The sequence below is a fragment of the Sodalis sp. RH15 genome (genome assembly GCF_047324255.1).
In the GTDB taxonomy this organism is placed as follows: Bacteria; Pseudomonadota; Gammaproteobacteria; order Enterobacterales; family Enterobacteriaceae; genus Acerihabitans; species Acerihabitans ligni.
Genome location: NZ_CP178738.1, coordinates 4,661,946 through 5,123,318 on the forward strand (window position 1 = coordinate 4,661,946; position 461,373 = coordinate 5,123,318).

Here is a 461,373-nt window from a genome sequence, read left to right on the forward strand (position 1 = left end):
AAGTTAATTTGTCTCGCTGAATAATGTGCCCATAAACCATATTATTAAACTCTTTCATTTATTTTTAAAATAATGTTTTCATTGATCATGTTTATATGTTTCGTGTCCAAAAAGCGAAGTTTATTTACCATTCATTTAATCTAACCCTGTTATTTTTATGAATTAATTAGCTTCAGGGAAATGACATTATGGATATTAATAATTGTACCACTAGTAACATTGCGCCAGGCCAAGATAGCACTATCATCAGCCACAACAGCAATTTACCCAAAAGATTTGCAGCGCTTATCTCCAATTTGGAATCCGTCAGCAATCATACCGATAAGGTCAGTATCAAGGATTTTATAAATTTTTCAAAAAATAATCTTGAAAAAATTAATTCTTCGCTCATGAGCGTAAGTAATCCGCAAGAGGTTGAGGAGTTAATACAACAAGCTTCTCGTCCCTGCCGAGATATAAAAGTAGAATTTGATTTAGGTCTTAGCAATACTCCCTATATCCTCCAAGAAGAGAGTAAATTAGAGGATTCGTTGAAATCACTGAAGGATCGATTACAGCAGGATATCGGCATTGAGACTGAGGAAGAAAAAGCTTTATCCCTTGAACAAAAGTTGAGAAGAGAGAGAGACCGTGTTTTTGATCAAGCAGATAAGGCGGGTAAGAAAATTGGCAAACAAGCACAAGATGGGTTGAAAAAATTAAAAGGTAAAATGAAGTGGTAAAATCAGTTTGACATTATATAAGCTAATCAATTAAATACATTTGAATATGTTAGGCATATCATTGCCTTTTATATCAGTAGCCTCATCTGCTAACGAAATTTAATACCGCTGGCTTTTTGATTAATTTTTATATGGATAATATGGACTGCCATATGTAGTAGTCCAAAAAGACTTTGTGTGATTCCGATTAAATGAATGCGCATTGCCCTGCCTGGGAAGAATTGCAGTTGCCGCCATCTGCAAAAATTTATCCCGCAGCACATCCTTTATCTTCGGATTCCAGGCTAGGCCAATTGGCCAAGGGCGCGCGTTTTCGCGTGCCGCACCATGGTTAAGCCGGCAGGCCAGGCAGGGGATTCGGCATGGATTTGTAGCCCCTCCGGCTTTAACTGCCACTTCCTCGAATACGAAACCTTCAATTCGCGCCATGTGCGCTTCCTTTTGCGCACTAGCGCGCAGTTTTACATTTCCCGGAGGCTTACTGTAGCGACGCACAGTGGCATTGTGGATGCGTTGGAACACACGCCAATGCTTTAGGGAAATGTTCGATTTGACACGATCGGCGAGGAATTGCTATTGAAGGCTCCCCCAGGTCCGGTTTTGCCCTATTTTTTCCTAACTATAAAATAAAGTCTGCTCGTTGAATTTTACCAACAGGAGAGTTGATATGTTGCCAGACGTAAAAAAAAGGTTAATAGCATTAACAAACGACAATATCAGGGAAGTAAAAATTGCCGCCATTCAGGCTTTAGCTGAATCGGCAGACCCCGAGCCTGAGATTTTAGAGCGCCTTTTGCTGCTTTCCAATGACGTTGTAAAAGAAGTAAAAGTTGCCGCTACCTTAGCGTTAGGCAGAATCAACCGATTGCTATAACCCCGCCTCTTTCTCTTTGCGGTACGATTCGGCAAGAATAGAAATATAATGCCTGACTTTTTGCCGGCGACCGAAGCGATGTACGTTATCGGATAATTGCATCATGCAGGCCGGGCAGCCGGTGGTAATAGTATCCGCGGCGGTTTGATTGACATCGTTGATTTTTCTTTCGGCGATGGCTACCGATGTTTTGAAATGCGTTAGCACATACGAACCGCCGCTGCCGCAGCAGGCGTCGGCCCTGGCCATTTCCTTGAATATCACACCGGGTATATTTTTCAGTATCTCCCTGGGTTCACGGAAAACCTTCATCACTTTTTTCAGGTGGCAGGGATCGTGATAGGTCATGACGGCATTCACCTGGCCTTGAGGAATGCGATAGCCGATGACGTCAGTCAGCAGCGTGGAAATATCATAGGTACGGCTGCGCCAAAAATCCGCCCTCGGCCCATACACCGGATCTTGCCTGAATATTTCCGGATAATCATGTTGCCAGGCCCCCCCGCAGGAACCGCAGCCGGTCACGATATAATCAACGCCGCTGTTGTCCATCGCGTCAATATTCTTTCTGCCAAGCCGGCGAATGGATTCTATATCGCCATGAACCAGAACGGGCACGCCACAGCATCCCTGATCCCGGGGAATCACCACCGCTATGTTATTTTCCTGCAAAACCGACACCAGATCTTCACCTACCTCGGGGTACAAATAATTAAACGAACACCCGGTAAAAAAAGCCACCCTGGCAACAGGATTTTCCACCGGGAGGACATCAGGCAGGCGATCCCGCAGGGGCTTTTTGGCTAACGCCGGCAGCCGCCGGTTTTGATCAAACCCTGCCGATTTTCCCAGCAATGCCAGCGACGCGCGGGGGGCGATGGCCTGTTGCCCGGCCTGGCGAAATAACAAGCCGCTGAGCCGCGCGCCGGTTTTCATGCCCAGATCAAATACCCCCTGATGTTTCAGGGTGCTGAATATCGCCTTTTTGGCCCAGGGCAATCCCTTCTCTCGCACCACGGCACACCGCAGCGCCAGAATGATTCGGCCAAAATCAACCTTGGTGGGACAAGTTTGCATACAGGACTTGCACACCAGGCAGTTGAACAGCATATCGACGACGTCTTGATCATCAATCTGCAAATTGCCGGCCATGACGGCTTCAGCAACGCCTATCTTGCCCCTCGCCACGCCGGATTCGGTTTTAGTGGTTTTATAGATCGGACAAACGGCCATGCAGAAACCACAGTGCATACACTTATCCAGTTCAGTCTGGATTGCCGCCAGGTCGTCGTATACGGTCCGGACCGGGATTGACTTTTCAACGGGAAACATGAGTCTTCTCTTCCCTGGGAATGAGCTTGCCGGGATTTAACATATGGGTGGGGTCCAGGGCGTTTTTAATGGCTTGCATGAGCTCGAGACCAGAGTCACCAATCTCATTGCCTAGAAAACGCATTTTGGCGATGCCTATGCCGTGTTCCCCCGATAAGGTGCCGCCTAATTTCAGGGCGGTGGCAAAGATCTCCTCGACGGCCTGATGCACCCGGGACATCTCGTCAGCGTTATATTTATCGGCGAGGATGGTGGGATGCAGATTCCCGTCGCCGGCATGACCAAAGGTGCCGAGCACCAGCCGGTACTTGCGCCCGATCTCCGCCAGCGCAAGCAGCATGTCGGTGACACGACTGCGCGGCACGGTGGCGTCTTCCAATACCACCGTATTGTTAAGTGACGCCAGCGCCGGCAATGCCGCCCGTCGGGCGGACCAGAGGTTGTCGCGCTCTTCATCTGAATTGGCAATATGCAAGCTACCGTGGTTTTCTTCGACAATCCTTATCACCGCGTCGGCTTCTTGCGCCACCACCAGTTCGGCCATGCCATCAACCTCAATCAATAGCAGCGCCGCGGCGTCCGTGGGCAGTCCGACATGGGCAAAATCCTCCACCGTACGGATGGTCATGTTATCCATAATTTCCAGGGTAGCGGGAATAACCTGCGCCTTGATAATATCGGAAACCGTTTTACCGGCGTCTTCCATGATATTGAAGGCGGCCAGCATCGCTTTATGAAATTTCGGCTCGGGGAGTAATTTGCAGGTTATTTCAACAATGATGCCCAGCGTGCCTTCAGAACCAACAAAGAGGCTGGAAAAATCATAAGCAGTGACGTTTTTCACCGTTTTACCGCCAAAACGCACGCTGTTGCCATTGGCCAGGACGACTTCCATGCCCATGACATAATGTTTGGTGACGCCATATTTCAAGCCGCGCAGTCCCCCCGAGTTTTCCGCCACCGAGCCCCCCATGGTGGCGGTGGTGACGGTGCCCGGATCGGGGGGATACATCAGCCCAAAGGGCGCAATGGCATTGTTAAGATCCTGGATGACGACGCCGGGCTGCACGGTGGCGGTAAGATTCTCCGCATCGATTTCAAGAATCTGATCCATTTTTTGCAACGACAGGACTATCCCATGGTCAAGAGGAATAGTTCCGCCGCTCAAATTGGTTCCCGCGCCGCGCGGGTAGATGGCAATACTTTTCCAGGCGGCCAATTGCACCACCTTTCGCACTTGCGCCGTGCTGGTAGGCATGACAATCACTTCAGGCATGGCATGGGGCACATCGGCAGTGGCATCATAGCTATACGTCGTCAAATTAACGCTGCCAATCAATACATTATCTTTCCCTACAATAGCTTGGAGTTGGTTAATGATAATTTCGTCCAACATACATCAATCCATTAGCGCTTTGAATTTCAGGGTTGAAAGATTGTTGGCCGATTCACTGTTTGCGAATGTGATCGATAACGCTAAATACAATGAAAAGAAAAAAAGGGGGCCTATGGATCTGAAATACCTAATTGTGCCTTAAGCGTTTTTTTAACGAAAAAGTGGTGAAATCACAATAAATCAGTCTTAATAACAACATAAACCCGTCAACTTACTGCCGCGAGATTTTTAATGCCCAATCAGCGTTATGCTGCCATCGACCAGGGAACCACAGGTACGCGAGTCATCGTTTTTTCAGAAGACGGCACGCACCATTCCCCTGCCGCAATCGCCCATAAACAAATTACCCCCGATTCCGGCTGGGTCGAACATGATCCAATGGAGATCCTGGGCAATATCCGTCTGTGCCTCAGCGATTGTAACGTGGTGGATGCCATCGGCCTCGCGCACCAGGGCGAGAGCATCGTGGCATGGGATGCCCAAAGTGGTTTACCGATATACAATGCCATTGTCTGGCAGGATCAGCGTACTGAATCGGTCATCCGACAGTTGAAAGAGGATGGCGCGGAAGCGATGGTTCGTGAGAAAACAGGGCTGCCTTTAGATACCTACTTTTCTGCCAGTAAGATGGGCTGGATTATGCGTAATGTGCCGGACGCGAAAAAACTCGCCCGTAATGGGCGGTTGCGTCTTGGGACAATGGATGCTTTTTTCCTGTTTCATCTTTGCGGCACGCACGCAACGGATTACAACTCCGCTTCCCGGACCTCGCTGTTTAATATCAGAACCCTGCAGTGGGATGACGCGCTTTGCCGGCTGTTTGGCGTTCCCATCGAAGCCCTGCCCGCCGTTAAAGATAATATCGGGTATTTTGGTGATGTGACGCTGGCGGGAAAGACCGCCCCTCTCACGGCTTGTATTGTTGATCAATTTGCCGGTACCTATGGACATGGCTGCCGCTCTCCCGGACAGATGAAAATCACCTTCGGTACCGGCGCCTTTTTGCAGTCGATCACCGGTAATGCAGTGCCCGATGCGGCAAATTCAGGGCTATTACCTACGTTATGCTGGAAGCTGCCGGGAGAAGAGCCGGTGTATGGTTTGGATGGCGGCGTATATAACGCAGCCTCGGCAATTAACTGGGCGCGGAAAATCGGCCTGTTCACCGATATTGAAGATTTTTCTGACTTTCCAAATCAGCCTGCCATCGCTCGCGGTTTAGCGTTTGTGCCTGCTTTGTCCGGCCTTGGCTGCCCATACTGGGATCGTTCTGCCGCAGGGCTGTGGGCCGGGCTCTCCCTGGAAACCGAGCGCAAAGACATGCTTCAATCGATTCTTGAAGGGATTGCCGTCCGCTCAGCGGAAGTGATTAATGCCATGGACAAGGTGCAGCCGATAGGGGATAGCATCACGGTTGACGGCGGGCTTTCATCGAACCGGTATTTTAAGCAATTCCTTTCTGACCTGATTCAAAAACACATTGTTTCCCCCGTTAACCGCGAAATGACGGCGCAAGGCGTGGCATTGCTCGCGCAAAAAGGCTTGGGAAATCATGATGCGTTCAAGATAAACGGTAATCATGAGGTCATCACGCCGCAACGTAATGATTTACAACCTTTTTATACTCGCTATTTGGACATCATTTCCCGCTCCCGCAATTTACGCGCTTAACATGAAGGACAAGGGATATACCCGCAAAACTTCCCGCTGCGGGTTTTATGGTCACAAGGTTGGCTTTCCCGCAGCTCGTCGTTTTAGGGTATATATCTGCTCATTTTTCCGGCACAGGTTCACTCAATTGAAATGGACAGCGTGCTGTCTGAGGTCAAGTGAGTAATATTGATATTTTTCAGCAGAATCCGGCGCTCCGGCATGCAGCGATGACGCCGGCGGTACAGCTCCCGTCGCCCGTCGCGTACCACAACCTCACCGCTGACGGGCCGCGAAACCCTGATGTTCAGCGTCGCCGTTTTATCTTCGCCGCCCAGACGGATGACGGCCGGGGCCGACATCCGGATAATATCCTGATGTTCAATGGGCAACACCGGATTATCCGTTTGTGTCGGCTGCTCTTCCTGCAGAGCCAGGGCCACGGCTTTGCCTACTTGCAAGCCTTCCTGATAGCATTGGTCGCCCATATCTGCCGGATGCGTCATATTCCCTACCGCATAAAAGTCGCGATCAGAACAGCAACCATGCTGATCAAAAAGAGGACGGCCGGTTTTTTTATCATGCTGCAAATGACTTTTAAGAATCAGGGTATATTCCCCAACGAATTTGCCGGTGAAAATGACGCTGTCGCAGTCCAGCCTTACTGTTTTGCCGCGCTTATCGGTAATGTCCATACCCTCAACACGTTCACTGCCACAGATATGACTGACCCGAGTGTTAAAATGAACGGGCACTCTCAGTAAATGGGCCAATAACGTACTGAGGCGAAAGGCAACAGGACGGGGATGCTCATCCACTAGCGCCACAGGCTTGATACCTGCGCGGTATAAGGTCCAAAGCGCAGAAAAACTGACCAGTTCGCTGCCGACGATGACCGAGCGGTTTCCTGGTTTGAGCTTACGCAAATAGATAAACTGCTGTAATGCACCGGCCGTCAGCACCCCCTGCGGACGAAGACCGCTTATCAGTCGCGCATGTCGCGGCGTTTCACGTACGCCCGTCGCGATAATCACTCTCTTTGCCTGAAGCGTTTCTAAACCGTTATCCGACGAAATATCAACGAAACCCCCGGGCCGGATGCTGATAACCGTGGTGTCGGTTCGCAGGGGAATCTCCTTGACCGGCTGCAGAATCTTCTTTATCCAGGTATTCCCTTTCATTGGCCGAAAATAGGTCAGGAGTCCGAACGTGGGATGTTGGCAATGCCGCGGCACCCCGCCCGCCTGGCTCTCACGCTCAATCAACAGCAAATCTTGGACACCCGCGTCCTTTAATGCTCTGGCAGCGGCCAACCCCGCCGGGCCGGCACCGATAATAATCACCTTGTAGTTTTTTTTCATTCTATATGTCCAACGACCAGCGAGTTATCCAAACGGTTCCCAACTATCTCGGCCACATGATTACTACAGAAAAACCCATTACATCGTCCCATCATGACGCGCGTTCGGCGACGAAGTCCCCCGATACATTCAGGAGGAATATCAGAGTCAAATGCCGCCTCTATCTCCCTGCGGGTAACCAGTTCGCAGTGGCAGACAATCCCACCGTTGCCCGGGCAGGCGTAATCCCTTGGCTGGTATTCGGACAGCATAGGCATGGTGGGCCAGAAAAGTTGTCCTGGTGGATTAAGCGCAAACAAAGGCGCAAAATTCTGCCTATAGAGGGATTCAATATGGGCGGCAATCCCCAGTGCGGAAGTCAGCCCGGTAGAACGAATGCCACCCGCGGTAATCCACTGTTTTTCAGGATAATCGAGTATGCGATATTCTTTCTTTTCGGTAGCGGGACGTAAACCGGCGTAGGTCGCCGTTACGCTATAATCCGCCAGGCTGGGCAGCAGCCGGCAACCTTTCTCCATCAGCTCTTTTAGCTTTTCTTCATCGACTTCAGCTTTATCGCGATCGGTTTGTTCTTCCGCCGTCGGCCCCAGGATAAGATTGCCAAAGATGGTCTTTGACAATAAAACCCCTTTCGTGATTGCGGTGGGGACCGGCAAAATGATCGCTGTGATTTTTTCCGCGGCGGGCTTGTCGTAAACCAGAAACTGACCTTTACGCGGACGGATTTCAAATTCAGGTTCGCGCCACATTGCATCAACATGGTCGCCATGATTACCCGCGCAGTTGATTACCAGCCGCGCGTTGAATGTGCCCTTCGCCGTTTCCAAAGTCCACTGGCCGTCGTTAAAACCGGCATGTCTGACCCCACAGTTGAAATGATACCGGCCACCGTGTTTGACGCCTTGTACCAGGTAAGCCAATGGCGTGCTCCAGGGATCAATAACACTTTCGCCGGGAACAATGACCCCGCCCATTGCGCCGGGTGAAAGGTGGGGTTCACGTTGATATATTTCTTGGCTATCAATCTGCCTAACATCCATTACCCCGTTCTGATGCGCCACCTTCACAATTCCGGCTAAAGCCGCAAACTGTTCGTCATTCCAGGCAATCACTATCGCTCCCGTTTCCAGCAGCGGCAGGTTCATTTTCTGATGGATAGCAAGGTATTCCCGGTAGCCGGCCTGCATGCAGGCTAGCTCCAGGCTGTCCGGCGGAGCATCAAATCCGGTATGCAGCAAAGCGCTGTTGGCCTTGCTGGCGCCGGAGAGAATATCCCCGCCTTTTTCCAGCAGCACCGCTCTGGCCCCCATTAGACAAAAGCGCCGGAATACAGCACATCCCACCACGCCTCCACCGATAACAATCACGTCTGCGGAACTGTTTGATTGTGTCATGACTTTATTTCCACCTTCACTTAACACGCTAAAACAAACTTCGACAATCCATGGCATTTTGTAAACAAAACGATCAGAAAATGCGTCACACCCCTGACCGTTTGAATGGCCGGGAAGATAAGTGAGTGCTAAAAACCTACGCCAGCAATTGACCAAAATCAATATGAAAAATGACCGTTCGGTCATAAGGCGTGAATAAATCCACACAAACAGCATATTCATCTACTCGCCAGTCTCAACCCGGATTAAAAGCACTTTCCGAATGTTTAATGAACAAATTATTGCATTTATTTGTCACAAAATTGCAAAAGAAATTGACCGTTCGGTAACTAATATATTACTGTTCGGTCGTATTAATTGATTCCCGTGCGTGCCAATTGCCATGTAAAATCAGGCTTTTGACTGCAAACTTAGGTGTTAGGAGTGAAAAGGAATAGTTGAAAATGTTAAAAACAAAGACATTGGTAGTGAGTGCTTTGCTTGTTGCCTTAGCCTCTGCGATAGCACCTGCGAGCTTTGCAGCAGATAAAAAAACACCGGTGGTCGGCATTGTGGCCATAGACCTGCAAAACTCGTTTTTTGTCCGTATGCGTCAAGCAGGCGATGAAGCGGCAAAAGACTATGGCGTTAAAACTATTTGGCAAGGTTCCGAAGGCAGCCTGGAAAAAGAGATTTCCAACATTGAGAACTTCGTGAACCAGGGCGTTGACGTGATTCTCGTCGATCCGTTGGATCGCGCCGCGATTGCGGCGGCGGTACAAAAAGCAAAAGCAAAAAATATTCCCGTCATTGCCATGGGCAATAAAGTGGACGGGAATTGGAATTACAATACGCTTTATCCCGATTACTCCAATATGAGCACCGTTGCCCGTGCATTGGGCAATAAACTTGAAGGCAAGGGAGAGGTCGCGTTGTTAATCGGCGGAAAAGGCAACTATGTTTCCGATACCCGCGAGAAAGCCTTCCGCGATGTCATGAGCAAAGAGTTCCCCGGTATTAAACTGGTGGGCGTCGAAGCGACGAACTGGGACAGTTCCCGCTCCTCTGATGCCGTACAAACCTGGCTCTCTACCTATCCTGACCTTAAGGGAATCGGCTGCTTCGCTGATTCCATTTGCGTAGCGGCAAAAGCGGTTGTTGATGCCAACGGACGCAAAATCGCGTTTGCCAGTTATGAGGGGGATCCTGAAATGTTCCCTTATGTGGCGGACGGTTCCAATGTCATTGATGTGCTGAACGGGGCTTACCGTGTAGGGTACTGGAATATCGCGGTTGCAGCGCGCATTGCCAAAGGCGCCAAATATGATACTGATCTTCATATGCCGACCTATTTTGTGACATCCGATAAAACGGCGGCTGAGCTTAAAGCGAAGGGGATGAATTTCCCTTATATCACTCCAGCCAAAGCAGAAGTCGTCGCTAAGGATTACCGGAACGAGATGTCGCCGTCCAAGCCGGACTCGGCGATGACCGTAGCCGCTCAGTAAGCACTGCCTGTTAGCCCGGCGCTGCGGCCCGGGCTTTGGGAGTAAAATCATGTCGGAAAACAGCGTGAACGTGGCAATGAAGTCGAAAGAAAAACGTAAAACCATTAAGCAGGAAATGGTGCTGTTCGCCATTATTCTTTTTTCCGTCGCTGTATTCGGCGTTGCGACGCCTGACTACCTCTCCCCGGCCAATTTATTGAATATCGGGCAACAGACCGCCGTTATCGCTACGGTGGCATATGCCATGACTGCCGTGATCATCTGCAAGGGTATCGATATTTCTGTCGGCAGCGTCCTTGCCGCCAGCGGAATTTTGGCGGCATTGGTTATGCAGTCCACCGGAATGCCGGGTTGGATGGCAATCATTGCCGTGGTTCTGATTGGGGCGGTATTCGGCCTTTTGAACGGTGTGTTGATTAGCTATATCAATATCAGTCCTTTCGTGACGACGTTGGCGGTGTATGCCTTTGCGCGCGGGGTCGCACTCAGCTTTTCCGGCTCTCAATCCATCTCTATTGATTCCCCCCTCTATCTTTGGTTTGGCAGTACAGATATAGCGGGGGTGCCCGTTAGCCTGGTCGTTGCCGTGGTGCTGGCATTATTGTGGCTATTCCTGCTTAACCGCACTATATTCGGCCGCTGGCTATATGCAACCGGCGGCAACGAAGACGCGGCAAAGGCCTCATTGATTCCGGTACGCAAGGTACGTACATTAATTTATGTTCTGGCCGGGGCGAGTGCCGGTTTGGGGGCATTGCTGACAACCGGACGCGTCGGATCAGCGCAACCACTGGCGGGTATCGGACTGGAATTCTCCGCAATTACCGCGGCTATTATCGGTGGCGCCCGTCTGGCCGGCGGGAAAGGGTCGATCCTCGGCACTGCGCTGGGCGCCTTGCTGCTAGGCGTTGTGAATACCGGACTCTCTTTTCTCCAGGTGTCCCAGCAAGTTAACTATTTTTTCACCGGCGGCTTCGTGCTGATAGCCGTTTTGTTGAGCCAGCGAGAGGCTTTCCATGGCTGGAAAGTGAGCAGACTGTTTGACCGCGGTACCCGTAGCCACTTTCCGCGCGTCGAGCCGGAAACCGGCCAGCGCGTACTGGAGCTCAAAGGGATTTCAAAAATTTTCCCCGGGGTAAAGGCGCTCTCTGAGGTATCCATGAACCTTCGCAGCGGCGAGGTGGTTGCCCTGGTAGGCGAAAACGGCGCCGGTAAATCCACATTGGTTAAAGTGCTCTCGGGCATTCATCAACCCGAAGAGGGGAGCCTGTGGCTGGATGGGCAGCACGTCATACTGGCTTCGCCCGCCGACAGCCGGCGGGCAGGAATCTCGATTATTCATCAACATTTCAGTCTTATTCCGGAGCTCAGCGTAGCGGAAAATCTCGCATTGGCTCAAGCTCATCTTCCTAAGCGTTTTGGCGTGGCGCTTAACCGCAAGTTAATGCGCAACCGTGCAAAAATGCTGATTGATGAGCTACAGCTGGGCATCAGCCCGGATGCTAAAGTAGCCAACCTCACCATCGGCCAGTGTCAAATGGTTGAAGTGGCAAAAGCCATGATGGCTGATGCGTGGTTGATTGTGATGGATGAACCCACCAGTGCCCTGACCAACCCGGAGCGTGACCAGCTTTACCTGCTTATTGAGCGTTTAATCAAACGCAACTGCAGCGTGCTTTATATCTCCCACAAGATGCAGGAAATTTACACGCTGGCCAGCCGGGCGGTGGTATTACGCGATGGTAAACATGCAGGAGAAGCCGCAATCCCTGCCACCAGCGAATCAGCCCTGATCAATATGATGGTTGGACGGGATATCGGCAACGTCTTTCCCTGGAGCAAGGCCGAGCTTGGTGAATCACTGCTCCAGGTTACTAATCTCTCAGCCGGCGGCTTATTGCTGGATATCAATCTGGAAGTAAAACAAGGGGAGTTGGTTGCCTTGACCGGTTTGATGGGGAGCGGGCGGACCGAATTACTGCGATGTATCTCCGGGCAGGAGATATTTAATCACGGAACAGTCTCTCTTCAGGGAAAAGAATTGTTGTCAGGCAATGCGTGGATGGCCAGCCGGCTGGGCGTTGCGTATGTACCTGAAGATCGCCATAAAGAAGGGTTTATCAGCACCATGTCACTGGAGGATAACATTGCCCTGCGCTGGATCTGGCATAACAGCCGTGCGGGGATCCTGGCGAGAAGCAATATCGCGGAACTGGCAAAAAGCATGATCGCCAAGTTGGGCGTTCGTCCGGCCAACCCCGAGACCCTGGCGGGTAGCCTCTCGGGGGGCAACCAGCAAAAAATCGTGATCGGTAAATGGCTGGCGACCGCACCTCATCTGCTGCTGCTTGATGAGCCGACAAATGGCGTCGATGTCGGAGCAAAATTCGAAATTCACAGCCTTATTGCCGGGTTAAAACAGCAGGGAATGGGAATATTGATGGTTTCAAGTGAATTGCCTGAAGCGCTTGGCGTCGCGGACAGAATTGTGGTTTTAAGCGCAGGACGCATTGCCGGACAGCTGCCACGCGGCGCGACGGAAGAACAAGTCATGAAATTGGCGTTTAAATATGTCTAATCCCGGGAGTCAAACCATGATCAACCAACGTTCACTGCTCAGATGGGGATTGGATTTCGCCCCCCTGCTTTTGCTGGCGTTGCTGTTAGTGATATTTGGCGGCGTCGACAGCCGGATAGTTTCTGTTAACAACCTGAATATTATCGTGTTACAGGCCACCTCGGTTGCTTTATTGGGGCTGGCAATGTTCTGGATCCTGCTAGTAGGTGAAATTGATTTGTCCGCGGGTAACCTGGTGTCATTCAGCGCCGTCACCATGGGTACGTTATTGTCCTCGGGATATGGATTAGCGCCGTCTTTGGCCGTCGGACTATTTTCTTGTCTCTTTTTCGGGCTTATAAACGGATTGATGGTCGCTATCCTTAAACTGCCCTCATTTATCGCTACGCTGGTGACTACGCTTATCCTGCAAGGCGCAACGCTAATGGTGGCAAAGACCGGCACTATCCTGGTATTGAATCCTTTGCTTCGCCGTTTTGGCGCCTTTACGTCCGCTTATATTCTCCCGCCCACCGTGCTGTTTGTTATCATCATCGCAGCACTGTGCTGGTGGCTGGCGAAACGAACGGCCTTTGGCTTGAAAACCTATGCCATAGGCTCGTCAGCCGAGCGCGCAGTACTGGCGGGAATTTCGGTGCGGGGGCAAAAAGTGTGTGTTTTCCTGGTCTCATCGGTACTTGTTTTCTTCACGGCGACAGTGGTTATCGCGCGAATTCCGGTTGTGAACCCCAATGTCGGCGGCATCAGTCTCTTACTGGACGCCATAGCCGCGGCGGTAATAGGCGGGACCAGCCTTTTCGGCGGCCGGGGCATGGTGGCCGGGGTAATATGCGGCGCATTGATAATCAGCCTTTTAACCGCCGCACTACGTATTCTGGGAATAGATCCGTCGAGCCTCGACTTATACAAGGGGCTGATAATCATCTGTATTCTTCTCCTCGATCAAGGCCTGAGCCTGATTCGCCAAAAAAGGAAACAGGCGGTGTGACGCAAGACCAGAGCGCCGGCATGATATAACATCCATTAATGAGCCAATTGCCCCATTGGTCATCCATTTTATCAATCAAGGCCCGCTGGCCTGATTGACATTTTTTATACCATGCGTACTCTCTTTGCCGTTCAGTCAGAGTGAATAACGCTATGTAACCATGCGGGTTTCTCTTTCAACGTGGAGATGAAGGGTGATGCGACCAGAGCAAAGGCGCTTGGCGATAATAGAACTACTTAGTGAACATCATAAACTCACCGTGGACTTTTTGGCTGAGCATTTGAGTGCTTCAAAGGAAACCATCCGGCGCGATCTGACCGATCTGGCAAACATAGGGCAACTTCGCAAATTCCATGGCGGGGCGGCAATACTGGATAATACGCTCCAGGAAGGCGAGTTCAGCGCGCGCCTGAGTGAAAACGCACAGGAAAAACGCGCAATTGCCCTCGCGGCAACCTCGTTATTTCACAAAAATGATTCAATATTCATTGATACCGGGACAACGACCCTTGCGTTCGCCCGTGAATTGGCGGTCAATGCCAAGGAATTGACGATTATCACCAACTCGGTTTCTATTACGCAAGTACTGGCGCGAAGCAGCGGAAACCATAAAGTGTACTTGATTGGCGGCCAATATCGTGAAGATGCGGCGGAAAACCTTGGCCCGCTTGCCGTAGCGCAAATTTCCATGTTTCATGTGTCGGATGCCGTGATTACCGTGGGGGCTATGGATGAAAATGGCGTCATGGACTATGACCTGGAAGAAGCCGAGATCGCGCGTGCGATGATCGCTCAGGCAAAACAGGTTACGGTACTGGCCGATCACAGCAAAATAGGCCGCTCGGCCCTGTTCACACTCTGTTCATTGAAAGATATTCATCGGTTGGTCACGGACCGTTTGCCGGGTAAAGCGTTCTATAATGCGCTGCAAGATGCCGGCATCGAATGTATTGTTTCTGCAGAAGGGATGAGACTCAGCAATGCAATCGATTAAAGGTAATCCGCGGATTGACCGCAGCGGCCTGCCGGAAATTGCCAAATTCAAGCGGGGAAGATGACGCAGATGGCAGACCGCCGGTAAGGGGCAGTCTGTCGGGGGCAGAAGGCTAGTAAAGTGGGGCAGTGAAGGCGACTTCCCATTGCGGATTGGTGATATCCGCCCAGGGGTACATGCTGTCTTTTGGCAGCCTGGTGAAGGGCAGACTTTTCAAATCAGAACTGGCGGCGCCGGGCGTCTGTGCTTCGCAAATGGTACCGGCCAGTTTTTCGTAAGCTCCTCTGAAGGACGTTGAAGCTTTTACAACCACCAAATCGTACAGCGTTGGTTCAATACCATGCGCGCGGTAGAGTTGAGGATCGCCGTTACCCGCCATCCATTCACACACCAGAACATCAAGGTTGCCGATGCTCAGCACCGCTGAGCGGCCTATGCGTTGGACCACCCCTCTTCCAGCCGGACCTTCCTGTCGGAATACGCCATCGTGCAGCGATTTAACACGAGCCTGACGGGTAACAGACATTGAACGGGGATCGCGGGATGCGCCGATACTGAATTCAGCCTCCCCGCCCACACCAATCTGATGAGCTTTCAACGCTGCGTCAGGCGCGTTCACGACGACAGCTGAGCGCAAACCGGCTCCATATTGGAGTATTTCAGTGGCAACTGCCATGTTGTCCCCGGTTGCACCGGCGTTGCAGGAGTCAGCCGAATCAACAAGGATGACCGGTTTTGCTGTATCTGCTTTGAGCGCTCGTTCAATGACTTCTTTTACAGAGGTCAGCTTAATACGGAAATCATGGCGTTTTGAGTAGAGCAAGCTTGCAAGTTCCTTGGCGTATTTCTCAGCTTGCTCTCGGTTGTCAGCAACCACAACGACAGAGGAATTGGCTTTGGGAATATCAAGCCAGGGTTGCATTTGATAGAAAGAAAAATCAATGAGCCGGCCCTCAGCCACCAGCTTCCGGCCGTAGTCAATAATCTCCTTGAATGCTCCTTTTAGGGTGTTATAGGCCGCGGCTGGAGCAATCATCGGAACAGGCACCCAGGCCGTAACCGGCTTTCTTTTGCCGGAGATGGCATCCAGCGCCAGCGCGGCCGTGCGGTACCCCGTCTCGACATAATCAACGTGAGGATATGTCAGATATGCCAGTATGATGTTGGTATTGCTGATTAACGTGTCAGAGATATAAGCATGAAGATCGGACGAAACGGCAATGACCGTTTTATCTCCCACAATCACCCTGATTCGCCGGGTGATCTCTCCTTCCGGGTCATCATATTCCGTTGTCATTAACGCACCATGATACGATATGAGAACGCCGTCGAGAGGTAAGCTTTCTTTAATCTGGGGGATAAGTTTTGACAGGTAATGATCCATGACGGACTGTTCAGCAACCCCGCCGCTCTGGCAGGCCATCACCGTTCCGCATACCACTTCAGCAAGCGGGGCTTTCTCATTCAACGCTTTGAAGAAGCCGCCGATTGCACATTGTTGGCCTTCAAACTCCTTTCGCACCCGCTCTCCTTCGTATTCTCCCGTCTGTCTCCAGAATTCGAGGGAAGAAAGGACAGGATTGAAAGAGTTACTCTCCTGACGAAATTCGGTAACAAGGATCTTCATTAATACTCTCCGTTTAAGTCACGGTGGATGTCTTTAAGCGCTGAATGAATTTTCATATATACCCGGTAGTTGTTGTCGTAGACGTCCTTGTTGCCAGGATTGGGAATGAACTCTTTTTGGATGGCCACCTTGTCTGCCATTGTATTCAAATCATTGAGCCAGCCCAGTCCCATTGCCGCACAGTAGTAGGCACCAATCGTTCCTGTATAGCGGGGAGCTTCCGGGATTTGCACCTTGATTTGAAGGATGTCAGCAAGCATCTGCATCCAGACATCATTTACCGCACCGCCACCCACAACGCGGATATGATTCTGCAGGCGACCGGACAGTCCATGAAGCCGCTCAAGGTTGTGGCGATGCGTAAAGCAGATGCTCTCCATCATGGCTCTGGCCATATGACGCCGGTCATGATTGATGGAAAGGTTCAGGAAAAAGCCTTTGGCGTTTTGGGAGAACGGGGCAAGCTCACCGTTCAGCCAGTGCGCGGCGATGACACCTTCGCTACCAGGCGCTATTTGACCGGCTTCTTTGCTAATGAGGTTATAGATGTCCGATTCAAGTATGGTACGTTCGACCCTGTAAACCTGATCGGCCAGCCAGTCCAGCGCCAGGCAACCGGTCTGCAGTGCATAAACAGCCCCTTGCGTTTCACGATCGATTGAGAAATACAATGGCGCGTCCAGATCAGAACGTTTACCGATGATGCTGACCAGCCAGGATGATGTCCCAAAATAGAGATGGACATCATCCAGCTGAGAGCGCCCTACCCCCCACGTGATCGCCACAAGGTCACCAAAACCGCCGAAGACAGGCACATCACCGCGCAGGCCCAGTTCGTCGGCAGCGGCTACCGTCAGCACTCCTATCGTCTCCTGTGCTTTGCGGGAGAGTGGAAATTTATCCAGATCATCCATGAGATCGGCAGCCCTGAGGACCTGCTGATAATAGTCGTTCAACTCAGGATTATCTGAACGGATAAAATCATCTGAAGGCTCGGTGAAAAGGTTGCCGGTAGCTCTGTATTTGAAATAGGTATTCAACCCGACAATATGGTTCGACTGTTGCCAGATCTCCGGCTGGTTTTCTTTTAACCACATGAGCCGCGGCCAGTATTCCTGACCTGTCCCGACGAATGTCCCCGCTGATTTATTCAGGCGTTCTGCCTGGACAACTGCCCGACTGTCCATCCAGATGATACTGTCGCGCAGAACTTCTCCCTGATTATTCAGACAGATAATGTTTTTCCATGGCGCGACGAATACCACGCCATGAACATCATCCCTCGCTACTGAGCTTTTGCGCATCACCACCCGACTGGTTTCACAAATATGCTTCCAAATAACCTCAGGATCCTGTTCTGCCCAGCCGTTTTTAGGTTGTTTTATCGGATAGCTTGCCCCGCCTTCGGCAACCACTTTTCCCCATTCATCAATCAACGCAGTTTTAAGTGACGAGGTACCGATATCAAAAGTCATGATGTGCTTAGGCATTATGGCCTCCTGTCGTTACCGTGATTTCCTGATGCTGGGTAATGCGGACTCGCCATTCTTACCTCCTGCCAGTAAGGGATGTATTGTTTTTGTTGTTTACATGTGTTTATTGATATAAAAAACACCATATCAACATAAATATCACAATAACTGACAGAAACGCGTTGGCACTCATAGGTTTTTGTGATGACACAGCAAATATCTTTCACAAAAGGAAAGATTTTGGCCAAAACCACATAATAGCCACACTTCCCCTATTCTTCCGTGTCAGGAATCTGCTATTTTCAAGCCATTCAATAGTTCAACCATCGGTGCGTTCAGGCACCGGTGTCATGTATTTCTCACAGGTCATAACTATGCAGGCGGGACACTGATGGATTATTCAAACGGTGCGGAAAGAAGGAATATCATTCTCGATAAGCTCGCAGAGCATGGACAGGTATTCGTTAACGATCTCGCCGAGTTTTTTGATGTTTCCCAGGAGACCATCAGGCGCGATTTCAACAAACTCGAAGAGCTGCGCTACATCAAGAAAGTACATGGAGGCGCTGTCAGCGCCCAGTTTGGCTTCGAGCTGGAATTTAAAGAACGCTCAAAACTCGCTGAGGATGAAAAGAAAGCCATCGCTATCAAAGCGGCCCGGATGATCAAGCCTGGAGACTCATTACTTATCGACTTTGGTACGACAACGCTTGAATTTGCCCGCCAGATAGTTTCCATCAATGGCCTGACCGTGATTACCAATTCACCCATCATCGCGAATCTTTTTCATGAGAACAGCACAACTAATCTGATCCTTATCGGTGGACAATTCGGCACATCCAAAATGGAATGTATAGGTTCCATTGCGCTGCAGTCTATAAGCAGTTTTTATGCTGATTATGCAGTCATTGGCGCCGGCGCCGTCAGTCCGGACGCGGGAATTATGGACCAGGATCTGGATGAAGCGGCCATTGCCCGCCAGATGATTAAGCAAAGCAATCAAACCATCGTTCTGGCTGATGGGCATAAATTGAACAATCGGGCCACATCGCTAGTGGCCGGTTGGAAAGAAGTATCTTGGCTGTTTACTTCCGATCCTGATCAGAAAATAAAAAATCTCGTTTTTCCCAAAGATCTAAAAGTAGTCATTGCCTGACCGTCATCATTTCAGCTTTAAAGCCCGATTCATCGGGCTGAATGGGTAAACATACGGTCCAGGAGCCACGCTTTTGACCGGTCGCCAGCAACGCGAACATAAAGATCATGCTGCCAAAAGCGCCTTCGCGACGTTTTCATCGCAGATCAGCACATGACAAAGCCCGGCACGGATGGCGGCCAGAATAATAGCGTATTTATGGGTCCCCCCCGCGGCCAGCACCAGCTGTCCGGTTTTTTTCAAATCCTCAATCGTGGGATTGATCACTCTTTGCGCTAAAGGGTGCTTTACTTTTTTTCCCTGGACATCCAGATAGTGACCGCAAATATCTCCCACAGCGCCCGCTTCAATCAGCGAAAGGCGTGATGGCTCGTCGATGACGCCATATTCCAGAGCTTTGGATTGTTCAGAGAGATCGATAGCGCTCAGGAGCGCCATGTCCAGCTGGCCTGCCATGGAAAGCACCGACCTCACCGGCTCACTGGCCACCAGGGCGTCTCGTAGCGTTTCTGAGGAAGCGAACATCGGTGCGGTAACATAAAAACATTTTGCATTGAGCGCCCGCGCGACAGACGCGGCGTTGTCATAAGGGTTGATTCTGGTGCTTTCAGCCAGGCCGCCGCAAAGCAGCACCACGCGATCGCCCCCTTCCGGTCGTGGCAAAAAGTTCTGGGCAGCCGTATGAATGGTGCCTCCCCAGCTTATGCCGAGCGTGCCTGATGGCGGCAGATTTTCAGAGATATATTGCCCTGCCGCCGAGCCGACCATCGCCCTGACATCATCACCTTCGATTGGCGTCGGGACAACGATGACCCGGCCGAGACCAAATTTTGCGGTAAGGGCGTTTTCCAGATCGATGCGCACAGCAACAGCCTGGGGCAAAATGATCTGCACAAACCCTGACGTTCTCGCTTCACCCAGGATTCGGTTGACCTTTTTACGGGTGATATTCAGGTGGCGCGCAATCACATCCTGAGTCTGACCCTCTTTGAAGTAGTGCCAGCAGATCCGCGCAATCAACGCGTTTTCATCCTGAGCGCTTTTACTTTCTTCCAAAATTTTTTCCCTGATAATCATAGTATTGTCTCTAATATGGAAAGTATAGCACATTTGTTCCCGTTGATTCACAAATGTGTCATTCATGAATGGTAGATTCACCACCATCAAGATTTTCATAAGAGAGAATACCCATGTCAGAATGCAATAATATTTACAGCGATAAAAAAACCGTCACTGTTAATGGCCGTGAATATCAGTGGCCCGTTCAATCGACTGTGGTGGTTTGTTTCGATGGATGCGATCCCCAATACATCGACGCCGCGAGCCAGGCCGGTCTGATACCGAATCTGGACAAAATGCGTGACAGCGGCTTTGCCGGTAAGGCATTGGCCAGCATGCCGACCTTCACCAATCCCAATAACGTCTCCATCGTGTGCGGCGTATCGCCGAATGTGCATGGCGTCTCCGGCAACTTCTATTTTGACCGCGAAACGGGCAAAGACGTCATGATGGTTGACTCCTCCCCGGTGCGGGCGCCAACGCTACTGTCGGCATTCTCCCGTGCGGGCGCAAAGGTTGTTGCGATCACGGCGAAAGATAAACTGCGCAAGGCGCTGGGCAAGGACCTGGATGGCATTGCTTTCTCTGCTGAAAAAGCCAACGACGCCACCGAAGCAGAGAACGGCATAGGCAATGTCGAAGCGCTTGTCGGCCGAAGCGCGCCAGACCAGTACTCAGCCGATCTTTCACTCTTCGTGCTGGATGCGGGCATCACATTGCTGGAAACTACCCGGCCGGACATCTGCTACCTGTCGCTGTCCGATTATGTACAGCACAAACATGCGCCCAACGATCCTCAAGCCCTCGAATTTATGGTGGCCGTCGACCAGCGTCTGGGAAAAATGCTGTCGCTTGGCGCGCGGTTGGGCATCGTTGCCGATCATGGCATGAGTGATATGGCTGATGCCGGGGGCAATCCGCGTATTGTTTACCTTTCAGATCTGCTGGACGAAGCATTCGGGGCAGGAAAATGCCGGGTGATCTGCCCGATTACCGACCCGTTCGTTCGCCACCACGGTGCGCTGGGCGGGTTTATCCGCATTCATCTCATGGCCCCGGATATCGCCATCCATGACGTGCTGAATTTTGTCCGCAATATCCCCGGTATCGCACTGGCGCTGCCACGGGATGAAGCCTGCCTGATGTTCGAAGTGGCCGACGATCGTGAAGGCGACATCGCGGTTGTTGCGATTAAAGGAGTGGCTCTGGGAGCCGGCAAAGCCGACCACGATCTGTCGCAACTTTCCGGCGCTCGTCTGCGCTCCCATGGCAGCCTCACCGAACAGGTCGTTCCTTTTATTGCCTCAATCCCGGTGAAAGCCGATCCGACGCGCCGGCTGCGCAACTTTGACATCTTCTTCGCACTCCTGAACGAGGCTATCTGATGCGCCGCGCCATAGTTGTCATTCTTGACGGTTTACGTCGGGATTTGATCGGTGAGGAAAATACGCCTCATCTGTGTGCATTTGCCCGCCGTGCCGAGCAGTTCTCCGCTCACCGTACCGTGTTCCCGAGCTGCACCCGAGTGGTATCGGCCAGCATCGCTACCGGCTGCCGGCCGGCCCGTCATGGGATGGCGGGAAATACCATGGTGCTGACTGAAAACGGCCGTCTGGTCCGCCATGATGCGGGTAAACCGGATTTTCTCCAGCACAAGCGCAACGTCACCGGCCGCTCTTTGCATGTTCCGACGATGGCGGAACACCTCGCGGACGAGGGCGGCGTGGTGATTTTCAGTAATGTCTCGCCGGGGGCGGCCTATGCCCACGATCCGGATGGATTTGGTCACGTCTACCATCGCGCGGGGTCATTCGGCCCCGGTCGCCAGCCCGTTCCTCCGCTTGACGAGCTCAACATTGCGCTGGACACCGAGGGCGAAAGCATGATGACCGACAGGTTTATTGCACGGGTGGTTAGCGCCCATGATTGTCCGGCCGTGGGCGTTCTCTGGATGGGCGAACCCGACGCGTCCCAGCACAATCTGCCATTAGGATCACCCGAACATCTGGCCATCCTTCGCAGCGCGGACAGTCACGCGGGGCGGGTAATTGCCGCCGTTGAGGCCATGGCCGATCGACAAGACATTTTGCTGCTGGTGGGCTCGGATCACGGTCACCAAATCGTGGATGGGGTCATTGATGTTGAAGCTGAGCTGGTCAGCGCGGGTCTGAAAAACAGCATGGAATCGGATGATGTGGTTGTGGCGTCGAACGGAACCTCGGTACTGATTTACCTGCATCCCGACGTGTCCGGCAGGAAGTCAGAGATTGAGATCTTCCTGCGCGATCGCGCCTGGGCAGGCCAGGTGTTCTCGCGCTGTGAGTTTGCGTCGGCGGGTATCCCCCTTGAGGCAGGCCCGGAATTCGCCGTTTCCATGCGCAGCACCGACGAAACAAATGACTACGGCGTGGCCGGAAAAGGGTTCACGGCCCGACGCGCGGGGGACAAAGCAGATATTCTCGGCGCCGGGCAGCATGGCGGCATGGGCACTTATGAACAGATGCCGTTCCTGATGGCTGCGGGACAGGGTTTTACCCCGGATAGCGTGCGCACATCACCCAGCTGCGTGATTGATATTGCCCCCACCATTTTCACCCACCTGGGTAAACCGCTGCCGTCATTTGATGGCCAGGCCCTGCAACACGAAAGTCGTGAGGAGTAAAAATGGCGAGCGTCAACATTCGTCAGATCGGTAAAGCCTATGGAGAAACCGCCGTGCTCAAAAGCGTCTCGCTGGATATCCGCGACGGTGAGTTTCTGACATTAATCGGTCCCTCCGGCTGCGGAAAATCGACACTGTTGCGCATCCTGGCGGGTCTGGAAGCGCAGGACAGCGGCAGTATTGAACTGGATGGAGAGAACATTGATGCGCGCCGCCCAAGCGGACGTGATGTCGCGATGGTTTTCCAGTCCTATGCGCTTTATCCCCACTTCACGGTGTTTGACAATATAGCCCTGCCGCTGAGGATGCAGCGACTGAGTCGTATTCAGCGCCTGCCGGTGCTGGGTTATCTGCTGCCGGCACGAAAAAGCATCGAGCGTGCTATCGCCGGTGAAGTGAACCAGGTCGCGAAGATGCTGAATATCGACCCTCTTTTACAGCGTAAACCGGGGCAGTTATCGGGTGGACAGCGCCAGCGCGTGGCGCTGGGCCGCGCTATGGTTCGTCATCCCAAAATATTCCTGATGGATGAACCGCTTTCCAACCTTGATGCGAAGCTGCGTGTGCAAATGCGCGCTGAAATTGTGGCGTTGCATCGCCGCCTTGGCGTGACTTTTGTCTATGTAACGCACGATCAGGCTGAAGCGATGACCATGTCCGACCGCGTTGCCGTCATGGTCGGCGGCGATGTCCTGCAAACAGCGCCGCCGGAAGAGCTGTATCGTAATCCGGCTGAAATCCGGGTTGCTGAACTGATTGGCAGCCCGAAGATTAATATTCTGGCCGTTGACGCTATGCCGGGAGCCGCAAGGTACGGCTTTGCCTGCGCACACCGCATTGGCTTTCGACCTGAATCAGCGTCCATTGTAACCAGCGGAACCGGCGTGCTGGAAGGCGTGGTCAGCAATGTTGAGAACTTCGGTGCGGATATTTTCATTCATGTCGATATCAACGGCGCGGGCAGGATTATCGTGCGCCGTGACCCGCATTCGCCTCGCCTCTCGCCGGGTAACGCCGTGGGCATCATGCTCGATCCGCGCCAGATTCTGGTTTTTGATACCGATGGCAAGCGGCTGACGGAAAAGGAGCGGATCGCGGTATGAGCGAATTACACGTTGTGACAGCCAGGGCAAACCGGCAGGCACCGAAAAAGTCGCTGGTGCAGGCTCAGCGGCACTTCGCTTACCTGTCGGTATTTCCCGCCGCCTTGTTACTGATTGTGCTGCTGTTCGTTCCGGCGCTGGTGGTGATAGCCGTCTCACTGACCGACTGGCAGTTTGGCACATCGGCGCTCCGGTTTATTGGCCTGGAAAATTTCAACACGTTATTCTCCGACCCGGTGTTCTGGACGGCGCTGAAAAATACGTTGCTGTATGTGGCCATCGTAGTACCGGGAACCTTGATTCTGGGCCTGACCGTCGCGCTGTTAATCGAGTCCAGCCCCAGCCTGCGCGGCTTTTATCGTGCGATTCACTTTCTTCCGGTGATGTCGACGATGTCGGCAATGGCCATCGTCTGGGGGTCAATGCTTCATCCCACCATTGGCCTGGTGAATCGCGTGTTGTCGGTATTCGGTATTACCGGCCCTAACTGGTTACGAGATGAAGATACGGCTCTGCTGGTGATTGCCGTCATTGGCATCTGGCAAAACTTTGGCTTCGCCATGGTGCTGTTTGTTTCCGGACTGAAGTCTATTCCAGAGGATCTCTATCACGCTGCCGCCATTGATGGGGCCGACGGCATTGTCGATAGGCTTCGTACCGTCACCTTTCCTATGCTCGGACCCGTGATGATCTTCGTCAGCATAATGACCGCATGCCGGGCTTTTGAAGTGTTCGACAGCGTCAGTGTTCTCACTCAGGGCGGACCGAATTATGCCACGGAAGTCCTGCTGCACCGGCTCTATACCGAAAGTTTTGACTACCTGAGAACCGGCTACGGCGCGGCGCTTACCGTGGTTTATCTACTGATTGTTGTCTGTCTCACTCTCGGCCAGTCGAAAATCCTTGAGCGGCGGGTACATTACTCATGATTAAATTTTCCTCATTGTCTCTTTCGCCGAAGCTGGTGTTGCGGCATGTGATTCTGCTGTGTACCGCCTTGTTTACCCTGCTCCCCTTTATCTGGATGGTAAGCCTGTCCCTGAAGCCTCAGCAGGAGATTTTCGCGGCCGATTTCCAATTGTGGCCAACGCACTTTTTCGGACTTGAGAACTACCGTGCGGCGTTGACTTCTGTACCGATGTTGCGGTTTCTCGCCAATGGCGTCTTTGTCTGCGCGTTGATTTTCCTGATCCAGCTTATCGTGTGCGTGCCCTGCGCTTATGCGCTGGCAAAACTGCGATTTCGCGGCCGGGATACCCTGTTTTCCGCCGTGCTGGTTGGTTTACTGGTGCCGCCGCAGGCCCTGGCGATCCCTCACTTTTTAATGCTGTATGTGTTTGGCATCCTCAATACCTATGCATCGCTGATTCTGCCGTGGATGATTTCGGCCTTCGGCATCTTTTTGCTGCGTCAGTTCTTTCGCAAAATCCCCGAAGAGATTCTTCAGGCGGCGCGGCTGGACGGCCTGAGCGAGTTCTCCATTATCTGGCGCATTATCATGCCGATGAGCACGCCGGCTATCGCCTCATTCGGCATTTTTTCGTTGGTTGCGCACTGGAACGATCTGTTCTGGCCCATGATTGCGGTTCGCGACCAGGCAATCTCGACACCGGCATTGGGCATCTTATTATTCCGGGATGATGAATCCGGTCAGTCACTGGGAGCACTGATGGCGGGGACGGTAATTATTGTTATTCCGTTGATTTTCGTTTTCCTTGCGGCACAGCGTCGTTTTATTGATGGCATGACAACATCGGCAAATAAATAAGCTTTTATTTTAATGACTCCAGGAGAATACCATGTCTTTACAGGCTTCAGTGTGCAGCCGCATTTTATCCGGCGCGATTATTTTGTCTGGCATTACGGCAGCCCATGCAGACGATAAAATAACGCTTGATGTGCTGTATACCACCCCGGGGACGTTCAATTCCCTACAGAAGGAATTAGCAAAACGCTTTACCCAGACGCATCCTGATATTGAAATAAAGTTTCGTAATCCGGTAAAAGGATATGAAGAAGCTGCGCAGGAAATTTTGCGCGGGCAAATCACCCATAGCATGCCGGATGTTGCTTTCAACGGAATCAACCAAATCGGATTGTTTGTTGACCGTGGTATTGGGGCGCCTCTGGATACATACATCAAGAAAGAGGGTGGCCTGGATAAATTAGGTTATTACCCGACGCTGGCTAAGCTTGGGACCTGGAAAGGCAAGCAATACGGTTTGCCTTTTGCGGTTTCCACACCGGTTCTTTACGTCAATACCGATCTGGTAAAAGCGGCGGGCGGCAATCCAGATCGGTTACCGGGCACCTGGCCTGACTTGATCAAACTCGGTAAAGCGATTGAGAGCCATTCGAAATCGCCGGTAACAGGCCTTTATTACCAGTGGGAGCAGACCGGCAACTGGCTGTTTCAGACGCTGATAACCAGTAAAGGCGGACACATGCTGCAACCTGATAGCTGCAAAATCGGCTTTAACAGTGATGCGGGTAAATGGGCGCTGCAAACGCTTGAGTCGTTTGGAAAGTCAGGCATGCCTAACCTGGCGCTCGGACAGGCTCGCCAGTCATTTGTTTCGGGTACGATAGGCATCATGGCGGATTCAACGTCCTATGTCGCCGCCGCTGAAAAGCAGATCAACGGAACGTTCGGCTTTAAAACGATGCCCTTCCCGCTGGCCGCTGCGCAAGGTCGGTTACCGGCGGGCGGAAACGTTGCCATGGTGCTTTCTACCGATACCAAACGTCAGGCCGCGGCATGGGAGTATGTTAAATTCGTCACCGGTCCTGAAGGCCAGACCGCAATGGCCAACCTGACAGGTTATATGCCCGGAAACAAAATAGCCGTTGAGAAAGCAGACCTGCTCGGCAACTTTTACGCGTCCCATCCGAACCATACCACCAGCCTGAAGCAGGTGCCGGTATTAGGCGAATGGGCATCGTTTCCGGGTGAAAACTCGCTAAAAATAATTGAAGTGATTAAAGACCACACCGAAGCGTTAGTGACGGCTCGAGACAATGCGGCTGACACCATGCCAAAACTGGTTCAGGATGTTAATGCCCTGATGCCTGCTGAGTGTAGGTAACAGCGATATTCCGCCAGAAATGCCCCTGGCGGAATTCATTAAGCTCAAGCGCGCCCTATACCGTAGCCTTTGCAATCTGCCAAACACATCAGCAGCGGCAGCCGGACAATCGATTGTTTACTCGATATAAGGACCAAGGATGAGGTCATTGCCCCTTATTGCCTCCTCAAGGGAGCCGACCTTGAAAGCGACATGGGTATAGTCTTCAAAAGTGACTGCAACGGAGAATCCGGTGTGAATCGGTGCCACTGTGTTTTGAAGTTACCCGGATCATCAGCGGTAAACATTCCGGCTATTTCACTAAAAAGGCCTTCAAGGCTCGACGCTGATATCGGCAAGGCGCCCCGCGGCACGCCGCATGATCGCGGGCGACTGGCCAAAGGCCCTGATAAAGGCGCGGCGCATTCTGTCTGAATCGCCAAATCCCGTTTGCTGCGCGATAGCGCTAATGGAATGGGTACTGTCTTCCATTAGGTTCCGTGCGGCCTCCAACCGGATATTTTCCACCGCCTTCGCCGGCGATTGACCGGTTTCAGTTTGAAATGAACGGCTGAATTGCCGGGGGCTGAGATTGGCCACTGCCGCCAGCTCCTCCACACCCAGGCGCTTGCCCAAATTACGGCGAACGTAGGTGATCACTTTCTGCAATCGATCCGACTTGGGTTCCAGCTCAAGCAGGGTGGAATATTGCGATTGTCCTCCGCTCCGGCGATGGTACATAACAAAGTGACGGGCGATGGCACGGGCCGTCTCGATACCGAAGTCGTCCTCAATCAACGCCAGCGCAAGATCAAGACCCGCCGTGCTTCCCGCACATGTCCAGATAGAACCGTCCACGATAAAAATTCGATTTTCCTCCACATGGACCAATGGGAATTGCTCCTGGAGCTTTCTGGCGATTTTCCAATGCGTGGTCACCCTGAGACCGTCCAGCAGACCGGCGGCGGCCAGCGCGAAGGTACCGGTGCACACGCCGGCGATTCTTCTGCTTCTCTGGCGTGCGGTGCGCAGGAACTCAATCACCGCAGAGTCCGGCTGCACAGCGCCGCCACCCACTACCAGCAGGTCGAAATAATCGTCGGAAAAGGGTTCCGTCTCCACCCACACGCCGACCGGGCCTCGCAACAGACCGCCTCGTTCGGACATCATCCGGGTCTCATACAGCTTCTCGCCCGCCAGCTGATTGGCGATATCGAAGGCACCCGCCACTGCGAGCTGTAATGGCGTGAACCCCGGATACAAAACAAAACCGACTTTCTGAACAGCCATCTCACGCTCTCGTTGTCTTAAAACGACGGAATTATGACATTTATGCCGCCTGCTATAAAAGCCATACTTTTTTGAAAATATCAAAAGGTTTTCGTCATGAATCCAACCAAGGCTTTTCCCCCCCCGCTGCATGGCGGCCAGCTGATCCTCGCCTCCATCGCGGTAGCGCTCGCAACGTTCATGACCGTGCTCGACTCGTCCATTGCCAATGTGGCCATTCCGAACATTTCGGGCAACCTTGGCGTATCGGTGGACGAAGGCACCTGGGTCATCACGGTGTTCGCCGCGGCGAATGCGGTATCCATCCCGCTCACCGGGTGGCTCACGCAGCGTATCGGTCAGGTCAAGCTGTTCGTTGGCGCGATCTTATTGTTTATCGTGGCGTCGTGGCTGTGCGGTATTTCTCCCACCATGCCGGTGCTCCTCACCGCGCGCGTCCTGCAGGGCGTTATGGCCGGCCCGCTGATTCCGCTGTCGCAGGCGATTTTGCTGGGTTCGTATCCCAAACACAAGTCCGCGATGGCGATTTCCCTCTGGGGGATGACGGCCACCGTGGGCCCCATCGCCGGCCCCTTGCTGGGGGGCTGGATCACGGACAGCTACAGCTGGTCGTGGATTTTCTTCATCAACATTCCCATCGGACTCTTCGCGGCGGGCGTCACCTGGATAATCTACCGAGACCGCGAAACGGCCACCAGAAAGCTGCCAATCGATGTGGTGGGTCTCAGCCTGCTGATAACCTGGGTCGCCTCGTTGCAGGTTGTGCTTGATAAAGGCAAAGATCTGGATTGGTTTTCATCGCCCCTTATCGTTGCCCTTGGCATTACCGCCTTGGTGAGCTTCGCATTCTTCATGGTATGGGAGTTGACCGAGGAGCATCCGATTATCGATCTCAGGCTGTTCGGACAGCGCAACTTCCTTGGCGGCACCATCGCAATTTCGGTGGGTTACGGGGTATTTTTCGGCAATCTCGTGCTGCTGCCGCAATGGATGCAGGAATACCTCAACTACCGTTCCGTTGATGCGGGACTGGTTACCGCACCGCTTGGCTTTTTCGCCGTCATCATGTCGCCCATCATGGGCCGCGTGTTGCCGCGCACCGACGCCCGCACCGTTGCCACCCTTGGCTTTATCGGCTTTGCGTTCGTCTTCCTGCTGCGCTCGCAATATCTCACCGAAATCGACACCTGGCATCTGGTTTTGCCCACGCTGCTGCAAGGCATCCCGATGCCGATGTTTTTCCTGGCGCTGACATCGATCATTCTGTCCGGCCAACCCGCCGAGCGATTACCCGCCGCAGCGGGACTCTCCAACTTCGCGCGGGTGTTTTGCGGCGCGGTCGGCACGTCGCTGGCCGGCAACGAGTGGAACAACCGCACGATCCTGCATCACGCCCGACTCACCGAGCAGGCGAGCATTTACAATCCGGTATTCAATCAGCAGATCGATGCGCTCAAAGCGCTGCTGCATTCAGATACCCAGTCGGCCCAGGCGCTATTCGATGTCACCCTCAGCGCCCAGGCCGCCATGTTAGGGCTAAACGATATCTTTTATCTCTCGGCCGGTATCTTCATACTCATCATCCCCCTGGTGTGGATCACGCGACCGGCCAAGAGAAACAAAGCAGTTTCGATCCAGGACGCGCATGCCTGAAAGCTGTTGCGGCGTTTTCATCTGGAAATGAGAACGAACGCTGCCTGGGGATCTCGTCCAATAGGTATGCATGTGAGCTTATGCCGATATGTTTATTGGCGCCCTGGTCAGCGGGTTAGGAGCCAAACTCTATACCGGCGGCAATAAGGAAAATGCCGCTTTCATTTCTCGCGCCTCTTCTCCCGGACTACGGCCAAAGAAACGCCGAAACTCGCGATTAAATTGCGAGGGACTTTCATAACCCACCCTGAACGCCGCCGAAGCGGCCGTCAAATTATCGCGAATCATCAATAAACGCGCCTGATTCAGGCGTACGGACTTGATGTATTGCAAGGGCGAAGTACCGGTCGCGACTCTGAAGTGTTTATGGAAAGCGGGCACGCTCAGGCCGGCGTCGCTTGCCAGGGCGCCAATAGGCAAAGGCTGCGGAAAATCCAGATGAATGCGCTGCAACACTCTGGAAATATTGGCAAAATGCCCGTGATTTGCCAGCGCGGCCCTTATCGCACCGCCGCGCTCCCCCACCAGCGCACGGTAATACAGCTCACGCACCAGCTGCGGACCGAGGATCTTTGCCTCTTGCGGCGAGGACAACGCCCGCAGCAGGCGTAATGTCGTATCCGCCAGCGAGGCATCAAGGGGCGTTGATATGATACCTTCGGGTGCGGCGTGGGGCGGCGAATCCGGACTGTCCAGCAACATCACCAGTTCCGATAACACCGTCCTGTCCAGCGATACCGTTACCGCCAGCAAAGGCTCCTGCGGGCTGGCTTCCGTTTCCGTGGAAAACGGCAGCGGTACCGAGAGCACCAGATAATGCTGCTTGTCGTAAAAATATACCTTGTCCGCCAGGTAGCCGCGCTTATGGCCCTGGCAGACAATCACAATGCTCGGTTCATAGATCACCGGCGTGCGGCCCAGGGGGCGGTTGGAGCGCATGAAACGCACATCCTCCAGCAATGAGCGGGTATAGCCCTCGTTCGGGGCAAGGCCGCCAATCAGTGACACCATCTCATCGAACATCCGGCATCTCCTCTCTTTATTGCCAGTTACAATCAAGCAATCGCATTGCTGTTTATCCCCTGGAAAGTGAATCCTTTGAATAGAAACAGGCAATCATAGGATAAGAATACGCCTATTTTACCTGCCCCGCGCTGTTTAGCATGGTGGCGTTAACGAGATTTTCATTTTTCAGCCTGTTTCAGAGGAGATAAGACATGAGCAATAAAACCTGGCTGATTACCGGCGCGGCTCGCGGCATTGGTTTGTCGCTGGCGCGTCAGGTACTGGCGCGGGGTGATGCGGTTGCCGCCACCTCGCGCACCATGGAGAGTTTGCGCCAGGCGCTGGGGGCGGATAGCGACCGCTTCCTCGCCCTTGAGGTTGATCTGGTGTCCGAGCCCGGCGTGCAAGCGGCTATGGAAAAAATCATCGGAGTATTCGGCAGCATAGACGTGGTGGTGAATAATGCGGGTTACGGTCAGCAAGGTACGATTGAAGCCCTGACGGATGCGGAACTACGCCGTAATTTCGACGTTAATGTGTTCGCGCCGCTGCATGTGCTTCGCCACGCATTGCCGCAGTTACGCAAGCAGCGCAGCGGACACATCTTCAACGTGGCGTCTATCGCGGGGTTCCAGGGCGGCTATGCGGGCTGGGGCAGTTATGTCGCCACCAAGTTCGCGCTGGCCGGGCTGACCGAAACCCTGGCGGCGGAAGTGGCTGAACTGGGTATCAAAGCGACCATTGTGTATCCCGGCCCGGTGCGCACCGGATTCCTGTCGCGGGAAAGCCTGGTGGTGGCTCAGCACGCCATTGCCGACTACGCCGCCGCCCAGGCATCGCTGGAATTGCACCTGAACGGGCTGGATGGCAAGCAGGCGGGCGACCCGGAAAAACTGGCGTTGCTCATCATACAAGCGGCCAACACAGCGCAACCCCCTGTTCACCTGTTCGCGGGTCAGATAGCCAATGAGCTGGCCGAAGAGAAATTAAAGGCCGTCAGCGGGGATCTTGCGGCCTGGAAGGGCGCTTCGCAAGCCACGGATTTCACTGATTGATGACCGGAATCATTATCGGAGGCTCAGACTGCCGACAAACATACCCTGAGTCAATAAGATGAGGCAGGCACTTTATCCTCTAACTCAGCCGGCGCCGTAAGGCGCCGGCTCATTACTTCCATGGAAGAGATGTATATTGGCGCAATGTGCGCTGATGCAGCAGCAACGATTGCCGCTAAATCATCATAAATGTCGTAATGGGTTCTCGTCATTATTTATCTGACTATCAAATCCCATCATTGTTAATTGATACCAGAATATCTTGATTGGAGGTTTGAATGATTACTCCTGTTGCTATTGACATGGAAGAATACTCACTGAGCGTTCGAAATTAAACGAATGAGATGTCATTAAAGAAGGAATAGGTAAAGCATTAATAAATATCTAACCAACAATAACCAGACAATTAAATCTACAAATAACTTCATTTATGCTAGTTTTGTTTAGAGTTTCTCTTTTGCGAATATCCCTATAGTCACTCAAGAAGGCCAAAACGCATCAGCAAGGCACAAAAAAAGGCCGCTGCGATGGTTGCCATCCAGAAATAAATACTGTAAATAAAAATAATATCCACAACCGCAGCATGTCAATAATTAAATGTATCGAAAATTCATTATTATAGAATCGATTATTATCCCATTAGCCAGTGTTAAATATCCGTTTATCATCCTCCCTCTTCAGACTATTTGTTTAAGCATTTTTGAACGTCCCTATGATTAATTACTTATAGCGGTTTATTTTTGATTTGACATGCTTCTGGAAATGGTTAGGTCATTCCGTCAAATAAAATAAATAGCACATAAAATTTTCACTTTCATCAATTAATCTAGGGAAAGAATATGCCTATCAAGCCGATACACTCAACTGGGAAGACCACATACCAAGGAAATGGCAGATCAATCACTCAGACCCCTTATGGGCCAATAAGTCATTTAACGGGGGCATCCAATGCTGGATTGGGAGGCCCAAGTCCGCGAGCCGTAGGAAAATTAAATACATCATTAAGTAATCTCAATAACAATCTTCAGCAATCTAATCAAAAGATTCGTGACCAAATAACTGACCTACAAAAAAAACAGGCCGAGCAACAAAAAAAACGAAACGAAGAAACCAACCGAAGAATGGAACAGGCCAGGGCGGAACAGCAAAAAAAATTGGCTGACATGAAAGCTAAAACGCAAGCCGACGTTCAAGAAGCCAACGCCAGAATGAGGGCGGAAGAAGCAGCAAGACAGCAGGAAAACATGCAACGTCAGGCCCAAGAAGAGGCAAGACTTCGAGAACAAGAAGAAGCAAAAAATCGGGAAGCGGAGCAACAAAAATTAGCTCAAGAAGCGGCAGCGGCAAGAGAGCGAGAGGAAGCCCAAAGGAAAGCGGATGAGGCCGCCGAAGCCAAGCGACGGGCAAATGAGGCCATTGAAGCGCAGAGAAAAGCCGATGATGCGGCCAAAGTGGCCAAAGAGCTCATTGCTGCGAGGCAATTGAATCAAGAAAACATTCAGACCTATGAAACTCTTCCCAGTCCCAGCCAAGCAGCAGTTATGGCTGCCGCAGCAGGTTTGGCCTCTACGGCGCCCGCTGCTGAAGGTCTATTGGCGAGAATTACGGCTGCCCTGGCTGAACTGGGCGCGATTGCCTCATCTTCAAAAGCGGGCCCGCACGCCGCCATCATTATTGCTGGGCTTTATCCCAAGGAGGCGGGAGTGGGAAGCGATAATGTGTCCGGCGAAAAACATTTCGTCAAGACGCTACCGGCCGCAATGCTCAACATGCCATCAGAAGAGCGTTTACGCCTAGCTGCTCTGGAACATAACACCATTGATGTCCCCATCAGAGGCCGTCTGGTTTTAACAAACAGCCAGATAGCCATTGAACTGATTAGGACTGAACAACCCACGCCCGTTCGCGTCGTTACAGGCATACCTGACGGTAAAGGTAATTATCAATGCACTCTGCCTGGTACGGACGCGTTACCGGCCAGCACCATTTTAGTGACGCCGGCGAAAGCTCCGGGCAGCACAGGCCTGGGGGCCATAATCACACCAGAGATTGGCCCTAAGCCTGTTATCCATACCGGTAATAATGCACAGCCCATTGCTTTGCCTACAGTGACGACTTTGCCCGGTTTTGATGGCGATCTGATTGTGGTTCCGCCGCTTGAAACCGCTGACAAGCCGATCTATGTTATGTTGAGCGGCAGGAAAGAAAGCTACCGACCTAATCAAGGCGCTGTGGGCAATATGGGTGAGTTTTTTACGCAGCAGGGCTTTGGTAGTCAAGTTAAAGAATTTTCAGTCAAGACTAATCAACAGTACCAAGGACAAAACATCTACAAAGCAAACAAAGATATTGGATCACATATAGCGGATGGGGATATATTTTACCTCGATGGAGCACACAAAAATCATCTTGAATTATTTGATAGTAATAGAAAAATAAAACTAGTACTAAATCTTGACGGCTCTATTAATACGCGTAAGACTTTTGAAGCTCAAAAAGAAGGACGGAGATTGCCAAAATGAATGACAAACTTAAATTTGAGAAAATGAAAAATATATTTTCCGAAATATTAATAGAAAAATTAGGCGATTTGTCTGAATCTGACGATTTAGCTATCAACTATAAAAGAAACATGGATGAAAAATTTCAGACGAGGTTAAATTTGCTGAATCAAGCTATCAACTTCTTAGATAATGCCCGTAGCGAGAAAGATGAACTGGCAACACAAACTGCATTGCTTATTTTAAGATCCCAATCAATGGGGCTTGCTGATTTCTTCAATGCTATAGTGAACGATATCGAATCAATCTTAAACAAACCAAAATGGATAGAAATTCCGGAAGATTATAAAATTCCAGAGCACTACAATTTTAACGAGTAACATGTATTAGTGTGATTACCAGGGGATACTGACGGTATAATTACCAGGCGATTTTGTCGTTATCCCACTATTACAATTTGCCATGAGGCTTGCGGATTTCTTTGATTATATGAAAGACGACACTTTGTAATTATCCAACGCTTTATATAGATGTGATATGCCTGGTACCTATCAGGTACCTCATCACTATATTGCCGACTACGCCGCCGCACGGGCATCGCTGGATTTGCACCTGAATGGGCTGGATGGCAAGCAGGTGGGCGACCCGGAAAAACTGGCGTTGCTCATCATACAAGCGGCCGGTGCGGCACAACCTCCTGTTCATCTGTTCGCGGGTCAGAGAGCCAATGAACTGGCCGAGGAAAAACTGAAGGCCGTCAGCGGGGATCTTGCGGCCTGGAAGGGCGCTTCGCAAGCCACGGATTTCACTGATTGATGGCCGGGGTCATTATCGGAGGCTCAGACTGCCGACAAACATACCCTGAGTCAACATTGCTTTGCCTAAAGTGACGACTTTGCCCGGTTTTGATGGCGATCTGATTGTGGTTCCGCCGCTTGAAACCGGTGACAAGCCGATCTATGTTATGCTGAGCGGCAGGAAAGAAAGCTACCGGCCTAATCAAGGCGCTGTGGGCAATATGGGTGAGTTTTTTAAACAAACCGGTTTTGGCGAGCACGCGAAGAATAATTCACAAAAAACCAGCAAAATCTTTCAGGGGCAAACTGTTTATGTAGTCACTAATGATATTAATGATTATCTCACCAAAGGAAGGCAGTTCTACTTGGATGCTAAACATAACAACCATATCGAAGTATTCGATAAAAATAATAAAATTAACTGCGTTCTAGATTTGGATGGTAGCATTAATAAGACTAAGACAGATAAAGCAATTGCTGAAGGAAGGATATTACCAAAATGAAAGAGAGCAATATTTTTTCAAGACTGAAGATGAGATTCATTGGAATTTTACAAGATGCATATTCAAACAATGAAAAAGATTTGTCTTTTGATCATAATGCTGATCTCGATAAAAGATTTGAAAACAACATGGCTAAGCTTCAAGATGCAGTTATTTTGTTAGATAAAGCCGAAGATGCTGACGATAAAGTTGCTGCAAAAGTTGCTTTGGTTTACATTAGGGTATACGCAATGAATTTATCTAACTTTTTTGAGGATTTTAAAGATGATGCTGATTTGCTACGCAGTTCATCAATTTGGCCCGATATACCCGAAAATTACGAGCTTCCGGAACACTACAACTTCCCACATAAATGATGTTTGTATCCCGGCTTCGGCCGGGTATTTATCAAATTTGCGGCACGTTTCGCATTGAAGCTTACGTGACTGGGCGCGTAAGTTAAGATTTATAATTGACCATTTGCGATAACGACAATGGTTACGCCGTTTGGGATGGCTTAATCGCCAAAAGCGGTGGCCTGTTAACAAAAGATGAGTTGCTGCAAATATCCGGGCTTTTTGAAAATGCGTTCAAGCAGGCGGCGCCCTCTAAACGAGGTGACAACTACGGGGCGGTCAAGGCAGCGCTAGGTATAAAAGCAGCGGCGCAAGCCTTGGGGGATGCCAATATGTTCGAGCGTTCTGTATTAATCAGTTGCCAAAACCAGATGAATCGCAAAAACAAAGTATTATCGAGTTTTGTCTCAGCGTAAATGATGGCGAATCCGCGTTGAAGTGGCTGCAGGAAACATGGGATACTCGCTCTGAAGCTGAAAGGCTAAGCTTACTGGATGCTACTTATGCGTTGCTTGGCCGTCATCAGGAATTACTGAAACTGCGGCGTGAAGCCTACCAACTGTCCCCCGACCATCTGCGCCTAGAGGCATTGCTGGAGATATTGCCGGAAAATGAAAAACCGGTAATGGAAGCACAGGCTATTATAAACGCCTTTAAAATACCTAATCTTCAATTACGTATCGATACGCTGATCGCCTGTCATGGGATAACAGAAGCAAAAGAGCGGCTTCTCACGCATATTGCGCAACTGAACGTTTTTTACGGCACGCTGCTTAATTGGGCAGAGGTATTCCATCAGGCACAAGAACACCTGGCCGAGGCGGCGTGCTATCGGTTGCTGTTAGAGGACATTCTTGCGTCCGGGCGCAGCAAAGCCTATCACCACGCGGAAGATTACTATCGACAGCTGGCCCGGCTGGATGCAGAGATAGAACGCTATGATCCCCTGCCCTCTTGGCAGGAGTATCAGATTAAACTTCGGCAACAGCATAGGCGAAAAAAAACTTTTTGGCAGCGGCTAAGTTAGGCATTTTTTTATTCGCTGATTATGATTGTTGACTTTAAAAGAAGGATGGGGATGGTCCTCGACATGCCTTTATATCCGTTCAGTATCATCACTTATAAATTCACATTAACAATAATCACCACGTCATGGTTAACTATATATCATCGTTATTATGCTGAGTTATTAATTTATTTTTTTGGTGGATTTTCCTTCATCTCACTGATAAAGTATCCAGTATAATCCTGGTTATTTAGTTTTGGCGAATTAGCGCTTACGTATTGTTATTAACAAAGTCCGTAAAGCATTTGATTCTTAATAGGGCTATAAATGAAGTGAGTACTATATTAACGCGACGATAAGGCGTTGAAGCGCCCTACCGCCGCTCACCATCAGCAACTATACAAGGTAGTTACCATGGCTAAAAAGCATATTAAGTCAGAACCCCGCTCAACCCAAGAAAAAGTTGATACCCGTTATTATACTGTTAGCTACGTTCCAAATGGCGGTATGCCCAATGCTGCGCCGGCATTGATTCTAAAAGGCCGCTGGCTGCACCAGTGCGGTTTTACCACCGGTAAGCAGGTGACCGTGACGGTAAAAAACGGGCAATTGATAATTGATACGGAATTGCTGGTGTGAGTAAATAGGTGATGAGGTAATTCGCAGGGTTAATATTGATAGGCAATGATGGAATGTTAATGCCATGATGTCATCGATTATTAGCCCTGCAATAATCATTTCAACAAAGCAACAAAATGAGAGAAGAATTGTTTAATGGTCTACTAACCATTGCTAAGGAAGCGGTCGCCATCAAAAACAGCGAGATTAAAGCCGCCCGTTTAACGACCATAGCGTTACCGGCTGTAAAATCCCTTCCCGCAACAGTACAGATGAAAAAGAATGCGTTTGCTCATATAACACCGGTTCAATCATTAACACCCCTATGCACAAGAAGTCAAAAAAAGTTAAAACACACAGATAGCAGGGAGTCTAGCGATGGGCATGAATACCTCTTTACCGGGAAGGCTTCGTAACACAACACTACCTCTGAGCCAAAGCCTAATGCCGCTGTTTGAAGCGGTGGTCAATTCCATCCATGCTATCGCTGAGGTCAGCGGCACCCCGGCTTACGGAAAAATTGTTATCGACATCATCCGGATGCCGCAAACTTCATTGGCGTTCAGTGGCAGCCAATCCAAACGCGGATCAACGCCCCAAGAGCCGATATTCGGCTTCAAAATTTATGATAACGGCGCCGGGTTTCACGCGCGCAATATGCTGTCTTTCGAAACATTAGACAGTGACTATAAGGTGGGGCAAGGATGCCGAGGTGTCGGGCGTTTGCTGTGGCTGAAAGCCTTTGAAGCCGTCGAGGTGAACAGTCATTATCGGGACGATACCGGTGTGATGAAGCAGGGAACCTTTTCATTTACCTCAGCGCAGGGTGTTTTGGGTTTGACGATAACGGATGCGCCACAGGATGCCCCCTTGCAAACCTGCGTCCATCTTTCAGGCTTTGAAAAAAAATACCGTGAAACCTCGCCAAAAACGGCCCAAACGATTGCAAACAGCCTTTTTGAACATTGTCTCTGGTATTTTGTTCGTGCTGGGGGCGCCCCCGCTATTACTGTTCGGGATGACGGTGAAAGTATCTTTTTGGATGATGTCTATCAGGAATATATACTTTCAGCGTCTAACAAAGAAACGATCTCTATAAAACGACAAAAATTTGAGCTGACACATCTCAAGCTAAAAGCCAGCCTAGCCAAACCGCCATTTATCGCCTGGTGTGCCGCAAGCAGAGTTGTAAAAGAAGAAAATATAGCAGGTAAATTACCGGGCTTGCATGGCAAAATTAAGGACAAAGACGGTGATTTCGTTTACGCATGCTACGCTACCTCTTCTTTCCTTGACATTCATGCCAGACCGGAGCGTGTCGAATTTGACATTCAGGAATTCACTGATGACCTATTCTCTGAAACGGAAATCACTATGTCCGATATTCGCAATGCTGTTATCGCTTCTGCTATGCGATACCTGAATGAGTATCTTAAGGTGTCGCAGGCGGCAGGACGGGCCAGAATTGAACGGTTTGTCTCTCAGCGAGCACCACGTTATCGCCCCATACTAAAGCGTATAGATGAAACAAAATTGACCATCACTCCCGATATTTCCGACAAGGATCTGGATTTACTGCTCCATAAGCAACTGGCTGAGCTGGAAAGCGATATAATATCTGAAGGACAGGAGGTGATGAATTTTTGTAAAAGCGAATCGCCCGATAGGTACAAAGCTCGTCTATCCAGCTACCTGGAAAAGGTGGATGATATCAAAAAATCCAATCTGGCCGATTATGTTTTTCATCGCAAAGTGGTCCTCGATATTTTGGAAAAAGCGATCCAGCGCGGGCCCGATGGCAAATACATCAAAGAAGAACTGGTCCATGAATTAATCATGCCATTGCGTAAAACGTCGGAAGAGGTTCATCTTGATAGCTGCAACCTCTGGCTTATCGATGAGCGACTGGCTTTTCATGATTTCCTGGCCTCTGACAAAACATTTTGCTCTATGCCGATTACCCAGTGCCTGGAGAACAAAAAACCCGATATTTGTGCGCTGAATGTTTACGATGAGCCCATCCTTTTCTCCGAGGGCCAGCAGGTGCCACTGGCCTCCATCGTGATTATTGAGATCAAACGACCCATGCGCAACGATGCCGCAGCCGGCGACGATAAAGATCCTGTCGAGCAAGCACTCGGTTACCTCGAACGCATACGTGCAGGTGGCGCCCGAACAGCCAAGGGCCGCCCTATTCCTAACTCTGAAGACATTCCCGGTTTTTGTTACTCCATCTGCGACCTGACCCCGTCAGTGATAAGGCGATGCAAGACATTAGGGCTAACCGCAACCAGTGACCACCTGGGTTATTTTGGCTATAACCCCAATTTTAAAGCCTATATAGAGGTGATTTCGTTCGATCGGCTGCTCAATGCTGCACGGGAACGTAATAGGGCTTTTTTTGATAGGTTGGGGTTGCCTTCTGCATAATGAAAAACATGTCTTTCTATAATTTTAAGCACTACAAAGTTTATGCAATATCAGGAGGATAATACATGGGAAATTTTCTGTAATCGGAAATCAGTTACTTTTCTTCACTAAAAAAAACATAGATTCCGCAACTCTTTTAATTATTATTTCTTCTAAGACAGAAAACCAGACAGTATCCTTTTCGGCGATGAGAACCTTTTATCTTCGGGGGCATTGGTATATAGTTTTTAACGCTAACTAGCTATGCCGTTTGGCAAGTACACCTTTTGTAAACAAAAAGTGTATTCTAAATTAGACCGTTTATCAGTATGTTTAAGGTAATTAAATTTTTAATGGGGCTATTTTCCCTTGAACAATCGTTGAAGGACTCGCATCCTAAAACATCACGGCGTTAACGATGTCTAGCAAGAGGAGATCGTGTCACTACTTCTCTTAGGAGTTACGAGAAGCTCCCCTTTTTTACTCTCAGTGAATGTCTTGCCCCTTGACAGAGACCGAAGGAAAATGAATACTATAAGTAGCAGATTTTTCATAATAATCAGTTAGTAGTATATAACACAAAATCGCGGAGCATCAAATATGGATGAAATAGCCCAAGCGCTTGATTTATTTGACGATGAAAGTGCTGTGCTAGACTCCCAATTGTCTAAAAAAAATTCGAATCGTTGCGAATTGTTGGTTGGAGATGCTCGCAAACTCCTATTAAAGATTCCAGATGAGCATTTCGATTGTATTGTTACCTCTCCACCTTATTGGGGACTCAGGGATTACGGAGTTCCTGGTCAGATAGGAGCAGAAACTACTGTTGACGATTACATCGCCGATCTAGTACTCCTGTTTCGCGAAGCACGGCGTACGCTTGCCGAAGATGGCACTTTCTGGCTAAATATCGGTGATAGTTACACCTCTGGAGGGCGCACGTGGCGGGATGCAGACGCAAAGAATAAAGGCCGAGCTATGAATTATCGGGCACCAACACCCGACGGTTTAAAACCCAAGGATTTAATTGGAGTACCGTGGAAACTAGCTTTTGCCCTTCAAGCGGATGGTTGGTACCTTCGAACGGACATTATCTGGAACAAGCCGAACTGCCAACCTGAGAGCGTTAAAGATCGACCAACTCGTGCTCACGAATATGTTTTTTTATTTTCTAAATCTGAGAAATATTATTACGATTGGAATGCAATCAAGGAACCTGCAGTGAACCCCAAACAGAAGTCTAAGAATCGACGTACAGTATGGAACATTAACACAGAGCCATACCCTGGCAGTCATTTTGCTGTTTATCCAAGAGCTCTTGTTCGCATATGCGTGGCAGCAGGTTCACGTGAAAATGGCCGAGTTCTAGACCCCTTCTTTGGTTCAGGAACTACAGGTGTTGTCTGCAATGAACTCGGTAGAGATTGTGTCGGGATAGAGCTAAAGGCTGAATATGCCGAATTAGCTCACAAGAGATTATTAAACGGGCGTTGAAAGATCCAGTGCGCATGCACCTTGCATAGTTCTTTACGCAGGTGCTTGATCTGGAGCTTGCGTTCAGTCCCACCATCAAAATATAACTCGTACTTGAGATTTCCCACGGCATCCCTTACATATCCATATCCCGGCTGAGGAATTTGCTTGCTGTTTGTACGAATCTCGAGCTCACAATTGGCCGCCTCAAGCATGAGTTTTTTAGGAATTTCAACGAGCTCGTAACGAATTTTATCATCCACGTCCTTCAAGCGACGGAGGGTAAATATGCGATCATAGCTTTGCATATGCTCAAGAAATAAATTCAATAATAAAGATAGTTTCCATTCACCTCTGCCTAATTCCATCCATTTACTGATATGAATCAAGTCGTCTTTGATATTAGCAGCAGCTTCAGTCTTCAGGCTAACTGGAATGCCTCCAATATTGATATCGTGTCCTCGATTAGTTCGGCTTTGAACAAGCTGTGCTTGAATACCAGCGGCTTGCAACGCCTCCTCAAAAGCGAATTCGAATCGGTCTTTACTTAGCGCCTGACGACTTCCTGCATGATGGCTCAACAACCGATCACCAAATGAAGCAAGAACTGCATCAGTTACTACATCCGAGTCAGGCGCACGACCGAATTCTTGAACTGCACCGAATGCCTTGATAGCTGACTTAACCCAGTGTAACTGCGAAGGGGTCATTCGCAAAAGGGACTCAATTATTTCATCAATTTCTTTTTCTGAAATACTCATTTAGATTTCTCATCTAATAGTTATTTAGATATTCGATAGGTTTTCTTGCTTGGTAAGCAATTCGGGGACAGTCACGCCCAAAGTCAAAGCGAAAACTTCAAGCGTGCTAAGAGTTACATTTCGTTCGTGGCGCTCTACAGAACCAATATATGTACGATGCAAGCTGCATAATTCAGCTAGTTCTTCTTGAGAAAGCCCCCTTCTTCTACGAAAACTTTTGATGTTCTCAGCTAGAACAACGCGGAGAGAGTCACTCGATTTTCTGACCATGTTTATGTCCTAACATATCGTGATAGAATTATTATCAAATGATGACTATAAGACGACAGACCATAAGTAGCAAATGAGACATGTATTCTGACGAAAAAGATAATCTGGGGTTCGGGTCAAACATGAAACACTGGTAGCATGGCTACGGACTTACTTGGGGGGCCTTGACCTCTCCTAGTGTCAGTGTACGCTATGTCACGCCTGCGCTACTCCACAGAGGCTATGACGGGGAGATACTAAGAAAACGGGATGAGGCATACCGTGCGGTTCAATCAGCGCATCCAGAACGTTGGAGTGGTGACACGGTAATCCCCCTGAAAAAACGGGGTACTCATAAGTACCGTGACACTCAATCCTGAGTGGAAAAAACAGGCAGCCTAAATAAGCAGGGGTGACAACAACCTTGACACTGACCGCGGTTGAGTCAGGTTGATAATGGAAGATAAGAAACGGGCTGAAAACCGCAGCATAAGCGCTTTTAGTTGAGTTGGGTAGACCTGGAAAGAGTTTGAAATGGTGCCGATAATAGGAGTCGAACCTACGACCTTCGCATTACGAATGCGCTGCTCTACCAACTGAGCTATATCGGCATGATAAGGCTGTCATGCGGGGGCAAATCACGGGGGGACACGTTATGCAAAAGCGGTTGAAGAGTCAAGAGGCGCGCGTCCGTATGCTGATAAAAAGAGCAGATTGCTAATAAAAATCAACCAATCAATACCCGCTATCATTAACCTGACAACTTTTTGTTCTTCTTTTTACAGCCAAGAGGTGGTTAATGAAGTTACAAGGCGTACACCATACCGCGCTGGCGGTGGCTGATATGGCAAAGATGACGGCGTTTTACCGTGATACCCTCGGTATGCAGGGTCACCCGACCAAACACAACTGGCTGGGCACCGGCCACGGCTTTTCCCTGCACCTGATGCCCACCGACAAGCCGCTGGCACCCAGAGATTCCTCCCGTCATATCGCCTTTCAGGTGGAGAACCTCAACGACTGCTGTCGTCATCTGCTGGAGAAAGGCCTGCGACCTTATCAAATGTCCCTTTCCATGGAGGTGTTCTGGCTGACGGATAGCAAAGGCCCGCTGGACCAGGGTATCGGCACGATTTTCCTGGAGGACCCTGAGGGCAATACCCTGGAATTTGTGGAACGGCACAGGGGACTTTTTGCTGACTATGATGACGGGCTGGATTGATCTGGCAAATCACGTTTCAGACTTGAATACTGCTAGAGAAAAATAAGCATAGCCGCCGAAATTCGGCGGCCATGGCGTTAATCAAGATGATGCAGAGCAAGGGTTACGTCAAAAACAAGGCTTCCAGAAGTCACCGAAGCCCGGATCATCAACCCCGCACCAGATTATCCCCGTACCCAATCCACTTATAAGTAGTGAGCGCTTCCAAACCCATCGGGCCGCGGGCATGGAGTTTCTGGGTGCTTACCGCCACTTCCGCGCCGAGGCCGAACTGGCCGCCGTCGGTGAAGCGGGTGCTGGCGTTGACATACACCGCCGAGGAGTCCACTTCCCGCACAAAATGTTCCGCCGCGCTGAGGGATTGGGTGAGGATGGCGTCGGAGTGCTGGGTGCCGTAAATGCGGATATGTTCCACCGCCTGGTCGAAGCCGGTGACCACCCGGACGTTCAGGTCAAGGGAAAGCCATTCGTCGTGGTAATTCGCTTCTTCCACCGGCACGCAGGTGGCGGGGCCGTCCGCCAGATAGGGCATGGCCCGTTCATCGGCGTGCAACCGTACGCCCACAGAATGCATATGGCGGCTCAGGGCGGCCAGGAACTCCGGAGCAATGCCTTGGTGTACCAAGAGGGTTTCAAGGGAATTACAGGCGCTGGGGCGCTGTATTTTGGCGTTCTCAATCACCTTTAGCGCCTGGGCGAAGTCGATGGTCTCGTCGGCATAGATATGGCAGACGCCGATGCCGCCGGTTATCACCGGGATGGTGGACTGTTCGCGGCAGAGCTTATGCAGCGCCGCGCCGCCGCGGGGGATCAGCATGTCCACATACTGGTCCAGGCGCAGCAGTTCGGCCACCAGGGCGCGATCGGGGTTGTCGATGGCCTGTACCGCTTCTTTCGGCAGGTTGCAGGCGGCAAGGGCATCCTGGATGACGCTGACGGTGGCGGTATTGGTGCGGTGAGTCTCTTTGCCGCCGCGCAGGATAACCGCGTTGCCGGTTTTCAGGCACAGGGACGCTACGTCCACCGTGACGTTGGGGCGCGCTTCGTAGATAACCCCCACTACCCCCAGCGGCACCCGGCGGCGTTCGAGCTTGAGGCCGTTATCCAGCAAACGCCCGTCAATCACCTGCCCCACCGGATCGGTAAGCAGAGCGACCTGGCGTACGTCTTGGGCAATGGCCGACAGCCGGGCGGGGGTGAGCAGCAAACGATCCAGCAGCGCTTCGCTCAGGCCGTTTTGCCGGGCATCGGCCATGTCCAGGGCATTGGCACGGAGGATGGTCTCGCTTTGCGCGTCCAGCCGGTCGGCGATGGCCAGCAATGCCCGGTTCTTTTCAGCGCTGCTGAGCACTGAAATTTGCCAGGAGGCCTGTTTGGCGGCCCTACCCATTTGCTCGAGCATGGAAACTCCTTAATAAATAATCATATCGTCGCGATGGATCACCACCGGGCCGTATTCGTAGCCGAGGATGTCGCTTATCTGCTGGGAGTGATGGCCGGCAATCATGCGCAGGGCGTCGCTGTTGTAGCGGCTGACGCCGTGGGCGATGTCCTTGCCGTTCAGTCCGCGGATGCGCACCACCACGCCGCGGGAGAAATCCCCCGCCACCGCTTTGATGCCTTTGGGCAGCAGTGAGCTGCCCCGCTCCAGTATGGCGGTGAGCGCGCCGTCGTCGACGGTAATGTCCCCAGCCGGCGGCGGCCCGAACAGCCAGCGTTTGCGGGACTCCAGCGGCATCTCCTGGGCATGGAAGCGGGTGCCCACCGGCAGGTCCGCCATCATGTCGCCGATAACGCCGGGCCGGTTGCCGGCGGCGATCACCACGTCCACTCCGGCCCGGCTGGCCACTTCGGCCGCCTGGATCTTCGTGGCCATGCCGCCGGTGCCAAGGCCGGATACGCTGTCGCCGGCCACGCCGCGCAGGGCGTCGTTGATGACTTTGACTTCGGCAATCAGCTCCGCGTCGGGATGGTTGCGGGGATCGGCGGTATACAGTCCTGCGATGTCGGTGAGCAGCAGCAGCTTGTTGGCATCCGCCAATATCGCCACCAGGGCCGAGAGGTTGTCGTTGTCCCCCACCTTGATTTCGGCGGTGGCCACCGCGTCGTTTTCATTGATAACCGGGACGATGCGGTTGTCCAGCAGCGCGCGCAGGGTGTCGCGGGCGTTGAGGAAACGTTCGCGGTCTTCCATATCGGCGCGGGTGAGCAGCATCTGTCCGATATGGATGCCGTAAATGGAAAATAATTGTTCCCATAGCTGAATCAGGCTGCTTTGGCCGACGGCGGCCAGTAATTGCTTGGAGGCGATGGTGGCCGGCAGTTCCGGGTAGCCCAGATGTTCACGACCGGCGGCGATGGCCCCCGAGGTGACAATCACGATGCGGTGCCCGGCGCCGTGCAGCTGAGCGCACTGGCGCACCAGCTCGACGATATGGGCGCGGTTGAGTCGGCGCGAGCCGCCGGTGAGTACGCTGGTGCCCAGTTTCACAACCAAGGTCTGGCTGCCATCCATAATTTTTATACCGTTTATAAATTTTGAAATGCCTTGCCTGTCTTTTTTTAAAAAAGAAAAAGCGCTATGCCGGTCAGCATAACGCGATTTGCGATAAAAAGCAGGCCCGGCGTGCTGTCAGGAAGACAGGCTGAAGGGATGGTCTTTAAAGGAATCCGCCGGTTCCAGCGTCATGTCCAATGAGACGATGTAGGCGCGCAGGCGGGTGTGAAACTGCCGCAGCGAGCTTTCCAATTTATCCAACACTTCCTGCTCTTTAATTTTTTTCTCGCTCCAGTGGCCCTCTTTGTCGAACAGGCCCAAATGGTAGGTGTAGGTGTAGCGTTTTTCTTCGGCGTTCAGATCTATCCACCAGCCATAGAACTCCCGCTTTTCAGGCGACGGCTGCATATTGATGCATACCGCCAGGCAATCAAAGAAAAAATGATCGTCGCTGCATTGCCCTTCCCGAATGTAGGGACCGAGCGCGGTGAATCCTTTCATTAATCTGCTTTTGGGATGTCCACTGACTAAAGCCATGCTTTCTAACCTCTAATACCGCGAAAAAAATAACCGTCTTCTCTATTTAGCAAACTAATAGAATTAATCAACTTAGAATTTTCAGTTTTTTTTCAGCCAATCGCGAATATTCAGCAAAGCATGATGGAAATTTTGATAGACCGGCGCCGATTTCACCGTTAAAAGCGTGCCGGATGACGAGGAGGAAACAATTAATGTCGCCTCTTCCTTCGGGCTGAAGGGATCGTTTTCCCAATAGCCCGCCAGCATGGGAGTCGGGCATCTGCGGCCCAGCAATCCCTGGGTTTTCAGGGAATAGCGGCTGAGCTCGACTTTCAGCGCCGAGTCCGAGACGTTGGCCATGCCGATGCGGCTGGCCAGGACATCCATATACATGCCCGGCACGCGGTCTTGCCGGGCGGGGTCGGTGAGCAGCGCGTGCACCACCGGGCCAAGACAGGCCACTCCGCTCAGGCGCTGGGATTCCAGGTAGGCCAGGCGCACGGCAATATTGGCGCCGAACCGGAAGCCGAAGGCGGTGACGCGCCGCGAGTCTATCCAGGGGATGTTCGCCATGGATTTCAGCACCTGCTGATGGAGAAAGCTGGAATCCTGGCTCAGTTTCCACTTGGAGGAAAAACCGATGGAGGGCATGTCGATGGTGAGCATCGCCATGCCCGCCGGGGCGAAGTAGTCGTGAAACAGGCGATAGGTGTCGTTTTGCAGCATATCCAGCCCGCCGCACACCAGTACCGTGGGAAAAGGGCCTTTGCCTTCGGACGGCAGGTGTAAGAAGCCGGTCAGGGTGCCGCCGCCGCTGATGGGGAAGGCCAGGGCCTTGAGCTGATAGCTGAGCCGGCTCGCCGCTTCTTCCCAGGCGCGGTTGGCGAGGGTTTCCGCCTGCTCCGCCAGTTGATCCCCCGGCAGATGGGGATAGGCGGCGATACTGTAGAAATTGGCCGCCTTGAGCCATTGCTCGCCGGACACCTCCGGCTGCGGTTCATCCATGGCCTTCTGCTGCCATGTCATGCCCTGGTGGGACCACTCATAAATCCAGTTGCCGGGGCGATAGCCGATGACGGTATCCAGCAGGCGGTCATCGGTGCGTTCGGCCTTGCTGGCGGCGATACGGGCCAGCGTCTCTTCGATTTCCCAGGCATCCAGGCCGCGCCAAATCCACAACAGGCGGTTGATCATGCGATACCAGTTGCCGGGGTTGGCGCCGTCCAGGGGGGCGAGCATCGGCTTTTGGCCGGAGGGGTGGCGGGCGCGCGTCACCAGCGTGGAGGTTTCGGGAAGTTTAAAGGAAGGTTTAAACAGTATCTCGCTCAGATTCCTACTGCTCATTGAGCTGTATTCTCCATTACGCCAAGCCGTTAAGCCATAACAATAAGCCCTGACGCTAAGCCATGCCCATCATGCAGCTAAGCCATGCCGATACGCCAGGTTATTGAATTCTGTCCCGCGCTGACGGGAGGATGCCTGCCAGATTACTCATTTAGCGGCCAAAAAACAAACGCCCGTCATGAACGGGCGTGAGGATACGGCATATTTGCGGTTTGCCGCTCCGGGGGGTAGCGGACAAGCCGTCAGCGGCCCGAAGAAAGGAAAAGCGATAAATCGCCATGGGACGCATTAAGCCGCAATAAGCATCGGGCGGCGCGAAATACGTAAAGAACCCTTATTTTTCGCTCAGCGGCGGAACAAAGGCCACCGCCATGTCCCAGGGCTGTTCGATCCAGGTATCCTGGGGAATATCCACCACATAGTCATCCACCAGCGGCCGGCCGGCAGGTTTGGCGAAGATGGTGACGAAATGGGCTTTGGGATACATGTCGCGGATGGCTTTGGCGGTACCGCCGGTATCCACCAGATCGTCGATGACGATAAAGCCTTCGCCATCGCCCTCGGCGCGTTTGAGCACGGTCATCGCGCGCTGGTGCTGGTGGTCATAGCTGGAGATGCACACCGTATCCACGTGGCGGATATTTAATTCACGCGCCAGGATGGAAGCGGGAACCAGACCGCCGCGGCTTACCGCGATAATACCTTTCCACTGCGTTGACGGAAGCAGGCGCTGGGCCAGTTTCCGAGCCTGAAGTTGCAACATGTCCCAGGTTACGACGTATTTTTCGCTCATAAATGCTGTCCCAGCCGGATCGGTTCGGCTTAAAAGTACCAGGGGAAAAAAGGTTGCGCGAGATTATAGAGACGCAACCGACGAAATACCAGTGCTACTACCCTTTTTAACCGCAGTTTCACCGCCCGTTACGGTAAAGTGGTATTCTTGAGCCATCTTTGGTGACCCTGCGGCCGGCTGCGCGCCACACTGACTCCCCGGCCCGGGTCTTTTGTCGTTACAGGAGTTTTTATCGTGTCTGAACTGACTCAACTTTCGCCACAGCCCCTATGGCAAATTTTTGACAAAATCTGTTCCATTCCGCATCCCTCATATCATGAAGATGCCCTGGCAGGCCATATAATCCGCTGGGCCCAGGAAAAAGGATTGTTTGCGGAGCGGGATCAGGCCGGCAATGTGCTGCTGCGCAAGCCGGCGACCCCCGGTTATGAAAAGCGCCGTCCGGTGGTGTTGCAGGCGCATCTGGACATGGTACCGCAAAAAAACAGCGATACCGTGCACGACTTCACCCGCGACCCGATCCAGCCCTATATCGACGGCGATTGGGTAAAAGCCCGCGGCACCACCCTTGGCGCGGACAACGGCATCGGCATGGCCTCGGCATTGGCGGTGCTGGCGGATGACAGCGTGCAGCACGGCCCGCTGGAAGTGCTGCTCACCATGACCGAAGAAACCGGCATGGAGGGCGCCTTCGGTCTGCAGCCGAACTGGCTGCAGGCTGAAATCCTCATTAACACCGATTCCGAGGAAGAGGGCGAAGTCTACATGGGCTGCGCCGGCGGGGTGGATTTCAAAACCGTGCTGCCGCTGGAACGTGAAGCGGTGCCCGCCGGCTACCAGGTGGTCAAGCTCACCCTCAAAGGGCTGAAGGGCGGCCACTCCGGCGTCGATATTCATCTGGGACAGGGCAATGCCAACAAACTGCTGGCCCGCTTTCTGTTCCAGCACGCCAAAAAACTGGATCTCCGCGTACTTGATGTTACCGGCGGCACCCTGCGCAACGCCATACCCCGTGAAGCCTTCGCCACCCTGGCCCTGCCGCAGGAGAATACCGAAAGCCTCAATTCGCTGGCGCAACAGTACCTGACGGTTATCCAAACGGAGCTGGCGGCCAAGGAAAAGAAACTGGCGATTTCAGTGGAACCGGTGCAATCCGAACTGCAGGCATTGACCAAAGCCTGCGGCGACAAGTTTATCGCCCTGCTGAACGCCACCCCCAACGGCGTGATTCGCATGAGCGACGACGTAAAGGGCGTGGTAGAAACCTCCCTGAACGTCGGCGTGGTGTCCCTGGACGAAAAGACCGCCACCATCCGCTGCCTTATTCGCTCCCTCATCGACAGCGGCAAAGAGAACGTAGTGGAATCCCTGACCGCATTGGGCCAGCTGGCGGGCGCGGAATGCATTGCCAAAGGCAGCTACCCGGGCTGGAAGCCGGACGCCACCTCACCGGTGATGCATCTGGTACGCGAAACCTACCAGAAGCTGTTCAACAAAACGCCGAACATCCAGGTGATCCACGCCGGTCTGGAATGCGGGCTGTTCAAAAAGCCCTACCCGAACATGGACATGGTCTCCATCGGGCCGACCATCACCGGACCTCACTCCCCGGACGAACAGGTGCATATCAAAAGCGTCGGCCAGTACTGGACCTTATTGACCGCACTGCTTAGGGCCATCCCGGAAAAAGCCTAAACATCGGGGCCCATGGCTCGTTAAGCTCGCTTACACCAATCGTGCAACGAGCCGCCCTTGCAGGGGTTGGGGGAGCGCAGCTCCCCCCTCACAAAAACAAATCATCTTCCCAGTTAAATATCAGCTGCCGCTCAATCTGCGGGTCCAGCAGCGTCACATGCAGCCCCACCAGCCGCACCCCCCGTTCGCCGCGCCGCTGATCCCACGCCTGGTGGGCAATCTCCATCAAATCCGCTTTGTTCAGTACCGGCCACACGTGCTCCTGGGTGGTTTGCTGGAAATCGGCGAATTTGAGCTTGATGCCCTGCCGGGCGATGTGCAGATCCGGTCGCACCCGCTCCAGCCGGCGCTCAAGCTCCGGGTACAGCGCCTCGATAATCTGTGCGCACGCCGCCCAATCATCGATATCAACCTCAAGGGTGCGCTCCACCCCCACCGATTTACGCATCCGATCGGAGGTCACCTCCCGCTCATCGATACCCAAAGAACGCTCCCAGATCACCCGGCCGAATTTGCCAAACTGCCTGAGCAGCGCCGCCAGATCATACCGCTGTATATCGCCGCAGGTATTCAGGCCCATATCAGCCAGTTTTTTCGCCGTGACTTTGCCCACGCCGGGTATTTTCCCCAAGGGCAACGACTGCAAAAAAGAGGCGACCTGTTCAGGCCTGATAACGTACAGCCCGTCGGGCTTGTTCAAATCGGAGGCGATTTTGGCCAGAAACTTAACCGGCGCTACGCCGGCGGAGGCGGTGAGCCGCAACTCGCGGGCGATGTCGGCGCGGATGGCCTGGGCCATCAGGGTGGCCGAACCGCTGTGATAGGCGCTGTCGGTCACATCCAGATAGGCTTCGTCCAGCGACAGCGGTTCGATTAACGGCGTATAACGGCTAAAGATTTCACGGATATGCGCCGATGCTTCTTTATAGGCATTGATGCGCCCCGGCAGCAGTTTAAGATGGGGGCAAAGCTTCATGGCCATGGCGGTGGACATCGCGCTGTGCACGCCGAATACCCGGGCAGGATAGTTGGCGGTGCTGATGACCCCCCGCTTGTCCGCCCTGCCGCCGATGGCGATGGGGATATCGCGCAGGCCCGGATCGTCGCGCATTTCCACTGCCGCGAAGAAGCAATCCATGTCGACATGTATGATTTTGCGCATTTGCCCCCCTTTTAACTGTACGAGTATACAGTAAGTACGCGAATATATACAAAACGTATCTTGATAAAAGTTCGGGCAGTGATATCGTGTCGCTGATTATCTTAAATGTATTATCGTTTTACAGGGTTTGCCGGCAATGATTATTGCAGGTTTGTTATTTATTTTGACTACGCAGGAATGATAATGAGCAAAATCGCACTGCTGTTTGCGATGTTGTTTTGTATACCGGCATTTACATCGGTCAGTTATGCCAGTGAGCAGGCGCAAGTTATTTCAAATGAATTGAAAGCCCAATTACTTGGCTCACCGGTATTTATTCAAATCTTCAAAGAAGAGCGAACCCTTGAGCTCTACGCCAAGATAGGCCCGGAGTACCGCTTGATAGGCAGCTACGGCATTTGCAACTTCTCCGGCGGGCTGGGCCCGAAACGGGTGGAAGGCGATTTTAAAAGTCCGGAAGGTTTTTATACTATCGACAGCCGCAATCTGCAGCCCAACAGCCATTATTACCGGGCCATCAATATCGGTTTCCCCAATGCCTACGATCAATCCCGCGGCTATTCCGGCGCCATGCTGATGATTCATGGCGATTGTCGTTCCATCGGCTGTTACGCCATGACCGACAGTTATATTGCTGAAATATACCGCTATGTGGATGCGGCATTACGAAACGGCCAGGATGCGATAAAGATTCATATTTATCCGTTCCGTATGACGCCGGCAAATATGCAGCGTCACCGTTATTCCACCTATTATTCTTTCTGGCAACAGCTGCAGCCCGGCTACGCTTTCTTTGCCGAACATCATCAGCCGGCGGCGGTGGCGGTGGTCAACGGCCAGTATGTGATAGGCACACCGATGCAAATGACCCGCGCGCCCGTGGCGTCACAGCTCGCGCTCACCCAGCCGAAATAATACGCTCTCCCCTGGCGCAACCTTGTGCCAGGTTTCATTCCCCGTCAGCGGTTGGGTGGCGATGACCGTCACCACATCGTCTGGCGTGGTCTGCTGCTGGAAATCAATCTCCACATCCTGATCGATAAGGGTGGCTTTGCCGAACGGCGCCCGCCGGGTGATCCAGTAAAGTTCGCTGGAACAATATCCCATAACGAAACGGCCGTCGGACAGCAGCATATTGAAGATGCCTTTTTGCCGCAGCTCGCCCGCCAGGCTATCGATATAACGGAACACCGACGGCCAATGGCCGGGGGTGCGGGGATAGCGTTCCGCCAGCCGGGCCAGCAGCCAGCAAAACGCATACTCGCTGTCGGTCTGCCCTACCGGCCGATAGGGGCTGGTGTCCAGTTGACGGTATCCCCGCAGCTGGCCGTTGTGGGCAAAAGTCCAATTCCGTCCCCAGAGTTCACGGGTAAAAGGGTGAGTGTTTTCCAGCGCCACCCGGCCGCGATTGGCCTGGCGGATATGAGAAACCACCGCGCAGGATTTGATGGGATACTCCTGCACCAGCCGGGCGATGGGCGAGCTGATGCTCGGCAACGGATCCTTGAAGGTCCGGCAGCCCAGCCCCTCGTAGAACGTGATTCCCCATCCGTCCTTATGCGGTCCGGTGCGGCCGCCCCGCTGCATTAACCCGGTAAAGCTGAAGCAAATGTCCGTCGGCACATTGGCACTCATCCCGAGCAGTTCACACATGACCCTCTCCTGTTCCGCGCCATCCCGATGGCGGCGCGACCTTACCCGCCCGCCATCCCGATTCCGTTACCGCAATACGCTGCTGCCCTCATCCCGATGCCGGAGCGAGGTTACGCCGCCGCCTCCATGCCGATGTCGGCGCTGCATTACACCGCCGCAGCCATCTCTTTTTCAATAAGCTGGATCAGAATATGAATCGACTTGATATGGATCTCCTGGATACGATCGGCGTAGCCAAAATGGGGCACGCGAATTTCCACATCGGCGGTGCCGGCCATTTTGCCGCCGTCTTTGCCGGTAAGGGTAATCACTTTCATGCCTTTGGCCCGGGCGGCGTCGACGGCGCGGATGATATTGGCCGAATTGCCGGAGGTGGAGATGCCCAGCAGCACATCGCCCTTATTGCCCAGCGCTTCGATATAACGGGAAAAGACAAAATCATACCCGTAATCGTTGCTGACGCAGGATAAATGGCTGACGTCCGAAATGGCGATGGCCGGATAAGCCGGGCGGTTATCGCGATAGCGGCCGGTAAGCTCCTCGGCGAAATGCATGGCGTCGCAATGGGAACCGCCGTTGCCGCAGGACAGCACTTTGCCGCCGGCTTTAAAGGAATCGGCGATAAGCCTGGCCGCATCCTCAATAGACTGAATATTTTTTTCGTCTTTCAGAAAGTTAGCCAGCGTCAGCGCGGCTTCGTTCAGTTCGCTACGAATCAAATCCTGATACATAAGTCCCTCGGTATAGGCTCGCAAATTCAGAAAATCTTCGGTAAACAGTTTACCGGATTGGCGAAACCGCGAGAAGCGAAGATGGTCCGGGACAATGGAGTAATAGCAGGAAAATCATTATTTGTGAGCCAGATTATCATCACGGGGAAACAGCGTGGAACAATCAGTGCGGGATCGATGCGGGTAACATGGGATGGATTGCGGACCAGTGACGGCGTGCCATGAGACATTTCACTGCCAAAAAAACGCATACCCGTGTATAGCGCGCTGTCGATACAACGGTATCAGTTGAAATGTCAGCTGCCGATAAAGTGCACACCAAGTGAATGGTACGCTGCAGATACAGGATCCATCAAGCGAATGATCCGCTGCCGGAATAAGCGGTTATCAAGAAACAACCACGCGCCGGCAGCGGAACGGGGGGTTATTTCACCAGGGCTTCGGTGGAGATGGTTATCACCACGGCATCGCTCACCATGGGGACATATTTATCCAAACCGAATTCCGAGCGTTTGATAGTGGTGGTGGCGTTAAAGCCCACCGCCTGTTTTTTCTCCATCGGATGCTGGCCTATCTTGTTCAGCACCGCATTCAAAATCACCGGTTTGGTAATGTCCTTGATTTTCAGGTCGCCATACACTTTATATTTGTGGGCGCCTTCGCTGACGATTTTTGTGCTGTGGAAGGTGGCCTGGGGATAGGTGGCCTGATCGAAATAATCCTTGCCCTTAAACTCTTCCGTCAGCTTTTGCACATGGGTATCGACGCTGTCGATGGGAATAGTCACGTCCACTTTTGTCTGGGTGATGTGCTTGTCGTCCAGCACGATATTGCCGGTAACATTGGAAAAATCAGCGGTGGGATTGGAAAAGCCGAAATGGTTCCAGGAAAACACCACCGACGTATGAGCGGGATCCATGACATAGGTCTGCGTTTCAGCCCGGGCAAAACCGGACAGCGCGCCAAAGGCGATAACCACCGGGACGGCTATTTTTTTTACATTAATCTTCGGGATCATAGGATTCTCATGGGGAAAAGTTAACAGAATGTCGTGCGTGTTATGATGGCGTTAAAGGAAAGGGAATAATAGACCATATATTTGTATGAGTATTTCAAATGTTTTGATTAACTTATTGAATGATTCCCCTAAGAATTAATCCCACTGGCATTGGAAACAAACTCGGTTAAGTCTTAGCCTAATCAGACTGACTGAACGAGCTACATTCACTCTAACGCCCCTCTCTTTGGATGAAATAATCTTTATTCCCCTCCGCCATTCCTTTTCGCCGCCATAAAAAAATTCTTCGCCGGGCTTATGTTTCGATGTTTGGCGTTTAGCCGTTTACCCATCTACACGTCCCGATTGTCAATTGTACCCAGCGTGTTATATTGGACTCAAAACCGGCTTCTAAGAGTGGTCGTTAGCCATGAGCAGCACATCCTTCACACCTGAAAGCAAACTTCCGTCGTTGGGCACCACTATTTTTACCCAAATGAGCGCCCTGGCCCAGCAGCATCAAGCCATTAACCTGTCACAGGGTTTCCCGGATTTCTCCGGCCCCGGCTATTTGAAAAAAAGGCTGGCGTACCACGTCGAACAAGGCGCCAACCAATATGCGCCGATGACCGGCGCCGTGGCGCTGCGGGCCGCCATCGCCGATAAAACCGAACGGATTTACGGCTGGCGTCCCGATGCGGACACCGAGATTACCGTCACCGCCGGCGCCACCGAAGCGCTGTTCGCCGCCGTCAGCGCGCTGGTTCGCGCCGGCGATGAGGTCATCTGTTTCGACCCGAGCTACGACAGCTATGCCCCGGCGGTAACCCTGGCGGGCGGCGTCACACGCCACATCGCCCTGCAGCCGCCGTCGTTTCGCGTCGACTGGGAGGTCTTTCGCAATCAATTAACCGATAAAACCCGCCTGGTTATCCTGAACACCCCGCATAATCCTTCCGCCACCGTCTGGCAGCCGGAAGATTTCGTACAGCTGTGGCAGGCCATCGCCGAGCGTGAAATTTATGTGCTCAGCGATGAAGTCTATGAACATATCTGCTTCGCCCCCGGCGGCCATGCCGGCGTGCTGGCCCATCCGCAGCTGCGCCAGCGGGCCATTGCCGTCTCGTCGTTCGGCAAGACCTATCATATGACCGGCTGGAAAATCGGCTACTGCATCGCGCCGCCGGTGCTCAGCGCCGAAGTGCGCAAAATCCACCAATACCTCACCTTTGCGGTGAACACGCCGGCCCAGCTGGCCATCGCCGATATGCTGAACGCCGAACCGCAGCACTGGCTGCAGTTGCCCGACTTCTATCGCGAACGGCGCGATCATCTTACCAACGCATTGGCGCCGAGCCGGTTCAAGGTGCTGCCGTGCCAGGGCACTTACTTCCTGCTGGCGGACTACAGCGCCATATCAGACATGGATGACGTGGCGTTCAGCAAATGGCTGACGGTGGAAGTGGGCGTCGCCGCCATTCCCCTGTCGGTCTTTTGCGCCGATCCTTTCCTGCACAAGCTCATCCGGCTGTGCTTTGCCAAACAGGATGCCACTCTTGACGCCGCCGCGGAGCGCTTATGTCAACTCTGAAAATCACGCTATTGCAACAGCCATTGGCCTGGATGGACGGCGAGGCCAATCTGGCCCATTTCGACGGCCTGCTGGCCACTACCGCCGGACGCGATCTGATAATCCTGCCGGAAATGTTCACCACCGGCTTCGCCATGGAAGCGGCCAATAACGCCCTGCCCCAGGGGAGGGTAGTGGAATGGCTGCATAAGTGGGCGGCATCCGCCAAGGCAATGGTGGCCGGCAGCGCCGCCATCAGCACCCCGGACGGCGCGGTAAACCGCTTTTTGCTGGTGGAACCCTCGGGCCAGGTCCATGTCTATGACAAACGGCATCTGTTCCGCATGGCCGAAGAACATCAATATTATCAGGCCGGGCAAAAACGGCTGGTGGTAGAGTGGCGCGGCTGGCGGATCCTGCCCCAGGTATGCTATGACCTGCGCTTCCCGGTATGGTCCCGCAACCGGCAGGACTACGACTTGGCGCTCTATGTCGCCAACTGGCCCGCCCCCCGCGCCGGCCACTGGCAAACCCTGCTGGCGGCCCGCGCCATTGAAAACCAGGCCTACGTGGCCGGCTGCAACCGGGTCGGCACCGACGGCAACGGCCATCACTACAGCGGCGACAGCATGATTATCGACCCGTCCGGCAACATACTGGCGCAGGGTAAACCGCATCAGCCGGCGTGCCTGGAAGCCGAACTATCGCTGGATATCCTGCAACAATACCGCAAGGCGTTCCCCGCCTGGCTGGACGCCGATAATTTCCAATTGGATATCTAGCCGGCCTCATGCGGCACGGTAAGTCCGCGTTCACCGACGCTGAACCAGGCGTGTTAAAGGGAAACCGCGCCAATGGGGTCGAAGCGGGCGTGGTTTTTCCGCCCGCCCGAGCGCCCCATGGCTCGGTAGGCCCGCCATCACCAAACGTTCAACGAGCGTGTTAAAGGGAGACCGCGCCAATGGGGTCGAAGCGGGCGTGGTTTTACCGCCCGCCCGAGCGCCCCATGGCTCGGTAGGCCCGCCATCACCGAACGTGCAACGGACGTGTTAAAGGGAGACCGCGCCAATGGGGTCGAAGCGGGCGTGGTTTTACCGCCCGCCCGAGCGCCCCATGGCTTGGTAGGCCCGCTATCACCGAACGTGCCACGAGCATGTTAAAGGGAGACCGCGCCAATCAGATGTCAGCTCCCCCGATACGTCGACCACCCATACGGGCTCACCAGCAGCGGCAAATGCAGATGCTCATCCCCCTCGGCCAGATAAAAATCAATCACGGCGCAGCCATACAGCGTAGAACGCCCGCTGGCGGCAAAATACGCCCCCACCCCGGCGCTCAAGCGATAATGCCCCGGCGGCACGCCCTCAGGCGTCAACCCGTTCAAACGCCCATCGGCGCCGGTGGTGCCGCCGGACAGCCTGACCCAATCGCCATCCCGCTGCAACTCCAGCGCCATCTCCATCCCCGTCGCCGGTTTACCCAGCGAGGTATCCAGCACATGCGAAGTAATGATGCCCATCATAAAACTCCCTGCCGTAAGCGTAAGAGCGCAATCTCCCGCAGTTGATTCGCCGTCTCCCGCTGTTCTTGTTCGATGCTGTTATGCAGCCGCTGCCGCAAACAGGCCAGGATCTCCTCGCCGCTGCGCCCGGCGGCGCGAATCAGGAATATCCGGCCGAATTTAGCCTCGTAGAACCGATTGCCTTCCCTTAACGCCCGTTTCAGTTGCTCATCGCCTTCGGTAAACACCGGTTGCTCGCGGCGGGAATATTCGGCGGCGGCGTCGTTATGCTCCCGTGACTCCCCGATGCGCGGATGCTGCATCAACGCCTCATCCACCTGTTCCGCCCCCCACCGCCGGGCGGTTTCATCGGCAAAGGCCAGCAGCTCATCCAGGCCCCTAAAAGGCCGGGCGGCGATGATGGCATCACCCCAGGAGCGCACGGCGGCGCATGCAAGCAGCATCGGTTTCAAAAGCGCCTCGTCCGCATCATTAAATTCATCAAGCGTCATCAAAAACCGTCACCCAGGATTTAGCCGCCTTCAAGTGTAAACCGATATCGCCCGTGGCCGTCTTTCAGGCTAAGAAGCGCCTCAGAGATCAGCCCGCCTTCAGGCTCGCGCCGATATCCCCCACGGTGCTCGCCAGGGCGCTGACGGCATCAAAATAGGCCCGCAGCGCGACGGCCACGTCCGCTTCCGCCACCAGCTCATCGGGATGATGGCTGATACCCCGGCGGCAGCGGATAAATAGCATCCCCACCGGCCAGCACTCCGCCAACGCAATGGCGTCATGGCCGGCGCCGCTGGGCAAACGCGGGCTGCTGCCCTGTATGCGGCACAGGCTCTCCGCCAGTTTAGCCTGCAGTATGGCATCACAGGGGGTGGCGCCGATATGATAAAACTCTTCCGCGCTAAAGCCGATACCGCGCCGGGAAGCGATGGTGCCGGCCAGGCCGAGCAGCGCGGTAACCAGCCCCTGCAGTTCCTCGCTGTCCGGGCCGCGCACATCCAGCGTCAGTTTCACCTCGCCGGGAATCACGTTCACCGCTCCCGGCAGGCATTGCAAGGTGCCGACGGTGGCCACCATTTGCGGTCCGCGGGCAATGGTGAGATCGTCGATTTGCGCAATCCAGCGCGCGGCGGCGCTCAGCGCGTCTTTACGCAGCGGCATCGGTACCGTGCCGGCATGGCCCGCCACGCCGGCGAACCGGCAATTAAGACGCCGGGCGCCGTTGATGGCGGTCACCACTCCCAGCGCCGTTCCCGCCTGCTCCAGGCAGGGGCCTTGCTCGATATGCAATTCCAGATAGGCGGCGAAGTCCTTTGCATCCCGCTTGGCCCGGAGGATAAGGGCAGGATCCAGACCGGCCCTGGTCATCGCCTGCGCCACGTCGATACCCTCCTCGTCTTTACGCCCCAGCCAGTCCGGCGGCCAGGTGCCCGTGATCCCCCGGCTGCCCAGCAGGGCTATGCCGAAGCGCGTGCCCTCTTCATCGGCAAACCCGATCACCTCGATGGCCCGGGGGAGGCGCAGTTGCCGCTGATGAAGAAAGTGCACCAGCTCAATGGCGGTCAGCACCCCCAGCATACCGTCATAGCGCCCGGCATTACGCACCGTGTCCAGATGCGATCCCAGCAGGATGGCGGGCAAATCCTCTTGCTGCCCTTCGTAGCGCCCGCAGATATTGCCCACGCTGTCCTGCCAGACCCGCATGCCCGCCGAGCGCATCCATTCACCTACCTGCATGTTTGCCAACAGATGCTCCCGCGACAGGTAGGTTCGGGTCAGCTGGCCCGGCGTTTCGCTGATGGCGGCCAAAATATCGCAGCGCGCCATGACCCGCCGGGCGGCGTCGGCGGCGAAGGGCTCGGGCATACCATAATCGGTCATGATGGCTGCTCCCTCTGGTAATGATCCCAGGCCGCCTGCAGGCCGGCCCCCCGGGGACCGGCAAAGCCCAGACGATTCAGCACCCCTTCCAGTGCGCTAAGGGTTTGCATCACGCAATCCTTGCGCGCGTTATAGCCCATGGTGCCGATACGCCAGATTTTCCCTTTCAGCGGCCCGAACGAGGTGCCGATTTCAATGGCGAAATCATTCAGCATCATCTGCCGCACCTGTTCGCCGTCAAGGCCGGTGGGGATAACCACCCCCAGCACATTATTCATTCTATGGCGCCTGTCGCCGAAGACCTCGAGCCCCATGGCGTCGATACCCGCCAGCATCGCCCCGCCGTGCAGTTTGTGGCGTTCTATGGCCGCATCAAGGCCTTCCTCCAGCAACAGCCGGGCGCATTCGCGGGCGGCGAACAGCATGCTGGTGGCTTCGGTATGGTGATTTAAGCGTTCCGGTCCCCAGTAATCCATGATCATGCCGAGGTCGAAATAGTTGGAATAAATCATCTCATCGTCGCCATCCCGATGCTCGGCGGTGCGAATCCCCTCCTCTACGCATTTACGGCTGCGGATGACTGCTTCGCAGCGGGCGCTGAGGGTGACCGGGGCGCTGCCGGAGGGACCGCCCAGGCATTTCTGCAAACCGGCGGAAACCGCATCCAGGCCCCAGGCATCGCTTTCCAGGGCATTCCCCCCGAGGGATGCGGTGGCGTCGGTGTAAAACAGCGCATCGTAACGGCGGCAGATTTCCCCCAGCTGTTCCAGGGGTTGCAGCATGGTGGTTGAAGTATCCCCCTGCACGGTAAGCAGCACCCGCGGACGCACTCGTTTCACCGCGTCTTCAATCTGGTCGGGGCTGAACACCTCGCCCCAGGGAGCCTCGATGATATGGACCTCGGCGCGGCAGCGCCGGGCAATTTCGCACAGCAGATGGCCGAACCGGCCGAATACCGGCACCAGGACTTTGTCACCGGGGCGGATTACCGACAGCAGCACCGCTTCGATACCGGCGCGTGACGTGCCGTCCACCAGCAGCGTCCAGGGGTTTTCGGTCTTGAACACCCCACGGTACAGCGCCATCACTTCATTCATATAACCGGTCATGGCGGGATCGTATTGTCCCACCAGTTGGCTGGCCATCGCCCGCAGCACCCGCGGATCGGCGTTAATCGGACCCGGCCCCATCAAGAGACGGGACGGGGGATTGATTTGATCGTACTTTGCATTATCCAACATGAGTTATCCTTTGATACCACCATTCGTTTTCGTTAGATGACCGATAATCTTCGGATTGCCGCAGGTCGGGCCACGCATCGCCGGGGACCAACATAGAGGAGATGGTCAGGCATTCCCGGTGCCGCGCATCGGGACAATGATCAGGCATCTCCTAAACCGCGCACCGAGGCGATAAACTGTTTCAGCTCCGCCGTTTGCGGCCTGGCGAACAATTGACGGCTTTGCCCCTGCTCCCACACTTTGCCCTGGTGCATAAACACCACCCGATCCCCCACCTCCCGGGCGAAATTCATTTCATGGGTCACAAGTATCAGGGTCATGCCTTCGGCGGCCAATTTCTCCAGCACCTTCAGCACTTCTCCCACCAGCTCGGGATCCAGCGCCGAGGTAATCTCATCGCACAGCAGCACCTTGGGGTCCATCGCCAGCGCGCGGGCAATGGCTACCCTCTGCTGCTGGCCGCCGGACAGGCTCGAGGGATAATAATCCAAACGGTCTCCCAACCCGACCTTATTCAGCATCAGCTCGGCCAGTTCGCGGCATTCCGCCGCTTTTTTCCCCAGCACCCGGCGCGGCGCCAGCATGACATTTTGCAGCGCGGTCATGTGCGGGAACAGATTAAAACTCTGGAAAACCATGCCCACCGAACGGCTTATTTCCCGGGCTTGTGAATCGCGGTTGGTGACCGTCATGCCCCCCAGCTTGATGCTGCCTTCCTGGTAACCTTCCAGGCCGTTGATGCAGCGCAGCAGGGTGCTTTTGCCGGAACCGCTGCGGCCGATGATGGAGACCACCTCCCCCTGGTCGATATCCAGATCGATGCCTTTTAGCACGTGGTTTTGGCCGTAATATTTCTGCACCTGATTAATGGTTATCAGCGGCATGAAGCTTTCTCTCCAGATAGTGGCTGAAGCGGGACAGGGGGTAACACATAATGAAATACCCCAGCGCCACCAGCCCGAAGACTTTAAAGGGCTGGAAGGTGACATTGGACAGCATGGTTCCCGCTTTGGTGAGCTCGACAAAACCGATGATGGAGGCCAGGGCGGTGCCTTTAATGACCTGCACCGAAAAACCCACCGTCGGCGCGATGGCGATGCGCACGGCCTGGGGCGCCATCACGCGCAGCAGGGTCTGGCCGAAGCTTAAGCCCAGACAGCGTGACGCCTCCCATTGTCCTTTGGGCAGGGCGTCGATACTGCCGCCCCAGATATCCACCAGGAACGCGCTGGTGAACAGCGTCAGGGCCAGCGCCGCCGCCAGCCAGGGACTGACGTCAATGCCGAACAGCGCCAGGCCGAAAAAAGCCAGGAACAGCTGCATCAGCAGCGGCGTACCCTGAAACAGGTTTGAGTAGGCGCGGATAGCCTGTTTCAGCCAGCGCCGGCGCGACAGGCGCATCAGCATCAGCGGCAACGTTACCAGGCCGCCGCCGACAAAGGCCACCAGTGACAATAACAAGGTCCAGCGCGCGGCCAGCAGCAGGTTGCGCACGATATCCCAGTCGGTGAACGAGGTCATGACATCCCTCCGCCGAATATCAGGCGGCCGGCCCGCAGCAGAACCTGCCGCATCAGCAGCGACAGCGCCAGATAGATAAGCGTCACCACCAGGTAAACCTCAAAACTCAGGAAGGTGCGCGACTGGATAAGGCTGCCGGCAAAGGTCAGCTCTTCATATGAAACCTGGGAAACAACCGAAGAACCAAGCATCACAATCACACACTGGCTCACCAGGGAGGGATAGATGCGTCCCAACGACGGCGGCAGAACCACCCGCAGAAAAACCTGCCCGCGGGACAGGCCCAGCACCCGGCCCGCTTCCCACTGGCCTTTAGGCGTCACCTGGATGCCGGCGCGGATGATTTCGGTACTGTAGGCGCCAAGGTTCACCAGCATCGCCAGCAGCGCCGCCTCGCCGGCGGTCAGCTTCAATCCTAGCGCCGGCAGGCCGAAGACGATAAAAAACAGTTGCACCACAAAAGGCGTATTGCGGATAAGTTCCACATAAAGGCCCCATACCCGGCCCGGCAGAGCATACCGGCTGCTGCGTACGGCCGCTCCGCAGATGCCGATGGCGATGCCGCCCACGGTGGCGACGGCAGCCAGCTTGATGGTCACCCACAGACCGGACAGCAGTTGCGGCAGGTAGGGCCAAAGCGCCGGGAAGTTGAGCTGATAGGTCATGGGAGTGGCATCCTCAGGCGCCCAAATCCGCCGGCAGCGGCGCTTTCATCCATTTTTCGGACAGGCTGTTCAGGGTATTGTCCTTCAGCGCTTCGGTGATAAGCGCGTTAACCTTCTCCTTCAGCGCCGGTTCATCCTTGCGCAGGCCGATAAAGCAGGGGGAATCCTTCAGCATGAATTTCGGCACCGGCGCTTTGGCGGGGTTCTGGCGGGCAATGGCGCTCACCACCAGATTGCCGGTGGCCACATACTGCACCTGGCCGGACATATAAGCCGACAGCGTGGTGTTATTGTCTTCGTAACGTTTGATCTGCGCATCTTTCGGCGCCAGGTCGGTCAGCACCATATCCTCCACCGCGCCGCGGGTCACCGCTATGGTCTTGCCGCTAAGCTCGGCCGGCGCTTTGAGCCCATCGTCCTTCGGCCCGAATACGCCGAGGAAAAACGGGGCGTAGGCCCGGCTGAAATCGATGGTTTTTTCACGTTCGGCGTTTTTACCCAAACTGGATATCACCAGATCCACCTTATCCGTTTGCAGGTAAGGCACCCGATTGGCGCTGGTCACCGGCACCAGTTGCAGTTTGAGCTTCATCTTGTCGGCCAGATAATGCGCCATATCGATATCGTAGCCCTCGGCCTGCATGTCTGTGCCGATGGAACCAAAAGGCGGGAAATCCTGCGGGATGGCAACGCGCAACACGCCGCGCTGCTGGATTTGCTGCCACTGATCGGCCATGGCCGCGCCGGCTTGGGTCAGCAACAGGACCGCGCCCGCCAGGGCAATAAGCTGTTTTCTGATGGTCATTCTCGGTTTCCCAGGTGAAATGATGAAACTAATGATTCTACAATCAGTCAATCTGCAACTAATGTGCCAAATGAAGCCGGACATTTTCCCCGCGCACGGGCACGGCGTAACCTATTGTTAAACGCGGTCAGTCGGGGTATTCGGGGGTTTTCGCGGGCTGAGGATGTGCTTTTTCAGCGAAGGCCGTATGCACCGCCAGTGGGCAAATGCACCACTCCGGCGCGCCGTTTTATTACGTGCGGCGCTGCTCAAGCTCTTCCAGGGAGCCGTACCAGTCCGCAATGTTATGGATGCGCTGCCGCCCCTGGGCCAGGGTGTCGTGCAACAGCGCATTGCTGATTAAATTCACCAGGCTCATGGCCGACGAATAGGAATCAAACGCCGATACGCTGTCCAGCGGCGTGGCCAAATGCCAACGCGCCAGCGGGATCAGGGCCTGCGCCTGGGGCTCGCTTATCAGCAGCACCGGCACATTATTGTGTTGAAGTTTTGCCAAGAACGGGCGGATTTGCGGGGTACGCCGGCGAAACGCCACCACCACCACCATATCATCGCCGGTGAGATCAATGACCTCTTCCGCCAGGGTTTGTCCCGGCTGGGGCAGCAGGTTAACCTGGCTGCGCACTTGCAACAGCTGCTGACGCAGGTGCATCGCCACCGGATAACTGTTGCGCAACCCCACCAGGCACAGTCGCCGTGCGTGGCTCATGGCCTGGATCACCGCGGAAAACTGCGGGCCGTCCATTTGGTTGACCCAGTGGGTCAGATTAGCCATTTCCTGTTTGTAATGCCGCTCCAGCAGCGTATTGCCCAGCACCGCGTCGCGGCGATCCGCCAAGGGCATGCCGCTTTGGCGCAGCGTGCGCAGCTCATCGCGGACCTGGCGGTAATTCTCATATCCCAAACGCCGGAACAGTCTGCTTACCGTCGCCTTGGACACCCCGCTCAGCCTCGCCAGTTCGGCGCTGTTATAGCTGGTCATATCGTCAAAATGATCGGCAATGAACCCGGCTATGCGCTGTTCCTGCGGCGACAAACGGGCATAAGCGTCACGCAGCCGCTCATCAAAAGGCGTCATGTTCCCTGATTCCCTGTTACTTTCGTTTCAACCTACCCTAGCATATACCCTCCATCTTTCAAGTTGCAGCTGTGCTGGCTGTAACTCGAAAGCTATTGGGTATCGCGTGCCTTATGTCACCTATGTCAATAGCGGTCCGCACGTTGGAACGCCTCTTGCTTAACTCACCTTATCCATCCTTGGCGACAGGACCATGCCCCCGATGAACCACAGTAATATCGCGCCGATGGGAATGGCGGTAACGCCCCATCATCTGGCCAGTGAAAGCGCCCTTTCTATTCTGCGCGCCGGCGGTAACGCCATCGACGCCATGGTTGCCGCGGCCGCCACCATCTCGGTGGTCTACCCGCATATGACCGGGCTTGGCGGCGATGGTTTTTGGCTGATCGTGCCGCCGCAGGGGGATCCCGTTGTCATCGACGCCGGCGGACCGGCGGGTTCCCTTGCCGCCATATCGCTGTATGACGGGCTGAAGGCTATCCCCCATCGCGGCCCGAAATCGGCCCTGACCGTTGCCGGGACGGTGGCGGGATGGGCGGAGGCGCTGACGCTGTCCCGGGAAATGGGCAATCCGTTGCTGCCGCTTTCGCAACTGCTGGGGGATGCCATTCGTTATGCCGCCGACGGTATGCCGGTGTCATTATCCCAAGCCCGGGCATCCGCGGAAAAATTCGATGAGCTGGCGAAGCAGGCAAGCTTTGCCCGGCAGTTTCTGCCTCAAGGCAAGCCCCCCGACGCCGGCAGCCGGTTTATTCAGCCGCAATTGGCGGATACCCTCACCCGCCTGACGGTGGAAGGACTGGACAGCTTTTATCGCGGACCGCTGGCGGCTGATATGGCCCAAGAGATGGCCCTGCTGGGCATGCCCATCACCGCCGACGATTTAGCGGCGTTTCATGCCCGGCGAAGCATCCCGCTGCGTTTGTCGCACAGCATGGGAGAACTGTTTAATCTGGCGCCCCCCACCCAGGGTTTGGTATCCCTGATGATCCTGGGGCTGACGGATCGTCTCCCCTGGGCCAATGAGTCGGAAAGCCACTGCATTCACGCCATTGTCGAGGCCACCAAACTGGCTTTTGCCACGCGGGACAACTGTATAACCGATCCGGGCCATATGACGCTGGATGCCCAAAGCCTGCTGGCGGCGCCGGTGCTGGACGGGCTGTCGGAACGGATAAACAGCGGGCAGGCGGCCCCCTGGGGCAGTGTCCTGTCGCCGGGGGATACGGTTTGGATGGGCATCATTGACAGCAGCGGGCTGGCGGTATCCTTTATCCAAAGCCTTTACCATGAGTTCGGCAGCGGCGTGCTGCTGCCGAAAAGCGGCGTACTGTGGCAAAACCGCGGCGCGTCCTTCAGCCTGGACCCGGCGCATCTGCGGGCCCTGGCCCCTGGCAAATATCCTTTTCATACCCTGAATCCCGCCGCGGCGAAGCTCCATGACGGACGAACGATGATTTACGGTTCCATGGGCGGCGACGGCCAGCCGCAAACCCAGGCGGCGTTGTTTATCCGCCATGTAATGCAAGGAATGCCGCTGCAGCGGGCCATCAGCGCGCCGCGCTGGCTGCTGGGGCGCACCTGGGGACAGGCCACGGATACGCTGAAACTGGAGGGGCGTTTCTCCGCCGCGACGGTGGCGTCCTTGCGCGCCCTTGGCCACCAGGTGGAGATGCTGCCGGAATTCAGCGAAGCGGTAGGCCACGCGGGAGCGGTTATCCGCCATAACAACGGCATGCTGGAAGGGGCGTTTGATCCCCGCAGCAACGGCAGCGCCGCCGGTTTTTGAACGCGCTATGCAAAACAGTCAGAAATCTATCGAAATTGACGTTCAGTGCTTGCCGGAAAACGCCAATACGGGCATTCTGGCGCAGCCCTTTTTACATAGGCGGTCAGATATTATTTTAAACGGATAGTATTTAAACGACCCAGCAAGAGTGCACGCCGCATGAAAAGTGAATTTATCGATCGCCCCGCGATACTGGCGGAAGTCAACGCCGCCTTTTACCGCTACGAGCAGGCGCTTATCACCAACGATGTCGCCGTACTGGATGAATTGTTCTGGCACGACCCGCGCACTATCCGCTACGGCGCCGGCGAAAATCTTTACGGTATCGAGGCTATCCAGGCCTTTCGGGCAACGCGGCCGGCCAACGGGCTGGACCGGGTATTGCAAAATACCGTCATCACTACGTTTGGCGACGATATGGCGGTGGCAAATACCGAATTTACCCGCCCAAGCACCGACCGTATCGGCCGACAAACCCAGACCTGGGTAAAACTGGCCTGCGGCTGGCGCATTGTCGCCGCTCATATCAGCCTGATGGGATAACCCGGCGCGCGGGTTTATTCATGCTCCGGCCGCGGCGGCTTAAAAGGGTGATGGGAAATCCAATGCTCGGCGATGTCCTGCCGGCGGCAAATCCATACCTGCTCATGCTGCTGGATGTAATCCAGAAACCGCTGCAGCGCCCGAAAGCGTCCTGGCCGCCCGAGGATGCGGCAATGCATGCCCACCGACATCATTTTCGGCGAGGTCTCCCCTTCGTCGTACAAAACGTCAAAGCTGTCCTTGAGATAGGAATAGAACTGATCGCCGCTGTTGAACCCCTGGGGCGTAGCAAAACGCATATCATTCGTTTCCAGGGTGTAGGGAATGATAAGATGCGGCTTAACGGATCCGTCCGTGCAGGCTACCTGAGTCCAGAAAGGCAGGTCGTCGCCGTAATAATCACTGTCATAGAGAAACCCGCCGTGCTCCACCACCAGCCGCCGGGTATTGGGGCTATCGCGACCGGTGTACCATCCCAGTGGGATCTTGCCAAATAGTTCGGTCAGCGCGTCCACCGCCTGATGCATATGCTGGCGTTCGGTTTTGGCGTCCATACCCTGATAGTGCAGCCAGCGCCAGCCGTGGCTCACCACATCGTATTTCGCCTGTTTGACGGCCTCCACCACCGGCGGATTGCGCGCCAGGGCCATCGCCACGCCAAAGAGGGTCAGCGGCAGGCCGCGGCGCTGAAATTCCTGATGAATACGCCAAAAGCCGGCACGGGAACCATACTCATACAATGATTCCATAGACATATGGCGCTCCGAATAGCTGGCTGCGCCGATGATGTCGGAGAGAAACTGCTCGGAGCCGGTATCGCCGTGCAGTACGCTGTTTTCCGAACCCTCTTCATAATTCAGGACAAACTGGACGGCAATGCGGGCGTTGCCGGGCCAGGCGGCATCAGGCGGTTTCCCGGCATAACCGATAAGATCGCGGGGATAGTTCTTATTGAAGGAAAAGCTCTTCTTTTCGGTGGTTTCAGTCATGGGCTGTTCCTTTTTGAGCGCTGATATTTCAGTTTAGTCCCTTAAAATACCCGGAAAGTTCTTTTTGAACGGGAAAATCAAGATCCCCCTGTTTACTGGTGGACAATTTCATACCGTGCAGCGACTCTATCAATTTCACCGCCGCGCTCACGCCGTCAATCACCGGCATCTCAAGTTCAGCGGACAGTTCCAGGGCTAAATCCGCCATGCCGGCGCAGCCCAGCACGATGGCCCCCACGCCGTCTTCCCGTTTGGCGTTCAGGCATTGTTCACGCACTTTACGCCGGGCCAGGCCGGAACCGTCCTCCAGGGACAGCACCGGCAAATCGATGGCGCGCAGCCTGGCGCAGTGCCGCTCAAATCCATATTGCTGCAGCAAATGGCGCGCGATGATCAGGGTGCGCGGCAGGGTAGTCACCACCGTAAAGCGGGTGGCCACCAGCGTCGCCATATGCATCGCCGCTTCGGCGATGCCGATAACCGGCGCCGATGCCAATTCACGCGCCGCCAGCAGCCCCGGGTCGCCGAAACAGGCGATAACATGGCCGTCTACCCCTTGCTCACGCCCTTCCTTAATCCGCTGCAGCACGCCAATGGCGGCGATGGCTTCGTCAAAGTGACCCTCGATGGAGGGGGCCCCCGCCTCGGGACACACCGCAAAGATGTCCGTGCCCGGCGCGGCCACGTCACGGGCCGCCGTAAGTATCCGTTCGGTCATGGAAAGGCTGGTGTTGGGATTGATTAATTGTATACAGCACGACGTCATACCGATTCTCCCTTGGCGGCGATACCGAACAGGCGGGCGAAGTCCGGCGCGGTTTCACCGCTGCGTTCAAACCGCAAATTTGCCAGAATTTCGTCGAAATGGCGCTTCATCCGCTCCGCCAATGCCCCGGAGCGGCCGTCTTTCAACAGGTCAAGCAGCTCCTGATGATCGTGGCAACGGCAACCCTGCTGCCAGGGAGCGCCATAAGCGGCAATCACCAGCGACGAGCGCAGCGTAAGCTGCGATACCATCTGGGTCAGGACATCATTGCCGGAGATGGCCTGCAGCTGCACGTGGAACAGGGCCGATAGGCGGATTGCCGTCGCGCCGTCCCGGGCCTCATGAGCCTGTTGCTCCTCATCCATGATGGTCTTGAGGGCAGTGATATGCGCCGCTTCGCATCGTTCCACCACCGCCGGCAGATTCGCGCACTCCAGCATGCAGCGGGTGGCGAGCACATTGCGGGCTTCATCCACGCCGGGCGTCGCCACCTGCGCACCGCGTTTGGGCGTAAGCGTAATCAATTGCACCGCCCCGAGGCGCTGCAGCACTTTTCTGATGCCGGTGCGGCTCACGCCGAACACCGCAGCCAGCGACTCTTCCGGCAATTTGCTGCCCGGCGGCAGTTGGTGCTCAACAATGGCTTTAACGATTGCATGGTAGATTTCATCGTCTTTATCTTGCGAAAAAATGACGGTTTTTAGCCCGTACCAACTGGACATGCCACACTCCTGTATACGTACCGATAGATTATCGTATACGTAAAATAATTATTTTGTATACAAGCTTTTCAACACTTGGCCTGAATCCTGCAAAACCTTCCCCTGTCGATAGCTATCATCTTCCATTCACGGGTGAGTATCAGAGGAGCAGTTTCCATGCCAAACAGTAACAGTATGACCCCGAAAACCGGATCCATCGATCACAGCCATTACAGTCCCAAGCTCACAAATGATGATCTCGCTCCTACCCGTCAACAAAACTGGAGCTGGTACAATATATTTTCTTTCTGGATGTCCGATGTGCACAGCATGGGCGGTTACGTGGTGGCGGCCAGCTTCTTCACTCTGGGTCTGGCCAGCTGGCAAGTGTTAATCTGTCTGCTCTGCGGGATTTGCATTGTGCAGATCTGCGCCAATCTGGTGGCGAAACCGAGCCAGATGGCGGGTGTGCCCTATGCGGTTATTTGCCGCCAGGCGTTCGGCGTTTTCGGCGCCAATATCCCGGCGGTCATCCGCGGGCTCATCGCCTTTGCCTGGTACGGCATCCAAACCTTCCTGGCGGCCAACGCCCTGATGCTGGTGCTGTTGAAATTCTTCCCCGCCCTGACACCGTTGACGCAAAGCCGCTGGCTGGGCCTCTCCTCCCTGGGCTGGATGTGCTTCGGCCTGATGTGGTTTTTACAGGCGATGGTGTTCTGGCACGGCATGTCGGCCATCAAGCGTTTTATCGATTTTGCCGGTCCGGCGGTGTATGTGGTCATGCTGGCCCTGGCCGGCTGGATCCTCTATCAAACCGGTCTGAGCAATATTTCCTTTACTCTCAGCAGCAAGTCGCTGTCCAACGGCCAGCAGGCCTGGCAAATGGTGACCGCCATTGCGTTGGTTGTATCCTATTTTTCAGGGCCGCTGCTGAATTTCGGCGACTTCTCCCGCTACGGTAAAAGCATGGACGAAATCCGCCGGGGCAACCGCTGGGGGCTGCCGTTCAACTTTTTACTGTTTTCCATCGTGACCGTGGTCATTGTTTCCGGAACCCAGAGCCTGTTCGGGCAAATGATCACCGACCCCATTGAAACCGTCAGCCGGGTCGGCAGCAGCGTGGCGGTGGCCCTGGGCCTGCTCACCATGATCATCGCCACCATCGGTATCAATATCGTGGCCAATTTTGTCTCGCCGGCCTTCGACTTTTCCAACTGCGCGCCGCAAAAAATCAGCTTTCGCACCGGCGGCATGATAGCGGCCATAGGTTCGGTGCTGTTGACGCCCTGGAACCTGTTCCAGTCCCCGGAATTGATTCACTACACCCTGGATGTGCTGGGGGCTTTTATCGGCCCGCTGTTCGGTATCCTGGTGGCGGATTTTTATCTTATCAAGCGAGGTAAAATCTCGGTGGACGACCTGTTTAACGCCACCCCCGGCGGGCGCTACTGGTATCGGAACGGATTTAATCCGAAAGCGATAATGGCATTGGTGCCGGCGGTGGTTATCGGCCTGGCCATCAGCTTCACGCCGAGCCTGCATCAGGTGGCGAATTTCAGCTGGTTTATCGGCGTCTTCCTGGGGGGCGGCTGCTACCGCTACCTGGCCCGCCGCGAACGGGTCGCCGACACCGCCGTGCATTACGCAGGCATGGTTTCAGCGCCGAAGGAGTAGGCGTTCAGGACCTGCCCAGCCATTTGCCGCATAGCCGGCAGGCGCAGACCGAGCCCGCCACGCCCAGAATAATCGGCACCAGAAAATCATGGTCGATGCGGGTGAATTCGGTGATAAGCACAATGGCCGTCAGCGGCATGCTCATGGAGGCGCCAAGGAACGCGGCGGCGCCGATAACGGCATAGGCGCCGACCGGCACGCCGGGCCATATCAAGCTCCACAGGCCACCCAGCACCACCGCCAGCAGCGCCCCATTGGAGAGTCCGGGGGTTAACAATCCGCCCTCGGCACCGACCCGGATGCTGCTGGCGGTAATAGCTACCTTAATGACCAAAAGCACCGCCGCCGCGCTCATGGTCACCTCGCTGGCAAATCCCAGCTGTGCCGCGCTTTTGCCGTTTCCCAGCAGCGCCGGCAGCCAGACGGCCAATACGCCGATGATGGCAAAATTCACAAACGACAGCACCGGCAGCTGGTTATTGCGGACCACGCGTTTGCGGGCCGCCGCGGTCAAGCGGACAAAACCGTAGGCCGCCAGCCCGAACAGCGGCCCGGTGACCACCGCCCAGGCGATAAGGGGCAGGGTCAGCGGGAAATGGTCTACTATATACGACGGTTCGGCGCCCAGTCCCAGCCAGGCAACGGACGCGGCGATAGCGGAAGAAGCCAGAGCAGCAATGGCGGTCTGCCAGTTGAACGTTTGCAATAAAACTTCCAATACAAACACCCCGCCCCCCAGCGGCACGTTGTACACCGCCGCCAGACCGGCCCCCGCGCCGCAGGCCACCACCAGGCGCCGCTGTTCATGGCTCAGGCGGGCGTAATGGGATAGCCAGCCGCCCAGCAAGGCTCCTGCCTCCCGTGGCGCCACCTCCCGTCCCAGGGGCGAGCCCAATCCAATGGTAACGATCTGCAGGAGAATATGCGACAGCGTGGCGGCCGGCGGCATCAGCGGCGCCTCGGCGCCGATGGCCTGCTTGATGCTCACCAGCTTGCGGCCATAGCGATACACCAGCCACCAGCCGATGCCGGCCACCAGGCCGCACAGGCATAGAACAGCGACCCGGCGCTGCGGGGAAGACGCGCTGACGCCGGTCAGAAAACTCTCCGGACTGATAATGCTGTCCAGGCTATAGCCATAAGCCATATGCTGGACGGTATGCAGCAGCAGCGCAAGGAACATGCCCGCTACACCGGCGCCGACGCCGGTCAGTATGATGATAAAGGCCAACATACCCGCCGACGCGTTGCCGGGATGAGGTGTTAGGGACATCTGATCTCCTGATATACCCGTCATACTTCAAGTTGCAGGTTCGTTGGCAATACTCGACCCATCCCTGGGCCTCGCCCCTGACGGGACCGCGACAAGGCGCGTTCAAATCTGTTCCAGACAGATTTGTCGCTGTATTGCCGCCTTCCTGCAACTCGAATTATTTAGTGTATATAACGTTACCGGCAGAATGATGGCACAACGGCTTATATTCGGAAATAGCTTTTAAAGCAGTATGTTGTGAGATTGGTTTCAGCACGTTTCAACGGGGAGCTGAACACATTCCAGCCGCCGCGCTCAACGGGTCTCGTAGGTATGGACAGACAAAAAAAAACGGGCCGCGGCATAACCGTGGCCCATCTTGAATCTTGTTGGCGGTGCGGACGGGACTCGAACCCGCGACCCCCGGCGTGACAGGCCGGTATTCTAACCGACTGAACTACCGCACCGCACTTGTGCTTTGTCGGGAAAGCGAGGCGAATAGTACGGTCAGCGCCGGATGCCGTCAATGCTTTTTACGCCGGCCGACATCGTTTGGCGATAATTTCAACATAACGCTGTTTTTCCAGCCGTATGAAAAAAATCTAATGGGTTTGGGACTCTCCCGCCGGGCGCCACAGGCAGCTGCCGCCTTTCTTTTTCACCAGATCCAGGCGATGCTCATGGGCGGCCAATTCCTCCTCGCTGGCATATATCACCCGCAGCGCCGACTGGGAGCGCTGCACGCGCTGGATATGCTCGCCGCCGTCCGCATTGGTCCGCCCGCTCTCCCCTTCCATGGAAAAACGCATCGCGGTTTGGCCGCCGGTCATGGCCAGATAGACATCCGCCAAAATTTCGGAGTCCAGCAGCGCGCCGTGCAGCGTGCGCTTGGAGTTGTCTATGAGATAGCGATCGCACAGCGCATCGAGGCTGTTCCGTTTGCCGGGGAAAAGCTTTCGGGCCAGCACCAGGCTGTCGGTGACCGTACAAAAGGTTTCAGTCTTGCCGATACCGCGATTGAGCTTGCCGAACTCGTAATCCATAAAGCCGATATCGAACGGCGCATTATGGATAACCAGCTCACCGCCCCGGATGAACTCCATAAACTCATCGGCGACGTCGGCGAACGTGGGTTTGTCCGCCAGAAACTCATCGCTGATACCGTGGATGTTATAGGCCTCGGGGTCAACCAGCCGATCCGGTTTCAGATAAACGTGAAAATGCCGGCCGGTCAGGCGGCGGTTAATCACTTCAACCGCGCCGATTTCAATAATGCGATGGCCTTCGTAATGTACCCCCAGCTTGTTCATACCGGTGGTTTCGGTATCAAGAACAATCTGCCGCGTAATTCCAGTGCCCGTAGCGCTCATTTATGTCAAACTTGGTTTTTTTAACAGACAGGTAGTCTACCAGATATGCAGAAGCAGGTAGAAATTTTCACCGATGGTTCTTGCCTCGGTAATCCCGGCCCGGGGGGCTACGGGGCGATTTTACGCTATAAAGACTATGAAAAGACCTTCAGCGCCGGCTACCGGCTTACCACCAATAACCGCATGGAGCTTATGGCGGCGATTGTGGCGCTGGAAGCGCTGAAGGGCCCCTGCGAAGTGGTCATCAGCACCGACAGCCAGTACGTGCGCCAAGGCATTACCCAATGGATTCATAACTGGAAAAAACGCGGCTGGCAAACGGCGGAGAAAAAACCGGTGAAAAACGTCGACCTGTGGCAGCGGCTGGATTTAGCCATACAGACTCACGTGCTGCGCTGGGATTGGGTCAAGGGCCATGCCGGCCATCCCGAAAACGAGCGTTGCGATGAACTGGCCCGCAGCGCCGCGCTGAATCCCGCCTTCGAGGATATCGGCTACCGGGCGCAAGCCTAGAGCCGGCGGCAACTAACTGCTGCGGCTGGCGGCCCCTACCGTACGGCGCAGGGAGGCCGCCAGCGATTTGCTTTTCAACGGGTTAAGCGTTAACGGAAAGGTGCGTTTTCGAGCGACTATCACGCTCAGGCAGCCGATGGCGGGTAGATGTTCGCTCAGCAGACGTCCGCCGCGCCGGCGCCAGGGGAGCACCTGAAAACGTGAACGGTGCAGAACCTCAAAATTAAGCACGCTCAGCCAGTCCATCAGCCGCATCTGGGTATACATCCGGCTCCGGTACGGCTGGCGACTTTGCAGAATCGGGCAGATTTTGCCCAGACCCAGCAGACTCACCGGATTAAATGTGGTAATAATCAACCAGCCGTCATCGATTAATACCCGATCCACCTCCCTGAGCAGACGATGCGGATCCGAGGTATAAGACAGCGTATGCGCCAACAGGCAGGCATCGGTGGATTTATTCGCAAAGGGCAGTTGATAGGGATCCGCCACCACGTGCAGCGTTCCCCCTTCAACGCCCACATTCACCTGGTGCGATACCGCGCAGCTTTCAGTGTCCAGCTCGGCGCTTAACGCACCGATCTTCAATAAATGAAACCCAAACAATTTCGGCCACCAGGGCTGCAGACTGGCCTCTAAAGCCCGGCGATAGTTATCTCCATATGGGAGGTCATCCCATGAGGTTGGCGCGACAATAGGCTGCGTAATTTGCGCTGGTTTCATGTTTGACTATCTTCTAGATACCTTAAGAAAAATAAACAGAGGTTAACGATGAATCTTATCAGTATTCCCGCGTTCCAGGATAATTACATTTGGCTTTTGTATAATAACCAGCAGGAAAGCATCATCGTCGACCCCGGCGAAGCCGCACCGGCGGTGGCTGCCCTCACCGAACGCCGGCTTACCCTTAAAGGGATATTATTAACCCATCATCATCAGGATCACGTAGGCGGCGTGGCCGATCTGGTCGCCCGCTATCACGTCCCGGTATACGGCCCGCAGGAAACAGCCAGTAAAGGTGCCGACCATATCGTCGGCGAGGGAGACCAGGTAAATCTGCTGGACCTGGACTTTCAGATACTGGCTTTCCCGGGCCACACGCTAGGACATATCGGATTTTACAGCGCCCCGTACCTGTTTTGCGGCGACACGGTCTTTTCCGCCGGTTGCGGCCGTCTTTTTGAAGGCACTCCCCGGCAAATGTATGAGTCATTTCAGAAAGTTAAGCGGCTTCCGCCGGATACGCTCATCTGCGCCGCCCATGAGTATACCCTGGCTAATCTTGCCTTTGCCCGTTCGATTCTTCCCGAAGATGAGCCGATCGCCGCTTATGAACGTAAAATTAGGCAGTTACGGTCAAAAAACCAAGCAAGCTTGCCCTCCACACTGCAAATTGAGGACAAAATTAACCTTTTCTTACGTTGTCATGACATTGATTTACAAAGGAAGTTAGACCCACATCACACCCTGGATGAAGAATGGCGTATTTTTGCGTTATTACGGGAGAAGAAGGATCATTTCTAAAGGTTTTAGTTGTATTGTCGGGGTGTTCAAAGTATTATTGCTTGTCTTTTAAGCAACTATTGACATACACGATGAAGACTCATGCGATATTAATCGCCTCGGTCTTGCTAGTGGGTTGCCAGACGTCCAGGCAGGACGATAACGCACCCGAACAGCATGCACAGAGTGTTTCTTCGGCAGGTCAAGGTGAAGCAGGAAAGTACACAGATGAGCGAGCGACCTCGGCGCGATGGCTGGATAATTCAAGTCTCGCGCAACCCGATCTGTGGAACTTCATTAGCGACGAGCTGAAGATGCAGGTACCGGAAAACGCCCGGATCCGCGAACAAAAAAAGCGTTATTTACATAACAAGAGCTATCTCCACGATGTAACATTACGGGCAGAGCCGTACATGTACTGGATAGTCGAGCAGATAAAGCAACGCAAAATGCCGATGGAACTAGTACTGCTACCCATAGTGGAGAGCGCTTTTGACCCCAAGGCAACATCCGCCTCTAAAGCGGCTGGCCTTTGGCAGATTGTGCCTACTACAGGAAGGAATTATGGTTTAAAGCAAAACCAGTGGTATGACGGACGTCGCGATGTTGTCGCGTCTACAACCGCCGCGTTGGATATGATGCAGCGCCTGAACCGCATGTTTGATGGCGATTGGTTATTAACCATTGCTGCTTATAACAGTGGTGAAGGACGTATCATGCAAGCGATCAAATCCAATAAAGCCAGGGGCAAACCCACTGACTTTTGGTCTTTATCCTTGCCGCGCGAGACAACAATCTACGTTCCTAAAATGCTTGCCCTGAGCGCTATTATTAAGAATAGCAAACAATATGGCGTTGTGTTGCCGAAAGGTGATGACGATCGTGCGCTGGCTCGGGTTGAAGTGGGCCAGCAAATAGAATTGACGCAAGCGGCAGAAATGTCCGGGTTATCTTTAACCAAGTTAAAAAGCTATAACACCGGCTATAAACTTAACGTTACCGCGCCGAACGGTCCGCATTACCTGATGCTGCCCAAAGCCCACGCTTCGCAGTTCAGGGACTCGTTGGCGGTAGGGGATATTGCCGCGGTGCAATCCACCCAGCTTGCGGATAACAAAGCCGTAGGCGGTGCGAAAGCGCAATACAAGGTCCGCTCCGGCGATACCTTGTCGAGCATAGCCAAGCGTCTGGACGTTAAAACCGCTGATTTGCTTAAATGGAATAATTTACGCAGCAGCAGCAATCTCAAGATCGGCCAGACACTACAGGTGGCCAGCAATACCGGTATCGTCGGCAATGGCGGCAGTATCACCTATCAGGTGCGTAAAGGTGATTCATTGGCCAGTATTGCCAGGCGGCATGGGGTGGATATAAAAGATGTGATGCGTTGGAACAATGCGCTGGACAGTGCCAGCACGTTACAACCCGGTCTTAAATTGACCCTGTTCGTAAACGGTAAAGCCACGGATTCCTGAAGGGTGTCCATATCAGGTGCCGAACTGGTTCAGATATAAAGCGCCGATATAAAAAAACAAGCAATTCGTTGCTTGTTTTTTTTGTCTTCAGAAAAGGCAGCCTGCCGCCATCTCGCCGTTAGCGCGGCTTTATTCCGACAATCTGCTGTTGGGGTACCGAGGAATCCTTTCGCTTATGGGGCTCAAATTCAACCAGCAGCGGATTATGATCAGAAGCCTGCGTCACCAGCACCGATGCTTCGGTTACTTTTAGCTCCCGATAGAAGACAAAATCCAACGGCCGACCGAACGCGCGTCGCCGCTGGTCGTCCAGAAATCTCACTTCCTGGAGCATCATGCGATCGGCAAAGCGATACAGCGCCAGAATGCGCTGCCGGCTCCACGCGTTGAAATCGCCCGCCATAATCACCGGTCCCTGGTGATTAAGTATCTGCTCGCCGATGGGTCCGAGCTGTTTACTGTAAACATCCACCCCCAGACTGAAATTCACCGCATGGATGTTCACCACCATCATCAACTGCCCATCGAACAAGGGGTAGACCGTCACCAGGGCGGATTTCGCCAAACGCAGCAGCGGTTCGCGCTCACGCAATGGGCAACAATACACCGGATGGGCTGCCGACAGCGTCATTACGCCCGATGGATGCTGCGGAAACACCAGCGCCGGCACCTGATCGGCAGCCATGTAGTTTGACGTGGCAAATCTGATGAGTTCCGGGGTGGTTTGCGCTTCTTGCAGCAACATCAGCTGGGCATCCTTGCCGAAACCCTTGAGCACTGAAAGCCAATCCGCACGCTGCTGCTTGAAGATATTCCATACCATCACCCGTAACAGCTTGGAACCCGGCAGCGGTTCCCCCGGGGGAAGCGCTTGGCCAAGACGACTAAAGGCAAGTGGAGGGAAAATACGCTCAACTGGCTGGCCCGCAACATACCTGACTGAATATGTTTTTTTTGGCACGGTTACCGCCTATCAACTGTTTCTTTCGCGCCTGTGAAGAATAATTGGGTCATCTGCATAGCTGTTTTTTTACCCACAGACTTTTATCCAGCTACTGAACTTTATAAGGCGTTTACCGGCTAATTTCAACGTTAACCTGAAAACTTAAGAATAACTTTATAGAGTGTACCATAGAATGGGTTGCGGCGGGCCCGAAGCGTTAAATAGTTGTTGTATCATCGCCATAAGCCAGGTGATGCCCACCTATAGCAATTTTGTCCCTAACCGGTCATTGAGCGGGTCCCATCCCATTGGGCCGGCTATTTTCCCGCGATGACCGGTAGTGAATGAGACACATTTTCTTAAGAAAATAAGTCTCAGGTTTAACGGCTCTTCCTGTTTTCCGCTTACTGGCTATACTTTGGTTCAGTATATTTTTAAAAAAATCCTACTTATATTGTCACTTAAACGATAAGTAAATATATATTTTCCTATTTCGTTCTCATCCGCAAATTGTATTAAATGAATATTTATAACTTTCATATAATCTATCATAGCGTGTTGAATAGCGACTTTATGACAAAAGAAAACGTATCATCAGCCCATTAAACCGGCTGTTTCCGACCAAGGAAAATGACTATGATTCTAGAAGAAAATATAGGTTCAGTCCGTTTGATTACTTTAAATAATTTTTCTAAATATAATATTATTAATGAGGATCTCGAGATTGCCATTATCAAGGCGCTCATGGCCGCCGAGCATGACGAGGCAGTCAAATCATTGGTGGTATACGGTGGCGAAAACCGCTCTTTTTCAGCCGGGGGCAACTATAACGAGATTAAAAAACTGAGAGGAGAAGCCGCTGAACGCTGGATTGACAGGCTGGTTGAGCTTTACCGCACGGTATTGGAGGTGAACAAGCCCACAGTGGCCGCAGTGGATGGCTATGCCATCGGTATAGGCTTCCAGCTCGCCATGATGTTTGACCGGCGTATCATGTCGGCAGACGCCTGTTTCGTCATGCCGGAACTTAAGCAAGGCATCTGCTGTTCGTTAGGCGCGGCTATTTTGCATTTCACACATGGCTACACCACTATGCAAGAGATCATTTATCGCTGTGGCGAAATGAATGCGCGACGCTGTCTGGACTATCGCCTTATCAATCAAATCACCGAGCGTGAATTGCTGGTGAGTGCCGCTATCGGCCATGCAAATTTACTAGCGGCATACCCAAGAGCTGTATTCAGCCATACCAAGCGCGCCATGAACAAACCCTTTATCCAGACGCTTGAGCGATCGGGGCAGGAATCAAAATTATTGCAAAAAAAATTTTTCGCTTCCCATGCCAATAAGCATGGCACGCAGAAATCCAGCCTGAATTTAACGTAAAATTAAACTAACGATCTATAGCCTTTGCTATGTATGGCAATGCGATCTCGTTTTATCAAACAAGACTATTGCTGTCTTGTATCGATATCATCAGATTACCGATGAGATAGGCCCATCAAGAAAATCTACCCTATACCACAGCAACACTTTTTTATGATAAAACTGAACCGCAGATCCCGATAAACAATGTCTCAGCTTCTGTATAATATCGCCTACACATTATCTAAATTCACAACAAAACAGCGGTTTTATCTTCTACTCAAAGCGTTAAACAATTATTTATATTAGTATGAAACCACTATCTTCTTTCTACAAATCTAAGCACTGATTATCACACTATAATTTGAAAATACACCATATCAATAATTATTATAGCGCACAGCCAGAATATTTTAATATTTTGTTGTGAGTCGGGTTAGTTTTATCTTGATAAACTTGAACCGAATGCCGGTCAGGTAAAATTATAGGTTTGCCGCGAAGGCCATTGATAGTAAAAGGATAAACGCCTCACCCAAACCAATCGTCTTCACTTTTAACTGGATGGATAATGCTGAAAGGATATATACAGGCACTATTAATTTATACAATTTTCATTGCAGTCAGGGCTGATTATTTATTATCCGCGTCTCTAATCGGTAATTATTTAGTAGAGGAATGCCGATGAAAAATAGCTTTCTGGCGGGATTACTGTTTTTCCCCTTCCCTATTTACGCCGCTCCCTTGATCCCGGTGGACTTAACCCCGGGCGCCAATATCATTGACATCAATAACGATGGTTGTGATGATTATATTATGCTGGGGCAATTCGACAACAATACCGCATATCCCAATCGCGGCATGAGTTTTTTTATCCGCAAGCCTGACGGAGGGTTTAGTATCGTCCCGGTGGCAAATAATGATTATTTTATCTGGTTTGACTACTGGTTATCCGCATCGGCCATCGCCATTGCCGATACGCGGCTTTATCGCGCCGGTTCACACTACTATCTGGTGAGCGCCCATAAGACCGGCGACGACCTGTCGGATACGCAACCGGTTTCATTCAGTGTCTACCAGCTTAGCGAAACGCACAACGACCCCGGTATGCCGCTGTACAGCTGGCAGGTGATGAAAACATTTTCCAGCTCGCAGCCCTATTTATCCGTGGAACAGGCATTTTCGGAAATTGATCGAATCAGCCTGCCCCCCTGAGGCGCAATTTGATTATCCTGCAGGAGGCGGTCTTCCGATCGCTGTCCTCTCACAGCAATGTACGCACCGTTTAGCATCAGGGAGTGCGCCACAGTGAGACCGTGTCCATCAAGACGCTCTCGCCATGCTTGGCATACGAAAAAAAACCCCGAACAGATGTTCGGGGCTTCTTATTGCAGTGGCGGTGCGGACGGGACTCGAACCCGCGACCCCCGGCGTGACAGGCCGGTATTCTAACCGACTGAACTACCGCACCACGATTCGGTACTACACCCAAACTTAACATTTGCGGGGTCAACGCATGTCATAAAACCGTTTGTGGTGCTTCACCAACGCCTCTCGTTACACTCGAGGTATCGGCCTTAATGGATGCCTGGCAGTTCCCTACTCTCGCATGGGGAGACCCCACACTACCATCGGCGCTACGGCGTTTCACTACTGAGTTCGGCATGGGGTCAGGTGGGACCACCGCGCTAGTGCCGCCAGGCAAATTCGTTATCCAACCGTCATCTTTTACTGATGACCATTGGCCTTTATCCGGAACAATCGCTGAAAATTCTCTCATCGCCCTTGCGGACAACGCTCTCACAGCTCAAACACCTTAGGTGTTGTAAGGTTAAGTCTCACGGGTCATTAGTATCGGTTAGCTCAACGCATCGCTGCGCTTACACACCCGACCTATCAACGTCATCGTCTTTAACGTCCCTTCAGGTGGCTTAAAGCCACAGGGAAGACTCATCTCGAGGCAAGTTTCCCGCTTAGATGCTTTCAGCGGTTATCTCTTCCGCACGTAGCTACCGGGCAATGCCATTGGCATGACAACCCGAACACCAGTGGTGCGTCCACTCCGGTCCTCTCGTACTAGGAGCAGCCCCTCTCAATCTTCCAACGCCCACGGCAGATAGGGACCGAACTGTCTCACGACGTTCTAAACCCAGCTCGCGTACCACTTTAAATGGCGAACAGCCATACCCTTGGGACCTACTTCAGCCCCAGGATGTGATGAGCCGACATCGAGGTGCCAAACACCGCCGTCGATATGAACTCTTGGGCGGTATCAGCCTGTTATCCCCGGAGTACCTTTTATCCGTTGAGCGATGGCCCTTCCATTCAGAACCACCGGATCACTAAGACCTGCTTTCGCACCTGCTCGAGCCGTCACTCTCGCAGTCAAGCTAGCTTATGCCTTTGCACTAACCTCACGATGTCCGACCGTGATTAGCTAACCTTCGTGCTCCTCCGTTACTCTTTAGGAGGAGACCGCCCCAGTCAAACTACCCACCAGACACTGTCCTCGACCCGGATTACGGGCCGGAGTTAGAACATCAAACATTAAAGGGTGGTATTTCAAGGTTGGCTCCATAAGGACTGGCGTCCCTACTTCTAAGCCTCCCACCTATCCTACACATCAAGGCTCAATGTTCAGTGTCAAGCTATAGTAAAGGTTCACGGGGTCTTTCCGTCTTGCCGCGGGTACACTGCATCTTCACAGCGAGTTCAATTTCACTGAGTCTCGGGTGGAGACAGCCTGGCCATCATTACGCCATTCGTGCAGGTCGGAACTTACCCGACAAGGAATTTCGCTACCTTAGGACCGTTATAGTTACGGCCGCCGTTTACCGGGGCTTCGATCAAGAGCTTCTCCTTGCGGATAACCCCATCAATTAACCTTCCGGCACCGGGCAGGCGTCACACCGTATACGTCCACTTTCGTGTTTGCACAGTGCTGTGTTTTTAATAAACAGTTGCAGCCAGCTGGTATCTGCGACTGGCTTCGGCTCGGGAAGCAAGTTCCTCCACCTAATGCCAGCGTGCCTTCTCCCGAAGTTACGGCACCATTTTGCCTAGTTCCTTCACCCGAGTTCTCTCAAGCGCCTCGGTATTCTCTACCTGACCACCTGTGTCGGTTTGGGGTACGATTCGATGTGACCTGGTGCTTAGAGGCTTTTCCTGGAAGCGTAGCATCAACCCCTTCACCACCGTAGTGGCTCGTCATCACGCCTCAGTGTTATAAGAGAACGGATTTTCCTGTCCTCTCCACCTGCACGCTTGAACCGGGACAACCGTCGCCCGGCCGGTCTAGCTTTCTCCGTCCCCCCTTCGCAGTCACACCCAGTACAGGAATATTAACCTGTTTCCCATCGACTACGCCTTTCGGCCTCGCCTTAGGGGTCGACTCACCCTGCTCCGATTAACGTTGAACAGGAACCCTTGGTCTTCCGGCGAGCGGGCTTTTCACCCGCTTTATCGTTACTTATGTCAGCATTCGCACTTCTGATACCTCCAGCAACCCTCACAGGCCACCTTCTCAGGCTTACAGAACGCTCCCCTACCCAACAATACCCGAAGGTATCGCTGCCGCGGCTTCGGTGCATGGTTTAGCCCCGTTACATCTTCCGCGCAGGCCGACTCGACCAGTGAGCTATTACGCTTTCTTTAAATGATGGCTGCTTCTAAGCCAACATCCTGGCTGTCTATGCCTTCCCACATCGTTTCCCACTTAACCATGACTTTGGGACCTTAGCCGGCGGTCTGGGTTGTTTCCCTCTTCACGACGGACGTTAGCACCCGCCGTGTGTCTCCCGTGATAACATTCTTCGGTATTCGCAGTTTGCATCGGGTTGGTAATCCGGGGTGGACCCCTAGCCGAAACAGTGCTCTACCCCCGAAGATGAATTCACGAGGCGCTACCTAAATAGCTTTCGGGGAGAACCAGCTATCTCCCGGTTTGATTGGCCTTTCACCCCCAGCCACAAGTCATCCGCTAATTTTTCAACATTAGTCGGTTCGGTCCTCCAGTTAGTGTTACCCAACCTTCAACCTGCCCATGGCTAGATCACCGGGTTTCGGGTCTATACCCTGCAACTGTGCGCCCAGTTAAGACTCGGTTTCCCTACGGCTCCCCTATTCGGTTAACCTTGCTACAGAATATAAGTCGCTGACCCATTATACAAAAGGTACGCAGTCACCCCATCACTAAGCCCCCTCTGCTTATTTTGTCGGTTGGGCGTCGCTTTCGCTCCGCCTGCCGCACCTTTAGCAAAGGATGCATATGCAGCTTCACCACTGGCTTAGTGATGGGGCTCCCACTGCTTGTACGTACACGGTTTCAGGTTCTGTTTCACTCCCCTCGCCGGGGTTCTTTTCGCCTTTCCCTCACGGTACTGGTTCACTATCGGTCAGTCAGGAGTATTTAGCCTTGGAGGATGGTCCCCCCATCTTCAGACAGGATATCACGTGTCCCGCCCTACTCATCGAACCCACAACCTCTGCACCTTCGGATACGGGGCTATCACCCTCTGTCGCCGGACTTTCCAGACCGTTCTCCTGATGCAAAAGCTGATGGTGGTTCTGGGCTGTTCCCCGTTCGCTCGCCGCTACTGGGGGAATCTCGGTTGATTTCTTTTCCTCGGGGTACTGAGATGTTTCAGTTCCCCCGGTTCGCCTCATTGCGCTATGGATTCACGCAATGATAGTGCAACGAATTGCACTGGGTTTCCCCATTCGGACATCGCCGGCTAATAACGCTTCATATCAGCTTACCGACGCTTTTCGCAGATTAGCACGTCCTTCATCGCCTCTGACTGCCTAGGCATCCACCGTGTACGCTTAGTCACTTAACCTCACAACCCTAAAGTGTTTGTTCTGTCCGACCGGCTGCACAAATACATGGCCGCGTTGCTCCGGTACTCGAAATCCTCATGGACATACAGTCCACTCCGGTTTCTCCGTGCCGGGCGCCTTGCCCTGCATTCGTTCGCTCAGTCTTGCTTCGGCGCGGCCTGTTACGGACATCGCCAGCGTTGGACAGAGGCTGTTATCGACATAACAGCATTCTAGGTTTGCTTGCTTTGAGAGACTCGCATACTGATTTTGCTCAGCATGTTTTTTCAAATTTTCAGCTTGTTCCGGATTGTTAAAGAGCAGTATTTCGCAGCATACTCAACACGCGTTCACCCGCAGGTGCCGCCATATCAGTGTGCTCTGAAATAATTAAAGAAAAACCAGACAATCTCTCATTTCGCGGCGCGAAATGGTGGAGCTAAGCGGGATCGAACCGCTGACCCCCTGCGTGCAAAGCAGGTGCTCTCCCAGCTGAGCTATAGCCCCAAGTCGTTTCTAACCTTTTAGTATCGTATCAATTCTTTTTCACGCGAATATCGCTGTGCATCAATGAAGAATACAAAGCAACGTCGTTAAAAAGGAAAGCAACACGATAGCCCATTCGTTTCCAGGCAAGGCGTGGGGTCACGAAGTTTATAATAATAAACGAGTGGCGCCGCAACGCAGCATGGGAAGGAATGGTAGGCCTGAGTGGACTCGAACCACCGACCTCACCCTTATCAGGGGTGCGCTCTAACCACCTGAGCTACAAGCCTATAGAAGGTTTTTCTTGCTCAATACTGTTATCAGACAATCTGTGTGGACACGTCACTCGACGCGCATCTTTCGGTAAGGAGGTGATCCAACCGCAGGTTCCCCTACGGTTACCTTGTTACGACTTCACCCCAGTCATGAATCACAAAGTGGTAAGCGCCCTCCCGAAGGTTAAGCTACCTACTTCTTTTGCAACCCACTCCCATGGTGTGACGGGCGGTGTGTACAAGGCCCGGGAACGTATTCACCGTGGCATTCTGATCCACGATTACTAGCGATTCCGACTTCATGGAGTCGAGTTGCAGACTCCAATCCGGACTACGACGCACTTTGTGAGGTCCGCTTACCCTCGCGAGTTCGCTTCTCTTTGTATGCGCCATTGTAGCACGTGTGTAGCCCTACTCGTAAGGGCCATGATGACTTGACGTCATCCCCACCTTCCTCCGGTTTGTCACCGGCAGTCTCCTTTGAGTTCCCACCATGACGTGCTGGCAACAAAGGATAAGGGTTGCGCTCGTTGCGGGACTTAACCCAACATTTCACAACACGAGCTGACGACAGCCATGCAGCACCTGTCTCAGAGTTCCCGAAGGCACAACTCCATCTCTGAAGTCTTCTCTGGATGTCAAGAGTAGGTAAGGTTCTTCGCGTTGCATCGAATTAAACCACATGCTCCACCGCTTGTGCGGGCCCCCGTCAATTCATTTGAGTTTTAACCTTGCGGCCGTACTCCCCAGGCGGTCGATTTAACGCGTTAGCTCCGAAAGCCACGGCTCAAGGCCACAACCTTCAAATCGACATCGTTTACAGCGTGGACTACCAGGGTATCTAATCCTGTTTGCTCCCCACGCTTTCGTACCTGAGCGTCAGTCTTCGTCCAGGGGGCCGCCTTCGCCACCGGTATTCCTCCAGATCTCTACGCATTTCACCGCTACACCTGGAATTCTACCCCCCTCTACGAGACTCTAGCCTGCCAGTTTCAAATGCAGTTCCCGAGTTAAGCTCGGGGATTTCACATCTGACTTAACAAACCGCCTGCGTACGCTTTACGCCCAGTAATTCCGATTAACGCTCGCACCCTCCGTATTACCGCGGCTGCTGGCACGGAGTTAGCCGGTGCTTCTTCTGCGGGTAACGTCAATGATTGAATCTATTCAATCCAACCCCTTCCTCCCCGCTGAAAGTGCTTTACAACCCGAAGGCCTTCTTCACACACGCGGCATGGCTGCATCAGGCTTGCGCCCATTGTGCAATATTCCCCACTGCTGCCTCCCGTAGGAGTCTGGACCGTGTCTCAGTTCCAGTGTGGCTGGTCATCCTCTCAGACCAGCTAGGGATCGTCGCCTAGGTGAGCCGTTACCCCACCTACTAGCTAATCCCATCTGGGTTCATCCGATGGTGTGAGGCCCTAAGGTCCCCCACTTTGGTCTTGCGACATTATGCGGTATTAGCTACCGTTTCCAGTAGTTATCCCCCTCCATCGGGCAGATCCCCAGACATTACTCACCCGTCCGCCGCTCGCCGGCAAAGTAGCAAGCTACTTTCCGCTGCCGCTCGACTTGCATGTGTTAGGCCTGCCGCCAGCGTTCAATCTGAGCCATGATCAAACTCTTCAATTAAAAGCTTGATGCTCAAAGATTTCATCTGGTTAATCTTTTGAATTAACTGTTTGTCACTCTTCAAGACTTGTATTGTTGTGTTTCGATACGGTCTTGTGAGTGCCCACACAGATTGTCTGATAAATTGTTAAAGAGCATGGCCGGGGAGGTCTAAAATCTCACCTGGCGCGGGTTGCGTATATTACGTTTTCCCGCTGAAGAGTCAAGCTTTTATTTGTTTTAACAAAGCGCTTTTCCCTTCCCGACCCGGTCCGTCGCAGCGGTTAATCCCGGTCAGTGGAGGCGCATTATAGGGACTTCCCGAGGCGAGACAAGCACTATTTTCAAAATAAAGTTTAGTTGCTCATTATTAAACCGGATAGTTTCTCGGTAACGCTCTAAAGCAGCGGGGATGCTTTCACGGCAGCGTTTATTGGCGTTTATCCTTATCCCGATAAAAAAGCCCCGGAGTTAAACCCCCCGGGGCTTTTGAAGGCATCAAGCCGGCGCAATGATAAAAGCCGGCGGACGTTTTATTGCACGGCGACGATATGGCCGTCTTTTACATCCATGGTGATAGGCTTGCCGGGTATCAGCTTGCCGGACAGCATCTGCTGCGCCAGCGGGTTTTCAATTTCCTGTTGGATAGCCCGCTTCAGCGGCCGTGCGCCGTAAACCGGATCGAACCCGGTCTGGCCCAGCAATTCCAAGGCCGCGGGCGTCAGCGTCATGCTATAGCCGCGATCGTCCAGGCGTTTGTACAGCCGCTGCAGCTGAATCTGCGCAATGCGGGTGATATGTTCCCGCGCCAGCGGATGGAATACCACCACCTCATCAACCCGGTTGATAAACTCCGGCCGGAAATGATGACTGACCACGCCCAGCACCATTTCTTTCATTTCCTGGTAATTCATTTGGCCGAAGCGTTCCTGGATAACATCCGAGCCCAGGTTGGAGGTCATGATGACCACGGTATTACGAAAATCCACCGTTCGGCCTTGTCCGTCGGTAAGGCGTCCGTCATCCAATACCTGCAGCAGGATATTGAAGACATCCGGGTGCGCCTTTTCAATTTCGTCCAGCAGGATCACCGAATAGGGACGCCGACGAACGGCTTCCGTCAGATAGCCGCCCTCTTCGTAGCCGACATATCCCGGAGGCGCGCCCACTAAACGGGACACCGAATGTTTTTCCATAAACTCGGACATGTCGATACGCACCATGGCGTCATCGCTGTTGAACAGGAACGTCGCCAGCGCCTTGCATAACTCCGTCTTGCCGACGCCGGTGGGGCCGAGGAACATGAACGACCCGATGGGCCGATTGGGATCCGCCAGGCCGGCGCGGCTGCGCCTGATGGCATTGGCAACGGCTTCCACCGCTTCGTTCTGGCCGATGACCCGCTGATGGAGTTCTTCTTCCATCCGCACCAGTTTATCCCGCTCGCTTTCCAGCATGCGCGATACCGGTATGCCGGTCCAGCGCGCCAGCACTTCGGCTATTTCAGCGTCGGTGACGCGGTTACGCAGCAGGCGCATGGTTTTACCCTCGGCCTGGGATGCCGCCGCCAGCTGCTTTTCCAGTTCCGGAATTTTGCCGTACTGCAATTCGGACATGCGCGCCAAATCCCCGACCCGCCGGGCCTGTTCAATGGATATCTTCGCCTGTTCAAGTTCGGCCTTCAGATTTTGCGTGCCGGATAGCGAGGCTTTTTCCGCTTTCCACTCTTCTTCAAGTTCGGAATACTCCCGCTCTTTTTGCGACAGCTCCTCGTTGAGCATTTCCAGCCGTTTAATACTGGCATCGTCTGATTCTTTCTTCAGCGCCTGCTGTTCCAGCTTTAACTGGATGATGCGCCGTTCCAGCCTGTCCAGCGGCTCCGGCTTGGAATCTATCTGGATACGGATGCTGGAAGCCGCCTCGTCAATCAGGTCGATGGCTTTATCTGGCAACTGCCGATCCGAAATATACCGGTGCGACAGCGTCGCCGCGGCGACGATGGCCGGGTCGGTTATTTGCACATGGTGATGCAGTTCATAACGCTCTTTCAGGCCGCGCAGAATGGCGATGGTATCTTCCACGCTGGGCTCGGCGACAAATACCTTCTGGAACCGCCGTTCCAGCGCGGCATCCTTTTCGATGTACTGACGGTATTCGTTCAGGGTGGTGGCGCCGACGCAATGCAGCTCACCGCGCGCCAGGGCGGGTTTGAGCATATTGCCGGCATCCATCGCGCCGTCGGCTTTGCCGGCGCCCACCATGGTATGCAGTTCGTCGATAAACAGGATGATATGCCCTTCCTGCTTGGACAGATCGTTAAGCACGCCTTTCAGCCGCTCTTCGAATTCGCCGCGATATTTGGCGCCGGCCACCAGCGAACCCATATCCAGCGACAAAACCCGGCTGTGCTTCATCCCTTCCGGGACCTCGCCGTTCACGATACGCTGCGCCAGGCCCTCGACGATGGCGGTTTTACCTACGCCGGGTTCGCCTATCAATACCGGATTGTTTTTGGTGCGCCGCTGCAGTACCTGGATGGTGCGGCGGATTTCCTCGTCACGGCCGATGACCGGGTCGAGTTTGCCCTGCTCCGCCCGCTCGGTGAGATCGATGGTGTATTTCTTCAATGCCTGCCGCTGATCCTCGGCGCCCTGATCGTTCACGTTGTCTCCGCTGCGCATTTGTTCGATAGCCTGGGTGATTTTTTCCGGCGTGGCGCCGGCTGATTTCAGCAAATCCGCCAGCGTGCCGCGGGACTCGAGGGCCGCCGGCACGAACAGTTCGGAGGCGATGAAAGTGTCTGAGCGTTTTTGCGCCAGCTTGTCGCACAGATTCAACACCCTGACCAGATCGGCGGAGGGCTGGACGTCGCCGCCGGTGCCCTCAACCTGGGGCAACCGTTCAATCGCCTGTTCAATGGCGGTGCGCAGCGGCACGGGATTGACGCCGGCGGATTGCAGCAGCGGACGTACCGTGCCGCCTTCCTGGTTGAGCAGCGCCTGCATGACGTGTAAAGGTTCGATGAATTGATTGTCGCGCCCAAGCGCAAGGGACTGGGCATCGGCGAGGGCAAGCTGGAATTTATTGGTAAGACGATCCAGACGCATAACTCCTCCCATATTGGTCAAAATTGCTACTGGAGATTAAATAAGGTCGTTTATTTAAAATTCAAGGATATTTCGCCAAACATTGGGAAAATCTTTGTTATCCACCATGGATCGTCTTGGTAAGAGAGATTATATCAGCCAGACCAAACTTGCCATACGTCCGGTGATTCCATCGCGCCGATAGGAGAAAAATGTTGATGCTTCGAACACAGTGCAGTGGTCGCCGCCGGAAATTTGGCCGATACCGGCGCCCGATAACCGCAAACGGGCCAGGTGGTAGATATCGGCAAGGTATTTTTCGCCGTGGGGAACGAATGCCTCGCCGGCTCGGGGATCTTGTGAAACGAACGCTTCGCGGACTTCAGGACCGACTTCAAATGACCGCGGACCGATGGCCGGTCCCAGCCAGGCCATGATATCGGCGGGATCCGACTGAAAACGGGCCAGCGTTTGCTCGAGAATACCGGCGCATAATCCGCGCCAGCCGGCATGGGCCGCCGCCACCTCGGTGCCTGCGCGATCGCAAAACAGTACCGGCAGGCAATCGGCGGTCATGACGGCGCAAACCTGACCGGCGGCGCGCGTGTAGGCGGCGTCGGCCCGCGGCGGCGTATCGCCGTTACCGCAGCTTTCGTTGATGACCGCCACATCGGTGCCATGTACCTGCTCCAGCCAGTTCGGCGAGGCGGGCAACTGTGCCATTACCTCCAGGCGCCGGCGGTTTTGCGCTACCGCCGCCGGGCTGTCCCCGACATGCAGACCGAGGTTCAGCGAGGCATAGGGCGCCGGGCTGATCCCCCCCAGACGCGTGGTGGAATAAGCCCGAACGTTGGCCGGAGCGGGCCAGTGGGGAATCAGCAGGGAATCCATGGTTAATCCATCTGATCCGCGAAGGTTTCGCTATCCGCCTTCATGACGGCGATTAATTCCACCATATCCTGCGGCAGCGGGGCGAACCATTCCATTTCAATGCCGGTGACGGGATGGTACAGCCGCAGCCTGGTTGCATGCAGCGCCTGGCGATCAAAGCCGCGCAGCATATTCACAAACTCTTCCGAGGCGCCTTTAGGGGGACGGGGGCGGCCGCCATAGAGCGGATCCCCCACCAGCGGATGGTTGATAAAGGCCATATGAACGCGTATCTGGTGGGTACGTCCGGTTTCCAGCCGCAGCCGCAGCCGGGTATGGGCGCGGAAATGCTCCATGATGCGGTAATGGGTCACCGCCGGTTTGCCCATGGGATGCACCGCCATATGGGTACGCTTGGTGGGATGGCGGGAAATGGGCTGCTCCACCGTGCCGCCGGCGGTCATGGTCCCCATGGCCACCGCTTCGTATTCACGGGTGATTTCCCGCGCCTGCAATGACTCCACCAGCCGGGTTTGCGCCGGTACGGTTTTTGCCACCACCATCAGACCGGTGGTATCTTTATCCAGCCGATGTACGATACCGGCCCTGGGCACTTCGGCGATGGCGGGATAATAATGCAGCAACGCATTCAGAATGGTGCCGTCGGCATTGCCCGCCCCCGGATGCACCACCAGATCCCGGGGTTTATTTATCACCAGGATATCGTCGTCTTCGTACACGATATTCAGCGCGATATCCTGCGCCGCCCAGCGGGTTTCTTCCTCGATAATCGCGTCGATTTCAATGGCTTCGCCGCCAAGAACCTTCTCTTTGGGCGTAGCGGTCACGTTTCCGTTCACCCGGACCCGGCTGTCGAGGATCCAGATTTTTATACGGGAGCGAGAATAATCAGGGAACAATTCGGCCAAAGCCTGATCTAACCGTTGCCCAAGTTGTGATTCATTCACCATCGCGGTGAGGAGTTGTTGTTGTGCCATATGCAGCTTCTTCGTTATCGTTGGGTTTTCACGGCAATGCCGTTTAGAATTATGCTATTGTAGCTGGTCTCATTCGGGAGCTTAACGGACAGTCTCCCGGAATAACACTCTGAGGATAAGCAAAACGTCATGATGCGTATGAAATATCTGGTGGCAGCAGCCACATTGAGCCTGATGCTGGTCGGTTGCTCCAGTTCCAAGGATGCCGTTCCTGATAATCCGCCCTCCGAGCTGTACAGCACCGCACAACAGAGATTACAGGACGGCGACTATAAAGGAGCCATCAAAGAACTGGAAGCACTGGATAACCGTTATCCCTTCGGTCCTTACGCGCAGCAGGTTCAGCTTGATTTGATTTATGCCTATTACAAATCGGCGGATCTCACGTTGGCCCAGGCCTCCATCGATCGCTTCCTGCGTCTGAACCCGACACATCCGAACGTCGATTACGTCCTGTATATGCGTGGTCTGACGGATATGGCGCTGGATGACAGCATGATTCAAGGGTTCTTCGGCATCGATCGTTCCGACCGCGATCCGGAACATGCCCGTGCGGCTTTCCGGGACTTCACCCAATTGATTCGCGGCTATCCTAACAGCCAGTATGCCACGGATGCCAATAAACGTCTGGTTTATCTTAAAGACCGGCTCGCCAACTACGAGCTGGCGGTGGTGCGTTTTTACACCCGTCGCGGCGCCTATGTGGCGGTAGTCAACCGGGTCGAGCAGATGATGGTTGATTTCCCTGATACCCAGGCAACCCATCAAGCATTGCCGTTAATGCAAAACGCCTATGAAGAGCTGCGGCTGCCCGGCCAGGCTGACAAGGTAGCGAAGATTATCCAGGCCAATCCCGCCTGAACCTCGCCTACATGAACGTAAAACGGCAGCCAAGGCTGCCGTTTTCGTTTGTCGCCATGCGCCGGCGACAAGAATGCATCTGAATCATCTCATCGATAATGACCGATCCGCCGGCAACTCTCAAGCCCCCATTGTCCTTTTCTGAGACCGGTTCACAAAACCCCTTAGCCTCTGTTGAACCGCCGATAAAAAGTGATCTTTATCACACTTTTTGCCCTTCGAGAGGGTATGCTGGCATTACGTAGACGGGAAAACACAGAGAGGCAGTGATATGATTATCAATATTACCAGCAAACAAATGGAAATCACCCCGGCCATTCGTCAACATGTGGAAGAACGTCTGGCAAAGCTCGCCAAGTGGCAGACGCAATTGATAAACCCTCATATAATCCTCTCAAAACAACCGCAGGGATTTGTGGCTGACGCCACATTGAACACGCCAAACGGTCCGCTTGTAGCCAGCGCCGGTAACCTGGATATGTATGCCGCCATTAATGAGCTGATAACCAAGCTGGAACGGCAGCTCAATAAAGTGCAGCATAAAGGCGAAGCCCGCCGCGCCACCGAATGCGTCAAGATCAACAACAACCTGGCGGTTTTCTAACCGATAGGGGCGGCCCGGGAGGATTTCTCCCGCCGCATAACGGGTCACACCCCACAACGCGCCGTAACGGCGCGTTTTATATTGACAGAATGAAAAGCCAGCGGTTACTGTAAACACTCCAAAAGATCACTAAGCCGATACAATGCACATGACCCCGTTTTTCTTCGCCTTCTTTTTTACCTTCCCCTGAATGGGAGGCAGCTCGTCATGTGAGAAAGAATGCGAAGACGAACAAAAAGCCTCCTGACAACAGGGGGCTTTTTTTATTACGGCGTGAAAGGTAACTAAACATATGAGTGACAACCCATTATTAGCGCTACGGGAGCGCATCAGCGCGCTGGATTTGAAACTATTGTCGCTGCTGGCGGAAAGACGCGAACTGGCGCTGGAGGTCGCGCGCAACAAATTGACCACTCACCGGCCCATTCGCGATAAAAGCCGTGAGAGCGATATGCTCGGACAGTTGGTGGAAGAAGGCAAAAAACGCAATCTCGACGGGTTTTATGTCACGCGCCTGTTCCAGCTGATTATCGAGGATTCGGTGCTGACGCAGCAGGCGTTGTTGCAATCGAATTTAAACCAGACCATTGAACGCTCGGCGCGCATTGCCTTTCTCGGACCGAAGGGCTCCTACTCCCATTTGGCCGCGCGGCAATACGGAGCGCGTTATTTCGATCAGGTGGTAGAGTGCGGCTGCCTGAAATTCACCGACATTGTGCAGATGGTGGAAACCGGTCAGGCCGACTACGGGGTGCTGCCCATTGAAAACAGCAGTTCCGGTTCAATCAACGATGTTTACGATCTGTTGCAGCACACCAATTTGTCATTGGTGGGGGAACTGACCAATCCTATCGATCACTGCATGCTGGTGGCCGGCGAGAGCACCCTGGAGCAAATCGAGGTGGTGTACAGCCATCCGCAGCCCTTCCAGCAGTGCAGTCAATTTATCGCCCGCCATCCGCAGTGGAAAATTGAATATTGCGAAAGCACCGCCGCTGCCATGGAAAAAGTGGCGGCGCTGAATTCACCCAAAGCGGCCGCCCTTGGCAGCGGTCCCGGCGGAGCGTTGTACGGTTTGCAGGTGCTGGAGCAGAATCTGGCCAATCAGCAGCAGAACTTCACGCGTTTTATTATTCTCGCCCGTAAAGCCATTGAGGTTTCGGAGCAGGTGCCGGCTAAAACCACCTTGATTATGGCCACCGGCCAGCAATCCGGCGCGCTGGTGGAAGCGTTGCTGGTGCTGCGTGATCACGGCATCGTGATGACCCGCCTTGAATCACGCCCCATTAACGGCAACCCGCGGGAAGAGATGTTTTATATCGATGTGCAGGCTAACCTGCGCGATGGGGCGATGCAAAAAGCCCTGACGGAATTACTGGCCATTACCCGTTCCCTTAAAGTTCTGGGCTGCTATCCCAGCGAGAATGTGGTACCGGTGGATCCCAGTTAGCCGCATAGCCAAGGGCATTGAGGTTGCCTGGGGCATTAAGTCTGGAAATAGCCGGGCAATCGATAATCGGGAGAACCGCTTACGCGGTGCTCCCTAACCCGGCATCGGGGCACTGGCAACCGTTGCAGTAGATATGACGATGGGCGGCATTTGACACTGCCGCCCACCAAGACCTACCGGCGCTACCGGCGGCTGTCGTTGGCCTGGCGCAGCAGCAGGCGGCTCTCCTCCAGGAAACGTTGCGCATAGCTGCCGAACCAGCGTTCAATTTTTTTGAAACGGGCAATAAAAGCGTCTTTATCACCTTGTTCCAACAGGGTAATGGCTTCGCCAAAACGCTGATAATAGCGTTTGATTAGCGCCAGGTTGCTTTCGGAAGACATGATGATATCGGCGTAGAGCTGCGGATCCTGGGCGAATAAGCGGCCAATCATGGCCAATTCCAGCCGGTAGATGGGGGATGAGAGCGCCAGCAGCTGCTCCAGCTGGACATTCTCTTCCGCCAGATGCATACCGTAGGCAAAGGTGGCGAAATGACGCAGCGCCTGGATAAAGGCCATATTCTGGTCATGTTCCACCGCGCTGCTGCGGTGCAGGCGCGCGCCCCAGACCTGTATTTGCTCCAGCAGCCATTGATAGGCCTCCGGCTGCCGGCCGTCGCAATAGACCACCACCTGCTTTGCCAGGCTGCCGCTGTCGGGACCGAACATCGGGTGCAGCCCCACGACCGGGCCGGGATGAGCCGCCAGCATCGCTTGCAGGGGCGCATTTTTTATCGATGCGACATCAAGCAAAATGCAGTCTTCCGGCAGCGGCGGCAGGCGTTCGATAACCTCCACGGTGAGATGGATGGGCACGCTTACAATGACCATGCCCGCATCCGCCAGCAGAGACTCCGCCCGGGGCCAATCCTCCTGCTCCAATATTCTGACCTGATAGCCTGACAGCCCCAGCATCTTTTCAAACAGCCGCCCCATCTGCCCCCGGCCGCCGACGATCACCACCGGACGCAAATGGGGGCAAAGGGTTTTGAACCCTTTGTCGTTTTCGTGGCTGTAAGACTCGCGCATGACCCGTCTTAACACATCTTCAATCAAATCGGGGGGAACCCCCTGCGCTACGGCTTCATCGCGGCGTGACGCCAGCATGGCCGCTTCGCGGTCCGGTGCATAGATAGGCAAGCCGTAGCGGCTTTTAACCTCGCCCACCTCTGCCACCAGTTGCAGGCGCTTGGCCAACAATGCCAGCAGCGATTTGTCCACTTCATCAATTTGATCGCGTAATGCGTTCAGCTCGGCAACCATACGTCTTATTCTCCCGACAATCGTCCTGTCAAAACGTCGCGCAACTCATCGTGCATCTGTCGTAACAGTGTATCGGTACTTTGCCAGTTGATACAGGCATCCGTGACCGAAACGCCGTATTGCATCGCGCTGCGCGGTTGATCGGATGATTGATTGCCTTCATTAATATGGCTTTCCAGCATCAGGCCGATGATGGAACGGTTTCCTTCCTTGATTTGCGACAGTACCGATTGTGCCACTTCCGTCTGGCGGCGGTAGTCTTTATTAGAATTGCCGTGGCTGCAATCAATCATCAGGGCCGCGTTCAAACCGGCTTTGGCCATCTGCAGCTCGCAGTCGAGAATATCTTCGCGATGGTAGTTAGGCTGTTTGCCGCCGCGCAGGATCACGTGGCCGTCCGGATTCCCCCGGGTTTGCAACAGGCTCACCTGCCCCGCCTGATTGATGCCTAAAAAACGGTGCGACATGGCGGCGGCGCGCATGGCATTGATGGCGGTGGCCAGACTGCCGTCGGTGCCGTTTTTAAACCCCACCGGCATCGAAAGCCCCGACGCCATTTCCCGATGGGTCTGCGATTCGGTGGTCCGCGCCCCGATGGCCGACCAGCTGAACAGATCGCCGACATATTGCGGACTATTGGGATCCAATGCTTCGGTGGCCAAAGGCAGGCCCAGGCGCACCAGTTCCAGCAACAGGCCGCGGGCCATTTTCAGCCCGGCTTCAACTTCAAACGAACCGTCCATGTACGGGTCGTTGATAAGCCCCTTCCAGCCCACGGTGGTGCGCGGCTTTTCGAAATAGACCCGCATGACGATAAAGAGCTGGTCGCTTAATTCTTCTGACAGCGCTTTAAGACGACGGGCGTAATCCAGGGCGGAATCGGGGTCGTGTATGGAACAGGGACCGCAGACTACCAGCAGGCGCGGATCCCGGCCGTGTATGATATCGGCAATGGTTTGACGGGACGTGGCGATGGATTGCTGTTCCTGCCGGGTCAAGGGTAGCTGCCGTTTCAGTTCTTCCGGGGTAATCATCACCTGCTCGTCGATGATATGCACATTATTGAGCGCGTCTTTTTGCATGATACTGTCCTGACCCATATTGCCTTGCCAAAGTTTCTGACGGTAAAGGTTATCTGGCTGAAGATTGCCGATGAAAGAGAGTTAACGCAAAATAACCTCTTCAGCAATGAACCATGCCGTATATCGTAAAGTCATCACCCGCCGTCAGCGTATGGCACATACGATACCACAGCACGTAAAGTTTTCAATCCATAAGTGTAAATATAATAGTACTACCTGTACTCATTTTCGACACGCGGCAAATCAAGGATTGGATCACGTGGGCAATAACCAATATCTCCCCATAAAGTATATATAAATTAATATATTACACAGCAATAAAATCGAATTTCTCTGCAGAAAAAAAGGCTTTACCGGCACTTGGCGGCGCTACAATAGAAGCCAGTGTAAACTTTAATTTACAGTAAAAGTACACGCAATTTACGCTAAGGGGATAGAGGGGAAATTGTTAATGCAAGGGTACGACGGCCGCCCTACCTGTTGTCAAGCACACCCCGGACAGCCTCTGCGTCCGCGAAAACCTGTCGCATAATACCGGGTTAACTCCTATCATAAACCATAACCATCCCGCATTAAGGTCCGGTGCCAATGAAAAAACCCGCCCTATGCACCCTGCTGTTTCTCCTGACAGGTTGTGGATCGACGTCTCCACCGCCGTCCACGGGGTCGGGTGGTTCACAATGGTTTCAAGCGGGTTATCACGACGCGTTGGCGGGGAAAATCGTGCGCGACAATAATACGCTGGCTGAATGGTACGGCAACCCGCAAATCGACCGCGATGATTATTTGAAGGGTTATAGCTCGGGACAGTCTGAGATCTGCCTGCCGGACAAGATGTTGGCCTTAGGGAAGCAAGGACGTAAATTTCCCGCGGCTTGCGATGCCTCGGATAATGCGGAGCAGCTTAGGCAGGAATGGCTAAAGGGCCGGGATAAAGGATAGGCATGACCTGTTTGTCATATCGGCTTGCGAAGAGTGTCGAAATGACAATCCCACCCTAGCATAAATTCTTGCTTGGCTGATTTTATCCGCTGAGACTTGTGCTTGGAGCGCAACTCCCACCGCAGTGAACCTTTGTTTCCTAAAATAACATTTCTCTTATACGCATAGTCATATTTATAAAACCATCAACATAATTTTTAATCTAATATATTTATAAGTAATAAATTATGGGATTTATAAAACATCTCAAATTGAAAAAATAGTAAAAAACGCCTCCACCTCATGCTATTAAGAGGCTTTACATTGGTGTTACCATTTTTTAATATAGGGTGTCTCCCTTAAGCCTTAATGACCCTATCAATACCAAGAGATCACCCAATGCCTATATCAAATACGTTCAACGCTTCTATTCCATGGACAGTTTTACCGATGTCCACCTTCTCAGATTCCTTGCGCAATGAACAGCTGATAAAAAATATTCTCTGTCACTGCGAGCAGATAGTTGAATATACCGTTAAAAAAATGAGTGCATCTTCTACCATAAAGTTTTATAGGCTTGTCGCGGCGGGAGATCACTCCGGCGACTCACTTAGTTATCCCCACTATGATAAAGAATATATCAATTATGTTTATCACGATTTTTTGGAATCGGTTAATATTGAACAGGAAATTGCAGATAGAGAATTATCCTATGTTGAAGCACTGGTAAAATTTTTTCGTAAAGGCGTAGGAAAAATAGGAGAAGTAAATATCCTGATTGCACTACTTTTAAAGAGCACGCTGATAAAAACCCTTAAGAGTAATAATTATAATCAAACAGAAATTGACTTAATCGCACCCAAAATTTCCGTATTAAAAGCAATCACGGGAACGGGCGACTGCGTAGTGGTCAGATTGGAATTCTACGATTTTGATGGCTATAAGCACGGCTATATTATAGAACCCTTGTTAAATGAAATATACCAAGAAGAAGAAATACAGGCTAATTTCAAGAGATTGAACTTCCCTGCCTATGCTTCGGCCAATACAACCATGGAGATTGACAGGGTTTACACCGGCTATGTCAATGATCAAGAATTTCTTGCTTATTTTAGCATGTTATTGTCCCAACAATCTGATTCTAGTTTACGGAATGAATTGGTAATGCTCTGTTCCAAAGAGCAAGATAAATCTAGCTGGACCTCCAATGAAAAAAATCAGCATGAGATTAAATATCCAAATAAATTTTTTGCTGCTGCTAAAAACCGGACGCGCGTCATTATGACACCTTTGGATCAGCAACAGATAACCAGAGTTATAAAGAACATTATCAATATAGCGACGGAATGCATGGACTTTACACGTTCCATTATTTGTTATTCCAGCAGCCGTTCGGCTATTGAAATAGCACAGAAAGAGTCTTTTTACCTGACCAAGTCCGCTATTTGTGAACTTAAGAAGAATGTGAAAAATAGATTATTATTTAAGTATGATAATATTATCAAAAAAAATTTTTACTTCATGAAAATTCAGGATAATATTGAAATAGATTATATTATTCCTTATACAATAAATCTTATGCATAACACGCTCAACACCCGCTGCGGCAACTGTGGCGCATTTGCCATACTCACCGCGACGCTGTTAGCGCTCTTTTTGAGAAAAAACCTCCTTGCCCATGGTTATGATAACGAAACCATAGAATCCCTTCAATTAACCGTACAGTGCGTTACAGCGGTTGAATCAACGGGCGACCATGGCGCAGCGCGGCTTGATTTTGTAATTAACAATCGGAGACGTTCTATTATCTTCGATTCATTTGTTAATAAAATTTTTGAAATAAAAAACCTTAAGCAAGTCTATAGTGAATATGGACATAGTTGTTACATACCTGAAAATTTCGAATTTACAATAGATAAATCCCATGAAAAATTATTTATAAATCAGACTTTTCTGGATGCAATGGCAAAAATGTTATCAGACATGTTTGGCCTCGATTTTAACGACTACGGCGCGACGAGCCCATTCAAACAAGTAGAAGCGCTTAGTGAGGATAAACTCATAAAAWTKTYTGATAGCTATAAGCCCTGTGATGTTACGCAGAAATACGGCATCCCAGCCTATTGCGCGCGCGAAGCAAACACGCTTATCCCAGCAATGCTTTCCCAATCCTCGTCAGCTTTGTATCGGCTGCTAAGGGATATGGTTAGCCTTCCAGCAGCGTTATATCGGCATGCCGTCGAAGCAATGCGGTAAAAAAAGGCCGGCCCTTAGGCCGACCTTGATAACTTTTTGCTTTCGGATGTTGCGAAAGCGTACGCTTAGCCAAGGCGCTCTTTGATACGAGCGGACTTACCGGTACGTTCACGCAGGTAATACAGTTTGGCCTGACGAACGGCACCACGGCGTTTAACTGTTATGCTGTCGATAACCGGTGAGTGCGTCTGGAAAACACGCTCTACACCTTCGCCGTTGGAAATTTTGCGAACAGTGAATGCAGAATGCAGACCGCGGTTACGAATAGCGATAACCACGCCCTCGAATGCCTGCAGACGTTTTTTAGTACCTTCAACAACCCATACCTTGACTTCCACGGAATCACCCGGACGGAATGCAGGTACGTCCTGCTTCATCTGCTCTTCTTCAATCTGTTTAATTATGTTGCTCATAATAGGTCTCTTACCCTAGATAAACTGAGTGTTCGGGTTGTCAGCGACAAAGCTGCCATACCCCTATTAGTGTTGTCGCTCAAACTGATATTCCCGTTGGAATTCAGTCAGCAACTTTGCTTGCTCGTCAGTCAGAGCTAGGCTTTCCAGAAGTTCAGGTCTTCTAAGCCATGTGCGGCCCAGCGACTGTTTCAGGCGCCAGCGACGAATTTCAGCATGGTTGCCCGACAGCAATACCGGCGGAACTTCCATGCCTGCCAACACCTCGGGACGGGTATAGTGAGGACAATCCAGCAACCCCTCGGCGAATGAATCCTCCGCCGCCGATGCCTCGTGTCCCAGCACCCCGGGGATAAACCGGGAAACGGCGTCAATCAACGCCATGGCGGCCAGTTCGCCGCCGCTGAGCACATAGTCGCCAATTGACCATTCTTCATCAATTTCGGTGGCTATCAGGCGCTCGTCTATACCTTCATAACGGCCGCACACCAGGATTAACTTCCGGTTCGCGGCCAGCTCGCTCACACCTTGCTGATCGAGCTTGCGTCCCTGGGGGGAGAGATAAATCACCTTCGCCCCTTCGCCTGCCTTGTTTTTCGCCTCGTGAATCGCATCCCGTAAAGGCTGCACCATCATCAGCATGCCCGGTCCGCCGCCGTAAGGGCGTTCGTCCACGGTACGATGCCGGTCATGGGTGAAATCACGCGGACTCCAGCACTGCATATCCAGCAGGCCGTTTTTTACTGCCCGGCCGGTTACCCCGTAATCAGTAATCGCGCGGAACATTTCGGGAAACAGGCTGATTACCCCAATCCACATAACACATTCCACCCAGTATCACTGCTTGACATTCGGGGTCAAAAATTCGGATCCCATTCAACCTCGATGATATGAGCGTTGAGATCGACGTTCTTGATAACCTGCCCGTCGAGGAACGGAATCAATCGCTCCTGCATGCCGAAGGCATCTTTCAGGTTGGCCTTCACCACCATCACATCATTGGAGCCGGTTTCCATCATATCGATGACATTGCCGAGCTGATAACCCGAGGTGTTCACTACCTGACAACCCATAAGGTCTTTCCAGTAATAATCACCCGCTTCCAGCGGCGGCAATTGCGTTGAATCGACGACGATTTCACAATTCGTCAGCAGACTCGCGGCTTCCCGGTCTTCCATGCCTTTGATCTTTATGATCAAATCCTGATTGTGGTGTTTCCAGCCTTGCAGCTCAAGCTGCTGCCACTCGCCGCCCCGTTTGATAAACCAGGGCTGGTAGTCAAAAATACTTTCGGATTCTTCAGTGGAAGAAAACACTCTGAGCCAACCGTGAATACCATACGTCGACCCCAATTTACCCAGAACAACGGGCTTGGTGGGAATAGCGGTAAGGAGTTGTTTGCTCATAACGACCACCGCGACAGATTAAGCCGCTTGCTTAGCATCTTTGATCAGCGCGCTAACGCGATCGGAAACAGTTGCGCCCAGGCCGACCCAATGTTGGATGCGATCCAGATCCAAACGTAAGGTTTCCGCCTGACCGGTTGCGATCGGGTTGAAGAAACCAATACGTTCAATAAAGCGACCATCACGCGCATTGCGGCTATCGGTCACGACGATTTGATAGAACGGGCGTTTTTTTGCGCCGCCACGTGCCAAACGAATTGTTACCATAACATCCTCTTTAGTGAATAAAACAACCGGGCCCCATCGAGGAACGGGGTCCGGTTGCCGTATAAAAAGCCCCAAAATATTACTCGTTTTGGAGCAAAAAGCAATCTCTATACCCAATAGATTTCGAGTCGCGACAAGGCGGCAACGCGAAAGATGAAGGGTATACAGCTAGCGACCGGGGAATCCGGGCGGCATCATACCCTTCATGCCGCGCAGCATTTTCGCCATTCCCCCCTTCTTCATCTTCTTCATCATACGCTGCATATCGTCGAACTGTTTGAGCATACGGTTGACATCCTGAACCTGCAGCCCACAGCCGCTGGCGATACGGCGTTTACGCGAGCCTTTGATAATCTCCGGCTGCGCGCGCTCCTTAAGCGTCATGGAATGGATGATGGCCTCCATGCGGGTCAAGACGCTGTCGTCCATTTGCGATTTCACATTGGCCGGCAGCTGGCCTACCCCCGGCAGCTTGCTCATCATGCTGGCCATGCCGCCCATGCTGCGCATTTGTTTAAGCTGATCGAGAAAATCGGTTAAATCGAAGCCATCGCCTTTTTTCAGCTTATTGGCCAATTTTTCAGCCTGGGCGCGGTCTACCTTGCTTTCGATATCCTCAATCAGCGAGAGAACATCCCCCATGCCGAGGATGCGGCCGGCGATGCGGTCAGGATAGAACGCTTCAAGGGCCTCGGTTTTTTCGCCGACCCCCATGAATTTAATCGGTTTGCCGGTGATTTGACGAATGGACAGTGCGGCGCCGCCGCGGGCGTCGCCGTCAACCTTGGTCAGTATCACGCCGGTGAGCGGCAGCGCCTCGTTAAAAGCCTTGGCGGTGTTGGCGGCATCCTGGCCGGTCATGGCGTCCACCACAAACAGCGTTTCCACCGGCTTGATGGCCGAGTGGATCTGTTTGATTTCGTCCATCATGGCTTCATCGACGTGCAAGCGACCGGCGGTATCCACCAGCAGAACATCGTAGAATTTCAGCTTCGCGTGCTGCAACGCCTCGTTAACGATATCCAGGGGACGCTGTCCCGCGTCTGACGGGAAAAAATCCACCGCGACGGCCTGGGCCAAGGTTTCCAGCTGTTTAATCGCCGCCGGACGATAGACGTCCGCCGAGACCACCAGGACTTTCTTTTTGTGCTTCTCGCGCAGGTACTTCCCGAGCTTCGCCACGCTGGTGGTTTTACCGGCACCCTGCAGGCCCGCCATCAGCACCACGGCCGGCGGTTGGGCGGCCAGATTGAGCTCGTTGTTCTCGGCCCCCATGGCGGTGACCAGTTCGGTGCGGACGATTTTGACGAATTCCTGACCCGGCGTCAGGCTTTTGTTCACTTCCTGCCCGAGCGCGCTTTCCTTCACCCGGTTGATGAAATCACGCACCACGGGCAAAGCCACATCGGCTTCCAGCAGTGCCATGCGCACTTCACGCAGCGTTTCTTTGATATTGTCTTCTGTCAGGCGGCCCCGGCCGCTGATATTGCGCAATGAACGGGATAACCGATCGGATAAATTTTCAAACATCGTTCTCTACTCAACCTGAGGTCCGGCCGCGGCTGCGACATTATTACGGCCATTATAACACGAAGCAGCGACATATCGCTGCATTGACGACGAGAACGGTTGGTGCGGGGCGCCGCTAACGTTATACTGTGCGTTTCACTCTCTTTAGGTTAAGTCCCAAGCCGATATGTCCTGGATAGCCCTTCTGGCTTTTATTGCCTATGCATTAAGTCTTGGCCTGATTCTGCCGGGCATTTTGCGCAGGAACAGTGCTTACCGCCGTCTGGCGCTGCTGTCGGCCTTCGTGGCGCTGGTTAGCCACGCCTGTGCGCTCTATCTGCGGATTTTTTCGGTTCAGGCGGGGCAAAACCTGAGTCTGCTGAATATCAGCTCATTAGTCAGCCTGATGATTTGCATCGTGATGACCGTGGTGGCCACCCGCAACCGGGGCTGGTTCCTGCTGCCGGTGGTTTATATTCTGGCGATGATCCATGTGGCGGCCGCCACCATTATGCCGGGAGAATTCATTACCCATCTGGAGTCAACGCCGGGACTGCTGGTGCACATCGGACTGGCGCTGTTTTCCTATGCCGTGCTGATTATCGCCGCGCTGTATGCCGGCCAGCTGGCCTGGCTGGATCATTTGCTGAAGACCAAAAAATTGAGCTTCAGCGCTGATATGCCGCCGTTGATGACCATTGAGCGAAAGATGTTCCACATCACCCAGGTTGGTGTGATTCTGTTAACGTTGACCCTGGGCAGCGGCTTGCTGTATATGCAAAACATGTTCAGCGGCGAAAATCAGCATAAAGCGGTGCTCTCGATTGCGGCCTGGTTTGTTTATATTGCATTATTATGGGGTCATTACCATGAGGGTTGGCGAGGCCGCCGCGTGGTGTGGCTCAGCCTGCTGGGGATACTGTTGTTGACACTGGCCTACTTCGGTAGCCGCGTTTGGCAAAATGTCATGGCGGGCTGAACCACTGTCCGCAATCAGCCGTCACGTTTAACGCCTATAAGGAATTTCCACGTTGGAACATGTTTCGACCAGTACACTGATAATAATATTAGTCATTATGGTACTGGTGTCCGCCTATTTTTCCGGTTCGGAAACCGGGATGATGACCCTCAATCGTTATCGTCTGCGCCACCTGGCCAAACAGGGCAACCGCGGCGCCCGTCGGGTGGAAAAATTACTGCGCCGCACCGATCGTCTGCTGAGCCTGGTGCTGATCGGCAATAACCTGGTGAATATTCTCGCATCGGCGTTGGCGACCATTATCGGTATGCGGCTCTATGGCGATATCGGCGTGGCGATTTCCACCGGTGTCCTGACGTTTGTGATCCTGCTGTTCGCCGAAGTGCTGCCGAAAACGGTGGCGGCGCTCTATCCCGAACAAATCGCGCTGCCCAGCAGCCTGCTGCTGGTGCCGCTGCAAAAAATCATGCTGCCGCTGGTGTGGCTGCTCAATATTATCACCCGCATCCTGATGCGCATCATGGGCATAAAAGTCCCTTCCAATCTGAATGATGCCTTAAGCAAAGACGAGCTGCGTTCCATCGTGAACGAATCCCGCTCGCTTATCTCCCGCCGCAATCAGGACATGCTGATTTCAGTGCTGGATCTGGAAAAGGTCAGCGTCGGCGACATTATGGTCCCGCGCAATGAAATAGTCGGCATCAATGTTAACGATGAATGGCGCTCCATCATTCGCCAGCTTACCCATTCGCCCCATGGACGCATCGTGCTCTACCGGGATAATCTTGACGACGCCATCGGTATGCTGAGGGTGCGCGAAGCCTACCGCCTAATGACGGAAAAGCAGGAGTTCACCAAGGAAAACCTGCTGCGCGCCGCCGATGAAATATACTACATCCCCGAAGGCACGCCGCTGAATATTCAATTGGTCAAATTCCAGCGCAATAAGGAAAAGGTCGGGCTGATTGTCGATGAATACGGAGATATACAGGGTCTGGTGACGGTGGAAGATATTCTTGAAGAAATCGTCGGCGATTTCACCACCTCCATGTCGCCGACCCTGGCGGAAGAAGTTATCCCGCAAAGCGACGGCTCGGTATTGATTGAAGGCGGCGCCAATATCCGCGAATTGAACAAGGCCTTTAACTGGACGCTGCCCGAGGAAGAGGCGCGCACGGTGAACGGTATGCTGCTGGAGGCGTTGCAGGATATTCCGGAAGTGGGCACACACACCCAGATAGGCAATTACCAGATAGAGATTCTGGCGGTACAGGACAATATGATCAAGCAGGTGCGCATCACCCCCCTCAAAGCGTTTAAAGCGGGCGTGGAAGAAGCCGTTTAGCCCCCTGCATAAAACACCATCCTATAAAAAAGCCCTTCGCTAGAAGGGCTTTAGCTAACTTAGATATGCAGTTCCGCCAGTTTTTCTTTCGGCAGAGCCAGTTCTTCGTTGTGATTTACCCGAACGTCGCTATCGAGAATATGCCGGGCTATTTCCTGCGCTTCCGGCAGGGAGTGCATATGATAGGTTCCGCATTGATATTCGTTCAGTTCAGGGATTTTTCTCTGATCGGTTACCTTCAGCACATCTTCCATCGCGGCTTTCCATGCTTTGGCAACCCGGAGTTCATCCGGTGCGCCGATCAGGCTCATATAAAACCCGGTACGACATCCCATGGGGGAAATATCGACAATTTCCACGCCGTCGCCGTTGAGATGATTACGCATAAAACCGGCAAATAAATGTTCCAGAGTGTGAATGCCGCGTTCCGGCATAACCTCCAGATTTGGTCGGCAAAAGCGCAAGTCAAAGACAGTGATGGTATCGCCATGGGGGGTTTTCATGGTCTTAGCAACACGAACCGCTGGCGCCGCCATGCGGGTGTGGTCTACGGTAAAGCTATCCAACAGTGGCATATCGTCACCTCCTCTAAAAAATAATTAATTTTTTTACTGATCGTGGAAACTTTTTTACTGGCCGCGAGTCTGAATATATGAAAGACGCGCATTTGTTATCATCATCCCTGTCTTCAGAGATGTTTATTTGGCCACATATTCTGTGGCCTTTTCTTTATCATCTACTCGCCGTTCTGTTTGGCCAGATATTCATCAAAACTCAATGTATCCGCCGCCTCAAGTTCCCGCTGACGCTGCCATGAACGCGCCTGTTCCGCCGCCAACGCCTCTTCGGTCAAGATTTCCAGCGGCTCGTCGCACAGCATCCGGCGGTAATCATTGGCAAGCTTCATACCCAGCCCTCCGATACCATGCTCTCGCATGCCCTTTAATATCCGGGCGGAAAACGTTAGTTCAGGATCGTCGAAAGCCGCCACCAGATTATCGCTGGCCTGGCGGTAGAGCCGGTCATGATTATTGCTGTCGAGAATTTCCGCCACGCGCCGTAAATCCCTGAACAATTCTTTGCCCACGTCCGCCAGCGGCATCTGCGCCGCGCCGCAATCAACGCTTAGCATCAAGCCGGGTTTACGCCCTTCCAGAATGACGCTATTCCAATTGGTCCGGGTACACAACAGCTCTTGCGCACTCATTTCCGGCGCCTCGGCCAACGTACACCATATCAGGAAAAGATCCAGGAAGCGCGACTGTTGTTCATCGATACCGATAGGGGAAAAGGGGTTGATGTCCAGGGAGCGAACTTCGATATACTCGATGCCGCCGCGCTGCAAGGCGTTTGAAGGCGTTTCCCCCGGCCGGGTAATGCGTTTGGGACGGATTGGCGCGTAAAGTTCATTCTCAATTTGCAGGACGTTGGTGTTCAGCTGCAAATATTGCCCGTTTTTCTTCAGGCCGATGCGCTGATAATCCGCGGACGGAGTCTTGATGGCTTGTTTCAGGGCGGTAATATATTCAGGCAAACGGTTAAAGGTGATGCCCAATTGACTTTGCGACTTGCTGGTATACCCCAGGTCGCTTAACCGCAGCGAGGTGGCGTATGGCAGGTAGATCATGCCGGATTCGGCTTTTTCAAACGGCAAATTGGTCTTGCGCCCGTCAATAAATGACGAGCAGATTGCCGGCGACGCGCCGAACAAGTACGGGATGATCCAGCCAAAGCGATAATAATTACGGATCAAGCGCAGATAGCCGGCGGAAATTTCATCTTTTCCATCGATCTCGTCTTTGACGCCCGCGCGCGCCTGCCAGAATGCCAAGGGCAGCGAAAAATTGTAATGTACGCCGGAAATGGCCTGCATTAACGCGCCGTAGCGATTTTTCAGTCCTTCGCGATACAGGGTCTTGAAGCGGCCCTGGTTGGAGGAGCCATACTGCGCCAGCTCGATGGGCTGTGAGCTATCGATAAAACAGGGCATGCTCAGCGGCCACATGCGTTCGTCACCCAGATGGCGCGACACATGGCGGTGAATATCCCGCAAAAATGTTAATAGATGATCAACATCGTCATCTACCGGCGTAATAAATTCAAGCAGCGCCTCGGCAAAATCCGTGGTAATCCATTTATGTGTCAACGCCGCACCAAGGGATTCGGGATGCGGGGTCTGCGCCAAACTTCCATCGGCGGAAATACGCAACGTTTCACGTTCGACCCCCCGACGAATACCTTTTAATGCGTGGGGGTTGGCTTCCAGCCATGAAAGCGCTTTTGATACGTCCGGGATCAAATTGACCTCCCGCGGAAAAATTTGAATTGGGTTAGCATAATTGAATCTGCCCGTTTATGGCTATCTATCGTTATCATTAACGCATTTAACATCCGGCCCATATGTGTGCGAATGTGCTATACCGGGTCGCCGCGAGTGAAATACCCTCGGCTGGGCAGGCCCGTTTCGCCAAGAATAATACTGGCGGTTAACGATTAACGGCACCTTACATCAACATAGGCCATTGCTGCGGATTTTGCGGCCAAAATTCCAAAATCGGCATCTTCAAAAACGACGCATTTTTCCGGAACGACACCCATCAGTTCGGCGCAGCGCAAAAAGGTCTCAGGATGCGGTTTATGATGGCTCACGTCATCCGCCCCCACCACCGCAACAAAATAACTCAGCAACCCCAGATGTTCGAGCAACGCCACAGCCATGCTATGCTCGCTGCCGGTGCCAACCGCCATCGGGCGTTTGCCATAGTACTCTTTTACCACCGAGACCAGCGGCAGCGGCCTGACATATTCCAATAACATAGCCTTGACTGCCGCGGTTTTCTCACTGGCTAAGATATAGGGATCCATAGCGGCATGATGAGAGTCAATAATCGTTTTAGCAACAAGCCATGTTGGCGATCCATTTAACGATACCATCGCAGACTCATCGTACTGCATACCGTATTGCTTAAGGACGTGATGCCAGGCTTTGCGGTGGGTGGGCTCTGTATCGAGCAGCGTTCCGTCCATATCAAAGATCAGCCCATCGTATTGGTCGTACATCATCGCTTCCTGATACCCATAATAGGGCTTTACTGTAACGCAAAGTCATAACATTGTCTTTTTTTCCGTGAGGGAAACCCGTGAGTGAAAGCTGTCGGCGGCATTGGAGGAATTGCGGAGAAACGAGCGCGTTACGGCCACAGGGAATCATGGGAAAAGGTTGAGTCGCACGGCTGAAAGGGTTTGCAGATAAGAGCGAAATGGTGCATCCAGGAGGATTCGAACCTCCGACCGCTCGGTTCGTAGCCGAGTACTCTATCCAGCTGAGCTATGGATGCAATACGATGAGTGGTTTATAAAACCCGGAGCCCGCTTTACTGAGCAACCGTATCTCTCTGCTTGAATCATGTATTTTTGTTGATAAATAACAATATTCAGCTATTAGCGTTAATTGTTATTAACAAGCGTTTTCATACTGATATTAATCAAGGCGGAAATGGTGCATCCAGGAGGATTCGAACCTCCGACCGCTCGGTTCGTAGCCGAGTACTCTATCCAGCTGAGCTATGGATGCATTGTGTTTGATGGATAATAACCCAAGCGTTCGCTTTTGTTACTTGCCGCAAGATGCCGGCATAATCCAATGTATCTCCTAATAAACAATGATATTGTAACAACTAACATCGATTATTTTATTCACTACTTACCACTGATGGCGCTATTCCAACAGTGAATGGTGCATCCAGGAGGATTCGAACCTCCGACCGCTCGGTTCGTAGCCGAGTACTCTATCCAGCTGAGCTATGGATGCATTAATAAATGGCGGTGAGGGAGGGATTCGAACCCTCGATACAGCTTTTGACCGTATACTCCCTTAGCAGGGGAGCGCCTTCAGCCTCTCGGCCACCTCACCTACGCGCCGGTGTTAAAGCTCATCGGCACTGCGTGGCGCACATATTACTTTCCCGGCCTGATAAGTCAAACAATTTTTCCCGTCTGTGAAGCGTTTGCCTAAATCCCATGCAACTTGAACACATTGACAGCGCAATAGCGGACAACCGCCCTTAATCCGCTGAAAGCAGCTTAAGGGCGATTGAATTGAGGAATATTTAGAAATGAATTAGAAAACTTCGAAACATAATTTGCTACGCCTCGCTAATGCAAGGCGCATGAAAATCAGAATGGGTTCTGTTGCGACTTTTCAGCCTGAATACGCTGGTATATTTCTTCACGGTGAACTGAAACTTCTTTAGGCGCATTGACACCGATACGTACCTGGTTGCCCTTGACTCCTAAAACCGTAACCGTTACCTCATCGCCAATCATGAGGGTTTCACCAACTCGACGAGTCAGAATAAGCATTCTTTGCTCCTTGAAAGATTAAAAGAGTCGGGTCTCTCAGTTTCCCGCCATTATCCATCATATACCGTGAAAACGTAAGTCATGTTAGTGACATAAAATGCCAGCAGGCTGACAACTTTCAACATCAGGTATAAGTTTAGTCGATATGACCAGCTTCGCGCCTAACTTTTGACCCCGTGAATAATACGAATCCAAACGCCATAACTTAACAGAAAGCTATGGCGTTGATAATAACGTATTCTTATCGCGCTCAGAATTTGGCTGCCAAGAAAGTTTCAACGCCTGCCAATGCCGCGGGCAAAGCCTGGACATCGCTGCCGCCGGCCTGGGCCATATCGGGCCGTCCGCCGCCTTTACCACCGACCTGACCCGCCAGATGACTGATAAGATCACCGGCTTTGATACGATCGGTTAAATCTTTCGTTACACCAGCAATCAAGCTGACCTTATCATCCGCCACGGTCGCCAGGACAATCACCGCGGAACCCAGCTGGTTTTTCAAATCGTCGACCATGTTACGCAGCATTTTGGGATCCACTCCGTCCAGTTTACTCACCAGCACCTTGACGCCGTTAATCAATTTTACGTTACCGCGCAGCGCGGAGCTCTCCTGGGCAGCCTGTTGGCTTTTGAGCTGCTGCAGCTCTTTTTCCAAATGGCGGGTACGCTCCAGCAAGGCTTTTACCTTATCGGACAGGTTCTGGCTGTCGCCCTTCACCAACTGGGCGAGATCGCGGACAATATCGCTCTGCTGATGCACGGTTGCCAGCGCGCTTTCCCCGGTCACCGCCTCGATACGGCGGATGCCGGCGGCGGTGCCGGATTCGGACAAAATCCGGAACAGCCCGATGTCACCGGTGCGGGAAGCATGAATGCCGCCGCACAGCTCGGTGGAGAAGTCCCCCATGGTCAACACCCGTACCTTGGCATCATATTTCTCGCCGAACAGCGCCATGGCGCCTGTGGCGCGTGCTGATTCCAGATCCATGATATCGGTATGGATGGGAAGATTGCGGCGAACCTGCTCATTCACAATATCCTCCACCCTGCGAATCTGCTCGGGTTTCATGGCTTCCGGGTGGGAGAAGTCAAAGCGCAGGTACTGATCGTTAACCAACGACCCTTTTTGCGCCACATGATCCCCCAAAACCTGGCGCAGCGCGGCGTGCAGCAAATGCGTGGCCGAGTGGTTCAAACGGATGCGGCTACGCCGCTCTTCATCGACGCTGGCCTCGACCCGATCGCCGACCTTCAATTCCCCGAAGGCGAGCTGCCCCAGGTGGCCTACGGCCTGGCCGTATTTTTGCGTGTCGCTCACCTTGAACAGCCCCAGCGACGTTTTCAGCTCGCCCTTGTCGCCCACCTGACCGCCGGACTCGCCGTAAAAGGGGGTTTCATCCAGCACCACCACGGCATCCTCGCCGGATTGTACCGCGGGCACGGACTGGCCGTTACGAAACAGCGCGGTAACCTTACCCTGATGCCGCACCTCTTCGTAACCGAAGAATCGTGTGGCGTCATCCACCCGCAGCATGCTGTTGTAATCGGCACCAAACCCGCTGGATTCGCGGGCGCGGCGACGCTGCTCATCCATGGCGCGTTCAAAACCTTCCTCATCCACTTTTAACTGCCGCTCGCGGCAAACATCGGCGGTGAGATCCAGGGGGAACCCGTAGGTATCATACAAACGGAAAGCGGTTTCCCCATCCAGCGTATCGCCTTTAAGCTTGGCCAGCTCTTCATCCAGCAGGGCCAGGCCGCGTTCCAGGGTGCGGGCAAACTGCTCTTCTTCCGTGCGAAGCACCTGTTCAACCATGGCGCGTTGCCGCTTCATGCTTTCAGCGGCGGGTCCCATCACGTCGATCAACGGCCCCACCAGCTTATAAAAAAACGTCTCCCGCGCGCCCAGCATATTGCCGTGGCGCACGGCCCGGCGGATGATGCGCCGCAGGACATAACCGCGACCTTCGTTGGAAGGCACCACGCCGTCCGCCACCAGGAAGGCGCAAGACCGGATATGGTCGGCAATCACCCGCAGGGATTTACTGGAAAGATCCGTGCAGCCGGTCACGCTCGCCACTTCGCCGATCAGCGTGCGGAACAGGTCGATGTCGTAATTGGAATTCACATGCTGCAATACCGCGGTGATGCGCTCCAATCCCATGCCGGTATCCACGGAGGGTTTCGGCAGGGGCAGCATGGTTCCGTCCGACTGCCGGTTGAACTGCATGAAAACGAGATTCCAGATTTCAATATAACGATCGCCGTCTTCTTCCGGGCTTCCCGGAGGGCCGCCCCAGATATGTTCGCCATGATCGTAGAAGATTTCCGAGCAGGGACCGCATGGGCCGGTATCCCCCATCTGCCAGAAATTATCCGAGGCATAGGCGCTACCTTTGTTATCGCCGATCCTGATGATGCGTTCACGGGGCACGCCCACTTCCTGCGCCCAGATGTTGTAGGCTTCATCATCGGTTTCATACACGGTCACCCACAGTTTTTCTTTCGGCAGGTTAAACCACTGCTCGCCGGTCAATAACTCCCAGGCAAAACTGATGGCGTCCTGTTTGAAATAGTCGCCGAAGCTGAAATTGCCCAGCATTTCAAAGAAGGTATGATGACGGGCGGTATAACCGACATTTTCCAGGTCGTTATGCTTACCGCCGGCGCGAACGCAGCGCTGCGACGTGGTGGCGCGCTGGTACTGGCGTTTATCCAGACCGAGGAAAACGTCTTTGAACTGGTTCATGCCGGCATTGGTGAACAATAATGTCGGATCGTTATCAGGCACCAGGGAGCTACTTGCGACTACCTGGTGTCCTTTGCTATGGAAAAAATCGAGAAACGCTTGACGGATCTCAGCGGTGCTCTTGCTCATAGTTGTCCCGGAATCAAGCTAAACAAACGGATCGAAAACAGAATAGCGCAGAATTAGGGCGCTACAGTAGCGTTCACGAACTCAAAAGTGGGAATAAGATAAATTTTCTTTGATGCGAAGTAAAATCCCATCGCAACCAATTTATAAATTTATTATACCCATCATCTTTAGGGTTGCAGCAATGTTGGCTGCAACCTGAAATCTACTGGGTATAGATTGATTGTATTTCTTCAAAAGAAAAACCGCGGGAAAGAAGATAACGCTGCACTTTGATTTTTACCAGGCGATCGGTGGAAAGAGGTTGCCCGAATTTTTTCCATGCCACTGCCTGGGCCTGCGCAGATCGATCAATACCCGCCTCGCTAAAGGCGGTATCAATGGTGTCCCGGTCTATTCCCTTTTGGATAAGCTCCATGCGAATTTTTTGTTCGCCATACCCCTTTTTACTGCGGCTGCTAACATACCTTAAGGCAAAGCGGCTATCGTTCAGCCAATCATTTTGGCGACAGTAGTCGATGGCGGCCTCAAGTTCGGCTTCAGAGATTTCAGCCATACGTTCTTTTGCATCGACTTCCTTTTCAATGTCTTCTTTTACCGTGGGATCTACCGCCGCTGCGGACGGACGACGACTCCATCGCCGCCCTTGCGCAGGCGGCTGCATCGCCAGCTTGCGCCGCAGCTCGGCTTCGCTGTGATCCCGCATTGAAAGTATATGTAGTGCACGATCGAGCAACGCGGCCATGGCGTTAACCTTCACTCGCCGAAAAAGAGCGCTTACCCGGCATGCAAAGCTTACATTTCCTCACTGCTTTCATTGGCGGTGCTTTCATCAAAACTTTCGCTCTCACCGGCAAAACCGGCGTCAGTGGTATTGTGCAATAACATATCCCGCAATTTTTTATCCAGCTCGGCGGCAATCTCGGGGCGTTCTTTGAGGAAGACGCAGGCGTTGGACTTGCCTTGGCCGATTTTTTCGCCGTTGTAACTGTACCAGGCGCCGGCTTTTTCAATCAGCTTATGCTTGACGCCCAGATCGACCAATTCGCCGTGGACGTTGATGCCTTCCCCATAAAGAATCTGGAATTCAGCCTGTTTAAAGGGCGCGGCTACCTTGTTTTTCACCACTTTCACGCGCGTCTCGCTACCCACCACCACTTCGCCCTCTTTGATGGAGCCGATGCGGCGGATATCAAGGCGTACTGACGCGTAAAACTTCAGGGCGTTACCGCCGGTAGTGGTTTCGGGATTCCCGAACATAACGCCGATTTTCATACGGATCTGGTTGATAAAGATCAGCAGGGTATTGGCGTTTTTGAGATTGCCCGCCAGTTTACGCATGGCCTGGCTCATCATGCGCGCCGCCAGTCCCATATGGGAATCGCCGATTTCACCTTCGATTTCCGCTTTTGGCGTCAGCGCCGCGACGGAGTCGACGATAATGACATCCACCGCGCCGGAGCGGGTTAATGCATCACAAATTTCCAGAGCCTGTTCACCGGTGTCCGGCTGTGAACACAGCAGGTTATCGATATCCACACCCAATTTTTTGGCATAGATGGGATCCAGGGCATGCTCGGCATCGATAAATGCGCATGTTTTACCTTCGCGCTGCGCGGAGGCGATGACCATCAGGGTCAGCGTTGTTTTACCCGAGGATTCCGGCCCATAGATTTCAACTATGCGCCCCATGGGCAAACCGCCTGCGCCCAGCGCAATATCAAGGGAAAGAGAACCTGTGGAGATCGTCTCGACATCCATTGACCGATCTTCACCGAGACGCATGATCGAGCCTTTGCCAAATTGTTTTTCAATCTGGCTTAATGCCGCCGCCAACGCCTTTTGTTTATTCTCATCAATAGCCATTTCAACTCCTATCAAGCGGGGAGCGACATCGCCACCCTCTTTCGCCAAACATCTATGCCCGTCATCTTTCAAGTTGCAGCGGCGTTGGCCGCGCCCACCCACCCCAGTCACTTGGTTACTAAGCCCCGGGGGTTCTCAGCCTTGCCGCCTTGCCGCCTTGCCGCCTTGCTGCAACTTGAAAGCCATTGGGCACATACCGCTAGTGTTGCCAATTATACTGTACAATCATACAGTATCAAGTGTTTTTCAGAAAAATGTGTCCAACAGGGTTTTCAGGGCAAAGTGAACCGCCTGTCTGCGGACGTCATCCCGGCCGCCGTCAAAATGCATCAGTTGGGAAAACGGCGCGCGATGCCGCGCGGCAAACCCGAACCACACCGTGCCCACCGGTTTTTCAATCGTCCCGCCGTCCGGCCCGGCAATGCCGCTGACCGCCACGGCGTAATCAGCCCCCGCCGCCGCCAGCGCTCCCTGCGCCATCTCCAGCACCACCGGGTCGCTCACCGCCCCATGGTGCTCCAGCGTACTGGCCTTGACCCCCAGCATATCCGATTTTGCCTGGTTCCCGTAAGTCACAAAACCGCGATCGAACCAGCCGGCGCTGCCTGACGTATCGGTAATGGTCTTGGCTATCCAACCGCCGGTACAGGATTCGGCACAGGTAATAAACTTGCCCTTCTCTTTCAGGGCCGCCCCGAGGCGGGCGCTCAGTTGAAAAAGTTCGTCGTCTTTCATAATACCCCATCCTGATGTGAAATAGGCCAACGGGAATGCACTCGCAGGCTCCCGTAACGTTTTTATTGAATTAGTGCAAGGCGCATTCCAATTTTTACCCCGGGCTCCGGCATCCGACAAACAGCATAGCGGCTTCGGCGACAGCCGGCCGCAACGGCAATGGGCGAATGGATAAACGGGGCTCGCAGGTCTATTATAGCCGGGCCGGACCACGGATTGGCAAAATCGATTTTTCGCTTGTCTCTCCAGGGCTGATGCACTATCGTTCTTTCCAAAATATCCGTTATAATTTAATGTGCTTTCTAATGACTTAATGGAATTTATTGCAAAATACAAAGTGGATTAGCATTCTCCGACATATAAGGCGCCTCTTGCGTCTTTTCCACTGTCACTTTCAGGAATAACGATGAAAAAAATCACATTAGCTCTGGTAACCGGGTCCCTGTTTTTTACCGCTCTGCAGGCCCAGGCGGAAGACGGACTGGCGGCAATCAAGGCCGCGGGCACCATTAGTTTCGGTACCGAAGGAACTTACGCCCCTTATACCTTTCACGACAGCAATAATAATCTGGTGGGGTTCGACGTTGATTTGGGACGCGCCGTTGCCGCCAAGCTCGGGGTTAAGGCCAAGTTTATCGAGGGCCGCTGGGACGGGCTTATCGCCGGACTGAGCGCAAAGCGGTATGACGCGGTTATCAACGAAGTGGGAATAACACCGGAGCGCCAGGCTAAATTTGATTTCTCCAAACCCTATATCGATTCAAAAGTGGTTCTGATTACCCGTGACGATAATACCACCATCAAAGATTTTGCCGATTTAAAGGGGCAAAAGGCGGCACAAAGTCTAACCAGTAATTTTTCACAGCTGGCGACCAAATACGGCGCCGAACTGGTGCCCACTGACGGATTCAATCAATCTTTGGATTTGGTCTTAAGCAAACGCGCCGCGGCGACCCTTAACGACAACCTATCCTATCTCGATTTCAAAAAGCACAAACCTGACGCGCCGCTGAAAGTGGTGGCATCCCAGGATGCAAACGCGCCTTCAGGCATCCTGATCCGCAAAGATCAGCCGGAGTTGGTGAAAGCATTGAATACCGCATTGGATGAAGTGAAAGCGGACGGCACCTATAAAACTATTTCTATCCGTTATTTCGGACAGGATATCTCCAAGTAATTTTTTAACATTCAGGAGTTCTTGCCGATGCCATCCTGGCTTCAACTGATGTTGGACTCCTTTTGGCGGTTATTTACAGCCGGAGTGATGTTTACCCTGCCGCTGGCGGTTCTTTCCTTTATCGGAGGATTGGCGCTGGCTTTTGTGGTGGCGCTGATCCGGCTGTATGGCCCACAACCGTTTAAAGGAATAGCGGACTTTTATGTCTGGGTGATTCGCGGCACTCCCTTGCTGGTACAGCTGTTCGTTATCTTTTACGGTTTGCCCAGCGCAGGCATCACGCTGGACGCCTTCCCGGCCGCATTGATAGGTTTTATCCTCAACGTGGGCGCCTACAGCTCGGAGATTATCCGCGGCGCCATCATTTCGGTGCCGAAGGTGCAATGGGAGGCGGCATATTCCATCGGCATGAGCAGTCCGCAGGCCATGCGGCGGGTTATCTTGCCCCAGTCGGTATTTGTCTCGTTGCCGCCGCTGGCCAATTCGTTTATCTCGCTTATCAAGGATACCTCCCTGGCTGCGGTGATTACGGTACCGGAAATGTTTCTGGCGGCCCAGCGCATCGTATCCGTCACCTATGAACCGCTCATTTTGTATATTGAAGCGGCGTTTATCTACCTAATGTTCTGTACGGTACTGGGCAAGTTGCAAACCAAGCTGGAAATCTATTTCCGCCGTTACGAATGACGCACGCTTCCCACCCCCTTTCACTAAACGCACGCCTGGCGGCATGCTTAATGGCGCTGAAGGGGGCGTCATCATGAATAACGGGTAGTCATGGAAATTTAGAGTAAATACTCTCAAGAAATAGAGCTAAGAATTTGATGGAAAGATGATAACGCACTCAGTTGTCATCCATTATAAAATTGTAAAACCGATGTTCTGGAGATTTGGCCTCATCGATTTGGCCGATGCGAATGGGAAGTTCGCTGTTTGAGTCGCACAGGGATTTAACATATTGCCAATAGGCCTGTTCTGACTCCATATGATCAATCATCGGGTCGAATGCCCCTTCGGCAATTTCAACTTTTATCTTATTGACCGCCTCCAGCTTCTCCTCTTCATCAATTCCGGAATACAGGGCCGCCTCTCTGCTTTCATCCTCATTTTTTTCAATTATTTCAGCCATTTCTTTAATCTTCGCCATATCATGGCTGGCAATTTGCGGCGAAAAATAAAACAAGCCGTCATTGAACAGCGCCTCCATAACTTCATTCAACGAAAAGGCTATCCCACCCTGTATATAGGTTGTCTTATTATTAACCACGACACCCGCATGCCGATGATTCAATAGATTATTTTTATCCTGTCCATAGCTGACCAAAACTTGGCGGTCACTTATCACCACCGGGACGTTTTTGATGGTATGTATATCACCGCTGATACTGTAATGCTCCTTATCGCCATTTTTATAGCCATTGGCCGTACAGGCGGCTTCAATATCAAAATGCTTGGTGGGTATGCGTTCACGGTTGAAATAGCTGGTGAGGTCCTCACCATCATGAATGTCATGATGCTGATAAGCGCGATGCACCGACGTCACTTTCTGAATGCCAATCCAGTCGAATACCGCCTCCACCTGCGAGGGTTTTCTGATTTCATCGATATAGGCCCTCACATCTATGTCAAGGTACGCCGCCAGTACGCCGGCCCAGGGCTCTATGGCCAAAAACATATCAGATAGCGTCGTGCCCTCTTCAATGATCACGCGATGGCGAAAATATTGCAGGAGGAAAAGCGCATTTTCTTCCTCAAGACAATCCTGGATAGATAAGAGGGGGACCGCCGTCAGATCGTCATAATCTGAACGAAACCTCAATATTGAGTCTTTACAGAAAATCAAAACTCCATCCATGCCGTCCCCCGATAAATCAGATTGTGATAACGCTGGTCGAGTTTACCATTTTGATGGTAAACGCTTCATTTCATAGCTTAAACGGCCAAGGCGGATAAAAGAGCCGGCCGGCCTTTGCTCCATAGACACCCCCGGTAGCGCGACATTCAGGGTTTTATCCGCTTTATTTAGAAACATGGAATCAAGGCTGCAAGCTTTAAGCAAGATTAATTATTAGCACGCGGCCATAAACCGGGCCGGACCATGGCATGGTTTTGTCGCCGCTATGCGCTTATCCCTGTTTTTCTATCGCTGCGGGATCTGGACTGGTACCGGGGTCGGCAGCGGGCGCTAATGAGTCCGGAGACGAAGAGCCGGTCAAATGAGCACAGACAAAGGCGGGATATCCCACCATGACCAACCCGCCAATCAGGGCGCTCACAATATGGCATTGTTCCGTTTGCTCCAGCCGGGTTTTTTGCAGGGCGGTTGACACCGTCAGCGCAATAGCCACTACCGCTTCAAATACCGAGGTGCGCATGGCGCAGGTGGTGAGCATACTGTCGGCCAACTGACCCGATGTGGGCCAGGAACCGGTACCGATGCGCGGCCGATCAAGGCCTATCCGTACTCCTTCCCGGCCCTGGTCCGGTCCGTTGAACGAGGAGGACCGGCGGCGCTTGTCCCCGGCAGACGACGGTTCGGCCGATATACTGCGGCTGCTGTTTTTATCCGACGCTGACCTAAGGGTTGTAACCGCGCCCGAGGCAAAAGCAGCCGTGCCCGCGGTCAACGGCTCTTTCTCAGGGGCTGCCTCGGCCTCCCCCTGCGCCGCGCCGGTTCCCTGTTGAGTTGAAAAATAGCGCATCAACGCCGGCCTTTGCAGCTCATCAAACATTTCCACGGCGGTATTCATGGCGCTGCGCAGCAGATCGTGCAGATGGTTTGGTTCAATCAGGGCCATGGCCGCGCTTGCCGCCGCCCAGTCCGCCATGGGCTCTCCCAGCCGGCCCGCTTCCGAGATCAGATATTCCGCGCCGGATTGCGGGGCGAAATTCACCATGCCCTCGCCGAGTAATAGTTGAGCGATGCCATACATAAAGCCGGAGCACAACATCCCGGTGGCATTGGTCCCGCCATTCTCATGAAGCGGAAAAAACATCTGCAGCAGGTCGCGGGCCAAGGTATATGCCGCCATTTGCGGTCCGATGGCGGCCAGCTTATGTCCGATTACGGCGACGGGATCATAGGCTGAGGCAATCAGCAAACCGCCGAGACTCAAAAGCCCCATCCAGGTGCGCGAAATCCGTGATGCCGGGGTGGCTAAACCGTTTCTTTCATCGCGTACCGCACCGGCCAGATTGAGTCCCGGCCCAATCAGGAGTGAAGCGATTCCCGCCACCATACGCGGCGTAAGCGAAGCGTCTTTTCCCAAAGAATGGAAGTTCTGCTCCAGGGCAAAACCCAGCAGCTGGCGCAACATGGTGGTCAGGGCAACGATGGTGCCGGTTCGCGCCGCCACCGCAATCACATTCCCCGTACGGCGCGCCGCGTTGCCGGATAACAGGGTAAAATCATTGGCCAGCACGCTGCCGATGCAATCCAGCAGCGTCCTGCCGCGTTCCATAAATTCAGCGGAGGGTTGGCGCTGTAACTGATCGCGCAAATGCTTCGCGATGGTATCTTCGTCTGTACCGACTAAGGTAGAGAGCGGCGCATCTTCTCCGTTCTTCAATAAATCTTCGGCGCTCGCCAGGAGACGTTCCGCGCCATTGAGTTCATGGGGGCGCAACGTAGCCAACAACTCGCCGTTGAGAGCATCTAGCTGACGGTCGAGATTTATCGCGCAGGTTTTTAACGCTTCGGTCGTTAATTCTGTTTGTCCCAGCGCGTTATTTTCATTGAACTGCCATTCCAATTGTCTCGACGCACTCTCGGCGCTGGAAGACACATCGGCCTCATCCCCAAGATTAACGCTATCATGCCTCACGGGTTCGACGGGGATTTTCGTCTGAAGAGAGTGTAAAGGTATCATGCATAAATTTCCTCTTTTTACCGCAACCTATACTTCAGGTTCCGGAATATAATCAACGGAATATATCTAGGCCAGAATAATTATTAAAAAACGCAGACGAAAATATATATCATAACGATCGAATCTCTATATTCTAGAAAATCCATATTGCCCAATTGACAAAAACAAAATCTATCATGTCGTGGTGGTCATCATTTGTCATCCTTTAGAGAGACGCCACCTAGAAATAACTTATTATCATTGACATGATATTATCAAAATCATATGAAAATTAATGAATTAGAAACGTAATAGACATTTTAAAAATCAAGTAGTTATAATTAATCGTTTATTTTTATTAAAAATATTGCAATAGAATATAGAAAATATTGCATATTATTATCTGAAAATTGACACAATAACATTCAAATAGAGTTAGCGGCAGCATAAGGAAGGGGAAATTGAAGACTGGGGGAATATTATATATTTTAGAAAGATTTTGAAGGTCCGGCGACTTGCTTGTCACCGGATCCGCGGGCCAGCTATTCTCACGCGGGGGCGTCAGGCCGTCGCCATCGCTTTCCGAAACCGGTTCATAAAGCTTATTAACCTCCCCGGCTGTTTTTCACATATTCTACGATAGAATCGTACTGGCCGCCTTCCATGAAATTGGTGATGGACATAAAAACCACCTTGCCGTTGTCATGCAATTTCTTCGCCCGATCAAAAAGCTGGGCATGGGTGACTATAAGGTCGACGTCCTTGGGGACTTCTTCGATTTTGGCATTCTTGACGTCGATATCAAGCATGGCTTTTTTAAGCTTCGTTCGCAGAATTGAAGCCCCCATGGCGCTGGATCCCATACCGGCATCGCATGCTACGATGATTTTACGGATAGTGACGCCGTGTACACGCGCCAACGCCTCTTGATTGAGCGCTGCGGCGGCGTAGGGGTCGGCATCAGCCAGTTCCGGCGCGTCCGCTTCTTCCGGGCTCTTATCCATCTTCAGCAGTACCGTCGCCACGGCGAAAGCCACCGCCATTCCGGCAAAGAAACCCACCAGATTGCCTAACATCGCCCCTTTAGGCGTCAATACCAACATGGCGAAAAAGCTGCCCGGCGACGGCGTGGCGACGGTCCCGCCGCCCAGCATCAGGAAACAGGTCAAGGAGGTGGTAATCCCCGCCATGGTGGCGAATACCAGCACGGGTTTCATTAGCACGAAGGGAAAGTACACTTCGCCGATGCCGCCGACACCCGCTATCAGCGCGGCGGTGGGCGCGGTTTTTTTCGCCATTCCTTTTCCGAAGAAGGAGATGGCCAGCAATGTCCCCACCGACGGACCGCAGTTGGCGTCAACCAGGAACAGCACTGATTTGCCGTGCTCAGCCACCTGCTGCAGGCCCAGCGGACCCATGATGCCGTGGTTGATGGCATTATTCAAAAACAGCACCTGGGCCGGCGCGACAAATATGGAAATCAGCGGCAGGACCTCATGGGCGATGCTCCAATTGACGCCGGCTGAGAGGATATGTATCAATACCGAGATAACCGGACCGATGATCAAATACCCTAGCAAGGTGATGACAAGACCGACGATCCCCATGCTGAAGTTGCTGATCAGCATTTCAAATCCCGCCCTGAAGCGCCCTTCAAGGTAGTGATCGACCTTTTTCATCAGCCATGCGGCGAAGGGGCCGATAATCATGGCGCCGCCGAGCATGGTAACATTGGAGCCGATAATGATACCCATCGTAGCCAGCGCTCCCAATGCCCCGCCGCGCTGGCCATGGACGATATAGCCGCCGGTAAAGCCCACCAGCAACGGCAGCAGATAGGTTAATATCGGGCTGACCAGAGCGGCCAGATGCGCATTGGGTATCCATCCTGTGGGGATGAACAGCGCCGTAATCAGCCCCCAGGCGACGAACACGCCGAGATTGGGCATTACCATTCCGCTCAAGAAGTTTCCAAATCGCTGAACCTTCACGAGGAATGATTTCTTTTCACCTATTTGTTCAGTATTATCAATCAGCATTGCTTTCGCCCCGTTTGTAGGATAATAAGAGCTTCTATCGTTTTATTTGATAAAAAATTTATCTCGACTTTCCGCCGGATATATTAACAATCGTACCTGTTATATAGCTTGAATGATCCGAGACCAGATAACTGACCAAATCCGCTAATTCATAGTGTTCCCCCGGTCTGCCCAGAGGTATGGAACCGGTATAATCATCGTCTATCTTGTTGGGATCCCAGCCGCGCGTATAGGCCAATGCACGATAATTTTCGTCATTGTTCATATTGGTCCGCTTGTTGATGCCCGGCGCGATACCCACCACCCGGATACCAAATTTTCCCAATTCTTTCGCCCAGGAACGGGTAAAACTATTCAGCGCTCCTTTGGTCGCGGAATAAATACTCTGTCCCGCCGATCCTTCCGTACCGGCCTCAGAAGAAATATTCACAATCGTTCCTTTGCCGTTATCAATCATTTGCCTTACCGCGGCCTGGGTGCAAAGGAACGGCCCTTTTTGATTGACGTTGACGATAAAATCAAAATCCGCCTCGGTGGCCTCGTATTGTTTGTCCTTTTTATAATAATCCACTAATAACCGAGGTCGGTTAACACCGGCATTATTAACCAGCGCATCAATTTGATGATATTCATCAATGACGGTGCGTATCATGGCATCGACATCCGCTTTGTTGGCGATATTGCATTTAATCAGCAAAGAAGCATAGCTCTTGGCCTCTTCATTGATATTCAGATCGCATACCACTACCGTGGCATTGTTGGCGTGTAGGGTTTTCGCAATTTGCGCACCGATACCCGACATGCCGCCGGTGACAATAACAACCTTCTTACCTAAATCCAGCCAGCCTGAAGTACTCATAACATTGGTCCTATTCGAGATTTGCATGGAATTGCCACAAATTATGCATGTCGATATTTTTTTCACGTACCATCATCAAAGCTATGGTATCGCCCAACAATAATAATGCCTGTTCAAACAGGCTGGTCATCGGCTGTATGGAATGGACTTCATCCGGCCGGTCCAGCTTGGTTTGTACCGGGATCCTGACAAAGGTATCGGTATATTCGCGCATCGAGCTGCTGGGGTTGGAGCCTATATGTGCCACGGCGGCGCCAAAAGAACGGGCCTTTTTGGCGATGCCCAGCGGAAACATGCTCTCGCCGCTACCGGAACCCACAATGAGCAAATCATTGTTCGTGATGGCCGGTTCGGTGATTTGCCCGACGATATAGGTTTTTATCCCTAAATGGGCGAGCCGCTTGGCGATGGCTTCCAGGGAAAGCAGGACCCTTCCCACGCCGACAAAAAAAACCTTTTCTGCACGTTGTATATGCTTCACTAATGCCAGCACATCATCGGCAGCGATACTGCCCATGGTATTTTCCAATTCTTTGATAATCGCTGATTCAGTCTGATAATAATCCATCGCTGCGCATCCCCTGACATCGGTTACATACTTTCCGGTTTTTCCAGCTTGCCGTTTTGTATTGCTGCATCCAGCAGCTTTTTATTCTCCAGCAAAGAGCGGCCGGGAATATAAAGACTGGTGCTGCCCAGCACCAGATTGGTGGCCCCGGCACGGATAAGGTGCGGAATGCTTTCCAGCGAAACCCGGCCGTCAACCTGAATTTCCGTACTGAGTTTTCGTTGTCTGATCAAAGCAGCGAGATCGGAGATTTTCTGTTCTGAATACGCCGCCTGTTTTTCTCCCGCATCGCCCGCAAAACCGGGATTGATAAGCATCAATAACACCTGGTCGAGCTGAGGCAGCAAATAATCCAGACAGGAAAGCGAGGTGGCCGGATTCAGCGCCAAACCTGCCCTCACCCCCTTTCTTTTGATTAAATTCACCAAGCGGTCCGCGTGCAGGCTGGTTTCATAATGAAACGAGATTTGCTGGACGCCGATGGCAAGTATCTGTTCTATAAACCAATCATTATTGGTGGACATGATGTGAACATCAAAATCCAATGAGGTTTTTGCCCGCAACCTTTTAATCGTGTCCAGTCCTAACGGCATACTGGGACTAAAAGAAGCGTCGATTATGTCAATGTGCAATGCATCAATCCCAATATCCTCCAGCGCTTTAACTGATGTTTCCAGGTTTAGCAAATCCGCGCACATTATTGATGGCGAGGTAATTATTTTCTTTTCCATCCTTCATTCCTTCTAAATATTATCAGTCTGTTTATTTTTTTGGCTAAACAGATTTTCTTTTAAAACGTTATTCACCCAAACCAGACGCAATGGCGTTTCGCAACGCTTCCAACGCTTGGGGCGCATCGTCTCCCTTAACAAATACGCGCACGTTGTGCCCTTGTTTTATTCCCAAGACCATAAGACTGAGCAGACTGCGCGCATTCACTTGTTTTTCACCGCGGTGTGTATTACAGATTTTCACCTCGCTATTGAAAGGCTTGAGGGTATCAACAAAAAAAGCACCGGGCCTGGCATGTAATCCATTGGGATTATTGATAATAAAATCTTCAATTAAACAGTTCATGCTCATTCTCTTCTCATGGCAAATAAGATTACTCTATAGACATGGGATGCAAGTGCGCCTTATTGCGGCAATGCCTATTCGTTGCCGATGTAATACACCGGCATTTTTTTTCGCTGTTGAAAAACCACAATCCTTGCTTTACTGCGCGCCAATTTATCCAATCAGATTAAGTCGACGCTGCATAAATTTGCCAAAAAGCAGCATCATAATGCGAGCACAGCCGGATAGAACACGCAGGACTAGACCTATTTTTCCTCTCGGCAGAAACATCACAGGCCGAGCAAATTCAAAATTTCGGCTTTATTCGTCGCATGCCGCATTTGCTGGACGTTTTCTTCTTCCATGCACGCAATGGCAATCTGATTAAGAATATCCATATGGCTACCGTCTTTGCCGGCGATGCCAATAACAATATGGGCAATATCATTTTGATTGTCTTTGCCGAAGCTGACTCCGTTTGGAACCTGGATCACGGCAATGCCCGACCGTATGATTTCATTTTCCGAACCGTCGATGCCATGGGGCAATGCCAGGTTATTTCCCAGGTAGGTGGAAACCACCTCCTCTCGCTTCAGCATGTAATCAATATATTTTTCAGTTACATAACCGCCATCAAGCAGCAATTTTCCTGCAGCTCGGATCGCCTCTTCCTTATGGCTGAAAGAGGCGTTTAAGACGATGTTATTTTCATTGAGGATAGTGGTCATTTTAAGCTCCTTTGATCCTGCGTCAGATAAGTCTTAGCCATTTCATTGATGTTAAAGGCTTATCACAACCTTGCAACAAAAAAGACATTCTCACCCTCTTTTAGCCAATCCAACGAACTCTATGTTGGATTTCATCCTTGGCATCCAAAGGCTTTAAAGCTATATATACGATAATACCCAACCAAACACTCACAATCGCAACCATAATCGCAATATCTATGGGAAAAACAAGTCAGGCAAGATTTTTGTCTAATAAATTTGATATGCCTCACAAAAAATCCCTGAAAGAACGATTCGGCCAAAAAAGCCGCATTTTTAGCAGGGGCAAATCCGCGCTGCTCGGGAAACGCCGGCGGGTATAAACCAGGAAAACTCTCGCCCACAAAGGAAAAGGACCGGTATTGACTTCCTTTACCGGTCTTTATAATCTATCTTATTGATGTTATTAATTATCTTGAGCGTGGTAATTCGGATGAGCAATTCCCTGACCATAGAACGCAGAAATAGGCTCGCTCAGATTCTGATTGCGGAAGGCAGCGTTAAAGTCGGCAAGCTGGCGGAAATTTTCGGCGTATCCACCGAAACCATACGCAAAGACCTTATTTATCTGGATCGTAAAGGGATTGCCACCAAAGGACACGGCGGCGCCATCGCCTCGGGCAGCATCTTGACCATAGAGCAGCCGCTGGCGCGCAAAAACACGGAAAATCTGGATATTAAAAATAAAATCGCCCATGTTGCTTCGCAGCTTATTCCTGAAAAAGGCGTTGTTATTTTAGATACCGGCAGTACTATCCAGTGCGTTGCCAATACGCTGGTCATGAAAAGTAAACTTACCATCATTTCAAATGCTATTAATATCGTGCAACCGCTGGCGGGTACCGATAATGATATTTACCTGGTGGGCGGTAAAATCCATTCCAACAGTTTAGCCATGGTGGGCCTGTGGGGGGTTAACGTTTTCGAATCGCTGAATGCCGACATTGTTTTTCTCGGCACCGACGGACTGCGAGGCAGGCATGGCCCTTGTACCGCTTCCTATGAAGAAGCGGAAATCAAAAGAGCCATGGTGAAATGCGCCACCATTAAAGTGGTGGTCAGCGACAGTACGAAATTCAGCAGCTCCGGGCTATTCCAATTTTGCAATTGGTCCGATATCGACTATTTTATTACCGACTCCGCCATCCCCGAAAATGAATTCAAGGATCTGGAGAGCCTGACGGAAGTGATTGTCGTCGATTGACTTTACCCCACCCTTTATTGCGGGATGTCCATTAACCGGCGACAGCCCGCTCCGGTCCGCCGCGCGGATTGAATATGATAATTCCGTCCGTCGGTGACGAGAATACCCGCTCGAAAGAGCGGGGTCAGGCCGCCTAATTTCAAAATACGGTCCAGTCGCTGTGAATGCCGTTATTTTGTCTGATAACGGTCGGCGGCATGGGACTGGGCAAAATGCGGCAGCATCGCCTGGCGGGCCGTATCATAGGCCTGCCACAGGCTTTCGTCATGCAGCGGGGGGATTGTTACCGTCTCCCGGCGATCGAACCCCACCAGCGCGGCGTCAACCATTTCTTCCACCTCCATAACCCCCTGCAGCGCGTTCACATCGCGTCCGGCCCGTTCCCAGATTTCCGTACGGGTGGCCGCGGGCAGCACCGCCTGGACATAAATTCCTTTTTCACCCAGCTCAGCGTTGAGCGCCTGCGACATGGCGATGACAAAGGACTTGGTGGCGCCGTAGATGCCCAAGGGAAACTCGGGGGCCAAGCCCACAACCGAGGCGATATTGATAATGGCGCCTTGCCCGCGGGCCAGCATGCCGGCAAGCGCGGCGGCGGTAAGGCGGGTTACCGCCAGCACATTAAGATCAATCAAGGTTTCCATTTTGTCCGGGTCGGCATCGATAAACGAACCGTGATTGGCCGCGCCGGCGTTATTGACCAATAATCCGATGGCGGGATCTTCCCGCAAACGCTTTTCCACCTGATAAAGGTCTTGCGGATTTGTCAGGTCTGCGCGTACGACATCGACCTGAACGCCAAAATCGGATCTCAGCTCTGCCGCCAGCGATTCAAGGCGTTTGATATCCCTGGCCACCAGGACCAGATGATAGCCGCGGCCAGCCAGTTTTTTTGCGTACATGGCGCCAATGCCCGTGGATGCGCCGGTGACCAGGGCCGTGGAGTGTAGTGAAGTCATAAAGGTATCCTTAGGAGAGAAGTCGATAACATTCATACATAGGTTTGCTAATAGTGACGACCATCATCATAAGAGCGGCAACCGTCTTATGCAATAGTGTTATCTATCATCATTGCAAAAAAAGGCGTTTTGTCGGATACTCTTTATTATCATTCTGAACATTACCCTGACGGATCTTTGAGATGAAAATCAGCCGCGACCATCTTGCCGATAATCGACGCCGGATTCTGGATGCCGCTGCGCAACTGATGCGTGAAGAGGGATGTGAAACGGTCAGCATTGCCGACGTGACCAAGGCCGCCGGGCTGACCCACGGCGCGTTTTACAACCACTTCAAGTCAAAGGACGATCTTATCGCCAAGGTATTTGAACATGTATTGTTCCTTCAAGACGGTACCTCCCCGTTCGCCGATCTGGATTTGCAGACCTTCGGGCAACGTTACCTGAGCAAACAGCAACGGGACGATCGGCGCCACGGCTGTATGTTCTCGGCTCTGGGCAGCGAGATTTCCCGCACGTCGCCGGAAACCGTAGCCGTTACCACCCGCGCCGTCAAAGCGCAGATCGAGCGTTTTAGCCAAACCGCCCCCGGCAACAGCGAGGAAGAACGCCGGCGCGTAGCGATTGCTCGCTGGTCGGCCATGATTGGGGCGATGATTTTGGCGCGGGCGGTGGATGATGAAGCCCTGTCCGAAGAACTGCTTGCACAAACGCTGGCCTCTTTCGAATCCTAGCAATCTTTAGCCGCAGGCAGAGCAAACGTCAGCAGGGATTAAATCCGCATTGCCTGCGCGTCTCCTGCCGCGAGACGCCGGTGAGCAAGGCGGCGTAGTCCCATGCCGCAGGAGAATCATCAACTACCCCCAGGACATATTCGGTGGCGAGGTAGAATTCAGCGGGAAGCGACCCCACCAATACGGCTGAGGGATGCAGCCGTATTTCCGTCAGTTGTGCAATGGCGAGGACGGATTTTTCCGTGGTCGCCATGGCCGCCACCGCCTGCGCGCCGCCGGGAAACTCAACCACTTCGGGCGTTGCAAGGGGGTCAAGGCCAAGGCTGGCCAAAAGATGCACCGTGTGGCGGCCGATGGTGGACTGGCGCAGATCGCCAGTGAAAATCGCATCCGTCTCGCTTATCGCCCGGCGCAACGCATCAACGGTGGAAATATCAACCGGCTCCACGCCTTGGCGGCAGGCAAGACAGGTAGGAGTAAAACCCAAGGTCCCCGCAGGAGCGATACGCCCCGGAAATTCTCCGGTTAGGCGTTGCAGCAGGTCCGGGGTCAGGGCCACCAGATCGCAGCGCTCATGGACCGACATGGCCTGGCGCGCCCGATCAAAGGTCGTCCCCACCGCCGCGAATTCTTTTGCCGGCGTCAATTGCCGGGGCGCGGAAAATTCCTCGCAGGTGGATTCAATTAAGCCGCGGGCGGCGCCCGCGCTGATGATATAGAGATCGTTCACTGATGACGCTTCTCCGCCAAAGGCTATTTCCCGTTGCTAAACGTTATGATTCGGCTGGGGACCTGGTTTTTGCTAGCCATCATATGATAACTCGCCATGAGCCGTTTTTGGTCGGCCCTTGCCTCACCAGTAACCCTTTGTCCTGCAATATCTTGATATTGCGCTCAACAGTGCGACGATTCACTGCCAGATCCTCTGCCAGCCTGGCCATGGTAATGGAAGGACATTTAGCGATGATACATAGAATTTGTTGTGCAGTGGCATTCAAAGATAATCGCATTTCTACCGGCATTTCTACCGGCATTTCTACCGGCATTTCTACCGGCATTTCTACCGGCATTTTTATCAGACCACCCAGCTCCGATTTAACGCGGCCCGGGCAGGGCAGACTAAAAAAAATCCCCCCTCTGCCACTCAAATTCATATGCCGCACGCCGAGCGGCCAAATAGATTTTCAGCACCGCCAGCGAACGTAATTGCTGGCGTTGCTGAACCTGCTCTTCAAGCAGTTGATGTAATTTTTCGTTGTGCTTCTTGAACTTGTTATCGATACCTCTAGTCGTTTTGGCGCCGAATTTTTCCCAAATCATGCCCGACAACGAAGAAGGATTTTCCGTCTCGGCCAGTTCGGCACTAAGCGACTTAATCCGCTGCTGCATCAGCGCGTTGATAGCGGGTATCTCAGCCTGGCTAAAATGGAAATCCGGGTCCGAATATCGGTGGTACATTTCCAGTATCGTCCAGACATCATGGTTTTTTTTAGCCTTGGATAATTGCACCATCAAAAGATGCTTTTCATTTTTTTTCGCCGGATCGCCTTCCCGATCGGGGTGCAGGATGTTAGCGAGCTTTTTGTACATCTTCTTCACTTCTGGCGATTTTAACAGACCATCCAAGGTTTGCTGCGCGTTGTCAATTTTTTGATCGGTGCGGCCGTCATCAGCTTCATTGCCATCACCATAGTCGTCGTCATAACCTGCGTCATCATCATGCAAGCCGGCTTTATCAAAATCTTCATAGTCATAGTCATCTTCATCGAAGATACTTTCAGCATCAGTGAACAGACGGTCCAATGTGTTGAACATCTTTTCAGGATTCATCATCAGCTCAATCAATTCCGCGTCGCTCAGTTGTCCGTCTGAGCCGTACTCATCCTTGACGTACTGGCGAAATTCATCAATCTCATATTGAGTTGGCTCGTCGTCCGCTATCGTGTTCAAGGCGAGAAACTGCTGACGTAGCGCTTCCAGATCGAGATGTTCATTAAATGGATAATGAAACAGCTCATCCAATTCTTCCCCTATCCAAGAAAAGAGCGCTTCGCGATTATACTTTCCCAGCGTTTTTTTATCGGCAAATGAGATCAACCGGAGGGTTTTGTCGTAGAGCGCCTGGACGTATTGGTGCTCAATGGGCAACACTTCCTGGCGGAATCGGGCCATGACAGCATCTTGCTGCTGCTGTTTTGTTGCCATCTCACGCTGCAACCGGTCAATGGTTTCCCAGTGCATCTGAAATTGCCGCTGCGGATCGCCGACAGGAGATTGAGTGACGGGCCTGGATTTTGCCAATTTGCGTTGTGCCAACGAATTATCCTTTCTCGGAAGACCGCCTGTTGCTGGAATTTTACCATTTCATCCGCTTTTGACGAAAGAGGCGTCCCCGCTTGTTTCCCTGCCATAAAGACTCCGTTATCATGGGCGCTACGCTATAAGTGATAATTAATGAGAACAATCACCATCACTAACTTCATGAAAAACAGAGAAATGGATATCATAACTCCATGAGTACCACAGAAGATTTAGACAGCCATACACCCATGATGCATTGGTGTGTTGATGTTGATATTTAACGATTATTTTTAGAAAAGAAGGAAAGACTACACTTTAACCTACATTGTTATAACTGATTGATTTATAGGTTATTACTTTCCTTAGGTTGATTATATACCCTAAATAGTTCGAATTGCAGGTAGGCGGCCACCGAGTGAATCCCCAGGAGCTTACTCCCGTAAGTGACTGAGGTGAGCGAGGGCAGCCAACAACCCTGCAACTCGAAGTATGACGGGTATAGCACTATGATTGAAGGCTGACCCATAGTACCGATGTCCGTAAAGTGGAATGCTCGATGAACCGATATGATGTTTCCAACAGCGAAGGAAAGTTTGCCGAAGGCTCTGGCGAACAGGTCTTGGCAAACAAGCTGGGGATTTCCAATCCTGATGAAATTGACGGCGCGGAATTGGTTCTGTTGGAAAAATTTTATCAGACTATTTTTGAAGAGCAATTCCCCCTTGGGCGAATAACCGTTGCCATGATAAAAAGCTGGCATCGGCGCTGGCTAGAGAACATCTATGAGTGGGCAGGACAAGAAAGAACGGTGAATATCAGTAAAGGCGGCTTTATGTTTGCGCCTTCAGCCCAAGTACCGAAATTATTGAATGAGTTCGAAATAAGATACCTCGCCAAATACACTCCCTGCTCGGGGATGGACAAAGAGCACGTCACTGAAGCGATCGCCATTGTCCATGTCGAGCTGATACTCATCCATCCGTTCAGGGAAGGCAACGGACGATTATCGCGGCTACTGGCTGACGTTATGGCGGTGCAGGGAGGGTTTAATCCATTGGATTATCAAAGCTGGGAGCAAAACAAAAGCCAATACATATCAGCCATTCATGCAGGCATGTCCATGAATTATGAGCCGATAAAATATTGGGTTAGCAAAGCACTGGAAAACGCTTAATCTCCCAGACGAAGATGGGCGAATTTTTTGCGCTGGGCGTTGAGGGAGGCCTCAACTTGCTCCGAAGACCGGCCTGTTTCGATTGCCGTCGAGGTCACCACCGAACGGACAATCTGTTCGCGTGAGGGTTTGGTATAAGATCCCACCACTTTTTTACTACTGCTCATCACAACTCCCGTGCTAACGACTTACCACAAGCACATATTATAAGCTAAAAACGATGCTGATGTGTCGGCATTTTTTTCAATGAAAAAGGATGTTGGTTAGATGCAGAGTATGCGATTGATCATCTTGCTTGCTATTACACATGCACAGCAACTGAGCGGGGGAAGAAGCCAGGAGCGATATTTTTGATTACGTCGAAATGTTTTATAACAGTAAGCGTCGGCATGGCTCGAGCGATCAGATGTCACCGGCGGAATATGAACATCAATATTATCAACGGCTCGAAAGTGTCTAAATGATCCGTGGCGATTCACTAAGCTGACTGTCAGATCTGATTGGACCCAGAGTAGCAAGGCTGTCAGATTAATTACGAGTCAGTACAAATCAGATTTATCCCTATTCCAGGCTATCCAGATAATCCGTCCATACCTGCAACCACTTCTTGCACTCAGCATCATACGGTAATCCCCACAGGTGAGCTTGATTCTGGTCTGCCGTAAACTTGATTTTGCCAGCAAGGTCGGATTAGCAAAACTTTCTTCCAAGCACCCTAAGCCAATGGCAAACTCGTGTGCCAGCGTGAGTTCCCTTAGAAGACCGCCAGCCTGAACCTTTGCGCCACGGCCAGTGACGTGTGCGGGAAGTTGCCGATTTTGACCTGGGTCAGCTTATTGATCAGTGGGCTGGTATAACGGTAAAAAAAGGTTTTGACGCCGGTCGAACCGCAACCAACACGCAGGCCACGGTTTTCACCGGTATCAGCCTTATCTTTATCTGTAGGTTTCATCATTTCTATCGCTTTTGACGAAAGAGGCATCCCCGCTTGTTTCCCTGCCATAAAGACTCCGTTATCATGGGCGCTACGCTATAAGTGATAATTCATGAGAACAATCATCATCACTAACTTCATGAAAAACAGAGAAATGGATATCATAACTCCATGAGTACCACAGAAGATTTAGACAGCCATACACCCATGATGCAGCAGTACCTGCGCCTGAAGGCGCAGCATCCGGATATCCTGTTGTTCTATCGGATGGGGGATTTCTACGAGATGTTTTTTGACGACGCCAAACGGGCGTCGCAGCTGATGGATATTTCCCTGACCCGGCGGGGACAATCCGCCGGCGAGCCGATTCCCATGGCCGGCGTACCTTATCATGCGGTGGAGACCTATCTGGCCAAGCTGGTTCAGCTCGGCGAATCGGTGGCCATCTGCGAGCAAATCGGCGATCCTGCCCTTACCAAAGGCCCGGTGGAGCGTCGGGTGGTGCGGATCGTGACGCCGGGCACCTTGAGCGATGAAGCCCTGCTGAGCGAGCGCCAGGACAACCTGCTGGCGGCGGTATGGCATGACCAGCAAAGCTACGGTTATGCCACCCTGGATATCAGCTCCGGACGTTTTCTGGTTTGCGAGCCGGCGGATAGCGAGGCCATGGCCGCCGAGCTGCAGCGCACCAACCCGGCGGAGCTGCTTTATCCGGAGACCTTTTCGGAAATGGGTTTGATTGAGCATCGGCGGGGATTGCGCCGGCGGCCGATTTGGGAATTCGAGCTGGAAACCGCCCGCCAGCAGCTCAATCTGCAGTTCGGCACCCGTGATTTGAACGGTTTCGGCATCGAGCGCGCCGTGCGGGCCCTGCGGGCAGCCGGCTGCCTGCTGCAGTACGCTAAGGATACCCAGCGTACCAGTCTGCCGCATATCCGCGCCGTCACCCTGGAGCGCCAGCAGGACGGTATCGTGATGGATGCCGCTACCCGCCGCAATCTGGAGTTGACCCAGAATCTCGGCGGCGGAACCGATAATACGCTGGCGGATATTCTGGATCATACCGTGACGCCTATGGGCAGCCGCATGCTGAAACGCTGGCTGCATATGCCCACCCGGGATATCGCCGTGTTGACCCATCGCCAGCAAACCATACAGGCCCTGCAGGAGTGTTATGCCGAGCTGCAGCCCCTGCTGCGGCAAGTGGGGGATTTGGAACGGGTGCTGGCGCGCCTGGCGCTCCGCTCCGCCCGTCCCCGCGATCTGGGACGCATGCGCCATGCTTTTCAGCAACTGCCGGAAATTCACGCCGTGCTCGCCGGGTATGACAACGAACATATCCGGCTGCTGCTCGGGCAAACCGGGCTGTTTACCGACCTGAAAGAACTGCTGGAACGGGCGGTGGTGGAAACGCCGCCGATACTGGTGCGGGACGGCGGCGTCATCGCGCCGGGCTATAATGCGGAACTGGATGAGTGGCGGGCGCTGGCGGACGGCGCCACGGATTATCTGGACCGGCTTGAGCTGCGGGAGCGGGAACGTACCGGCCTGGACACGCTGAAGGTGGGCTTCAACGCCGTGCACGGTTATTATATTCAGCTCAGCCGCGGTCAGAGCCGTCAGGCGCCGATCCATTATGTCCGCCGTCAAACGCTCAAAAACGCTGAGCGGTATATTATTCCGGAGCTGAAAGAATACGAAGACAAGGTGCTGACGTCCAAAGGCAAAGCCCTGGCGCTGGAAAAGGCGCTTTACGATCAGCTGTTCGATATGCTGTTGCCCCATTTGGCGGCATTGCAGCAAAGCGCGGCGGCGCTGTCGGAGCTGGACGTGCTGAGCAATCTGGCGGAACGGGCGGAAACCCTGGATTATGTCTGCCCGACCCTCACCAGCGTGCCCGGCGTCAAAATCACCGCCGGCCGCCATCCGGTGGTGGAGCAGGTGCTGAGCGAACCCTTTATCGCCAATCCGCTGGCGCTGTCGGCCCAGCGGCGGATGCTGATTATTACCGGTCCGAACATGGGCGGTAAAAGCACCTATATGCGGCAGAACGCGCTGATTGTGCTGATGGCCTATATCGGCAGCTTTGTGCCGGCCGCACAGGCGGTCATCGGTCCGGTGGATCGCATCTTCACCCGTGTGGGAGCGGCGGACGATTTAGCCTCGGGCCGTTCCACCTTTATGGTGGAGATGACCGAAACGGCGAATATTTTACATAACGCGACGCCGCAAAGCCTGGTGCTGATGGATGAAATCGGCCGGGGCACCTCTACCTATGACGGGCTCTCCCTGGCCTGGGCCTGCGCCGAGAGCCTCGCCGGCCGCATCAAGGCCATGACCCTGTTCGCCACCCATTATTTTGAGCTCACCCAGCTACCGGAAAAAATGGAAGGGGTGGTGAATGTGCATCTGGACGCGCTGGAACAGGGAGAGACCATTGCGTTTATGCATACCGTACAGGACGGCGCCGCCAGCAAGAGCTACGGCCTGTCGGTGGCGGCATTGGCGGGTGTGCCGCGGGAGGTGATTAAACGCGCCCGGCAAAAGCTGAAGGAGCTGGAAAACCTGTCTGTCCACGCCGCCACCGGTACAGTGGATGGTTCACAGCTCTCGTTGCTGCAGCCGGAGCCGGAAGAGATATCGCCGGTAGTGACGGCATTGACCGAACTGGATCCCGACGCGCTGTCTCCGCGCCAGGCCCTGGAGTGGCTCTACCGGCTGAAGGGAATGCTGTAATCATATTGCTGTGTTTTTGGCGGTGGCATGACTCCCGCCACCGCTTCCCGACGTCACAGGTTCAGCCTTAACAATTCAAAAGCCCGCTCGGGGCGGGCTAAAATTAAACCTTCTGTTCTTTTACCAAAAAAAATCCACACCCTGCCTGAGGATTTTTTTGGGGACATAGCTGCTTAACCCGGAATTTTGGCAGTATTCAATGAGTCCTTGTGAGGAATTGACGCCGATTTTACTATAGATCACACCCAATCTGTTCTCGACGGTTCTGGCTGAAAGACACAATCTGCCGGCAATCTCTTTAGATGTAAGTTTTTGAGTTGCGTAAAAAATTACATCGAGTTCCTTTTCAGTAAAAATATTGTCTGGAGGAGTCAATGTGATAATGGATGGCTTTAGATTATTGAAAAAATCGCACACAGAAAGGAAGTTAAATTTTTTACCATAAAAAATACTGCCGATAACCTCTCCATCGTGATTGTATATAGGAAATTTTGGACAGTACCACGGCTCTAGTATGGAATCGCGACCAAAATAGGATGTCGTGATGATTTCCGCACCCTCTTTACTGGACTCGGCCTTTCTATCATGCGCCTTATATTCAGGGGCCTGTTCGGACCATTTGGTTGGAAATTCCTCGTCAAGCCGACCCTCAAAGTCAAACCCAGCCGGGATATTAAAAAAATCCATGCACGATTCATTGATGTAAACAAAACGAGAATCATTAGTTTTTATCGCCCAGGGGATTGTCGAATGTTCCATCATCGAGATGATGGGAATTTTACTCAATGAATCAATCGTTAAACATCCATTCCCCGGTGTGTTTTGCTGCTCCATATAGGCCTCCTGCAGATTGTTAAACGACTCAAAGAAATTACTTTTCCATTGGGTAAAGTTAACAATACTCACATTGATGGCATTCAACAGAGTAGGACCTGCTCAAACTTTAGCGTCGTGTAAACAACGTTAAAAAATTGTGCAGGAGACGGGAGGACTCACGCTGACCAAACATGCCACCGTTGAAGGTTCCATGTGCGGCGGCACAATAAAAAACGGTGGGATTTACATCCCACCGTTTTTATGTGGCGCGCCGGGCAAATTCGCGGGTATTATTCGCGAAAAAGTGCCTCGAGGTTCAGCCCCTGCCCTTGCAGGATTTCACGCAGTCGACGCAGCCCTTCAACCTGGATTTGACGAACGCGCTCGCGGGTCAAACCGATTTCACGACCGACATCTTCAAGCGTAGCGGCTTCATAGCCTAACAAACCGAAACGTCTGGCCAGCACTTCGCGCTGTTTGGCATTCAGTTCGAATAACCATTTCACGATGCTTTGTTTCATGTCATCGTCTTGAGTGGTATCTTCCGGCCCGCTGTCTTTCTCGTCAGACAAGATATCCAGCAGCGCTTTTTCGGAATCCCCACCCAGCGGGGTATCAACTGATGTTATCCGCTCGTTAAGCCGCAGCATGCGACTGACATCATCAACGGGTTTATCAAGCTGCTCGGCGATTTCTTCCGCGCTTGGCTCGTGATCCAGTTTATGTGACAGTTCTCTGGCGGTACGCAGATAAACGTTCAGTTCTTTTACGATATGGATTGGTAAACGAATGGTACGGGTTTGATTCATGATCGCCCGTTCAATAGTCTGCCGAATCCACCAGGTTGCGTAAGTAGAAAAACGGAATCCCCTTTCAGGATCGAATTTCTCTACCGCACGAATCAGGCCGAGGTTGCCTTCCTCAATCAAATCCAGTAAGGCAAGTCCGCGATTACCGTAACGACGGGCAATCTTCACCACCAGCCGCAGGTTACTTTCAATCATCCGACGCCGTGAGGCAACATCACCCCGAAGTGCACGTCTGGCAAAATAAACTTCTTCCTCAGCGGTAAGCAGCGGCGAATATCCGATCTCACCCAAATAAAGCTGAGTAGCATCCAGCACTCGCTGGCTTGCTGCCTGAGAAAGCAGCTCTTCTTCCGCTAAATCATTATCAGCGGGCTCATCTACCAGCGCCTTCTCGTCAAATGTTTCAGCACCATTCTCATCGAATTCAGCATCTTCATGTAACTCGTTAAGCTTCAACGTATTTTGGCTCATAAGTGGCTCCTACCCGTGATCCCAGGACAGAATACCGAAATATTCCGACCAATTTATCGCTGCGGAAGATAACGCAGCGGGTTTACGGATTTCCCCTTGTAACGAATTTCAAAATGCAATCTTACTGAGCTGGTTCCTGTACTACCCATGGTAGCGATAGACTGTCCCGCCTTCACTTCCTGTTGTTCCCGGACCAGCATCGTATCATTATGGGCGTAAGCACTCAGATAGTCATCATTATGTTTGATGATTATCAGATTACCATATCCTCGCAGCGCGTTGCCGGCATAAACAACCCGGCCATCTGCCGTAGCCTTCACAGGCTGTCCGCGTGAACCGGAAATATCGATGCCCTTGTTTCCGCCTTCTGCCGCGGAGAAGCTGTCGATGATTTTCCCGTCCGTCGGCCAGCGCCAGCCGGCTATCGCAGTGCTGCCAGACGAAACAGCGCCTGACGTCGTGCTTGGGGCGGTAACTGGCGCGGTTGTCGTGACAGTGGTGGTCACAACAGCGCCAGATGAGGGTAACATTTTGCTGCCGTTTGAGGGCAACATTTTCCCTACATTCTGTTTACCTGAATCGTCAGAATACGCATTGTTTGCTTGGGAATCAATACCCGTGCTCACCATTTTCGTATTTGACGGCGGGTTTGGTACGACATTGGCGCCTGCGCTGATCGGCCGATTATAGGTGCCTGCCAGCATGCCGCCGCCACCCGTTACGGCTCCGCTACCGGGTTGAGGTGATGTCGTTCCGTTACTTACTACAGCTGTGCTACCGGTAAGGGGTGCCGTTCCGTTACTTACCTGTAATGTTTGACCAACATTTAACCCATAAGGTTCCGAAATATTATTTCTTTTTGCCAAATCGCGGTAATCGTTACCGGTGATCCAGGCGATATAGAACAGCGTATCGCCCCGCTTTACCTGGTACGTGGAGCCGCCGGCATAGGAACCTTTGGGAATGGTATTGTAACTGCGGTTATAAACATAATTCCCTTGCTGGGGGGTGTTGATTCCACTGACGGGTGCGGCCCGATTTTGCTGAACCGGCATCGGCATCGACATTTGCGACGGGGGTGGCGGAGTCGTCATTTCGCCGTTATTATCGCCGCCCACGCTGCTGATAGGTGCTGAAGATTCATTACTGGCGCAACCGGCCAACCCGATACTGCCCGCCATTGCACAAACCGCAACGCGGCGCCAATAGCATTTTGGGCTTCCCATGCTCATCTCTCCCCTATGGCAGCAACGCCAATTATCATTCCAAACATGCTAGACACTAACGTTATACATCCAATTACCTCTCATGACCCCATGAATGAGAGTATTTTCAGCGCTTTCCGAAAACAAACATTCTGTTGTCAATGCTAGCAATATAAGGCGGAGGGTGCCATACACCAGTTGTATAGAAGTTTAAAAAAAGGCGATAGTGACAAAGGGGGGACAGGTCCGCTCCGTTAGCATCGGGGAAGGTCAAGGTCTGATACATGAAATTCGCTAATCTATCGCCAGGGCGGCGTTACGCCAGTTCCCCTTTAATCAGCGGCACGAAACGAACCGCTTCCACGGTTTCCACCAGATATTCGCCGCCCTGGCGGCGAACGGTGGTCAGGTCCTGGGTATCCTCTCCCACCGGCAACACCATAATGCCGCCCTCATCCAATTGCGCCATCAGGGCGGAAGGTATTTCCGGCGGCGCGGCGGTAACGATAATGGCGTCGAAGGGTCCGCGGGATGGCCAGCCCAGCCATCCGTCGCCGTGACGGGTGGAGACATTATGCAGATCCAGCTGTTTCAGGCGGCGCTTGGCCTGCCATTGCAGCTTTTTTATGCGCTCCACCGAGCAGACATGCTGCACCAGGTGGGCCAGAATCGCGGTCTGATAGCCTGAGCCGGTGCCGATTTCCAAGACCCTGGAGGTGGGCTGCAGTCGCAGCAGCTCGGTCATGCGGGCGACGATATAAGGCTGGGAGATGGTCTGGCCGGAGCCTATGGGCAAGGCCGTATTATCGTAAGCCTTGTGCTCGAAGGCTTCATCGATAAAGCGTTCCCGGGGGACAGTTTCTATCGCCTGCAGCAGCCGCTCATCCTGGATGCCTTGCTGCCTGAGTTGAGCTATCAGTGTCTGCGTGCGCCGGTTTACCATTTCCCGCTGACCTCCGCTTTAGCCAGCCATGACGTGAGTACCGATTGGGCGGAATAGGCGGTCAAATCCACCTGCAGCGGCGTGATGGAAACAAAGCCTTGCTCAATGGCGGCGAAATCGGTATCGGGCCCGTTATCAAAGGTTTCCCCCGGCGGCCCGATCCAGAACATTTCGTGCCCGCGGGGGTCCCGCTGCGCGATGGCCTGATTGGCGGGATGTCGGCTGCCGCAGCGGGTCACCTTAATGCCCTTCAGTGAAGACAACGGCAGATCCGGTACGTTGACGTTAAGGATTTTACCGGTGCGCAGCGGCTCCTGCGCCAACGCCCGGATCAGGCGGCAGGCCACCATGGCGGCGGTATCGTAATGTCGTTCGCCGTTGAGGGAGATAGCCAGCGCCGGGAACCCCAGATGCCGTCCCTCCATAGCCGCGGCAACGGTACCGGAATAGATGACGTCGTCCCCCAGATTCGCGCCGGCATTGATACCCGATACCACGATCTCCGGCACCGGCCGCATCAGGACGTTCACGCCGAGGTAAACACAATCCGTAGGCGTGCCGGACTGTACCGCGATATCGCCGTTGGCGTGCTTAACCGTTCTTAACGGCATATCCAGCGTCAACGAGTTGGACGACCCGCTCCGGTTGCGATCGGGCGCGACAATCTGCACGTCGGCAAATTCACGCAGGGCAACCGCCAGCGTTTGAATGCCGGGGGCATGGACTCCATCATCATTACTTAGCAATATGCGCATATCATGATTGGCTTTATTAATTATTAATAGTGAATAACGCGCCGTCCACCCATAGGACGCAAAAACCAGCCTGTTCCTTGAGGTTATCAATGAACGGCAGCAGGCTGGGAATAAAAGCAATAATGGCATGAAACGCCACGGTGGTGAAGCCTGGAGTTCAGGCCGTTACGTAAAATTCGCCGCGGCCGGGATCACCAGGCGCCCTCAAGCGGCGCGTCCAGCAATTCACGCACCACACTGGTGGCGAAACTTCCCGCGGGCAGCGCAAACGACAGCTGCAAGGTGGCGTCGTCATGCCAGCGCCACTGCATGTCCGCCGGATGGAGCAGCATGGCGCGGCGGGCCGGCTCTACCCGCTCGCGGACAAGCAACGCCAGCAGGTCGGGCTGGCGCTCCAGACAGGCTTGCTCAAACAGCAAGGCTTCACGCACCGTGCCCGGCTCGCCGTTTCCCGGCAAGGGCGCGGTGATGTTCAGCTCGCCTTGCCGCACGCGCGCATCCAGGGAGGGCAGTTCGTCGTCAGTGGCGACAAACCAGCTGCCCCGGCCTGCCAGCTGCAGCGCGTCGCCGCTCATAAGATGCCAGCGCCCCAAGCGGGACAGCCGTTCACTCACCACGGCGTTGAACAGGGCGCTGCGGGCGGCGGAGAGATAAAAACTGCGTTTGGCGCGATCTTTGACGTGAATTTCCCCACGGGCCCAATGCAGCGCCTGGGCGATATTGTTGCCCTGATGGCCGAAACGCTGGCTGCCGAAGTAATTCGGCACGCCGTCCCTGCCGATAGCCGTTAACCGTTGCTCAACCGCCGGGAGATTGCTGACGTCGCGCAGCACCAGGGTGAAGCAGTTGCCCTTCAGGGTGCCGATGCGCAGTTTTCGGCGATGGCGGTGGGTTTGCAGGACAGTGCATCCCGCCAGCTGGAAGGCATTGAAATCCGGCGTTTCCTTGCCGGGCAAGTGCAGGCAGAACCATTGTTCGGTCACCGCATGGCGATCTTTCAAGCCGGCATAACTCACCGCCCGGTCGGGCAGGCCGGCGAATTTCGCCAGAGCCTGCGCCACGAAAGGGGTATTGCAATCCTGTTTGCGCACGCGCACCAGAACGTGTTCCCCTTCACCGTCCGGCTCGAAGCCCAGGTCTTCCTGCACCAGGAAATCCTCCGGGCGGGCCTTGATAAGGCCGCTCGCCGCCGGTTCGCCATGCAGGCGGTACAGTGTCTGGAAATCCATCATAGGGTTTTATGCAGCAAGACCACCGCCTCGCAGGCAATGCCCTCGCCCCGGCCGGTAAACCCCAATTGCTCGGTGGTGGTGGCCTTTATGCTGACCTCGTCCATATGACAGCCGAGATCTTCGGCGATATTGATGCGCATCTGCGGAATATGCGGCGCCATTTTCGGCGCCTGGACGATAAGGGTAATATCGATGTTGCCCAGACGGTAGCCTTTGGCCCGGATGCGTTGCCAGGCCTCCCGCAGCAGCACCCGACTGTCGACGCCTTTAAACGCCGGATCGGTATCCGGAAACAGCTTGCCGATATCCCCCAGCGCCGCGGCGCCGAGCAGGGCATCGGTGGCGGCATGCAGCGCCACATCGCCATCGGAATGCGCCAACAGGCCCTGGCTGTAGGGTATGCGGACGCCGCCGATAACCAGCGGGCCGGGCCCGCCGAATTTATGCACATCAAAACCATGACCGATTCGCATTAACGGTTCTCCTTTTTATGCGGGCGCGTTAAAAGTGCGCGTTTTGCAACGAGGGGGATAACAATCGGGAAAAATAGAATGCCGCCAACGCCAGATCTTCCGGGCGGGTAATTTTGATATTGTCCGAACGGCCGGGCACCAGCAGCGGCTGGTAACCGCAATGCTCCAGCGCCGACGCTTCATCGGTGATCACGGCGCCGTCGTTCAGCGCACGGGAAAGGCAGGACTTGAGCAGCGGCAGCGGGAATAATTGCGGCGTCAGTGCGTGCCAGAGATCCCGGCGCTCCACGGTATGATCGATGGCGCCGCCGGGACCGGCGCGTTTCATGGTGTCCCTTACCGGCGTCGCCAGAATGCCGCCGACGACGGAGGACGCGGTAATCGCCAGCAAACGCGCCAGATCGTCCTGGTGCAGACAGGGGCGGGCGGCGTCGTGTACCAGCACCCAGTCGGCGCCATGGGCCTGGTCCAGGGCGGCCATCACCGAATCGGCCCGCTCCTTGCCGCCGATGACCCGGCTCACCCGCGGATTATCCGCCAGGGGCAGACGGGCGAAGCGCCGATCGTCCGCGCTCACCGCCACGATCACCCGGCGGATGCAAGGCTGGCGCAGCAGCGCCTCAACGGCATGCTCCAGCAAGGTTTTACCGGCGATGGTGAGATACTGCTTCGGACAGTCATTCTGCATGCGGCTGCCGATACCGGCGGCCGGCAAGATGGCGATAACATCGGGGAAAACTTCAGAGGCCATTATTGATTATCTTGTGAAATCGGGGCGGCCGGCTGGCGTTTGGATTGATCCGGCACCAGGCGATAAAAACTTTCCCCCGGCTTTATCATGCCGAGTTCATTGCGCGATCGTTCTTCAATGGCCTCTTGGCCATCGTTGAGATCGTCGATTTCAGCAAACAGCTGATCATTGCGCGCTTTAAGCTTGGCATTACTGCCCTGCTGGACCGAAACGTCGTCCTGAACCCGGACTAAATCATGAACACCGTTCTTTCCAAGCCACAAGGAATATTGCAGCCAGCCAAGCAGTACCAGTAATAGCAGCGTTAGTTTACCCATTCCGCCCCCTGATAGACTGCGCAATCATCCCATAACTTGTGACCGGACTCCACTCCAGCCGATAAAATGACGTGCAAAACCGGCAAAAAGACGTTTTTCCGCCCTGATTGATGATGGCTATTTACCATTTGTTACCGGAACTCACCCAAAACGGCCATTACCAGCCGGTGAGCAAGGAGAAAACCAGCCAGAAAAGGCTGAATACCGACAGGCCGCTTAGCAGTATCATCAGCAAGACCCGTGCCGCCAGCAGGGTGCCGATAATAATACCGATCAGGACCGACAGGGGCAGCAACGCCAGGAAGAACGGCCAGGTGTAGAGCAGGAAAAACAGGGCGTTGGCGCCATAAACCATAATCGGCACGGCGAAGGCCACCCAATAAAAGAGAAAACCCGCCATGGCGCCCCAGAAACCATAGGCCGGCTCCTCGGTTCCGCGTTCACCGCCACGGGCGCTGATAGGCTTCACCGTAACGGGTATGACGTGCTTGGACTGGGTAACATTCAGCATACATCTTAATCCCTGGGCTCTAAATACACCGGCATGCTCCGAGACGCAGAGCCGACAAGATATCTCAGGGTTTGATAATAACGCGGCCGCGCAGCAGGTCTAATAAATGGTCGGTCAAATATGTTACCAATTGTTGGCCGTCCAGATGAATTTCAGGCTGTTCCGGCGCTTCATAAACCGAGTCGATACCGGTGAAATCAGGCAGCTTGCCGGCGCGGGCTTTTTTATACAGCCCCTTCGGATCCCGGGCTTCGCACACCGCCAGCGGCGTATCCACGAACACTTCGATGAAACGTCCCGCCGGCAGCATATCGCGCACCATGCGCCGCTCGGCGCGATGGGGCGAAATAAACGCCGTCAGCACCACCAGACCCGCATCCACCATCAAGCGGGCGACTTCCCCCACCCGGCGGATATTTTCCCGCCGGTCGGCGTCGTTAAAACCCAGATCCCGGCATAAACCGTGGCGGACATTGTCACCATCCAATAAATAAGTGCTTACACCCGTCCGGTGCAATGCCTGCTCGAGAGCGCCGGCGAGGGTGGATTTACCGGATCCCGACAGGCCGGTGAACCAGATGACCACGCCCTGGTGCCGGTGCAGTTTCTCGCGATCTTCCCGCGCCACGGGATGATCGTGCCAGACGATATTCTCTTCCGCCGGGTCCGCCATGGCTATTTCCCCCCCATTAAATCACGGGCTCCCCAGTGGGGAAAATGTCGGCGGACCAAAGCGTTCAGTTCCAGTTCAAACTCGCTGTAAGGGGCCGGCTCCCGATAAACGTCCGCCAGCGGTTCGCGGACCATGCCGGCGCCGACGGTGACATTGCTCAGCCTGTCGATAAAAATCATGCCGCCGGTTACGGCGTTATGCGGATATTTGTCCAATACCATCGGCTCGTCGAAGGCCAGTTCCACCAAACCGATGCCGTTAAGGGGCAGGCTGTCCGCCACCCGCTGCGTCAGGCTGTTGATCTCCACTTGGTACTGGATGTTCTCCACCCGGGCCCGGGTCTTTTTACCGGCGATTTTAATATCGAAACTTTGCCCCGCCACCAGCGGCTGCTCGGTCATCCATACTACGTCCACGCTGGCGTTACGCACCGGCTGCAGGGTCTCTTTGGCATCCACGATGATATCGCCGCGGCTGATGTCCACCTCATCCGCCAGAACCAGGGTCACCGCCTCGCCCCACCAGGCCTCGGTCAAATCGCCGTCAAAGGTGACAATGCGGGCAATGGTGGAAGTGACGCCGGAGGGCAGTACTTTGATTGCCTGGCCGACCCGCAATACGCCTGAAGCGACGGTGCCGGCATAGCCGCGGAAATCCAGGTTGGGGCGGTTGACATACTGCACCGGAAAACGCATCGGCTGCTGTTCGTCCAGATGAATCACTTCCACCGTTTCCAGGACATCCAGCAGCGTCGGGCCTTTATACCAGGGCATGGTGCGGCTCGGCTGCGCCACGTTATCGCCGTCCAGGGCTGAAATGGGCACAAAGGTAATGCTCAAGTCCACCGGCAGCTCTTCGGCGAACAGCAGATAATCCTGTTTGAACCGTTCGAAAACCGCCTGATCGTAGTCCACCAGATCCATCTTGTTTACCGCCACCACCAGATGGCGGATCCCCAGCAACGTGCTGATAAAGCTGTGCCGCCGGGTTTGATCCAAGACACCCTTGCGCGCATCAATCAGCAGGACCGCCAAATCGCAGGTGGAGGCGCCGGTGGCCATATTGCGGGTATATTGTTCATGTCCCGGGGTGTCGGCAATGATGAATTTGCGTTTTTCGGTGGAGAAGTACCGGTACGCCACATCAATGGTAATACCCTGCTCGCGCTCGGCCTGCAGGCCGTCCACCAGCAGGGCCAGATCCAGCTTTTCCCCCTGGGTGCCCAGGCGTTTGCTGTCGGAATGCAGGGTGGAGAGCTGGTCTTCATAAATTTGCCGGGTGTCATGCAACAGGCGGCCGATGAGGGTGCTTTTGCCGTCGTCCACGCTGCCGCAGGTGAGAAAACGCAGCAGGGTCTTATGCTGCTGCGCGTGAAGGTAGGCCTCCACACCGCCCTGCTCGGCGATTTGTTTAGCGATTACATCATTCATGGCGATGGCTCCTTAAAAATAACCCTGACGCTTTTTCAGTTCCATCGATCCGGATTGATCGCGGTCGATTACCCGGCCCTGCCGTTCGCTGGTGGTGGCCACCAGCATCTCCTCAATGATTTCCGGCAGGGTGCGGGCGTTGGATTCCACCGCGCCGGTGAGCGGCCAGCAGCCCAGGGTGCGAAAACGCACCATCCGCTGGGCAATCACTTCACCGGGTTGTAAATTGATACGGTCGTCGTCCACCATCATCAGCATGCCGTCGCGTTCCAGGATTGGACGAGGCTTAGCCAGATAAAGCGGCACGATTTCGATATTTTCCAAAAAGATGTACTGCCAGATATCCAGCTCGGTCCAGTTGGAGAGCGGGAATACCCGGATGCTTTCCCCTTTGTTGATTTGGCCGTTGTAGTTGCGCCACAGCTCGGGACGCTGGTTTTTCGGGTCCCAGCGGTGCAGGCGATCGCGAAAGGAGTAAATGCGTTCCTTGGCGCGGGACTTTTCCTCATCGCGCCGCGCACCGCCAAAGGCGGCATCGAAACCGTATTTATTCAGCGCCTGCTTCAGCCCTTCGGTTTTCATGATGTCGGTGTGTTTGGCGCTGCCGTGAATAAAGGGATTGATCCCCATGGCGACCCCATCCGGATTGCGATGGACCAGTAATTCAAGGCCATAGGCTTTGGCGGTATAATCCCGGAACTCATACATTTCGCGAAATTTCCAGCCGGTATCCACGTGCAGCAGCGGGAACGGCAGCGTGCCGGGAAAGAACGCCTTGCGCGCCAGATGCAGCATCACCGACGAGTCTTTGCCGATGGAGTACATCATCACGGGATTAGCGAATTCAGCGGCGACTTCACGGATGATATGGATACTTTCCGCCTCCAGTTGCCGCAAATGAGTGAGTCGTTGTTGATCCATATTTACATCCTCAAGCCAGATTGACCAACGACGCGCGTTTCTGCGCCGCTAAAGCTGTTTGTCCGAACCAGGCGATTTCGTCATGCAGGGAGACGACTTCGCCGATAATCAGCAAGGCCGGTGTCGGCGCCTGTTGCGCCAGGTCAGCGAGTTTTTCCAGCGTGCCGGTGAAAACCTGCTGATCCGGCCGGGTGCCGCGGCCGATAACCGCCACCGGCGTGAGCGGCGATCGGCCGTGTTTGATGAGCTGCCGGCTGATTTCGGCCGCTTTCATCACGCCCATATAAATCGCCAGCGTTTGCCGGCCGCGGGCCAGGGCCGGCCAATCCAGCTTTTCGCCGCCGGGGCGCAGATGGCCGGTGATAAAAGTCACGCTTTGGGCATGATCCCGGTGGGTCAGCGCGATGCCGGCGTAGGCGGCGGCACCGGCGGCGGCGGTCACGCCGGGCACCACCTGGAATGGAATGCCGGCGGCGGCCACCGCCTGCAGCTCTTCGCCGCCGCGGCCGAATATAAAGGGGTCGCCGCCTTTGAGGCGCACCACCCGTTTGCCCTGCCGCGCATGAAGAATAAGCAGCCGATTGATCTCTTCCTGGGCCATGGAGTGGGCGCCGCACCGTTTGCCCACGGCAATCCGCTCGGCATCGCGCCGCACCAGTTCCAGGATGTCCTCGCTCACCAGGTTATCGAACAGTACCACGTCCGCCTGTTGAATCAGTTGCAGGCCGCGCAGGGTCATCAGCCCGCTATCGCCGGGGCCGGCCCCCACCAGCGCAACGTCGCCCCCGGCTTCTGCTTCGGCGGTCAGCCCCTGTTGCAGCGCTTCCTCGGCATTGGCTGTCAGCCCTTGTTGCAAGACTTCCTCGGCATTAACAAGCTGCCCCTGCGCCACCAGGGTGGCGAAGCGGCCGTCAAGGGCCTTTTCCCAAAAACGGCGGCGCCCGGCAACCGAAGGGATATGCCGTTTGACCCGTTCACGCCAGGCACCGGCAATATCCGCCATCGGCCCGAGGAACGACGGCAGCAGCGATTCCAGCTTTTCCCGCAGGATACGCACCAGCACCGGCGCTTTCCCGCCGGAGGAGATGGCGACGGTTATCGGCGACCGATCGACAATGGAGGGGAAAATAAAGGAACATAAGGGCTGGCAGTCCACCACATTGACCAATATCCGGCGCTTATCGGCCGCGGCAAAGACCTCGGCATTGAGATCCCCATCATCGGTGGCGGCGATCGCCAGGAAAACGCCCTCCAGCATATCTTCGGAAAATTCCTGGCCAAGCCAGTGGATAACCTTCAACTGCGCCTGTTGTTCCAGTTCGGGCAACAGCCGGCGCGCAACCACCCTGACCTGCGCGCCGGCGCGCAGCAGCAATTGGATTTTACGCGCGGCGACATCGCCTCCGCCGACAACCAGCACAGGGCGTTGCCTGAGATCGGCAAACAGAGGTAAATAATCCACGGCAACCTTTAACGATGTGACTTAGCAATAAAATGACTATACGTCTTGCAGATAGGTTCTATTAAATTCTTAATTGGAATTACATTTGCTTTAATGGAATAACGCTGCAATTGACATACGGCCGCCGAAGCGCAACCAATCGTGCGGTAAGCGCCATAAGCCGGAGGGTACAAATTGTGTTAGCCCTGCGGGCGTTACATACTATACCCAGTGAGTAGCGGCAATACAGACAGCCGCATCGATTAACAAGGAAAAGGTTTATGTTTCACCTCGGTCGCATTACGCGAACCAGGTTCGTGGGCCACAGTAAGCGCGCCAGGCTCGTTCTGGGCTTAAGCGGTTTGCTGACGGTATGTCTGCCGGCCTTCGCGGCGCCAGACCATTATGCGCAAGAGCAGATGCGCTATATCGCCACCTATTTCCCCGGGCGCATGGCGGGAAGTCCGGCTGAATTGATGGCTGCGGAATACCTGCAGCGGCGCCTGGCGCAGATGGGTTATCAAAGCAATCTGCGTACCTTTAATACCCGATACCAATTTCATGGCAGCGACGGCAAGGCCGACTGGCGCAAGATTTCCGCCACCTCGGTGATTGCCGCCAAAGCCGGCGCCACCGGCGGCGAAATCTTGGTCATTGCCCATTCAGATACGTTTATGCCGCGCAGCGACGGCGATCTGAATAACAATCTTGGCGGATTGACCTTGCAGGGGGTGGACGATAATGCCTCCGGCGTCGGCGTCATGCTCGATCTGGCCCGGCGGCTCGGGCCGGTTCCCCTCGCGGTAGGGGTGCGTTTCGTGGCGCTCAGCGCCGGCGAACCCGAGACCCTGGGGGCCGAGGATTATCTGCAGCGGATGACGCCGCAGGAAAAGCGCAATACCCTGTTGGTGATTAATCTTGATAGCCTGATCGGCGGCGAAAAACTGCGGGTGGACTACAGTCCGGACAGCGGCGACAGCCGTCTGCTGGGGCTGGTGAAAGACCTGGGAACCCGGGCGCGCCAGGCGGGCATTCCGTTGATACTCAATACCGGCATCCGCGCCGCCGCCGAATGCAGCACCGACGCCCTGCCCTTCGCCAAAGCCGGCTTCGCGGTACTGGATGTCGGTTCGGGCATCGCCGGAAACCGATGCCGTGAACGCAACGTCAGCCGCAATTTCCCCCACGGCATGGTGCGTTACCAGAGTCCCCTCGATAATCTGACCTACCTGGATCGCCACCTCACCGGCCAAATGGGTAAACGCGCCCGGGATAGCTTGGCGCTGCTCGGACCGATGCTGGAAAGACTCACCGGGGCAGATAAGCCCAAGGGATAATCGCCGGCAACGGTGCGTGCTTCGCCCGCCGCCGGCTAACTTACACTTACCGGGGGATTATTTAGTCCCAATGGCGTTACCGGACCAGAAAGGCGCGCCCATGCCCGTTTTCACCTCGCCGCTCATCTTTGAGGCCTGCGGCTGAGCGGCGGCGGTCTTTTGGCTTGCGGTGACGACCGGCGCGGGTTTGGGCCGTTTGAAATCATCCATCATATTGCCGGTCCAGAACGGAGCAACGATCGGATCGGCGAAGACCACGTCTGAGAAAAGAATAGGTATAGCGATGAAAACGCCGGCGAGACAAAATTTTATGTTCATGATATAACCCGTCAGATTGAATGAATGTTAAACGATAATGGCCAACGTAGTGCGGCATGCCGGCATGGCGTCATTTATCCGTCTGGCCGCTAGCGTTAAAAATGAAGGTAATCCGGCGCGTTGAAAAGTTCGTCCAGGTAACAATTTTCTTTGAGGTTTTCTGATATTTTATTCAAAGACAGACTATTTAGTGGCGTTATTATTCCATTAAAGAAAAATAATCCCTTGTAATGTAAGTTCTGCGTAAAAATCATGAAGAAATTAAGGATTAAGTATGATTTGTGTCAGACTTGGCAAGGCGGATGAATGGGCGTTCTGTCGCATCACAAGATAAGATATTAAGAAAATCATGGGTTTTCAATAGATATTGCAGCACAGCTGGAAGCAGCGGGAAACAATCAGCAAATATAAGACCAGAAAAATTCATCTGCCTGTCACAAATAGGGCCGTTAGGCGGGGTTTGGGGGAAAAAGGATACGCAGATGCCGATTTTAACGATCGTACAATTATGAATAGCGACATATTAATTTACATGAGGTCATGATGAATGACCGGTAAAACCAAGGTACATAAAGATATATTTATTCTTAGATTTGTTTCAGTCAGTTATATTTAAACAAAGATTTATCATACTTCAGCATGCTGAATAATTAACCACCAAGGCTCTGCAATAATTTAAACCTATAAATAGATTAGCGGGATTTATTAATATACCCAAACTAATTCGAGTTGCAGGAAGGCGGCGACGCCGCGACAAATCTGCCGGGAACAGATTTGAACGCGATTCGTCGCGGCCCCGATAGGGGCAAGGCTCATGGATAAGCCGAGTATTGCCAACACACCTGCAACTTATCCCTTGAAAAGTCTGCACGGCAGGTTTTACCACGAACTCAGCCCTCGTGCAGGCCGCATTCCCGCTTCAGGCCGAAAAAGCGGGTTTCCTCTTCGCTCATACCCGGCTCCCATTTGCGCGTGGTGTGGGTATCCCCCACCGAAAGATAACCCTGTTCCCACAGCGGATGGTAATCCAGGCCATGCTGCTTCAGATACTGGTACACCTGGCGGTTATCCCAGTCGATAATCGGCAGCAGCTTGAATACGCCGCGCTGGATAGCCAGCACCGGCAGGCTGGCGCGGCTGCCGGACTGCTCCCGGCGCAGGCCGGCCAGCCAGCTTTGCGCCTGCAACTGGCTCAGCGCCCGGTTCATGGGCTCGACTTTATTGATTTGGTTATATTGCTCGATACCTTCCACCCCCTGCTCCCACAGCTTGCCGTAGCGGGCTTCCTGCCAGGCGGGGGACAGCTGTGCGCGAAAGACCTGCAGGTTAAGCTGCAATTTTTCGGTCAGGGCGTCGATAAACTGATAGGTTTCCGGGAACAAATAACCGGTATCGGTGAGGATCACCGGGATATTCGGCCGTTGTCGGGTGACCAGATGCAGACACACCGCCGCCTGGATGCCGAAACTGGACGACAGCACCACTTCCCCCGGCAGGTTGTCCAGCGCCCAGCCCACCCTCTGTTCGGCGGTCAGCGCCTCCAGCCGAAGGTTGATATCGGCCAGGGCCTCCGTCTGTTGCGCCTTATCCAGCGCGTTAAGGCTGTTCAGATTCAGTTCGGTCATAGAAACCCCCGGGTTAATCGTAGAAGTCGCGGGCCGGATCGATAACCGGCTTGACGATTCCGGCACGCAAGACAAAATCGCCAAAGGCTTCCTGCGGCTGGCGCTCGGCGGCCCAGCGGCCGGTCGTATCATCAATAATCTTTAAAATCTCGCTGTCGGTGATATTTTCCCGGTACATGCGCGGAATACGCACACCGCTGCGATCGCCGCCCAGATAGAGGTTATAGCGGCCGACGGCTTTGCCCACCAGGCCGATTTCCGCCAGCATGGAACGGCCGCAGCTGTTGGGACAGCCGGTCACCCTTAAAATGATCTCGTCGTTCGCCAGTCCGTGGGCCGACATGATCCCTTCCACTTGGGTCACGAACCCCGGCAGAAAACGCTCCGCTTCCGCCATGGCCAGCGGACAGGTCGGAAACGCCACGCAGGCCATTGAGGCCTTGCGCTGCGGGGTCACGTCGTCATTGATCAGGCCGTATTGCCGCGCCAGCGCCTCGATTTTGGCTTTATCACGGGTCGCCACGCCGGCGACAATCAGGTTTTGGTTGGCGGTCAGCCGGAAATCCCCTTTATGGATACGGGCGATCTCCGCCATCCCGGTTTTGAGCAGTCGGTCCGGATAATCCAGTATACGGCCGTTTTCAATAAAGAGGGTAAGATGCCAGCGGTTTTCCACCCCTTTGACCCAGCCGAAACGATCGCCCCGTTCGGTAAAATGATAAGGGCGGATGGGTTCGAATTGAATGCCGGTGCGCCTTTCCACTTCCGCTTTAAACGCCTCAACCCCCACCCGTTCCAAGGTATATTTGGTGCGGGCATTTTTGCGATTGGAACGGTTGCCCCAGTCGCGCTGGACGCCCACCACCGCCTCGGCGAACGCCAGGGTGTGCTCCGCCGGAATGTAGCCGAATTCGCTGGCGGCGCGGGGATAGGTGGAGGTATCGCCATGGGTCATGGCCAGGCCGCCCCCCACCAGGACATTAAAGCCGACTAATTGCCCCTGTTCGCTAATGGCCACGAAGTTAAGATCGTGGGCATAGGCATCCACATCGTTCAGGGGCGGTACAACTACCGTGGTTTTGAACTTGCGCGGCAGATAAGCGGGCCCGAGAATCGGTTCGGAATCGGTGGTTTCGCTTTTTTCACCATCCAGCCAAACTTCGGCGTAGGCATGGGTTCTGGGCAGCAGATGCTCGGATATTTTTTTCGCCCATTCATAGGCTTGCTGATGCAGCACAGACTCCACCGGGTTGGCGCTGCACATCACGTTGCGGTTAACGTCGCCGGCGGTGGCGATGGAATCCAGTCCCAGCCGGTGCAGCATCTGATGCGCTTTCTTCAAATGGGGCTTAAGCACGCCGTGGAACTGAAAGGTCTGGCGGGTGGTGAGACGAATGCTGCCGTACAGGGTATCCGAGGCGGCGAACTCATCGATGGCCAGCCATTGCTTAGGGGTGATAATCCCCCCCGGCAGGCGGCAGCGCAGCATCATATTGATAAGCGGCTCCAGCTTCTGCTCAGCCCGTTCGGCGCGCAGATCGCGGTCATCCTGCTGATACATGCCGTGAAAGCGGATCAGCTGGAAATTATCGCTGGTAAATCCGCCGGTTAATGTGTCGTTAAGATCTTCGGCGATGGTACCGCGCAGAAAATTGCTCTGCCCTTTTATCCGCTCATTATCGGACAGGGGCGGGGAAGGTTTTTTTTCACTCATTAATAGACGTCCCGCTGATAACGGCGCTCAACGCGCAGTTCACTTAAAAATTCATCGGCCTGTTCAGTATCCATGCCGCCGTGTTCGGCCACCAGTTGCAGCAATGCCTGCTCGACGTCCTTTGCCATATGATTGGCGTCGCCGCAAACATAAATATGCGCGCCCTGCTGGAGCCAGCGCCAGACTTCCGCGCCTTGCTCACGCAACCGATCCTGGACATAAATTTTCTGGGCCTGATCCCGGGACCAGGCGAGATCTATCCGGGTGAGCAATCCCTCTTTTTTATAGCGTTGCCATTCCACCTGATACAGGAAATCATCGGTAAAATGCGGGTTGCCGAAAAACAGCCAGTTCTTGCCGGTGGCGCCATCCGCTTCCCGCTGCTGCATAAACGCGCGAAACGGGGCGATGCCGGTGCCGGGACCAATCATGATGACCGGCGTGTCGCCGCTCTCGGGCAGGCGGAAATTATCATTATGCTCGATAAAAACGCGCACCTGGCCATCTTCCGCCAGCCGATCCGCCAGGTATCCGGACGCTCCGCCGGCGCGGGCCCGTCCGTCCACCTCATAACGCACGGCGGCGACGGTAATGTGCACCTCGTCTTCCGTCTCGGCCTGTGACGACGCGATGGAATAGAGGCGCGGCGTCAGCGGTCTGAGCAAGCCCAGCAGCTGCTCCGGGGTCAGCTCCGCCGGCGCCTGCCGGACCATATCCACTATGGGTGTGGTCTGGGCATAGTGCTGCAGCGCGGCTTTATCGGCCGTAAGGGACAGCAATCCCTCATCACGGGCCAGGGCGGCGTATTTTTCCACGATGACGGTGGTATTCTGGGTCAGTTCAATATGGCCGCGCAGGGCCTCCGCCAGGGGCATCAGCGTGCCGTCCACCTGCACCGGCTGCTCGCCTTTGAGCCACAGCAGTTCCAACAGCTCATCCACCAGGGCCGGGTCATTTTCAAACCAGACGCCCAGCGCATCGCCCGGCTGATAACGCAGGCCGGAATCCCCCAGCGAAATTTCCAGGTGCCGGATATCTTTTACCGACCGGCGGCTGGTGATTTTTTGATTTACCGACAGCGTCGCCGCCAGCGGCTGCTCTTTGGTATAAGGCGTCGCATCCACTTGGTCCAGGGCGCCGCTCAGGGTCTGTTGCTGCCCCGCCGGGCTTTCCCGCGGGACCCGCTCTTTGAGCAGCGCTACGATATCCTTGCGCCAGGCTTCCGCCACGGCCTGATATTCCACATCGGCATCAACCCGGTCATGCAGCCGTTGCCCGCCGAGCTCCGCCAGGCGCTGATCAAAATCCTTGCCGATTTTGGCAAAATGCTCATATGAGGTATCCCCCAGACCGAATACGGCAAACTGGGTATCATCCAGGCGCGGCGCCTTTTTCGAAAACAGGTATTTATAGAGGGCTACCGCTTCTTCCGGCGGATCCCCCTCGCCCTGGGTGGAGGCGATAATCACCAGGAGCTTTTCCTGGGCGATATTCTTGAATCGATAGTCGCCGGCGTTCACCAGATTGACATCCAGCTGGGCGGCTATCAGGGCATCCCGCAGCTGTTCGGCCAGCCGCCGCGCATTGCCGGTTTGCGAGGCGGACAGCAACGTGACGGACTGGGCCTTGGGCTGGGCCGGCGCCGCGGCGGCTACCGCCGTGACCGGTTGCTGGACCTGCCCCCAAAAGTAACCGGATAGCCAGGCCATTTGCAAGGGTGAGAGGTCGCCGGTGGCGGCTTGCAAACGGGCCAATTGTTCCGGATCCAACGGGAGCAAAGAAGTGGGTGGAGCCTGAGTCGTCATTGCTGCTGAATTTCCTTATGCTTACCGGGTTAGCCGGGCATTTATTATGGGATCGTTAGAGTTTGTAAGGTTACCCAGTGTGATGCAATCTATAAAAGATGCGATGGCAATAATAAATAACCAAATAGCCTAAAGAGTAATTTCGGTTAAACTTATCGATTAAAGTAATAATCCCCTGTCCGCTCCGGCAAAAAGGGAGGGCGAAGTGGCCGCAAGCGACGAAAATCCAGGACATGCGCCGGGCAAAGCGGTAAAAGTGCGTTAGAATTGCGGCTAATTATTGCATGGCAAGATTTGCGGTATTTCTGTACCATGCAACGTTCGTTTTTTATAGAGGCCCCATCGTGGTAACCACGTTATTTAAAGATTTTACCTTTGAGGCGGCGCACCGTTTGCCCCATGTGCCCGACGGCCATAAATGCGGCCGCCTGCACGGGCATTCGTTTATGGTGCGAGTGGAAATTACCGGCCCGGTGGATCCCCATTCCGGCTGGGTAATGGATTTCGGTGAATTGAAGACCCTGTTCAGCCCGGTGCTGGAACAGCTGGATCACTATTATCTGAACGATATTCCCGGCCTTGAGAATCCCACCAGCGAAATCCTCGCCCGCTGGATTTGGCGCCAGCTGAAGCCGCGCTTGCCGTTGCTTAGCGCCATCATGGTGAAGGAAACCTGCACCGCCGGCTGTATTTACCGCGGTGAAGAGTAACCCCTTTACCTCGCTGCTTTATCCCAACGACAGCACCCATGGCGATAGGGAACACGCATTTCGTCATGGCTTGCGCGTCTGCGCCGGCGCAGCCATTTCCCTCGGCGCCAGGGGCGAAGCCGGCAGCTTGATAAAGTCGATGAAGGCTCTTAGCGCCGCGGGCATATGCGGCTTGCTGGGATAATAGAGATAAAATCCCGCAAAGGACTTGCACCAGCTCTCCAGCACCTGGATAAGCTCCCCGCTCTTTATGCGGGCCGCCACGAAGCTTTCGGGAAGGAATGCCAGCCCCGTGCCTTGCAGCGCCGCCGTCAGCAGCAGGTCCGTGTCGTTGGCGGTCACCACGCTATCCACATCGACGTCGATAGACTCGCCGTGACCTTCAAAGTGCCAGCGATACAAAGCGCCGGTTTCACTCCACAATAGGCGCGCTGGAGGGATTCGAGGCGACGACGCCGTCCGCGCCGTTAATGTTCAAGGACGTCACCATCCAGGGTATCGGCACCGGCCATCGCCGTGGGCTGGAAGACCTGGTGAGAGCCGTCGACGGGACCGGGCTGAAGCCAGTCATCGATAAGTGTTATCCCATGGCCTATCTGTCCGCGGCGCTGGAGCATCTCGACCGGGGCGCTTTCGGCAAGATAGTGATTGAGATGCCGTAAAAATTTAAAACATTACGCACGCCATGAATCAGGCAATATTCAAATATTTATGGGTTTGCATGGATAAGCGCCAGTTGCGGGCGATACAGGTTTCGATGCACAGCCGGGTGGCGGCTTCTTGTTGACTCACCGGCTGCAGGGCGATAATGCGCGGCTTGTCATCATCCAGCGTGGCCAGCAGCGCTTCCAGCTGTTCAATATCACGCTCTCGCGCCACCGGATGCTTGATTTCATCGGCACGCTGCAGCGCCTGCGGCAGGATCTCCAGCCCGCCGCGCATCCCCACTTTCGGCGATACCGTCACCCAGGTCTGGCTGGTGCAGCGCACTTCATGGGTGCCGCTGGTTTCAATCTGGCAGCTGTAACCCTGCTGCTCCAGCATCTGGGTCAGCGCAAAGAGATCGTGCAGGCAGGGTTCGCCGCCGGTTATCACCACATGACGGGCGGTATAGCCCTGTTGCGTGATAATCTCCAGCATCTCCTCCGTCGATACCAGGGCCCATTTCGCGCTGTCCGCGGTTTTCAGCGGGATATCCCCCACCGGCACTTCCTCGAGGGGATCTTGTTGCCAGGTGTGTTTGGTATCGCACCAGCTGCAGCCCACCGGGCAGCCTTGCAGACGGATAAAAATCGCGGGCACGCCGGTGAAGTAGCCTTCACCTTGGAGGGTCTGAAACAGTTCGTTGAGCGGGTACTGCATGTTTTTCTCGATTGATGTCACATCAAATAGGGCGCTGATTATTACAGATTAGGCGGCTTAGGCCAAACCCGCGATAATTTCCGGCATAAAGCGCGACATCCGGCGGGTAAAATCTTACCGCGCCTCACCGGCGGGTCCGAAATTGTGGCGGGCAGAGTAACACTAATCCATAACGGACGGTATCGCGTTAATTGCAAAGCGGCGGTTAAGGGAGGTAGAGCGGTGGTAAGTAAGAGGGATGATGAAAATTCTAAAAGAATGTGGCGCAGACGACAAACAAAAATGCACGGAGTCAACAAGGCGGGACTGGATGCGGGTATTCACGGCGTGCTTACGATAGAGCATCCTGTCCCGACCGGGCACTATGCCAGTAGGCTCAAAAGCCCCACCACAATGGGGCTTTGACTACCGGCACCAAGATTTTACGCCTGGCCTTTCACTTCTTTCAGACCGTTGAAAGGAGCGCGTGAACCCAACGCTTCTTCGATACGGATCAGTTGGTTGTATTTAGCGACGCGATCGGAACGGCTCATGGAACCGGTCTTGATCTGGCCGGCCGCGGTGCCTACTGCCAGGTCGGCAATGGTGGCATCTTCGGTTTCGCCGGAACGGTGGGAGATGATGGTGGTGTAACCGGCATCTTTCGCCATCTTGATGGCGGCCAGGGTTTCAGTCAAAGAACCGATCTGGTTGAATTTGATCAGGATGGAGTTGGCAATGCCTTTTTCAATACCTTCTTTCAGGATCTTGGTATTGGTTACAAACAGGTCGTCGCCCACCAGCTGGATTTTGTCGCCCAGCACTTTGGTCTGGTAAGCAAAACCGTCCCAATCGGATTCATCAAGGCCGTCTTCGATGGACTTGATGGGATAGGTATGGGTCAGGCCTTCCAGATAATGGGTAAATTCTTCAGAAGTGAAGGTTTTGCCTTCGCCCTTCAGCTCATATTTACCGGTTTCTTTGTTATAGAATTCAGACGCGGCGCAGTCCATGGCCAGGGTGATATCTTTACCCAGCACATAACCGGCTTTCTCAACGGCTTCCTTGATGGCGGCCAGGGCGGCGGAGTTGGATTCCAGGTTCGGCGCATAGCCGCCTTCGTCACCCACCGCGGTGTTCAGACCTTTGGACTTCAGGACTTTGGCCAGGTTATGGAAAACTTCGGAACCCATACGGATGGCTTCTTTAACGGTCTTCGCGCCTACCGGCTGAATCATGAATTCCTGGATGTCGACGTTGTTGTCGGCATGTTCGCCGCCGTTGATGATGTTCATCATCGGCAACGGCATGGAGAATTTGCCCGGGGTGCCGTTCAGTTCGGCGATATGTTCGTACAGCGGAATGCCCTTGGACGCGGCGGCAGCCTTGGCGGCGGCCAGTGATACGGCCAGAATGGCATTGGCGCCGAATTTGGATTTGTTTTCAGTGCCGTCGAGATCGATCATGATCTTGTCGAGAGCGGCCTGATCTTTAGCGTCTTTACCCAGCAGGGCTTCGGCAATCGGGCCGTTAACAGCGCCAACCGCTTTGGTCACGCCTTTACCCAGGAAACGGGATTTGTCGCCGTCACGCAGTTCAAGCGCTTCGCGTGAACCGGTGGAAGCGCCTGACGGCGCAGCGGCCAAACCAACAAAACCACCTTCCAGATGCACTTCTGCTTCAACAGTCGGATTTCCGCGTGAGTCGATGATTTCACGGCCGATGATTTTTACAATTTTGGACATTAGTATTTCCTCAGTACAAGTTAAAACAAAATTCTGGACGAACCCCGCGCGCCGGGGTACGGCACGCCGATCATACGTCGTTTTTATTTCATTTGACGCTTTTGAAACTCGCCGGCAGCCTTCACAAAGCCCGTAAACAGCGGATGACCGTCGCGGGGCGTCGAGGTGAACTCCGGATGGAACTGGCAGGCCACGAACCACGGGTGATCCGGGTATTCAATCATTTCCACCAGTTGGTTATCCCCCGACAGACCGGCAACGCGCATGCCGGCGGCTTCAATGGGCTTAAGCAGCATATTATTGACTTCATAGCGATGACGGTGGCGTTCAACGATGGTCGGTTCGCCGTACATCGCCCGCACCAGGCTGCCTTCGGTAAGCTGGCAGGCCTGGCTGCCCAGACGCATGGTGCCGCCTAAATCGCTTTGTTCGCTGCGGACTTCAACGTTGCCGTTTTCATCGCGCCATTCAGTGATCAAGGCCACCACCGGGTACTTACAGTCTGGCACAAATTCAGTTGAGTTCGCATTTTCCATGCCCACCACGTGGCGGGCGAATTCGATTAACGCTACCTGCAGCCCTAAACAGATGCCGAGGTAAGGAATCTTCTTTTCGCGGGCATACTGCGCGGTGAGGATTTTGCCTTCCACCCCGCGATAGCCGAAACCACCCGGGATCAATATGGCATCGAGATTTTTCAGGATTTCCACGCCGCGGGTTTCAACGTCCTGCGAATCGATAAGCTTGATGTTTACCGTCAAACGGTTTTTCAGGCCGGCATGCTTCAGTGCTTCGATAACCGACTTGTAGGCGTCCGGCAGCTCGACATATTTGCCCACCATGCCGATGGTGACTTCGCCGCCCGGATTGGCTTCCTGGTAAACCACCTGTTCCCATTCAGACAGGTCCGCTTCCGGACAGTTCAAGCTGAATCGTTTACAAATATAATCGTCCAGGCCCTGTGATTTCAAGAGGGCCGGGATTTTATAAATGGAATCAACGTCTTTAAGGGATATAACTGCTTTTTCCGGCACATTGCAGAATAAAGCAATTTTTGCCCGCTCGTTATTGGGCACCGAACGATCGGAACGGCAGATCAGCACATCGGGCTGGATACCGATGGAGAGGAGCTCTTTCACCGAATGCTGGGTGGGCTTGGTTTTCACCTCGCCGGAAGCCGCCATATAGGGCACCAGGGTCAGGTGCATGTAGATGGTGTGCTCGCGTCCCACATCCACCGCCATCTGGCGGATGGCTTCCAGGAACGGCAGGGATTCGATATCCCCCACCGTGCCGCCGATTTCCACCAGCACCACGTCGTGGCCTTCGCCGCCTTCAATGATGCGTTCCTTGATGGCGTTGGTGATATGGGGGATAACCTGGATGGTGGCGCCGAGATAGTCGCCGCGGCGCTCTTTGCGCAGCACGTCGGAGTAGATGCGGCCGGTGGTGAAGTTGTTGCGCCGCGACATTTTGGTGCGGATGAAGCGCTCATAATGTCCCAGGTCCAAGTCGGTTTCCGCCCCGTCTTCGGTAACGAAAACCTCGCCGTGCTGGATAGGACTCATGGTGCCGGGATCCACATTGATATAAGGGTCCAGCTTCATGATGGTAACATTGAGTCCCCGGGCTTCGAGAATAGCCGCCAGGGAGGCCGCGGCAATACCTTTACCCAATGAGGACACAACCCCGCCGGTTACAAAAATATAATTAGTTGTCATGCTGAACCTGAGAATTAGGGTGTAAAGACGGAATAACCAAGACGGGAAAACAGTATACCTGAAGCGCTAATCGGCCACAAACGTTCGTTTTGCTAAATGCGACGCCGGCACGGCAGTCACATGCCGGGTCGGGACAGGATGGCAGGGTAGCTATCAGTAAACCCGCCGTAAATCCATCCATGGCGCGGACGGTTTACTCCTCTATCATCCTGTCCCCCCTATTGACGCCGGGTACGTACGTCAGCTGTCTGCGAAGAACCCGTTGTTAGCCGGCGCATTCCTGCTTTTTCACCTGCTGCCAGGCGGCTTCCATCTGGGTGAGGGAAGCCTGCTGCAGCGTCAGGCCCTGGGCGAGGATAATGGCTTCCACCTGGCGGAAGCGCCGTTCGAACTTGCGGTTGGCCTTTTGCAGGGCGGTTTCGGCTTTTTTACCCAAATGGCGGACAAGGTTTACCGTGGCGAACAGCAAATCGCCAAGCTCCTCCTCGAGTTTATCCTCATCCACCACCGCCTGGCGGGCTTCGTACATTACTTCCTCGATCTCTTCATGGACCTTGTCCACCACCGGGCCGAGGGAGGTCCAGTCAAAGCCTACCGCCGCGCAGCGCTGCTGGATTTTTTGCGCTTTCATCAGCGCCGGCAGGTTATCGGGAATATCGTCCATAGGCGACGTCCTGGCCTTTTCCGCCCGCTCCTGCGCCTTGAGGTTTTCCCACTGTCCCGGCCGGGCCGCTGAAATCTTGCCGTCGGCGTCCGGGAAAACGTGGGGATGGCGGTGCTCAAGCTTATCGCTGATGGCATCGCAGATATCGTCGAAATCAAACAAACCTTGTTCCCGCGCCAGCTCGGCGTAAAACACCACCTGAAACAGCAAATCCCCCAGTTCGCTGCGCAAATCGTCATAATCGCCCCGGGCAATGGCGTCCAGCACTTCATAGGTCTCTTCGAGAGTGTAAGGGGCCAGGGTATCGAAGGTCTGCCGCCGATCCCAGGGACAGCCGCCCCGCGGATCGCGCAGGCGGGTCATGATGCCCAGCAGCCGCTGCTGGGATGAAGAGGCGTTGACGATATCGGACATGTTATTCCCCGTGCAATCTGCGGGCGTCGATAACGTCCGGCAGCTGGTTCAGCTTGGACAGTACGCGCCCCAGCACCTGTAAATTATAAATTTCGATATCCATATCGATGGTGGCCAACTGCTGTTTGACGTCGCTGCGGCTGGCGACGCCCAGCACATTGACCTTTTCATTGGCCAGGATGGTGGTGATATCGCGCAGCAGGCCGCTGCGATCGTTGGCCACTACCCGCACCACCAGCGAATAGCCGCTGGAGTAGCTTTCCCCCCAGACCGCGTCGACAATGCGCTCCGGCGCGTTGGCCTGCAGGTCCGCCAACTGTTCGCAATCGGCGCGGTGAATGGAAATGCCGCGGCCGCGGGTGATAAAACCGATAATATCATCGCCGGGAATCGGCTGGCAGCAGCGGGCGATATGGTGCAGCAAGTTGCCCACCCCTTCCACCACTACCCGTCCGTTGTCCTTGGAGCGCGGCACCGCCGTGGCCTTGGGCGTCGTCAGCTGCTTGAGGGCCTCCCGATCCTGCTCTTCTGCGCTGGGCTGGTTGAGCTTGCCCTGAAGATAGTTGACCATCTGGTTGATGCGCACGTCCCCGCCGCCGATGGAGGCCAGCAGTTCATCCAGCGAGTTGACGTTATAGCGCGGCAACAGCAGCTTTTCCGCTTCCTTGATGCCGATGCCCAGATGCTCCAGCTCATCGTCCAGCAGCTGGCGGCCGGCCAGGATATTTTTGTCCCGATCCTGTTTGCGGAACCAGTTATGGATCTTCGAACGTCCCCGGCTGGTGGTGACATAGCCCAGGTTCGGATTCAGCCAGTCGCGGCTGGGATTGGGATGCTTCTGGGTGATGATTTCCACCTGATCGCCCATGCGCAGCTGATAGGTGAACGGCACGATGCGCCCGCTGATTTTGGCGCCGATGCAGCGGTGGCCCACATCGCTGTGGATATGGTAGGCAAAATCCAGCGGCGTGGAGCCGGCGGGCAGATCCACCACGTCCCCTTTGGGGGTGAAGACATAGACCCGGTCGTCGAACACCTGGCTGCGCACTTCGTCCAGTATCTCGCCGGAATCCGCCATCTCCTCCTGCCAGGCCAGCAGCTTACGCAGCCAGGCGATGCGCTCTTCATAGCCGGAACGCACGCCGGTGGTGACGGTGCCCTCTTTGTATTTCCAGTGCGCGGCCACGCCCAGCTCCGCGTCCTCATGCATCTGCCGGGTGCGGATCTGGATTTCCAGCGTTTTGCCGCGCGGTCCCAGCACCACGGTATGAATGGATTGGTAGCCGTTGGGTTTGGGGTTGGCCACATAGTCGTCGAATTCGTCGGGCAGATGGCGAAAATGAGTGTGGACGATACCCAGGGCGGCGTAGCAATCCTGCAGCCGCTCCACCACCACCCGCACCGCGCGCACGTCGAACAGCTCATCGAATTCCAGCGACTTTTTCTGCATTTTGCGCCAGATGCTGTAGATGTGCTTCGGCCGGCCGTAGATGTCGGCCTTGATGCCCTCTTCCTTCATGGCGCTGCGCAGCGAGGCGACGAAGTCCTCGATATACTGTTCGCGGTCTATACGGCGTTCATGCAGCAGCTTGGCGATGCGTTTGTATTCGTCGGGATGCAGATAGCGGAAGCAGAAGTCTTCCAGCTCCCATTTCAGTTGGCCGATGCCCAGGCGGTTGGCCAGGGGGGCGTAGATATTGGAGCTCTCTTTGGCCGCCAGCACCCGTTCGTCTTCCGGCGCGTCCTTCAACTCCCGCAGATGGGCAATACGCTCCGCCAGCTTGATGACCACGCAGCGGAAATCCTCGACGATGGCCAGCAGCATGCGCCGGACATTATCCACCTGCTCCGGCGCCATGGAGTCGTTATGGGTGGCTTTGAGCTGGCGGATGGCGTCCATATCCCGCACGCCGTGCACCAAATCGACGATTTTTTTGCCGAACTGCTCCTCCAGCACCGACTCCGCCACCACGTTGTCGTCCGCCAGGGGGAACAACAGCGCCGCGCACAGGCTGTCGCTGTCCATGCTGAGCATGGAGAGGATTTCCACCATTTCGATTCCGCGCCATAACAACAGCGGGGCGTCGGGATGGTCTTTGCACTGCTGTTCGCAATAACGCCAGGTTTCGGCCAGCCGCTCACTTGATTGCGGGTTGGAAAGACCCAGACTGGCTACCCAGTCTTCCGGGACAAACTCGCCCGCCGTATTCAAATGCGCACTTCTTACCGCAACCATATCTTCTCCCTACTTTGCGAAGCCGTCTGTATCTTTGATAAATAACGCCATCGACTCAAGATGTCCGCTATGCGGAAACATATCCAGCATAGCCACGCGCGCCAGGGTATAACCCGACGCCAACAACGCTTTGCCGTCCCGTGCAAGCGTTGCGGGGTTACAAGAAACATAGACAATGCGCCGGGGCGACCAGCCGGCTATCAGCGGCATGACCACCGGCGCACCGGCACGGGCCGGGTCCAATACTATTTTATCAAATTTCCGGCGGGCCCAGGGCTGTTTTGCCACCTCGCCTTCCAGATTTTCATGGTAGAAAGTGACGTTGTTCACTAAATTCTGTTGTGCATTATATTGCCCATTCGTCACCAGCGCCGCAACCCCTTCGACACCGACCGCCTGCCCGCAGCGCTTGGCCAGCGGCAGGGTGAAATTACCCATGCCGCAAAACAGATCCAGTACGCTCTCCCCGGCCTGAGGCTCCAGCCATGCCAGCGCCATGGCGACCATTTTCCGGTTTACCTCGTCGTTTACCTGTATAAAATCCCGCGGACTGAACCGCAGGGACAAACCGTCGATATGATAAACCGGCGGCGCGCCCCGCAGGCATTCCAGGGAGTCGCCGTCGGCGGCCAGCCACATCATGGCCTGATGATGCTCGGCAAACTCCTCCAGCCGGCGCCGGTCATCGCCGCCAAGCGCGTCCAGATGCCGCAACACCACCAGCGGCCCGTTATCCGCCAGCACCAGTTCCACATGTCCCAAACGCTTTACCCCGTCCAGCGTCTGCAAGCAGCGTTTCAGCGGCGCCAGCAACGCTTCCAGTGCGGGTTGCAGTATAGGGCAAGCCCGGATATCCACCACTTCGCTGGATTTTGCCTGGCGATAACCCATGGCCAGTTGGCGGGATTTCTGCCGGTAATCCAGCGCCAGGCGGGCGCGGCGCCGGTAGCCGTAAGGGGCGCCCCCCAATACTTCCGCCGCCGGGATCGGCGCGCCGGTTTCCCGCGCCAGTAAATTCTCCAGGGCCGCCGCCTTGCTCCGCTGCTGCAAAGCCTGGGCGGCATGTTGCTGCTGGCAGCCGCCGCAGACGGTGAAATGCGGACAGCGCGGGGCCACCCGCTCCGCGCTGTCATTATCCCGGCGAATCACCCGCGCCCGGCCAAACTGGCGCCGGTCTTCGGTCATGCGCACCTCGGCCCGTTCGCCGGGCAGCAGTCCGGGAATAAAGAGTGTTTTCCCCTCGTGGCGCGCCACGCCCTGGCCGAAGGCGTCCAGTTCGTGACAGGTAACGCTGAGGGTTTGCTGTGTCGCCACGCGACGGTTTGCAGAGTAGAATTGCGCCATAATTGCTGGTAAGGGATTTCCCGGATAGCCGATACGTCATTCTCCCATATTGGAACGCTATGACCAACTACAGCTTGCGCGCGCGGATGATGATCCTGATCCTGGCGCCGACATTATTGATAGGTCTGCTGCTAAGCGCTTTTTTTGTTGTGCACCGCTATAACGAACTGCAAAACCAGTTGGTGGAAGCCGGGGCGAGCATTATCGAGCCGCTGGCGGCGTCCAGCGCCAACGGCATGGCTTTGCATAACCGGGATGCCGTGCGCCATTTGATTGACATGCTGCACCGCCACCATTCCGATATTGTGCGCTCCATCAGCGTCTTCGACGCCGATAATGCGTTATTCGCCAGCTCGAACTATCATCACAATCTCGGTCAGCTACAGCTGCCGCCGGGAGCCCGTTTACCCGGCGAACTGACGCTGAACAGGCAAGACGGCGTGCTGGTGATGCGGGCGCCCATCCTCGCCGGGGAAGACCTGCCCGACAGCGCCGATCGAGCCGCCGGACAGGCGCCGCCCCTGGGCTACATCGCCATCGAGCTGGATTTGGATTCGGTGCGCCTGCAGCAGTACAAAGAAGCCTTCGTTTCCACCCTGCTACTGCTGCTCTGCCTGTGTATCGCCATGCTGTTCGCCTATCGCCTGATGCGGGACGTTACCGGCCCGATCCGCAATATGGTCAGTACCGTCGATCGCATCCGGCGCGGCCAGCTTGATAGCCGGGTGGAGGGTTATATGCTGGGGGAACTGGATATGCTGAAAAACGGCATCAACTCCATGGCCATGTCCCTGGCGGCGTACCATGAAGAGATGCAGCAGAACATTGATCAGGCCACCTCGGATCTGCGCGAGACCCTGGAACAAATGGAAATTCAGAACGTGGAGCTTGATTTGGCCAAAAAGCGCGCCCAGGAAGCGGTGCGCATCAAGTCCGAGTTTTTGGCCAATATGTCCCATGAACTGCGCACACCGCTGAACGGGGTGATAGGTTTCACCCGCCAAACGCTAAAAACCCCCTTGTCCCCCACCCAGCGGGATTATCTGCAAACCATTGAACGTTCGGGCAATAATTTGCTCAGTATCATCAACGATGTGCTGGATTTTTCCAAGCTGGAGGCCGGCAAGCTTATCCTGGAAGCCATACCGTTCGCACTGCGGGCCACCCTTGACGAGGTCGTGGTCCTGCTGGCGCAGACCGCCCATGAAAAAGGGCTGGAAATCACCCTTAACGTACAGCGGGACGTGCCGGATCAGGTTATCGGCGACCCGCTGCGCCTGCAACAGGTGGTGACCAATCTGCTGGGCAACGCCATCAAGTTCACCGAGCGGGGCAATATTGACCTGCGCATTGAGCAGCACGGCGCGGATAACCGGCAAATGGAGCTGGAGGTGCAGATACACGATACCGGCATCGGCATCTCAGAGCGGCAGCAGTCGCAGCTGTTCCAGGCGTTTCGCCAGGCGGACGCCAGCATCACCCGCCGGCACGGCGGTACGGGGCTTGGGCTGGTCATCACCCAAAAGCTGATTAAGGAAATGGGCGGCGACATCGGTTTTCACAGCGAAATCAACCGCGGTTCATCGTTCTGGTTTCATATTCCCCTGCAGCTCACGCATCCGGGCCGGCCTCACTCCGGGGATTTTGAACATCTGCGGGATAAGCGGCTGGCGTATGTGGAAGCCAATCCCGCCGCCGCCCAGGCGACGTTGGATATGCTGAGCGTCACTCCGCTGAATATCAGTTTCAGCCCGGTCCTGGCGCAGTTGCCGGCGGGGCACTACGATGTGTTGCTTATCGGCAAACCGGTAGCCCAGCGGACGCCGTTGATTGATATCAAACGTGAACTGGCGGAGGCCGCGCTCCTGGCGGACTGCATTATCCTGGCGCTGCCCAGCCAATCCATGGTGGAGGCGGAACAGATTAAGCGCATGGGCGCCTACGCCTGCCTGGCGAAACCGGTTTCAGCCAATCGCTTTTTGCCGTTATTGTGGAAAGAATCCCGTCCGGCGGCGGCGCGGATAAAACCGCCTTCCCCTTCCCGTCTCTCCCTGCGGGTGATGGCGGTGGACGACAACCCGGCCAATCTCAAGCTTATCGGCGCGTTGCTGGAGGAGCAGGTGGAGCGGACGGTGTTGTGCGGCAGCGCCCGGGAGGCGCTGGCCTATGCCGAACTGCATCCGCTGGATATTGTGCTGATGGATATACAGATGCCGGAGATAGACGGCCTGCGGGCGGCTGAACTGCTGCGGGGGCTGCCGCTGCACGGACGTACCCCAGTAGTTGCGGTAACGGCGCATACGCTGGGCAATGAGCGGGCGGATCTGCTAGAGGCCGGCATGGACGATTATCTCGCCAAACCCATTGATGAGAGCATGCTGCAGCAACTGCTGGCACGTTATTCTTCGCACCCCGCCCCTGCGGCGGCGCCTTTCTCCCCGGCCGGCGCGGCGCCTGGTCATGAGGCATCGGAGTCGGTTCAGCCGTCGGTGTCTCCCCGTGCGCCATCAACGCAACCGGCGGTGCCGGAGGCGGGGGGGCAGCAGGATATTACTCTGGATTGGCAGTTGGCCTTGCGTCAGGCGGCCAACAAAACCGATCTTGCCCAGGATTTGCTGGCTATGCTGGTAACTTTTCTGCCGGAGGTGAAGCAGCGGGTGGAGGCGCTGGTGGACGGCGGGGAGGATAAGGATATTTGTGCGTTGATCCATAAACTGCACGGCAGTTGCAGCTACAGCGGGGTTCCCCGGCTCAAGCAGCTTTGCGCCGGTATCGAACGGCAGTTGCGCGGTGGGGTGCCGGCGGCGGCGCTGGAGCCGGAATGGTTGGAGATGCTGGATGAGATCGAGAACGTGACGCTGGCGTCGGAGCCGTTTATCGCGGAGTAACCGGCGAAAAACGCGCTCGAATTCAACGAGGAGGGGCAGGATGCTGGAAGAGTAAACCGTCCGCGCCAGGACGGCGCGGATCGAGCCTCCAGGGATGGATTCACGGCGGGTTTACGATCCAGCATCCTGTCCCGACCGGGCATGGTTCAAGGTAAGGTTTTGGCGGGCTTACCGCGCTGCCGGGCGCTCTGTCGGGCAGGAAAACCATGCCCGATTCGACCCCATAAGAACGGTTTCCCTTTAACGCGTTTGGTTTGACCACGATGATGACGGGCCTGGCATTTCAGGGAAACAGCATCGCCAGTTTAACGGTGGCGGCGATATTGCGGGCGGTCATGCGCACGTTTTCCGCCGCGTTGTCCAGCGCTTCCTCCAGGGTGCATATCTGATAAATCACGCTGAATACCGCATCCAGGCCGTGCTCATGCACTACCGCCACATCGGCGGTGAGGCTGCCGGCGATGCCGATTACCGGTTTGTTATAACGCTTCGCCACCCGCGCCACGCCGATGGGCACCTTGCCGTGTATGGTCTGGCTGTCAATGCGTCCTTCGCCCGTGATAACCAGCGTGGCGTCCCGCACCAGCGCATCCAGCCCCAGGGCTTCGGTGACGATTTCAATACCCTGGCGCAGTTCGGCGCCGCAAAATGCTTGTAGACCCGCTCCCATGCCGCCGGCAGCGCCGGCGCCGGGAATATGTTCGACGTCTTTATCCAGATCCCGTTTAATAATCCTGGCATAGTTCTTCAGCGATGCATCCAACACCTTTATCATATCCGGCGTTGCCCCTTTTTGCGGGCCGAACACGGCGGTTGCGCCATCGTCGCCGGTGAGGGGGCTGGTGACATCACAGGCCACCTCGAAACGGCAGTCGCGGATACGAGGATCCAGGGCGCTGATATCGATGCGCGACAGCTTATCAAGCTCGCCGCCGCCATAGCCGATTTGTTTGCCCTCGGCGTCCAGCAGTCCGCCGCCCAGAGCCTGCACCATACCGGCGCCGCCGTCATTGGTGGCGCTGCCGCCGATACCGATAATACAATGTTTGACACCGTGATCCAGAGCGCAACGGATCAGCTCGCCGGTGCCGTACGAGGTGGTTAACAGCGGATTACGATCACAGGCGCGCACCAATTCCAGTCCGCTGGCGGCAGCCATCTCTATAAACGCACTTTTTTTATCACCGGACAGGCCGAAAAAGCCGTCTACCTTTTCCCCCAGCGGTCCGGTGACCCGCACCTTGACAATTTCCCCCCCGGTGGCCGCCACCATCGCTTCCACGGTTCCCTCGCCGCCGTCCGCCACCGGCAATTTGACGTAGTGGGCATCGGGAAACACTTCGCGAAATCCCTTTTCAATCTGCGTCGCGACTTCCAACGCGGACAAGCTCTCTTTATACGAATCCGGTGCGATTACTATTTTCATAGACTACCTGCGCCTGTTGAACTGGGGCCGACGAAATGACTTTTTCGCCGCCTGATGGGGCGCCTCTCGGCGCCCGACCAACTTACTGCCGTTTAACTTCAACCTTGGCCAGTTTTTCATAATAACAAGCCAATGCGCTGTGATCCGCCGTGCCCAGATCGTCCTGCTTCAACGCCTGCATCATCTCCATTACCGCTGCGGTCAAGGGTAATTGCGCGCCCACGCCGTGGGAGGTATCCAATGCGTTGGCCAGATCCTTGATATGCAAATCGATACGGAATCCCGGTTTGAAATTGCGGTTCAGCACCATCGGCGCCTTGGCTTCCAGCACCGTGCTGCCGGCCAGGCCGCCGCGAATGGCCTGGAAGACCTTTTCCGGATCCACGCCGGCTTTGGTGGCCAGCACCAGGGCTTCGGACATGGCGGCGATATTCAGCGCGACGATCACCTGATTCGCCAGCTTGGTGACGTTGCCCGCGCCGATATCACCGGTATGGACCACCGAGCCCGCCATGGCTTTCATCACGTCATAGTAGCTTTTGAAAACCGCTTCATCGCCGCCCACCATCACCGACAGCGTTCCGTCAATGGCTTTGGGTTCGCCGCCGCTTACCGGCGCATCCAGCATGGCGATATTTTTTTCCGCCAGGGCCGCGGCAATTTCGCGGCTGGCCAAAGGCGCGATGGAACTCATATCAATGACAACGCCGCCGGCCTTGAATCCTTCAATTACCCCGTTTTCACCCAGCACCACTTCTTTTACATGGGGGGAGTTCGGCAGCATGGTGATGATAACGTCGCTTTGTTCAGCGATGGCTTTCGGCGTGTCCGCCGAGCCGGCGCCGGCGGCAACCACTTCCGCCACAGCCTCTTTATTGCGATCCAGTACCACCAGATCATAGCCTGCTTTCAGCAGATTTTTACTCATGGGCTTGCCCATAATGCCCAGGCCGATAAATCCGATTTTCATGAAAATAACCTCTTAAATCATTAACTAAGGTTGGGGCGCGCCCGGCACGCCGCGGAAAATTATTTTTTAAATTTGTCGTACAGCGCCTGCGTACCGCCGCGAAAGACGCCTAAATCACTGCCCACCGCCACGAATCGCGCGCCCCATTCCAGGTAACGTCGGGCATCGGCTTCCGCCGGCGCCAGGATGCCGCTGGGTTTACCCAAGGCTTCGGCCCGGTCAAAAATATGGCGGATAACCCGCTGTACTTCCGGATGATTCGGTTGGCCGAGATATCCCAACGCCGCCGATAAATCCCCCGGACCGACAAAAATCCCGTCCACCCCGTCAACCGCGGTGATGGCGTCGATATTGTCAACGCCTTCCTGGCTTTCGATTTGAACCAGTACAGTGATGTTGTCGTTAATGGTGGAGAAATAGTCCGGTATGGTGCCGTAATTGTTGTTGCGATGGGCAACCGACACGCCGCGGATGCCCGCCGGGGGATAACGGGTAGAAGACACCGCACGTACCGCCTGTTCTTCGGTTTCAACGAACGGGATCAGGAAATTGTAAAATCCAATATCCAGCAGACGCTTGATAATCACCGGTTCATTGGTGGGGGGGCGGACGACCGGTGCGCTATGGCTTCCCTTCAGCGCCATCAGTTGGGGGATAAACGTCGTCACGTCATTGGGCGCATGTTCACCGTCCAATACCAGCCAGTCGAACCCCGCCAGACCAAGAACTTCTGTCGTGATCGGATTCGCCAGCGCGCACCAACAGCCAATCAGGGTGTCCCCCTGCAGCAGGCTCTGACGAAAACGGTTTGGCAGTAGTGGATTGTTCATAATTTACCTCTTAGCAAAGAAACAAAATGTGCTCGGGCCGCAGTCAACCGGCCCCCCTGAATCAGGACTTGACCAACACCAGGCGTTTAATCTCGCCGACCACCACCAGGTAGCACAACATGGCCGCCAGGGCCGAACAGCCGACGAAAATCAATGCGGCGTTGAATGAATGCAACTCTTTAACCATATAACCGATGACCAGCGGCGTAACGATGGAGGCAACATTGCCGAAAACATTGAATACGCCGCCGCATAACCCGACGATCTCTTTTGGCGCGGTGTCGGAAATTACCGGCCAGCCCAGGGCGCCGAAACCTTTGCCAAAGAAAGCCAGCGCCATCAGCGCCACCACAATCACATTGTTGTTGGTGTAATTGCATAAAATGACGCTGGTGGCCAGCAGCATTCCCACCACGATGGGGATCTTGCGCGCCGCCGTAAGGCTTAATCCCCGCTTGAGCAGGTAGTCGGACACTACGCCGCCCAGCACGCCGCCGGCGAAACCGCACAACGCCGGAATGGAGGCCACCAGGCCGACCTTCAATATCGACATACCCTTATCCTGCACCAGATAAATCGGGAACCAGGTAAGGAAAAACCAGGTAATGCTATTAATAAAATATTGTCCGAAGAACACACCCAGCATCATGCGATCGGTGAGCATCTGCTTGATATAATTCCACTTCGGGCCGTCCCGGCTGATAGAACCGGGGGCATCCATATCAACCACCGCGCCGCCGGCCGCCATATAATCCAATTCGGCGCGGGACACGCTGGGATGCTTATTGGGATTATGAAGATATTTCACCCAGGCGATGGTGAGGATAAAGCCAATCACGCCCATGACGGTAAAGACATGCATCCAGCCCAGGGCATAGGTTAACCAGCCCAGTAGCGGTGAAAAAATCGCCAGGGAAAAATACTGTGCAGAGTTGAAGATGGCCGAGGCGGTACCGCGCTCTTTGGTGGGAAACCAGGCGGCGACGATGCGGGCATTGGCGGGAAATGACGGCGCTTCGGCAAAACCCAGCATAAAGCGCAGCACAAACAGCGTGAACGCCCCGTAGGCCAGGGGAAACCAGCCGACAAATCCCTGCAGCAGCGTAAACAGCGACCAGAAAAACAGGCTGTAGGTGTAGACCCGCTTGGAACCGAAACGGTCCAGCAGCCAGCCGCCGGGAATTTGCATTACCAGGTAGGCCCAGCCGAAAGCGGAAAATATCTCGCCCATCTGGCCGGGATCAAGCCCGAGATCCTTGGCAACGCTGGTGCCGGCGATGGACAGGGTGGCCCGGTCGGCATAGTTGACGGCGGTCACCAGGAAAATGATCAATAAAATAACGTAACGAACGTGAGATGTTGTTTTATGGGTAGCCAGAGGTGTAGTGCTCATAGAATATGCTCTCATCAAGGGAGTCTATTTAAGAATGCAAAAATCAGGGTGATAATATTTTTGCGCTACGCGTCTATATATGAAGTTGATATTTTTCACTCAGTGATTTTATATTGTGCTGCTTTTACCGCAGCGCCAAATCCATTCCTTTTTCCTTTCATTACAAAGGCAATGCTAGTATAAAAACAGCAGCACAAAATGGCATTATGCATCCGCCCAAGTATTTAACGTTAAAACTCAATTTTTTTAGGCAAAAACATGACAAAACCCGTGCCGTATCACGTTATTGGCGACAGGTTTTTTTTAACACGGGGAATAGCGACCAGCATCACTTTATGTATGTCATTAGCACTATAATTAGCGAATTTACACGCTAAAAATAGTTCAGTTGCACAATGCAAAACCCTACTAAAAGCGCTTATACTATCGTTACACCCATACCGTTAGCGTTGATGCTCTGCTATTTCGAGGTTATGACCCTCAAGTAGTATTTACGGAGACATTTATGTCATCAATTATCACCCACAATGTCGACAACGCATTGTATATTAAAGTTCACGATACCGATAATGTTGCTATTATCGTGAACAATAACGGTCTGCCGGCCGGTACTAAATTTCCTGATGGGCTGGAGCTTGTCGAGCATATTCCCCAAGGACATAAAGTCGCATTACATGATATTGCCAAAGGCGGTAATATTGTTCGATATGGAGAAATCATCGGCTATGCCGTACGGGATATTAAACAGGGCAGTTGGATAGACGAATCCCTGGTGGTATTGCCCGAGGCGCCGCCCCTTGAATCACTGCCCCTGGCCACCAAAGTGCCGGCCCCGTTGCCGCCGTTGGAAGGGTATACCTTTGAAGGCTATCGCAACCCGGACGGCAGCGTCGGCACCAAAAATCTGCTGGGCATTACCACCAGCGTCCATTGTGTGGCGGGAGTGGTGGAGTTCGTGGTCAAGCTTATTGAACGGGATCTGCTGCCGAAATATCCCAATGTGGACGGCGTGGTGGGGTTGAACCATTTGTACGGCTGCGGAGTGGCCATCAATGCCCCCGCCGCGGTAGTGCCGATTCGCACCATTCACAATATCGCGCTGAATCCCAATTTCGGCGGCGAAATCATGATAGTCGGCCTGGGCTGCGAAAAGCTGCAGCCGGAACGCCTGTTGACCGGCACCGAGGATGAAATTCCCATCGCGGTTGAGAGCGCGGGCGTCAGTATCACGCGGTTGCAGGATGAAAAGCACGTCGGCTTTAAATCCATGGTGGATGATATTTTGCAGGTGGCGGAAGAGCATCTGAAACGTCTGAATGCCCGCAAGCGCGAAACCTGCCCCGCTTCTGATCTCGTGATCGGCATGCAGTGCGGCGGCAGCGACGCGTTTTCCGGCGTTACCGCCAATCCGGCGGTGGGTTTCGCCTCGGATCTGCTGGTACGCTGCGGCGCTACGGTGATGTTTTCCGAAGTCACTGAGGTACGCGATGCCATCCATCTGCTGACCCCGCGCGCCGCCGATGAGCATGTAGGCCGCCGGCTGCTTGAGGAAATGGCCTGGTACGATAATTATCTGAGCAACGGCCAAACCGACCGCAGCGCCAACCCCTCCCCAGGCAACAAAAGAGGCGGACTGGCAAACGTGGTGGAAAAGGCCCTGGGCTCCATCGCCAAATCCGGTACCAGCGCCATTGTGGAAGTGCTGTCCCCCGGCCAGCGCCCCACCAAACGCGGGCTGATATTCGCCGCCACCCCGGCCAGCGATTTTATCTGCGGCACGCAGCAGCTGGCGTCGGGCATTACCGTCCAGGTATTCACCACCGGCCGCGGCACCCCTTACGGTCTGGCGGCGATACCGGTAATTAAAATGGCCACCCGCAATGCCCTGGCGGATCGCTGGTACGATTTGATGGATATCAACGCCGGTACCATCGCCACCGGCGAAGCCACCATCGAAGACGTGGGCTGGCAGCTGTTCAACTTTATTCTGGACATCGCCAGCGGCCGCAAAAAAACCTGGTCCGATCAATGGGGCATCCATAACGCCCTGTCGGTATTCAACCCAGCGCCGGTGACCTGATAAACCATTAAACAGAGGCCGGCATTACCCGGCCTTTTTGTTTTTATGCCAATGCCGGACTACCGCACCAGCGCCGGGCGTTTATTATCAAATGTCCAGTTGGGAATCAGGTATTGCATGGCGGCGGCATCGTCCCGCGCCCCCAGGCCGTGTTGTTGATAAAGCGCGTTGCCTTCCATTACCCGAGCCATATCCAGCTCAATGCCCAGTCCCGGTTTTTCCGGTACCTTGACCTTGCCGCCGATAATTTGCAGCGGCTCTTTGGTGAGGCGCTGATCGCCTTCCTGCCAGATCCAATGGGTATCGATAGCGGTAATTTTACCCGGCGCGGCGGCGGCGACATGGGTGAACATCGCCAGGGAAATATCAAAATGGTTGTTGGAGTGCGAACCCCAGGTCAGTCCCCATTCGTGACAAAGCTGGGCAACGCTCACCGAACCCTGCATGGTCCAGAAATGGGGATCCGCCAGGGGAATATCCACCGACTGCAGGGCCAAGGTATGGCCCATTTGCCGCCAATCGGTGGCAATCATATTGGTGGCGGTAGGCAAGCCGGTGGCGCGACGGAACTCCGCCATGACCTCTCGCCCGGAAAAGCCCTGCTCGGCGCCGCACGGGTCCTCGGCATAGGCCAGCACGCCGCGCAGCTGTTTACCAAGAGTAATCGCTTCCGCCAGCGACCAGGCGCCATTGGGATCCAGGGTTATACGCGCCTTGGGAAAATGTTCCGCCAGGGCGGTTACCGCCTCGGCTTCTTCGCTGCCTGCCAGCACCCCGCCCTTAAGCTTGAAATCATTGAAACCATATTTTTCATAGGCGGCTTGTGCCAGGCGCACAATAGCCGCCGGGGTCATGGCGGTTTCGTGACGCAGGCGATACCAGCCACAGGGATCGTCCGGCTGGCTGCGATAGGCTAAATCCGTCCGCTTGCGGTCACCGATATAAAACAGATACCCCAGCATCTCCACGGCGTCCCGCTGCTGCCCCTCCCCCAGCAGCGCCGCCACCGGCACGCCGAGAAATTGCCCCAGCAAATCGAGCATCGCCGCTTCGATGCCGGTCACCACGTGGATCGTGGTACGCAAATCAAAGGTCTGTAATCCGCGACCGGCGATATCGCGATCCGCGTACCGCAACCGCACGGCCCGCATGACGTTTTTATATTCCCCCAGGGACTTGCCCACCACCAGGCCGGCGGATTCCTCAAGGGTGAGACGTATCTTTTCGCCGCCGGGAATTTCCCCCACGCCGGTATGCCCGGCATTATCGGTAAGGATGACGATATTGCGGGTAAAAAAGGGGCCATGGGCCCCGCTCAGATTCAATAACATACTGTCATGGCCGGCAACCGGAATGACTTTCATGGTGGTAATAGCCGGAGTCATAATCCTTCCTCTCCTGATATTGATATTTAGGCGCAAGTAATAACAAGTTGGAATCGACTATAACGACACTTGTCGGCCCAGGCACTATGCAAATGCCTAAGCCACGAAGGTATATCTCGTCAAAATCCAACATTCTGTTCCTCTGTGACGAAGGGATCCCCCCTTCAGCCAACAGAGTGAAACCGGCGGCTTTTTGCCTTGAATAAACGCTACCGGCTTTTTTTCGCTGAATATTTACTCTATTTTCACCATTGCGAACCTGATCACAAAACGCTTATTCATGGTGATTGGGATCACATGAGGCTGTTCTATCGCCTTAAAGCTTCCCCCTTTGTCAGCACTCATTCAGTCAAAAGCACAATGTGCGGCGGAGTAACTCAATTTATACTCACTCCCTGATGACCCGTTATTGATAGCCGCATCCATTTACCTACTCTACGAACGTTAAGCTCGAACAATCGCCGGATGCAGACAGATAAAAATTACCCTATACCCCACAGGGGAGAGGAATCATGGCTGAAAACTCAATTTCCGTTGCCACCCATAAAACCCATTCCAGGTTTTGGATACTGGCAATATTATTTATTATCAGTACCGTTAATTATGCCGACCGCTCAACCCTATCCATTGCCGGCCCGCATGTCGCCAGCGATCTCGGGCTGAATCCGCTGCAAATGGGCTATGTTTTCTCCGCGTTCGGCTGGGCTTATACCCTGGCGCAGCTGCCGGGCGGCTGGCTTCTGGATCGCTTTGGTTCTAAAATCGTTTATGGTAGCGCTGTCATTATCTGGTCAGCGTTTACTTTCGCCCAGGGATTTGTGCATTTCTTCGCCACTGCGGCGCTGATGCTGTTTATTTTACGCTTTATGGTGGGATTTGCCGAGGCGCCGGTGATGCCCGCCAACAGCCGCATTGTTTCGGCCTGGTTCCCGGTCAGGGAACGCGGCACCGCCTCGGCGATTTTCAATATTTCCCAATACGCGGCGCTGGTGATCTTTAACCCGCTGCTGGGGTGGATTACCCAGGAAGTCAGCTGGGAATACGTTTTTATCGTGATGGGACTGGTGGGCGCAGTGCTTGGCCTGGTGTGGTTCAAAACCATGTACAGCCCGTTGAATCATCCCCGGGTCAGTAAAGAAGAAGTAGAGTATATCCGGGCCGGCGGCGGCCTGGTGGATATGGATAACGACCCGGCGCTGCAAAAGAAAAGCGCCGGTCCGCAGATGGGGTATGTCAAGCAGCTGCTGTCGAGCCGGATGCTGCTGGGCATCTATCTTGCCAATTACTGCGTGAATGCCATTACCTGGTTTTTTCTCTCCTGGTTTCCCATCTATCTGGTGAAAGGCCGGGGAATGTCCATCCTGGAGGCGGGTTTCGTGGCGGCCCTGCCGGCGATATGCGGCTGTATCGGCGGCGTGCTGGGAGGCGTATTTTCCGATTATCTGCTCAACAAGGGCTATTCGCTGTCGGTGGCCCGCAAGACCCCCATCATTGTGGGTATGCTGATGTGTACCAGCATGGTGATTTGTAATTACACGACATCCGATGTGGTGGTCGTGGCGGCAATGTCTCTGGCGTTTTTTGGTAAAGGCATCGGTGCGCTGGGCTGGACGGTGAATGCCGATACCGCGCCGAAGGAAATAGTCGGCCTCAGCGGCGGGGTGCTGAATCTGGTGACCCAGATCGGTGCGATTACCACCCCTATCGTCATTGGCTATATTTTGAACAAAACCGGTTCCTTCGACGGTGCGATGCTGTATGTGGCCGGCAACGGCCTGGTGGTGATTTTGAGTTATCTGTTTATCGTCGGGAAAATCCAGCGCCTGGTGCTGAAACCCCTGGCGGCATGACGGTTTTTTGCTTTGGCCGCCAAGCGGGCGGCCAGGAATACGAGGAATGAGTAATGGATAAGTGTGATTTTTCCGGCGCGCCGACCGTCACCGATATGAAAGTGGTACCCGTGGCCGGCCATGACAGCATGCTGATGAATATCGGCGGTGCCCACGGCGCCTATTTCACCCGCAATATCGTCATACTGACCGATAATGCCGGGCATACCGGCGTCGGCGAGGCGCCGGGCGGCGAAGTCATCTTGAATACCCTGCTGGACGCGAGGCAGCGGGTCATAGGACAGAAGCTCGCCACGCTGAACCGGATTGTCTATGACGTGCATAAAGGCCATATCGGCCAGGACTTTGATTCTTTCGCCCAGGGCGCCTGGACCTTTGAGCTGCGGGTTAACGCCGTGGCGGCGTTGGAAGCCGCGCTGCTGGATTTAATGGGCCAGCATCTGGGCGTACCGGTGGCCGAACTGCTTGGCCCGGGCAAGCAGCGTAACAGCGTGCCGGTGCTGGGTTATCTCTTTTATGTCGGCGACAGAAATCGTACCGACCTGCCCTACGAGGCCGGCCCACAGCGCGCGTCCCATGACTGGTATCGGTTGCGCCGGGAAGAGGCCATGACCGCTGAGGCTATTGTGCGCCAGGCTGAAGCCGCGCAGGATCGCTATGGCTTCAAGGATTTCAAGCTAAAAGGCGGCGTGCTGGCGGGCGAACAGGAGATTGAAACGGTCACCGCATTGGCCAGGCGTTTTCCCGACGCCCGCATTACCATCGATCCCAACGGCGCCTGGTCACTGCAACAAGCCATTCATCTGTGCAAAAATATGCGCGGCATTCTGGCCTATGCCGAGGACCCGTGCGGCGCGGAACAAGGTTTTTCCGGCCGGGAAGTGATGGCGGAATTCAAGCGCGCCACGGGCTTGCCGGTGGCAACCAATATGATAGCCACCAACTGGCGCGAACTCAGCCACGCGGTGCAGCTGAATTCCATTGATATTCCCCTGGCCGACCCGCACTTCTGGACATTGCAGGGGGCCATCCGCGTTGCGCAGTTATGCGACGAATGGGGGCTGACCTGGGGTTGTCACTCCAACAACCATTTTGATATTTCCCTGGCGATGTTTATTCATGTGGGCGCCGCCGCGCCGGGTAAACCCACGGCGCTGGATACCCACTGGATTTGGCAAGAGGGACAGCATCTCACCAAAAATCCGCTGCAAATCGTCAACGGCGAGGTGGAGCTGAGCGATAAGCCGGGGTTGGGGGTCGAGATCGATATGGGACTTATCGAGAAGCAGCATGAGCTGTATAGGCGGATGCCTTCCGGCGCCCGAAATGATGCGGCCGCCATGCAGTATCTGATCCCGGGCTGGACATTCGATAAGAAGAGGCCGGCGCTGGTGCGTTGATAATGTGGGGGGGGACGGCATGGCGTCCCCTCTATCTATGATCTATGGGTAGCAGATGACAGTTTAAGATTTATTTACTGGCTGCAACAATGGTCATATTGATGCCGCATGCCGCAGCATAACGTTTTAACGTGTGATAAGAGGCTTTGGTAACATTTCGCTCCAGCCGGTTAATCGCCGGCGGGTTGACCCCCATCCGCTTGGCCACTTCCGCTTTGGTCAGTCCGGCGTTTTCCCGCCACTCGGTTAATTGTTCAAGCAACGCGTCTTCTTCCATCGCCTCCTGATAGGCGGCAACAGCTTCAGGCGTATTCAGCAAGCGTTTCATGACCTCGGCGTGTTTAATAGCGACTATCTTACTCATCAGTAAGTTCCTCCAACCGTTGCAATGCTAAAACGATTTCGTTTCGAGGGGGTCTTCTCAGTTTATTAGCTCATAGAGAAACTTTCCTCAAGAGGAAATATTATCCTACAGACTAATTTATGATCACACTTAGAAAGTTGTATTTATAGCCGATTAGGCCTCATCATCCAGCTGCAGCGCGACATAAAGCAGCAGGCGATCGTCGAAATTGGCCAGATCCAGGCCGGTCATTTCCGAAATGCGGTTCAGGCGGTACTCCAGGGTATTACGGTGGATGAACAGCGCCTTCGAGGTGGGGGTCGGCTGTACATTGTGGCGAAACCAGGCAATCAGGGTGCGGCGCAACAGGCCGTTATTGTCCATGGCCTTGAGTTTGGCCAGCGGGCGCACCAGTTCACTGGCCTGCCAGCCGCCGCGCAGGCTGTCCAGCAGTACCGGCAGCATCAGGTCCGGATAAAAATAGCAGCGCTGATCCGGCAGCCGCTGTTTGCCCACCGCCATGGTGGTGCGCGCGGTTCGCCAGGAGCGCGCAATACCTCCTGCGCCGGGGAAATAGTTGCCCAGCGCGATGCGCACCCGCAGACGGCTGCTTTCCGTCATGCGGGAAAACAGCGTATCGACCCGGCGGCGGTGTTCCTCCGCATCCCAGCGCCCATGTCCGTTCAGGGCCGGTTTCAGCACTACCATTTCGGTAAGGGAGACGATGGCGATAAGGTTATCCCGTTCCGGCGTGGTCAGCAGGGTTTGCAGCTGTTGCAGCTCCGCCATGGCGCTGTCCACGCCGAACTGGCCGCTGTCCACTTCCACCACCGCCGCCACCCGCGGCTGGTTGATATCGATCCCTAACCGCTGCGCCCATTCAATTAACGCCGGCGTCACCTCTTCGGCGCGGATCAGGTTCAGCACCAGCTCTTCACGCAGCCGGCTGTCTTGCGCCAGCATATGCAGCAGCCGGGCCTGCTCCAGCATCATTTCCGCCGTCATGCACACCAGTTCACCGTACTGGCGCAGCTGGCTGGGATTGCCGGTCAGGCCGATAACGCCCACGATATTGCCGTCGATTTTCAGCGGCAGATTAATCCCTGGGCGGACACCGTGCAGATGACGCGCCACGCCATCGTCAATGTCCACCACCCTTGCCTGGGACAAGGCCAGCAGCGCGCCTTCGTGCAATTCACCGACGCGCTCTTCGTCGCCGCTGCCGATGATGCGGCCCCGGGCATCCATGACGTTGATATTGCTATCGATGATCTGCATCGTCCTTGCCACGATTTCTTGCGCCAATCTCGCGTCGAGATGATATGTCGCCATCCTGTTCCCGCCCCTCATTAAGCCCTTTGCACTAGCATACCCATTGAGATGGCGACATTCATTGTGCAAATGCATAAAGCGCGGGGTTACCCGCGTAAATTGTGCGAGATATCACATTCCGGGCAAAAAAAACAGCGCCCGGAGGCGCCGTGAGCAGGTAGATAATGTGCTTGGAGACGCTGTGATGTTACTGCGCCAGCAGATAGATAGTGGTGTCGCCGCGCTGTACGTTCAGGGCCAGCACCGAGGGCTTGGTGTCGAGGATCTTGCGTAAATCCCCCATATTCTGCACCGGTTGCTGGTTAACGCCCAGGATGATATCGCCCTTTTTCAGGCCGATACGCGCCGCGGTGCTGCCGGGCTTGACGTTATCCACTTTCACCCCTTTCACATTGCCGGTTTGGGTATTGCTCAGATCCGCGCCTTCAATGCCGGTGAAAATATTGGATGAATCCAGCTGCGATTGAGTACTCTGTTCGAGGGTAACCACCACCGTCACCGGTTTGCCGTCGCGCAGCAAGCCCAGGGAGACTTTGGTGCCCACCGGCATTGAGCTCACATCGGCCCGGAAAGCGGCGAAGCTGCTGATGGCCTTGCCGTTCATGGTGACTATCACATCCCCGGCCTTAACCCCGGCCTTGTCAGCGGCGGATTTCGGCAGGACCTGGCTGACAAAGGCGCCGCGCTGGGCATCCACCTTCATGGCCTTCGCCAGTTCGGAATTCAGCTCGGTGCCCATGATACCCACTTCGCCGCGCCTGACCTGGCCGTATTCAACCATTTGCGCAGTCAGGTTTTTCACCATGTTGCTCGGGATGGCGAAACCGATGCCGATGTTGCCGCCGTCCGGCGCCAGAATGGCGGTATTGATACCGATCAGTTCCCCATTCAGGTTGACCAGCGCGCCGCCGGAGTTACCCCGGTTGATAGCCGCATCGGTCTGGATGAAATTCTCGTAATTCTCGATATTCAGGCCGCTGCGTCCCAAGGCCGAAACAATGCCGGAGGTGGCGGTTTCCCCCAGGCCGTAAGGATTGCCGATGGCGACGGTGTAGTCCCCTACCCGCAGCTGATCCGAATCGGCCATTTTAATGGCGGTCAGGTTTTTGAAATCGATAAGCTGCACCAGGGCCAGGTCTGAACGGGGATCCTTGCCGATGATCTTGGCGTCGAATTTGCGCCCGTCATACAGCTGAACCTGGATTTTGTTGGCGTCATTCACCACATGGTTGTTGGTGACCACATAGCCTTTTTCCGCATTGATGATTACACCCGCGCCCAAGGCCATGAATTTCTCTCTGGCGGGAGGGGTATTATTGTCGCCGCCACCGTTGCCCTGGCATAGAGGTGAACCCTGGAAGGGCGAACCGTCTTGGCACAAAGGGGAATCCTGGCCGAAAAACTGCTGGAACTGCTCCGGTACCCGCGACGAATTCACCGCCGTGCTGCCTTCCACGCTAATGCTAACAACCGAAGGCATTACCTGTTCCAGCATCGGGGCCAGACTGGGAAGCTGCTGGTTGGTCGAGGCGGTTTCCGCCGCAAAAGCGGAAACGGGGTTTAGCGCCAGCCCTAAACTTAACGCCATTGCACTTAGGACCAAATTCATTCTTTTCATTTAACGTTGTCTCGACTATTAGTATTAGTAGTACCAGATAATGATTCGAATCGACTGCCGTAGTCATTATGTGAGAGTAATGAAATAACACGAAGTTCAGTAGACTAAAAACCGCAATGGTAAATAAATATTGGCCGGCTTTACAAAACTCGGCAATGCCGTCCGGCTCACTCCGCCGCCATTAATCGGCGATATTCGTCCCAAGCATAAAGATCGGTCATACCACTAATATAGTCCTGAACCAACCGCGCCCGATAATAAAATTCCATCATCGATTGCTGTCGTTGAGGATACTGATTTAATTGAGCTACCGCTTCACCATATGCCAGGCGATGTTTAGTGGATAATTTGTGAAACAGCCGGGTGGGGATCATATAGTCCCGGTGATAATCCTGGGCCACCAGTGCGCTGAACGCCTCCCACGGCATTTCAAGCAAGGGACTGTAGATTTCCAGCAGCCCGCTGATGACCCGGTAACCTTGCAGTTCAAGCTGCTCAACCTCCGGATGGTTAAAGACATGTTTGAATGCCACCCCTTTGAATATCTTGAGCAATTGATAAGCCGGGCTTGAGTCCTCCAATAATCCCTGATTAAAAGATCCGTCAAATATTGTCGCCAGATTGTCAAGAAAACGCTGTGCCGCATGGGGCACCAGACTGGCGACGGTATTAACCCGTAAATACATGAAAAACTGATCGCCGCTGCGTAACCCCTGATTGCGCATTATCTTGTCAAAAGCCTGTCCGATCACCTGCTGGAATAAATCGCCTTTCGTAACCTCGCCCCATTCCTGCAAAAGGTGGTTATATAATTGCTCTACGGTAAATATCTTTTTCTCCACTGCATCTTCCAGGTCGGCTATGCAATAAGAAATATCGTCAGCGGCTTCCATAATATAGGTCAGAGGAAACCGATGGTACTCCCCTAGCCCTAATTCATCGCGCAATGTCTTGATATACCCTTCTTCCGCCAGATAATAGCCCGGTTTTTTCATGAGATAGCTGAATTCCGCCGGCGCCGCGCCCTGCCAGTAAGCCGGGCGGGTGTATTTCAGGACACAGCCCACCTGGGCATAGGTCAGGTTTAGTTTGAGCAGACTGTGCACCATGCGGATAGCCTGCGCATTGCCTTCGAAATGGCACAAATCGAGACGGATGCGGGAACGCAATTCGTTATCGTCGTTTTCACCGGCGCGCAGGCGCAAAATTTCCACCTGGCAGCGATCGTTGCCCTGGGCCTCATTGCCTAAACCGGCGATATCCAGACGGCGGCCGAACCAGTCGTTAATCGCCGCTTCGCCAAAATGGCCGAACGGAGGGTTGCCGATATCGTGCATCAGGCAAGCCATTTCGACGATGCTTTCACAGGGAGCCTCCAGCTGCGACAGGCCCAGATCCTCGATACGCCGTTCGCTCTTGAGCTGATGGAAGACCTCCTTAACGATATGCCGGCCCACCTGCTGCACCTCCAGGGAATGGGTCAGCCGAGACCTCACCGCCGCATTGCGTTCAAGGGGAAAGACCTGGGTTTTCTGCTGCAGGCGGCGAATGGCGGCGGAGTTGATGATGCGTCCGCGATCGCTTTCAAACTGGCGGATAACGGCATATTCGTCCTCGGCGATGATGGGTTGACCGGAAGGGCGCTGAAAACTCAGTTTCTTGCGAAAGTCGATCGCGGACATCATGTTCCCCCAATGCTGTTCCTGAACTACCGTGATACCCATAGCAGGAGTTAAATGCAACCACGGCGGCAATTATTTCCCGTCTCCGGACATGATAGAATGCCGGAACTTACCCCAAGGGTAAATTAACATCCATCTTGGATATCAAAAATTGATTAACAGTAAGGGCAATGAAATGAGAGTAGGCATTATCGGCGCGATGGAACAGGAAGTCGCCTTGCTGCGTGACCTGATCGAGGATCGGACCACCTGGCAAAAAGCGGGATGCGAAATCTACAGCGGCCGGTTGCACGGCATAGAAGTCGTGCTGCTGAAATCCGGCATCGGTAAAGTTTCCGCCGCCCTGGGCACCGCGCTGCTGCTGGATCATTACCAGCCCGACTTCGTGATCAATACCGGCTCCGCCGGCGGATTGGCATCGTCCCTGGAGGTGGGGGATATCGTGGTGTCCACCGAGGTAAGATACCATGACGTGGACGTCACCGCCTTCGGCTACGAGCCGGGACAGATGGCCCAGTGCCCGGCGGCGTTTCCCGCCGACGCCTCGCTGGTGGCCCTGGCGGAAAAGTGCATCACCCGGCTGGATATGCGCGCGGTGCGCGGCCTGGTGGTGAGCGGCGATGCGTTTATCAACGGCGCGCAGCCCCTTAGCCGCATCCGCACCCTCTTCCCGCAGGCTATCGCGGTGGAAATGGAAGCCACGGCCATTGCCCATGTCTGCCATCAGTTCGTGGTGCCCTTTGTCGTGGTGCGGGCCATTTCCGACGTGGCGGACCGGGCTTCCCACCTCAGCTTTGATGAGTTTTTGGCGGTGGCGGCCAAACAGTCCAGCCGTCTGGTTGACACCATGATAGGCGCCCTGGCCGGGCACCAATGATATTATCGACGTCCCGGCGCGCCGGACTATTGCTGCTGCTGATACTCCTTGCGCCCTCGGCCTGGTCGGCGCACCGGGTGATAAGCCTGGCTCCCCATACCACCGAACTGGCCTACGCGGCGGGTATGGGCACGGTGCTGGTGGCGGCCAGCGCCTGGTCGGATTACCCGCCTCAGGCAAAAAAGCTGGAACAGGTGGCCTCCTGGCAAGGCATCAATCTTGAGCGGATTCTGGCGTTGAAACCGGACCTGATCCTGGCCTGGCGCGGGGGGAATCCGCAGCGGCAGCTGGATCAGCTCGCGGCGTTCGGCATCCCGATACTCTATATCGATCCGCTTACGGTGGAGGATATCGCCAAAAGCCTGGACAGCCTGGCCGCCTATAGCCCCCATCCTGAGCAGGCTCATCAGGCGGCGCGGGAGATTCGCCAGCGGGCGGCGGATCTGAAAAAACGCTATGCCGCCAATCCGCCGATACGGGTGTTTATGCAGTTCGGCAATCAACCCTTGTTCACCGCCGGCAAGCGGACGCTGCAAAGCCAGATCCTGAACTTGTGCAACGCGCGGAATATTTTCGACGACAGCCCGGTGCCCTGGCCGCAGGTCAGCCGCGAACAGGTGCTGATCCGCAAACCGCAGGCCATCGTGACCGCCGGCGACGATGGTCGCATTCCCCTGGTTAAAGCCTTCTGGCAGCCGCAGCTGACGGTGCCGGTTATCGCCCTCAACGAGGATTGGTTCAACCGCAGCGGTCCGCGCATCATGCTGGCGGCGGAGCAGCTATGCCGAACGCTGGCGGCTCGCGATCGGCCGGGCGGGGATAATACCGCGGCCGTGAAAATTTCAGGTGTGCATTGATGTTGGCTATTTTGGATATTCTGGGCACGGCGGTTTTTGCCATTTCCGGCGTCCTGCTGGCGGGAAAGCTGCGCATGGACCCTTTCGGCGTGCTGGTGCTGGGAGTGGTGACGGCCATCGGCGGCGGCACCATCAGGGATATGGCCCTTAACAACGGTCCGGTATTCTGGGTGAGGGATCCCACCGATCTGGTGGTGGCGATGGTGACCTGTTTCGTCACCATCATGGTGGTAAGGCAACCCCGCCATTTACCGGCCTGGATCCTGCCGGTGCTCGATGCCATCGGGCTGGCGGTCTTTGTCGGCATCGGCGTGAATAAAGCCTTCGCCGGCGGCACCGGTCCGCTGGTGGCGGTGTGCATGGGGGTTATCACCGGCGTTGGCGGCGGCATACTGCGGGACGTGCTGGCGCGGGAAATCCCCATGATCCTGCGTACGGAAATTTACGCTACCGCCTGTATTGCCGGCGGCATCGTCCATACCACCGCTTTTCATACTTTCCAGGTGGGAGCGCAGCATGCGTCGATAATGGGCATGGCCGTCACCCTGATTATCCGGCTGGCGGCCATCCGCTGGCATCTCAAGTTGCCGACCTTTGAACTGGAGAAATAACCGCGGACGACTCAACGCGTTTGCAAGATGATGCGTCCGGGGCAAGGGTCGATAGGATTGAATGAACAGGCGGCATTAACGGAGCCGATGCGCAGTGAATGCGCCGGCCCGCAGGATGATAATCAGGAATGGGGGCCGCGAGGGCCCCTGACGATTAAATGCTGAAGGACGAGCCGCAGCCGCAGGTGGTTTTGGCGTTCGGGTTGTTGACCACAAAACGCGATCCCTCCAGTCCTTCGGTGTAGTCCACCGATCCGCCTACCAGATATTGCAGGCTCATGGGATCCACCACCAGCGCCACGCCCTGTTTTTCAATGGTCATGTCGTCTTCGTTAATCTTGTCGTCAAAAGTAAATCCATACTGGAAGCCGCTGCAACCGCCGCCGGTAATGTAAACCCGCAGTTTAAGATTCGGGTTTTCTTCATCCGCGATCAGATTCTTGACTTTTTTTGCCGCCGAATCGGTAAATTGTAATGGCAATACCGCAGTTTCACTCATTGACTCTCACTCCCAAACATGGCCGTCAGGCTGAAGGCAAAACAACCTGATTAGTAAAATCATTATCCGCTACCTGTCTTTAACGTTCAAGTATTGTCCATTGAGGATATTTTGTTTACCGCTGAGTGCTACCTCTTTTCCGATGCTGGGGTTAGCGCCTGGCGTTCCGGCCATAAGGACCAAGATCGACGAATAAAGCGGTTTCCCGCCTGAAAACTGCGTCACCGGCGGGGATGTCCCTGCGTTTTAAAGAAAAGTTTTGGCCTGCGGAGGCTCACAAAGATGTCTTATTGCGGGCCAGTTTATTACACTTACCGGGCCGATGTTTTTTTCCAACGAGGAACCGAGTAATGAGCCATTCCGAAACACTGTACGCGCAGGCACAACAGTTGATCCCCGGCGGAGTGAATTCTCCGGTGCGCGCCTTCAACGGCGTGGGAGGAACGCCGCCGTTTATCGAGCGGGCGGACGGCGCCTGGCTGTATGATGTGGACGGGAAGGCCTATATCGATTATGTCGGCTCCTGGGGACCGATGGTGCTCGGCCATAATCATACGGCGATACGCGACGCGGTCATCGAAGCGGCCGGCCATGGCCTGAGCTTTGGCGCGCCGACGGAAATGGAAGTGAAAATGGCCGCCCTGGTGACCGAGCTCGTGCCGTCAATGGATATGGTACGCATGGTCAACTCCGGCACAGAAGCCACCATGAGCGCCATCCGCCTGGCGAGAGGCTATACCGGCCGGGATAAAATCATCAAATTCGAGGGCTGCTACCACGGCCATGCCGACGGCCTGCTGGTGAAAGCCGGCTCCGGCGCGCTCACCCTGGGCCAGCCCAGTTCTCCAGGCGTGCCGGCGGATTTCGCCAAGCATACCCTGACCTGTACCTTTAACGATACGGATTCGGTGCGCCAGGTGTTCGAGCTGTATCCGCGGGAAATCGCCTGTATTATCGTCGAGCCGGTGGCCGGTAATATGAACTGCGTGCCGCCGCTGCCGGATTTCCTGCCGGGGCTGCGGGCACTGTGCGATGAGTTCGGCGCGCTGCTGATTATCGACGAGGTGATGACCGGTTTCAGGGTGGCGCTGGCGGGGGCGCAGGCGTATTACGGCGTAACGCCGGACCTGACCTGCCTGGGGAAGATCATCGGCGGCGGCATGCCGGTGGGGGCCTTCGGCGGCCGCCGTGAAGTGATGCAGGCGCTGGCGCCCACCGGCCCGGTCTATCAGGCCGGTACCCTGTCAGGCAATCCTATCGCCATGGCCGCCGGTTACGCCTGTTTGAATGAACTCACCAAGCCCGGTATCTACCAGACCTTGGCCGGTCTTACCGATCGGCTGGCGCAGGGGTTGCTGAACGCGGCGCGGGCCGAAGGCGTCTCCCTGGCGGTCAACCATGTGGGCGGCATGTTCGGACTTTTCTTTACCGACGCCCCTGCCGTGACCTGCTATAAGGACGTCATGTCCTGCGATACCGAACGCTTTAAGCGCTTTTTCCATATGATGCTTGATGAAGGGATTTACCTGGCGCCGTCGGCTTATGAGGCGGGTTTTATGTCGCTGGCCCACAGCCACGAGGATATTGACCGCACGGTGGATGCCGCCCGCCGCAGTTTCGCCAGATTATAACCTGCGTTTAGACACACACGGCGGTGAATTTTACCGCTAAAAGGCTGCGGGACCGGGCCAGGACGGTGTAGCCCGAACCTGGTAATCAATAGACGAAGCTGACCGGCGCGCCGCCGCCGGGATGCGGCAAAATGCCCATGGGAATGCCGTAGATTTGCTCCAGCACGTCCCCTTGCATTAACTCTTCCGGCGATCCCTGGGCAATGATTTCGCCGCCGCGCAACGCCGCAATATGGTCGCAATAACGGGCCGCCATGTTGATATCATGCAGTACGACGATAACCGTCAGGCCGCGCTCGCGGCTCATGCGTTTGATCAGCGCCAGGACATCCACCTGGTGGGCGATATCCAGCGCCGAGGTGGGTTCGTCCAATAACAGGCACCGGCTGTCCTGCGCCACGGTCATGGCCAGCCAGGCGCGTTGTCGTTCCCCGCCGGACAGGCTGTCCACCAGCCGCTGCGCGAAGGATTGCAGGCCCACCAGCTTGATGGCGTCGTCCACATGTTCCCGGTCGGCGGTGCCGAAACGTCCCAGTGCACCGTGCCAGGGATAACGGCCCAATGCCACCAGCTCACGCACCGTCATGCCTTCCGCCGGCGGCAACTGCTGTGGCAAATACGCCACCTGCCGGGCAAACGCTTTGCTTTCCCAGGCCGACAGCGGTTTGTCATTAAGCCGGGCCACGCCGCCGGTGGCGTCCTGGTGGCGGCCGAGGATTTTCAGCAGGGTGGATTTCCCCGAGCCGTTGTGGCCGATAAGGCCGCAAACCTTGCCGTGGGGGAAAGAAAATGAGAGGGGTTGAAGCAGTACCCGGCCGGGAACCGAAAAGCTGACCTGGTCTAAGACGAAATCTGCGTGCTGTGATATGAGAGAATCTTGCATAAGCCCAATCTTGTTTGCGCGGCTGATAAAGTTAATGAGAATTATTCAAAGACGCAATCATAGACATAACGGATCGGGGACTGCAAGGAGAATCTCCCGTTGAGTTGCATGGCCCGCCCCGATTGAGGTCTGGGTGATGGCGGGCCTTATATCTTGATTGCCTACCCTGTTCGGGTAACAATCCCCGATTGATCATCGGGAAGTCATGGGTGAGATGGTGGCGGGCCTTGGGCATTGAAGCCTGTAGCTAGACTCATCCCCCATGACTTATCTTCCCTCCGCCATAAAGACCGAACGGTATCTAGCGTGCCATGGGGCGCTCCGGCCGCCGCCAGACGGCGGCTTCGACCCCATTGGCGCGCTCTCCCTTTAACACGGTCGTTGCACGATCGGCGGTTGTTATTTCCCAAACATGTCCTTTATCCAGCCGGCGACCCCATCGCTCTTTTCCGAGTCCTGGGCCGGTTGCTGCTGGGAAGGCTGTTGGGCCGGCTGTCCGTCGCCGGGCTGCGCCGGTACATTCGGCTGCTGGGCGATGGGCTGGCTGGCCTGGCATAACGACTGCGGATTATCGGTCCATACCGGGATTACCCGCATATTGCTGTCGCCGCCGCAGACAAAGTTGCCGGCATAATCGATGGAAATCTGATTGATACCCTCGGGCGGAATCAGATTCAGCGCCAGCGGAGGCTGGTTTTCCAGATAACGCCGATAGATGGTCAGCGCGCCGTTGGCGCCGGTTATCTTGGCCGGACCGTTATTGTCGCGGCCGACCCAGGCGATGGACACTTCCTTGCCGTCCACCCCGGCAAACCAGCTATCCCGCAGATCATTGGTGGTACCTGTCTTGCCCGCCAGATGGAAGTTGGGGAATTTCACCGACAGCGAGCGCGAAGTGCCGCGCGCCACTACCTGCTGCATACCGTATAGGGTCAGGTACGCCGCCTGGGCCGGCACCACGCGTTCCGCCTGGGGGAAGCTCTGGTACAACACCCGTCCGTCTTCGCTTATCACCGAACGCACCGCCGAAAGCGGCGCTTTGTTGCCGCCGCTGGCGATGGCCTGGTACTCTTGCGCCACTTCCATCGGCGTCAGGCTGATAGCCCCCAGCAACATCGACGGCACCGGGTTGATAACCTCTTTCGGAATGCCCAGTTTTTGCAAGGTGCCGCTGATATCCGTCAGTCCCACCGACAGGCCCAGGTTCACCGTCGGCACATTCAGCGAATTGGCCAGGGCATCCACCAGCATCACCTTGCCGCGGAATTCACGATCGTAGTTTTTCGGCGCCCATAGGGTGCCGTTGGGCTGCCGGAGAGAAATCGGCTCGTCCGCCAGCCAGGTATTAAGTCGGTATTTATCAGGCTGGCTCAGGGCGGTAAGGTAGGTAGCGGGTTTTGCCAGCGACCCCACCGGACGGCGAGCGTCCATGGCGCGGTTGAAACCGGCGAACTGGGGCTGCGATCCCCCCACCATGGCCCGAACCTCGCCGCTGAAGCGGTCCACCACCACCATGGCGCTCTCCAGGTCATTGACGCCCCTGGCGGCACGCAGCGCCGGAACGCCGTCTTCCACCGCTTTTTCCGCCGCATCCTGGGAAATGGGGTCCAGGGTGGTAAAGATTTTCACGCCGGACAAATCGTTATACTTGTCACCCAGCTTCTGCTGCAGTTCCTGGCGTACCATCTGCATAAACGCCGGCTGAGGCGTAATCACCCCGCCGCGCGGCTGTACCCCCAGCGGACGTGCGCTGAGCATGTTATACAAATCTCCGTCAATCACCTGCTGTTCCTGCAGCAGTCTCAACACCAGGTTACGCCGTTCCAGCGCCAGCTGCGGATTACGCCAGGGATTATACAGGGAGGCCCCTTTGACCATGCCCACCAGCAGCGCCTGTTGATCGAGGCTGAGTTCCTCCACCGGCCGGCCGAAATAATAGAGGCTGGCCAAGGGGAATCCGCGGATTTGCTCGCTGCCGCTCTGGCCGAGATACACCTCGTTAAGATAAAGCTCGAGGATGCGATCCTTGCTGTAGCGGTAGTCGAGGATCAGGGCCATATAGGCTTCATTGGCTTTTCGCCACAGGGATCGCTCATTGGTCAAAAAGAGGTTTTTCACCAGTTGCTGGGTAAGGGTACTGCCGCCCTGCACCGCGCGGCCGGCGGTGATATTCGCCAGCAGCGCGCGGCCGATGGAAGAGAGGCTGATACCGTCATGCTGATAAAAATGGCGGTCCTCGGTGGCAATCAGGGTGTCCACCAGCAAATCGGGGAAACCGGCGCGGGGCACAAACAGCCGCTGCTCGCCGTTGGGGGATTGCAGCATGGTGATGAGCTTGGGATCGAGCCGGAAAAAGCCGAAGCTGCGCTGGGTATCCTGATTCTGGATTTCCAGCAGCTTATCGCGATCAAAGGTCAGGCGGGCGTGGATTTGTCCCTCTTTGCTGTCGGGGAAATCGAACGGGCGGCGTAGCATTTCGATACTATTGGCCCGCACGGTAAACTCCCCCGGACGGGTGATACGACTTACCTGGCGATACTGCATGCCTTCCAGCAAGTTGACCATCTCGTTCCTGTTATAGGGCATGCCCGGCTCGAGGTTAACCATACGGCCGTAGACCGCCGCCGGCAATTGCCAGACCTTGCCGTCGATTCGGCTGCGTACCTGGGCGTCGAGGTAGAATCCATAGCAAACCAGTAAGATGATCAGCAGGATAAAAATCCTGATCATCCAGCCGAGCAGGCGCCTTTTTTTACGCGGCGGACGCGACTTCCCTTTATGCGGCGGCATTACCTTTTCCTCTTCGTCGTCATAATCTTCCTGATCGTCTTCATCATCGTCGTCCCGGCGGCTGCGCACCGGTTGCCTGCGCGGCACTTTGCGATCGGACGGCCTTCCATGACGTCCGATTGGTTCACGGTCATCCCCAGACATCGTTGTTACTCTCCCTACTACCGACGGAATCCCCGCCTACTCTGTTCCACTGCCGCCATCTGCGATAGAGGAAACCTCTGAAATTCAACTCGATATTACTGATATTTCTTGGTGCGCCGGGTTGGCGCCGCCCGGCCGGGGTCATCCGGCCATGCATGTTTGGGATAGCGGCCTTTCATCTCTTTTTGCACGTCGCGGTAAGCGCCCCGCCAAAATGCCGCCAGATCGCCGGTTTTCTGTAACGGATGCCGCGCCGGCGACAACAGTTCCAGCACCAGCCCGACGCGGCCTTCCGCCAGCAGCGGCGTGCTCTGTTCTCCGAAAATCTCCTGCATCCGCACCGCCAGCACCGGCGGCTCGCCGTGGCGATAACGCACCGGCAGCCGGCTGCCGGTGGGCACAGTGTAATGGCTGGGCAACGCACTCTCCAGCCGCTGGCGCTGCGGCCAGTCCAATAGCCGCATCAGCGCCTCGCCAAGATTTACCTGCTGTAGGGCACGCACATCATGCACGCCGGTCAGGGAGGGCTGCAACCACCGCGGCAGCTCCGCCAGCAGCGCGGCATCGTCCACCGCCGGCCAGTCCGTTTCCGGAAGCCACTCACGGGCGCACAGCAGGCGCTGGCGAAGCTGCTGCGCCGGCTCATCCCAATTGAGCACCGACAGTCCCTGCTCCGCGACCCAGTTCAACAGCGCCTGCTGCATCAGCTCGGCGGACGGCCTGGCCTGCGGTTGCTCAAGCAATACCAGGCTGCCGATCTGTTCCCGCCGCACCACCCGCAAACTGCCTTTCTCCCGGTCCCAGCGCATGGCGGTTTCCACGGTTACCCACTGTGGAAACCGAGCGATGAGCATAGCAATATCCAGCGGCATCGCCAGCCGAATGGTGGCGTCGGGATTACGGCTCACCTGCAGCAGACCCGGCGCAATCAGCCACTCGGCGGCGGACAGGGCCTCGTCGGGCGGCAGCGCGGCCCCAAGCCCGTTGGCCAGCAGATAACGCCCCGAAAGGTCCCTGCGCCGGGCAATGCGATCCCGGAACCCCCATGCCAGCAGCGCTTCCGCCCGCCCGCCGTCCGGCGTGCCCCAGCGCGGCGACAGCCGGCCCGCCAACTGTTTGGCGCGCCGCAGCCAGTGGGATTGCGGGCGGGCCAGGTAATCGCGCAGATCGGGGGAACCGCTGCGGGGCGGCTCTTCAATAATCGCCGCCAGCAGCGCGGCCGTGGCCAGCCCGTCGTCGTGGCCTTCTCCGTGGCACAGCATGGCCGCCAGGCGCGGATCGCAGCCCAGCCGCCCCATAGCGCGCCCGACGGTGGTAAGCCGGCCGGCATCATCAATAGCGCCCAATTGCCGCAGGGTGTCGCGGGCCGCGGCCATCATCGGCTCCGGCGGACTGTCAAGCCAGCGGAGTTCCGACGCGTCCCGGCAGCCCCACAGCAGCAGTTCCAGATACATGCCGCACAGGTCGCTGTGCAGGATTTCCGGCTGACCGTATTCCGGCGCCCGCTCGGCCTGCGGCTGACTGAACAGATGCCAGCAGATGCCCGGCGCCAGCCGGCCGGCGCGGCCGGCGCGCTGCGCCATGGAAGCCTGGCTGATGCGTTGGGTCTGCAGCCGGCTCAGGCCGCTGCGGGCATCAAAATCGGCTACCCGCTCCAGACCGCTGTCCGCCACCAGCCGGATCCCCTCAATGGTCAGGCTGGTCTCGGCGATATTGGTGGCCAGCACTACTTTACGGCGTCCCTCCTCCGCCGGGCGGATGGCCCGCTGCTGCTCGTCCAGGGACAATGCGCCGTACAGCGGACATAAATCCACGTCCTCCGCCACCCGCTCCGCCAGCAAATCCCGCACGCGGCGTATCTCGGCGACGCCGGGTAAAAAAAGCAGCAATGAACCGGAATGGAGCCGCAGCATGCGGTTCACCTCGGCGGCGATGGCCGGTTCCGGCCACCCCTGGGACGGCAGCGGATGGTACGAGCGCTCCACCGGGAAACTGCGCCCGACGGAGCGGATAACCGGCGCGCCGGGCAGCAGCGACAGCAGACGCTCATCGTCAAGGGTGGCGGACATGATCAACAAACGCAGATCCCCGCGCAACCCCTGCTGCACATCAAGCAGCAGGGCCAGCGCCAAATCCGCCTGCAGGCTGCGCTCATGGAACTCATCCAGGATCACCAGCGACACGCCGGGCAGCTCGGGGTCCTGCTGCAGCATTCGGGTCAGTATGCCCTCGGTCACCACCTCCAGCCGGGTCCCGCCGCCGATGCGGCTCTCGGCGCGCATACGGTAGCCCACGGTTGCGCCGACGCTTTCCCCCAGCTGCGACGCCAGCCGCAGGGCAATATTTTTGGTGGCCAGCCGCCGGGGCTCCAGCATTACTATTCGCCCCGGCAGCCCGCCGCGGCGCAGTAATTCCAGCGGCAGCCAGGTGGATTTGCCGGCGCCGGTGGGGGCATGCAGCAGCACCTGGCCGGCGTCTCGCAACGCCGCCAGCAGTTCATCCACCACGGCGCTGACCGGTAATGACGTCACGTCGTCTCCACTAAGGGTTAACATTTAAAGTCGGGCATTGTAGCATCGCTTGATTAAAGAACAGAACAATCGGCAACCGCGCAACATCCCCGCCACCGGATTTACCGCGGGGATTATACCCAATACATTTCGGGTTGCAGGCAGGCGGCAAGCGAGAGAACCCGATGAGCTTACATCAGTAAGTGATTCGGGTGAATGAACGTAGCCAACGCGCCTGCAACTTGAAAGGTGACGGGTATATACTATTGTCCAGGATTTCGCGAGGTATATGCCTAATGACCGACACCCGACGTCTGTTTTTTGCCCTGCCGTTGCCTGAAAATCTCCGGCAAGAGGTGATCCAATGGCGTGCCGCGCAGTTTTCGGCCGAGACCGGGCGACCGGTGGCCGCAGAAAATCTGCATCTCACTCTGGCGTTCCTCGGTGAGGTCAGCGCCAATAAAGAGCAGGCATTGCGCGCGGCCGCCGCCCGATTGCAACAATCGCCGTTTACGCTGACCCTGGATGATTGCGGTCATTGGCCGCGTCCAGGGGTAGTATGGCTCGGTTTGCGCAGCCCGCCGCGGGGATTGCTGCAACTGGCGCAATGGCTGCGGGCCCAGGCCGCCCGGAACGGCTGTTATCAAAGCCCTATGCCCTATCATCCGCATATATCGCTGCTGCGCCAGGCGTTTACCGGCGTATCCCTGCCCGCCGCCACGCCGGGCTGGCAAACGGAGGTCAACGCCTTCAATCTTTATCATTCGGCGTTTGAAAACGGACGTACCCGATATATGCTGCTGGAAAGCTGGCCGCTCGCGGCGCGACTCCCCTGATCCGCCAACGGAAACTCCTTAACGGAAAATCTATGGAATTTACACCGGTTTTAAAACCCGCCCGCCTGGTACAACGTTACAAGCGGTTTCTGGCGGATGTGGTCACCCCCGACGGCGAGGAGCTGACGATTCATTGCGCCAATACCGGCGCCATGACCGGCTGTGGGGCGCCCGGCGATCAGGTGTGGTATTCAACCTCGGATAATCGCAAGCGCAGATATCCCCACAGTTGGGAACTAACCCAAACCGCTTGTGGTCAATGGATAGGTGTAAATACGCTGCGGGCCAATTATTTACTGGGCGAGGCATTGGCTGCCGGCGCAATTCCGGAGCTGTCCGGTTATAACAGCTTCAGGGCCGAAGTGGCTTATGGCGCAGAAAATAGCCGTATTGACTGGTTATTAGCAGCAGAAAATCGCCCCAACTGCTATATTGAGGTGAAATCGGTAACATTGTTGCAGCAACAATGGGGATATTTTCCCGATGCCGTAACATTACGCGGACAAAAACACTTACGAGAATTACAAGCTATAGCGGAATCGGGGCAGCGCGCCGTGCTGTTTTTTGCGGTGCTGCATTCCGGGATCACCAGGATGGCGCCCGCGCGGCACATTGATCCGCTCTATGCAGAAATGTTATTGCAGGCGCAGCGCAGAGGCGTAGAAGTACTTTGCTACGGTGCGCAGTTATCTCCTGGCGGTATCAGGTTGCATACCCCGATACCGTTTTTTAATTTTGATGGCGATCCAAGCCGGGAAAAGAGCAAAAGGTCCCGTATTTCCTTGGCTTAACGGGTCGCCGAATACGCCTTTCTTCACATACTTGTCAAGTGGGCGTCAGGAATAATTGCCAACCTTAGCGTCATCTGTTATTTATAGCGGCCTGTTTTTTCCCCACGTTGGGGATCGATAGTGCGTGTTATGAAGGAGAAGCAACATGCAAGAAGGGCAAGACCGTAAGACATCCTCCTTGAGCATTCTCGCCATCGCCGGGGTGGAACCATACCAGCAGAAGCCGGGTGAAGAGTATATGAACCCTGCCCAGCTGCTGCATTTCAGGCGTATTCTTGATGCGTGGCGCAATCAGCTCAGAGATGAGGTGGGGCGTACCGTTTCACATATGCAGGACGAGGCGGCCAACTTCCCCGACCCGGTCGACCGGGCGGCGCAGGAAGAGGAGTTCAGCCTGGAACTGCGCAACCGTGATCGGGAACGAAAGTTAATCAAGAAAATCGAAAAGACCTTGAAAAAGGTGGAAGACAGTGATTTCGGCTACTGCGAATCCTGCGGGGTTGAAATCGGCATTCGTCGCCTGGAAGCGCGTCCGACAGCCGATTTATGCATTGATTGCAAGACACTTGCTGAAATCCGCGAAAAGCAGATGGCAGGTTAAGAATCAATCACGTTCACCGATGCCTCTCAGGGAGCAGAGTGCGGGCATCGGGGTAACGCTACGGGTTCGCCTTTCCTCTTGAATGTCTACACATAGCCTATATACGGGGCGTTTCGCCCCTTCGCCATCCGGCGCGCTCCATTTCGGATCCCTGGTGGCCGCCCTCGGCAGTTATCTTCAGGCCCGTGCCTCCCGCGGACTGTGGCGGGTGCGTATCGAAGACATAGACCCTCCCCGCGAAATTCCCGGCGCCGCCGATACCATCCTGCGCCAGCTGGCCGATTATGGCCTGCATTGGGACGGACAGGTGTGGTACCAGTCGCAACGCCGTGAGGCTTATCTCGACGTGCTGGCGGAGTTGAAGCGGCGCGGACTCAGCTATTACTGCCATTGTAGCCGCGCCCGCATCCAGGCCCTCGGCGGCCGCTACGACGGCCATTGCAGCGAGCTCGATTTGCCGGCGGAGCATGCCGCCATCCGTTTGCGCCAGACCCGTCCGGTCATGTCGTTTCGCGATGGCCTGCGCGGCGAAATTCGGGCCGACCCGGCGTTGGCACGGGAGGATTTTATCATCCGCCGCCGCGACGGGCTGTTCGCCTATAACCTGGCGGTGGTGGTTGACGACGCGGCGCAAGGGATTACCGAAGTGGTGCGAGGGGCGGATTTGATCGAGCCTACCGTACGCCAATTGGCGCTCTACCGGCAATTGGGTTATAAAGAACCGGCGTATATTCATTTGCCGCTGGCGCTGACGTCCTCGGGGATGAAGCTTTCCAAACAAAACCACGCCCCTGTGCTGCCCGGCGGCGATCCCCGCCCGACCCTGCTGGCGGCGTTACGTTTTTTAAATCAACCGGTAGCGCAAGGGTGGCGGGATTTGACGCTGGAGAGTATGTTAGACTTGGCGATAGAACATTGGTCGCTGTCGGCCGTACCGTTATCGTCTTGCGCCATCGAACCGGTTACAGGCCCTGCCCCGTTCTCAAAAAACGCGGGGTGAGCTATGATTAGCCGCTGTTATTTGCTGCTACTGTTTATTTGTTACTATTGAGGTGTACTATTTTTACCCGTGTAGCCAACTTCTGCCGTAAGGTGTTGAACCGTGAAAGCGCGGAGACGGCACCAGAGGATAGACGCCCTTTGACGATTATCCCGCGCGACCAGCACTCTATCTCCCGCAAAGAGATCAGTGAAAACGCATTGAAGGTGCTTTACCGCTTGAACAAAGCCGGGTATGAGGCCTATCTGGTCGGAGGCGGTGTACGCGACCTGCTGCTGGGTAGAAAGCCGAAGGATTTCGACATTACCACCAATGCCACCCCCGAGCAGATGCGTAAGCTGTTTCGCAATTGCCGCCTGGTGGGCCGCCGCTTTCGCCTGGCCCACGTTATGTTCGGACCGGAAATCATCGAAGTCGCCACCTTCCGCGGCCACCATTCGGCCCACGAGCCGGATGACGATGACGCGGCCTCGCAGGCGCCGGTGGCTTCCCTGCAGGCCCATAACGGTATGCTGCTGCGGGATAACATCTTCGGCTCCATCGAAGAAGATGCCCAGCGCCGCGATTTCACCATCAACAGCCTGTATTACAGCGTGGCGGATTTCACCGTACGCGATTATACCGGCGGTATGCGCGATTTGCAGGCGGGCGTCATCCGCCTGATTGGCGACCCTGAAACGCGCTACCGGGAAGATCCGGTGCGCATGCTGCGGGCGGTGCGCTTCGCCGCCAAGCTGAACATGACCGTGGATGCGGTTACCGCCGAGCCGATCCCGCGTCTGGCCTCCCTGCTGCGGGACATCCCCGCGGCGCGGCTGTTTGAGGAATCCCTCAAGCTGCTCCAGGCCGGTTACGGCGAACCCACCTACCGCCTGCTGTGCGAATACCAGTTATTCCAGCCGATGTTCCCCCTGATCAGCCGCAACTTCACCGAGCATGGCGACAGTCATATGGAACGCATGGTTACCCAGGTGCTCAAAAACACCGATCAGCGAATACAGAACGACAAACGGGTGAACCCGGCGTTTCTGTTTTCCGCCATGCTGTGGTATCCGTTGCTGGAACAGGCGCAAAAGCTGGCGCAGGAAGGCGGGCTGGTGTATTTCGACGCTTTTTCCCTGGCGCTGAACGATATTCTCGACGAACAATGCCGCTCCCTGGCCATCCCCAAGCGCCTAACGACGCTGATGCGCGATATCTGGCAATTGCAGCTGCGCCTGTCCCGGCGCCAGGGTAAACGCGCCTTCAAGCTGATAGAACATCCGAAATTCCGCGCGGCCTACGATCTGCTGGCGCTGCGCGCCGAAGTGGAAAACAGCGCCGAGCTGCAGCGCCTGACGCAGTGGTGGGGAGAATTTCAGGTTGCAGCGCCGCCCAGCCAGAACTCCCTGCTGGGCACCCTGAGCGAGGACGGCGCCGCCCATCAGCGTCCGCGCCGCCCCCGCCGCCGTACCCCCTATCGCGATCCCGCCTGATGACGCCGGTATGGCTGGCTATCGGCAGTAACCTGGCGGAACCCTTGCGCCAGGTTGATGCCGCCCTGGCGGCTTTGGCCGCGCTGCCCGACACCCGGTTAACGGCCTGCTCCTCCTATTACCGCAGCCGGCCGCTGGGACCGCAGGATCAGCCCGATTATCTCAATGCGGTGGTAGGATTCGATACCGGGCTGTCCCCCGAGACGCTGCTGCAACATACCCAGACCATTGAACGGCAGCAGGGGCGCGTACGCAAGGTCAACCGCTGGGGACCGCGCACGCTTGATTTGGATATCATGCTGTTCGGCGACCTGCAAATCCATACCGAACGGCTGACCATACCTCACTACGATATGCAAAACCGCGAATTCATGCTTTATCCGCTGGCGGAATTGGCGCCCGGACTGGTCTTCCCGGATGGACAGCGGCTTGCCGCCCTGCTTGACCGTGTTCCGCTCAACGGCCTGGACTATTGGGATGACCAGCACCGCGTACAACGCTTCTGACCGACTGCCGCCCCCCCTTATCACAATGCTTCCCTCATAACCGATGACTTACGCCGCTCGCATCCGCCGGCCGGGCCGGATAATTTTCCGCACGTTTTATGCAGAGATCGCTATCACCGGTTAGCCGGTTCATTTAGAATAATCCGCCATTCCGAATTGTTTTGCCTATCCCGGCCAGACTGAGGTTGTGATGAAAATGACCACCGTTTCCCATTTGCGCGCATGGAAACAGCAAAAGCGCAAATTCGCCTCCATTACCGCCTACGACGCCAGCTTTGCCCGTTTATTCGAGCAGGTGGGCATCCAGGTTATGCTGGTGGGGGACTCCCTCGGCATGACTATGCAGGGCCATGACTCAACCCTGCCGGTCCGGGTGGAAGACATCGTTTACCACACCCGCTGCGTACGCCGCGGAGCGACGGCCTGCCTGCTGCTGGCTGATTTGCCGTTCATGAGTTACGCCACTCCGGAGCAAACCTATGACAGCGCAGCGGAACTGATGCGCGCCGGCGCCAACATGGTAAAACTGGAAGGCGGCGCCTGGCTGGCGCCCACCGTCAGCGGACTGACGGAACGGGCCGTGCCGGTGTGCGGCCACCTGGGCCTGACCCCGCAGTCGGTGAACATCTTCGGCGGCTATAAAATACAGGGCCGCGACGCCGACAGCGCCGAGCAGCTATACAACGACGCCTTGGCCCTGGAGCGGGCCGGCGCGCAACTGCTGGTGCTGGAATGCGTGCCGGTCCCGCTGGCGCAGCGGGTCACCGAGGCATTGTCCATACCGGTTATCGGCATCGGAGCCGGCAACGTCACCGACGGACAGATTCTGGTTATGCAGGACGCACTGGGCATTACCGGGCAGGGTACGCCCAAATTCGCGAAGGATTTCCTTGCCAAGGGGGGAGATATCCGTTCAGCCATCCGCTTGTATGCCGAAGAAGTGGAGCAAGGCCTTTACCCCGCCCCGGAGCATAGTTTTTACTAATTGACAGGAGAGATGGCGTGCTAATTATCGAGACTCCGCCGCTATTGCGTCAAACCGTCAAACAGTGGCGGCAGGAAGGTAAACGCATTGCGCTGGTTCCCACCATGGGCAATCTCCACGACGGCCATATGGCCCTGGTGGACGAGAGCCGGGCCCGTGCCGATATTGTGGTGGTCAGTATATTTGTTAACCCGATGCAGTTCGATCGCGCCGAAGATCTGGCGGCTTATCCGCACAGCTTGCAGGAAGACTGTGAAAAACTGACCCGCCGGGGTGTGGACATGGTGTTCGCCCCGGCGGCGGAGGTCATCTACCCGCGGGGCTTGGACAGCCAGACTTACGTGGATGTGCCGCGATTTTCCGGCATATTGGAAGGCGCCCTGCGTCCGGGCCACTTCCGCGGCGTGGCCACCATCGTCAGCAAGCTGTTTAATCTGGTGCAGCCGGACGTGGCCTGCTTCGGCCAGAAGGATTACCAGCAGTTGGCTTTGATCCGCCAGATGGTGGCGGATATGGGCTACGATATCGACATTGTCGGCGTGCCCACGGTACGGGCCGACGACGGCCTGGCGTTAAGCTCGCGCAACGGCTATCTCAGCGCCGAGGAGCGCCGGCTGGCGCCGGAGCTGCACCGGGTGCTGGAATCGGTGGTGGCCCGCTTGAAGAGCGGCGAACGGCACACCGGCGAACTGCTGGAAGACGCGGCAAACCAGCTGAAGCTGGCGGGATTGACTCCGGACGCCCTGGATATCCGCGATGCGCTCACCCTGCGGCCGCTGACCGCCGAAAGCACCCGGGCGGTGATCCTGGTGGCCGCCTGGCTGGGCAAGGCGCGGTTAATCGACAATGCGCAAGTTGACCTGACACTGTAAAGGTGTTTGACTCTATACCCGTCATACTTGGAATGAGTTAGGGCATATATTGTTTGCACCGACCGAAATCTATATTTGAACTCCCCTTCGGGGGAAAGTACAAAGGCTTAACGTTATGCTACGCACCATGCTACGAGGTAAACTGCACCGGGTTCATGTCACCCAGGCAGATTTACACTATGAAGGTTCTTGCGCCATCGATCAGGATTTTCTTGAGGCGGCGGGTATTCTGGAATACGAAGCTATCGATATTTACAACGTCGATAACGGCCAGCGTTTTTCCACCTATGCCATTGCCGCCGAACGCGGGTCGCGCATTATCTCGGTCAACGGTGCCGCCGCGCGTTGCGCCTGCGTCGGCGATCTGCTGATTATCTGCGCCTACGTGCAATTACCCGATGAAGAAGCCCGGCAACATCAGCCGAAAGTCGCCTACTTCGACGACGAAAACCAATTGAAACGGACCGCCAAGGCGGTACCGGTTCAGGTGGCCTGACTTTTCACGTTATGCCGCCGCGGCGTCCCCTCTCTTCGGAATAAGGGACGCCGGTAAAACCCTCTCCCGTCAGGTACGCAACCCGCTTCCCCGCTGAATCAGAAACCAGCACAGCCAATAGAACCCCAGGATAAAAATAATCAGCACCGACAGGGTCAGCGCCAGCGGAACATCGCTGATGCCGAGAAAGCCGAACCGGAAACCGCTTATCATATATACGATGGGATTCAATTTTGACACCGCCTGCCAGAACGGCGGCAGCAGGGTCAAGGAATAGAATACCCCCCCCAGGTAGGTTAGCGGCGTCAGGACGAAAGTGGGAATCAGGCTGATATCGTCAAAACTTTTGGCGAAGACCGCGTTTAGCAAGCCCGCCAGGGAGAACAGTACCGCGGTGAGCACCAAGGTAATGGTCACCACCCACCAGGAGTGGACATGGAAAGGCACAAAAAACAGCGACACCGCAGTCACCAGGATCCCGACGCAAATCCCGCGAGCCACCCCGCCCCCCACGTAGCCGGCAATAATCACATGGGTAGGCACCGGCGCCACCAGCAGCTCTTCGATATTGCGCTGGAATTTGGCGCTGAAAAAGGACGAGGCCACGTTAGTGTAGGCATTGGTGATCACCGCCATCATAATCAGCCCCGGCACGATAAATTGCATATAGGAGAAGCCGTGCATATCGCCGATACGCGAACCGATAAGATTACCGAAAATGATAAAATAGAGCGTCATGGTAATCACCGGCGGCACCAGGGTCTGAATCCAGATACGGCCGAAACGGTTAATCTCTTTGCGCCAAATACTTTGTAACGCTATCCAATAAAGCCGCATCATGCTTTGGCTCTCCTGCTATCCCTATCGTCCGTTACCAGCGTCACAAACAGTTCCTCCAGCCGGTTGGCCTTGTTGCGCATACTTAATACCTGTACCCCTTGAGCGCTGAGCTGGCTGAACAGGCTGTTCAAACCCTGCTCGCGCATCACTTCCACCTCCAGGGTACTGGTATCCAGCAGTTGGTTGCGATAGCCCTGTAATTTGGGCAACGCGCTTTTGGCCGCCAGATCGAGGATAAATGTCTCTGATTTCAGCTTGGACAGCAGCTGGCGCATAGAGGTATTTTCCACCAGCTCGCCGTTTTGGATTATGCCGATATTGCGGCACAGCATTTCCGCTTCTTCCAGATAGTGGGTGGTCAGGATGATGGTGGTGCCGCTGCTGTTCAGGTCGCGCAGAAAGCCCCACATCGAGCGGCGCAGCTCGATATCCACGCCGGCGGTGGGCTCGTCGAGAATCAAAAGCTTGGGCTCGTGCATCAGGGCGCGGGCTATCATCAGGCGGCGCTTCATGCCGCCGGAGAGCATACGGGCCCGCTCATCGCGTTTGGTCCAGAGATCCAGCTGCTTAAGGTATTTTTCGGCGCGCTGCTCCGCCAGCTTATGCTCGACACCGTAATAGCCGGCCTGATGCACCACGATCTGCGAAACGGTTTCAAAGGGGTTAAAATTGAATTCCTGCGGCACCAGGCCAAGTTGGCGTTTGGCGTTAACGATGTCCTTATCGATATCGTAGCCGAACACCCTGACCTTGCCGGAGGATTTGTTTACCAATGCGCTGATAATGCCGATGGTGGTGGATTTCCCTGCCCCATTCGGCCCCAGCAGCGCATAAAAATCCCCGGCTTCCACATTCAAATCAATTCCCTTTAGCGCCTGTACGCCTCCCGCGTAGGTCTTGGCCAACTTTTCCAATTCCAGTGCATATGTCATATGTCGCGAATTACCTTATTCTCAATGGAAGTGACGAACTTATTTTAAAAAAAATAGGCTTAGCCTATATTAACCCATCGCAATACGACGCTACGGGCTAAAAACCACAATGAAAGACATCACTGACCTCATTTCCAATAACCAGGCTTGGTCCAAACATCTTAAAGAGGAAGACCCGGGGTTTTTCGAGCAATTATCGTTGGCCCAGCGGCCGCGTTTTTTATGGATCGGCTGTTCAGACAGCCGTGTCCCGGCGGAGCGTCTGACCGGACTGGAGCCCGGCGAGCTGTTTGTTCATCGCAATGTCGCCAACCTGGTCATTCATACCGACCTGAACTGTTTGTCGGTGGTGCAATATGCCGTGGATGTGCTGGAGGTCGAGCATATTATCATATGCGGCCACTATGGCTGCGGCGGCGTTCAGGCCGCTATCGATAATCCGGAGCTGGGCCTGATAGATAACTGGCTGCTGCATATCCGTGATTTGTGGTACAAGCATAGCTCATTGCTGGGGGAGCTCCACCCGGATGAGCGTATCAATACGTTATGTGAAATCAACGTGATAGAACAGGTGTACAACCTTGGCCACTCCACTATTATGCGTTCAGCCTGGAAGCGTGGGCAGAAGGTCCAGCTGCACGGCTGGGTTTACAGTATACATGATGGATTGTTGCGTAATCTGGACGTTTCCGCCACCAGTCGGGAAACGTTGGAACAGCGTTACCGGCAGGGTATCGCTACGCTACTGCAGCAACACGGCAAGTAAGCTCCTCCGGCATTCGCCGGTTCGCCCCGCCTCGGCAAACGAGGTCTTCCTTCAACAGGCTCGTTGCACGTTCAGTGTAAGCGGGCCTATTGCACCATAGGACGCTCTCCCTTTAACAGGATTGTTGCACGTGCGGTGTCATCGGGCCTACCGCGGCATCTGGGGTGTGCGGCAGCGATTACTCCGCCAGCTTTACCACTTTGCCGACATAGGGGAGGTGGCGGTAGCGCTGAGCGTAATCGATGCCGTATCCGACGACAAATTCATCCGGGATGGCAAAACCCACCCACTCCACCGTCACCGGCACTTCGCGCCGCTCCGGTTTATCCAGCAGGGTGCAAATGGCCAACGACTTGGGCTGGCGCAGTTGCAATATCTCGCGGACTTTGCTCAGGGTGTTGCCGGAATCGATGATATCCTCAACGATCAGTACGTCTTTGCCGCGAATATCTTCATCCAGATCCTTGAGGATCTTGACATCGCGGGTGCTGCTCATGCCGTTGCCATAGCTGGAGGCGGTCATGAAATCCACTTCATGAGGTACGGTCACGACGCGGCATAAATCGGCCATAAACATAAAAGAGCCGCGCAATAGGCCGACCAAAACCATTTCGCTGCCGCTCGCCTGATAATGCGCGCTGATCTCGCGCCCCAATTCGGCAATACGGGTAGCGATCTCCTGTTGGGAAATCATGACGTCCACGGTGTGTTTCATAACGAAGCCAGAAAAAGAATCGGGAAAGGAAGCGGATTTTATCACAACCCGCCGAACGGGGCGATATGTCCGTGGCGATGCCGGGCAGATTCCCAGGCAAGCTTTTTTATCCGCGGCGAGGGACAGCTTGTCCATGCTGGCCCATACTTTAAACAGGTCCGCGTCAACGAGTGAGGCGAGGGGCAAAAAACATAGGGCGCAAATCATTAAATATGATAACGTCATCGCATAATGACTGATTCAGGTTTTAACATGAAACACACCGTATTGACGATGCTGTTGTTGGGGTTACTGGGCTTTTCTTCAGCGTCGCAGGCCCTATCCGAAGCCGAAGCCGAGGACATGGCCGATTTGACCGCCGTGTTTGTTTATTTGAAAAACAACTGCGGTTATACCGATATGCCCAATGAACAGATCCGCCGGGCCATTTTGATCTTCGCCCAGCAGAATCGCTGGGATCTGAGCAACTACGGCAGCTATGATATGCGCGCCATGGGGGAAGACAGCTACCGTGATCTCAGCGGCATCGCTGTCCCTACACCGAAAAAGTGTGAATCCCTGGCCACCAATTCGCTCAGTTTACTTGCCTACGCCAAATAACCGATAATTGCATTTTGTGTGAAATTGCTCCGTGCATCCCCCGGCGGAGTTGGTTATGATGTTGCGCCGTTTTCTCATGGCGATGATGCCGAGGAGCAGCCCGACATGTCACAGCCCGATTTGCGACAAAAAGAAATTTGGTGCGAGACGCTGCATGATAGCTTCGGCCAGCGCTTTGACGTAGAGAAAATCCTGTACCGGGAAAAGACCGGTCACCAGGAGCTGACTATCTTCGAAAATGCCGCCTTTGGCCGGATAATGGCGTTGGACGGCGTGGTGCAAACCACCGAGCGCGACGAATTCATCTACCACGAAATGATGGCCCATGTGCCTTTGATAGCGCACGGCCAGGTCGAAAAGGTCCTGATTATCGGCGGCGGCGACGGCGCCATGTTGCGGGAAGTGTGCCGCCACTCGCAGGTCAAACATATCACCATGGTGGAAATCGACGCCGGCGTGGTGCAGTTTTGCCGTCAATATCTACCCCGGCACAGCGCCGGTGCCTTTGACGATCCACGTTTTCACCTTGTTATTGATGACGGTGTAAACTTCGTCACCCGCGCCCAGGAAAAATTCGATGTGATCATCTCCGACTGCACCGATCCCATCGGTCCGGGTTCCAGCCTGTTTACCTCATCGTTCTACCAGGGTTGTGCCCGCTGCCTTAACGACGGCGGTATTTTTGTCGCGCAAAACGGCGTCTGCTTTTTACAGCAGGACGAAGCGGTGGACAGCTATCGCAAGCTCGGCCGCTATTTTGCCGATGTGGGTTTTTACCAGGCGGCGATACCTACTTATTACGGCGGCATCATGACCTTTGCCTGGGCCAGTCAGGATCCGGCGCTACGCCGGTGCGATATCGCCACGTTACGGTCGCGGGCGGCAACGGCGGGGTTGGTTTGCCGCTATTATAATCCGGCGATTCACGTCGGCAGCTTCGCCCTGCCGCAATACATACTGAACGCGTTATCAGAGGCCCGTCCGAAAGGGCATTTGCAAGGGGGTGAATCCAATTGCAGAAGTTAAAACTGCACGGCTTTAATAATTTGACCAAGAGCCTGGGTTTTTGTATTTACGATATCTGTTATGCCAAGACCGCCGATGACCGTGACGGCTATATTGCTTACATTGACGAACGTTATAACGCCAATCGTTTAACGGAAATTCTGAGCGAAACCTGCGCCATGATCGGTGCCAATATTCTCAACGTGGCGCGCCAGGACTACGAGCCGCAGGGCGCAAGCGTGACGATTCTGGTCAGTGAAGAGCCGGTGGATCCGCTGAGCATCGACCAGTCCGAGCAGCCCGGTCCGCTGTCCCAATCTGTAGTGGCGCATCTCGATAAAAGCCATATCTGCGTCCATACCTATCCGGAAAGCCACCCGGAAGGCGGTTTATGCACCTTCCGCGCCGATATCGAGGTCTCCACCTGCGGCGTGATTTCGCCGCTGAAGGCGCTGAATTATCTGATACATAAACTGGAATCGGATATCGTCACCATCGATTACCGTGTGCGGGGTTTTACCCGCGACGTGTATGGCATCAAACATTATATCGACCATGAGATAAGCTCCATCCAGAACTTCCTGTCCGAGGATATGAAAGCGCTCTATCACATGATGGACGTGAATATCTACCAGGAGAATATGTTTCATACCAAGATGATGCTTAAGGACTTCGACTTGAAGCATTATCTGTTTAACGCCACGCCGGCCGATCTCAGCCCTGATGAGCGTAAAACCATCACCCGGTTGTTATATAAAGAGATGCGGGAAATTTATTATGGCCGGAATTTACCGGAATCCTGATAGAGGGTGGAGGGTAGGAGGGTAGCCAACGTTCGTTAACGTTGTCGCCTTAACCGGACGTAGCAAGACTGCGGGCTTATGCCTGGCGGTAGAAATCGCGATACTGGCTTAACACCTGCAAAAAATCGTCTGATCCGCATAAAGACAGGCTCTCTTCATCGTAGTAGTTCATGCCCTCTTCCAACTCTTCATTGACGAAGGTGAGTTCATTGGCGCGTATCATCACTTCTTCGCCATCGGTCCACAGGGTATATTCATGGCCCTCGCATTGCCAGCTGCGTTCGGTGCCGGCGAGTTGGCGTATCTGTGCCTCTACCTCGTCAAGCAGTGCGAAATCGCCTTTGACCTCCTCATTGAGCCAATGGCCGATGGCCTCGTGTCCCATGGAAAAGGTGACTTTTACCTGCCCGGTGATATCGCGCAAAAATTCATAATCCATTATCTTTCCCGCCTGCTGCAAGTGACCCGCCCAAGATAGAATTTTAACCGGTCTGCTATAAGAAAGCGTTAGCTGAATGGGATTTCATAAAAATATATTGCCGCATATAATCAATCAGAACGTATTGGCTGAGAAAAAATCCCTGTTGCCTCCAGCAAGACGGGAGTTAAAAAACGTCCATTGAGTTCACAGTCTCCGACGCCGCCGAAGGGGCTTCACCGAAGCCTGAACGTACCTACCTGTTATCACGTTTTTTGTCGGCTGTATGCCAATCATTAGGTTCTGCTGGCTATCCCGCCTATAGATTTTTTTTCGCAGCGTTTTTTATTCCTCATCAATTGCTTAATGCGTCATTTATGGACTTATCAGAACGATATTAATTTGGTATTAAACGGATTAGTAATATTTACCTTAAACACATTAAAAACATACTGAATGCACACAAAAGCCGCCTAAAACAGAAAAGAAGACTTTTTACTTCTGTTATTTAAACTCCATTAACAATATCTCTGGCTCGCTAGACTTAAAAAAAGTAGATTTACTCTACATTCTTTTCTAAAGGGCCAATACATGCGTATTATAGATAATATGATTGAAAAGGATCTAATAAGCAATTCAACTACCCTGCAGGAATATCATGAGGCCAAGCATTTATTCCGTACCTTAAAATGCGTAAGGATGCAGGGAAATAGAGAATCACAATTGCGCGTGACAAGTGGAAAATCTACTTATAAAAATTACGCTACACGCCTATTGCTCGCCTCAGCCTGTGCACCGATAACTTTTTTTTCCGATCATCTTATCACGCAAAATGCTGCGGTCCCAAACTTCAATCCGGTGTCGGCAAAAGATGGGTTCTTGCCGCCCGCTGACCACGCGTCGTCCGTTAAGAGCGCCGGGGAGACCTTTTTGCCGGGACAGGCCGTTTATGATTATCCACGCAGTGTCCCAATAACAGGAAAAAACCATGCCCGTCGCGTAGCCCGAAGCACCGACCGTGAAGAATCACTCTATATGCCGCCTGCCGCTTCATCTTTGGAAGGCATTAATCGGATGCTTAGAAAAATATACCGGGAAACTGAGCACTATTTTGGACATCCGGATCCTTTAATACATAGTTTGGCATTTCACATTAAATATATGCAAGATTATGAAATATATGCAGCTAGATATTTACTTAGATATTCCGGTCTGTTCGGTGCCAAATGGCCTGAAAAAATAACCGAACGCCATAAAAAAAAGATTCTTACAGCCTGGGTGAGCTCTTATGTTTTCGAAAAATCATGGGAAAGATTTTTAGTTAGTGAATTCATTAATATCTCTAAATATACCGTGTTTGAAAAAAAAGTCACATCGAGAAATTTTGAAAGTTTTCTGGCTCATTGCATACGAAAAAAATTAATGAATAGTACCGATTTTGAGTATTTATATTATTATGAAACATCAATAAATTTTATCAAGGATAATTTTTTATTGCCCATAATGCCGACATTTTTTTATAATGACATTAACGATATAATGATGGCTTACCCAATAGGTTCTATTGAATGGGGTTATTTGCACGCTGGGCTGAGTTTTGCCATGAGCGCCGAACTGGACCTCACCTTATCGTCAGAAAAAGATGTGATCTCCCTGGGCATTATATTGGAATCCATGCTAAGAGAAGGGTTAACAAGTTTGTCTTTGGCGAAATTATTTATGATGCCGGCCATGTTTTACCACATCAAAGAAAGCTTGGATAAAGATAGTGATGTTCAACTTAATGAGATTATTGGCCCTAACGGAATAAGAGAGGGTATTCTGGAGAAATTTTTTTCCGCCTGCGATATATTCAATGCCATTAACGAACCCATAATTCGTTTGGCCGAAGCTTTAAAAGCCTATCAATCTCGAAAAACCATTGAAACAGAATTGACAAACTTGCATTGTAATATGGAGATTCGGCCGGGCATACCTTATTTTCAGAATTATCAATACTTGAGTTCTAACAAGAATTGCGTGAACACCACAGGAAGAGAAGAAAATGATGTCCGGCAATATCCAACCGCGGACGCGATCGTTGCAAAGCAAAATGCCGACATTGCCAACGCATATTTAGTTGTCAACAAAGCAATTATTTTAGATGCCCTCTCTGGGATCGATGCAGATGAAGTCGGATTTATGACGCAAGCTAAGATGGTGATATTTAAAGTCCATTTTAAGCCAAAACTGAATTTAAAAAATACAAAGCATGATAATAGTGCAGAATATTGTTATTTAAAAATCAAGGAAAATATAGATATCTTCGCAGCGGAGAAAAATAATTCTAGAAGAATCTACGCCTTAATCAAGGAAACAGGAGAATATCGAATTAAGCGTGTTGATGAACAGATCACAGCCTACTTTGAACTTTTGGAAAACTATTCTCGGCAGTTAACAACTGATAATAACATTAAGCTGGAATTATACAAAGATGCTCTAAAACTTCTCAAAGAGCGTCATGAACCGCTTGACGTGCTGGCAAACAGTCTTAGTCAAATACACCGAGACAAATTACTCAGTCATTTGAATATATTAAACATCAATAATGCAGTCAATAAACAGGCAGAGGTCATATTCCAATCCTTAATTCCTTTTTATACCTGTAAAGAACGTTTGCGGCCCAGGAGAAAAAATACTGCTATTCCTGCCTGCAGCCTGAATATCGTTGCGCTGGCCAGGGTTACGGGAGCGGAGTTAGACATCAGCGTGCTAGCCACAACCAAGGGCGGTAATGTGACCAAGGGGACGGGGAGTAATGTGGTGAATGGCTTTGTCGCTAGGCAGGCCCTGAAGATGGCTATAAAAAAAGATCTGCACTATCTAACGGCATTTACACATCTGCCCGCATCAGAAACATTTAATGGAATGGTAATCAGTAAATTAGCCACAGAATTTGTTCACCTCTTTGATTCAGGACTGGGGATTATTGGCCAAATAAGTAGCACTATATTAAAAGAGGTTGCCGCGAGTGTAGACATAGTGCAACGATATTCTCCCACGCTGAAAAATTTATTGTCGCGTTTGCGGGAAAAAGAAATTGAACATTATTTAAACCCTACAGATTCTTTTTATAAAATGGCGCGATTGCCTGCCTTGGAATTGGAGGTGCCAGTGGTAAAACTGGGGGGAGATAAATTTCGCGGAAAAGAAATCTATGCACGAATCAATCCCGAGGATAATGATATTTTCAGCAGAAAATATACTATGACCGCAAATAAAACATTGATTCCCGTTCCCATGCCTAAAGGTCGAGGACTGAAAAATACACGCCCTGCCGGACTCGACTGGCCGGACGCGGCAGTAGATGCTAAACAATGGGTTTCGAAACACACCAGATCGTTCTATCCGTATCATCAGTCCCAGCTGACTATTGAATATACCCCGACGGGAAAAAATGGCTATGTTTCCTACTTGAATACTTCAAATGGTGCTTCTCAGATCATCTTTTCAGATAACATCCGGTCTGATGATTGGCCGAATCCGTTCTTTACCTATAGATTTGATATCAATACCTTTGGAGACCGAGGAAGTGAGAAAATCCTTTTTCCGGAAGTGGGTATTACATTGAGGCATGAAAGCATAGACCTTAATAAATTTGTTACTTCCTATCATAGGTTGGCAAAAAAACAAAAAGAAACATTACAAGAATGGATTTTGAATGAAGATGATATCAGGGGATACAAAGATACATTGCGTTATAATGAGCCGTTGTTTTCAAAGTCAAATAGTACAGAAATGAACCGAAAGCTGAAGTTAGGTGAAACGCTTACCCACGCACAACAAGAAATTTATGACAGCCTGATGGAACTCACGCAAGCGGATATTCCTCGGCATCGCGGAAGCTATCTGCTTAGCATGGAATACATACACAGTGACATGCAATGGGGGGATGATCCTCGCGTAGGGGATATAGTGACAAACTACCCACAATTCATGATTGTATCAGCAAATAATAAAGCTGCCCGAGATTTGGCCAAGCAGGCAAATCATTACAAGAAGATAAACGGGGTGCGTTTGCAACAGTTAATAACATATCGTATTGATAATGCGATTCAAGGCACTCCGCTTCTACCCCAAATCATAACACAGTCGGCACCGCCGGTAAATTATCTCTATCCCCCCAAATCCTATTTTATTATTAAGGGAATCAGTATCGCCAAAGCCAGCCCGCCCAGTATTTCTCCGACGGAACGAGTGGGGATCATTTTGGAAGAAGCGTCGGAGATCCCTTATAGTGCAAGAAATCTATTTTCAGGAAAAGTTTATATACATGATTCGCCCAACCCAGTATAGTCATTTAAAGGAGTAATCTGGCATGCATCTTTTATCGCACATAAATTATGGAATCAGTATTGAAAAAGAATTATTATCCAACTCAACAAACTCTCAGGAATATTTTGACACAAAAGCTCTATTTGATTCGTTGAAATCCATTAGTCGACATGACAGGCTTCAATTGAATAAACCAGCAAAAAACAATAAGTCTTCTTTAAAAGATTTCGCTTTACGCTTGCTCTTAGCTACCGGTTATTCACCGGTAAGTAATTTGGCGAGCAACATTACCTCTAAAAATAATCTCCCTATCATCCCAGGTTTACAATGCAACACAAACATATCTTCTTTTGGCTCGAAACATACTATAAAATGCTCTGAGCATATTTTACCAGTAATGCCTGCGGGAAATAACACTAACAATAAATTCGATTACGGTTTAATGGAAGAGCATAATGTAAGACGCATCATCAGAAGCCCGGAACAGTCACAATCTATGCATTCGCCACCGAATAGATCGGCATTGGAGGGGCTAACGTCATTGCTTATTTCTGAATCCCATATCACTTCTAAAGAGCTTGAGTCCACATATAATGTAATTAAAGCTTTAGATGAATTTTTATCTAAAAATAATGATGCATTCAAGAAAGTAACGCAAAGCTTGTTAAAATCATCTGGCCTGTTTGGGTATAAAGACCAGGAATTATTAACTCAATGCCATCAGCAAAAAATTATGGCCGCGTGGATCAATTCGTTTGTCTTTAACGATAATATCGAAAAATTTATAGTCAGCGAATTTATGACTCTCACCAAAAAAAATCATGGCAAAGCTGTTTATACACGGGACTTTGCAAATCATCTTTCTAAAGGCGTTGAGAATTTATTACAAAAAAACCCATCCGAGTATATGGACGTCAATCAGGATAATCCTCCGAAAGTCATTTTTGACAGGCTATTGAACCCACTAATGCCTACTTTTTTTCAAGGCAAAGTTAACACCTCTGCGATGGCATACTCGGTTGGTTCAATTGAGTGGGGCTTTTTTCATGTTGGGTTAGGGTTAGCCATGAGTGCAGATATCAATCTGGAAACATTATCTGCTAATGATATTTCATCTTTAGGGATCATACTTGAAGCCTTGTTAAAAGAGGGTATCACCGCGCCCAATCTCATTAAGCTTTTTATGATTCCCGCTATGCTTTATCACGTCAAATATTGCCATGATAATAATATTTCTACTGATGTAGAAGACATTTTTTGGGAGAATAGGATTAGACAGCATATTCTTGCACAATACTTTTCCGCCTGCGATCGTTATCATGCGGCAAAAGATCCCGTAGCCTGTTTAACTCAAAGGTTGGACACCTACCAATCTCTTGCGGATTTGGTGGATGCATTGCATAATCTTAACTCCAACATATTAATTAAACCTCAAGAATATTATTTTTCTTACTACGAATATGATGTTTTTGGAGATGTTTTAACGGAGGAAATAAATGAAACAAAAATAGGCAATTGGCATACTCCCGATCCTTACTCGTTATTTGAAAGGCAAAGTGTTGAAATCGCCGATACTTTTGCTGATGTGGATAAAAACGTTATTAGAGATGCTTTTAACGGTATGCATAAAAAGGAGACCCAGTTCCTGAATGCGGCCATGGTCACACTCAGCAGGGTCAGTTTAGAATACAACTATGATTCCGAAAGGATGCAGTCCGAAGAAAGATTTTGCCAAATTGAAGAGTTGGACATAAGGAAAGATGTCGATGTATTCTCAGCGACTATAGGTGATGAAGAAAGAATGTATGCGCTCATGAAAGAAAAAGAGGAATATCAAATACGACGAATCACTAGCAGCATTACTTCATATTATGATTATTTATCCTATTTTAAACCGGAACTGGACACCGATAGTATTAAATTAACGTTTTCGCAGGATAGCAATGAAATACTGAAGGATACCCATGATTCGCTGCAAGTATTAGCCGGTAAGCTGAGTCAAATACACCGCAATAAAATGCTACAATACCTGAATGCGTATGGTTATGACAATAGAGCTAGTTTTGAGAAAAAAACTTTTTTTCCAACCATAGTACCGTTTTATATCTGTAACAAAGATGATCAGGCCGCGAAACAAGACACAAAAAATTCATCTTGTAGTATTGATTTTGCAGCTCTGTCTTCTATTGCGGGCAAATCTGATTTGGACCTCCGGACGCCAATAAAAACGAAATATGATTCACGGACCGCCTCGGGCGGGATGGCAAGCGGCCTGGCTGCAAGGCAATCTTTTGTAATGGCGATGAAGCAGGGTCCGTCTTCTTTGGTTAAAACCATTGAACTACCTGCGTCACATGAACTCAATCCAATTGCCTTGAGCAAATTAGGAGTGGAATACCTCCTTATGTTTGATCCAGGCCTTGAGATAAACAGCGGATTGAGCGAGGTTATGTTCAAACAAATTGCCGAAGGTGTTGCTGTTGCGAGCCGCTCACTGCCGTCTTTGCAAAGACTACACGCCGCATTTGTAGCAAAAAAAATTGATCCCGCCGGCAATCAACTTGTTAAACAATATGAAATGGCCCATTTGCCATCCATGGAGCTGGAAGTTCCGGTAGTCAAAGTGGGCGGTGATACCTTTCACAGTAAAGATATTTATCTGCGATTAAACCCTGAGAATAATGACATTTACAGCCAAAAATATACCCTGGCCGAGGATAAAACACTTATACCCGTTCCCATGCCGCAAGGAGAAAAACTACATAATTTTCTGGTCCACTATAACGAGGAAATCTGTACTTTGATTGGCGATTCGAGTGTTTACCCATAAAACTGTTTTTTCATGCGTTAAATATTATCAAGATCGGTAATATCTTCAGCAGCCAGCGCCTTCAGTGATCTAAGTATGCCGTCGGCGAAACATATATTGCCGAGCAGAGTTAAATATCATCTTAATTGAAGAAATTATCATCTCCGGCAGCCAGTCTAGCCTGGCATCGCTGCTTCCCGATCGGGCTGGTTCAACTGTCGTGTAAAAGTGGGTAGACCCGACATGCACATCGGGCAGGATAGTACTGGTATGCACACTGCCTGCTGGCCATGATGTAGCGATAGGCGCGTTCCCTGTTGACAGAGTGGCTTGGGGCGCCGCAGACGTTGGCCGTTGATGCCGTATAGAGTGCCTGCCCTCGGTAGCCCCGGCTTTACGCAAAATTTTTATCATCGTCTTGTGGCCGCGATCTAAAGCCAGTGAAAGCGCGGTGATATTATTGGGGTCCTTTATATTAACCGCAGCGCCTCTTTCAACCAAATATTTCATGATATTCTGATTACCGCACGCAACGGCGCGCATCAGCGCTGTCCAACCCTTATTATCCAATGCGTCGATATCGGCGCCAAGCGGTAAAATTTTATTAAGGAACATCTTGTTACCATTGCCAGCAGCAAGCAGCAGCGGCGTCAAGCCGTCTTTACCCGGAACATTGACTCCGCAGCCTAATCGTAGAAGGCTATCAATAACTTTTCCGCTCACGCCATTTTTTAACGCTAGGGTAAGCGCGGTATCTTCATCATCGTTCTTAACATCAGGTTTTATTCCTTTTGTCGCCAGCTTATCAACCAATTTGAAATCGTTATGTAACACTGCCAACATTAAAGGCGTCAAAGCCATATTACCCGCAAGATTAACATTAGCCCCAGCCTGGAGCAGAGCGTTTATAATAGCGTTCTCTTTGGTCATTATGGCTAATACCAAGGCAGTATTGCCATCACTGTCTAAGTAATCAAGCTCAGCGCCTTTTTGTAACAGGCGGGCAATATCCTGTAAACCATTGCCTAAAAGCACGGAAGCCATCAATGCCGTCCGATTATCTTTATCCTGTGTGTTAACATCCACTTCACTTCTGTTTACCTGATCAAGAATTTCTCTATTAAAAATGATATTACTCACAGGAATTTTAGTTCTTAAGTCATTTAATTTCAATGGACATTGAAAAGCAGGACTTGATGTTCTTTTTAAACGATTGAGCTGGTCTTTTTTTGAAAAATAGTTAATATTGCTTGACTCTATCCCGTTTGTTTTTGCTAAAGTCACATTATTTTTACTATGTAATATTATTGGAAAACCTACCGCAGCCGTCACTGGCAACTTTGCCAAATCAATACTGTTTTTTAAATATCCATGGGAGGAATAAAGTAATTTTTTCCCATCAATATGATTGGGTATAGCATGAGAAATCATAAAATTGAACTGAGAATTATAGGGTACCATTAACGACATGCCGTCACCTAAGTTGAATTGAAAAGAAATATGTTAAACGGGCCCTCCGGCCCTTCATATTTCATTAGCAGCATAAGAACCTTACTTGAGTCTTCTGAAGCAAAGATGATAAAACAGGGCTATCCCCGAAGGCCTATTCAAGAATTATTATTAGGAACTGAGCGACGTGACATTATTCTCTTAAGACTCTGGTAGATTTTATCGATGTCTCCGGTAATATGCGATGATAAAAATAAGGATGAGCCACTTGATTTGGTGGAGGCTATGTCAGTTGATATTTCCTTATTTTCGCGCCGGCCATTTTCATACAAAGGATATTCTGTATCCTCATTTTTATCTAAAAGCGTTTCATTCATGGCTTCGGTAGTATTGGCCTCATCATCAGACGCGGTCATCATGGTATTGATTATCGTCTCGGTGGCATTAAGTTTCTTATCGGTAGTTTTGATATAAGAACCGGCATTATCCTCTGCCACTGCGCGATTCTTCAAGGCATCATTTTCAGTATAAGCTGTATCGTTAACGTTTGCGGGCACATGATCTCCAGATGATACAGGACGACAGTCTTTGTTAGCTGCTTTTAGCGCAGATATTGCTTTTGAAAGCACATGCACATTTTGCTGATCGTTCTTGTACAAAGCCACCCTCATTGCCGTTTCATTACTTCGATTTGCATAATTGACACAAGCGCCTTGACTAAGCAAATACTCAGTCATCGAAACATCACCACAGTTCACCGCATGCATTAACGCAGTCCAACCCTGAGCATCCGTATTATCTATATTGACACCTCTTCTAATATAGAAATCCATAATTTCACGATTTTTTCGAAATGTTGCTAACATAAATGGCGTATGCCCATTTTTATCTTTAATGTTAATATCATAATGATCATAACGAAGAATCACGGATATCATCCAATGCGTATCATACTTTATGGCTAAGTGCAGTGCCGTCTCCTTTGCATCGTTAGTAGCATTGGTTAGTGCGCCATTTATTAGGAGCTTAAAAAATGTCCTATGATCTTCCCCTAGCACCGTCACCATCAAAGGGGTATAACCGGCTGTACCAGGCACATTAGACATACTTTTATTTTGCTGAAATATGTCTAATATCTTCCATTTTTCTGTAATTAGCGCCTCATCCTTCAATCTAAAAAGACTTTTAAGCAGCCACATTAGCACCGTATTGTTTTCATTATCCCTAAGAGTCATATCGGCGCCTCTGCTCATCAGATATTTAATAAATCCAACGTCTTTGTGCGTTGCCACTGCCTGCATCAGCGGAGTGAGCTTATCTTTGTTTTGTGCGTTAAAGCCTACCCCCCTTTCGCCCGTTGTTTTCAAAAGTTCGTTATCTAATGGAATGTTACAATAAGGCAATCTTCCTCTTCTTCTTTCAGGTGATAGGCAACCTAGGCTCGCTTGTTGTTCTAATTTTTTATCAAAATCTTTTTCAGCCAAGGAAGTTTCGCGTTTCTTTAACTTTAATTGTTTTAGCAAGTTACTTCCACCCTTTGTGGTAATCTCGCTGGAATGGGCATCGAAACGTCGTTGCGCCCTATTAATCATGGGTAAAACATTTAGAGAGGTGATATTTATTACTTCATTGTAATTGCGAATATTATGCTCATTTGATTTGTTTGGCATATATTCAAAAACTTTAGCCATAGTTGGCTGTGCGCATGGCAATAATGTTGTATTCATCTGTACATCCTTACAGTATGGTATGCTTAAAGAATGTTGCCTATTCAAAGTATTTTTTGAGACCAGGCGAGTAAACTCAGTGCTGCTAAATAAAAATTATGATACATCAGCCTATGACAAAGGAGGGAATGGAGAAGCATAACGTCTAAATGCCTCATAAGCACTCTTCATCTTATAAACAAGCCACCCTGGTATCAAATACGAGGATCCGCTGGATTGTGATGAATCTGTTTCAGCTGTTTTATCGTCATTAAGATCGCTTTGCAGAATAGGTTTGACAACTATCGTTTCATCTTTTTTGTCTGAAGCATCTATAGTATTGCTATCGGGGTCCACATTATTGTCATTAGCTATTACCTGCCACGTCATATGATTTGTATTCACATTTTCCTTGAGCTCATCCTTAAGCCAATGCTTTATTTCTTCATTCGGCATCACCGCGCCGGCCTTTATGAGCGTTAAGGCTATTATTTTGTCCTTTTTTTCAAAAGCAATTACCAGAGCGCTTCGTTGATATAGGGTCGTGAAGTTGACATTGGCGCCATATGAACAAAGTTTCTTAACCACTTCCTCTTTACGACAGTCCACCGCATGCATTAACGCCGTCCAGCCATTTAAATCCACATGATCAACATCCACGCCTTTGTTATAGAAGCTGTCCATAAGAGCCAAATTACCGTAATAGGACGCTATCATAAATGGCGTACGACCCTTTTTATCATCCACATTCAATTTTTGATAAAACACGCAGAGCTGATCAATGATAGTGTTTGATGCATTGTATTCAACTGCCAAATGCAATGCGGTTTTCCCGTCATTATTCTTTAATTCAACAGTTGCCTTGTTGATAAGTAATTTTTTAAAGCTATTTTTGTCATCACCCATAGCAGCAATCATCAAAGGAGTAAATCCTTCTTTATCCGCCAAGTCCAGATCTGCAGCGCTGTTTATCAACACATCTAAGATATTTAATTTAATTTGGATTCTTGTTTCATTTGCAAGACGAAAAAGGCTTTTTACCACCCACATCACCGCCGTATTGCCTGCATTATCCTGCAAGCCCACCTTGGCCCCTAGCCTAATCAAGGATTTAATATCCTCGTTGTTACCACCGGTAAGAGCAATCCGCATTAACGGGGTAAGCCCATCCTGATTCTTGTCATTGACATTGAGGCGGGTTACCGTTTTGGGGTCAAGATATTCAATGTCCACGTCGACCGTACTTTCCGGTAGGCTCGCTCTTTTATCCTTATGATCCAAGCAATCCAGCCGAGCTTGATTAGGGTTAACCTTAAGACCTCTTTCCTTAAGGTCAACTATATGACGCTTGGTTCTCAATTCTGCAGAATTGTTTCCAAACCTCTTTTCCGCTGCGTTAATCATGGGTAAAATATTATTAGATAGCATCTGAATTTGGCTAGTATAGTTAGTAGAATATTTTCCGCTTTCTATAGGCTGGCTTGGTTGAGAAAAATCAATTAAACGTGAGGGGGCGTAGGGCTGTAAAGTCACATTCATATATATCTCCTAAATATGATTTATTAAACTGGTTTTTTTTTGCAAAACGTCTGGGTAATACTGAGTTTTCTAACTCCATCATATATACCTTGCATAACTCTTGTGATTAACATCGGCGTAAAAGGCACAGACCTGCTCGCAGCGGATGCCGCGACATCGGTTAACATTTCACGATGTTCAATATCTATTATTTCATACTGGGTATTATTGTGGACTGTTATATTATGGCTATCATTTAGGCGTGGCCCAGCGATGAGGTTGCATATATTCCCGCAGACCAGCTGAGGGTCATGTTTTACACCTTTCACTGTCTCTGATTCTACTTTTATTTTGGGAAGCAGCAGATTCACCATATGATTTCGCCCTTGCTCCTGGGCGATGTTTAGCGCATCTTTATTGCAGCAATCCTTGATAAGAACGCTGGCGCCTTTGGCCAGCAAATAATTCATCGTCTCTACATCATCGCAGTTCACAGCATGCATCAACGCCGTCCAACCATAGGCATCGAAATCGTTGATATCCCCCCCTTTAGTGAGAAAGGTATCCATAATATCGTACCGGGAGCGAAATGACGCCATCATAAAAGGCGTATAACCACGCGTATCCTTAACATTCATAAATTTATAAAGGTCGATGAGAACAGTTAATATTTTTGGATCTGCATCATATTTTAACGCCAAATGTAACGATGTCTCGCCTGCATCATTTACACATCTAAAGTCCTCCGCACTTCTATATGACATCTTAAATGCAGGCACGCTATTTACGGCGACGGCATACATCATCGGAGTAAATCCGGCAGTGCCTGCGATAGTCAGGTTTGCACCCGCAAGAAATAGATTTTCCATTATTTCCAATTTAGTTTGTATTTGCGTTTCATTGCCTAGATTATTAAGGCTTTTTATCAACCATATCACAGCAGTATTGTTTTGCTTATCTTGAATATCTAAGGAAACGCCACTATGAATCAAATCACGTATTTTATTTAAGGAGTCGTTGTTACCGATCGCCTTCATTAAAGGAGTAATGCCATCGTTATCCTGTAGGGTATTATTGATGTTTTTAGCATACGCCTTTTTGCCGTTGTCGAACACAACGTCCATTTCTGGAAACCTGCTTATACTTGATATATTTTTTCGACAATCATATCGATCGTGGTTATTAATATTCATTTTTGCGTCAACTTCAGCAAAAAAAATTTCACGTTTACTTATTTTAAGCTTCTCAACCCATTTATTAGTATACTCCCGTTCGTTTACTTTCATTTCGAATCGTTTCTCGCTTTCATTAATTGCCCTCTTTACGTTCTTTGTAAGAATATTTAACTCTTCTCTATTTTTAATAAAATTTGTATAGTTAGATATCATATGCATATGCATATGCATATGCATAGGCATAGGGTTAATCGAGCCGTAAGGCATAAAGGATTGTAATGTCGCGTTCATATATTATCCCTAAAATTTATATCCGTGCAGTCAATAGTGGTCTCGGAGACTAAAACATATACTGAATAAAAAAGTGAGTATATAAATTTTGTACTTAAAGAGTGGTACGTTTACTCTTCAGAAATAGTCATAGCCTGTTTAAGAGAAATTGAGGGCGCTTCTTGTTAAACTTCATGACAAATTGAATTATAAAAAAACCGCACCTTAATCAGTTGGTATCCAACTTTTGGGGTGCGGTTCTGGTCCGTCAACGCTGATGAGTTATCTCTCGCCCCGCAGGGCATTCCGTTATACCGCGGTTTGGAAAATTACCTCATCCGCTTTATCGGTGTAAGCCGTCAGCTTGTCAAAGTTCAGGTAACGGTAGGTATCCGCCGCCGTTTTATCTACCATGGATATGGCTTGCAGGTACTCTTCCGGCGTCGGCAGACGTCCAAGCAGCGAGGTCACCGCCGCCAGCTCGGCCGAGACCAGATAGACATCCGCCCCGTCCCCCAGGCGATTGGGGAAGTTGCGGGTGGAGGTGGAGACCACCGTCGCACCGGCGGCTACCCGCGCCTGGTTGCCCATGCACAGCGAGCAGCCCGGGATTTCGATGCGGGCTCCGCTTTTGCCGAATACGCTGTAGTAGCCCTCTTCGGTGAGCTGCGCCGCATCCATTTTGGTGGGGGGCGCGACCCACAGCCGGGTCGGCAGCGCGCCTTTATGCTGATCCAGCAATTTGCCCGCGGCACGGAAGTGACCGATATTAGTCATGCAGGAACCGATAAACACCTCATCGATTTTACTGCCGGCGACATCGGACAACAGCCGCGCATCGTCCGGATCGTTAGGCGCGCAGACAATGGGCTGGGTAATATTCGCCAGGTCGATTTCGAGTACCGCGGCATATTCCGCATCATCATCGGCCACCAGCAAATGAGGATCCGCCAGCCAGCTTTCCATGGATTTGATGCGGCGTTCCAACGTGCGGCGGTCGCCATAACCTTCGGTTATCATCCACTTCAGCAGCACAATATTGGAACTCAGGTATTCAACGATAGGCGCCTGATCGAGCTTGATGGTGCAGCCCGCCGCAGAACGCTCAGCCGACGCGTCGGCCAGCTCAAAGGCTTGTTCAACCTTGAGTTCCGGCAAGCCTTCGATTTCCAGGATACGACCAGAGAAGATATTCTTTTTGCCCTTTTTCTCCACCGTCAGCAAACCTTGCTTAATGGCGAAGTAAGGGATGGCGTGCACCAGATCCCGCAAGGTAATGCCCGGTTGCATTTTACCCTTGAAGCGGACCAGCACCGATTCCGGCATATCCAGCGGCATGACCCCGGTGGCGGCGGCAAACGCCACCAGACCGGAACCGGCCGGGAAAGAAATGCCGATAGGGAAGCGGGTATGGGAGTCGCCGCCGGTGCCCACGGTATCCGGCAGCAGCATACGGTTCAGCCAGGAGTGGATGATACCGTCGCCGGGACGCAGCGAGACGCCGCCGCGGTTCATGATGAAGTCCGGCAGGGAGTGATGGGTCTGCACGTCCACCGGCTTCGGATAGGCGGCGGTATGGCAGAAGGACTGCATCACCAGGTCGGCGGAAAAACCGAGGCAGGCTAAATCTTTGAGCTCATCGCGGGTCATCGGCCCGGTGGTATCCTGTGAGCCCACCGAGGTCATCTTGGGCTCGCAGTATTGCCCTGGACGGATACCGTCCACGCCGCAGGCGCGGCCGACCATTTTTTGCGCCAGGGTAAAACCCTTGGCGCTGGCGGTGACTTCCCGTGCATGGCGGAAGATTTCGCTTGGGGGCAATCCTAAGGATTCACGGGCGCGGGACGTCAGCCCCCGGCCGATAATCAGCGGGATACGGCCGCCGGCCCGCACTTCATCCACCAGTACCTGGGTATTGAGGGAGAAGCCGGCCAGCAGCAGGTCGGTATCGTGCCGGCGGATTTCGCCCTTGAACGGGTAAATATCGATGACATCGCCCATGTTCAACTCGGAGACGTCCACTTCAATAGGCAGCGCGCCGGAATCTTCCATGGTATTGAAGAAAATCGGCGCAATCTTGCTGCCCAGCACCACGCCGCCGCTGCGTTTGTTGGGCACGTGGGGAATATCGTCACCCATGTACCACAGCACCGAGTTGGTGGCGGATTTACGTGAAGATCCCGTGCCCACCACGTCGCCGACGTAGGCCAGGGGAAAGCCTTTTTGCTTCAGGGTTTCTATCAACTTAAGCGGCCCCGCCACTCCCGGCCGATCGGGCACAATCCCATCACGGGCATTCTTCAGCATGGCTACCGCGTGCAGCGGAATATCCGGACGGGACCAGGCATCGGGCGCCGGCGACAGGTCGTCGGTATTGGTTTCGCCGGTGACCTTGAACACCGTGACGGTGATCTTTTCCGCCAGCGGCGGACGGGACAGGAACCATTCGGCATCAGCCCAAGAGCGCATGACTTCCAAAGCGTGGGGGTTGCCGGCCTTGGCCTTGGCTTCAACGTCGTAAAAGCTGTCGAACATCAGCAGCATGGATTTCAATGCATTGGCGGCTAAGGGCGCCAGCGCCTTATCGTCCAGCGCATCCACCAGGGGCTGGATGTTATAGCCGCCCTGCATGGTACCCAGCAGCTCAACGGCTTTTTCAGGGCTTATCAGGGGAGATACGGCTTCACCCTTGACGACGGCCGCCAGAAAACCGGCCTTTACGTAGGCCGCTTCATCGACGCCGGGAGGAACTCGGTTACTCACGAGATCAAGCAGGAATGCTTCTTCGCCGGTGGGCGGATTTTTCAGTAATTCAATCAGCGCCGCCATTTGTACGGCATCAAGAGGTTTTGGCACAATCCCCTGGGCAGTACGCTCGGCAACGTGCTTACGATAATCATCTAGCACGACGTTCTCCTCGCTTTTATTGTCATTGCTCGTTGTTCAATACTGAACTGACAGCACCTGGTTTGCAGCGCATCGTCGCGGGGCGCCGCCATTGAAAAAAGGACCTTTATACCCGGTGTCGGGTTGCCAGTTTATCAGGATTAATTTGCATTGTTAATTTGTTTACATCTAAGTAACATTATTTTTTTCGCTGAAACGTTAAGGCGTTAGCGATCCTGGCAGTTGCTCTTAAAACGGCGTTTAGCGGATTTAAATTAACATCCTTTACCTATGACCAGCCATAGCAAAGCAGCGAAATACTAAGGAGAGTTTGTAAGCAAAAAAAATCACCTGACGGTATCGCCAGGTGACAGGGGGAGAGGAGACTATTTCTTTTTCTTGGCTTTGGCATTCGGCAGATCGGTGATGCTGCCTTCGTAAACTTCCGCCGCCAAACCCACCGACTCATGCAGGGTCGGGTGGGCATGAATGGTCAGGGCAATGTCTTCCGCATCGCAGCCCATCTCAATGGCCAGACCGATTTCTCCCAGCAGTTCGCCGCCGTTAACGCCCACCACCGCGCCGCCGATAACCCGATGGGTCTCTTTGTCGAAGATAAGCTTGGTCATGCCGTCCTGGCAATCGGACGCGATGGCGCGGCCGGACGCCGCCCATGGGAAGGTGGCGACTTCATAGCTGATGCCTTTTTCCTTGGCTTCTTTTTCAGTCACGCCGACCCAGGCAACTTCCGGTTCGGTGTAGGCTATGGAGGGGATCACCTTGGGATCGAAGTAGTGTTTTTTACCGGCGATCACTTCCGCCGCCACGTGGCCTTCATGGGTGCCTTTGTGCGCCAGCATCGGCTGTCCGACGATATCGCCGATGGCATAGATGTGCGGTACATTGGTCCGCAGCTGCTTATCGACCCGGATAAATCCGCGATCGTCCACTTCCACGCCGGCTTTGCCCGCATCCAGCATCTTGCCGTTGGGCACGCGGCCGATGGCCACCAGCACCGCATCGTAACGCTGCGGATCGGCAGGGGCCTTTTTTCCTTCCATGCTGACGTAGATACCGTCTTCACGCGCTTCAACGGTGGTGACCTTGGTCTCCAGCATCAGGTTGAACTGCTTGCTGATCCGTTTGGTGTAAACCTTCACGACGTCTTTATCGGCTACCGGAATGACCTGGTCGAACATTTCCACCACGTCGATTTTGGAACCCAGGGCATAGTACACGGTGGCCATTTCCAGGCCGATGATGCCGCCGCCCATGACCAGCAAACGCTCCGGTACCGTACGCAGCGCCAACGCATCCGTTGAATCCCAGACGCGGGGATCGTCATGGGGTATAAAAGGCAAAGTGATGGGGCGCGAGCCCGCGGCGATAATCGCATTGTCAAAATTGATAATGGTGGCGCCATTCTCGCCGTCCACCTGCAGGGTATTGGCGCCGGTGAATTTACCCACCCCCTGCACAACCTTGACCTTTCGGGCTTTGGCCATGCCGGTCAGGCCGCCGGTCAGCTGATTGACCACCCGTTCTTTCCAGGTACGCACTTTATCAATGTCGGTTTTCGGTTCACCGAAGGTAATGCCGTTTTCGCTTAATGCTTTTGCTTCTTCAATGACCTTGGCCACGTGCAATAACGCTTTGGAAGGGATACAGCCAACGTTCAGACAAACGCCGCCCAGGGTGGCGTAACGTTCCACCAGCACGGTTTCCAACCCTAAATCGGCGCAGCGGAAGGCGGCGGAATATCCTCCCGGACCGGCCCCAAGTACCACTACCTGGGTTTTGATTTCAGTACTCATCATGACCTCTTATTTGTTTATCCGGCGGGTAAGTCGCTCATTTTCATAGGAATCAGAGACATAACGTACTGTCGCCACCGGGACGCCTCCATCGAGCCCAGTTTACAGAAATGTTAATAATCTGCAAAGCCTGTTCGAACGGGGCGAAACCTGTTTGCCCGGGCGGGGAAGCCGCGCTCCCCGCCGGAGTCACATCAAACAATCCGGCCGGCCCGGCGGGCCGGCCCTGGGTTTACATCACCAAACGACGAATATCGGACATCACGTTATTGATGAAGCTGATAAAACGAGCACCCGCCGCACCGTCTATAACCCGGTGATCATAAGACAGGGAGAGCGGCAACATCAGACGCGGCGTGAACTCTTTGCCGTTCCAGACCGGTTTGAACGCCGATTTGGAGACGCCGAGAATAGCCACTTCCGGTGCGTTGACGATGGGCGTAAAGGACGTGCCGCCGATGCCGCCGAGGCTGGAGATAGTGAAACATCCCCCCTGCATATCGGAGGAGGTCAGCTTGCCGTCGCGGGCCTTTTTGGAAATAACCGCCAGCTCGCGGGACAATTCGACGATGCCCTTTTTATTCACATCGCGGAATACCGGCACCACCAGTCCGTTGGGGGTATCTACCGCCACGCCGATGTTGATGTATTTTTTCAGCGTCAGCGTCTGGGCATCCTCGGACAGGGAGCTGTTGAAACGCGGCATTTCTTCCAGGGCCTTGGCCACCGCCTTCATGATAAACACCAGGGGGGTGATTTTCACATCCAGCTTTTTCTTCTCGGCTTCCGCATTCTGCTCTTTGCGGAACGCCTCGACTTCGGTGATATCCGCTTCGTCAAACTGGGTGACATGGGGGATCATGACCCAGTTGCGATGCAGGTTGGCGCCGGAAATTTTCTGAATCCGGCCCAGCGCCACCTCTTCGGTTTCGCCGAACTTGCTGAAATCCACCTTGGGCCAGGGCAGCAGACCCGGCAGAGACCCGCCGGTACCGGCGGCCGGCGCGGCTTCCGCGCGTTTGACCGCGTCTTTTACATAAGCCTGGATATCTTCGCGCAGGATCCGGCCTTTGCGCCCGGTACCCTTCACCTTGGCCAGATCGACACCGAACTCCCGCGCCAAACGGCGGATGACCGGGGTAGCGTGGACATAAGCGTCGTTTTCGGCAAATTCGCCTTTTGCCCCGGCGCCGGTGGTGGCGGCGGCATTCTTGTTTGCCGCCGATGCCGGAGCAGGAGCGGCCGCCGCCGCGGTTTCCGTTTTACCGGCAGCCGGGGCCGGCGCGGCTTCGGTTTTGCCGGTAGACGGGGCAGGCGCGGCGCCTGCCACTTCAAACACCATGATCAGCGAACCGGTGCTGACTTTATCGCCGGTGGCGACCTTGATCTCTTTCACCGTGCCGGCAAAGGGTGCCGGGACTTCCATCGAGGCTTTGTCCCCTTCCACCGTGATCAGGGATTGCTCCGCCGCCACGGTGTCGCCCACTTTGACCATGACCTCGGTGACTTCCACTTCATCGCCGCCGATATCCGGTACGTTAACGTCCTTGACGCCGCCCGACTGGGCCGGAGCGGCTTCGGCGGCAGGCTTGTTAGCCGCCGGGGCCGCGGCGGCTTCGCCGCCCTCGCCCGCCACCTCGAACACCATAATCAGCGAGCCGGTGCTGACCTTATCGCCGGTGGCGACCTTGATCTCTTTCACCGTGCCGGCAAAGGGCGCCGGGACTTCCATCGAGGCTTTGTCCCCTTCCACCGTGATCAGGGATTGCTCCGCCGCCACGGTGTCGCCCACTTTGACCATGACCTCGGTGACTTCCACTTCGTCGCCGCCGATATCCGGTACGTTAACCTCTTTGCTGCCGCCGGATTTAACCGGTGACGGTGTGGATTCCGCCTGCCTGGCGTCGTTTTGCCGTCCGGACGCGGCAGGTTTGGCATCGCCTTGCCCCTCGGCCTTGGCCGGCGCTTCTTCGCCCGCCGCGGCCTCGTCAAAGACCATGATAAGCGAGCCGGTGGTGACTTTGTCCCCCACGGCCACTTTCAGCTCTTTGATTACCCCCGCCCGGGGGGAAGGGACTTCCATCGAGGCTTTATCCCCTTCCACGGTGATCAGGGATTGTTCGGCGCTGACGCTGTCGCCAACCTTGACCAGCACTTCGGTCACTTCAACTTCATCGGTACCGATATCCGGCACGTTGATTTCAATAGCCATTAAGTTATCTACCTCTTATGCCAGGCGCGGGTTGACTTTATCAGCATCGATGCCGAACTTGGTGATGGCCTGCGCCACCACGCCGGTGTCGATATCGCCGCGTTTGGCCAGTTCACCCAGAGCGGCAACCACTACATAAGCCGCATCCACCTCAAAGTGGTGGCGCAAATTTTCACGACTGTCGGAACGACCGAATCCGTCGGTGCCCAGTACCCGGAATTCGCTGGCCGGGATGAAGTTGCGGATTTGTTCGGCAAACAGTTTCATATAATCGGTGGAGGCCACCGCCGGCGCGTCGTTCAGCACCTGGGCAACATAAGGCACCCGCGGTTTTTCCGCCGGATGCAGCATGTTCCAGCGCTCGCAATCCTGCCCGTCGCGGGCCAGTTCGGTGAAGGAAGTGACGCTGTAGACATCGGAGCCGACGCCGTAGTCTTTCGCCAAAATGGCCGCCGCTTCGCGCACATGGCGCAGTATGGCCCCGGACCCCATCAGCTGTACCTTGCCTTTGGAGCCTTCCAGGGTTTCCAGTTTATAGATGCCCTTGCGAATGCCCTCTTCCGCCCCTTGCGGCATGGCCGGCATATGGTAGTTCTCGTTCAGCGTGGTCAGGTAATAATAGACATTTTCCTGATGTTCGCCGTACATGCGCGTCAAGCCGTCATGCATGATCACCGCCACTTCATAGGCGTATGCCGGATCGTAGGAGATACAGTTGGGGATGGTCAGGGACTGGATATGGCTGTGGCCGTCTTCATGCTGCAAGCCTTCGCCGTTCAGGGTGGTGCGGCCCGAGGTTCCGCCGATAAGGAAGCCGCGCGCCTGCTGATCCCCCGCCGCCCAGCACAAATCGCCGATGCGCTGGAAACCGAACATGGAATAGTAGATATAGAAGGGGATCATCGGCAGGTCGTTGCTGCTGTAGGACGTTGCCGCCGCCAGCCAGGAGGAGGCCGCCCCCAGTTCGTTGATGCCTTCCTGCAGGATCTGGCCCTTTTCATCTTCGCGGTAGTACGCTACCTGCTCGCGGTCCTGAGGCGTATATTGCTGGCCGTTCGGACTGTAGATACCGATTTGCCGGAACAGACCTTCCATACCGAAGGTCCGTGCTTCATCGGCAATGATGGGCACCAGGCGATCTTTGATGGACGGGTTTTTCAACATGACGTTCAGCACCCGCACAAAGGCGATGGTGGTGGAAATTTCTTTTTTCTGCTCTTCCAGCAGCGCGCCGAAATCTTCCAGAGACGGCAAAACCAGCGGCTTGGTGAAATTCTTCAGGCGGGTGGGCACATAACCTTGCAGGGCCTTGCGGCGATCGTGGAGATATTTGTACTCCTCGGAGCCTTCCTTGAAGGTGATGTACGGCAATTGTTCCACCTGGTCATCAGGCACCATGTCGGACAGATTGAAACGATCGCGGAAATAGCGCACGCCGTCCATGTTCATCTTCTTGACCTGATGGGCGATATTCATGCCTTCCGCCGTTTCTCCCATGCCGTAGCCCTTGATGGTGTGGGCCAGGATGACGACGGGTTTACCGGTGGTCTTTTGCGCTTTTTGCAGCGCGGCGAAGACTTTGCGCGGGTCGTGGCCGCCGCGGTTCAGCGCCCAGACCTCGTCGTCACTCATGTCCTTGACCAGCGCGGCGGTTTCCGGATATTTACCGAAGAAATGCTCACGCACGTAGGCGCCGTTTTTCGATTTGAAAGTCTGGTAATCGCCGTCGACGGTTTCATTCATCAATTGAATCAGTTTGCCGCTGGTGTCTTTGCGCAGCAGTTCGTCCCAGCGGGTGCCCCAAATCACCTTGATCACTTCCCAGCCGGCGCCGCCGAAGATGCCTTCCAGCTCGTTGATGATTTTACCATTGCCGGTCACCGGGCCGTCCAGGCGCTGCAGGTTGCAGTTGATGATAAAGACCAGGTTATCCAGCTTTTCGCGGGTGGCGATGGTAATCGCCCCCTTGGATTCCGGCTCATCCATCTCGCCGTCGCCCAGGAAGGCATACACGGTCTGAGCGGTGGTGTCTTTCAAACCGCGGTGATTAAGATACTTCAGGAATTTGGCCTGATAAATGGCGCTCACCGGCCCCAATCCCATGGACACCGTGGGGAACTGCCAGAACTCCGGCAGCAGCTTCGGATGGGGATAAGAAGGCAGGCCTTTACCGTGCACTTCCTGCCGGAAATTATTCATTTGATCTTCGGTCAGGCGGCCTTCAAGAAAGGCGCGGGCATAGATGCCAGGGGAGATATGGCCCTGGAAATAGACCAGATCGCCGCCGTCCTTGTCGCTGCGGGCGCGGAAGAAATGATTGAAGCACACTTCATAAATAGTGGCTGAGGATTGGAACGATGCCATATGGCCGCCCAGATCCAGATCTTTCTTCGAGGCGTGCAATACCGCCATCACCGCGTTCCAGCGTATGGCCGAACGAATGCGGCGTTCAAGTTCCAAATTACCAGGGTACTCAGGCTGATCTTCTACCGGGATGGTATTGATATAATTACGGCCTGAAGCACCAGCAGCGATACTGACGCCACCTTTACGAGCCCCGTCCAGCACTTGATCAATCAAGAACTGGGCGCGCTCAATACCCTCTTCACGGATAACCGATTCGATCGCCTGTAGCCAGTCGCGTGTTTCGATCGGATCCACGTCATTGTATAAACGTTCTGACATGGTGGTGTTCCTTATCTATCGCTAATAATTGGTTTAGTTGGAGCCTGTCTTCCTGTATTCACTAAGGTAAACACACGAAGACAGGCCCATTGCTTTCGTTGCCGCATTCAGATCCCGTTGACGGGATCTTAGTCCTTGCGTTGCTGGAGACGGCGCAGGGAACGTTCGCGCCGGCTGTGTTCTCGGCTGAGATCCAGCAAAATTTCCTCAATAAACGCCAGGTGGCGATGTGAAGCCTCGCGCGCTTTTTCCGGCTCGCGTGCTACTATCGCCGCAAAGATCCCGGCGCGGTGGCTGCTCACCTGTGCCAGCATTTCGCGGCGTGAGTAGAGCAATTCAAAATTCTGTCGTACGTTTTTTTCCAGCATCGGCCCCATGCAGCGCACCAAATGTAATAAAACCGCATTATGTGCGGCTTCGGTGACAGCAATTTGATATTGCAGAACGGCGTCGGCTTCAGCGTCGCGATCGCCGCTTTCCTGAGCCTGCTGGATAATCTGGTGACAGTCGCGGATACGGTCCAAATCTTCTTCGGTTCCGCGCAATGCGGCATAATAAGCGGCAATGCCCTCAAGGGCATGGCGGGTTTCCAATAGGTCGTATTGCGATTCAGGATGTTCGGCCAGCAGTTCAGCCAGGGGGTCGCTGAAGCTTTGCCAAAGATTACTTTGCACGAAGGTCCCCCCGCCCTGGCGTCGCAACAGCAATCCTTTGGCTTCCAAACGCTGGATTGCTTCTCGCAGGGAGGGCCGGGAAACGTCGAATTGTTTTGCCAGTTCACGCTCGGGTGGCAATTTTTCACCGGGACGCAGCGTGCCTTCCAGGATGAGATACTCCAATTGCTGCTCTATAACGTCCGATAACTTTGCCTGGCGGATTTTACTGTAAGCCATTTATCTTCATCTCTGCGAATGGCGCGGAGTCAATTGGTAATACCAATTTCATAAACGTGACGCTAAAGTAACAAAGTATTCACCTTCTGTCCATCCTGGCATTGACCTAAATCATGAAACCCCGCACATTTAAACAATTGCACTATGCATGTGCTGCAATTTGATAACCATCCAGTATAAACCACCGAGAATGGATTGTGACAAATTTAACGATTATGCAACTTTAAATGTTGTTGCTGAAGCGTTTGAGCCAGCTAAAATTCGCACAAAAAAACCAGATATCGAATAATTTTAAAATTTTAACTTTTTTTTAACTGGAATTATTACAATTTTCGCTCATGGCGCCGATCTTGGAAAAATGCGGCAGATCACGGCGTTTTACAATTCTCGCCAGCGGCTTGATAAATCAGGTGCAAACTTTTTCCCTTACCACTATTCTTGTGCCGACGACAGACCGGGAAGTGATTTCTTTTTTCGGCGAACGTAAAAAAATAAGTACAAAAACGACAGAGGATTTTACGATGGATGGTAAACAGCGCAGTGAGACGCTGAAACGCGGGTTGAAAAATCGCCATATTCAGCTTATCGCCTTAGGCGGCGCTATTGGTACCGGCTTGTTTCTGGGCATTGCGCAAACCATTAAAATGGCGGGACCGTCGGTAATTCTAGGGTATGCCATCGGCGGTTTTATCGCCTTTCTTATTATGCGGCAACTGGGGGAAATGGTGGTTGAGGAGCCGGTGGCCGGGTCATTCAGCCATTTTGCCTATAAGTATTGGGGCAATTTTGCCGGTTTTGCTTCGGGATGGAACTATTGGGTACTGTACGTATTAGTTGCCATGGCCGAACTTTCCGCCGTGGGCATCTATATGCACTACTGGTGGCCGGACCTGCCTACCTGGATATCGGCGGCGGTGTTTTTCATACTCATCAACGCCATTAACCTGGCCAACGTCAAAATCTACGGTGAGATGGAATTCTGGTTCGCCATTATCAAAGTAGCGGCCATCATTGCCATGATCCTGTTCGGCGGCTGGCTGCTTCTGAGCGGCCATGGCGGTCCCGAAGCCAGCGTGACCAACCTCTGGGCCCAGGGAGGTTTTTTCCCTAACGGCGTCAACGGCTTGTTTATGGCTATGGCGGTTATCATGTTTTCCTTCGGCGGTCTGGAATTGGTGGGTATTACCGCCGCCGAGGCCGACACGCCTGAAATCAGCATTCCCAAGGCCACCAACCAGGTTATCTACCGTATCCTGCTGTTTTATATCGGCTCACTGGCTATTTTGCTGTCCCTTTACCCCTGGAGTAAGGTGGTGGAAGGAGGCAGTCCGTTTGTCCTGATTTTTCACGCCCTCAATAGCGATTGGGTCGCGACGATACTGAATCTGGTGGTGTTGACCGCGGCGCTGTCGGTCTATAACAGCTGCGTTTACAGCAACAGCCGCATGTTGTTCGGCCTGGCGCGCCAGGGCAACGGCCCCAAGGCTCTGCAGAAAGTCGATCGCCGCGGCGTACCTGTCGCCGCCATCGGCGTTTCGGCGCTGGCCACCGCCATCTGTGTGCTGATTAACTATCTGATGCCGGGCAAGGCTTTCGGTCTGCTGATGTCGCTGGTGGTATCGGCGCTGGTCATCAACTGGGGCATGATCAGCCTCGCCCATTTGCGGTTTCGCCGCAAAATGGCGCAGCTCGGACGGGTCACCAAATTCCAGGCGTTATGGTATCCGTTCGGCAATTACCTTTGCCTGCTGTTTATGGCGGCAATCCTGGTGATTATGCTGATGACCCCAGGGATGGAAATCTCGGTTTATCTCATCCCCGTATGGGTATGTCTGCTGGGTATCGGTTTTTACTTCAAGCAAAAAAGCCAGCGCGCCGCCGGCGCTGTGACCCGCTGATCTCATCCCCTTCGCCGATCGGTCCCGATCGGCGAAAAAAACGCCGTAAAAACCATCCGTACCTACCCGCAGAAGTACACATCCGCTACTCCCTCGCGGTATCACGGCCTATGCCATAGCCCTCACAAATTTAAGGTGATAACCGGTTTATCCATTTCTATAACCGGTTGTTACACCCTCCTCTCCCTTGAATAGGCCAATACTGGCTGCGGGTAGTGCATGTCCTGTATACAAAGGAGAGGTGAACCATGAAAGCAGAGGCATTGTCATTAAAGGAAAAAATCGGATTTGGCATGGGGGACGCCGGTTGTAACATGGTGTGGGGATCGATCACCATGTTCCTGGCCTATTTTTATACCGATATTTTCGGCCTGGCGCCGGCGCTGGTGGGAATATTGCTGCTATCGATACGCATTATCGATGCCGTCACCGACCCGGTCATGGGCGCCATCGCCGACCGCACCCGATCCCGATGGGGCCGCTTTAGGCCTTATTTATTATGGCTGGCGGTGCCTTTTGCCGTCTTCAGTGTCCTGATGTATACCACGCCCGACTGGAGCTATTCCGCCAAGGTAGTTTACGCCTTTGTCACCTATTTCTTGATGTCGCTGATTTATACCGCCATCAATATTCCCTATTGCGCGCTGGGCGGGGTGATTTCCAACGATCCCCAGGAACGGGTTTCCTGTCAATCCTGGCGTTTTATTCTGGTGGGAGTGGCAACCCTGATTATTTCCCTCACCCTGCTGCCGATGGTGGATTGGTTCGGCGGCGGCAACCGGGCGCAAGGATTTCAATGGGCGATGACGGTATTATCCATTATCGGCTGTCTGATGTTTTTGTTCTGCTTCGCCACCGTTCGGGAACGGATACAACCCGCGACCCCCACCAATGATGCATTGAAAGCCGACCTGCGGGATATTTGGAAAAACGATCAGTGGGTACGCATACTGGTGCTGACCTTTTTTAATGTCTGCCCGGGATTTATCCGTATGGCCGCCACCATGTATTACGTTACCTATGCCATGGAGAAAAGTTCGGGATTCGCCAGTTTGTTCATCAGCCTTGGCGTGGTGGGCATGATGATCGGCAGCGCCCTGGCCAAACCCCTGACCGATAAATATTGCAAACTTAAAGTCTTTTTCTGGACCAATATCGTATTGGCTGTCTTCTCCAGCGGATTCTATTTCCTCAATCCGCATCTGGCGGGATTGATTCTGGTGATGTACTTCATATTGAATATTCTGCATCAGATTCCCTCCCCCTTGCACTGGTCGCTGATGGCGGATGTGGACGATTACGGCGAATGGAAAACCGGTAAGCGCATTACCGGCATCAGCTTTTCGGGCAATCTGTTTTTCCTGAAGGTCGGGCTGGCCGTGGCGGGGGCGTTCGTCGGTTTTATTCTTTCCGCCTACGGTTATCATGGGGACGCCGTCCGGCAAAGCCCCGGCGCGATACAGGGGATCGTTTTGCTGTTTACCGTCATTCCGGGTATCGGTTATCTGATAACCGCCGGGGTGGTCCGGCTGCTGAAAGTCGATCGCCAACTGATGCGTCAAATCCAGTCCGATCTGGAAGCAAGACGCTTACAGCCCCACGAGTCCGCTGAATGGCGCGAACCCCGGCCGCTGGAAACCAAGCATCCTTAACCGCGAAAAAGGGAGAGGTGAACATCATGAGCCAAACTCAGTGGCCCAATCCATTAATCGAGCAGCGTGCCGATCCTTACATCTACCGGCATTTCGATGGTTATTATTATTTCACCGCCTCGGTGCCGGAATACGATCGGCTGGAGATTCGACGCTCGGCTACCCTGGGAGGATTATCCCATGCCGAACCGGCGGTGGTGTGGCATAAACACCAGCACGGGGAAATGAGCGCGCTGATTTGGGCGCCGGAACTGCATTTCATCGACAAAAAATGGTATCTCTATTTTGCCGCCGCCCATTCGCCGGAGATTGTCGACGGGCTCTTCCAGCATCGCATGTTCGTCCTGGAATGCGCCGACGGCAATCCCCTCACCGGCACCTGGATCGAAAAAGGGCGCATACGGACCCCGCTGGACACATTCTCCCTGGACGCCACCCATTTTTTCCATCAGGGGCGGCACTATTATGTCTGGGCGCAAAACGATCCGGACATACGGGGCAATTCCAATCTCTATCTGGCCGAGATGGCCACGCCCTGGTCGCTGAAAACCCCGCCGTCAATGCTGAGCAAACCTGAACTGCCCTGGGAAACCAATGGTTTTTGGGTCAACGAAGGGCCGGCGGTCCTGCGCCACGGACAGCGGCTGTTTATCACCTATTCCGCCAGCGCCACCGACGCCAATTATTGCATCGGCCTGCTTTGGGCGGATATCAACGACGATATCACCGATCCCCGGGCCTGGCATAAACTGCCGCAGCCGGTCTTTCGCACCCACTGGCAAAACCGGCAGTTCGGCCCGGGCCACAACAGCTTTACCCTAAGTGAAAACGGCGAGGATGTGCTGGTCTATCACGCCCGATCCTATACAGAAATCACCGGCGACCCGTTATACGACCCCAACCGCCATACGCGGATCAAGGTTTTTCATTGGGATGAAGAAGGCATGCCCCGCTTCGGCGAACCGCCGGCGGACCACGCCTGATAGCCTCAGACCAATGCGCCGTAAATGGTCAATAGCGCCACCACCACCACGATCACGTTGGTTATCTTTTTCGCCAGCGAAACCGCCGCCCGCGGGGTTTGCACCTCATCCAGGTGCGGGTCCCGCGCCAGGGAGAACTGCGCCAGGCGGGTCAGTACCTGATACTGGCCGGTATGCAGGTCCGCCAGCGAGGCAAACCAGGCCGGCAGGGCTTTTTCGCCGTGTCCCAGCAAGGCGTAAGCTACGCCTGCCAGCCTGACGGGTATCCAGTCCAGCCAGTGCAGCATAGTGTCTATACCGGACTGCGCCCGCTTCAGCGGAGTGGCGCGGCGCGCCAGCCAGGTCTGCCAGGCGCGCAAAAAAGCATAACCGGCAAGCAGAACCGGACCGTAGGGTCCGCCGGACACCAGCCAGAACATCGGCGCCAGATAAAAACGGAAATTGATCCATAGCAGCGCATTTTGCAATTCGCGCAAACGTTCTTCTTTATCGCAATCCACCGGCAGACCGTGAATCAGAGTCAACTCTTCGCTCATCGCGTCGCAGGCATGGCCGTCTCCCCGCGCGGCGGCGGTGATATAGGCCCGATAGTGCTTGCGAATGCCGCCCGCACCGATGCAAAGCAGGGAAATCAAAATCCATAACAGCAGCCGCGGCGCGCCGAAGAAAAAATTCCCCGCCAGCCTCAGGCATAGCGCCACCGCGACCATCCAGCAAATCGCCAGCAAAATCGTCAGTGCCGGAGATACAAAGCGGGTACGGGCAAACACCCGCTCAAAATAGTGATCCAATTGCCAGTGATCGCCCATTTTAAATAAGCGTTCCCATGCCAGTACCAGTAATAATGTAAACAGTGTCATGAATCCTGGTGCTCCCTGTCTCGGTCCTCGGTGCTCGGTGAAATCAACTCCCTATAATGATGCCATAGAAAAGCCGGTCCGGGATCGGTTTTACGGACGGGGGCAATATCGCTATGACCGGTTATGCGGGCCGGCGTAATCGGATAATGCCGCATCAGCAGCCGCGTAAGTTCGGCCAGCCGTAGGTATTGCTCATCGGTATAAGGCTGATTATCGGTGCCTTCCAACTCGATGCCGATGGAAAAATCATTACAGCGTTCCCGCCCGGCGAAACATGAGACGCCTGCATGCCAGGCGCGGCGATGAAACGGCACATATTGCACAATCTCCCCGTCGCGCCGGATCAGGCAGTGGGCCGATACCCGCAGGCCCTGTATCTGTGAGAAGAAAGGATGTTCGTCTGGGGTAAGCGTGCCGGTAAATAAGCGATCGATATAGGGTCCGCCAAACGATCCCGGCGGCAAACTGATACCGTGCACCACCAGCAGCGAAGGAATTTCGCCGTTCGGCCGTTCATCGCTATGGGGGGACGGGACCCGTTTAGTGCCTGTTAACCAGCCGTTTTCCAACTCCATTCGCCACCTCCGCTCTCTGCCTCCACGCTCTTTACCCTAAATAGTTCGAATTGCAGGTGGGATGAGCGAGTACAAATCTGCAGGAGCAGATTTGAACGCGACTTGCCGCGACCCCGCCAGGGGCGAGGCCCATGGAGGGGCCGGGTATGGCCAACGCACCTGCAGCTTGAAGTATGACGGGTATGGCTGTCGGCAGTAGTACTTATCTAAGCAACAGAGTAGCATGTTTCCTCTATTCTCTTTATTCGCTATTTCGGAGTTTTTATGCCGACACGTCGTTATAACGCTGAACGCCGCCGGGCCGAATTGCTTGAGCGTATTCAGTATGATATCCCCTTGACCGTTACCCGGGCGCTCAGCGAAGACCTGGGGGGCACCGCCGATCCCGAGGCCGATATTACGGCGCTGTTATTGCCCCGTGACAGCCAGGCCGAGGCGGTTATCATCACCCGCGAAAACGGTATTTTCTGCGGGCAGCAATGGCTGGAGGAAGTGTTTCGCCAGTTAGGGGACGGGATCCGGGTGGAGTGGCAGGTGAAGGACGGCGATGCCATCCGGGTTAACCAGCCGCTGTGCCGGCTGCGTGGACCGGCGCATCTATTGCTGACCGGTGAACGCACGGCGCTGAATTTTGTGCAGACCTTGTCCGGCGTGGCGTCGGAGGTGAAGCTTTATGTCGATAAGCTGGCGGGTACCCATACCCAACTGCTGGATACCCGTAAAACCTTGCCCGGACTGCGGACCGCGCTGAAATACGCAGTACTGTGCGGCGGCGGCAGCAATCACCGGCTGGGCTTGGCGGACGCCTTTTTGATTAAGGAAAATCATATCATCGCCGCCGGGTCCATTGCCAAGGCGGTGGAAAACGCCGTGGCTCTGCGCGCCGACGTGCCGGTGGAGGTAGAGGTGGAAAGCCTGGATGAACTGCGCCAGGCCCTGGAGGCCGGCGCCGATATCATCATGCTGGACAACTTTACGCTGGCGGATATGCAGCGGGCCGTTGCCGCCACCGGGCAACGGGCTTTGCTGGAGGTTTCCGGTAACGTTACCCTGGAAACCCTTCACGAATACGCCGCCACCGGCGTGGATTATATTTCCGTCGGCGCGCTGACCAAACACATCCGCGCCCTCGATCTGTCCATGCGATTCCAATAGCAGCGCCGGCATGGCGGACAGGGTGTCCAGGCAGTTATGGCAGCGGTACCGTATCGCTTAGTGACCGCTGAATGTCCGGTCCAGTTCCGCTATCAGCGCTTCGAGCCGGCTGAAGCTTGCGGCGGTCTGTTGATTAACGGCGGCGATAAAAATTCCATAGCCGCCTTGGGCATTGGTGACATGCACCACATAATGCCTGGCGTGATCGGCCCGACTGGTGGCAATGCCGGTCCAATTGGACAATACGCTGGTGTGGCTGTAAGTCCCCGTATTGATAAAACGCAGGCTGGGTTCACTGGTTTTCAAATAAACCACCAGTTGAACCAACGTCTGGTTCTGGTTTTTCACGACACTGAGATTCACCACAATATCATCGCTGGTAAAAGAACTGGCGAGAGTAGTAGGGTCAGCCGCAAGCTGCTTGATGGTCCAACCGCTGCCGATATTCGCCGGTACCTGGGTAATGGGGTTGCGCCATAAGTGTTCCGCCGCCATGGTGATGCCGTCATGAGGCTGTTGCGAGCGGGGGATTAGCAGGGGTAGCGTGACTTTTTGTCTGAGATAAACGCCCCAGCCCGGCAGATATGCACTCGTAGCAAGGTAAACAAATGCCCCCGCCGCGATCAGGAGACACGCCGATAGCACGACGGTAACGCCGCGGCGCGCGGCGCGGGGATGGGTAACGCTGGTTTTATGGGGCGCGGCCGGCAAGAGCGGCGGCGGGGAGTTTAAAAGCGGTTTCAACTCATCCATGGCGGCCAACGGGGTCCACTGCGGCATCCCTTCACGCCAGACAAGACTCTGCGCACCCAATATCCGATGTTGTAATAGCTTCTCCAGCGTAGCCAAGGTTACCGGACCTTGCCGCTTACCATCCACAATGTACCACCAGCCGATCATATTGAGCATTGCCATTATTTTAATAGGGATATCAATACGGACACATTACCGCCAATATGCCGAAGGGAACTGAGGCAAAGGACTTTCTCGCGTACAGCAACGTACATTGTAAATTCTTGTTAAGGTCATATTTTATTCTATATTCACATTATCATCATCTTCTTTTCGCACACCCCTTGACCGTCCGCTATTGCCAACCCCCGCGCAAATTCCCTTAAGGCTCTATCGGCCGCCACGTTTTTTTTGCGGCATTCCCTCCCCCGCCGCGAACTGCCGCTGGCCTGCCTCCGGTGTTATCGGTAAGGTCGGCCTTGGATCAACAGGGAGGGGAACGCCGGTGAATAATCAGCAGGGATTTACTTTGGTGGAACTGATGGTGGTGATGGCCATCATCGCCACATTAAGCGCCATCGGATTGCCGGGATATCAACGTTACCTCGATAATGCCGCCCTGACCGATATGCTGCATATGCTGTCCCCCTACAAATCGGCGGTGGAATTATGCGCCATGGAGCATGGGGATATGGAGGAATGCCGCGCCGGGGAGTTCGGCATTCCGGACGGACTCTCTTCCCGCTATGTCGCCGGAGTGGAGGTTAGCGAGGGGGTTATCCGCCTGACCGGCAAGCAGGCGCTGGAAGGGCTCACGCTGGTGCTTACGCCGGAGCGGCATGCCGGCGGGTTGCTTTGGACCCGCCGCTGCGATGCCGCCGGCAAAGGTCAGCATCTGCAGCGCCCCTGCCAGGCGCTGTTCCGTTTCGACGGCGCAAAGGAGTAGGACATGATTGCCGCCCATGATACGCCGGTACAGCTCGAGGACTACATCGAGGGACTGCTTGGCGAGGCGGCGGCCAGCCGGGCTTCCGATATCCATATCGAACCTTGCCCGTCGTCGGAGTACCGCGTACGGTTTCGCATTGACGGCCTGCTGCGCAAATATGGCTTTTGCGTTCCGGCCCTGGCGGCGCGCCTGGTAGTGGGGCTAAAGATGATGGCCGGGATGGATATCGCCGAGCGCAGGCTTCCGCAAGACGGACAATTATCCTTTGGGAAACCGGATAGCGGCCATTCATGCCGCGTTGCCACCCTGCCGACCCTGTGGGGAGAAAAACTGGTGCTGCGTCTGCTGCGGCGGGAGACCGGCGGGCTCACCCTTGAGAATCTCGGCATGCCCGCGGCCCTGCGGCGGCAGTTCCTGCGCCGGCTGCAGCAGCCGCAGGGTTTGGTACTGTTCACCGGCCCCACCGGCAGCGGCAAGACCATGACGCTTTATAGCGCCATACAGGCTCTGGACCGCCACCGGCTTAATATCTGCAGCGTGGAGGACCCGGTGGAAATTCCGCTGGCGGACATTGCGCAGTGCCAGGTGAACCGTAAAGCACGGCTGGATTTTCCGGTATTGCTGCGCGCCCTGTTACGCCAGGATCCGGATGTGATTATGGTGGGGGAAATCCGCGATGCCGAAACCGCCGAGATTGCCATCAATGCCGCCCAAACCGGCCATCTGGTCTTGTCCACGCTGCATACGCTGACCGCCGCCGACGTCCTGCAGCGGCTGCGCCAGCTGGGAGTGGATCCGGCCCGCATCGGGCCGGTGCTGCGGCTGGTGATGGCGCAACGCCTGGTACGCCGCCTTTGCCCGGCCTGCCGTAAGGAAACAGCTTCAGGCGCGGCCCGCCCCCGGGAAGACTTTATGCCGGTCCAATCCTGGCGCGCGGTGGGATGCAACCAATGCCATGAGGGGTATAACGGCCGGCACGGGGTATTCCATCTGTCGTCCGGGGAGTTACTGCCGGATTCGGCGCGGGCGCAGACAGAAAGCCCAAAGCGCCCCGACGGTTTATGGCGGGCGGGCCTGGCGCTGGTGGCACAGGGCGTCACCACGGTGGAAGAGCTGCGGCGCGTACTGGGTGAACCGGCATGAACGGTTATTGGTTATATCGCTGGCGCGGTATTACCGATGAGGGCGAAATGCGGGAGGGTCACTTGCTTGCCGCCGGGAAAATGTCGGTCAGGCAGGATTTGATCAATCAGGATGTTCAGCCGCTGACGGTGCGAACTATCGGCTACCTGTCCTCAGGGTATTGGCACGACGGCCGGCTGATGGATTTGACGTCGCAGCTGGCATCGCTGCTGGAGGCGGGACTGCCGCTTAGGGAGAGTCTGCGCCTGCTGGCGGACGATCATCCCCGCGTCGGCTGGCGCTGCCTGCTGCGTTTACTGAGCGCAAAAATCGAGCAGGGCCACACCCTTTCTTTGGCCTGCGGCGATTTTCCCGTGGTGTTCTCACCGCTCTATTGCGGGCTTTTGGCGCTGGGAGAGCTTACCGGCCGACTGGACCGCTGTTGCCGCTTACTGGCGGAGCACGAGTTACGCCTGGGACAGTTGAAAAAGAAGGTCCGCGGCGCGCTGCGCTATCCGGCGTTTATCTGCCTGACCGCGGCGGCGGTGCTCACTCTGATGCTGACATTGATACTGCCTGAATTCGCCAGGCTCTACGCCGGCATGAATGCCCCGCTGCCGGCTCCGACCCGCGGACTGATGGCTTTGGCGGCGGCGGCGGGCGATCATTGCCTGACGGCGTTGCTGGGCGCCCTGTCGCTGTACGGAGGATATCGGCGTGTCTGCTATTATCATCCCCGTTGGCGACAGCGGACCCAGGCGACGCTGTTATACCTGCCGTGGCTGGGCAGGCTGGTACGCCATCATAATCTGCATCAATTGTTTCAGACGCTGGCCATCACCCACCAGGCGGGCATCACCCTGGATAACGGGCTGGAGATGGCCGTGCGCACCCTCCACCATCCCAGCTTCCGCCACGCGGCACAATTGCTGCAACAGCATATCAGGCAAGGCTTCGCCTTATACCAGGCATTTGAAGGGCAACGGCTGTTTCCGCCCCATTGCCGGCATCTTATCAAAACCGGCGAGCATACGGGAACGCTGGACGAGGTATTCCAGCAGTTGGCGCGCCTGCATGAACAGCAGACCTACCGCCTCGCCGACGGTCTGGCGCAGCTGGCCGAACCGCTGCTGCTGCTGATTATGGGCGGCCTGGTATGCGCCATGGTGATAGTGCTTTATTTGCCGCTGCTGCAGCTAGGGGAGGTGTTTGGTGATTTTTGAGGCATCGTTTCGGCAGTAAAACAAGACCCGCAGTTACCGGGCAGTAAAATAGCAACCCCCCGTCGCCTGAACGCGCAGAGGGTTGCCGGTGCGGATCGCCTTACACCCTAACGGCCGTCGGCATGACCGGATCAGGGTTGTTACAACTGGGTAAATACCTGATTTTCCTGCTCGGCCACCCGGATAAAGGTGGTGCGCTTGGTTAACTCTTTTAGCCGGGACGCGCCGACATAGGTACAGGCCGACCGCAAACCGCCGAGGATATCGCGGATGGAGTTTTCCACCGGTCCGCGCAATGGCAGCTTCACCGTTTTACCTTCCGCGGCGCGATATTCCGCGACACCGCCCACGTGCCGTTTCATCGCATCTTCAGAGCTCATGCCGTAAAACAGCATGAAATTCTCGCCGTTCTCCTCCACTACCGTGCCTTCACACTCGTCATGGCCGGCCAGCATGCCGCCCAGCATCACAAAATCGGCGCCGCCGCCAAAGGCTTTGGCCACGTCTCCCGGCACCGCGCAACCGCCGTCACTGACTATCTGGCCGCTTAGCCCATGGGCGGCGTCCGCACATTCAATTACCGCGGACAATTGCGGATAGCCGACCCCGGTTTTCACACGGGTCGTGCACACCGAACCCGGCCCGATGCCTACTTTGACGATATCGGCGCCGGAGAGAATGAGTTCTTCCACCATTTCGCCGGTAACCACGTTGCCGGCGCAAATGACTTTATCCGGGCAGGCTTCCCGCGCCTTCTGCACGAAATTCACGAAATGTTCGGAATAGCCGTTGGCGACGTCGATGCAGATAAAGCGTAATAACGGCGACAGGGCCAAGATCTGCTGAAGTTTCAGGAAATCGGCATCCGACGTGCCGGTGGAAACCATAATATGCCGCAAAATAGCATCCGGCATACGGCTGATAAAGTCTGACCACTGCTGAATGCTATAATGCTTATGGACGGCGGTGAGAACATCAAAGGCCGCCAGCGCTTCCGCCATGCGGAAGGTTCCGACGGTATCCATATTGGCGGCGATGATGGGAATACCCGACCAGTTGCATCCCGAATGTTTAAAAGTGAACTCGCGCTGGAGCTCAACGTCGGAACGACTCTTGAGAGTGGACCGCTTTGGGCGGATAAGTACGTCTTTAAAACCTAGCTTGATATCTTCTTCAATACGCATGCGGGATTTCCTGGTGGATGGCGAAGAATCGCAAAAATGTCCGGGTACAAAATGCCAGTTCCAGTGACGGTATCATACGCCGGATTATTGTTACGGCAAGACTGCGAAAATCGCCGGATTTACGCTACAATCGTACCAATTTATCCACGGACCGCTAAATTCATCATTCCCGAATCGGTGGGAGACAGCTAATAGTATGCGTTACATTGTTGCATTGACAGGGGGAATCGGCAGTGGCAAAAGTACCGTGGCCAACGCCTTTGCCAAACTGGGTGCCACGATAGTCGACGCCGATATTATCGCCCGCCGGGTAGTGGAGCCGGGCAGCGACGCTTTGCAGGCAATCCGCGAACGTTTCGGCGACGCCATGCTTTTGCCCGACGGCACGCTGGACCGTGCCCAGCTGCGGCAGCGCATCTTCAGCTCCCCGCCGGATAAGGCGTGGCTGAACGCATTGCTGCATCCCCTTATTCAGCAGGAAACCCAACAGGAAATGGCCCGCGCCTCCGGGGCCTATATCATGTGGGTAGTGCCGCTATTGATTGAAAACCACCTGCAGAACCGTGCGAACCGGGTATTGGTGGTGGATGTCGATACCGAAACACAGGTGGCGCGTACCATGGAACGCGACGGCATAAGCCGCAGCCAGATAAACAATATTCTCGCTGCGCAAGTATCACGGGAACAGCGTCTGGCCAGTGCCGATGATATTATTAATAATAACGGGCATCCCGGGGATATAACGGACAGTGTGGCAAAGCTGCACCAGCGTTATCTCGGACTTGCGGCATCAGCAACCCGACAGGATCAATCATTATGAGTGAAATCTACTCGACAACGGTGCTTTTCGAGCATCCGTTAAATGAAAAAATGCGCACTTGGCTGCGCCTGGAATTTTTACTGCAACAACTGTATAACTGTTCGGAGCTGGTTGATATCTCAAGCGCATTGCCGTTTTTCCGCACCGTCGCCGACCTGCTGGACGTTCTCGAACGCGGCGATGTGCGCACTGAAATGTTGAAAGAGCTGGACCGGCAGCAGCAAAAAATGCTGCAGTGGGACGGCGTACCCGGTGTTGACAGCGAGCGGGTGCGAACGCTGCGCAACAATTTAAAACAGTGCGCCGCCGTATTGATGTCCGCACCAAGGCTGGGGCAGGCGTTGCGTGAAGATCGCTTAATCGCATCGGTGCGCCAGCGGCTCTCCATTCCCGGCGGCTGTTGCAGTTTCGATCTACCCGGTTTGCATATTTGGCTGCACCTGCCGCAGACCCATCGCAACGGCCAGATCAACACCTGGCTGAAAACCCTGGACCCCTTGAATGCCGCATTAACCTTAACCCTGGACTTGGTGCGGCATACCGAACCCTTTAAAAACCAAATCAGCCTGAACGGTTTTTTTCAGGATAACGCCGAGGATGCGGATTTGCTGCGTATGCGCATCCCCCTGGTTTACCAGCTCTACCCGCAGGTTTCCGGCCACAAGACCCGTTATGCCATCCGTTTTTTATCCCTGGATAGTGAAAACGGCGTCATCCCCAATCGTTTACCGTTTGAATTGGCCTGCTGTTGAATGTAAGAGGTACTGATGAGTGAAGATATTATTCTGGTAAGCTGCCCCACGTGCGGCGCCGAAGTGAAATGGGAACCACAAAGCAAATTCCGTCCGTTTTGCAGCAAACGCTGCCAGTTGATAGACCTGGGAGAGTGGGCGGAAGAGGAAAAGTTTATCCCCAGCGACGGCCAGATAACCGATAGCGATGACTGGAGCGAGGATAAGTATTAGGACGTTGCGGCGATAAGCTGACGAATAATGGCGGCATTGGCGGGAGGAAACTCGGATGCATCGAGTTCTTCCTGCGGGCACCACCGCACCGGCTGTCCTTCGTTGCCATAGGGAGTGCCTTGCCAGTGCTCCACCAGGTAAAAATAGAACGCCATCTCGCGATCGGGGAAATGGTGCTGGCTGGTGGATAACAACTCCGGATGCTCCGCCTCGATGCCGGTTTCTTCACGCAATTCCCGGATCAACGCCTGTTCAGGCGTTTCGCCTTTTTCCACTTTGCCGCCGGGGAACTCCCAAAAGCCGCCCATATGGGTATGTTCAGGCCGTTGGGCGATAAAAATTTCATGCTGTGCATTACGGATAATGCCCACGGCAATCGTCATTAAATTCATTGTCACAGGTTCTCCGAGCGACATGCGCGACCTCTGGTCGCGCATGCTCCATTAATTATTGCTGTAATTTGCCGTGGCACTGTTTGTATTTTTTGCCTGAACCGCATGGGCACGGGTCGTTGCGTCCCACCTTGCGCCCTTCCCGCAGCGGTTGGTTAAGCTCCGCCGGTTCCGCCATCATGGGTTCGGGCTGATGGCTAAGCTGCTGCTGCCGCGCCAGGCGTTCCGCCTCTTCGCGGCGCTGCTGCTCCAGCGCTTCGACCTCTTCCGGCATCCGTACCTGGACTTTGCTCAGAGTGCTTATCACTTCATATTTAAGCGATTCCAGCATGGCGGCAAACATGGCGAAGGATTCGCGTTTATATTCCTGCTTGGGATCCTTTTGGGCATAGCCCCGCAAATGTATACCCTGCCGCAGGTAGTCCATTGCCGCCAGATGCTCTTTCCACAATGAATCCAGCGTTTGCAGCATGACGCCTTTTTCAAAGCTGCGCATCATTTCCACGCCCACCACTTCTTCTTTTCGGCGGTATTGTTCCAGGGTCTGTTCAAGAATACGCTCGCGCAGCGTCTCTTCATGCAGGCCCGGTTCTTTATCCAACCACTCGGCGATGGGCATGTCCAGATCAAAATCATCCTTCAAGCGCTGTTCCAGTCCCGGCACATCCCACATTTCTTCCAGGGATTGCGGCGGGATATAGATATCAAGGATGGTTTTAAGCACATCTTCACGGATGCTGAGGATGGTTTCGCTGATATCCGCCACGTCCAGCAATTCGTTGCGCTGGCTGTAAATGGCGCGGCGCTGGTCATTGGCCACATCGTCATATTCCAGCAACTGCTTGCGGATATCGAAGTTGCGGCTTTCCACTTTCCGCTGGGCGTTAGCAATGGCTTTGGTCACCCAGGGGTGCTCGATGGCCTCGCCGGGTTTCATGCCCAGCTTGCGCATCATGCCGGAGACCCGATCGGAGGCGAATATACGCATCAGCGCATCTTCCATCGACAAATAGAAACGGGACGAGCCGGGGTCCCCCTGGCGGCCTGAACGTCCGCGCAGCTGGTTATCGATACGGCGGGATTCATGACGTTCGGTACCGATGATATGCAGGCCGCCCGCTTTTAATACCTGATCGTGGCGAATCTGCCAGGCTTCCTTGATGGCGGCTATCTGTTCTTCAGTGGGCTCTTCCAGATGGGCGATTTCCGCCTGCCAGCTCCCCCCCAGCACGATATCCGTACCGCGCCCGGCCATGTTGGTGGCGATGGTCACCTGGCCCGGCTGTCCGGCCTGGGCCACGATATCCGCTTCCATGGCATGGAATTTGGCGTTCAGCACTTTATGTTCGATACCGGCCTTATCCAGTTCCGCGGAAACCACTTCCGATTTTTCAATGGAGATGGTCCCCACCAGCACCGGCTGCCCCCGGGTGGAACAGGTCTTGATATCCTCGATGATGGCGTCGATCTTCTCTTTTTCCGTCATGTAGACCAGATCCGGCATATCATTGCGAATCATCGGCCGGTTGGTGGGCACCACGATGGTATCAAGCTTGTAGATCGAGCTGAATTCAAAGGCTTCGGTATCGGCGGTACCGGTCATGCCGGCCAGTTTTTCGTACAAACGGAAGTAATTCTGGAACGTGATGGAGGCCAGGGTCTGGTTTTCGTTCTGGATCGCCACATGCTCCTTCGCTTCCACCGCCTGGTGCAGACCGTCCGACCAGCGGCGCCCCGGCATGGTACGGCCGGTGTGCTCATCGACGATGATCACTTCACCGTCCTTGACGATATAATCCACGTCCCGCGCAAACAGCACATGGGCGCGCAGGGCGGCGGTCACGTGATGCATCAACATGATATTGGCCGGCGAATAAAGGGATTCCCCCTCTTCCATAATGCCCGCCTGCACCATCAACTCTTCGATAAGCACCAATCCGCGCTCGGTCAGGTTGACCTGGCGGGATTTTTCATCCACCGAAAAGTGCCCTTCGCCGTGAAAGGTGTCGGAATCTTCTTTATCCTGGCGAATCAGATGGGGAATCAGCGTATCCACACGGATGTAGAGTTCGGAGCTGTCTTCCGCCGGGCCGGAAATAATCAGCGGCGTACGGGCTTCATCGATAAGGATGGAGTCCACTTCATCCACCAGGGCATAGTGCAGCTTGCGCTGTACCCGCTCTTCCGGGCTGAACGCCATATTGTCGCGCAGGTAGTCGAAACCGTATTCGTTATTGGTGCCGTAGGTAATATCGGCGGCGTAAGCGGCTCGTTTGGCCGGAGCCGGCATCTGCGGCAGGTTGATACCCACCGTCAAGCCGAGAAATTCGAACAGCGGGCGGTTGTTTTCAGCATCGCGCTGCGCCAGGTAGTCGTTGACGGTAACCACATGAACGCCTTTACCGCTCAGCGCGTTGAGGTATGCCGGCAGGGTTGCGGTCAGGGTTTTACCTTCACCGGTACGCATTTCGGCGATACAGCGGTCGTTGAGCACCATACCGCCCACCAGCTGGACGTCGAAATGGCGCATGGCGAATACCCGTTTACTGGCTTCGCGCACCACGGCAAAAGCCTCGGGCAGCAGGCTGTCCACCGTTGCACCGTTGGCCAGGCGTTCGCGAAACTCGATGGTTTTCGCCGCCAGCTGCTCATCGGTGAGCTTCTCCATATCCGGCTCCATCCGGTTGATAATCTCAACCGTTTTGTTCATCCGGCGCAGGGTACGATCGTTACGACTCCCAAAAACTTTAGTAAGCAATTTTGATAACATAATTATTTAAATCTCGTCACGGCCGGAACTGACTGAAATGCAGCGGCCCATAATGGCATATAGGATAAAAAAATTTCGTGGCGGCAGGTTAGACTGCGCGGGCGGGTCCGGCTCGAATTCCCTGTACCTGGGCCAGGCGAATTCCTGTACGATGATCAAAGAAGGGTTGGTATACTCCCTGCCGGAGGGAGCGGATGACCGAGGGTTGTTTGGATTCCCGGGTCAGCAGACCGTTCAGGACGGTGAGTAGTACCTGATGCTGGACCTTCAGCGGCGCGACGTTTTCCGCCAGCGGCAATTTTTGTCCCAGGGGCTCCGGCACCCACGCCACGAAAAGATGGCGGATAGCCGTACGAATGGCATGCTGGTGCCAATAATCCACGGCAAAGTAAGGCCGTCGCTGGGTTTCTTTCAGAAACGAAAGATTGGCGAAGCCGGCAGTAAACGCGTTTTGCCGGCTGGGGCTGGACAGGGTATTGGCCAGGTGTGCCTGTTCCTGCCCGCTGTTGAGCACCAAAGGCACGCCGAGTCCCGCCGCCACCATCCCCAACAGGAGGTGCGGCCAGAAATAACGTCTGCCAAATTGTCGCCAACGATTTAAAATACCCATAACTTAATGCATTCCGCCGGAGTTTTTATGCGTGACAGTCGTCCACAATCCATTGATATCCTGCTTGGCTCCCTGACGACACCGGAGCGGGATTCGTTGTTGCATATTCAGCAACGGGCAGTGGCGCTGTTAAAGCTGAACCGCGCGGTGGCAGGCATATTGCCCGCGCCACTGCAACCCTGGTGTCGCGTAGCCAACTTCCGCCAGGGCGTTTTGATTATTGAAACCGCCAATGCCAGCTGGATGATGAGGTTACGCTATGAACAATCTACGTTATTATCCGCGTTACGAGCGCAGATTCTACCATCATTGTCATCAATCGACATCAGGATTAACCCGACTCTCGCCACAAAAGGCCATCAGATTATGCAAAACCGCGGCGAACCGTTACCTGGGGAGGGGAATAGTGAAGGGCAGAAGCGAAAACTGAGCCGGCAAAGCGGCGAAGCGATTCGGCATTTGGCGGCGCGAAGCCCGGAGAAGCTGAAAAAAATGCTCGAACGACTGGCGAGGCTGGCCGGAGAAGGTGCCGACCCCGCCAATCGAAACGATTAAAAAACACATCATTGCAGGCTAAAACCAAACCCTTGCGCCATCAGGCAAGACGGCGCGGCAAGGCTGGAGCGAAACCTTTATGCCATAACAAAAGAGGGGGCGGTAAAGGTCAGCGGCATTTCGGCTTCGTCTTCAAAGGTCACCAGTTCCCAGGCTTCCTGACGCGCCAATACCGCCTGCAACAGCTTGTTGTTCAGGGCATGGCCGGGTTTATAGGTGGTAAACGCGCCGATGATGTTGTGACCGCACATGTACAGGTCGCCGATACCGTCCAGCATTTTATGGCGGACGAACTCATCTTCGAAACGTAAACCGTCTTCGTTCAGCACTTTGTAGTCGTCCACCACAATGGCGTTATCGAAGCTGCCGCCCAGGCACAGGCCCCTGGACTGCAGATATTCGATATCGCGCATAAACCCGAAGGTGCGTGCACGACTGATTTGCCGGACGAAGGACTCGGCGGAAAAATCCAGGCGATAACGTTGCGAGCTAGCATCAATCGCAGGATGATTGAAATCAATGGTGAAATCGAGCTTGAAGCCGTTAAACGGCGTCAATTCAGCCCATTTATCGCCATCCTCCACGCGAACCGGCTGTTTGACGCGCAGGAATTTCTTAGCGCAATTCAGCTCTTCGATTCCGGCATCCAGCAGCAGATAGACAAAGGGGCTCGCGCTGCCGTCCATAATAGGAATTTCAGGCGCATTGACTTCAATGACGATGTTATCGATGCCCAAACCCGCCAATGCGGCATTGAGATGTTCGACGGTGGATATACGAACATCATGCTCATTGACCAGACACGTACAAAGCATGGTATCACGCACCGATTTCGCATCCGCCGGGAAATCCACCGGAGGATTGAGATCCGTACGGCGATAGATGACCCCGGTATTAGCCGATGCAGGGCGCAAAGTCAGTGTGACCTTTTTACCGGTATGTAGACCCACACCTGTGGCCTGCACAATACGTTTAAGTGTCCGCTGTTTGATCATCAATTTATCTCGCAATGTTATCCAGACCACCGACAAATTATAGCCGAGCGTCGGTGGGACAGTTTAGCACAAAGAGCGGAGATTCCAAATACCCCAATCCTTAATCCGCCTGTTTGCGGAGAAAAGCGGGAATATCAAGATAATCAGGTTCTTTACCTGCCTGCGAAGCCTGTTCGTTTACCGCTTTCGCCGCGATCTTTTGCTCCTGCTGCATCGGCGACATGCCGTGAGCGTGCTGCTGATAGCGGTTGTCCATCACCTGCTGCGTGTTCTGCTTATTGGTGACCAGCGTGATTTCCGGACGTTTGTCCATGCCGATACCGGTAGCCACCACGGTCACGCGCAGTTCGTCGTTCATATCCGGGTCCAGGGATGTGCCGATAACCACGGTGGCGTTATCCGACGCAAAAGCACGGATGGTGTTGCCCACGGTTTCGAATTCGTCCAAACGCAAATCGAAGCCGGCGGTGATGTTGACCAGTACGCCGCGCGCGCCGGACAGGTCGATATCTTCCAGCAGGGGACTGGAAATGGCCATCTCCGCCGCTTCTTCCGCCCGGTCTTCGCCGCAGGCCACGCCTGAGCCCATCATGGCATAGCCCATTTCGGACATGACGGTACGCACGTCGGCAAAGTCGACGTTCATCAGACCCGGCCGGGTTATCAGCTCGGCGATGCCCTGGACCGCGCCCTTGAGCACGTCATTGGCCGCACCGAACGCATCCAGCAGCGAAATGCCGCGGCCCAGCACCTTCAGCAGCTTGTCGTTGGGGATGGTAATCAGCGAATCCACATGCTTGGACAGCTCGGCAATGCCCTGTTCGGCAAAGGCCATGCGCTTCTTGCCTTCGAAATTGAAGGGCTTGGTCACCACGGCCACGGTAAGGATGCCCAATTCCTTGGCCACTTCCGCCACCACCGGCGCCGCGCCGGTACCGGTGCCGCCGCCCATGCCGGCCGCGATGAACACCATGTCCGCGCCCTCAAGGGCCGCACGCAGCGCCTCACGGTCTTCCTCGGCGGAATTTCGGCCCACCTCTGGATTGGCTCCGGCTCCCAGACCCTTGGTGATGCCGCCGCCAATCTGTATGGTCTGTCCCACCGCGGTTTTACGCAATGCCTGGGCATCGGTATTCACCGCGAAAAATTCCACGCCTTCGATGCGTTCGCGCACCATATGTTCCACGGCATTGCCGCCGCCGCCGCCGACGCCGATGACTTTAATCACCGCGTCATTGGTTAATTCCATAGGTTCAAACATAATTTCTCTCCGTTTTGTGCCTGTCGCATCGGAATCCGCCGCCTGCACAGCAAGATCCCGCAAGTAAGATATTAAAACTCTTTCCTCAGCCAGCTGCTGATACGTTTTACCCAGTTGCTTACCGAGGTACGTTTTTCTACTTCAACCTCACCGCTCAAATGAGATTCTTTACCATAATGCAATAACCCGACGGCGGTTGAATAATAAGGCGCCTGAGCGTAATCCGTCAGACCGGTAATATTCAGCGGTGTCCCGATGCGCACCTGGGTATGGAACACCCGTTGCGCGCAGGCCGCCAGGCCGTCAATTTGAGCCGCGCCGCCGGTCAGCACGATACCGGCGGCCAGATGATGCTTTACTCCCTGCTGGCGAAGCTGTTCCTGCAGTTGCAGGATTTCGTCATTCACCAGGTTCAGCAATTCGGTATAACGGGGTTCAATCACCTCCGCCAGGGTCTGCCGCTGCAGACTGCGCGGCGGACGTCCGCCGACGCTTGGAACTTCCACGGTTTCGTCTTTGCTCACCGCCGACCCCAGCGCGCACCCGTGCCGGACTTTTATGGCCTCCGCATCGGCGGGGGGCGTACCAAAAGCATAGGCGATATCGCTGGTAACCACGTTGCCCGCGTACGGGATAACCTTGGTATGCCGCAGCGCGCCGGCGGTATACACCGCCATGTCCATGGTGCCGCCGCCGATATCCACCACGCAAACCCCCAGTTCCCGCTCATCTTCGGTCAGTACCGCGTAGCTGGAGGCCAGGCCGGCGAAGATCAGCTGGTCCACTTTCAGGCCGCAGCGTTCAACGGCCTTAACAATATTTTTCGCCATATCATTATGGCAGGTAATCAGATGAACCTTGGCTTGCATCCGCACGCCGGACAATCCCACCGGATTTTTGATACCTTCTTGATAATCAATAGCATAATCCTGTGGAATCACATGTAAAATTCTATGTTCATCACGAACGCGCACGGATTTTGCGGTATGCACCACATTCTCCACATCTTCCTGCGTAACTTCTTCTTCTGAAATAGGAACCATCCCTATCTCGTTCTGGCAGCTGATATGTTTGCCGGACAGCGCCAGGTATACCGAAGATATCTGGCAATCGGCCATCAGTTCGGCCTGATCGATGGCGCGCTGCACGCACTTCACCACCGATTCGAGATCATTGACGCCGCCTTTATCCATACCCCGGGACGGGCAACTGCCCACCCCGATAATATTGACCATGCCATCGGGCAGAACTTCCCCTACCAATGCGGCGACCTTTGCCGTACCGATCTCCAGTCCAACTACCAATTTTCTGTCCGTCGACTTGATCATTATTGTTTAGCCTGTACCTGATTCTGACTCTGTTGCGAATTGCTTTTTGCATCGTCGATAAACGCCGGCGCCCATCCAACGGCAACCCCCGCGTCGTAACGCAAGTCCACATAACTAATACGTTTATTATCGGTCCGGGCCTGCTGGAGAAGGACCGGATAAATCCCGATAAAGCGCTGTAAACGCCGGGTTCTGTCGTCCCGGCCCAATTCGAGCCGGGTATCATCCGCCAGAGTGAGCTGCCATGAATGGCGCGCGCTCATACTGACGGTCTTCAACGTAAGCTTATGGGCCGCCATCACCTCATTCATCTCGCGGTAACCCGTCAGCACATCCTGCTCTCCGCCCTCCGGACCGTACAGCAGCGGCATGGTCTGATGGCCGACCCGTTCCGCCGGCGCGCTGAACACCTTGCCGCCGGCATCGAGCATATGAAGATCGTTCCAGCGCGCCACCGGCACATACTCCACCAGGTGGATTTTCAGTTCGTCAGGCCACTGCTTGCGTACGCTGGCCTGCTTGATCCAAGGCAATCGCTCGATCTGCTGCTGGATGACGTTGACGTCCTGCGTCATAAACGTCCCCGGCGCCCCCAGGGACAAAATCGCCTGGCGAATATCGTCATTGGTGGTGTAATAACGCTGCCCGGTAACCACCAGTCGGGACAGGGGCAAACGATGCACATCCTTCATCCAGGCAACCACCATCCAGCCGCCCCAGACAATGGTGGCCAGCACCATCAGCAGAAACAGCAAACCCGCGAGCTGGCCGCCGTTGCTGCGTCTGCCGGCGTCATCTTCCGTCTCGCGGTTGCGGATGTTTATCGCTGCCTGGGACATATCAGCCCGCCAACGCCAGAATGTTCATGACCAAAGAGGAAAAATCCATTCCGCTTTGCCGTGCCGCCATCGGCACCAGGCTATGCCGGGTCATGCCCGGTGAGGTATTCACCTCCAGCAGGTATAGCTCCCCGTCATCGTCGGCCATGATATCCACCCGACCCCAGCCGCCGCATCCCGCCGCCCGCCAGGCGCCGAGCGCCAGCTGCGTTAATGCCTGTTCCTGTTCGTCATCCAGTCCGCCCGGACAAAAATAACGGGTCTCGTCCGACAGATACTTCGCCTCGTAATCGTAAAACGTCGCCGACGGCTGGATACGCACCGACGGCAATACCCGGTCTCCCAGGATGGAAACGCTGAATTCCGGTCCGCTTAGCCATTTTTCCACCAGCACGCTTTCGTCATAACGGAAGGCTTCCGCCAGTGCGGCCGGTAAATCCTCCGGACGCTCAACCTTGGCCATGCCGACGCTGGAGCCTTCGTTGCTGGGCTTCACTATCACCGGCATGCCCAGCGCCCGCAGCGGTTCCGCCTCTGCCGACGGGTTTTGCCGGTAACCTTCGCGATCCAGGGCCACATAAGGCGGTACCGGCAGTCCCCTGCCCTGCCAAAGCCATTTGGTGCGCAGCTTATCCATGGTTAACGCACAGGCCATCACGCCGCTGCCGGTATACGGCAGGCCGAGAAACTCCAGCGCCCCCTGCAGGGTACCGTCCTCGCCGCCGCGACCGTGCAGGGCAATAAAAACCTTATCGAAACCCCGCTCCTTCAGGCTCAGTACCGAGATATCGCGGGTATCAACCCCATGGGCGTCTATCCCGCCGGCCTGCAAGCCGGCGAGCACCGCCTGTCCCGACTGCAGAGAGACGTCGCGCTCGGCGGAAGTCCCGCCCAATAAAACCGCTACCTTCTCAGACATGAGGCCCCTCAAGCGTAGTGGCAAGGTTCGGCTGTAAATGGGTATCGGCCAGTTTGCGCGCGATTTTACCCACGGTACCGGCGCCCTGCATCAGCACCAGATCGTTGTCCTGCAAAGCCAGCGCCAGCGTATCGGGCAGCGCGTCCATATCCGCCACCATGATGGGATCGATTTTGCCGCGCCCGCGAATGGTGCGGCACAGCGAGCGGCTATCGGCGCCGGGGATGGGCGCCTCGCCCGCCGGATACACATCCAGCATAAACAGCACATCCACTCCGGACAATACGGTGGCAAAATCCTCATACAAATCTCTTGTCCGGGTATACCGATGAGGCTGGAATACCATCACCAGCCGCTTATCGGGCCAGCCGGCGCGCGCCGCCTTGATGGTAGCGTCCACTTCGGTGGGGTGGTGGCCGTAATCATCCACCAGCATCACATCCCCCTGCTTGCCGTTGACATTCTCCAGCGGATAGGTGCCGAGGAAATCAAAGCGGCGGCCGGTCCCCTGGAATTGCGCCAGCGCCTGCAGGATGCTGTCGTCGTCGATGCCTTCCTCGGTAGCGACCGCAATGGCCGCAGCCGCGTTCAGCGCGTTGTGGCGGCCCGGCGCGTTCAATTCCACCGAGAGTACCGGCTTGTCTTGCCGATAGACGCTAAAGCTGCCCTGGGCCCCTTGCTGCACGTAATCGGCGATACGCACGTCCGCCGCCTCGTTAAAACCGTAGGTGGTGATATGGCGGCCTACCCGCGGCAGCAGTTCCCGGATCACCGGATCGTCCACGCACATCACCGCGCGCCCGTAAAAAGGCAGGTTATGCAAAAAGCTGATAAACGTTTGTTTTAAAATTTCGAAGTCGCCTTGGTAGGTGTCCATATGGTCGGCTTCGATATTGGTGATAATCGCCACCATCGGCTGCAAATGCAGGAACGACGCGTCGCTTTCGTCCGCCTCGGCAATCAGGTAGCGGCTGCACCCCAGGCGCGCATGCACTCCCGCCGCCTTCACCAGACCGCCGTTGACAAAGGTCGGGTCGAGTCCGGCCTGGGCATAGATACTGGCCACCATGGCGGTGGTGGTGGTTTTACCGTGCGTACCGGCAATGGCGATGCCGTGGCGAAAGCGCATCAGTTCCGCCAGCATCTCCGCGCGGCGGATCACCGGAATACGCGCCTCTTTGGCCGCCACGATCTCCGGATTATCGGCGGCAATGGCGCTGGAGACCACCACGACGCTGGCTTCACTGATATTTTCCGGCCGGTGGTTGAAGAATATCTTCACCCCCAGCTCGGCCAATTGCTGGGTCACGGCGTTGGGGGCCAGATCCGAGCCGCTGATTTGATAACCTTCATTCGCCAGCACTTCCGCGATGCCGCCCATGCCGGCGCCGCCGATGCCGACAAAGTGAATTTGCCGCACTCGACGCATCTCGGGCACTATGGATCGCAGTTTCGCCAGTTGTTGTGTATTCACGTTTTAACCACTTAAGTATGATGTTTCTCATCGGCCGGGCCCGAGGGCCCATCCGGTCTTTTATTCGTTGCCGCGCCGCGCCTGTTGTCAGGCTTTAGCCGCCGCCGCCACTACCCGCGCCACCCGCTCCGTCGCGTCCGGAATCGCTGCTTTGCGGGCGTTTTCCGCCATCGTCAGCAGCGTTGTTCGATCCCAGGCGGCGAGCAGTTCGCTCACGCTTGCCACCGAAAACTGCGGTTGTTCAATAATCTTCGCCGCGCCCGCCTGCTCCAGCGGCCGGGCATTCCAGTACTGCTGCCGGTCTTTGTGCATAAAGGGCACAAAAATCGCCGGCAGTCCGGCTGCGGCCACTTCGCTCACCGTCAATGCGCCGGAGCGGCAGACCACCACGTCGGCCCAGGCATAGGCCGCCGCCATATCGTCGATGAACTCCACCACCTTGTGGCCGGATTGTCCGGCTTCGGCATAGGCGCGGTTTACCTCCGCCAGCGCGCCCTTGCCCACCTGGTGCCACAGGGTGATCCGTTCCCCCAGCCCGGCGGCGACGCCCGGCATGGTCTGATTCAGTACCCGCGCCCCCTGGCTGCCGCCGATAACCAGCACCCGTACCGGCCCCTGCCGGCCGGCAAACCGTTCGGCGGGAGGCGCCAGCGCCAGCACATCGGTGCGTACCGGATTGCCCACCACCTCGGCCCGGGGAAACGCGCCGGGAAAGGCCTGCAGCACTTTTTTGGCGATTTTCGACAGCCAGCGATTGGTCAGCCCGGCGATGCCGTTTTGCTCGTGCAAAACCACCGGTACGCCGCATAACCAGGCCGCCAATCCACCCGGTCCGGAAACGTAGCCGCCCATGCCCAGCACCACATCCGGCCGGTAGGCGCGCATAATGGCTCGCGCCTGCCGCACCGCGCGCCAGATCCTGAGCGGCGAAGCCAGTTGGGCGCGTAATCCCTTGCCCCGCAAACCGGAGATACGGATAAAATCGATATCGATACCGTTTTTCGGCACCAAATCAGCTTCCATCCGATCGGCGGTACCCAGCCAGCGCACCTGCCAGCCCTGGTCCATCAGATAATGGGCCACCGCCAGTCCGGGAAAGACATGGCCGCCGGTTCCGCCGGCCATGACCATTAAACGTCGGGTTTTCCCGGTCATCGGGGACCCCTTGCAAACGCCTGCGCTTTGCTCAGGCGGGTTTCAAAATCAATACGCATCAACAACACTATCGCCGTAGACATCACCAATAAACTTGAACCGCCGTAGCTGATCAACGGCAGGGTTAACCCTTTGGTGGGCAACATACCGGCCGCCGCGCCGACGTTCACCAAGGTCTGAAAGCTGAACCAGATACCGATGGCGCAGGCCAGGAAACCGGAAAAGCGCTGATCGATTTCCAGGGCCTTGCGGCCGATGGACATAGCACGAAAAGCCACGAAGAATACCATCAACAGCGTTAAAACCACACCGAAATAGCCAAGCTCTTCGCCTAAAATCGAAAAGATAAAGTCGGTGTGCGCCTCCGGTAAGTACTCCAGCTTCTGCACCGAATTACCCAGGCCCTGTCCCCAGAACTCGCCGCGTCCAAACGCCATCAGCGATTGGGTCAGCTGATAGCCGCTGCCGAACGGGTCTTCCCAGGGATTCCAGAACGAGGTGACCCGCCGCATACGATAGGGCTCGGCGACCACCAGCAGGACCACCGCGAAGATGCCCGAACCGATAATGGCCAGGAATTGCCACAGCTTGGCGCCGGCCAGAAACAGCATCGCCAGGGTGGTAACGAACAACACCACCACCGTCCCCAGGTCGGGCTGCGCCAGCAGCAGGACCGCCAGCACCACCATCACCCCCATGGGTTTGCAGAATCCCCAGAAATTGGAGCGCACTTCTTCCACCTTGCGCACCAGATAGCTGGCGAGGTAAAAAAACAGCGCCAGCTTGGAAAGTTCGGCGGGCTGAATGCGCAACGGGCCCAGGGCTATCCAGCGCGACGCGCCGTTCACCGAGCTGCCCACCACCAGCACCACCAGCAGCAGCACCATGGTGATAAGCAGCATCGCCGAGCTGTAGCGCTGCCACACCTCCATCGGCACCCGCAGCGTCACCATCGCCAGCCCGAACGACAGCGCCAGATAGAAGGCATCGCGCTTGGCGAAATAAAACGGGTCGTCGGACAGCCGCTGCCCAATGGGCATGGAGGCCGAGGTGACCATGACAAAACCGAGACAGGCCAGGCCCAGGGTCAGCCACAGCAGGGTGCGATCGTAAAGCACATTGGTGGGCGCCTCGACTTCGCGCACGCCCATTATCCAATCTTTCAACCCGCCGAAATGGCTCATTCCCGGTATCCGCATCAGCCGAGCTCCTTCGCCAGTCGCGTGAATTCATCGCCGCGGTGTTCGAAGCTGCGGAACTGATCGAGGCTGGCGCAGGCCGGCGACAGCAACACCATATCCCCCGGTTTGATCCGGCCGGCAATCTCCCGCATTGCCTGCTCCAGGGTCTCGGTCCGGATGGCGACATCCGGGCGCAGATCCGCCAGCGGGTCGCGGTCGCGGCCAAAGCAGTACAAGCGGATGTTTTCCCCCTGCAACAGGGGGAACAGCGGCGTGAAATCCGCGCCTTTACCGTCGCCCCCCAACAGCAAGTGCAGCGTACCGTCCACCTTCAGTCCGTTAAGCGCCGCTTCGGTGCTGCCGACATTGGTGGCCTTGGAATCATTTATCCAGCGCACGCCGTGATTTTCATAGGCCAATTGGAATCGGTGGGCCAGGCCGGAGAAACTCCTCAGCGCGGCCAGGCAGGCGTCGCGGGGAATTCCCACCGCATCCGCCAGGGCCAGGGCCGCCAGCGCATTGGTGTGGTTGTGACGGCCGGTGAGCTTCATCTCGCCGGTATCCAGTACATGCTCTCCCCTTACCTGCAGCCACCGGCCGTCCAGACGATACTCTCCCGCCGCCGCGCCGAAAGCGATGCAGCGGTTGTCCCGGCCGCGCACCGGCAGCGTCAGCGGATCCTCGGCATTCACCACGCACGCCCCGGCGTTTTCATAAATCCGCAATTTGGCCGCCCGATATTGCTGCATGCCCAGGGGATAACGATTCATATGGTCTTCGGTGACGTTGAGAATTGTGGCGGCGGCGGCCCGCAGGCTGGAGGTGGTTTCCAACTGAAAACTGGACAATTCCAGCACGTAGAGCTCCTGGGGCTGGTTAAGCAGCATTAACGCCGGCCAGCCGATATTGCCGCCCACCCCCACCTGCCGGCCGGCCTGCTTGGCCATTTCCCCCACCAGCATGGTGACGGTGCTTTTACCGTTGGAACCGGTGATGGCTACAATGGGCGCGTTCGCTTCGCGGCAAAACAGCTCGATATCGCCGACAATCTCCACTCCCGCATCGGCGGCGGCGCTCAGCGCAGGATGGGACAAGGGAATGCCGGGGCTGGCCACGATCAAATCAGCCTCCAGCAGCCACTCTTCATTCAGGCTGCCCAGATGGCGCTCCACCCCGTCGCTGAGTTTATCCAATCCGGGAGGGTTAAAACGCGTGTCCATCATCCGCGGCGTGACGCCCCGGCTGATAAAATAATCGACACAGGAAAGGCCGGTTAGTCCTAACCCGATAATGACGACTTTCTTATTGTGATAATCGTTCATGTTTACCTTACCTTCAGCGTCGCCAGTCCAATCAGGACCAGCATCAGCGAAATAATCCAGAAACGCACGATGACGCGTGGCTCCGGCCAGCCCTTCAATTCATAGTGATGATGGATAGGCGCCATGCGGAATATCCGCTGGCCGCGCAGTTTAAATGACCCCACCTGCAGGATCACCGACATGGTCTCCATCACAAATACCCCGCCCATGATCACCAGCAGGAACTCCTGGCGCAGCAGCACCGCGATGGTGCCCAGCGCTCCCCCCAGGGCCAGGGAACCCACATCCCCCATAAAAACCTGCGCCGGATAGGTATTGAACCACAGGAAGCCCAATCCGGCCCCCACCACGGCGGTGCATACGATGACCAGCTCCCCGGCAAACCGGATATAGGGTATATGCAGGTAGTTGGCGAAATTCATGTTGCCGGTGGCCCAGGCCACCAGGGCCAGCCCGGCGGCGACAAACACCGTGGGCATAATCGCCAGTCCGTCCAGCCCGTCGGTAAGGTTCACCGCGTTGCTGGTGCCGACGATAACGAAATACGCCAAGACCACATACAGCAGGCCCAGCTGCGGCATGATGTCTTTAAAGAACGGCACCACCAGCTGGGTGGCCGGCGTCCCCTTACCTACCGCGTACATGGTGAACGCCACCGCCAGCGCTATCACCGACTGCCAGAAATATTTCCAGCGGGCGATCAGGCCATTGGTGTCTTTACGCACCACCTTGCGGTAGTCATCGATAAAACCCACCACGCCATTGCCCAAGAGCACAAACAGCACGCACCAGACGTAAGGGTTGGACGGGTAAGCCCACATCAGTACCGATACGGTGATGGAAAACAGGATCATCAGACCGCCCATGGTGGGGGTCCCGCGTTTACTGAAATGGGACTCCGGTCCGTCGCTGCGCACCACCTGCCCGATTTGCAGTTTCTGCAGCCAGGCGATTAAGTGCGGGCCCATCCATAACGAAATAAACAGTGCGGTCAGCAAGCTGACAATGGAGCGAAACGTCAAATACGAAAAGACGTTAAAGCCCGAATAGAATTGGACCAAATGCTCGGCCAGCCAAACTAACATGACACTTTCTCCTGTAACGCACGCACGACCTGCTCCATTGCGGCGCTACGTGAACCTTTTACCAACACGGTAATAACAGCATGCTCGGACAATAACTGCGCCAGACGCGAAGTCAGCGACGCCTGATCCGAAAAATGTTCGCCCCGTCCGCTGGACTCGCCGATAAGGCCGCTCAGCTCGCCGACGCTTAATACTTTATCGATGCCCGCGCGGCGCACCGCCTCGCCCACCTGCCGATGGCATTGCGCGGCCTGGTCCCCCAGTTCGGCCATGTCCCCCACCGCCATGACCCGGTAGCCGGGCATCTCTCCCAATACCTGCGCGGCGGCGGTCATTGAGCCCACATTGGCGTTATAGCTGTCGTCCAGCAATAACCGGTCATTGCCCAAAGAAATGGGAAACAGCCGCCCCGGCACGGCGGTGAGCTTGGCCAGTCCGGCGCTTATCGCCTCGAGGGGAGCGCCCGCCGATAGCGCCAGGGCGCTCGCCGCCAGGGCATTGGCTACATTATGGCGTCCCGGCAGCGGCAGGGTTACCGGGCATGCGCCCAGCGGCGTATGCAGCGTAAAAAACACGCTGCCCCCCTGCGCCTTGATGCCCTCGGCATGGAACTCCGCCGTTTTGTCGGTCACTGAAAAACGCCAGACGGTCTGGCGCCGCAGCAGGCTTTGCCAGTTAGGCCAGTCGTGGCTGTCGGCGTTGATAATGGCGTATCCCTCGTCCGGCAGGCTGGAGAAAATTTCCCCTTTGGCCCGGGCCACCCCTTCCAGCGAGCCGAACCCCTCCAGATGGGCGGCGGCGATATTGTTCACCAGCGCGCTGTCGGGACGGACCAGGGCGGCGGTATACGCTATCTCGCCAATGTGATTGGCGCCCAGTTCAATGACCGCGAACGCATCCTCAGGGGTCAGCCGCAGCAAGGTCAGCGGCACGCCGATATCATTATTGAAGTTGCCTGCGGTGGCCAGCACCTGTCCGCACTGGCGCAGGATAGCGGCGGTCATCTCTTTTACCGAGGTCTTCCCCGACGAACCGGTGAGGGCCACCACTTTAGCCGGCACCTGGCGGCGCACCCAGGCCCCCAGCAATCCCAGGGCGCGGCGGGTATCGCTCACCAGCAGTTGGGGCACATCCACTGGTAAGCGCTTGCTTACCAGTAATGCCCGAGCTCCCGCGGCGACGGCCTGGGGGACAAAATCATGGGCATCAAAATTTTCACCCTGAAGGGCCACGAACAGGCAAGACTCTCCCACGGCGCGGGAATCGGTGGTCACCGATTCGACGGTACAATCGGCGCCGATCAATTTCCCGTCCAGCAGCGGCGCCAGGGTGCGCAGAGAGACGTTAATCATGCCAATACCCCCAGCAAACGCGCCACGGTGGTCCGGTCGGAGTAATCAAGGCGCTGTTGGCCGATGAGCTGATAATCCTCATGGCCTTTACCTGCCACCAGCACCACGTCCTGTTCCGATGCCTGCATGATGGCGCTGGTAACCGCTTCCGCGCGGCCAGGAATCACCATGGCCCGGCCCGCATCCAGCAACCCGGCCAGGATATCGTCGATAATGGCCTGGGGCGCTTCGCCGCGGGGATTGTCGTCGGTAATGACCACCCGGTCCGCATACTGCTCGGCAATGCCGCCCATGAGCGGGCGCTTACCTTTATCCCGATCGCCGCCGCAGCCGAACACGCACCATAATTTGCCGTGGCAGTGCAGCCGCGCCGCCGTCAGCGCCTTCTCCAGCGCGTCCGGCGTATGGGCATAATCCACCACCACGGTGGGTTTGCCGCCGCCGTGGAACACCTCCATACGCCCGCAAACCGATTGCAGCTTGCTGCCGGTGCGCGCCAGCTCCGCCAGGGGATATCCCAGCGCCAGCAAGGTAGCCAGCGCCAGCATCAGGTTGCTGACATTGAATTCACCGATAAGCCGGCTTTTGATCTGCCCGTCGCCCCAGCTTGAATCGAACCGGATGCTGACGCCGGTATTGTGGTATTCCACATTGTCCACCCGCAGCCAGCGAGCCGGATGCGGGTCCGGCAACTGCCCGGCGACCGAGACCGCCACCGCGTCCGGCAGCCGGGCCAGCCAGCGCCGGCCCACCTCGTCGTCGGCATTGATGACGCGCTGCGCCACCGGATAATCGGCAAACAGCCGCCATTTGGCCGCTTCGTAATGTTCCATATCGCCGTGGTAGTCAAGATGGTCGCGGCTGAGGTTGGTAAAGACGACGGCGGCGAAATGCAGATCGGCCACCCGGTACTGCACCAGGCCGTGGGAGGAGACCTCCATGGCGGCGAAGGTCGCGCCCTGCCGCTGCAGCTGATACAGGGTCTGCTGGATGTCAATGGCCGAACCGGTGGTGTTTTCCACCGGGACTTCCTGTCCGAACAGGCCGTTGCCCACGGTGCCCATCACGGCGCTCACTTCGCCCAGGAGCTGAGTCCACTGCGCCAGCAGATGGGTAGTGGTGGTCTTGCCGTTGGTGCCGGTGACCCCCGCCAGCCGCAGCTTAAGGGACGGCTGCTGGTAAAAACGGCCGGCCAGGGCCGACAGCCGCCGGTTGAGCTGGCTCAGATAGACCACGGGCACGCCGTGCAATACGCGCAGTTCGCCATCCCCGGCCACGCCGTCCGCTTCCGCTACCACCGCGGCAACACCTTGCGCAATAGCCTGGGAGATATAGCTGCGTCCGTCCGTTTTATGGCCGGCGACGGCCACGAACAGATCCCCGGAAGCCGCGGTGCGGCTGTCCAGCGTCATTTCCCGAAGCCCCTGATCCGGCGCCGATGGCGTCCACGGAGCCAGCAGTTCGCGCAAATTACGTTCGGTCACCTGATCCCTCTTTTTGATTAATTACCATTTCATTTTTATCCCCGGTGGGCAGCGCATCCGGTTCCACATTCATGGTGCGCAGCACGCCGCTCATAATGGCGCCGAATACCGGTGCGGAAACCGCGCCGCCGTAATATTTTCCCGCCTGCGGATCGTTTATCACCACCACCAGCGCGAACCGCGGCTGGCTGGCCGGCGCCACGCCCGCGGTATAGGCAATATATTTATTGATATACTGGCCGTCCGCGCCAACCTTTTTGGCGGTGCCGGTTTTGATGGCGATGCGATAGCCTTTAATGGCGGCTTTGGTGCCGCCGCCCCCCGGCAGGGCAACGCTTTCCATCATATGCACCACGGTTCGCACCAGGGGCTCGGGAAAAATTCTTTCCCCCGCCACCGGCGGATCAACACGGGTAATGGACAGCGGGCGCAATATGCCCAGGCTGCCGATCGTTGCATAGACCCGGGCCAGCTGTAACGGCGTCACCATTAGCCCGTAGCCGAAAGAGAAGGTGGCCCTCTCTATGTCAGACCACCGTTGTTTATGGGGAAATAAGCCACTGCTTTCTCCGACCAACCCCAAATTGGTCGCTTTTCCCAGCCCAAAACGCGAATAGGTATCTACCAGCGCCGAGGACGGCATCGCTAACGCCAGTTTGGAAACGCCGACGTTACTCGATTTTTGTAAAACCCCGGTCAGGGTCAGCTCAGGATAACGGGCCACATCCTTGATTATATGGCCGTTAATGTAATAGGGCACGGTGTTGAGTACGCTGTTTTCCTTGATAACGCCCCGCTGCAGCGCGGTCATTACCACCATCGGCTTCACCGTGGATCCCGGCTCGAAAATATCGGTGATGGCGCGGTTGCGCATCACGTCTTTCGCGGTGCCGGTGAGATTATTCGGATTGTAGGAGGGGCTGTTGGCCATGGCCAGCACTTCGCCGGTACCGACGTCAACCAGCACGGCGGTGCCGGACTCCGCCTTATTGAACGCCACCGCGTTGTTCAGTTCGCGATAAACCAATGCCTGCAGCCGTTCATCGATGCTCAGCACCAGGTTATGCGCCGCCTGGCTGTCCACCGTGGAGATATCCTCGATAACCCGGCCGAAACGGTCCTTGCGCACCGTGCGTTCCCCCGGCTGCCCCGTCAGCCAGCGATCAAAGCTTTTTTCCACGCCTTCGATGCCCTGGCTGTCGATATTGGTAAAACCGATCAGATGGGAGGTGACCTGCCCGGCGGGGTAGTAGCGGCGCGATTCTTGCCGCAGGTTGACGCCCGGCAGCTTCAGTTTGCGGATATAGTCGCCGATGGCCGGGTTAACCTGCCGGGCCAGATAAACGAAACGCCCTTTGGGATTGGCGTTGATACGGGACGCCATCTGATCCAGCGGCAGCGACAGCGCGTCCGACAGCGCTTTCCAGCGGCTATCGGCGGTAATGCCGCCCTGATCGTTAAGCTCCTTCGGATCGACCCAGACGGCATTCACCGGCACGCTCACCGCCAGCGGGCGACCGGCGCGGTCGCTGATCATTCCCCGGGAGGTGGGCACTTCCTGGACGCGCAACGATCGCATATCCCCTTCACGCACCAGCATGTCGGGATTAATGACCTGCAGATAACCCACCCGGAAGACCAGCCCCAGCAAGGCGATAACGATACAGCCGCACAACAACGCAAAACGCCAGCTTACAAAGCTGGCTTGATCAACATAGCGTTTCAATCTAATCGCCCGTGCGGCTTTCATTAATTTTTGGCCATCCGTTTGCGTTCGTTATTGTTGAACCACGATATTTTCCTGTGCAGGATCCACATGCTGCATCTTCAGTTTTTCCGTCGCTATACGTTCCACCCGGCTGTGGTCCCCCAGGGCGTTTTCTTCCAGGATCAGGTTGCGCCATTCGATATCCAGCGCGTCCCTCTCCAAGACCAGCTGTTCCCGCTGGGCGGTCAGCCGGCGCGTTTCGTGCGTGGTCGTCACCACCAGGACAGCCGATACCAGCACCGCCACCAGCAATATCACCGGTATCTTGGCATGGCGGAGCAGGTCCGAACCGATGACGCCAATCAGCCCGTGCCGTTCGTTGCCCATCATGCCGGCAGTTTCTCCGCCAGGCGCAGCACCGAACTGCGCGCGCGCGGGTTGCCCGCCACCTCGTCCTCCGAGGGCTGCATTTTGCCCGCGGCCTTCAACTGCGGTTTGCCCAGTTCGGCAATCTGCGTTTCCGTCAACGCCATATAGGCGGGCACCTGCGGACCGCGGCTATGATCGCGTATGAAGCGTTTAACCAGCCGGTCTTCCAGGGAATGGAAACTGATCACCGATAAGCGCCCGCCCGGGGCCAATACGGCGAGGGCGCTATCCAGCGCCCGTTCCAGTTCTTCCAGTTCGCTATTGATATAAATGCGAATCGCCTGGAAGCTCCGGGTGGCCGGATGCTTATGTTTTTCGCGAAACGGACTGGCATTGGAGATAAGCTCCGCCAGTTCATGAGTACGGGTCATCGGCGATTGCTGGTTTTTTTCCACGATGGCCTGGGCGATACGTTTGGCGAACCGCTCCTCGCCGAAGGTTTTCAACACCCAGGCGATGTCTTCGGCGTCCGCCTTCAGCAGCCATTCGGCGGCGGACAGGCCGCGGGTGGTGTCCATCCGCATATCCAGCGGTCCGTCGCGCATAAATGAGAATCCCCGCATCGGATCGTCCAGCTGCGGGGAAGAGACGCCCAAATCCAGCAGAATCCCGTCTATGCGTCCGGTCAGTTCCCGCTCGGCCATGTACTCGGCCAGAGCGGAAAACGGGCCGTGAATCGCGCTGAACCGGGTGTCTTGCAGCGCACGCGCGGCTTCAATGGCCTGCGGGTCGCGATCGATAGCCAGCAGCCGTCCTTCCGCGCCCAGGCGGGACAGGATAAGACGTGAATGACCACCGCGCCCGAAGGTGCCGTCGATGTAAATACCATCGGGGCGTATATTCAGGCCGTTAACCGCTTCATCCAGCAAGACGGTGGTGTGTTGATAAGTTTCTGCCATAGCTATAGAGACAAGTCTTGTAGTCGCACAGAAAGCGGTTCCTGTGCCGACAGTTCAGCGTCTATATCGTCCTTGACTTGTTGATACCAGGTCTGTTCATCCCACAACTCAAACTTATTGAATTGTCCGACCAGCATCACTTGTTTGGTAAGTCCGGCATGCAGCCGTAATGTTTGCGCAATTAACAACCGACCGGCGCCGTCCATCTGACATTCACTGGCATGCCCCAGCAACAAACGCTGAACACGGCGTTCGGCGGGATTCATACTGGACAGACGCGACAGCTTTTGTTCAATGGTTTCCCATTCAGGCAGCGGGTAAAGCAACAGGCATGGTTGGTGAAGGTCAATGGTGCAGACCATCAAGCCCTCCGTTTCCTCAATCAGCTTATCCCGGTAACGGGTCGGCACGGCGAGCCTGCCTTTGCTGTCGAGATTAACCAACGTTGCCCCACGGAACATATGCTGATTTACCCCTCTAAAACCCTTTTCACCACATTATCCCACTTATTCCCACGCAAAAGAGTGTACGAATGGTATTAAAACATTGTCAAGCTACTAAAGAGCAAGAAGGGGATTATTTATGCATGAAATAAGACACTCTGAAGGGAATTAGTTGAAGAAGGGTAAAAAAGTATACAAATAACATCATGATATTCATAAAGAGGGCATTCTGATAAAAAATACGTAAATTTGTGATATATCCCAAAACCCATCTCCCGATGGGGTGCGGATCGTCCGGCGGGCTGATTATACGCCATCCGCGGCGAGGCGCTCAATCGGCATCTGACCCCAAAACGCGCCCGATTTGTTTAACATCAGGTTTTTTTTAAAACCGTTACTTTTCGCTAAATGAAATTGTCAGCGAAATATAACGATGCCGGCGGTATAAATTAAAACCCGTTTTTGCCGCAAAAATAGGTCTGCGGCTGGCGATTTTCTCTGCATTTTTTAATTTGTTGCCAGACCGTTTATTCCATTAAACCGGAATTATCCTAAAAGATCCTTCTTTGAAGAAATACCCCTACCCTCTTTGCGTTTAACCACGAGCTAAAAGTACCGTCGCAAATGCCATGTTTATAACTATATGTAAAATATAGATTTTGTCATCCAGGCCGAGGTTAATAGTCCGCTTCTCGCCAAAAAAATATTTTTCCAGTGCATTGGTCCAATTTAATGTTAAAAATAAAGATAAATCACTAGTTAACTAGACACATCCAGTGATGTAACCTATATCATATTAAATAAGCATCATAATACGCTATGTTGGCTAATCGTTAAATCTGAAACATTTAGCCCACTTTTTATTCTGGAGCCCTGCTATGTTTTCCCGTTCGTCTCGTTTACGCATGGCTGCGGCCGATACGTTTGCTTTAGTGGTGTATTGTTTTATAGCCGGGATGGCTATCGAGATTTTGATGTCGGGAATGAGCGTGGAGCAGTCCCTTTCCTCGCGGCTGGTTTCGGTACCGGTGAATATCGCCATTGCGTGGCCGTTCGGCCAGTACCGCGATGCGGCGCTTCGTCTGGCCCGGCGTTACGGTCCCGATTCTTTCTGGACCCGCAATGTCGCCGACCTGTTGGCCTATGTCAGTTTCCAGTCACCGGTTTATGCCGTTATTCTCTGGTCGGTGGGAGCGGATATGCAGCAAATGATGACCGCCGTGGCGTCCAATGCCGTCGGTTCGATGATATTGGGCGTGGCTTATGGCTATTTTCTCGAGTATTGCCGCCGGCTGTTCCACGTGGCGGGTTACGTCAATTAATTCACATGGCTCCCCCGTTTCGGAGCCATGGTGTCAATACTATTTCCCTGTCTCAGGCGCGGCTAAGGGAACCGCGCCGAAAAAGGCTGCGCCGTAAACGCGTCAATCCGGGTTTGGGCCGATGGGGTTCATCCAGGCTTGCCAATACCAGTTCCAGCACCCGTTCCGCCACTTCCCGGTGGCGCTGCGCCACCGCAAGCACCGGGCATTCCAGGAAATCCAGCAGCTCGTTATCACCGAAGGTGGCGATGGCCAGATCCGGCGGCAGACGCCCGCTGCGTTTTAGCGTCACGTCCATGACGCCCTGCAGCAGGGAAAACGAGGTGGTGAAGATAGCCTGCGGCATCGGATGGCTTTCCAGATAATGGCTGAACAGCGCCGCCGAGGACGAACGTTCGTAGCTGTTGGCATACAGGTAATCGGGCTGCCGGGCATCGTCACCCCATCCCTGCCGGAAACCTTGCTCGCGTAAAAAACTCACCGACAGTTCCGGCAACGCGCCGAGATAGAGCACCTGCTTGCCGGGGAACGTGCGCAGTTCCCGGGACAGCATTTCCGCATCCTCCTGATCCGCACCCACCACGCTGATAAAATGCTCGCGATCGAGGGCGCGATCCAACGCCACGATGGGAAAGGGGTCATCGGCCCAGCGTTGATAAAAGGGGTGTTCCGGCGGCAGGGCGGTGGAGACGATGATAGCATCCACCTGCCGTTGCAACAGGTGTTCGACGCAGCGCATCTCATTATCCGGCTGATCTTCGGAACAGGCGATCAGCAGTTGATAACCGCGCTGGCGCGCCTGCCGCTCAAGATAATTGGCGATACGGGTATAACTGGTATTTTCCAGATCCGGGATGACCAGACCTATGGAGCGCGTTCTACCTGCCCTGAGGCCGGCGGCAACCGCATTGGGATGGTAGTTATGCTCACGCACCACCGCCATCACCTTTTCCACGGTTTTATCGCTGACGCGGTACTGTTTCGCTTTGCCGTTAATCACATAACTGGCGGTTGTGCGCGAAACACCAGCCAGGCGCGCGATTTCATCCAGTTTCACAGAGACTCCTTTGCGCTGATGATAAGGTTAAAAATTACCTTAGATATCCATAATCCCATCGGGGAATTAAACTATGCTACAACTATCAGCAGAAAACGCTAAGAAGTAAATGGAAGAGATGAGATAGCCGAAGTAAGATAAGCCTCTGAATGGAGAGGCTCTGTTACCCGGGCGGGCCGCCCGGGCCGGCAATCAGCGCATCACCTTGTCGCCGCGGGAGAGACCGACGATGCCGGAACGGGCTACCTCGACAATTTCCCCCACCTCGCGAATAGTGGCCAAAAACGCGTCCAGTTTGTCGCTGGTGCCGGTTAACTGAACGGTATACAGCGAGGGGGTCACATCCACGATTTGCCCGCGGAATATATCGGCGCAGCGTTTGACTTCCTCGCGCATCCCGCCGCTTGCCTGCACCTTCACCAGCATGATTTCCCGTTCCACATGGGTTCCCGCGCCTTGACCCAGTTCGCTGACCCGCAGCACGTCCACCAGTTTGTGCAGCTGTTTCTCGATTTGTTCAAGCACCTTGGCATCGCCCATGGTCTGGATGGTCATGCGCGACAGGGTGGGATCGTCGGTAGGCGCCACGGTCAGGCTTTCGATATTATAACCGCGCTGGGCAAACAGACCGATAACCCGCGATAAAGCACCCGATTCATTTTCCAATAATACCGATAAAATCCGGCGCATAATCACGTCCTCTCCGTTTTGCTTAACCACATTTCGTCCATGCCGCCGCCGCGAATCTGCATGGGGTAGACATGTTCCGTACCATCAACCATTACATCGACGAACACCAGGCGATTCTTTTGCGCCAGGGCGGCGGTAAGCTTTGGCTCCAGCTCTTCCGGCGTTTGAATGGAAATCCCCACATGACCGTAGGCTTCCGCCAGTTTGACGAAATCCGGCAGCGATTCCATATAGGACTGGGAGTGGCGCCCGGAATAGATCATATCCTGCCACTGCTTGACCATGCCCAGGTAACGGTTGTTCAAACTCACCACTACCACCGGTAATCCGTACTGCAAGGCGGTTGAGAGTTCCTGGATATTCATCTGGATGCTGCCGTCGCCGGTGACGCAAATCACCGTTTCCTCGGGCAGGGCCAATTTCACCCCCAGGGCTGCCGGCAGGCCGAAGCCCATGGTGCCCAGGCCGCCGGAATTGATCCAGCGCCGGGGTTTATCGAACGGATAATAGAGCGCGGCGAACATTTGGTGCTGTCCCACATCGGAGGCCACATAAGCGTCGCCGCCGGTGAGGCGATACAGGGTTTCAATCACCGCCTGGGGTTTGATTTTGCCGCTGTGGTGGTCATAGTTCAGACAGTGGCGGCCGCGCCACTGCTCAATGTCCTGCCACCAGTCGCGCAGCGCATCGAAGGGCTGCCGTTTATCGTTCTGATCCAGCTGTTCCAGCATTTGAATCAGCACCTGCCGGGCATCGCCGACAATGGGTATATCCGCCGTCACGGTTTTGGAAATCGACGCCGGGTCCACGTCGATGTGCAATACCTGGGCATCGGGGCAGTATTTCAGCAGATTATTGGTGGTGCGATCGTCGAAACGCACGCCGACGGCAAAGATCACATCGGCCCGGTGCATGGCCATATTCGCTTCATAGGTGCCGTGCATTCCCAGCATGCCGAGGCTTTGGCGGTGGGTACCGGGAAAACTGCCCAGGCCCATCAGCGAACTTACCACCGGAATATTCAGCTTTTCCGCCAGTTGGCGCAGCTCCTGGTAACAGCCTGAGGTTATCGCCCCGCCGCCGGTATAGATAACCGGCCGTTCGGCGGCCAGCAGGGTTTGCAGCGCCCGGCGAATCTGCCCTTTATGGCCGTGCACGGTGGGGTTATAGGAGCGCATCGATACCGAATCGGGATAGAGATAAGGCAATTTCACCGCCGGGCTGAGGATATCCTTGGGCAAATCCACCACCACCGGTCCGGGGCGGCCGGTGGAGGCCAGATAGAAAGCCTTTTTCAGCACGCCGGGGATATCCTCGGTCTTTTTCACCAGGTAACTGTGTTTCACCACCGGGCGGGAGATGCCCACCATGTCGCATTCCTGGAACGCGTCATAACCAATAAGCTGACTTGCCACCTGGCCGGAAATCACCACCAGCGGGATGGAGTCCATATAGGCGGTGGCAATACCGGTGATGGCATTGGTGGCGCCGGGTCCGGATGTCACCAGCACCACGCCCACCTTGCCGGTAGCGCGGGCATAGCCGTCGGCCATATGAGCCGCGCCCTGCTCATGGCGCACCAAAATATGTTCAATCCCACCGACCGTATGCAATGCATCGTAAATATCCAATACGGCCCCGCCGGGATAACCGAATATATGTTTAACGCCCTGATCGATCAACGACCGGACCACCATCTCGGCTCCTGACAACATCTCCATGGGTTTGCCTCCAGGCTTACGTAGGTTCTGCGACAGCGGCAATGCCGACTGTCGCTTGGCACAGGGAAATTATCAGTAATGACACCCTGAATGACTGCTTATTATTAATTTATGACCGGTAACGATAGCGCCTGTTGATGAACCAGGCAATTGCCAAAAATATTGTCGGCCCATGATGTATTACATATAGTTCCGCACAAAGATGAGTTAATGGCAGATTAAACTGGTAAATTTCCGAAAATGACTTCCCGGCACTGCCTCTGTAAACAATTACGGAGCTTAACATTGCCGCTCCAAGGAAGACATTTGTCCCCCGGTAATAAGCATTATGTATGAAATGTTGACATCGAAGAACGATTCATGTACCAATAAATACCAATAACCATTCATGACCTGGACGCCGATATAACATGTTCGTTTCTACCCGTCTACTAAGCCTACTACTACTCGCACCCTTGATGCGCGGTATGCTGGTACACGGAGTTTAGAACTGACTCAAACGTCCCAGATAAAAACCCGCGCATTGCGCGGGTTTTTTTATGCCCGCAATGCGCCCCGAACTGCGAACCAGAGTAGCGAAACAGGAACAGGATATGAGCCAACAAGTTATTATTTTCGATACCACGCTGCGCGACGGAGAACAGGCGTTGCAGGCCAGCCTCAGCGTCAAGGAAAAATTGCAAATCGCCCTGGCGCTGGAAAGGATGGGCATCGATATCATGGAAGTGGGCTTCCCGGTCTCTTCGCCGGGGGATTTTGAATCGGTACAAACCATCGCCCGGCAGATCAAAAACAGCCGGGTCTGCGGCCTGGCCCGCTGCGTGGAGAAAGATATCGACGTCGCCGCCGAAGCGCTGCGGGTTGCCGAGGCATTTCGTATCCATGTTTTCCTGGCGACGTCCACCCTGCATATTGAATCCAAACTCAAGCGCAGCTTCGAGCAGGTGATGGAAATGGCGGTGCAGTCGGTCAAACGCGCGCGCAACTATACCGACGACGTGGAGTTCTCCTGTGAAGACGCCGGCCGCACGCCCATTGATAATCTGTGCCGGATCGTCGAGGCGGCCATTACCGCCGGCGCCCGCACCATTAATATTCCGGACACCGTCGGCTATACCACTCCCCTGCAATTCAGCGGCATCATTACCTCTCTGTTCCAGCGTGTGCCCAATATCGATAAAGCCATCATTTCCGTACACTGCCATGACGATTTAGGCATGGCGACGGGCAACTCTATCGCCGCGGTACAGGCCGGGGCGCGCCAGGTGGAGGGCACGCTGAACGGCATCGGCGAACGGGCCGGCAACACCGCGCTGGAAGAAGTGATCATGGCCATTAAAGTGCGCGAGGACATCATGGGCGTGCACACCAATATCAACCATCAGGAAATTTACCGTACCAGCCAAATCGTCAGCCAGCTGTGCAATATGCCGATCCCGGCCAACAAGGCGGTGGTGGGCTCCAACGCCTTTGCCCACTCTTCCGGCATCCATCAGGACGGGGTGCTGAAAAACCGGCAAAACTACGAAATCATGACGCCGGAAAGCATCGGCTTGAAAGAGGTGCAACTGAACCTGACCTCGCGCTCCGGCCGCGCGGCGGTGAAACACCGCATGCATGAAATGGGCTATCAGGAACAGGATTATAACCTGGACGAGCTGTACGCCGCCTTCCTCAAACTGGCGGATAAAAAGGGCCAGGTGTTCGACTATGATTTGGAAGCGTTGGCCTTTATCAGCAAGCAACAGGAAGAGCCCGAGCATTTCCGCCTGGACTCTTTTAGCGTACAGTCCGGCTCCCATGATATCGCCACCGCCTCGGTACAACTGGCCTGCGGCGATGAGGTCACGGCGGAAGCCGCCACCGGCAACGGCCCGGTGGACGCGGTATACCAGGCGCTGAACCGCATTACCGGCTATTCCATCACCCTGCAAAAATACCAGCTGACCGCCAAGGGTCACGGCCGGGATGCGCTGGGCCAGGTGGATATCGTGGTGGATTACCAGGGCCGCCGGTTCCACGGCGTCGGTTTGACCACCGACATTATCGAGTCCTCGGCCAAGGCCATGGTGCACGTCATGAACAATATCTGGCGGGCGCAGCAGGTGGAAATCGAACTGCAGCGTCTGCAGGGACAAAACAATAAACGGGATTATCAGGAAACGGTGTAAACATGAGCAAGAACTATCATATTGCGGTATTGCCGGGAGACGGCATTGGTCCGGAAGTCATGGCGCAGGCCTATAAGATTTTAGCCGCGGTGCGCGAACGTTTCGCGCTGCGGATTACCACCAGCGAATACGATGTGGGCGGCGCGGCCATCGACAGGCACGGCAATCCGCTGCCCGACGTCACCATCGCCGGCTGCGAGCAGGCCGACGCCATTTTGTTCGGCTCGGTGGGCGGCCCGAAATGGGAACACCTGCCGCCGGCCGAGCAGCCGGAACGCGGCGCGTTATTGCCGTTGCGCAAGCACTTCAAACTGTTCAGCAATTTGCGTCCGGCCCGTCTTTATCCGGGATTGGAGGCTTTTTGCCCGTTGCGCGCCGACATTGCCGCCCGGGGTTTCGATATTTTGTGCGTGCGGGAACTCACCGGCGGGATTTATTTCGGCCAGCCCAAAGGCCGCGAAGGCAGCGGCATGCATGAACGCGCCTTCGATACCGAAGTGTACTACCGTTTCGAAATCGAGCGCATTGCCCGTATCGCCTTTGAATCCGCCCGCAAGCGTCGCCACAAGGTCACCTCCATCGACAAGGCCAATGTGCTGCAAACGTCCATTATGTGGCGGGAAATCGTCAACGAAGTCGGGAAGGATTATCCCGACGTCGCCCTGTCGCACTTATATATCGACAACGCCACCATGCAGTTGATCAAAGATCCTTCGCAGTTCGATGTGCTGCTGTGCTCAAATCTGTTCGGCGACATTTTATCGGATGAATGCGCCATGATCACCGGCTCCATGGGCATGCTGCCTTCCGCCAGCCTGAACGACCAGGGCTTTGGTTTATATGAACCCGCCGGCGGTTCCGCACCGGATATCGCCGGTAAAAACATCGCCAATCCGGTGGCGCAGATTCTTTCCGCCGCGCTGTTGATGCGCTACAGCCTGGGCCTGGACGACGCCGCCGACGCCATCGAGCAAGCGGTGAACCGGGCGCTGGCCGCCGGTCACCGTACCGCGGACTTGGCTGGCGACGGCCAAGGGGTCGGCACCGACGAAATGGGTACCATTATTGCCGGTTATATTACTCAAGGGGCATGAATATTATGGGCAAGTCGTTATACCAAAAATTATATGATGCGCATGTGGTTTATCAGGCGCCGGACGAAACACCATTGTTATACATTGACCGCCATTTGGTGCACGAAGTGACTTCTCCCCAGGCATTCGACGGATTGCGCGCCATGGGCCGTCCGGTACGCCAGCCGGGCAAGACCTTCGCCACCATGGATCACAATGTCTCCACCCAGACCCGTGACATCAACGCCAGCGGCGAAATGGCCCGCATCCAGATGCAGGAACTGATCAAGAACTGTGCTGAGTTCGGCGTTCAGCTTTACGATTTGAACCATCCCTACCAAGGTATCGTGCATGTGATAGGCCCGGAACAGGGCATGACCCTGCCGGGCATGACCATCGTTTGCGGCGACTCCCATACCGCTACCCACGGGGCGTTCGGTGCGTTGGCCTTCGGCATCGGCACTTCGGAAGTAGAACATGTGCTGGCCACCCAGACCCTGAAGCAGGGCCGCGCCAAGACCATGAAAGTGGAAGTCACCGGCAAGGCCGCCGTAGGCATAACCGCCAAGGATATTGTATTGGCGGTTATCGGCAAGATCGGTTCCGCCGGCGGCACCGGACATGTGGTGGAATTCTGTGGCGACGCCATCACCGCCCTGAGCATGGAAGGCCGCATGACGCTGTGCAATATGGCTATCGAAATGGGCGCCAAGGCCGGGCTGGTGGCCCCCGACGATACCACTTTCGCTTATCTGCAGGGCCGCCAGTTTGCGCCGAAAGGCGATAGCTGGCCGCAGGCGGTGGCCTATTGGAAGACCTTGCGCTCCGATGACGACGCGGTATTCGACAAAATCGTTACCCTGAGCGCTGAAGATATCGCGCCGCAGGTGACCTGGGGCACCAACCCCGGCCAGGTTATCGCCATCAATCAGAATATCCCCTCGCCGGAGTCGTTCAGCGATCCGGCGGAGCGTAACTCCGCCGCCAAGGCGCTGGCCTATATGGATTTGCAGCCGGGCATCCGTCTGACCGACGTGGCCATTGACAAGGTGTTTATCGGATCTTGCACCAACTCCCGCATCGAGGATCTGCGCGCGGCGGCTGCCATCGCCAAAGGCCGTCAGGTGGCCCCGGGCGTGCAGGCCATCGTGGTGCCGGGTTCCGGTCCGGTTAAGGCACAGGCGGAAGCCGAAGGGCTGGACAAAGTGTTTATCGACGCCGGTTTTGAATGGCGCCTGCCCGGCTGTTCCATGTGCCTGGCGATGAACAATGACCGCCTGAACCCCGGCGAACGGTGTGCATCCACCAGCAATCGTAATTTCGAAGGCCGCCAGGGCCGCGGCGGACGCACGCATCTGGTGAGTCCGGCCATGGCGGCGGCGGCGGCGGTCACCGGGCATTTTGCCGATATTCGCGAATTGAATTAAGGGAGTCAGCAACATGGCAAAATTTACACAACATACCGGACTGGTGGCGCCGTTGGATGCCGCGAATGTGGATACCGACGCCATCATTCCAAAGCAATTTTTGCAGAAAGTCACCCGCACCGGCTTCGGCCAGCACTTGTTCAACGACTGGCGTTTTCTCGATAATGCCGGCCAGCAGCCCAATCCCGACTTTGTGCTGAATAAGCCCCGTTATCGCGGCGCCAGTATCTTGCTGGCCCGGGAAAACTTCGGCTGCGGCTCTTCCCGCGAACATGCGCCCTGGGCTTTGACCGATTATGGCTTCAAGGTGGTAATCGCCCCGAGCTTCGCCGATATTTTTTACGGCAACAGCTTTAGCAGCCAATTGCTGCCGGTGGCCCTGCCCGCTGAACAGGTGGATGAGCTGTTTACTTTGGTGAACGCTCAAGAAGGCACGACCTTTACCGTGGATCTTGAACGGCAGCAGGTGATTGCCGGCGATAAAACCTATCCGTTCGAAATTGATGCTTTTCGCCGTCATTGCATGATCAACGGCCTCGACAGCATCGGCCTGACGCTGCAGCACGAGACCGCCATTACCGAGTACGAAGCCAAGCAGCCGGTGTTTCTGCACTAGCCTGTAGTGTTTTTCACCGTGTTTAAGACACCGGTCCTTCCGTCGTCTGACATTCTGTTGCAAGCCGGGGAGTTTTACTCTCCGGCTTTTATTTGCTGGGAAGAGGATACAGAGCCCGTTTTATTGGCAGGCTGACCTTAATATCTGGGACATGACGCCAATTGGCTCTTCTCGGTGCGCCAATCGATACGGGCTATTCGAGGCTGCGTTTAAGTATTTTATAGCTGAAGCCTCATAAATTTTTTCACAAAAAACCTTTAAATTAAATATATATAAATATCTTCACCCGCCTCTGAGATACTTTTACCCCCCTGACATTAAAAAAACCGGCAAGCTTTCGCTTCCCGGCTGGTTAATTTCACCAATACTCACAAGCTTACGTTTATCAAAGCAGCAAAATCCTTTTTATTGCTCCATACCATGGATACTCTATTCATAGAATATTATATCCAGTGCTGGTATTCGTTTTCCGACATCTTATCGATGTGCCACTGGGTTACCTGTAATAACAGCGCCATCCTTGCTGCGCTTAAAGCCTTATCAGGGCGACCGCCTTTACCGATGGCACGCAGATAACATTGATAGAATCGTCGTAACGTCGTTTTTTTCATCTGTTTGCCCCCGTCGCCTCCATTCGATGCTCCCCTTTCGACAAAAGCATTATCGGCTTATTATAGCGGAAGAAAAATAGACGGCTTTCGAAGGAGAGTTCCTCTTTTATGACTTCATCCCGCTTGCATCAGCAATTTATCCGCCTGTGGCAAAGCTGCCAGGGGCAGGAGCAAGAGACCACTCTGCAGGATTTGGCGCTGGTGCTCAGCTGCTCTCGGCGCCATGTCCGTTCCTTGCTGAAAGCGATGCAGGATATGGGCTGGCTGGAGTGGCGTTCCCAGGCCGGACGCGGCAAACACTCACATCTCCGGTTTCTTTATACCGGCCTGGCGTTGCAACAGCAGCGGGCCGAAGACCTGCTGGAGCAGGATCGCATCGACCAGTTGGTGCAATTGGTGGGGGACAAAGATGTAGTGCGCCAGATGCTGTTGTCCCATGTGGGCCGCAGCTTCCGGCAAGGCAAGCATATTCTGCGGGTCCTCTACTATCGTTCACTGCAAAATTTGCTGCCCGGCACGCCGCTGCGCCGCTCGGAGAACCATGTGGTACGGCAGATTTTCAGCGGCCTGACCCGGATAAATGAGGAAAATGGGGAACTGGAGCCGGATCTGGCCCACCATTGGCAGCGGGTCTCGGCGCTCCATTGGCGTTTTTATCTGCGCCCGGCCATTCATTTTCATCATGGACGCGAGCTGACCACCGACGATGTGCGCCTGTCGCTGCTGCGCCTGAAAGACCAGCCGCTGTTCAGCCATCTGGATAGCGTCAGCTCGGCCACCGCCAATACCGTTGATATCACCCTGTCCGCGCCGGACGAATGGCTGCCCTGGCTACTGAGCAGCGTATCGGCCATGATCTTGCCGCAGGAGTGGCAAACATTACCTGATTTTACCCGACGTCCCATCGGCACCGGGCCCTATGCCGTGGTCAACAATGGCCCGAGCCAGCTGAAAATCCGGGCTTTTGATGACTATTTCGGCTATCGAGCGCTGATTGATGAGGTGAATATCTGGGTATTGCCGGATCTTACCGCTGAGCTGACCTACTCAGGGGTGCAACTGCAAGGGGACGACAGCGGCCATGATGAGCTGGAAACCCGCCTGGGGGACGGCTGCTATTTTATTCTGTTCGACCAGCGCTCGCCGCTGATGCAAAACCCGGAACATCGCCGCTGGCTCTGCGAAAACATCGACCCGATATCCATGCTGGTGCAGGCCGGACCGGCCTATCAGCACTACTGGTCGCCGGCCTACGGTATCCTGCCGCGCTGGCACCACAACAAGGTCGCCGAGGCGCGCCCGAAACCGTCGGGACTGACCCATCTCAGGCTGACGGTTTACCACGCTCATTCCGAATTTGATGATTTATGCCGCGCCTTGACCGAGGTCCTGGCGCGACTGGATATCCAGTTGACCGTCAACACCCTGAACTACGAAGCCTGGCATCAGGGCGCGGCGCAGAGCGACATTTGGCTTGGCAGCGCCAACTTCTCCCCGCCGCTGGAATTCTCGCTGTTCGCGACCTTCTATGAAATGCCGTTACTGCATCACTGCCTGCAAACTGATTTCGCCCGGATAGCGCAAACCTGGCGCAGCCGGCAATTACCGCTGGCGGAGTGGTGCAGCGCGCTGGTCACCGATTATCGCCTGCACCCTCTGTTTCACCACCGGATGATATTGCAAGGGCAACGCAGCATGCGCGGCGTGCGCATGAATGCCCTCGGCTGGTTCGATTTCAAATCCGCCTGGTTTGCGCCGCCGGATTCCTAAACGCTGTCAAGAGGCGAACAAACCCATTACAATGAACGCGTTCTCAACGGGGTGCGAAATTCACCGGCGCTATGCCGCCGGTGAATTTCGCTGAGACCACACCCGTCGAACCTGATCCGGTTAATACCGGCGAAGGGATTTGAGAGCGCGCCGCGCTGCCTCAGAACTCCTTTGCCATACTTCTTTTCAGGAGCGCAACGTGATAAAAAAATGGTTACCTTCCCTTATTTTACTGGCTTCCATACCCGCATGGGCAAAACCCGTATTGACGGTTTACACCTATGATTCATTCGCCTCCGAATGGGGCCCCGGCCCGGCTATCAAAAAGGCCTTTGAAGCCCAATGCGGCTGTGAACTGAAATTCATCGTCCAGGAAGACGGCGTCGCGCTGCTCAATCGCCTGCGCATCGAAGGGAAAAAAAGCAGTGCGGATGTGGTGGTAGGGTTGGATGATAATCTGATCCAGGCCGCCCAGGATACCCATCTGTTTAAACCTCATAACGTGGATACCGCAGGACTTACCCTGCCCGGCGGCTGGCATGACGCTACTTTTCTGCCTTTTGATTACGGCTATTTCGCCTTTGTCTACGATAAAAACAAGCTTAAAAATCCCCCCGCCAGCCTGCATGAGCTTATCGATGGCCCGGCGCCGCTGAAAATCATCTATGAAGATCCCCGCACCAGCACCCCCGGACTGGGTTTACTGCTGTGGGTGCAAAAAGTCTATGGCGACGACGCGCCACAGGCCTGGCAACGTCTGGCGAAAAAGACCGTTACCGTGCCCAAGGGCTGGAGCGAGGCCTATGGGCTGTTCCTGAAAGGGGAAGCGGATATGGTGCTCAGCTACACCACCTCGCCGGCCTACCATATAGTGGAAGAGAAAAAGGATAATTACGCCGCCGCGTCCTTCAGCGAAGGGCATTATGTGCAGGTGGAAGTGGCCGGCCAACTGGCCGCCAGTAAAAATCCCGAGCTGGCGCAGCAGTTTATGCATTTTATGGTGACGCCGGCCTTCCAGCAGACCATCCCCACCGGCAACTGGATGTACCCGGTGATAAAGACTCCGCTGCCGGCCGGTTTTGACCAGCCGCCGCAAAAAACGCTGTCCTATACGCCGCAGGAAGTGGCGAAACAACGGAACAATTGGACCCAGACATGGCTGCGCGCCGTCAGCCAATAATCCCCCGCTGGCTGTGGCCGGGACTGTTGGCGGCCGCGCTGCTGGCCGCCATTGCGCTGTCGGCCGTGGGCGCGTTATGGATCAATGCCCCGGCCACTCAATGGCGGGATATGCTGACCGACGGCTATCTTCGCCATGTGCTGCGTTTTACCCTCTGGCAGGCGCTGCTGTCGGCGGTACTGTCGGTCTTGCCGGCGATTTTTCTCGCCCGGGCGCTTTTTCGCCGTCGTTTCCCCGGCCGCCTGCTGCTGCTGCGCTTTTGCGCCATGACGCTGGTGATGCCGGTGCTGGTGGCGGTATTCGGTATATTGGACGTTTACGGCCGCCAGGGCTGGCTGGCGCAGATAAGCGCGGCGCTGCACTTGCCTTATGGTTTCTCCCCTTATGGTTTGCCGGGTATCCTGCTGGCCCATGTCTTTTTTAACCTGCCGCTGGCGACGCGGCTGCTGCTACAGGGACTGGAAAGTATCCCGGTGGAACAGCGCCAGCTGGCGGCACAGCTCAATATCAGCGGCTGGAATTTTTTCCGGCTGCTGGAGTGGCCCTGGTTGCGCCGTCAGCTACTGCCGGCGGCGGCGCTGATTTTTATGCTGTGCTTCGCCAGTTTCGCCACCGTGCTATCCCTGGGGGGCGGGCCCGGAGCCACCACCATCGAACTGGCCATTTACCAAGCGCTGAGCTACGACTACGATCCCGGCCGCGCGGCGCTGCTGGCATTGCTGCAAATGATCTGCTGCCTGGGCCTGGTACTGTTCAGCCAGCGTCTGGCCAAGGCTTTTCCGGTGGGGGACACCCGGCCGTCAGCCTGGCGCAATCCCCGCGACAGGCACCGGGGAAGAATCATCGACGGGATCGTTATCGTCATGGCATTGCTCTTGTTGCTGCCCCCCTTGCTGGCGGTGGTCGCCGACGGTATCAACCGCGACCTTGCCTCGGCCCTGGCCCGGCCAGCCTTATGGTCGGCCATGCTCACCTCGTTACGGATTGCCCTCGGCGCCGGCCTGCTGTGTATTACCCTAACGCTGATGCTGTTATGGAGCAGCCGGGAACTGCGGTTACGCCGTTCTTTATGGGGAGCGCAGATGCTCGACCTGAGCGGCATGCTGATCCTGGCGATGCCGGGCATTGTCCTGGCCGCCGGCTTCTTTCTGCTGGCCAATAACAGCGTCGGGCTACCGCAGTCACCCTATGGGCTGGTGATACTGACCAACGCCCTGATGGCCGTACCCTATGCGTTGAAAATTCTGGAAACACCGATGCTGGACGTGGCGGAGCGCTACAACCGTCTGTGCCTGTCCCTGGGCATCCGGGGCGCGGCGCGGTTAAACGTGGTGGAGTGGCGGGCGCTGCGACAGCCCCTCGGACGGGCGATGGCCTTTGCCAGCATTCTTTCCATCGGGGATTTCGGCGTGGTGGCCCTGTTCGGCAACGAACATTTCCGCACCCTGCCTTACTACCTCTATCAGCAAATCGGCGCCTACCACAGTCAGGACGGAGCGGTGAGCGCGCTGGTCCTGCTGCTGTTGTGCTTTATACTGTTTTCCGTCATTGAAAAACTCTCGGAGTCCCATGATCCAGCTTGATAACGTGACCTATCTTTACCGTCATCTGCCGATGCGTTTCGATCTGCGGCTGGCGGCGGGTGAAAAGGTCGCGGTGCTCGGGCCGAGCGGCGCGGGGAAAAGCACGCTGCTCAATCTCATCGCCGGCTTTTTATCGCCGGACTGCGGCCGGATAGCGCTGAACGGCGAGGATCACAGTAACACCCCGCCCGATCGGCGACCGGTATCCATGCTGTTCCAGGAAAACAACCTGTTTGCCCATCTTACGGTGGCGGAAAACATCGGCCTCGGCCTGCATCCCGGCCTGCGGCTCACCGCCGAACAACGGGATCGGGTGCAAGGCGTGGCGCTGCAGGTGGGGCTTGAAGACCTGCTGCAGCGGTTGCCGGGCCAGCTCTCCGGCGGCCAGCGCCAGCGGGCGGCGCTGGCGCGCTGTCTGGTGCGGGATCGGCCGATTCTGTTGCTGGACGAGCCGTTTTCCGCACTGGACCCGGCGCTGCGCAACGATATGCTGCAACGGGTGGAGGAGGTCTGCAACCAGCGCGGCCTGACGCTGCTGATGGTATCGCACAATCTGGATGACGCCGTGCGTATCGCGCCGCGCACCCTGCTGATCGTGGACGGCCGCGTTTATTATGACGGTCCGACCCGCCGCCTGGCCTCGGGAGAGGCGCCCGAGGCCGCTGTATTGGGTATCAAGCCCGGCGACGGCGGCAGATAGCAAGCAGGTAGCCATGGGCGACAAACGCTCCCGCCCCTCACGCTCGTCCGAAGGCCGCATGCTTGCACGATTGCACGATTGCACGTTTGCACGTTTGCACGATTGCGGCAGGCTTGGTGATATTTTGATGATATCGCAATTTTGCCCGCCAGATTATATGCTTATAACAATCAATATTATTGCCCAGGCACAACGACCCGGCAATAATTAGCACTATGATTGGGTTAAATGACCGAATATGGCACTCTTGAAGCACTTCACATTATTTTCTTTCATTCATAATATGATCTGAAATGAGTGAAAGATTGTATGTACCTTTCATTTACAATAATATTTAAAGCAGGATCTACCGCTAAAAAATTTAGATAAAAAATAATGCTTATTTTATATAATTCATAGAGTTACATCAATATTTCTCGTTCGCCGACACCAGGATACTTAAATCATGTTAAATATCAATCACGGCAAAATAGATCACTATGCGCAGCAAGGTGTCGAATATCTCTATATCGTATTCAAGGTGTTAAAAAAAAATGGTAACGCTTGCACTTATCAAGCTGAGGCGCAGCATATAAAAGCATTATTGAATAGAAACATAACCACTTGCGAGGTACATAAATTATTGGAAAAAACCGCTAGGTCTTATCCGGCGAATTCATCCGCCGTGGACGAAATTTATGGTTTTGATCGCTATTTTAAAGTTGTTTTGTCAGAGGTTAACCCTAGCGCTAATCATCTCAATGCCATTTTACAGCTTATCGCCGAGCAGGATTTTATAGAATCGGTCTATCCGGCCGGCAAACCTGTGGATGCCTCGGCAGGCATAAATTTTCACCATGATCCTCGCCAGCATGGTGATGGGTGCAATACCGAGTTCATTACGACTGATCTCATTATACCCGATTTTTATCAATACCAGTATTACCTCAGTTCGCCGGCATATAGGACGGGCAATTATAAGATAGGCGGAATATATGTGCATGGCACCTGGGGGACACTTGGCGGGGATGGAAATTATGTCACCATCCTGTCATACGAGTTATCCGCTTGGGATACCAGCCACGTCAATTTGCCCCATGAGCGCGCGTTTGTACAGGGAGCGGCAAACATTGATTTTCATGATACCGCTTCCGTCGGCGTGGCGGCAGCAAGGTTTTTGCCGACGGCGACAATGAGCGGGATAGTGGGAATAGCCTATAACGCCCGGGTCGCCTACGCGGCGTGGCCGATAGAAAATATTTATAATGCCTACTATCAGCTGAATGAGGGAGATGTGGTACAAATGGGCATACAGCTCATCGGCGGAACAGAAACGGGGTGTACGGCTGATTGTTATGTCCCGCTGGAGTATAACAATGCCTATTATGATATTATCCGGGCATTAACCGATAAGGGCGTTCATGTTATTATCGCCGCCGGCAACGGGGCGATAAATTTGGATCATGCCGCCTTTAACGGCAAATTTAATCGGAACGTCAGAGATTCCGGCGCAATTTATGTGGGAGCTATCGACCCCACCACCGCGAGACGCGCTTCCTTTAGCAATTACGGCTCGCGTATCGACAGCTCCAGTTGGGGCGCGTACGTCGTCACGACTTTTTACGGCAGCGGAAATCTTTTCAATTATCCCAATGCCTGGTATATCAACAACTACGGCGGCACGTCCTCCGCCAATCCCATTGTCGCCGGCGCCGCGGCCAGCCTGTCTAGTATCGCCAAAGCGAATAACTGGTCGCTCCCCCCCAGATTACTCAGGCAAATATTCACCGAGACAGGTACGGTATTCCAGAATAACGACTCCCTCATCATTGGCACCCAGCCCAATCTGTCTGCGGCTTTATCTACTTTCAAAACCATTTCCTGACGTTTTGCTTCATCAACCCGCAAAGGCATATCAATAACAGATATGTGTTTTGCTTATTATGAAGCGACATAAAATCGCCAACATAATCAGAAGCTGAGTACTTTGCAAAACTGAGCGGCATAAACCGGCATCAGCGGATGGCGGATTAACGCCGCGATGACCGCCGCCGTCCCCAGGATGCATAACGGCGTCAGCCAGCGCAGCCTGCGCAAAGGCAGCAGGCGGGCCGCCGGTCGCGTGGATATTTTGTGGCTGCGGCGCCAGCGCCAGATTAGCCAGCCGGTAAGCCAAAATAGCAGCGCCACCGTCAGCAGCAGGGCACGGAATCCGCCGGTATGCTGGCCGTCGGGGATATTGATGGCCACACCCGCCAGGATGCCCGGCATAAAATAGGCCGGCGGCCAGGTCAGGCAGCCAATGATATTGGGCAGCGCAAACTTCAGCGGCGGCAGATCCAGCATGCCGGCCACCATGGGCACCAGCGGCCGGGTGGGGCCGACAAAACGGCCGATCAGCACCGTCATCAGGCTGTGCTGATGCAAGGCATATTCGGTCTTGTTGAGCATGGCGCGGTGTTTTTTTAAAAAAGACCATCTTTTCAAGGGCTTTTTAAAACCATGACCGAGAAAGTAGGATATCCAGTCGCCCAAGAAGCATCCCACAATGCCGGCGGCCCACGCGGGATAAAAACCCAGGGCGCCGCTGCCGATCAGCGCGCCAAGCGTCGCCATCATCACCGTGCCCGGCAATAACAATCCCACCAGGGCCAACGACTCCAAAAATGCCACCAGCGCAACGACCAATAATGTAACAGCCAAAGATATCGTGGTTAAATGCTGTAAAAAGGCTTCCATAGCCCCCTCTTGTTTATCAAAGCTGGCGGATTGTCAGTGCTCTTGTCCACAGCGTCAATCACTCATTTGTATAAATATTTGGCAATATCAGATTATAACCTGGCCGCTGGACAATGACTGTATGAATAATCATACTTATTAATGATGCTTCTATAGTGAGCTTGTTGACAAGATGCCCGCGCTCGACAGGCTGGTCGCAGGCTAAGCTTTTTGAGGAAAAACAGACCCGATGTCAGAACCCGCCCTGCCCCGCCAGGGTTTTGTACTTACCCGTCATTGGCGCGATACCCCCGCGGGCATCAGCGTCCACTTTTGGCTGGCTACCGACCAGGGCCCGCAAAAAGTCACTCTGCCGCCGCAGCAGGCGGTAGCCTTTATGGCCACCGAGTTCGCCGAACAGGCCCGCCCCCTGCTGGCCGCCGTGGAAGGATGCAGCCTGCGGTCCTTGGAGCTGCGAGATTTCCACCGGCGGCCGGTGACGGGAGTCTATTGTCGCCACTACCGGGATATCGGTCGACTGGAAAAAACCTGCAAAGAGGCCGGTATTCCTCTATATGAAGCAGATATCCGCCCCCCCGAGCGTTATCTGATGGAGCGGTTTATCACCGCCCCGGTCATGTTTGACGGCAGCAGGCAAGACGACGTTACGCTGATCGATGCCCGGTTGAAACCGGACGCAGGCTATCGCCCCCGGTTAAAAACCGTCTCGCTGGATATCGAAACCAACCGTTTCGGCGAGCTGTACTGTATCGGGTTGTACGGCTGCGGGCAGCGGCAGGTCTATATGCTGGGGGAACCTCCGGCGGAACCCGTCGCCTGGGCCGACGGCTGTCTTGAGTATGTGCCGACACGCGGCCAGCTTATCGACCGGCTTAACCTCTGGTTCGTCAACCACGACCCGGACGCTATCATCGGCTGGAATGTAGTGCAATTCGACCTGCGCGTCCTGCAGCAGCAGGCGGAACGCCACCACTGCACGCTGCGCCTCGGACGCGGGGGGGAAGCCCTGGAATGGCGCGAGCACGGCATGAAAGCGGGCCACTTTTTTGCCGGCGCCGCCGGCCGGCTGATTATCGACGGTATCGAGGGACTGAAGTCCGCTTTTTGGCAATTTACCTCCTTCAGCCTGGAAAACGTGGCTCAGACCCTGCTTGGCGAAGGTAAAGATATCTCCACCCCCTATCAGCGCATGGATGAGATAGACCGCCTGTACCGCGAAGACAAACCGGCCCTGGCGCGGTATAACCTCAAGGATTGCGAACTGGTGGTGCGGATTTTCGAGCATACCCGCCTGCTGGCGTTCCTGCTGGAGCGCGCCTCGGTCACCGGCCTGGCGGCGGACCGCAGCGGCGGTTCGGTGGCCGCGTTTACCTGGCTGTATCTGCCGCGCATGCACCGCGCCGGTTACGTGGCCCCCAACATGGGGGATATCCCGCCGCAGCCCAGCCCTGGCGGTTATGTGATGGACTCCCGGCCGGGTTTGTATGATTCGGTGCTGGTATTGGATTACAAGAGCCTTTACCCCTCGATTATCCGTACCTTTCTCATCGACCCGGTAGGTTTGATCGAGGGCATGGCGCAACCTGAAAGCGACCAGACGGTGGCCGGTTTTCTCGATGCGCGCTTTTCCCGTCGCCACCACTGCCTGCCGGGCATCGTCAGCGAACTTTGGCTGGGCAGGGAACGCGCCAAGCGGGATCACAACCAGCCCCTTTCCCAGGCGATGAAAATTATCATGAACGCCTTTTACGGTGTATTGGGAGCGCCGGGATGCCGTTTTTTTGACGCCCGGCTGGCATCAAGCATCACGATGCGCGGCCACGCCATCATGCACCAGACGCGAAAACTCATTGAAGAGCAAGGCTATCCGGTTATTTACGGCGATACCGACTCCACCTTTGTCTGGCTGAAGCAGGCCCACGATCGCGGTGCCGCCGATGCCATCGGCCGCCAAATGGCAAAGACCATCAATCAATGGTGGCAAACCCATTTACAGGAAACCCTGGGTCTGGAAAGCGCGCTGGAAATAGAATATGAAACCCATTTCAGCCGTTTTCTGATGCCCACCATCCGCGGCGCCGAGCTGGGCAGTAAAAAACGATATGCCGGACTGGCGCAAACCGAGGAAGGCGACCATATGGTATTCAAGGGATTGGAAACCGTTCGCAGCGACTGGACGCCGCTGGCCCAGCAGTTTCAGCAGCAGCTTTACGAGCGCATATTCCGCCGCCAGCCCTATCAGGAATTCGTGAGGGATTTTGTCCGCCGGACCCTGGACGGCTCACAGGATCACCTCTTGGTGTATCGTAAACGCCTGCGCCGAAAATTAAGCGAATATCAACGCAATGTACCGCCGCAGGCCCGCGCGGCAAGGGCAGCCGACGAGTATAATCGACAGCATGGCAGGCAGCAGCAGTACCAGAACGGCGGCTGGATAAGCTATATTATCACCGCCCAGGGACCTGAGCCCCTGGAGATACGCCGCACCGCGCCGGATTACAACCACTACCTGACCAAGCAGTTACAGCCGGTGGCGGACGCTATACTGCCTTTTGTCCGGGATGATTTTGCTACGCTTATATCGGGTCAAATGGGTCTGTTTTAAGCGTAAAAGCGAATATTGGTAGGTGACGCAGCGGCATCTATCCATTAACATAACGCCTTTTCGGACCTCAACGCTAACCCTTACCGAGTTTAACGCCGTGACCTCAGGCCAGCGCCAGCCACGGTAAGCCGCGCTATACCCTAACTAATTCAAGTTGCAGGAAGGCGGCAACGCAGCGACGAATCTGCAGGGAGCAGATTTGAACGCTGCTTGCGGCGGCCCCGAAGGGGCGAGGCTCATGGACGAGCCGAGTAACAAAACCAACGCACCTGCGACTTGAAGTATGACGGGTATATTGCCGGTAATTTTGCCTAACATAACACCGAGCCGAGAATTTATGCCTTTCAAATCAGGTCAACGCTGGATCAGCGATACGGAAAGTGAATTGGGATTGGGAACCGTGGTTGCCGTGGATAACCGCATGGTCACCCTGCTGTTTTCCGCTGCCGGTGAAAATCGTCTTTATGCCCGGGCCGATGCTCCCGTCACCCGGGTCATTTTCAATCCGGGCGATACCGTAACCAGCCATGAAGGCTGGCAACTACTGATAGAATCCGTGGAAGAAGAGGACGGCCTGTTAACCTATATCGGCACCCGGTTGGATAGCGGCCAGGCCGACACCGTGCTGCGGGAAGTGATGCTGGACAGTAAACTGACCTTCAGCAAACCGCAGGACAGACTGTTTGCCGGGCAAATCGATCGAATGGACCGATTCGTCCTGCGTTATCGGGCGCGAAAATTTCATAGCGAACAATTTCGCCAGGCCTGGAACGGTTTACGGGGCATCCGCGCCAACCTGATCCCCCATCAGTTGCATATCGCCTCGGAAGTGGGGCAGCGTTACGCGCCGCGGGTTTTGCTGGCGGACGAAGTGGGCTTGGGCAAAACCATCGAAGCCGGCATGATAATCCATCAGCAGTTGCTCACCGGCCGCGCAGACCGCGTGCTGATCGTGGTACCGGAGTCATTATTGCACCAATGGCTGGTGGAAATGCTGCGCCGCTTCAACCTGCTGTTTTCCCTGTTTGACGAAGAACGCTACGCCGAAGCGATGCAGGACAGCGAGAATCCCTTTGAAACCGAACAGCTGGTGCTGTGTTCGCTGGACTTTGTGCGCCGCAACCATGAGCGGCTGGAAAAGCTGGCCGACGCTGAATGGGATCTGATGGTGGTGGACGAAGCCCATCATCTGGCCTGGAGCGAAGAGGCTCCCAGCCGGGAATACCAGGTGATCGAGCAGCTGGCCCGCAGTATTCCCGGCATCCTGCTCCTTACCGCGACGCCCGAACAGCTGGGGCTGCAAAGCCACTTCGCCCGCCTGCGGCTGCTGGATCCCGATCGTTTCCATGATTACGCCGAATTCGTGGCGGAACAGCAGCGTTACCGGCCGGTGGCGGATGCGGTCACCCTGTTGCTTAACGGCAAGGATTTAACCGACGAGGCAAAAAATCTGCTGGGGGAGATGCTAAGCGAACAGGATATCGAGCCGCTGCTGGCGGTGACCAACGGCGACGATACGCGCGCCCGCAGCGCCCGCCGCGAGCTGACGGCCATGCTGATGGATCGCCACGGCACCAGCCGGGTGCTGTTCCGTAATACCCGGCAGGGCGTTAAAGGCTTTCCGCGCCGGCTGCTGCATCAAATCAAGCTGCCGCTGCCGGCCCAATACCAGACCGCCATCAAAGTGGCCGGCATCATGGGGGGCAAACAGGCGCCGGATGAGCGGGCGCGCAACATGCTTTACCCTGAACATATTTATCAGCAATTCGAAGGCCAGAGCGCCACCTGGTGGAATTTCGACCCCCGCGTTGAATGGCTGCTGGAATACCTGCTGCAGAACCGGCAGGAAAAAGTACTGGTGATCTGCGCCCACGCCGATACCGCCCTGCAATTGGAACAGGTGCTGCGGGAGCGTGAAGGCATCCGCGCCGCGGTATTCCACGAAGGGTTGTCCTTACTGGAACGGGACCGCGCCGCCGCCTATTTTGCCTCGGAAGATGACGGCGCCCAGATCCTGCTCTGTTCGGAAATCGGTTCCGAAGGGCGAAATTTCCAGTTTGCCCATCAAATGGTGATGTTTGATTTGCCGTTTAATCCGGATTTGCTGGAGCAGCGCATCGGCCGGCTGGATCGCATCGGCCAGACTCATGACATCGAGATTTTTGTACCCTATCTTGAGCAGACCGCCCAGGCGATATTGATCCGCTGGTATCATGAAGGATTGGATGCGTTTGAACATACCTGCCCCACCGGCCGCGTCCAGTACGATCAAGCCTACGCCACCCTTATCGGCTATTTGGGCGAACCGGCGCAGCAGGAAGGACTGAACGAATTTATCCTTGAATGCCGCAAACAGCACGATCGGTTAAAGCTGCAACTGGAACAGGGACGCGATCGCTTGCTGGAACAGCATTCCAACGGCGGCGAACAGGCCCAGGCGCTGGCGCAGGCCATTGCCGCGCAGGACAGCGACCCCCAGCTGGTGAATTTCGCCCTCAACCTGTTTGATATCGTAGGCATCAATCAGGAGGATCGCAGCGACAGCCTGATTGTCCTCACCCCGTCGGATCACATGCTGGTACCGGAGTTCCCCGGCCTGCCGGAAGAGGGCTGCACTATTACCTTCAACCGCGAGCAGGCGCTGGCCCGGGAGGAAACACAGTTTATCAGTTGGGAACATCCCATCATCCGTAACGGCCTGGATCTGGTATTATCCGGCGACAGCGGCACCAGCGCGGTATCGCTGCTGAAAAACAAAGCGCTGCCGGCGGGCACCCTGCTGGTGGAATTGATCTATGTGGTTGAGGCATCGGCCCCGAGAAAATTGCAGCTGAACCGTTTTTTACCGGCAACCCCCATCCGGCTGCTGCTGGATCAAAACGGTAACGATCTGGCATCGCAGGTGGAATTCGAACATTTCAACCGGCAGCTCAACGCCATAAAACGCCATACCGCCGGTAAACTGGTGAGCGCGGTACATCAGGAAATACACAAGCTGTTGCAAAAAGGCGAAGCGCTGGCGGCCGAACAGGCCCGGACGTTAATCCATAGCGCCAGGCAGCAGGCGGATGAGAGCCTGAGCGCCGAGCTTAACCGCCTGGAGGCATTGAAAGCGGTGAACCCGGCAATCCGGGAAGACGAGCTGGAGACGCTGGCGTATAATCGCGAGCATGCACTAACCCAACTGGATCAGGCCAACTGGCGGCTGGACGCCATACGCCTGATTGTGGTCACCGATCAATAATTGTTGCGGGGTCTGGGGCGCCGCCCACAGACCCCGCCGGAGCCCCATGGAACCCTATAATCCCCCGCGAGAGCCCTGGCTGCATATCCTCTATCAGGACGCGCACATCATGGTGGTGAACAAACCCAGCGGTTTACTGTCGGTCCCCGGTCGCGCTGAGGAGCATCGGGACAGCGTAATGTCCCGTATTCTGGCGGAATTTCCACTGGCGCAAAGCGTGCACCGGCTGGATATGGCCACCAGCGGCGTGATTGTCGTGGCGTTGACCAAAGCGGCGGAACGGGAGCTCAAACGGCAGTTTCGCGAACGGGAACCGAAGAAAAGCTATATCGCCAGGGTATGGGGACATCCGGCGTTGCCTGAAGGCCTGGTGGATTTGCCGCTGATCTGCGACTGGCCGAACCGGCCCATGCAAAAGGTGTGCTTTGACACCGGCAAGGCGGCGCAAACGCATTACCGGGTATTGTCCTGTGAAGACGACGGGACGGCCCGGGTATTGCTGATGCCCGTTACCGGCCGCTCACATCAGCTGCGGGTGCATATGCTGGCGCTGGGACATCCCATACTCGGCGATGGCTTTTACGCACCGCCCGAGGTCAAGGCCTTGTCAGACCGCCTGCTGCTCCATGCACAGGAACTCTCCATCACCCACCCGGCCTTTCACACGCCTATTCATTTCCGCTGCGAAGCGGATTTCTAACAAACCGCCCCACAGCGCGGTAGGCCCGCGATCATCGATCGCGCAACGAGCCTGTTAAAGGGAGACCGCTTTTACCAAGGTTCTCAGCGAAAACCCTTTTCCTGCTTGATCAAATCATACGCCGATTGTATTTCCTGGGTCTTCTGCTTGGCCATCTCCATCATTTCCGGCGGCAGGCCCTTGGCCACCAGCTTATCCGGATGATGTTCGCTCATCAGCTTGCGATAGGCGCGCTTAATGGTCACGGCATCATCGGTGCTGTGCACCCCAAGCACCTTGCAGGCATCCTCAAGGGTAGGACCTGGCCGGGCGCCGGGCTGGTAACCGCCCTGGGAATAGTGCCCGCCCTGACCGCCGAACTGCTGGCCGCCTTCCATCATGCTGAGAAACTGATCGAACTGCATGCGGGAAATACCCAGCTCTTCGGCAATAACATACAACACCTGCCGCTCGTTAGGATGCAGCGAACCATCGGCGAACGCCGCCTGAATCTGAATTTCCAGAAACATCCGCACCAGATCGAACCGACCGAAACACACCTGCCGGAACTCCCGCAAGGATTCCCGCAACGGGAACTGACTGCCCTTGCCTTCGCGAAAAGCCTGCTGCGCGGCGACCTTAGACTGCTCATCCAGACGCAAACGCTCCATCAACGCATTGGCATTGAGTATATCCGCTTCGGTTACCCGTCCCTTGGACTTGGTTAAATGCCCCATGACCTGAAACGTAGTACGGAAAAAAACGTTCTGCCTGGTTTGCTGATCGGCGAAGAAACCCGGACCGGCGGTTCTGGCCATTCGGGCCTTATCCACCATATGACCGATTAAAAAGCCTAATACCACGCCCCAAAAGCCGGCTCCGGAAAGAAAACCCACTATTACGCCCAACAGCTTACCCCAATACCGCATATACTCCTCAATTCACCATGCCGTCGGTTCAAATTTGCTTTATCATACCTGTCATTTATCGCTGTGCCTAACGGTGCGCGGATAAACGGCGGGATTTAACACTAGCGCAACTCCGGTGAGTGAGTTAGTCTCTGACCGTTTGACGGCATGAAGCCCAAGATGACGGAACACCCGAAAAGCATATGAAGAAAAGTTTCCCTACATTGCTGGCCAGCCTGATCTGGTCGGCGCTTTATAGCCAGAATGCCCTGGCTGATTTCGCCGATCAGTGCCTGCTGGGCGTGCCTGAATACACCAAGCCGCTGGTCACCGGTAATCCGAACCAGCTGCCGGTGCATATCCAGGCGGACCATGCCCAGGCTAATTATCCAGCCAACGCCACCTTTACCGGCAATGTGGATATACAGCAGGGCAACAGCACCCTGACCGCCAAGCAGGCCGAGCTGGATCAAAAACAGACCGGCCAGGAAGCGCCGGTGCGCACCGTGACCGCCACCGGCGACGTGCATTTCAACGATAATCAAATCAAGTTGAACGGGCCGAAGGCCTTTTCAAACCTGAACACCAAAGATACCGACGTCTATCAGGGCGACTATCAGATGGTGGGCCGGCAAGGCCGCGGCGACGCCGACACGATGAAAATGCGCGGCAATAATCGCTATACGGTGTTGGAGAACGGCACCTTTACCTCCTGCCTGCCCGGCAACGACAGCTGGAGCGTCAAGGGTTCGGAAGTCATCCATGACCGCCAGGAGCAAGTGGCGGAAATATACAATGCCCGCTTTCGCATCGGCGGCGTTCCGGTTTTTTACAGCCCTTACATGCAATTCCCCACCGGGGATAAACGGCGGTCCGGCTTCCTATTGCCCAATGCAAAATACGGCAGCAAGAACGGCTTTGAATTTTCCGCGCCCTATTACTTCAATCTGGCGCCCAACTACGACGACACCCTTACGCCGAATTACATGAGCAAGCGCGGACTGCAATTGCAAAACGAGTTCCGCTACCTCACCACGCCCGGCGCGGGCCTGGTGCAATTCGACTATCTGCCCAACGATTCTGAATACAGCGACGATCACCCCGGCGACGGCAGCAGCGACCGCTGGCTGTTATATTGGCGGCACAACGGGGTCATGGATGATGTCTGGCGTTTCAACGTCGATTATACCCGGGTCAGCGATCCCTATTACTTCGACGATCTGACCTCGCAGTACGGCTCCACCACCGACGGCTACGCCACGCAGAAATTCAGCGTCGGCTATGCGGATCCCAACTGGGAAGTGACGCTGGCCAGCAAACAGTTCCAGCTTTTTTCCGATTACGGCAACAGCAGCTCCTATCGCGCCGCGCCGCAGCTGGACGTGACCTATTACCAGAATGACGTCGGCCCGTTCGATACCAAGATTTACGGCCAGGCAGTCAATTTCACCAGCGCCAACGGCGACAATCCCAATGCCACGCGGCTGCATATCGAACCCACCATCGATTTGCCGCTATCCAACCGCTGGGGCAGCCTGAATACCGAAGCCAAGGTGATGGCGACCCATTACCAGCAGGATAACCTTGAAGACTGGAACAACACCGCGGGCAATAACCAGCTGCAAGGCACGGTGAACCGGGTCCTGCCGCAGTTCAAGACCGACGGCAGAATGGTCTTTGAACGGAGTATGGACTGGTCGCAAGATTATACCCAAACGCTGGAGCCGCGGCTGCAATACCTCTATGTGCCCTACCGCAACCAGAGCGATATCAATCTTTACGACTCCACGCTGCTGCAAACCGATTATTCCGGTTTGTTCCGCGATCGCAGCTACAGCGGCCTGGATCGTATCGCTTCGGCCAACCAGCTGGCGGGAGGTGTCACTACCCGCATTTATGATGATGCATTGGTTGAACGTTTTAATGCTTCCCTAGGTCAAATCTACTACTTCACGAAACCGCGCACCGGCGATACCAACAGCAGCCTGGACAACGACGCCGAAACCGGCAGCGTGGTCTGGGCCGGCGACACCTACTGGAAGATAAGCGATCAGTGGGCCGTGCGCGGCGGCGTGCAGTATGATACCCGCCTGGACAGCGTCGCCCTGGGGGATGCGGTCCTGGAGTATCGCCGGGACGAAAACCGGATGATCCAATTGAACTACCGTTATGCCAGCCCCGAATATATCGAGGCGACGTTGCCTCAAGTGACCAGTCCGGGTTACCAGCAGGGTATTTCACAGATCGGCACCATCGGCAGCTGGCCGATTGCGGATCGCTGGTCAGTTGTGGGGGCCTATTATTACGACACCAAGGCAAGCCAGCCCGCGGAACAGTTCCTGGGACTGCAGTACAATACCTGTTGCTGGGCGGTGAATGTCGGCTACGAACGAAAGATTACCAGTTGGAACAGTACCAATAGCACCAGCGTTTATGACGACGGCGTGTCGTTAAACATAGAACTGCGCGGTTTGACCAGCGATTACGGTCTGGGTACGAGAAAGATGCTGGGCTCCGGCATCATTCCCTATCAACGGGCGTTTTGATACTGAATCAAACGGGCAAACATTGAACATGAATCCGCGAATGCGGCTGATAGAAATGGAAAAGGTATGAAAAACTGGAGAACGGTTATTCTCGGCATGGCCCTCTTTGCTGGCAGCGCGTTTGCAGCCCCGCAAGTGGTGGATAGAGTGGCGGCCGTGGTGGATAACAGCGTTGTTCTCGAAAGTGATGTGGATGGACTGCTGGACTCCGTCAAGCGCAACGCCGCGGATGCCCATCAACAGCTTCCCGACGATGCGACCCTGCGCCGCCAGATTATCGATCGCCTGATCATGGACAATATCATTCTGTCATTGGCGCAGCGGGCCAATATTACCGTAACGGAAGATCAGCTGACGCAGTCCATCAGCCATATCGCTGAACAAAACCACATGACGCTGGATCAGTTGCGCAGCCGTCTGGCGGATCAGGGCATCAGCTACGACACCTATCGTAAGCAAATCCGCAAAGAGATGCTGATTGCCGAAGTGCGTAACAGCGAGGTGCGCCGCCGGGTAACCATCCTGCCGCAGGAAGTGGATTCCCTGGCGCAGCAAATTGCCGCGCAAACCGGTAACGGCGCCGACTACAATTTAAGCCATATCCTGATCCCGCTGCCGGAGAACCCATCCCAGGCGCAGGTGGATAAAGCGGAAGCCCTGGCGAATTCCCTGGTGGCGCAGCTCAATAAAGGCGCCGATTTCGGTAAAATGGCCATCAGCTACTCCTCCGATCCCCAGGCGCTCAAAGGCGGCCAGATGGGCTGGGGCAAGCTGCAAGAGTTGCCGACCATCTTTGCTGAACGGTTGCAGTCAGCCCCCAAAGGGGCAATCGTCGGGCCCATTCGTTCCGGGGTCGGTTTCCATATCCTGCGGGTTAATGATATTCGCGGCGGCGATCAGAAAGTACAGGTTACCGAAGTCCACGTCCGGCACATTCTGCTGCGCCCGTCGGTGGTATTGACCGATCAGCAGGCCCAGGACAAGCTGAACGATGTCCTGGCGCAAATCAAAAGCGGCAAAGCCGATTTCGCCGCCGTGGCTAAACAGATTTCCCAGGACCCCGGCTCCGCCAACCAGGGCGGCGACCTGGGCTGGACCTCTCCTGACTCCTACGATCCCGCTTTCCGTGACGCGCTGGCCTCCCTTAAAAAAGGCCAGATCAGCTCGCCGGTGCGCTCCTCTTTCGGTTGGCATTTGATTCAACTGCTGGATACGCGCCAGGTTGACCGCACCGACGCGGCCAAGAAAGATCAGGCCTACCGCCTGCTGTTCAACCGTAAATTCGCCGAAGAGGCGCAGACCTGGATGCAGGAACAGCGCGCCGCCGCTTACGTCAAAATCCTGGATGACAATGGCGGCAACGGTGACAATGGCAGCAACGGTGATAATGGACAGTAATGCTCGGCTGGTGATAACGCCCGGCGAACCCGCCGGCATCGGTCCGGATTTGATGGCCGTGCTGGCGCAGCAGGCCTGGCCGGTGGAGCTGGTGGTGTGCGCCGACCCGGCGGTTCTGGCGGACCGGGCCCGGCAGCTCGGTTTACCCTTGCGATTGAATCCTTACCGTCCGGAGCTGCCGGCCGCTTCGCAGCCGGCCGGCACCCTGACCGTGCTGGCGGTGGACGCTCCGGTCCCGATAAGGGCGGGTCAGCTGGACGTGGGCAACAGCGCTTATGTGGTGAAAACCCTGGCCCGGGCCTGCGATGGCTGCCTGAACGGCGAATTCGCGGCACTGCTCACCGGTCCGGTGCATAAAGGCATTATCAACGACGGCGGCCTGCCCTTTACCGGCCATACCGAGTTCTTCGCCGATCGCAGCCAGTGCCAGCGCGTGGTGATGATGCTGGCCACCGAATCGCTGCGGGTGGCGCTGGCCACCACGCATTTGCCCCTGTCGGCGGTGGCCGGCGCCATAACCCGCGAATCCCTGCGGGAAGTCATCACCATCCTCGACCATGATTTGCGCCGCCGGTTCGGTATTCCCCGGCCGAGGATCTATGTGTGCGGCCTCAATCCCCACGCCGGGGAAGGCGGCCATATGGGCCGGGAAGAAATAGACACCCTGATCCCGGCGCTGGATGCGCTGCGGGCCGAAGGACTCGATCTGGTGGGTCCATTGCCCGCCGATACCCTTTTCCAGCCCAAATACCTCCGGCATGCCGATGCGGTGCTGGCGATGTATCACGACCAAGGGTTGCCGGTATTGAAATATCAGGGCTTCGGCCGTGCGGTTAACATCACCCTGGGATTACCTTTTATTCGTACCTCCGTCGATCACGGCACCGCCCTGGAACTGGCCGGCACTGGTCAGGCGGAGGCCGGCAGCATCAAGACGGCGCTTAATCTCGCCATAAAAATGATAAATAATTGTAATGGATAAACGTCTTCATCAAGGCCATCTCGCCCGTAAACGCTTCGGGCAGAATTTTCTCCACGACGGCAATATCATCGATGCCATCGTCTCCGCCATTCATCCCTTGCCGGACCAGGCGCTGGTGGAAATCGGCCCCGGTCTCGGCGCATTGACCGAACCGGTGGCGGAGCGGCTGACACAGTTGACGGTCATTGAACTGGACCGTGATTTAGCCGCCAGGCTTGCAACGCACCCTTTTATGCAGAGCAAGCTGACCATTCTGCAACAGGACGCCATGACCGTGGATTTCGCCGCCCTGGCTCAGCAGCTGGGCCAGCCGTTGCGGGTGTTCGGTAACCTGCCTTACAATATCTCCACGCCGCTGATGTTCCATCTTTTCAGCTATACTCAGGCAATCCGCGACATGCATTTCATGTTGCAAAAGGAAGTGGTGAACCGTCTGGTAGCTGGACCGGACAGTAAGGCCTATGGTCGTTTGAGCGTCATGGCGCAATACTATTGCCAGATCATACCGGTATTGGAAGTTCCGCCGACCTCTTTCAGACCGGCGCCGAAGGTGGACTCGGCCATGGTGCGCCTGGTGCCTTACAGCCAATTGCCCCACCCGGTCAGCGATTTGCAGGTATTGGCCCGGATTACCAGTCAGGCGTTTAACCAGCGCAGGAAAACCGTTCGCAACAGCCTTGGACATCTCTTTACCCAGGCGCAGCTGACGGAGCTGGGGATCGATCCGGTCATGCGCGCTGAAAATATTACCGTGGCGCAGTACTGCCACCTGGCGAACTGGCTGGCGGACCACCCATCGCAACAAGAATGATAGGAGTCAGGCTGTATGATTAATTCGCCGCGCGTTTGCGTGCAGGTTCAAAGTATGTACGTCGAGACACAATCCATCCCGGAAGAGGAGCGTTATGTCTTCGCCTACACTATTACCGTGCGTAATCTCGGTCGGCATAATGTACAGCTGGTGGGCCGTTACTGGCTCATTACCAATTCCAACGGTAAAGAAACCGAAGTCCAGGGGGAAGGGGTGGTGGGTGAACAGCCGCTTATCCTGCCGGGCAATGAGTTTCAATATACCAGCGGGGCTATCCTTGAAACGCCGCTCGGCACCATGGAAGGCCATTACGAAATGCTGGATCATCAGGGGCAGTCCTTCCGTATTGCCATTCCCGTCTTCCGTTTAGCGATACCATCACTAATACACTAACTATGTCGACTTATTTAATCGGTGATATACACGGCTGCTTTGAGGAGCTGAAGCTACTTTTGTCCCAGGTGGATTTTAATCCTGCCCGGGACCAGTTATGGCTGACCGGAGATTTGGTGGCCCGGGGGCCGGCTTCCCTGGAGGTCATGCGATATGTCAGGGATCTGGGGGACTGCGTGCGGCTGGTGCTGGGCAATCATGATTTGCATTTGCTGGCGGTATACGCCGGCATCAGCCGCAACAAGCCCAAGGACCGCATCACGCCGCTGCTGGAAGCGCCGGATGCCGATGTGTTGATCAACTGGCTGCGCCGCCAGCCGGTGCTGCAGGTGGATGAGGAAAAAAAGCTGGTGATGGCCCACGCCGGCATTACGCCGCAGTGGGATTTGGCCACCGCCCGCATGTGCGCCCGCGAAGTGGAAGCGGTGCTGTCCAGCGATAGCTACCCCCTGTTTCTCGATTCCATGTACGGCGACATGCCGAACAACTGGTCTCCTGAGCTTACCGGCCTGTCTCGGCTGCGTTTTTGCACCAACGCCTTTACCCGGATGCGTTTTTGTTTTCCCAACGGCCAGTTGGACATGATAAGCAAAGATGCGCCGGATCGCGCCCCCCCTCCCCTGCGCCCCTGGTTTTTGTTGCCCGGACCGGTGGCGCAAGAGTACGGCATTGTTTTCGGCCATTGGGCCTCGCTGGAAGGAAAAGGCACTCCGGAGGGTATTTATGCCCTGGATACCGGCTGCTGCTGGGGCGGCGAATTAACCATGCTGCGCTGGGAAGATAAGCAGTATTTCCGGCAACCGTCCAACCGCCGGGGTGAAAGCGGCATTGAAGCAATGCCGGTGGAATAATGCCGGCAGGCGAAATCTACTCATTTTTTTATTAGCTTTTTATTTTATTAGATATTACCACTCCCCAATAAACGTATCATGCAGCCAGGGTTATTGGCGGGGGCACAACCCTCAACGGACAAAACCAGATGTCGGCTACGATACAGTCCTCCGGGGCTGTAATGCCTTTTAGAAAGGACTCAAATATGAATAATGCGATTGTGAATGAAGCATTTGTCAAAACTGTTGCCCAAGATAAAACCATACCGGCGTTACTTACCTCATTAGGCAAATACTTTACCAGAGGCTATAACGCCGCGTTGTCCCCTCGAAACGAACACAGCCAGTCTACTGCCGCCGTCCAACCGCCATTAAAGAACGCCGAAGAAATGGCCGCACTCGCGCAATCCATTAAAGCCCAAATGACTGCGTGCGCGAAAAGCCTGTGTGGGGGTTTATCGACTCTTGAACCGCTAATACGTTATTTAGAAGATGATAGCAGGGAGATTTCCTATGATAATATTGAATATCTTATTAATGAACGGATTGAAGGGGCTAAAAAGCACAACTTTTTAAGAGCGCTGATTACCGATCTCTATCTTTGTTCTACATCCGAAAATGGCGATGAATATAATAAAACGTTAGCGCTCAATACCTTACAAAAAGAGCTTTGCGGCCATCCATTTAAGAGCTTTGGCGATCTTAATCCACAGCGGCACGGCAATGTTTTCAGTACCGCCGAAGGTAGAGAAGCGTTTAGAACGCAGATATTGAAAATTCTGAAGGATTTGAAAGACGACTGGCATTACACCGCGGCTAAAGCTGAACAACATAATTAAACCCGATCATTTCACAAATATTCCCGAGGCCAGGCTTACATGGTTTCGGGAATATTCATCCGCTAGCATTGTTTCGGCAATATCTTATTAAAATCCTTTTTATTAAAAAAACTGCGTTCTTTGCATCTCTTTCTGTGCCTGAATCGCAGAAAGCCATCCTCCACGGCGCGGTACCCTGGCACGCGTGTGGATAAATATTCAGCCGGCGACAGGGACTCAGCCGGCCTAGCAAGAAAAGCTAACGCCGCTCCAGAATTTCAAAACAGAAACTGTGGCTGTTCTTGTCGTCGGCATCGTGGAATTCACTGAAGGTGGATTGCCATTGATCCGGCTCGTAATCGGGAAAGTAGGTGTCGCCGTCGATTTCCGCGTCGATATGGGTCAGGTATAATCGCTGAGCGCGGGGCAGGAACTGCTGATAAATATTCCCCCCGCCGATTACCATGACTTCCTCCGCCTCGCCGGCGGCAGCCAGGGCGTCTGATGCCGATGCCGCCCAGATGACCCCATCGTCGGCGGCGGGATGGCGGCTGAGCACGATATTCCGGCGGCCCGGCAAAGGCTGTCCAAGGGATTCATAGGTCTTGCGGCCCATGATGATCGGTTTATTCAGGGTGTTTCGTTTGAACCATGCCAGATCGGCGGGCAGGTGCCAGGGCATGGCGTTTTCAAGGCCAATCACGCGATCTACCGCCAGGGCGGCAATCAGACTGATAATCATATAAACTCTTACCGGCTATAAAATTGCTGCCACTATACGGAAACTACAAACTGCCGTCGATAGGGCCGCCCCACTCCACCGGCAAAATTCGGAAAGCGCCTATCCTGCCGGGTTAGGGGTCTCACACGCCCGGGCGTTTGCGGTAAAGCCATAGTCCCGGTAAAGAGAGGCCGATGGACAGGGCGCCCACAATAAACCCCGCTTTGAGAAACTGCGTTACCAGCGTCGACATCAGCGCCTCGCTATAGCCCAGATGGGAAATCTGCACCGCCGCCACCATGGCGCTGTAAGCGGAAATACCGGGAAACATCGGAATGACCGCCGCCACCGTAAAGACTTTGGGATGGGCCAGCAGCCAGCGAGACCAGTGGATACCGATCACACCGATTAAAATAGAGGACAGCAGGGTGGCCCACTCAATGTTCAGGCCATAGTGTATCATCAGCGTGCGCGAGCCATGGCCGATGGCTCCCAGCAGGGCGCAATAACGCAGCGCCTTGGCCGGTACATTGAACACCATGGCGAACCCCAGGGCCGGCACGGCGGCCAATACCATGTCCTCCAGCAACGCCAGCAGCAGATTCATGCCCACCCCTTGAAATCCCATACCGCCATCGCCAGGACGATACCGATACAGATAGAGAGCGTCAGCAGGCTGGCCATGGTCCAGCGCGCCAAACCGGTGTTGATATGGCCTTTGAACATATCCGCCACCGCATTGATCAACGGAAAGCCCGGCACCAGCAGCAGAACGCTCGCGGGCATCGCCACCAGCGACGTGTCGTGGAATGCCGGCAAACGCATTAACAAACCCGAAGCGGAGGTGGCGACAAACGCGGTGATGCAAAAATTAATCAGAGGGTTCATTTGCCGCGCGGTCAGCAGTTGACGGACATACATGGCCAGGCCGCTGGCGCACAGGGTGACGGCGAACGCATCCCAGCCGCCGCCGTTGAGCCGGCTAAAGCAGCCGCAGGATAAACCGACCACACAGACCATCAGCCAGCGCGGATAACGCAGCGGCCGAATATTGCCCAGCCGCTTGGCCACATCCTCCGCATCCAGTAAATGGTGCTCAACCATGATGACGATATGCTGCACCTGGGTGACGACATGCATATTGATGCCGCGATCGTTATTTTTACGGGTTGACGTCAGGCAAAAGTCTTTGTTGATGGTGGTGAGCACCACGGCATTGGCGGAAATGGAGCTTTCCACGCGCTCTACTCCCAGCGCCAGCCCCAGCCGGGTGGATAGCTGCTCCACCAGCATGCTTTCAGCGCCATGCTGCAGCAATAATATCGCGCACTCGATACAGAGCCGGGTAATAACCCGCTGGTGGTCCTCTGACATTTCCTTAACCGTTGCCATGCCCTGCCATACCCCGAGTGCCTAAGCCCAAAGATGCTGTTTAATAACACGTAAAAAATCCGTCAGCAAGCCTTTGTTAGGACGACAATCAGGACCGCATTCCAGGACAGACCCGCCCGGGCCGCAAGAGGACGGAAACCTGTCGGCTTGCGGCCCGGCTATCAGGCTTTATTGAGCTGAAGGTGCATCTCCTGAACGGAAATAACCCGCTCGGTGGGGTCTGAATTCAGCGACATGGCGGTAGCGAAACCACCGTTCATGGTGGTGTCGTAATGCACCTTGTACTGTAGCGCGCTGCGCCGGATCAGCTTGGAATCCGCAATGGCCTGGCGGCCGGCGGTGGTATTGACGATATAGCTGTATTCGCCGTTTTTGATGCGGTCCTGGATATGGGGACGCCCTTCATGGACCTTATTCACCAGCCGGGGATTGATGCCCGCCTCCCCCAGCACGACCGCGGTACCGTGGGTCGCATCCAGCTCAAAGCCGTGCTTCAGCAGTTTGGCCGCCAAATCCACTACGCGGCCTTTATCCCCTTCACGCACCGACAGCAAGGCCCGGCCGGTTTTTTTCATGTGCGACTGGCTGCCCAGCATGGCCTTGCCGAAGGCTTCGGCAAATGTCCGCCCCACGCCCATCACTTCGCCGGTGGAACGCATTTCCGGCCCGAGGATCGGGTCGACGCCCTGGAATTTGTTAAACGGCAGCACCACTTCCTTCACCGAGTAATAAGGCGGAATAACCTCTTTGGTCACACCCTGCTGCGCCAGGGATTGTCCCACCATGACCCGGGCGGCCACCTTCGCCAACGGCACCCCGGTGGCCTTGGAGACAAACGGCACGGTGCGCGCGGCGCGGGGGTTCACCTCGATGAGATAGACTTCGTTGGCCTTGACGGCGAACTGCACATTCATCAGGCCGCGGACCCGCAGCTCAAACGCCAGCTTCTCCACCTGGCGGCGCATGACATTCTGTATTTCCTGGCTAAGGGTATAACACGGCAGCGAACAGGCCGAGTCGCCGGAGTGCACCCCCGCCTGCTCGATATGCTCCATGATGCCGCCGATAAGCACCTGCTCGCCATCGCAAATGGCGTCCACATCCACTTCCACCGCATCGTCCAGGAACCGGTCAAGCAATACCGGGGCATCGTTGGACACGCTGACCGCGGTTTGAAAATAGCGCAGCAGATCCACATCGTCATAGACGATTTCCATCGCCCGGCCGCCCAGGACATAGGAGGGCCGCACCACCAGCGGATAACCGATGGTGGCCGCCTTCTCCACCGCCTGATCGATGGTGGTCACCGTGGCGTTGGCCGGCTGCTTGAGACCCAGCCTTTCCACCGCCTGCTGAAAACGGGCGCGATCTTCGGCGCGGTCAATGGCATCCGGACTGGTGCCGATAATCGGCACGCCGGCGGCTTCCAGTTCACGGGCCAGTTTCAGCGGGGTCTGGCCGCCGTATTGCACGATAACGCCTTTAGGCTGCTCCACGCGCACGATTTCCAGCACATCCTCCAAGGTCACCGGTTCGAAATAAAGCCGGTCGGAGGTATCGTAATCGGTGGACACCGTTTCGGGGTTGCAGTTGACCATAATGGTCTCGTAGCCGTCTTCCCGCAGCGCCAGCGACGCGTGCACGCAGCAGTAGTCGAATTCGATACCCTGGCCGATACGGTTGGGCCCGCCCCCCAGCACCATGATCTTTTCACGATCCCGGGTCGGGTTGGACTCACACTCTTCATCGTAAGTGGAATACATATAGGCGGTATCGGTAGCGAATTCCGCCGCGCAGGTATCCACCCGCTTGTAAACCGGATGGAGATTATACTCTTCCCGCAGTTTGCGGATTTCCCCCTCCGATACGCCCGCCAGGGCGGCCAGGCGCGCATCGGCGAACCCTTTGCGTTTGAGCCGGCGCAGGAAGTCGGCGTCCAGGGCGGTAACGCCTTGCTTCGCCACCTCGTTTTCCAACTGGACCAGTTCCTCAATCTGCACCAGGAACCATTTATCGATATTGGTGAGATTATACACCCCGTCCACTGACAGCCCGGCGCGGAACGCATCGGCGACGTACCAGATGCGGTCGCCGCCGGCATCTTTCAGCTCGCGGCGGATTTTCGTCAGCGCCTCCGGGTCATCCAGGCTGACCTTGGGATCAAAACCGGTGGCGCCCACCTCCAGCCCGCGCAGCGCTTTTTGCAGCGACTCCTGCTGGGTGCGGCCGATGGCCATGACTTCCCCCACGGATTTCATCTGGGTCGTCAGCCGATCGTTGGCGCCGGCGAATTTCTCGAAGTTGAAGCGGGGTATCTTGGTGACGACATAATCGATGGAGGGCTCGAAGGAGGCCGGCGTACGTCCGCCGGTAATGTCGTTCATCAGCTCATCCAGGGTATAACCCACCGCCAGCTTGGCGGCCACCTTGGCGATGGGGAAACCGGTGGCTTTCGACGCCAGTGCGGATGAGCGGGATACGCGCGGATTCATTTCGATAATAATCAGCCGACCGTTTTCCGGATTCACCGAGAACTGCACGTTCGATCCGCCGGTTTCCACGCCGATTTCACGCAGTACCGCCATGGAGGCGTTACGCATGATTTGATACTCTTTGTCGGTGAGGGTCTGCGCCGGCGCGACGGTAATGGAATCGCCGGTGTGGATGCCCATGGCGTCCATATTTTCAATGGAGCAGACGATAATGCAGTTGTCGTTTTTGTCCCGCACCACCTCCATCTCATACTCTTTCCAGCCAATGAGCGACTCATCGATCAGCAGTTCGGTGGTGGGGGAGAGATCGAGGCCGCGTTCGCAGATTTCTTCGAACTCTTCACGATTATAGGCAATACCGCCGCCGGAGCCGCCCATGGTAAAGGAAGGGCGGATAATACAGGGGAACCCCACGTCGGCGGCCACCGCCAGCGCTTCTTCCATATTATGGGCAATGCCGGAACGGGCGGTTTCCAGGCCGATTTTTTTCATGGCCTGGTCAAAGCGGCGCCGATCCTCCGCTTTATCAATGGCGTCGGCGGTGGCGCCTATCATGGTGACGCCGAATTCCGCCAGCACCCCTTCACGCTCCAGATCCAGCGCGCAGTTCAGCGCCGTCTGGCCGCCCATGGTGGGCAGTATGGCGTCGGGACGCTCTTTCTCGATGATTTTGCGCACCACTTCCCAGTGTATGGGTTCGATATAGGTGGCATCCGCCATATCGGGGTCGGTCATGATGGTGGCCGGGTTGGAATTCACCAACACCACCCGGTAACCTTCTTCACGCAGCGCCTTGCAGGCCTGCGCGCCGGAATAATCGAACTCGCACGCCTGGCCGATGACTATCGGGCCGGCACCCAGAATCAGGATACTGGTTAAATCTGTACGTTTTGGCATTGCTTGGCTCCTGATTATTTCGCCTGAGAACGATATGACTTAATCAATTCTATAAAGTGATCGAACAGCGGACCCGCGTCATGGGGGCCGGGGCTGGCCTCCGGGTGCCCCTGGAAGCTGAACGCCGGTTTATCGGTGCGGCAAATGCCCTGCAGCGAACCGTCGAACAGCGAGACATGAGTGACCCGCAGCGTAGGCGGCAGCGACGTTTCATCCACGGCGAAACCATGGTTCTGCGCGGTTATCATTACCCGGTTGGCGTCCAAATCCTTCACCGGATGGTTGCCGCCGTGGTGGCCGAATTTCATTTTCAGGGTCTTGGCGCCGCTGGCCAGCGCCAGCAGCTGATGCCCCAGGCAGATGCCGAACACCGGTATGTCGGTTTCAAGAAAGGTTTTAATGGCGGCGATAGCGTAATCGCAAGGCTCCGGATCGCCGGGACCGTTCGCCAGGAAGATGCCGTCCGGGTTCATTGCCAGGACGTCCGCCGCCGGGGTCTGCGCCGGCACCACCGTCAGGCGGCAGCCGCGATCCACCAGAAGGCGCATGATATTGCGTTTTATGCCGTAATCGTAAGCCACCACATGGAACGGCAGTGAGTCGGCGCAAGCAGGGGCCGGCAGGCCGCCTTCAAGACGCCAGCTGCCCTGGGTCCAGGGATATTGTTCGGTGGTGCTGACTTCCTTTGCCAGATCCATGCCCTTGAGACCCGGGAATTGCCGCGCTTTTTGCAGCGCCAGCCCGGCATCGGGAGCATCGCCTGCGATGATACAGCCGTTTTGCGCCCCTTTCTCCCGCAGCAGCCGGGTCAGTTTACGCGTATCGATATCGGCGATGCCCACTACGTTATTCTTTTTAAGATAGTCAGACAGGGAGCCGGTGCTGCGGAAATTGCTCGCTATCAGCGGCAAGTCCCGGATAACCAGGCCCTCGGCCTGAATGCAGGAGGATTCTTCATCTTCTGGATTAGTGCCGACATTGCCGATATGGGGATAAGTGAGAGTAACGATTTGGCGGGAGTAGGAGGGATCGGTGAGAATTTCTTGATATCCGGTCATCGAGGTGTTGAAGACCACTTCCCCCACTGCCGTACCCTCCGCCCCGATGGCCCGACCGTGGAATTGGGTTCCGTCTTCCAGAACCAATAGCGCTGACTTTATCAAAACACCCTCCAAGGAATATTCAGTCATTGTATTTGCATATTAATTCAGATTTAACGGTCTAAATCAATGCAAAAAACACCTTCAAGGTGGATTTTTGGCAAATTGGGCGCATTTTAATGATGCATAGGGCACTTGTCTACCCCCGCAACAATAATTCATTCAATTAATCGTCATTTCACCTGTTAAGCAGAGCGAACCGGTTAAAAAGCTCTGTAAAAGAGCAAAAGTAATCGGTTGCCTGACAAAAACAGGGAATATCAATGAAGCATTTTCCCGCCAGGAACGTTTTTGGCGGGAACGAGAAGGTTTTGATGAAAAATACTTCTTAAAAACGCTATTTATAACGATTTTGATGAAAAAAAACAGGCAAGCGTATATTATTAAAATATTTTAAAAAATGACAAAATATATCTTATTAAAATCATAGACATAAAAATACATCATTCACATATATATTTTTTTCTGTCTATAAATTACCGAGATCGAGCACATCCGCCATATTATAGAGCCCGGCTTTTTTACCATTCAGCCATATCGCCGCGCGAACGGCGCCATTGGCAAAGGTCATGCGGCTGGAAGCCTTATGGCTTATCTCTACCCGCTCACCGATATCCGCAAACATCGCCGTATGCTCACCCACTATATCACCCGCGCGCACGGTGGCAAAGCCGATGGTATGGGGCTTACGCTCGCCGGTATGGCCCTCGCGGCTGTACACGGCGCAATCCTTCAGCTGGCGTCCCAAGGCTCCGGCAATGGTTTCGCCCATGGCAAGGGCGGTACCGGAGGGGGCATCCACCTTATGACGGTGATGCGCCTCGATTATTTCGATGTCGCAATACTCACCCATCACCCGGGCGGTCTTTTCAAGCAACTTTAGCATTACGTTCACGCCGACGCTGAAATTAGCGGCAAAAACAATGGGAATATCCCGGGACGCCTGTTGAATGAGGTCTTTTTGCCCCTCATCAAAGCCGGTGGTGCCGATAATCATGCCTTTGCCATGGGTTTGGCAAAAAGCCAGGTATTCCAGGGTGCCTTCGGGGCGGGTAAAATCAATCAATATGTCAAACCGGTCTTTTACCGCGTCCAGACTATGGCCGACCCTGACATCAATATGACCTAAACCCGCCAGTTCACCGGCATCGGTACCCATCAGGCTTGAGCCTTCACGCTCAATCGCCGCCCCCAGGCAAGCGGATTGAGATTGTTGCACCGCCTGGATCAATTGCCGGCCCATGCGGCCCCCTGCCCCGACGACGGCTATGCGGATTGGTGTCATATCCATGCTCTCTCTGCTAAGTGAAAAATCAGTGTCAGGTTAACCGGAGGCGCCGGCCGCCGCCAGTTTATTTAACCGGTGATAAGGATAATATGATAAAAAAGGAGGGATATTAGCGGAAATGACTCAGGGTAAAATGAATTTTTATTCATTTGACTGAAAAACAAGGTGTCCAGTGGGAACAAGATGCCGGATCGTAGCGAAACGGCAACCCTGCTGTAAATACGTCCCTGTACGCTTTAACCCCGAGCGGGTTTTTTAGCACAATGGGATAGTCGTCCGGCTTATTCCACAATCTGCACTTTTACCCGCAGTTCTTTCGGCACTTCGAACACGATGTTCTCTTCCCGTCCCTGGCGCTCCTCGACATCTACGCCGCCCAAGGCACGTAAACGCTCAATCACCGCCTTCACCAGCACATCCGGCGCAGAGGCCCCGGCGGTCACGCCCACCACCGCCATGCCCCGCAGCCAGCTCTCCTGGATATCCGCGGCGGTATCGATGAGATAGGCCGGCTTACCCGCCCGTTGGGCCAGTTCCGCCAGCCGGTTGGAGTTGGAGGAGTTTCTTGAGCCCACCACCAGCACGATGTCCGCCTCGGACGCCAAGTCCCGCACTGCTTCCTGGCGATTGGTGGTGGCGTAGCAGATATCGTCCTTACGCGGCCCGATGATCTGGGGAAAGCGTTCACGCAGCGCATCGATAACCTCGGAGGTATCGTCGACGGAAAGCGTGGTCTGGGTCATGAACGTGAGATTGGCCTCGTCCTTGACCTGTAGCTTGCGGACATCCGCCGGCGATTCCACCAGATACATGCCGCCCTGCGGATTGCTGTATTGCCCCATGGTGCCTTCCACTTCAGGATGCCCGGCATGGCCGATGAGAATTGCCTCAGTGCCTTTGCGGCTGGCGCGCGCCACCTCCATATGCACTTTGGTCACCAGGGGACAGGTGGCGTCGAATACCGTCAGATCCCGATTCTTCGCCTCGTTGCGCACCGCCTGCGATACGCCGTGGGCGGAAAAAATCAGTATGGAGCCGTCCGGCACTTCATCGATTTGTTCAATGAAGATCGCGCCGCCGGCGCGCAGCGCGTCCACCACATAGCGGTTGTGCACGACTTCATGGCGGACATAGATGGGGGCGCCGTAGATTTCCAGCGCCCGTTCCACAATACTGATTGCCCGGTCGACACCGGCGCAGAATCCGCGGGGGTTAGCCAGCAATATGCGCATTTTTATCCTCCTCCTGCTCCGGATCGATAGCCAAGACATCGATATCAAAATAAACCCGGCGGCCGGCCAGCGGATTGTTGAAATCCACCGTGACGGACTCATCCGTCACCGCCAGGACCACCCCGGGCATTTCATTACCGTTCATGGCGGTAAACAGCATGATGGTGCCCGCTTCGGGCACGCCGGTATCCAGAAAATCCCGCGGCGAGAAAAATTGGACCAAATCGGGATTCGAGGGCCCGAACGCCTCTTCGGGACCCAGGGAAAAGGATTTTTTATCCCCCACCCGCAATCCCAGCAGCGCCTGCTCCAATCCCTTCGACAGGCTCTGATCCCCCAGGCGGAACAGCGCCGGTTTATTCTCCCGGCGAGTGGATTCCGCCAGGGTACCGTCCTCAAGCTTGAGATCGAAATGCAACAGCACCGCGCTGTCGGACTGCACCTGTTCGGTCATGTTACTCAGCCTTTCTGCTTGGCGGCCCGATCGGAAGGGCGGAAGAACCCTTCCAGCACGATCAATACCGCACCGATACAAATAGCGGAATCCGCCACATTGAACGTCGGCCAGTGCCATTCATTGACATAGACGTCAATAAAGTCAATCACCACGCCGTGCACCAGCCGATCGGACAGGTTGCCCAACGCGCCGCCGATAATCAGGGCATAGGCGCAGTTGGACATCCGTTGCCGATAATCCGACCGGTACATCATAAACAGCAGCGCAATGGCGATAACCAGGGCAATCAGCGCAAACAGCCAGCGCTGCCAGCCGCCTTTATCCGCCAGGAAGCTGAAGGCCGCGCCGAAATTCTGTGCATAGAAAAAATTCACAGAGGGTATGATCGCCATCGTTTCATGCAGCATAAAGTGCGTCATAATCCACTGCTTGGTGCCAAGATCAATGACCAGTACCACTACCGCCAGCCACAGCCAGCGCAATCCGGTTGACATCAGGGGTGTTTTCATCAGACAAACTTACGCTCTTCGCCGGCGCCCGCCACGTTGGTGACGCAGCGGCCGCAGATTTCCGGATGTTCGGGGTCGGCGCCGATATCCGTCTCAAAATGCCAACAGCGGGGACACTTCCGGCCCTCGGCATTCGCCAGTGCAATTTTCAGCCCTTTCAGGCCTTCGGCCTGCAGGGCATCATCGCCCGCCGCGCCGTAATCCGCCACTTCCGCCCGGGACGTCAACAGGGCGAAATAGAGCTCCTCCCCCAGGGCGCGCAGGGTCGGCGCCAGGGACTCATCGGCGTACAGGATGACGCTGGCCTCCAGGGAGCCGCCGATACGCTTATCGGCACGGGCCTGCTCCAGCACTTTATTCACTTCGCCGCGTACTTTCAGCACCTGCTCCCAGTAAGCATCGTTCATGGTCTCGCCTTCGTCCAGCCCGAACAGGCCGTCATACCACTCTTCAGTAAAGACGTACTGCTGGCGTTTTCCGGGCATAAAGCTCCAGATCTCGTCGGCGGTAAAGGAGAGAATCGGCGCCATCCAGCGCACCAGCGCCTCGGCGATATGGTACAGGGCGGTTTGGCAGCTGCGGCGGGCGATACTGTCTGCCTTGGTGGTGTACTGCCGGTCCTTGATGATATCAAGATAGAAAGAGCCCATTTCCACCGAGCAGAACTGCATCATGCGCTGCACGACGTTATGCAGGTCATAGCTGTCGTAGGCGGCGATAATGTCGGCCTGAGCCGCCTGCGCCCGGCCCACGGCCCAGCGATCCAGCACCACCATATCTTCCGGCTTAACGCTGTGCAGCGCCGGGTCGAAGCCGTTCAGGTTGGCCAGCAGGAAGCGCGCGGTATTACGTATGCGCCGATAGGAATCGGCGGAGCGCTTGAGGATCTCATCCGATACCGCGATTTCACCGGTATAATCGGTGGATGCGACCCACAAGCGAAGAATATCCGCCCCCAGCTTGTCCATCACCTGCTGCGGACTGACGGTGTTGCCGATGGATTTGGACATTTTGCGTCCCTGCCCGTCGACGGTGAAACCATGGGTCAGCACCTGGCGGTACGGGGCCCTGCCTTTCATGGCGGTGGAGATCATCAGCGATGACATAAACCAGCCGCGGTGCTGATCGGAGCCTTCCAGGTACATGTCCGGCTCGTGGCCGGCGAACTCGGGCCGCACCGCCACCACCGACGAATGGGTGGATCCCGAATCAAACCAGACATCCAGCGTATCGGGCACCTTGACATAGTCGGCCGCCTCGGCCCCCAGCAGCTCCGCCGGATCCAAATCCCACCAGGCCTGGATACCCTGCTGCTCTACCCGCTTCGCCACTTCTTCCATCAATTCCAGGGTGCGCGGATGGAGCTCCTCGGTGTTTTTATGCACGAACAGCGACATCGGCACGCCCCAGGTGCGCTGGCGCGAGATACACCAGTCGGGGCGGTTGGCCACCATATTCTCGATGCGTGCCTGGCCCCAGGTGGGGATCCACTGCACATCCTTGATTTCCTCCAAAGAGCGCTGGCGCAGTCCCTTTTTATCCATGCTGATAAACCACTGCGGCGTGGCGCGGAAGATAATCGGCGTCTTGTGGCGCCAGCAGTGGGGGTAGCTGTGCAGCAGTTTTTCCACATGCACCAGCGCGCCGCGGTCACGCAGCAGCTGCACTATCAAATCGTTGGCCTTGAAGACCTGTACGCCATCCAGCCCGGGATAGGTCCCGGGCAGGAAGCAGCCGTCCGGCCCCACCGGATTGGAGACTTCCAGACCGTACTGCTGGCCGATAACATAGTCGTCCGGACCGTGGCCGGGGGCGGTATGTACCGCGCCGGTACCGGCGTCAAGCGTCACGTGCTGCCCCAGTATCACCGGCACGTCGAATGCCATGAACGGATGCTGGAAGCGCAGCAGTTCCAGCGCGCTGCCTTTACAACTGCCCAGAACGGTCCAGTGGGCGACGCCGGCCCGCGCCATAACGCTTTCCACCAGGTCGGCGGCCAGGATCCAGTTCTGCCCGTCCACGGCCACCAACTGGTAGTCGTAATCCGGGTGCACGGAAATTCCCCGGTCCGCGGGCAAGGTCCAGGGCGTAGTGGTCCAGATGACCAGCGACAGCGGTCCGTTCAAAGCAGAAACGCCGAATTTCGCCGCCACCGCGGCGGCATCCACGGCCTGAAACGCTACATCGATGGAAGGGGATGTGCGGTCGTAGTATTCCACCTCGGCTTCCGCCAGGGCGGAACGGCAATCGATGCACCAGTGCACCGGCTTGGCCCCTTTTTGCAAATGGCCGTTTTCGATGATTTTACCCAACGCGCGGATGATATTGGCTTCGGTGCCGAAATTCATCGTCAGATAGGGATGTTCCCAATCACCCAGCACGCCGAGACGGATAAAATCCTTTTTCTGACCGGCAACCTGTTCGGCGGCGTATTTACGGCAGGCGGCGCGAAACTCGGCGGCGCTGACCTTTTCACCCGGTTTGCCGATCAACTGCTCAACCTTCAGTTCAATCGGCAGCCCGTGGCAATCCCAGCCGGGCACGTAAGGCGAGTCATAGCCCATCAGCCCTTTGGATTTGATGATAATGTCTTTGAGAATCTTGTTAACCGAATGACCGATATGAATATTGCCGTTCGCATAGGGAGGGCCGTCATGCAAAATAAAGCTTTTTTTACCTTTCTTGGCACGGCGGATAATCCCGTACAGGTCCTGTTCATACCAGCGTTGCAGCATGCCAGGCTCGCGCTTGGCCAGGTCGCCGCGCATCGGGAACCCTGTGTCCGGCAAATTCAGGGTATTTTTGTAATCACTCATTCGATTCTCGGTTCCGTTTTCGGTTTGAGAGTTTAAAAGGGCGCCGTCAGTGCGAAAAACGTCCGGCCGGTCACCACATCATTCTGGATTTGCCGCGTCAACTCATCAAGGGAGGCAAACCGTTGTTCATTACGCAATTTAGCACGAAACACCACTTCGATATGGCGGCCGTACAGGTCCATCGACGTATCCAGCAAATGGACTTCCAGCCGCGACACCAGCCCGGCCACCGTGGGTCGGGTGCCGATGTTCGCCACGCCCGGCAGCGGCATGGCCGACAGACCCAGGACCTCCACCGCATACACGCCGTTAATGGGCGCCGGCCGCTTTTTCAGCGAGACGTTGGCGGTGGGAAATCCCAGGGTACGGCCCAGCTCGTCGCCGTGCTCCACCCGGCCGGAAATTCGGTAGGGATGGCCAAGCAGCATTTCGGCCTCGGCAAGCAGATCGGTATTCAGCGCTTCCCGTACCGCGGTGCTGCTGATACGCAAGCCGCCTTCGGTATAGGTCGCGGTGCTCATGACATCAAAACCCGCGTCGGTACCCGCCTGCTGCAAAAAGGCGAAATCACCCTCCCGGCAGGCGCCGAACCGAAAATCATCACCCACGCAAAGCAGCCTGACGCCGAGCTTGTCCACCAGCAGCCGGGAAACAAACGTCCGGGCGTCCATGGCGGCAAAATGCTGATCAAACTTCGCACAGAGTACTATGTCCACCCCGGCCTGGGCCAGGTACTTCACTTTATCCCGCAGGCGGGTCAGCCGCGCCGGGGCGTCCCGGCCGGCAAAATGTTCTTGCGGCTGGGGCTCGAATATCATCACCATTACCGGCAGGCCTCTTTTACGGCCTTCGGACTGCAATTGCGCTATCAGCGCCTGATGCCCGCGATGAAAGCCGTCAAAATTGCCGATGGTGAGCACGCACCCGGAGTGACGCGCCTGAAGATTATGTATGCCGCGAATAAGCTTCATAGCAGGCTCAAGACAATGGAAATCGGCGGATTATACCTTGTACGGAGCCTAAGGTTAACCCGCGAATCCAATCTTTGCCCGTAACAGCGGAGAAAACCACGCTTATATTGCCCGGTCTGGTTTTTTGCGCAGGTTATTCTGCCCAGGGCGGAGTATTCCGCTCCCCGTGGCCGGGCCGCCGGGAGCGAGTCACCTTTCTTAATAACGATATGCCCACTAGATTTCATGTTGCGGCAAGGGGGCAAGGGAGAGATGACGGGTATAATCGCTTTTTTCACTGCAAACACTGTATTCCTTGGGCTGAAACTGGTAGAATCCTGCGCCATCACATTGTAACAGGCGTTGCGTTATTGAGCGGCGCTTATTTGCACAAATCCATTGACAAAAGAAGGCTGAAAGGGCATATTCCTCGGCCTTTGAATTGTCTCATAGAACACGTTTGGGAGTTGGACCTTGGCTAATATCAAATCAGCTAAGAAACGCGCCGTACAGTCTGAGAAGCGTCGTCAGCACAATGCAAGCCGTCGCTCCATGATGCGTACCTTTGTTAAGAAGGTATACGCGGCTATCGATTCAGGTGATAAAGAAGCTGCGCAGAGTGCATTTTCTGTTATGCAGCCCCTAGTGGACCGTCAGGCCAGCAAAGGTCTGATCCACAAGAACAAAGCAGCGCGTCATAAATCTAATCTGACCGCGCGTATCAACGCTATGCAGTAAGTGTTGTTATTCGTTAAAAAAACCGGCTTCGGCCGGTTTTTTTTATGCGCCATTGTTAACATCATGCCCTGCTACGCCGCCTGCGGCAAAGCCCTTCTCAGCACCAGATAGCCCAGGATTGCCGATAGCGTCGAACCCGACAGGATACCCAGCTTTGCCAAGGTGAGCTGTTCATTTCCCGAACCGGTGCCGAATGCCAGGCCGGCAATAAAAATCGACATAGTGAAGCCAATGCCGCAGAGTACCGCCGCGGCGGCAATCTGCCCCATGGCCACGCCATCGGGCAAGCGCGCCATGCGCAGCTTCACTGACAGCAGGCAGAACGCCATTATCCCCACGGGTTTCCCCAGGATTAGCCCGGCGGCGATGCCGGCCGGCAGCAGCGAAAGCAGGCTGCCGGGCGTCAAGCCCTGCAAGGAGACCCCGGCATTGGCAAACGCGAACAGCGGCAAGATCAAATAGATGACCCAGGGCTGCAACCGGTGCTCCAGCACCAGCGCGGGGGAGTAAGCCTTCCCCGGCAGGCTCAGCGGTATCAGGGCGCCGGCAATCACCCCGGCCAGGGTGGCGTGGATGCCTGAGAGCAGCACACATGTCCAAAGCGCCGCGCCGGCCAGCAGATAGAGGCCGGGATGACTGATATTTCTGCGGTTCATCAGCCACATAACCGCCGCTACCCCGGCGGCGCCCGCCAGCGCCGCCGGGGAAAGTTGGTGATTGTAAAACAGGGCGATGATAACGATGGCCCCTAAATCGTCGATAATGGCCAGCGCCAGCAAAAAGGCCTTCAGGCTGGCGGGCACGCGTTTTCCCAGCAGTGCCAGCACGCCCACCGCGAAGGCGATATCCGTTGCCGTCGGAATGGCCCAGCCGGCGTAATTAGCCGGGGCATGCCGGTTCATCAGCATATAGATGATGGCCGGCGCTATCATTCCTCCCAGCGCAGCGATAGCCGGGAATGCCGCCTGGGCGCGGCTGGCCAGCGCACCCTGGATAAGTTCCCGCTTAACCTCCAGCCCGATGAGTAAAAAAAACATCGCCATCAAACCGTCATTGATTAGCGCAAGCAGGTTAAAGGAAGCGCCCTGTTCGCCGGCGGCGGCCCGGGGGTAATATAGGGTGGCCTCATAGGCCTCACGGGCCGGGGAATTAGCGATGATCAATGCCGCCAGCGCTGCCAGAATCAATAACACACCGCTTGAAGCTTCATGCGAGAGCCAGCGGCGAATAATAAAAATCAAAGTCCCTTACCTCGGTATACGCTAGATGAGTTTTATTGTGCGGGAATTGGCGCTGTGGGTAAACAAAAGGGACTGATAATCGGAAGGTATTACAAGCCGCTTCGCAAAACGCGGTTTTATCTCCAGCCGGGATAGCTTACTGGCGCACCGTAGCGGATAGATAACCTCCCCAACAGCGTTGCCGAACACTATCATCAGCATAGCCGGGGGAGACATTTATCGCCGGGGCCGCGAAGGCGAACGGCCCTTTAGGATTTTTAGCGCGTCAAATCGTCGAAAAACTTCTTCACGCCGTCAAGAAAGCTCTTGGATCGCGGGCTGTTTTGCGCACCGCCGGCACCGCCGAAACTCTCCTCCAGCTCGCGCAGCAGCTGTTTTTGCTTTTCATTAAGCTTCACCGGGGTTTCCACTACAACCCGGCACAGCAGGTCCCCCTGAGCGCCGCCGCGTACCGATTTAACCCCTTTGCCGCGCATTCTGAACAACTTGCCGGTTTGCGTTTCCGCCGGCACTTTCAGGCTTACCCGGCCGTCGAGCGTCGGCACTTCGATTTCGCCGCCCAGCGCCGCCATGGCGAAATTGATGGGGACTTCGCAAAACAGGTTATTGTCTTCACGTTCGAAAATGGGATGCTGGCGGACCTGAACCTGAACGTACAGATCTCCGGCCGGCGCCCCCTGCTCCCCTGCTTCACCTTCCCCCGCCAAACGGATCCGATCGCCGGTATCCACCCCGGCCGGTATTTTGACCGACAGTGTTTTGGCTTTCTCTACCCGACCGTGGCCGTGGCATTTATGGCAAGGATCCTTGATTACCTTGCCGCGTCCCTGGCAGGTGGGGCAGGCTTGCTGCACCGCGAAAAAGCCCTGGCGCATCTGCACCTGTCCGGCGCCGTGGCAGGTAGGACAGGTTATGGGCGAAGTGCCCGGTTTGGCGCCGCTGCCATGGCAAACGTCGCACTCTTCAAGGGCGGGGATACGGATTTCCTTGGTAACGCCGCGCACCGCCTCTTCCAGCGTCAGCTCCATATTGTAGCGGAGATCCGAACCACGGCTGGCGCGTTGGCGGCGACCACCGCCGAAAATATCGCCGAACACATCGCCGAAGATATCGGTGAAATCCGCTCCGCCGGCACCGCCGCCCATGCCCCCCTGCTCAAAAGCGGCATGGCCGTACTGATCGTAGGCCGCGCGTTTTTGCGGGTCATTCAGAATTTCATACGCTTCTTTGACTTCTTTGAACTTTGCTTCGGCTTGCGCGTTCCCGGGGTTACGATCCGGGTGGTATTTCATTGCCAGGCGTTTATAGGCCTTTTTGATTTCACGCTCATCCCCGTCTCTGGGGACGCCTAAAATCTCGTAATAGTCTGACTTCGCCATTGTCTCTTCCTGCCCTCGACATGCTTGCACGGGCGCAAGGTTACCCCTACGCCCGTGCCTGTTGCCAGCCACGATATCAGCTATCGCCGCTGTGCCCCATCAAGGGCGATTATTTTTTATCTTTGACTTCTTCAAACTCGGCATCGACCACGTCATCGTCCTTCTTGGCCCCATCGGCGCCGGCATCCGTTGCGCCTGCCCCGGCCTGCGCCTGCTGCTGCGCCACTTCCAGCAGTTTGCCGGAGACCTGGATCAGCGCCTGCATCTTGGCTTCGATTTCCGCTTTGTCTTCGCCTTTCAGCGCGGTATCCAGACCGTTCAGCGCGGTCTCGATAGCGGTCTTGTCATCCGCCGGCAGTTTATCGCCAGCTTCTTCCATTTGCTTGCGGGTGCTGTGCAGCAGGTGATCGGCCTGGTTGCGGGTCTGGACCAGTTCTTCGAACTTACGGTCGGATTCCGCGTTGGCTTCGGCTTCACGCACCATCTTCTGGATTTCTTCCTCGTTCAGACCGGAAGAGGCCTTGATGGTGATCTTCTGTTCGCGGCCGCTGTTCTTGTCCTTGGCGGACACATGCAGGATACCGTCGGCATCGATATCAAAGGTCACTTCAATTTGCGGCATGCCGCGCATGGCCGGAGAAATACCGTCCAGATTGAACTGTCCCAGGGACTTGTTATCGGCGGCGCGTTTACGTTCACCCTGCAGCACATGGATGGTCACGGCGGACTGGTTGTCTTCCGCAGTGGAGAACACCTGGCTATGCTTGGTGGGGATGGTCGTGTTTTTGGCGATAAGCGCCGTCATCACGCCGCCCATGGTTTCGATACCCAGGGACAAAGGCGTTACGTCCAGCAGCAGCACGTCTTTCACATCACCGGCCAATACGCCGCCCTGCACCGCGGCGCCGATAGCCACCGCTTCATCGGGGTTGACGTCTTTACGCGGTTCTTTGCCGAAGAAATCGGTAACGGTCTTCTGCACCAGCGGCATACGGGTCTGGCCGCCCACCAGAATAACGTCCTTGATATCGCTCACCGACAGCCCGGCATCCTTCAGGGCCATCTTCAGCGGATCCATGGTGCGTTTAACCAGGTCTTCCACCAGGGATTCCAGCTTGGCGCGGGTGACCTTGATGTTCATGTGTTTCGGACCGGTGGCATCCGCCGTAATGTACGGCAGGTTCACGTCGGTCTGCTGAGCGGAAGAGAGCTCGATCTTGGCCTTTTCCGCGGACTCTTTCAGACGCTGCATCGCCAGCGGATCGTTGCGCAGATCGATGCCCTGGTCTTTCTTGAATTCATCAACCAGATAATTAATCAGGCGGCTGTCGAAGTCTTCGCCACCCAAATGAGTGTCGCCATTGGTGGACAGGACTTCAAAGGTCTTTTCGCCATCCACATCGTCGATTTCGATAATCGAGATATCGAACGTACCGCCGCCCAGGTCATACACCGCGATGGTGCGGTTGCCGACTTCTTTATCCAGACCGTAGGCCAGCGCCGCGGCGGTGGGTTCGTTAATGATGCGTTTAACATCAAGACCGGCAATACGTCCCGCATCCTTGGTGGCCTGGCGCTGGGTATCGTTGAAATACGCCGGCACGGTGATAACCGCTTCGGTAACCGGTTCACCCAGGTAATCTTCCGCGGTTTTTTTCATTTTTTTCAGGATTTCGGCGGAGATCTGCGGCGGGGCCATTTTCTGGCCTTTCACGTCCAGCCAGGCATCTCCGTTATCGGATGCGATAATGCTGTACGGCATGATGTTTTTGTCACGCTGTACTTCTTCGTCTTCGTAACGGCGTCCGATCAAACGTTTGATGGCGAACAGCGTGTTCTTGGGATTAGTGACGGACTGACGTTTAGCTGGTTGGCCAACCAGAATTTCACCGTCCTGCGTGTAAGCAATAATGGAAGGGGTAGTACGATCGCCTTCGCTGTTTTCCAGCACCCGAGGTTTGGAGCCTTCAATGATTGCGATACAAGAGTTGGTCGTACCCAAGTCGATACCAATAATTTTACCCATCTAAACATCTCCACTAAAAGTCATATTCGTTGTGGTCGTAAACCTGATATGTGGCCGGTTAAGCTGTTTTCAAGTTACCGACTGCTATTTGTTTGCAGGTTTAACAACGTTGGTTGCAGATAAGATGGGGCCGCTACGCCGTGCATCAAGGGGTAAGGGGAAAAAAAAGCTGTTTTTCCCGTCCCTTAGCCCCGCCGTATTGCTATTGAAAACAGTCAAATAGCTATATCATTATGAAAGATATGGATTTTATGCCGTACGATAAAAATTCAGGCCCGAACGAGATAAAAGCGAGAGCCGGCGCGAAAAAACCGCGTCCGGCCCCAGCGGACATCACCGCCTGATCAGGCGGCGGAATTGATCCTGTCGCCCAACGGCAATATGCGGCGCAGATCCGCCGGCAGGAATATCCCGAGGGCTACCCCCATCAATGCCAGACCCAACACATACCAGGCGGGGGCCATGGGAGTGATTTTCATCAGCAGTGTGACGAATATCGGCGTTAGGCCGCCGAACACGGCGTAAGCAATATTATAGGAGAACGAAATACCGCTGAAACGCACCGCGGCGGGAAAAACATGCACCATGACGTAAGGCACCCCGCCCACCACGCCGACGCTGAAACCCGCCAGCCCATAGGCGACAAATAGCTGCAGCGGGTGGCCGCCGCCGGCGTGGTAGAACAGCCAGCTGAAAACGGCCAGCATAAGGCAGCCGTACGTAAAGGTCTTACCCGCGCCCAGGGTATCGATGACCGCGCCGGTGACCACGCACCCCGCCGCCAGGGCAATGGTGGCCAGGCAATTGGCTTCCAGCGCCAGGGCCGCCGGCACCCCTGCCTGCTGTTGCAGCCACAGGGGTGCCATCAGGATCACCACCACAATGCCGGCGGACAACAGCCAGGTCAGCAGCATGGAAAGGATCACCGCCTTTTGGTGGTTGACGATGACCGATTTCAGCGGCAGTTCCTTCGCCAGCATTTGCCGGGCCTGCATCTCCAGAAACACCGGTGTTTCCCGCAGCCAGCGCCGCAGGTACATGGCCGCCAGTCCGAAAACGCCGCCGAGGAAAAAGGGAATGCGCCAGCCCCACCGGACGATGTCCTGCCCAGAAATCAAGGCGTTGATCAGGGTGGCGACAAACGAGCCGAGCAATATGCCGACGGTAAGTCCGGCGGTCAAGGTGCCGCAGGCGAAACCGATACGCCGCCGCGGCACATGTTCGGCCACGAAAACCCACGCGCCGGGCACTTCCCCGCCAATGGCCGCTCCCTGCAGGATCCGCAGCAGTAACAGCAGCAGCGGCGCGGCAACGCCCAGCGCGGCATAGGTAGGCAGCAGACCCATCAGCAGGGTAGGCAGCGCCATCAGCAGTATCGACAGGCTGAACATCTTTTTGCGCCCGACCCTATCGCCGAAATGCGCCATAACGATGCCCCCCAGGGGCCTGGCCAGGTAGCCGGCGGCAAAAATACCGAAGGTTTGCATTTGCCTGAGCCATTCCGGCAGATCGGCCGGGAAAAACAGCTTGCCCATAACGCCGGCGAAAAACACAAAAATGATAAAATCATAAAACTCCAGAGCGCCCCCCAGGGCGGCCAGAGAGAGGGTTTTATAATCTTGCGGATTCAAACGACGCTGAGGATCGCCATTCATAATTTTTCACTTAACGCCAGATAAAATAAGAAAAAAATACAAACCTTATTGTAAAGATATTTTTACTGGCTGGAAACCCTTTTCACCGCCGTGAGCGGGCCGGGGAGGTAATAAGTAGTAAAGAGAGGAAGGCAGGACTTACATGCCCCCGGCACGTTTCCCATCAGCTGTCGGCGGGGCGGCGGGCGCTTCGGGGACGGAAGGAGGATACGACGGCCGGGTCGGTGTCCAGATACGGCCCCTCCAACAGCTGGATACAATAGGGCACGCTGGCGAAAATGCCGGTCACCAGCACCTTGCCCTGTTCATCCTTAACCCCTTCCAGGGTTTCTTTTATCGAGCGGGGCTGGCCCGGCAAATTAAGGATCAGGGCCTGTTTACGAATCACGGCGGTCTGCCGGGATAAAATGGCGGTGGGTACAAAATGCAGGCTGATTTGCCGCATCTGCTCGCCGAAGCCGGGCATTTCACGATCCGCCACCGCCAGCGTCGCATCGGGGGTCACATCGCGGCGGGCCGGACCTGTGCCGCCGGTGGTCAGCACCAGATGACAACCCATTTCATCCACCAGTTCACAAAGGGTTTGCTCAATCAACAGCTGCTCATCGGGCACCAGACGGGTTTCCAGTTTGAACGGCGTAACCAGCGCCCCGGTGAGCCAGGCGGCCAGCGCGGGGATACCCTGATCCTGATAGACACCTTTGGCGGCGCGATCGGAGATGGAAACCAGCCCTATGCGACATGTATTCATGGATATCATCCTGCAGCGAATATTCCGCTTATGATATCAAGTTGCCCATTAAAGGCCAGCCGCTAAAAAAACGGCCCGCAACGCGGGCCATATTTGCTGTTGTCGCGCGTTACAGCAATTCTTTGATCATCTTTTCCAGCTTTTCCTGATCGACGGCAAACTTGCGAATGCCGTCAGCCAGCTTATCCACCGCCATCGGATCGAGGTTATGCTCCCACAGGAACTCGGCTTCGGTCATTTTTGCGGGACGCGCCTTGATATTTCCTGTATAGGATAGTTTACGTTCCAGCGGGCCTTCGCTTTCCGCCAGCTCTTTGAGCAGCGGCGGCGCGATGGTCAGGCGGTCGCAGCCGGCCAGTTCGATGATTTCGCCGATGTTACGGAAACTGGCGCCCATGACCACGGTTTCATAGCCATGCTCTTTGTAGTAGCGGTAAATCTCGGTAACCGACACTACGCCGGGATCCTGCTGGGGGCTGAACTCTTTCTGGCTGCCGTTGGCTTTGTGCCAGTCAAGAATGCGGCCGACGAACGGCGAAATCAGAAAAGCGCCCGCTTCGGCGCAGGCGCGGGCCTGGGCGAAGGAAAACAGCAGCGTCAGATTACAATTGATGCCGGCTTTTTCCAACTGTTCCGCCGCACGGATGCCCTGCCAGGTAGAGGCCAGTTTAATCAGGATGCGATCGTTGCCGATACCGGCATCGTTATAAAGCTTGATGAGCCGTTTGGCTTTGGCGACGCTGGCTTCGGTGTCATAAGAAAGACGGGCATCCACTTCGGTGGAAACGCGGCCGGGGACCAGCTTCAGAATTTCGACGCCGATATTCACCGCCAGCTTGTCGGTGGCGTATTTAACCTGCTCGGCCGGATCGCTGCTTTGGTCGCGGGCCCAGGTGACGGCCTGATCGATGTATCGGCGATATTCAGGAATCTGCGCCGCATTAAGAATCAATGAGGGGTTGGTGGTCGCATCCTGTGGCTGGTACAGTTTAATGGCGGTGATATCACCCGTATCGGCGACAACGGAGGTCATTTTGCGTAGGGCACTTAATTTATCTGTCATGTTGAGATGTCTCATGGTGAAGGGTGTGCTTATAAGGTGGCGTTGCACGGCCTTTTCCGATAATACCACGCGTGGGGACCGGCGCAAGGCTCACACCGGTGGATTATCCGCCGCCGCCGTTTATCATGGAAGAAGAGGCGGAAATGGCCGAGCTATTTAATTTCATCAATGATCTTATCTGGAATTCCGTCCTGATATATCTGCTGATAGGCACCGGGCTTTGGTTTACGCTGCGCTCCGGTTTTATCCAGTTTCGCCACTTTTTACATATCTTCTCCATCCTGAAAGGATCGAACCAGGCCGACCGCGCCGGCATCTCGCCCTTTCAAGCCTTGTGCACCACCCTGGCGGCGCGTATCGGCTGCGGCAATCTCACCGGCGTGGTCCTGGCGCTGGTGGTGGGCGGGCCGGGCGCCATCGTCTGGATGTGGCTGGCGGCGTTTATCGGCATGGCCACCGCCTTTGTGGAAAGCACGCTGGCGCAGCTCTATAAAGTACGCGACGCGCAGGGCAATTTTCGCGGCGGTCCGGCCTGGTACATGGAGAAAGGCCTGGGCCTGCGCTGGATGGGCATATTGTTTTCCTGCTTCCTGCTGGTGGGCTACGGCGGCATATTCAACTCGGTACAGGCCGGGGCGATTGCCCAATCGCTGCAGGGCGCGTTCGGTTATAAATCCTACCAGATCGGCCTGGGGCTGGTGGCGCTGACCGCCCTGGCCATCTTCGGCGGGGTGCGGATCATTGCCCGCCTGTCGCAATGGATAGTACCGGCCATGGCGCTGCTCTACGTTATCCTGGCGGGTTGGACGGCGGCCCATAATATAGGCAGGCTGGCCGACGTGGCCGAACTGGTGTTCAGCAGCGCGTTCGGACTGCGCCAGGCCGCCGCAGGGGTAGCCGGCTACGGGATATCCCAGGCGATTTTCCTGGGGGTGCAGCGGGGATTGTTCTCCAACGAGGCCGGCATGGGTTCGGCGCCCAATATCGCCGCCGCCGCCACCCCCTGGCCGCCGCATCCAGCCTCCCAGGGCTATATACAAATGCTGGCGGTGTTTATCGACACCATCGTGATATGCAGCGCCACCGCCGCCATCATCCTCACGTCCGGGGCGTTGGATCAGGCCACGCCCCCGCAGCCGGGCTTCGCCTTGATCCAGCAATCCATCGCCTCCGTGGGCGGCGCATGGAGCACCTGGTTCATGGTGATCATTATTTTTATATTCGCTTTCACCTCCATCATCGGCAACTACGCCTATGCGGAAAGCAGCCTGCGATTCTTCCGCCGCTGCCCCCGAGGGCTGATATGGCTGTTTCGCTTGCTGACGCTTACGATGGTGATGTTCGGCTGCCTGGCCGACATGCCGGTATTGTGGCGGCTGGCGGATATGGCGATGGGGTTGATGACCCTCACCAATCTCATCGCGCTGCTGCTGCTGTCGCGTATCGCGTTAATGCTGGCGCGTGATTACAATAGCCAGCGCAATATCGGTAAATTACCGACCTTCTACGCCGCTAATTTCCCCGCTATCGCCGACCAGCTGTCACCGGGAATCTGGGACCGGCCGGCAGCGCCTAAATGAGAAGAGACACAGGACCGGAAAAATATGCTTATCGTTATCTCTCCAGCCAAAACGCTGGATTACCAAAGCCCGCCGGCTACCCGGCGCTACAGCCGGCCGGCGCTGCTGGAAAGCTCAAAACAGCTCATGGCGATATGCCGGAAGCTAACGCCGGCGCAGTTGTCCGCGCTTATGGGCATCAGCGATAAACTGGCCAGTCTTAATGTGGCGCGCTTCCAGTCATGGCAGGAGGAGTTCACCCCCGACAACGCCCGCCAGGCGATTCTGGCGTTTAAAGGCGATGTTTATAACGGCTTGCGGGCCGACACCTTCGACGAAGAGGATTTTGATTTCGCCCAGACTCATCTGCGCATTCTGTCCGGGCTGTACGGCATATTACGCCCGCTCGATCTGATGCAGCCCTACCGGCTGGAAATGGGCATCAAACTTGCCAATCCGCGGGGAGCCGATTTATACCGGTTCTGGGGGGATACGCTGACCGACACATTGCAGGAAGCGCTGGAGGAGCAACAAGACGACGTGTTGATTAACCTGGCATCGGAAGAGTACTTCAGAGCGGTCAATGAGAAAAAACTGGCGGGACGCATCATCAAGCCGGTCTTTCTCGATCAGAAAAACGGCAAATACAAAGTCATCAGCTTCAACGCCAAAAAGGCCCGCGGCATGATGAGCCGCTTTATCATTACCGGCAGGCTATCGCGCCCGGAACAGCTTACCGAATTTCATGACGGCGGCTATGTTTATGACGCCGCGCAATCCAGCGAAACCGAATTTATCTTCAAACGGCCGGAGCGCCCCGCAGAGCGGTAGGCACGCCGGCACCGATCGTGCAACGAGCCTGTTAAAGGGAGAGCATGCCGATGGGGTCGAAGCAGGCGTGGTTTTCCCGCCTGCCCGAGCGCCCCATGGCATGGTAGGCCCGCCAGCGCCGATCGTGCAGCGATCGCGTTAAAGGGAGAGCATGCCGATGGGGTCGAAGCAGGCGTGGTTTTCCCGCCTGCCCGAGCGCCCCATGGCATGGTAGGCCCGCCAGCGCCGATCGTGCAGGCCCGCCACATGCCGGACTCCCGGCGTTTTACGCCGGCAAATCCATCAGCAGCCGGCGCAATTGCGCAAAATCCGCCGGCAGCTGCCGCGACAGCAGCGGCAGCGTAGCCCGCAGCGCCAGCGCCTTCGGCAACGGCAAGGAACTGCCCAGCACCTCGTCCACCGTCTCCTTGAATTTCGCCGGATGGGCGGTGCCGAGGAACAAACCGAACTCGCCGGGCTTCAGTTGATCCCGCAGCAACCGATAGGCAATAGCGGCATGGGGTTCTGAAATATAGCCCAGCGCCGCCAGCTCACGCATGGTCTCCCGCGTAATATCATCGCTCACGCTGCCATAGGACAAACTGTCCAGGCGCCAGTTCTTGCGACGGAAAAGCTCCTCCACCCGCGGCCAGTTGTTCGGCTGGCTGACATCCATCGCATTGGACAGGGTGGTAACGGTAGGATTGGGCAACCACCGGCCGCCGGACAAAAATCGCGGCACGGTATCATTGGCGTTGGTGGCTGCAATAAAACGCTTAACGGGCAGGCCCAGCGACATAGCCAGCAAACCGGCGGTCAAATCGCCGAAGTTGCCGCTGGGCACCGAGACCACCAGTTGATTGCGCGCTTCCTGCGGCAGCTGCGATACCGCTTCAAAATAGTAACAAATCTGCGCCAGCAGACGGCTGATATTAATGGAGTTAGCCGAATTCAAGCCCAGCTCGCGTTTTAACGGCTCATCGTCAAACGCCTGTTTCACCAGCGCCTGACAGGCATCGAAATCGCTTTCAACGGCAACGGTGTGGATATTGCCGCCGAGGGTGCAAAACAGCTTTTCCTGCAGCGGGCTGATTTTACCCTTCGGATAAAGAATCACCACCCGCACGTTATCCAGTCCGTAAAAGGCGTGCGCCACCGCGGCGCCGGTATCGCCTGAGGTGGCGGTGAGAATGGTCACCGGCTCGCCTTTGGCCACCTCGGTCAGCATCTGCGCCATAAAACGGCCGCCGAAATCCTTGAACGCCAGGGTCGGCCCGTGGAACAGCTCCAGGGCGGCAATATCCGCCGAAATATTCACCACCGGCGCCGGGAATTCGAAAGCGGCGTTCACGCGCTTGTGTATGACTTCCAGGGGCAACTCATCGCCGATATAGGCCGACAGGATGCGAGCGCTGCGGGTCACCAGATCGAGCTTAAGCAGCTCATCGATTTGCGTCGGGGTAAACTCCGGCAGGTCTCGCGGAAAAAACAATCCCTGTTGACGCCCCAGCCCTTGCTTGATCGCCTGCGCGAAGCTGACCTGCTCGTTGTGATCTTTAATATTATACAGTTTCATGCGTTATCCCATCACTCGCGCGCCGGTGGTATCCAGGCGACAGATATGAACAAATCCTTCGTCGTTTTGCAGGTAGTGCTGCGCCAGCCAATCCGCCAGACGCTGCGCGGTATCCTCCCGATCGCACACCGCGAACATCGTCGGACCGGATCCGGAGATGCCGCAGGCCAGCGCGCCTATCTGGGTCGCCGCATGGCGCGCCTCGATAAATCCCGGCAGCAGACGGGTACGGTACGGCTCGGCGATGACGTCCTTCATCAGCTTGGCCGCCAGGGCGGGCTGCTGGGTATGGCTGGCGTGAATAAACCCCGCCAGGAAACGGCCGTGGCTGATACAGTCCTGGCGGCGATACTGCGCCGGCAATATCGCCCGCGCCTCGGCGGTGGAGACCTTGATGCCCGGGTAGGCCATGACCCACAGCCATTCGCTGAAACCGGGAATCTGCTGGCTGATGATACTGTTCTCTTCCAGCATCAGCTGGATGCCGCCGAGAAAACAGGGCGCCACATTATCGTAATGGATGCTGCCGGAAATGCGCCCTTCCATTTCTCCCATCAGCGTCAGCATATGGTTTTCGTCCAGGGGATAATCGCAGTAGGCGTTCATCGCTACCAGCGCCGCCACCACTGAACAGGCGCTGGAGCCCAGGCCGGAGCCGATAGGCATGTTTTTTTCCAGCATCATGGCTACCGGAACGGTTTTACCCACCGCCTGGCAAAATCGCTGCCAGCATTGATAAACGATGTTCTGCTGCGGATCCGCCGGCAGCTTGCCGGCAAAGCGACCTTGATTGGTCAGGCTGAACTGCGCCGCGGCTTCCACCGTCACACAATCCCCCAGCAGCGTACCGTCCACCGGCGAAACCGCCGCCCCCAGCACATCGAAGCCGACACTGACATTACCTATTGATGCCGGCGCATACACCTTAACCATTTTAAACTCCCAGCTTCCATGACAGCGTACGCAAAAGATCCGCAAAGACACCGGCGGCCGTTACTTCGTTGCCGGCGCCGTAACCGCGCAATACCAGCGGCAACGGTTGATAATAACGGGTGTAAAAGGCCAGTGCGTTTTCACCATCCTTCACTTTGTATAACGGATTATTACCGTCCACCGCGGCGATTCTCACCCGGCATCGGCCATCGTCGATACTGGCGACATAACGCAACACCTTGCCCTCATCACGGGCCGCCGCCACTTTGGCGCCGAAGGCATCGTCAATCTCCGGCAGCCTGGCCATAAACGTCTCCACTTCGCCGCCGTCGTCAAACCCTTCCGGCAACACGGGCTCCACCTCCACATCCGCCAGTTCCAGCTGATGGCCGGCCTCACGGGCAAGGATCAGTAACTTACGCGCAACATCCGTACCTGACAAGTCATCCCGCGGATCGGGCTCGGTAAACCCCAGTTCTTTCGCCGCCAGCGTCGCAGCCGACAGCGACAGTCCTTCATCCAGTTTGCCGAAAATATAGGACAGGGATCCGGAAAGGATACCGGAAAACCGCGTCAATTCATCGCCGGCATTCAGCAGATTCTGTAAATTCTCGATCACCGGCAAACCGGCGCCGACGTTGGTATCGTAAAGGAATTTACGGCGCGATCCCGCCGCCGCCCCGCGCATTTGCCGGTAATACTGCATGGATGAGGTGTTGGCCTTTTTATTGGGGGTCACCACATGAAAACCGTCGGCCAGAAAATCGGCGTATTGATCGGCAATCGCCGCGCTGCTGGTGCAGTCAACGATAACCGGATTAAGCAGATGATACTCTTTCACCAGGCGGATAAGCCGTCCCAGATTAAAAGGCTCCCGGGCCTGCGCCAGCTCCTCCTGCCAGCTATCCAGCGCGATGCCGTGGACATTGGTGAGCAGCGCCTTTGAATTGGCGATACCGCACACCCGCAGATCGATATGCTTCTCTTTAAGCCATTGGTGCTGGCGGCGGATTTGCTCCAGCAATGCGCCGGCAACCCCGCCCGAACCGATGACGAACACTTCGATAACCTGATCGGTATTGAAGAGCATCTGGTGGGCGACACGCACCCCGGTGGTGGTAAGATCATTATCCACCACCACCGAGATCGACCGTTCGGATGAGCCCTGGGCGATGGCGATGATATTGATATTGGCCCGCGCCAGCGCCGCGAACAGCTTGGCGGACAGCCCGCGCTGAGTGCGCATCCCGTCGCCAATGACCGAAATGATCGCCAGTTTGTTCATAATATCCAGCGGTTCCAGCAGGCCGTCCTTAAGCTCCAGGTAGAACTCATCTTCCAGGGCCTTGCGGGCGGCGTTTAATTCATTTTGCGGCACGCAGAAGCTGATGCTGTATTCCGACGAGGACTGGGTTATCAACACCACCGAACTGCCGGCGCGGGACATGGCGGCGAAAACCCGCGCGGCCATGCCGATCATCCCTTTCATGCCCGGACCGGATACGTTAATCATCGCCATATTATTAAGGTGCGTAATTCCCTTCACCGGATTGGACAGGTCCGGATCGGTACGGCCGATCAACGTTCCCGGCGCCTGCGGGTTTTCGGTATTTTTTATCAGACAGGGAATCTGGAAGCGGGCGATGGGGGCAATGGTGCGGGGATGCAGCACCTTGGCGCCGAAGTAGGAGAGCTCCATCGCCTCCTGATAGGACATGGATTTCAGCAGGCGCGCATCCGGCACCTGGCGCGGATCGCAGGTATAAACCCCGTCCACGTCGGTCCATATTTCACAGCAATCGGCGCGCAGACAGGCGGCCAATACCGCGGCGGAATAGTCGGAGCCGTTACGCCCCAGCACCACCAGTTCCCCTTTCTCGTTGCCGGCGGTAAAACCGGCCATCAGAATAATATGATCCGGCGGGATAGCGGCATCATTGATACGCCGGGTAGATTCCACGATGTCTACGGTGGATTCCAGGAATCCGCCCTGCGCCAGCAGCTTCTCCACCGGATTGATGACCGTCACGGCAAAACCGCGGGCGATAAACACCGCCTCCATAATGGCGATGGACAGCTTTTCACCGCGGCAAATGATGGCGGCGTTGATGCTGTCGGGGCACTGCTTGAGCAGGCTGATGCCGTGCAGCAACTGTTTGATTTGGGCGAATTCCTGCTCCACCAATATCCGTAAAGCGATGTAGTCGAGCCCTCGCTGCGTCTGGGACAAACCCAGCAGCAGGTCGGCGAAGATCTGTTCGGCATCATGCATGGTGGGCTGGATATCCATGCCGGCGAGCGTCTTTTCGATCATCGAAACCAGATGGTTGGTGATTTTGGCGGGTGCGGAAAGCACCGTGGCGACCTGTCCCTGCCCTGCATTGCTTTCAATGATATCGGCCACCCGGCTGAACCGCTCAGCGTTGGCCACCGAGGTACCACCGAATTTCAGTACTCGCATTTGTTTTTTTCTCCTGAATTGAAGCTTAAAAAAAAGCCCGCACTGTCAAGGTGCGGGCTTTTTCTGTTTATCCTGTATGCGTCAGCCCGCACCGCTACCTGTGGTATCGGTGGTGGTAATAATAATGGTGCTCGGGCTGATAGTACGCATGTATGGAACAATCTATAGTATTTTTCTATGCCCTATTGGTTAAAGCAATCAGGCTATAAAGTCAATTTTATTTTTGTGTTTGCTGCTTTATTGCACAGCATCACCCACCTTATTTTTACCCGCCATTTTGATTAATTAGCCGGTAAAATAGTTAATAACATCATTTGATACAGTTTTATACACCACAAACATGGCGCGAATCGGCATCATAGGCTACGCATGATTTTCCGTAGCCTGCGGCAAAGAATTCGGGACAGGCGAAAACGTGCCCGGCCCGTCGCGCGATAAAACCAATCCCGGCGCGGTAAGATGTCGCCCGCCTGAGCATGGCAAGAACATTGAGGCGGGGACGCTATTTTACCTGGCGGCAGCGCGCTGAAATGAGCCGGGACGGCAGTCACAGGATATTAACAATGGCATGGACCGGAGCATAACGGCAAAATGGCTGACTCGTCCTTCACAGGCAGGTAATGGCCGTATATAAGAAAAAATTATCACATGTCCTTATTTTTCAGCCAGTTATTTTGAGTCCATTTTAGATTTCATTGCCTAGGGCATAAGGCTTGAGACACTCAGCTGAATCGAGGATATTCCCCTGAGGAAAGTTATCGAATATGCTGGTATATAAAGGAATTCCCCTTAATGCATTTAATGTTTGTCGGTAATTTGATATATGTCAGCAAAATGAAATTTTCTTGAGTGTTAAATTCGGTTAGCACTGTTATAGTGTTGTTAATAAGGGTAAGCTATAGGGCATTTGAGCTTGAGAAAAGCGGCCCAGAATCAGGTTAGCGGTGCCAAGGTTTATCCAAAGTTAATCACCTGGAGCACGTTTATGTACTTTAGCCTCATCGCACGGGGGGTTTGGCGTTATTCTCCTGGCCATGATGAAGATGACCGCGGCTTTTGTACTTCCTCTTTCAATTTGTTGGTAATTTAGGTAGCAAACATGCAGACCCCGCACATTCTTATTGTTGAAGATGAGTCAGTCACCCGCAATACCCTCAAAAGCATTTTCGAAGCCGAGGGCTATATGGTTCATGAAGCCACCGACGGTGCAGAGATGCATCAGGTTCTGTCGGAAAACGACATCAATCTGGTCATCATGGATATCAACCTGCCGGGTAAAAATGGTTTACTGCTGGCCCGGGAATTACGGGAGCATGCGAGTGTCGCGCTGATGTTTTTAACCGGACGCGATAATGAAGTGGATAAAATTCTCGGTTTGGAAATCGGCGCCGACGATTATATTACCAAGCCGTTCAATCCGCGGGAACTCACCATCCGCGCACGTAATCTGTTGTCGCGCACCATGAACCTTGGCAGCGGCGGCGAAGAGCGCAAGCTGGTGGAAAGCTATAAATTCAACGGATGGGAACTTGATATCAATAGCCGTTCATTGTTAAGCCCCAACGGCGATCACTATAAACTCCCCCGTAGCGAATTTCGCGCCATGCTGCACTTCTGCGAAAATCCGGGCAAAATCCAGTCCCGCGCCGAACTGTTGAAAAAGATGACCGGCCGCGAACTCAAAGCCCACGATCGCACCGTCGATGTCACCATCAGACGCATTCGCAAACATTTCGAATCCACCCCCGATACGCCGGAAATCATCGCCACCATTCATGGCGAAGGCTATCGTTTTTGCGGCGATCTGGAAGAATAGCCTTGGCGTTCCCGTCCTAATACCGGACGCGGGCGACCGCCGCCGGTGTTACGACGGCTTTGCCTTAAGGATGCTGTGTGGACCATGGGATAATCGGCACCGCGCTCAGGGCGTTTTTCGGCGACCCGTCAACCACCCGGTCAGAATATGACAGGTAGACCAGCGCATTACGTTTTGCATCATAAAAACGAACCACCTGCAACCGCTTGAATATCAGCGACGTACGCTTTTGAAAGACCACGCTACCCGATTCCTTACCGTTCTTGATTTCATCCGTCAGGGTAATCGGTCCGACCTGCTGGCAGGAAATCGCCGCATCGGACGTATCCTCGGCCAGGCCCAGACCGCCCTTGATACCGCCCGTTTTAGCGCGGCTGAGATAACAGGTAACATTTTTGACGTCGGGATCGTCAAACGCTTCCACCACAATCTTATGGTCCGGACCGAAGAGTTTGAATACCGTGTCCACCGAACCGACTTCTTCGGAACGGGCGACGCTTGAACCCAGCAGGCTGAGGAATAATGCCGATAACAACAATTTTTTCATGGGATTAGGCTTCTTTATCTGGTTGATGCTGCCCTGTGGCAGGCTTTTTTGACGTTGTCACTGTACTGCTAACATGGCTCAGAATAATAAGCTAATAAATCTTTGACGATCTATGTGCAAAAAAATTGGTATCATGCGTCAACTTTTTAATTTTCTCGCCCTAAACCCTATTTATGCCGAGTTGCAGCAAGGCGGCGAAATCGTGACAAATCTGTTCGAACAGATTTGAACAGCGCTTGCGCCGGCCCGCAAGGGTGAACCTCAGATAAGAGGTTCATCATCCCCAGGAGCTTAGGTGGCTAAGCGACTGGGGTGAGCGAGTGCAGCCAGCACAGCTGCGGCTTTGAAGATGAAGGGTATAAACGCTTTTTGAGGATGATCTATGGATCAAGCCGGTATAATACGTGATCTGTTAAGCTGGTTGGAGGGCCATTTGGACCAGCCGTTGTCCCTGGACAATGTCGCCGCGAAAGCAGGTTATTCCAAATGGCATTTGCAGCGGATGTTTAAAGAAGTAACAGGTCATGCAATCGGTGCGTACATCAGAGCCCGCAGGCTATCCAAAGCGGCGGTGGCGTTACGCCTTACCAGCCGGCCTATCCTGGATATTGCTCTGCAATATCGCTTCGATTCGCAACAAACCTTTACCCGGGCGTTCAAAAAACAGTTTATTCAGACGCCGGCATTGTATCGCCGCTCGGAAGAGTGGGATTCCAGCGGCATTCGCCCCCCGATCCGGCTGGAGAAGTATGAGATGCCCACGCCGGAGTTCATTGTCTTGCCGCCGATGCATTTGGTGGGAATGACCCAAAGCTACTCCTGTACCCTGGAGCAAATCAGCTCCTTTCGCAGCGAGCTGCGTATCCACTTCTGGCGGCAATATCTGGGGGAGGCGAAATGCATCCCGCCGATACTGTATGGTTTGCATCACTCCCGTCCCAGCCATGAAAAGGATGATGAACAGGAGGTCCTTTACACTACCGCCATCGAGCCGCAGGACGTGCCGGAAAACATACTGAGCGGGCAACCTATCGACCTGGAGGGCGGCGACTATGCCCAGTTCATTTATGAAGGACCGGCGGACGGTTTGCAAAGCTTTATCCTGGCCTTATACGGCACCTGCCTGCCGACGCTGAGGATGACCCGGCGCAAAGGTCATGACATAGAGCGGTTCTATCCGCAAGAACGCGCGCCGGATGCGCCACGGCCCCTCTCCATACGGTGCGAATATCTGATCCCGGTCCGGCGCTAACGCTGAACCTCATCCAGCGCGGGCCTGTCCAGATGCGAGACATCGCCCGCGGTTTCCACCACCCAGCCGGGAGCAAGCCACGGGCTCTGCTGGTAATCCATGCGCGAGAGCGAGCAGTTACGCAGCCGCAGCCGGCGCTCCGCGTAGGGGGGCAACCCCAGTACGGTACTGATAAGACAGCCCAGCGCCATGCCGTGACTCACCAGCAAAGGCAGGCTGCCCGGCGGTAAATCGCGGCAACCGTCCAGTACCGCCTGCATCCGCAGCGACAGCTCGGTCATCGACTCTCCCTGGGGAATACGACCGTCCGGCGTGCCGTCCACCAGCTGTTTGCGCCAGCTCTCTTCTTCCGCGGTCAAGGTATCGATATCGCGCATTTCCAGTACGCCCATGTCCAGCTCCCGCAGGCGGGGATCCAGCAAAACATCGCAATTGCATGCCCGGGCGATAATTTCGGCGGTATGGCGTGTACGGCCAAGGTCGCTGCTGATAATATGAGTGATTCCTAATAACTTAGCGCGCTCAGCAACTTGCCGTGCCTGACGTTCGCCATTGGCGGTTAATGTACTGTCGGACTGCCCCTGAATTCGGCGCAAGGCATTCCACTCTGTTTCGCCATGGCGAACAAGATAGACCTGTAACATGGTGTTTTTCCGTTATACTGCGTGAAAATGACTGGAGTAATAAAAACGATATGTTTCATGTTGTAGCTGCAACGACCAATCCGGCTAAAATCGATGCCATTGCCCAGGCCTTCAACGACACCTACGGGCTTGAAAGCTGCCGGGTGGAGGGGATAGATGTCGATAGCGGCGTGCCTTCCCAGCCGATGGGCAATATCGAAACGCGCAGCGGCGCGCGCAATCGGGTAATGGCCGCGCGCCAGGTTTGTCCCGAGGCTGATTTCTGGGTCGGCGTTGAGGCTGGTATTGAAGATAATATGACCTTTGCCTGGATGGTGATCGAAAATACGCATTTGCGGGGCGAATCGCGCTCTGCCAGTTTAATATTACCAGAAAGTATATTACAGGGAATCACCGAGGGGCGAGAATTGGGGCAGGAAATGGCGAGATTAACCGGAATAAAGGATATAAAACGTCAAGGCGGCGCGATCGGCGTGTTTACCGCCGGGAAACTGACCCGCAGCAGCGTCTATCATCAGGCGCTGATACTTGCGCTGGTTCCGTTTCACAACGATATTTACCAAATCCGCGGCCACCATCCGGAATAGCGCCCCGGCACTGTTTATGCCCGCAGAACGCCGATGTTCCGGTCCGGCCCTGTTCCGGTTCATTGAGGCCGGAAGCTATTCCGGTAATTCAAGCAAATGCCGTTTCAGCCAGCCTATCAATTCAGGCGACGCCGCTTTGAGGCTGTTGGAACCGCGGGTGATGGTGGCAATACCAGTGCCCAGTTCGTTTTTCAGCTCCCGCTGGCTCTTCTCCCCCGCCAAAAGCGCCCGGACGATTCGAATGCGCATACCTATCGCTTCCCGTTCGTCCGCGGTTAGCATGAGCTGTAATAACGGTACATGCACCCCATCGGCAAACGCCTGCCCCAGCAACGCGGCGAAATGCTGCCAGTCAGGATCCTGCTTTTCCTGGCCGGCTGAATCGGAATGTGATGTTTGGATCATATCGGACCGCCATACCCATTAACGAGTACAGCAGTCTATCCTATTTTTAAAGGATTCAGTAGCGCCGCTCCCACTCGGCATCGGTCAGCACCTTAGCCGGCTGCCGCAGGAAATAACGGTAAAAAACGTCGTACGCCAACACATTTTTCACATAACCGCGGGTTTCCGAAAAGGGGATGCTTTCAACGAACGCCACGGCGTCGATACGCCCGGCGCTATTGTCCAGCCAAGTGGTTACCCGCCCCGGACCGGCATTGTAAGCGGCACTGGACAGAATACGGTTGCGGCCGAACATCTGATACACATACTCCAGATAGGTAGTGCCCAAATTGATATTGGTTTGCGGATCCAGCAGCTGGCTTGGGTTGGTGTAACTGCCGATATTGAACATCTGGGCGGTATGCTTAGCGGTGACGGGCATCAGCTGCATCAGCCCGGCCGCGCCCACCGGCGACTGGGCCTTTGGGTTCCAGGCGCTCTCCTGGCGAGCAATGGCCATCGCGTAGCTCTGGCTGATGCCTTTGTCCTCCGTGGACTGGCGGAATTCATTGCTCCAGGCCAGGGGGAAGCGCTCCTCAAGATGATCCCAGAGTTTGCCCACAATAGTGGCCTGTACGCTCATGTCCGGCCACTGCTGCAAAAGGGCGTAGCGTGCCAGCCCCTCCTGCTGCGCCGGGCTCAGGCTGGCCACCAGGCCGCCCCATTCGTTCCTGGCCAGGTTGTCCATATTCCAATACATCAGCTCCCGCACCCGGGCAATTTCCGGCCGCTGCAGCAGCGCGGGATCCGGTGCAACCGCCGGGGCAACGTTAATCGCATAATTCACCCCGAGCTTCTGCGCCGCCACCATGGGATAGAAGCCACGTTCCTGCATCAAGGCCCGCAGGATGGATTCACCCTCGCTCCGGCGGCCCTTATCGAGCAATATCGACGCCCGCCAGTAACGCCATTCATCCTTCTGGCCGGCGTCATCCGGCAATCGACCCAACCAGGCCGACACGCCTTGCTGGTCCCCCTGCCCCAGCGACATGCGGATACGGCGTTCCAGCAATGCCGTGGAATGACCGCGCAGTATGACATCATCCCGCCATTTGGCCTGTTCCGGCGTGGCATCGCTGCCCATCAGCCGCCAGGCGACGGCCTCCTCCATCTCCAACTGCTCCTCGGGACTCATTTTTTGCAGGCGGACCAGAGTCGACAGCATGGAGCGGGCGTTTTCCACATCGTCCCGGGCCAAACGGGCAAAGGTAATGAGGGTGGCCTGACGGGTAAGATCGGTGGGACCCACGCTGCGGGCGAACCCTTCCAGAGTGGCGGGATTATCCTGCAACGCCGCCAGCGCCGCGCCCATGGTCTGATATTCAATAGGCAGCTGCTTGGACAGGTAATTCACCAGGCCGGTGTTGCCCTCTTGCATGGCCAGCCGCATACGCTCAAGCGTCGCCAGCGGGCCGCGCTGGCCGGCTTGATCCCAGACGCCGAACAGCTTGTTGCAGCTGTCCGGCAGCGAATGGCCGTTGAGCCACAGCGCTTTGGCGCCGTCCCAGGCCGTCTGGAAATCGCCGGTGGCCCATTTGGCATAATAATAATTGCATCGCGCGGCCATAGGTCTGGGCGGCTGCGGACTGAACGCCAACAGGCTTTGCCAGTCCTGGCGACGGGCCAGCTCATTAACGAAACGAGGGGCCAGGGAACGGGCCGGCGGCAAGGTGGGATTGGCATCGATAAAGGATTTGATCTCACCCATGTCCGCCTGGGATAAATCCTGCGTCAGCGCCCGGTATTGCAGATAGGGATAAAGGGGATAATCATGCAGGGTCGGCATCAGCTGCGACACCACATCCATCTGATTACCGTCCCAAGCCTGTTTAATCTGAAGATAGCGCTGACGCTGCGCGTCGATTGAATCCGCCCGCGCTAAGCCGGATACCGCCACCAGGCATACTACCGCGCTAAAGTATCGCCATCTGTCCACCTTGACCATTTCCTCTCTTTCCTCAAAAAAAGCCTTCATTTTTGCCCTGACGCCGGGCGCCGGGCTCCGGCCAAACCGGCCGGACAATGACAAGATACCGATATAGCCACCATGCTAGCTAAGCGGCCCGGACTACGCCAGCGGCAGTCGCAACTATACCCTAAATAATTCGGGTTGCAGAAAGGCGATGAAGCACCGATTCAATACCGCACCGGTATTATTTTCATTGCACGGTCTGGATCTCAGTAAAAATACCGATTTATGTCTATATTTTAAATCCTGCGAGCCATGGGTGGATAAGGGGGTGGACCCGAGGGCCTTTTCACCGGCGGTTCCCTGCCGTTTTTCTGGTTTGAATCCGCCGGCGCGGATTCATGTTTCCGAGCGTTTTCTATCAAGGTCAGTGAAGCGTGAGAATTTCTTTAGTGGTCCCCGTGTTAAACGAGGCAGCGACTATACGGATTTTTTATCAGGCCGTAAGAGAGTTTGAACCATTACAACAATATGAAGTGGAAATTGTATTTATCAATGACGGCAGCACGGACAACACCAGGGAGATAGCGGACGAGCTGGCCGGTAACGATAAAAATGTCGTGTTGGTCAATTTCACCCGCAACTTTGGTAAAGAACCCGCACTTTTTGCCGGGCTTGAATTCGCTACCGGCGATGCGGTCATCCCTATTGACGTTGATTTGCAAGACCCCATAGACGTCATTCCCGAGATGATTCAAAAATGGCAGGCCGGTGCGGATATCGTATTGGCGAAACGCAAAGACAGATCTTCCGACGGTGCCCTGAAGCGAACTTCCGCCGAGTGGTTCTATAAACTGCATAATAAAATAAGCACCCCGAAAATTGAAGAAAACGTCGGGGATTTCCGCTTGATGTCCCGGGAAGTCGTGGACAACATCAAGCGTTTGCCGGAGCGCAACCTGTTTATGAAAGGCATACTTTCCTGGGTGGGCGGCAACGTAGCGGTGGTGGAGTATGTTCGCGCCGGCCGCGTAGCCGGAGCGTCCAAGTTCAACGGCTGGAAGCTATGGAACCTGGCCCTTGAAGGCATTACCAGCTTCTCCACCGTGCCGCTGCGCATCTGGACCTATCTTGGACTGGGAGTCGCCTCGCTGGCTTTATGCGATGCCATATGGATGATTATCGACAAGCTGGTGAACGGCAATCCGGTGCCGGGTTATCCGTCGCTTATGACGGCGATTCTGTTTTTAGGCGGCGTACAGCTTATCGGTATCGGCGTACTGGGGGAATATATAGGCAGAATCTATATCGAGAGTAAAAGAAGGCCAAGATACGTCCTCAAAAGCCCCTCTAAAGGCAGAGAAGAAGACACAAGCCTAAAGAATGAGACTATGCCCTAAATAATTCGAGTTGCAGGAAGGCGGCGACGCAGCGAACCCCGGGAGCTTACCGAGGTAAGTGACCGGGGTGAGAAAGGAAAGCCAATGCACCTGCGACTTGAAGTATGACGGATATAACACCGTTTGGTAATGACCGGTCCTGCCACAGGGTAGCGTTCCATGAAAAACAAAAACAACTTTGCTCTAATTATACTCAATTTAATTATATTTTTTATACTTTGTTACGCCCTGCTCCAAAATGGCATTTGGCGAGGTCACGACTGGCTGGCGCATTTCCAAAGATTGATCTCGTTGAACGAGGAATTGGACGCCCAACAATTCCCCCCGTTATTTAATTACTGGCTGCCAGGGCAATTCGGCTACTCCTGGCAGCTTTTTTACCCGCCCCTGACCTCATTTTTATTTTTGCTGGCGAGAATCATTACCTTTAATAGTACCGATAATATCCTGCAGATGAAAATCGTGCTGTTTATTATTTTTGTGATTGCGTTTATTTGTGCCTTTTATGCAGGGAAAAGAGAACATAACTCATCCGCGGCCGGGTATCTATGTACGATCCTGTTTATCACGTCCGGGTATTTTTTAACCAATATTTTCATCCGGTTCGCGCTGGGTGAAATGTTGGCCATGGCCTTCATGCCCCTGTTCCTCAGAGGATGCAGTTCGCTGCTGGGGGACCGCAGGGATATCTGGCTGATACCCTTCATCGCGTTGGCAATTGCCCTGTCCAATATGCCCAGCCTGATCGTTACCGCTATTTTCTTTTTACTGTTTTTTATTATCAATATCAAAAGGCTCATTAATCGGATCAATATCAGATTTTTTTTGGAATCACTGATCTGCTTCATGGCGCTGAGCGCATTTTATTGGATACCACTGCTATATCATATGCGGCATTCGGATATTTTCGCCACTCACGCTAAATTGCTTAGCTATGAAGATGTATTCCGATTCAGCAGCGGCATCATGGAAAATCTGTTTTCCCTGCCGTCAAAATACGGCGTATCCAATCACGGCATGTACCTTTCTGTGGGCGTTATCCAGCTTCTCATCGCCATCGGTTATCTACGCTACGGCCGCTCTGCCCCGGCCAAAAAAGTCATCCTGGTTGCGCTGTTTTTCATCCTGGCCGCAACCCACCTGCTACCCTGGTATCTACTGCCGGATCGTTTCTCCTTCCTGAAAATCATGCAGTTCCCCTGGCGTCTGCTCTCCTGCGCCACGGCCATCGTCGCCCTTTTCACTTCGGGAATGCTGGCCGGCATATGGCAACGCCGGCCGCTGGCCATCCTCTTAGCGGCGGCATTATGCATCGCATCCATGTTTTTCCCGATGAATCAAGCGCTGACCGAGCGCCATACCCGGCTTGAGCATATGGGGCTGTGGGATGATTATCTCAATAACAGCAATATTCGCGAGGATAACTTTGCCCATCTCTATAACAATGACTTCGCCTATTTCGCCAATAAAAACGCGTCAATAACCACCACCGGCTATACCGACGGCTACCCAGACATGATTATCACCGTGCGGGGAGAACAAACCGTGACGTTACCCTACATCATGTATGCCGGCTATTATCTGCTGGTGGACGATAAAAAAACCGACGTCAGCCGGCTCGATAACGGTTTGGTGGGGGTAAAACTTACCGACGGCGAGCATCGGGTCAGCCTGCTCTATGAGCGAAATATTGTCGTTGTGCCGATGATGGTTAGCATCATTTCCTTTTTTATTATTTCATTCATAATTATATTCCGTCATAGGCGCGTTATACGCATCCGTATGTTTTCACAACGTTTTTTACCTTTTTAAAATGGGTATGGCGTACTTACCGTGCTAACGGGCGAGGATCGCTGGGATCGCGCCCTAAAACCGGCTAAACTGCCCCAAACATGCTCCGCATAAGCAGAGGAGCATATACCCTATGAGTTGAAAGAGGCTTATAACAACGTGGCTCAATACGTCTATACCATGCACCGCGTCGGCAAAATCGTACCGCCGAAACGCCATATTCTTAAAGATATTTCGCTAAGCTTCTTCCCGGGAGCCAAAATCGGCGTGCTGGGTTTGAACGGCGCGGGTAAATCCACCCTGTTGCGCATCATGGCGGGCATCGACACCGATATCGAAGGCGAAGCCCGGCCCCAGGCGGGCATCAATATAGGTTACCTGTCGCAGGAACCGCAGCTGGATCTGGAGAAGACCGTGCGGGAAGAAATCGAAGCGGCGGTGAAAGAAGTGAAAAACGCCCTGACCCGTCTGGACGCGGTTTACGCCGCCTATGCGGAGCCGGATGCGGATTTCGACAAGCTGGCGAAAGAGCAGGGAGAACTGGAAGCCATTATCCAGGCCCATGACGGCCATAATCTGGATAATCAGCTTGAGCGCGCCGCCGACGCCCTTCGCCTGCCGCCCTGGGATGCCAAAATCGGCACGCTTTCCGGCGGCGAGCGGCGCCGCGTGGCCATCTGCCGGCTGCTGCTGGAAAAACCGGACATGCTGCTGCTGGACGAACCCACCAACCATCTTGATGCCGAGTCGGTGGCCTGGCTGGAACGGTTCCTGCACGACTATGAAGGCACGGTAGTGGCGATTACCCATGACCGTTATTTCCTGGACAATGTCGCCGGCTGGATTCTGGAGCTGGACCGGGGCGAAGGCATTCCCTGGGAAGGCAACTACTCTTCCTGGCTGGAGCAGAAGGACCAGCGTCTGGCGCAGGAAGCCTCGTCGGAAGCCGCGCGTCGCAAATCCATCGAGAAAGAGCTGGAGTGGGTGCGTTCCAACGCCAAAGGCCGCCAGTCCAAAGGCAAAGCGCGGCTGGCTCGTTTTGAAGAGCTCAACAGTGTGGAGTACCAGAAACGCAACGAAACCAGCGAACTGTTTATTCCACCCGGCCCGCGCCTGGGGGATAAAGTGCTGGAAGTGCAAAACCTCAGGAAATCCTACGGCGATCGGCTGCTGATTGACGATTTGACGTTCTCGGTACCCAAGGGAGCCATTGTCGGCATTATCGGCCCCAACGGCGCGGGTAAATCCACCCTGTTCCGCATACTGTCCGGCAAAGAGCAGCCTGACGCCGGTACCGTGACCCTGGGGGATACGGTGGTGCTGGCTTCGGTGGATCAATTCCGCGACAGCATGGACAACAGCAAGACGGTTTGGGAAGAAGTGTCGGGCGGCCAGGACATTATGCGCATCGGCAATTTTGAGTTGCCGAGCCGCGCGTACGTCGGCCGGTTCAATTTCAAAGGAATCGATCAGGGCAAACGCATCGGCGAGCTGTCCGGCGGTGAACGCGGCCGGGTACATCTGGCCAAGCTGCTGCAGGTGGGCGGCAATATGCTGCTGCTGGATGAACCCACCAACGACCTGGATGTGGAAACCCTGCGCGCCCTGGAAAACGCCCTGCTGGAATTCCCCGGCTGCGCCCTGGTTATCTCCCATGACCGCTGGTTCCTCGACAGGGTCGCCACCCATATCATCGATTATCAGGATGAGGGCAAGATCGAATTCTTCGAAGGCAACTTTACCGAATACGAAGAATACAAAAAACGCACCCTGGGTGCCGAGGCACTGCAACCTCACCGCATCAAATACAAGAAGATGGCCTGATGCCATCTGAGCTTATTGGACAAAGTGCCCGGCCGGAACAGGCTGCCAGATCGTAAACCCGCCGTGAATACGTCCCTGTAGGCTCGATCCGCGCCATCCCTGGCGCGGACGGTTTACTCTTCAGGCAGCCAGTCCCGCCCCATTGATCCCGAGTACGTTTGTCAGCAGTTTGATATGGCCTGATGCCATCTCCGCCGGGCGGCGGTTCAGCGCTGCCCGAGCATATTCCGCACCAGTTCGATGCATTGCAGGAAGCGCTGGTCGTAATCGGCCACATCAATACGCACAAACGGGATACGGTTGGCATCGAGCAATTCTTCCAGCAGATGCTGGAAGGCGTCCCGATCCGCCGGATTCCCCAGGCTGCGCAAACCATCCGCCACCCAGGGGGTGTTGTTTTTCAGCAAAATCACCAAATCGAAGCGGTACTCGTCAATCATGGCCTGTACAAAAGGATGTTCGCGGCCATGGTAGCGTTTGCAAAACGCCTGGCTGGTGACAAAATCCGTGTCGATAAAGGTGACTTTATTGGCATATTTAACGGCAAAATCAATATACTGCGCCTGCCCCAGCGCAATCTTGTCATAATCGGAATACTGCAGTGCCATTTCATCCCCGCCCAAATGGGAGAAGACATATTCGCGCCCGTATTCCCAGGCGCTGCTGGTGTTGAAAATATTGGCGAGCTTGTTCACCATGGTGGACTTGCCGCTTGATTCCCCGCCGATGAGCGCCACGGTACGGACAAAAAAGGGTTTGACCTCGGTGGGAATGTATTCCCAATAGCGGAAAGGATCCTGCCGTATCTGCTCGCCGCTGATGGACATAAAGGAACGCTTGGGATCGATCAGAATGGTTTCAATCCCCAGGTGTTCGCGATAACGCTCCACATCCTGGGCTTCGCTGGAATAGACAAAGCCCGGTTCAATGCCTTTATCGCGCATAAACGACCGGATACCGTTGCTCCAGACATCCCAGCCATGGGGATAAGGCTCCATGCCCTGTTCATTAAAGGCATGGATATGGATATTTTTCTGGTATTTAAAGGTCTGCAGCAGCCAGCGCAGCCGATCGCTCAAGGTAGGCTGCTGCGACATGGCGCTGTCTTCAAACAGCTGCCTGTCCCGCGGCTCGTCGAAGCCGAGAATGACGTGCAGTTCATCTACCTGGCTGCAGGCCCGTTGAATGAGATAAATATGCCCGGTATGCAGCGGATAGAACTTGCCGAAGACCACGCCGACTTTCTTCACCCGGCGCGGGAACTCCAGTCCGAGAAAACGGTGGATGGCTTCGAGCTTTTGCGCGCTGGGGCTTTTGATTTTGGCGTTAAGCAGCTGGCTGAGATAGCCTTTGGTCATGTCGCAGCCCTCTGCGACCTGCTGTAACGTGCGTCCCTGCTGTTTAATCGCACTCTTCAGGTAGTCGAATGACGACATAAACGCCCCTTTTGATTATTCCATTTCATCCAGGATGGACAGCGCATCCGTCAATTTTTTAACGCCAAAAATCTGCATATTGTCCTGCGCTTTTTTCGGTACATTGGCAAAGGGGACTATGGCCCGGCGAAAACCATGTTTGGCCGCTTCGGCGATACGCTCCTGGCCGCTGGGCACCGGACGGATTTCCCCCGCCAGGCCGACTTCGCCGAACACCACCAGATCCCGCGGCAGCGGCCGATCGCGCAGGCTGGAGACCATGGCCAGCATCAGCGCCAGATCGGCGCTGGTTTCGGAAACCTTGACGCCTCCCACCACATTCACAAAGACGTCCTGATCCGCCATCTGCAAACCGCCGTGGCGATGCAGGACCGCCAGCAGAATGGCCAGCCGGTTTTGATCCAGTCCCACCGCCACCCGGCGGGGGTTGCCCAGCATGGAATTGTCCACCAGCGCCTGGATCTCCACCAGCAGGGGACGGGTGCCTTCCCACACCACCATCACGCTGCTGCCGGAGGTCAGCTCCTCGCCGCGGCTGAGGAAGATGGCCGAAGGATTGCTCACTTCCCGCAATCCCTGCTCGGTCATGGCGAACACCCCCAGCTCATTGACCGCGCCGAAGCGGTTTTTATGGCTGCGCAAAGTGCGGAAGCGGGAATCGGCGTCGCCATCCAGCATGATGGAGCAGTCAATACAGTGCTCCAAGACCTTGGGGCCGGCCAGGGAGCCGTCTTTGGTGACATGCCCCACCATCAGGATAGCCACGCCCTGGGTCTTCGCGAACCGCGTCAGGTAAGCGGCGGTTTCCCGCACCTGCGCCACGCTGCCGGGGGAGGACTGAATATCCGCCATATGCATCACCTGGATGGAGTCGATCACCATTAAGCGGGGTTTTTCCTGGGCGGCTACCAGGCAAATTTGCTCGATGCTGGTCTCAGACAGCATATTCAGCCCGCCGGTGGGCAGTCCGAGCCGGTGGGCACGCATGGCCACCTGCTGTAATGACTCTTCGCCGGTGACGTACAGGGTATTCATATTTTCGGAGAGCTTGCACAGGGTTTGCAGCAGCAATGTACTTTTACCGGCGCCGGGACTGCCGCCGATAAGGATGGCGCTGCCCGGCACCACACCGCCCCCCAGCACCCGATCGAACTCCTTGAAGCCGGTGGAAAACCGTGGCTGTTCTTCCGGACTGATATCCGACAGCTTGCGCACCCGGCTGACGCCGGATTCCCCGGCAAAACCGCTGAAACGATCGTTGCGCACCGCCGCCGGCGTCGCCGCCAGCCGCACTTCGGTAATGGTATTCCACGCCTGGCAGGCGGTGCATTGCCCCTGCCAGCGGGGGTAATCGGCACCGCACTCGTTACAGACAAACGCACGTTTTACCGCTTTAGCCACAGTTACCTCGGAATTCTAACGCTCCTCGCTTTTCAGATTACCGCTCAGAATGCACAGCACTCCCAGCAAATCCCCATAGCGAATAACGACTTTACTCTGTTCGTTGACCTTGGGCTTGGCATGATAGGCTATGCCCAATCCTGCCGATTGTAGCATTAATAAATCATTGGCACCGTCGCCGATGGCCACCGTCTGGCTGGTGGGTATATCCAGCTCTTGCGCCAGCCTGGCCAGCTCGCGGGCCTTGTAGGCGGCATCGACGATCGGCCCTTTTACCAGGCCGGTGAATTTGCCGTCGACAATCTCCAGCTCATTGGCCGCCGCCGAAACCAGGCGCAACTTGTCTCGCAGGTAATCGGCAAAATAGGTGAAACCGCCGGAGGCGATGGCAATATGCCAGCCCAGGCTTTGCAGTTTGCGCACCAGGCCGGTAAGGCCGGGCATCAGCGGCAAGCCGTCGAGCACCTGGCGTAAAATATCCGCGTCCGCGCCCTTGAGGGTCGCCACCCGGTGGCGCAGGCTGGCGGCGAAATCCAGCTCTCCGCGCATGGCGCGCTCGGTGACCGCGGCCACCTGTTCCCCCACCCCGGCCAATTTGGCGATTTCATCAATACACTCAATCTGGATTGCGGTAGAATCCATGTCCATTATCAGCAGGCCGGGCTTGCGCAAATGGGGCGTTTTGCCAAAAGGCGCCACATCCAGCCCCTGCTCATGGGCCAGGCGAACGGCCTCTTTGCTCAGCGTTCCCGCCAGCCTGACCACCTGGTAGTCCTCCACGTGCCAGGCGGAAACGATGACCAGGGCCGCGCCGAGGGCGCGCTGAAAAAGGGCCAGGGAAGATTTATCAAGAGTCCTGCCGTACAGCAGCCAGCCGGTGAGTCCCGCCTGATAATCCAGCGGCATCACCTCGTCCCCGCTGAGGGACAGCGGCAGCCCGGGCCACTGGGAGATCCTGGCGGGGAGATCGCAGTAAGTCAGACTATTCGGCATTCAGAACTCCTGTAGGCATAAAGGACCGGCATGATGTAAAGACGCGCATCAAGCTATCCTATCGCCTGCGCTTCTGGCAACATAAAGCGTCCAAAAAAATGAAGGAATTATATGGCCCGTGCCGGACTTTCGTTTCGTTTACACAGAACCGCCATCGTTCTGATTTGCGTGACCCTGCTGGTGATGCTGATGCAGGGAGCATCCTGGTTCAGCCTCAGCCATCAAATGGCCCGTTCGACGCAGGTAGACGAACTGGCGGATACGCTTATTCGCCAGTTGGCCGGTCAATTGGCGCCATTGATGGATGACGGCGGCGATAATAACGCGCCAATCCAGGCGGTATTGGATCAACTCACCGCCGGGGGCCGCATCCTGGACGCCGGCGTCTATGCCATGGACGGCAGTCTGATTGCCCGCTCGGGTGAAAATGTCCCGGTGCGCGACCGGCTGGCTATAGAACGCCCCCGGGCCGGCAGTTACTTTAACCATCAACTGGTGCGCACCATTGCCGACAAAGACGGCCCCAGCGGTTTCGTGCGGCTGACCCTCGATACCCATGTGCTGCAAACCGAGGCCAGGCAGGTGGATAACACCACCAATATCCTGCGCCTGATGCTGCTGCTGGCGCTGGCCATCGGCATTATCCTGGCGCACACTTTGCTTGCGGGCAGCCGCAGCCGCTGGCAGCAATCGCCTTATTTGCTCACCGCCGGCTCCCCGTCGCCCGAACCCCCAGCCGATGATGAGAACGCGGCAGATAAGCATCTTCGAAGTCAATAAGACGGAACGGGATGATAGAAGCCGCCTTATACCCCATCTCCCAGCAATACCGACTCCAGGGCGATTTCAATCATTTCGTTAAAGCTGGTTTGGCGTTCCGCGGCGTTTAGCGCCTCGCCGCTGCGGATATGATCGGACACGGTACAGATAGCCAGCGCCCGTGCGCCGAATTCGGCGGCGACGCCATAAATGCCCGCGGCTTCCATTTCAACGCCCAGGACGCCGTATTTCTCCATCACATCAAACATCTGCGGATCGGGGGTATAGAACAGGTCCGCCGAGAACAGGTTACCCACCCGCACCTTCAGCCCGGCGGCGTTGGCGGCGGCTACCGCATGGCGCAGCAGGTCATAATCGGCAATGGCGGCAAAGTCATGGCCTTTGAAACGCATGCGGTTAACGTTTGAATCAGTGCAGGCCCCCATGCCGATCACGATATCCCTGACCTGCACATCCGCACGCAAAGCGCCGCAGGAACCGACTCGGATGATTTGTTTCACATCGTATTCGGTAATCAGCTCCTTGGTATATATGGAACAGGAGGGGATTCCCATGCCATGCCCCATTACCGAAATCTCGCGTCCTTTATAACTGCCGGTATAACCCAGCATGCCGCGGACGTTATTCACCTCACGGGCACCATTGAGGAAAGTGCTCGCGATATGCTGGGCCCGCAGGGGATCGCCGGGCATTAAAACCACGTCGGCAAAATCCCCTCGTTCAGCATTGATATGCGGCGTCGCCATAAAATTTTCCTTATTGTATGCAAACCATGTATTTCCGGCCGCCGGGCCGGTTCAATTTTTCCGCTTCACAAAATCGCCGTGCCATAGTCCATGGGCGACAAGCCAAAGTAGCGCGCCACGGTCTGGCCGATATCGGCAAAGGTCCCACGATGCCCGTAAGAACCTGGGGTTATTCCATGACCGAAGATAAGCACCGGCACATGTTCACGGGTATGATCGGTGCCGGTCCAGGTGGGGTCGCAGCCATGATCGGCCGTGAGGATCAGCAGGTCCTCGCCGGTCACCCGGCCGAGCAGTTCAGGCAGACGCCGGTCGAACAGCTCCAGCGCCGCCGCGTAGCCGGCCACGTCGCGGCGATGGCCATAGGAGGAATCGAAGTCCACCAGGTTCGTGAAGACGATGGTATTGTCCCCCGCCGCGGCCATCTCGCCCAAGGCGGCGTCAATAAGCGCTTCCAGCCCGGTGGCCTTGATCTTTTTGGTAATCCCCACCTGGGCATAGATATCGGCGATTTTGCCAATGGATACCACGTTGCCGCCCTTCTCTTCCACCAGTTTTTGCAATACGGTGGCCGAAGGCGGCGCCACCGCCAAATCGTGACGGTTGCCGGTGCGGGCGAAATGGCCCGGCCCGTCGCCCACGAAGGGACGGGCAATCACCCGGCCGATATTATAGCCGCCGTCCGTGAGCAGTCTACGGGCAATATCACACAGCGCGTAAAGGCGTGTAAGCCCGAAGGTTTCCTCATGGCAGGCTATCTGGAATACCGAATCCGCCGAAGTGTAAAAAATCGGTTTACCGGTGCGCATATGCTCGGCGCCCAGCGCGTCGAGAATCACCGTGCCTGAGGAGTGGCAGTTGCCCAGATAGCCGGGCAGCTGCGCTTCCCGCACCAATTTATCCAGCAGTTCCGCCGGAAAACTGTTTTCCGGGCTGGGGAAATATCCCCAGTCGAACAGCACCGGCACGCCGGCGATTTCCCAATGTCCGGACGGCGTATCCTTGCCGGAGGAAATTTCGCTGGCGTAGGCATAAGCGCCGATAATCTCGGCGTGCTCATCTAATCCCGGCGGGAAACGGCCGGTGGATTCCTCGGCGGCCTTGCCCAGGCCCAGCCGCGACAAATTAGGCAGCGCCAGCGGGCCGCTGCGCCCCTGATTGGCTTCGTTTCGCTGGCACCGTTGCGCGATATGTCCCAGGGTATCCGACCCTTGATCGCCGAATTTTGCCGCATCGCCGGCGGCGCCGATACCGAACGAGTCCAGTACCATGATAAAGATACGCTTCATGTTCACTCCTGCTGCGGCGCGGCGGCAACTAGCGCCGCGCCTGATAAATTCGTTGACGGAACGTCCCGGTCTCACCAAAGACGCCCGAAATCTTATTCCTGGTTGACTATCCGGCGGTAAACCACCGGTAACGCCGCCGGGGGCTCGGGGGCAATGGCGATCGCCGCCTGTACCGCCTGGGCGGCCTGAATCCAGCCGGCTTCGCTTGCTGCATGGATAACCGCCAGCGGTTGACCTGCCTCCACGACGTCCCCCAGCCGCACCATATCCGTCAGGCCGACGCTGTAATCAATGGCATCGCCGGCCCGGCGGCGGCCGCCCCCCAGAGCCACTACCGCCATCCCCAGCTGCCGGGTATCCATGGCGCAGATATAGCCGCCCCGTGGCGCCGGCACCGGTTTGCTCAGGGTGGCCGCCGGCAGATAGCTGTCATAGCGGCTGATAAAATCGGCAGGCCCTCCCTGGGCGGCCACCATGCGGCCGAAACGCTCCGCCGCTTCGCCGTTGTCCAGCACCCGCTGGAGCCGCGCCCGGGCCACTTCATCGCTGACAGCCAGGCCGGCGGAAACCAGCATCTCGCTGCACAAGGCCATGGTCACTTCATACAGGCGAGGGTTGCGTCCATCGCCGGTAAGAAAGCGCACCGCCTCACGCACTTCCAGCGCGTTGCCGGCGCTGGAGGCCAGCACCTGGTTCATGTCGGTGAGCAGCGCCGTGGTCCTGCACCCCGCGCCGTTGGCTACCCCGACAATGGCCTCGGCCAATGCCACCGACCGGGCATAATCCGGCATCAGGGCGCCGGAACCGACCTTGACGTCCATCACCAGAACATCCAGTCCCTCCGCCAGCTTTTTCGCCAGTATCGACGCGGTAATCAGCGGAATGGAATCCACCGTCGCGGTAATATCGCGTGTGGCATAGAATCGCTTGTCCGCCGGCGCCAGCGAGTTGGTCTGGCCGATAATCGCCACTCCTACTGTTTTAATCTGCGCGCGGAATTTGTCGTCGTCCGGGAAGATATTCAGACCCGGAACAGCTTCCAATTTGTCCAGCGTCCCGCCGGTATGGCCCAAACCACGCCCCGACACCATAGGCACGTAACCGCCGCAGGCCGCGATCATCGGCCCCAGCATCAGGGAGGTGACATCGCCCACGCCGCCGGTGGAATGCTTATCCATCACCGGTCCGTCCAGGGAACAATTTTTCCAATCCAGGACATGGCCCGAGTCCCGCATCGCCAGCGTCAGCGCCACCCGTTCAGGCAAATCCATATCGTGGAAAAAAATGGTCATCGCCAGCGCGGCGATTTGCCCTTCCGACACGGAATTATCCCGTACTCCATTGATAAAAAAGCGAATCTCTTCTTCATTCAGCGATTCGCCGTCACGTTTTTTTCGTATGATTTCTTGAGCCAGGTACAAGGTAACCCCCTGCAAAAGCTAACGCGGGCAACACGCCCCAAAAAAAGCACCGGGCGGAGTATCCGCCTTATCCGTTACAAATTGATTCTGCGGTTAATCGCCGCTATCGGGATGGGGCAAGGAGTGGCCCGGTATCGGGGGCAGAGAAGCCGGCAAGCTTGGGGCGCCGAAGCGGAAACGGCATGCGTCCCCCCGCTCCGGTCCCATGACGGGGCCGGCCGATGCAAGATAAGATGCCGCTAGGGCGATGGTACGCACGACGGGCCGCAATCAACTTATTCATAGTACTCTCCAACTTTCCGGTTTTGCATGTTGGCGAGCGGACTTGGTTCCTTGAAGAAGGCCCTGTTACCGGGCATCTGAGATCCCTCTCACCGCATAAGCCTGTCTCAGAGGCGCAGGGGTAAAATGCCCTGCCTTACGCGCGCTTCTATTTTTTCACACTTGGCGCAAATTAGCTGCCTGTAGATAAAGATTTATGCGTTAGATCGCGCTAATCCAAACAGAGCGAGGGTATTGCGGTAGATTATTTCAGCAATCCGTTCCGGCGGCTCGTCACGTAGCTCGCATAGTACCCGGAAGGTTTCCCGCACGCGTTCGGGACGGTTGGGCTGCCCTTGGAAACCCGACAGCGGCATATCCGGCGCGTCGGTTTCAAGCAGCAGCCATTCCAGCGGCAAACGCGCCATGACGCCGCGGGTTTTGGTGGCGCGCGCATAGGTGATGGTCCCGCCGACGCCAATATAATAACCCCGCTTGATAAACGCCTCCGCCTGCTGATAACTGCCGGCGAAACCATGCACCACGCCGGTACGGGGCAGATCGACCCGCCGCAGCAGGGCGGCCAGCCGGTCATGGGTGCGGCGCGAATGCAGGATAACCGGCAGATCATAGCGTTTAGCCAAATGGAGCTGATCTTCCAGCAAGGCAACCTGCCGCGTCATCAATGGCTCGTCGATATAATCATCCAGGCCGATTTCTCCCAGCGCCACCAGTTTGCCCCTGGGGGAACGAAGACAGTGCTCAAGCAGCGCCAGCCCATCATCGTCATGGCGGCGTATGGCGATGGGATGCATTCCCAGGGCGGCATACAGCGCCGGATAACGCTCGGACAGCGCAAGCACGCCGGCGAAACGATCCGCCTCCACCGCAGGCACGATGATCCGCTGTACGCCGGCCTCGTTCGCACGGGCAATACTGCCGGCTTCATCACCGCTGAAAGGGGAGAAGTCGAAGTGGCAATGCGTATCGATGAAAACCGGTTTTGTCATGAGGCCACCTAAGCTAAAGCACGTCGCTTTCTTTCACCTACGGGAATGAGAAACGTCAACGCCGAATCAGAGGAGTATAGAACATGATGATAATTGTTTTTAAAACAGGGAGTGTTAATGAGGATATAGGAAAAGTAAGTTAAAACAGGCTATTCAGAAGAAAAAACATGACCGCTGATGAATACGCGGTCCTGTTGTCATCCGCCAAAAAAGCCAGAATATCCTGAGAATCAATGAAGATTCTCTGATTCCGGCGCCGTGGCGGGTTGTATGGATTTGCCGTAATCTTCCTGTATGACCCCGGAGAGGTAATCGTTGCTTCCCGCAACCCAGGCGCAGTCGCTATCAAACCACTCCGCCCATAATAACCACATCTGGCTTTTCCACTGCTTCAATCTGCCAACAACGATGTCGCTATTCATATCCCCCTCCCCGGCACTCACCGCATGGGTGAAGACTTTACAGGAATATTATGACAATTGCTCGCTACAAACGCCGACGACCGGTAAACAAGCTGATCAGGAACAGTATAATGCCGACCACGAAGACTATTTTGGCCGCCCATGCTGCTGTACCCGCCAAACCACCGAAACCTAAAGCTGCGGCAATTAAAGCGATAACCAAGAATATAATGCCCCAACGAAACATAAGCCTCTCCTTACCCAAATAATTGAAATATTTTTTTTCGTGTCTACCCGGATTAAGGGGAACGGCTCGCTCCCCGGGCAGGTTGCTACATTACTATTTCGTGCCCATGCCCGGGATTAATGTTCTAGGAACATTAATCCCCAAACTATTATGATTTTTGAATTACCCGCAAATCATTTTTAACGCTTTTCACACCGTCAACGGCTTTTGCAACGCTTTCAGCGCGATCGGCTACCCGTGCATTTTGCACGCGGCCGCTGAGCTGAACCACGCCATTGTCAGTGGTCACTTTGATCTTACGCGACGGGACTACGCTGTCGGCCAGGAATTTAGCTTTCACTTCGCTGGTTATGGCGGAGTCGCTGGCATAGGATTTGGCGGTAGTACCGGCTTCTTTAACATGAAGCTTATCGCTGACGCTGCTTACGCCATCCACAGATTTGGCGGCGGTAACCGCACGTTCAGCTTGCATCTGATCGTTAACGAAACCGCTCAATGTCACCATGCCGTGATTGGTCTCAACGGAGATATCGGTGCTGTTGATGCCTTTATCGCTTACCAGCGCGCTCTTCACTTTCGCGGTAACCGCGCTGTCGCCCATATAGTTGGAGGCGCTCTTCATCGAGTTATCGATTTTAGCCGCGGTACTGTTGGCATCGGTCTTAATGGTATCATTGGCCATCGCGGAGGTGCCGGCGAGGATGGTACCGAGAACTAAAGCCGTAAGAGTCTGTGAAATATGTAAGTTTTTCATAGGTGTTTCCTTTTCGCTATCTACCCGAATCAGGGTTTTTTTTGCCGCAAATGCGGCCGTACTAACTGCCACCCGGCCGATTCACCGGGAAAGCATCAAAATCTTGGGGCACCGCGATATGGCGGTGACTCATTCGATTAACAGGATTAAGGCTATGGCTATATGTTTCTGCACAATATAGAGAGTTATTGCTTTCAAAATGCAGTCGGTAGCTTTTCACTCTAATTCAAACGGTTTAACTAGCTAAATACACCGTTTCGTCAGCGACAATTTAACTATAGACCAGAAATAACAAATTGCATGGTTATGAAGTTAAAAATCATCAAAATTGATGGATAAGCAAGGATTTAGGAACAATCCGTACTTCATGGCAGGAATAGGCATGACGGTAAAGCCAGGTTCCGGGCCCGTTGGCAACGCGCCCGGTGGATTGACTCTTTTGTCGTTCAGCCCGGCATTAACGAATGCTCGAGAATGCCGGCCCCTATTGCTATGCCAAAAACGGCGGGAGGATTAATGCTCGCGGGTTTTGTGGAAATGCACATCCGGGTAGCGTTCCTGAGTCAGGTTCAGGTTCACCATGCTCGGCGCAATATAAGACAGGTTATCACCGCCATCCAGCGCCAGATTCAGCTCGTTCTTGCGTTTAAACTCTTCGAGTTTTTTTGGGTCATTGCATTCAACCCAGCGGGCGGTGGAAACATTCACCGATTCGTACAGCGCTTCACAGTTGTATTCGCTCTTTAACCGGGCCACCACCACTTCGAACTGCAGTACGCCCACGGCGCCAACAATCAAATCGTTATTGGTAATGGGGCGGAAAACCTGTACCGCGCCTTCCTCGGAGAGCTGGACCAGCCCTTTTAGCAGCTGCTTTTGTTTCAACGGATCGCGCAAACGAATACGACGGAACATTTCCGGCGCGAAGTTCGGAATACCGGTGAACTTCATTTTTTCACCCTGGGTGAAGGTGTCGCCAATCTGAATGGTGCCGTGGTTATGCAGGCCGATGATGTCGCCGGGATAGGCTTCTTCAATATGCGAACGGTCGCCGGCCATGAATGTCAGGGCATCGGCAATCAACACCTCTTTACCGGTCCTGACCTGATACAGCTTCATGCCGGTTTCATAGCGCCCCGACACGACGCGCATAAAGGCCACGCGGTCACGGTGTTTAGGATCCATGTTGGCCTGGATTTTAAAGACGAAGCCGGTAAATTTCTCCTCGTCGGCGGTAACGACGCGGGTATCGGTTTTACGCGGCATCGGCGGGGGCGCCCAGGCCACCAAACCGTCCAGCATATGATCGACGCCGAAATTGCCCAGCGCGGTGCCGAAAAAGACCGGGGTAAGTTCGCCGCGCAGGAATGCCTGCTCCTCGAACGGATGGGACGCACCCTGCACCAGTTCCAGCTCTTCCCGCAGCTGCGCCGCCAGATCTTCCCCGACGGCTTTATCCAAATCGGGATTATTCAGGCCTTTGACAATCCTCACTTCCTGGATGGTATGGCCCTGACCGGTCTGATAGAGGTAAGTCTCGTCCTTATAGAGGTGGTAAACCCCTTTGAATAATTTACCGCAGCCGATGGGCCAGGTAATGGGCGCACAGGCAATACGAAGCTCGTGCTCCACTTCATCCAGCAGCTCCGTCGGATCGCGGATATCGCGATCGACCTTGTTCATAAAGGTCAGGATCGGCGTATCCCGCAGGCGGGTAACTTCCATCAGCTTACGGGTACGGTCTTCCACGCCTTTGGCGGCGTCGATAACCATCAAGCAGCAGTCCACCGCCGTCAGCGTCCGATAGGTGTCTTCCGAGAAGTCCTCATGCCCGGGGGTATCCAGCAAATTGATCAGGGCATGCTGATAAGGGAACTGCATGACCGACGTGGTAATGGAGATGCCGCGCTGTTTTTCCATTTCCATCCAGTCGGATTTCGCGTGGTGGCTTGAGCCTCTGCCCTTTACCGTCCCGGCGGTAAGGATGGCGTGTCCGAACAGCAGGACTTTTTCAGTAATGGTGGTTTTACCGGCGTCGGGGTGCGATATGATCGCAAAAGTTCGCCGGGCCGCAACTTCCGCGGCGTAAGAAGCATTCTTCATCTTCTGTTTCTCGATGGGTACATCTTGATGTACGCGTTTTCTAATAAAATGTTGCCGATGCCAGATTCTACATGGAGACCGGGTCTATTGATATATCCTGAGTACGTCGATTTGCAGGAAGGCGGCGGCGCGGCGAATCCCGCCGTCATCCCAATGGCAGGGCCATGATGATGGCATCCTCGCGCCCGGCGGCGGCAGGATAATAATCACGTCGCACCGAGACCTCGTTGAACCCCAGGGACTGATACAGCGCAATGGCGGCGGAATTGGATTTCCGGACTTCCAGCCATAACGTCAATATGCCCCGGTTCTCCAATTCGCCGATAAGGTATTCCAGGAGTTCTCGCCCTAAGCCGCGGCGCTGGTATTCGGGATGAACGGCGATATTGAACAGCGACGCTTCGTCAAGCACCGTTTGGGTAATGGCATATGCCGCCAGCCGTTCCCCGACGGAAAGCTTGAAATTCAGATACCGATCGCCCTGATTATCGGCGAAAGTCTTTGCCGACCAGGGGAATGCATGGCTGGCCTGCTCAATATGCCACGCATCCCGTAGATCGGCGGGGCTAAGCGGAGAAATCTTGTTCATAACGACAAATCTGCTGCCATAGATCGCGCTTGGCCGCGGCGTTGCCCAGCAGGGCGGCCAGCGGCGGCGTGGTAAAAGAGACCCCGGACAGGGAACGCGTCGCCTCAAGCCCCATCCACCAGCTGTGGCAGCGGGTCTCCGAGGGCAGCATCACTACCTGTTCAGGCGTAAGCCGGTATAACTGATGCAGTGACAGGCCCAGGCTGCGCGCCACATCCCCCACCAGAGGATGCTCCGCCGCCGGCGGCGCCTCGGCCACGATCAACAGGCGGATTTCCGGCGGCAACACCACCGCCACCTCCCCCGACAGCGCGGCGGGACGCCGCAGCGTCCATTGCGTGATACCCAGTTGATGCAACAGCCAATCGCGTCTTGATGTCATTACTTTTCCGTTCGCGAGGTAAATTCACACCGCCATGCTACCAAACCCATCGAACACGGGGCAATAAAGCACTATACTCCCCGCTCGGATTAATGAGGAGCCTTTGTCGCATGCCAGTGTTAACACCAGCCAGTGAAGTGATACTTCGTCACGAAGACGATTTTTTGAATAAGCGGGTACTGTTTGCCGGCGATGTACAGGATTTGCTGCCCGCCGAACTCGAGGCCGAAAACGTATTGGTCCATACCGCCTGGTATCATCACTGTCTGGCGCTGCAAGGGAAAATGCCCGCGGAAAACGTGCGCTACGGTTTGCTGGCGGAAGCCGATTTTGTCCGGCAATGCGATACGCTTATCTATTTCTGGCCGAAAAACAAGCCGGAAGCTCAATTCCAGCTGTTTAACGTACTCTCGTTGCTGCCCCTTGGCGCCGATGTGTTTGTAGTGGGAGAGAACCGCAGCGGCGTGCGCAGCGCCGAACCGATGCTGGCGGAATATTGCCCGTTGACCAAAATCGACAGCGCCCGCCGCTGCGGTTTGTACCACGGCAGCCTGCAAAACGCCCCGCACTTTGATCTGGACTCGTTCTGGAGCGGCTATCAGCTTGACGGGCTGACGATAAAAACCCTGCCGGGGGTGTTCAGCCGGGACGGGCTGGATACGGGCAGCCAGCTTTTACTCTCCACCTTTGAAAAGCCGGTGAGCGGCGCCATAGCGGATATCGGCTGCGGCACCGGGGTGCTGGCGGCGGTGCTGGCCACCCGGTTTCCCGGGCTGGACCTGACCCTCGGCGATGTGCATGCGCCGGCATTGGCCGCCAGCCAGGCCACACTGGACAGCAATCATCTCACCGGCAACGTGGTGGTGAGCGATGTCTATTCAGGTTTGCCGGGGCGTTTTGATATGATTTTGTCCAACCCGCCTTTCCATGACGGCATGCACACCAATCTGCAGGCGGCGGAAAATCTGATTCGCGGCGCGCAGGCCCATCTGCGCATCGGCGGCCAGCTGCGCATCGTCGCCAATGCCTTCCTACCCTACCCGGCGCTGTTGGACGCGGTGTTTGGTAACCACACCGTATTGGCGCAAACCGGCCGGTTCAAGGTCTACCAGGCTATCCATACCGTTTCACGCGGGAAAGGCAAGTCCGGCAAAGGGGCGTAACCCACATTGAATGCCAAAGCGGACAGGAGACGGAAATTTGCGCGAGGCACCGCTTTTTTTACGTCAAATGCCCGCTTCAGCTCAAATAATTATTGACCTTGACGCCAAAACCTCTAGAATTCGCCTCCGTGGTGGCAGGGCGTAAGCCAGGCCGGTGTCATGCGAAGGTGGCGGAATTGGTAGACGCGCTAGCTTCAGGTGTTAGTGTCTTAACGGACGTGAGGGTTCAAGTCCCTCTCTTCGTACCAGCACAACCACAGCCTATCGGCACGACCGACTTGCACGCGATGGTGGCGGAATTGGTAGACGCGCTAGCTTCAGGTGTTAGTGTTCTTACGGACGTGAGGGTTCAAGTCCCTCCCTTCGCACCAATCGGTGGCGATGCCGGATAGAGTGTAGTCGCGGTAAAATTCAACATGATGAAGAACGTTGTGCGAAGGTGGCGGAATTGGTAGACGCGCTAGCTTCAGGTGTTAGTGTCCTTACGGACGTGAGGGTTCAAGTCCCTCTCTTCGCACCAAATTTCTTTATCACTCATGTTCCGATAAATCCCCCTCATTAGAATCATTCGCACTGTCCGCCCATAAGCCGGCCCCGCACATCGGCGGATGACAGGAACCCATAAAACTGTTAAATTATCCTAACGGGCATTAAAATTTTAAATATAAAAACCAAACAAAATTATTAACACGAAACTCTTTCCAGGATTCGTGTCGTCTGTTATAGCCATTTTCCATCGATGGAGCTTACCAGTTAGGACATGATAAATATTTATAGTTATGATGAACTTCGTAAGAGTAAGCATCGCCTCTCGCTGCTATTGTTTCTTCTTCTTAATATCGCACTTTCGATATTTTATGTGCTTAATGCTTTAAATAATTCCGCTTCCGCTACTTTACCTTCTCTTATAGTGGCGCTATTTTGCGGGTCAGCAATAATAGCCTGTAACTTCCAATTGAAAAGCTATGCGCATGAACTGAATTTTTTTGCACTTTGTATTGGCATGTTATGGGCTTGGCATATCGACATTCGCTTTCATAACACCGCCGTCAACGATAGCGACTTTTTATTATACAGCCTGATGGTGATATTTTTTATCAGCGCCATCTCGCTCACCGATAACTTTATCGCGTTTTGCCTGCATAGTTTGCCGTCGGCCTTGACCGTTATCGTACTGGATGATTTTGCCCATATCCTGACGCTGCTTTTCACCATCGCGTTGCCTCTTGTCAGCTTTTCACTGCATAACCTCATGCAAAAACGCAGCGAAGCCTTTACGTCCGAACTGGTGAGACGGTTAAGCGAAGAAAGGGAAAAATTCAGCGATCTGAGCATGATCGATCCGCTGACCGGACTCTATAACCGCCGGGGTTTGCATAATAGGCTGAATAATCTGCCCGGCGATCGGCCGGTTCGCCACTATATACTGCTGCTGGATATCGATCATTTCAAAGCCTACAACGATAACTACGGCCATACCATGGGGGACAGCGCACTGGTGGCCGTGGCGGCAGCCATTCGTGATACGGTCCGCTCCAGGGATATCGTCGTGCGTTACGGCGGCGAGGAGTTTTTGGTCATGCTGATTGACGTCGACGAAAGTATCGCCATCGCCTGTGCCGAAGCCGTAAGGCAGGCGGTGCTGGATTTGAAAATTCCCCATAAGTTTAATGACAAGGTTTCCACTAACGTGACGTTAAGCGCCGGTATTGCCGTGATGGCCGACAATGATATTGAGGCCTCGCTGCGCGCCGCCGATACCGCGCTCTATTTAGCGAAAAACCGCGGCAGAAACTCCATTGAAATTGCCGGATATAAAACCGAGCAGCAGATGAAATTGTCCGCCAAAACCTGAATGGCCGGTGTTGTTCGACGGCATGCCAATAAATACCTCAGTATTATCTTAAACCATGGAATACTGAGGAAAAGAATATCCCGGTTATATCCCGCTGAAAATAAAATATATTAATAAGATTCAAAGAAAATATTTATTTTGAAACATTAGACCAATTATTTATAATTTAACGAATATTCTGCTCATACCGGCCTTTAGGCGCCGTTTTGCCGTTCGCTTATGTTCTTCGGTGACATTTTTCCGCTCCTCAATAAACCGCTGTTATTCTCCCGGTTTAACCGTCTTACTTGCCGCCTGTCTGATTCAGCACTAGGCTTAGTTGAGCTCAATTCTTACTAAACGGAGGACGGGATGAGCAAGAAAATCGCTGTTTTGATCACCGATGAATTTGAAGATGCCGAATTTACCTCCCCGGCCCAAGCGTATCAGAATGCCGGACACCAGGTTATCACCATAGAGAAAAAAGCCGGCAACACCATCACCGGTAAACGCGGGGAAGCTAAAGTTACCATCGATAAGGCCATAGACGATGTGAATGAATCAGACTTTGACGCCTTGTTGCTGCCCGGCGGCCATTCGCCCGATTCGCTGCGGGGGGATGATCGTTTCGTTGAGTTTACCCGCGCTTTCGCCGCCAGCGGCAAGCCTATTTTTGCCATCTGTCATGGTCCGCAGCTGCTGATCAGCGCCGACGCGGCGCGCGGCAAAAAAATGACCGCCGTCAAACCCATCGTGGTGGATCTGATCAATGCCGGGGCCGATTTCTTTGACAAAGAAGTGGTTGTGGATAACGACACGCTGGTCACCAGCCGTACGCCGGATGATTTACCCGCGTTCAATCGCGAATCACTGCGTATTCTGAATAAGAAGTAACGGTACCGATCATAGGCCTAGTTACCATCAGGCCTTTGAGCTTGTGGGCAATGTGACCGGTCGGGAAAGGCTACCAGATCGTAAACACGCCGTGAATCCATCCTTGGAGGCTCGATCCGCACCGTCCCTGGCGCGGACGGTTTACTCTTCTGGCAGCCTGTCCCTACTTATTAACTCCGAGTACGCTTGTCAGCAGTCTGATAGCCCTGGTGATCATCAGGCCTATATTCTTTCTGGTGTATTACCGGCTTCCCGGACCCAGCTTAGCTTGGTGCCGAAACCCAGCTTGTTGTTGGTGAATTTGATTTCATCCAATCTTAGCTGCCAGATGGGCGTGCTGGCGATTTTCGCCAGCGGGAAACGCGAGGTATAAAGCTTCCGCGCTTCATCCGCCTGTGGGCCGCTGAGCACCGTCATTTCACCACTGTACTGGACGCCTTTGATCAGGCTGACGGTGATGGTCTGATCGCTGATGGTGCCCGCCACATGCCGGTATTGCGCCAGCAACGTTCCGTGGCGGGTGCCGTGATCCGTCAGCATATACAGCGTCATTTCGGCTTCATTAAGCGCATAAAAGCAATTGGCGCACCAGAGGCTTTGGGCATCGCCGACACTCATCGACAACACGTGCTGTTTTTTCAGATAAGCGACGATGGCTTTAAGGTCGGAGTCTGTCTTCACGGCAATTGCTTACTCTCTATAAGGTTTTTATCAGAATATAGCGGTGCGTCACAGACTGTCCACTTCTTTTCTGCCGGAAATTTCATCGTTTCTCCGATTTAGCCCCGGGCCGGTGAAATAGGTTACAATAACCGCCCCGTGACCACGATTTCCCGGAGCCTCCCGCTACGCCATGAGCACATCCTGGTATCTTTATTTAATACGTACCGGCGACGGTATTCTGTATACCGGTATCACCACCGACGTAACGCGGCGGCTAAGGCAGCATGAACGCGGCGTCGGGGCAAAGGCGCTGCGGGGCAGAGGGCCGCTGACGCTGGTATTCCATTGCCCCGCCGGCGACAGAAGCAATGCTCTGCAATGGGAATATCGGATTAAGCAATTGACCCACGGCCAAAAAGAGCAATTAGTGTCCGCACCGGTATCCGCCCTGGAAGATATGTGGTCCAGCGTGTTTCCCCGGCGGGCGTGAAGTGTTCAATTCAACAGCTGGTTGAAAGGCTCGGCATATTCCACTCGACCGTTTGCGTCCGCCATCGCGTCTTCAGCCAAGGTGAAAATGTGCAGGGGGGCGGCGGCGGCGAACTGTTGGCAATGCAAATGTCCATGGGCGGCGGGAACAAAGCCCAGCGCTGCGTAATAAGCGGGATCCCCCTGCACCACCACCCCGCGATAGCCGAACTCGTTCAGCATATCCAGCGCTTCATACACCAGTTGCCGCGCGATGCCCTGATGGCGAAATTCATCTTCCACCGCCAGCGGCGCCAGCCCTACCCATTGGCAATCTTCACCTTCGATCCACACCGGGCTGAAGGCGGCATAACCGATTACGCCGCCCTCTGGGTCGGTGGCCACAATGCCCAGGGTGAGAAGTCCGTCCTCACGCAGCCGTTGCACTAAATCCGCCTCGGCATCACGTTGAAAGGCGCGGCGCAGCAGAGCATCGATACCCGGCGCGTCAACCGGTATTTCCGCCCTGATCAGCACGACGGGGAAACGCGGATGCCTTCACCGCCCGCGCCCTCTTTTAACCCGGCTTCAATAAACTCGGCCATTTGCGCCAATGCGATGCGCAGCAGCGCAGGCATCGTGGTCAGATCAACGGCATCCATCAAATTCTTGACGTACAAACCCAACTCGGTATCTCCCTCAATGCGCAAACGGCGCTGGAAAAACAAGGTATCGGGATCTTCCTTCCGGGCGGCAATCAGGATGAGATCGTTGGCATTACCGCTAAAACTCACCTCCGCTTGCGCCTGACGGCTGACTTTCAACTGACCGTCGTCGATGGTCATATACCACTCCAACGCCATGTCGGTAACGTCGATTCTCAGCCAGCGGCCGGATAAAAACTCCAACTCGCCTTCCGCCAGCGCTTCGCGAAACTGCCAGCGCAACACTTGCTCCAACACTTGGCGCTTAAGCGCGAAAGGGGTGAATTTGATTGGCAAGCGCAATAGCGACGGCCCCCGGCGCACTATGTCTGCTCGTAGTTTATCCAACACTGTTTCTACTCCTCTAAGAACCTTAAGCTATTTTGCCACAGTGAATAAAACCAATCGGGGTCTATATCAATTATTTTCCAACAAAGATCGCCTATTTCCCTTAGGAAATTATGGTTTTCAAGCCGCCATTACGCCATAAGCTGCCCCAAATCAAAATACCGGCGGCACGCCTTATTTAGAATTGCCACAATCACGCATGATCATTTGCCGATAAAACAAGCTGTTGGCCAATGAACTTTTAATGCCTTCCCCAATCTGGGGAAGGTTCATCCAGCAATCGGGAGCCATATGGAGTTGCTCTGTCCCGCCGGCAACCTGCCGGCCCTCAAAGCGGCGGTGGATAACGGCGCCGATGCGGTTTATATCGGCCTTAAGGACGATACCAACGCCCGCCATTTCGCCGGTCTTAATTTTACCGAAAAACGTTTCAATGAAGCGCAGGAGTATATCCATCGCCACCGGCGAAAACTGCATGTGGCCATTAACACCTTCGCCCATCCCGACGGCTACGCCCGCTGGCAGCGCGCGGTTGACACCGCGGCACAGGGCGGCGCGGATGTCCTGATCCTGTCCGATCCGGCCATGCTTGAGTATGCGGCGGAACGCTATCCGCAGGTGGAACGCCATGTTTCGGTACAGGCGTCGGCAACCAACGAAGCCGCCATCCGTTTTTATCAGCAGCATTTCGCCGTATCAAGGGTGGTACTACCCCGCGTACTGTCCATGCATCAGGTGAAACAATTAGCGCTTACAAGTACCGTACCGCTGGAAGTCTTTGCCTTCGGCAGCCTGTGTATTATGGCAGAGGGACGCTGTTACCTCTCCTCTTACCTGACCGGTGAATCGCCGAATACGGTGGGCGCCTGCTCGCCTGCGCGTTTTGTCCGCTGGCAGCAAACCGAGGCGGGGATGGAATCGCGCCTGAACGATGTCCTGATAGACCGATATCTGCCGGAGGAAAACGCCGGCTATCCCACCTTATGCAAAGGCCGCTATTTTGTGGACGGCCAGCGATACCATACCCTGGAGGAGCCCACCAGCCTCAATACGCTGGCACTGCTGCCGGAGCTTATGGCCGCCAATATCGCCTCGGTGAAAATAGAAGGACGGCAGCGCAGCCCGGCCTATGTCAGCCAGGTGACCAAGGTCTGGCGCCAGGCCATCGACAGCTGCCTGGCGGATCCCCGGCATTTCGAACCGCTGGCCGCCTGGAACGAAGCGCTGGGCGCGGTATCCGAAGGGACCCAAACCACCTTGGGCGCCTATCACCGTCGTTGGCAGTAACAGGAGACCGACATGAAATATGCATTAGGACCGGTACTCTATTACTGGTCTAAAGCCGATATCGAGGCGTTTTACGCCGCCGCCAGCGCCGGCAGCGCCGACGTTATCTATCTGGGAGAAACCGTCTGCAGCAAACGCCGCGCGCTTAAAACCGGCGATTGGCTGGAATTGGCGGCCGCCGTGGCGCAGTCGGGCAAGCAGGTGGTTCTTTCCACTCTGGCGCTGATTCAGGCGCCATCCGAGCTGACGGAAATAAAGCGTTATCTCGACAACGGTGATTTTTTGCTGGAAGCGAACGATATCGGCGTGGTCCAAATGGCGGCGGAAAAAGGTTTGCCTTTTGCGGCGGGTCCGGCCCTGAACTGTTACAACGCCTATACGCTGCGTATTTTGCATCGGCAAGGCATGGTGCGCTGGTGTATGCCGGTAGAGCTGTCGCGGGACTGGCTGCAAAATATTCTACTGCAGTGCGAGGAATTGGGATTTCGCCGGCAATTCGAAGTGGAGCTGTTCAGCTACGGTCATTTGCCCCTGGCCTATTCCGCCCGCTGTTTCACCGCCCGCTCGGAAAACCGGCCGAAAGATGAATGCCAGACCTGCTGTATCCAATATCCCCAAGGCCGGCGGGTCTTGTCCCAAGAGCAGCAGCAGGTCTTCGTGCTGAACGGCATACAGACTCAAAGCGGTTATTGCTATAACCTGATCAATGAGCTGCCCTCCATGGTGGATTTGGTGGACGTTGTGCGCCTGTCCCCGCAGGGCATGGATACCCTGGCGATGCTGGAGCGCTTTCGTGCCAATGAGCAGGGACAGCGGCCGTTGCCCCTAAGTCAACATGCCGATTGCAATGGCTATTGGCGCCGGGTCGCCGGATTGACATTGGTGGAGTGACAGCCCCGTCACGGGATCGGAGGCGGATACGGAACAAACGGCCCAGCTTTTTATGCGTATCGAAAAATTCCATTTTGGTTGATACTCATAGTTATCATTAGCCGGCAAAGCTATCGGCGCCATTGACTGCGAGTAACATTATGGCACAACAACCCGTTCCGTTTTCTCTTCTCGATCTCTCTCCGGTGCCGCAGGGCGCGACGCCCCGTCAGGCATTCGAATCGTCCCTGGATCTGGCCCGTCATGCCGAAACCTGGGGTTATAACCGCTATTGGCTGGCGGAGCATCACAATATGACCGGTATCGCCAGCGCCGCCACCTCGGTCCTGCTGGGTTATATCGCCGGCGGTACCCAGACCCTGCGTCTGGGATCCGGCGGAGTCATGCTGCCGAACCACTCCCCGCTGGTGATAGCTGAACAGTTCGGTACCCTGGCGACGCTCTATCCGGGCCGGATTGATTTAGGCCTCGGCCGGGCCCCCGGCACCGATCAACGGACCATGGTGGCGCTGCGCCGCCATCTCGCCGGCGATACCGACAATTTCCCCCGCGACGTGCAGGAGCTGTTGATGTATTTCGACGACGTGCAGCCCGGGGCGCCCGTCCAGGCGGTGCCGGGCCAGGGCCTGCATGTGCCCATATGGCTGCTGGGCTCAAGCCTCTATAGCGCCCAGCTGGCCGCGGCCCTGGGTCTGCCGTTCGCCTTCGCCTCCCATTTCGCGCCGGATATGCTGTGGCAAGCGTTGGACATCTACCGTGAACAGTTCAAGCCTTCGGCTTCGTTGGAAAAACCCTACGCCATGGTCTGCATCAACGTAATTGCCGCCGATAGCGATCGCAACGCCCGCTATCTGTTCACCTCAATGCAGCAGCAGTTTACCAATCTGCGCCGCGGCCGACCGGGTCCGTTGCCGGCGCCGGTGGAAGATATCGAAGCGTTATGGTCGGCGGGAGAACAGTATGGCGTCGAACAGGCGCTGCGCATGTCGGTGGTGGGGGGCCGGGAAAAGGTCCGTGCCGGTCTGCAGGCAATATTGACCGAAACCGGGGCCGATGAGCTGATGATTAACGGACAGATTTTTGATCACCAGGCCCGGCTGCGCTCATTTGAAATCGCCATGAGCGTTAGGTCGGAGCTGACGGTGTAATTCTCACCGGCCGAGGCCGGATTCAGGGCAAAAAAAAACCGCCGATAAGGCGGTTGATTTTGTTGACAAAGTGCCTGGTCAGGACAGGCTGCCAGATCGTAAACACGCCGTAAACCCATCCCTGGGGGCTCGATCCGCGCCATCCATGGCGCGGACGGTTTACTCTTCTGGCAGCCTGTCCCGCCTTATTGACTCCGAGCACGTTTGCCAGCAGTCTGAAACCGCCCTTGGGCGGTTTGTCATCCTATCTTATGCATCACTACCGAAACGGCGGCGGCCTGCCGGTGCGGCGGCGCTGTCGCCATCACGGCGCGGGGCGCGCTGGCCATCGCGGCTGAAACGGCGCTCGGTGCTTGCTCCGCCTTCACGGCGATCGCTGAAGTTACGGCGGGCCGGCGCGCCGGCTGGAGCGCTGCCGCCTTCACGACGTTCACCGCCGCCGAAACCGCCGCGAGGTGCGCCGCCACGGCGTTCACCGCGGGGTTGGGCCTGGGCTTCACCCACAAATTGCATATTCATCGGCTTGTTAAGAATACGCGTACGGGTGAAATGCGACAGCATATCCCCCGGCATACCCTTCGGCAGTTCGATGGTGGAGTGGGAAGCGAACAGCTTGATATTGCCGATGTACCGGCTGCTGATATCGCCTTCGTTGGCAATGGCGCCCACGATATGGCGAACTTCCACCCCGTCGTCACGGCCCACCTCAATGCGGTACAAATCCATTTCACCCACGTCGCGACGTTCACGGCGTGCCGGACGTTCACCACCGGCACCGGCGCTTTCCGGGCGGCGTTCATCACGTTCGCGGAATTCACGGCGCGGACGACGGTCAATAACCGGATCCGGCGGCAGGATCAGCGGACGTTCGCCCTGGGCCATTTTCAGAAGTGCCGCGGCCAGGGTTTCCATATCCAGCTCTTCCAGCGGCTGAAGCTTCGCCAGCAGGGCGCGATACATATCCAAATCGCTGCTTTCCAACTGGGCCTGGACCTTCGAGGCGAATTTTTCCAGACGGCGCTGGCTGAGCAACTCGCCGGTAGGGATTTCCACTTCTGGAATAGCCAGCTTCATGATACGTTCGATATTCTTCAGCAAACGGCGTTCGCGGTTCTCAACGAACAGCAGCGCGCGTCCGGCGCGGCCCGCACGGCCGGTACGGCCGATACGGTGCACATAGGATTCCGAATCCATCGGAATATCATAGTTCACCACCAGGCTGATACGATCCACATCCAGTCCGCGAGCCGCCACATCGGTGGCAATCAGAATATCCAGACGACCGTCCTTCAGGCGATCCAGGGTTTGTTCACGCAAGGCCTGGTTCATATCGCCGTTAAGGGCGGCGCTGTTGTAACCGCTGTGCTCCAGCGCTTCCGCCACTTCCAGCGTGGCGTTTTTGGTGCGCACGAAGATGATGGCGGCGTCGAAATCTTCCGCTTCGAGGAAACGCACCAGCGCTTCATTCTTGCGCATGCCGTGCACCGTCCAGTAACTCTGGCTGATATCGGGACGGGTGGTCACGCTGGACTGAATCCTGACTTCCTGCGGATCGTTCATGAAACGACGGGTAATCCGGCGAATCGCCTCAGGCATCGTGGCGGAAAACAGCGCCGTCTGATGCTTGGCGGGGATTTGCGCCATAATGGTTTCCACGTCTTCGATAAAGCCCATACGCAGCATTTCATCGGCTTCATCCAGCACCAAACCGCTGAGTTTGGATAAATCGAGGGTGCCGCGTTTCAAATGGTCCAGCAGACGACCCGGCGTACCCACGACAACCTGCGGCCCTTGGCGCAGGGCGCGCAACTGGACGTCATAACGCTGGCCGCCGTAAAGCGCCACCACGTTAATGCCTTTCATATGCTTGGCAAAATCGGAAATCGCTTCCGCGACCTGTACCGCCAACTCACGGGTCGGCGCCAGAACCAGCACTTGGGGAGCGGCCAGTTCCGCATCAATATTATGTAATAGGGGCAAAGCAAACGCAGCGGTCTTCCCGCTCCCGGTTTGCGCCATGCCCAGGACATCACGGCCCGCCAGCAACTGCGGGATACACTCTAACTGGATTGGCGATGGTTTTTCGTAGCCCAGATCGAGAAGAGCGTTGAGGATGGGAGTGGAGAGTCCCAAATCAGCAAAGGAGGTTTCAACTTCAGACATGTACACGTGCCTCATTTCATCATGGCGGCCAGTCTACATACCTCGTCGTGAAAACTTTCAGTCATTTTCATCAAAAGTGTGAACCGGCTCAAATTGGATTAAAAACGGACAAACAAGCCCTCACCCTCGCAGGTGATAAAAAAAAGGTATCGGGCTGAGTTGTTTAGTTCGTCAGCTATTGCTGGTCCGATTCTGATAGGTCGTCTTGCCCTTGGCCTAAAAGCGCCAATTCCAACAATGCATAGCGGTGCTCAACAAAGTTATGTACGTTGTTAGCGACCGTCAGTTTGAACAGCGCCGAAGCGGAGTTCTTGTCCCCCAGACTCAGGTAGTGTTTACCTAAATAGAAGTCAGTTTCACTGAGATGCTCGGCGAGCGAAGTGTTATCCGTTGCGTCCGCCTTAAGGCGCTCCATCAGCGTTGTTTCACTGATGTCCCCCAGGTAGAACTCGACAATATTCCATCCCCATTGCCCCCTGTTCGCTTTCTGATAGCGCTGTGCCAGCGCGTCTTTGGCTTTGTTGGTGTCGATTTGCTTCTCCACCAGGTAAAGCCACAGCGAACGGAATGGATCATTTGGGTCGTCGCGATAAAACGCCTGCAGATCATCCTGCGCTAAACGGTAGCGGCCTCCATAATACAAGGCGATGCCACGGTTTAAATACGCGTAATTGTAAGTTGGATCAAGCTCTAGTACAGAATCAAACGCTTCATAGGCAGCATCAAAATTGCCTGCCTGCGTTAAATATATGCCGAGATAATTAAAAACTTCCGGCATATCGGGTCGTATTGCCAACGCTTGTGAAAAATCATTCCGCGCCAGCGCACGCAACCCAAGACTATCATACAGCACTCCGCGCTCATATAATAGCTGTGCTCGTTCATCATCGGTTAGTGCCCGGCTCGCCAGGATTTGTTCCATGCGCGCCAGGATGACTTCCTGTTGTAACGTCGGCTGTAAGGGAACAGCTAATACGTCATCTTTACTACGCCAATCAATGTTGCTGCATCCTGCCAGCATAAACGCCATCGCAACGAACCACCAGCGCAAGTAAGGCCTCATTTCCCACTCCCGAAGAAAAACATTGGATGAACGTCCTGTCCCCCATCGGCTTAACACAAGGCGTCCCGCCCTTGTGATACGATCAGCTCCCTACCGCGTAAGGAGCTGTAAATTGCGCTAACAGTAATTATACTCTTTTATCGTGCCGATTTATTCTACTTCAGGTACTGCCGCATCCTGACCGGGCGTGGTGGCTTCTTTGATACTTAAACGCACGCGCCCCTGACGATCAACTTCCAATACCTTGACCGGCACTTCTTGTCCCATTTGCAAATAGTCGGCCACTTTTTCCACACGCTTGTCGGCAATCTGGGAAATATGCACCAGACCTTCTTTGCCGCCGCCGATTGCCACGAAGGCGCCAAAATCGACAATACGCGTCACTTTACCATTATAGACCCGGCCCACTTCAATTTCAGCGGTAATCTCTTCGATACGGCGAATGGCATGGCGCGCTTTCTCACCGTCGGTGGCAGCGACTTTGACCGTGCCGTCATCTTCGATTTCAATGGTCGTGCCGGTTTCTTCCGTCAGGGCGCGAATCACCGAGCCACCCTTGCCAATCACATCCTTGATCTTGTCCGGATTGATTTTGATGGTATGAATACGGGGTGCGAACTGAGAAATATCGCCGCGCGGCGTACTGATAGCCTGTTCCATCACGCCCAGGATATGCAGGCGGGCGCCTTTGGCCTGATTCAACGCCACCTGCATGATCTCGCGGGTGATGCCTTCAATCTTGATATCCATCTGCAACGCGGTGACGCCTTCGCGGCTACCGGCCACTTTAAAGTCCATGTCGCCAAGATGATCTTCATCACCCAGGATGTCCGACAGCACGACAAAGCTATCCCCTTCTTTCACCAGTCCCATGGCGATCCCGGCCACTGCCGCTTTGATCGGCACGCCGGCATCCATCAGCGCCAGCGAAGCGCCGCACACGGAAGCCATGGAGGAAGAACCGTTGGATTCGGTGATTTCCGACACCACACGCACGGTGTACGGGAACTCATTGGCTTTCGGCATCACGGCCAGCACGCCGCGCTTAGCCAGTCGGCCATGGCCGATTTCCCGGCGCTTCGGCGAACCGACCATGCCGGTTTCACCCACGCAGTACGGAGGGAAGTTATAGTGTAGCAGAAAACGATCGGTACGCTCGCCGGTCAATTCGTCTATATTTTGCGCGTCACGCTCGGTGCCCAGGGTGGCGGTTACCAGCGCCTGGGTTTCGCCACGGGTAAACAGTGCCGAACCATGGGTGCGCGGCAATACGCCGGTACGGATATCAAGACCGCGGATCATGTCTTTTTCACGGCCGTCGATGCGCGGTTCACCGCGCAGCACCCGGCTGCGGACCACGGTTTTTTCCAGGCTGCCCAGCAGTTCCTGAATTTCTCCGTCGTCAAGGGCAGGGTCCTGAGCCAGCAGCGCCGCGGCAACGTCGGACTTGATGGCGTCAACCTGGGCGTAGCGCGCCTGTTTTTCCGTGATGCGGTAAGCATCACCCAGACGGGCTTCGGCCAGTTCGGCAACCCGGGCCTGCAAATCGGCGTTGACTTCCGGCGCGTGCCAATCCCATCTCGGTTTGCCGGCTTCCGCCGCCAGGGCCTTGATGTTTTCAATCACGACCTGCTGCTGTTCATGGCCAAAGACCACGGCGCCCAGCATTTCGTCTTCGCTCAGCAGCTGCGCTTCGGATTCCACCATCAGAACCGCATTCGCCGTACCGGCGACCACCAGGTCCAGCTGGCTTCCAGCCAGTTCGGCGGTGGTGGGATTCAATACGTACTGCTTGTTGATATATCCGACCCGCGCGGCGCCGATGGGACCGTTGAACGGGATGCCGGACAGGCTCAATGCGGCGGAAGCGCCGATCATGGCCACGATATCCGGGCTGACCTGCGGATTAACGGAAACCACGGTGGCAATGACCTGGACTTCGTTCAGGAATCCATCAGGAAACAGCGGACGGATGGGACGGTCTATCAAACGGGAAATCAGGGTTTCGCCTTCGCTGGGACGGCCTTCGCGGCGGAAGAAGCCGCCCGGGAAACGGCCGGCGGCATAAGTGCGTTCCTGGTAGTTAACGGTGAGCGGAAAAAAGTCCTGTCCCGGTTTGGCATGTTTAGCACCCACCACGGTAACGAATACGGCGGTGTCGTCCATGCTGACCATAACGGCGGCAGTGGCCTGGCGGGCCATCATTCCGGTTTCAAGCGTAACCGTATGTTGTCCATATTGAAACTTGCGTACAATCGGATTTAGCAAAATGATATCCTTTTTCTGGGCGGGCTTCTCTGTCTCGCTCGCCGATAACAATACCCGCCATACCTCAAGTTGCAGGTGCGTTGGCTTTCCAGCAACTCGAATTATTTAGGGTACCACCCATCTTCCTATTGCATCCTCGCGACTAATGACAATCCTTATCCCCCTGGATAAAGCCTCTCATTAGCCGCGCGAATCTCAGCAATTGAAGAATCTTCATCAGCAACAACACATTACCTTGAACGGTTATCGCTGCCTAGAAGAAAGGGGCCGCATAAGGCCCCTTTCTACCAAAACTGTCTGGCTTAACGACGCAGACCCAGACGCTCGATCAGGCTGGTATAACGTGCGACATCTTTACCTTTCAGGTAGTCAAGCAGCTTACGACGCTGTGAAACCATGCGCAGCAGACCACGACGGCTATGGTGATCTTTCTTATGTTCCGCAAAATGGCCTTGCAAATGGCTGATTTGAGCGGTTAAAAGAGCAACCTGAACCTCGGTGGAACCGCTATCTTTGGCATCACGGCCGAAATCAGTAACGATTTTTGCTTTTGCTTCAACACTTAGAGACATTATAACACTCCAAAATTATTGTGAAATACACACAGGCGCCGATCTCTAATTCAGCAACCCCATTCATAAGCCGCGCTATTCTACTCTTAGCCTCGGCCGGAAGCAAGGCGCAGACTCATTCAGCCGCGGGCTTCCGCCACCAGCCGGCGGGGCGCGACCATGCCCGGCTCGGTGATTTCCCCCACGCCGAAAAAGGCGCGCTCCGGCCCTTCGGTCAATCGGACCATGGCGTTTTGCGGCGTATCTCCCGACGACACCGATACCGCTTGCCCCAGCCTGACATAACCGGCCAGCACCGCGGTAAGATTGACTTCCGGCATGGCGGACACCGCGCTGTCCATAGGCAGCAGCAGCTTATCAAGGGTGGCCAGGGTATCGGCGGCGGCCGGGTCTTCGCCGCTGAGGGCGCGCAATTGCTCCAGCGTCACCATCCGCTCGGTGGGATAATCAGCCACCGCCAGACGGCGCAGCTCGATAACATGGGCGCCGCAGCCAAGCATTTCGCCGAGATCGTCGATAATGGTGCGGATATAGGTGCCCTTCGAGCAATGGATTTCCAGTTCGAGGCTCTGTTGATCCCAGTGCGCCAACTTCAGCTCATAAACCCGGATCGGCCGGGCGGCGCGCTCCACTTCGATACCCTGGCGCGCATACTCGTACAGGGGCCGGCCCTGGTGTTTCAGCGCCGAATACATGGAGGGAATCTGCATGGATTCCCCACGAAAGCGCTGCAGGGCCTGCTCCAGCTGCTGCTGGCCCAGGTCCACCGGGCGCTCGCTGATAATCGCCCCTTCCGCATCCGACGTATCGGTGCGCTGCCCCAGCCGGGCCACCACCCGATAGCGCTTGTCCGCATCCAGCAAATGCTGGGAAAACTTGGTGGCTTCACCCAGGCAGATGGGCAGCATCCCGGTGGCCAGGGGATCCAGCGCGCCGGTATGCCCGGCTTTGTTGGCCGCGAACAGGCGCTTCACTTTTTGCAGCAGATCATTAGAGGAAAGCCCCATGGGCTTATCCACCAGAACGATACCGTTTATGTCTCGGCCGCGACGACTGGGACGCCCCATCAGTCCTCCTTGTCCTCGTCCGGTTCCGATTCGGTGCGCCGGGCGCGATCCTGCTGTACCACCTGGCTCACCAGGTTGGACATTCTCATCCCTTCCACCAGCGAATTGTCATAGGCGAACGTCAGTTCCGGCACCACCCGCAGGCGCATGGCTTTACCCAGCAAACTGCGGATAAACCCGGACGCGTCCTGCAAGGCGTTAATGCCCGTTTTGATTTGCTGAGGCTCGTTATCATTGAGGAAAGTCACAAATACCTTGGCATAAGCCAGATCGCGCGAGACTTCCACAGCGGAAACCGTCGCCATGCCCACACGGGGGTCTTTGATTTCGCGTTGCAGGATGATGGCGATTTCTTTTTGCATCTCCTGCGAGACGCGCTGGGTGCGACTGTATTCTTTTGCCATTCTAAATTCTCCAGACAAAACAGGGGGCATAATGCCCCCTCTTACCGCTGACAAACCTGCTCGGAGTCAATAAGGCGGGACAGGATGATAGAAGAGTAAACCGTCCGCGCCATGGAAGGCGCGGATCGAGCCTCCAGGGATGGATGCACGGGGCGTGTTTACGATCTAGCATCCTGTCCCGACCAAGCACCTTGTCAACAAGCTCAGGGGACATTATTCCCCTGTTACTCTTACTCGATGGTGCGCTGGATCTCGATGGTTTCGAAGACTTCGATCACATCGCCCGGCTGGACGTCGTTGTAGTTCTTGACGCCGATGCCGCATTCCATGCCGTTGCGCACTTCGGCAACGTCATCTTTGAAGCGGCGCAGGGATTCCAGTTCGCCTTCATAGATAACAACGTTATCACGCAAAACGCGTATTTTGTTGTTACGCTTGACCAGGCCTTCCGTCACCATACAGCCGGCGATGGCGCCGAATTTCGGCGAGCGGAACACATCGCGCACTTCAGCCAGGCCGATGATTTCCTGGCGGTATTCCGGCGCCAGCATCCCGCTCATGGCCTGTTTGACCTCGTCAATCAGCTCATAAATAATCGAGTAGTAACGCAAATCCAGGCTTTCCGCGTCAATCACCTTACGGGCGGACGCATCGGCGCGGACGTTAAAGCCCAGGATAATGGCATTGGACGCCGCGGCCAGGGTGGCATCGGTTTCGGTGATGCCGCCGACGCCGGAGCCCACGATCTTGACCTTGACTTCCGCGGTGGACAGCGCTTCAAGCGCATCGCTGATGGCTTCGGTGGAACCCTGGACATCGGCCTTGAGCACGATATTCAATTCGGAGACTTCGCCTTCGGTCATGTTGGCGAACATATTCTCCAGCTTGGATTTCTGCTGGCGCGCCAGTTTCACTTCGCGGTATTTACCCTGGCGATACAAAGCCACTTCACGGGCTTTCTTTTCGTCGCGCACGACGGTGGCTTCATCACCGGCAGCCGGCACGCCGGACAAGCCGAGGATTTCCACCGGAATCGACGGACCGGCGGAAGAGACCTCACGTCCCAATTCGTCACGCATGGCGCGAACCCGGCCGTATTCAAAGCCGCACAGGACGATATCGCCCTTGTTAAGGGTACCTTCACGCACCAACACGGTGGCGACCGGCCCACGGCCCTTATCCAGGAAGGATTCAATCACCGCGCCGCTGGCCATACCGACACGAATGGCCTTGAGCTCGAGGACTTCCGCCTGCAGCAGGATGGCGTCAAGCAGTTCGTCGATACCGGCCCCTGACTTCGCCGAGACGTTGACGAACTGGCTCTCGCCGCCCCACTCTTCCGGGATCACGCCGTATTGGGTCAATTCGTTTTTGACACGGTCCGGATCGGCTTCGGGTTTATCGATCTTGTTCACCGCCACCACCACCGGCACCTTGGCGGCCTTGGCATGCTGAATGGCTTCGATGGTCTGCGGCATCACGCCGTCATCGGCGGCCACCACCAGCACCACGATATCCGTCGCCTGGGCGCCGCGGGCACGCATGGCGGTGAACGCCGCATGTCCCGGGGTATCCAGGAAGGTGATCATGCCGTTCTCGGTTTCAACATGGTAAGCGCCGATATGCTGGGTAATGCCCCCGGCTTCGCCGGCCGCCACCTTGGTTGAGCGGATATAGTCCAGCAGCGAGGTTTTACCATGGTCGACGTGGCCCATGATGGTCACCACCGGCGCACGGGGTTCAGCCACCGCGTCGATATCACGGTCGCTCAGCACCATCTCTTCCAGTTCGTTTTCACGACGCAGAATCACCTTGTGGCCCATCTCTTCGGCCACCAGCTGCGCGGTTTCCTGGTCAATCACCTGGTTGATGGTCGCCATGGCGCCGAGCTTCATCATCGCCTTGATAACCTGTGAACCCTTCACCGCCATTTTATTGGCCAGCTCCGCCACGGTGACGGTTTCGCCGATCACCACATCGCGGTTCACTATCTGGGCAGGCTTGGTGAAGCTTTGCTGCAGCGTGCTCGGTTTGCGCTTGCCTTTGCCGCCGCGGGTAACGGCCCGGGCCTCTTCGCGATCGGCCTTGGATTCAGACAAACGGCTGGTTTTTTTCTGCTTGGTGGCTTTGCCGCCACGGGTGCGGGCACGGCGTTCGCCTTCCACCTTGCGATCGTTTTCATCTTCCGCTTCACGAGCGTGATGGGACGTGGTGACGTGATAATCACTGGAGTCTTCTTCCACCGGCTCCGGCGTGGCTACCCAGGTACCGCCGTTTGCTTCCGCCATACGCTTGGCTTCTTCCATAGCGAGGCGGGCACTTTCTTCAACCTTGCGACGCGTTTCCTCTTCCGCTTTACGTCTAAGCTCAGCGGCCTCGGCTTCACGGCGGGCTTTTTCGGCCGCCTGTGGTGACTTGGTCATATGATTGGTCTGCTGGTTGGTCAATTTTTCACTTTCCGCTGCCACGCGCTTCGCTGTCTCAGCGGCCTCACGTTTGGCTTTATCGTCGGCCGCACGTTTTGCTTTTTCTTCGGCTTCACGCTTGGCTTTCTCAGCGGCTTCACTGGCAGCGCGCTCTTGAGCCTCACGAAGGGCCAATTCTTCCGCTTCACGTTTTGCCAGCTCTTCCGCTTCAGCCTGTTCAGCCGACTGGGAATCGCGTTGCACATAGGTACGTTTTTTGCGGACTTCAATTTGCACAGACTTACTTTTACCGCCGGTACTGGGAATATTCAAGGTGCTGCGTGTTTTACGCTGCAAAGTTAACTTGTTCGGCGCGCTGCCCCGCTCACGGTTCAGGTACGCCAATAATGTTTGTTTCTCATGCTGGGTCACAGAATCCGCCGCGGTCTTATCGATACCAGCATCAGCAAACTGCTGTACCAGGCGATCGACCGGAGTCTGAATTTCTGCGGCGAGCGATTTTACGGTTACATCTGTCATGCTGTTCCTTTCCTGCTACAGTTTATTACGCGTTGTCGCCAAACCAACAGATATTACGGGCGGCCATAATAAGCTCACCGGCCTTTTCGGTACTCAGCCCTTCAATATCCGACAGGTCATCGACACCCTGTTCGGCAAGATCTTCCAGCGTACAAACACCGCGCGCCGCCAGCTTGAACGCCATCTCACGCTCAAGCTCCGGCAAATTAAGCAGGTCTTCAGCCGGCTTGCCCCCGCCGCGAGTCTCTTCCTGCGCCAAGGCGAGCGTGGTCAGGGCATTTTTAGCCCGTTCACGCAGCGCTTCTACCATGTCTTCATCAAGCCCTTCGATTTCCATTAATTCCTTGATCGGGACATAGGCGAGTTCTTCCAATGAGGAGAAACCCTCCTCCACCAGCACAGTGGCGAACTCTTCATCGATGTCCAGATGCTTGGTAAAAATATCAATGGCGGCGTGGGCTTCAGCCTGATGTTTTTCCTGCAGATCCTCCACCGTCATGACATTCAGCTCCCAACCGCTGAGCTGCGACGCCAGACGAACGTTCTGCCCGTTGCGGCCGATAGCCTGCGCCAGGTTACCGGACTCAACCGCGATGTCCATGGTGTGCTTGTCTTCATCCACAACGATGGAGGCAACGTCAGCGGGCGCCATGGCGTTAATCACGAACTGGGCCGGGTTGTCGTCCCACAGGACAATATCGATACGCTCACCGCCCAATTCGCTGGAAACCGCCTGCACGCGCGCACCGCGCATGCCGACACAGGCGCCCACGGGATCAATACGCTTATCATTGGTTTTCACAGCGATTTTGGCCCGTGACCCGGGATCGCGGGCAGCGGCCTTTATTTCTATCACTTCTTCACCGATTTCCGGCACTTCGATGCGGAAAAGCTCGACCAGCATCTCGGGACGCGAACGGCTGACAAACAGCTGGGCGCCGCGCGCTTCCGGGCGAACGGAATACAACACGCCGCGAATCCGATCGCCGGGGCGGAAGTTTTCCCGCGGCAGCATGTCCTCACGGCCGATAACCGCTTCGGCATTGCTGCCCAAATCAAGGCTGATGTTGTCGCGATTGACTTTTTTTACCACGCCGGTGACTATCTCGCCTTCATGCTGGCGGAATTGATCCACCACCATCGCGCGTTCGGCCTCGCGTACTTTCTGGACGATGACCTGCTTTGCGGTCTGGGTGGTGATGCGGTCGAAGACCACGGACTCGATCTCATCTTCAACGTAGCCGCCAAGGGAAGCGCTTGGATCTTCAAACTGGGCGGCGTCAAGGGTGATTTCACGGGTCGGCTGCGTGACTTCGTCGACAATGACCCAACGACGGAAGGTCTCGAAATCGCCGGTTTTACGATCGATATTGACACGAACCTCGATTTCTTGCTCGTATTTTTTCTTTGTTGCCGTCGCCAGCGCGGTTTCCAACGCTTCAAAAATTTTTTCACGAGGAACCGCTTTCTCGTTGGAAACTGCTTCAACAACAGCCAGAATTTCTTTATTCATCCTAGTTGCCTCATTAAAACGTTAAAAGTGGGGTACCAGGTTCGCTTTCTGGATGTTGCTTAAAGCGAACACTTCATCTTTTCCTTCCACCGTCACCGTGATCATTTCGCCGTCAACCGTTTTAATGATTCCCTGCCACTTGCGACGATTCTGCATCGCAATACGCAATACGACGCTGACTTCTTCACCGATAAACTGCATATAGTGTTTGGCGGCGAATAACGGACGATCGAGCCCAGGCGAAGAGACCTCAAGGCTGTAAGCCACTGAAATAGGATCTTCGACATCCAGTACCGCGCTGACCTGGTGGCTGACATCAGCACAATCATCGACAGTGATACCCTTGTCGCTATCAATATAGATACGTAATGTCGACTGGCGGCCCCGGATAAACTCTATGCCCACAAGCTCATAGCCCAAGGCTTCCACCGGTGCGCTGATCATCTCCGTCAATTTTTGTTCTAATGTGGCCAAGCCCACCCCCAAGACATAAAAAAAGGGCTAAAAAGCCCAGTAGTTCTAGCATTTAATAACAAAAAACCCCGAAAATTCGGGGCTTTTTGCGACTGGGACCCTGTAAGCCGCAAGCGGCTTTACAACATTCCATAGAATCTTTTTTCAAACGCCGCTGCCATAAGATCAGTATAACGCTTAAGCAGTATATTTGAAAAAGAACTCTGAGGGAAAGTGGTTGCGGGGGCCGGATTTGAACCGACGACCTTCGGGTTATGAGCCCGACGAGCTACCAGGCTGCTCCACCCCGCGTCTGAAATCGTTGCGAATATTACGCTGATAACCGCCAAAAAGCAAGTTATCATTATGTTAGGAACAGAGATAAAATGAGAAACATCCGTTTAACCCACTGTGCCGAAAAGAAGTTTTACGCCACAAACGCTATTCTCGTTCACGGAGCGGAGGGCCGTTACAGATACGCCTGCCCTTGAACCTGCCCGGCATTCGTGCGAGGGTGCCGAGTATTCCATAAGTCTAAAACCAGGGCAAGCAGTGAATGCTCATCGTTTTTTTTGCGGTTCGGTGGCGACTAAATTATTTTCAAACATTTTAATTAAGTCACGAACTTTCCGTCCGTCCGAGGTTCCTGCGTTCCCGGCGGGAACCTTAACCGGTGCCTTGGCCACTGTCCAGGGAGCGGCGACCGGCGCGGCATCAGTGGCAGGGTTTCCTGCGTCTACCGGATGAGTAGGCTTGGTGGATTGGTCGGGGGCGTATTTGGAAAAATACTCCGCTGTAGCGGGATCGTACTCAACCAGGTCAAGCGCCCATTGGGGAATTTTTTTGCAATATGACACCGCCTGCTCTGGTCCCAATTCATTCAGTGTTTTGACCAAAAAATGAGCTGCTTGTTTTGACTTATAGTTAAGCGCCGGGCTCGCGGTCAATTTGGTGCACAATTCCGCCAAACTCTTGAAAGTCCATTGCTTGTCGCCAATGTCCTTGCCCATAATAACCCTGTCGGCATGAGCCCCTCTGAATTCACCGTTCGTACCCTCACGTCCATCTATAAAGAATGCTGAAATAGTCCTATCGGCGGAAACGGGCAGTGGTTGGGCGAATATCATCTTATAGCTAGTGGGTATTGTTTTGCCGTCTGAGGAACCATTGTTTACAATGCGGATATTAGCGGACGAAAATAGGTCAGAGTCGGGATTGGCGGCCAGAAAGTCCCTCACCGCTTTGGCATTGTCATCGGTTAGATCCGATTTACCATCGTTAGTGAGACAGCTTAAAACCCCCTTGGGAGTGACTTTATAGGTGTTCGGATCCTTCAACATATCTAAAAGCGGATCGTCGGAGGGCACCTTCCCCTTCACAGGCATGGACGTTGTTTTGCCGGGAAATTTAAGCTTTGCCTGGAAAGCCATGAAACTTTTGGCGAAAGCAACAACGAATGTTTTCACCATAAAAAGCGGCCTTAATGCCGTATTGCCAGCCGACCGTAATTTTTCGACCATTCTCGCCGCAGAGGCGCTCACAGGTTTGGTGTCTTTTTCACCCTGATTGTCGATCTCTGCATTTTTATGTTTCGGTGCTTCATTGACCCTAGATAAGAACGCCGGGAACAAATTCATAGTTATCTCTCCAGAATAGGTGAATTTCAGCATGCTCCAAACCAAGGTGCTTTACCTGGCCAATCACGCATCATTCTCAAAGGATTATTAATGTGGAATTCAATAACGCCACTATCGCATGGAGGAATTATTTAAAATTGTATATTTCGCTTACGCAGCTATCTGCCGGCAGGAATACCTCACCAGCAAGTCGCGTTCCTGAGGATTGTGGCGGGGAAATAATATATACGGTTATGTGGATAAAGCAGAAAGGCCTGAAAGCGCTGACTCACTCTATATGGAGTTACCCGACGCGCATCAGTAATAACAAATCCTAATGGAAAACAACCTGACTAAACGATATTGGTACCGAGGACGGGACTTGAACCCGTAAGCCCAATCGGGCACTACCACCTCAAGGTAGCGTGTCTACCAATTTCACCACCTCGGCACTGATAATTCGCTTACTGCCTGCACAACCCATTTTGCATACCCAGCTAATACCGGGCAGATTCTAGCGGGCTGAGGTTACACCGGATATTATGCATTGACAAAACACCGGCGTACTTCCATCACGTCTATCACAGCGGATAGAACGTCACGGATTATTGCGGGATATCGTTATTCGATTTAGCCGGCGCCTGGACAGGTGCTTTTTCCGATTGCACGGGCTGGCTCAGATTATCCCACTCGCTGCCTTTCTTGGTATGACTGCCGTTCAAATTGCCCAACACCAGGCTCAGAATAAAAAACAATGTCGCCAGCACCGCCGTCACACGGGTCATGAAGTTACCGGAACCGCTGGATCCGAACAGGGTCGCGGAAGCGCCTGCGCCGAACGAGGCCCCCATATCAGCACCCTTACCTTGCTGCAGCATGATCAGCGCAACCAGCCCGACAGCTACCAACAGGAATATGACTAACAGAGCTTCATACATAATCTTTTGTGTCCTTGCGGGTTTGACCGCACATTAAACGACTGCCCCGGTTCGGCGATTATAAACTCCGACTGAAGCGGGTGTGAATACTAACGAAAGCAAGGTGCGCACGCAAGGGTAAATTGCGGCTAACGAACTGATTGCGGAAAAAAACGTCACGGCGGCAACAGCCAACGCCTGGAGGCGCCGGCATGCCATGCCCCCTCTCCTCAACCGGCGGCTTTCACCGCATCGGCTATCAGATGAGCCAATCGTTTGACCTGTTCGTCATCTTCGCCTTCCACCATGACCCGGATCAGCGGCTCGGTGCCGGATTTACGCAGCAATACCCGGCCCTTTCCGGCCAGCGCGCTTTCCACTTCCGCCAAGGCCTGTTTCACCAGCGTCGATTCCAGCGGATCATTACTGCCGTCAAAACGCACGTTCACCAGTATTTGCGGCAGCAGGCGCATGCCGCTGCAGAGGTCGTGCAGGTTCATATGATTCCCCACCATGGCGGACAATACCTGCAGACCGGCGATAATACCGTCGCCGGTGGTGGTTTTATCCAGCAGGATGACATGGCCGGAATTTTCCGCCCCGATGCGCCAGCCCTTTTCCTGTAATTTTTCCAGTACATAGCGGTCGCCCACTTTCGCCCGCACAAACGGAATGCCCAGTTGCCTAAGGGCCAGTTCCAGCCCCATATTGCTCATCAGGGTGCCCACCACGCCGCCGCTCAGCTGGCCCTGTCGCAGCTTCTCCCGTGCGATGATATAGAGGATCTGATCCCCATCCACCTTATTGCCGAGATGATCAATCATGATCACCCGATCGCCGTCGCCGTCATAGGCGATACCCAGATCGGCTTTTTCGTCTAGTACACGCCGTTGCAATAACCGCACATCGGTGGCGCCGCACTCCTGGTTGATATTCATCCCGTCCGGCTGGCAGCCGATGGCCGTGACATCGGCCCCCAGCTCCCGCAGTACGCTGGGGGCGATGTGATAGGTAGCGCCGTTGGCGCAATCCACCACGATTTTCAGGCCTCGCAGGCTGCTGTTGCTGGGGAAGGTACCTTTGCAAAATTCAATATAGCGGCCGGCCGCATCGACGATGCGGCTGGCTTTACCCAGTTCGGCGGACTCCACGCAGGTCAGGTTCTTTTCCAGCTCCGCTTCGATGGCTTCTTCCACCTCATCGGGTAACTTCGTGCCGTCTATGGAGAAAAACTTGATGCCGTTATCATAAAAGGGATTGTGGGAAGCGGAAATCACGATCCCCGCCTCGGCCCGGAACGTGCGCGTCAGATAAGCGATGGCGGGGGTCGGCATCGGTCCGGTAAACGCGGCGGATAGACCCGCCGCCGCCAGACCGGCCTCCAGGGCGGATTCCAGCATGTAACCGGAGATTCGCGTATCCTTGCCGATGATAATCTTGCGCGATCCGTGGCGAGCCAGTACCTTGCCGGCGGCCCAGCCCAGTTTTAATACGAAATCCGGTGTGATGGGACTGTCCCCTACCTTGCCGCGAATACCGTCCGTTCCGAAGTATTTATGATTACTCATACAAATAGTGATTCCTTCGCTGAAAGAGTCGCTTTGACGATAAGCATCGCCTCAATGGTTTCTTTGACATCATGGACGCGGATAATACGGGCACCCTGCATGGCGGCGATGACCGCACAGGCCACGCTGCCGATGACGCGCTGCCCGGCAGGAGCCCCGGTCAGCTGCCCTACCATGGATTTGCGGGACATTCCCACCAGTATCGGCAACCCGAATTGGCTAAAATCAGCCAGCCGGGCCAGAAGTCGGTAATTATGCGCTGAATTCTTGCCAAAACCGAAGCCGGGGTCGAGGATCAGGCGATTTTTTTCAATGCCCGCCATCTGGCACTCGGCGATGCGCCGGACAAAAAAACGCTTCACGTCCTCCAGCACATCTTCATAATAAGGCGCCTGCTGCATGGTACGCGGCTCCCCCTGCATATGCATCAGACAGATGGGCAAGCCGCTGTCCCGGGCCGCCTCCATGGCGCCGGTTTCGCCCAGGGCGCGGATATCGTTAATCATGTGCGCCCCCGCCGCCGCGCTCTCCCGCATCACCAGGGCCCGGGAGGTATCCACCGAGATAAATACCTCAAAGCGCCGCGCCAGCGCTTCCACCACCGGCAACACCCGCTCGGCTTCTTCCTCGGCGCTGACCGCCGCAGCGCCGGGGCGGGTGGATTCGCCGCCGATATCGATAAGCGTAGCGCCGGCCTCGATCATCTCCTGGGCATGCTTTAGCGCCGCATCAAGATGGGTATAGCGCCCGCCGTCGGAGAAAGAGTCCGGAGTCACGTTAAGTATACCCATGACCTGGGGCGTGCCGAGATCGAGCGTGCGCTGATTAACCATGAGTTGCATAGTGGGATCCCTCCATTTGGAAACCTATGATAGCGGCATATCTTATCACTGTCCGGGCAAAAAGCCCGCCGGCCCCGTCTGATTGTCGCATCAATAAAAAAGCCCCAGCGATTAGGCCGGGGCTTCTAGGGATTGGCAACGTGCGCAGCCGGGACCGGTTGTTACGCCCGGTTATTGCCGAACTGTTCGGACATGGTATTGCCCGTCGGCGTATTGGGCTGATCCACCGGCGTCGGCGCTTTAGGCGTGCCGCCGTTATCGGAGGAGTGGTTGCTCGGCGAATCGTCCCATCCGGCGGGCGGACGGACGGTTTTGCGTCCCATTAAATCATCGATTTGCGGCGCGTCGATGGTTTCATACTTCATCAGTGCATCTTTCATTGAATGCAGGATATCCATATTTTCCATCAGCAGCGTACGGGCGCGGGTGTAGTTGCGTTCAATCAGGGATTTCACTTCCTGGTCGATGATACGCGCCGTCTCGTCGGACATATGCTTGGCTTTCGCCACCGAACGGCCCAGGAAGACTTCGCCCTCCTCTTCGGCGTACAGCAAGGGTCCCAGCTTGTCGGAGAAGCCCCATTGGGTCACCATGTTACGGGCAATGGAAGTGGCCACCTTGATATCATTGGAAGCGCCGGTGGAGACTTTCTGCGGTCCGTAAATGATTTCTTCCGCCAAACGGCCGCCGTACAGGGTGGAAATCTGGCTTTCAAGCTTCTGGCGGCTGGCGCTGATGGCATCTCCTTCCGGCAGGAAGAACGTGACGCCCAGCGCGCGTCCGCGCGGAATAATGGTAACTTTGTGAACCGGATCATGCTCGGGCACCAGACGGCCGATAATGGCGTGGCCCGCTTCATGATAGGCGGTGGACTCCTTCTGCGCTTCCGTCATCACCATGGAACGGCGTTCAGCGCCCATCATGATTTTGTCCTTGGCTTTTTCAAACTCCACCATGGACACCACGCGCTTGCTGCCGCGGGCGGCGAACAACGCGGCTTCATTCACCAGGTTGGCCAAATCGGCGCCGGAGAAACCCGGAGTACCGCGCGCAATCACGGAAGGATCCATATCCGTGGATAACGGCACGCGGCGCATATGCACTTTCAGAATCTGTTCACGGCCGCGGACATCCGGCAAACCCACCACCACCTGGCGGTCAAAACGTCCGGGGCGCAGCAAAGCCGGGTCCAGCACGTCGGGACGGTTGGTGGCGGCAATCACGATAATGCCTTCGTTGCCTTCGAAGCCGTCCATTTCCACCAGCATCTGGTTCAGCGTTTGTTCACGTTCGTCATGACCGCCGCCGAGGCCGGCGCCGCGCTGGCGACCCACCGCATCGATTTCATCGATGAAGATGATGCAGGGAGCGGCCTTCTTGGCCTGTTCGAACATATCGCGCACACGGGATGCGCCGACGCCGACGAACATTTCCACGAAATCCGAACCGGAGATGGTGAAGAACGGCACTTTCGCTTCACCGGCGATGGCTTTCGCCAGCAGGGTTTTACCTGTCCCCGGCGGGCCCACCATCAGCACGCCTTTCGGAATTTTCCCACCCAGCTTCTGGAAGCGGCTCGGCTCGCGGAGATAATCCACCAGTTCGCTGACTTCTTCTTTTGCTTCGTCACAGCCCGCCACGTCGGCAAAGGTTGTTTTGATCTGATCCTCAGTGAGCATCCGGGCCTTGCTTTTGCCGAAGGACATCGCCCCCTTGCCGCCGCCGCCCTGCATTTGCCGCATGAAGAAGATCCAGACGCCAATCAGCAACAGCATCGGGAACCAGGAAATGAATATAGAGGCCAGCAGGCTCGGTTCTTCCGGCGGCTCACCGACAACTTTAACATTCTTGGTCAGCAGGGAATCCAATAACCGCGGGTCATTGACCGGGATATACGTGGTGTAACGGTTACTGTCTTTCCTGGTAACGGTAATCTCACGCCCGTTAATACGCGCTTCCCTAATCTGATCCTGATTCAATTCAGACATAAAGGTAGTGTAATCCACCTTACGGCCATTGGACTCGCTGGGCCCGAAGCTCTGAAATACAGACATCAGCACTACCGCGATGACCAACCAGAGAATCAGGTTTTTCGCCATGTCACTCAAGGGATTAACCTCATATTACAACGGTGTTAACAATTAGCGTAGGGTACTATACTTTGCGCCCTGTCGCCACAATGTACACTTCTCGCGAACGTGCGCGGGAAGCGTCTGGCTTACGAATCTTTACCTTCGTAAATAGGGAGCGAATTTCCCGCAGGTATTCATCAAAACCTTCTCCCTGAAAGACTTTAACCAGAAAACTGCCGCCTGGTGCCAGCACATCCCGACCCATCTCCAATGCCAATTCCGCTAAATACATGGCTTTGGGAATATCGACAGCCGGGGTACCGCTCATATTCGGCGCCATGTCGGACATGACCACCTGAATTTTTCCTTCGCCTACTCTCTCCAGCAACGCTTTTAATACCAGAGGATCGCGAAAGTCGCCCTGCAGAAAATCAACGCCCACAATCGGATCCATGGGGAGAATATCACAGGCGATGATACGCCCTTTTTTACCAATTTGCGTGGCGACATATTGCGACCAGCCGCCGGGCGCGGCGCCTAAATCCACCACGGCCATGTCCTGTTTGAAAAGCCGGTCGCCCTGCTGTATTTCTTCAAGTTTAAACCAGGCACGGGAACGCAGTCCTTTTTTTTGTGCCTCAAGTACATATTTATCGCTAAAGTGTTCCTGTAGCCACCGACTTGAGCTGCCGGAACGCTTTTTGGTGGTCATTTTATTATCCAACTATCCTGAAAGTGGGGCATTGGTGAAGGAATGAGGCACTCTTGCGCCGGATACAATCACGACCGATTTGGTGATAATCATGAGATGGCGGTAGAATGTGCCGTTTTCAATCCCAACGTAAGCAAAAAAGACAAATGAATCTGAACAACAAGCAAAAACAGCACCTGAAAGGTCTGGCGCATCTGCTCAAACCCGTCGTCATGCTGGGAAATAACGGCCTGACGGAAGGCGTTCTGGCGGAAATCGAGCAAGCCATTGAGCATCATGAGCTGATAAAAATCAAAATCGCCGCCGAAGAACGCGACACCAAAAAGCTCATCGCCGATGCCATCGTGCGCGAGACCGGTGCCGTCTGCGTTCAGATTATCGGCAGCATCCTGGTACTCTACCGTCCGGCCAAGGAGCGAAAAATCACTTTACCGCGCTGACCCTATTGCCGCATCTGCAAAGGTGCCATGCTCTTTAATGCAGGAAAAGGCCGCTTACGGCCTTTTTCCTTTCTTTACAATTCTTCTTACCTGTCATATCTGCGAGCGCAATTGCCCTTACAGATATTCAACCTTCTGGATTTCATATTCCACATCGCCGCCGGGCGTCCGGATAAGCGCAACGTCGCCCTCTTCCTTTCCCACCAGGCCGCGGGCCATCGGTGAATTGATGGAAATAAGATTATGTTTGAAATCCGCTTCGTCGTCGCCGACGATACGGTAGGTCAGCTCTTCTTCGTTTTCCAGGTTCAGAATACTCACCGTGCTGCCGAATATTACCCGGCCGTTAGCCGACATTTTGGTGACGTCGATAATCTGGGCATTGGATAATTTCGCCTCGATTTCCTGGATACGTCCTTCGCAAAACCCTTGTTGCTCACGTGCGGCGTGGTATTCCGCATTTTCTTTCAAATCGCCGTGTTCACGGGCATCGGCGATGGCTCTGATGATTTCCGGGCGACGAACGCTTTTCAACAATTCAAGCTCTTCCCGTAATTTTTCAGCACCACGCAAGGTCATAGGAACTGGAGTCATGGCAATACCTCTGAAATTCATCCTGCTAAGCTTCCCACCTTCAAGACATGCCGTATTCTCGGCATGACTTACAGTAGTCACGGCGCTATGGTTTACGCCACTACCTAAGCGGAAAGCAAAAAAATCCTGACCTGAGGAAAAATTCCAGGCCGGGGCAATTTGCATTTTGATACGTATTTTAACCCAGAGTTCCTCATGGGTCATCGTTTACTTTAACCCTGTTTGCACCGTAGTATGGCAGCACGTTACATTGCCTTTGCCGAAAATTATGCGTTTTTCACGTTTGCTTATAGGACTCACCAGCGTTTTCATGCTCTGTGCACAGGCGACGCCGGTTGAAAATTACATGGAATCATTACCCGATGGCGCGAATTTGGCGTTGATTGTGCAAAAAATCGGCGCAACCGCCCCCGCCATCGACTTTCACAGCCAGCAAATGGCGCTGCCCGCCAGTACGCAAAAAGTGATTACCGCTCTGGCGGCGTTATTGCAGTTAGGCCCTGATTATCGTTTCACCACCACCCTGGAAAGTTACGGCCCGGTCACAAACGGGGTTTTGCATGGCAATCTGGTGGCCCGCTTCGGCGGCGACCCTACCCTGACCCGCCAGCAGCTGCGCAATATGGTTGCCGGACTGCGCAAGCAGGGTATTCGGCAGATATCGGGGGATCTGATCATCGATACGTCGGTTTTCGCCAGCCATGACAAAGCCCCCGGCTGGCCGTGGAATGATTTGACCGAATGCTTCAGCGCCCCGCCGGGAGCGGCGATTGTCGATCGGAACTGTTTTTCCGTTTCACTTTACAGCGGCCAGAAAACCGGCGATACCGCCTTTATCCGCGTGGCGTCTTATTACCCGGTGCAGATGTTCAGCCAGGTGCGTACCCTGGAAAAGGGATCCCCCGATGCGCAATATTGCGAGCTTGACGTGGTGCCGGGGGAACTGAACCGGTTTACCCTGACCGGCTGCATGCCCCAGCGGGCGGAGCCTTTGCCGCTGGCCTTCGCCATCCAGGACGGCGCCAGTTATGCCGGCGCCATCCTGAAAGATGAACTGCGGCAGGCCGACATCAGCATCAGCGGCACCCTCCGGCGCCAAACCAATCCCACAGCCGCCGGTACGGTGCTGGCGCAGGCCTATTCCGCCCCGCTGCACGATCTGCTGCGGATCATGCTGAAAAAATCCGACAACATGATAGCCGACACGGTTTTTCGCACCATCGGCCACGAGCGCTTCAAAGTGCCCGGCACCTGGCGCGCCGGTTCGGACGCAGTGCGGCAGATCCTGCGCCAGCAGGCCGGCATCGATTTGGGCAATACCATCCAGGTGGACGGTTCGGGATTATCCCGCCACGACCTGCTCTCGCCGGCGACCATGATGCAGGTGCTGCAATACATCGGCCAGCACGATCAAACGCTGGATTTCATCTCTATGCTGCCGCTGGCGGGCTATGACGGAACGCTGATGTATCGCGCCGGCTTGCATGAGGCGGGCGTGGACGGCAAGGTCTCGGCAAAAACCGGCTCCTTGCAGGGCGTCTATAACCTGGCGGGTTTTATCACCACCGCCAGCGGTCAGCGGATGGCGTTTGTGCAATATCTTTCGGGTTATGCGGTGCCGCCGCAGGATCAAAAAGATCGCCGCATTCCGCTGGTGCGATTTGAAAGCCGCTTGTATAAAGACATCTATCAGAATAACTGATGCCGGCCCTAGCACCGGGTCACATCAATTTACCGCGAATGATCACTTTGCTGGGCTTAACACCCGCATCAGTGGCCCTTCTGATGGCCAGATTCAGCGCCTGATAGGCAATTTCATGGGTATTATGGGCGATGCACGGGAAACTGAACCCATAAATATCTGCATCGGGTATTTCGTCAATACTGAGCAGCGAGACGTCTTTTTGCGGTGTGAGTTTATGGTCAATACAGGATTTTATGATGCCCAGGGAAATCTGGCTATTGGTACCGACAAAATAGTCCGGCAAAGGGCAGCTTTCAATATACCGGCTGGCGGCCCGATAAGCCGGCATCATGTAAAAGTCGGCATGCAATATGTCTAGGCGCTCAATGCCTCCCTGTAATGCCGCGCTGATTCCGATGATGCGATCCCGCGATACGTTTGAGTCTTTTGGTCCGGAGACCACCACCACATGTTTAACCTGTTTGGACAGCAGGTAACGGCCGGCCTGGAGCCCGCAGTCAAGGTTATCGATATACACGCCGCTGCAGTGCCTGGCACTGAGATCCCGATCCACCAACACCACCGGGATGTCCAGCGTTTCCAGCCGTTTTAAATAAGCGGGATGGTACGACCTGTCGGAAGAAATAACGGAAAGAATGATAGCATCGACGCCGTAGCCGATGAGCTTGTCAATGATACGGTTTTCTATTTCCTGCGACTCAAAGGAATCGTAAATCAGGGTATCATATCCTGCCTTGTGCGCCTCCAGCGTCATTTCCCTGGCCAGTTGCCCAAAGAAAGGATGGCTCATGTCGGGATTGACGATCCCGATGGTTTTGCTGGCGTTGGCCCGCAGGATCCGGGCCGCGGCATTGACGATGTAACCCATGCTTTCAGCCGCGGCCAGGACGCGTTTCAACGTGTCGGGATGGACTTTTTCCGGATGCGTGAAAGCTCTGGAGACAGTGATTCTGCTCACATTTAATCGAGCCGCAACGCTCTCCAGCGTGACTTTTTCAAGTCGGGATGCAGCCATAAGGCACCCCACAGTCTAAGCAATCATTTTGCATTTTGCATCACACATCCGTCTTAATATCGACGCCGACCATTTGTTTTACGTTAAACTTCTTTACCTGCTCATAACACGCGAGGACAGTACATGAAACCCAGTATTCTCGTCGTGGACGATGACACTGCCATCTGCGAACTGTTGAAAGACGCGCTCAGCGAGCATGTCTTTACTACCCATATCTGTCATCTTGGCCAGCCGGTAATGACGGTGCTGGATGAACTACCGGATGTCTCGCTGGTCCTGTTGGATCTGATGCTTCCGGATATCAATGGCTTGCAGGTATTGAAACAGATCCAGCAGGCCAGACCGCACCTACCGGTGGTGATGCTGACCGGCCTGGGATCCGAGGCCGATATTATCGTCGGGCTGGAGATGGGCGCCGATGATTACATCGTCAAGCCGTTTAATCCCCGGGTGATGATCGCGCGGGTAAAAGCGGTGTTGCGCCGCAGCGATGCGCTGGCCACAGAGTCCGGCAGCGATAATGACAATAGCTGGCAGTTCAATGGCTGGCGGCTCGACAGCGATCGCTGTATTTTATTCAACCCGCAAAACTATCCGGTTGATCTGACCAGGGGTGAATACATCTTGTTACTGGCGCTGGTTACCCATGCGCGTAAAGTACTCACCCGCGATCAGTTGCTTGAATTGACCCACAGCGAAATGCTGGACGTTTTCGATCGTACCGTTGATGTATTGATCATGCGGCTGCGGCGCAAAATCGAAGTAAATCGGCACCAGCCCTCGTTGATCCGCACCATTCGCGGATTGGGCTATGTCTTTTCAGCGGACGTCATCCGGCCGGAGTCCGCGCTCGCCGCCGCTCCCGGCGCCAGGAATATCGCCTGAACGCGCCCGTTCGATAAAGGCCTTCACCTCGGTCAAAGGCCGGGCGCCGTCAATGGCATTGGCGCACAGCAGATTGAAGCGGGCGCAGGCATGGGCCAGTTCCAGCGTTTCCGCCAGCGACCAGTTTTCATGGCTGGCGTACAGCACTCCCGCGCAAAACGCATCCCCCGCCCCTACGGAACCGACAATGTCACGGGCCGCCAGCGGCCACGACGGCAGCCACAGTCCTTCACCGCTCTCATCCAGCCCGTAAGCGCCTTCCGGCGCATGAATAACGACCCTTCGCCGCACGCCGAGCCGGTGCAATAGATACGCGGCGCCGGTCAGCTTCCCCGCATCCAGGCATCCGCCGGCGTCGCGCAGCGCCAGACCGGTAAATTCGCCGGCTTCCAGCTCGTTTATTACCAGATAGTCCAGCCAGCGCAGCGCGGGCAATACCCGCGTCTGGAAACGGGGATCCCCCTGCCGCGAAACCAGGTCAAGGGAGGTGTGGTAACCCCGTTGCCGCATCTGCGCCAGCAGGCGGGCGCTGCGCGTGCCGAAGGCCGGGTCCGGGCTATCGAGGCGGTCGAGCAGCAGCAAATACCCGAGATGGAAAATCCGGTGTGTCGTTTGCAGGGTTTCAAACGCATCCAGATCCAGCAGGCGATTGGCCCCGGGGGCATGGAAAAAGGTACGCTGGCCGCTCTTCTGCGTCATCACCAGCGACATGGACGTGCCGGCCAGCGCGCTGCGGCGTACCGCCGTGCGGTCGACGTGAAAATCATCCAGGTTGCGGCAGATGTAATCCCCATCGCTGTCCTCCCCCAGCAGGCCAGCCGCCGCCAGCGGCAAGCCGGTCTGCATTTTGGCCAGGGTCAGCAAGACATTGAGCGGCGCGCCGCCGGTGGCCTTTTCACTGGAGACGATTTCCACCAGCCAGCCCGGCTGCGGCCATTGATCAATGCAATGTACGTGGTCCACCAGCATATTGCCCGCGGCCAGAATACCGCTGCGCTGCGTCATTTTGCCCCCTTTACCCCTGTCCGGCGCTGCCGAAGACCTGCATTTGCCCGGCCACCACCCCGGCTATCCCTTCCTCCACCGCCATCAGTAATTCGGCGTACTCATCGTAAATCGCCCGGCGATCGGCCATACGCTCCGTAATGGCCGCCAGCGCCGCCTGAGACATACCGGTGTAAAAATTGATTTTGTGGATGCCCAGACTGATGGCCTGTTTGAAATCCGCATCGCTGATGCCGGAACCGCCGTGCAATACCATCGGCAGGCCCGTCTGCCGGCCAATGGCGGCCAGCCGTTGGAAATCCAGCTTCGGTTCGCCTTTATAGGCGCCGTGGGCGTTGCCGATGGCCACCGCCAGGGCATCGATGCCGGTACGCGCTACAAACTCCCGGGCCCGCGCCGGATCGGTAAATTTGCTGCTGTCCGCCTCGCCATATAACGCCCCGCCTTCGTCGCCGCCCACCGCGCCAAGTTCCGCTTCCACTGATACCCCCACAGCGTGGCACATCCGCGTGACTTCTGACGTTTGGCGGATATTCTCTTCATAGTCCAGACTCGAGCCATCAAACATCACCGAGGTAAAACCCTGCCGCAGAGCCTGCATTACCGCATCGAAATGCAGCCCGTGGTCGAGATTGAGCACCACCGGGATGGCGTGCCGGGCAGCTTCGGCCTTGATCGCGGCCACCAGGGATTCCAGTTCGATGTATTTGAAATGCACCTCGGCGATATTGATAATGAAAGGCGAGCGCGTACGCGTCGCCGCATTGAAGATGGCCCGCAGGAAATGCGTATCAAGTACATTGAACGCACCCATTGCATAGCCATGCTGCCGGGCATGGGCCAACCCGTCGGCAAGAGAGATCAGTGCCATTCGTTACCTCCAGTCAGGCTAAAAGCCGTTCGCCGTCGTTTTCCTCAGGGTTATTTCACCGTCCAGCCTTTGTAGCTGCCGATATTGTTACGATCGATCAGCGACACCGGAATCAGCACCGGTCCCTGGGGAGCCGGCTTGCCTTGCAGAATGTTGTAGCCTATCTCCACCGCCCTGGCGGCCATCACCTGCGGATCCTGGGCCGGGGTGGCGACAAACAATGAGTTAGGACGCTTGAGCGCTTCTTCACCGTCCGGCGACCCATCGATGCCGACGATAAAAAACTCGCTGCGCTGGGCTTGCTTGGCGGCCAGATCGGCGCCGATGGCCGTCGGGTCGTTGATGGCGAACACGCCGTCGATATGCGGATTGGCCGCCAGCAGCGACGTCATCACGTCCAGACCGCCTTCACGGCTGCCCTTGGCATTCTGGTTAGAGGACAACAGCTTGATATCGGGATGTTTTTTCAATTCGGAGATACAGCCTTCCACCCGATTCTGTACGGCGGAAACCGGGGGACCATTGATGATCACCACATTGCCTTTATCCTTGAGGCGATCGGTCATGTATTTGCACGCAATGACGCCGGCCTGAATGTTGTCGGAAGTAATAATGGCATCGGCGCCGTCAGCCGCTACGTCCACCGCCACCACCACAATGCCGGCCGCTTTGGCGCGCTTCACCGCCGGGCCGATTCCTTTGGAATCCGCCGCGTTGAGCACGATCATGTCGACTTTGGCAGCGATAAAATTATCAATCTGCCCCACCTGCTGGCCAAGATCATAGCCGCTGGATTCCAGCGTGACGTTAACCTTGTCCCCCGCCAGCTCGCGGGCTTTCAATTCCACGCCTTTGGCGATTTGTACAAAGAACGGGTTAGACAAGTCCCCCACCGTCACGCCGATGGATTTCAGTTCTTTCCCTTGCGCCAACGGAGCGGCGCTCAGGATTGCCGCCATCAACAGCGCGGTATGGACAGGATTGAATCGCATAGTATCTCTCCGGTGATTGCCAGTTATGCCTGGTGATTTTGGGTACGGTATTTGTCAATCAGCACTGCAACGATGATCACCGCCCCTCTGACCACCAATTGCCAAAAATAAGAAAGGCCCATGAGCGTCATGCCGTTATTCAGCGTGGCTATGATCAGCGCGCCCACCAGCGTACCGGTGATCGTACCGATACCGCCGACGAAGCTGGTGCCCCCCAGGATCACCGCGGCGATGGCATCCAGTTCATAGCCCATGCCGAGGTTGCCGTTGGCGCTGTAGAGCCGCGAGGCGCTCATCAGCCCGCCGAGGCCGGAAAGCAGGCCGCTGGCGGCGTACACGAACAGCAGCACGAAGCTCACTTTGATGCCGGTCAGACGCGCCGCCAGCATATTGCCGCCCACCGCGTAGATATGTACGCCGAGCGTGGTGCGGCGCAGGATAAACCAGCACGCCGCAATCACCGCCAGCGCAATGATGATGAGCCATGGCACCATGCCCAGGTAGGAGTTGCCTATCCATTCAAAATTGATGCTGGAATTGATAACCGTAGTGCCGTCCGCCAGCAGGTAAGCCGCGCCGCGCAGCGCGGTGTAGGTGCCCAGCGTGACGATAAACGGCGGTAATCCGCAATAGGCCACCAGCACCCCGTTTATCAGCCCCATCAATAGACCGGCCATCAGCGCCAGGGGTATGGAAAAATAAGCCAGCGCCGGGTCCAGCGAAGCGAGCATCGCCACCACCGCCGTGGCGCCGAGCATCGATCCCACCGAGAGATCGATACCGCCGGTCAAAATGACGAAGGTCATCCCGGCCGCCAGCACGATGTTGATTGACGCCTGGCGGGCAATGTTCAGCAGGTTGCTGTCAGTGAAAAAGTTGGGCGCGGCAAAGCCGAAAACGGCAATGATCAGCAGCAGAATCGGCAAAATGCCCACGGTTTGCATCAGGTCGCTCAACAGCGCCCGTTTAATGGAGCTGGATTTGGCTTCGGGTAATGGGCTATTCGTGGACATGGCGGCTCCTTATGCTGACGCCTGTTGCGGGACGGTGCCGGTGGCCAGCATCATAATCTTTTCCTGCGAAATATCTTCGCGGCCAAGCTCACCCACCAGTTGACCTTCGCACATCACATACACACGATCGCTCATGCCGACCACTTCCGGTAATTCACTGGAAATCATGAGGATAGCGACGCCTTGCTGCGCCAGTTGACCCATCATGCGGTAGATTTCGCTTTTGGCGCCCACATCCACGCCGCGCGTCGGTTCGTCGAGGATCAAAATGCGCGGCTTGATGGCGAGCCAGCGCGATACCAGCAGCTTTTGCTGATTGCCCCCGGACAATCCGCCAGCCCGCACCAGCGCATGGGGAACGCGGATATTGAGCGTGCGGATAGCCTCGGATGCGATGGTCCGGGCTTTAAGCCGGTTGAGCAGGCCGTAAAAACTGTCGCGCGTCAGCGTCGCCATCACGATGTTTTCCTGGACCGCCATATCCATGAACAGCCCCTGTTCCTTGCGGTTCTCGGCCAGAAAACCGATGCCAAGGGCAATGGCGTCGTGGGGCGAATGGATGGTGACCGACTTGCCGTCAACCCGCACCGTGCCGCCGGTGGGTTTACGCACGCCGAAAATCAGCTGCGCCAGCTCGGAACGTCCGGCGCCCACCAGCCCTGATAACGAGACGATTTCACCGGAACGTACCGTCAGGCAGGCCGGCTTGATTTTCCGGCCGTCCGTCAGCCCGTCCAGCTCCAGGCGAGTATCCCCGATGGCCACCTGCGTATTTTTGTTGAACAAATCCCTCAGCGGCCGGCCGACCATCATGCGCACCAGCTCGCCGGCGGACAGGGTATCCCGCGTCAGGCCGCCGACATATTGCCCATCGCGTAATACGCTGACCCGATCGGAAAGCTCATACACTTCGGCCATGCGGTGAGTAATGTAAATGATCGCCATGCCTTCCTGGCGCAGCCGTTTAATCAGTTCGAACAACCGCACCGTTTCCCGGGAAGAGAGGGCCGCCGTCGGTTCGTCCATCACCAGGATACGGCTGTTGCGATGCAAGGCGCGCGCTATCTCCACCTGCTGCTGCTCGGCGATGGTCAGCGACATCACGCGATCGGTGGCGCGAAAGCGCGTACCGAGGCGGTCGATGACCTGCTGAGCCTCCCGCGCCATTCTGCCGCGCTGTACCAGGCCGCCACGCTGCAGCTCGCTGCCCAGGAAGATATTTTCCGCCACCGTCAGGTTAGGGGCGAGATTCAGTTCCTGATAGATAAGGGTAATACCCGCCGCCAGCGCATCTTTCGGCCCCTTGATGGTCCTGGGTAGGCCGTCGATAATAATTTCGCCGCTGCTGGCGGCGTAGGCGCCGGCCAGGATTTTCATCAGGGTGCTTTTCCCCGCGCCGTTTTCTCCCATCAATGCATGGATTTCACCCAGATAGACCGTGAGGTTGACCGATTTGAGGGCATGGAACTGGCCGAAGCGTTTACCGATGTCACGCATTTCGAGAATGGGCGCGGTTCTCATCCTGTTGACTCCTGACAGTTATCGGGAATAGCGGCAGTAAAGCAGCGGCAGATAAATGCAAGATGTCAGCGCCTGTTCATGTTTGACATAATGTCGGGGGACGGGCTGTTTATACTGGTATCCGGCCCGCTGCGGAGTGTAATGACAATGCCCCTGCTTTCCTTTCGCCCGATATTGACCAGCGTGCGCGGACGCTTGCTGATGTTTAATCTGCTGGTGGTCGCGGTGACATTGATGGTGAGCGGGGTGGCTATCACGGGTTTTATTCACGCCGGAAATTTGCAGGCGCTAACGCAGGCCCGCACGCTCAGCGAGATGACCGGCGGCATGAACCTGGGGCGCGATACCACCAATGTGTCCATTGCGGCGATGCGTCTTTCACAGGTGGTGGGTCCCCTGGAATACCAGAGCGAATCGGCCCGGCTCAAACAGACGCAGCTGATGCTGCAGTCTTCATTACGTCAATTGGCGCAATCCCCGCTGGCGAGCAGCGAACCGGCGCTGATTGAACGGATCGCCCAGCGCAGCAACGCGCTGGGCGGCGACGTTACCCGCCTGCTCGAATTCGGCTATCAGCGGCATTTGCAGCGTAATCAGCTGCTGAGCGAACTCTACCAGTGCCAGATGTATCTGCAATGGATTGATAGCATCGCCGCCCGTGAAAACCAGCTGCAATCCACCGCCGCCCTGCGCCGCCAAATCGACGGTCTGTTGAATATCGCCATCAAGATCCCCAATCCCTACGCCGTGCTGACCCAATTGGGGCAGGTAATGAATGATTGGCCGGCCACTTACACCGACTATCCGCTGAGCGATAAAATTTCCCGCTTTTTACAGAACCAGGGCCATTTGATACCTTTGGCCCGGCAGTTGTCCGTCAGCGATTTGGCCATCAGCTATGACGTTTACCATATCAAGGCCCTGGTGGGCATGCTCAACGGCGACATCAGCCTGTATGTGCAAAAAGTGGCGAACGAATCGGCACTGCATATCCGCCAGACCCATCAAGAGCTGGCTTCGATCATCTTCCTCATCGGCCTGTTCGCTTTGCTGTCGCTGGTGATTACCGGCTTTGCCGGCTGGTATATCTACCGTAACATCGGCTCCAATCTGACGGTGATCGCCGATGCCATGTCCCAGTTGGCCAGGGGGAAACGCCAGGTGAGCGTGCCGGGGTTGCAGCGGCGCGATGAACTGGGGGATCTGGCGCGGGCCTTTAACGTGTTTGCCGGCAATACCGCATCGCTTGAACGAACCTCGCATCTGCTGAAAGAAAAAAGCACTCAGTTGGAGAATACCTTTTTAGCCATGCGCGATGGTTTCGCCCTGTTCGATCGGGACGGCCATCTGGTGGTATGGAATCCCCAATACCCGCTGCTGTTGGGGCTGGAAGCCACGGCGCTGTTCCGGGGCCGGCATTACCATGAACTGTTGGACGAACTCCGACGGCTTCAGGTGCGGGTATCCGATAATGCCGACTGGCAAGACATGGCAACGCAACTGCATAACGAGCAGCCGCACGCATGGGAAATCTATCTGCCGGACGGACGGACGATGGAACTGCGGTTCAGCCCGCTGGCGGAGCGTGGTTTGGTGAATATGGTGCTGGACCGGACCGAACGTAAGGTACTTGAGCAGGCGCTGGTGCACAGCCAGAAAATGAAAGCGGTCGGCCAGCTCACCGGCGGGCTGGCCCATGACTTTAACAATCTGCTGGCGGTGATTATCGGCAGCCTGGAACTGTGCGGCACAGACAGCGGCGACGATAATGAACGCATCGCCCGCGCTCGGAAAGCCGCCGAACGCGGCGCCGTCCTGACCCACCGGCTACTGGCATTCTCGCGTAAACAGGCGCTGTTTCCCCAGGCGGTACACCTTACCGAACTGGTGAAAAACCTGTACGAACTGTTATGCCATTTGCTCCCGGCGAACCTGGTACTGACGCTTGAGTCCCGGGCTCCCGTTTGGCCCGCATGGATTGATGTCAACCAGTTGGAAAATGCCATCATGAACCTGGTGGTGAACTCCCGGGATGCCATGGAAGGACGAAGTGGTGAAATTCTGATTCGCACCTACAATCAGCACGTGGTGCGGACCGGCGGAAAACGGCAGGACATGGTGGCGCTGGAAGTGATCGATAGGGGTTGCGGCATGTCGGATGAGATTAAATCGCAGGTTTACGAACCTTTTTTTACCACTAAATCCATCGGCAGCGGCAGCGGACTGGGACTATCGATGGTGTATGGCTTTATCCGCCAATCCGGCGGCCGGGTACAAATCGAGTCCGCTCCCGGCGCCGGTACCTGCGTACGCCTGCAATTACCGCGCGCGCCCATGCCCGTATCGCCACCATCGCTTCAGCGCCAGCCTTTACCGGATCGGCCCGCCGACGACAGCCTGCTGGTAATGGTGCTGGAGGATCAGGAGGATGTGCTGGATACCCTGTGCGAGCAGCTACACCAGTTGGGATATATGACCCTGGCGACCACCAGCAGTACCGAGGCATTGGCGATATTGCGCCAGACACCGGATATCGACCTGCTGGTGAGCGATTTGATGTTGCCGGGAGACTACAACGGCGCCGAAGTTATACAGCTGGCCCGCAAGGAATATCCGGCGCTGGGAACGCTGCTGATCAGCGGACAGGATCTGCATCAGAACGGTATCGGACCGCTTATGGATATCCCGCTGCTGCGCAAACCCTTTACCCGCCGGCAACTGGCGCAAATGCTGCGCCTGGCCCGCAACACCGGCAATAAAGCCAGATAAACGACAGCGGCGGCTGCCAGGCAGCCGTCTTGCGGGCGAGGCCGCGCTACGCCTTAACGATGATAAATAGTCTCGACGCCTTCTTCGTCGTCGTCATCCCAATCATCATCATCAAGACCGTCGTCTTCCGCTTCAATGGCCGTTTCTTCGAGCTGTTCCCGATGGTAGTCATCCCACTTGAACTCGACTTTTTCCGGTTCGACCTCTTGGGCCGGCTGCTCCTTGGGATGCGCGTTGATAAAGGACATCACGTCCCAGCACAGCGCCTTCACCCCATGGCGATTCGCCGCGGAAATGATATAGAACTGCTCTTTCCAGTCCAGTGCGGCGGCAATTGCCTTGGCGCGCCGGTCCGCTTCATTCGCATCCAGCAGATCGACCTTGTTGAACACCAGCCAGCGCGGCTTTTCGGCCAGTTTTTCGCTGTATCGCTCCAGTTCTTTCACGATGATCTTGGCGTTTTCCACCGGATCCGACTCATCCACCGGCGCTAAATCAATCAGATGCAATAGCACCCGGCAACGCTCAAGATGCTTTAGGAAGCGAATGCCCAGCCCGGCGCCGTCGGCGGCCCCTTCAATCAGGCCGGGAATATCGGCCACGACAAAGCTTTGCTCGTTATCCATCCGCACCACGCCCAGGCTCGGCACCAGGGTGGTAAAGGGGTAATCAGCCACTTTGGGTTTGGCGGCGGAGACCGCGCGGATAAAGGTGGATTTACCGGCATTGGGCAATCCCAGCATGCCGACATCCGCCAGCAACAGCAACTCAAGCTGCAGCTGGCGATTCTCGCCGGCGGTGCCGTCGGTCTTTTGCCGCGGCGCCCGGTTGACGGAGGATTTGAAGCGGGCATTGCCTAAACCGTGGAATCCCCCTTTCGCTACCATCAAACGCTGTCCATGGCGAGTCATGTCACCCATGATTTCGCCGGTATCCTGATCGAGGATCCGGGTACCCACAGGGAGTTTGATGGTGATGTCCTTGCCGCGCTTGCCGGTACAATCACGGCTTTGGCCGTTTTGACCGCGCTCGGCGCGAAAGGATTTCTCGAAGCGGTAATCGATAAGGGTATTGAGGTTTTCGTCCGCCAGAGCGTAGACGTCGCCGCCGTCGCCGCCGTCACCGCCGTCCGGTCCACCGTTGGGGATATACTTTTCCCGGCGGAAACTGACGCAGCCGTTGCCGCCGTCACCCGCGACCACCAGTATGGCGGCCTCATCTACAAACTTCATGGGAACTCTCCGTCATTCATTTGCCGCGCGGCTCAACTGGCAGCGCCGGTCTCGATTTTGCCCGCCCGGGCCACCAGCGATGGCCGGCGGCGGAGAACATCGCCCCCGCCACTACCACAAACGCGCCGATATAGCCGACGACATTTAATGTCGGAGCGGCAAAATACTCCGGCCAGAGCAGGGACAATACATCTGAAAAAAACAGGGTAAACAACGGCGTCAACGTCACGATGGCGCTGACCTGCGCCGCTTGCCAGCGGGCCATGGCTTCCGCCAGCGCGCCGTAACCGATAATGGTGTTGGCGCCGCAAAACACCAGGCAGGCCACCTGCCAGCCGCTTAAGTGCAGCACCGCCAGGGGTTTTGTCAACGTGGTTAGCGCTATTGTACACAAAACATACAGCAAAAACAGGATCTGTTGTGATGCCAGGCGCCGTAGCATAACTTTCTGCGCCACGCCGTAACAGACCCAGACCAGGGCGGCGCACACCCCCAAAATCACGCCGAGGGTGTAGTCCGTCAGCCGGGTGAATATTTCTATCAGGCTGGTATTGAAAAACATCACCAGCCCGCTAATCAGCAGCGCCGCGCCAATCACCTGCGTGATACGCATCCGCTCTTTGAGGATCACTACGCTCGCCAGCATCATGCCCACCGGCGAAAGCTGGCCTATAACCTGTGAAGCGGTGGGGCTAAGGTATTGGAGCGACGAGCTGAAAAGAATAAAGTTTCCCAGCAGGCCGCCGGTGGCGACAAGCAGCAACAGCAGCCAACGCCAGCGAAAGAACAGTCTCAGGGGCGGCAGTTGCCGCCGAGGCGCCAGGATGAACAGCAGTCCGAGTCCCGCCATGAGAAACCGATACCACACCACGGTATAGGGTTCCATATCGGTGAGAACCTGCTTCATGGCGATAGGCAGCGCGCCCCAGCACATGGCGGTGGTGAGCGCCAAAGCAATGCCCACTCCCGCTTGCTGCCCCGCTTTCTGATTTGTCATCATGAGTGTCTAACGCAAAACGTAGCCGGAAAGGAAAGTAAAAAGCCCCGCAAACAATTGCGGGGCTTAACTCTGACTTCTGTGCTAAAGAAAGGCGAAGAATTTAGGCAGCAACGGCAACGATGCTGACATATTTACGATTCTTCGGTCCCTTAACTTCGAACTGGATTTTACCCGTAGTCAAAGCGAACAGAGTATGGTCCTTGCCGCAACCGACATTCGTGCCGGGATGGAACTTGGTTCCACGCTGGCGAACAATGATGCTGCCGGCCAGTACTTCTTCCCCGCCGAAGCGTTTAACGCCCAGGCGTTTGCTTTCTGAGTCGCGACCGTTACGAGTCGAACCGCCAGCTTTTTTGTGTGCCATGAGTGTATTCCTCTCTGTTAGGCGCCGATACCGGTAATTTTCACGTCAGTGAACCACTGACGATGGCCCTGCTGCTTGCGATAGTGCTTACGGCGACGGAATTTGACAATCGTCACCTTGTCGCCACGACCGTGAGCAACCACTTCAGCTTTTACCTTTCCGCCACTGACGTAAGGAACGCCGATCTGGATATCGTCACCATTGGCAATCATCATAACCTGGTCGAATTCAACAGTTTCACCTGTTGCGATGTCCAGTTTTTCCAGGCGAACGGTCTGCCCTTCACTGACCCGGTGTTGTTTACCACCACTTTGGAAAACCGCGTACATAAAAAACTCCGCTTTCCGCGCACTCAACTTGGATTCGTCCACAGTGCGCTATAAATATTCACAATAGGGCGCGAATTCTACGCAAAAAACCGGCTTATGACAAGTGCAGAATACATACAGACTGCGAAAAAGTGACTGGTTACGTCTCTATCATTTATCTCTTGGCGTTTTCAAGTACAATCAGTAACACAGTTTCTAGCATCTGGCTCTATGAGCGGCGTTACTATTCAACTTAACGGTAAAATATAAAGCCGAAAGAAAATAATGAACCCTGATCAAATCACAGTACTCACCGCGCAGGATATGGCGAAGGTCAATGCGATAATCCTGGAGCAACTGAATTCCGACGTCGTGCTTATCAACCAGCTCGGCCATTATATCATCAGCGGCGGCGGTAAACGCATCCGTCCGATGATTGCCGTGCTGGCGGCGCGCGCCCTGAATTATACCGGTGATAGGCATATTACCGTGGCGGCGTTGATAGAATTCATTCATACCGCCACCCTGCTCCATGACGATGTAGTGGACGAATCCGATATGCGCCGGGGCAAAGCCACGGCGAACGCGGCTTTCGGCAACGCGGCCAGCGTCCTGGTGGGTGATTTCATTTATACCCGCGCGTTCCAGATGATGACCGGTCTTGAATCGCTGCGGGTTCTGGCGCTGATGGCCGAGGCGGTTAATGTAATCGCCGAGGGCGAGGTGCTGCAGTTGATGAACTGCAACGATCCGGATATTACCGTCGAGAGCTATATGCGGGTGATTTACAGCAAAACCGCCCGGCTGTTCGAGGCGGCGGCGCACGCATCCGCCATACTGGCCGGCGCCACGCCGGAGCAGGAAGCCGCACTGCGGGACTACGGGCGGTATCTGGGCACCGCATTCCAGCTTATCGACGATCTGCTGGATTACGGTTCGGACGGCAAGACCCTGGGTAAAAACACCGGCGACGACCTTAACGAAGGCAAGCCCACCCTGCCGCTGCTGCACGCCATGCATCATGGCAACGCGGAACAGGCGGCCGTGATACGGGAAGCCATCGAGCAGGGGAACGGTCGGCATTTATTGGAATCGGTACTGGAAACCATGCATCAATGCGGTTCGCTGGAATATACCCGCCAGTGCGCCGAAGCGGAAGCGGACAAGGCCATTTCCTGTCTCGGCTGTCTTGAACCTACGCCGTTCCGGCAGGCACTGGAAAGTTTGGCGCACTCGGCGGTACAACGACAGTTTTAGGAACATTCGTCATTTAATGGAAACCAGAGCCACCTCTGTTTCCGATTCGCTCATCGCCTGGGCGCAATCCCCAGGCGCGTCATGAATTTCTCAATCCCTTCCCGCATCACCAGGCTGATGACATTGTCCCGTTCTTCCGGCAGGAATTGCCTGTATATGGCCATCCAGGCCGCCAGGGGATCCGCTTCCGAAGGCGAAGGCGCCGCGCCGGCACGGTAATCCGGGGCGGACTGCTCTTGCATTTCGCGCTGCGTCAGCGCCCGCTGGACCTTCGCGGGTAAACTTTCCAATGAAAATTCCAGCCCGCGTCCCTGCCCGCCGCTGCGCGGGCGTCCGCGCCAATTTTCACGGCGGGCTCGACCCGTCAACCCCTGCCGGGTTTTGGGAAGTCCCGCCACGCCCAAAAGCTCTTTGGTACTAAACCAGGCATTTTTCATACTGTCGCATTCCAAAATGGGGATGCCCATAGCAAAAAATAAATTTTATTGGAAAATAATTGAAAAATTTTCGGAAATTTGTTGCTATACATTTTCCATATAATCGGTTTGTTTCCACTTCGTTTGGTTAAAATATGTTATTTATAACATCAATCCCTATTCGGCTCTCAGCAAAGGAATATTAATGCAGATGACTGAATGGAATGAAGACTGGCACCCTGCGGATATCATCGCAGCGCTGCGTAAACGCGGCACCACCCTTGCGGCTGTTTCACGGGCCGCGGGACTGAGTTCGTCCACCTTGGCAAACGCCTTGACAAGGCCCTGGCCCAAAGGCGAGTGGCTGATAGCCGATCGTTTGGAGATTCATCCGGCTAAGATATGGCCGAGCCGCTATATCGACCCCAGGACGAAACAGCTGATCGACAGAAAGAGCCTGATACGCTCGCGCTGAAAGACATGGCGCATTGGAAGACGAACGTGATACCGCTCTATCTATCCCTCATCCCGATGCAGTTCCGAAGGGGACTCATTGGGATATTCCAACCGTTTAAGGAGATTAAGCACCCCTTCGCGCAGGACAAACCCCACGACAAAATCACGTTCGGCATCGGAAAGCTGCCGATAGATTTGTCGCCAGGTGGAACAGGGTTCTTGCGTCGACAAGGTATAATCGGCTGAGCTGGCGCGCAGCGTCAGCGTCTTTTTTACCGTGTCCGGAAGGCTATACCAGGAATACTCGACAGCTTTTCCCCTCGCCCCTTCGCGCCGCCTTTTTTGCCAGCCTTCTTCCCTGGCGCGCCGATTCAACCCTTGGCGGGTTTTAGGCAACCCGCCGACGCCGATTAACTCGTGGGTGGCGACCCATTCCCTTTTTGTTGCCATTTTCTCCCCCTCCTTGTCATGGCGATAAACCGAAGCTGTCGCTATTTCGCGTCCCTGGCCCTCCCTATGAAAGGGACAAGCCTTCAGCACGTTTCCGTTATGTACGGCGCTGTACGGTTTAGCACTTATCGATTCCCGTTACGCTCATTACAACACAAAAAAAGCAGCAAGTGCTAACGGCTCATTGAAAATTGAGATCGATGCTGGTTTTTTGTTCGAGAAGACTGAATAACCATTATTTATCAATCTAATAATGTGCTTACACCTAAATTTTGCTAAGCACTAATGACCCCATCGTATCACGAAGAAATTGGCGGAGGAAGGAGGGCAAAATGAGGAAATCCAATGAAAAATACGCGCTGTAAAGGGTGCGGGAAATAGCAGAGCCGGCGTGGCGGCAAATTATCTTGATCCGCCATAGCCGGCCATGACAAAAAGGGTTGGCCGCATCCGCCCCACCGGCAGGCGGACGCGGATGATTGTTATTGATTGACGAATTTCACGCCTAATTCAATATCTTTTTTCAGGACATCCTGCATGTTCTCCAGGACCTGCTGTTCGAAAGCGCTCAGGGGGCCAATGGGCAGTATTTCCGACAAACCCTGTTTGCCCAACAGCAGCGGCTGGGCAAAGAAACGCGTATGCTCGCCATCGCCCTCGACATAAGCGCATTCCACCACATCCTTTTCACCCTGCAGCGCCCGTACCAGAGATAAGCCGAAGCGAGCCGCGGCCTGTCCCATGGAGAGCGTGGCCGATCCGCCGCCGGCTTTGGCCTCTACCACTTCGGTACCGGCATTCTGGATACGCTTGGTTAAATCGGCAACTTCTTGATCGCTAAATGAGATTCCTTCCAGCTGGGAAAGCAAAGGCAGAATGGTCACACCGGAATGGCCGCCGATAACACGCACTTCAACATCTTTCGGCGACAATCCTTTGAGCTCGGCGACAAAAGTATTGGAACGGATAATATCGAGGGTGGAGATGCCGAATAACTTGCGTTTATCATAGACGCCGGCTTTTTTCAGCGTCTCGGCGGCAATGGGCACCGTGGTATTGACCGGATTGGTGATAATGCCTATCAGGGCAGCCGGACAGGCCTTTGCCACCTGGCTGATAAGATTGCGTACGATACCGGCGTTGACGTTAAAAAGATCCGAACGATCCATACCGGGCTTACGGGCAACCCCCGCGGAGATCAATACGATATCGGCGCCTTCCAGCGCCGGCGTCGCATCTTCGCCGCTGAACCCCTTGATTTTCACCGGGGTCGGGATATGGCTGAGATCAACCGCCACACCGGGAGTCACCGGGGCAATATCATACAGAGAGAGTTCGGAACCTGAGGGAAGCTGAGTTTTAAGCAACAGGGCTAGCGCTTGGCCTATGCCGCCCGCTGCACCGAGAACTGCGACTTTCATTCGGATCTCCTTATTATAATAGGGAAAATTTAATGCCGACGAATCATCTGCGTAAGATCATAGAGACATAAACGGGTAAAAACAAATCAGCGATCGCAAATTTGAGAGTTGACACATTAATTTACCTAAACCTGCCCGATTGCCGTTCGCAACTGGAAACGGGCGTGCTGGATAGAGAGCCTTGATGCCTTATCAACCGCCCTTGCCAATCACATTACACCGATTGCAGCGCTCAAAACAACAGCAATTTGATAACATTTTCTTTACTTTCACCTCGAGAAAAATATGCGAGCCAGGTCAAAGTTGTAGTGCATAGATATTGTTAACGTGCTGCGATTAGTGGCTTAAACGGTCCCTTCTTTCTTCTCCAAGGCAATTCCATTGCATAAAAATGCATTTTTATGCATAATCATCCCTATTTTCCCCGACTGTCCCGGTAAAATATGCGCAATCACTTAAAACAAGAAGAATTGGTTAAAGCTTTTAAAGCATTACTGAAAGAAGAAAAATTCAGCTCGCAGGGCGAGATTGTCCTGGCGCTTCAAAACGATGGGTTTGAGAATATCAACCAGTCCAAGGTTTCGCGTATGCTGACGAAATTCGGTGCCGTGCGCACCCGCAACGCGAAAATGGAAATGGTGTATTGCCTGCCAGCGGAACTGGGGGTTCCCACCACCACCAGCCCATTGAAAAACCTGGTTCTTGATGTGGATCACAACGATGCGGTGGTGGTTATCCATACCAGCCCCGGCGCGGCGCAGCTGATTGCCCGCCTGCTGGACTCCTTGGGAAAATCCGAGGGCATTCTGGGAACCATCGCCGGCGACGATACCATTTTCACCACCCCCGCCCGTGGATTCAGCGTCAAGCAGCTCTATGAAGCCATCCTGGTCCTGTTCGAACAGGAGCTCTGAGGTATTGCCTTTCCCAGCGCGGTAATAAGCTTCGCCAAAGTTAGCACTTTTCGCTAAAGCTGGTTATCGCCATGAATTTACAAATAATTAACATTATTTGCCTATTTTTAAACCTCTTTTAATCACTTTTTCTTATATTAGCTTGCTTAGAAAGCAGAATGTTTCATAAATAATTATGAGCAAACTACTAGTAACCACAGTTATTAGTGTATACTTAGATTCGTGATGAATATCACGCTTTGCATTAAGTCATGTGAAATGTAAAGAACGAATAGAGGTGGAAATGATGAAAATGAAAACTGCTGCTTCCCTGATGACGGTGATGTCCGCCCTGTCCTTCGGCGCGTTCGCCGCGGATTCCATATCGCTGGAACAGGCTCAGGGATTACAACCCATGGGTACCGTGACCACCAGCGGGATTGATGCCTCCCCGTCCGATATCCATCAGGCGCTGAATGATGCCGCCGATGCCAAAGGCGCAAAAGCCTATCGAATCATCGAGGCTCGCGAGGGCGATAACTGGCACGCCACCGCCGAGCTGTACAAGTAAGCCAGGTGCGTCGCTACGTCAAATTGATGACGCGACGCGCCAGAGTTCAGTAGTACCGGCTGTGCCACGGCCGTAAGCACGTTTTAGCATTCGGAAGTCAACACCATCAGCGGCTGGTCGCCCTCAGTTATTCTGTGTCCGGTATAACCAGACTGTCCCTGATGATTCCCTCGTCGTCCTATCCGACGAACTTCGCCCCCGCATGCGGGGGCTTTTTTTTAACCTTTATACCGCCGCCAGGCCGGCTTTGATATTCAGCTGCGCCAGCAGCTTTTCATGGATTCCGCCGAAGCCGCCGTTGCTCATCACCAGGATGTAATCACCGGGCTGGGAGATTTTCACAATCATATCCACGAGGGTATCCACGTCAGCGCTCCAGTGCGCCGGCTGAACACAGGCTTCCGCGACTTCGCTCACCTGCCAGGGAATATGCTGCGGCTGGAATAAAAAGACTTCATCGGCCCTGCCCAGGGAAGGCGCCAGCTCATTCTTGTTCAGCCCCATTTTCATGGTGTTGGAGCGGGGCTCAAGCACCGCCAGGATGCGTGCCGTGCCGCCTACCTTGCTGCGCAGCGCCGCCAGGGTCGCCAATATAGCGGTGGGATGATGGGCAAAATCGTCATAAAGTTTCACCCCGTTGGCGGTGCCCTTCAGCTCCAGACGGCGCCGGGCGTTGATAAAGGTGGTCAGGGCCCGGCATGCGTCAGCCGGCTGCACGCCCACGTGCCTGGCGGCGGCAATCGCCATCAGCGCATTGTGCATGTTATGTTCCCCCACCAGATCCCAATGGACCTCCCCTACCACGTCGCCCTGCAACAGCACCTGGAATACGCTGGCGTCCGGCGCGACTTTTTTGGCGCGCCAGCTGTTGTCTTCACCGATGAATTCCTGCTCGCTCCAGCATCCCATGGCCATGACCTGTTTCAGATGCGGATCGTTATCCGGCAGGATGATTTTGCCCTTGCCCGGCACCAGCCGCACCAGGTGATGGAATTGCTTCTGGATGGCTTTCAGGTCGTCAAAAATATCCGCATGATCGAACTCCAGATTATTGAGCAGCAGCGTGCGCGGACAGTAGTGCAGGAATTTGGAACGCTTGTCGAAAAACGCGCAGTCATATTCATCCGCTTCCACCACAAAAAACGGACTGTTGCCCAAACGGGCGGAAACGGTGAAGTTGCCCGGCACGCCGCCGATGACGAACCCCGGCTGGTAGCCGCACACCTCTAGAATCCAGGTAATCATCCCGGCGGTGGTGGTCTTGCCGTGCGTACCGGCGACGGCTATCACCCAGCGCTGCTGCAGTACCTGATCGTGCAGCCACTGGGGACCGGAAACATAGCGAATGCCCCGTTCCAGCACAGCTTCCACACAGGGGTTGCCGCGGCTCATGGCATTACCGATGATGACCAGCTCCGGCTCCGGCTCCAACTGAGACGGATCATAGCCCTTGATAAGCTGAATGCCTTGCTCTTGCAGCAGGGTGCTCATGGGAGGATAGACATTATCATCAGACCCGGTCACCTCATGTCCCAGGGAACGGGCCAGCATGGCTACCCCGCCCATAAACGTGCCGCAGATACCGAGAATATGTATGCGCATAATTTTTCCATTTTTTAACAACGTACTGCGGCACATTCTACCGCTGCGGCCGGCCGATATAAACGAATTTGATGATGTACTTGCATTCGTTTAAGCTAAACTGCTAATACTTATCCAGTGGTAACCGATAATACCGCTTTTCATCTGCGGCAACAGTGTCTTCTTTTGTTCAGGGAATGTGTTATGAAAACGTTAGGCGAATTTATTGTTGAGAAGCAGCACGAGTTTCCCCATGCCACCGGTGAACTCACCGCGCTGCTTTCCGCTATAAAATTGGGTGCCAAAATCATTCACCGCGATATCAATACCGCGGGGTTGGTGGACATTTTGGGCACCAGCGGCGTATCCAATGTCCAGGGCGAAGTTCAAATGAAACTCGACCTGTTCGCCAATGAAAAGCTGAAAGCTGCGTTGAAAGCCAGGGGACAGGTGGCAGGCATCGCTTCCGAAGAGGAAGACGAAATCGTGATTTTCGACGGCGGACGTTCATCCAGCGGCAAATATGTGGTGCTGATGGATCCGCTGGATGGTTCTTCCAACATTGACGTCAACGTGTCGGTGGGCACCATTTTTTCAATTTATCGCCGGATTTCCCCCATCGGCACGCCCATTACTGAAGCGGACTTCCTGCAGCCCGGCAATAAACAGGTGGCGGCGGGTTATGTGGTGTACGGCTCTTCAACCATGCTGGTCTACACCACCGGCTGCGGCGTACACGCCTTTACCTATGATCCCTCCATCGGGGTGTTTTGCCTTTCCCATGAAAGCGTGCGTTTCCCGGCTACCGGCAATATGTATTCCATAAACGAAGGAAATTACATCAAGTTTCCCAACGGCGTTAAAAAATACATCAAATATTGCCAGGAAATGGATCCCGCGACGCATCGCCCCTACACATCGCGCTATATCGGCTCCCTGGTGTCGGACTTCCATCGCAACCTGCTTAAGGGCGGCATTTATCTGTACCCCAGCACCGCAACCTATCCCGAGGGTAAGCTGCGTTTGCTGTACGAATGCAATCCAATGGCCTTTTTGGCCGAGCAGGCGGGCGGCAAAGCCAGCGATGGCAAGAACCGCATTTTAGACATCACTCCGGAAAAACTGCACCAGCGCGCGCCCTTTTTCGTCGGCACCGAATCCATGGTCAACGACGCCGAACGCTTTATGCGCGATTTCCCTGACCAATAGCAGGTCTATGCCCTTGAGATAGGAAGGACCGCCGCCAAGCGGGCCGAGCCGCTTGAAAGCCCCCGTGAGGGGGCTTTGGCTTGTTGACAAAGTGTCCGGTCGGGACGGGTTGCCAGATCGTAAACACGCCGTGAACCCGTCCCTGGGGGCGCGATCCGCGGGCCGGTGCTATCAGGCCTCCACTTCCACCAGCTCTTCCATTTCCTCGCCGGCCGCTTCTTCCAGGTGGAAAAGGGACATACTCTCGGTGAGATGCTGCGATTGCGACTGTAGCGAACGGGTCGCTTCGCTGGATTGCTCTACCAGCGACGCATTTTGCTGCGCCACGGCGTCCATTTGCGATACCGCCAGGCTGACCTGCTCAATGCCGCGGCTTTGCTCATCCGTGGCATTGGAGATTTCCTTCATCAGGCGGGTCACCCGCATCACTTCTTCGGAAATTTCGTCCATGGTTTCGCCGGCGGTATGGGCCATATCGGCGCCCTCGGTTACCCGCCCCTGGGATTCCTGTATCAATCCCTTGATCTCTTTGGCCGCCTCGGCGCTGCGATGGGCCAGAGTACGCACTTCTCCGGCCACCACGGCGAATCCCCGTCCCTGCTCGCCGGCGCGGGCCGCTTCCACCGCTGCATTCAGCGCCAGGATATTGGTTTGAAAGGCGATGCCGTCAATCACGCCCAAAATATCGGCAATGCGGTGGGAGCTGGAGGAAATGGCCTGCATCTTCTCAATCATATAGCACACCACTTCGCTGCCTTTGTCAGCAATATCAGACACTTCTTTCGCCAGTTCATGGGCCTGCCGGGCGTGTTCGGCGTTGAGTTTTACCGTTTGGGTAAGCTGTTCCATGCTGGCCGCGGTCTGTTCCAGCGCGGCGGCGGATGCCTCGGTACGCTGGGACAGATCGGTGTTGCCCGCCGAAAGTTCACGGGTGCCGATATCTATTTGCGAGCCGGCCTGCCGTACTTCGCTCACCGCTCCCGCCAAGGCGTCTTGCATCAGCTGCAGCGCCCGGTTCAGCCGCCCCAGTTCATTGTTGCGCGCCGGGGGGATGGGGTGATACAAATCACCGGCGGCAATATTTTCCATATGGACGATGGCCACATCCAGCGGGCGCAATATAAACCGCCGTACCGCCAGCCAGGCCAGGAATGACAGCACCAGGGCCAGGACACAGGCCGCAATCACCAGCACCAACTGTAAACGGGCGCTGTCGGCCGCCTTCTGCTGGATTTCCTGGCCGGTTTCCAAGGCAAAGTGCTGAAAACTGTCGAGCTGGTTATCCATGTCGGCGCTCAGCGGCGTCAGGGTGGTTTCCAATAATTGATAATAAGCGTCGGTATTCACATTATGCAGCGCGGCGAGAACCGGTTTTATGCCCTGTTCATTATAACGCTGGTAAATCACGTTCATTTGCTGCGCGCGGTCGGCCCCTTCGGTAGTCACAGTACCCGCGGCCAGGAACTGCGCCATGGAGCTGTCGGCTTCCTTGGCCAATTCGGCGGCCTTGGCGGTGGAGGCCTGTCCTTCGTTAATCGCACCGGTTTCATACTGCCTGACCGCCAGGGAGGCTTCGGTACGGGACCGCAGCGATGCGTTATAGGCGCGGCTGAGGTAGCCGAGCTCTTCGCCTTGTATCTGGTTGATGGCTTGCAGGGAAATTGAGCCTTGCCGGATGGTGTGGATGCTGATACCGCTGACGATAAACAAAATAATGGTCATTAAACTCAGCCAGGCGAGTAGTCCCACCTTGACGGTTATATTCTTGAACATGGTGCTGCCCCTGCATTTTCCGAAGTTGATCCATTCAAAACGCCCGACCGAAGTTAGGATCGACGTGGTAACCTCGCCCTGCATCGGTTATCGGAGCACCGTGCTAACTCTTTACTGTTTGGTTTTTTTTTAATAGGTTATGTGAGTCTAATCACATTGGGCGGCTATGGGCAGGACATTGAAGGGAGACTGAAACAACCGTGCGAATTTTTGTTATAATAGCCGCCACGCTATTACTCAATTTTTAAGGAAACTGACATGAGCTTGAATCTGGTACCGGCAGGAAAAGATCTTCCCGAGGATATTTATGTGGTGATCGAAATCCCGGCTAACTCTTCTCCCATCAAGTATGAAGTCGATAAGGAAACCGGTGCGCTGTTTGTCGATCGTTTCATGTCCACCGCCATGTTCTATCCCTGTAATTACGGCTATATCAACCACACGCTGTCCCTCGACGGGGATCCGGTTGACGTACTGGTGCCCACGCCCTATCCGCTGCAGCCGGGCTCGGTAATCCGCTGCCGTCCGGTGGGCGTGCTGAAAATGACCGATGAATCCGGAGAGGACGCCAAAGTGGTTGCGGTGCCCCACACCAAGCTGTCAAAGGAGTATGACCATATCAAGGACGTAGAGGATCTCTCTGCGCTGCTGCGGGCGCAGATCACCCATTTCTTTGAACATTATAAAGATTTGGAAAAAGGCAAATGGGTCAAAGTGGCGGGCTGGGAAAATGCCGAAGCCGCCAAAGCAGAAATCATCGCCTCTTTCGAACGCGCCAAGAAATAACGCCCCGGCGAGGAAAGCGTCCGACGGGTTTAAGGCTCGTCGGCGCGTTTTAGCCAGTCACCGCCCTTCAACTGACGCAACCCCGCCACCGGACGCTGATACACATACATCCAGGCGCCGCCGTAGGGGGTATTGATCAACGCCCGCTTATATTCACCGCTTTTGGTACGCAGGGCGTCCAGCTCGGCCAATGTAGAAGAATCAATGCGATAGACTTCACAATAAACTGTCCCAACGCCGGGGATAACCGCCGGATAATGGCCAAGATCGTATAATTCATAACCCGATATGACATGATCGCCTAGCCACTGGCCGTTTGTCATCCAATGGCTATTGCCCTGATTGCGCCGCAGACTACCGTAAACAATTATTCGCATCGTTAAAACTCAAACTGATAGAGCAAGTCTAATGCCTGGTTAAGTCCAGACACCGCTTCCAGATAAAGTCTAGGCATTAAACGATAACGTAGCGTTAGCGTTGCCAATGAATCGTAAATACCGACACCGTATTTAACCTGCAATCCCGGGGTGAGGTTACCGCTCACCACAACCTGGGATTCATCACCCACCCCCTGGGTATCCAGGGTCAAATTACTGACGCCGAACGCCGCGCCGATTTTGCCTACCAGTTGCCCGGTTTGCGCCACGCCCATACCGATCAACATGGATGTCATCATACTACTGTCGGCACCAGGCGTATTCAGCCCCTGGCCCCGCAGCAGGTAAGAAAGGGCCTCCTGCTGCGATTTCACCGGATCGGTGAACACGTCGATGCGCGGCTGATCCGCCATGCCGGTGACACGAACCCCGGCGGTAACGCCGTCCGCGGTGGAATCGGGGTTGCGGATGGCTTCGATATTCAGCATGGGCTGCGCCGGCGGACCGGAAAAGATCAACAGCCCGCGACGAATGATCAAGTCCTGACTATAAGCATTAAATCGTCCGTAGGGAATAGAGATTTGTCCGTGCAGGCCCAGCCCCTGTTTATCCTGGATCACATTAAGATCGCCCTGCAGCCGCGCTTTAAGGCCGAAAGCGTCTAATCGCACGTCATTGCCCACGTGAATCTTCATATTACTGTTGATGGCCATCCCCACCTCCCGCTCGGCCACCGGCTGTAATTGAGCATCGAGGATGACTTCATCCGGGGAGACCGCCACTGCGCTTTCAGGCAGTTTCTGCACCACGATCCGCGCCCAGGGCACGGTGACGCTGCCGTTGAGGGTCAGCACCTGTGGCGCGGCCTCCACCGTAATATCCGGCGATACGTCCAGCCGCACCATCGGCGGCAGGGTGATCCTCACCCGGTTCCCCCGGGCGGCGATGCGGGCGTTCCAGGCATTGATACGGCTCCAGTTGGCATTGCCGCTTAAGTTGAGCTGCCCGCTGGTAGTGCGAATGACCCCTTGCAAGGCCGAGCTGGTGCCGTCAAACGTCATGGCCAGCTGGCTTTCGGTCATGGCGAACGGCAACTGATTGCTGCGGATGATAACCCGGTCCAGGCTCAGCCGGCCATAAAGCTGCGGTTGCATAGCGCTGCCGCCAAGACGGAGATTGGCGTTAAGCATACCCGCGGCATGATCCGAGCCTGACAATAACGGATTTATCAGCGACAGGGAAAGATTGTTGATAGTAATAACGCCGGAAAGCGCGCGCCGGTTACGGGGATCCGCTATCTGCAACTGTCCGCTGAATTGCCCGTTGCCGGTAATGCCGATTTGCCAGTTCAGCGTGGCGCGGTCGTTTTCCAGTCCGGCATTGAGAGTAACACGGTCGAAGTCCACCGGCAGCACTCCGCCCTGAATGTTTTGCCGCGCCTTGATACCGTTGCCCGTCAAGACAATGCTGGCCTTGGGCAGGCTGCCCCCCGGTTGCCAGCTCACCTGCGCGCGGCCGCTGAATACCCCTCCCAGCGTGGTGGCCGCCGGCAGGAACGGTTTGAGCATCGCCAGATCAAAACGGTTAAGGAGCACGGCGGCCTGCCCGCTGGCCCCCAACTGGATATTGGCGGGCACGCAAAGCTGCGCGTTGGCATTTTGCCAGCAGTGGGGGCCGATAACGACGTTTTGCGCCTGCTGCTGATAATCAAGGGTCATCGGGCGGCTCAACCGCCACTCCCCCACCGGGCTGCCGAACTGCGTCTGGCTCAGGGTGCCGCGCCAGCGCTGCTGCCGGCGATCGTAGCCGCCGTTCAGCGTCAGCCCGCCCGATACCGGCTCCCCCTGCAGGTTCAGCCGTAGCTGGTGGGCCCGTTCGTCGCCGGTCAGGGCCAGCGTCATCCGGCGCACGCTAACGGCCCCTTGCTGTAGCTGATTAACGTCCAGATTGAGATTGCCGCCCACGATATCGCGGGATTGCAGGCGACCGTTCAAGGCGATGCGCCGAATCCGCAGATCCTGCCAGCGCAGGCCGGCGGCGGTCAGATTGGCGGTGACCTGCGGCGATAGCCTTTCGCCCCGCACGCTCAGGGTACCGGCGGCGGTTCCTCCCAGGCCGGGCAAGGTCCCGTTCAGATTCGGCGCATCGATAACGGCGTCCAGCGCCAGCTGATTGTTCAAATCACCGTTCACCGTCAGGCTGTTGCGTCCCAACGCCAGCCGCAACGCGGAAACATGCCATTGTCCGGCGTCATTGCCGCTGAGGGATCCTCTGGCGGTCACCCGGTTCTGCTTGACCTCGCCATCCAGCCGGAGCTCCGGTACACGCAGTTGCCAGCTTCCGCCGTGCAAACTGCCCAGCACCGATAACTTGCCGTCGAGACGGGCGGGCCAGTCCGGCCATTGTCCGGCGGTATCGATGCCGGAGAGCGTCAGCTCGGTGCGCCAGCTGACGGCATTGCTCCAGTCCGCCAGACCGGTGATATCCGCCTGGCCCCGCAGGGCCGCAATGTGCAAACGAGACAAGATAAACTGTGCGGTAGTACCTTTACCCGCCAATGACAGCTCCGCCGGCGGCAGGCCTTCTCCGCTTAACGATGCCGCCATGGACAGGGTGTAATCCACCGCCTTGCCGGTCATGCTCAGCGACAGATTACGCGCCTGATACTGCGGCGGTCCGACGAGAGGCCATTGCACGCCGGGACTGTCGACGGTCAGCGACAGCGGCAGGCCGGTTTGGGCCAGACGCGTTTGCAGCTTTATCTGCGCTTTTACCGGCCCGGAAAAATTCAGCGCCGCGCTGAGATTTTCCCGCAGGCCTCCGTCTAGGGTCAGCCGGATTTTTTCGCCCCTCAGGGGCGCGCTGTTCACGGAAGAATTGAGGGTCAGCGCCAGCGGCCAGCCGCCGCCCAGCTGCGCGGAACCGCTGGCGTTGAGCAGGCCCTGGGGCGAATTGACGTTCAATCGTTCAAGGGTGGCGTGGCCGTCCTGTACGGCGCCGCGCAAATCCATGGCCGAGATGAGGAAATCCACATCGCCGGTCAAGCGTAGGTTTTCCCCATGCAGCCCCTCCAGCCGAACATTCAGCGGCAAATGGACATCGGGCAAATCAGGCAGCAGCGGTTGGGCGAAAAAGGCCTTGAATGCCGCTTCCGGCGACGGCTGCCGCCGGGCCTTTTCCAGCGCTGCCCTGGCGCTCTCTTGCTTTTGCTGCTCGGTTTGGACCAGCTGTTTGCCGGCCTGTTCCGCCACGACCTCGACAGCCTTGGGCAACGCGACCAGCAAACCATCGATATGGGTCGGCGCCACCGTCAGGTTATTGGCGCGAAAATCAATGCCGCTTTCGAGACTGCCGAGGGTGACCTGGGTATTATCTATGCGAATCCGGACATTGCTCAGGGCCAGATGGCGCAAAATAAGCGGATAAGGCGTGCTGACGGTCTGGCCGCTATCCTGCGGTTCGGCGGCGGCAGGCCCTGGCGGAGCCAATGCCGCCGTTTTCACGTCGATATCCACATCCTGCAGGGACAGGTTATCGAGGCATAATTCACTGTGGCGAAGACAGGCGGGATTAAGCGAAAGACGGAATTGTTTGGCGCCCACCGTCATGCCGGGCATCCGATATTGCAGGCCGGTGACGGTCAAATCCCGCCAGCCGCCGCTGACATGGGCTATCTCCAGGCCCGGCACCCAGCGCGCGGCGCCCTTGATCAGCAGATGCAACCCGCCGGCGGTGCCGATAAAAAAAACCAGAGTGCCCGCCAGCAGCATAATAAACGCCAGCACGCTCAGCCCGATTTTCCTTCCCCGGCTCATAATTCCGTCCCCAAGCCGATATAAAACTGGACGCTATGATTGTCGGGATCGCCCACCGGCGTGGCAATATCCAATTTAATCGGCCCCACCGGCGATTGCCACCGGACCCCAATCCCGGCGCCGGTTTTCAGATTGGTGTGCCGGATATCGTTTACCGCCTGGCCGCTATCGATAAAAGCGGCCCCCCACCAGCGGCCGGTGACGTTATATTGGTATTCCAGCGATCCGGTGGCCATTTGCGAGGCACCAATCAATTTTCCGTCGGCGTCACGGGGCGATATGGAGCGGAAGCGGTAGCCGCGGATACTGCGATCGCCGCCGGCGAAAAAACGCAGCGACGGGGGCACGCGCTCAAAATTGTTGGTTTCAATCCAGCCGAGATTGTAGCGCGCCACAAAGCGGTGTTTTTCCTCCAGCGTCCGTACCCAAACGTTTTGCGCCTGGAGGATGAAAAAATCGATATCCGATCCCCATGCTGTATCGGAAACGTCCAGGGAGTAACGCTGCGAGTCGCCCCAGGTGGGCATCGCCCCGCCCCGCTGCCGGGTCCGGTTTATGGTGAAGCCCGGATAAATCAGCATCGTCGTGTCGGTAACATTGGCCTGGGTAAAGTGATCAAGGCTCCAGCGTAAATTCACCGAGCGTTGCCAGCCGGTGGAGAAATCCCAGAAACGCGCCACGTTAAGGGTGGTGGAATCTGATTTGGTATCATTGAGATCTTCCCGTTTGAAACCGCTTTGCAGCAGGTAATATTGCTCCAGCGGGCTGCGCTGCACCGGAATCTTGTAACTGAAATCCAGCGCCTGCTCAGGCGCCGACAGGCTGAGGCCGGTCTGAAAGCTGTGGCCCATGGAATTGAGCCATGGCCTGTTCCAGGTGGTCCTGACCCTCGGTCCGATGTCCGAGGCGAAACCCGCCCCGGTTTCAATGATATTCCGGCTTCGAGGCGTCACCACCGCATCCAGTGGAAGGACTTTGCTTTTTTTCCCGGCGACTAAATCCGGTGAAACCACCACCGAGTTGAACCAATTGGTGGCGGATAGCTGACGGTTCAGCTCCGCCAGCGCGGTGGCGCTGTATTCATCCCCCGGATGGATGGAAGGAATGTTCTGCAAATAGTCCGTGCGGATTTGCGAGCCGTGAAAGCGAATCTCCCCGAAGCGGTAGCGCTGGCCACTGTCGAAATCCACGTTCCAGAACGCCTCGCGCCGCGCCGGCGATACCGCCAGCTGCCGTTTCAGGAATTCGGCGTCGAAATAGCCATTGCGCACGGCAAGACCCGTCATGCCGTCGATAAAAGCGGTATAATCACCATGATTAAGCACGGTGCCGACGGCGGGCCGGCTTCGTTGAACCAGCCGTTGGTACGAAGCATCCCGGCGGGCGTCTCCGCGCAGGATAATGGTAGCGGCGGCGATTTTAACCGGCGGCCCCGGGCTGACGGCGGCCACCAGTACGGGGCGGCCGCCTTTGACCGCCGGGCGAAAGGTGAAGTCGATTTTGGGCTCATAATAACCCAGTGCGCGGAGGCCTTCGCGGATGGCACTGTCAACCCGGGCCTGAAAGCGCGCGTCGGCGGTGATTTCATCCGCGCCGATGGTGGACAGGCGCACCCGGACATTACGCTGCAATTCGCCTTTGAGTCCGTCTACCTGCAAACGCACGTTAGCAGCGTTGGACCCAGGCGTTGCCGCGAGAATGCAAACCAGGCATATAAGGCGATTTTTTAGCAAGCTGGCTCCCGAGTCTGCTTTCCTGATAGTAGCTTCCTTGTGCGCAAAATCGCTTTCAATTCTGATAACTGCCGGCCTTAGGGTTGTTTTTGTTTTTTTTGCCCTAAAATAACAGCCTTACACCTATCTTAACGTAAAATTGAAGATTATTGTCTGTAAAGAAGAGGTGTTAAACAACAGGCGATGCCCCATATTTACGATTATTTGCCTAAACAGGAGACAACTCTGATGCACATTTTCAACCAATCCGAGCTTGTACCACAAAGTGACGCGCTACCCGGCCGCACCACGCCGATGCCGGTCGCCACCACCCATGTGGTCAACGGACACTCCATGACCCAAGTCCCGGACGGCCTGGAAGTCGCATTATTTGCCATGGGATGCTACTGGGGCGTGGAAAGATTGTTCTGGCAATTGCCCGGCGTCTATAGCACGGCGGCCGGTTTTGCCGGCGGCTATACCCCTAATCCCACCTACCGGGAAGTCTGCACCGGCAAAACCGGCCATGCGGAAACGGTACGGGTGGTCTTCGATCCCGCCGTGATCTCCTATAAAGAGCTGCTGCAGCAGTTCTGGGAAAACCACGACCCGGCGCAGGGCATGCGCCAGGGCGGGGATATCGGCACCCAGTATCGCTCGGCGATTTTTGTCTTGACCCCTGCGCAGGAAAGCGCCGCCCTCGAGAGTAAAGCGCAATTCCAGCGCGCAATGGCCGAGGCCGGGGATAAACGCCAGGTGACCACCGAGATTGAGCCGGCAACGCCGTTTTATTACGCTGAGGACGACCATCAGCAATATTTGTACAAGAACCCCGAGGGTTATTGCAATCTGGGCGGGATCGGCGTGTGCATGCCGCCGCAAGCGTAATCATTAGCAGCCCCGCAGGGGCTGCTGTTATACTATGCGGGCTGCCGGTGCAGCACGGTAACGGTTTGTAACATGTTATCTTTTCACGACACATTGCCCTTCAAAGGCGCGCTGATAATACCCTGTAGAAATTTCGAGTTGCGGCAAGGCGGCAACGCAGCGACGAATCCGCCGGATCGGATCCGGACGCTGCGAGCAGCGGCCCCGATGGGGCGAGACTCATGGATGAGCCGAGAAACAAAGCCAACACCGCTGCAGCTTGAAAGATAAAGAGTGTAAACGTCAGCCCGTGGTGGCCAGACTATGTTAAACAGTATCCTGCTTATTTTACTATTGATCGCGGTGAGCGCGTTTTTTTCCGTCTCGGAAATCTCCCTGGCCGCGTCACGCAAAATCAAGCTTAAACTTATGGCCGACGAGGGCAATATCAATGCCCAACGCGTGCTGAAACTCCAGGAAACGCCGGGTATATTTTTTACCGTGATACAAATCGGCCTGAACGCGGTGGCCATCCTCGGCGGTATCGTGGGCGATGCGGCCTTTTCCCCCTCCTTCGCCGCCCTGCTGGTGCGGTTCATGTCGCCGGAACTGGCGGATCAAATCAGCTTTATCTGCTCGTTCACCCTGGTGACCAGCATGTTTATTCTCTTTTCCGATCTGACCCCGAAACGCATCGGTATGATTTCACCGGAGGCTTGCGCCGTCCGGATCATCAACCCGATGCGCTTCTGCCTGCTGGTATTCCGTCCGCTGGTATGGATATTCAACGGCCTGGCCAACCTTATCTTCCGCCTGCTTAAACTGCCGATGGTGCGCAAAGAGGACATTACCTCCGACGACATCTACGCGGTGGTGGAAGCCGGCGCGCTGGCCGGGGTGCTGCGCAAGCAGGAACATGAACTGATAGAAAACGTTTTCGAGCTTGAATCGCGTACGGTGCCTTCTTCCATGACCTCCAGGGAGAGCATTATCTACTTCGATTTACGCGAGACCGAAGACAGTATAAAAGAAAAAATCTCAACGCATCCTCACTCGAAATTTCTGGTGTGCGACGCCAATATCGATCATATCGTCGGCTATGTGGATTCCAAGGATTTGCTTAATCGCGTGCTGGGCAATCAGAGCCTGGCGCTGAACAGCGGCGTGCAGATCCGCTCGGCGCTGATCGTACCGGATACGCTGACGCTGTCGGAAGCGCTGGAGAGCTTTAAGACCGCCGGCGAGGATTTCGCCGTGATCCTTAATGAGTATGCCCTGGTGGTGGGGATCATTACCCTCAACGATGTCATGACCACCCTGATGGGGGATCTGGTGGGCCAGGGATTGGAAGAGCAAATCGTTACCCGGGATGAAAACTCCTGGCTTATCGAGGGCGGTACGCCCATCGACGACGTCATGCGGGTGCTGCATATCGATGAGTTTCCCCAGGCAGGCAATTACGAAACCATCGGCGGCTTCATGATGTTCATGCTGCGCAAGATCCCCAAGCGCACCGACTTTGTCCGCTATGCCGGCTTCAAATTCGAAGTGGTGGATATCGACAGCTATAAAATCGATCAATTACTGGTCACCCGGCTGGAAGAGAAGTCCGCCCTGGTGCTGGCGCCTACCTCCGACAAGACCCATGTAGCCTAGGAAAGACGGCCCGCCATAGCGAGGGATTGACCGGGGGATTTGGCAAAGCGGATAACGGCGAGCGCCGGGGGAGAAGGATTGCCCCTGCCGATGCAAGGCATCCCGCAGGGGCAAGTCCGTCAGGCCATCTCGGACTGCAATCGCATAACCTGCCGGTTTACTTCGGACATGACATGGAAGTGCTGCTTATCGCGGACCTTGGGCACCAGGATCTTACCTTTATCGAATTCAAAGGCGCCGAACCCCTTGATGTAGATTCTGCCGCGAAATAAGGTCTTAACGTAAGTTGCTACCTTGATAGCGTTAAAGCGATGGAAGATTCTCATTTTTTTACGTTGCTCCCGTAATTAACATCGTCCTGCCCTGCGAAACGCCAGTTGGCAAGAGTACTGACACTACCACTTATTAAGAGTGGCCATATGTGCATTAGTTCACGCAGTTTCAGGACGCTGAGCTGGATTTACATAATTTGACAGAACGCTATAAAAGCCCTATCACTTGAAGCAGTACTTTTATTCTGAAGACGCCCCGACCGCGGGCGCGACATCGGACAAGGCCTCTTCAACGCCGCGGGCCTTGCCCGGTCAATTGAAGGAAACGCCCCATGCGCCGTCGTCTCTTGTTGCTGATGTTCACTCTGTTTTTCTCGTTCGGTCTGCAGGCCCATAATCTCCGTATCGGCGCGCCCTTGCCCAGAGTGGGCGTCGCCGATAAAGGAGAGCTGCTTTATCAGAATAACGAGTTTAGCTATAAATCCTGGAATAGCGCGCAGCTAAAAGGAAAAATACATCTGGTACAGCATATGGCTGCCCGCACCTCCGCCAGCGAAATGAACGCCGCGATGGTTGAAGCCATCAAGAAAGCCAGTTTACCGGGGAAATATTACCAAACGACTACCATCGTCAACGGAGACGATGCCCTGTTCGGCAGCCTAGCCTATTCGCGCAACTGGCTGGAAAACAATAAAAAAATGTCCCCCGCCGCCCAGTTTGTCCTGGATGTCCACGGCGACGTGCGACAGGCATGGGGGTTACGGGCCAAAAGCTCGGCAATTGTGGTGCTGGATGCCGGCGGGCGGGTTCGGTATATCAAGGAGGGGGCATTGACGCTGCCGGATGTACAGCAGGTTATTGAGTTATTGCACCGCTTGCTACCCCGCGGTGCAATGTAACGCCTTTTAGAACAGCGATACCCGAAAGCCCGGGTTCAAAAAGGACTCGCGGGGATGATAATCCAGCGCATGGCCGGTCCAGTCGTTAACCTGCGCACCGGCAGCGGCGGCCACCGCATGTCCGGCGGCGGTATCCCATACGTTGGTGGGTCCGAAACGCGGATAGAGCTGGGCGCTGCCTTCCGCCACCAGGCAAAATTTCAGCGATGAACCGATGGACACCGTCTGATGTTCACCCAGCTGCGCCAGATAATCCTGCAACTCCCGATCGTCGCTGTGGGAGCGGCTTATCACCACCAGCGGCGGCCGGGCTTCCTTGCAGTGGATATCCAGTCGCTGGCCGTCCGCGGTGATTTTCCAGGCATGATCCTTGTCCGCCGCGTACAGCAGATCGGTAGCAGGGGCATAGACCACGCCCATCACCGGAAAACCCTCCTCAATCAACGCAATGTTGACCGTGAATTCGCCGTTGCGCCGCAAAAATTCCTTGGTGCCGTCCAGGGGATCCACCAGCCAGTAACGGTCCCAGCCGCGACGAACCTCCCATGCGGGGGGATCTTCCTCGGAGAGTATGGGAATGTCGGGCGCCAGGGCGGCGAGCCCTTCTGCGATCACCCGATGCGCGGCCAGATCGGCCGCGGTTAATGGCGACGCATCTTGCTTATGGGTCAGTTCAAGGGGCATATCCCCTGCATAGACCTGCATAATAGCCGCTCCCGCGTCACGGGCCAGCCGGCTGATCTGTTCTATCATTGCATACCTCGAATTTGTCCACCATACCCGTCATCTTTCAAGCCGCGGCTATGTTGGCTGCAGCTTGAAAGCTAATGGGTATACATAATAGTAGACTAGTGTTATTTACCGCGAAAAGCTATTCCATTAACGGCCTGCCGGGGCGGGGGGAATGTTAATCCCCCCGCCGGGGCTGTCAGAGGATTTCCAGCAGCTCGACTTCGAAAATCAGGGCGCTGAACGGCGGAATCGAGGCGCCGGCGCCCCGTTCGCCATAGGCCAGGTTCTGAGGAATATAGAGTTCCCAGCGGGAGCCCAGGGGCATCAGGGTCAGGGCTTCAATCCACCCCGGGATCACGCCGTTGACCGGAAATTCCGCCGGCTCGCCGCGCTGAACCGAACTGTCGAATACCGTACCGTCCAGCAAGCGTCCGGTGTAATGGACGCGAACCCGATCCTGGCGCGACGGTATCGCCCCTTCGCCCTGCTGCAGCACTTTGAACTGCAAGCCGGATTCAGTCTGGCGGACGCCTTCCTCCTTGGCATTGGCTTCGAGGAATTGCTGCCCCGCCACCGCCAAATGCTGCTGCCGCTCCAGACGCACCGCATCGGCGCGCTCGTGGATCTGGCGCAGCGCCCGATGGATGGCGTCAACCGGCACCGCCGGCGCATGACCCGCCAAGGCGTCGGTTAACCCGGCCAGCAAAGCTTCCGGCAACAGCCCTTCCAGCCCCGACTCTTGCAGCTGCTGGCCCACTTGTAAGCCAATACCGTAACTGGCCTGCGCTTCGACGCTGTCTAAAGAAGGTGTAGTCATCATTTATCCTTGAATTGATAAAAAGCGAAAGGCGCAGCATAACAGCGCGGGCGTTTCGGGTAAAATCCTCTATGATGATAATGTGTCCCGCCTCGGCGGATTGCTTCGCAGTCAGGGTTAATTAAGCATGGAGGTTCAGTGTGCTCCGCTTTATACTTCCCCGGGTTAGAGAAAAACCATTGCAAGAGAGGTTATCATGGGCAGAATTGCGCCCGGGAAAAATAAGAACCCGGCGTTTTCCGTGCCAGGGCTCAGCGAGATCAAATGGAAGTGGCCACGACGCCCGCGACCCGATGATAATCCCAAAGCAGGCCGTCCGATGCTGACTCCCCTGAAAAAATTATGGTACCTGCCGGAACAGTTCAAGTGGATGCGGCCTTTACCCCTGTTCCATCGGCGCGCCATCCTGATTTGCGCCGCGATTATTCTGCTGGCGATACTCTGGCCCTATTCACCCAGCGAAAACGCGCCGCCGCCGCCTGTCGCCGCGAACCAAACCGGGCAGCAAGGGGGAGTGATGCAGGCGGAAATCGTCAACAACGCCCCCTCTCCCGCCGCCCCGGCAACACCCGCCAACGGCCAGCTGCAGCGCTATCGGATAGCGGAGGGGCAAACCCTGGCGCAGCTGTTCCGCGAGCACAATCTGCCGGTGGCGGATGTTTTTGCCATGGCGCAGGCGGAAGGAGACGATAAGCCGCTCAGCAGTTTACATGCCGGCCAGCAGGTGGATATCCACGTCAATGCCCAAGGGGTGGTGACATCGCTGGAGATCGAAACCGGCCCCACCGCCAGCGTCAGGTTTATTCGCCAGTCCGACGGCAGCTATATACGCAATTAATGCAAAACGCCGGCTTTCGCCGGCGTTGTTTTTTTACTGTCGCTCGCTTAATCGTTAGATCAGGCTTCAGCTACCACAACCACATCCAGGGTAGCGAAAATTTCGCCATGAACCTGGATGGAGATATCGTGGTCGCCGATAGTACGCAGAACGCCGTTGGGCAGGCGCACTTCGCTTTTGGCGACGGGAACGCCGGCGGCGGTGATGGCTTCGGCGATATCACGGGTACCCACGGAACCGAACAGCTTACCTTCGTCGCCTGCTTTAGACGCGATGGTGACGCTGCCCAGGGCAGTGATTTTATCGGCACGGGCCTGTGCTTCGGCCTGAACCTTGGCCACTTCAGCTTCCAGCTCGGCGCGACGCCCTTCGAATTCAGCAACGTTTTTCTTGGTGGCCGGAACGGCTTTGCCTTGCGGTACCAAGTAGTTACGGGCATAGCCCGCTTTAACGTCAACCGTATCGCCTAATTTGCCCTTGTTGGCAATCTTATCAAGCAGAATAACTTGCATTACCTTATCCTCTCAAAGTCTTATTGGACAGTGACCGATTACTGATGACGATCAGTGTACGGCAACAGAGACAGGTAGCGCGCGCGTTTGATAGCACGAGCCAACTGGCGTTGGTATTTGGCGCGAGTACCGGTAATCCGGCTCGGGACAATTTTACCGCTTTCGGTGATGTAGTTTTTCAGCGTAGCGATGTCTTTATAGTCGATCTCAATTACGCCTTCCGCGGTGAAACGGCAGAATTTACGACGACGGAAATAACGTGCCATATGGCTAGTCTCCAGAATCTATCAATTCAATCTGCTCGGCATGCAGCACCATTTTGGTCAATCCGTTGCGGCCTTGATGGCAACAAATGAAACCCTGAATGGAGAGCTGCGTACCGACCGTTATACTTTGAGTAATCTCTTGTGATTGCTTTCCACTGACCACCACGGGCATACGGCACCATGCTTGTCGTGAAAAACCGGCTTCCAGCTGCTGCGAGCGGTGCTCAAGCACAAACTGGCAGTGAGGAATACCTGACGGGCTAACCTTCCTAATCGGTGTCTTGCACACGGTGCCGGACAGCGTCAGTCGGTTTTCCGCCATCATCAATTACTCTTCAGAATCCCCAGCATCATTATCATCGTTGACTTCGGTGGCGAAATCTTCACGACGATCGCGACGTTCGTCCTTCGCTTTCACCATGGGTGAAGCTTCGGTGACGGCATGCTTAACGCGCATGATCATGCTGCGGATAACGGCGTCGTTAAAGCGGAAGTTTGTTTCCAGCTCATCGATCACTTCCTGCGTGGCTTCTACGTTCAGCAGAACATAATGAGCTTTGTGCAATTTGTTGATCGGGTAAGCCAACTGACGACGGCCCCAGTCTTCCAGACGATGAATGATGCCTTGCGCATTGGTGATAACACCGGTGTAGCGCTCAATCATGCCGGCAACCTGTTCGCTTTGGTCAGGATGTACCATAAATACGATTTCGTAATGACGCATACAGAATTGCTCCTTACGGATTATTCAGCCTCCTGTCAGGGTCAACCGCGGCCCATGGAAGCAAGGAACGTGATATTTGTGCGGTCGAAAAATGACGCGCAATCTTACATTTATGGGGGCGTGAATACAAGGGCAGATTGTGGGGTAAAGCCGGCGGCGGCGGAGTAATAACTTCAATGATAATTAATTAGCAAATAAACTATCTAAAAATCATGGTTTTAATCAAAAAAACTGATTAACTTAATCAATAAAGTGTTATTTCTCGCCATCGCAGTCTGTCATATACTCATTGACTCAACTTCCCACCGGCGGTGCGCTCACGCCGGCTGGACGTCCCCCTTTTAGCCAGATATCCCAACACCAGGGGATATACAAAAATAAAGAAATGTTTTCGTATTCAGCCCCCTAGAGGGGCTTTTTTCTGCCCGTCGTCCACAGAACGCCGTCGGCATTACAAATGGCGCTGAAAAAACAGCACCGCCGCCGCCAGGGCGGACACCGTGATTTTATGTCCGACGCCGGGCTCGGTAATATAAGTCACCCGGCCCGCGCTTCCCCGCGCCGCCAGAGCCTGGTACAGCCTGCGACTCTCCTCTGCCGGCACCAGCGGGTCGGCGTCGCCGTGCCAAAGCAGCAGGGGCCGGTCGCAAAGCTTATCCAATTGGTGAAACACCTCGTACTCCGCCAGGGGAGCCATTCGTTGCTCGAATTCCTTTTGCCGGGCGGACGAGGTCAGCGGGACCGGCGGAAAGAGGGTCCTGGCCAGCCGCAGATAATCGCCGGAGCCCATGAATTCCGCCACCGCCGTTAACCAGGAATAACGCGCCATGGCCCCAAGCGCGGTCATACCGCCCATGGATGCGCCGCAGATACCCATACGCCCCCGGTCAATCAGCCCCTGCCGTTCCAGGGAGTCTTTCAGCGCCGGCAACTCATCGATATTGGCGCGCAGGATATCCCAAAAGTGCGCGAGACGCTGCTGTTCATCCCCGTTAAAACGGGCGCCGTGCATGGGGGCATCCGGCAAAATCACCCGAAACCCGGATTTCGCCAGGGCATAGCCAAAATAGCTGTACACGTCTTTGGAGGAGGTATAGCCATGATAAAAGAAAATCGTCGGCAGCGGCTGCGCGTATTGCCCGGCCGGTACCGCGTGTATCACTTCTATGCCGCCGATGTTTTCCTGATGCATTTCAACCATAAAATCTCCTTAGCACTCTCCCGTGACGACCCGGCGAAACCACCGTTTTTTATGGATAGGCAGCCTTTTGATTTTTAATGCGCATCAAGATCGCCGGGCCGCATACTGGGATATACTTGTCGTGTTTAACTCAATGGCTTATATCCCATGAAATCGCTATCCGTGATGGTTACCGCCCTCGGTTTGCTGGCCCTCGCAGGCTGCAGCGTACTGGAAGGCAAACCGGTCCCGCCGCCGCCGCCCACCCATCAGGCACAGGAAATCCAGCGCGATCAGACCGGGTCACTGCAGGTCCTCGACCGATTCTCGGTGGAAAGACGCGGCAGTCCCATGGATGTTGAGCATGTCGTTCGCGTCAAGGCCAATGCTGCTCATGCCACCTATTACCAGATTGTCGCTTTATCAGAACTGATAACGTCGGGCAAGTGGCGCGCCGACGTCATCCTGTATCGCTAAGGACGCCGGCATGCCGTTATGTTCAACCGATTTGACGCTGGCGCACCGCCTCGAACAGGCAGACGCCGGTGGCCACCGAGACATTCAGCGATGATACCGAACCCGCCATCGGAATGCTGATCAGCTCATCGCAATGCTCGCGGGTTAAACGGCGCATGCCTTCGCCTTCGGCGCCCATTACCAGGGCCAGCGGGCCGGTAAGCTTGCTCTGGTAGAGGTCATGATCCGCCTCGCCAGCGGTACCGACAATCCACACATTATGTTCCTGCAGCAAACGCAGGGTCCGCGCCAGATTGGTGACGCGAATCAAGGGCACGGTTTCCGCCGCGCCGCTGGCGACCTTTTTGGCTATGGCGCTAAGGGGGGCGGACCGATCCCGCGGCACAATCACCCCATGCACCCCGGCGGCGTCGGCGCTGCGCAGGCAGGCTCCCAGGTTATGGGGATCGGTGACGCCGTCCAGCACCAGCAGGAACGGCGCGGCATGCTGTTGCAGCAGCCCCGGCAAATCGTTTTCCTGTAGCTGGCGCGCTTCCTGGACCCGTGCCACGATGCCCTGGTGTACCGCCCCTTCGACCTTTTCATCCAGCCACTGCCGGTTCGCAATCTGGATGACGATCCCCGCCGCCTCCAGCTCGACAATCAGGGGGTGCAGGCGGCGGTCGTCGCGGCCTTTCAGGATATAGACATCAAGAAAACGCTGCGGGTCGCGGTCCAATAAAGCTTTAACGGCGTGTATGCCGTAAATGATTTCGCTCATGTTGATCTTTTAGTTAAGTAGCCATGTTCAAGCCCGGAGGTTTATTCCGGCATCCGCCCCGCCGGTTTAAGGCAGGGGCGGATTGCAGCGCGCTGGAGGCGCGGTATTGTTTTATTTACCGGCGGTGCCGGCTTTTTTCCTGCTGCGTCTTGGTTTAGCCGCCTCGCCGCCCGCGGCATGTTCCCCGGCGGAGGACGCCTTGGCCTTGGCGGGCTGGCTTTTAGCCTTGCCGTCCTGGCGTTCGCTGCCGCGAAACGCGCTGTCCGGTTCGAAGTTAGCCGGCTTTTTGCCGGAGCGGCGGCGGCGGGGAGTTTTACTCTCACCGCCGGCGCCGTTGGCGCCGCGCGCCGCCTGCTGCGTCCGAACGCGCTCGGTTTTACCCGCGCCACGGGGTTGACGGCGGCTGGATACCAGGGAGAAATCGATTTTGCGTTCATCCATATGGACTGCTTCGACCTTGATTTCCACCACGTCGCCCAGACGGTAGACCCGCCCGCCCGATTCGCCGATCAGCCGCTGCCCGATATTGTCATAACGGTAATAATCGTTATCCAGGGTGGAAACATGCACCAGGCCGTCGATGAATAAATCGTTCAGGCGGACAAAAAAGCCAAAACCGGTCACGCTGGCGATGATGCCGCTAAATACCTGGCCCACGTGATCCTGCATAAAATCACACTTCAGCCAATCCGCCACGTCGCGAGTGGCCTCATCGGCCCGGCGTTCGCTCATGGAGCTCTGCTGGCCCAATTGCAGCATTTCCGCCATTTCGGCATGCCAGCCGCCGCTGGCGGTGGCACGGCCGACGGCCTCGCCATCCCGTTTCGCCAGCAGATATTTGATGGCGCGGTGTAAAGAGAGATCCGGATAGCGCCTTATGGGCGAGGTAAAGTGGGCATAAGCCTGCAATGCCAAGCCGAAATGGCCGCGGTTTTCCGGATCGTAAATCGCCTGCTTCATCGACCGCAGCAGCATGGTCTGCAGCATTTCGTGATCCGGGCGATTAGCCACCACATTCATCATTTCGGCGTAATCTTTCGGCTCGGGTTTCGCTCCGCCGCCCAGAGTCAGCCCCAACTCACCCAGCACGCTGCGCAGCGCGGTAATATGATCGTCGCTGGGACGATCGTGCACCCGGTAAAGGGCCGGCTCTTCATTCTTTTCCACAAACCGCGCCGCGGCGATATTGGCCAGGATCATGCATTCTTCAATCAGCTTATGCGCATCATTGCGCGTCACCGGCTCAATGCGATCGATGCGCCGCTCGGCGTTAAAAATAAACTTGGCTTCATCGGTTTCAAACGAGATGCCGCCGCGCTGCATCCGCGCCTGATCCAGCGCCTTATACATTTCATGCAATGTCTGAATCGGTTTGACCAGCGGCCGGTACTGCTCGCGCAGCTCCTCATTGCCCTGCAGTATCTGCCATACCTTGGTATAGGTCAGCCGCGCATGGGAGTTCATGACGGCTTCGTAAAACTTGTAGGATGAAAGCCGGCCCTGGGCCGAGACGGTCATCTCACAGACCATGCATAACCGGTCCACCTGCGGATTCAGCGAACACAAACCGTTGGAGAGCACTTCCGGCAGCATGGGGATCACCTGCGAGGGGAAGTACACCGACGTTCCCCGGCTGCGGGCTTCGTTGTCCAGGGGGGTATTCGGCCGGACATAATAACTGACATCTGCGATGGCGACCCAAAGACGCCATCCGCCGCCGCGTTTTGTTTCGCAGAATACCGCATCATCAAAATCGCGGGCATCTTCGCCGTCAATGGTCATCAGCGGCAGCGGACGCAAATCCACCCGGCCGCGCTTCGCCTCTTCCGGCACTTCTTCCGCAAGCGTCGCCACCTGGCTTTCCACTTCCGGCGGCCAGGTGTAGGGAATATCGTGGGATCGTACGGCAATATCCACTGCCATCCCGGTCCCCATATTGTCCCCGAGGACCTCCACCACCTTGCCGATGGCCTTGGTGCGGCGGGTGGGACGCTGAGTGAGCTCCACCACCACCACAAAGCCCATACGGGCCCCGCCGGTGCTTTCCGGCGGCACCAGGATATCGAAACTCAACCGGCTGTCGTCGGGCACCACAAACGCGCTGCCGGCGTCGGTAAAATACCGACCGACAATCTGGCTGGTTTTGGGCACCAATACCCGCACTATGCGCGCTTCGCGGCGACCTTTACGATCGGCTCCCAGCGGCTGCGCCAGCACCACGTCGCCGTGGATGGCCATTTTCATCTGTTCGGCGGAGAGGTACAAATCGTCCTTGCGGCCTTCGACCCGTAAAAAGCCGAAACCGTCGCGATGGCCGATGACCGTACCGCGCAGCAAATCCAGGCGCTCAGGCAGCGCGTAGCACTGCCGGCGGGTAAAAATAAGCTGGCCGTCGCGCTCCATGGCGCGTAAACGCCGGCGCAGACCTTCTATTTGATCTTCGCCGGTAATATCCAAATCCTGGGCCAGCTCTTCGCGGCTGACCGGCGTCTCCCGTTTGGCCAAATGGTCCAGGATAAATTCCCGGCTCGGCACGGGGAATTCGTATTTTTCCGCCTCTCGTTCGAGAAAGGGATCTTGAGACATTGCGCTACCTCCATTGTCTAAAACAGGTTGCTGTGCCGATGTCATTCAACAAGCAATAATAAGTAAAGCGGTGGATTTTCCACCACCAAATCAGACCGGCGGCATGATTAATGACCTGTAAAAATATCGAAAGGCCCGCAGCAATACCTGTAACCACCGGCAGGCAGTGATGAGGACAATATTCCGCGCTATGCCCGTCATACTTCCGGTTGCTGGTGCGTTGGCCTTGCTGAAATTCGAAATCCATTGGGTATATGATTGGCCGGCATTGGCGACATATCCACACGCACTTGGAACGGATGTAATAAGAGTAACCTTTAGGAACCGAACAGGCTATAAAACTTGTCATCGGGCGGTACAGGCAAAAAAGTCGCTATGTGGGTTAACCATATAATAGATAAAGACAAACCGGGACTTGCCCGGTTTGTCGTGTTTTTCAGAATTTGACGGATTTACTGCCATTATGCGTCAAATGGGTCACGCAGTATCATGGTCTCGGTCCGGTCCGGCCCCGTTGAGATGATATCCACCGGCACTTCGGTCACTTCCTCAACCCGGCGAATGTAGCGTCGCGCGGCTTCCGGCAGCTTATCGAACTCTTTGACGCCGAAGGTGGATTCACTCCAGCCCGGCAGCGTTTCATAGATAGGCACTATACCGTCCCAGCCCTCGGCGGCCAGCGGAGTGATTTTCACTTCGCGTCCGTCCGGCATGCGATAAGCGACGCAGATTTTCACCTCTTTCAAACCGTCCAATACGTCAAGCTTGGTCATGCAGAAACCGGACAGGGAATTGATCTGCACCGCGCGGCGAACGGCAACCGCATCCAGCCAGCCGGTACGGCGGCGTCGGCCGGTGGTTGCGCCGAATTCATTGCCCTTGATGCTCAGATACTCGCCGACGTCATCAAAGAGCTCAGTGGGGAACGGGCCGGCACCCACGCGGGTGGAATAGGCCTTGACGATACCCAGCACATAATCCACATAGCGCGGTCCAAGGCCCGAACCGGTAGCAACGCCGCCGGCGGTGGTGTTGGATGAGGTGACATAGGGATAGGTACCGTGATCGATATCCAGCAACGTGCCCTGCGCGCCTTCGAACATGATGAGCTCGCCGCGCTTGCGGGCATTATCCAGCAGGTCGGAAACATCGACGACCATGCCGGTAAGGATATCGGCAATCGCCAGAATATCATCCAGGATGGTCTGATAATCCACCGGGTCGACTTTATAATAATTCACTAACTGGAAATTATGATAATCGACGATTTCTTTCAGCTTGACGGCAAAGGTTTTTTTATCGAAGAGATCGCCTACGCGTAATCCGCGGCGCGCGACTTTATCTTCATAAGCCGGGCCAATACCACGGCCGGTGGTGCCGATGGCCTTGTCGCCGCGGGCTTTCTCCCGTGCCGCATCCAGGGCGACATGGTAGGAGAGGATGAGGGGACAAGCTTCTGAAATAAGCAATCGTTCGCGTACCGGTACACCACGGGCTTCAAGCTCACCCATCTCTTTCATTAGCGCCTCGGGGGATAACACCACACCGTTGGCAATAATGCTGGTTACGTTTTTACGTAAAATACCTGAAGGGATCAAATGAAGTACGGTTTTTTCACCGTCGATAACTAAAGTATGACCGGCATTATGTCCGCCCTGATAGCGAACAACATATTTAGCCCGCTCAGTCAGCAAGTCTACGACTTTGCCTTTACCTTCGTCACCCCATTGGGTGCCCAGTACGACAACGTTCTTACCCATCTCTCAATTTTCACCAGATTGCTTAAAAAAGGATTCTAACATCTCAGTGGGTGGCTTTCAGTACTTTTTAACATCAATATTGACTGTTTTTTGTGGCTGCGATCACCCTCCCATTCTGCTGCGCAACATGTAGTAGATTACACCGCCGGCTACGACTAACCCTCCGCCGAAGCGGCGCAATAATTTATCGGGCAGCAGCGTCATGGAACCGATCATTTTGCGCCATACCGCCGGAAACAGCATCGGTCCCAGCCCTTCGAGAACCAATACCAGTCCCAGCGCCATCCAAATTGTAGGATTCATGGAAACCTCGAAAAAAAAGGCCCGCGTCAACGGGCCTTGGCATAAACATCATCTATTCGTTAGGGCCGGGCTGCCGGAGCAGCCGGGGTGGCCGGTATGGCGACATCGGGCGATTTCATATAACGGAAGAAATCGCTGTCCGCGCTAAGGACCATAATATCGTTGTTGCCGCTAAAGCTGTTTTCATAGGCGCGCAGGCTGCGGATAAAGGTGAAGAAAGCCGGATCCGCGCCAAAGGCGTTGGCGTACAGCTGTGCGGTTTCGGCATCGGCTTCGCCGCGGGTGATTAATGCCGTACGCTGCGCTTCCGCCAGGGTGCGGGTGACCTCATAGTCTGCCGCCGCCCGCAGTTTTTCCGCCTCTTCCTGTCCCTGGGAACGATGACGACGCGCCACCGCTTCACGTTCGGCCCGCATACGCTGGAATATGGCGTCGGAGACTTCAGCCGGCAGGCTTATCTGCTTGATACGCACATCCACCACTTCGATACCCAGCGCCGCCATACTGTTGGGATTCACCGCCGGCTGGGCGCCGTTGGTTTCACGGGCGACCCGCGCCGCCGCCGAGGCGATGGCGTTGTCCGCTTCCGTGGTCTCTATTTCATTGTCCCCCGCGGTGCCGTTATTCAGCGCATCCCGCACATCGGTCATCAGCCGGTTACGCGAATCGGTCACGATGCCCTTGACGTCCAGCCGGCCGAGTTCGGAACGCAACCGGTCGCTGAATTTCCGTTTCAGCAGGACTTCGGCCTGAGAAACGTCACCGCCGCCCGTCGCCAGGTAATAGCGGCTGAAATCACTGATGCGCCATTTGATGTAAGAATCGACAATCAGATCCTTTTTTTCCATGGTAACAAAGCGATCCGCCTGGTTTTCCATGGTTTGGATGCGCGCGTCCAGCGTTTTCACCGTCTCGATAAACGGTATTTTAAAATGCAGGCCGGGATTGAAGATCTCAGGCTTGTTTTCATTGTCGCGCAGGACTTTGCCAAAGCGCAATACGATGCCGCGCTGTCCTTCCTGGACGACAAACATAGAGGCATACAGCGCCACAAGCACCACGACAATGATGACTATAATAGACTTGCGCATCGGTTAGTCCCTCCCTACGCGAGTGGTATCGTCACGCTGGGCGTTCGCTTTGCGCTGATCCATGATGGAGCCGGAAGTGCCGATATCCACAGGCGAGGGTTCAGCCGTTCCGCCGGTGGAAAGGGCGGGCAGCCGCAGCAGGCTGTCCGTGGCGGTATCCTTGGATGCTTTCGCCGGCGCATTGCGCAGCATTTGATCCAGCGGCAGCACCATCACGTTGTTGCCCCCTTTGTTGTCGTTCACCAGAATTTTACGCGTATGGCTTAATAACCGTTCCATCGAATCTATATATAAACGCTGGCGGGTAATCTCCGGCGCGGCTTTGTATTCAGGCAGCAGTTTGGCGAAGCGCTGAACTTCACCCTGCGCTTCCAGCACGGTACGGGTTCTGTAGGCGCGCCCCTCTTCCAGGATACGCTGCGCCTGGCCGTTAGCGCGCGGCTGGACCTCGTTGGCATACGCCTCGGCCTCGCGGATGTACTGCTGCTCGTTTTCACGGGCGGCTATGGCATCGTCAAACGCGGCCTTCACTTCATCAGGGGGACGCGCCGCCTGGAAGTTCACGTCCAGCAGGGTAATGCCCATGTCGTATGGACGGATGGTTTCCTCCAATACCCGCTGCGTATCGCTGCGCACCACGGTACGCCCTTCCGTGAGGATGCGATCCATGGTGTACTTGCCGATAACGCCCCGCAGGGCGCTGTCGGTGGCCTGTCGCAGGCTGTCGTCCGCATCGGTTACGCTGAACAGGTAGCGTTCCGGGTCGGTGACGCGGTACTGCACGTTCATTTCCACGCGCACGACGTTTTCATCGGCGGTAAGCATGATGCCGGACGCCGCCAGCTCGCGTACCGACTCAACGTTAACCGCAATGACATGATCCACAAAGGTGGGTTTCCAATTCAGGCCCGGCTGCACCAGGCGGTCGAATTTTCCGAAGCGCGTGACTACGCCGCGCTCCGCTTCCTTGATGGTGTAGAAGCCGCTGCCGGCCCAGATAGCCACCAGGACCACCACGGCCAGTCCGATGTAACGCCTGCCGTGGCCGGGGCTTTTGGCGCCGCCGGTACCCTCCGGGTTTTTATTGCCTCCGCCAAACCCGCTTATTTTTTTACCGAGCTTACGGAAGATATCGTCCAAATCAGGAGGTCCTTGTTCACGCCCGCCTTTATTATTATTTCCGCCAGAGTTGCCGCTGTTATTGCTGCTCCCCCACGGGTCGCGGTCATGTCCGTTATTACCGGGCTGATTCCACGCCATGTTTAGCTCCATATTCTTAATGTGTTTTCTTCAGGCTTTGAGTCCCAAAGGACGGTCAGACAAGATAGTCCACCAACTCATTCTCTTGCTTGCACAGGCGACGCCAATCGATGAGCGGCAATCTGACGAGCAGCCCGACGCTGCCGTCGTCCTCAATCCATTCTTTTTCAATTGCCTGAAGCTGGTAAAAACGGCTGCGTAAACGTCCGGCCTGCGGGGGTAGGCGCAGCTCATGCTGCGCAATCTCACCCGACAGGCGTTCGGTCAGCGCCTGGAAAAGCAACGGGATTCCTTCTCCGGTTTCGGCGGACAGCCATACCCGTACCGGTAAGTTATCCTCGTCTCGATCAATACGCGCAACAAAATCATCCAGCATATCGATTTTATTCATGATCAACAGTACCGGAACGTCGTTCGCTTCGATTTCCGCCAGTACCGTATCCACCGCGGCGATATTTTCCTGGCCGCGACTGTCCGAGGCATCGACGATATGCAACAGCAGCGTGGCTTCGCGCGTCTCTTGCAAGGTCGCTTTAAACGCCGCCACCAGATCATGGGGCAAATGGCGGATAAAACCAACCGTATCCGCCAGGACCGTGTCGCCCACATCGCCGACTTCGATGCGCCGCAGGGTAGGGTCCAGCGTGGCGAACAGCTGGTCGGCGACATAGACTTCCGCCTGGGTGAGCCGGTTGAACAGCGTGGATTTGCCGGCATTGGTGTAGCCCACCAGCGATACCGTGGGGACATCGGCGCGATTCCTGGCCCGGCGTCCTTGCTCCCGCTGTTTTTCCACCCGTTCCAGGCGGGAAAGTATCAGGGTAATCCGGTTGCGTAACAGACGGCGGTCGGTTTCAAGCTGGGTTTCACCCGGCCCGCGCATGCCTATGCCGCCTTTTTGCCGCTCAAGGTGGGTCCATCCCCGCACCAGACGCGTGGCGAGATGGCGCAGCTGAGCCAGTTCCACCTGCAATTTACCCTCGTGGGTACGAGCACGCTGTGCAAAAATGTCCAAAATCAGCCCGGTGCGATCGATGACCCGGCATTGGCATAAGCTCTCGAGATTGCGCTCTTGAGCAGGAGATAATGCATGATCGAAAAGTACGACAGACGCACCACTGGTTTTAACCGCTTGCGCGATTTCTTCAGCTTTTCCCTCTCCGACAAAATATTTGGGGTGCGGGGCCTTGCGGCTCCCGGTTATAACATGCAACGCTTCCACCCCGGCGGAAGACACCAGCGACTCAAACTCCTGAAGATCTTCCATGTCTTTGTCTTGCGAGAAAAAGATGTGAACCAGTATGGCCTGCTCACCGGTATCATAACGGTCAAACAAGCGTACAACCTCTCAAACGGATAAACCGCAGTTATAACGGAGCCTTAGCGCCGCAAACACGCTAAAGCACCGCGAAATGGTCAAGCCGGATGCGTCTTACTCGACGTCATCAGTTTCCAGCGGCTGCGCAGGCGCCGAAGGATTGCTGCCATGATGGTAATTGCTGGCACTGCTACTTGTTGCCGGATTGTTATTGTGATGCGACACCGCACGCGATGGTACTACAGTAGAAATGGCATGCTTATAAACCATCTGACTAACCGTGTTTTTTAACAAAATGACAAACTGGTCAAATGACTCAATCTGGCCCTGCAATTTGATACCATTCACCAAATAAATAGAAACCGGAACCCTTTCCCGACGCAATGCGTTCAAGAACGGATCTTGCAAAGATTGCCCCTTAGCCATTCTATCTTTTCCTTATGTGCTTGTTGTTTGTAACAAGAACCATGTGGCTCTAAAATAAACGATGTAAAAAAAGCGCGTTCAGTACTTACCAATTGTACACAATCACCCAACCTATGCACTAACAACCTGTAATACCTTGTCTAAAGCAGCGAGGGGCTTGTCACTATCGAGCCAGTGAACCGACGGCCAGCCGCGCAACCACGTCATTTGCCGCTTGGCCAATTGCCGGGTTGCGCATATCCCGCGATAAATCATTTCATCGTAATCGATTTCACCTGATAAATATGACCACATCTGGCGATAACCGACGCTGCGAATGGACGGCAGATCTTTATGCAAGCCACTGCGCAGGAAAAGTACCCTGGCTTCCCGCTCAAAACCAGCCGCCAGCATCTGATGAAAGCGCTGCTCGATACGCTGATGCAACAGCCGGCGATTTTCTGGCGCAATCGCAAACTGGTGAACCCGGTACGGCAATGCTTCACCTGAAGTTTTAGTCAGTTCCGTAAGAGTTTTACCTGAAACGAAAAAAACTTCCAGTGCTCTGGAGAGCCTCTGCGGATCATTCGGATGAATACGACCCGCCGACACCGGATCAATCTCCTGCAATTTGAGGTGCAATGCCTCCCATCCTTTGGCCTGCGCCTCCCGGGAAATACGCTCCCGCACTTCAGGGTCCGCTGGGGGCAAGGGGGATAAACCCTCCAGAAGCGCCTTGAAGTAGAGCATCGTCCCGCCTACCAATAACGGCACACGACCCGACGCGGTGATTTCTGCCATGGCGGCCAGCGCATCACGGCTGAAATCCGCTGCCGAATAGGCCTGCTCCGGATCCCGGATATCAATCAACCGGTGCGGCGCTATCGCCAGTTCGTCTTTACCGGGCTTTGCGGTGCCGATATCCATGCCGCGATAAATCAGCGCGGAATCAACGCTGATAATCTCCACCGGCAATCGCCGGCGCAGCTCAATCGCCAGCCCGGTTTTACCCGAAGCGGTAGGTCCCATCAGGAAAATAGCCTGCGGCAAAGGCGTGCCGGTAGACTCAGTCATGATTAAGGGCCTCAATGGCGGCCTCAAGATCCAATAACACCAAAAGCTCTGCGGGCGGGACCTTTACCCACTGCGGACAAAGCCGCTCAACCTCGGCGAGTAACTGTATGGCCTGGGAAAGGCTCCAGGCACGTTGTTCACTGTTCAACTGGCGGGCAATCCAGGCAGCAATCTCATCACAAGTGATGGTTTCAGTTTCTGACAGATAGCCTAACAGTTCCGGAATCAAGTTTTGTAAATTTTGTTGGCGTAATGGTAAAGGTACGCCATTTAGCGTCCCCTGGCGCTGATTAACCTGTAACTGGATACCCATCTGCTCCAATTGCGCCTGGTACCGGCGGAATCCCGCCGCCTCCGATTCCTTGAGTATTAAGCGCAGGGGAATAAGCAATGGCTGCGCCCGTAACGCTTCGCCATCCGGCGTAAGCTGTTTTTGCTTGAGGCGGCGCTCCGCCACCGGCAGAGAAATCAGCGCCAGACGCCGGCGGAATTCCACCAGGGCGTAACAAGGCGGATAAACGGTAAGCACCCGACCGAAGCTCTGGACATCATCGCCGGAAACAGCCTCGGCAGCGGCGCCGGACGCTGGCGCGGATTGAATCAGCTTTTGGTAAAGTTTACCCTCTTTGGTCTGATAACCGGCGCCGGGATGGTAATTGGCGGCCGGTTCACGCATCCGGCCGGATCGGGACCCCGCTTCGCCGCCGTTACTCCGGCCAATACCGGACGGCGCCTTATACTGTGGCGGCGACGGGGTGTTCCCAGGGCCGGAGGGTGGCGCCTTAAGCGCCGGCGAGGGGTTGTCAAAGAGATTTTTCCCCGCCGCGACGCGATTTTCCGGCATCCGGTGCAAAGGGACGGCATCGGCGGATACGGGCAGCTCCGGTTCGTCCGGCCGCTGAATAACGGCGATCACCGCCTGATAGATAAAATCATGCACCAGGCGGGACTGGTGAAACCTGACTTCCTGTTTGGTGGGATGCACATTCACATCCACCTGATGGGGATCCACTTCCAGGTACAGCACAAACGCCGGTTGCCCCGCCTCGGACAGCTGTTCCTCATAGGCCTGGCGAATGGCGTGATTAATCAGCTTGTCGCGCATCATCCGCCGATTGACATAACAATACTGCATGTCCGGCAGTTCACCCGCCGCCGACGGATCGGCTACCCAGCCGCGGATGCGGAGGTCGCCGTGCTGCCAGGAGACTTCCAGGGCCCGTTGCACAAAGGCCGGTCCGCACAGGCTGCTTAAGCGCCGGAGGTTCTGGGCTTCCTGCGTCACCCCGCGATATTGGCGGACCGGTTTACCGTTATGCTGCAGGGTGAACGTCACATCAAAGCGCGCCAGCGCAATGCGTTTCACCACTTCGTCTATATGCGCGAATTCGGTTTTCTCGGTACGCATGAACTTGCGGCGGGCCGGCGTATTGTAAAACAGATCCAGCACTTCCACCGTGGAACCCACCGGATGCGCCGCCGGTTTAAGAGTCACCGCCATGTCGCGGCCTTCGGCATAGGCCTGCCACGCTTCCGTTTGCGCTTCGGTGCGGGAGGTCAGGGTCAGCCGCGACACCGAACTGATACTGGCCAGCGCTTCCCCGCGAAACCCCAGGCTGATAATAGCCTCGAGATCGTCCAGCGTGGCGATTTTACTGGTGGCGTGCCGTGCCAGCGCCAGCGCCAAATCGTCCTTGGCGATGCCGCAACCGTTATCGCGGATGCGGATAAGGCGGCTGCCGGCCCGCTCGATATCGATGTCGATACGCGTCGCGCCGGCGTCAAGGCTGTTCTCCACCAGTTCCTTCACTACCGACGCGGGGCGTTCGACCACTTCGCCGGCGGCGATCTGGTTGGCGAGCTGTGGCGGCAGTACCCGAATAGGCATGGCGGCGAAAATCCTCAGTGTTAAGCGGGTGAAAATCAGGGCCTGTTCCGACAAAAGGGTTTGTTAACATAGTGCCTGGCCTTCGACGACAGGTCATTTCTTTACGTTTTTCTCACGTCCCCGAATCCTAACATTTTTGACAGCCTATTTGGCGGAATCACGCGCCAAGGCGGAAGAATTCCGCCGTTTTGCCGCCTGGGTCCGCTGTTCCGCCGCACCGGCGGGAATTTTCAGCCGCTGGCCGACCCACACAACGTCCCTTTTCAAATGATTGAGATCGCGCAGCGCCGCCATGCTCACACCGTAGCGGCTGGCGATACCGGACAGCGTCTCGCCGCGCTGCACCACATGGCGACCGGCGGGAGCGGCGGCGGGCATCACACCGGCGGTGGATTGCGACACCGCCTGGGCGCCGCTGGCGCCGGCGTCCGCCGCCGACGCGATACCCTGCGGACGGTTTTCCAGTTTGGGACCGTTTTGCAGCGGATGGGCCGAGAAATAGGCGCGCAAGCCAAGATAAATGGCCTGGGCTATTTTGTCCTGATACTCCCCGCTGCCCAACAGCCGCTCTTCGTTGGCGTTACTGATAAAGCCGGTTTCCACCAATAGCGAAGGAATATCCGGCGAGCGCAATACCCCCAGGCTGGCATACTCCGGCCGCGTTTTATGCAGCGAACCCACGTTGCGCAGCTGTCTTAACACCCGGGTGGCGACATCGTAGCCCACCCGCTGGGAATGGCCGAACTGCAAATCCAGTACCGCCTGGCTGAGGTACGGATCCGACGAACTGTTGGCCAGCAGATCCCCCGCGCCCCCCAGCAGCTCCGATTGCTTTTCATGCTGCTCCAGCCAGTTGGCCATCTCGCTGTTGGCCCGGCGGTTGGACAATACCCATACCGATGCGCCGGTGGCGCTGCGATTCGGCGCCGCGTCCGCATGGATGGATACCAGTACGCTGGCGCCCTGCTTACGCGCCACATCCGAGCGCCCCATCACCGAAATGAAATAATCGCCATCCCGGGTCAACGCCGGCCTGAACATGGGATCCTGATCCAAGAGCGCTTTCAATCGGCGGGCAATGGCAATGGTGACATTTTTTTCCATCAAGCCGTTTTGGCCGATGGCGCCGGGATCCTGGCCGCCGTGACCGGCATCGATGGCCACCACCACCTGATCGCTTTGCGCCACGGCCCGGCGAGCGGGACGGGGGGTGCGGGACAACAGCGGATTATCCTGCACCGCGGGGGCCGCATTAAACGCGCGATTCGACGATGGAACCGCCCGGGGCGCGGGCTCGGGCACCGCACGGCTGATACGGGCGGCGGCGGGTCGGGGAGAGTTCAGCGTCACCACGACATTGTAATGTCCGTTGCTTTGCTCGATGGCGGCCTGCGCCCGTGATTTGCGGGTCAGGTCCAGCACCAGGCGGATGCTCTGCGGGTCCGGAGCCTGACTGGTTCGAACGCGGCGGATGATATTCTGGCCGTTGAAGTCCAGCGGCAATCCCTGCGGCGGCATGCTCTGACGGATATCCACCACCACCCGTTCAGGATTGTGCAGCGAAAAAAAGGCATAAACCGGCTGTTCGCCAAAACCCAAGGTGACCGTGGATTGCTCGCTTCCGTTTGTCACATTGATATCCGTAAGATTTGCCGCGCCGACATGGCCTGCCAGACACATTAGAACGATAACCAAAACCATCCTGATTCTAAGTATCATTTATGGGATTCCCGCCAAGACGCCATCCGCGCCGGTATCCCTGCGGCCCTTGCGGACCGGGGCTCTATCAGGGCCTGCCGGCCGTCCGCCGCATAGGCGAGCGTCAGCGCTATATCGGCGTCCGGCAGGATGCCTTCGCCCTTCTGCGGCCACTCCACCAGGCACAGGCTATCCTGGCGGAAATAATCGCGTACTCCCATGAATTCCAGCTCTTCCGCATCAAGCAGCCGGTAGAGATCGAAATGATAAACGGTACCTGACGCCAATTCATAAGGCTCCACCAGAGTATAGGTAGGGCTTTTCACATTGCCTTCATAGCCCAACGCACGCAGGAAGCCACGGCAAAGCGTGGTTTTACCGGCGCCCAAATCGCCAAAAAGATAAATCACGCATGATTGCGGGCAGGCATCCGCTAAAGCAGCCCCTAACGCGATGGTTGCCGCTTCGTCCGGCAAAGGTATTACACATTTTTCCATGTCTGATTTCTATATCTGATTTTAGGGTCTGCTTTTCAGGCGAAATGTTCAGGATTAACAAATCGATATAACGCGGGCAATAAATCCGTGGCCAGCATGCCCCGCGTGCCTTTTTCCGCCGCCAGCCAATCGGCGGCCGCGCCGTGGATAACGCAGCCGGCGCACGCCGCATCATATAACGAGAGTTTCTGCGCCAGCAAACCGCCGATGATGCCCGAAAGCAGATCTCCCATGCCCCCCGAGGCCATACCGGCATTGCCCACATCGGCAATGGACGTTTGGCCGCCGGCATCGGCGATCAGCGTGCCCGCGCCTTTTAGCACCACCACGCCGCCATAACGTTTTGCGATATTTGCGGCGGCAAGGAAGCGGTCACTTTCCACCACGCCGACCTTGCTGTTCAGCAAGCGCGCGGCTTCTCCGGGATGGGGCGTGACAATACGATTGTGACGTTTCTGCGGGTTGATTGCCAGCAAGTTCAGCGCGTCGGCGTCCCATAACATGGGTTTATCATAATTTTCCGCAATACGTAGCGCATTTTTACCCCATTCCGACTGCCCCAAACCCGGACCTATCACAATGACGTCCGCCCATTCCAGACCCTGGCGAAGCGACTGGTCGTTAAGCGGTTCAACCATCAGTTCCGGCCGCGCGGTGAGCAGGGAACCCACGTTCTCCTCGCGAGTAAGCACTCGCACCAAACCTGCGCCGGTGCGCAGCGCCGCCTCACCGGTCATGCGAATGGCGCCGGATAAACCGTGATCGCCGCCGATAATCATCAACCGGCCGTTATCCCCTTTATGCGCGCAGGGATCCCGCGGCGTTAGCCAGCGGGGGAGCAGGTCGGCGGTCAGCCGTTCCAATAGCGGGGTTTGCTGTTGCAGCCAGTTACCCAGCCCCAAATCGTCATAATGTAATTTCCCGGTGACGCTGCGCGCTTTGCCGGTGAGCAAACCGGGTTTCAACGCGATAAACGTCACGGTGTGCGCCGCCTTGATCACCGCCGCCGGCGCCGCGCCGGTTTCGGCGTTCAGCCCCGAAGGAAGGTCGAGGGAAACTATCGGCGCGCCATGGTCGTTGGCCCTGTGGATAAGCCCGGTATAGGGTTCCCGCGGCGCGTCCTTCAATCCGGTTCCCAGCAGGCCGTCAACGATCACATCCACCTGCGGCGGCCACCCTTCATCCACGCCGGCGATACTGCCGCCGGCATCCAGCCACGCCTGTCGGGCCTGTCGGGCTTCATCGGGCAAAGGCCGGCTGCCGGGGCACTCTATTACCGTCACCGCCTTCCCATGCGCCGCCGCCAGACGGGCCGCCACGTACCCGTCGCCGCCGTTGTTGCCGTGCCCGGCCAGGATCAGGTAATGGCGGGCGTAGGGATAACACCAGTTTATGGTGCGCAAGGCGGCGTCCCCGGCTCGCTCCATTAATTGATACAGCGACAGGCCCGCCAGTTTGGCGGCCTCACCTTCCCACCCCCTCAGCCATTCTGCGGAGTAGGCGCAATGTGGTAAACTTGACTTGTTTGTTTTATTCATACGGTCCGCCATGTCATACCCTTTCGATTTGATAGAATTAACCCGGCTCATCAAGGAGTGGGGTCTGGCTCTGGGTTTTCAACAGGTCGGCATCTGCGATACCGATCTTGCCGCTCATGAATCCGTGCTGCAAGCCTGGCTGGACAACCAATACCACGGCGATATGGAATGGATGGCGCGCCACGGCAGTCTGCGCGCTCGTCCGCATGAACTCCTGCCCGGCACCCTGCGCGTCATCAGCGTCAGAATGAATTACCTCCCCGCCAACGCCGCTTTTGCCCGCACGCTGAAAAATCCCCGGTTAGGTTATGTTAGCCGTTATGCGCTGGGACGCGACTATCACAAGGTGTTGCGCCATCGTCTTCAACAGTTGGGCAATAAAATTCGCGAATGGTGCCAAGAAGTCCAATTCCGTCCCTTCGTGGACTCGGCGCCGTTAATGGAACGCCCGCTGGCGGCCAAAGCCGGGATAGGCTGGGTCGGTAAACACTCACTGATATTAAACCGCGAAGCCGGCTCCTGGTTTTTTCTCGGCGAATTGCTGATCAATTTACCCCTGCCCGTAGACCAACCCCAACAGGATGGGTGCGGACGCTGTGTCGCCTGCATGACCGCCTGCCCCACCGGGGCGATCGTCGCCCCCTATACCGTCGACGCACGCCGCTGTATTTCATACCTCACCATTGAGCTGCAGGGTGAAATCCCCGAGGACCTGCGCCCGCTTATCGGCAATCGAATTTATGGCTGCGATGACTGCCAGCTGATTTGCCCGTGGAATCGTTTTTCGGCGTTAACCGATGAAAAGGACTTCAGCTCGCGCGCGGCGCTTCACTCGCCGGAACTGCTGGAACTGTACAAATGGGACGAAACCACGTTCCTGCGGGCCACCGAGGGATCGCCCATTCGTCGTATCGGCCACTGGCGCTGGTTACGCAACATCGCCGTCGCCTTGGGCAACGCACCTTATGAGGAAAGCATCGTTTTGTGCCTGCAGGAAAGTCTGGGTAACGATGCCTTATTGGATAAACACATTACCTGGGCGATAGAACGACAACTGCGACAACGAGAAGCCGCAACGGTCAATGTGCAGCCGGCCCGGCAACGGCGATTGATTAATGCAATTGAGAAAGGATTGGCGCGCGATGCATGAAAATCGATGTGTAAAATTTGCCCGCGAACAAGAGACTAAAGGACTGTGGATAAAATAAAAAAACCTTTGACAATCAATTGACACAAAAAAGACAAGCAATACAGAAAAAGTTTTTTAAGAGAAAAATATCTGCTATATCAATAGATTAAAATCTTATGCTGTCGCCATCACGATTTTGGAAAAAATATTATTGCCCGCCAGCGTTGTGGATAAGTCTGTTTAAAACCTTTTTTTTGCTCAATAAGGGCAATCGATAAGGCGGAAAATAGCATGGGGATTGTCAATAAGATATTTCCTAGTCCCACCCCTTGAAAACATACATTTGTTGCATGCCTACTCCCTTGAAAGCGTGGGGGTTTTCCAGGGCCGGTAAAACCGGGGAAGGCATTATCCTTTAGTTTTAAGCCCCAGGCAAGCCGGATTTTCATAAAAAAATGGCGACAGTGGCATCTGTGCCGCCAATACATAAGCAGCCCTATTGTTTAGTCAACAAGCGTAGCGCATAAATCAACCTGGCGCCAAGGCGGAAATGACCTTTTTATCCACACAAAGTCACGTCCTTAAGCTCCAGCAGCGCCTTGAGAAAATAATAATCGCCATAGGCCGTGGCCTGATCGATACCCAGCCCGTGCGGCAAATCGGCGGTGGCATGGGCCAGCAAGCCTTCATTGTCATCCAGCATGCAGTGGCGGCTCAGGGCGTGCAGAACGCTCACCGCGCTGTCCTTGAACATCACTTCACCCGTGAGGCGGTACAGACGCAGCAGTCCGTAGGCGCTAATGGCTCCCGCCGAGGCGTCCTTGGGCGCCTCTTTGTCGGGGTCAAGATAGTCCCAGGGCGGAATACCGTCGGCGGGCAAATGGCCGATGATGTAGCGGGCCACCCGCACGGCGGATGCCAGCCACAGGGGATTGCTCCGCTGGCCGGCGAGGATGGCAAGGCCGGTCAGCGCCCACCCCTGGCCCCGCGACCAGGCGCTGTCCGCCGACAGGCCTTGCCAGGTATCGCCGCGCACCGGCTGTCCGTCAGGGGTGAAATGGAAACGGTGGTAGACCGACCCATCCGCGCGCAGATGGTTCGCCAGCGTTTTCTCCACATGGCGGTTCGCCACCTGCAGCAGCCTATCTTCACCGCTTTGTTCCGCCGCCCATAGCAACAGGGGAAGATTCATCAGCGTATCGATAAGCACCGCCCCGGACCACTCCTCCTGGCCGAAAAATCCCCAGCCCGGAATATATCCGCCGGCCGGGTTGAACTGCGCCGCCAGACTGCGGGCGGCGGCCAATGCCCCCTGGCGCCAGGACTCATTGCCGGTGATCCGCCAGCCGGTAATGGCGCTGGGATAAAACATAAACCCCAAATCGTGGTTACGGCTGTCTTGGGCGCGGGGCAAAATACGCTGGGTAAAATGTTCAGCCGCAGCGCGCAGCGCGGGATCGCCGCTGTGTCCATACGACAGCCACAGCTGCCCGACCCAAAAACCGCCGGTCCAGACGCCGTCCCGGGTGAATATATACTTGCCGTTTTCGGTAATATGGGGAAAATCGATAAACGTCACGCTGCTCTTTTTCACTTTCTCAACGCAGCCAGTGATTGCCGCCGTCAGCCAGTCCATACTATTCCTCTGTTATAAGTTGATTTTTTTCTCACCGGGACGAACCCGATTCGCAGGGGATGGCAGGATCATGCCCCCCTGCAGGGCTTACTTTGGCAGGTGCCGGCGGCGGTAATTGCGTCGGCCGGCGCCGCCCGACGCTACGCCACGCTGGAATTACCGGCTAACTTTCCCGCTTCGGCGGCTTTTTTGGGTTTGATGGTCAAGGCAAACAGCACGGCGATACCCAGGCAGGCCGACATCATAAAATAGGAGGAATTGGTTGAATGGGTGACGCTGTTGAGCATGCCCACCAGATACGAGCCGATAAACGCCCCCACCGCGGCCATGCTGTTGATCATCCCGCCGGCGCCGCCCACCATGGACGCCGGCAATACGTCGTGCACCAGCGCGAAGAACGGCCCGAACGGGATATAAAGGCAGGCCCCGGTAATCACCAGCAGCAGGTAAGAGAGCCAGAAATGGTTCGTGCCGAGGAACGGCAGCAGCAGGAAACAGCAGCCGGCTATCAATATCGGGAAAGCGACAAAACCCACCCGTTTTTGATATTTGTCGCTCAGCCAGGCGGCAATCATCATTAATATCGCCGCCAGGCCGTACGGCAGCGAGGACAGCAGGCCGGTCTGGGCCATGGAGATGGCGCCGGAGTGCAGAATGGAGGGCAGCCACATCAGGAAACCGTAAAAACCGATACTCTGGAAAAACATCCAGCCCGCCAGCTTGATAACGTTGGCGGAACGGAAAACCTGTCCCCAGTTGGTCATGGTCTCTTTATGCTGCTGCTCATTGGCCAGTTCGCTTATCACCGCCGCTTTCTCTTCCTTGCTCAGCCAGTTGGCCTGCTCCGGCCTGTCGCGGATAACCACCCACCACACCACCGCCCAGATGACGGCGGGAATGCCTTCCACCACGAACATATGGCGCCATCCCCAGTTTTGCACCAGCCAGCCGGAAAGAATGGACATCCACAATACGGTAACCGGGTTACCGAGCAGGAACAGCGTATTGGCTTTGGAGCGTTCGGAATGGGTGAACCAGCGTGATACCAAGATCAAAAGACTCGGCGTCACAATGGCTTCCACCACCCCAAGGGCGAAACGGATAATAATCAGCGAGGTGATATTGGTCACCAGCCCGGTTAACGTGGCGCAGATCCCCCACAGCACCAGGCTCCAGGTCAGCAGCTTGCGCACGCTCCACTTTTCCGCCAGCATCCCGCCCGGTATTTGCAAGGTAAAATAACCCAGAAAAAAAAGTGCTCCTATCAAAGACGCCAGAGAGGGATTAATACCCAGATCGTTACCGATGCCGGCGGCGGAGGCAAAACTGTAATTAGCCTTATCAAGGTAAGACAGGCTGTAAGTAATAAATATCGTCGGCATTAAATAGAGCCAACGGCGTACAGGCAGTTTGTTCATCTTGACTTACCTCAATAGGATTTATGTAGGCACCGAAATTAATTGCTTTATTTTTAAGTCAATACGTATCGTTGAATTGTCATTATTATGATGGCCTGCATTAATGCCGGCCACCCTACCGTAATGTCAAAGAGTATTTATTTTTATAGAAATTTCGCCTCTCTTTTTTCTAAAAAAGCCGCTACGCCTTCCGCACAATCCCTGGTTTGGAAAATTTCCTGGCTGAACCGCAGATTTTGATAAAAGCAGTGTTCCGTAGACTGCATGCCGATGGCGCGTACGCCCTGTTTTATTAATCTTATGGCCTCAAAAGGTTTCAGCGCAATTTCCCGCGCCAGCTCCAGCGCCGCTTCCACCGTGGTGCCCGCCGGCGCCAGACGATTGACCATGCCCCATTCCAGGCAGCGCTTTGCCTCGACAAAGCTGCCGGTCATCATCAATTCCATGGCCTTTGCCGTCCCCACCAGCTTCGGCAAGCGGAATAATCCGCCGCTGCCGGGGAAGACGCCCAAATTGATTTCCGGCAGGGCGATTTTCCCGCTGTCGGATAGAATTCGCATATCGCAGGCCATGGCCATTTCAAAGCCACCGCCGCAGACCACGCCTTCCAAGGCGGCAATGACCGGTTTATTCAGAAATTCAATGGCATTAAAGGTTTCATTTTCTTTCTGCAGCTTTTTACTGATAACGTCATCCCAGACTTCCGGGAATTCTTTGATATCGGACCCAACGCAAAATGCTTTTTTTCCCGAACCGGTTAATACCACTACTCTCACATCGTCGTCCCGATCCAGCTGCTTCAATAAAGATCGTAATTCCCTGGACAGAGAAAGGGTTACCAGGTTAAGTGGCGGATTATTTAATGTCAGCAGCGCAACGGCGTTATTTATTTCCAATGTAACAAGGGAGTCGCTTGTGGTCATAATATGCCTCAGTGTTTGTTAACCGATATAATGTTGTCTGAAATAAGCCGGCGGATAACCTCCTGGCTGTAGCCCAGTTCGGCGAGTATTTCCGCGCTGTGCTCACCCAGTTCGGGGGGGAGGCGGCGCAGCGGCAGCGGCTGTCCGTCATACTGATTCGGGTGGCCCAGCACCCGCACCGTGCCGGCCACCGGATGTTCCATTTCGATAAAGGCCTGGTTGTACTTCACCTGTTCGTCTTCCACCACATCCGCATATTCATTCACCGGCGCATGCCATATCCCCTCCCGCTTGAAAATAGCCAGCCATTCCGCCGTGCTTTTGCTCAGCATTTCCGACGCGACGCGGGCATCGAAATCAAGGCGCGCCGACATCTGGTCGGCGGCGGTGAATCCCTCCAGCGCTCCCGGACGGAAGGCCGCGCTCAGTTTGTCAAAGGGGGTCAGCGACAGCGTAATGTAGCCGTCGGCGGTGGCGTAAATACCATAGGGGCTTTGGTGAAAACGGCTGGACAGCCCGGTATCCGCGCGGGGCGTCAGTTTGCCGCCGTTGAGGAAATAGTTGAGGGGCTCAATCTGTAGATCCAGCGCCGAGTGCAGCAGGCAGGCGTCCACCTTATGCCCCTGCCCGGTTTTTTCGCGGTGGAAAACGGCGGCGATGATGCCCAGCGCCGCCAGCGCGGCGCCATGCTGATCCACCAGAGCGGTCCCCACCGGCATCGGCGGATGCGAACCGGGACCATTAAGGGCGGCCAGCCCGCTGATGCTTTGCGCCATCAAATCCTGGCCCGGCTCCTTCGCTTTCGGTCCGCTGGAGCCGTAGCCGGTACAGGAACAGTAGACGATACGGGGATTGATTTTGCGGATATCCTCATATCCCAGGCCGAGACGGTCCATCACCCCCGGCTTAAAGTTTTCGATAATCACGTCATACTCTTGCAGCAGATCGTAAATAATCTGCCGACCCTCGGCGGACTTGAGGTCGATGGCCATGGCGCGCTGGTTGCGGTTTGCCAGCAGGAAAAACACGCTGACGCCGTTGAGGTAGGTATCGCACCCTGACCAGGATCGTTCATAGGCCCCTTTCGGCGACTCGATTTTCACCACATCGGCGCCTAAATCCGCCAGCGTTTGCGCTGCGGAGGGCCCTTGCAAATAGTGGGTAAAGCTCAATACCTTGACGCCTTCTAACATATACGTTTCCTTTGTTCTATATTATCGAACGGGGTTCGGTAATATTACACATCAAATCACCGCCAATGGGATGACCGTCAGTGATGGTGATTAATTGAAATTCCGCGGTTCCTGGTAAAGACGCAGGCCTTTGTAGCCCATTTGCCGCGATGCCCCCAGCGCCGCCACTTCGATTTTATTGCCTAACCGCCGCTGTTCTGCGGCATCCAGTCTGAACGTAAAATCAATAATGCATAAAGATACCAGCGGCACACCGTCGGCCTGTAAAACCGGCGCGGCGATGGAGCACAGCTCCGGCAGCTCGTGGCTTATGGCGTACCCGCTGGCGGCGACCTGCGCCAGCTCGGCGAAAATGCCCGCGCCCCTATCCTCATCCCCCGGAGCGCTGTTTTTATCCAGCAGCCACTGCAGACGATCCTGCCGGCTGGCGGCGAGAATCGCCTTACCGCTGGCGCTCTCCCGCAGGGAAAACTTCGGCATGGTGTTAAGCTGTGGCTGCATCGGCTCCACGCCGCCTATCTTCTCGAACGGTACAATCTCGTCGCCGTTGAACAGCGACATGCAAACCATTTTGCCCGTTTCTTTCGCCAATGCGACGCCGGCTTCGCTGCTGACGGTGATTAAATCGTTTTTGCCGATAAAGCTGGCGCTAATCTCATAAAGCCGGGTTCCCGCCGACAGCGTGGCGTAATCCTGATTACCGATCTTTAGAATATCCATATCAATCAATGTATTAAGAATCTCCGAAGCGGTACTTTTCGGGAGTCCCAGCGCATTGCGCACATCCGCCATGGTCACCGGCTGTTTACTTTTCGCGATGTATTCCAGGGCCAGGATGGCGCGTTCCACCGTTTTATTCATAAAGCCATTTTTCCGAACTGCGTTCCGTATTACCGTACATTCTATTTACATCTCCCCAAGTCTATTTACCAGTCGTTTTACCATCGGCATCTCGGATCTGTGATTGTGGTCAAAATAAAGTCACTTGTTTACCGGGGCGCGGGTTCGGGAGCGCATGCGCCTGCCGGACCGCTTTCCCTGACGATGCCGTTCCCCCATGGCCCCGGCGCCAGGCCGAACCGACACAGAAAGCATGCCGTCTGTATTTAACGGAGGTTATTGTTATAATGCAGAAATTCTTGGGAGATAACATGACCATTCAAAGCGTAGCCAGGGCCTGTGCCATATTGAAGTTATTTCAACAGCACGAAAAACTTTCCATTGCCAAAATGTCCCAGTTTATGGGGCTGAGCAAAACCACCGTGCACGGTCTGGTGAAAACCCTTGAGGCGGAAAAGCTGCTGCAGCAGGATGAAAAATCACGGCTTTATTCCCTAGGTCACGTCAATTATGAATTGGGGATGCTTTATCAGTCGCGTATCGTCACCCATGCGGTGGTGTTGCCCTGGATGAAAAAGCTCAGTGAACAGGTGGAGGAGACGGTTCAGCTGGCGACGCTTACGGATCAGGATGTGATTTATCTGTCGCGCGTCACCACGCAGGATTTTTATGGTTTCTCCATTGCCGAAGGCCTGCGCATGCCTGCGCACTGTACCTCCACCGGTAAATGCATGCTCTCCAGCCTGTCCCGTGAACGCCTGCTGGAACTCTATCCCCGAGAAGAGCTGCCGACCCGCACCGCCCATACCATTTCCACGCGCAGCCGGCTGTTCGCCGCCCTGGAACAGATTGCCCGTGCGGGTTACGCCATCGATGATGAAGAGGCCGAACCTGAATTGCGGGGCGTGGCGGTGCCGATCATCGCCGCCGCCAGCAAGGTGCCGCTGGCCATATGCATTTCCGGCACGGTCAGGCATATGACCGATGCGCGCATCGAACAATATCTGCCCGCGCTGCAGCAGACCAAAGAAGAGATCGTCAAGTTCCTCGGCACCGGCGGGCTGCATGCTGCGGCGATGTATTAGCCGCCGGCCCGCCAGACCACCGGGAATGCCGGGCAATCCAGCACGCCGCCGTTCTTTGGACCGTCGTGGGACGGCTCTGGGGGAGACATCTTCCCGCTGCGCCGACGGAATACCGCGTCATCGCCGGTCCAGCGCGTGGACAGCACCCGTCGCGGCAGCGGCGTAAAATTGCCGGCGGCGCCGTGCAGGGTCAACCCATGGAATACCAGGCAATCGCCGGGCTCTAGGGCCCAGCGGAGAATGGGGTAGTCGCCGCGGCGCCCTTCAATATCGGGTAGTATGTCCCACTGTTCGTTGTCGCCGGGCCGCAGCTCGCCGGTGGCGAACACCTGCGGACGGAACCATTTTCCCCAACGGTGGGAACCGGCGACAAATTCCAATGCGGTTTCATTGGCCACCGGGTCAATGGGCAGCCAGATTGTGCAAAAATCCCTGCCGTCCACCGGGCTATAGGGTTGGTCCTGATGCCAGAGCGTGCGTTGCGAGGCGCCGGGCTGCTTGGACAAAACGTGATCGTGCAGAAAATTGATTTTTGAAGAACCCAGCAGGGCGGCGGCTATCTCTTTGGCCGGTGAATGAAAGACAAAATCCTGGAAATGTTCAATGCGCCGCCAGTTGTCGCTATCCTGAAAAAACGTTTTGGTGTCAGGATCGGTATAACGGCCATGATCGCTGGGGAATGCGATATTATAGTCGATACCCTGTTCAACGATATCCAGCCATTGCCTTGAGAATGCGCCGCGGATAATCACCGCGCCGTCGCGGGCGAATGCCTCTTTGTCATGGGGGGAAATGTCAATCATCATATCTCCATGGGAAATATACCCTGGATAATTCAAGCTGCGGGCAAGCCAGCGCGCCTGCAAGTAGAAGTATGCCAGGGTTAGCGGAATACTCTTCCGCTCGATTAATCTATATTCAGACCTTTTCCGGATTCCAGCGCCCCGGGAATTCCTGGCCGCCCAGCTGGCGGTTATAGAACATGCCCAGATACCAGGGGAAATATTGATAAGACCAGGCGCACAGCCGGTTGCCGTATTTCAGGAAAGCCCGCAGCAGTTCCTGCACCTCTTCTTTACTTTTAGCGGCGGCGATAGCGGGACGCAATAACCCGGCGAATTCTTCCAATTTATATAATCCGCTGACGCCAAGATAGCTGGAATAAGGCACATCGAATTCATTCAGCGTGGTGGAGAAATCTTCCAGGGACAGCCTATTGCTCAAGGTCAGCAACGGATACATGGTATACATGATATAATCGCGCAGCATGCCGTTGGCGAAATCCCAGGCGGTAAAATACTGCCCGTAGGTGCCCGTTGATTCCACGCGGCCCAGGCGAATATCCCGTAAATCCTCAGGCTCGGTTAATGAAATACGCTCGGCTTCGGCTAAAAAGGTTTTCGCCACGTCGGAGGTTACGTTGACGGCTTTCGGTACGCCGGGATGGGCCGCTTTATCATGGGCCGATACCTCAACGAATAATAAGTCTTTTTGCCAGAACAGATTATTCCATACCGCTTTACCCACGTCGGGCAATAAATGGCAATACTCCTGCAATACCTGTCCCAGCACCGGCTGCGCCAGCGGCTCCAGCCCCACGCCGTACTGAATGGACATTTTATTGCCGGTTGACTGGGAATAACGCAGCCGGCCCACCGGGCAATCGGTGATCAATTCACGATGATGTACTGGCGCGCTGCTGACAATCGGCGTCCAGGCATACATGGACGCGCCGGATACCACCGGATGCGCCTGTAAAATCTTGAACGGCAAATGCTGCCAGAACTCTTCACACAACTCCGGGTTTTTTTCATCATTTAATTCGGCCACCACGGTCACACCCAGGGATGGCCAGCTAATATCGATCAAACGTCCCATCTTCACACCTCATCTGTCATTAGATCATGGTTATATTTTATGCAAAACCTTATTCAAAAATATCCTGGTACGGGGATTGTCCGGCGAGGTGAATATTTTTTGCGGCGGCCCTTGTTCAATAATTTCCCCGCCATCCATAATGACCACCCTATCGGCGACATTGCGGGCGAATTCCATTTCATGGGTCACGACTATCATGGTCATCCCTTGTGAGGCCAAGCCCTGCATAACGCTCAGCACTTCCCCCACCATTTCCGGATCCAGGGCGCTGGTGGGTTCATCAAACAGCATTACCTCCGGATTCATTGCCAACGCGCGGGCAATGGCGACGCGTTGCTGCTGGCCGCCGGATAATTGCGATGGGTAGTGCGTTAATTTGTCTCCCAGCCCCACCCGTGCCAATAATTCCATCGCCCGGCGCTCCGCCTGCGGTTTATCCTGATGCAATACGCTTACCGGCGCCTGCATGACATTCTCCAGGGCGGTCATGTGAGGGAATAAATTAAAGCGCTGAAATACCATGCCGATGCGGCGGCGCAGCAGGGCGATATTTTTCTCGCTGTCCTCAATCAGCCGACCGTTTTTTAGCCGGTAGCCAATCAGGGTGCCCCCCACATGAATGGTGCCCTGCTGAATTTTTTCCAGATGATTGATGCAGCGGATCAACGTGGTTTTACCTGAACCCGACGGACCGATAATCACCAATGTTTCACCGGTTTTCACCGTTAACGACACGTTGCGCAGCACCGGCGTCTCGCCATAGAATTTCATCACATCACGGCAAACCACCGCATCGGACGGCGTAGACAGCTCATCAAGACTCATCGGCCAACTCCGCCAGCTGATTTGTGGGTGTATTTTTGGCCCGCTTGACAGTTTTTGCCGATAAATGCCGGATCATATTTCTTTCCAGCAGCATCTGGATAAGGGTCCAGCCGGCGGTCAGCAATAAATAATATACCGACACGCCTAAATACACTTCGAAGGTCATAAAGGTCGCCGCCTGCAATTGCTCCGCGACGCGGAACATTTCCGACACGCCGATAATGCTTAACAGCGCGGTGGTTTTAAGCATGTTATTAAACTGATTGCCCAACGCGGGAAATATGACCGGAATAGTCTGTGGCAAAATAATTTTTCGCATCAATAATCCGGGGGTCATCCCCAGCGCTTTGGCCGCTTCCGACTGGCCTTTGTCGATAGATATAATTCCCGAACGGGTAATTTCACTCATGTAGGCGGCCTCGTGCAGACCGAAAGAAAATATGCCTGCCACCAGCGCCCCTGAAACAGCCAGCGGCCCCAGGCTTAATACCGAAGGAAAGAGATCAAAGCCCAATAAATAGGGCAGGCCGAAATAAATCAGCACCAATTGAACCAATACCGGGGTGCCGCGAAAAAACCAGATATATAGCTGATTCAATGACCGGAATATCAAAAAGCGGCTCATTCCGGACACCGCCAGCAAGATACCCAGCGCCATGCCGATCAATTGCGCGACGATGGCGGCAATAACGGTCAACACCAGCCCTTCCAATAAAACGGGTTGCGGGTGAAAGACAAAATTAAGGAAAAAACCCGTATTGAACTGCAGCTGAATATGTGTGAACACGTTTTTATCCTCACCGAACGAATATCATGATCGCTTAATCGGCACAGGGGTGGCTGCTGCTGCAGAGATCAACGCCTTTATCGATACCCCATTTTTTGACGATTTTCGTCATGGCGCCGGAGGTATTCAACTCGTCTATGCCGGCCTGGACGGCCTGCCGCAGGGCGGTATTATTTTTAAGCGTGGCGATGACCCAGGTCTTGGCGGGTACCGGCATGTCCACGGTCTGGAATTTATTCGGCGCCTTGGACATATAGAAATTGATCACCACATTATCCCCCACCATGGCATCCGCCCGCCCCAGCAGCAAATCATGGAAAGCGGCGACATTGGTGCCCAGGGATACCAGGGTTATGCCGGGTTTGCCCTCTTTTACCAGCTGGTCGCTGAACTGTTTAACCACCGTTTCGTTGCGGCTGCCCAGCAAAGCGGCTACCCGCCGGCCGGAGAGATCTTCAAAGGTGTGGAATTTAAGCGGATTGCCCTTGGTCACCAGCAGTCCGGATTTTACCCGCCAGTAATCAATCAGCCCGTAGCGTTCGGCCCGCTCCGGGGTTTTACCCAGGCTCGCCATTACCAAATCGCATTTACCGGTATCCAGCGCGGCAAAAATACCGGAAAACTGATAATTATCGATATGCGTCTTAACCCCCATCAACGGGCCCAGCGCGTTCATGATATCCACCGCGACGCCGCTTGGGGTTTTACCATCCTCCGCCATTCCTTCAGCCGGCGGGTTTTCCAGGTCGGAACAAAAAGTCAGCTGCCCCTTGGCTTTGATGTCAGCCGGAGCGGTAACCGCTGAAAAGGCGAACTGCGATGCCATGGACAACGACATGCTCAACGCCGCACCGATAAACAATTGCTTTTTATTCACCCTATTCTCCCGCAGGTCTTGTTCGCATTAAGAACGATTGTTTTTTGAGAATGGCATCCGGGCTGTTAACACTTCCGTTACTCACTATCAGCAACATACAGCCAGCGTGCGCGGTCGTCAATATATGTATATACAAATAAGATAATTGTATGGTTGAATTGGACGTGAAAAACTATAATTTTTATCAACCAATTGATATATAACTAATATATTTATATTTTTATGAATATACCTATCCATTTATAACCGATATTCAGTGAATTGCCCGGCGATGGGCGGTACGGAGCGGGCAAGGAAGAGACCATGGGGTGTTAAGCGCAGCGGGGGGTGATAAAGGGAGTAGCCCTAAAAAGGAACTGGGGCGGCGGCAGGATGGCGGCGGTATCCGCCCGAGCCCGGCAGGGCGTTTTTCATGCCCGCGGACGGCGTCTTGGCAGCGACCTGCCGATGAAAAAGCCGTTGTTCGGGATGAGGTAAACGGCTATCAGGCCGGGTTCGGGCCGGGCCCGAAGCGCACCAGAAAGCGGTGCCGCTCGCCGGGATAGATGAGACGCACAAAGGTGATTAATTCACCCGACAGCCAGGTTCGGCGCGCAATGGAGATACAGGCGGTGCCGGGGGATACGGAGAGCTGCCTGGCCAGGACGTCATCGGCGGAAATGGCGCGCAAGGAGTGCTCCCCTTCCGACCAGGGGATATTGCTTAGCAGCCAGCTTCCCGGCGGAATATCGGTGAACTCCTCTTCCGCCGCTTCGGGCACCACCGCCAGGTTTATCTGGCGCGCTTCCAGGGCGAACGGCAGATTATCCGCGTAATGCATCACATCAATGCACAGCATGCGGGCATTAACCGGGATACCGATATGGGTGGCCTCCACCGCATC

At 55.2% G+C, this 461,373-nt stretch carries 399 protein-coding genes, 14 tRNA genes, 3 rRNA genes, 4 pseudogenes, 1 riboswitch and 2 other annotated features (1 of these 423 cut by a window edge); of the genes and pseudogenes, 149 read left to right on the forward strand and 271 right to left on the reverse strand.

Going from position 1 to position 461,373, the window contains the following annotated elements:
* The first annotated feature begins 188 nt into the window (after window positions 1-188).
* Window positions 189-722, forward strand: a complete 534-nt coding sequence (locus tag ACL2XO_RS21170) for a hypothetical protein (protein WP_413741455.1) — start codon at window positions 189-191, stop codon at window positions 720-722.
* Between the two features lie 120 nt (window positions 723-842).
* On the opposite strand, the gene ACL2XO_RS21175 is transcribed toward ACL2XO_RS21170, so the two are convergent.
* Window positions 843-1,151 (reverse strand): hypothetical protein, encoded by a 309-nt coding sequence (locus ACL2XO_RS21175; RefSeq protein WP_413725335.1) that lies wholly within the window; start codon window positions 1,149-1,151, stop codon window positions 843-845.
* A gap of 238 nt (window positions 1,152-1,389) precedes the next feature.
* On the opposite strand from ACL2XO_RS21175, the gene ACL2XO_RS21180 reads away from it, so the two are divergent.
* Window positions 1,390-1,596, forward strand: coding sequence for a hypothetical protein (locus ACL2XO_RS21180; protein WP_132926362.1), 207 nt, complete (start codon window positions 1,390-1,392; stop codon window positions 1,594-1,596).
* Here the strand turns inward: ACL2XO_RS21180 and ACL2XO_RS21185 are convergent.
* Window positions 1,591-2,928, reverse strand: coding sequence for a (Fe-S)-binding protein (locus tag ACL2XO_RS21185; RefSeq protein WP_413725336.1), 1,338 nt, complete (start codon window positions 2,926-2,928; stop codon window positions 1,591-1,593). The genes ACL2XO_RS21180 and ACL2XO_RS21185 overlap by 6 nt on opposite strands.
* Window positions 2,915-4,324, reverse strand: coding sequence for an FAD-binding oxidoreductase (locus ACL2XO_RS21190; protein ID WP_203524734.1), 1,410 nt, complete (start codon window positions 4,322-4,324; stop codon window positions 2,915-2,917). Before ACL2XO_RS21190 ends, ACL2XO_RS21185 begins: the two co-directional genes overlap by 14 nt.
* A 231-nt stretch (window positions 4,325-4,555) precedes the next feature.
* Here ACL2XO_RS21190 and ACL2XO_RS21195 point away from each other — a divergent pair, with 231 nt between their 5' ends.
* Window positions 4,556-5,995: an FGGY family carbohydrate kinase gene (locus ACL2XO_RS21195; protein WP_413741456.1), complete on the forward strand. Its 1,440-nt coding sequence runs from the start codon at window positions 4,556-4,558 to the stop codon at window positions 5,993-5,995.
* 119 nt (window positions 5,996-6,114) lie between these two features.
* On the opposite strand, the gene ACL2XO_RS21200 is transcribed toward ACL2XO_RS21195, so the two are convergent.
* Together ACL2XO_RS21200 and ACL2XO_RS21205 are read right to left on the reverse strand one after the other, a co-directional pair.
* A complete protein-coding gene (locus ACL2XO_RS21200) occupies window positions 6,115-7,335 on the reverse strand; it encodes an FAD-dependent oxidoreductase (protein ID WP_413741457.1) in 1,221 nt (406 codons plus the stop codon).
* Window positions 7,332-8,729, reverse strand: coding sequence for an NAD(P)/FAD-dependent oxidoreductase (locus ACL2XO_RS21205; RefSeq protein WP_132928025.1), 1,398 nt, complete (start codon window positions 8,727-8,729; stop codon window positions 7,332-7,334). Before ACL2XO_RS21205 ends, ACL2XO_RS21200 begins: the two co-directional genes overlap by 4 nt.
* Window positions 8,730-9,172: 443 nt before the next feature.
* Here ACL2XO_RS21205 and ACL2XO_RS21210 point away from each other — a divergent pair, with 443 nt between their 5' ends.
* The 4 genes from ACL2XO_RS21210 (at window position 9,173) to ACL2XO_RS21225 (ending at window position 14,776) form a co-directional block, all read left to right on the forward strand.
* Complete coding sequence (locus ACL2XO_RS21210) at window positions 9,173-10,216, forward strand: sugar ABC transporter substrate-binding protein (protein WP_132926354.1); 1,044 nt, start codon at window positions 9,173-9,175, stop codon at window positions 10,214-10,216.
* 49 nt (window positions 10,217-10,265) lie between these two features.
* Window positions 10,266-12,794 carry an ATP-binding cassette domain-containing protein gene (locus ACL2XO_RS21215; RefSeq protein ID WP_413741458.1) on the forward strand — a complete coding sequence of 843 codons (2,529 nt, stop codon included), beginning with the start codon at window positions 10,266-10,268 and terminating at the stop codon, window positions 12,792-12,794.
* A gap of 16 nt (window positions 12,795-12,810) precedes the next feature.
* Window positions 12,811-13,782 carry an ABC transporter permease gene (locus tag ACL2XO_RS21220; RefSeq protein ID WP_413725341.1) on the forward strand — a complete coding sequence of 324 codons (972 nt, stop codon included), beginning with the start codon at window positions 12,811-12,813 and terminating at the stop codon, window positions 13,780-13,782.
* A gap of 196 nt (window positions 13,783-13,978) precedes the next feature.
* On the forward strand, window positions 13,979-14,776 hold the full coding sequence (locus ACL2XO_RS21225) for a DeoR/GlpR family DNA-binding transcription regulator (protein ID WP_132926348.1): 798 nt from the start codon (window positions 13,979-13,981) through the stop codon (window positions 14,774-14,776).
* 112 nt (window positions 14,777-14,888) lie between these two features.
* On the opposite strand, the gene ACL2XO_RS21230 is transcribed toward ACL2XO_RS21225, so the two are convergent.
* Both ACL2XO_RS21230 and ACL2XO_RS21235 read right to left on the reverse strand, forming a co-directional pair.
* Window positions 14,889-16,403, reverse strand: coding sequence for a M81 family metallopeptidase (locus tag ACL2XO_RS21230; RefSeq protein ID WP_413741459.1), 1,515 nt, complete (start codon window positions 16,401-16,403; stop codon window positions 14,889-14,891).
* A complete protein-coding gene (locus ACL2XO_RS21235) occupies window positions 16,403-17,893 on the reverse strand; it encodes a xylulokinase (RefSeq protein WP_413741460.1) in 1,491 nt (496 codons plus the stop codon). Before ACL2XO_RS21235 ends, ACL2XO_RS21230 begins: the two co-directional genes overlap by 1 nt.
* 373 nt (window positions 17,894-18,266) lie before the next feature.
* On the opposite strand from ACL2XO_RS21235, the gene ACL2XO_RS21240 reads away from it, so the two are divergent.
* The gene (locus ACL2XO_RS21240; RefSeq protein ID WP_413741461.1) at window positions 18,267-19,031 is read left to right on the forward strand and encodes a DeoR/GlpR family DNA-binding transcription regulator; all 765 of its coding nucleotides are present in this window, start codon (window positions 18,267-18,269) and stop codon (window positions 19,029-19,031) included.
* Between the two features lie 105 nt (window positions 19,032-19,136).
* Here the strand turns inward: ACL2XO_RS21240 and ACL2XO_RS21245 are convergent, their stop codons facing one another.
* The gene (locus ACL2XO_RS21245; RefSeq protein WP_413741462.1) at window positions 19,137-20,207 is read right to left on the reverse strand and encodes a sugar-binding transcriptional regulator; all 1,071 of its coding nucleotides are present in this window, start codon (window positions 20,205-20,207) and stop codon (window positions 19,137-19,139) included.
* Between the two features lie 14 nt (window positions 20,208-20,221).
* Between ACL2XO_RS21245 and phnA the strand changes: the two genes are divergently transcribed.
* Genes phnA through ACL2XO_RS21275 form a run of 6 tightly spaced genes read left to right on the forward strand, consistent with a single transcriptional unit; the run spans window position 20,222 to window position 26,941 of the window.
* Window positions 20,222-21,475 (forward strand): phosphonoacetate hydrolase, encoded by a 1,254-nt coding sequence (phnA, locus tag ACL2XO_RS21250; protein ID WP_413741463.1) that lies wholly within the window; start codon window positions 20,222-20,224, stop codon window positions 21,473-21,475.
* Window positions 21,475-22,752 carry an alkaline phosphatase family protein gene (locus ACL2XO_RS21255; RefSeq protein WP_413741464.1) on the forward strand — a complete coding sequence of 426 codons (1,278 nt, stop codon included), beginning with the start codon at window positions 21,475-21,477 and terminating at the stop codon, window positions 22,750-22,752. Before phnA ends, ACL2XO_RS21255 begins: the two co-directional genes overlap by 1 nt.
* A 2-nt stretch (window positions 22,753-22,754) precedes the next feature.
* Window positions 22,755-23,855, forward strand: a complete 1,101-nt coding sequence (locus ACL2XO_RS21260; RefSeq protein WP_413741465.1) for an ABC transporter ATP-binding protein — start codon at window positions 22,755-22,757, stop codon at window positions 23,853-23,855.
* Complete coding sequence (locus tag ACL2XO_RS21265; RefSeq protein ID WP_413741466.1) at window positions 23,852-24,784, forward strand: carbohydrate ABC transporter permease; 933 nt, start codon at window positions 23,852-23,854, stop codon at window positions 24,782-24,784. The genes ACL2XO_RS21260 and ACL2XO_RS21265 overlap by 4 nt, the downstream gene beginning before the upstream one ends.
* The gene (locus ACL2XO_RS21270) at window positions 24,781-25,623 is read left to right on the forward strand and encodes a carbohydrate ABC transporter permease (RefSeq protein ID WP_413741467.1); all 843 of its coding nucleotides are present in this window, start codon (window positions 24,781-24,783) and stop codon (window positions 25,621-25,623) included. Before ACL2XO_RS21265 ends, ACL2XO_RS21270 begins: the two co-directional genes overlap by 4 nt.
* Before the next feature lie 31 nt (window positions 25,624-25,654).
* Window positions 25,655-26,941 (forward strand): ABC transporter substrate-binding protein, encoded by a 1,287-nt coding sequence (locus ACL2XO_RS21275; RefSeq protein ID WP_413741468.1) that lies wholly within the window; start codon window positions 25,655-25,657, stop codon window positions 26,939-26,941.
* 312 nt (window positions 26,942-27,253) lie between these two features.
* Here the strand turns inward: ACL2XO_RS21275 and ACL2XO_RS21280 are convergent, their stop codons facing one another.
* Window positions 27,254-28,210: a GlxA family transcriptional regulator gene (locus ACL2XO_RS21280; protein ID WP_413725351.1), complete on the reverse strand. Its 957-nt coding sequence runs from the start codon at window positions 28,208-28,210 to the stop codon at window positions 27,254-27,256.
* A 96-nt stretch (window positions 28,211-28,306) separates the two neighbouring features.
* On the opposite strand from ACL2XO_RS21280, the gene ACL2XO_RS21285 reads away from it, so the two are divergent.
* Window positions 28,307-29,863 carry a DHA2 family efflux MFS transporter permease subunit gene (locus ACL2XO_RS21285; RefSeq protein WP_413741469.1) on the forward strand — a complete coding sequence of 519 codons (1,557 nt, stop codon included), beginning with the start codon at window positions 28,307-28,309 and terminating at the stop codon, window positions 29,861-29,863.
* Window positions 29,864-29,992: 129 nt separating this feature from the next.
* Here ACL2XO_RS21285 and ACL2XO_RS21290 read toward each other — a convergent pair whose 3' ends face one another.
* Window positions 29,993-30,886 carry an AraC family transcriptional regulator gene (locus tag ACL2XO_RS21290; RefSeq protein ID WP_413741470.1) on the reverse strand — a complete coding sequence of 298 codons (894 nt, stop codon included), beginning with the start codon at window positions 30,884-30,886 and terminating at the stop codon, window positions 29,993-29,995.
* A 194-nt stretch (window positions 30,887-31,080) separates the two neighbouring features.
* Here ACL2XO_RS21290 and ACL2XO_RS21295 point away from each other — a divergent pair, with 194 nt between their 5' ends.
* From ACL2XO_RS21295 to ACL2XO_RS21350, 12 genes are all read left to right on the forward strand, one after another.
* A complete protein-coding gene (locus ACL2XO_RS21295; RefSeq protein ID WP_413725354.1) occupies window positions 31,081-31,923 on the forward strand; it encodes an SDR family oxidoreductase in 843 nt (280 codons plus the stop codon).
* A gap of 839 nt (window positions 31,924-32,762) precedes the next feature.
* On the forward strand, window positions 32,763-34,445 hold the full coding sequence (locus tag ACL2XO_RS21300; protein WP_413741471.1) for an S-type pyocin domain-containing protein: 1,683 nt from the start codon (window positions 32,763-32,765) through the stop codon (window positions 34,443-34,445).
* Window positions 34,442-34,804, forward strand: coding sequence for a hypothetical protein (locus ACL2XO_RS21305; protein WP_413741472.1), 363 nt, complete (start codon window positions 34,442-34,444; stop codon window positions 34,802-34,804). The genes ACL2XO_RS21300 and ACL2XO_RS21305 overlap by 4 nt, the downstream gene beginning before the upstream one ends.
* Before the next feature lie 157 nt (window positions 34,805-34,961).
* Entirely contained in the window at window positions 34,962-35,240 is a 279-nt protein-coding gene (locus tag ACL2XO_RS21310; protein ID WP_413741473.1) for a hypothetical protein, read from the forward strand.
* Between the two features lie 61 nt (window positions 35,241-35,301).
* Window positions 35,302-35,724, forward strand: coding sequence for a hypothetical protein (locus ACL2XO_RS21315; protein ID WP_413741474.1), 423 nt, complete (start codon window positions 35,302-35,304; stop codon window positions 35,722-35,724).
* Complete coding sequence (locus tag ACL2XO_RS21320) at window positions 35,721-36,080, forward strand: hypothetical protein (RefSeq protein ID WP_413741475.1); 360 nt, start codon at window positions 35,721-35,723, stop codon at window positions 36,078-36,080. Before ACL2XO_RS21315 ends, ACL2XO_RS21320 begins: the two co-directional genes overlap by 4 nt.
* Before the next feature lie 95 nt (window positions 36,081-36,175).
* Window positions 36,176-36,475, forward strand: a complete 300-nt coding sequence (locus ACL2XO_RS21325; RefSeq protein ID WP_413741476.1) for a hypothetical protein — start codon at window positions 36,176-36,178, stop codon at window positions 36,473-36,475.
* Window positions 36,418-37,086, forward strand: a complete 669-nt coding sequence (locus tag ACL2XO_RS21330; RefSeq protein ID WP_413741477.1) for a DUF6880 family protein — start codon at window positions 36,418-36,420, stop codon at window positions 37,084-37,086. The genes ACL2XO_RS21325 and ACL2XO_RS21330 overlap by 58 nt, the downstream gene beginning before the upstream one ends.
* A gap of 393 nt (window positions 37,087-37,479) precedes the next feature.
* Window positions 37,480-37,704, forward strand: coding sequence for a SymE family type I addiction module toxin (locus tag ACL2XO_RS21335; protein ID WP_413741478.1), 225 nt, complete (start codon window positions 37,480-37,482; stop codon window positions 37,702-37,704).
* Between the two features lie 116 nt (window positions 37,705-37,820).
* Window positions 37,821-38,099: a hypothetical protein gene (locus ACL2XO_RS21340; RefSeq protein ID WP_413741479.1), complete on the forward strand. Its 279-nt coding sequence runs from the start codon at window positions 37,821-37,823 to the stop codon at window positions 38,097-38,099.
* Complete coding sequence (locus tag ACL2XO_RS21345; protein ID WP_413741480.1) at window positions 38,062-40,113, forward strand: ATP-binding protein; 2,052 nt, start codon at window positions 38,062-38,064, stop codon at window positions 40,111-40,113. The genes ACL2XO_RS21340 and ACL2XO_RS21345 overlap by 38 nt, the downstream gene beginning before the upstream one ends.
* Window positions 40,114-40,692: 579 nt before the next feature.
* On the forward strand, window positions 40,693-41,586 hold the full coding sequence (locus ACL2XO_RS21350) for a DNA-methyltransferase (protein ID WP_413741481.1): 894 nt from the start codon (window positions 40,693-40,695) through the stop codon (window positions 41,584-41,586).
* Here the strand turns inward: ACL2XO_RS21350 and ACL2XO_RS21355 are convergent.
* From ACL2XO_RS21355 to ACL2XO_RS21365, 3 genes are all read right to left on the reverse strand, one after another.
* Window positions 41,559-42,326 carry a hypothetical protein gene (locus ACL2XO_RS21355; RefSeq protein ID WP_413741482.1) on the reverse strand — a complete coding sequence of 256 codons (768 nt, stop codon included), beginning with the start codon at window positions 42,324-42,326 and terminating at the stop codon, window positions 41,559-41,561. The two genes, ACL2XO_RS21350 and ACL2XO_RS21355, sit on opposite strands and share 28 nt — an antisense overlap.
* A gap of 24 nt (window positions 42,327-42,350) precedes the next feature.
* Window positions 42,351-42,596: a helix-turn-helix domain-containing protein gene (locus ACL2XO_RS21360; protein ID WP_413741483.1), complete on the reverse strand. Its 246-nt coding sequence runs from the start codon at window positions 42,594-42,596 to the stop codon at window positions 42,351-42,353.
* 514 nt (window positions 42,597-43,110) lie between these two features.
* Window positions 43,111-43,186: transfer RNA gene (locus tag ACL2XO_RS21365), tRNA-Thr, on the reverse strand.
* A gap of 188 nt (window positions 43,187-43,374) precedes the next feature.
* On the opposite strand from ACL2XO_RS21365, the gene ACL2XO_RS21370 reads away from it, so the two are divergent.
* Window positions 43,375-43,797 carry a VOC family protein gene (locus ACL2XO_RS21370; RefSeq protein ID WP_413741484.1) on the forward strand — a complete coding sequence of 141 codons (423 nt, stop codon included), beginning with the start codon at window positions 43,375-43,377 and terminating at the stop codon, window positions 43,795-43,797.
* Window positions 43,798-43,945: 148 nt separating this feature from the next.
* Here the strand turns inward: ACL2XO_RS21370 and proA are convergent, their stop codons facing one another.
* From proA to gpt, 5 genes are all read right to left on the reverse strand, one after another.
* Complete coding sequence (proA, locus tag ACL2XO_RS21375) at window positions 43,946-45,199, reverse strand: glutamate-5-semialdehyde dehydrogenase (RefSeq protein WP_413741485.1); 1,254 nt, start codon at window positions 45,197-45,199, stop codon at window positions 43,946-43,948.
* Window positions 45,200-45,208: 9 nt separating this feature from the next.
* Window positions 45,209-46,312 carry a glutamate 5-kinase gene (gene proB, locus ACL2XO_RS21380; RefSeq protein WP_203524782.1) on the reverse strand — a complete coding sequence of 368 codons (1,104 nt, stop codon included), beginning with the start codon at window positions 46,310-46,312 and terminating at the stop codon, window positions 45,209-45,211.
* Between the two features lie 117 nt (window positions 46,313-46,429).
* On the reverse strand, window positions 46,430-46,831 hold the full coding sequence (gene crl, locus ACL2XO_RS21385) for a sigma factor-binding protein Crl (RefSeq protein ID WP_132926302.1): 402 nt from the start codon (window positions 46,829-46,831) through the stop codon (window positions 46,430-46,432).
* A gap of 81 nt (window positions 46,832-46,912) precedes the next feature.
* The gene (frsA, locus tag ACL2XO_RS21390; RefSeq protein ID WP_413741486.1) at window positions 46,913-48,157 is read right to left on the reverse strand and encodes an esterase FrsA; all 1,245 of its coding nucleotides are present in this window, start codon (window positions 48,155-48,157) and stop codon (window positions 46,913-46,915) included.
* 334 nt (window positions 48,158-48,491) lie between these two features.
* Window positions 48,492-48,950, reverse strand: a complete 459-nt coding sequence (gene gpt, locus ACL2XO_RS21395; protein WP_413725383.1) for a xanthine phosphoribosyltransferase — start codon at window positions 48,948-48,950, stop codon at window positions 48,492-48,494.
* Between the two features lie 234 nt (window positions 48,951-49,184).
* Here gpt and pepD point away from each other — a divergent pair, with 234 nt between their 5' ends.
* Window positions 49,185-50,645 carry a beta-Ala-His dipeptidase gene (pepD, locus tag ACL2XO_RS21400; RefSeq protein ID WP_413741487.1) on the forward strand — a complete coding sequence of 487 codons (1,461 nt, stop codon included), beginning with the start codon at window positions 49,185-49,187 and terminating at the stop codon, window positions 50,643-50,645.
* Between the two features lie 88 nt (window positions 50,646-50,733).
* Here the strand turns inward: pepD and dinB are convergent, their stop codons facing one another.
* Window positions 50,734-51,807, reverse strand: coding sequence for a DNA polymerase IV (gene dinB / locus ACL2XO_RS21405; protein ID WP_413741488.1), 1,074 nt, complete (start codon window positions 51,805-51,807; stop codon window positions 50,734-50,736).
* A gap of 183 nt (window positions 51,808-51,990) precedes the next feature.
* Between dinB and dpaA the strand changes: the two genes are divergently transcribed.
* Window positions 51,991-52,722 carry a peptidoglycan meso-diaminopimelic acid protein amidase gene (dpaA, locus tag ACL2XO_RS21410; protein ID WP_203524787.1) on the forward strand — a complete coding sequence of 244 codons (732 nt, stop codon included), beginning with the start codon at window positions 51,991-51,993 and terminating at the stop codon, window positions 52,720-52,722.
* On the opposite strand, the gene ACL2XO_RS21415 is transcribed toward dpaA, so the two are convergent.
* The 3 genes from ACL2XO_RS21415 to ACL2XO_RS21425 all read right to left on the reverse strand — a co-directional run bounded on the left by ACL2XO_RS21415 (window position 52,693) and on the right by ACL2XO_RS21425 (window position 55,209).
* Entirely contained in the window at window positions 52,693-53,460 is a 768-nt protein-coding gene (locus ACL2XO_RS21415; RefSeq protein WP_132926292.1) for a class II glutamine amidotransferase, read from the reverse strand. The two genes, dpaA and ACL2XO_RS21415, sit on opposite strands and share 30 nt — an antisense overlap.
* Before the next feature lie 146 nt (window positions 53,461-53,606).
* A complete protein-coding gene (gene lpcA / locus ACL2XO_RS21420) occupies window positions 53,607-54,191 on the reverse strand; it encodes a D-sedoheptulose 7-phosphate isomerase (protein ID WP_132926290.1) in 585 nt (194 codons plus the stop codon).
* Window positions 54,192-54,615: 424 nt separating this feature from the next.
* Window positions 54,616-55,209, reverse strand: coding sequence for a YceI family protein (locus ACL2XO_RS21425; RefSeq protein WP_413741489.1), 594 nt, complete (start codon window positions 55,207-55,209; stop codon window positions 54,616-54,618).
* A 409-nt stretch (window positions 55,210-55,618) separates the two neighbouring features.
* Here ACL2XO_RS21425 and ACL2XO_RS21430 point away from each other — a divergent pair, with 409 nt between their 5' ends.
* Window positions 55,619-56,779, forward strand: a complete 1,161-nt coding sequence (locus ACL2XO_RS21430) for a pyridoxal phosphate-dependent aminotransferase (RefSeq protein ID WP_413741490.1) — start codon at window positions 55,619-55,621, stop codon at window positions 56,777-56,779.
* Window positions 56,767-57,540, forward strand: a complete 774-nt coding sequence (locus ACL2XO_RS21435) for an amidohydrolase (RefSeq protein WP_132926284.1) — start codon at window positions 56,767-56,769, stop codon at window positions 57,538-57,540. The genes ACL2XO_RS21430 and ACL2XO_RS21435 overlap by 13 nt, the downstream gene beginning before the upstream one ends.
* A gap of 401 nt (window positions 57,541-57,941) precedes the next feature.
* Here ACL2XO_RS21435 and uraH read toward each other — a convergent pair whose 3' ends face one another.
* From uraH to ACL2XO_RS21480, 9 genes are all read right to left on the reverse strand, one after another.
* Complete coding sequence (uraH, locus tag ACL2XO_RS21440) at window positions 57,942-58,277, reverse strand: hydroxyisourate hydrolase (RefSeq protein WP_413743098.1); 336 nt, start codon at window positions 58,275-58,277, stop codon at window positions 57,942-57,944.
* Window positions 58,277-58,771 carry a 2-oxo-4-hydroxy-4-carboxy-5-ureidoimidazoline decarboxylase gene (uraD, locus tag ACL2XO_RS21445; protein WP_413741491.1) on the reverse strand — a complete coding sequence of 165 codons (495 nt, stop codon included), beginning with the start codon at window positions 58,769-58,771 and terminating at the stop codon, window positions 58,277-58,279. The genes uraH and uraD overlap by 1 nt, the downstream gene beginning before the upstream one ends.
* Before the next feature lie 88 nt (window positions 58,772-58,859).
* Window positions 58,860-60,152: an allantoate amidohydrolase gene (gene hpxK, locus ACL2XO_RS21450; protein ID WP_413725389.1), complete on the reverse strand. Its 1,293-nt coding sequence runs from the start codon at window positions 60,150-60,152 to the stop codon at window positions 58,860-58,862.
* Window positions 60,149-61,393 (reverse strand): pyridoxal-phosphate-dependent aminotransferase family protein, encoded by a 1,245-nt coding sequence (locus ACL2XO_RS21455; RefSeq protein ID WP_165934243.1) that lies wholly within the window; start codon window positions 61,391-61,393, stop codon window positions 60,149-60,151. The genes hpxK and ACL2XO_RS21455 overlap by 4 nt, the downstream gene beginning before the upstream one ends.
* Window positions 61,394-61,533: 140 nt before the next feature.
* Window positions 61,534-62,277 carry an amino acid ABC transporter ATP-binding protein gene (locus tag ACL2XO_RS21460; RefSeq protein ID WP_132926280.1) on the reverse strand — a complete coding sequence of 248 codons (744 nt, stop codon included), beginning with the start codon at window positions 62,275-62,277 and terminating at the stop codon, window positions 61,534-61,536.
* The gene (locus ACL2XO_RS21465) at window positions 62,258-62,914 is read right to left on the reverse strand and encodes an amino acid ABC transporter permease (protein ID WP_132926278.1); all 657 of its coding nucleotides are present in this window, start codon (window positions 62,912-62,914) and stop codon (window positions 62,258-62,260) included. The genes ACL2XO_RS21460 and ACL2XO_RS21465 overlap by 20 nt, the downstream gene beginning before the upstream one ends.
* Complete coding sequence (locus ACL2XO_RS21470) at window positions 62,911-63,579, reverse strand: amino acid ABC transporter permease (protein ID WP_413741492.1); 669 nt, start codon at window positions 63,577-63,579, stop codon at window positions 62,911-62,913. The genes ACL2XO_RS21465 and ACL2XO_RS21470 overlap by 4 nt, the downstream gene beginning before the upstream one ends.
* A 13-nt stretch (window positions 63,580-63,592) precedes the next feature.
* Window positions 63,593-64,384, reverse strand: a complete 792-nt coding sequence (locus ACL2XO_RS21475; protein ID WP_203524794.1) for a transporter substrate-binding domain-containing protein — start codon at window positions 64,382-64,384, stop codon at window positions 63,593-63,595.
* 232 nt (window positions 64,385-64,616) lie between these two features.
* The gene (locus ACL2XO_RS21480; RefSeq protein ID WP_413725392.1) at window positions 64,617-65,462 is read right to left on the reverse strand and encodes a MurR/RpiR family transcriptional regulator; all 846 of its coding nucleotides are present in this window, start codon (window positions 65,460-65,462) and stop codon (window positions 64,617-64,619) included.
* 202 nt (window positions 65,463-65,664) lie between these two features.
* On the opposite strand from ACL2XO_RS21480, the gene ACL2XO_RS21485 reads away from it, so the two are divergent.
* On the forward strand, window positions 65,665-67,251 hold the full coding sequence (locus tag ACL2XO_RS21485; protein ID WP_413741493.1) for a gamma-glutamyltransferase family protein: 1,587 nt from the start codon (window positions 65,665-65,667) through the stop codon (window positions 67,249-67,251).
* A gap of 159 nt (window positions 67,252-67,410) precedes the next feature.
* The gene (gene hpxZ, locus ACL2XO_RS21490; RefSeq protein ID WP_132926270.1) at window positions 67,411-67,794 is read left to right on the forward strand and encodes an oxalurate catabolism protein HpxZ; all 384 of its coding nucleotides are present in this window, start codon (window positions 67,411-67,413) and stop codon (window positions 67,792-67,794) included.
* Window positions 67,795-67,808: 14 nt separating this feature from the next.
* Here hpxZ and puuE read toward each other — a convergent pair whose 3' ends face one another.
* Genes puuE through ACL2XO_RS21505 form a run of 3 tightly spaced genes read right to left on the reverse strand, consistent with a single transcriptional unit; the run spans window position 67,809 to window position 70,271 of the window.
* A complete protein-coding gene (puuE, locus tag ACL2XO_RS21495; protein ID WP_413741494.1) occupies window positions 67,809-68,783 on the reverse strand; it encodes an allantoinase PuuE in 975 nt (324 codons plus the stop codon).
* Between the two features lie 28 nt (window positions 68,784-68,811).
* Window positions 68,812-69,549: an aspartate/glutamate racemase family protein gene (locus ACL2XO_RS21500; protein ID WP_413725394.1), complete on the reverse strand. Its 738-nt coding sequence runs from the start codon at window positions 69,547-69,549 to the stop codon at window positions 68,812-68,814.
* A complete protein-coding gene (locus ACL2XO_RS21505; RefSeq protein ID WP_413725395.1) occupies window positions 69,546-70,271 on the reverse strand; it encodes a GntR family transcriptional regulator in 726 nt (241 codons plus the stop codon). The genes ACL2XO_RS21500 and ACL2XO_RS21505 overlap by 4 nt, the downstream gene beginning before the upstream one ends.
* Window positions 70,272-70,427: 156 nt before the next feature.
* Between ACL2XO_RS21505 and ACL2XO_RS21510 the strand changes: the two genes are divergently transcribed.
* Window positions 70,428-71,924 carry an NCS1 family nucleobase:cation symporter-1 gene (locus tag ACL2XO_RS21510; RefSeq protein ID WP_413741495.1) on the forward strand — a complete coding sequence of 499 codons (1,497 nt, stop codon included), beginning with the start codon at window positions 70,428-70,430 and terminating at the stop codon, window positions 71,922-71,924.
* A 4-nt stretch (window positions 71,925-71,928) separates the two neighbouring features.
* On the opposite strand, the gene ACL2XO_RS21515 is transcribed toward ACL2XO_RS21510, so the two are convergent.
* From ACL2XO_RS21515 to dnaQ, 3 genes are all read right to left on the reverse strand, one after another.
* Window positions 71,929-73,197, reverse strand: a complete 1,269-nt coding sequence (locus tag ACL2XO_RS21515) for a chloride channel protein (protein ID WP_413741496.1) — start codon at window positions 73,195-73,197, stop codon at window positions 71,929-71,931.
* Window positions 73,198-73,566: 369 nt separating this feature from the next.
* A tRNA-Asp gene (locus ACL2XO_RS21520) sits at window positions 73,567-73,643 on the reverse strand.
* A 135-nt stretch (window positions 73,644-73,778) separates the two neighbouring features.
* Window positions 73,779-74,546 carry a DNA polymerase III subunit epsilon gene (gene dnaQ / locus ACL2XO_RS21525; protein ID WP_413741497.1) on the reverse strand — a complete coding sequence of 256 codons (768 nt, stop codon included), beginning with the start codon at window positions 74,544-74,546 and terminating at the stop codon, window positions 73,779-73,781.
* Here dnaQ and rnhA point away from each other — a divergent pair.
* Window positions 74,491-75,059 (forward strand): annotated as a pseudogene (gene rnhA / locus ACL2XO_RS21530) (ribonuclease HI). The gene dnaQ and the pseudogene rnhA sit on opposite strands and share 56 nt — an antisense overlap.
* Window positions 75,060-75,071: 12 nt before the next feature.
* On the opposite strand, the gene ACL2XO_RS21535 reads toward rnhA, so the two are convergent.
* A complete protein-coding gene (locus ACL2XO_RS21535) occupies window positions 75,072-75,782 on the reverse strand; it encodes a class I SAM-dependent methyltransferase (RefSeq protein WP_132926254.1) in 711 nt (236 codons plus the stop codon).
* A 48-nt stretch (window positions 75,783-75,830) separates the two neighbouring features.
* Between ACL2XO_RS21535 and gloB the strand changes: the two genes are divergently transcribed.
* Complete coding sequence (gloB, locus tag ACL2XO_RS21540; protein ID WP_413725399.1) at window positions 75,831-76,583, forward strand: hydroxyacylglutathione hydrolase; 753 nt, start codon at window positions 75,831-75,833, stop codon at window positions 76,581-76,583.
* 71 nt (window positions 76,584-76,654) lie between these two features.
* Entirely contained in the window at window positions 76,655-78,037 is a 1,383-nt protein-coding gene (gene mltD, locus ACL2XO_RS21545; protein WP_413725400.1) for a murein transglycosylase D, read from the forward strand.
* A gap of 118 nt (window positions 78,038-78,155) precedes the next feature.
* Here the strand turns inward: mltD and ACL2XO_RS21550 are convergent, their stop codons facing one another.
* A complete protein-coding gene (locus ACL2XO_RS21550; RefSeq protein ID WP_203524804.1) occupies window positions 78,156-78,998 on the reverse strand; it encodes an endonuclease/exonuclease/phosphatase family protein in 843 nt (280 codons plus the stop codon).
* Window positions 78,999-79,616: 618 nt separating this feature from the next.
* On the opposite strand from ACL2XO_RS21550, the gene ACL2XO_RS21555 reads away from it, so the two are divergent.
* Both ACL2XO_RS21555 and ACL2XO_RS21560 read left to right on the forward strand, forming a co-directional pair.
* Window positions 79,617-80,366 (forward strand): enoyl-CoA hydratase/isomerase family protein, encoded by a 750-nt coding sequence (locus ACL2XO_RS21555; RefSeq protein WP_413741498.1) that lies wholly within the window; start codon window positions 79,617-79,619, stop codon window positions 80,364-80,366.
* Between the two features lie 660 nt (window positions 80,367-81,026).
* The gene (locus ACL2XO_RS21560) at window positions 81,027-81,557 is read left to right on the forward strand and encodes a carbapenem self-resistance protein CarG family protein (RefSeq protein ID WP_413725402.1); all 531 of its coding nucleotides are present in this window, start codon (window positions 81,027-81,029) and stop codon (window positions 81,555-81,557) included.
* 179 nt (window positions 81,558-81,736) lie between these two features.
* Here the strand turns inward: ACL2XO_RS21560 and ACL2XO_RS21565 are convergent.
* The 9 genes from ACL2XO_RS21565 to rluD all read right to left on the reverse strand — a co-directional run bounded on the left by ACL2XO_RS21565 (window position 81,737) and on the right by rluD (window position 92,486).
* Window positions 81,737-81,813, reverse strand: a tRNA-Asp gene (locus ACL2XO_RS21565).
* 115 nt (window positions 81,814-81,928) lie between these two features.
* Window positions 81,929-82,044: ribosomal RNA gene (gene rrf, locus ACL2XO_RS21570) — 5S ribosomal RNA — on the reverse strand.
* Window positions 82,045-82,169: 125 nt separating this feature from the next.
* Window positions 82,170-85,180: ribosomal RNA gene (locus ACL2XO_RS21575) — 23S ribosomal RNA — on the reverse strand.
* Between the two features lie 411 nt (window positions 85,181-85,591).
* Window positions 85,592-85,667, reverse strand: a tRNA-Ala gene (locus ACL2XO_RS21580).
* A gap of 192 nt (window positions 85,668-85,859) precedes the next feature.
* Window positions 85,860-85,936 (reverse strand) — tRNA-Ile (locus tag ACL2XO_RS21585).
* 74 nt (window positions 85,937-86,010) lie between these two features.
* Window positions 86,011-87,553: ribosomal RNA gene (locus tag ACL2XO_RS21590) — 16S ribosomal RNA — on the reverse strand.
* Together the 16S, 23S and 5S rRNA genes with 3 tRNA genes alongside form the textbook arrangement of a ribosomal RNA operon.
* A 512-nt stretch (window positions 87,554-88,065) precedes the next feature.
* Entirely contained in the window at window positions 88,066-90,639 is a 2,574-nt protein-coding gene (gene clpB / locus ACL2XO_RS21595) for an ATP-dependent chaperone ClpB (RefSeq protein ID WP_132926244.1), read from the reverse strand.
* A 129-nt stretch (window positions 90,640-90,768) separates the two neighbouring features.
* Window positions 90,769-91,509, reverse strand: coding sequence for a purine nucleoside phosphorylase YfiH (gene yfiH / locus ACL2XO_RS21600; protein ID WP_413741499.1), 741 nt, complete (start codon window positions 91,507-91,509; stop codon window positions 90,769-90,771).
* Between the two features lie 2 nt (window positions 91,510-91,511).
* Complete coding sequence (rluD, locus tag ACL2XO_RS21605) at window positions 91,512-92,486, reverse strand: 23S rRNA pseudouridine(1911/1915/1917) synthase RluD (protein ID WP_132926240.1); 975 nt, start codon at window positions 92,484-92,486, stop codon at window positions 91,512-91,514.
* Window positions 92,487-92,615: 129 nt separating this feature from the next.
* On the opposite strand from rluD, the gene bamD reads away from it, so the two are divergent.
* The 4 genes from bamD (at window position 92,616) to pheA (ending at window position 95,401) form a co-directional block, all read left to right on the forward strand.
* Complete coding sequence (bamD, locus tag ACL2XO_RS21610; protein WP_132926238.1) at window positions 92,616-93,347, forward strand: outer membrane protein assembly factor BamD; 732 nt, start codon at window positions 92,616-92,618, stop codon at window positions 93,345-93,347.
* A 271-nt stretch (window positions 93,348-93,618) separates the two neighbouring features.
* Window positions 93,619-93,951, forward strand: a complete 333-nt coding sequence (raiA, locus tag ACL2XO_RS21615; RefSeq protein ID WP_203524810.1) for a ribosome-associated translation inhibitor RaiA — start codon at window positions 93,619-93,621, stop codon at window positions 93,949-93,951.
* Between the two features lie 141 nt (window positions 93,952-94,092).
* Window positions 94,093-94,218: a sequence feature (Phe leader region), on the forward strand.
* The gene (pheL, locus tag ACL2XO_RS21620) at window positions 94,094-94,141 is read left to right on the forward strand and encodes a pheA operon leader peptide PheL (RefSeq protein ID WP_132928019.1); all 48 of its coding nucleotides are present in this window, start codon (window positions 94,094-94,096) and stop codon (window positions 94,139-94,141) included. (Overlaps the previous feature by 48 nt.)
* Window positions 94,219-94,243: 25 nt before the next feature.
* The gene (gene pheA / locus ACL2XO_RS21625) at window positions 94,244-95,401 is read left to right on the forward strand and encodes a bifunctional chorismate mutase/prephenate dehydratase (protein WP_132926234.1); all 1,158 of its coding nucleotides are present in this window, start codon (window positions 94,244-94,246) and stop codon (window positions 95,399-95,401) included.
* Window positions 95,402-95,583: 182 nt separating this feature from the next.
* Here the strand turns inward: pheA and tyrA are convergent, their stop codons facing one another.
* Window positions 95,584-96,705: a bifunctional chorismate mutase/prephenate dehydrogenase gene (tyrA, locus tag ACL2XO_RS21630; RefSeq protein WP_132926232.1), complete on the reverse strand. Its 1,122-nt coding sequence runs from the start codon at window positions 96,703-96,705 to the stop codon at window positions 95,584-95,586.
* A 5-nt stretch (window positions 96,706-96,710) separates the two neighbouring features.
* On the reverse strand, window positions 96,711-97,787 hold the full coding sequence (locus ACL2XO_RS21635; RefSeq protein WP_413725404.1) for a 3-deoxy-7-phosphoheptulonate synthase: 1,077 nt from the start codon (window positions 97,785-97,787) through the stop codon (window positions 96,711-96,713).
* A 588-nt stretch (window positions 97,788-98,375) separates the two neighbouring features.
* Here ACL2XO_RS21635 and ACL2XO_RS21640 point away from each other — a divergent pair.
* A complete protein-coding gene (locus tag ACL2XO_RS21640) occupies window positions 98,376-98,729 on the forward strand; it encodes a DUF2799 domain-containing protein (RefSeq protein WP_413741500.1) in 354 nt (117 codons plus the stop codon).
* Between the two features lie 378 nt (window positions 98,730-99,107).
* Complete coding sequence (locus ACL2XO_RS21645; protein WP_413741501.1) at window positions 99,108-100,964, forward strand: hypothetical protein; 1,857 nt, start codon at window positions 99,108-99,110, stop codon at window positions 100,962-100,964.
* 65 nt (window positions 100,965-101,029) lie between these two features.
* Here the strand turns inward: ACL2XO_RS21645 and rplS are convergent, their stop codons facing one another.
* The 5 genes from rplS to ffh form a co-directional block, all read right to left on the reverse strand.
* On the reverse strand, window positions 101,030-101,377 hold the full coding sequence (rplS, locus tag ACL2XO_RS21650) for a 50S ribosomal protein L19 (RefSeq protein WP_132926226.1): 348 nt from the start codon (window positions 101,375-101,377) through the stop codon (window positions 101,030-101,032).
* A 66-nt stretch (window positions 101,378-101,443) separates the two neighbouring features.
* The gene (gene trmD, locus ACL2XO_RS21655; protein ID WP_132926224.1) at window positions 101,444-102,196 is read right to left on the reverse strand and encodes a tRNA (guanosine(37)-N1)-methyltransferase TrmD; all 753 of its coding nucleotides are present in this window, start codon (window positions 102,194-102,196) and stop codon (window positions 101,444-101,446) included.
* A gap of 38 nt (window positions 102,197-102,234) precedes the next feature.
* Window positions 102,235-102,783, reverse strand: coding sequence for a ribosome maturation factor RimM (gene rimM / locus ACL2XO_RS21660; protein ID WP_203524814.1), 549 nt, complete (start codon window positions 102,781-102,783; stop codon window positions 102,235-102,237).
* Between the two features lie 18 nt (window positions 102,784-102,801).
* Window positions 102,802-103,050, reverse strand: coding sequence for a 30S ribosomal protein S16 (gene rpsP, locus ACL2XO_RS21665; protein WP_132926220.1), 249 nt, complete (start codon window positions 103,048-103,050; stop codon window positions 102,802-102,804).
* A 168-nt stretch (window positions 103,051-103,218) separates the two neighbouring features.
* Complete coding sequence (ffh, locus tag ACL2XO_RS21670) at window positions 103,219-104,580, reverse strand: signal recognition particle protein (RefSeq protein ID WP_413741502.1); 1,362 nt, start codon at window positions 104,578-104,580, stop codon at window positions 103,219-103,221.
* Between the two features lie 166 nt (window positions 104,581-104,746).
* Between ffh and ACL2XO_RS21675 the strand changes: the two genes are divergently transcribed.
* Window positions 104,747-105,538, forward strand: coding sequence for an inner membrane protein YpjD (locus ACL2XO_RS21675; RefSeq protein ID WP_132926216.1), 792 nt, complete (start codon window positions 104,747-104,749; stop codon window positions 105,536-105,538).
* A gap of 52 nt (window positions 105,539-105,590) precedes the next feature.
* A complete protein-coding gene (locus ACL2XO_RS21680) occupies window positions 105,591-106,883 on the forward strand; it encodes an HlyC/CorC family transporter (protein WP_132926214.1) in 1,293 nt (430 codons plus the stop codon).
* A 59-nt stretch (window positions 106,884-106,942) separates the two neighbouring features.
* Here the strand turns inward: ACL2XO_RS21680 and luxS are convergent, their stop codons facing one another.
* The 12 genes from luxS to pncC form a co-directional block, all read right to left on the reverse strand.
* A complete protein-coding gene (luxS, locus tag ACL2XO_RS21685) occupies window positions 106,943-107,458 on the reverse strand; it encodes an S-ribosylhomocysteine lyase (protein ID WP_203524815.1) in 516 nt (171 codons plus the stop codon).
* 161 nt (window positions 107,459-107,619) lie between these two features.
* On the reverse strand, window positions 107,620-109,182 hold the full coding sequence (gene gshA / locus ACL2XO_RS21690; RefSeq protein WP_413741503.1) for a glutamate--cysteine ligase: 1,563 nt from the start codon (window positions 109,180-109,182) through the stop codon (window positions 107,620-107,622).
* Between the two features lie 194 nt (window positions 109,183-109,376).
* The gene (gene yqaB / locus ACL2XO_RS21695; protein ID WP_132928018.1) at window positions 109,377-109,943 is read right to left on the reverse strand and encodes a fructose-1-phosphate/6-phosphogluconate phosphatase; all 567 of its coding nucleotides are present in this window, start codon (window positions 109,941-109,943) and stop codon (window positions 109,377-109,379) included.
* Between the two features lie 201 nt (window positions 109,944-110,144).
* A tRNA-Arg gene (locus tag ACL2XO_RS21700) sits at window positions 110,145-110,221 on the reverse strand.
* Between the two features lie 159 nt (window positions 110,222-110,380).
* Window positions 110,381-110,457, reverse strand: a tRNA-Arg gene (locus ACL2XO_RS21705).
* 160 nt (window positions 110,458-110,617) lie between these two features.
* A tRNA-Arg gene (locus tag ACL2XO_RS21710) sits at window positions 110,618-110,694 on the reverse strand.
* A 9-nt stretch (window positions 110,695-110,703) separates the two neighbouring features.
* A tRNA-Ser gene (locus ACL2XO_RS21715) sits at window positions 110,704-110,796 on the reverse strand.
* Between the two features lie 263 nt (window positions 110,797-111,059).
* Window positions 111,060-111,245, reverse strand: coding sequence for a carbon storage regulator CsrA (gene csrA, locus ACL2XO_RS21720; protein ID WP_132926210.1), 186 nt, complete (start codon window positions 111,243-111,245; stop codon window positions 111,060-111,062).
* A 250-nt stretch (window positions 111,246-111,495) separates the two neighbouring features.
* Window positions 111,496-114,123, reverse strand: coding sequence for an alanine--tRNA ligase (gene alaS / locus ACL2XO_RS21725; RefSeq protein WP_413741504.1), 2,628 nt, complete (start codon window positions 114,121-114,123; stop codon window positions 111,496-111,498).
* A gap of 202 nt (window positions 114,124-114,325) precedes the next feature.
* Window positions 114,326-114,865 carry a regulatory protein RecX gene (locus ACL2XO_RS21730; RefSeq protein ID WP_413725410.1) on the reverse strand — a complete coding sequence of 180 codons (540 nt, stop codon included), beginning with the start codon at window positions 114,863-114,865 and terminating at the stop codon, window positions 114,326-114,328.
* Window positions 114,866-114,915: 50 nt separating this feature from the next.
* Window positions 114,916-115,986 carry a recombinase RecA gene (recA, locus tag ACL2XO_RS21735; RefSeq protein WP_132926204.1) on the reverse strand — a complete coding sequence of 357 codons (1,071 nt, stop codon included), beginning with the start codon at window positions 115,984-115,986 and terminating at the stop codon, window positions 114,916-114,918.
* Between the two features lie 246 nt (window positions 115,987-116,232).
* Window positions 116,233-116,721 carry a nicotinamide-nucleotide amidase gene (gene pncC, locus ACL2XO_RS21740; protein ID WP_132926202.1) on the reverse strand — a complete coding sequence of 163 codons (489 nt, stop codon included), beginning with the start codon at window positions 116,719-116,721 and terminating at the stop codon, window positions 116,233-116,235.
* A gap of 406 nt (window positions 116,722-117,127) precedes the next feature.
* On the opposite strand from pncC, the gene ACL2XO_RS21745 reads away from it, so the two are divergent.
* Entirely contained in the window at window positions 117,128-117,898 is a 771-nt protein-coding gene (locus ACL2XO_RS21745) for an amino acid ABC transporter substrate-binding protein (protein WP_413725411.1), read from the forward strand.
* Window positions 117,899-117,925: 27 nt separating this feature from the next.
* The gene (locus tag ACL2XO_RS21750) at window positions 117,926-118,585 is read left to right on the forward strand and encodes an amino acid ABC transporter permease (RefSeq protein ID WP_132926198.1); all 660 of its coding nucleotides are present in this window, start codon (window positions 117,926-117,928) and stop codon (window positions 118,583-118,585) included.
* A gap of 157 nt (window positions 118,586-118,742) precedes the next feature.
* Here the strand turns inward: ACL2XO_RS21750 and ACL2XO_RS21755 are convergent, their stop codons facing one another.
* The 8 genes from ACL2XO_RS21755 to ACL2XO_RS21790 form a co-directional block, all read right to left on the reverse strand.
* Window positions 118,743-119,753: a hypothetical protein gene (locus ACL2XO_RS21755; protein WP_413725412.1), complete on the reverse strand. Its 1,011-nt coding sequence runs from the start codon at window positions 119,751-119,753 to the stop codon at window positions 118,743-118,745.
* A gap of 271 nt (window positions 119,754-120,024) precedes the next feature.
* A complete protein-coding gene (locus tag ACL2XO_RS21760) occupies window positions 120,025-121,767 on the reverse strand; it encodes a hypothetical protein (RefSeq protein WP_413741505.1) in 1,743 nt (580 codons plus the stop codon).
* A 584-nt stretch (window positions 121,768-122,351) separates the two neighbouring features.
* Complete coding sequence (locus ACL2XO_RS21765; protein ID WP_413725414.1) at window positions 122,352-123,695, reverse strand: PTS transporter subunit EIIC; 1,344 nt, start codon at window positions 123,693-123,695, stop codon at window positions 122,352-122,354.
* Window positions 123,696-123,843: 148 nt separating this feature from the next.
* A complete protein-coding gene (locus ACL2XO_RS21770) occupies window positions 123,844-124,644 on the reverse strand; it encodes a sorbitol-6-phosphate dehydrogenase subunit (RefSeq protein WP_413726835.1) in 801 nt (266 codons plus the stop codon).
* Window positions 124,645-124,654: 10 nt separating this feature from the next.
* The gene (gene hxlB, locus ACL2XO_RS21775) at window positions 124,655-125,212 is read right to left on the reverse strand and encodes a 6-phospho-3-hexuloisomerase (RefSeq protein WP_413741506.1); all 558 of its coding nucleotides are present in this window, start codon (window positions 125,210-125,212) and stop codon (window positions 124,655-124,657) included.
* 23 nt (window positions 125,213-125,235) lie between these two features.
* Entirely contained in the window at window positions 125,236-125,943 is a 708-nt protein-coding gene (locus ACL2XO_RS21780; protein WP_413741507.1) for a ribulose-phosphate 3-epimerase, read from the reverse strand.
* A gap of 67 nt (window positions 125,944-126,010) precedes the next feature.
* Entirely contained in the window at window positions 126,011-126,289 is a 279-nt protein-coding gene (locus tag ACL2XO_RS21785) for an HPr family phosphocarrier protein (protein WP_413741508.1), read from the reverse strand.
* A 269-nt stretch (window positions 126,290-126,558) separates the two neighbouring features.
* Window positions 126,559-126,996 carry a PTS sugar transporter subunit IIA gene (locus tag ACL2XO_RS21790; protein ID WP_413741509.1) on the reverse strand — a complete coding sequence of 146 codons (438 nt, stop codon included), beginning with the start codon at window positions 126,994-126,996 and terminating at the stop codon, window positions 126,559-126,561.
* 472 nt (window positions 126,997-127,468) lie between these two features.
* Between ACL2XO_RS21790 and ACL2XO_RS21795 the strand changes: the two genes are divergently transcribed.
* On the forward strand, window positions 127,469-128,239 hold the full coding sequence (locus tag ACL2XO_RS21795) for a DeoR/GlpR family DNA-binding transcription regulator (RefSeq protein ID WP_413741510.1): 771 nt from the start codon (window positions 127,469-127,471) through the stop codon (window positions 128,237-128,239).
* A gap of 170 nt (window positions 128,240-128,409) precedes the next feature.
* Here ACL2XO_RS21795 and ACL2XO_RS21800 read toward each other — a convergent pair whose 3' ends face one another.
* Window positions 128,410-129,198 carry an SDR family NAD(P)-dependent oxidoreductase gene (locus ACL2XO_RS21800; RefSeq protein WP_413741511.1) on the reverse strand — a complete coding sequence of 263 codons (789 nt, stop codon included), beginning with the start codon at window positions 129,196-129,198 and terminating at the stop codon, window positions 128,410-128,412.
* Between the two features lie 182 nt (window positions 129,199-129,380).
* Here ACL2XO_RS21800 and ACL2XO_RS21805 point away from each other — a divergent pair, with 182 nt between their 5' ends.
* Window positions 129,381-129,932 carry a TetR/AcrR family transcriptional regulator gene (locus tag ACL2XO_RS21805; protein ID WP_413741512.1) on the forward strand — a complete coding sequence of 184 codons (552 nt, stop codon included), beginning with the start codon at window positions 129,381-129,383 and terminating at the stop codon, window positions 129,930-129,932.
* 28 nt (window positions 129,933-129,960) lie between these two features.
* Here ACL2XO_RS21805 and ACL2XO_RS21810 read toward each other — a convergent pair whose 3' ends face one another.
* The 3 genes from ACL2XO_RS21810 to ACL2XO_RS21820 form a co-directional block, all read right to left on the reverse strand.
* Window positions 129,961-130,662: a molybdate ABC transporter substrate-binding protein gene (locus ACL2XO_RS21810; protein ID WP_413741513.1), complete on the reverse strand. Its 702-nt coding sequence runs from the start codon at window positions 130,660-130,662 to the stop codon at window positions 129,961-129,963.
* Between the two features lie 79 nt (window positions 130,663-130,741).
* Window positions 130,742-131,086 carry a winged helix-turn-helix transcriptional regulator gene (locus tag ACL2XO_RS21815; RefSeq protein ID WP_413741514.1) on the reverse strand — a complete coding sequence of 115 codons (345 nt, stop codon included), beginning with the start codon at window positions 131,084-131,086 and terminating at the stop codon, window positions 130,742-130,744.
* Window positions 131,052-132,248: a hypothetical protein gene (locus tag ACL2XO_RS21820; RefSeq protein ID WP_413741515.1), complete on the reverse strand. Its 1,197-nt coding sequence runs from the start codon at window positions 132,246-132,248 to the stop codon at window positions 131,052-131,054. Before ACL2XO_RS21820 ends, ACL2XO_RS21815 begins: the two co-directional genes overlap by 35 nt.
* Window positions 132,249-132,789: 541 nt before the next feature.
* Here ACL2XO_RS21820 and ACL2XO_RS21825 point away from each other — a divergent pair.
* On the forward strand, window positions 132,790-133,407 hold the full coding sequence (locus ACL2XO_RS21825) for a Fic/DOC family protein (RefSeq protein WP_413741516.1): 618 nt from the start codon (window positions 132,790-132,792) through the stop codon (window positions 133,405-133,407).
* On the opposite strand, the gene ACL2XO_RS21830 is transcribed toward ACL2XO_RS21825, so the two are convergent.
* Window positions 133,404-133,574: a hypothetical protein gene (locus ACL2XO_RS21830; RefSeq protein WP_413725423.1), complete on the reverse strand. Its 171-nt coding sequence runs from the start codon at window positions 133,572-133,574 to the stop codon at window positions 133,404-133,406. The genes ACL2XO_RS21825 and ACL2XO_RS21830 overlap by 4 nt on opposite strands.
* Before the next feature lie 161 nt (window positions 133,575-133,735).
* On the opposite strand from ACL2XO_RS21830, the pseudogene ACL2XO_RS21835 reads away from it, so the two are divergent.
* Window positions 133,736-133,867 (forward strand): annotated as a pseudogene (locus ACL2XO_RS21835) (IS3 family transposase); the annotation flags it as partial.
* Window positions 133,868-134,018: 151 nt separating this feature from the next.
* Here ACL2XO_RS21835 and ACL2XO_RS21840 read toward each other — a convergent pair.
* A pseudogene (locus ACL2XO_RS21840) lies at window positions 134,019-134,410 on the reverse strand (integrase arm-type DNA-binding domain-containing protein); the annotation flags it as partial.
* Window positions 134,411-134,512: 102 nt separating this feature from the next.
* On the opposite strand from ACL2XO_RS21840, the gene mutS reads away from it, so the two are divergent.
* Window positions 134,513-137,077 carry a DNA mismatch repair protein MutS gene (gene mutS, locus ACL2XO_RS21845; RefSeq protein WP_413741517.1) on the forward strand — a complete coding sequence of 855 codons (2,565 nt, stop codon included), beginning with the start codon at window positions 134,513-134,515 and terminating at the stop codon, window positions 137,075-137,077.
* Between the two features lie 120 nt (window positions 137,078-137,197).
* On the opposite strand, the gene ACL2XO_RS21850 is transcribed toward mutS, so the two are convergent.
* From ACL2XO_RS21850 to cysG, 14 genes are all read right to left on the reverse strand, one after another.
* Window positions 137,198-137,911, reverse strand: coding sequence for a helix-turn-helix transcriptional regulator (locus ACL2XO_RS21850; protein ID WP_132926164.1), 714 nt, complete (start codon window positions 137,909-137,911; stop codon window positions 137,198-137,200).
* 272 nt (window positions 137,912-138,183) lie between these two features.
* Window positions 138,184-139,173 carry an RNA polymerase sigma factor RpoS gene (gene rpoS / locus ACL2XO_RS21855; RefSeq protein ID WP_132926162.1) on the reverse strand — a complete coding sequence of 330 codons (990 nt, stop codon included), beginning with the start codon at window positions 139,171-139,173 and terminating at the stop codon, window positions 138,184-138,186.
* A 53-nt stretch (window positions 139,174-139,226) separates the two neighbouring features.
* Window positions 139,227-140,399: a murein hydrolase activator NlpD gene (nlpD, locus tag ACL2XO_RS21860; protein ID WP_413741518.1), complete on the reverse strand. Its 1,173-nt coding sequence runs from the start codon at window positions 140,397-140,399 to the stop codon at window positions 139,227-139,229.
* A gap of 295 nt (window positions 140,400-140,694) precedes the next feature.
* Window positions 140,695-141,321 (reverse strand): protein-L-isoaspartate(D-aspartate) O-methyltransferase, encoded by a 627-nt coding sequence (locus tag ACL2XO_RS21865; RefSeq protein WP_132926158.1) that lies wholly within the window; start codon window positions 141,319-141,321, stop codon window positions 140,695-140,697.
* The gene (surE, locus tag ACL2XO_RS21870) at window positions 141,315-142,076 is read right to left on the reverse strand and encodes a 5'/3'-nucleotidase SurE (protein ID WP_132926156.1); all 762 of its coding nucleotides are present in this window, start codon (window positions 142,074-142,076) and stop codon (window positions 141,315-141,317) included. Before surE ends, ACL2XO_RS21865 begins: the two co-directional genes overlap by 7 nt.
* Window positions 142,077-142,267: 191 nt before the next feature.
* On the reverse strand, window positions 142,268-143,305 hold the full coding sequence (gene truD, locus ACL2XO_RS21875) for a tRNA pseudouridine(13) synthase TruD (RefSeq protein ID WP_413743099.1): 1,038 nt from the start codon (window positions 143,303-143,305) through the stop codon (window positions 142,268-142,270).
* On the reverse strand, window positions 143,305-143,781 hold the full coding sequence (gene ispF, locus ACL2XO_RS21880) for a 2-C-methyl-D-erythritol 2,4-cyclodiphosphate synthase (protein WP_413741519.1): 477 nt from the start codon (window positions 143,779-143,781) through the stop codon (window positions 143,305-143,307). Before ispF ends, truD begins: the two co-directional genes overlap by 1 nt.
* A 28-nt stretch (window positions 143,782-143,809) precedes the next feature.
* A complete protein-coding gene (gene ispD, locus ACL2XO_RS21885; protein ID WP_413741520.1) occupies window positions 143,810-144,532 on the reverse strand; it encodes a 2-C-methyl-D-erythritol 4-phosphate cytidylyltransferase in 723 nt (240 codons plus the stop codon).
* Complete coding sequence (gene ftsB, locus ACL2XO_RS21890) at window positions 144,532-144,849, reverse strand: cell division protein FtsB (RefSeq protein ID WP_132926151.1); 318 nt, start codon at window positions 144,847-144,849, stop codon at window positions 144,532-144,534. The genes ispD and ftsB overlap by 1 nt, the downstream gene beginning before the upstream one ends.
* Before the next feature lie 157 nt (window positions 144,850-145,006).
* Entirely contained in the window at window positions 145,007-145,360 is a 354-nt protein-coding gene (locus tag ACL2XO_RS21895) for a DUF3561 family protein (protein WP_132926150.1), read from the reverse strand.
* Between the two features lie 64 nt (window positions 145,361-145,424).
* On the reverse strand, window positions 145,425-146,033 hold the full coding sequence (gene cysC, locus ACL2XO_RS21900; protein ID WP_132926148.1) for an adenylyl-sulfate kinase: 609 nt from the start codon (window positions 146,031-146,033) through the stop codon (window positions 145,425-145,427).
* Between the two features lie 2 nt (window positions 146,034-146,035).
* A complete protein-coding gene (cysN, locus tag ACL2XO_RS21905; RefSeq protein WP_413741521.1) occupies window positions 146,036-147,463 on the reverse strand; it encodes a sulfate adenylyltransferase subunit CysN in 1,428 nt (475 codons plus the stop codon).
* Between the two features lie 12 nt (window positions 147,464-147,475).
* Window positions 147,476-148,384 carry a sulfate adenylyltransferase subunit CysD gene (cysD, locus tag ACL2XO_RS21910; protein ID WP_203523820.1) on the reverse strand — a complete coding sequence of 303 codons (909 nt, stop codon included), beginning with the start codon at window positions 148,382-148,384 and terminating at the stop codon, window positions 147,476-147,478.
* Window positions 148,385-148,394: 10 nt separating this feature from the next.
* Entirely contained in the window at window positions 148,395-149,846 is a 1,452-nt protein-coding gene (gene cysG, locus ACL2XO_RS21915; RefSeq protein ID WP_413741522.1) for a siroheme synthase CysG, read from the reverse strand.
* A gap of 260 nt (window positions 149,847-150,106) precedes the next feature.
* On the opposite strand from cysG, the gene ACL2XO_RS21920 reads away from it, so the two are divergent.
* Complete coding sequence (locus ACL2XO_RS21920) at window positions 150,107-151,162, forward strand: aminopeptidase (protein WP_203523822.1); 1,056 nt, start codon at window positions 150,107-150,109, stop codon at window positions 151,160-151,162.
* A 57-nt stretch (window positions 151,163-151,219) separates the two neighbouring features.
* On the opposite strand, the gene ACL2XO_RS21925 is transcribed toward ACL2XO_RS21920, so the two are convergent.
* From ACL2XO_RS21925 to cysJ, 4 genes are all read right to left on the reverse strand, one after another.
* A complete protein-coding gene (locus ACL2XO_RS21925; protein ID WP_413725430.1) occupies window positions 151,220-151,480 on the reverse strand; it encodes a hypothetical protein in 261 nt (86 codons plus the stop codon).
* A gap of 890 nt (window positions 151,481-152,370) precedes the next feature.
* Window positions 152,371-153,105: a phosphoadenylyl-sulfate reductase gene (locus tag ACL2XO_RS21930; RefSeq protein ID WP_413725431.1), complete on the reverse strand. Its 735-nt coding sequence runs from the start codon at window positions 153,103-153,105 to the stop codon at window positions 152,371-152,373.
* 13 nt (window positions 153,106-153,118) lie between these two features.
* Window positions 153,119-154,819, reverse strand: coding sequence for an assimilatory sulfite reductase (NADPH) hemoprotein subunit (cysI, locus tag ACL2XO_RS21935; RefSeq protein WP_132926136.1), 1,701 nt, complete (start codon window positions 154,817-154,819; stop codon window positions 153,119-153,121).
* Entirely contained in the window at window positions 154,819-156,624 is a 1,806-nt protein-coding gene (gene cysJ, locus ACL2XO_RS21940; protein ID WP_132926134.1) for an NADPH-dependent assimilatory sulfite reductase flavoprotein subunit, read from the reverse strand. The genes cysI and cysJ overlap by 1 nt, the downstream gene beginning before the upstream one ends.
* Before the next feature lie 341 nt (window positions 156,625-156,965).
* Between cysJ and queD the strand changes: the two genes are divergently transcribed.
* Window positions 156,966-157,334 carry a 6-carboxytetrahydropterin synthase QueD gene (gene queD, locus ACL2XO_RS21945; RefSeq protein WP_165934302.1) on the forward strand — a complete coding sequence of 123 codons (369 nt, stop codon included), beginning with the start codon at window positions 156,966-156,968 and terminating at the stop codon, window positions 157,332-157,334.
* Window positions 157,335-157,397: 63 nt separating this feature from the next.
* On the opposite strand, the gene ACL2XO_RS21950 is transcribed toward queD, so the two are convergent.
* Window positions 157,398-157,757 carry a LysR substrate-binding domain-containing protein gene (locus ACL2XO_RS21950; protein ID WP_413741523.1) on the reverse strand — a complete coding sequence of 120 codons (360 nt, stop codon included), beginning with the start codon at window positions 157,755-157,757 and terminating at the stop codon, window positions 157,398-157,400.
* Between ACL2XO_RS21950 and ACL2XO_RS21955 the strand changes: the two are divergent.
* A pseudogene (locus ACL2XO_RS21955) lies at window positions 157,751-157,996 on the forward strand (NAD(P)-dependent alcohol dehydrogenase); the annotation flags it as partial. The gene ACL2XO_RS21950 and the pseudogene ACL2XO_RS21955 sit on opposite strands and share 7 nt — an antisense overlap.
* Window positions 157,997-158,024: 28 nt before the next feature.
* Here ACL2XO_RS21955 and queE read toward each other — a convergent pair.
* The 6 genes from queE to rlmD all read right to left on the reverse strand — a co-directional run bounded on the left by queE (window position 158,025) and on the right by rlmD (window position 166,799).
* Entirely contained in the window at window positions 158,025-158,696 is a 672-nt protein-coding gene (gene queE / locus ACL2XO_RS21960; RefSeq protein WP_132926129.1) for a 7-carboxy-7-deazaguanine synthase QueE, read from the reverse strand.
* Window positions 158,697-159,118: 422 nt separating this feature from the next.
* A complete protein-coding gene (gene eno / locus ACL2XO_RS21965; RefSeq protein ID WP_132926127.1) occupies window positions 159,119-160,420 on the reverse strand; it encodes a phosphopyruvate hydratase in 1,302 nt (433 codons plus the stop codon).
* A gap of 83 nt (window positions 160,421-160,503) precedes the next feature.
* A complete protein-coding gene (pyrG, locus tag ACL2XO_RS21970; protein WP_132926125.1) occupies window positions 160,504-162,141 on the reverse strand; it encodes a glutamine hydrolyzing CTP synthase in 1,638 nt (545 codons plus the stop codon).
* A 265-nt stretch (window positions 162,142-162,406) separates the two neighbouring features.
* Window positions 162,407-163,219 (reverse strand): nucleoside triphosphate pyrophosphohydrolase, encoded by an 813-nt coding sequence (gene mazG, locus ACL2XO_RS21975; protein WP_413741524.1) that lies wholly within the window; start codon window positions 163,217-163,219, stop codon window positions 162,407-162,409.
* 1 nt (window position 163,220) lies between these two features.
* Complete coding sequence (relA, locus tag ACL2XO_RS21980; protein WP_132926122.1) at window positions 163,221-165,455, reverse strand: GTP diphosphokinase; 2,235 nt, start codon at window positions 165,453-165,455, stop codon at window positions 163,221-163,223.
* 9 nt (window positions 165,456-165,464) lie between these two features.
* Window positions 165,465-166,799, reverse strand: coding sequence for a 23S rRNA (uracil(1939)-C(5))-methyltransferase RlmD (gene rlmD / locus ACL2XO_RS21985; RefSeq protein WP_132926120.1), 1,335 nt, complete (start codon window positions 166,797-166,799; stop codon window positions 165,465-165,467).
* Between the two features lie 59 nt (window positions 166,800-166,858).
* Between rlmD and barA the strand changes: the two genes are divergently transcribed.
* Window positions 166,859-169,687: a two-component sensor histidine kinase BarA gene (barA, locus tag ACL2XO_RS21990; RefSeq protein WP_413741525.1), complete on the forward strand. Its 2,829-nt coding sequence runs from the start codon at window positions 166,859-166,861 to the stop codon at window positions 169,685-169,687.
* 283 nt (window positions 169,688-169,970) lie between these two features.
* Here barA and ACL2XO_RS21995 read toward each other — a convergent pair whose 3' ends face one another.
* The 4 genes from ACL2XO_RS21995 to ACL2XO_RS22010 form a co-directional block, all read right to left on the reverse strand.
* Window positions 169,971-171,113 (reverse strand): glycerate kinase, encoded by a 1,143-nt coding sequence (locus ACL2XO_RS21995; protein WP_413741526.1) that lies wholly within the window; start codon window positions 171,111-171,113, stop codon window positions 169,971-169,973.
* An 82-nt stretch (window positions 171,114-171,195) separates the two neighbouring features.
* Entirely contained in the window at window positions 171,196-172,083 is an 888-nt protein-coding gene (gene garR / locus ACL2XO_RS22000) for a 2-hydroxy-3-oxopropionate reductase (protein ID WP_413741527.1), read from the reverse strand.
* 59 nt (window positions 172,084-172,142) lie between these two features.
* On the reverse strand, window positions 172,143-172,913 hold the full coding sequence (gene garL / locus ACL2XO_RS22005; RefSeq protein ID WP_413741528.1) for a 2-dehydro-3-deoxyglucarate aldolase: 771 nt from the start codon (window positions 172,911-172,913) through the stop codon (window positions 172,143-172,145).
* Window positions 172,914-172,974: 61 nt separating this feature from the next.
* The gene (locus ACL2XO_RS22010; RefSeq protein ID WP_413741529.1) at window positions 172,975-174,306 is read right to left on the reverse strand and encodes an MFS transporter; all 1,332 of its coding nucleotides are present in this window, start codon (window positions 174,304-174,306) and stop codon (window positions 172,975-172,977) included.
* A 505-nt stretch (window positions 174,307-174,811) separates the two neighbouring features.
* Here ACL2XO_RS22010 and garD point away from each other — a divergent pair.
* Window positions 174,812-176,386, forward strand: a complete 1,575-nt coding sequence (gene garD, locus ACL2XO_RS22015) for a galactarate dehydratase (RefSeq protein WP_203523834.1) — start codon at window positions 174,812-174,814, stop codon at window positions 176,384-176,386.
* Between the two features lie 59 nt (window positions 176,387-176,445).
* Here the strand turns inward: garD and gudD are convergent, their stop codons facing one another.
* Complete coding sequence (gene gudD / locus ACL2XO_RS22020) at window positions 176,446-177,771, reverse strand: glucarate dehydratase (protein ID WP_203523835.1); 1,326 nt, start codon at window positions 177,769-177,771, stop codon at window positions 176,446-176,448.
* 512 nt (window positions 177,772-178,283) lie between these two features.
* Between gudD and ACL2XO_RS22025 the strand changes: the two genes are divergently transcribed.
* Entirely contained in the window at window positions 178,284-179,621 is a 1,338-nt protein-coding gene (locus tag ACL2XO_RS22025; protein WP_413741530.1) for an MFS transporter, read from the forward strand.
* A gap of 53 nt (window positions 179,622-179,674) precedes the next feature.
* Window positions 179,675-181,021 (forward strand): enolase C-terminal domain-like protein, encoded by a 1,347-nt coding sequence (locus ACL2XO_RS22030; protein ID WP_413741531.1) that lies wholly within the window; start codon window positions 179,675-179,677, stop codon window positions 181,019-181,021.
* A gap of 70 nt (window positions 181,022-181,091) precedes the next feature.
* On the opposite strand, the gene ACL2XO_RS22035 is transcribed toward ACL2XO_RS22030, so the two are convergent.
* From ACL2XO_RS22035 to dgt, 4 genes are all read right to left on the reverse strand, one after another.
* A complete protein-coding gene (locus tag ACL2XO_RS22035) occupies window positions 181,092-181,385 on the reverse strand; it encodes a helix-turn-helix domain-containing protein (RefSeq protein ID WP_203523837.1) in 294 nt (97 codons plus the stop codon).
* A 153-nt stretch (window positions 181,386-181,538) separates the two neighbouring features.
* Window positions 181,539-182,696 carry a CdaR family transcriptional regulator gene (locus tag ACL2XO_RS22040; RefSeq protein ID WP_132926096.1) on the reverse strand — a complete coding sequence of 386 codons (1,158 nt, stop codon included), beginning with the start codon at window positions 182,694-182,696 and terminating at the stop codon, window positions 181,539-181,541.
* Between the two features lie 187 nt (window positions 182,697-182,883).
* Window positions 182,884-184,314 carry a serine endoprotease DegP gene (gene degP, locus ACL2XO_RS22045; protein WP_132926094.1) on the reverse strand — a complete coding sequence of 477 codons (1,431 nt, stop codon included), beginning with the start codon at window positions 184,312-184,314 and terminating at the stop codon, window positions 182,884-182,886.
* Window positions 184,315-184,481: 167 nt separating this feature from the next.
* Complete coding sequence (gene dgt, locus ACL2XO_RS22050; RefSeq protein WP_132928014.1) at window positions 184,482-185,996, reverse strand: dGTPase; 1,515 nt, start codon at window positions 185,994-185,996, stop codon at window positions 184,482-184,484.
* A gap of 175 nt (window positions 185,997-186,171) precedes the next feature.
* On the opposite strand from dgt, the gene mtnN reads away from it, so the two are divergent.
* From mtnN to ACL2XO_RS22065, 3 genes are read left to right on the forward strand one after another with little or no spacing between them, the layout of a single operon-like run.
* Window positions 186,172-186,873, forward strand: coding sequence for a 5'-methylthioadenosine/S-adenosylhomocysteine nucleosidase (gene mtnN, locus ACL2XO_RS22055; RefSeq protein WP_203523839.1), 702 nt, complete (start codon window positions 186,172-186,174; stop codon window positions 186,871-186,873).
* Entirely contained in the window at window positions 186,870-187,730 is an 861-nt protein-coding gene (gene btuF, locus ACL2XO_RS22060) for a vitamin B12 ABC transporter substrate-binding protein BtuF (protein ID WP_413741532.1), read from the forward strand. The genes mtnN and btuF overlap by 4 nt, the downstream gene beginning before the upstream one ends.
* Window positions 187,730-188,341, forward strand: a complete 612-nt coding sequence (locus ACL2XO_RS22065) for a TRIC cation channel family protein (RefSeq protein WP_413741533.1) — start codon at window positions 187,730-187,732, stop codon at window positions 188,339-188,341. Before btuF ends, ACL2XO_RS22065 begins: the two co-directional genes overlap by 1 nt.
* Before the next feature lie 154 nt (window positions 188,342-188,495).
* On the opposite strand, the gene erpA is transcribed toward ACL2XO_RS22065, so the two are convergent.
* Entirely contained in the window at window positions 188,496-188,840 is a 345-nt protein-coding gene (erpA, locus tag ACL2XO_RS22070; protein ID WP_132926086.1) for an iron-sulfur cluster insertion protein ErpA, read from the reverse strand.
* Window positions 188,841-189,190: 350 nt separating this feature from the next.
* Between erpA and hemL the strand changes: the two genes are divergently transcribed.
* A complete protein-coding gene (gene hemL, locus ACL2XO_RS22075) occupies window positions 189,191-190,471 on the forward strand; it encodes a glutamate-1-semialdehyde 2,1-aminomutase (protein ID WP_413725447.1) in 1,281 nt (426 codons plus the stop codon).
* A gap of 85 nt (window positions 190,472-190,556) precedes the next feature.
* On the opposite strand, the gene fhuC is transcribed toward hemL, so the two are convergent.
* The 3 genes from fhuC to hrpB all read right to left on the reverse strand — a co-directional run bounded on the left by fhuC (window position 190,557) and on the right by hrpB (window position 196,843).
* Window positions 190,557-191,354, reverse strand: coding sequence for a Fe3+-hydroxamate ABC transporter ATP-binding protein FhuC (gene fhuC, locus ACL2XO_RS22080; RefSeq protein ID WP_132926083.1), 798 nt, complete (start codon window positions 191,352-191,354; stop codon window positions 190,557-190,559).
* A gap of 399 nt (window positions 191,355-191,753) precedes the next feature.
* Window positions 191,754-194,288 carry a bifunctional glycosyl transferase/transpeptidase gene (gene mrcB, locus ACL2XO_RS22085; RefSeq protein ID WP_413741534.1) on the reverse strand — a complete coding sequence of 845 codons (2,535 nt, stop codon included), beginning with the start codon at window positions 194,286-194,288 and terminating at the stop codon, window positions 191,754-191,756.
* Window positions 194,289-194,383: 95 nt separating this feature from the next.
* Window positions 194,384-196,843, reverse strand: a complete 2,460-nt coding sequence (gene hrpB / locus ACL2XO_RS22090) for an ATP-dependent helicase HrpB (RefSeq protein WP_413741535.1) — start codon at window positions 196,841-196,843, stop codon at window positions 194,384-194,386.
* 251 nt (window positions 196,844-197,094) lie between these two features.
* Between hrpB and thpR the strand changes: the two genes are divergently transcribed.
* The 9 genes from thpR to panD all read left to right on the forward strand — a co-directional run bounded on the left by thpR (window position 197,095) and on the right by panD (window position 204,360).
* Window positions 197,095-197,634 (forward strand): RNA 2',3'-cyclic phosphodiesterase, encoded by a 540-nt coding sequence (gene thpR / locus ACL2XO_RS22095; RefSeq protein WP_132926077.1) that lies wholly within the window; start codon window positions 197,095-197,097, stop codon window positions 197,632-197,634.
* 32 nt (window positions 197,635-197,666) lie between these two features.
* Entirely contained in the window at window positions 197,667-198,425 is a 759-nt protein-coding gene (gene sfsA / locus ACL2XO_RS22100; protein ID WP_132926075.1) for a DNA/RNA nuclease SfsA, read from the forward strand.
* 145 nt (window positions 198,426-198,570) lie between these two features.
* Window positions 198,571-199,026, forward strand: coding sequence for an RNA polymerase-binding protein DksA (gene dksA / locus ACL2XO_RS22105; RefSeq protein WP_132926073.1), 456 nt, complete (start codon window positions 198,571-198,573; stop codon window positions 199,024-199,026).
* Between the two features lie 82 nt (window positions 199,027-199,108).
* A complete protein-coding gene (gluQRS, locus tag ACL2XO_RS22110; RefSeq protein ID WP_132926071.1) occupies window positions 199,109-200,026 on the forward strand; it encodes a tRNA glutamyl-Q(34) synthetase GluQRS in 918 nt (305 codons plus the stop codon).
* A gap of 59 nt (window positions 200,027-200,085) precedes the next feature.
* Window positions 200,086-201,501 (forward strand): polynucleotide adenylyltransferase PcnB, encoded by a 1,416-nt coding sequence (pcnB, locus tag ACL2XO_RS22115; protein ID WP_207918071.1) that lies wholly within the window; start codon window positions 200,086-200,088, stop codon window positions 201,499-201,501.
* On the forward strand, window positions 201,501-202,007 hold the full coding sequence (gene folK / locus ACL2XO_RS22120; protein WP_413725451.1) for a 2-amino-4-hydroxy-6-hydroxymethyldihydropteridine diphosphokinase: 507 nt from the start codon (window positions 201,501-201,503) through the stop codon (window positions 202,005-202,007). Before pcnB ends, folK begins: the two co-directional genes overlap by 1 nt.
* Before the next feature lie 190 nt (window positions 202,008-202,197).
* Window positions 202,198-202,992 carry a 3-methyl-2-oxobutanoate hydroxymethyltransferase gene (panB, locus tag ACL2XO_RS22125; RefSeq protein ID WP_413741536.1) on the forward strand — a complete coding sequence of 265 codons (795 nt, stop codon included), beginning with the start codon at window positions 202,198-202,200 and terminating at the stop codon, window positions 202,990-202,992.
* A 17-nt stretch (window positions 202,993-203,009) separates the two neighbouring features.
* On the forward strand, window positions 203,010-203,864 hold the full coding sequence (gene panC / locus ACL2XO_RS22130) for a pantoate--beta-alanine ligase (protein WP_132926064.1): 855 nt from the start codon (window positions 203,010-203,012) through the stop codon (window positions 203,862-203,864).
* Between the two features lie 115 nt (window positions 203,865-203,979).
* The gene (panD, locus tag ACL2XO_RS22135) at window positions 203,980-204,360 is read left to right on the forward strand and encodes an aspartate 1-decarboxylase (RefSeq protein ID WP_132926062.1); all 381 of its coding nucleotides are present in this window, start codon (window positions 203,980-203,982) and stop codon (window positions 204,358-204,360) included.
* 69 nt (window positions 204,361-204,429) lie between these two features.
* Here panD and ACL2XO_RS22140 read toward each other — a convergent pair whose 3' ends face one another.
* Together ACL2XO_RS22140 and ACL2XO_RS22145 are read right to left on the reverse strand one after the other, a co-directional pair.
* Window positions 204,430-205,197: an ABC transporter permease gene (locus ACL2XO_RS22140; RefSeq protein ID WP_203524051.1), complete on the reverse strand. Its 768-nt coding sequence runs from the start codon at window positions 205,195-205,197 to the stop codon at window positions 204,430-204,432.
* Complete coding sequence (locus tag ACL2XO_RS22145) at window positions 205,197-206,132, reverse strand: ABC transporter ATP-binding protein (protein ID WP_132926058.1); 936 nt, start codon at window positions 206,130-206,132, stop codon at window positions 205,197-205,199. The genes ACL2XO_RS22140 and ACL2XO_RS22145 overlap by 1 nt, the downstream gene beginning before the upstream one ends.
* A 109-nt stretch (window positions 206,133-206,241) precedes the next feature.
* Between ACL2XO_RS22145 and can the strand changes: the two genes are divergently transcribed.
* Complete coding sequence (gene can, locus ACL2XO_RS22150; protein WP_132926056.1) at window positions 206,242-206,898, forward strand: carbonate dehydratase; 657 nt, start codon at window positions 206,242-206,244, stop codon at window positions 206,896-206,898.
* Window positions 206,899-207,076: 178 nt separating this feature from the next.
* On the opposite strand, the gene hpt is transcribed toward can, so the two are convergent.
* A complete protein-coding gene (gene hpt, locus ACL2XO_RS22155; protein WP_413725452.1) occupies window positions 207,077-207,613 on the reverse strand; it encodes a hypoxanthine phosphoribosyltransferase in 537 nt (178 codons plus the stop codon).
* Window positions 207,614-207,865: 252 nt separating this feature from the next.
* Between hpt and ACL2XO_RS22160 the strand changes: the two genes are divergently transcribed.
* From ACL2XO_RS22160 to speD, 3 genes are all read left to right on the forward strand, one after another.
* Window positions 207,866-208,213, forward strand: coding sequence for a YacC family pilotin-like protein (locus ACL2XO_RS22160; protein ID WP_132926052.1), 348 nt, complete (start codon window positions 207,866-207,868; stop codon window positions 208,211-208,213).
* Window positions 208,214-208,333: 120 nt separating this feature from the next.
* On the forward strand, window positions 208,334-209,239 hold the full coding sequence (gene speE, locus ACL2XO_RS22165; RefSeq protein ID WP_132928013.1) for a polyamine aminopropyltransferase: 906 nt from the start codon (window positions 208,334-208,336) through the stop codon (window positions 209,237-209,239).
* Window positions 209,227-210,021, forward strand: a complete 795-nt coding sequence (gene speD, locus ACL2XO_RS22170) for an adenosylmethionine decarboxylase (RefSeq protein ID WP_413725453.1) — start codon at window positions 209,227-209,229, stop codon at window positions 210,019-210,021. The genes speE and speD overlap by 13 nt, the downstream gene beginning before the upstream one ends.
* Window positions 210,022-210,097: 76 nt before the next feature.
* Here the strand turns inward: speD and yacL are convergent, their stop codons facing one another.
* Window positions 210,098-210,460 carry a protein YacL gene (gene yacL / locus ACL2XO_RS22175; protein ID WP_413725454.1) on the reverse strand — a complete coding sequence of 121 codons (363 nt, stop codon included), beginning with the start codon at window positions 210,458-210,460 and terminating at the stop codon, window positions 210,098-210,100.
* Window positions 210,461-211,030: 570 nt separating this feature from the next.
* Here yacL and ACL2XO_RS22180 point away from each other — a divergent pair.
* Entirely contained in the window at window positions 211,031-214,774 is a 3,744-nt protein-coding gene (locus ACL2XO_RS22180; RefSeq protein WP_413741537.1) for a hypothetical protein, read from the forward strand.
* A 22-nt stretch (window positions 214,775-214,796) separates the two neighbouring features.
* Window positions 214,797-217,583: a hypothetical protein gene (locus ACL2XO_RS22185; RefSeq protein WP_413741538.1), complete on the forward strand. Its 2,787-nt coding sequence runs from the start codon at window positions 214,797-214,799 to the stop codon at window positions 217,581-217,583.
* A gap of 69 nt (window positions 217,584-217,652) precedes the next feature.
* Here ACL2XO_RS22185 and ACL2XO_RS22190 read toward each other — a convergent pair whose 3' ends face one another.
* From ACL2XO_RS22190 to pdhR, 9 genes are all read right to left on the reverse strand, one after another.
* Complete coding sequence (locus tag ACL2XO_RS22190; RefSeq protein WP_413741539.1) at window positions 217,653-219,032, reverse strand: ankyrin repeat domain-containing protein; 1,380 nt, start codon at window positions 219,030-219,032, stop codon at window positions 217,653-217,655.
* A gap of 137 nt (window positions 219,033-219,169) precedes the next feature.
* Entirely contained in the window at window positions 219,170-220,738 is a 1,569-nt protein-coding gene (locus ACL2XO_RS22195) for an ankyrin repeat domain-containing protein (RefSeq protein ID WP_413741540.1), read from the reverse strand.
* Between the two features lie 111 nt (window positions 220,739-220,849).
* Entirely contained in the window at window positions 220,850-222,256 is a 1,407-nt protein-coding gene (locus ACL2XO_RS22200) for an ankyrin repeat domain-containing protein (protein WP_413741541.1), read from the reverse strand.
* A gap of 23 nt (window positions 222,257-222,279) precedes the next feature.
* Window positions 222,280-223,701 (reverse strand): ankyrin repeat domain-containing protein, encoded by a 1,422-nt coding sequence (locus tag ACL2XO_RS22205; protein WP_413741542.1) that lies wholly within the window; start codon window positions 223,699-223,701, stop codon window positions 222,280-222,282.
* 288 nt (window positions 223,702-223,989) lie between these two features.
* Window positions 223,990-226,587 (reverse strand): bifunctional aconitate hydratase 2/2-methylisocitrate dehydratase, encoded by a 2,598-nt coding sequence (gene acnB, locus ACL2XO_RS22210; protein WP_413741543.1) that lies wholly within the window; start codon window positions 226,585-226,587, stop codon window positions 223,990-223,992.
* Between the two features lie 365 nt (window positions 226,588-226,952).
* Entirely contained in the window at window positions 226,953-228,380 is a 1,428-nt protein-coding gene (gene lpdA / locus ACL2XO_RS22215; protein ID WP_165934234.1) for a dihydrolipoyl dehydrogenase, read from the reverse strand.
* Window positions 228,381-228,612: 232 nt separating this feature from the next.
* On the reverse strand, window positions 228,613-230,592 hold the full coding sequence (gene aceF, locus ACL2XO_RS22220) for a pyruvate dehydrogenase complex dihydrolipoyllysine-residue acetyltransferase (RefSeq protein WP_413741544.1): 1,980 nt from the start codon (window positions 230,590-230,592) through the stop codon (window positions 228,613-228,615).
* A 15-nt stretch (window positions 230,593-230,607) separates the two neighbouring features.
* Window positions 230,608-233,277: a pyruvate dehydrogenase (acetyl-transferring), homodimeric type gene (gene aceE / locus ACL2XO_RS22225; protein ID WP_203523871.1), complete on the reverse strand. Its 2,670-nt coding sequence runs from the start codon at window positions 233,275-233,277 to the stop codon at window positions 230,608-230,610.
* A gap of 128 nt (window positions 233,278-233,405) precedes the next feature.
* Window positions 233,406-234,170: a pyruvate dehydrogenase complex transcriptional repressor PdhR gene (gene pdhR / locus ACL2XO_RS22230; protein WP_132926026.1), complete on the reverse strand. Its 765-nt coding sequence runs from the start codon at window positions 234,168-234,170 to the stop codon at window positions 233,406-233,408.
* Between the two features lie 521 nt (window positions 234,171-234,691).
* Here pdhR and ACL2XO_RS22235 point away from each other — a divergent pair.
* The 3 genes from ACL2XO_RS22235 to ACL2XO_RS22245 all read left to right on the forward strand — a co-directional run bounded on the left by ACL2XO_RS22235 (window position 234,692) and on the right by ACL2XO_RS22245 (window position 238,703).
* Window positions 234,692-236,068, forward strand: coding sequence for an amino acid permease (locus tag ACL2XO_RS22235; RefSeq protein ID WP_132926024.1), 1,377 nt, complete (start codon window positions 234,692-234,694; stop codon window positions 236,066-236,068).
* 248 nt (window positions 236,069-236,316) lie between these two features.
* Complete coding sequence (locus tag ACL2XO_RS22240) at window positions 236,317-237,720, forward strand: glycoside-pentoside-hexuronide (GPH):cation symporter (RefSeq protein WP_132926022.1); 1,404 nt, start codon at window positions 236,317-236,319, stop codon at window positions 237,718-237,720.
* 26 nt (window positions 237,721-237,746) lie between these two features.
* A complete protein-coding gene (locus tag ACL2XO_RS22245) occupies window positions 237,747-238,703 on the forward strand; it encodes a family 43 glycosylhydrolase (RefSeq protein WP_132926020.1) in 957 nt (318 codons plus the stop codon).
* A gap of 5 nt (window positions 238,704-238,708) precedes the next feature.
* Here ACL2XO_RS22245 and ampE read toward each other — a convergent pair whose 3' ends face one another.
* Window positions 238,709-239,563 (reverse strand): beta-lactamase regulator AmpE, encoded by an 855-nt coding sequence (ampE, locus tag ACL2XO_RS22250; protein WP_413741545.1) that lies wholly within the window; start codon window positions 239,561-239,563, stop codon window positions 238,709-238,711.
* The gene (ampD, locus tag ACL2XO_RS22255; protein ID WP_413741546.1) at window positions 239,560-240,138 is read right to left on the reverse strand and encodes a 1,6-anhydro-N-acetylmuramyl-L-alanine amidase AmpD; all 579 of its coding nucleotides are present in this window, start codon (window positions 240,136-240,138) and stop codon (window positions 239,560-239,562) included. Before ampD ends, ampE begins: the two co-directional genes overlap by 4 nt.
* Before the next feature lie 264 nt (window positions 240,139-240,402).
* Between ampD and nadC the strand changes: the two genes are divergently transcribed.
* The gene (gene nadC / locus ACL2XO_RS22260; RefSeq protein ID WP_413741547.1) at window positions 240,403-241,293 is read left to right on the forward strand and encodes a carboxylating nicotinate-nucleotide diphosphorylase; all 891 of its coding nucleotides are present in this window, start codon (window positions 240,403-240,405) and stop codon (window positions 241,291-241,293) included.
* Window positions 241,294-241,350: 57 nt separating this feature from the next.
* Here the strand turns inward: nadC and ACL2XO_RS22265 are convergent, their stop codons facing one another.
* Window positions 241,351-242,202, reverse strand: coding sequence for a DUF4339 domain-containing protein (locus ACL2XO_RS22265; RefSeq protein WP_413741548.1), 852 nt, complete (start codon window positions 242,200-242,202; stop codon window positions 241,351-241,353).
* A 328-nt stretch (window positions 242,203-242,530) separates the two neighbouring features.
* Between ACL2XO_RS22265 and ppdD the strand changes: the two genes are divergently transcribed.
* Genes ppdD through hofC form a run of 3 tightly spaced genes read left to right on the forward strand, consistent with a single transcriptional unit; the run spans window position 242,531 to window position 245,319 of the window.
* On the forward strand, window positions 242,531-242,971 hold the full coding sequence (gene ppdD, locus ACL2XO_RS22270; RefSeq protein WP_413741549.1) for a prepilin peptidase-dependent pilin: 441 nt from the start codon (window positions 242,531-242,533) through the stop codon (window positions 242,969-242,971).
* Between the two features lie 3 nt (window positions 242,972-242,974).
* Window positions 242,975-244,117 carry a GspE/PulE family protein gene (locus tag ACL2XO_RS22275; RefSeq protein WP_413725467.1) on the forward strand — a complete coding sequence of 381 codons (1,143 nt, stop codon included), beginning with the start codon at window positions 242,975-242,977 and terminating at the stop codon, window positions 244,115-244,117.
* The gene (gene hofC, locus ACL2XO_RS22280; protein ID WP_413741550.1) at window positions 244,114-245,319 is read left to right on the forward strand and encodes a protein transport protein HofC; all 1,206 of its coding nucleotides are present in this window, start codon (window positions 244,114-244,116) and stop codon (window positions 245,317-245,319) included. The genes ACL2XO_RS22275 and hofC overlap by 4 nt, the downstream gene beginning before the upstream one ends.
* 140 nt (window positions 245,320-245,459) lie before the next feature.
* On the opposite strand, the gene ACL2XO_RS22285 is transcribed toward hofC, so the two are convergent.
* Window positions 245,460-246,503 carry a GMP reductase gene (locus ACL2XO_RS22285; protein WP_132926005.1) on the reverse strand — a complete coding sequence of 348 codons (1,044 nt, stop codon included), beginning with the start codon at window positions 246,501-246,503 and terminating at the stop codon, window positions 245,460-245,462.
* Window positions 246,504-246,699: 196 nt separating this feature from the next.
* Here ACL2XO_RS22285 and coaE point away from each other — a divergent pair, with 196 nt between their 5' ends.
* The 3 genes from coaE to yacG are packed head-to-tail and all read left to right on the forward strand — an operon-like array spanning window position 246,700 to window position 248,288.
* Complete coding sequence (gene coaE, locus ACL2XO_RS22290; RefSeq protein WP_413725470.1) at window positions 246,700-247,323, forward strand: dephospho-CoA kinase; 624 nt, start codon at window positions 246,700-246,702, stop codon at window positions 247,321-247,323.
* Complete coding sequence (gene zapD, locus ACL2XO_RS22295; RefSeq protein WP_132926001.1) at window positions 247,320-248,075, forward strand: cell division protein ZapD; 756 nt, start codon at window positions 247,320-247,322, stop codon at window positions 248,073-248,075. The genes coaE and zapD overlap by 4 nt, the downstream gene beginning before the upstream one ends.
* A 15-nt stretch (window positions 248,076-248,090) precedes the next feature.
* Window positions 248,091-248,288 (forward strand): DNA gyrase inhibitor YacG, encoded by a 198-nt coding sequence (gene yacG, locus ACL2XO_RS22300; protein ID WP_132925999.1) that lies wholly within the window; start codon window positions 248,091-248,093, stop codon window positions 248,286-248,288.
* On the opposite strand, the gene mutT is transcribed toward yacG, so the two are convergent.
* From mutT to secM, 3 genes are all read right to left on the reverse strand, one after another.
* The gene (mutT, locus tag ACL2XO_RS22305) at window positions 248,285-248,680 is read right to left on the reverse strand and encodes an 8-oxo-dGTP diphosphatase MutT (protein ID WP_132928012.1); all 396 of its coding nucleotides are present in this window, start codon (window positions 248,678-248,680) and stop codon (window positions 248,285-248,287) included. The genes yacG and mutT overlap by 4 nt on opposite strands.
* A gap of 55 nt (window positions 248,681-248,735) precedes the next feature.
* Window positions 248,736-251,450: a preprotein translocase subunit SecA gene (secA, locus tag ACL2XO_RS22310; RefSeq protein ID WP_132925997.1), complete on the reverse strand. Its 2,715-nt coding sequence runs from the start codon at window positions 251,448-251,450 to the stop codon at window positions 248,736-248,738.
* An 88-nt stretch (window positions 251,451-251,538) separates the two neighbouring features.
* Complete coding sequence (secM, locus tag ACL2XO_RS22315; RefSeq protein WP_413741551.1) at window positions 251,539-252,060, reverse strand: secA translation cis-regulator SecM; 522 nt, start codon at window positions 252,058-252,060, stop codon at window positions 251,539-251,541.
* 27 nt (window positions 252,061-252,087) lie between these two features.
* Between secM and ACL2XO_RS22320 the strand changes: the two genes are divergently transcribed.
* The gene (locus ACL2XO_RS22320) at window positions 252,088-252,615 is read left to right on the forward strand and encodes a DUF721 domain-containing protein (protein WP_132925993.1); all 528 of its coding nucleotides are present in this window, start codon (window positions 252,088-252,090) and stop codon (window positions 252,613-252,615) included.
* A gap of 77 nt (window positions 252,616-252,692) precedes the next feature.
* On the opposite strand, the gene lpxC is transcribed toward ACL2XO_RS22320, so the two are convergent.
* From lpxC to mraZ, 16 genes are all read right to left on the reverse strand, one after another.
* Complete coding sequence (gene lpxC / locus ACL2XO_RS22325) at window positions 252,693-253,610, reverse strand: UDP-3-O-acyl-N-acetylglucosamine deacetylase (protein ID WP_413725474.1); 918 nt, start codon at window positions 253,608-253,610, stop codon at window positions 252,693-252,695.
* A 100-nt stretch (window positions 253,611-253,710) separates the two neighbouring features.
* A complete protein-coding gene (ftsZ, locus tag ACL2XO_RS22330; RefSeq protein ID WP_132925989.1) occupies window positions 253,711-254,871 on the reverse strand; it encodes a cell division protein FtsZ in 1,161 nt (386 codons plus the stop codon).
* 71 nt (window positions 254,872-254,942) lie between these two features.
* On the reverse strand, window positions 254,943-256,199 hold the full coding sequence (ftsA, locus tag ACL2XO_RS22335; RefSeq protein WP_132925987.1) for a cell division protein FtsA: 1,257 nt from the start codon (window positions 256,197-256,199) through the stop codon (window positions 254,943-254,945).
* A complete protein-coding gene (gene ftsQ / locus ACL2XO_RS22340) occupies window positions 256,199-257,038 on the reverse strand; it encodes a cell division protein FtsQ (protein WP_203523886.1) in 840 nt (279 codons plus the stop codon). Before ftsQ ends, ftsA begins: the two co-directional genes overlap by 1 nt.
* A 1-nt stretch (window position 257,039) precedes the next feature.
* Window positions 257,040-257,957 carry a D-alanine--D-alanine ligase gene (locus tag ACL2XO_RS22345; protein WP_413725475.1) on the reverse strand — a complete coding sequence of 306 codons (918 nt, stop codon included), beginning with the start codon at window positions 257,955-257,957 and terminating at the stop codon, window positions 257,040-257,042.
* Complete coding sequence (gene murC, locus ACL2XO_RS22350; RefSeq protein ID WP_413741552.1) at window positions 257,950-259,431, reverse strand: UDP-N-acetylmuramate--L-alanine ligase; 1,482 nt, start codon at window positions 259,429-259,431, stop codon at window positions 257,950-257,952. The genes ACL2XO_RS22345 and murC overlap by 8 nt, the downstream gene beginning before the upstream one ends.
* A gap of 87 nt (window positions 259,432-259,518) precedes the next feature.
* Window positions 259,519-260,586, reverse strand: coding sequence for an undecaprenyldiphospho-muramoylpentapeptide beta-N-acetylglucosaminyltransferase (murG, locus tag ACL2XO_RS22355; protein ID WP_132925979.1), 1,068 nt, complete (start codon window positions 260,584-260,586; stop codon window positions 259,519-259,521).
* Window positions 260,583-261,785, reverse strand: coding sequence for a cell division protein FtsW (gene ftsW / locus ACL2XO_RS22360; RefSeq protein WP_413741553.1), 1,203 nt, complete (start codon window positions 261,783-261,785; stop codon window positions 260,583-260,585). The genes murG and ftsW overlap by 4 nt, the downstream gene beginning before the upstream one ends.
* Window positions 261,785-263,089, reverse strand: a complete 1,305-nt coding sequence (gene murD, locus ACL2XO_RS22365) for a UDP-N-acetylmuramoyl-L-alanine--D-glutamate ligase (RefSeq protein ID WP_413725477.1) — start codon at window positions 263,087-263,089, stop codon at window positions 261,785-261,787. The genes ftsW and murD overlap by 1 nt, the downstream gene beginning before the upstream one ends.
* A gap of 2 nt (window positions 263,090-263,091) precedes the next feature.
* Window positions 263,092-264,174 (reverse strand): phospho-N-acetylmuramoyl-pentapeptide-transferase, encoded by a 1,083-nt coding sequence (gene mraY / locus ACL2XO_RS22370; RefSeq protein WP_132925973.1) that lies wholly within the window; start codon window positions 264,172-264,174, stop codon window positions 263,092-263,094.
* Window positions 264,168-265,526 carry a UDP-N-acetylmuramoyl-tripeptide--D-alanyl-D-alanine ligase gene (gene murF / locus ACL2XO_RS22375; protein ID WP_413741554.1) on the reverse strand — a complete coding sequence of 453 codons (1,359 nt, stop codon included), beginning with the start codon at window positions 265,524-265,526 and terminating at the stop codon, window positions 264,168-264,170. Before murF ends, mraY begins: the two co-directional genes overlap by 7 nt.
* Window positions 265,523-267,010: a UDP-N-acetylmuramoyl-L-alanyl-D-glutamate--2,6-diaminopimelate ligase gene (murE, locus tag ACL2XO_RS22380; protein ID WP_413741555.1), complete on the reverse strand. Its 1,488-nt coding sequence runs from the start codon at window positions 267,008-267,010 to the stop codon at window positions 265,523-265,525. Before murE ends, murF begins: the two co-directional genes overlap by 4 nt.
* The gene (locus tag ACL2XO_RS22385) at window positions 266,997-268,760 is read right to left on the reverse strand and encodes a peptidoglycan glycosyltransferase FtsI (RefSeq protein WP_132925969.1); all 1,764 of its coding nucleotides are present in this window, start codon (window positions 268,758-268,760) and stop codon (window positions 266,997-266,999) included. The genes murE and ACL2XO_RS22385 overlap by 14 nt, the downstream gene beginning before the upstream one ends.
* Before the next feature lie 27 nt (window positions 268,761-268,787).
* Window positions 268,788-269,108: a cell division protein FtsL gene (ftsL, locus tag ACL2XO_RS22390; RefSeq protein WP_132925967.1), complete on the reverse strand. Its 321-nt coding sequence runs from the start codon at window positions 269,106-269,108 to the stop codon at window positions 268,788-268,790.
* Complete coding sequence (gene rsmH, locus ACL2XO_RS22395; protein ID WP_413725480.1) at window positions 269,105-270,046, reverse strand: 16S rRNA (cytosine(1402)-N(4))-methyltransferase RsmH; 942 nt, start codon at window positions 270,044-270,046, stop codon at window positions 269,105-269,107. Before rsmH ends, ftsL begins: the two co-directional genes overlap by 4 nt.
* Window positions 270,047-270,048: 2 nt before the next feature.
* Entirely contained in the window at window positions 270,049-270,507 is a 459-nt protein-coding gene (mraZ, locus tag ACL2XO_RS22400; protein ID WP_132925963.1) for a division/cell wall cluster transcriptional repressor MraZ, read from the reverse strand.
* Window positions 270,508-271,367: 860 nt separating this feature from the next.
* Here mraZ and ACL2XO_RS22405 point away from each other — a divergent pair.
* Window positions 271,368-271,811 carry an L-alanine exporter AlaE gene (locus ACL2XO_RS22405; protein WP_132925961.1) on the forward strand — a complete coding sequence of 148 codons (444 nt, stop codon included), beginning with the start codon at window positions 271,368-271,370 and terminating at the stop codon, window positions 271,809-271,811.
* 52 nt (window positions 271,812-271,863) lie between these two features.
* On the opposite strand, the gene cra is transcribed toward ACL2XO_RS22405, so the two are convergent.
* From cra to ilvI, 3 genes are all read right to left on the reverse strand, one after another.
* Window positions 271,864-272,868: a catabolite repressor/activator gene (gene cra, locus ACL2XO_RS22410; RefSeq protein WP_203523895.1), complete on the reverse strand. Its 1,005-nt coding sequence runs from the start codon at window positions 272,866-272,868 to the stop codon at window positions 271,864-271,866.
* Window positions 272,869-273,060: 192 nt separating this feature from the next.
* On the reverse strand, window positions 273,061-273,558 hold the full coding sequence (ilvN, locus tag ACL2XO_RS22415; protein ID WP_165934232.1) for an acetolactate synthase small subunit: 498 nt from the start codon (window positions 273,556-273,558) through the stop codon (window positions 273,061-273,063).
* Between the two features lie 2 nt (window positions 273,559-273,560).
* On the reverse strand, window positions 273,561-275,279 hold the full coding sequence (gene ilvI, locus ACL2XO_RS22420) for an acetolactate synthase 3 large subunit (protein ID WP_132925957.1): 1,719 nt from the start codon (window positions 275,277-275,279) through the stop codon (window positions 273,561-273,563).
* Window positions 275,280-275,872: 593 nt separating this feature from the next.
* On the opposite strand from ilvI, the gene leuA reads away from it, so the two are divergent.
* Genes leuA through leuD form a run of 4 tightly spaced genes read left to right on the forward strand, consistent with a single transcriptional unit; the run spans window position 275,873 to window position 280,566 of the window.
* Entirely contained in the window at window positions 275,873-277,450 is a 1,578-nt protein-coding gene (leuA, locus tag ACL2XO_RS22425) for a 2-isopropylmalate synthase (RefSeq protein ID WP_132925955.1), read from the forward strand.
* 2 nt (window positions 277,451-277,452) lie between these two features.
* Window positions 277,453-278,544, forward strand: a complete 1,092-nt coding sequence (gene leuB, locus ACL2XO_RS22430; protein WP_203523896.1) for a 3-isopropylmalate dehydrogenase — start codon at window positions 277,453-277,455, stop codon at window positions 278,542-278,544.
* Between the two features lie 5 nt (window positions 278,545-278,549).
* On the forward strand, window positions 278,550-279,950 hold the full coding sequence (leuC, locus tag ACL2XO_RS22435) for a 3-isopropylmalate dehydratase large subunit (RefSeq protein ID WP_132925951.1): 1,401 nt from the start codon (window positions 278,550-278,552) through the stop codon (window positions 279,948-279,950).
* Window positions 279,951-279,963: 13 nt separating this feature from the next.
* Window positions 279,964-280,566: a 3-isopropylmalate dehydratase small subunit gene (leuD, locus tag ACL2XO_RS22440; protein WP_413725482.1), complete on the forward strand. Its 603-nt coding sequence runs from the start codon at window positions 279,964-279,966 to the stop codon at window positions 280,564-280,566.
* 443 nt (window positions 280,567-281,009) lie between these two features.
* Here leuD and sgrT read toward each other — a convergent pair whose 3' ends face one another.
* Window positions 281,010-281,177, reverse strand: coding sequence for a glucose uptake inhibitor SgrT (gene sgrT, locus ACL2XO_RS22445; RefSeq protein ID WP_132925947.1), 168 nt, complete (start codon window positions 281,175-281,177; stop codon window positions 281,010-281,012).
* A 108-nt stretch (window positions 281,178-281,285) separates the two neighbouring features.
* Between sgrT and sgrR the strand changes: the two genes are divergently transcribed.
* The 5 genes from sgrR (at window position 281,286) to ACL2XO_RS22470 (ending at window position 288,274) form a co-directional block, all read left to right on the forward strand.
* The gene (sgrR, locus tag ACL2XO_RS22450; RefSeq protein ID WP_413725484.1) at window positions 281,286-282,947 is read left to right on the forward strand and encodes an HTH-type transcriptional regulator SgrR; all 1,662 of its coding nucleotides are present in this window, start codon (window positions 281,286-281,288) and stop codon (window positions 282,945-282,947) included.
* A gap of 37 nt (window positions 282,948-282,984) precedes the next feature.
* A riboswitch (TPP riboswitch) is annotated at window positions 282,985-283,103 on the forward strand.
* A 43-nt stretch (window positions 283,104-283,146) separates the two neighbouring features.
* Entirely contained in the window at window positions 283,147-284,127 is a 981-nt protein-coding gene (gene thiB / locus ACL2XO_RS22455) for a thiamine ABC transporter substrate binding subunit (RefSeq protein ID WP_132925943.1), read from the forward strand.
* The gene (thiP, locus tag ACL2XO_RS22460) at window positions 284,103-285,710 is read left to right on the forward strand and encodes a thiamine/thiamine pyrophosphate ABC transporter permease ThiP (protein ID WP_413741556.1); all 1,608 of its coding nucleotides are present in this window, start codon (window positions 284,103-284,105) and stop codon (window positions 285,708-285,710) included. The genes thiB and thiP overlap by 25 nt, the downstream gene beginning before the upstream one ends.
* Entirely contained in the window at window positions 285,697-286,410 is a 714-nt protein-coding gene (thiQ, locus tag ACL2XO_RS22465) for a thiamine ABC transporter ATP-binding protein ThiQ (protein ID WP_413741557.1), read from the forward strand. The genes thiP and thiQ overlap by 14 nt, the downstream gene beginning before the upstream one ends.
* 445 nt (window positions 286,411-286,855) lie before the next feature.
* Window positions 286,856-288,274: a S8 family serine peptidase gene (locus ACL2XO_RS22470; RefSeq protein ID WP_413741558.1), complete on the forward strand. Its 1,419-nt coding sequence runs from the start codon at window positions 286,856-286,858 to the stop codon at window positions 288,272-288,274.
* Window positions 288,275-288,360: 86 nt separating this feature from the next.
* Here ACL2XO_RS22470 and ACL2XO_RS22475 read toward each other — a convergent pair whose 3' ends face one another.
* Window positions 288,361-289,128, reverse strand: a complete 768-nt coding sequence (locus ACL2XO_RS22475; RefSeq protein WP_413725489.1) for a DedA family protein — start codon at window positions 289,126-289,128, stop codon at window positions 288,361-288,363.
* A 229-nt stretch (window positions 289,129-289,357) separates the two neighbouring features.
* Between ACL2XO_RS22475 and ACL2XO_RS22480 the strand changes: the two genes are divergently transcribed.
* The 3 genes from ACL2XO_RS22480 (at window position 289,358) to rluA (ending at window position 295,677) form a co-directional block, all read left to right on the forward strand.
* Complete coding sequence (locus ACL2XO_RS22480) at window positions 289,358-291,733, forward strand: DNA polymerase II (RefSeq protein ID WP_413741559.1); 2,376 nt, start codon at window positions 289,358-289,360, stop codon at window positions 291,731-291,733.
* 337 nt (window positions 291,734-292,070) lie between these two features.
* A complete protein-coding gene (gene rapA, locus ACL2XO_RS22485) occupies window positions 292,071-294,977 on the forward strand; it encodes an RNA polymerase-associated protein RapA (protein WP_413725491.1) in 2,907 nt (968 codons plus the stop codon).
* Between the two features lie 46 nt (window positions 294,978-295,023).
* Window positions 295,024-295,677, forward strand: coding sequence for a bifunctional tRNA pseudouridine(32) synthase/23S rRNA pseudouridine(746) synthase RluA (gene rluA / locus ACL2XO_RS22490; protein WP_132925929.1), 654 nt, complete (start codon window positions 295,024-295,026; stop codon window positions 295,675-295,677).
* An 83-nt stretch (window positions 295,678-295,760) separates the two neighbouring features.
* On the opposite strand, the gene djlA is transcribed toward rluA, so the two are convergent.
* Window positions 295,761-296,585 carry a co-chaperone DjlA gene (gene djlA, locus ACL2XO_RS22495; RefSeq protein WP_132925927.1) on the reverse strand — a complete coding sequence of 275 codons (825 nt, stop codon included), beginning with the start codon at window positions 296,583-296,585 and terminating at the stop codon, window positions 295,761-295,763.
* A 182-nt stretch (window positions 296,586-296,767) separates the two neighbouring features.
* Between djlA and lptD the strand changes: the two genes are divergently transcribed.
* From lptD to ACL2XO_RS22530, 7 genes are all read left to right on the forward strand, one after another.
* Entirely contained in the window at window positions 296,768-299,110 is a 2,343-nt protein-coding gene (lptD, locus tag ACL2XO_RS22500) for an LPS assembly protein LptD (protein ID WP_413725492.1), read from the forward strand.
* Window positions 299,111-299,176: 66 nt separating this feature from the next.
* Entirely contained in the window at window positions 299,177-300,508 is a 1,332-nt protein-coding gene (surA, locus tag ACL2XO_RS22505; RefSeq protein WP_413725493.1) for a peptidylprolyl isomerase SurA, read from the forward strand.
* Entirely contained in the window at window positions 300,498-301,490 is a 993-nt protein-coding gene (pdxA, locus tag ACL2XO_RS22510; RefSeq protein WP_132928010.1) for a 4-hydroxythreonine-4-phosphate dehydrogenase PdxA, read from the forward strand. The genes surA and pdxA overlap by 11 nt, the downstream gene beginning before the upstream one ends.
* Window positions 301,483-302,301, forward strand: a complete 819-nt coding sequence (gene rsmA, locus ACL2XO_RS22515) for a 16S rRNA (adenine(1518)-N(6)/adenine(1519)-N(6))-dimethyltransferase RsmA (RefSeq protein ID WP_413741560.1) — start codon at window positions 301,483-301,485, stop codon at window positions 302,299-302,301. Before pdxA ends, rsmA begins: the two co-directional genes overlap by 8 nt.
* A gap of 15 nt (window positions 302,302-302,316) precedes the next feature.
* Window positions 302,317-302,694: a Co2+/Mg2+ efflux protein ApaG gene (gene apaG, locus ACL2XO_RS22520; RefSeq protein WP_132925919.1), complete on the forward strand. Its 378-nt coding sequence runs from the start codon at window positions 302,317-302,319 to the stop codon at window positions 302,692-302,694.
* Window positions 302,695-302,696: 2 nt separating this feature from the next.
* Window positions 302,697-303,545 carry a bis(5'-nucleosyl)-tetraphosphatase (symmetrical) ApaH gene (gene apaH / locus ACL2XO_RS22525; protein ID WP_413725494.1) on the forward strand — a complete coding sequence of 283 codons (849 nt, stop codon included), beginning with the start codon at window positions 302,697-302,699 and terminating at the stop codon, window positions 303,543-303,545.
* Window positions 303,546-303,730: 185 nt separating this feature from the next.
* Window positions 303,731-304,363: a hypothetical protein gene (locus ACL2XO_RS22530; RefSeq protein ID WP_413741561.1), complete on the forward strand. Its 633-nt coding sequence runs from the start codon at window positions 303,731-303,733 to the stop codon at window positions 304,361-304,363.
* A gap of 238 nt (window positions 304,364-304,601) precedes the next feature.
* Here the strand turns inward: ACL2XO_RS22530 and folA are convergent, their stop codons facing one another.
* The 11 genes from folA to ribF form a co-directional block, all read right to left on the reverse strand.
* Window positions 304,602-305,084 (reverse strand): type 3 dihydrofolate reductase, encoded by a 483-nt coding sequence (folA, locus tag ACL2XO_RS22535; RefSeq protein ID WP_132925913.1) that lies wholly within the window; start codon window positions 305,082-305,084, stop codon window positions 304,602-304,604.
* 121 nt (window positions 305,085-305,205) lie between these two features.
* Complete coding sequence (locus ACL2XO_RS22540; RefSeq protein WP_165934301.1) at window positions 305,206-305,670, reverse strand: threonine/serine exporter; 465 nt, start codon at window positions 305,668-305,670, stop codon at window positions 305,206-305,208.
* Complete coding sequence (locus ACL2XO_RS22545) at window positions 305,667-306,437, reverse strand: threonine/serine ThrE exporter family protein (RefSeq protein WP_413741562.1); 771 nt, start codon at window positions 306,435-306,437, stop codon at window positions 305,667-305,669. The genes ACL2XO_RS22540 and ACL2XO_RS22545 overlap by 4 nt, the downstream gene beginning before the upstream one ends.
* 179 nt (window positions 306,438-306,616) lie before the next feature.
* Window positions 306,617-309,844, reverse strand: a complete 3,228-nt coding sequence (carB, locus tag ACL2XO_RS22550) for a carbamoyl-phosphate synthase large subunit (protein ID WP_413741563.1) — start codon at window positions 309,842-309,844, stop codon at window positions 306,617-306,619.
* 14 nt (window positions 309,845-309,858) lie between these two features.
* Window positions 309,859-311,007: a glutamine-hydrolyzing carbamoyl-phosphate synthase small subunit gene (carA, locus tag ACL2XO_RS22555; protein ID WP_413725498.1), complete on the reverse strand. Its 1,149-nt coding sequence runs from the start codon at window positions 311,005-311,007 to the stop codon at window positions 309,859-309,861.
* A gap of 466 nt (window positions 311,008-311,473) precedes the next feature.
* On the reverse strand, window positions 311,474-312,295 hold the full coding sequence (gene dapB, locus ACL2XO_RS22560) for a 4-hydroxy-tetrahydrodipicolinate reductase (protein ID WP_413725499.1): 822 nt from the start codon (window positions 312,293-312,295) through the stop codon (window positions 311,474-311,476).
* Window positions 312,296-312,573: 278 nt separating this feature from the next.
* Window positions 312,574-313,524 carry a 4-hydroxy-3-methylbut-2-enyl diphosphate reductase gene (ispH, locus tag ACL2XO_RS22565; protein WP_132925903.1) on the reverse strand — a complete coding sequence of 317 codons (951 nt, stop codon included), beginning with the start codon at window positions 313,522-313,524 and terminating at the stop codon, window positions 312,574-312,576.
* Complete coding sequence (gene fkpB / locus ACL2XO_RS22570) at window positions 313,505-313,978, reverse strand: FKBP-type peptidyl-prolyl cis-trans isomerase (RefSeq protein WP_132925901.1); 474 nt, start codon at window positions 313,976-313,978, stop codon at window positions 313,505-313,507. Before fkpB ends, ispH begins: the two co-directional genes overlap by 20 nt.
* 5 nt (window positions 313,979-313,983) lie before the next feature.
* On the reverse strand, window positions 313,984-314,490 hold the full coding sequence (gene lspA / locus ACL2XO_RS22575) for a signal peptidase II (protein WP_203523915.1): 507 nt from the start codon (window positions 314,488-314,490) through the stop codon (window positions 313,984-313,986).
* Window positions 314,490-317,306, reverse strand: coding sequence for an isoleucine--tRNA ligase (gene ileS, locus ACL2XO_RS22580; protein ID WP_413725501.1), 2,817 nt, complete (start codon window positions 317,304-317,306; stop codon window positions 314,490-314,492). The genes lspA and ileS overlap by 1 nt, the downstream gene beginning before the upstream one ends.
* Window positions 317,307-317,338: 32 nt before the next feature.
* Complete coding sequence (ribF, locus tag ACL2XO_RS22585) at window positions 317,339-318,277, reverse strand: bifunctional riboflavin kinase/FAD synthetase (RefSeq protein WP_413741564.1); 939 nt, start codon at window positions 318,275-318,277, stop codon at window positions 317,339-317,341.
* A 453-nt stretch (window positions 318,278-318,730) separates the two neighbouring features.
* On the opposite strand from ribF, the gene rpsT reads away from it, so the two are divergent.
* Window positions 318,731-318,994 (forward strand): 30S ribosomal protein S20, encoded by a 264-nt coding sequence (rpsT, locus tag ACL2XO_RS22590; protein WP_203523918.1) that lies wholly within the window; start codon window positions 318,731-318,733, stop codon window positions 318,992-318,994.
* 71 nt (window positions 318,995-319,065) lie between these two features.
* Here rpsT and nhaA read toward each other — a convergent pair whose 3' ends face one another.
* The 6 genes from nhaA to tal all read right to left on the reverse strand — a co-directional run bounded on the left by nhaA (window position 319,066) and on the right by tal (window position 327,109).
* A complete protein-coding gene (nhaA, locus tag ACL2XO_RS22595) occupies window positions 319,066-320,235 on the reverse strand; it encodes a Na+/H+ antiporter NhaA (RefSeq protein WP_413725503.1) in 1,170 nt (389 codons plus the stop codon).
* Window positions 320,236-320,492: 257 nt separating this feature from the next.
* On the reverse strand, window positions 320,493-321,614 hold the full coding sequence (gene dnaJ, locus ACL2XO_RS22600; protein ID WP_413741565.1) for a molecular chaperone DnaJ: 1,122 nt from the start codon (window positions 321,612-321,614) through the stop codon (window positions 320,493-320,495).
* Window positions 321,615-321,723: 109 nt separating this feature from the next.
* Window positions 321,724-323,640, reverse strand: coding sequence for a molecular chaperone DnaK (dnaK, locus tag ACL2XO_RS22605; RefSeq protein ID WP_132925886.1), 1,917 nt, complete (start codon window positions 323,638-323,640; stop codon window positions 321,724-321,726).
* Between the two features lie 344 nt (window positions 323,641-323,984).
* Window positions 323,985-325,295, reverse strand: coding sequence for an MFS transporter (locus ACL2XO_RS22610; protein WP_132925884.1), 1,311 nt, complete (start codon window positions 325,293-325,295; stop codon window positions 323,985-323,987).
* 163 nt (window positions 325,296-325,458) lie between these two features.
* A complete protein-coding gene (gene mog / locus ACL2XO_RS22615) occupies window positions 325,459-326,046 on the reverse strand; it encodes a molybdopterin adenylyltransferase (protein ID WP_132925882.1) in 588 nt (195 codons plus the stop codon).
* Between the two features lie 109 nt (window positions 326,047-326,155).
* Window positions 326,156-327,109 (reverse strand): transaldolase, encoded by a 954-nt coding sequence (gene tal / locus ACL2XO_RS22620; protein WP_132925880.1) that lies wholly within the window; start codon window positions 327,107-327,109, stop codon window positions 326,156-326,158.
* Window positions 327,110-327,252: 143 nt separating this feature from the next.
* Here tal and ACL2XO_RS22625 point away from each other — a divergent pair, with 143 nt between their 5' ends.
* Together ACL2XO_RS22625 and yaaA are read left to right on the forward strand one after the other, a co-directional pair.
* On the forward strand, window positions 327,253-328,689 hold the full coding sequence (locus ACL2XO_RS22625; RefSeq protein ID WP_413743100.1) for an alanine/glycine:cation symporter family protein: 1,437 nt from the start codon (window positions 327,253-327,255) through the stop codon (window positions 328,687-328,689).
* Window positions 328,690-328,713: 24 nt separating this feature from the next.
* Complete coding sequence (gene yaaA, locus ACL2XO_RS22630) at window positions 328,714-329,499, forward strand: peroxide stress protein YaaA (protein ID WP_413741566.1); 786 nt, start codon at window positions 328,714-328,716, stop codon at window positions 329,497-329,499.
* A 265-nt stretch (window positions 329,500-329,764) separates the two neighbouring features.
* Here yaaA and thrC read toward each other — a convergent pair whose 3' ends face one another.
* The 4 genes from thrC to thrL form a co-directional block, all read right to left on the reverse strand.
* Window positions 329,765-331,054, reverse strand: a complete 1,290-nt coding sequence (thrC, locus tag ACL2XO_RS22635; protein WP_413741567.1) for a threonine synthase — start codon at window positions 331,052-331,054, stop codon at window positions 329,765-329,767.
* Between the two features lie 3 nt (window positions 331,055-331,057).
* Window positions 331,058-331,987 carry a homoserine kinase gene (gene thrB / locus ACL2XO_RS22640; RefSeq protein ID WP_413741568.1) on the reverse strand — a complete coding sequence of 310 codons (930 nt, stop codon included), beginning with the start codon at window positions 331,985-331,987 and terminating at the stop codon, window positions 331,058-331,060.
* A 1-nt stretch (window position 331,988) separates the two neighbouring features.
* Window positions 331,989-334,448, reverse strand: a complete 2,460-nt coding sequence (gene thrA, locus ACL2XO_RS22645; protein ID WP_413741569.1) for a bifunctional aspartate kinase/homoserine dehydrogenase I — start codon at window positions 334,446-334,448, stop codon at window positions 331,989-331,991.
* Between the two features lie 26 nt (window positions 334,449-334,474).
* Window positions 334,475-334,591, reverse strand: a sequence feature (Thr leader region).
* Complete coding sequence (thrL, locus tag ACL2XO_RS22650; RefSeq protein ID WP_132928007.1) at window positions 334,530-334,598, reverse strand: thr operon leader peptide; 69 nt, start codon at window positions 334,596-334,598, stop codon at window positions 334,530-334,532. It overlaps the preceding feature by 62 nt.
* A gap of 949 nt (window positions 334,599-335,547) precedes the next feature.
* On the opposite strand from thrL, the gene arcA reads away from it, so the two are divergent.
* Window positions 335,548-336,264, forward strand: coding sequence for a two-component system response regulator ArcA (gene arcA, locus ACL2XO_RS22655; protein ID WP_132925870.1), 717 nt, complete (start codon window positions 335,548-335,550; stop codon window positions 336,262-336,264).
* Between the two features lie 64 nt (window positions 336,265-336,328).
* On the opposite strand, the gene creA is transcribed toward arcA, so the two are convergent.
* Window positions 336,329-336,811: a protein CreA gene (gene creA, locus ACL2XO_RS22660; protein WP_132925868.1), complete on the reverse strand. Its 483-nt coding sequence runs from the start codon at window positions 336,809-336,811 to the stop codon at window positions 336,329-336,331.
* A 382-nt stretch (window positions 336,812-337,193) separates the two neighbouring features.
* Between creA and robA the strand changes: the two genes are divergently transcribed.
* Window positions 337,194-338,063 carry an MDR efflux pump AcrAB transcriptional activator RobA gene (gene robA, locus ACL2XO_RS22665; protein WP_132925866.1) on the forward strand — a complete coding sequence of 290 codons (870 nt, stop codon included), beginning with the start codon at window positions 337,194-337,196 and terminating at the stop codon, window positions 338,061-338,063.
* Here the strand turns inward: robA and gpmB are convergent.
* Complete coding sequence (gene gpmB / locus ACL2XO_RS22670; RefSeq protein ID WP_132925864.1) at window positions 338,060-338,707, reverse strand: 2,3-diphosphoglycerate-dependent phosphoglycerate mutase GpmB; 648 nt, start codon at window positions 338,705-338,707, stop codon at window positions 338,060-338,062. The genes robA and gpmB overlap by 4 nt on opposite strands.
* Before the next feature lie 50 nt (window positions 338,708-338,757).
* Between gpmB and yjjX the strand changes: the two genes are divergently transcribed.
* Window positions 338,758-339,294 carry an inosine/xanthosine triphosphatase gene (gene yjjX / locus ACL2XO_RS22675; protein WP_132925862.1) on the forward strand — a complete coding sequence of 179 codons (537 nt, stop codon included), beginning with the start codon at window positions 338,758-338,760 and terminating at the stop codon, window positions 339,292-339,294.
* A gap of 75 nt (window positions 339,295-339,369) precedes the next feature.
* Here the strand turns inward: yjjX and trpR are convergent, their stop codons facing one another.
* Complete coding sequence (trpR, locus tag ACL2XO_RS22680) at window positions 339,370-339,699, reverse strand: trp operon repressor (protein ID WP_132925860.1); 330 nt, start codon at window positions 339,697-339,699, stop codon at window positions 339,370-339,372.
* 55 nt (window positions 339,700-339,754) lie between these two features.
* Window positions 339,755-341,674, reverse strand: a complete 1,920-nt coding sequence (sltY, locus tag ACL2XO_RS22685) for a murein transglycosylase (protein WP_413743101.1) — start codon at window positions 341,672-341,674, stop codon at window positions 339,755-339,757.
* A 410-nt stretch (window positions 341,675-342,084) separates the two neighbouring features.
* Here sltY and ACL2XO_RS22690 point away from each other — a divergent pair, with 410 nt between their 5' ends.
* The 3 genes from ACL2XO_RS22690 to ettA all read left to right on the forward strand — a co-directional run bounded on the left by ACL2XO_RS22690 (window position 342,085) and on the right by ettA (window position 346,662).
* The gene (locus tag ACL2XO_RS22690) at window positions 342,085-343,047 is read left to right on the forward strand and encodes a glycosyltransferase family 2 protein (RefSeq protein ID WP_413741570.1); all 963 of its coding nucleotides are present in this window, start codon (window positions 342,085-342,087) and stop codon (window positions 343,045-343,047) included.
* A gap of 291 nt (window positions 343,048-343,338) precedes the next feature.
* Window positions 343,339-344,859 (forward strand): hypothetical protein, encoded by a 1,521-nt coding sequence (locus tag ACL2XO_RS22695; RefSeq protein ID WP_413725512.1) that lies wholly within the window; start codon window positions 343,339-343,341, stop codon window positions 344,857-344,859.
* Window positions 344,860-344,997: 138 nt separating this feature from the next.
* Complete coding sequence (ettA, locus tag ACL2XO_RS22700; protein WP_132925854.1) at window positions 344,998-346,662, forward strand: energy-dependent translational throttle protein EttA; 1,665 nt, start codon at window positions 344,998-345,000, stop codon at window positions 346,660-346,662.
* A gap of 206 nt (window positions 346,663-346,868) precedes the next feature.
* Here the strand turns inward: ettA and nadR are convergent, their stop codons facing one another.
* The 3 genes from nadR to serB are packed head-to-tail and all read right to left on the reverse strand — an operon-like array spanning window position 346,869 to window position 350,492.
* The gene (gene nadR / locus ACL2XO_RS22705) at window positions 346,869-348,098 is read right to left on the reverse strand and encodes a multifunctional transcriptional regulator/nicotinamide-nucleotide adenylyltransferase/ribosylnicotinamide kinase NadR (protein ID WP_413741571.1); all 1,230 of its coding nucleotides are present in this window, start codon (window positions 348,096-348,098) and stop codon (window positions 346,869-346,871) included.
* 15 nt (window positions 348,099-348,113) lie between these two features.
* On the reverse strand, window positions 348,114-349,499 hold the full coding sequence (radA, locus tag ACL2XO_RS22710) for a DNA repair protein RadA (RefSeq protein WP_203523929.1): 1,386 nt from the start codon (window positions 349,497-349,499) through the stop codon (window positions 348,114-348,116).
* 15 nt (window positions 349,500-349,514) lie between these two features.
* Window positions 349,515-350,492: a phosphoserine phosphatase gene (gene serB, locus ACL2XO_RS22715; RefSeq protein WP_132925850.1), complete on the reverse strand. Its 978-nt coding sequence runs from the start codon at window positions 350,490-350,492 to the stop codon at window positions 349,515-349,517.
* 111 nt (window positions 350,493-350,603) lie between these two features.
* Between serB and ACL2XO_RS22720 the strand changes: the two genes are divergently transcribed.
* Entirely contained in the window at window positions 350,604-351,272 is a 669-nt protein-coding gene (locus ACL2XO_RS22720; protein ID WP_132925848.1) for a YtjB family periplasmic protein, read from the forward strand.
* 26 nt (window positions 351,273-351,298) lie between these two features.
* On the opposite strand, the gene deoD is transcribed toward ACL2XO_RS22720, so the two are convergent.
* The 10 genes from deoD to ACL2XO_RS22770 form a co-directional block, all read right to left on the reverse strand.
* A complete protein-coding gene (deoD, locus tag ACL2XO_RS22725; RefSeq protein WP_203523932.1) occupies window positions 351,299-352,018 on the reverse strand; it encodes a purine-nucleoside phosphorylase in 720 nt (239 codons plus the stop codon).
* 65 nt (window positions 352,019-352,083) lie between these two features.
* On the reverse strand, window positions 352,084-353,307 hold the full coding sequence (deoB, locus tag ACL2XO_RS22730) for a phosphopentomutase (RefSeq protein ID WP_413725513.1): 1,224 nt from the start codon (window positions 353,305-353,307) through the stop codon (window positions 352,084-352,086).
* Between the two features lie 92 nt (window positions 353,308-353,399).
* Window positions 353,400-354,728, reverse strand: a complete 1,329-nt coding sequence (gene deoA / locus ACL2XO_RS22735; RefSeq protein WP_413725514.1) for a thymidine phosphorylase — start codon at window positions 354,726-354,728, stop codon at window positions 353,400-353,402.
* A 476-nt stretch (window positions 354,729-355,204) separates the two neighbouring features.
* Window positions 355,205-355,999: a TatD family hydrolase gene (locus ACL2XO_RS22740; RefSeq protein ID WP_132925840.1), complete on the reverse strand. Its 795-nt coding sequence runs from the start codon at window positions 355,997-355,999 to the stop codon at window positions 355,205-355,207.
* Between the two features lie 230 nt (window positions 356,000-356,229).
* The gene (locus ACL2XO_RS22745; protein ID WP_132925838.1) at window positions 356,230-356,421 is read right to left on the reverse strand and encodes a CsbD family protein; all 192 of its coding nucleotides are present in this window, start codon (window positions 356,419-356,421) and stop codon (window positions 356,230-356,232) included.
* A gap of 64 nt (window positions 356,422-356,485) precedes the next feature.
* Window positions 356,486-356,647, reverse strand: coding sequence for a DUF1328 domain-containing protein (locus ACL2XO_RS22750; protein WP_132925836.1), 162 nt, complete (start codon window positions 356,645-356,647; stop codon window positions 356,486-356,488).
* A gap of 148 nt (window positions 356,648-356,795) precedes the next feature.
* Entirely contained in the window at window positions 356,796-357,401 is a 606-nt protein-coding gene (gene osmY, locus ACL2XO_RS22755) for a molecular chaperone OsmY (RefSeq protein WP_132925834.1), read from the reverse strand.
* Window positions 357,402-357,914: 513 nt separating this feature from the next.
* Window positions 357,915-359,504 (reverse strand): peptide chain release factor 3, encoded by a 1,590-nt coding sequence (gene prfC / locus ACL2XO_RS22760; protein ID WP_132925832.1) that lies wholly within the window; start codon window positions 359,502-359,504, stop codon window positions 357,915-357,917.
* 145 nt (window positions 359,505-359,649) lie between these two features.
* Window positions 359,650-360,093 (reverse strand): ribosomal protein S18-alanine N-acetyltransferase, encoded by a 444-nt coding sequence (gene rimI / locus ACL2XO_RS22765; protein ID WP_203523935.1) that lies wholly within the window; start codon window positions 360,091-360,093, stop codon window positions 359,650-359,652.
* Window positions 360,071-360,475, reverse strand: coding sequence for a DNA polymerase III subunit psi (locus tag ACL2XO_RS22770; protein WP_413725515.1), 405 nt, complete (start codon window positions 360,473-360,475; stop codon window positions 360,071-360,073). The genes rimI and ACL2XO_RS22770 overlap by 23 nt, the downstream gene beginning before the upstream one ends.
* Before the next feature lie 110 nt (window positions 360,476-360,585).
* Between ACL2XO_RS22770 and rsmC the strand changes: the two genes are divergently transcribed.
* The 6 genes from rsmC (at window position 360,586) to ACL2XO_RS22800 (ending at window position 364,366) form a co-directional block, all read left to right on the forward strand.
* Window positions 360,586-361,638 (forward strand): 16S rRNA (guanine(1207)-N(2))-methyltransferase RsmC, encoded by a 1,053-nt coding sequence (gene rsmC / locus ACL2XO_RS22775; RefSeq protein ID WP_413725516.1) that lies wholly within the window; start codon window positions 360,586-360,588, stop codon window positions 361,636-361,638.
* Between the two features lie 161 nt (window positions 361,639-361,799).
* Window positions 361,800-361,886: transfer RNA gene (locus tag ACL2XO_RS22780), tRNA-Leu, on the forward strand.
* Window positions 361,887-361,922: 36 nt separating this feature from the next.
* A tRNA-Leu gene (locus ACL2XO_RS22785) sits at window positions 361,923-362,009 on the forward strand.
* A gap of 62 nt (window positions 362,010-362,071) precedes the next feature.
* Window positions 362,072-362,158, forward strand: a tRNA-Leu gene (locus ACL2XO_RS22790).
* 240 nt (window positions 362,159-362,398) lie between these two features.
* Complete coding sequence (locus ACL2XO_RS22795; protein WP_413725517.1) at window positions 362,399-363,493, forward strand: GGDEF domain-containing protein; 1,095 nt, start codon at window positions 362,399-362,401, stop codon at window positions 363,491-363,493.
* A gap of 351 nt (window positions 363,494-363,844) precedes the next feature.
* Complete coding sequence (locus tag ACL2XO_RS22800) at window positions 363,845-364,366, forward strand: type 1 glutamine amidotransferase domain-containing protein (protein ID WP_413725518.1); 522 nt, start codon at window positions 363,845-363,847, stop codon at window positions 364,364-364,366.
* A 222-nt stretch (window positions 364,367-364,588) separates the two neighbouring features.
* On the opposite strand, the gene ACL2XO_RS22805 is transcribed toward ACL2XO_RS22800, so the two are convergent.
* Window positions 364,589-365,047, reverse strand: a complete 459-nt coding sequence (locus ACL2XO_RS22805; protein ID WP_413741572.1) for a YhbP family protein — start codon at window positions 365,045-365,047, stop codon at window positions 364,589-364,591.
* Between the two features lie 172 nt (window positions 365,048-365,219).
* Here ACL2XO_RS22805 and ACL2XO_RS22810 point away from each other — a divergent pair, with 172 nt between their 5' ends.
* The gene (locus tag ACL2XO_RS22810) at window positions 365,220-365,519 is read left to right on the forward strand and encodes a GIY-YIG nuclease family protein (RefSeq protein WP_132925819.1); all 300 of its coding nucleotides are present in this window, start codon (window positions 365,220-365,222) and stop codon (window positions 365,517-365,519) included.
* A 5-nt stretch (window positions 365,520-365,524) separates the two neighbouring features.
* Here the strand turns inward: ACL2XO_RS22810 and ACL2XO_RS22815 are convergent, their stop codons facing one another.
* Together ACL2XO_RS22815 and ubiT are read right to left on the reverse strand one after the other, a co-directional pair.
* On the reverse strand, window positions 365,525-366,034 hold the full coding sequence (locus ACL2XO_RS22815) for a GNAT family N-acetyltransferase (RefSeq protein ID WP_132925817.1): 510 nt from the start codon (window positions 366,032-366,034) through the stop codon (window positions 365,525-365,527).
* Window positions 366,028-366,552: a ubiquinone anaerobic biosynthesis accessory factor UbiT gene (gene ubiT, locus ACL2XO_RS22820; protein ID WP_132925815.1), complete on the reverse strand. Its 525-nt coding sequence runs from the start codon at window positions 366,550-366,552 to the stop codon at window positions 366,028-366,030. Before ubiT ends, ACL2XO_RS22815 begins: the two co-directional genes overlap by 7 nt.
* A 288-nt stretch (window positions 366,553-366,840) precedes the next feature.
* On the opposite strand from ubiT, the gene ubiU reads away from it, so the two are divergent.
* From ubiU to ACL2XO_RS22835, 3 genes are all read left to right on the forward strand, one after another.
* Window positions 366,841-367,836, forward strand: coding sequence for a ubiquinone anaerobic biosynthesis protein UbiU (gene ubiU, locus ACL2XO_RS22825; RefSeq protein WP_203523941.1), 996 nt, complete (start codon window positions 366,841-366,843; stop codon window positions 367,834-367,836).
* Window positions 367,837-367,848: 12 nt separating this feature from the next.
* Window positions 367,849-368,727, forward strand: coding sequence for a U32 family peptidase (locus ACL2XO_RS22830; protein WP_132925811.1), 879 nt, complete (start codon window positions 367,849-367,851; stop codon window positions 368,725-368,727).
* Window positions 368,728-368,867: 140 nt separating this feature from the next.
* Window positions 368,868-369,875: a luciferase-like monooxygenase gene (locus tag ACL2XO_RS22835; RefSeq protein WP_132925809.1), complete on the forward strand. Its 1,008-nt coding sequence runs from the start codon at window positions 368,868-368,870 to the stop codon at window positions 369,873-369,875.
* A 249-nt stretch (window positions 369,876-370,124) separates the two neighbouring features.
* Here ACL2XO_RS22835 and ACL2XO_RS22840 read toward each other — a convergent pair whose 3' ends face one another.
* The 18 genes from ACL2XO_RS22840 to rlmE all read right to left on the reverse strand — a co-directional run bounded on the left by ACL2XO_RS22840 (window position 370,125) and on the right by rlmE (window position 390,050).
* Complete coding sequence (locus ACL2XO_RS22840) at window positions 370,125-372,038, reverse strand: DEAD/DEAH family ATP-dependent RNA helicase (RefSeq protein ID WP_132925807.1); 1,914 nt, start codon at window positions 372,036-372,038, stop codon at window positions 370,125-370,127.
* 11 nt (window positions 372,039-372,049) lie between these two features.
* A complete protein-coding gene (gene yrbN, locus ACL2XO_RS22845) occupies window positions 372,050-372,109 on the reverse strand; it encodes a protein YrbN (protein ID WP_132928005.1) in 60 nt (19 codons plus the stop codon).
* Between the two features lie 104 nt (window positions 372,110-372,213).
* Entirely contained in the window at window positions 372,214-373,101 is an 888-nt protein-coding gene (nlpI, locus tag ACL2XO_RS22850; protein ID WP_132925805.1) for a lipoprotein NlpI, read from the reverse strand.
* A gap of 150 nt (window positions 373,102-373,251) precedes the next feature.
* A complete protein-coding gene (pnp, locus tag ACL2XO_RS22855; protein WP_203523943.1) occupies window positions 373,252-375,369 on the reverse strand; it encodes a polyribonucleotide nucleotidyltransferase in 2,118 nt (705 codons plus the stop codon).
* A gap of 302 nt (window positions 375,370-375,671) precedes the next feature.
* Window positions 375,672-375,941, reverse strand: a complete 270-nt coding sequence (gene rpsO / locus ACL2XO_RS22860) for a 30S ribosomal protein S15 (RefSeq protein WP_074012496.1) — start codon at window positions 375,939-375,941, stop codon at window positions 375,672-375,674.
* Window positions 375,942-376,060: 119 nt separating this feature from the next.
* Complete coding sequence (gene truB, locus ACL2XO_RS22865) at window positions 376,061-377,008, reverse strand: tRNA pseudouridine(55) synthase TruB (RefSeq protein ID WP_413725521.1); 948 nt, start codon at window positions 377,006-377,008, stop codon at window positions 376,061-376,063.
* On the reverse strand, window positions 377,008-377,412 hold the full coding sequence (rbfA, locus tag ACL2XO_RS22870) for a 30S ribosome-binding factor RbfA (protein ID WP_132925799.1): 405 nt from the start codon (window positions 377,410-377,412) through the stop codon (window positions 377,008-377,010). The genes truB and rbfA overlap by 1 nt, the downstream gene beginning before the upstream one ends.
* A gap of 230 nt (window positions 377,413-377,642) precedes the next feature.
* Window positions 377,643-380,357, reverse strand: coding sequence for a translation initiation factor IF-2 (infB, locus tag ACL2XO_RS22875; RefSeq protein WP_132925797.1), 2,715 nt, complete (start codon window positions 380,355-380,357; stop codon window positions 377,643-377,645).
* Between the two features lie 25 nt (window positions 380,358-380,382).
* Window positions 380,383-381,870, reverse strand: coding sequence for a transcription termination factor NusA (gene nusA, locus ACL2XO_RS22880; RefSeq protein ID WP_413725523.1), 1,488 nt, complete (start codon window positions 381,868-381,870; stop codon window positions 380,383-380,385).
* Between the two features lie 21 nt (window positions 381,871-381,891).
* The gene (gene rimP / locus ACL2XO_RS22885; RefSeq protein WP_165934230.1) at window positions 381,892-382,344 is read right to left on the reverse strand and encodes a ribosome maturation factor RimP; all 453 of its coding nucleotides are present in this window, start codon (window positions 382,342-382,344) and stop codon (window positions 381,892-381,894) included.
* Window positions 382,345-382,558: 214 nt separating this feature from the next.
* Window positions 382,559-382,635, reverse strand: a tRNA-Met gene (locus ACL2XO_RS22890).
* A gap of 248 nt (window positions 382,636-382,883) precedes the next feature.
* A complete protein-coding gene (locus tag ACL2XO_RS22895) occupies window positions 382,884-383,993 on the reverse strand; it encodes a hypothetical protein (protein ID WP_413741573.1) in 1,110 nt (369 codons plus the stop codon).
* 310 nt (window positions 383,994-384,303) lie between these two features.
* A tRNA-Leu gene (locus ACL2XO_RS22900) sits at window positions 384,304-384,390 on the reverse strand.
* 154 nt (window positions 384,391-384,544) lie between these two features.
* Window positions 384,545-384,877, reverse strand: a complete 333-nt coding sequence (gene secG / locus ACL2XO_RS22905) for a preprotein translocase subunit SecG (protein WP_132925791.1) — start codon at window positions 384,875-384,877, stop codon at window positions 384,545-384,547.
* A 209-nt stretch (window positions 384,878-385,086) separates the two neighbouring features.
* Complete coding sequence (gene glmM, locus ACL2XO_RS22910) at window positions 385,087-386,424, reverse strand: phosphoglucosamine mutase (protein WP_203523946.1); 1,338 nt, start codon at window positions 386,422-386,424, stop codon at window positions 385,087-385,089.
* A complete protein-coding gene (gene folP, locus ACL2XO_RS22915; protein ID WP_132925787.1) occupies window positions 386,421-387,266 on the reverse strand; it encodes a dihydropteroate synthase in 846 nt (281 codons plus the stop codon). The genes glmM and folP overlap by 4 nt, the downstream gene beginning before the upstream one ends.
* Window positions 387,267-387,427: 161 nt before the next feature.
* Window positions 387,428-389,365 (reverse strand): ATP-dependent zinc metalloprotease FtsH, encoded by a 1,938-nt coding sequence (gene ftsH, locus ACL2XO_RS22920; protein WP_132928003.1) that lies wholly within the window; start codon window positions 389,363-389,365, stop codon window positions 387,428-387,430.
* Between the two features lie 55 nt (window positions 389,366-389,420).
* A complete protein-coding gene (gene rlmE, locus ACL2XO_RS22925) occupies window positions 389,421-390,050 on the reverse strand; it encodes a 23S rRNA (uridine(2552)-2'-O)-methyltransferase RlmE (RefSeq protein ID WP_132925785.1) in 630 nt (209 codons plus the stop codon).
* A 146-nt stretch (window positions 390,051-390,196) separates the two neighbouring features.
* Between rlmE and yhbY the strand changes: the two genes are divergently transcribed.
* A complete protein-coding gene (yhbY, locus tag ACL2XO_RS22930) occupies window positions 390,197-390,490 on the forward strand; it encodes a ribosome assembly RNA-binding protein YhbY (RefSeq protein WP_132925783.1) in 294 nt (97 codons plus the stop codon).
* A gap of 117 nt (window positions 390,491-390,607) precedes the next feature.
* On the opposite strand, the gene greA is transcribed toward yhbY, so the two are convergent.
* Entirely contained in the window at window positions 390,608-391,084 is a 477-nt protein-coding gene (gene greA / locus ACL2XO_RS22935; protein WP_132925781.1) for a transcription elongation factor GreA, read from the reverse strand.
* A 268-nt stretch (window positions 391,085-391,352) separates the two neighbouring features.
* Here greA and dacB point away from each other — a divergent pair, with 268 nt between their 5' ends.
* Entirely contained in the window at window positions 391,353-392,786 is a 1,434-nt protein-coding gene (dacB, locus tag ACL2XO_RS22940; RefSeq protein ID WP_413725526.1) for a serine-type D-Ala-D-Ala carboxypeptidase, read from the forward strand.
* A gap of 19 nt (window positions 392,787-392,805) precedes the next feature.
* On the opposite strand, the gene ACL2XO_RS22945 is transcribed toward dacB, so the two are convergent.
* Window positions 392,806-393,804 (reverse strand): LacI family DNA-binding transcriptional regulator, encoded by a 999-nt coding sequence (locus ACL2XO_RS22945; protein ID WP_413741574.1) that lies wholly within the window; start codon window positions 393,802-393,804, stop codon window positions 392,806-392,808.
* Window positions 393,805-393,927: 123 nt separating this feature from the next.
* Here ACL2XO_RS22945 and ACL2XO_RS22950 point away from each other — a divergent pair, with 123 nt between their 5' ends.
* Window positions 393,928-394,689 carry a response regulator gene (locus ACL2XO_RS22950; RefSeq protein WP_132925776.1) on the forward strand — a complete coding sequence of 254 codons (762 nt, stop codon included), beginning with the start codon at window positions 393,928-393,930 and terminating at the stop codon, window positions 394,687-394,689.
* On the opposite strand, the gene ACL2XO_RS22955 is transcribed toward ACL2XO_RS22950, so the two are convergent.
* The 5 genes from ACL2XO_RS22955 to ACL2XO_RS22975 are packed head-to-tail and all read right to left on the reverse strand — an operon-like array spanning window position 394,624 to window position 400,091.
* Window positions 394,624-395,694: a carbohydrate kinase family protein gene (locus ACL2XO_RS22955; protein WP_413741575.1), complete on the reverse strand. Its 1,071-nt coding sequence runs from the start codon at window positions 395,692-395,694 to the stop codon at window positions 394,624-394,626. The genes ACL2XO_RS22950 and ACL2XO_RS22955 overlap by 66 nt on opposite strands.
* A gap of 10 nt (window positions 395,695-395,704) precedes the next feature.
* Window positions 395,705-396,565, reverse strand: a complete 861-nt coding sequence (locus ACL2XO_RS22960) for a ketose 1,6-bisphosphate aldolase (protein WP_132925772.1) — start codon at window positions 396,563-396,565, stop codon at window positions 395,705-395,707.
* Between the two features lie 50 nt (window positions 396,566-396,615).
* On the reverse strand, window positions 396,616-397,557 hold the full coding sequence (locus ACL2XO_RS22965) for an ABC transporter substrate-binding protein (protein ID WP_132925770.1): 942 nt from the start codon (window positions 397,555-397,557) through the stop codon (window positions 396,616-396,618).
* A 23-nt stretch (window positions 397,558-397,580) separates the two neighbouring features.
* Entirely contained in the window at window positions 397,581-398,570 is a 990-nt protein-coding gene (locus ACL2XO_RS22970) for an ABC transporter permease subunit (protein ID WP_413741576.1), read from the reverse strand.
* 9 nt (window positions 398,571-398,579) lie between these two features.
* Window positions 398,580-400,091 (reverse strand): sugar ABC transporter ATP-binding protein, encoded by a 1,512-nt coding sequence (locus tag ACL2XO_RS22975; RefSeq protein ID WP_413741577.1) that lies wholly within the window; start codon window positions 400,089-400,091, stop codon window positions 398,580-398,582.
* A gap of 141 nt (window positions 400,092-400,232) precedes the next feature.
* Between ACL2XO_RS22975 and ACL2XO_RS22980 the strand changes: the two genes are divergently transcribed.
* A complete protein-coding gene (locus ACL2XO_RS22980) occupies window positions 400,233-402,860 on the forward strand; it encodes an ATP-binding protein (RefSeq protein WP_413741578.1) in 2,628 nt (875 codons plus the stop codon).
* Between the two features lie 53 nt (window positions 402,861-402,913).
* Here the strand turns inward: ACL2XO_RS22980 and cgtA are convergent, their stop codons facing one another.
* From cgtA to rplU, 4 genes are all read right to left on the reverse strand, one after another.
* Entirely contained in the window at window positions 402,914-404,092 is a 1,179-nt protein-coding gene (cgtA, locus tag ACL2XO_RS22985) for an Obg family GTPase CgtA (RefSeq protein ID WP_413741579.1), read from the reverse strand.
* A 16-nt stretch (window positions 404,093-404,108) separates the two neighbouring features.
* Window positions 404,109-405,089, reverse strand: a complete 981-nt coding sequence (locus ACL2XO_RS22990; protein ID WP_132928001.1) for a DMT family transporter — start codon at window positions 405,087-405,089, stop codon at window positions 404,109-404,111.
* Window positions 405,090-405,192: 103 nt separating this feature from the next.
* The gene (gene rpmA, locus ACL2XO_RS22995) at window positions 405,193-405,456 is read right to left on the reverse strand and encodes a 50S ribosomal protein L27 (protein ID WP_132925762.1); all 264 of its coding nucleotides are present in this window, start codon (window positions 405,454-405,456) and stop codon (window positions 405,193-405,195) included.
* A 17-nt stretch (window positions 405,457-405,473) separates the two neighbouring features.
* Window positions 405,474-405,785: a 50S ribosomal protein L21 gene (gene rplU / locus ACL2XO_RS23000; RefSeq protein WP_132925761.1), complete on the reverse strand. Its 312-nt coding sequence runs from the start codon at window positions 405,783-405,785 to the stop codon at window positions 405,474-405,476.
* A 264-nt stretch (window positions 405,786-406,049) separates the two neighbouring features.
* Between rplU and ispB the strand changes: the two genes are divergently transcribed.
* Window positions 406,050-407,021, forward strand: a complete 972-nt coding sequence (gene ispB, locus ACL2XO_RS23005) for an octaprenyl diphosphate synthase (RefSeq protein WP_413741580.1) — start codon at window positions 406,050-406,052, stop codon at window positions 407,019-407,021.
* 50 nt (window positions 407,022-407,071) lie between these two features.
* On the opposite strand, the gene ACL2XO_RS23010 is transcribed toward ispB, so the two are convergent.
* Window positions 407,072-407,458: a DNA-binding protein gene (locus tag ACL2XO_RS23010; RefSeq protein ID WP_132925757.1), complete on the reverse strand. Its 387-nt coding sequence runs from the start codon at window positions 407,456-407,458 to the stop codon at window positions 407,072-407,074.
* A gap of 190 nt (window positions 407,459-407,648) precedes the next feature.
* On the opposite strand from ACL2XO_RS23010, the gene ACL2XO_RS23015 reads away from it, so the two are divergent.
* Window positions 407,649-407,912: a helix-turn-helix domain-containing protein gene (locus tag ACL2XO_RS23015; RefSeq protein WP_132928000.1), complete on the forward strand. Its 264-nt coding sequence runs from the start codon at window positions 407,649-407,651 to the stop codon at window positions 407,910-407,912.
* A gap of 41 nt (window positions 407,913-407,953) precedes the next feature.
* Here the strand turns inward: ACL2XO_RS23015 and ACL2XO_RS23020 are convergent, their stop codons facing one another.
* Together ACL2XO_RS23020 and mdh are read right to left on the reverse strand one after the other, a co-directional pair.
* A complete protein-coding gene (locus tag ACL2XO_RS23020) occupies window positions 407,954-408,343 on the reverse strand; it encodes a DNA-binding protein (RefSeq protein ID WP_413725534.1) in 390 nt (129 codons plus the stop codon).
* Between the two features lie 482 nt (window positions 408,344-408,825).
* Window positions 408,826-409,764: a malate dehydrogenase gene (gene mdh, locus ACL2XO_RS23025; protein WP_132925753.1), complete on the reverse strand. Its 939-nt coding sequence runs from the start codon at window positions 409,762-409,764 to the stop codon at window positions 408,826-408,828.
* Between the two features lie 443 nt (window positions 409,765-410,207).
* On the opposite strand from mdh, the gene argR reads away from it, so the two are divergent.
* Together argR and yhcN are read left to right on the forward strand one after the other, a co-directional pair.
* Window positions 410,208-410,678: a transcriptional regulator ArgR gene (gene argR / locus ACL2XO_RS23030; RefSeq protein ID WP_132925751.1), complete on the forward strand. Its 471-nt coding sequence runs from the start codon at window positions 410,208-410,210 to the stop codon at window positions 410,676-410,678.
* 286 nt (window positions 410,679-410,964) lie between these two features.
* Window positions 410,965-411,228: a peroxide/acid stress response protein YhcN gene (gene yhcN, locus ACL2XO_RS23035; RefSeq protein WP_132927999.1), complete on the forward strand. Its 264-nt coding sequence runs from the start codon at window positions 410,965-410,967 to the stop codon at window positions 411,226-411,228.
* Window positions 411,229-411,453: 225 nt separating this feature from the next.
* Here the strand turns inward: yhcN and mpl are convergent, their stop codons facing one another.
* Window positions 411,454-412,830: a UDP-N-acetylmuramate:L-alanyl-gamma-D-glutamyl-meso-diaminopimelate ligase gene (mpl, locus tag ACL2XO_RS23040; protein ID WP_132925749.1), complete on the reverse strand. Its 1,377-nt coding sequence runs from the start codon at window positions 412,828-412,830 to the stop codon at window positions 411,454-411,456.
* A 183-nt stretch (window positions 412,831-413,013) separates the two neighbouring features.
* Between mpl and fbp the strand changes: the two genes are divergently transcribed.
* Entirely contained in the window at window positions 413,014-414,018 is a 1,005-nt protein-coding gene (fbp, locus tag ACL2XO_RS23045) for a class 1 fructose-bisphosphatase (RefSeq protein ID WP_132925747.1), read from the forward strand.
* Window positions 414,019-414,189: 171 nt separating this feature from the next.
* Here fbp and ACL2XO_RS23050 read toward each other — a convergent pair whose 3' ends face one another.
* Window positions 414,190-415,791, reverse strand: a complete 1,602-nt coding sequence (locus ACL2XO_RS23050; RefSeq protein ID WP_413741581.1) for a methyl-accepting chemotaxis protein — start codon at window positions 415,789-415,791, stop codon at window positions 414,190-414,192.
* 258 nt (window positions 415,792-416,049) lie between these two features.
* On the opposite strand from ACL2XO_RS23050, the gene ppa reads away from it, so the two are divergent.
* Complete coding sequence (gene ppa, locus ACL2XO_RS23055) at window positions 416,050-416,577, forward strand: inorganic diphosphatase (protein WP_132925743.1); 528 nt, start codon at window positions 416,050-416,052, stop codon at window positions 416,575-416,577.
* Between the two features lie 29 nt (window positions 416,578-416,606).
* Here the strand turns inward: ppa and ACL2XO_RS23060 are convergent, their stop codons facing one another.
* From ACL2XO_RS23060 to tamA, 3 genes are read right to left on the reverse strand one after another with little or no spacing between them, the layout of a single operon-like run.
* Entirely contained in the window at window positions 416,607-416,954 is a 348-nt protein-coding gene (locus ACL2XO_RS23060; protein WP_132925741.1) for a gamma-glutamylcyclotransferase, read from the reverse strand.
* Window positions 416,955-416,956: 2 nt separating this feature from the next.
* Window positions 416,957-420,769: an autotransporter assembly complex protein TamB gene (tamB, locus tag ACL2XO_RS23065; RefSeq protein WP_413741582.1), complete on the reverse strand. Its 3,813-nt coding sequence runs from the start codon at window positions 420,767-420,769 to the stop codon at window positions 416,957-416,959.
* Window positions 420,766-422,502, reverse strand: a complete 1,737-nt coding sequence (gene tamA / locus ACL2XO_RS23070) for an autotransporter assembly complex protein TamA (RefSeq protein WP_413741583.1) — start codon at window positions 422,500-422,502, stop codon at window positions 420,766-420,768. The genes tamB and tamA overlap by 4 nt, the downstream gene beginning before the upstream one ends.
* A 228-nt stretch (window positions 422,503-422,730) precedes the next feature.
* Here tamA and msrA point away from each other — a divergent pair, with 228 nt between their 5' ends.
* Both msrA and ACL2XO_RS23080 read left to right on the forward strand, forming a co-directional pair.
* The gene (gene msrA / locus ACL2XO_RS23075) at window positions 422,731-423,369 is read left to right on the forward strand and encodes a peptide-methionine (S)-S-oxide reductase MsrA (RefSeq protein WP_413725538.1); all 639 of its coding nucleotides are present in this window, start codon (window positions 422,731-422,733) and stop codon (window positions 423,367-423,369) included.
* Between the two features lie 303 nt (window positions 423,370-423,672).
* Window positions 423,673-425,004, forward strand: a complete 1,332-nt coding sequence (locus ACL2XO_RS23080; RefSeq protein ID WP_132925733.1) for a hemolysin family protein — start codon at window positions 423,673-423,675, stop codon at window positions 425,002-425,004.
* A gap of 119 nt (window positions 425,005-425,123) precedes the next feature.
* On the opposite strand, the gene ACL2XO_RS23085 is transcribed toward ACL2XO_RS23080, so the two are convergent.
* Window positions 425,124-425,330 carry a DUF1107 domain-containing protein gene (locus tag ACL2XO_RS23085; RefSeq protein ID WP_132925731.1) on the reverse strand — a complete coding sequence of 69 codons (207 nt, stop codon included), beginning with the start codon at window positions 425,328-425,330 and terminating at the stop codon, window positions 425,124-425,126.
* A gap of 278 nt (window positions 425,331-425,608) precedes the next feature.
* Between ACL2XO_RS23085 and ACL2XO_RS23090 the strand changes: the two genes are divergently transcribed.
* Window positions 425,609-426,175 carry a YtfJ family protein gene (locus ACL2XO_RS23090; RefSeq protein WP_413725539.1) on the forward strand — a complete coding sequence of 189 codons (567 nt, stop codon included), beginning with the start codon at window positions 425,609-425,611 and terminating at the stop codon, window positions 426,173-426,175.
* A 6-nt stretch (window positions 426,176-426,181) separates the two neighbouring features.
* Here the strand turns inward: ACL2XO_RS23090 and cysQ are convergent, their stop codons facing one another.
* Together cysQ and ACL2XO_RS23100 are read right to left on the reverse strand one after the other, a co-directional pair.
* The gene (gene cysQ, locus ACL2XO_RS23095; protein ID WP_132925727.1) at window positions 426,182-426,928 is read right to left on the reverse strand and encodes a 3'(2'),5'-bisphosphate nucleotidase CysQ; all 747 of its coding nucleotides are present in this window, start codon (window positions 426,926-426,928) and stop codon (window positions 426,182-426,184) included.
* Window positions 426,929-427,103: 175 nt separating this feature from the next.
* Entirely contained in the window at window positions 427,104-427,724 is a 621-nt protein-coding gene (locus ACL2XO_RS23100; RefSeq protein ID WP_132925725.1) for a peptidylprolyl isomerase, read from the reverse strand.
* 319 nt (window positions 427,725-428,043) lie between these two features.
* Between ACL2XO_RS23100 and ACL2XO_RS23105 the strand changes: the two genes are divergently transcribed.
* On the forward strand, window positions 428,044-428,562 hold the full coding sequence (locus tag ACL2XO_RS23105; protein ID WP_413725540.1) for an OapA family protein: 519 nt from the start codon (window positions 428,044-428,046) through the stop codon (window positions 428,560-428,562).
* 59 nt (window positions 428,563-428,621) lie between these two features.
* On the opposite strand, the gene rplI is transcribed toward ACL2XO_RS23105, so the two are convergent.
* The 5 genes from rplI to yjfP all read right to left on the reverse strand — a co-directional run bounded on the left by rplI (window position 428,622) and on the right by yjfP (window position 431,265).
* Window positions 428,622-429,074, reverse strand: coding sequence for a 50S ribosomal protein L9 (gene rplI / locus ACL2XO_RS23110; protein WP_132925721.1), 453 nt, complete (start codon window positions 429,072-429,074; stop codon window positions 428,622-428,624).
* Between the two features lie 38 nt (window positions 429,075-429,112).
* Window positions 429,113-429,340, reverse strand: a complete 228-nt coding sequence (gene rpsR / locus ACL2XO_RS23115; RefSeq protein WP_048637617.1) for a 30S ribosomal protein S18 — start codon at window positions 429,338-429,340, stop codon at window positions 429,113-429,115.
* Between the two features lie 4 nt (window positions 429,341-429,344).
* Entirely contained in the window at window positions 429,345-429,662 is a 318-nt protein-coding gene (gene priB / locus ACL2XO_RS23120; protein ID WP_165934299.1) for a primosomal replication protein N, read from the reverse strand.
* 6 nt (window positions 429,663-429,668) lie between these two features.
* The gene (rpsF, locus tag ACL2XO_RS23125; protein ID WP_132925717.1) at window positions 429,669-430,064 is read right to left on the reverse strand and encodes a 30S ribosomal protein S6; all 396 of its coding nucleotides are present in this window, start codon (window positions 430,062-430,064) and stop codon (window positions 429,669-429,671) included.
* 451 nt (window positions 430,065-430,515) lie between these two features.
* Window positions 430,516-431,265: an esterase gene (gene yjfP, locus ACL2XO_RS23130; protein ID WP_413725541.1), complete on the reverse strand. Its 750-nt coding sequence runs from the start codon at window positions 431,263-431,265 to the stop codon at window positions 430,516-430,518.
* A gap of 147 nt (window positions 431,266-431,412) precedes the next feature.
* On the opposite strand from yjfP, the gene bsmA reads away from it, so the two are divergent.
* Entirely contained in the window at window positions 431,413-431,721 is a 309-nt protein-coding gene (gene bsmA, locus ACL2XO_RS23135; protein ID WP_413725542.1) for a biofilm peroxide resistance protein BsmA, read from the forward strand.
* A 22-nt stretch (window positions 431,722-431,743) separates the two neighbouring features.
* On the opposite strand, the gene rlmB is transcribed toward bsmA, so the two are convergent.
* The 13 genes from rlmB to nnr form a co-directional block, all read right to left on the reverse strand.
* Window positions 431,744-432,481: a 23S rRNA (guanosine(2251)-2'-O)-methyltransferase RlmB gene (rlmB, locus tag ACL2XO_RS23140; protein WP_132925711.1), complete on the reverse strand. Its 738-nt coding sequence runs from the start codon at window positions 432,479-432,481 to the stop codon at window positions 431,744-431,746.
* Window positions 432,482-432,592: 111 nt separating this feature from the next.
* On the reverse strand, window positions 432,593-435,067 hold the full coding sequence (gene rnr, locus ACL2XO_RS23145; RefSeq protein WP_413741584.1) for a ribonuclease R: 2,475 nt from the start codon (window positions 435,065-435,067) through the stop codon (window positions 432,593-432,595).
* Window positions 435,068-435,528: 461 nt separating this feature from the next.
* Entirely contained in the window at window positions 435,529-436,827 is a 1,299-nt protein-coding gene (locus ACL2XO_RS23150; RefSeq protein WP_132925707.1) for an adenylosuccinate synthase, read from the reverse strand.
* A 102-nt stretch (window positions 436,828-436,929) separates the two neighbouring features.
* Complete coding sequence (locus ACL2XO_RS23155) at window positions 436,930-437,130, reverse strand: DUF2065 family protein (RefSeq protein ID WP_132925706.1); 201 nt, start codon at window positions 437,128-437,130, stop codon at window positions 436,930-436,932.
* Between the two features lie 59 nt (window positions 437,131-437,189).
* A complete protein-coding gene (hflC, locus tag ACL2XO_RS23160; RefSeq protein WP_132925704.1) occupies window positions 437,190-438,221 on the reverse strand; it encodes a protease modulator HflC in 1,032 nt (343 codons plus the stop codon).
* A gap of 3 nt (window positions 438,222-438,224) precedes the next feature.
* A complete protein-coding gene (gene hflK, locus ACL2XO_RS23165; protein ID WP_132925703.1) occupies window positions 438,225-439,481 on the reverse strand; it encodes an FtsH protease activity modulator HflK in 1,257 nt (418 codons plus the stop codon).
* A gap of 55 nt (window positions 439,482-439,536) precedes the next feature.
* Window positions 439,537-440,817 carry a ribosome rescue GTPase HflX gene (gene hflX / locus ACL2XO_RS23170; RefSeq protein WP_132925701.1) on the reverse strand — a complete coding sequence of 427 codons (1,281 nt, stop codon included), beginning with the start codon at window positions 440,815-440,817 and terminating at the stop codon, window positions 439,537-439,539.
* Window positions 440,818-440,913: 96 nt separating this feature from the next.
* Window positions 440,914-441,225, reverse strand: a complete 312-nt coding sequence (hfq, locus tag ACL2XO_RS23175) for an RNA chaperone Hfq (RefSeq protein ID WP_132925700.1) — start codon at window positions 441,223-441,225, stop codon at window positions 440,914-440,916.
* Between the two features lie 111 nt (window positions 441,226-441,336).
* On the reverse strand, window positions 441,337-442,278 hold the full coding sequence (gene miaA / locus ACL2XO_RS23180; protein WP_413741585.1) for a tRNA (adenosine(37)-N6)-dimethylallyltransferase MiaA: 942 nt from the start codon (window positions 442,276-442,278) through the stop codon (window positions 441,337-441,339).
* On the reverse strand, window positions 442,271-444,166 hold the full coding sequence (gene mutL, locus ACL2XO_RS23185; protein WP_413741586.1) for a DNA mismatch repair endonuclease MutL: 1,896 nt from the start codon (window positions 444,164-444,166) through the stop codon (window positions 442,271-442,273). Before mutL ends, miaA begins: the two co-directional genes overlap by 8 nt.
* 144 nt (window positions 444,167-444,310) lie before the next feature.
* Complete coding sequence (gene amiB, locus ACL2XO_RS23190) at window positions 444,311-445,885, reverse strand: N-acetylmuramoyl-L-alanine amidase AmiB (RefSeq protein ID WP_413741587.1); 1,575 nt, start codon at window positions 445,883-445,885, stop codon at window positions 444,311-444,313.
* Complete coding sequence (gene tsaE / locus ACL2XO_RS23195) at window positions 445,882-446,361, reverse strand: tRNA (adenosine(37)-N6)-threonylcarbamoyltransferase complex ATPase subunit type 1 TsaE (protein ID WP_413741588.1); 480 nt, start codon at window positions 446,359-446,361, stop codon at window positions 445,882-445,884. Before tsaE ends, amiB begins: the two co-directional genes overlap by 4 nt.
* Window positions 446,362-446,396: 35 nt before the next feature.
* Window positions 446,397-447,911, reverse strand: a complete 1,515-nt coding sequence (nnr, locus tag ACL2XO_RS23200; RefSeq protein ID WP_413741589.1) for a bifunctional ADP-dependent NAD(P)H-hydrate dehydratase/NAD(P)H-hydrate epimerase — start codon at window positions 447,909-447,911, stop codon at window positions 446,397-446,399.
* Here nnr and queG point away from each other — a divergent pair.
* On the forward strand, window positions 447,910-449,049 hold the full coding sequence (gene queG / locus ACL2XO_RS23205; protein ID WP_413741590.1) for a tRNA epoxyqueuosine(34) reductase QueG: 1,140 nt from the start codon (window positions 447,910-447,912) through the stop codon (window positions 449,047-449,049). The two genes, nnr and queG, sit on opposite strands and share 2 nt — an antisense overlap.
* 538 nt (window positions 449,050-449,587) lie before the next feature.
* Here queG and ACL2XO_RS23210 read toward each other — a convergent pair.
* The 5 genes from ACL2XO_RS23210 to ACL2XO_RS23230 form a co-directional block, all read right to left on the reverse strand.
* Window positions 449,588-450,664 carry a glycoside hydrolase family 88 protein gene (locus tag ACL2XO_RS23210; RefSeq protein WP_203523971.1) on the reverse strand — a complete coding sequence of 359 codons (1,077 nt, stop codon included), beginning with the start codon at window positions 450,662-450,664 and terminating at the stop codon, window positions 449,588-449,590.
* 140 nt (window positions 450,665-450,804) lie between these two features.
* The gene (locus ACL2XO_RS23215; RefSeq protein WP_132925684.1) at window positions 450,805-452,082 is read right to left on the reverse strand and encodes an MFS transporter; all 1,278 of its coding nucleotides are present in this window, start codon (window positions 452,080-452,082) and stop codon (window positions 450,805-450,807) included.
* 143 nt (window positions 452,083-452,225) lie between these two features.
* Window positions 452,226-453,005, reverse strand: coding sequence for an enoyl-CoA hydratase/isomerase family protein (locus tag ACL2XO_RS23220; protein ID WP_413741591.1), 780 nt, complete (start codon window positions 453,003-453,005; stop codon window positions 452,226-452,228).
* 8 nt (window positions 453,006-453,013) lie between these two features.
* Entirely contained in the window at window positions 453,014-454,198 is a 1,185-nt protein-coding gene (locus tag ACL2XO_RS23225; protein ID WP_132925680.1) for a CaiB/BaiF CoA transferase family protein, read from the reverse strand.
* Between the two features lie 90 nt (window positions 454,199-454,288).
* Window positions 454,289-455,059, reverse strand: coding sequence for an IclR family transcriptional regulator (locus ACL2XO_RS23230; protein WP_132925678.1), 771 nt, complete (start codon window positions 455,057-455,059; stop codon window positions 454,289-454,291).
* 290 nt (window positions 455,060-455,349) lie between these two features.
* Between ACL2XO_RS23230 and ACL2XO_RS23235 the strand changes: the two genes are divergently transcribed.
* Entirely contained in the window at window positions 455,350-456,123 is a 774-nt protein-coding gene (locus ACL2XO_RS23235; RefSeq protein ID WP_413741592.1) for an IclR family transcriptional regulator, read from the forward strand.
* Here ACL2XO_RS23235 and ACL2XO_RS23240 read toward each other — a convergent pair.
* From ACL2XO_RS23240 to hutC, 6 genes are all read right to left on the reverse strand, one after another.
* Entirely contained in the window at window positions 456,120-456,929 is an 810-nt protein-coding gene (locus ACL2XO_RS23240; RefSeq protein ID WP_413725552.1) for a phytanoyl-CoA dioxygenase family protein, read from the reverse strand. The two genes, ACL2XO_RS23235 and ACL2XO_RS23240, sit on opposite strands and share 4 nt — an antisense overlap.
* Before the next feature lie 112 nt (window positions 456,930-457,041).
* Window positions 457,042-458,001, reverse strand: coding sequence for a DUF3830 domain-containing protein (locus tag ACL2XO_RS23245; protein ID WP_132925672.1), 960 nt, complete (start codon window positions 457,999-458,001; stop codon window positions 457,042-457,044).
* Between the two features lie 30 nt (window positions 458,002-458,031).
* The gene (locus ACL2XO_RS23250; RefSeq protein ID WP_413725553.1) at window positions 458,032-458,826 is read right to left on the reverse strand and encodes an amino acid ABC transporter ATP-binding protein; all 795 of its coding nucleotides are present in this window, start codon (window positions 458,824-458,826) and stop codon (window positions 458,032-458,034) included.
* Window positions 458,816-459,613 carry an amino acid ABC transporter permease gene (locus ACL2XO_RS23255; protein WP_413741593.1) on the reverse strand — a complete coding sequence of 266 codons (798 nt, stop codon included), beginning with the start codon at window positions 459,611-459,613 and terminating at the stop codon, window positions 458,816-458,818. Before ACL2XO_RS23255 ends, ACL2XO_RS23250 begins: the two co-directional genes overlap by 11 nt.
* A 34-nt stretch (window positions 459,614-459,647) precedes the next feature.
* Window positions 459,648-460,490 carry an ABC transporter substrate-binding protein gene (locus ACL2XO_RS23260; protein ID WP_203523979.1) on the reverse strand — a complete coding sequence of 281 codons (843 nt, stop codon included), beginning with the start codon at window positions 460,488-460,490 and terminating at the stop codon, window positions 459,648-459,650.
* Between the two features lie 484 nt (window positions 460,491-460,974).
* Window positions 460,975-461,373, reverse strand: partial view of a histidine utilization repressor gene (gene hutC / locus ACL2XO_RS23265; RefSeq protein WP_413725555.1) — the 3' portion only. The gene runs 405 nt beyond the window's last position; only the last 399 of its 804 coding nucleotides appear in the window; its start codon lies beyond the right edge, outside the window; its stop codon occupies window positions 460,975-460,977.

Coding starts and splice junctions, on each gene's coding strand:
- ACL2XO_RS21170 (WP_413741455.1), top strand. CDS start 189: ATGGATATTAATAATTGTACCACTAGTAACATTGCGCCAGGCCAAGAT.
- ACL2XO_RS21175 (WP_413725335.1), bottom strand. CDS start 1,151: ATGGCGCGAATTGAAGGTTTCGTATTCGAGGAAGTGGCAGTTAAAGCC.
- ACL2XO_RS21180 (WP_132926362.1), top strand. CDS start 1,390: ATGTTGCCAGACGTAAAAAAAAGGTTAATAGCATTAACAAACGACAAT.
- ACL2XO_RS21185 (WP_413725336.1), bottom strand. CDS start 2,928: ATGTTTCCCGTTGAAAAGTCAATCCCGGTCCGGACCGTATACGACGAC.
- ACL2XO_RS21190 (WP_203524734.1), bottom strand. CDS start 4,324: ATGTTGGACGAAATTATCATTAACCAACTCCAAGCTATTGTAGGGAAA.
- ACL2XO_RS21195 (WP_413741456.1), top strand. CDS start 4,556: ATGCCCAATCAGCGTTATGCTGCCATCGACCAGGGAACCACAGGTACG.
- ACL2XO_RS21200 (WP_413741457.1), bottom strand. CDS start 7,335: ATGAAAAAAAACTACAAGGTGATTATTATCGGTGCCGGCCCGGCGGGG.
- ACL2XO_RS21205 (WP_132928025.1), bottom strand. CDS start 8,729: ATGACACAATCAAACAGTTCCGCAGACGTGATTGTTATCGGTGGAGGC.
- ACL2XO_RS21210 (WP_132926354.1), top strand. CDS start 9,173: ATGTTAAAAACAAAGACATTGGTAGTGAGTGCTTTGCTTGTTGCCTTA.
- ACL2XO_RS21215 (WP_413741458.1), top strand. CDS start 10,266: ATGTCGGAAAACAGCGTGAACGTGGCAATGAAGTCGAAAGAAAAACGT.
- ACL2XO_RS21220 (WP_413725341.1), top strand. CDS start 12,811: ATGATCAACCAACGTTCACTGCTCAGATGGGGATTGGATTTCGCCCCC.
- ACL2XO_RS21225 (WP_132926348.1), top strand. CDS start 13,979: ATGCGACCAGAGCAAAGGCGCTTGGCGATAATAGAACTACTTAGTGAA.
- ACL2XO_RS21230 (WP_413741459.1), bottom strand. CDS start 16,403: ATGAAGATCCTTGTTACCGAATTTCGTCAGGAGAGTAACTCTTTCAAT.
- ACL2XO_RS21235 (WP_413741460.1), bottom strand. CDS start 17,893: ATGCCTAAGCACATCATGACTTTTGATATCGGTACCTCGTCACTTAAA.
- ACL2XO_RS21240 (WP_413741461.1), top strand. CDS start 18,267: ATGGATTATTCAAACGGTGCGGAAAGAAGGAATATCATTCTCGATAAG.
- ACL2XO_RS21245 (WP_413741462.1), bottom strand. CDS start 20,207: ATGAAAATCTTGATGGTGGTGAATCTACCATTCATGAATGACACATTT.
- phnA (WP_413741463.1), top strand. CDS start 20,222: ATGTCAGAATGCAATAATATTTACAGCGATAAAAAAACCGTCACTGTT.
- ACL2XO_RS21255 (WP_413741464.1), top strand. CDS start 21,475: ATGCGCCGCGCCATAGTTGTCATTCTTGACGGTTTACGTCGGGATTTG.
- ACL2XO_RS21260 (WP_413741465.1), top strand. CDS start 22,755: ATGGCGAGCGTCAACATTCGTCAGATCGGTAAAGCCTATGGAGAAACC.
- ACL2XO_RS21265 (WP_413741466.1), top strand. CDS start 23,852: ATGAGCGAATTACACGTTGTGACAGCCAGGGCAAACCGGCAGGCACCG.
- ACL2XO_RS21270 (WP_413741467.1), top strand. CDS start 24,781: ATGATTAAATTTTCCTCATTGTCTCTTTCGCCGAAGCTGGTGTTGCGG.
- ACL2XO_RS21275 (WP_413741468.1), top strand. CDS start 25,655: ATGTCTTTACAGGCTTCAGTGTGCAGCCGCATTTTATCCGGCGCGATT.
- ACL2XO_RS21280 (WP_413725351.1), bottom strand. CDS start 28,210: ATGGCTGTTCAGAAAGTCGGTTTTGTTTTGTATCCGGGGTTCACGCCA.
- ACL2XO_RS21285 (WP_413741469.1), top strand. CDS start 28,307: ATGAATCCAACCAAGGCTTTTCCCCCCCCGCTGCATGGCGGCCAGCTG.
- ACL2XO_RS21290 (WP_413741470.1), bottom strand. CDS start 30,886: ATGTTCGATGAGATGGTGTCACTGATTGGCGGCCTTGCCCCGAACGAG.
- ACL2XO_RS21295 (WP_413725354.1), top strand. CDS start 31,081: ATGAGCAATAAAACCTGGCTGATTACCGGCGCGGCTCGCGGCATTGGT.
- ACL2XO_RS21300 (WP_413741471.1), top strand. CDS start 32,763: ATGCCTATCAAGCCGATACACTCAACTGGGAAGACCACATACCAAGGA.
- ACL2XO_RS21305 (WP_413741472.1), top strand. CDS start 34,442: ATGAATGACAAACTTAAATTTGAGAAAATGAAAAATATATTTTCCGAA.
- ACL2XO_RS21310 (WP_413741473.1), top strand. CDS start 34,962: ATGCCTGGTACCTATCAGGTACCTCATCACTATATTGCCGACTACGCC.
- ACL2XO_RS21320 (WP_413741475.1), top strand. CDS start 35,721: ATGAAAGAGAGCAATATTTTTTCAAGACTGAAGATGAGATTCATTGGA.
- ACL2XO_RS21335 (WP_413741478.1), top strand. CDS start 37,480: ATGGCTAAAAAGCATATTAAGTCAGAACCCCGCTCAACCCAAGAAAAA.
- ACL2XO_RS21340 (WP_413741479.1), top strand. CDS start 37,821: ATGAGAGAAGAATTGTTTAATGGTCTACTAACCATTGCTAAGGAAGCG.
- ACL2XO_RS21345 (WP_413741480.1), top strand. CDS start 38,062: ATGGGCATGAATACCTCTTTACCGGGAAGGCTTCGTAACACAACACTA.
- ACL2XO_RS21350 (WP_413741481.1), top strand. CDS start 40,693: ATGGATGAAATAGCCCAAGCGCTTGATTTATTTGACGATGAAAGTGCT.
- ACL2XO_RS21355 (WP_413741482.1), bottom strand. CDS start 42,326: ATGAGTATTTCAGAAAAAGAAATTGATGAAATAATTGAGTCCCTTTTG.
- ACL2XO_RS21360 (WP_413741483.1), bottom strand. CDS start 42,596: ATGGTCAGAAAATCGAGTGACTCTCTCCGCGTTGTTCTAGCTGAGAAC.
- ACL2XO_RS21370 (WP_413741484.1), top strand. CDS start 43,375: ATGAAGTTACAAGGCGTACACCATACCGCGCTGGCGGTGGCTGATATG.
- proA (WP_413741485.1), bottom strand. CDS start 45,199: ATGCTCGAGCAAATGGGTAGGGCCGCCAAACAGGCCTCCTGGCAAATT.
- proB (WP_203524782.1), bottom strand. CDS start 46,312: ATGGATGGCAGCCAGACCTTGGTTGTGAAACTGGGCACCAGCGTACTC.
- crl (WP_132926302.1), bottom strand. CDS start 46,831: ATGGCTTTAGTCAGTGGACATCCCAAAAGCAGATTAATGAAAGGATTC.
- frsA (WP_413741486.1), bottom strand. CDS start 48,157: ATGAGCAGTAGGAATCTGAGCGAGATACTGTTTAAACCTTCCTTTAAA.
- gpt (WP_413725383.1), bottom strand. CDS start 48,950: ATGAGCGAAAAATACGTCGTAACCTGGGACATGTTGCAACTTCAGGCT.
- dinB (WP_413741488.1), bottom strand. CDS start 51,807: ATGCGCAAAATCATACATGTCGACATGGATTGCTTCTTCGCGGCAGTG.
- dpaA (WP_203524787.1), top strand. CDS start 51,991: ATGAGCAAAATCGCACTGCTGTTTGCGATGTTGTTTTGTATACCGGCA.
- ACL2XO_RS21415 (WP_132926292.1), bottom strand. CDS start 53,460: ATGTGTGAACTGCTCGGGATGAGTGCCAATGTGCCGACGGACATTTGC.
- lpcA (WP_132926290.1), bottom strand. CDS start 54,191: ATGTATCAGGATTTGATTCGTAGCGAACTGAACGAAGCCGCGCTGACG.
- ACL2XO_RS21425 (WP_413741489.1), bottom strand. CDS start 55,209: ATGATCCCGAAGATTAATGTAAAAAAAATAGCCGTCCCGGTGGTTATC.
- ACL2XO_RS21430 (WP_413741490.1), top strand. CDS start 55,619: ATGAGCAGCACATCCTTCACACCTGAAAGCAAACTTCCGTCGTTGGGC.
- ACL2XO_RS21435 (WP_132926284.1), top strand. CDS start 56,767: ATGTCAACTCTGAAAATCACGCTATTGCAACAGCCATTGGCCTGGATG.
- uraH (WP_413743098.1), bottom strand. CDS start 58,277: ATGGGCATCATTACTTCGCATGTGCTGGATACCTCGCTGGGTAAACCG.
- uraD (WP_413741491.1), bottom strand. CDS start 58,771: ATGACGCTTGATGAATTTAATGATGCGGACGAGGCGCTTTTGAAACCG.
- hpxK (WP_413725389.1), bottom strand. CDS start 60,152: ATGACCGATTATGGTATGCCCGAGCCCTTCGCCGCCGACGCCGCCCGG.
- ACL2XO_RS21455 (WP_165934243.1), bottom strand. CDS start 61,393: ATGTTGGATAATGCAAAGTACGATCAAATCAATCCCCCGTCCCGTCTC.
- ACL2XO_RS21460 (WP_132926280.1), bottom strand. CDS start 62,277: ATGCCGCTGATAACCATTAATCAGGTGCAGAAATATTACGGCCAAAAC.
- ACL2XO_RS21465 (WP_132926278.1), bottom strand. CDS start 62,914: ATGACCTCGTTCACCGACTGGGATATCGTGCGCAACCTGCTGCTGGCC.
- ACL2XO_RS21470 (WP_413741492.1), bottom strand. CDS start 63,579: ATGACCTATCAGCTCAACTTCCCGGCGCTTTGGCCCTACCTGCCGCAA.
- ACL2XO_RS21475 (WP_203524794.1), bottom strand. CDS start 64,384: ATGACCATCAGAAAACAGCTTATTGCCCTGGCGGGCGCGGTCCTGTTG.
- ACL2XO_RS21480 (WP_413725392.1), bottom strand. CDS start 65,462: ATGACGCCTTTTGATGAGCGGCTGCGTGACGCTTATGCCCGTTTGTCG.
- ACL2XO_RS21485 (WP_413741493.1), top strand. CDS start 65,665: ATGAACCACAGTAATATCGCGCCGATGGGAATGGCGGTAACGCCCCAT.
- hpxZ (WP_132926270.1), top strand. CDS start 67,411: ATGAAAAGTGAATTTATCGATCGCCCCGCGATACTGGCGGAAGTCAAC.
- puuE (WP_413741494.1), bottom strand. CDS start 68,783: ATGACTGAAACCACCGAAAAGAAGAGCTTTTCCTTCAATAAGAACTAT.
- ACL2XO_RS21500 (WP_413725394.1), bottom strand. CDS start 69,549: ATGACGTCGTGCTGTATACAATTAATCAATCCCAACACCAGCCTTTCC.
- ACL2XO_RS21505 (WP_413725395.1), bottom strand. CDS start 70,271: ATGTCCAGTTGGTACGGGCTAAAAACCGTCATTTTTTCGCAAGATAAA.
- ACL2XO_RS21510 (WP_413741495.1), top strand. CDS start 70,428: ATGCCAAACAGTAACAGTATGACCCCGAAAACCGGATCCATCGATCAC.
- ACL2XO_RS21515 (WP_413741496.1), bottom strand. CDS start 73,197: ATGTCCCTAACACCTCATCCCGGCAACGCGTCGGCGGGTATGTTGGCC.
- dnaQ (WP_413741497.1), bottom strand. CDS start 74,546: ATGAGCGCTACGGGCACTGGAATTACGCGGCAGATTGTTCTTGATACC.
- ACL2XO_RS21535 (WP_132926254.1), bottom strand. CDS start 75,782: ATGAAACCAGCGCAAATTACGCAGCCTATTGTCGCGCCAACCTCATGG.
- gloB (WP_413725399.1), top strand. CDS start 75,831: ATGAATCTTATCAGTATTCCCGCGTTCCAGGATAATTACATTTGGCTT.
- mltD (WP_413725400.1), top strand. CDS start 76,655: ATGAAGACTCATGCGATATTAATCGCCTCGGTCTTGCTAGTGGGTTGC.
- ACL2XO_RS21555 (WP_413741498.1), top strand. CDS start 79,617: ATGATTCTAGAAGAAAATATAGGTTCAGTCCGTTTGATTACTTTAAAT.
- ACL2XO_RS21560 (WP_413725402.1), top strand. CDS start 81,027: ATGAAAAATAGCTTTCTGGCGGGATTACTGTTTTTCCCCTTCCCTATT.
- clpB (WP_132926244.1), bottom strand. CDS start 90,639: ATGCGTCTGGATCGTCTTACCAATAAATTCCAGCTTGCCCTCGCCGAT.
- yfiH (WP_413741499.1), bottom strand. CDS start 91,509: ATGGATTCCCTGCTGATTCCCCACTGGCCCGCTCCGGCCAACGTTCGG.
- rluD (WP_132926240.1), bottom strand. CDS start 92,486: ATGGCACAACAACAACTCCTCACCGCGATGGTGAATGAATCACAACTT.
- bamD (WP_132926238.1), top strand. CDS start 92,616: ATGATGCGTATGAAATATCTGGTGGCAGCAGCCACATTGAGCCTGATG.
- raiA (WP_203524810.1), top strand. CDS start 93,619: ATGATTATCAATATTACCAGCAAACAAATGGAAATCACCCCGGCCATT.
- pheA (WP_132926234.1), top strand. CDS start 94,244: ATGAGTGACAACCCATTATTAGCGCTACGGGAGCGCATCAGCGCGCTG.
- tyrA (WP_132926232.1), bottom strand. CDS start 96,705: ATGGTTGCCGAGCTGAACGCATTACGCGATCAAATTGATGAAGTGGAC.
- ACL2XO_RS21635 (WP_413725404.1), bottom strand. CDS start 97,787: ATGCAAAAAGACGCGCTCAATAATGTGCATATCATCGACGAGCAGGTG.
- ACL2XO_RS21640 (WP_413741500.1), top strand. CDS start 98,376: ATGAAAAAACCCGCCCTATGCACCCTGCTGTTTCTCCTGACAGGTTGT.
- rplS (WP_132926226.1), bottom strand. CDS start 101,377: ATGAGCAACATAATTAAACAGATTGAAGAAGAGCAGATGAAGCAGGAC.
- trmD (WP_132926224.1), bottom strand. CDS start 102,196: ATGTGGATTGGGGTAATCAGCCTGTTTCCCGAAATGTTCCGCGCGATT.
- rimM (WP_203524814.1), bottom strand. CDS start 102,783: ATGAGCAAACAACTCCTTACCGCTATTCCCACCAAGCCCGTTGTTCTG.
- rpsP (WP_132926220.1), bottom strand. CDS start 103,050: ATGGTAACAATTCGTTTGGCACGTGGCGGCGCAAAAAAACGCCCGTTC.
- ffh (WP_413741502.1), bottom strand. CDS start 104,580: ATGTTTGAAAATTTATCCGATCGGTTATCCCGTTCATTGCGCAATATC.
- ACL2XO_RS21675 (WP_132926216.1), top strand. CDS start 104,747: ATGTCCTGGATAGCCCTTCTGGCTTTTATTGCCTATGCATTAAGTCTT.
- luxS (WP_203524815.1), bottom strand. CDS start 107,458: ATGCCACTGTTGGATAGCTTTACCGTAGACCACACCCGCATGGCGGCG.
- yqaB (WP_132928018.1), bottom strand. CDS start 109,943: ATGTACGACCAATACGATGGGCTGATCTTTGATATGGACGGAACGCTG.
- csrA (WP_132926210.1), bottom strand. CDS start 111,245: ATGCTTATTCTGACTCGTCGAGTTGGTGAAACCCTCATGATTGGCGAT.
- alaS (WP_413741504.1), bottom strand. CDS start 114,123: ATGAGCAAGAGCACCGCTGAGATCCGTCAAGCGTTTCTCGATTTTTTC.
- ACL2XO_RS21730 (WP_413725410.1), bottom strand. CDS start 114,865: ATGGCCGCGTTGCTCGATCGTGCACTACATATACTTTCAATGCGGGAT.
- recA (WP_132926204.1), bottom strand. CDS start 115,986: ATGGCTATTGATGAGAATAAACAAAAGGCGTTGGCGGCGGCATTAAGC.
- pncC (WP_132926202.1), bottom strand. CDS start 116,721: ATGAAAGACGACGAACTTTTTCAACTGAGCGCCCGCCTCGGGGCGGCC.
- ACL2XO_RS21745 (WP_413725411.1), top strand. CDS start 117,128: ATGAAAAAAATCACATTAGCTCTGGTAACCGGGTCCCTGTTTTTTACC.
- ACL2XO_RS21750 (WP_132926198.1), top strand. CDS start 117,926: ATGCCATCCTGGCTTCAACTGATGTTGGACTCCTTTTGGCGGTTATTT.
- ACL2XO_RS21755 (WP_413725412.1), bottom strand. CDS start 119,753: ATGGATGGAGTTTTGATTTTCTGTAAAGACTCAATATTGAGGTTTCGT.
- ACL2XO_RS21760 (WP_413741505.1), bottom strand. CDS start 121,767: ATGATACCTTTACACTCTCTTCAGACGAAAATCCCCGTCGAACCCGTG.
- ACL2XO_RS21765 (WP_413725414.1), bottom strand. CDS start 123,695: ATGCCCAATCTCGGCGTGTTCGTCGCCTGGGGGCTGATTACGGCGCTG.
- ACL2XO_RS21770 (WP_413726835.1), bottom strand. CDS start 124,644: ATGAGTACTTCAGGCTGGCTGGATTTAGGTAAGAAGGTTGTTATTGTC.
- hxlB (WP_413741506.1), bottom strand. CDS start 125,212: ATGGATTATTATCAGACTGAATCAGCGATTATCAAAGAATTGGAAAAT.
- ACL2XO_RS21780 (WP_413741507.1), bottom strand. CDS start 125,943: ATGGAAAAGAAAATAATTACCTCGCCATCAATAATGTGCGCGGATTTG.
- ACL2XO_RS21785 (WP_413741508.1), bottom strand. CDS start 126,289: ATGAACTGTTTAATTGAAGATTTTATTATCAATAATCCCAATGGATTA.
- ACL2XO_RS21790 (WP_413741509.1), bottom strand. CDS start 126,996: ATGACCACTATCCTCAATGAAAATAACATCGTCTTAAACGCCTCTTTC.
- ACL2XO_RS21795 (WP_413741510.1), top strand. CDS start 127,469: ATGAGCAATTCCCTGACCATAGAACGCAGAAATAGGCTCGCTCAGATT.
- ACL2XO_RS21800 (WP_413741511.1), bottom strand. CDS start 129,198: ATGACTTCACTACACTCCACGGCCCTGGTCACCGGCGCATCCACGGGC.
- ACL2XO_RS21805 (WP_413741512.1), top strand. CDS start 129,381: ATGAAAATCAGCCGCGACCATCTTGCCGATAATCGACGCCGGATTCTG.
- ACL2XO_RS21815 (WP_413741514.1), bottom strand. CDS start 131,086: ATGAATTTGAGTGGCAGAGGGGGGATTTTTTTTAGTCTGCCCTGCCCG.
- ACL2XO_RS21825 (WP_413741516.1), top strand. CDS start 132,790: ATGAACCGATATGATGTTTCCAACAGCGAAGGAAAGTTTGCCGAAGGC.
- ACL2XO_RS21830 (WP_413725423.1), bottom strand. CDS start 133,574: ATGAGCAGTAGTAAAAAAGTGGTGGGATCTTATACCAAACCCTCACGC.
- mutS (WP_413741517.1), top strand. CDS start 134,513: ATGAGTACCACAGAAGATTTAGACAGCCATACACCCATGATGCAGCAG.
- ACL2XO_RS21850 (WP_132926164.1), bottom strand. CDS start 137,911: ATGGAGCAGCAAAACACACCGGGGAATGGATGTTTAACGATTGATTCA.
- rpoS (WP_132926162.1), bottom strand. CDS start 139,173: ATGAGCCAAAATACGTTGAAGCTTAACGAGTTACATGAAGATGCTGAA.
- nlpD (WP_413741518.1), bottom strand. CDS start 140,399: ATGGGAAGCCCAAAATGCTATTGGCGCCGCGTTGCGGTTTGTGCAATG.
- ACL2XO_RS21865 (WP_132926158.1), bottom strand. CDS start 141,321: ATGGTAAACCGGCGCACGCAGACACTGATAGCTCAACTCAGGCAGCAA.
- surE (WP_132926156.1), bottom strand. CDS start 142,076: ATGCGCATATTGCTAAGTAATGATGATGGAGTCCATGCCCCCGGCATT.
- truD (WP_413743099.1), bottom strand. CDS start 143,305: ATGGATTTCCAGACACTGTACCGCCTGCATGGCGAACCGGCGGCGAGC.
- ispF (WP_413741519.1), bottom strand. CDS start 143,781: ATGCGAATCGGTCATGGTTTTGATGTGCATAAATTCGGCGGGCCCGGC.
- ispD (WP_413741520.1), bottom strand. CDS start 144,532: ATGGCCTCTGAAGTTTTCCCCGATGTTATCGCCATCTTGCCGGCCGCC.
- ftsB (WP_132926151.1), bottom strand. CDS start 144,849: ATGGGTAAACTAACGCTGCTATTACTGGTACTGCTTGGCTGGCTGCAA.
- ACL2XO_RS21895 (WP_132926150.1), bottom strand. CDS start 145,360: ATGCTGAATGTTACCCAGTCCAAGCACGTCATACCCGTTACGGTGAAG.
- cysC (WP_132926148.1), bottom strand. CDS start 146,033: ATGGCGGACCCGGCGGAAGAGAATATCGTCTGGCACGATCATCCCGTG.
- cysN (WP_413741521.1), bottom strand. CDS start 147,463: ATGAATGATGTAATCGCTAAACAAATCGCCGAGCAGGGCGGTGTGGAG.
- cysD (WP_203523820.1), bottom strand. CDS start 148,384: ATGGATCAACAACGACTCACTCATTTGCGGCAACTGGAGGCGGAAAGT.
- ACL2XO_RS21920 (WP_203523822.1), top strand. CDS start 150,107: ATGTTTCACCTCGGTCGCATTACGCGAACCAGGTTCGTGGGCCACAGT.
- ACL2XO_RS21925 (WP_413725430.1), bottom strand. CDS start 151,480: ATGAACATAAAATTTTGTCTCGCCGGCGTTTTCATCGCTATACCTATT.
- ACL2XO_RS21930 (WP_413725431.1), bottom strand. CDS start 153,105: ATGACCGAACTGAATCTGAACAGCCTTAACGCGCTGGATAAGGCGCAA.
- cysI (WP_132926136.1), bottom strand. CDS start 154,819: ATGAGTGAAAAAAAACCTTCCCCGCCCCTGTCCGATAATGAGCGGATA.
- cysJ (WP_132926134.1), bottom strand. CDS start 156,624: ATGACGACTCAGGCTCCACCCACTTCTTTGCTCCCGTTGGATCCGGAA.
- queE (WP_132926129.1), bottom strand. CDS start 158,696: ATGCAGTACCCGCTCAACGAACTGTTTCAGACCCTCCAAGGTGAAGGC.
- eno (WP_132926127.1), bottom strand. CDS start 160,420: ATGTCCAAAATTGTAAAAATCATCGGCCGTGAAATCATCGACTCACGC.
- pyrG (WP_132926125.1), bottom strand. CDS start 162,141: ATGACAACTAATTATATTTTTGTAACCGGCGGGGTTGTGTCCTCATTG.
- mazG (WP_413741524.1), bottom strand. CDS start 163,219: ATGTCCGATATCGTCAACGCCTCTTCATCCCAGCAGCGGCTGCTGGGC.
- relA (WP_132926122.1), bottom strand. CDS start 165,455: ATGGTTGCGGTAAGAAGTGCGCATTTGAATACGGCGGGCGAGTTTGTC.
- rlmD (WP_132926120.1), bottom strand. CDS start 166,799: ATGGCGCAATTCTACTCTGCAAACCGTCGCGTGGCGACACAGCAAACC.
- barA (WP_413741525.1), top strand. CDS start 166,859: ATGACCAACTACAGCTTGCGCGCGCGGATGATGATCCTGATCCTGGCG.
- ACL2XO_RS21995 (WP_413741526.1), bottom strand. CDS start 171,113: ATGAAAATAGTAATCGCACCGGATTCGTATAAAGAGAGCTTGTCCGCG.
- garR (WP_413741527.1), bottom strand. CDS start 172,083: ATGAAAATCGGATTTATCGGCCTGGGCATTATGGGCAAGCCCATGAGT.
- garL (WP_413741528.1), bottom strand. CDS start 172,913: ATGAACAATCCACTACTGCCAAACCGTTTTCGTCAGAGCCTGCTGCAG.
- ACL2XO_RS22010 (WP_413741529.1), bottom strand. CDS start 174,306: ATGAGCACTACACCTCTGGCTACCCATAAAACAACATCTCACGTTCGT.
- garD (WP_203523834.1), top strand. CDS start 174,812: ATGTCATCAATTATCACCCACAATGTCGACAACGCATTGTATATTAAA.
- gudD (WP_203523835.1), bottom strand. CDS start 177,771: ATGACTCCGGCTATTACCACCATGAAAGTCATTCCGGTTGCCGGCCAT.
- ACL2XO_RS22025 (WP_413741530.1), top strand. CDS start 178,284: ATGGCTGAAAACTCAATTTCCGTTGCCACCCATAAAACCCATTCCAGG.
- ACL2XO_RS22030 (WP_413741531.1), top strand. CDS start 179,675: ATGGATAAGTGTGATTTTTCCGGCGCGCCGACCGTCACCGATATGAAA.
- ACL2XO_RS22035 (WP_203523837.1), bottom strand. CDS start 181,385: ATGAGTAAGATAGTCGCTATTAAACACGCCGAGGTCATGAAACGCTTG.
- ACL2XO_RS22040 (WP_132926096.1), bottom strand. CDS start 182,696: ATGGCGACATATCATCTCGACGCGAGATTGGCGCAAGAAATCGTGGCA.
- degP (WP_132926094.1), bottom strand. CDS start 184,314: ATGAAAAGAATGAATTTGGTCCTAAGTGCAATGGCGTTAAGTTTAGGG.
- dgt (WP_132928014.1), bottom strand. CDS start 185,996: ATGTCCGCGATCGACTTTCGCAAGAAACTGAGTTTTCAGCGCCCTTCC.
- mtnN (WP_203523839.1), top strand. CDS start 186,172: ATGAGAGTAGGCATTATCGGCGCGATGGAACAGGAAGTCGCCTTGCTG.
- btuF (WP_413741532.1), top strand. CDS start 186,870: ATGATATTATCGACGTCCCGGCGCGCCGGACTATTGCTGCTGCTGATA.
- ACL2XO_RS22065 (WP_413741533.1), top strand. CDS start 187,730: ATGTTGGCTATTTTGGATATTCTGGGCACGGCGGTTTTTGCCATTTCC.
- erpA (WP_132926086.1), bottom strand. CDS start 188,840: ATGAGTGAAACTGCGGTATTGCCATTACAATTTACCGATTCGGCGGCA.
- hemL (WP_413725447.1), top strand. CDS start 189,191: ATGAGCCATTCCGAAACACTGTACGCGCAGGCACAACAGTTGATCCCC.
- fhuC (WP_132926083.1), bottom strand. CDS start 191,354: ATGCAAGATTCTCTCATATCACAGCACGCAGATTTCGTCTTAGACCAG.
- mrcB (WP_413741534.1), bottom strand. CDS start 194,288: ATGTCTGGGGATGACCGTGAACCAATCGGACGTCATGGAAGGCCGTCC.
- hrpB (WP_413741535.1), bottom strand. CDS start 196,843: ATGTTAACCCTTAGTGGAGACGACGTGACGTCATTACCGGTCAGCGCC.
- thpR (WP_132926077.1), top strand. CDS start 197,095: ATGACCGACACCCGACGTCTGTTTTTTGCCCTGCCGTTGCCTGAAAAT.
- sfsA (WP_132926075.1), top strand. CDS start 197,667: ATGGAATTTACACCGGTTTTAAAACCCGCCCGCCTGGTACAACGTTAC.
- dksA (WP_132926073.1), top strand. CDS start 198,571: ATGCAAGAAGGGCAAGACCGTAAGACATCCTCCTTGAGCATTCTCGCC.
- gluQRS (WP_132926071.1), top strand. CDS start 199,109: ATGTCTACACATAGCCTATATACGGGGCGTTTCGCCCCTTCGCCATCC.
- folK (WP_413725451.1), top strand. CDS start 201,501: ATGACGCCGGTATGGCTGGCTATCGGCAGTAACCTGGCGGAACCCTTG.
- panB (WP_413741536.1), top strand. CDS start 202,198: ATGAAAATGACCACCGTTTCCCATTTGCGCGCATGGAAACAGCAAAAG.
- panD (WP_132926062.1), top strand. CDS start 203,980: ATGCTACGCACCATGCTACGAGGTAAACTGCACCGGGTTCATGTCACC.
- ACL2XO_RS22140 (WP_203524051.1), bottom strand. CDS start 205,197: ATGCGGCTTTATTGGATAGCGTTACAAAGTATTTGGCGCAAAGAGATT.
- ACL2XO_RS22145 (WP_132926058.1), bottom strand. CDS start 206,132: ATGACATATGCACTGGAATTGGAAAAGTTGGCCAAGACCTACGCGGGA.
- can (WP_132926056.1), top strand. CDS start 206,242: ATGAAAGACATCACTGACCTCATTTCCAATAACCAGGCTTGGTCCAAA.
- hpt (WP_413725452.1), bottom strand. CDS start 207,613: ATGAAACACACCGTGGACGTCATGATTTCCCAACAGGAGATCGCTACC.
- ACL2XO_RS22160 (WP_132926052.1), top strand. CDS start 207,866: ATGAAACACACCGTATTGACGATGCTGTTGTTGGGGTTACTGGGCTTT.
- yacL (WP_413725454.1), bottom strand. CDS start 210,460: ATGGATTATGAATTTTTGCGCGATATCACCGGGCAGGTAAAAGTCACC.
- ACL2XO_RS22180 (WP_413741537.1), top strand. CDS start 211,031: ATGCGTATTATAGATAATATGATTGAAAAGGATCTAATAAGCAATTCA.
- ACL2XO_RS22185 (WP_413741538.1), top strand. CDS start 214,797: ATGCATCTTTTATCGCACATAAATTATGGAATCAGTATTGAAAAAGAA.
- ACL2XO_RS22190 (WP_413741539.1), bottom strand. CDS start 219,032: ATGTCGTTAATGGTACCCTATAATTCTCAGTTCAATTTTATGATTTCT.
- ACL2XO_RS22195 (WP_413741540.1), bottom strand. CDS start 220,738: ATGAATACAACATTATTGCCATGCGCACAGCCAACTATGGCTAAAGTT.
- ACL2XO_RS22200 (WP_413741541.1), bottom strand. CDS start 222,256: ATGAATGTGACTTTACAGCCCTACGCCCCCTCACGTTTAATTGATTTT.
- ACL2XO_RS22205 (WP_413741542.1), bottom strand. CDS start 223,701: ATGAACGCGACATTACAATCCTTTATGCCTTACGGCTCGATTAACCCT.
- lpdA (WP_165934234.1), bottom strand. CDS start 228,380: ATGAGTACTGAAATCAAAACCCAGGTAGTGGTACTTGGGGCCGGTCCG.
- aceF (WP_413741544.1), bottom strand. CDS start 230,592: ATGGCTATTGAAATCAACGTGCCGGATATCGGTACCGATGAAGTTGAA.
- aceE (WP_203523871.1), bottom strand. CDS start 233,277: ATGTCAGAACGTTTATACAATGACGTGGATCCGATCGAAACACGCGAC.
- pdhR (WP_132926026.1), bottom strand. CDS start 234,170: ATGGCTTACAGTAAAATCCGCCAGGCAAAGTTATCGGACGTTATAGAG.
- ACL2XO_RS22235 (WP_132926024.1), top strand. CDS start 234,692: ATGGATGGTAAACAGCGCAGTGAGACGCTGAAACGCGGGTTGAAAAAT.
- ACL2XO_RS22240 (WP_132926022.1), top strand. CDS start 236,317: ATGAAAGCAGAGGCATTGTCATTAAAGGAAAAAATCGGATTTGGCATG.
- ACL2XO_RS22245 (WP_132926020.1), top strand. CDS start 237,747: ATGAGCCAAACTCAGTGGCCCAATCCATTAATCGAGCAGCGTGCCGAT.
- ampE (WP_413741545.1), bottom strand. CDS start 239,563: ATGACACTGTTTACATTATTACTGGTACTGGCATGGGAACGCTTATTT.
- ampD (WP_413741546.1), bottom strand. CDS start 240,138: ATGGAGTTGGAAAACGGCTGGTTAACAGGCACTAAACGGGTCCCGTCC.
- nadC (WP_413741547.1), top strand. CDS start 240,403: ATGCCGACACGTCGTTATAACGCTGAACGCCGCCGGGCCGAATTGCTT.
- ACL2XO_RS22265 (WP_413741548.1), bottom strand. CDS start 242,202: ATGCTCAATATGATCGGCTGGTGGTACATTGTGGATGGTAAGCGGCAA.
- ACL2XO_RS22275 (WP_413725467.1), top strand. CDS start 242,975: ATGATTGCCGCCCATGATACGCCGGTACAGCTCGAGGACTACATCGAG.
- hofC (WP_413741550.1), top strand. CDS start 244,114: ATGAACGGTTATTGGTTATATCGCTGGCGCGGTATTACCGATGAGGGC.
- ACL2XO_RS22285 (WP_132926005.1), bottom strand. CDS start 246,503: ATGCGTATTGAAGAAGATATCAAGCTAGGTTTTAAAGACGTACTTATC.
- coaE (WP_413725470.1), top strand. CDS start 246,700: ATGCGTTACATTGTTGCATTGACAGGGGGAATCGGCAGTGGCAAAAGT.
- zapD (WP_132926001.1), top strand. CDS start 247,320: ATGAGTGAAATCTACTCGACAACGGTGCTTTTCGAGCATCCGTTAAAT.
- yacG (WP_132925999.1), top strand. CDS start 248,091: ATGAGTGAAGATATTATTCTGGTAAGCTGCCCCACGTGCGGCGCCGAA.
- mutT (WP_132928012.1), bottom strand. CDS start 248,680: ATGAATTTAATGACGATTGCCGTGGGCATTATCCGTAATGCACAGCAT.
- secA (WP_132925997.1), bottom strand. CDS start 251,450: ATGTTATCAAAATTGCTTACTAAAGTTTTTGGGAGTCGTAACGATCGT.
- secM (WP_413741551.1), bottom strand. CDS start 252,060: ATGGGTATTTTAAATCGTTGGCGACAATTTGGCAGACGTTATTTCTGG.
- ACL2XO_RS22320 (WP_132925993.1), top strand. CDS start 252,088: ATGCGTGACAGTCGTCCACAATCCATTGATATCCTGCTTGGCTCCCTG.
- lpxC (WP_413725474.1), bottom strand. CDS start 253,610: ATGATCAAACAGCGGACACTTAAACGTATTGTGCAGGCCACAGGTGTG.
- ftsZ (WP_132925989.1), bottom strand. CDS start 254,871: ATGTTTGAACCTATGGAATTAACCAATGACGCGGTGATTAAAGTCATC.
- ftsA (WP_132925987.1), bottom strand. CDS start 256,199: ATGATCAAGTCGACGGACAGAAAATTGGTAGTTGGACTGGAGATCGGT.
- ftsQ (WP_203523886.1), bottom strand. CDS start 257,038: ATGTCCCAGGCAGCGATAAACATCCGCAACCGCGAGACGGAAGATGAC.
- ACL2XO_RS22345 (WP_413725475.1), bottom strand. CDS start 257,957: ATGTCTGAGAAGGTAGCGGTTTTATTGGGCGGGACTTCCGCCGAGCGC.
- murG (WP_132925979.1), bottom strand. CDS start 260,586: ATGACCGGGAAAACCCGACGTTTAATGGTCATGGCCGGCGGAACCGGC.
- ftsW (WP_413741553.1), bottom strand. CDS start 261,785: ATGCGGATACCGGGAATGAGCCATTTCGGCGGGTTGAAAGATTGGATA.
- murD (WP_413725477.1), bottom strand. CDS start 263,089: ATGAACGATTATCACAATAAGAAAGTCGTCATTATCGGGTTAGGACTA.
- mraY (WP_132925973.1), bottom strand. CDS start 264,174: ATGTTAGTTTGGCTGGCCGAGCATTTGGTCCAATTCTATTCGGGCTTT.
- murF (WP_413741554.1), bottom strand. CDS start 265,526: ATGATTAACGTCTCTCTGCGCACCCTGGCGCCGCTGCTGGACGGGAAA.
- ACL2XO_RS22385 (WP_132925969.1), bottom strand. CDS start 268,760: ATGAAAGCCGCACGGGCGATTAGATTGAAACGCTATGTTGATCAAGCC.
- ftsL (WP_132925967.1), bottom strand. CDS start 269,108: ATGATGGGCAACGAACGGCACGGGCTGATTGGCGTCATCGGTTCGGAC.
- rsmH (WP_413725480.1), bottom strand. CDS start 270,046: ATGGCAGAAACTTATCAACACACCACCGTCTTGCTGGATGAAGCGGTT.
- mraZ (WP_132925963.1), bottom strand. CDS start 270,507: ATGTTCCGTGGGGCAACGTTGGTTAATCTCGACAGCAAAGGCAGGCTC.
- ACL2XO_RS22405 (WP_132925961.1), top strand. CDS start 271,368: ATGTTTTCCCGTTCGTCTCGTTTACGCATGGCTGCGGCCGATACGTTT.
- ilvN (WP_165934232.1), bottom strand. CDS start 273,558: ATGCGCCGGATTTTATCGGTATTATTGGAAAATGAATCGGGTGCTTTA.
- ilvI (WP_132925957.1), bottom strand. CDS start 275,279: ATGGAGATGTTGTCAGGAGCCGAGATGGTGGTCCGGTCGTTGATCGAT.
- leuA (WP_132925955.1), top strand. CDS start 275,873: ATGAGCCAACAAGTTATTATTTTCGATACCACGCTGCGCGACGGAGAA.
- leuB (WP_203523896.1), top strand. CDS start 277,453: ATGAGCAAGAACTATCATATTGCGGTATTGCCGGGAGACGGCATTGGT.
- leuC (WP_132925951.1), top strand. CDS start 278,550: ATGGGCAAGTCGTTATACCAAAAATTATATGATGCGCATGTGGTTTAT.
- leuD (WP_413725482.1), top strand. CDS start 279,964: ATGGCAAAATTTACACAACATACCGGACTGGTGGCGCCGTTGGATGCC.
- sgrT (WP_132925947.1), bottom strand. CDS start 281,177: ATGAAAAAAACGACGTTACGACGATTCTATCAATGTTATCTGCGTGCC.
- sgrR (WP_413725484.1), top strand. CDS start 281,286: ATGACTTCATCCCGCTTGCATCAGCAATTTATCCGCCTGTGGCAAAGC.
- thiP (WP_413741556.1), top strand. CDS start 284,103: ATGGCTGCGCGCCGTCAGCCAATAATCCCCCGCTGGCTGTGGCCGGGA.
- thiQ (WP_413741557.1), top strand. CDS start 285,697: ATGATCCAGCTTGATAACGTGACCTATCTTTACCGTCATCTGCCGATG.
- ACL2XO_RS22470 (WP_413741558.1), top strand. CDS start 286,856: ATGTTAAATATCAATCACGGCAAAATAGATCACTATGCGCAGCAAGGT.
- ACL2XO_RS22475 (WP_413725489.1), bottom strand. CDS start 289,128: ATGGAAGCCTTTTTACAGCATTTAACCACGATATCTTTGGCTGTTACA.
- ACL2XO_RS22480 (WP_413741559.1), top strand. CDS start 289,358: ATGTCAGAACCCGCCCTGCCCCGCCAGGGTTTTGTACTTACCCGTCAT.
- rapA (WP_413725491.1), top strand. CDS start 292,071: ATGCCTTTCAAATCAGGTCAACGCTGGATCAGCGATACGGAAAGTGAA.
- rluA (WP_132925929.1), top strand. CDS start 295,024: ATGGAACCCTATAATCCCCCGCGAGAGCCCTGGCTGCATATCCTCTAT.
- djlA (WP_132925927.1), bottom strand. CDS start 296,585: ATGCGGTATTGGGGTAAGCTGTTGGGCGTAATAGTGGGTTTTCTTTCC.
- lptD (WP_413725492.1), top strand. CDS start 296,768: ATGAAGAAAAGTTTCCCTACATTGCTGGCCAGCCTGATCTGGTCGGCG.
- surA (WP_413725493.1), top strand. CDS start 299,177: ATGAAAAACTGGAGAACGGTTATTCTCGGCATGGCCCTCTTTGCTGGC.
- pdxA (WP_132928010.1), top strand. CDS start 300,498: ATGGACAGTAATGCTCGGCTGGTGATAACGCCCGGCGAACCCGCCGGC.
- rsmA (WP_413741560.1), top strand. CDS start 301,483: ATGGATAAACGTCTTCATCAAGGCCATCTCGCCCGTAAACGCTTCGGG.
- apaG (WP_132925919.1), top strand. CDS start 302,317: ATGATTAATTCGCCGCGCGTTTGCGTGCAGGTTCAAAGTATGTACGTC.
- apaH (WP_413725494.1), top strand. CDS start 302,697: ATGTCGACTTATTTAATCGGTGATATACACGGCTGCTTTGAGGAGCTG.
- ACL2XO_RS22530 (WP_413741561.1), top strand. CDS start 303,731: ATGAATAATGCGATTGTGAATGAAGCATTTGTCAAAACTGTTGCCCAA.
- folA (WP_132925913.1), bottom strand. CDS start 305,084: ATGATTATCAGTCTGATTGCCGCCCTGGCGGTAGATCGCGTGATTGGC.
- ACL2XO_RS22540 (WP_165934301.1), bottom strand. CDS start 305,670: ATGAATCTGCTGCTGGCGTTGCTGGAGGACATGGTATTGGCCGCCGTG.
- ACL2XO_RS22545 (WP_413741562.1), bottom strand. CDS start 306,437: ATGTCAGAGGACCACCAGCGGGTTATTACCCGGCTCTGTATCGAGTGC.
- carB (WP_413741563.1), bottom strand. CDS start 309,844: ATGCCAAAACGTACAGATTTAACCAGTATCCTGATTCTGGGTGCCGGC.
- dapB (WP_413725499.1), bottom strand. CDS start 312,295: ATGGATATGACACCAATCCGCATAGCCGTCGTCGGGGCAGGGGGCCGC.
- ispH (WP_132925903.1), bottom strand. CDS start 313,524: ATGCGCATATTGCTGGCTAACCCCCGCGGATTCTGCGCCGGTGTCGAC.
- fkpB (WP_132925901.1), bottom strand. CDS start 313,978: ATGACCGAACAGGTGCAGTCCGACAGCGCGGTGCTGTTGCATTTCGAT.
- lspA (WP_203523915.1), bottom strand. CDS start 314,490: ATGAAAACACCCCTGATGTCAACCGGATTGCGCTGGCTGTGGCTGGCG.
- ileS (WP_413725501.1), bottom strand. CDS start 317,306: ATGAGTGATTACAAAAATACCCTGAATTTGCCGGACACAGGGTTCCCG.
- ribF (WP_413741564.1), bottom strand. CDS start 318,277: ATGAAGCTTATTCGCGGCATACATAATCTTCAGGCGCGTCACTCCGGG.
- dnaJ (WP_413741565.1), bottom strand. CDS start 321,614: ATGGCGAAGTCAGACTATTACGAGATTTTAGGCGTCCCCAGAGACGGG.
- dnaK (WP_132925886.1), bottom strand. CDS start 323,640: ATGGGTAAAATTATTGGTATCGACTTGGGTACGACCAACTCTTGTATC.
- ACL2XO_RS22610 (WP_132925884.1), bottom strand. CDS start 325,295: ATGAATGGCGATCCTCAGCGTCGTTTGAATCCGCAAGATTATAAAACC.
- mog (WP_132925882.1), bottom strand. CDS start 326,046: ATGAATACATGTCGCATAGGGCTGGTTTCCATCTCCGATCGCGCCGCC.
- tal (WP_132925880.1), bottom strand. CDS start 327,109: ATGACAGATAAATTAAGTGCCCTACGCAAAATGACCTCCGTTGTCGCC.
- ACL2XO_RS22625 (WP_413743100.1), top strand. CDS start 327,253: ATGGCCGAGCTATTTAATTTCATCAATGATCTTATCTGGAATTCCGTC.
- yaaA (WP_413741566.1), top strand. CDS start 328,714: ATGCTTATCGTTATCTCTCCAGCCAAAACGCTGGATTACCAAAGCCCG.
- thrC (WP_413741567.1), bottom strand. CDS start 331,054: ATGAAACTGTATAATATTAAAGATCACAACGAGCAGGTCAGCTTCGCG.
- thrB (WP_413741568.1), bottom strand. CDS start 331,987: ATGGTTAAGGTGTATGCGCCGGCATCAATAGGTAATGTCAGTGTCGGC.
- thrA (WP_413741569.1), bottom strand. CDS start 334,448: ATGCGAGTACTGAAATTCGGTGGTACCTCGGTGGCCAACGCTGAGCGG.
- arcA (WP_132925870.1), top strand. CDS start 335,548: ATGCAGACCCCGCACATTCTTATTGTTGAAGATGAGTCAGTCACCCGC.
- creA (WP_132925868.1), bottom strand. CDS start 336,811: ATGAAAAAATTGTTGTTATCGGCATTATTCCTCAGCCTGCTGGGTTCA.
- robA (WP_132925866.1), top strand. CDS start 337,194: ATGGATCAAGCCGGTATAATACGTGATCTGTTAAGCTGGTTGGAGGGC.
- gpmB (WP_132925864.1), bottom strand. CDS start 338,707: ATGTTACAGGTCTATCTTGTTCGCCATGGCGAAACAGAGTGGAATGCC.
- yjjX (WP_132925862.1), top strand. CDS start 338,758: ATGTTTCATGTTGTAGCTGCAACGACCAATCCGGCTAAAATCGATGCC.
- trpR (WP_132925860.1), bottom strand. CDS start 339,699: ATGATCCAAACATCACATTCCGATTCAGCCGGCCAGGAAAAGCAGGAT.
- nadR (WP_413741571.1), bottom strand. CDS start 348,098: ATGTCGTCATTCGACTACCTGAAGAGTGCGATTAAACAGCAGGGACGC.
- serB (WP_132925850.1), bottom strand. CDS start 350,492: ATGCCGAATAGTCTGACTTACTGCGATCTCCCCGCCAGGATCTCCCAG.
- ACL2XO_RS22720 (WP_132925848.1), top strand. CDS start 350,604: ATGGCCCGTGCCGGACTTTCGTTTCGTTTACACAGAACCGCCATCGTT.
- deoD (WP_203523932.1), bottom strand. CDS start 352,018: ATGGCGACGCCGCATATCAATGCTGAACGAGGGGATTTTGCCGACGTG.
- deoB (WP_413725513.1), bottom strand. CDS start 353,307: ATGAAGCGTATCTTTATCATGGTACTGGACTCGTTCGGTATCGGCGCC.
- ACL2XO_RS22740 (WP_132925840.1), bottom strand. CDS start 355,999: ATGACAAAACCGGTTTTCATCGATACGCATTGCCACTTCGACTTCTCC.
- ACL2XO_RS22745 (WP_132925838.1), bottom strand. CDS start 356,421: ATGAATAGCGACATCGTTGTTGGCAGATTGAAGCAGTGGAAAAGCCAG.
- ACL2XO_RS22750 (WP_132925836.1), bottom strand. CDS start 356,647: ATGTTTCGTTGGGGCATTATATTCTTGGTTATCGCTTTAATTGCCGCA.
- osmY (WP_132925834.1), bottom strand. CDS start 357,401: ATGAAAAACTTACATATTTCACAGACTCTTACGGCTTTAGTTCTCGGT.
- prfC (WP_132925832.1), bottom strand. CDS start 359,504: ATGAAGAATGCTTCTTACGCCGCGGAAGTTGCGGCCCGGCGAACTTTT.
- rimI (WP_203523935.1), bottom strand. CDS start 360,093: ATGAACAAGATTTCTCCGCTTAGCCCCGCCGATCTACGGGATGCGTGG.
- ACL2XO_RS22770 (WP_413725515.1), bottom strand. CDS start 360,475: ATGACATCAAGACGCGATTGGCTGTTGCATCAACTGGGTATCACGCAA.
- rsmC (WP_413725516.1), top strand. CDS start 360,586: ATGCCAGTGTTAACACCAGCCAGTGAAGTGATACTTCGTCACGAAGAC.
- ACL2XO_RS22795 (WP_413725517.1), top strand. CDS start 362,399: ATGATAAATATTTATAGTTATGATGAACTTCGTAAGAGTAAGCATCGC.
- ACL2XO_RS22800 (WP_413725518.1), top strand. CDS start 363,845: ATGAGCAAGAAAATCGCTGTTTTGATCACCGATGAATTTGAAGATGCC.
- ACL2XO_RS22810 (WP_132925819.1), top strand. CDS start 365,220: ATGAGCACATCCTGGTATCTTTATTTAATACGTACCGGCGACGGTATT.
- ubiU (WP_203523941.1), top strand. CDS start 366,841: ATGGAGTTGCTCTGTCCCGCCGGCAACCTGCCGGCCCTCAAAGCGGCG.
- ACL2XO_RS22830 (WP_132925811.1), top strand. CDS start 367,849: ATGAAATATGCATTAGGACCGGTACTCTATTACTGGTCTAAAGCCGAT.
- ACL2XO_RS22835 (WP_132925809.1), top strand. CDS start 368,868: ATGGCACAACAACCCGTTCCGTTTTCTCTTCTCGATCTCTCTCCGGTG.
- ACL2XO_RS22840 (WP_132925807.1), bottom strand. CDS start 372,038: ATGTCTGAAGTTGAAACCTCCTTTGCTGATTTGGGACTCTCCACTCCC.
- nlpI (WP_132925805.1), bottom strand. CDS start 373,101: ATGAGGCCTTACTTGCGCTGGTGGTTCGTTGCGATGGCGTTTATGCTG.
- rpsO (WP_074012496.1), bottom strand. CDS start 375,941: ATGTCTCTAAGTGTTGAAGCAAAAGCAAAAATCGTTACTGATTTCGGC.
- truB (WP_413725521.1), bottom strand. CDS start 377,008: ATGGGGCGTCCCAGTCGTCGCGGCCGAGACATAAACGGTATCGTTCTG.
- rbfA (WP_132925799.1), bottom strand. CDS start 377,412: ATGGCAAAAGAATACAGTCGCACCCAGCGCGTCTCGCAGGAGATGCAA.
- infB (WP_132925797.1), bottom strand. CDS start 380,357: ATGACAGATGTAACCGTAAAATCGCTCGCCGCAGAAATTCAGACTCCG.
- nusA (WP_413725523.1), bottom strand. CDS start 381,870: ATGAATAAAGAAATTCTGGCTGTTGTTGAAGCAGTTTCCAACGAGAAA.
- ACL2XO_RS22895 (WP_413741573.1), bottom strand. CDS start 383,993: ATGCTGAAATTCACCTATTCTGGAGAGATAACTATGAATTTGTTCCCG.
- secG (WP_132925791.1), bottom strand. CDS start 384,877: ATGTATGAAGCTCTGTTAGTCATATTCCTGTTGGTAGCTGTCGGGCTG.
- glmM (WP_203523946.1), bottom strand. CDS start 386,424: ATGAGTAATCATAAATACTTCGGAACGGACGGTATTCGCGGCAAGGTA.
- folP (WP_132925787.1), bottom strand. CDS start 387,266: ATGCAACTCATGGTTAATCAGCGCACGCTCGATCTCGGCACGCCCCAG.
- ftsH (WP_132928003.1), bottom strand. CDS start 389,365: ATGGCGAAAAACCTGATTCTCTGGTTGGTCATCGCGGTAGTGCTGATG.
- rlmE (WP_132925785.1), bottom strand. CDS start 390,050: ATGACCACCAAAAAGCGTTCCGGCAGCTCAAGTCGGTGGCTACAGGAA.
- yhbY (WP_132925783.1), top strand. CDS start 390,197: ATGAATCTGAACAACAAGCAAAAACAGCACCTGAAAGGTCTGGCGCAT.
- greA (WP_132925781.1), bottom strand. CDS start 391,084: ATGACTCCAGTTCCTATGACCTTGCGTGGTGCTGAAAAATTACGGGAA.
- dacB (WP_413725526.1), top strand. CDS start 391,353: ATGCGTTTTTCACGTTTGCTTATAGGACTCACCAGCGTTTTCATGCTC.
- ACL2XO_RS22945 (WP_413741574.1), bottom strand. CDS start 393,804: ATGGCTGCATCCCGACTTGAAAAAGTCACGCTGGAGAGCGTTGCGGCT.
- ACL2XO_RS22950 (WP_132925776.1), top strand. CDS start 393,928: ATGAAACCCAGTATTCTCGTCGTGGACGATGACACTGCCATCTGCGAA.
- ACL2XO_RS22955 (WP_413741575.1), bottom strand. CDS start 395,694: ATGACGCAGCGCAGCGGTATTCTGGCCGCGGGCAATATGCTGGTGGAC.
- ACL2XO_RS22960 (WP_132925772.1), bottom strand. CDS start 396,565: ATGGCACTGATCTCTCTTGCCGACGGGTTGGCCCATGCCCGGCAGCAT.
- ACL2XO_RS22965 (WP_132925770.1), bottom strand. CDS start 397,557: ATGCGATTCAATCCTGTCCATACCGCGCTGTTGATGGCGGCAATCCTG.
- ACL2XO_RS22970 (WP_413741576.1), bottom strand. CDS start 398,570: ATGTCCACGAATAGCCCATTACCCGAAGCCAAATCCAGCTCCATTAAA.
- ACL2XO_RS22975 (WP_413741577.1), bottom strand. CDS start 400,091: ATGAGAACCGCGCCCATTCTCGAAATGCGTGACATCGGTAAACGCTTC.
- ACL2XO_RS22980 (WP_413741578.1), top strand. CDS start 400,233: ATGACAATGCCCCTGCTTTCCTTTCGCCCGATATTGACCAGCGTGCGC.
- cgtA (WP_413741579.1), bottom strand. CDS start 404,092: ATGAAGTTTGTAGATGAGGCCGCCATACTGGTGGTCGCGGGTGACGGC.
- ACL2XO_RS22990 (WP_132928001.1), bottom strand. CDS start 405,089: ATGACAAATCAGAAAGCGGGGCAGCAAGCGGGAGTGGGCATTGCTTTG.
- rpmA (WP_132925762.1), bottom strand. CDS start 405,456: ATGGCACACAAAAAAGCTGGCGGTTCGACTCGTAACGGTCGCGACTCA.
- rplU (WP_132925761.1), bottom strand. CDS start 405,785: ATGTACGCGGTTTTCCAAAGTGGTGGTAAACAACACCGGGTCAGTGAA.
- ispB (WP_413741580.1), top strand. CDS start 406,050: ATGAACCCTGATCAAATCACAGTACTCACCGCGCAGGATATGGCGAAG.
- ACL2XO_RS23010 (WP_132925757.1), bottom strand. CDS start 407,458: ATGAAAAATGCCTGGTTTAGTACCAAAGAGCTTTTGGGCGTGGCGGGA.
- ACL2XO_RS23015 (WP_132928000.1), top strand. CDS start 407,649: ATGACTGAATGGAATGAAGACTGGCACCCTGCGGATATCATCGCAGCG.
- ACL2XO_RS23020 (WP_413725534.1), bottom strand. CDS start 408,343: ATGGCAACAAAAAGGGAATGGGTCGCCACCCACGAGTTAATCGGCGTC.
- mdh (WP_132925753.1), bottom strand. CDS start 409,764: ATGAAAGTCGCAGTTCTCGGTGCAGCGGGCGGCATAGGCCAAGCGCTA.
- argR (WP_132925751.1), top strand. CDS start 410,208: ATGCGCAATCACTTAAAACAAGAAGAATTGGTTAAAGCTTTTAAAGCA.
- yhcN (WP_132927999.1), top strand. CDS start 410,965: ATGAAAATGAAAACTGCTGCTTCCCTGATGACGGTGATGTCCGCCCTG.
- mpl (WP_132925749.1), bottom strand. CDS start 412,830: ATGCGCATACATATTCTCGGTATCTGCGGCACGTTTATGGGCGGGGTA.
- fbp (WP_132925747.1), top strand. CDS start 413,014: ATGAAAACGTTAGGCGAATTTATTGTTGAGAAGCAGCACGAGTTTCCC.
- ACL2XO_RS23050 (WP_413741581.1), bottom strand. CDS start 415,791: ATGTTCAAGAATATAACCGTCAAGGTGGGACTACTCGCCTGGCTGAGT.
- ppa (WP_132925743.1), top strand. CDS start 416,050: ATGAGCTTGAATCTGGTACCGGCAGGAAAAGATCTTCCCGAGGATATT.
- ACL2XO_RS23060 (WP_132925741.1), bottom strand. CDS start 416,954: ATGCGAATAATTGTTTACGGTAGTCTGCGGCGCAATCAGGGCAATAGC.
- tamB (WP_413741582.1), bottom strand. CDS start 420,769: ATGAGCCGGGGAAGGAAAATCGGGCTGAGCGTGCTGGCGTTTATTATG.
- msrA (WP_413725538.1), top strand. CDS start 422,731: ATGCACATTTTCAACCAATCCGAGCTTGTACCACAAAGTGACGCGCTA.
- ACL2XO_RS23080 (WP_132925733.1), top strand. CDS start 423,673: ATGTTAAACAGTATCCTGCTTATTTTACTATTGATCGCGGTGAGCGCG.
- ACL2XO_RS23085 (WP_132925731.1), bottom strand. CDS start 425,330: ATGAGAATCTTCCATCGCTTTAACGCTATCAAGGTAGCAACTTACGTT.
- ACL2XO_RS23090 (WP_413725539.1), top strand. CDS start 425,609: ATGCGCCGTCGTCTCTTGTTGCTGATGTTCACTCTGTTTTTCTCGTTC.
- cysQ (WP_132925727.1), bottom strand. CDS start 426,928: ATGATAGAACAGATCAGCCGGCTGGCCCGTGACGCGGGAGCGGCTATT.
- ACL2XO_RS23100 (WP_132925725.1), bottom strand. CDS start 427,724: ATGACTACACCTTCTTTAGACAGCGTCGAAGCGCAGGCCAGTTACGGT.
- ACL2XO_RS23105 (WP_413725540.1), top strand. CDS start 428,044: ATGCTGACTCCCCTGAAAAAATTATGGTACCTGCCGGAACAGTTCAAG.
- rplI (WP_132925721.1), bottom strand. CDS start 429,074: ATGCAAGTTATTCTGCTTGATAAGATTGCCAACAAGGGCAAATTAGGC.
- rpsR (WP_048637617.1), bottom strand. CDS start 429,340: ATGGCACGTTATTTCCGTCGTCGTAAATTCTGCCGTTTCACCGCGGAA.
- priB (WP_165934299.1), bottom strand. CDS start 429,662: ATGGCGGAAAACCGACTGACGCTGTCCGGCACCGTGTGCAAGACACCG.
- rpsF (WP_132925717.1), bottom strand. CDS start 430,064: ATGCGTCATTACGAAATCGTATTTATGGTACATCCTGACCAAAGCGAA.
- yjfP (WP_413725541.1), bottom strand. CDS start 431,265: ATGGTTGAAATGCATCAGGAAAACATCGGCGGCATAGAAGTGATACAC.
- bsmA (WP_413725542.1), top strand. CDS start 431,413: ATGAAATCGCTATCCGTGATGGTTACCGCCCTCGGTTTGCTGGCCCTC.
- rlmB (WP_132925711.1), bottom strand. CDS start 432,481: ATGAGCGAAATCATTTACGGCATACACGCCGTTAAAGCTTTATTGGAC.
- rnr (WP_413741584.1), bottom strand. CDS start 435,067: ATGTCTCAAGATCCCTTTCTCGAACGAGAGGCGGAAAAATACGAATTC.
- ACL2XO_RS23150 (WP_132925707.1), bottom strand. CDS start 436,827: ATGGGTAAGAACGTTGTCGTACTGGGCACCCAATGGGGTGACGAAGGT.
- ACL2XO_RS23155 (WP_132925706.1), bottom strand. CDS start 437,130: ATGAATCCTACAATTTGGATGGCGCTGGGACTGGTATTGGTTCTCGAA.
- hflC (WP_132925704.1), bottom strand. CDS start 438,221: ATGCGCAAGTCTATTATAGTCATCATTGTCGTGGTGCTTGTGGCGCTG.
- hflK (WP_132925703.1), bottom strand. CDS start 439,481: ATGGCGTGGAATCAGCCCGGTAATAACGGACATGACCGCGACCCGTGG.
- hfq (WP_132925700.1), bottom strand. CDS start 441,225: ATGGCTAAGGGGCAATCTTTGCAAGATCCGTTCTTGAACGCATTGCGT.
- miaA (WP_413741585.1), bottom strand. CDS start 442,278: ATGACTGAGTCTACCGGCACGCCTTTGCCGCAGGCTATTTTCCTGATG.
- mutL (WP_413741586.1), bottom strand. CDS start 444,166: ATGCCTATTCGGGTACTGCCGCCACAGCTCGCCAACCAGATCGCCGCC.
- amiB (WP_413741587.1), bottom strand. CDS start 445,885: ATGATACTTAGAATCAGGATGGTTTTGGTTATCGTTCTAATGTGTCTG.
- tsaE (WP_413741588.1), bottom strand. CDS start 446,361: ATGGAAAAATGTGTAATACCTTTGCCGGACGAAGCGGCAACCATCGCG.
- queG (WP_413741590.1), top strand. CDS start 447,910: ATGTCATACCCTTTCGATTTGATAGAATTAACCCGGCTCATCAAGGAG.
- nnr (WP_413741589.1), bottom strand. CDS start 447,911: ATGGCGGACCGTATGAATAAAACAAACAAGTCAAGTTTACCACATTGC.
- ACL2XO_RS23210 (WP_203523971.1), bottom strand. CDS start 450,664: ATGGACTGGCTGACGGCGGCAATCACTGGCTGCGTTGAGAAAGTGAAA.
- ACL2XO_RS23215 (WP_132925684.1), bottom strand. CDS start 452,082: ATGAACAAACTGCCTGTACGCCGTTGGCTCTATTTAATGCCGACGATA.
- ACL2XO_RS23220 (WP_413741591.1), bottom strand. CDS start 453,005: ATGACCACAAGCGACTCCCTTGTTACATTGGAAATAAATAACGCCGTT.
- ACL2XO_RS23225 (WP_132925680.1), bottom strand. CDS start 454,198: ATGTTAGAAGGCGTCAAGGTATTGAGCTTTACCCACTATTTGCAAGGG.
- ACL2XO_RS23230 (WP_132925678.1), bottom strand. CDS start 455,059: ATGAATAAAACGGTGGAACGCGCCATCCTGGCCCTGGAATACATCGCG.
- ACL2XO_RS23235 (WP_413741592.1), top strand. CDS start 455,350: ATGACCATTCAAAGCGTAGCCAGGGCCTGTGCCATATTGAAGTTATTT.
- ACL2XO_RS23240 (WP_413725552.1), bottom strand. CDS start 456,929: ATGATGATTGACATTTCCCCCCATGACAAAGAGGCATTCGCCCGCGAC.
- ACL2XO_RS23245 (WP_132925672.1), bottom strand. CDS start 458,001: ATGGGACGTTTGATCGATATTAGCTGGCCATCCCTGGGTGTGACCGTG.
- ACL2XO_RS23250 (WP_413725553.1), bottom strand. CDS start 458,826: ATGAGTCTTGATGAGCTGTCTACGCCGTCCGATGCGGTGGTTTGCCGT.